Origin of the sequence: Mesorhizobium sp. WSM4313, from assembly GCF_002294725.1 — a bacterium.
GTDB lineage: Bacteria > Pseudomonadota > Alphaproteobacteria > Rhizobiales > Rhizobiaceae > Mesorhizobium.
The window spans coordinates 558,667-952,838 of sequence record NZ_NSFT01000001.1; the positions used below are offsets into that span (position 1 = coordinate 558,667).

Annotated in this window: 387 protein-coding genes and 4 tRNA genes (1 of these 391 running past the window's edge); 189 read left to right on the forward strand and 202 right to left on the reverse strand. The window is 63.3% G+C overall.

Annotated features, from left to right (window positions below; all coding sequences use genetic code 11):
• Nucleotides 1-88 carry the 3' end of a VOC family protein gene (locus tag CK219_RS02810; protein ID WP_095765211.1) on the forward strand. 725 nt of this gene lie to the left of the window's left edge, so 88 of the gene's 813 nt are visible here — the last part of the coding sequence; its start codon lies off the left edge, out of view; its stop codon occupies nt 86-88.
• Nucleotides 89-342: 254 nt separating this feature from the next.
• Here CK219_RS02810 and purB read toward each other — a convergent pair whose 3' ends face one another.
• Nucleotides 343-1,650: an adenylosuccinate lyase gene (gene purB, locus CK219_RS02815; RefSeq protein ID WP_095765212.1), complete on the reverse strand. Its 1,308-nt coding sequence runs from the start codon at nt 1,648-1,650 to the stop codon at nt 343-345.
• Between the two features lie 262 nt (nt 1,651-1,912).
• Here purB and CK219_RS02820 point away from each other — a divergent pair, with 262 nt between their 5' ends.
• A complete protein-coding gene (locus tag CK219_RS02820) occupies nt 1,913-2,170 on the forward strand; it encodes a DUF2171 domain-containing protein (RefSeq protein WP_095765596.1) in 258 nt (85 codons plus the stop codon).
• 7 nt (nt 2,171-2,177) lie between these two features.
• Here CK219_RS02820 and CK219_RS02825 read toward each other — a convergent pair whose 3' ends face one another.
• Nucleotides 2,178-3,194, reverse strand: coding sequence for a P1 family peptidase (locus tag CK219_RS02825; RefSeq protein WP_095765213.1), 1,017 nt, complete (start codon nt 3,192-3,194; stop codon nt 2,178-2,180).
• Nucleotides 3,194-4,264, reverse strand: coding sequence for a branched-chain amino acid ABC transporter substrate-binding protein (locus CK219_RS02830; protein ID WP_095765214.1), 1,071 nt, complete (start codon nt 4,262-4,264; stop codon nt 3,194-3,196). The genes CK219_RS02825 and CK219_RS02830 overlap by 1 nt, the downstream gene beginning before the upstream one ends.
• A 191-nt stretch (nt 4,265-4,455) precedes the next feature.
• Between CK219_RS02830 and CK219_RS02835 the strand changes: the two genes are divergently transcribed.
• The 7 genes from CK219_RS02835 to CK219_RS02865 all read left to right on the forward strand — a co-directional run bounded on the left by CK219_RS02835 (nt 4,456) and on the right by CK219_RS02865 (nt 10,825).
• Nucleotides 4,456-4,950 carry a flavin reductase gene (locus tag CK219_RS02835; protein ID WP_095765215.1) on the forward strand — a complete coding sequence of 165 codons (495 nt, stop codon included), beginning with the start codon at nt 4,456-4,458 and terminating at the stop codon, nt 4,948-4,950.
• A gap of 28 nt (nt 4,951-4,978) precedes the next feature.
• A complete protein-coding gene (locus CK219_RS02840; protein ID WP_095765216.1) occupies nt 4,979-5,902 on the forward strand; it encodes a MoxR family ATPase in 924 nt (307 codons plus the stop codon).
• Between the two features lie 5 nt (nt 5,903-5,907).
• Nucleotides 5,908-7,155, forward strand: coding sequence for a VWA domain-containing protein (locus CK219_RS02845; RefSeq protein WP_176476909.1), 1,248 nt, complete (start codon nt 5,908-5,910; stop codon nt 7,153-7,155).
• Between the two features lie 86 nt (nt 7,156-7,241).
• The gene (locus CK219_RS02850; protein WP_095765217.1) at nt 7,242-7,580 is read left to right on the forward strand and encodes an XdhC family protein; all 339 of its coding nucleotides are present in this window, start codon (nt 7,242-7,244) and stop codon (nt 7,578-7,580) included.
• Between the two features lie 6 nt (nt 7,581-7,586).
• Entirely contained in the window at nt 7,587-8,291 is a 705-nt protein-coding gene (locus CK219_RS02855; protein ID WP_095765218.1) for an XdhC family protein, read from the forward strand.
• Entirely contained in the window at nt 8,288-9,904 is a 1,617-nt protein-coding gene (locus CK219_RS02860; RefSeq protein WP_095765219.1) for a molybdopterin-binding/glycosyltransferase family 2 protein, read from the forward strand. Before CK219_RS02855 ends, CK219_RS02860 begins: the two co-directional genes overlap by 4 nt.
• Nucleotides 9,905-9,925: 21 nt before the next feature.
• A complete protein-coding gene (locus tag CK219_RS02865; protein WP_245340376.1) occupies nt 9,926-10,825 on the forward strand; it encodes an alpha/beta hydrolase in 900 nt (299 codons plus the stop codon).
• Nucleotides 10,826-10,840: 15 nt separating this feature from the next.
• On the opposite strand, the gene CK219_RS02870 is transcribed toward CK219_RS02865, so the two are convergent.
• Nucleotides 10,841-11,890, reverse strand: a complete 1,050-nt coding sequence (locus tag CK219_RS02870) for a DUF1176 domain-containing protein (protein WP_095765220.1) — start codon at nt 11,888-11,890, stop codon at nt 10,841-10,843.
• Nucleotides 11,891-12,031: 141 nt separating this feature from the next.
• On the opposite strand from CK219_RS02870, the gene CK219_RS02875 reads away from it, so the two are divergent.
• Complete coding sequence (locus CK219_RS02875) at nt 12,032-12,538, forward strand: DUF1993 family protein (protein WP_095765221.1); 507 nt, start codon at nt 12,032-12,034, stop codon at nt 12,536-12,538.
• 60 nt (nt 12,539-12,598) lie between these two features.
• On the opposite strand, the gene CK219_RS02880 is transcribed toward CK219_RS02875, so the two are convergent.
• On the reverse strand, nt 12,599-12,763 hold the full coding sequence (locus CK219_RS02880) for a DUF1127 domain-containing protein (RefSeq protein WP_095765222.1): 165 nt from the start codon (nt 12,761-12,763) through the stop codon (nt 12,599-12,601).
• A 395-nt stretch (nt 12,764-13,158) separates the two neighbouring features.
• Here CK219_RS02880 and CK219_RS02885 point away from each other — a divergent pair, with 395 nt between their 5' ends.
• The 3 genes from CK219_RS02885 (at nt 13,159) to CK219_RS02895 (ending at nt 16,358) form a co-directional block, all read left to right on the forward strand.
• The gene (locus tag CK219_RS02885) at nt 13,159-13,617 is read left to right on the forward strand and encodes a hypothetical protein (protein WP_095765599.1); all 459 of its coding nucleotides are present in this window, start codon (nt 13,159-13,161) and stop codon (nt 13,615-13,617) included.
• Nucleotides 13,618-13,994: 377 nt separating this feature from the next.
• Complete coding sequence (locus CK219_RS02890; RefSeq protein ID WP_095765223.1) at nt 13,995-15,062, forward strand: aldo/keto reductase; 1,068 nt, start codon at nt 13,995-13,997, stop codon at nt 15,060-15,062.
• Nucleotides 15,063-15,089: 27 nt separating this feature from the next.
• Nucleotides 15,090-16,358, forward strand: a complete 1,269-nt coding sequence (locus CK219_RS02895; protein ID WP_095765600.1) for a cysteine desulfurase-like protein — start codon at nt 15,090-15,092, stop codon at nt 16,356-16,358.
• A gap of 60 nt (nt 16,359-16,418) precedes the next feature.
• Here CK219_RS02895 and CK219_RS02900 read toward each other — a convergent pair whose 3' ends face one another.
• From CK219_RS02900 to CK219_RS02920, 4 genes are all read right to left on the reverse strand, one after another.
• Nucleotides 16,419-17,447, reverse strand: a complete 1,029-nt coding sequence (locus CK219_RS02900) for a histone deacetylase family protein (RefSeq protein WP_095765601.1) — start codon at nt 17,445-17,447, stop codon at nt 16,419-16,421.
• A 2-nt stretch (nt 17,448-17,449) separates the two neighbouring features.
• Nucleotides 17,450-17,953, reverse strand: a complete 504-nt coding sequence (locus tag CK219_RS02905) for a GNAT family N-acetyltransferase (RefSeq protein ID WP_095765224.1) — start codon at nt 17,951-17,953, stop codon at nt 17,450-17,452.
• A gap of 222 nt (nt 17,954-18,175) precedes the next feature.
• Nucleotides 18,176-19,558: an aspartate aminotransferase family protein gene (locus CK219_RS02915; RefSeq protein ID WP_095765226.1), complete on the reverse strand. Its 1,383-nt coding sequence runs from the start codon at nt 19,556-19,558 to the stop codon at nt 18,176-18,178.
• A 1-nt stretch (nt 19,559) separates the two neighbouring features.
• Nucleotides 19,560-21,200: a N,N-dimethylformamidase beta subunit family domain-containing protein gene (locus CK219_RS02920; protein ID WP_095765227.1), complete on the reverse strand. Its 1,641-nt coding sequence runs from the start codon at nt 21,198-21,200 to the stop codon at nt 19,560-19,562.
• Nucleotides 21,201-21,346: 146 nt separating this feature from the next.
• Between CK219_RS02920 and CK219_RS02925 the strand changes: the two genes are divergently transcribed.
• From CK219_RS02925 to CK219_RS02940, 4 genes are all read left to right on the forward strand, one after another.
• Nucleotides 21,347-21,595 carry a ParB N-terminal domain-containing protein gene (locus CK219_RS02925; protein ID WP_042644583.1) on the forward strand — a complete coding sequence of 83 codons (249 nt, stop codon included), beginning with the start codon at nt 21,347-21,349 and terminating at the stop codon, nt 21,593-21,595.
• A gap of 123 nt (nt 21,596-21,718) precedes the next feature.
• The gene (locus CK219_RS02930) at nt 21,719-22,666 is read left to right on the forward strand and encodes an alpha/beta hydrolase (RefSeq protein WP_095765228.1); all 948 of its coding nucleotides are present in this window, start codon (nt 21,719-21,721) and stop codon (nt 22,664-22,666) included.
• Nucleotides 22,667-22,803: 137 nt separating this feature from the next.
• Nucleotides 22,804-23,199, forward strand: a complete 396-nt coding sequence (locus CK219_RS02935) for a GFA family protein (protein WP_095765229.1) — start codon at nt 22,804-22,806, stop codon at nt 23,197-23,199.
• A 275-nt stretch (nt 23,200-23,474) separates the two neighbouring features.
• Nucleotides 23,475-23,687, forward strand: coding sequence for a hypothetical protein (locus CK219_RS02940; protein ID WP_095765230.1), 213 nt, complete (start codon nt 23,475-23,477; stop codon nt 23,685-23,687).
• A gap of 20 nt (nt 23,688-23,707) precedes the next feature.
• On the opposite strand, the gene CK219_RS02945 is transcribed toward CK219_RS02940, so the two are convergent.
• On the reverse strand, nt 23,708-24,637 hold the full coding sequence (locus CK219_RS02945) for a hypothetical protein (protein ID WP_095765231.1): 930 nt from the start codon (nt 24,635-24,637) through the stop codon (nt 23,708-23,710).
• A 205-nt stretch (nt 24,638-24,842) separates the two neighbouring features.
• Between CK219_RS02945 and CK219_RS02950 the strand changes: the two genes are divergently transcribed.
• The 4 genes from CK219_RS02950 to CK219_RS02965 all read left to right on the forward strand — a co-directional run bounded on the left by CK219_RS02950 (nt 24,843) and on the right by CK219_RS02965 (nt 28,654).
• On the forward strand, nt 24,843-25,715 hold the full coding sequence (locus CK219_RS02950; protein WP_095765232.1) for an undecaprenyl-diphosphate phosphatase: 873 nt from the start codon (nt 24,843-24,845) through the stop codon (nt 25,713-25,715).
• A gap of 48 nt (nt 25,716-25,763) precedes the next feature.
• A complete protein-coding gene (locus tag CK219_RS02955) occupies nt 25,764-26,549 on the forward strand; it encodes a phosphodiester glycosidase family protein (protein ID WP_095765233.1) in 786 nt (261 codons plus the stop codon).
• Between the two features lie 150 nt (nt 26,550-26,699).
• Entirely contained in the window at nt 26,700-27,839 is a 1,140-nt protein-coding gene (locus CK219_RS02960; protein WP_095765234.1) for a GH25 family lysozyme, read from the forward strand.
• A gap of 332 nt (nt 27,840-28,171) precedes the next feature.
• Nucleotides 28,172-28,654, forward strand: a complete 483-nt coding sequence (locus CK219_RS02965) for a DUF2314 domain-containing protein (protein ID WP_095765235.1) — start codon at nt 28,172-28,174, stop codon at nt 28,652-28,654.
• A 401-nt stretch (nt 28,655-29,055) separates the two neighbouring features.
• Here the strand turns inward: CK219_RS02965 and CK219_RS02970 are convergent, their stop codons facing one another.
• From CK219_RS02970 to CK219_RS02990, 4 genes are all read right to left on the reverse strand, one after another.
• A complete protein-coding gene (locus CK219_RS02970) occupies nt 29,056-29,427 on the reverse strand; it encodes a VOC family protein (protein ID WP_095765602.1) in 372 nt (123 codons plus the stop codon).
• 613 nt (nt 29,428-30,040) lie between these two features.
• Entirely contained in the window at nt 30,041-30,247 is a 207-nt protein-coding gene (locus tag CK219_RS02980; protein ID WP_013532022.1) for a type II toxin-antitoxin system HicB family antitoxin, read from the reverse strand.
• A gap of 62 nt (nt 30,248-30,309) precedes the next feature.
• Complete coding sequence (locus tag CK219_RS02985) at nt 30,310-30,426, reverse strand: type II toxin-antitoxin system HicA family toxin (RefSeq protein WP_348628326.1); 117 nt, start codon at nt 30,424-30,426, stop codon at nt 30,310-30,312.
• Between the two features lie 8 nt (nt 30,427-30,434).
• Nucleotides 30,435-34,211, reverse strand: a complete 3,777-nt coding sequence (locus CK219_RS02990; RefSeq protein WP_095765237.1) for a vitamin B12-dependent ribonucleotide reductase — start codon at nt 34,209-34,211, stop codon at nt 30,435-30,437.
• Between the two features lie 702 nt (nt 34,212-34,913).
• On the opposite strand from CK219_RS02990, the gene gltX (CK219_RS02995) reads away from it, so the two are divergent.
• The gene (gene gltX / locus CK219_RS02995) at nt 34,914-36,287 is read left to right on the forward strand and encodes a glutamate--tRNA ligase (protein WP_095765238.1); all 1,374 of its coding nucleotides are present in this window, start codon (nt 34,914-34,916) and stop codon (nt 36,285-36,287) included.
• Here the strand turns inward: gltX (CK219_RS02995) and CK219_RS03000 are convergent.
• The 3 genes from CK219_RS03000 to CK219_RS03010 form a co-directional block, all read right to left on the reverse strand.
• A complete protein-coding gene (locus tag CK219_RS03000; protein ID WP_245340385.1) occupies nt 36,205-37,410 on the reverse strand; it encodes a DUF2865 domain-containing protein in 1,206 nt (401 codons plus the stop codon). The two genes, gltX (CK219_RS02995) and CK219_RS03000, sit on opposite strands and share 83 nt — an antisense overlap.
• Before the next feature lie 118 nt (nt 37,411-37,528).
• Nucleotides 37,529-39,853, reverse strand: a complete 2,325-nt coding sequence (locus CK219_RS03005; protein ID WP_095765240.1) for an NADP-dependent malic enzyme — start codon at nt 39,851-39,853, stop codon at nt 37,529-37,531.
• 161 nt (nt 39,854-40,014) lie between these two features.
• The gene (locus CK219_RS03010; RefSeq protein ID WP_095765241.1) at nt 40,015-40,794 is read right to left on the reverse strand and encodes an SDR family oxidoreductase; all 780 of its coding nucleotides are present in this window, start codon (nt 40,792-40,794) and stop codon (nt 40,015-40,017) included.
• 121 nt (nt 40,795-40,915) lie between these two features.
• Between CK219_RS03010 and CK219_RS03015 the strand changes: the two genes are divergently transcribed.
• Entirely contained in the window at nt 40,916-41,746 is an 831-nt protein-coding gene (locus CK219_RS03015) for a UDP-2,3-diacylglucosamine diphosphatase (RefSeq protein WP_095765242.1), read from the forward strand.
• Between the two features lie 185 nt (nt 41,747-41,931).
• The gene (locus CK219_RS03020) at nt 41,932-43,146 is read left to right on the forward strand and encodes an MFS transporter (protein ID WP_095765243.1); all 1,215 of its coding nucleotides are present in this window, start codon (nt 41,932-41,934) and stop codon (nt 43,144-43,146) included.
• On the opposite strand, the gene dgcA is transcribed toward CK219_RS03020, so the two are convergent.
• Nucleotides 43,117-44,100: an N-acetyl-D-Glu racemase DgcA gene (gene dgcA, locus CK219_RS03025; RefSeq protein WP_095765603.1), complete on the reverse strand. Its 984-nt coding sequence runs from the start codon at nt 44,098-44,100 to the stop codon at nt 43,117-43,119. The genes CK219_RS03020 and dgcA overlap by 30 nt on opposite strands.
• Nucleotides 44,101-44,177: 77 nt before the next feature.
• Between dgcA and CK219_RS03030 the strand changes: the two genes are divergently transcribed.
• From CK219_RS03030 to CK219_RS03045, 4 genes are read left to right on the forward strand one after another with little or no spacing between them, the layout of a single operon-like run.
• A complete protein-coding gene (locus tag CK219_RS03030) occupies nt 44,178-45,362 on the forward strand; it encodes an ABC transporter permease (RefSeq protein WP_095765244.1) in 1,185 nt (394 codons plus the stop codon).
• Nucleotide 45,363: 1 nt separating this feature from the next.
• Complete coding sequence (locus tag CK219_RS03035) at nt 45,364-46,176, forward strand: ABC transporter ATP-binding protein (RefSeq protein WP_095765245.1); 813 nt, start codon at nt 45,364-45,366, stop codon at nt 46,174-46,176.
• A gap of 14 nt (nt 46,177-46,190) precedes the next feature.
• Complete coding sequence (locus CK219_RS03040; RefSeq protein ID WP_095765246.1) at nt 46,191-47,564, forward strand: MlaD family protein; 1,374 nt, start codon at nt 46,191-46,193, stop codon at nt 47,562-47,564.
• A 36-nt stretch (nt 47,565-47,600) separates the two neighbouring features.
• Complete coding sequence (locus tag CK219_RS03045) at nt 47,601-48,254, forward strand: ABC-type transport auxiliary lipoprotein family protein (protein WP_095765247.1); 654 nt, start codon at nt 47,601-47,603, stop codon at nt 48,252-48,254.
• A gap of 99 nt (nt 48,255-48,353) precedes the next feature.
• On the opposite strand, the gene CK219_RS03050 is transcribed toward CK219_RS03045, so the two are convergent.
• Nucleotides 48,354-54,482, reverse strand: a complete 6,129-nt coding sequence (locus CK219_RS03050; protein WP_095765248.1) for a kinesin — start codon at nt 54,480-54,482, stop codon at nt 48,354-48,356.
• A 301-nt stretch (nt 54,483-54,783) separates the two neighbouring features.
• Here CK219_RS03050 and CK219_RS03055 point away from each other — a divergent pair, with 301 nt between their 5' ends.
• The 3 genes from CK219_RS03055 to CK219_RS03065 all read left to right on the forward strand — a co-directional run bounded on the left by CK219_RS03055 (nt 54,784) and on the right by CK219_RS03065 (nt 56,900).
• Nucleotides 54,784-55,152, forward strand: coding sequence for an Hpt domain-containing protein (locus CK219_RS03055; protein ID WP_095765249.1), 369 nt, complete (start codon nt 54,784-54,786; stop codon nt 55,150-55,152).
• Nucleotides 55,153-55,253: 101 nt separating this feature from the next.
• Nucleotides 55,254-55,574 carry a 2Fe-2S iron-sulfur cluster-binding protein gene (locus CK219_RS03060; RefSeq protein ID WP_095765250.1) on the forward strand — a complete coding sequence of 107 codons (321 nt, stop codon included), beginning with the start codon at nt 55,254-55,256 and terminating at the stop codon, nt 55,572-55,574.
• Nucleotides 55,575-55,868: 294 nt separating this feature from the next.
• On the forward strand, nt 55,869-56,900 hold the full coding sequence (locus CK219_RS03065; RefSeq protein ID WP_095765251.1) for an NAD(P)/FAD-dependent oxidoreductase: 1,032 nt from the start codon (nt 55,869-55,871) through the stop codon (nt 56,898-56,900).
• 150 nt (nt 56,901-57,050) lie between these two features.
• Here CK219_RS03065 and CK219_RS03070 read toward each other — a convergent pair whose 3' ends face one another.
• Together CK219_RS03070 and CK219_RS03075 are read right to left on the reverse strand one after the other, a co-directional pair.
• Complete coding sequence (locus CK219_RS03070; protein WP_095765252.1) at nt 57,051-58,535, reverse strand: MDR family MFS transporter; 1,485 nt, start codon at nt 58,533-58,535, stop codon at nt 57,051-57,053.
• Between the two features lie 208 nt (nt 58,536-58,743).
• The gene (locus CK219_RS03075; RefSeq protein ID WP_095765253.1) at nt 58,744-59,364 is read right to left on the reverse strand and encodes a DUF922 domain-containing protein; all 621 of its coding nucleotides are present in this window, start codon (nt 59,362-59,364) and stop codon (nt 58,744-58,746) included.
• 84 nt (nt 59,365-59,448) lie between these two features.
• Here CK219_RS03075 and folP point away from each other — a divergent pair, with 84 nt between their 5' ends.
• From folP to folK, 3 genes are read left to right on the forward strand one after another with little or no spacing between them, the layout of a single operon-like run.
• On the forward strand, nt 59,449-60,303 hold the full coding sequence (gene folP / locus CK219_RS03080) for a dihydropteroate synthase (RefSeq protein WP_095765254.1): 855 nt from the start codon (nt 59,449-59,451) through the stop codon (nt 60,301-60,303).
• 2 nt (nt 60,304-60,305) lie between these two features.
• Nucleotides 60,306-60,665, forward strand: coding sequence for a dihydroneopterin aldolase (gene folB, locus CK219_RS03085; RefSeq protein WP_095765255.1), 360 nt, complete (start codon nt 60,306-60,308; stop codon nt 60,663-60,665).
• Complete coding sequence (gene folK / locus CK219_RS03090; RefSeq protein WP_095765256.1) at nt 60,649-61,161, forward strand: 2-amino-4-hydroxy-6-hydroxymethyldihydropteridine diphosphokinase; 513 nt, start codon at nt 60,649-60,651, stop codon at nt 61,159-61,161. The genes folB and folK overlap by 17 nt, the downstream gene beginning before the upstream one ends.
• A gap of 70 nt (nt 61,162-61,231) precedes the next feature.
• On the opposite strand, the gene CK219_RS03095 is transcribed toward folK, so the two are convergent.
• Both CK219_RS03095 and CK219_RS03100 read right to left on the reverse strand, forming a co-directional pair.
• Nucleotides 61,232-61,780, reverse strand: coding sequence for a DUF924 family protein (locus CK219_RS03095; RefSeq protein WP_095765257.1), 549 nt, complete (start codon nt 61,778-61,780; stop codon nt 61,232-61,234).
• A gap of 9 nt (nt 61,781-61,789) precedes the next feature.
• Nucleotides 61,790-63,625: a monovalent cation:proton antiporter-2 (CPA2) family protein gene (locus CK219_RS03100; RefSeq protein ID WP_095765258.1), complete on the reverse strand. Its 1,836-nt coding sequence runs from the start codon at nt 63,623-63,625 to the stop codon at nt 61,790-61,792.
• A 140-nt stretch (nt 63,626-63,765) separates the two neighbouring features.
• Here CK219_RS03100 and CK219_RS03105 point away from each other — a divergent pair, with 140 nt between their 5' ends.
• The 3 genes from CK219_RS03105 (at nt 63,766) to CK219_RS03115 (ending at nt 66,659) form a co-directional block, all read left to right on the forward strand.
• Nucleotides 63,766-64,749, forward strand: coding sequence for an AraC family transcriptional regulator (locus tag CK219_RS03105; protein WP_095765259.1), 984 nt, complete (start codon nt 63,766-63,768; stop codon nt 64,747-64,749).
• Between the two features lie 60 nt (nt 64,750-64,809).
• On the forward strand, nt 64,810-66,018 hold the full coding sequence (locus CK219_RS03110) for an MFS transporter (protein ID WP_095765260.1): 1,209 nt from the start codon (nt 64,810-64,812) through the stop codon (nt 66,016-66,018).
• Between the two features lie 374 nt (nt 66,019-66,392).
• Nucleotides 66,393-66,659 (forward strand): hypothetical protein, encoded by a 267-nt coding sequence (locus tag CK219_RS03115; RefSeq protein WP_095765604.1) that lies wholly within the window; start codon nt 66,393-66,395, stop codon nt 66,657-66,659.
• A gap of 78 nt (nt 66,660-66,737) precedes the next feature.
• Here the strand turns inward: CK219_RS03115 and CK219_RS03120 are convergent, their stop codons facing one another.
• The gene (locus CK219_RS03120) at nt 66,738-67,634 is read right to left on the reverse strand and encodes a LysR substrate-binding domain-containing protein (RefSeq protein WP_095765261.1); all 897 of its coding nucleotides are present in this window, start codon (nt 67,632-67,634) and stop codon (nt 66,738-66,740) included.
• A 259-nt stretch (nt 67,635-67,893) separates the two neighbouring features.
• Here CK219_RS03120 and CK219_RS03125 point away from each other — a divergent pair, with 259 nt between their 5' ends.
• Genes CK219_RS03125 through CK219_RS03155 form a run of 7 tightly spaced genes read left to right on the forward strand, consistent with a single transcriptional unit; the run spans nt 67,894 to nt 76,011 of the window.
• A complete protein-coding gene (locus CK219_RS03125; RefSeq protein WP_095765262.1) occupies nt 67,894-69,408 on the forward strand; it encodes a leucyl aminopeptidase in 1,515 nt (504 codons plus the stop codon).
• Between the two features lie 38 nt (nt 69,409-69,446).
• A complete protein-coding gene (locus tag CK219_RS03130; RefSeq protein ID WP_095765263.1) occupies nt 69,447-70,364 on the forward strand; it encodes a proline iminopeptidase-family hydrolase in 918 nt (305 codons plus the stop codon).
• A gap of 4 nt (nt 70,365-70,368) precedes the next feature.
• A complete protein-coding gene (locus CK219_RS03135; protein WP_095765264.1) occupies nt 70,369-72,030 on the forward strand; it encodes an ABC transporter substrate-binding protein in 1,662 nt (553 codons plus the stop codon).
• 39 nt (nt 72,031-72,069) lie between these two features.
• A complete protein-coding gene (locus CK219_RS03140) occupies nt 72,070-73,086 on the forward strand; it encodes an ABC transporter permease (RefSeq protein WP_095765265.1) in 1,017 nt (338 codons plus the stop codon).
• Nucleotides 73,086-74,057, forward strand: a complete 972-nt coding sequence (locus CK219_RS03145) for an ABC transporter permease (protein WP_095765266.1) — start codon at nt 73,086-73,088, stop codon at nt 74,055-74,057. Before CK219_RS03140 ends, CK219_RS03145 begins: the two co-directional genes overlap by 1 nt.
• Nucleotides 74,054-75,013: an ABC transporter ATP-binding protein gene (locus tag CK219_RS03150; protein ID WP_095765267.1), complete on the forward strand. Its 960-nt coding sequence runs from the start codon at nt 74,054-74,056 to the stop codon at nt 75,011-75,013. Before CK219_RS03145 ends, CK219_RS03150 begins: the two co-directional genes overlap by 4 nt.
• Before the next feature lie 8 nt (nt 75,014-75,021).
• Complete coding sequence (locus tag CK219_RS03155; RefSeq protein WP_095765605.1) at nt 75,022-76,011, forward strand: dipeptide ABC transporter ATP-binding protein; 990 nt, start codon at nt 75,022-75,024, stop codon at nt 76,009-76,011.
• Nucleotides 76,012-76,059: 48 nt separating this feature from the next.
• Here the strand turns inward: CK219_RS03155 and CK219_RS03160 are convergent, their stop codons facing one another.
• The 4 genes from CK219_RS03160 to CK219_RS03175 all read right to left on the reverse strand — a co-directional run bounded on the left by CK219_RS03160 (nt 76,060) and on the right by CK219_RS03175 (nt 79,832).
• Entirely contained in the window at nt 76,060-76,614 is a 555-nt protein-coding gene (locus CK219_RS03160; protein ID WP_176476910.1) for a hypothetical protein, read from the reverse strand.
• 99 nt (nt 76,615-76,713) lie between these two features.
• Complete coding sequence (locus CK219_RS03165; RefSeq protein ID WP_095765269.1) at nt 76,714-77,796, reverse strand: TIGR01620 family protein; 1,083 nt, start codon at nt 77,794-77,796, stop codon at nt 76,714-76,716.
• On the reverse strand, nt 77,793-79,265 hold the full coding sequence (locus CK219_RS03170; RefSeq protein ID WP_095765606.1) for a YcjX family protein: 1,473 nt from the start codon (nt 79,263-79,265) through the stop codon (nt 77,793-77,795). The genes CK219_RS03165 and CK219_RS03170 overlap by 4 nt, the downstream gene beginning before the upstream one ends.
• A 63-nt stretch (nt 79,266-79,328) precedes the next feature.
• On the reverse strand, nt 79,329-79,832 hold the full coding sequence (locus CK219_RS03175; RefSeq protein WP_095765607.1) for a histidine phosphatase family protein: 504 nt from the start codon (nt 79,830-79,832) through the stop codon (nt 79,329-79,331).
• A gap of 246 nt (nt 79,833-80,078) precedes the next feature.
• Between CK219_RS03175 and dksA the strand changes: the two genes are divergently transcribed.
• Entirely contained in the window at nt 80,079-80,495 is a 417-nt protein-coding gene (gene dksA / locus CK219_RS03180; protein WP_095765270.1) for an RNA polymerase-binding protein DksA, read from the forward strand.
• 117 nt (nt 80,496-80,612) lie between these two features.
• On the opposite strand, the gene CK219_RS03185 is transcribed toward dksA, so the two are convergent.
• A complete protein-coding gene (locus CK219_RS03185) occupies nt 80,613-81,338 on the reverse strand; it encodes a flagellar biosynthetic protein FliO (protein WP_095765271.1) in 726 nt (241 codons plus the stop codon).
• A 211-nt stretch (nt 81,339-81,549) separates the two neighbouring features.
• Between CK219_RS03185 and CK219_RS03190 the strand changes: the two genes are divergently transcribed.
• On the forward strand, nt 81,550-84,135 hold the full coding sequence (locus CK219_RS03190) for a response regulator (RefSeq protein WP_095765272.1): 2,586 nt from the start codon (nt 81,550-81,552) through the stop codon (nt 84,133-84,135).
• A gap of 104 nt (nt 84,136-84,239) precedes the next feature.
• Nucleotides 84,240-84,950: a purine-nucleoside phosphorylase gene (locus tag CK219_RS03195; protein ID WP_095765273.1), complete on the forward strand. Its 711-nt coding sequence runs from the start codon at nt 84,240-84,242 to the stop codon at nt 84,948-84,950.
• Here the strand turns inward: CK219_RS03195 and CK219_RS03200 are convergent.
• On the reverse strand, nt 84,947-85,252 hold the full coding sequence (locus CK219_RS03200) for a ribbon-helix-helix domain-containing protein (RefSeq protein ID WP_095765274.1): 306 nt from the start codon (nt 85,250-85,252) through the stop codon (nt 84,947-84,949). The two genes, CK219_RS03195 and CK219_RS03200, sit on opposite strands and share 4 nt — an antisense overlap.
• 240 nt (nt 85,253-85,492) lie before the next feature.
• Here CK219_RS03200 and CK219_RS03205 point away from each other — a divergent pair, with 240 nt between their 5' ends.
• The 3 genes from CK219_RS03205 (at nt 85,493) to CK219_RS03215 (ending at nt 88,131) form a co-directional block, all read left to right on the forward strand.
• Nucleotides 85,493-85,888, forward strand: a complete 396-nt coding sequence (locus CK219_RS03205) for a VOC family protein (protein ID WP_095765275.1) — start codon at nt 85,493-85,495, stop codon at nt 85,886-85,888.
• Between the two features lie 74 nt (nt 85,889-85,962).
• Nucleotides 85,963-86,511, forward strand: coding sequence for a Twin-arginine translocation pathway signal (locus CK219_RS03210; RefSeq protein ID WP_095765276.1), 549 nt, complete (start codon nt 85,963-85,965; stop codon nt 86,509-86,511).
• Nucleotides 86,512-86,559: 48 nt separating this feature from the next.
• Complete coding sequence (locus CK219_RS03215; protein WP_095765277.1) at nt 86,560-88,131, forward strand: GMC family oxidoreductase; 1,572 nt, start codon at nt 86,560-86,562, stop codon at nt 88,129-88,131.
• Nucleotides 88,132-88,188: 57 nt separating this feature from the next.
• Here CK219_RS03215 and CK219_RS03220 read toward each other — a convergent pair whose 3' ends face one another.
• On the reverse strand, nt 88,189-88,578 hold the full coding sequence (locus tag CK219_RS03220) for a hypothetical protein (protein WP_095765608.1): 390 nt from the start codon (nt 88,576-88,578) through the stop codon (nt 88,189-88,191).
• Nucleotides 88,579-88,886: 308 nt separating this feature from the next.
• Between CK219_RS03220 and urtA the strand changes: the two genes are divergently transcribed.
• The 6 genes from urtA (at nt 88,887) to CK219_RS03250 (ending at nt 95,177) form a co-directional block, all read left to right on the forward strand.
• Nucleotides 88,887-90,197: an urea ABC transporter substrate-binding protein gene (gene urtA, locus CK219_RS03225; RefSeq protein WP_095765278.1), complete on the forward strand. Its 1,311-nt coding sequence runs from the start codon at nt 88,887-88,889 to the stop codon at nt 90,195-90,197.
• A 182-nt stretch (nt 90,198-90,379) separates the two neighbouring features.
• Nucleotides 90,380-91,996 carry an urea ABC transporter permease subunit UrtB gene (gene urtB, locus CK219_RS03230; RefSeq protein WP_095765279.1) on the forward strand — a complete coding sequence of 539 codons (1,617 nt, stop codon included), beginning with the start codon at nt 90,380-90,382 and terminating at the stop codon, nt 91,994-91,996.
• Complete coding sequence (urtC, locus tag CK219_RS03235; protein ID WP_095765280.1) at nt 91,993-93,216, forward strand: urea ABC transporter permease subunit UrtC; 1,224 nt, start codon at nt 91,993-91,995, stop codon at nt 93,214-93,216. Before urtB ends, urtC begins: the two co-directional genes overlap by 4 nt.
• Before the next feature lie 6 nt (nt 93,217-93,222).
• Nucleotides 93,223-93,969, forward strand: coding sequence for an urea ABC transporter ATP-binding protein UrtD (gene urtD, locus CK219_RS03240; RefSeq protein ID WP_095765281.1), 747 nt, complete (start codon nt 93,223-93,225; stop codon nt 93,967-93,969).
• A 70-nt stretch (nt 93,970-94,039) separates the two neighbouring features.
• Complete coding sequence (urtE, locus tag CK219_RS03245; protein WP_095765282.1) at nt 94,040-94,735, forward strand: urea ABC transporter ATP-binding subunit UrtE; 696 nt, start codon at nt 94,040-94,042, stop codon at nt 94,733-94,735.
• Between the two features lie 265 nt (nt 94,736-95,000).
• A complete protein-coding gene (locus CK219_RS03250) occupies nt 95,001-95,177 on the forward strand; it encodes a hypothetical protein (RefSeq protein WP_095765283.1) in 177 nt (58 codons plus the stop codon).
• 22 nt (nt 95,178-95,199) lie between these two features.
• On the opposite strand, the gene CK219_RS03255 is transcribed toward CK219_RS03250, so the two are convergent.
• From CK219_RS03255 to CK219_RS03295, 9 genes are all read right to left on the reverse strand, one after another.
• Entirely contained in the window at nt 95,200-96,345 is a 1,146-nt protein-coding gene (locus CK219_RS03255) for a GGDEF domain-containing protein (RefSeq protein ID WP_095765609.1), read from the reverse strand.
• Nucleotides 96,346-96,458: 113 nt separating this feature from the next.
• Nucleotides 96,459-96,716: a hypothetical protein gene (locus CK219_RS03260; protein WP_095765284.1), complete on the reverse strand. Its 258-nt coding sequence runs from the start codon at nt 96,714-96,716 to the stop codon at nt 96,459-96,461.
• A gap of 141 nt (nt 96,717-96,857) precedes the next feature.
• Nucleotides 96,858-97,664 (reverse strand): DUF72 domain-containing protein, encoded by an 807-nt coding sequence (locus tag CK219_RS03265; protein ID WP_095765610.1) that lies wholly within the window; start codon nt 97,662-97,664, stop codon nt 96,858-96,860.
• A gap of 23 nt (nt 97,665-97,687) precedes the next feature.
• Nucleotides 97,688-98,152 (reverse strand): GNAT family N-acetyltransferase, encoded by a 465-nt coding sequence (locus CK219_RS03270; protein ID WP_095765285.1) that lies wholly within the window; start codon nt 98,150-98,152, stop codon nt 97,688-97,690.
• Nucleotides 98,153-98,180: 28 nt separating this feature from the next.
• Nucleotides 98,181-101,102: an excinuclease ABC subunit UvrA gene (uvrA, locus tag CK219_RS03275; protein WP_095765286.1), complete on the reverse strand. Its 2,922-nt coding sequence runs from the start codon at nt 101,100-101,102 to the stop codon at nt 98,181-98,183.
• Nucleotides 101,103-101,900: 798 nt separating this feature from the next.
• The gene (locus CK219_RS03280) at nt 101,901-102,179 is read right to left on the reverse strand and encodes a hypothetical protein (protein ID WP_095765287.1); all 279 of its coding nucleotides are present in this window, start codon (nt 102,177-102,179) and stop codon (nt 101,901-101,903) included.
• A 75-nt stretch (nt 102,180-102,254) separates the two neighbouring features.
• A complete protein-coding gene (locus CK219_RS03285) occupies nt 102,255-102,857 on the reverse strand; it encodes an ATP-dependent Clp protease proteolytic subunit (protein WP_095765288.1) in 603 nt (200 codons plus the stop codon).
• Between the two features lie 27 nt (nt 102,858-102,884).
• Nucleotides 102,885-103,358, reverse strand: coding sequence for an SRPBCC domain-containing protein (locus tag CK219_RS03290; RefSeq protein WP_095765289.1), 474 nt, complete (start codon nt 103,356-103,358; stop codon nt 102,885-102,887).
• A complete protein-coding gene (locus tag CK219_RS03295; RefSeq protein WP_095765290.1) occupies nt 103,355-103,669 on the reverse strand; it encodes a metalloregulator ArsR/SmtB family transcription factor in 315 nt (104 codons plus the stop codon). The genes CK219_RS03290 and CK219_RS03295 overlap by 4 nt, the downstream gene beginning before the upstream one ends.
• Nucleotides 103,670-103,905: 236 nt before the next feature.
• On the opposite strand from CK219_RS03295, the gene CK219_RS03300 reads away from it, so the two are divergent.
• From CK219_RS03300 to CK219_RS03310, 3 genes are all read left to right on the forward strand, one after another.
• A complete protein-coding gene (locus CK219_RS03300; protein ID WP_095765291.1) occupies nt 103,906-104,427 on the forward strand; it encodes a single-stranded DNA-binding protein in 522 nt (173 codons plus the stop codon).
• A gap of 34 nt (nt 104,428-104,461) precedes the next feature.
• Nucleotides 104,462-104,860, forward strand: coding sequence for a DUF2306 domain-containing protein (locus CK219_RS03305; RefSeq protein ID WP_095765292.1), 399 nt, complete (start codon nt 104,462-104,464; stop codon nt 104,858-104,860).
• Between the two features lie 83 nt (nt 104,861-104,943).
• Nucleotides 104,944-105,369 carry an OsmC family protein gene (locus tag CK219_RS03310; protein ID WP_095765611.1) on the forward strand — a complete coding sequence of 142 codons (426 nt, stop codon included), beginning with the start codon at nt 104,944-104,946 and terminating at the stop codon, nt 105,367-105,369.
• Nucleotides 105,370-105,414: 45 nt separating this feature from the next.
• Here CK219_RS03310 and CK219_RS03315 read toward each other — a convergent pair whose 3' ends face one another.
• Nucleotides 105,415-106,044 carry a MarC family protein gene (locus CK219_RS03315; protein WP_095765293.1) on the reverse strand — a complete coding sequence of 210 codons (630 nt, stop codon included), beginning with the start codon at nt 106,042-106,044 and terminating at the stop codon, nt 105,415-105,417.
• A gap of 147 nt (nt 106,045-106,191) precedes the next feature.
• The gene (locus tag CK219_RS03320) at nt 106,192-106,725 is read right to left on the reverse strand and encodes a hypothetical protein (protein WP_095765294.1); all 534 of its coding nucleotides are present in this window, start codon (nt 106,723-106,725) and stop codon (nt 106,192-106,194) included.
• Nucleotides 106,726-106,810: 85 nt separating this feature from the next.
• On the opposite strand from CK219_RS03320, the gene CK219_RS03325 reads away from it, so the two are divergent.
• Nucleotides 106,811-107,632: an AraC family transcriptional regulator gene (locus CK219_RS03325; RefSeq protein ID WP_095765295.1), complete on the forward strand. Its 822-nt coding sequence runs from the start codon at nt 106,811-106,813 to the stop codon at nt 107,630-107,632.
• A 172-nt stretch (nt 107,633-107,804) separates the two neighbouring features.
• Nucleotides 107,805-110,591, forward strand: a complete 2,787-nt coding sequence (gene gyrA, locus CK219_RS03330; RefSeq protein WP_095765296.1) for a DNA gyrase subunit A — start codon at nt 107,805-107,807, stop codon at nt 110,589-110,591.
• A 41-nt stretch (nt 110,592-110,632) separates the two neighbouring features.
• Here gyrA and CK219_RS03335 read toward each other — a convergent pair whose 3' ends face one another.
• Entirely contained in the window at nt 110,633-110,785 is a 153-nt protein-coding gene (locus CK219_RS03335) for a hypothetical protein (protein WP_095765297.1), read from the reverse strand.
• Nucleotides 110,786-110,976: 191 nt separating this feature from the next.
• Here CK219_RS03335 and coaD point away from each other — a divergent pair, with 191 nt between their 5' ends.
• From coaD to CK219_RS03375, 8 genes are all read left to right on the forward strand, one after another.
• Nucleotides 110,977-111,477 carry a pantetheine-phosphate adenylyltransferase gene (coaD, locus tag CK219_RS03340; RefSeq protein ID WP_095765298.1) on the forward strand — a complete coding sequence of 167 codons (501 nt, stop codon included), beginning with the start codon at nt 110,977-110,979 and terminating at the stop codon, nt 111,475-111,477.
• A 111-nt stretch (nt 111,478-111,588) separates the two neighbouring features.
• On the forward strand, nt 111,589-112,086 hold the full coding sequence (locus tag CK219_RS03345) for a peptidylprolyl isomerase (RefSeq protein WP_245340386.1): 498 nt from the start codon (nt 111,589-111,591) through the stop codon (nt 112,084-112,086).
• Nucleotides 112,087-112,115: 29 nt separating this feature from the next.
• The gene (locus tag CK219_RS03350) at nt 112,116-112,628 is read left to right on the forward strand and encodes a peptidylprolyl isomerase (RefSeq protein ID WP_095765300.1); all 513 of its coding nucleotides are present in this window, start codon (nt 112,116-112,118) and stop codon (nt 112,626-112,628) included.
• A 10-nt stretch (nt 112,629-112,638) separates the two neighbouring features.
• Nucleotides 112,639-113,088 carry a DMT family transporter gene (locus CK219_RS03355; RefSeq protein WP_095765301.1) on the forward strand — a complete coding sequence of 150 codons (450 nt, stop codon included), beginning with the start codon at nt 112,639-112,641 and terminating at the stop codon, nt 113,086-113,088.
• A gap of 90 nt (nt 113,089-113,178) precedes the next feature.
• Entirely contained in the window at nt 113,179-114,267 is a 1,089-nt protein-coding gene (queA, locus tag CK219_RS03360) for a tRNA preQ1(34) S-adenosylmethionine ribosyltransferase-isomerase QueA (protein WP_095765302.1), read from the forward strand.
• Complete coding sequence (locus tag CK219_RS03365; protein ID WP_095765303.1) at nt 114,257-114,526, forward strand: hypothetical protein; 270 nt, start codon at nt 114,257-114,259, stop codon at nt 114,524-114,526. Before queA ends, CK219_RS03365 begins: the two co-directional genes overlap by 11 nt.
• The gene (gene tgt / locus CK219_RS03370; RefSeq protein ID WP_095765304.1) at nt 114,519-115,649 is read left to right on the forward strand and encodes a tRNA guanosine(34) transglycosylase Tgt; all 1,131 of its coding nucleotides are present in this window, start codon (nt 114,519-114,521) and stop codon (nt 115,647-115,649) included. Before CK219_RS03365 ends, tgt begins: the two co-directional genes overlap by 8 nt.
• Before the next feature lie 92 nt (nt 115,650-115,741).
• Nucleotides 115,742-117,199, forward strand: coding sequence for a hypothetical protein (locus tag CK219_RS03375; RefSeq protein WP_141245286.1), 1,458 nt, complete (start codon nt 115,742-115,744; stop codon nt 117,197-117,199).
• A gap of 19 nt (nt 117,200-117,218) precedes the next feature.
• On the opposite strand, the gene CK219_RS03380 is transcribed toward CK219_RS03375, so the two are convergent.
• The gene (locus CK219_RS03380) at nt 117,219-117,458 is read right to left on the reverse strand and encodes a DUF4864 domain-containing protein (RefSeq protein WP_095765306.1); all 240 of its coding nucleotides are present in this window, start codon (nt 117,456-117,458) and stop codon (nt 117,219-117,221) included.
• A gap of 214 nt (nt 117,459-117,672) precedes the next feature.
• On the opposite strand from CK219_RS03380, the gene CK219_RS03385 reads away from it, so the two are divergent.
• The 16 genes from CK219_RS03385 (at nt 117,673) to glpK (ending at nt 134,167) form a co-directional block, all read left to right on the forward strand.
• Entirely contained in the window at nt 117,673-117,909 is a 237-nt protein-coding gene (locus tag CK219_RS03385) for an Lrp/AsnC family transcriptional regulator (protein WP_040995065.1), read from the forward strand.
• 169 nt (nt 117,910-118,078) lie between these two features.
• The gene (locus tag CK219_RS03390; RefSeq protein WP_176476911.1) at nt 118,079-119,491 is read left to right on the forward strand and encodes a circularly permuted type 2 ATP-grasp protein; all 1,413 of its coding nucleotides are present in this window, start codon (nt 118,079-118,081) and stop codon (nt 119,489-119,491) included.
• A gap of 53 nt (nt 119,492-119,544) precedes the next feature.
• Nucleotides 119,545-119,904, forward strand: coding sequence for a four helix bundle protein (locus CK219_RS03395; RefSeq protein WP_095765308.1), 360 nt, complete (start codon nt 119,545-119,547; stop codon nt 119,902-119,904).
• Nucleotides 119,905-119,967: 63 nt separating this feature from the next.
• Nucleotides 119,968-120,909, forward strand: coding sequence for an alpha-E domain-containing protein (locus CK219_RS03400; RefSeq protein WP_095765309.1), 942 nt, complete (start codon nt 119,968-119,970; stop codon nt 120,907-120,909).
• Between the two features lie 20 nt (nt 120,910-120,929).
• Nucleotides 120,930-121,724, forward strand: a complete 795-nt coding sequence (locus CK219_RS03405) for a transglutaminase family protein (protein WP_095765310.1) — start codon at nt 120,930-120,932, stop codon at nt 121,722-121,724.
• A gap of 32 nt (nt 121,725-121,756) precedes the next feature.
• On the forward strand, nt 121,757-122,488 hold the full coding sequence (locus tag CK219_RS03410; RefSeq protein WP_095765311.1) for a peptidase: 732 nt from the start codon (nt 121,757-121,759) through the stop codon (nt 122,486-122,488).
• Nucleotides 122,489-122,547: 59 nt separating this feature from the next.
• Entirely contained in the window at nt 122,548-123,960 is a 1,413-nt protein-coding gene (locus tag CK219_RS03415; RefSeq protein ID WP_095765312.1) for a pyridoxal-dependent decarboxylase, read from the forward strand.
• Nucleotides 123,961-124,085: 125 nt separating this feature from the next.
• Nucleotides 124,086-124,853: a DeoR/GlpR family DNA-binding transcription regulator gene (locus tag CK219_RS03420; protein WP_095765313.1), complete on the forward strand. Its 768-nt coding sequence runs from the start codon at nt 124,086-124,088 to the stop codon at nt 124,851-124,853.
• A 128-nt stretch (nt 124,854-124,981) separates the two neighbouring features.
• On the forward strand, nt 124,982-126,508 hold the full coding sequence (glpD, locus tag CK219_RS03425) for a glycerol-3-phosphate dehydrogenase (protein ID WP_095765612.1): 1,527 nt from the start codon (nt 124,982-124,984) through the stop codon (nt 126,506-126,508).
• A gap of 39 nt (nt 126,509-126,547) precedes the next feature.
• Nucleotides 126,548-127,627 (forward strand): ABC transporter ATP-binding protein, encoded by a 1,080-nt coding sequence (locus tag CK219_RS03430; protein ID WP_095765314.1) that lies wholly within the window; start codon nt 126,548-126,550, stop codon nt 127,625-127,627.
• A 10-nt stretch (nt 127,628-127,637) separates the two neighbouring features.
• Entirely contained in the window at nt 127,638-128,705 is a 1,068-nt protein-coding gene (locus tag CK219_RS03435) for an ABC transporter ATP-binding protein (RefSeq protein ID WP_095765315.1), read from the forward strand.
• Nucleotides 128,706-129,572, forward strand: a complete 867-nt coding sequence (locus CK219_RS03440; RefSeq protein ID WP_095765316.1) for a sugar ABC transporter permease — start codon at nt 128,706-128,708, stop codon at nt 129,570-129,572.
• A gap of 1 nt (nt 129,573) precedes the next feature.
• Nucleotides 129,574-130,482: a carbohydrate ABC transporter permease gene (locus CK219_RS03445; RefSeq protein WP_095765317.1), complete on the forward strand. Its 909-nt coding sequence runs from the start codon at nt 129,574-129,576 to the stop codon at nt 130,480-130,482.
• A 4-nt stretch (nt 130,483-130,486) separates the two neighbouring features.
• Nucleotides 130,487-130,774, forward strand: coding sequence for a DUF2160 domain-containing protein (locus CK219_RS03450; RefSeq protein ID WP_095765318.1), 288 nt, complete (start codon nt 130,487-130,489; stop codon nt 130,772-130,774).
• 76 nt (nt 130,775-130,850) lie between these two features.
• Nucleotides 130,851-132,581, forward strand: coding sequence for an ABC transporter substrate-binding protein (locus tag CK219_RS03455; RefSeq protein WP_095765319.1), 1,731 nt, complete (start codon nt 130,851-130,853; stop codon nt 132,579-132,581).
• A 92-nt stretch (nt 132,582-132,673) separates the two neighbouring features.
• Nucleotides 132,674-134,167: a glycerol kinase GlpK gene (glpK, locus tag CK219_RS03460; protein ID WP_095765320.1), complete on the forward strand. Its 1,494-nt coding sequence runs from the start codon at nt 132,674-132,676 to the stop codon at nt 134,165-134,167.
• A 73-nt stretch (nt 134,168-134,240) separates the two neighbouring features.
• Here the strand turns inward: glpK and CK219_RS03465 are convergent, their stop codons facing one another.
• The gene (locus tag CK219_RS03465) at nt 134,241-134,696 is read right to left on the reverse strand and encodes a BA14K family protein (RefSeq protein ID WP_095765321.1); all 456 of its coding nucleotides are present in this window, start codon (nt 134,694-134,696) and stop codon (nt 134,241-134,243) included.
• A gap of 291 nt (nt 134,697-134,987) precedes the next feature.
• On the opposite strand from CK219_RS03465, the gene CK219_RS03470 reads away from it, so the two are divergent.
• From CK219_RS03470 to CK219_RS03480, 3 genes are all read left to right on the forward strand, one after another.
• A tRNA-Lys gene (locus tag CK219_RS03470) sits at nt 134,988-135,063 on the forward strand.
• Nucleotides 135,064-135,413: 350 nt separating this feature from the next.
• Nucleotides 135,414-135,845 (forward strand): DUF4145 domain-containing protein, encoded by a 432-nt coding sequence (locus tag CK219_RS03475; protein ID WP_176476912.1) that lies wholly within the window; start codon nt 135,414-135,416, stop codon nt 135,843-135,845.
• A 69-nt stretch (nt 135,846-135,914) separates the two neighbouring features.
• On the forward strand, nt 135,915-136,430 hold the full coding sequence (locus CK219_RS03480; RefSeq protein ID WP_095765323.1) for a hypothetical protein: 516 nt from the start codon (nt 135,915-135,917) through the stop codon (nt 136,428-136,430).
• Between the two features lie 276 nt (nt 136,431-136,706).
• Here CK219_RS03480 and CK219_RS31035 read toward each other — a convergent pair whose 3' ends face one another.
• Nucleotides 136,707-137,048 carry a hypothetical protein gene (locus tag CK219_RS31035; RefSeq protein ID WP_141245288.1) on the reverse strand — a complete coding sequence of 114 codons (342 nt, stop codon included), beginning with the start codon at nt 137,046-137,048 and terminating at the stop codon, nt 136,707-136,709.
• A gap of 10 nt (nt 137,049-137,058) precedes the next feature.
• Between CK219_RS31035 and CK219_RS31040 the strand changes: the two genes are divergently transcribed.
• On the forward strand, nt 137,059-137,244 hold the full coding sequence (locus tag CK219_RS31040) for a hypothetical protein (RefSeq protein WP_141245289.1): 186 nt from the start codon (nt 137,059-137,061) through the stop codon (nt 137,242-137,244).
• A gap of 277 nt (nt 137,245-137,521) precedes the next feature.
• Here the strand turns inward: CK219_RS31040 and CK219_RS31595 are convergent, their stop codons facing one another.
• Nucleotides 137,522-137,695, reverse strand: coding sequence for a hypothetical protein (locus tag CK219_RS31595; RefSeq protein ID WP_176476913.1), 174 nt, complete (start codon nt 137,693-137,695; stop codon nt 137,522-137,524).
• An 84-nt stretch (nt 137,696-137,779) separates the two neighbouring features.
• Here CK219_RS31595 and CK219_RS03495 point away from each other — a divergent pair, with 84 nt between their 5' ends.
• Nucleotides 137,780-138,580, forward strand: coding sequence for a hypothetical protein (locus tag CK219_RS03495; protein WP_095765326.1), 801 nt, complete (start codon nt 137,780-137,782; stop codon nt 138,578-138,580).
• A 171-nt stretch (nt 138,581-138,751) separates the two neighbouring features.
• Here CK219_RS03495 and CK219_RS03500 read toward each other — a convergent pair whose 3' ends face one another.
• Nucleotides 138,752-139,045 (reverse strand): hypothetical protein, encoded by a 294-nt coding sequence (locus CK219_RS03500; RefSeq protein WP_095765327.1) that lies wholly within the window; start codon nt 139,043-139,045, stop codon nt 138,752-138,754.
• Between the two features lie 341 nt (nt 139,046-139,386).
• Between CK219_RS03500 and CK219_RS03505 the strand changes: the two genes are divergently transcribed.
• The 3 genes from CK219_RS03505 to CK219_RS03515 all read left to right on the forward strand — a co-directional run bounded on the left by CK219_RS03505 (nt 139,387) and on the right by CK219_RS03515 (nt 141,203).
• Complete coding sequence (locus CK219_RS03505) at nt 139,387-139,563, forward strand: hypothetical protein (RefSeq protein WP_348628327.1); 177 nt, start codon at nt 139,387-139,389, stop codon at nt 139,561-139,563.
• 189 nt (nt 139,564-139,752) lie between these two features.
• A complete protein-coding gene (locus CK219_RS03510) occupies nt 139,753-139,959 on the forward strand; it encodes a hypothetical protein (protein ID WP_095765328.1) in 207 nt (68 codons plus the stop codon).
• Nucleotides 139,960-140,057: 98 nt separating this feature from the next.
• A complete protein-coding gene (locus tag CK219_RS03515; RefSeq protein WP_095765329.1) occupies nt 140,058-141,203 on the forward strand; it encodes a hypothetical protein in 1,146 nt (381 codons plus the stop codon).
• A 31-nt stretch (nt 141,204-141,234) separates the two neighbouring features.
• On the opposite strand, the gene dprA is transcribed toward CK219_RS03515, so the two are convergent.
• The 4 genes from dprA to CK219_RS03535 form a co-directional block, all read right to left on the reverse strand.
• Entirely contained in the window at nt 141,235-142,362 is a 1,128-nt protein-coding gene (gene dprA / locus CK219_RS03520; RefSeq protein WP_095765330.1) for a DNA-processing protein DprA, read from the reverse strand.
• Nucleotides 142,359-142,940, reverse strand: a complete 582-nt coding sequence (gene plsY / locus CK219_RS03525; protein ID WP_095765613.1) for a glycerol-3-phosphate 1-O-acyltransferase PlsY — start codon at nt 142,938-142,940, stop codon at nt 142,359-142,361. Before plsY ends, dprA begins: the two co-directional genes overlap by 4 nt.
• A gap of 186 nt (nt 142,941-143,126) precedes the next feature.
• Nucleotides 143,127-144,413 carry a dihydroorotase gene (locus CK219_RS03530; RefSeq protein WP_095765331.1) on the reverse strand — a complete coding sequence of 429 codons (1,287 nt, stop codon included), beginning with the start codon at nt 144,411-144,413 and terminating at the stop codon, nt 143,127-143,129.
• Nucleotides 144,410-145,375, reverse strand: a complete 966-nt coding sequence (locus CK219_RS03535; protein ID WP_095765332.1) for an aspartate carbamoyltransferase catalytic subunit — start codon at nt 145,373-145,375, stop codon at nt 144,410-144,412. The genes CK219_RS03530 and CK219_RS03535 overlap by 4 nt, the downstream gene beginning before the upstream one ends.
• A 201-nt stretch (nt 145,376-145,576) precedes the next feature.
• On the opposite strand from CK219_RS03535, the gene CK219_RS03540 reads away from it, so the two are divergent.
• From CK219_RS03540 to CK219_RS03550, 3 genes are all read left to right on the forward strand, one after another.
• Nucleotides 145,577-147,205: a DNA alkylation response protein gene (locus CK219_RS03540; protein ID WP_095765614.1), complete on the forward strand. Its 1,629-nt coding sequence runs from the start codon at nt 145,577-145,579 to the stop codon at nt 147,203-147,205.
• 326 nt (nt 147,206-147,531) lie between these two features.
• Nucleotides 147,532-148,089 carry a hypothetical protein gene (locus CK219_RS03545; RefSeq protein WP_095765333.1) on the forward strand — a complete coding sequence of 186 codons (558 nt, stop codon included), beginning with the start codon at nt 147,532-147,534 and terminating at the stop codon, nt 148,087-148,089.
• Entirely contained in the window at nt 148,089-148,430 is a 342-nt protein-coding gene (locus CK219_RS03550) for a DUF6105 family protein (protein WP_095765334.1), read from the forward strand. The genes CK219_RS03545 and CK219_RS03550 overlap by 1 nt, the downstream gene beginning before the upstream one ends.
• Here CK219_RS03550 and ruvX read toward each other — a convergent pair.
• Nucleotides 148,372-148,854 (reverse strand): Holliday junction resolvase RuvX, encoded by a 483-nt coding sequence (ruvX, locus tag CK219_RS03555; protein WP_095765335.1) that lies wholly within the window; start codon nt 148,852-148,854, stop codon nt 148,372-148,374. The genes CK219_RS03550 and ruvX overlap by 59 nt on opposite strands.
• Before the next feature lie 116 nt (nt 148,855-148,970).
• Here ruvX and CK219_RS03560 point away from each other — a divergent pair, with 116 nt between their 5' ends.
• The 5 genes from CK219_RS03560 to CK219_RS03580 all read left to right on the forward strand — a co-directional run bounded on the left by CK219_RS03560 (nt 148,971) and on the right by CK219_RS03580 (nt 153,037).
• A complete protein-coding gene (locus tag CK219_RS03560) occupies nt 148,971-149,678 on the forward strand; it encodes a metal-dependent hydrolase (protein ID WP_095765336.1) in 708 nt (235 codons plus the stop codon).
• A gap of 216 nt (nt 149,679-149,894) precedes the next feature.
• Nucleotides 149,895-150,182 (forward strand): Asp-tRNA(Asn)/Glu-tRNA(Gln) amidotransferase subunit GatC, encoded by a 288-nt coding sequence (gene gatC / locus CK219_RS03565; RefSeq protein ID WP_095765337.1) that lies wholly within the window; start codon nt 149,895-149,897, stop codon nt 150,180-150,182.
• Between the two features lie 3 nt (nt 150,183-150,185).
• Nucleotides 150,186-150,644, forward strand: coding sequence for a GNAT family N-acetyltransferase (locus CK219_RS03570; RefSeq protein WP_095765338.1), 459 nt, complete (start codon nt 150,186-150,188; stop codon nt 150,642-150,644).
• A complete protein-coding gene (locus CK219_RS03575; protein ID WP_095765339.1) occupies nt 150,644-152,209 on the forward strand; it encodes an amidase family protein in 1,566 nt (521 codons plus the stop codon). Before CK219_RS03570 ends, CK219_RS03575 begins: the two co-directional genes overlap by 1 nt.
• A 30-nt stretch (nt 152,210-152,239) precedes the next feature.
• Nucleotides 152,240-153,037 (forward strand): YdcF family protein, encoded by a 798-nt coding sequence (locus CK219_RS03580; protein WP_095765340.1) that lies wholly within the window; start codon nt 152,240-152,242, stop codon nt 153,035-153,037.
• On the opposite strand, the gene CK219_RS03585 is transcribed toward CK219_RS03580, so the two are convergent.
• Nucleotides 153,010-153,729, reverse strand: a complete 720-nt coding sequence (locus CK219_RS03585; protein WP_095765341.1) for a DUF599 domain-containing protein — start codon at nt 153,727-153,729, stop codon at nt 153,010-153,012. The two genes, CK219_RS03580 and CK219_RS03585, sit on opposite strands and share 28 nt — an antisense overlap.
• A 169-nt stretch (nt 153,730-153,898) precedes the next feature.
• On the opposite strand from CK219_RS03585, the gene CK219_RS03590 reads away from it, so the two are divergent.
• The 3 genes from CK219_RS03590 to CK219_RS03600 all read left to right on the forward strand — a co-directional run bounded on the left by CK219_RS03590 (nt 153,899) and on the right by CK219_RS03600 (nt 156,646).
• Nucleotides 153,899-155,302 carry an L-serine ammonia-lyase gene (locus CK219_RS03590; protein WP_095765342.1) on the forward strand — a complete coding sequence of 468 codons (1,404 nt, stop codon included), beginning with the start codon at nt 153,899-153,901 and terminating at the stop codon, nt 155,300-155,302.
• 84 nt (nt 155,303-155,386) lie between these two features.
• Entirely contained in the window at nt 155,387-155,824 is a 438-nt protein-coding gene (locus CK219_RS03595; RefSeq protein ID WP_095765343.1) for a DUF1489 family protein, read from the forward strand.
• A 123-nt stretch (nt 155,825-155,947) separates the two neighbouring features.
• Nucleotides 155,948-156,646, forward strand: coding sequence for a molecular chaperone DnaJ (locus CK219_RS03600; protein ID WP_095765344.1), 699 nt, complete (start codon nt 155,948-155,950; stop codon nt 156,644-156,646).
• 43 nt (nt 156,647-156,689) lie between these two features.
• On the opposite strand, the gene CK219_RS03605 is transcribed toward CK219_RS03600, so the two are convergent.
• Nucleotides 156,690-158,114, reverse strand: coding sequence for a D-alanyl-D-alanine carboxypeptidase (locus CK219_RS03605; RefSeq protein ID WP_095765345.1), 1,425 nt, complete (start codon nt 158,112-158,114; stop codon nt 156,690-156,692).
• Nucleotides 158,115-158,402: 288 nt separating this feature from the next.
• On the opposite strand from CK219_RS03605, the gene CK219_RS03610 reads away from it, so the two are divergent.
• The 3 genes from CK219_RS03610 (at nt 158,403) to clpA (ending at nt 161,808) form a co-directional block, all read left to right on the forward strand.
• Nucleotides 158,403-158,732, forward strand: coding sequence for a phasin family protein (locus CK219_RS03610; RefSeq protein WP_095765346.1), 330 nt, complete (start codon nt 158,403-158,405; stop codon nt 158,730-158,732).
• Nucleotides 158,733-159,009: 277 nt separating this feature from the next.
• Complete coding sequence (gene clpS / locus CK219_RS03615) at nt 159,010-159,336, forward strand: ATP-dependent Clp protease adapter ClpS (protein WP_036258315.1); 327 nt, start codon at nt 159,010-159,012, stop codon at nt 159,334-159,336.
• A 6-nt stretch (nt 159,337-159,342) separates the two neighbouring features.
• On the forward strand, nt 159,343-161,808 hold the full coding sequence (clpA, locus tag CK219_RS03620; RefSeq protein WP_095765347.1) for an ATP-dependent Clp protease ATP-binding subunit ClpA: 2,466 nt from the start codon (nt 159,343-159,345) through the stop codon (nt 161,806-161,808).
• 90 nt (nt 161,809-161,898) lie between these two features.
• On the opposite strand, the gene CK219_RS03625 is transcribed toward clpA, so the two are convergent.
• From CK219_RS03625 to CK219_RS03640, 4 genes are all read right to left on the reverse strand, one after another.
• The gene (locus CK219_RS03625; protein WP_095765348.1) at nt 161,899-162,327 is read right to left on the reverse strand and encodes an HIT domain-containing protein; all 429 of its coding nucleotides are present in this window, start codon (nt 162,325-162,327) and stop codon (nt 161,899-161,901) included.
• 171 nt (nt 162,328-162,498) lie between these two features.
• Nucleotides 162,499-163,713 carry a GNAT family N-acetyltransferase gene (locus tag CK219_RS03630; protein ID WP_095765349.1) on the reverse strand — a complete coding sequence of 405 codons (1,215 nt, stop codon included), beginning with the start codon at nt 163,711-163,713 and terminating at the stop codon, nt 162,499-162,501.
• 55 nt (nt 163,714-163,768) lie between these two features.
• Entirely contained in the window at nt 163,769-164,497 is a 729-nt protein-coding gene (locus CK219_RS03635; RefSeq protein ID WP_095765350.1) for a glycerophosphodiester phosphodiesterase, read from the reverse strand.
• An 8-nt stretch (nt 164,498-164,505) separates the two neighbouring features.
• Entirely contained in the window at nt 164,506-164,970 is a 465-nt protein-coding gene (locus CK219_RS03640) for a RidA family protein (RefSeq protein WP_095765351.1), read from the reverse strand.
• A 139-nt stretch (nt 164,971-165,109) separates the two neighbouring features.
• Here CK219_RS03640 and CK219_RS03645 point away from each other — a divergent pair, with 139 nt between their 5' ends.
• The 5 genes from CK219_RS03645 to tsf all read left to right on the forward strand — a co-directional run bounded on the left by CK219_RS03645 (nt 165,110) and on the right by tsf (nt 168,906).
• Nucleotides 165,110-165,940 (forward strand): cell envelope integrity EipB family protein, encoded by an 831-nt coding sequence (locus CK219_RS03645; RefSeq protein ID WP_095765616.1) that lies wholly within the window; start codon nt 165,110-165,112, stop codon nt 165,938-165,940.
• Nucleotides 165,941-166,022: 82 nt separating this feature from the next.
• Nucleotides 166,023-166,301 (forward strand): DUF4031 domain-containing protein, encoded by a 279-nt coding sequence (locus tag CK219_RS03650; RefSeq protein ID WP_095765352.1) that lies wholly within the window; start codon nt 166,023-166,025, stop codon nt 166,299-166,301.
• A 2-nt stretch (nt 166,302-166,303) separates the two neighbouring features.
• Nucleotides 166,304-166,909, forward strand: coding sequence for a LysE family translocator (locus CK219_RS03655; protein WP_245340378.1), 606 nt, complete (start codon nt 166,304-166,306; stop codon nt 166,907-166,909).
• Nucleotides 166,910-167,084: 175 nt separating this feature from the next.
• Nucleotides 167,085-167,864, forward strand: a complete 780-nt coding sequence (gene rpsB, locus CK219_RS03660) for a 30S ribosomal protein S2 (protein ID WP_095765354.1) — start codon at nt 167,085-167,087, stop codon at nt 167,862-167,864.
• A 121-nt stretch (nt 167,865-167,985) separates the two neighbouring features.
• Nucleotides 167,986-168,906 (forward strand): translation elongation factor Ts, encoded by a 921-nt coding sequence (gene tsf, locus CK219_RS03665; RefSeq protein ID WP_095765355.1) that lies wholly within the window; start codon nt 167,986-167,988, stop codon nt 168,904-168,906.
• Nucleotides 168,907-168,959: 53 nt separating this feature from the next.
• Here tsf and CK219_RS03670 read toward each other — a convergent pair whose 3' ends face one another.
• Nucleotides 168,960-169,886, reverse strand: coding sequence for a LysR family transcriptional regulator (locus CK219_RS03670; protein WP_095765356.1), 927 nt, complete (start codon nt 169,884-169,886; stop codon nt 168,960-168,962).
• Nucleotides 169,887-170,001: 115 nt separating this feature from the next.
• Between CK219_RS03670 and CK219_RS03675 the strand changes: the two genes are divergently transcribed.
• The 13 genes from CK219_RS03675 (at nt 170,002) to lpxB (ending at nt 183,128) form a co-directional block, all read left to right on the forward strand.
• Complete coding sequence (locus CK219_RS03675) at nt 170,002-170,529, forward strand: nuclear transport factor 2 family protein (RefSeq protein ID WP_095765357.1); 528 nt, start codon at nt 170,002-170,004, stop codon at nt 170,527-170,529.
• A 36-nt stretch (nt 170,530-170,565) separates the two neighbouring features.
• Nucleotides 170,566-171,675 (forward strand): aldo/keto reductase, encoded by a 1,110-nt coding sequence (locus tag CK219_RS03680; protein ID WP_095765358.1) that lies wholly within the window; start codon nt 170,566-170,568, stop codon nt 171,673-171,675.
• Between the two features lie 169 nt (nt 171,676-171,844).
• Nucleotides 171,845-172,567, forward strand: coding sequence for a UMP kinase (gene pyrH, locus CK219_RS03685; protein WP_095765617.1), 723 nt, complete (start codon nt 171,845-171,847; stop codon nt 172,565-172,567).
• 84 nt (nt 172,568-172,651) lie between these two features.
• Nucleotides 172,652-173,206, forward strand: coding sequence for a ribosome recycling factor (gene frr / locus CK219_RS03690; RefSeq protein WP_095765618.1), 555 nt, complete (start codon nt 172,652-172,654; stop codon nt 173,204-173,206).
• Nucleotides 173,207-173,237: 31 nt separating this feature from the next.
• Nucleotides 173,238-173,957, forward strand: coding sequence for an isoprenyl transferase (locus CK219_RS03695; protein WP_095765359.1), 720 nt, complete (start codon nt 173,238-173,240; stop codon nt 173,955-173,957).
• Nucleotides 173,958-173,968: 11 nt separating this feature from the next.
• Entirely contained in the window at nt 173,969-174,784 is an 816-nt protein-coding gene (locus CK219_RS03700; protein ID WP_095765360.1) for a phosphatidate cytidylyltransferase, read from the forward strand.
• Between the two features lie 104 nt (nt 174,785-174,888).
• Nucleotides 174,889-176,031, forward strand: a complete 1,143-nt coding sequence (gene rseP / locus CK219_RS03705; protein ID WP_095765361.1) for an RIP metalloprotease RseP — start codon at nt 174,889-174,891, stop codon at nt 176,029-176,031.
• Between the two features lie 218 nt (nt 176,032-176,249).
• On the forward strand, nt 176,250-178,613 hold the full coding sequence (gene bamA, locus CK219_RS03710) for an outer membrane protein assembly factor BamA (RefSeq protein ID WP_095765362.1): 2,364 nt from the start codon (nt 176,250-176,252) through the stop codon (nt 178,611-178,613).
• Nucleotides 178,614-178,691: 78 nt separating this feature from the next.
• Nucleotides 178,692-179,747 (forward strand): UDP-3-O-(3-hydroxymyristoyl)glucosamine N-acyltransferase, encoded by a 1,056-nt coding sequence (gene lpxD / locus CK219_RS03715; protein ID WP_095765363.1) that lies wholly within the window; start codon nt 178,692-178,694, stop codon nt 179,745-179,747.
• A complete protein-coding gene (fabZ, locus tag CK219_RS03720; protein WP_095765364.1) occupies nt 179,740-180,201 on the forward strand; it encodes a 3-hydroxyacyl-ACP dehydratase FabZ in 462 nt (153 codons plus the stop codon). The genes lpxD and fabZ overlap by 8 nt, the downstream gene beginning before the upstream one ends.
• Before the next feature lie 15 nt (nt 180,202-180,216).
• Nucleotides 180,217-181,053, forward strand: coding sequence for an acyl-ACP--UDP-N-acetylglucosamine O-acyltransferase (lpxA, locus tag CK219_RS03725; RefSeq protein ID WP_095765619.1), 837 nt, complete (start codon nt 180,217-180,219; stop codon nt 181,051-181,053).
• Nucleotides 181,040-181,957 carry a UDP-2,3-diacylglucosamine diphosphatase LpxI gene (gene lpxI / locus CK219_RS03730; RefSeq protein ID WP_095765365.1) on the forward strand — a complete coding sequence of 306 codons (918 nt, stop codon included), beginning with the start codon at nt 181,040-181,042 and terminating at the stop codon, nt 181,955-181,957. Before lpxA ends, lpxI begins: the two co-directional genes overlap by 14 nt.
• Nucleotides 181,947-183,128 (forward strand): lipid-A-disaccharide synthase, encoded by a 1,182-nt coding sequence (gene lpxB / locus CK219_RS03735; protein WP_095765366.1) that lies wholly within the window; start codon nt 181,947-181,949, stop codon nt 183,126-183,128. Before lpxI ends, lpxB begins: the two co-directional genes overlap by 11 nt.
• A 74-nt stretch (nt 183,129-183,202) precedes the next feature.
• Here lpxB and gltA read toward each other — a convergent pair whose 3' ends face one another.
• Nucleotides 183,203-184,531 carry a citrate synthase gene (gene gltA / locus CK219_RS03740; RefSeq protein ID WP_095765367.1) on the reverse strand — a complete coding sequence of 443 codons (1,329 nt, stop codon included), beginning with the start codon at nt 184,529-184,531 and terminating at the stop codon, nt 183,203-183,205.
• A gap of 178 nt (nt 184,532-184,709) precedes the next feature.
• Complete coding sequence (gltX, locus tag CK219_RS03745; RefSeq protein ID WP_095765368.1) at nt 184,710-186,134, reverse strand: glutamate--tRNA ligase; 1,425 nt, start codon at nt 186,132-186,134, stop codon at nt 184,710-184,712.
• Between the two features lie 102 nt (nt 186,135-186,236).
• Here gltX (CK219_RS03745) and CK219_RS03750 point away from each other — a divergent pair, with 102 nt between their 5' ends.
• The gene (locus CK219_RS03750; protein ID WP_095765369.1) at nt 186,237-188,702 is read left to right on the forward strand and encodes a ComEC/Rec2 family competence protein; all 2,466 of its coding nucleotides are present in this window, start codon (nt 186,237-186,239) and stop codon (nt 188,700-188,702) included.
• Between the two features lie 36 nt (nt 188,703-188,738).
• Here CK219_RS03750 and lexA read toward each other — a convergent pair whose 3' ends face one another.
• Nucleotides 188,739-189,473: a transcriptional repressor LexA gene (gene lexA, locus CK219_RS03755; RefSeq protein ID WP_095765370.1), complete on the reverse strand. Its 735-nt coding sequence runs from the start codon at nt 189,471-189,473 to the stop codon at nt 188,739-188,741.
• A 432-nt stretch (nt 189,474-189,905) separates the two neighbouring features.
• Between lexA and kynU the strand changes: the two genes are divergently transcribed.
• Together kynU and CK219_RS03765 are read left to right on the forward strand one after the other, a co-directional pair.
• A complete protein-coding gene (gene kynU / locus CK219_RS03760) occupies nt 189,906-191,153 on the forward strand; it encodes a kynureninase (protein WP_095765371.1) in 1,248 nt (415 codons plus the stop codon).
• Nucleotides 191,154-191,200: 47 nt separating this feature from the next.
• Nucleotides 191,201-192,031 carry an alpha/beta hydrolase gene (locus CK219_RS03765; protein ID WP_095765372.1) on the forward strand — a complete coding sequence of 277 codons (831 nt, stop codon included), beginning with the start codon at nt 191,201-191,203 and terminating at the stop codon, nt 192,029-192,031.
• A gap of 48 nt (nt 192,032-192,079) precedes the next feature.
• Here CK219_RS03765 and glp read toward each other — a convergent pair whose 3' ends face one another.
• Genes glp through CK219_RS03790 form a run of 5 tightly spaced genes read right to left on the reverse strand, consistent with a single transcriptional unit; the run spans nt 192,080 to nt 197,487 of the window.
• On the reverse strand, nt 192,080-193,285 hold the full coding sequence (gene glp / locus CK219_RS03770) for a gephyrin-like molybdotransferase Glp (RefSeq protein ID WP_095765373.1): 1,206 nt from the start codon (nt 193,283-193,285) through the stop codon (nt 192,080-192,082).
• Nucleotides 193,285-193,764, reverse strand: coding sequence for a cyclic pyranopterin monophosphate synthase MoaC (gene moaC / locus CK219_RS03775; RefSeq protein WP_095765374.1), 480 nt, complete (start codon nt 193,762-193,764; stop codon nt 193,285-193,287). The genes glp and moaC overlap by 1 nt, the downstream gene beginning before the upstream one ends.
• A 2-nt stretch (nt 193,765-193,766) precedes the next feature.
• The gene (gene trpC / locus CK219_RS03780) at nt 193,767-194,579 is read right to left on the reverse strand and encodes an indole-3-glycerol phosphate synthase TrpC (protein WP_095765375.1); all 813 of its coding nucleotides are present in this window, start codon (nt 194,577-194,579) and stop codon (nt 193,767-193,769) included.
• 5 nt (nt 194,580-194,584) lie between these two features.
• Complete coding sequence (trpD, locus tag CK219_RS03785; protein WP_095765376.1) at nt 194,585-195,595, reverse strand: anthranilate phosphoribosyltransferase; 1,011 nt, start codon at nt 195,593-195,595, stop codon at nt 194,585-194,587.
• On the reverse strand, nt 195,592-197,487 hold the full coding sequence (locus CK219_RS03790; protein WP_095765377.1) for a peptidylprolyl isomerase: 1,896 nt from the start codon (nt 197,485-197,487) through the stop codon (nt 195,592-195,594). Before CK219_RS03790 ends, trpD begins: the two co-directional genes overlap by 4 nt.
• Nucleotides 197,488-197,630: 143 nt before the next feature.
• Between CK219_RS03790 and tpiA the strand changes: the two genes are divergently transcribed.
• The 5 genes from tpiA (at nt 197,631) to CK219_RS03815 (ending at nt 203,057) form a co-directional block, all read left to right on the forward strand.
• Nucleotides 197,631-198,398: a triose-phosphate isomerase gene (gene tpiA / locus CK219_RS03795; protein WP_095765378.1), complete on the forward strand. Its 768-nt coding sequence runs from the start codon at nt 197,631-197,633 to the stop codon at nt 198,396-198,398.
• A 301-nt stretch (nt 198,399-198,699) separates the two neighbouring features.
• On the forward strand, nt 198,700-199,212 hold the full coding sequence (gene secG, locus CK219_RS03800; protein ID WP_095765379.1) for a preprotein translocase subunit SecG: 513 nt from the start codon (nt 198,700-198,702) through the stop codon (nt 199,210-199,212).
• Between the two features lie 210 nt (nt 199,213-199,422).
• Nucleotides 199,423-200,550 (forward strand): L,D-transpeptidase, encoded by a 1,128-nt coding sequence (locus tag CK219_RS03805; RefSeq protein ID WP_095765620.1) that lies wholly within the window; start codon nt 199,423-199,425, stop codon nt 200,548-200,550.
• A gap of 148 nt (nt 200,551-200,698) precedes the next feature.
• A complete protein-coding gene (locus tag CK219_RS03810; RefSeq protein WP_095765380.1) occupies nt 200,699-202,336 on the forward strand; it encodes a CTP synthase in 1,638 nt (545 codons plus the stop codon).
• 175 nt (nt 202,337-202,511) lie between these two features.
• On the forward strand, nt 202,512-203,057 hold the full coding sequence (locus CK219_RS03815) for a DUF1697 domain-containing protein (protein ID WP_095765381.1): 546 nt from the start codon (nt 202,512-202,514) through the stop codon (nt 203,055-203,057).
• A 59-nt stretch (nt 203,058-203,116) separates the two neighbouring features.
• On the opposite strand, the gene CK219_RS03820 is transcribed toward CK219_RS03815, so the two are convergent.
• Nucleotides 203,117-204,574, reverse strand: coding sequence for an NCS1 family nucleobase:cation symporter-1 (locus tag CK219_RS03820; protein WP_095765382.1), 1,458 nt, complete (start codon nt 204,572-204,574; stop codon nt 203,117-203,119).
• 304 nt (nt 204,575-204,878) lie between these two features.
• Between CK219_RS03820 and CK219_RS03825 the strand changes: the two genes are divergently transcribed.
• Nucleotides 204,879-205,181 carry a DUF982 domain-containing protein gene (locus tag CK219_RS03825; protein WP_095765383.1) on the forward strand — a complete coding sequence of 101 codons (303 nt, stop codon included), beginning with the start codon at nt 204,879-204,881 and terminating at the stop codon, nt 205,179-205,181.
• An 83-nt stretch (nt 205,182-205,264) separates the two neighbouring features.
• Here CK219_RS03825 and CK219_RS03830 read toward each other — a convergent pair whose 3' ends face one another.
• From CK219_RS03830 to CK219_RS03840, 3 genes are all read right to left on the reverse strand, one after another.
• Complete coding sequence (locus tag CK219_RS03830) at nt 205,265-206,794, reverse strand: HlyD family type I secretion periplasmic adaptor subunit (RefSeq protein WP_095765384.1); 1,530 nt, start codon at nt 206,792-206,794, stop codon at nt 205,265-205,267.
• Nucleotides 206,795-206,797: 3 nt separating this feature from the next.
• Nucleotides 206,798-208,543, reverse strand: coding sequence for a type I secretion system permease/ATPase (locus CK219_RS03835; protein WP_245340388.1), 1,746 nt, complete (start codon nt 208,541-208,543; stop codon nt 206,798-206,800).
• A 114-nt stretch (nt 208,544-208,657) separates the two neighbouring features.
• Nucleotides 208,658-211,804, reverse strand: coding sequence for a DUF5801 repeats-in-toxin domain-containing protein (locus CK219_RS03840; RefSeq protein ID WP_095765385.1), 3,147 nt, complete (start codon nt 211,802-211,804; stop codon nt 208,658-208,660).
• Between the two features lie 536 nt (nt 211,805-212,340).
• On the opposite strand from CK219_RS03840, the gene dusA reads away from it, so the two are divergent.
• On the forward strand, nt 212,341-213,327 hold the full coding sequence (gene dusA, locus CK219_RS03845; protein ID WP_095765386.1) for a tRNA dihydrouridine(20/20a) synthase DusA: 987 nt from the start codon (nt 212,341-212,343) through the stop codon (nt 213,325-213,327).
• A 46-nt stretch (nt 213,328-213,373) separates the two neighbouring features.
• Here the strand turns inward: dusA and CK219_RS03850 are convergent, their stop codons facing one another.
• Complete coding sequence (locus CK219_RS03850; protein ID WP_095765387.1) at nt 213,374-214,078, reverse strand: TIGR02281 family clan AA aspartic protease; 705 nt, start codon at nt 214,076-214,078, stop codon at nt 213,374-213,376.
• Nucleotides 214,079-214,088: 10 nt separating this feature from the next.
• Nucleotides 214,089-214,319, reverse strand: a complete 231-nt coding sequence (locus CK219_RS03855) for a DUF1289 domain-containing protein (RefSeq protein WP_095765388.1) — start codon at nt 214,317-214,319, stop codon at nt 214,089-214,091.
• Between the two features lie 161 nt (nt 214,320-214,480).
• Between CK219_RS03855 and CK219_RS03860 the strand changes: the two genes are divergently transcribed.
• Nucleotides 214,481-215,479: a nicotinate-nucleotide--dimethylbenzimidazole phosphoribosyltransferase gene (locus CK219_RS03860; RefSeq protein WP_095765622.1), complete on the forward strand. Its 999-nt coding sequence runs from the start codon at nt 214,481-214,483 to the stop codon at nt 215,477-215,479.
• Between the two features lie 11 nt (nt 215,480-215,490).
• On the opposite strand, the gene CK219_RS03865 is transcribed toward CK219_RS03860, so the two are convergent.
• Nucleotides 215,491-217,014, reverse strand: coding sequence for a HAMP domain-containing sensor histidine kinase (locus CK219_RS03865; protein WP_095765389.1), 1,524 nt, complete (start codon nt 217,012-217,014; stop codon nt 215,491-215,493).
• Nucleotides 217,015-217,090: 76 nt separating this feature from the next.
• Between CK219_RS03865 and CK219_RS03870 the strand changes: the two genes are divergently transcribed.
• The 4 genes from CK219_RS03870 to CK219_RS03885 all read left to right on the forward strand — a co-directional run bounded on the left by CK219_RS03870 (nt 217,091) and on the right by CK219_RS03885 (nt 219,618).
• Nucleotides 217,091-217,714, forward strand: coding sequence for a thermonuclease family protein (locus CK219_RS03870; RefSeq protein ID WP_095765390.1), 624 nt, complete (start codon nt 217,091-217,093; stop codon nt 217,712-217,714).
• A 47-nt stretch (nt 217,715-217,761) separates the two neighbouring features.
• Nucleotides 217,762-218,373 carry a glutathione S-transferase gene (locus tag CK219_RS03875; protein WP_095765623.1) on the forward strand — a complete coding sequence of 204 codons (612 nt, stop codon included), beginning with the start codon at nt 217,762-217,764 and terminating at the stop codon, nt 218,371-218,373.
• Between the two features lie 10 nt (nt 218,374-218,383).
• Entirely contained in the window at nt 218,384-219,019 is a 636-nt protein-coding gene (locus CK219_RS03880; RefSeq protein WP_245340379.1) for a uracil-DNA glycosylase family protein, read from the forward strand.
• Between the two features lie 107 nt (nt 219,020-219,126).
• Complete coding sequence (locus tag CK219_RS03885; protein ID WP_006205209.1) at nt 219,127-219,618, forward strand: Lrp/AsnC family transcriptional regulator; 492 nt, start codon at nt 219,127-219,129, stop codon at nt 219,616-219,618.
• A 21-nt stretch (nt 219,619-219,639) separates the two neighbouring features.
• Here CK219_RS03885 and CK219_RS03890 read toward each other — a convergent pair whose 3' ends face one another.
• The 13 genes from CK219_RS03890 to moaA form a co-directional block, all read right to left on the reverse strand.
• A complete protein-coding gene (locus tag CK219_RS03890; protein ID WP_095765392.1) occupies nt 219,640-220,212 on the reverse strand; it encodes a DUF3299 domain-containing protein in 573 nt (190 codons plus the stop codon).
• A 64-nt stretch (nt 220,213-220,276) separates the two neighbouring features.
• Nucleotides 220,277-220,855, reverse strand: coding sequence for a GNAT family N-acetyltransferase (locus CK219_RS03895; protein WP_095765393.1), 579 nt, complete (start codon nt 220,853-220,855; stop codon nt 220,277-220,279).
• On the reverse strand, nt 220,815-221,519 hold the full coding sequence (locus CK219_RS03900; protein ID WP_095765624.1) for a DNA alkylation repair protein: 705 nt from the start codon (nt 221,517-221,519) through the stop codon (nt 220,815-220,817). The genes CK219_RS03895 and CK219_RS03900 overlap by 41 nt, the downstream gene beginning before the upstream one ends.
• Before the next feature lie 6 nt (nt 221,520-221,525).
• Nucleotides 221,526-222,395 carry an NAD(P)-dependent oxidoreductase gene (locus tag CK219_RS03905; RefSeq protein WP_095765394.1) on the reverse strand — a complete coding sequence of 290 codons (870 nt, stop codon included), beginning with the start codon at nt 222,393-222,395 and terminating at the stop codon, nt 221,526-221,528.
• A gap of 113 nt (nt 222,396-222,508) precedes the next feature.
• Nucleotides 222,509-223,333 carry an ABC transporter permease gene (locus tag CK219_RS03910; protein ID WP_095765395.1) on the reverse strand — a complete coding sequence of 275 codons (825 nt, stop codon included), beginning with the start codon at nt 223,331-223,333 and terminating at the stop codon, nt 222,509-222,511.
• On the reverse strand, nt 223,330-224,046 hold the full coding sequence (locus CK219_RS03915) for an ABC transporter permease (protein ID WP_095765396.1): 717 nt from the start codon (nt 224,044-224,046) through the stop codon (nt 223,330-223,332). The genes CK219_RS03910 and CK219_RS03915 overlap by 4 nt, the downstream gene beginning before the upstream one ends.
• 78 nt (nt 224,047-224,124) lie before the next feature.
• A complete protein-coding gene (locus CK219_RS03920) occupies nt 224,125-224,910 on the reverse strand; it encodes an ABC transporter substrate-binding protein (protein WP_095765397.1) in 786 nt (261 codons plus the stop codon).
• A gap of 152 nt (nt 224,911-225,062) precedes the next feature.
• Nucleotides 225,063-225,578 (reverse strand): molybdopterin-guanine dinucleotide biosynthesis protein B, encoded by a 516-nt coding sequence (gene mobB / locus CK219_RS03925; protein ID WP_095765398.1) that lies wholly within the window; start codon nt 225,576-225,578, stop codon nt 225,063-225,065.
• Nucleotides 225,575-226,207: a molybdenum cofactor guanylyltransferase MobA gene (mobA, locus tag CK219_RS03930; RefSeq protein WP_095765399.1), complete on the reverse strand. Its 633-nt coding sequence runs from the start codon at nt 226,205-226,207 to the stop codon at nt 225,575-225,577. Before mobA ends, mobB begins: the two co-directional genes overlap by 4 nt.
• Nucleotides 226,208-226,212: 5 nt before the next feature.
• On the reverse strand, nt 226,213-227,133 hold the full coding sequence (locus CK219_RS03935; protein ID WP_095765400.1) for a DMT family transporter: 921 nt from the start codon (nt 227,131-227,133) through the stop codon (nt 226,213-226,215).
• Nucleotides 227,134-227,255: 122 nt separating this feature from the next.
• Nucleotides 227,256-227,612, reverse strand: coding sequence for a hypothetical protein (locus CK219_RS03940; protein WP_095765401.1), 357 nt, complete (start codon nt 227,610-227,612; stop codon nt 227,256-227,258).
• Nucleotides 227,613-227,725: 113 nt separating this feature from the next.
• The gene (locus tag CK219_RS03945; protein WP_095765402.1) at nt 227,726-228,220 is read right to left on the reverse strand and encodes a hypothetical protein; all 495 of its coding nucleotides are present in this window, start codon (nt 228,218-228,220) and stop codon (nt 227,726-227,728) included.
• Nucleotides 228,221-228,274: 54 nt separating this feature from the next.
• Nucleotides 228,275-229,270, reverse strand: a complete 996-nt coding sequence (gene moaA, locus CK219_RS03950) for a GTP 3',8-cyclase MoaA (protein ID WP_095765403.1) — start codon at nt 229,268-229,270, stop codon at nt 228,275-228,277.
• A 376-nt stretch (nt 229,271-229,646) separates the two neighbouring features.
• On the opposite strand from moaA, the gene CK219_RS03955 reads away from it, so the two are divergent.
• Nucleotides 229,647-230,000: a DUF971 domain-containing protein gene (locus CK219_RS03955; RefSeq protein ID WP_095765404.1), complete on the forward strand. Its 354-nt coding sequence runs from the start codon at nt 229,647-229,649 to the stop codon at nt 229,998-230,000.
• An 86-nt stretch (nt 230,001-230,086) separates the two neighbouring features.
• The gene (locus CK219_RS03960) at nt 230,087-230,698 is read left to right on the forward strand and encodes a pyridoxamine 5'-phosphate oxidase family protein (protein WP_095765405.1); all 612 of its coding nucleotides are present in this window, start codon (nt 230,087-230,089) and stop codon (nt 230,696-230,698) included.
• 168 nt (nt 230,699-230,866) lie between these two features.
• On the opposite strand, the gene CK219_RS03965 is transcribed toward CK219_RS03960, so the two are convergent.
• Entirely contained in the window at nt 230,867-231,319 is a 453-nt protein-coding gene (locus tag CK219_RS03965) for a MarR family transcriptional regulator (protein ID WP_095765406.1), read from the reverse strand.
• 47 nt (nt 231,320-231,366) lie between these two features.
• Between CK219_RS03965 and CK219_RS03970 the strand changes: the two genes are divergently transcribed.
• Nucleotides 231,367-232,275 (forward strand): alpha/beta hydrolase, encoded by a 909-nt coding sequence (locus CK219_RS03970; RefSeq protein ID WP_095765407.1) that lies wholly within the window; start codon nt 231,367-231,369, stop codon nt 232,273-232,275.
• 7 nt (nt 232,276-232,282) lie between these two features.
• Here CK219_RS03970 and CK219_RS03975 read toward each other — a convergent pair whose 3' ends face one another.
• Nucleotides 232,283-232,684, reverse strand: a complete 402-nt coding sequence (locus CK219_RS03975; RefSeq protein ID WP_095765408.1) for a rhodanese-like domain-containing protein — start codon at nt 232,682-232,684, stop codon at nt 232,283-232,285.
• A 401-nt stretch (nt 232,685-233,085) separates the two neighbouring features.
• Here CK219_RS03975 and CK219_RS03980 point away from each other — a divergent pair, with 401 nt between their 5' ends.
• Nucleotides 233,086-234,966, forward strand: a complete 1,881-nt coding sequence (locus tag CK219_RS03980; RefSeq protein WP_095765409.1) for a murein L,D-transpeptidase — start codon at nt 233,086-233,088, stop codon at nt 234,964-234,966.
• Nucleotides 234,967-235,024: 58 nt separating this feature from the next.
• On the opposite strand, the gene CK219_RS03985 is transcribed toward CK219_RS03980, so the two are convergent.
• On the reverse strand, nt 235,025-235,510 hold the full coding sequence (locus CK219_RS03985; RefSeq protein ID WP_095765410.1) for a hypothetical protein: 486 nt from the start codon (nt 235,508-235,510) through the stop codon (nt 235,025-235,027).
• A gap of 281 nt (nt 235,511-235,791) precedes the next feature.
• Nucleotides 235,792-236,049, reverse strand: a complete 258-nt coding sequence (locus CK219_RS03990) for a PepSY domain-containing protein (RefSeq protein ID WP_095765411.1) — start codon at nt 236,047-236,049, stop codon at nt 235,792-235,794.
• A 403-nt stretch (nt 236,050-236,452) separates the two neighbouring features.
• On the opposite strand from CK219_RS03990, the gene CK219_RS03995 reads away from it, so the two are divergent.
• Together CK219_RS03995 and CK219_RS04000 are read left to right on the forward strand one after the other, a co-directional pair.
• The gene (locus tag CK219_RS03995; protein ID WP_095765412.1) at nt 236,453-238,234 is read left to right on the forward strand and encodes an adenylate/guanylate cyclase domain-containing protein; all 1,782 of its coding nucleotides are present in this window, start codon (nt 236,453-236,455) and stop codon (nt 238,232-238,234) included.
• A 116-nt stretch (nt 238,235-238,350) separates the two neighbouring features.
• Nucleotides 238,351-242,577, forward strand: a complete 4,227-nt coding sequence (locus CK219_RS04000; protein WP_095765413.1) for a cytochrome P450 — start codon at nt 238,351-238,353, stop codon at nt 242,575-242,577.
• Nucleotides 242,578-242,700: 123 nt separating this feature from the next.
• Here the strand turns inward: CK219_RS04000 and CK219_RS04005 are convergent, their stop codons facing one another.
• Complete coding sequence (locus CK219_RS04005; RefSeq protein WP_095765414.1) at nt 242,701-243,384, reverse strand: Crp/Fnr family transcriptional regulator; 684 nt, start codon at nt 243,382-243,384, stop codon at nt 242,701-242,703.
• Nucleotides 243,385-243,960: 576 nt separating this feature from the next.
• Here CK219_RS04005 and CK219_RS04010 point away from each other — a divergent pair.
• The 3 genes from CK219_RS04010 to CK219_RS31600 all read left to right on the forward strand — a co-directional run bounded on the left by CK219_RS04010 (nt 243,961) and on the right by CK219_RS31600 (nt 249,457).
• Entirely contained in the window at nt 243,961-247,635 is a 3,675-nt protein-coding gene (locus CK219_RS04010; protein ID WP_095765415.1) for a S8 family serine peptidase, read from the forward strand.
• Entirely contained in the window at nt 247,628-249,151 is a 1,524-nt protein-coding gene (locus CK219_RS04015; RefSeq protein WP_176476916.1) for an MBL fold metallo-hydrolase, read from the forward strand. Before CK219_RS04010 ends, CK219_RS04015 begins: the two co-directional genes overlap by 8 nt.
• A 135-nt stretch (nt 249,152-249,286) precedes the next feature.
• A complete protein-coding gene (locus CK219_RS31600) occupies nt 249,287-249,457 on the forward strand; it encodes a hypothetical protein (RefSeq protein ID WP_176476917.1) in 171 nt (56 codons plus the stop codon).
• Between the two features lie 70 nt (nt 249,458-249,527).
• Here the strand turns inward: CK219_RS31600 and CK219_RS04020 are convergent, their stop codons facing one another.
• The 3 genes from CK219_RS04020 to CK219_RS04030 all read right to left on the reverse strand — a co-directional run bounded on the left by CK219_RS04020 (nt 249,528) and on the right by CK219_RS04030 (nt 251,717).
• Nucleotides 249,528-250,676, reverse strand: a complete 1,149-nt coding sequence (locus CK219_RS04020; protein ID WP_095765417.1) for an acyltransferase — start codon at nt 250,674-250,676, stop codon at nt 249,528-249,530.
• Between the two features lie 159 nt (nt 250,677-250,835).
• Nucleotides 250,836-250,910 (reverse strand) — tRNA-Val (locus tag CK219_RS04025).
• A gap of 126 nt (nt 250,911-251,036) precedes the next feature.
• The gene (locus CK219_RS04030) at nt 251,037-251,717 is read right to left on the reverse strand and encodes a phosphoglycolate phosphatase (protein WP_095765418.1); all 681 of its coding nucleotides are present in this window, start codon (nt 251,715-251,717) and stop codon (nt 251,037-251,039) included.
• Between the two features lie 160 nt (nt 251,718-251,877).
• Here CK219_RS04030 and rpiA point away from each other — a divergent pair, with 160 nt between their 5' ends.
• The 3 genes from rpiA to gor all read left to right on the forward strand — a co-directional run bounded on the left by rpiA (nt 251,878) and on the right by gor (nt 254,702).
• Nucleotides 251,878-252,573, forward strand: a complete 696-nt coding sequence (rpiA, locus tag CK219_RS04035) for a ribose-5-phosphate isomerase RpiA (protein WP_095765419.1) — start codon at nt 251,878-251,880, stop codon at nt 252,571-252,573.
• 21 nt (nt 252,574-252,594) lie between these two features.
• The gene (locus tag CK219_RS04040; RefSeq protein ID WP_095765420.1) at nt 252,595-253,194 is read left to right on the forward strand and encodes a DUF2059 domain-containing protein; all 600 of its coding nucleotides are present in this window, start codon (nt 252,595-252,597) and stop codon (nt 253,192-253,194) included.
• Between the two features lie 119 nt (nt 253,195-253,313).
• Nucleotides 253,314-254,702: a glutathione-disulfide reductase gene (gene gor / locus CK219_RS04045; protein WP_095765421.1), complete on the forward strand. Its 1,389-nt coding sequence runs from the start codon at nt 253,314-253,316 to the stop codon at nt 254,700-254,702.
• Between the two features lie 54 nt (nt 254,703-254,756).
• Here the strand turns inward: gor and mgtE are convergent, their stop codons facing one another.
• Complete coding sequence (gene mgtE, locus CK219_RS04050) at nt 254,757-256,121, reverse strand: magnesium transporter (RefSeq protein WP_095765422.1); 1,365 nt, start codon at nt 256,119-256,121, stop codon at nt 254,757-254,759.
• Between the two features lie 280 nt (nt 256,122-256,401).
• Nucleotides 256,402-258,291: an ABC transporter ATP-binding protein/permease gene (locus tag CK219_RS04055; protein ID WP_176476918.1), complete on the reverse strand. Its 1,890-nt coding sequence runs from the start codon at nt 258,289-258,291 to the stop codon at nt 256,402-256,404.
• A 375-nt stretch (nt 258,292-258,666) separates the two neighbouring features.
• Here CK219_RS04055 and CK219_RS31605 point away from each other — a divergent pair, with 375 nt between their 5' ends.
• Nucleotides 258,667-258,843, forward strand: coding sequence for a hypothetical protein (locus CK219_RS31605; RefSeq protein WP_176476919.1), 177 nt, complete (start codon nt 258,667-258,669; stop codon nt 258,841-258,843).
• A 126-nt stretch (nt 258,844-258,969) separates the two neighbouring features.
• Here the strand turns inward: CK219_RS31605 and CK219_RS04060 are convergent, their stop codons facing one another.
• Both CK219_RS04060 and CK219_RS04065 read right to left on the reverse strand, forming a co-directional pair.
• Nucleotides 258,970-259,650, reverse strand: a complete 681-nt coding sequence (locus CK219_RS04060; RefSeq protein WP_095765423.1) for a DsbA family protein — start codon at nt 259,648-259,650, stop codon at nt 258,970-258,972.
• A 38-nt stretch (nt 259,651-259,688) separates the two neighbouring features.
• On the reverse strand, nt 259,689-261,509 hold the full coding sequence (locus CK219_RS04065; RefSeq protein WP_095765424.1) for an extracellular solute-binding protein: 1,821 nt from the start codon (nt 261,507-261,509) through the stop codon (nt 259,689-259,691).
• Nucleotides 261,510-261,802: 293 nt separating this feature from the next.
• Between CK219_RS04065 and CK219_RS04070 the strand changes: the two genes are divergently transcribed.
• Entirely contained in the window at nt 261,803-262,423 is a 621-nt protein-coding gene (locus tag CK219_RS04070; protein ID WP_095765425.1) for an invasion associated locus B family protein, read from the forward strand.
• A gap of 94 nt (nt 262,424-262,517) precedes the next feature.
• Here CK219_RS04070 and hspQ read toward each other — a convergent pair whose 3' ends face one another.
• Together hspQ and CK219_RS04080 are read right to left on the reverse strand one after the other, a co-directional pair.
• Nucleotides 262,518-262,841 carry a heat shock protein HspQ gene (hspQ, locus tag CK219_RS04075; protein ID WP_040983419.1) on the reverse strand — a complete coding sequence of 108 codons (324 nt, stop codon included), beginning with the start codon at nt 262,839-262,841 and terminating at the stop codon, nt 262,518-262,520.
• A 239-nt stretch (nt 262,842-263,080) separates the two neighbouring features.
• Nucleotides 263,081-264,292, reverse strand: coding sequence for a UbiH/UbiF family hydroxylase (locus CK219_RS04080; protein WP_095765427.1), 1,212 nt, complete (start codon nt 264,290-264,292; stop codon nt 263,081-263,083).
• A gap of 101 nt (nt 264,293-264,393) precedes the next feature.
• Here CK219_RS04080 and CK219_RS04085 point away from each other — a divergent pair, with 101 nt between their 5' ends.
• The 8 genes from CK219_RS04085 (at nt 264,394) to CK219_RS04120 (ending at nt 272,880) form a co-directional block, all read left to right on the forward strand.
• Nucleotides 264,394-265,284, forward strand: a complete 891-nt coding sequence (locus CK219_RS04085) for a DUF2182 domain-containing protein (protein ID WP_176476920.1) — start codon at nt 264,394-264,396, stop codon at nt 265,282-265,284.
• A gap of 11 nt (nt 265,285-265,295) precedes the next feature.
• Nucleotides 265,296-265,910, forward strand: coding sequence for a DUF1326 domain-containing protein (locus CK219_RS04090; protein WP_095765429.1), 615 nt, complete (start codon nt 265,296-265,298; stop codon nt 265,908-265,910).
• Nucleotides 265,907-266,725: a phosphatidylcholine synthase gene (gene pcsA, locus CK219_RS04095; protein WP_176476921.1), complete on the forward strand. Its 819-nt coding sequence runs from the start codon at nt 265,907-265,909 to the stop codon at nt 266,723-266,725. The genes CK219_RS04090 and pcsA overlap by 4 nt, the downstream gene beginning before the upstream one ends.
• Nucleotides 266,726-266,862: 137 nt before the next feature.
• Nucleotides 266,863-267,840 (forward strand): quinone oxidoreductase, encoded by a 978-nt coding sequence (locus CK219_RS04100; RefSeq protein ID WP_095765430.1) that lies wholly within the window; start codon nt 266,863-266,865, stop codon nt 267,838-267,840.
• A 296-nt stretch (nt 267,841-268,136) separates the two neighbouring features.
• Nucleotides 268,137-269,714, forward strand: a complete 1,578-nt coding sequence (locus CK219_RS04105) for an ABC transporter ATP-binding protein (protein ID WP_176476922.1) — start codon at nt 268,137-268,139, stop codon at nt 269,712-269,714.
• Entirely contained in the window at nt 269,711-270,841 is a 1,131-nt protein-coding gene (locus tag CK219_RS04110) for an ABC transporter permease (RefSeq protein ID WP_095765431.1), read from the forward strand. The genes CK219_RS04105 and CK219_RS04110 overlap by 4 nt, the downstream gene beginning before the upstream one ends.
• Nucleotides 270,841-271,761, forward strand: coding sequence for an ABC transporter permease (locus tag CK219_RS04115; RefSeq protein WP_095765432.1), 921 nt, complete (start codon nt 270,841-270,843; stop codon nt 271,759-271,761). The genes CK219_RS04110 and CK219_RS04115 overlap by 1 nt, the downstream gene beginning before the upstream one ends.
• Before the next feature lie 51 nt (nt 271,762-271,812).
• On the forward strand, nt 271,813-272,880 hold the full coding sequence (locus CK219_RS04120) for a BMP family ABC transporter substrate-binding protein (RefSeq protein ID WP_095765433.1): 1,068 nt from the start codon (nt 271,813-271,815) through the stop codon (nt 272,878-272,880).
• Between the two features lie 77 nt (nt 272,881-272,957).
• On the opposite strand, the gene rimO is transcribed toward CK219_RS04120, so the two are convergent.
• From rimO to CK219_RS31610, 5 genes are all read right to left on the reverse strand, one after another.
• A complete protein-coding gene (gene rimO / locus CK219_RS04125) occupies nt 272,958-274,271 on the reverse strand; it encodes a 30S ribosomal protein S12 methylthiotransferase RimO (RefSeq protein WP_095765434.1) in 1,314 nt (437 codons plus the stop codon).
• A 178-nt stretch (nt 274,272-274,449) separates the two neighbouring features.
• Nucleotides 274,450-275,136, reverse strand: a complete 687-nt coding sequence (locus CK219_RS04130) for a TerC family protein (protein ID WP_095765435.1) — start codon at nt 275,134-275,136, stop codon at nt 274,450-274,452.
• A 270-nt stretch (nt 275,137-275,406) separates the two neighbouring features.
• Entirely contained in the window at nt 275,407-275,814 is a 408-nt protein-coding gene (locus CK219_RS04135) for a DUF930 domain-containing protein (protein ID WP_176476923.1), read from the reverse strand.
• A 228-nt stretch (nt 275,815-276,042) separates the two neighbouring features.
• Nucleotides 276,043-276,132, reverse strand: a tRNA-Ser gene (locus CK219_RS04140).
• 231 nt (nt 276,133-276,363) lie between these two features.
• The gene (locus CK219_RS31610; protein WP_176476924.1) at nt 276,364-276,648 is read right to left on the reverse strand and encodes a hypothetical protein; all 285 of its coding nucleotides are present in this window, start codon (nt 276,646-276,648) and stop codon (nt 276,364-276,366) included.
• A gap of 65 nt (nt 276,649-276,713) precedes the next feature.
• On the opposite strand from CK219_RS31610, the gene CK219_RS04145 reads away from it, so the two are divergent.
• The 10 genes from CK219_RS04145 to CK219_RS04190 all read left to right on the forward strand — a co-directional run bounded on the left by CK219_RS04145 (nt 276,714) and on the right by CK219_RS04190 (nt 287,327).
• Complete coding sequence (locus tag CK219_RS04145) at nt 276,714-277,976, forward strand: septal ring lytic transglycosylase RlpA family protein (protein ID WP_095765436.1); 1,263 nt, start codon at nt 276,714-276,716, stop codon at nt 277,974-277,976.
• 122 nt (nt 277,977-278,098) lie between these two features.
• The gene (locus CK219_RS04150) at nt 278,099-279,277 is read left to right on the forward strand and encodes a D-alanyl-D-alanine carboxypeptidase family protein (protein WP_095765437.1); all 1,179 of its coding nucleotides are present in this window, start codon (nt 278,099-278,101) and stop codon (nt 279,275-279,277) included.
• 72 nt (nt 279,278-279,349) lie between these two features.
• Complete coding sequence (gene tmk / locus CK219_RS04155; RefSeq protein WP_095765438.1) at nt 279,350-280,024, forward strand: dTMP kinase; 675 nt, start codon at nt 279,350-279,352, stop codon at nt 280,022-280,024.
• Nucleotides 280,021-281,076: a DNA polymerase III subunit delta' gene (locus CK219_RS04160; protein ID WP_095765439.1), complete on the forward strand. Its 1,056-nt coding sequence runs from the start codon at nt 280,021-280,023 to the stop codon at nt 281,074-281,076. The genes tmk and CK219_RS04160 overlap by 4 nt, the downstream gene beginning before the upstream one ends.
• A 127-nt stretch (nt 281,077-281,203) precedes the next feature.
• A complete protein-coding gene (gene metG, locus CK219_RS04165) occupies nt 281,204-282,754 on the forward strand; it encodes a methionine--tRNA ligase (protein ID WP_095765440.1) in 1,551 nt (516 codons plus the stop codon).
• The gene (locus tag CK219_RS04170) at nt 282,754-283,548 is read left to right on the forward strand and encodes a TatD family hydrolase (protein WP_095765441.1); all 795 of its coding nucleotides are present in this window, start codon (nt 282,754-282,756) and stop codon (nt 283,546-283,548) included. Before metG ends, CK219_RS04170 begins: the two co-directional genes overlap by 1 nt.
• Nucleotides 283,549-283,551: 3 nt before the next feature.
• Nucleotides 283,552-284,373 carry an MBL fold metallo-hydrolase gene (locus CK219_RS04175; protein ID WP_095765442.1) on the forward strand — a complete coding sequence of 274 codons (822 nt, stop codon included), beginning with the start codon at nt 283,552-283,554 and terminating at the stop codon, nt 284,371-284,373.
• A gap of 339 nt (nt 284,374-284,712) precedes the next feature.
• Entirely contained in the window at nt 284,713-285,555 is an 843-nt protein-coding gene (locus CK219_RS04180) for an alpha/beta hydrolase (protein ID WP_095765443.1), read from the forward strand.
• Nucleotides 285,556-285,708: 153 nt separating this feature from the next.
• Entirely contained in the window at nt 285,709-286,152 is a 444-nt protein-coding gene (locus tag CK219_RS04185; RefSeq protein WP_095765444.1) for a class I SAM-dependent methyltransferase, read from the forward strand.
• Between the two features lie 260 nt (nt 286,153-286,412).
• Complete coding sequence (locus tag CK219_RS04190; RefSeq protein ID WP_095765445.1) at nt 286,413-287,327, forward strand: agmatinase; 915 nt, start codon at nt 286,413-286,415, stop codon at nt 287,325-287,327.
• Between the two features lie 16 nt (nt 287,328-287,343).
• Here the strand turns inward: CK219_RS04190 and CK219_RS04195 are convergent, their stop codons facing one another.
• The 5 genes from CK219_RS04195 to CK219_RS04215 form a co-directional block, all read right to left on the reverse strand.
• Nucleotides 287,344-287,754, reverse strand: coding sequence for a hypothetical protein (locus CK219_RS04195; RefSeq protein ID WP_095765446.1), 411 nt, complete (start codon nt 287,752-287,754; stop codon nt 287,344-287,346).
• 3 nt (nt 287,755-287,757) lie between these two features.
• Nucleotides 287,758-288,633 (reverse strand): aldose 1-epimerase family protein, encoded by an 876-nt coding sequence (locus CK219_RS04200; protein WP_095765447.1) that lies wholly within the window; start codon nt 288,631-288,633, stop codon nt 287,758-287,760.
• 179 nt (nt 288,634-288,812) lie between these two features.
• On the reverse strand, nt 288,813-289,529 hold the full coding sequence (locus tag CK219_RS04205; protein ID WP_095765448.1) for a Bax inhibitor-1/YccA family protein: 717 nt from the start codon (nt 289,527-289,529) through the stop codon (nt 288,813-288,815).
• Between the two features lie 36 nt (nt 289,530-289,565).
• Nucleotides 289,566-290,339, reverse strand: a complete 774-nt coding sequence (locus CK219_RS04210) for an anti-sigma factor (protein ID WP_095765449.1) — start codon at nt 290,337-290,339, stop codon at nt 289,566-289,568.
• Nucleotides 290,336-290,857, reverse strand: a complete 522-nt coding sequence (locus tag CK219_RS04215; RefSeq protein ID WP_245340380.1) for a sigma-70 family RNA polymerase sigma factor — start codon at nt 290,855-290,857, stop codon at nt 290,336-290,338. The genes CK219_RS04210 and CK219_RS04215 overlap by 4 nt, the downstream gene beginning before the upstream one ends.
• Before the next feature lie 145 nt (nt 290,858-291,002).
• Between CK219_RS04215 and CK219_RS04220 the strand changes: the two genes are divergently transcribed.
• Nucleotides 291,003-292,187 (forward strand): amino acid aminotransferase, encoded by a 1,185-nt coding sequence (locus CK219_RS04220; RefSeq protein ID WP_095765451.1) that lies wholly within the window; start codon nt 291,003-291,005, stop codon nt 292,185-292,187.
• 70 nt (nt 292,188-292,257) lie between these two features.
• Complete coding sequence (mazG, locus tag CK219_RS04225; RefSeq protein WP_095765452.1) at nt 292,258-293,082, forward strand: nucleoside triphosphate pyrophosphohydrolase; 825 nt, start codon at nt 292,258-292,260, stop codon at nt 293,080-293,082.
• An 8-nt stretch (nt 293,083-293,090) separates the two neighbouring features.
• Here mazG and hflX read toward each other — a convergent pair whose 3' ends face one another.
• The 8 genes from hflX to dusB form a co-directional block, all read right to left on the reverse strand.
• Nucleotides 293,091-294,479 carry a GTPase HflX gene (gene hflX / locus CK219_RS04230; protein ID WP_095765453.1) on the reverse strand — a complete coding sequence of 463 codons (1,389 nt, stop codon included), beginning with the start codon at nt 294,477-294,479 and terminating at the stop codon, nt 293,091-293,093.
• Nucleotides 294,480-294,725: an RNA chaperone Hfq gene (gene hfq / locus CK219_RS04235; RefSeq protein WP_006202172.1), complete on the reverse strand. Its 246-nt coding sequence runs from the start codon at nt 294,723-294,725 to the stop codon at nt 294,480-294,482.
• Nucleotides 294,726-294,868: 143 nt separating this feature from the next.
• Nucleotides 294,869-295,732: a D-amino-acid transaminase gene (locus tag CK219_RS04240; RefSeq protein WP_095765454.1), complete on the reverse strand. Its 864-nt coding sequence runs from the start codon at nt 295,730-295,732 to the stop codon at nt 294,869-294,871.
• An 81-nt stretch (nt 295,733-295,813) separates the two neighbouring features.
• Nucleotides 295,814-297,175 carry a sigma-54 dependent transcriptional regulator gene (locus CK219_RS04245; RefSeq protein ID WP_095765455.1) on the reverse strand — a complete coding sequence of 454 codons (1,362 nt, stop codon included), beginning with the start codon at nt 297,173-297,175 and terminating at the stop codon, nt 295,814-295,816.
• Entirely contained in the window at nt 297,165-299,456 is a 2,292-nt protein-coding gene (locus CK219_RS04250) for a PAS domain-containing sensor histidine kinase (RefSeq protein ID WP_095765456.1), read from the reverse strand. Before CK219_RS04250 ends, CK219_RS04245 begins: the two co-directional genes overlap by 11 nt.
• Before the next feature lie 121 nt (nt 299,457-299,577).
• Nucleotides 299,578-301,038 (reverse strand): nitrogen regulation protein NR(I), encoded by a 1,461-nt coding sequence (ntrC, locus tag CK219_RS04255; RefSeq protein WP_095765457.1) that lies wholly within the window; start codon nt 301,036-301,038, stop codon nt 299,578-299,580.
• Complete coding sequence (locus CK219_RS04260; protein ID WP_095765458.1) at nt 301,035-302,177, reverse strand: nitrogen regulation protein NR(II); 1,143 nt, start codon at nt 302,175-302,177, stop codon at nt 301,035-301,037. The genes ntrC and CK219_RS04260 overlap by 4 nt, the downstream gene beginning before the upstream one ends.
• Nucleotides 302,174-303,202: a tRNA dihydrouridine synthase DusB gene (gene dusB, locus CK219_RS04265; RefSeq protein WP_095765459.1), complete on the reverse strand. Its 1,029-nt coding sequence runs from the start codon at nt 303,200-303,202 to the stop codon at nt 302,174-302,176. Before dusB ends, CK219_RS04260 begins: the two co-directional genes overlap by 4 nt.
• A 140-nt stretch (nt 303,203-303,342) precedes the next feature.
• Here dusB and CK219_RS04270 point away from each other — a divergent pair, with 140 nt between their 5' ends.
• Nucleotides 303,343-304,572 (forward strand): bifunctional 2-C-methyl-D-erythritol 4-phosphate cytidylyltransferase/2-C-methyl-D-erythritol 2,4-cyclodiphosphate synthase, encoded by a 1,230-nt coding sequence (locus CK219_RS04270; RefSeq protein WP_095765460.1) that lies wholly within the window; start codon nt 303,343-303,345, stop codon nt 304,570-304,572.
• A complete protein-coding gene (locus CK219_RS04275) occupies nt 304,569-305,057 on the forward strand; it encodes a CinA family protein (RefSeq protein WP_095765461.1) in 489 nt (162 codons plus the stop codon). Before CK219_RS04270 ends, CK219_RS04275 begins: the two co-directional genes overlap by 4 nt.
• Here CK219_RS04275 and CK219_RS04280 read toward each other — a convergent pair.
• The 16 genes from CK219_RS04280 to CK219_RS04350 all read right to left on the reverse strand — a co-directional run bounded on the left by CK219_RS04280 (nt 305,054) and on the right by CK219_RS04350 (nt 319,728).
• Complete coding sequence (locus tag CK219_RS04280) at nt 305,054-305,509, reverse strand: type II toxin-antitoxin system RatA family toxin (RefSeq protein WP_095765462.1); 456 nt, start codon at nt 305,507-305,509, stop codon at nt 305,054-305,056. The genes CK219_RS04275 and CK219_RS04280 overlap by 4 nt on opposite strands.
• A 6-nt stretch (nt 305,510-305,515) precedes the next feature.
• Nucleotides 305,516-306,481: a lipoyl synthase gene (lipA, locus tag CK219_RS04285; protein ID WP_095765463.1), complete on the reverse strand. Its 966-nt coding sequence runs from the start codon at nt 306,479-306,481 to the stop codon at nt 305,516-305,518.
• A 128-nt stretch (nt 306,482-306,609) separates the two neighbouring features.
• The gene (locus CK219_RS04290) at nt 306,610-306,867 is read right to left on the reverse strand and encodes a GlsB/YeaQ/YmgE family stress response membrane protein (RefSeq protein WP_095765464.1); all 258 of its coding nucleotides are present in this window, start codon (nt 306,865-306,867) and stop codon (nt 306,610-306,612) included.
• 156 nt (nt 306,868-307,023) lie between these two features.
• Entirely contained in the window at nt 307,024-308,490 is a 1,467-nt protein-coding gene (gene lpdA / locus CK219_RS04295) for a dihydrolipoyl dehydrogenase (protein WP_095765465.1), read from the reverse strand.
• Between the two features lie 27 nt (nt 308,491-308,517).
• Entirely contained in the window at nt 308,518-309,156 is a 639-nt protein-coding gene (locus CK219_RS04300; RefSeq protein WP_095765466.1) for an SGNH/GDSL hydrolase family protein, read from the reverse strand.
• A gap of 133 nt (nt 309,157-309,289) precedes the next feature.
• Nucleotides 309,290-310,657 carry a pyruvate dehydrogenase complex dihydrolipoamide acetyltransferase gene (locus CK219_RS04305; protein ID WP_095765467.1) on the reverse strand — a complete coding sequence of 456 codons (1,368 nt, stop codon included), beginning with the start codon at nt 310,655-310,657 and terminating at the stop codon, nt 309,290-309,292.
• Nucleotides 310,658-310,675: 18 nt separating this feature from the next.
• Nucleotides 310,676-312,070, reverse strand: a complete 1,395-nt coding sequence (locus tag CK219_RS04310; RefSeq protein ID WP_095765468.1) for a pyruvate dehydrogenase complex E1 component subunit beta — start codon at nt 312,068-312,070, stop codon at nt 310,676-310,678.
• 15 nt (nt 312,071-312,085) lie between these two features.
• A complete protein-coding gene (pdhA, locus tag CK219_RS04315; protein ID WP_095765469.1) occupies nt 312,086-313,123 on the reverse strand; it encodes a pyruvate dehydrogenase (acetyl-transferring) E1 component subunit alpha in 1,038 nt (345 codons plus the stop codon).
• A gap of 174 nt (nt 313,124-313,297) precedes the next feature.
• On the reverse strand, nt 313,298-313,621 hold the full coding sequence (locus CK219_RS04320) for a septum formation initiator family protein (RefSeq protein ID WP_095765470.1): 324 nt from the start codon (nt 313,619-313,621) through the stop codon (nt 313,298-313,300).
• Nucleotides 313,622-313,777: 156 nt separating this feature from the next.
• Complete coding sequence (gene eno, locus CK219_RS04325; RefSeq protein ID WP_095765471.1) at nt 313,778-315,052, reverse strand: phosphopyruvate hydratase; 1,275 nt, start codon at nt 315,050-315,052, stop codon at nt 313,778-313,780.
• A gap of 388 nt (nt 315,053-315,440) precedes the next feature.
• The gene (locus tag CK219_RS04330; protein ID WP_095765629.1) at nt 315,441-315,806 is read right to left on the reverse strand and encodes a PRC-barrel domain-containing protein; all 366 of its coding nucleotides are present in this window, start codon (nt 315,804-315,806) and stop codon (nt 315,441-315,443) included.
• Between the two features lie 136 nt (nt 315,807-315,942).
• Entirely contained in the window at nt 315,943-316,788 is an 846-nt protein-coding gene (gene kdsA, locus CK219_RS04335; protein WP_095765472.1) for a 3-deoxy-8-phosphooctulonate synthase, read from the reverse strand.
• A complete protein-coding gene (locus tag CK219_RS04340) occupies nt 316,785-317,660 on the reverse strand; it encodes a VOC family protein (RefSeq protein ID WP_095765473.1) in 876 nt (291 codons plus the stop codon). Before CK219_RS04340 ends, kdsA begins: the two co-directional genes overlap by 4 nt.
• A gap of 69 nt (nt 317,661-317,729) precedes the next feature.
• Complete coding sequence (locus CK219_RS04345; protein ID WP_095765474.1) at nt 317,730-318,020, reverse strand: Dabb family protein; 291 nt, start codon at nt 318,018-318,020, stop codon at nt 317,730-317,732.
• Nucleotides 318,021-318,122: 102 nt separating this feature from the next.
• Complete coding sequence (locus CK219_RS32535) at nt 318,123-318,251, reverse strand: hypothetical protein (RefSeq protein WP_263481783.1); 129 nt, start codon at nt 318,249-318,251, stop codon at nt 318,123-318,125.
• A gap of 211 nt (nt 318,252-318,462) precedes the next feature.
• Nucleotides 318,463-319,728 (reverse strand): NAD(P)/FAD-dependent oxidoreductase, encoded by a 1,266-nt coding sequence (locus tag CK219_RS04350; protein ID WP_095765475.1) that lies wholly within the window; start codon nt 319,726-319,728, stop codon nt 318,463-318,465.
• A 173-nt stretch (nt 319,729-319,901) separates the two neighbouring features.
• Here CK219_RS04350 and CK219_RS04355 point away from each other — a divergent pair, with 173 nt between their 5' ends.
• Nucleotides 319,902-320,561 carry a 5-formyltetrahydrofolate cyclo-ligase gene (locus tag CK219_RS04355; RefSeq protein ID WP_095765476.1) on the forward strand — a complete coding sequence of 220 codons (660 nt, stop codon included), beginning with the start codon at nt 319,902-319,904 and terminating at the stop codon, nt 320,559-320,561.
• Here CK219_RS04355 and CK219_RS04360 read toward each other — a convergent pair.
• Complete coding sequence (locus CK219_RS04360; RefSeq protein WP_040982960.1) at nt 320,558-321,031, reverse strand: Lrp/AsnC family transcriptional regulator; 474 nt, start codon at nt 321,029-321,031, stop codon at nt 320,558-320,560. The genes CK219_RS04355 and CK219_RS04360 overlap by 4 nt on opposite strands.
• A gap of 206 nt (nt 321,032-321,237) precedes the next feature.
• Here CK219_RS04360 and ald point away from each other — a divergent pair, with 206 nt between their 5' ends.
• Entirely contained in the window at nt 321,238-322,353 is a 1,116-nt protein-coding gene (gene ald, locus CK219_RS04365; RefSeq protein WP_095765477.1) for an alanine dehydrogenase, read from the forward strand.
• Between the two features lie 431 nt (nt 322,354-322,784).
• Here the strand turns inward: ald and CK219_RS04370 are convergent, their stop codons facing one another.
• From CK219_RS04370 to CK219_RS04390, 5 genes are all read right to left on the reverse strand, one after another.
• Nucleotides 322,785-323,252, reverse strand: a complete 468-nt coding sequence (locus CK219_RS04370) for a DUF1203 domain-containing protein (RefSeq protein WP_095765478.1) — start codon at nt 323,250-323,252, stop codon at nt 322,785-322,787.
• Between the two features lie 103 nt (nt 323,253-323,355).
• Nucleotides 323,356-323,919 (reverse strand): GNAT family N-acetyltransferase, encoded by a 564-nt coding sequence (locus CK219_RS04375; protein ID WP_095765479.1) that lies wholly within the window; start codon nt 323,917-323,919, stop codon nt 323,356-323,358.
• A complete protein-coding gene (gene sseA, locus CK219_RS04380; protein ID WP_095765480.1) occupies nt 323,919-324,770 on the reverse strand; it encodes a 3-mercaptopyruvate sulfurtransferase in 852 nt (283 codons plus the stop codon). Before sseA ends, CK219_RS04375 begins: the two co-directional genes overlap by 1 nt.
• 30 nt (nt 324,771-324,800) lie before the next feature.
• Nucleotides 324,801-325,544, reverse strand: a complete 744-nt coding sequence (locus CK219_RS04385) for an alanyl-tRNA editing protein (protein WP_095765630.1) — start codon at nt 325,542-325,544, stop codon at nt 324,801-324,803.
• Entirely contained in the window at nt 325,544-326,578 is a 1,035-nt protein-coding gene (locus CK219_RS04390) for a cysteine synthase A (RefSeq protein ID WP_095765481.1), read from the reverse strand. The genes CK219_RS04385 and CK219_RS04390 overlap by 1 nt, the downstream gene beginning before the upstream one ends.
• 191 nt (nt 326,579-326,769) lie before the next feature.
• Between CK219_RS04390 and CK219_RS04395 the strand changes: the two genes are divergently transcribed.
• Nucleotides 326,770-327,618 carry an SDR family NAD(P)-dependent oxidoreductase gene (locus CK219_RS04395; RefSeq protein ID WP_095765482.1) on the forward strand — a complete coding sequence of 283 codons (849 nt, stop codon included), beginning with the start codon at nt 326,770-326,772 and terminating at the stop codon, nt 327,616-327,618.
• A gap of 69 nt (nt 327,619-327,687) precedes the next feature.
• Complete coding sequence (locus tag CK219_RS04400) at nt 327,688-328,677, forward strand: alpha/beta fold hydrolase (protein WP_095765483.1); 990 nt, start codon at nt 327,688-327,690, stop codon at nt 328,675-328,677.
• Between the two features lie 186 nt (nt 328,678-328,863).
• Here the strand turns inward: CK219_RS04400 and CK219_RS04405 are convergent, their stop codons facing one another.
• On the reverse strand, nt 328,864-330,303 hold the full coding sequence (locus tag CK219_RS04405) for a DEAD/DEAH box helicase (protein ID WP_176476925.1): 1,440 nt from the start codon (nt 330,301-330,303) through the stop codon (nt 328,864-328,866).
• A 394-nt stretch (nt 330,304-330,697) separates the two neighbouring features.
• Between CK219_RS04405 and CK219_RS04410 the strand changes: the two genes are divergently transcribed.
• The 3 genes from CK219_RS04410 to waaF are packed head-to-tail and all read left to right on the forward strand — an operon-like array spanning nt 330,698 to nt 334,304.
• The gene (locus CK219_RS04410; protein ID WP_095765485.1) at nt 330,698-332,230 is read left to right on the forward strand and encodes an acyl-CoA carboxylase subunit beta; all 1,533 of its coding nucleotides are present in this window, start codon (nt 330,698-330,700) and stop codon (nt 332,228-332,230) included.
• A gap of 52 nt (nt 332,231-332,282) precedes the next feature.
• Complete coding sequence (locus CK219_RS04415; RefSeq protein WP_095765486.1) at nt 332,283-333,224, forward strand: glycosyltransferase; 942 nt, start codon at nt 332,283-332,285, stop codon at nt 333,222-333,224.
• Between the two features lie 60 nt (nt 333,225-333,284).
• On the forward strand, nt 333,285-334,304 hold the full coding sequence (gene waaF, locus CK219_RS04420) for a lipopolysaccharide heptosyltransferase II (RefSeq protein WP_095765487.1): 1,020 nt from the start codon (nt 333,285-333,287) through the stop codon (nt 334,302-334,304).
• A gap of 1 nt (nt 334,305) precedes the next feature.
• Here waaF and CK219_RS04425 read toward each other — a convergent pair whose 3' ends face one another.
• Nucleotides 334,306-336,306: a hypothetical protein gene (locus CK219_RS04425; protein ID WP_095765488.1), complete on the reverse strand. Its 2,001-nt coding sequence runs from the start codon at nt 336,304-336,306 to the stop codon at nt 334,306-334,308.
• The gene (locus CK219_RS04430; protein ID WP_095765631.1) at nt 336,303-337,820 is read right to left on the reverse strand and encodes an NAD(P)H-hydrate dehydratase; all 1,518 of its coding nucleotides are present in this window, start codon (nt 337,818-337,820) and stop codon (nt 336,303-336,305) included. The genes CK219_RS04425 and CK219_RS04430 overlap by 4 nt, the downstream gene beginning before the upstream one ends.
• Nucleotides 337,821-338,166: 346 nt before the next feature.
• On the opposite strand from CK219_RS04430, the gene CK219_RS04435 reads away from it, so the two are divergent.
• From CK219_RS04435 to CK219_RS04445, 3 genes are read left to right on the forward strand one after another with little or no spacing between them, the layout of a single operon-like run.
• Entirely contained in the window at nt 338,167-338,505 is a 339-nt protein-coding gene (locus CK219_RS04435) for a P-II family nitrogen regulator (protein ID WP_018428041.1), read from the forward strand.
• Between the two features lie 51 nt (nt 338,506-338,556).
• Nucleotides 338,557-339,966: a type I glutamate--ammonia ligase gene (glnA, locus tag CK219_RS04440; protein ID WP_095765489.1), complete on the forward strand. Its 1,410-nt coding sequence runs from the start codon at nt 338,557-338,559 to the stop codon at nt 339,964-339,966.
• A gap of 28 nt (nt 339,967-339,994) precedes the next feature.
• On the forward strand, nt 339,995-340,204 hold the full coding sequence (locus CK219_RS04445) for a hypothetical protein (RefSeq protein WP_095765490.1): 210 nt from the start codon (nt 339,995-339,997) through the stop codon (nt 340,202-340,204).
• Nucleotides 340,205-340,336: 132 nt separating this feature from the next.
• Here CK219_RS04445 and CK219_RS04450 read toward each other — a convergent pair whose 3' ends face one another.
• A complete protein-coding gene (locus CK219_RS04450; protein ID WP_095765491.1) occupies nt 340,337-341,374 on the reverse strand; it encodes a glutamine synthetase beta-grasp domain-containing protein in 1,038 nt (345 codons plus the stop codon).
• Nucleotides 341,375-341,684: 310 nt separating this feature from the next.
• Between CK219_RS04450 and CK219_RS04455 the strand changes: the two genes are divergently transcribed.
• On the forward strand, nt 341,685-341,879 hold the full coding sequence (locus CK219_RS04455; RefSeq protein WP_095765492.1) for a DUF2735 domain-containing protein: 195 nt from the start codon (nt 341,685-341,687) through the stop codon (nt 341,877-341,879).
• Nucleotides 341,880-341,960: 81 nt separating this feature from the next.
• Here the strand turns inward: CK219_RS04455 and CK219_RS04460 are convergent, their stop codons facing one another.
• From CK219_RS04460 to rpsL, 42 genes are all read right to left on the reverse strand, one after another.
• Nucleotides 341,961-343,850, reverse strand: coding sequence for an MFS transporter (locus CK219_RS04460; protein ID WP_095765493.1), 1,890 nt, complete (start codon nt 343,848-343,850; stop codon nt 341,961-341,963).
• Nucleotides 343,851-344,131: 281 nt separating this feature from the next.
• Entirely contained in the window at nt 344,132-344,596 is a 465-nt protein-coding gene (locus tag CK219_RS04465) for a cupin domain-containing protein (protein ID WP_095765494.1), read from the reverse strand.
• 113 nt (nt 344,597-344,709) lie between these two features.
• Entirely contained in the window at nt 344,710-345,501 is a 792-nt protein-coding gene (locus CK219_RS04470; protein WP_095765495.1) for an ATP12 family chaperone protein, read from the reverse strand.
• Nucleotides 345,502-345,604: 103 nt separating this feature from the next.
• A complete protein-coding gene (locus CK219_RS04475) occupies nt 345,605-346,480 on the reverse strand; it encodes a DMT family transporter (protein WP_095765496.1) in 876 nt (291 codons plus the stop codon).
• Between the two features lie 43 nt (nt 346,481-346,523).
• The gene (locus CK219_RS04480; RefSeq protein ID WP_095765497.1) at nt 346,524-347,504 is read right to left on the reverse strand and encodes an RluA family pseudouridine synthase; all 981 of its coding nucleotides are present in this window, start codon (nt 347,502-347,504) and stop codon (nt 346,524-346,526) included.
• Nucleotides 347,505-347,606: 102 nt separating this feature from the next.
• Entirely contained in the window at nt 347,607-347,969 is a 363-nt protein-coding gene (locus CK219_RS04485; RefSeq protein ID WP_095765498.1) for a DUF779 domain-containing protein, read from the reverse strand.
• Nucleotides 347,970-348,033: 64 nt separating this feature from the next.
• Nucleotides 348,034-349,551: an aldehyde dehydrogenase gene (gene adh, locus CK219_RS04490; RefSeq protein ID WP_095765499.1), complete on the reverse strand. Its 1,518-nt coding sequence runs from the start codon at nt 349,549-349,551 to the stop codon at nt 348,034-348,036.
• 136 nt (nt 349,552-349,687) lie between these two features.
• Nucleotides 349,688-350,656 (reverse strand): helix-turn-helix domain-containing protein, encoded by a 969-nt coding sequence (locus CK219_RS04495; RefSeq protein WP_245340381.1) that lies wholly within the window; start codon nt 350,654-350,656, stop codon nt 349,688-349,690.
• Between the two features lie 241 nt (nt 350,657-350,897).
• A complete protein-coding gene (locus CK219_RS04500; protein WP_095765500.1) occupies nt 350,898-351,725 on the reverse strand; it encodes an aspartyl/asparaginyl beta-hydroxylase domain-containing protein in 828 nt (275 codons plus the stop codon).
• 169 nt (nt 351,726-351,894) lie between these two features.
• Nucleotides 351,895-353,205 (reverse strand): replication-associated recombination protein A, encoded by a 1,311-nt coding sequence (locus CK219_RS04505; RefSeq protein ID WP_095765501.1) that lies wholly within the window; start codon nt 353,203-353,205, stop codon nt 351,895-351,897.
• 130 nt (nt 353,206-353,335) lie between these two features.
• The gene (locus tag CK219_RS04510) at nt 353,336-354,823 is read right to left on the reverse strand and encodes a DegQ family serine endoprotease (RefSeq protein ID WP_095765502.1); all 1,488 of its coding nucleotides are present in this window, start codon (nt 354,821-354,823) and stop codon (nt 353,336-353,338) included.
• Nucleotides 354,824-355,013: 190 nt separating this feature from the next.
• On the reverse strand, nt 355,014-355,445 hold the full coding sequence (gene rplQ / locus CK219_RS04515) for a 50S ribosomal protein L17 (protein ID WP_095765503.1): 432 nt from the start codon (nt 355,443-355,445) through the stop codon (nt 355,014-355,016).
• Nucleotides 355,446-355,549: 104 nt separating this feature from the next.
• The gene (locus CK219_RS04520; protein WP_027170350.1) at nt 355,550-356,560 is read right to left on the reverse strand and encodes a DNA-directed RNA polymerase subunit alpha; all 1,011 of its coding nucleotides are present in this window, start codon (nt 356,558-356,560) and stop codon (nt 355,550-355,552) included.
• Between the two features lie 97 nt (nt 356,561-356,657).
• Nucleotides 356,658-357,047 (reverse strand): 30S ribosomal protein S11, encoded by a 390-nt coding sequence (rpsK, locus tag CK219_RS04525; protein WP_006205444.1) that lies wholly within the window; start codon nt 357,045-357,047, stop codon nt 356,658-356,660.
• A 127-nt stretch (nt 357,048-357,174) separates the two neighbouring features.
• Nucleotides 357,175-357,543, reverse strand: coding sequence for a 30S ribosomal protein S13 (rpsM, locus tag CK219_RS04530; RefSeq protein ID WP_027170351.1), 369 nt, complete (start codon nt 357,541-357,543; stop codon nt 357,175-357,177).
• Nucleotides 357,544-357,775: 232 nt separating this feature from the next.
• Nucleotides 357,776-358,366 (reverse strand): adenylate kinase, encoded by a 591-nt coding sequence (locus CK219_RS04535; protein WP_095765504.1) that lies wholly within the window; start codon nt 358,364-358,366, stop codon nt 357,776-357,778.
• Nucleotides 358,363-359,703, reverse strand: a complete 1,341-nt coding sequence (gene secY / locus CK219_RS04540) for a preprotein translocase subunit SecY (RefSeq protein WP_095765505.1) — start codon at nt 359,701-359,703, stop codon at nt 358,363-358,365. The genes CK219_RS04535 and secY overlap by 4 nt, the downstream gene beginning before the upstream one ends.
• Before the next feature lie 256 nt (nt 359,704-359,959).
• Nucleotides 359,960-360,433, reverse strand: coding sequence for a 50S ribosomal protein L15 (gene rplO, locus CK219_RS04545; protein ID WP_095765506.1), 474 nt, complete (start codon nt 360,431-360,433; stop codon nt 359,960-359,962).
• Between the two features lie 22 nt (nt 360,434-360,455).
• Complete coding sequence (gene rpmD, locus CK219_RS04550) at nt 360,456-360,653, reverse strand: 50S ribosomal protein L30 (protein WP_027170355.1); 198 nt, start codon at nt 360,651-360,653, stop codon at nt 360,456-360,458.
• Nucleotides 360,654-360,678: 25 nt separating this feature from the next.
• A complete protein-coding gene (rpsE, locus tag CK219_RS04555; RefSeq protein ID WP_032933400.1) occupies nt 360,679-361,242 on the reverse strand; it encodes a 30S ribosomal protein S5 in 564 nt (187 codons plus the stop codon).
• 77 nt (nt 361,243-361,319) lie between these two features.
• Nucleotides 361,320-361,682 (reverse strand): 50S ribosomal protein L18, encoded by a 363-nt coding sequence (gene rplR / locus CK219_RS04560; RefSeq protein WP_095765507.1) that lies wholly within the window; start codon nt 361,680-361,682, stop codon nt 361,320-361,322.
• Between the two features lie 139 nt (nt 361,683-361,821).
• Entirely contained in the window at nt 361,822-362,355 is a 534-nt protein-coding gene (rplF, locus tag CK219_RS04565; RefSeq protein WP_095765508.1) for a 50S ribosomal protein L6, read from the reverse strand.
• A gap of 90 nt (nt 362,356-362,445) precedes the next feature.
• The gene (rpsH, locus tag CK219_RS04570; RefSeq protein WP_066989600.1) at nt 362,446-362,844 is read right to left on the reverse strand and encodes a 30S ribosomal protein S8; all 399 of its coding nucleotides are present in this window, start codon (nt 362,842-362,844) and stop codon (nt 362,446-362,448) included.
• 12 nt (nt 362,845-362,856) lie between these two features.
• Nucleotides 362,857-363,162, reverse strand: coding sequence for a 30S ribosomal protein S14 (rpsN, locus tag CK219_RS04575; RefSeq protein ID WP_042642199.1), 306 nt, complete (start codon nt 363,160-363,162; stop codon nt 362,857-362,859).
• 26 nt (nt 363,163-363,188) lie between these two features.
• Complete coding sequence (rplE, locus tag CK219_RS04580) at nt 363,189-363,767, reverse strand: 50S ribosomal protein L5 (RefSeq protein WP_095765509.1); 579 nt, start codon at nt 363,765-363,767, stop codon at nt 363,189-363,191.
• Nucleotides 363,760-364,074 carry a 50S ribosomal protein L24 gene (gene rplX / locus CK219_RS04585; RefSeq protein WP_095765510.1) on the reverse strand — a complete coding sequence of 105 codons (315 nt, stop codon included), beginning with the start codon at nt 364,072-364,074 and terminating at the stop codon, nt 363,760-363,762. Before rplX ends, rplE begins: the two co-directional genes overlap by 8 nt.
• 12 nt (nt 364,075-364,086) lie before the next feature.
• Complete coding sequence (gene rplN, locus CK219_RS04590) at nt 364,087-364,455, reverse strand: 50S ribosomal protein L14 (RefSeq protein ID WP_006205457.1); 369 nt, start codon at nt 364,453-364,455, stop codon at nt 364,087-364,089.
• An 82-nt stretch (nt 364,456-364,537) separates the two neighbouring features.
• The gene (rpsQ, locus tag CK219_RS04595) at nt 364,538-364,777 is read right to left on the reverse strand and encodes a 30S ribosomal protein S17 (protein WP_023675136.1); all 240 of its coding nucleotides are present in this window, start codon (nt 364,775-364,777) and stop codon (nt 364,538-364,540) included.
• A 4-nt stretch (nt 364,778-364,781) separates the two neighbouring features.
• Nucleotides 364,782-364,982: a 50S ribosomal protein L29 gene (rpmC, locus tag CK219_RS04600; RefSeq protein ID WP_042642190.1), complete on the reverse strand. Its 201-nt coding sequence runs from the start codon at nt 364,980-364,982 to the stop codon at nt 364,782-364,784.
• Nucleotides 364,983-364,994: 12 nt separating this feature from the next.
• On the reverse strand, nt 364,995-365,408 hold the full coding sequence (gene rplP / locus CK219_RS04605; RefSeq protein WP_095765511.1) for a 50S ribosomal protein L16: 414 nt from the start codon (nt 365,406-365,408) through the stop codon (nt 364,995-364,997).
• A 27-nt stretch (nt 365,409-365,435) separates the two neighbouring features.
• Complete coding sequence (gene rpsC / locus CK219_RS04610; RefSeq protein WP_095765512.1) at nt 365,436-366,170, reverse strand: 30S ribosomal protein S3; 735 nt, start codon at nt 366,168-366,170, stop codon at nt 365,436-365,438.
• Entirely contained in the window at nt 366,170-366,559 is a 390-nt protein-coding gene (rplV, locus tag CK219_RS04615) for a 50S ribosomal protein L22 (protein ID WP_006205462.1), read from the reverse strand. The genes rpsC and rplV overlap by 1 nt, the downstream gene beginning before the upstream one ends.
• 2 nt (nt 366,560-366,561) lie before the next feature.
• Nucleotides 366,562-366,840, reverse strand: coding sequence for a 30S ribosomal protein S19 (gene rpsS / locus CK219_RS04620; protein ID WP_006205463.1), 279 nt, complete (start codon nt 366,838-366,840; stop codon nt 366,562-366,564).
• A gap of 16 nt (nt 366,841-366,856) precedes the next feature.
• Nucleotides 366,857-367,690, reverse strand: coding sequence for a 50S ribosomal protein L2 (gene rplB, locus CK219_RS04625; RefSeq protein ID WP_095765513.1), 834 nt, complete (start codon nt 367,688-367,690; stop codon nt 366,857-366,859).
• Nucleotides 367,691-367,712: 22 nt separating this feature from the next.
• Nucleotides 367,713-368,006, reverse strand: coding sequence for a 50S ribosomal protein L23 (locus CK219_RS04630; protein WP_040983033.1), 294 nt, complete (start codon nt 368,004-368,006; stop codon nt 367,713-367,715).
• Complete coding sequence (gene rplD / locus CK219_RS04635) at nt 368,003-368,623, reverse strand: 50S ribosomal protein L4 (protein ID WP_095765514.1); 621 nt, start codon at nt 368,621-368,623, stop codon at nt 368,003-368,005. The genes CK219_RS04630 and rplD overlap by 4 nt, the downstream gene beginning before the upstream one ends.
• Entirely contained in the window at nt 368,623-369,339 is a 717-nt protein-coding gene (gene rplC / locus CK219_RS04640; RefSeq protein WP_095765515.1) for a 50S ribosomal protein L3, read from the reverse strand. The genes rplD and rplC overlap by 1 nt, the downstream gene beginning before the upstream one ends.
• A 61-nt stretch (nt 369,340-369,400) precedes the next feature.
• Entirely contained in the window at nt 369,401-369,709 is a 309-nt protein-coding gene (gene rpsJ / locus CK219_RS04645) for a 30S ribosomal protein S10 (protein ID WP_006205468.1), read from the reverse strand.
• 69 nt (nt 369,710-369,778) lie between these two features.
• Entirely contained in the window at nt 369,779-370,954 is a 1,176-nt protein-coding gene (gene tuf / locus CK219_RS04650) for an elongation factor Tu (protein ID WP_095765516.1), read from the reverse strand.
• A gap of 65 nt (nt 370,955-371,019) precedes the next feature.
• A complete protein-coding gene (fusA, locus tag CK219_RS04655; RefSeq protein ID WP_095765517.1) occupies nt 371,020-373,110 on the reverse strand; it encodes an elongation factor G in 2,091 nt (696 codons plus the stop codon).
• 29 nt (nt 373,111-373,139) lie between these two features.
• The gene (gene rpsG, locus CK219_RS04660) at nt 373,140-373,610 is read right to left on the reverse strand and encodes a 30S ribosomal protein S7 (RefSeq protein WP_027170372.1); all 471 of its coding nucleotides are present in this window, start codon (nt 373,608-373,610) and stop codon (nt 373,140-373,142) included.
• A gap of 9 nt (nt 373,611-373,619) precedes the next feature.
• Nucleotides 373,620-373,991 (reverse strand): 30S ribosomal protein S12, encoded by a 372-nt coding sequence (gene rpsL / locus CK219_RS04665; protein WP_006202128.1) that lies wholly within the window; start codon nt 373,989-373,991, stop codon nt 373,620-373,622.
• A 463-nt stretch (nt 373,992-374,454) separates the two neighbouring features.
• On the opposite strand from rpsL, the gene CK219_RS04670 reads away from it, so the two are divergent.
• Nucleotides 374,455-374,736, forward strand: a complete 282-nt coding sequence (locus tag CK219_RS04670) for a transcriptional regulator (protein WP_095765518.1) — start codon at nt 374,455-374,457, stop codon at nt 374,734-374,736.
• An 84-nt stretch (nt 374,737-374,820) separates the two neighbouring features.
• Complete coding sequence (locus CK219_RS04675) at nt 374,821-375,750, forward strand: Gfo/Idh/MocA family oxidoreductase (protein WP_095765519.1); 930 nt, start codon at nt 374,821-374,823, stop codon at nt 375,748-375,750.
• Between the two features lie 7 nt (nt 375,751-375,757).
• Here CK219_RS04675 and CK219_RS04680 read toward each other — a convergent pair whose 3' ends face one another.
• The 14 genes from CK219_RS04680 to tuf (CK219_RS04745) all read right to left on the reverse strand — a co-directional run.
• Nucleotides 375,758-376,423, reverse strand: coding sequence for an O-methyltransferase (locus tag CK219_RS04680; RefSeq protein ID WP_095765520.1), 666 nt, complete (start codon nt 376,421-376,423; stop codon nt 375,758-375,760).
• A gap of 79 nt (nt 376,424-376,502) precedes the next feature.
• Complete coding sequence (rpoC, locus tag CK219_RS04685) at nt 376,503-380,699, reverse strand: DNA-directed RNA polymerase subunit beta' (RefSeq protein ID WP_095765633.1); 4,197 nt, start codon at nt 380,697-380,699, stop codon at nt 376,503-376,505.
• Between the two features lie 186 nt (nt 380,700-380,885).
• Nucleotides 380,886-385,022, reverse strand: a complete 4,137-nt coding sequence (gene rpoB / locus CK219_RS04690; protein ID WP_095765521.1) for a DNA-directed RNA polymerase subunit beta — start codon at nt 385,020-385,022, stop codon at nt 380,886-380,888.
• Between the two features lie 282 nt (nt 385,023-385,304).
• On the reverse strand, nt 385,305-385,685 hold the full coding sequence (rplL, locus tag CK219_RS04695) for a 50S ribosomal protein L7/L12 (protein ID WP_059189560.1): 381 nt from the start codon (nt 385,683-385,685) through the stop codon (nt 385,305-385,307).
• A 54-nt stretch (nt 385,686-385,739) separates the two neighbouring features.
• Nucleotides 385,740-386,258, reverse strand: coding sequence for a 50S ribosomal protein L10 (gene rplJ / locus CK219_RS04700; RefSeq protein WP_095765522.1), 519 nt, complete (start codon nt 386,256-386,258; stop codon nt 385,740-385,742).
• Between the two features lie 406 nt (nt 386,259-386,664).
• Nucleotides 386,665-387,363 carry a 50S ribosomal protein L1 gene (gene rplA, locus CK219_RS04705; RefSeq protein ID WP_095765523.1) on the reverse strand — a complete coding sequence of 233 codons (699 nt, stop codon included), beginning with the start codon at nt 387,361-387,363 and terminating at the stop codon, nt 386,665-386,667.
• Nucleotides 387,364-387,367: 4 nt separating this feature from the next.
• Complete coding sequence (rplK, locus tag CK219_RS04710; protein WP_095765524.1) at nt 387,368-387,796, reverse strand: 50S ribosomal protein L11; 429 nt, start codon at nt 387,794-387,796, stop codon at nt 387,368-387,370.
• Nucleotides 387,797-387,986: 190 nt separating this feature from the next.
• A complete protein-coding gene (gene nusG, locus CK219_RS04715; protein ID WP_095765525.1) occupies nt 387,987-388,514 on the reverse strand; it encodes a transcription termination/antitermination protein NusG in 528 nt (175 codons plus the stop codon).
• A gap of 27 nt (nt 388,515-388,541) precedes the next feature.
• Nucleotides 388,542-388,745, reverse strand: coding sequence for a preprotein translocase subunit SecE (gene secE, locus CK219_RS04720; RefSeq protein WP_095765634.1), 204 nt, complete (start codon nt 388,743-388,745; stop codon nt 388,542-388,544).
• Between the two features lie 488 nt (nt 388,746-389,233).
• Nucleotides 389,234-389,965 carry a cysteine hydrolase gene (locus tag CK219_RS04725; RefSeq protein ID WP_095765526.1) on the reverse strand — a complete coding sequence of 244 codons (732 nt, stop codon included), beginning with the start codon at nt 389,963-389,965 and terminating at the stop codon, nt 389,234-389,236.
• 306 nt (nt 389,966-390,271) lie between these two features.
• Nucleotides 390,272-390,347: transfer RNA gene (locus tag CK219_RS04730), tRNA-Trp, on the reverse strand.
• A 146-nt stretch (nt 390,348-390,493) separates the two neighbouring features.
• Nucleotides 390,494-390,979 (reverse strand): group II truncated hemoglobin, encoded by a 486-nt coding sequence (locus CK219_RS04735; RefSeq protein ID WP_095765527.1) that lies wholly within the window; start codon nt 390,977-390,979, stop codon nt 390,494-390,496.
• Nucleotides 390,980-391,180: 201 nt separating this feature from the next.
• Complete coding sequence (locus CK219_RS04740; protein ID WP_245340382.1) at nt 391,181-392,779, reverse strand: hypothetical protein; 1,599 nt, start codon at nt 392,777-392,779, stop codon at nt 391,181-391,183.
• Nucleotides 392,780-392,996: 217 nt separating this feature from the next.
• On the reverse strand, nt 392,997-394,172 hold a 1,176-nt coding region (gene tuf / locus CK219_RS04745), incomplete at its 5' end, for an elongation factor Tu (RefSeq protein WP_095765516.1).

Sequence of the window (394,172 nt, forward strand, 5' to 3'; positions counted from 1 at the left end):
CGAGATGCGCTCGGACAATGTGAAGGAGGAGACGAGCCGTGAGGATCCCTGGGGCACGGTGATCAGGACGGTGCCTGGGAAGGCTTGAGCGACGCCTGCGTCAAGCTGGAGCACCCCTCATCCGTCTCGGCGCTAGCGCGCCGATCCACCTTCTCCCACAGGGGGAGAAGGGAAAACCGCGCCGGAGCCGGCGCCAATCGCGGCGTTGGTGATTAGCTGAGGCGCGGGCGCCACATTCCCCCTTCTCCCCTTGTTGTTGTGGGAGAAGGTGGTTTGTCGCGAAGCGACAAGACGGATGAGGGGGTGTTCCAGCCTGGCGCCAGCGCGCGCCTTTGTTCGGCCTCAAACTTCCCCGAACACCCGCTTGAAGATCGTGTCGACATGCTTGGTATGATAGCCGAGATCGAATTTCTCGCGGATCTCGGCTTCGCGCAGCGCCGCCGTCACGTCCTTGTCGGCAAGCAGTTCCTCCAGGAAATCGGCGCCGTGTTCCCACACTTTCATGGCGTTGCGCTGCACCAGGCGGTAGGCGTCCTCGCGTGACAGGCCGGCCTGGGTCAGTGCCAGCAGCACGCGCTGCGAGTGCACCAGACCGCGGAACTTGTTGAGGTTCTTCTCCATGTTCTCGGGGTAGACGAGCAGCTTGTCGACGACGCCGGTCAGGCGCGACAGCGCGAAATCCAGCGTTACCGTCGCATCCGGCCCGATCATGCGCTCGACCGAGGAATGCGAAATGTCGCGCTCGTGCCAGAGCGCCACGTCTTCCATCGCCGGCATGGCGTAGGCGCGCACCATCCGGGCAAGGCCGGTGAGGTTTTCGGTCAGCACCGGGTTGCGCTTGTGCGGCATAGCCGACGAGCCCTTCTGGCCCGGCGAGAAATACTCTTCCGCTTCCAGCACTTCGGTGCGCTGCAGATGGCGGATCTCTATGGCGAGGCGTTCGACCGACGAGGCGATGACGCCAAGCGTGGCGAAGAACATGGCGTGGCGGTCGCGCGGGATCACCTGGGTCGACACCGGCTCCGGCTTCAGGCCAAGCTTTGCCGCCACATGCTCTTCGACATAAGGCTCGATGTTGGCGAAGGTGCCGACCGCGCCGGAAATGGCGCAGGTGGCGATGTCTTCGCGCGCGTGCACCAGCCGTTCGCGGCAGCGCGAGAACTCGGCATAGGCCTGCGCCAGCTTGACGCCAAAGGTGGTCGGCTCGGCATGGATACCGTGGCTGCGGCCGATGGTGACGGTGTCCTTGTGCTCGAAGGCGCGGCGCTTCAGCGCCGCGAGCAAGGCGTCGATATCGGCAAGCAGGATGTCGCTGGCCCGGGTCAGCTGCACCGCAAGGCAGGTGTCGAGCACGTCCGACGAGGTCATGCCCTGGTGGATGAAGCGGGCATCCGGTCCGACGAATTCGGCGAGATGGGTCAGGAAAGCGATGACGTCATGCTTGGTGACGCGTTCGATCTCGTCGATCTTGGCGACGTCGAATTTGGCCGCGCCGCCTTTTTCCCAGATCGTCTTCGCCGCTTCCTTCGGAATGACACCCAGCTCGGCCAGCGCATCGCAGGCATGCGCCTCGATCTCGAACCAGATGCGGAAGCGGGTTTCGGGCGACCAGATGGCGACCATTTCCGGCCGGGAATAGCGAGGGATCATCCGTTTTCTAAGTCCTGCCTGGGAGAAGCGTCGGCCGCGTCCTAACAGAGCCAGGCCCAATGCTCAACGCCGCTGCCGCGCAAACCAGGTACTGACCGCGACGAGCGCTGCAAGACGGTTTGTCATCTGTCTCATCAGCGTCATGCTTATCACGCCACGATGAACGAGGCGCGCCGTGCGATGCATCCAATCCGGCGTTCATTTGTTATTGTCGGCCGTCTCGCATCCGAAAGGGCAAATCGCCATCCAGCGGAGAACCAGCATGAGCACCGACATCAGCAAGATATGCGGACACATGGAAGTGATCGGCGCCGACGGCGTCCATATCGGCACCGTCGACAAAGTCGAGGGTGATCGGATCAAGCTGACCAAGGCCGACAGCGGCATGGGCTCGCACAAGAACCATCACCACTACATTTCGCTTGCCCTGGTCGCGGAGATCGACGGCCAGAAGGTATGGCTCTCCGCGAATTCGGATGTCGCGGTCACCTTCGAGGAAGAAAAATCTGATCCGACTTGATCGGCCGTCAACGCGACGACCAAACCGGAAACAAGTCGCCGTCGGCCGGCGTCGCCGCATGGACGCCGCGGCTGATCGCGCGCGCCATGGTGGCGCCGGCGGCTGCGAACAGGTCGATCGCGGCATCGGCGCCGAGCTCGATGCCGCTCCTGCCGGTCGCCAGGGCAAAGACGAGATCGCCGTCGGCCGGCGTGTGCGTTGGCCAGATGGCGCGTGCGAAGCCGTCATGCGCCGAAATCGCCAGTCGCTTGGCCGCGGCCTTGGTCAGGACGGCGTCCGTGGCGATGACGGCGATGGTGGTGCTGCCGCCTTCGGCCTCGCCGCCCATTTGCCTGTCGCGATATTTCAGCAGGATCTTCCTGGCGTCTTCGGGCAATGGGGCTGGGTAGCCGAGGCCGCCGAACTCGTCGCCGATCTCGAAGGGCGCCGCCCAGAAATGGCGGCTGCGGCCGACCGTCACCGAGCCGGTCGGATTGACGGCGGCGAGCGCGCCGACGGTGACGCCGCTATCGAGCGCGGTCGAGGCGGAGCCCAGCCCGCCTTTGAGGCCGGAGGTCAGGGCGCCGGTGCCGGCGCCCGCCGTGCCGACCGCGAAATCGACTGCTGCCGTCTGCACGGCCTCATAGCCGAGCTCGCGATAGGGCGGGTGACGGCCCCAATCCTTGTCACCGCCATTGCGCAGGTCGAACAGGATCGCGGCCGGCACGATCGGCACACGGAAGCCGCCGACCTCGACACCGATGTTCTTTTCGCGCAGCGCCGCCTGTACGCCCGAGGCGGCGTCAAGGCCGAAGGCGGAGCCGCCGGACAGAACGACGGCGTGGATCATCGCGATCGAATTCTGCGGCTCGAGCAGGTCGGTCTCGCGCGTGCCCGGTGCGCCGCCCAGCACCTGCACGCCGGCCACGGCGGGCTCGTCGCACAGCACCGCCGTGACGCCGGATTTGAGCCTGGCTTCGGCGGCATTGCCGACGCGAAGGCCGGCAACGTCGGTGATCAGATTGCGCGGACCGGTGCGGAACATCACTTGTCCTCCAGCGGCACGAAATGCATGCCGTCGAAGCGGAAGAGGCGGAACGGGTTCTGGCTGAGATCGCCCTTGTCGTCGAAGCGGACGGTGCCGATCGCGGTCGCAAAATCACGGCCGGTCAACGCTTCGCCGAGCGGCTGCCCAGTGTTTTCCGCACCGGCCAGCGCGGCCTTGGCGACCTCGACCGCGGCATAGGCCGGAAGCGTGTAGCCGTCCGGCACGATGTTCTTCGCTGCGAAACCCTGCACCACCTTGGGATCGGCGATCTCCGACCATTCCGGCGGGGCGATCATCAGCGTGCCGACGGCATAGGGCACATCGCCCTGCGGCGTGCGCAGGTTTTCGCCGCCGGCAAAGGTGATGCCGGCATCGAGCTGGGCGGCGTCGCGGCCCATGATGGCTATATCCTCGCCGTCGCCGCCGGCGAACACCTTGGTCGCGCCGGCCTTCTTCAACCGGCCGATCAGCCCGATCTGGTTGTCGAGCTGCGGCCGGAACGTGTCGGTGAAGACCGGCTTCAAGGCAGCCTGCTCGGCTGCGGCGCGAAAGGTCTCGGCCATCTCGCGGCCATAGATGGTGCCGTCATCGACGATGGCGAACAGGTCGTCGCGCCAGAGCTGGATTAGCTTGGCGGCGACCGCATTGCGCTCATCGTCGCCGCGCGGGCCGAGCCGGTAGACCGGCCAGCCGGTCTTGGCGCGCCGGTCGGTCAGGCTTTCGGTGCGCACGCCGACCGTGATGACCGGGATGTTGGCATCCTTCAGGATCGGCAGCGCCGCCTCGATCGCGTCGGTGCAGAGAAAGCCCACCACGACATTGACCTTGGCGTCGACGAATTCCTTCGCTGCTGCGGCGCCGCCATCGGCGGTGCAGGCATCGTCCACGGCCTTGATCGCGATGCCGTTCGCTTCCGCCGCAAGGCCGGCGCCGGCCTCGATCTGCTTGCCGAGGATCGCCGATGAGCCGGAAAGCGGCGCGGCAACGCCGACCAGCGTCTCAGCGTCGGCGCTCGCGGCCAGCGACAACCAGAGCAGCACGGCTGATGTCGTCGTGAGAAGACGCATTCGGGCTAAGAGATCCTCCATGCCGGGAATACAGTCCCGACACTGTTCCAGGAAATGCCTAAAGGCTGGCTAAGCGCTGCGCAACACGCGAATTTGCGGATTGCGGTCAAGCACTTCGCCCATGCTATGCAACTTGTGGCGTGCAATATGCCGCCATATATAACGAACTGGTTTCGACAGGTGGACATCGGGTGCTGAAGATCAATGATATCGGGCCGCAGCATTATCGCGATGCGATGGCGCATTTTGCCGGCCATGTGCATGTGGTGACGACCGACGGGCCCGGCGGCAAAAGGGGCGCGACGGTGATCGCCGCCTGTTCGGTCTCGGACACCCCGCCGACGGTGCTGGTCTGCCTCAACCGCGAGAACGCCAAGAACGAAGCTTTCATCAAGAACGGCAAGTTCGCGCTCAACACCCTCGCATCGGACCAGGAAGCCGTATCGGTCGCCTTTTCCGGCATCACCGGCCTGCCGGTGGAGGAGCGCTTCGCGCTTGCTGAATGGGATGTGATCTCGACTGGCGCCCCGACGCTGAAAGGCGCGCTGGCCGTGTTCGACTGCGAGATCATCGATAGCAAGGACCTTGCCACCCACCGTGTGCTTTTTGGCAAGGTGACAGGCCTGCGCATCGGCGATAATTTGCGGCCGCTGATCTACCACAACCGCGGCTATCATTTTCTTTGAACGTGCAAGCGGGATCCACGGAGACAAGATGACCGCGCCGCGCCCCGCGCCGAAAACGATCGACGAAACGCTCGATCTTTTGACAGGCGCGGATTATGTCGCGGACCGTTCGCTGGCGACGGTGCTGTTTCTTTCACTGCGCATGAAGCGGCCCTTGTTCCTCGAAGGCGAGGCGGGCGTCGGCAAGACCGAGATCGCCAAAGTGCTGGCCGACACGCTCCGCCGCCGGCTCATCCGCCTGCAATGCTATGAAGGGCTCGACGTCTCCTCGGCCGTCTATGAGTGGAATTACGCCGCGCAGATGATCGAGATCCGCATGGAGGAGGCGGCGGGCAAGGTCGTCCGCTCCGACATGGAGCGCAACGTCTTTTCCGAAAAATACCTGATCCGCCGCCCGGTGCTCGACGCGCTGACCGGCAAGGCGGGTGCCGCGCCAGTGTTCCTGATCGACGAGCTCGATCGCACCGACGAAGCTTTCGAGGCGTTCCTGCTCGAGATCCTGTCGGACTTCCAGGTGACCGTCCCGGAACTGGGCACGATCAAGGCGGAAGAGCCGCCGATCGTCATCATCACCACCAACCGCACACGCGAGATCCACGACGCGCTGAAGCGTCGCTGTCTCTATCATTGGGTCGATTATCCGAATGCCGAGCGCGAGCTGGAGATCGTGCGGCGCAAGGTGCCGCAGGCGAACCGCCGGCTGTCGGCGGAGGTCGTGTCCTTCATCCAGAAGCTGCGCCAGGTCGAACTGTTCAAGGCACCCGGGGTCGCCGAAACCATCGATTGGGCCGGCGCGCTGACCGAGCTCGACAAGGTGGCGCTCGATCCGGAGACCGTATCGGACACGATCGGCGTGCTTTTGAAATATCAGGACGATATCGCCCGTATCGGAGAGGGCGAGGGCCGGCGCATCCTCAATGAGGTGAAGGCCGAGCTGTCGGCGGCGGAGTAGGCGCGATGCCTGTGCCGCGTCCGGAACCCAAAGAGGCGCTCGCCGATGGGCGCATCGCCGACAACATCGTCTATTTCGCGCGTGCGTTGCGCAAGGCAGGCATGCGCGTCGGTCCGGCTTCCGTGAAGGACGCCATCGAGGCGGTGCTTGCCGCCGGCATCGGCTCGCGCGAGGATTTCTACTGGACGCTGCATGCAGTGCTCGTCTCGCGGCGCGAGGATCATCCTGTCTTCGACGAGGCCTTCCGCCTGTTCTGGAAATCGCGCGAGCTGATCGAGAAGCTGCTGGCGATGTTCTCGCCGGTCGCGCCGGACGATCGCGAAAAGCAGAAGCCGCGGGCGGCGGAGAACCGCGTCAGCCAGGCGATGTTCGAAGGCCATCGGAAGAATCAACCGGTCCGGGAAGTGCCGGAGATCGAGGTCGATGCGCGCCTCACCTTTTCCGGCAACGAGGTGCTGCGCAGCAAGGATTTTGCCCAGATGGATGCGGCGGAGATGGCCGAAGCCAAAAAGGCGATCGCGGCCTTGCGCCTGCCCTTCGATCTGATCCGCACGCGGCGCTTCAGGGCGGACGCGCAAGGGGGTCGCATCGATCCGCGCGCCATGATGCGCTCGGCCGCGCGCACCGGCGGCGAGCTTATCCTGCCGAAATTCCGGTCTCCGCGCGAAGCGCATCCGCCGCTGGTCGTTCTGGCCGACATTTCCGGCTCGATGAGCCAGTATACGCGCATCTTCCTGCATTTCCTGCATGCGCTGACGGAGAAGCGCCGGCGCGTGCACGCCTTCGTTTTCGGCACGCGGTTGACCAACCTGACCCGCCAGATGCGCCATCGCGATCCCGACGAGGCGTTGGCCGAATGCTCGACGGCGGTGAAGGACTGGTCGGGCGGCACCCGCATCGGCGACACGCTTGCCGAGTTCAACCGGCTGTGGTCGCGGCGCGTGCTGGGGCAGGGTGCCGTGGTGCTTCTCATCACCGACGGACTGGAGCGCGACGACGTCGCCGGCCTTTCGCAGGAGATGGAGCGGTTGCAAAAATCCTGCCGGCGGCTGATCTGGCTCAATCCGCTGTTGCGCTTCGACGGTTTTGAGGCCCGCGCCCGTGGCGTGAAGGCGATGCTGCCCTATGTCGACGAGTTCCGGGCAGTGCACAATCTCGACGCGCTGGCCGATCTTTGCGCCTCGCTCGACCAGCGGCCGGCGACTTCGGTCGACCCGCGCCGCTGGCAAGCTGGCGGGAGGCAGGCCGCGTAGCCATATGTTTCCTTGGCGGGAAACCAACGTTTACCGTAGGGACGACCAAGGTTTTCCTTGAAAAACAGACTTTGCGAGAAGCGACGATGGATGAGAGCATTTATCTCGACGAGGCCCGCGATCCCCTGATCATCGCGGAAGACTGGATGAAGGACGGCAAGGATGTCGCCATCGCGACCGTGGTCGAGACCTGGGGTTCGGCGCCTCGCCCGGTCGGCAGCCATCTGGTCATTGACGCCGAGGGCAATTTCCATGGCTCGGTCTCCGGCGGCTGCGTCGAGGGCGCCGTGGTGACCGAGGCGATGGACGTCATCGGCTCGGGCAAGGCCAGGATGCTGGAATTCGGCGTCGCCGACGAGACTGCATGGCAGGTGGGCCTTTCCTGCGGCGGACGTATCAAGGTCTATGTTGAAAGGCTGGGCTGATCACAGATGGATCCCTACGTCCTGAAGACGCTCAACGAAGAACGCCGCGCTCGCCGCGCCGCGGTGCTTGTCACCGACCTCGGCGACGGCCGCGACCGCATCGTGCGCGAGGGCGACCATGTCGCAGGCGATCTCGGCGCGGCGATCGCCAATGCGTTCCGCACCGGCAATTCGCAGTCGGTGGAGGCGGAAGGGCGGACGTTCTTTCTCAACGCGCATCTGCCGCGTCCGCGTCTGGTGGTGATCGGCGCCGTGCATATCAGCCAGGCGCTGGCGCCGATGGCCAGGATCGCCGGCTATCCGGTCGAGATCATCGATCCGCGCACCGCGTTTGCGACCCCGGAACGGTTCCCCGACGTCGCGCTGCATGCCGAATGGCCACAGGATGTGCTGAAACGCGCGCCACTCGACAGCTATACCGCCCTTGCCGCCGTCACCCACGATCCGAAGATCGACGATTTCGCGCTGAAGGCGGCGCTCGACGCGCAATGCTTCTATGTCGGGGCGTTGGGCAGCCGCAAAACCCACGCCAAGCGTGTCGAACGCCTGCTGGCGCTCGGCGCCGGTGCCGACCAGATCGCCCGCATCCACGCGCCGATCGGCCTCGATATCGGTGCTGCCAGTCCGGCCGAGATCGCCGTCGCCGTCCTTGCGCAGACGATCCACGCCTTCCGCTCGCGCGGTCTCGAAGCAAAAGGCGCCGTGGCGTGAAATTCGGACCGGTTCCGATCGACGAGGCGGAAGGGGCGGTGCTGGCGCATGCGACCACCGCCGGCGAAAAACGCTTCCGCAAGGCGCACCGATTGAGCCGAGACGATATCGCGGCGCTCAAGGCGGCGGGCGTCGGCGAAGTCGTCGCCGCGGTGCTTGCCGAGGATGATCTCGACGAGGATGCCGCTGCCGATAGGATCGCCGCCGCCATGCGTCACCGCAACGTCGAGGTCAAGCCGGCCGCGACCGGGCGGGTGAATTTGCATGCGGAAGCCTCAGGCGTCTTTACCGTCGACGCCGCGATGATCGACGCCATCAATGCCGTCGATCCAGCCATCACCATCGCGACGCTGGCGCAGCATGCGCCGGTCGAGAAGGGGCAGATGGTGGCGACGGTCAAGATCATCCCCTTTGCCGTCGCCGAAAGCCTGGTGGACAGCGTGGTGAGGATCTGCGCCGGCCGCGAGATATTTGCCGTCAATGCCTATCGCCCCATAACTGTCGGCGTCATCCAGACGATGCTTCCCGGCGTCAAGCCGAGCGTGCTCGACAAGACGCTGCGCGTCACCGAGGCGCGCCTGGCGCGTTTCGGCGGCCGACTTACGGCCGAGCGGCGCACGCCGCACGACGTGGCGCCGGTCGCCGCGGCCGCAACCCAGCTGGCGCGCGACAACGACATGGTGGTGATCTTCGGCGCCTCGGCGATGAGCGACTTCGCCGATGTCGTGCCGGCCGCGATCGAGTGTGCCGGCGGTACCGTCGTCCGCGCGGGCATGCCGGTCGACCCCGGCAATCTGCTGGTGCTCGGAACGCTCGACGGCAAGCGCATCGTCGGCGCGCCCGGATGCGCGCGCAGCCCGAAGGAAAATGGCTTCGACTGGGTGCTCGATCGGCTGGTTGCCGGGCTCGAGGTGACAGCGGGCGATATTGCCGGTATGGGCGTCGGCGGGCTTTTGATGGAAATTCCGACCAGGCCGCAGCCACGCGAGCCGGCGCCGCAGCCGGCAAGGTCGGCGATGAAAGTCGATATCGTGCTTCTGGCCGCCGGCCGCTCGAGCCGCATGGGCGGGCCGAACAAGCTTTTGGCGCTGTTCGACGGCGAGCCGCTGGTGCGCCGTACCGCCTCCCGCGCGCTGGCCTCGAAGGCCGCCGCCACCGTCGTCGTCACTGGCCATCAGCGCGAGCGCGTGCGCTCTGCGCTTGGGGGTCTTGGCGTGACATTCGCGGACAATCCGGATTTCGCCGATGGCCTCGCTTCGTCGTTGAAGGCGGGTATCGCGAAGGTCGCGCCCGACGCGGCCGGCGCCATGATCGTGCTTGGCGACATGCCGGGCGTTTCGTCGGGGGACCTCGATAGCCTGATCGACGCGTTCCGCAGCTCCGACGGCCGCTCCGTGGTGCGCGCTTCGCACCAAGGCAAGCGCGGCAATCCGGTGCTTTTGCCGCGCTCGCTTTTCGCGGCCGTCGCGCAGCTCGAGGGCGACACCGGCGCGCGGCATCTGGTCGAGGCCGAGGGTCTCGACGTCATCGATGTCGAGATCGGGCAGGGCGCCTCGATCGATGTCGACACGCGCGAGGCGCTGGAAGGGGCGGGTGGCGTTCTGCAGGATTGACAAAGCGGAGCCGAATTTCGCATGCCTCTCGGCATGACTTTGCGTTATCGACGTTTCTTCGCCCTGATCGCCGCGACGGCGCTGTCCCTCTCGGTCGCCGAGGGGCAAACGCTTTCGCTGAAATCGTTCAAGGACGATCTGTTCGCTTATCCGGCGACACTGTCGACGAGCGACAACGGCGCCTACACCGTCCTCGACTATCGCGAGATGCGCGACATAAATCAGCGCGACGAGGTGCCGGAAAAGCGCGTGCATGCGCAATACACCGATCCCGGGGTGCGCAAGGTGCAGCAGGACCTGATGCTGAAGACCGATGCCGGCGATATCAGACATGTCGCGGTCGGCAGGACGGAAGGCGCGTCCATCATTGTGCTCTATCTGCACGGGCAAGGCGGCAGCCGCAAGCAAGGCGTGGACGACTTCACCTTCGGCGGCAATTTCAATCGCATCAAGAACCTGATGGCCGCCAACAACGGGCTCTATCTTTCGCCCGATTTCCCCGATTTCGGCGACAAGGGCGCGGCGCAGGTCGCGGCGCTCATCGACCACTATGCCGAGACATCGCCGAGCGCGAAGATCTTCGTCGCCTGCGGCTCGATGGGCGGGATCATCTGCTGGAAGCTCGCCGCGCGCAAGGACACGGGCGGCCGCATCAATGGGCTGCTGTTGCTCGGATCGCTGTGGGACGACAGCTTTCTCACCAGCCCCGCCTTCAAGCGCCGCGTACCGGTGTTTTTCGGACAGGGCAGCCATGACGTGGTCTTCCCGGTGGAGAAGCAGGAAGCCTTCTTCCGTTCGATTCTGGCCAGGAAGGCTTATCCGACCCGCTTCGTACGCTTCGAGACCGGCACGCACGGCACGCCGATCCGCATGGTCGACTGGCGCGGCACGCTGAACTGGATGCTGACGAAAGCGCCGTGATTGCGCTGCAGCGCCTCAAGGCGCCGTGTTGTAGTCGATGACCGTCTGCGGATTTTGCTCGCCGTCATAGGATGCATCGACGTCATACTGGACGAGCGAGAAATCGCCGTTGCGGAAAAGGTAGGTTCCCGATGACGAGGCATCCCCCACGCCACGCCATTTGTTCGATGTGGTGATGGTTTTGGTGTTGTCGTCGTAGTCCGAATTGGTCGCCCAGCCGCTGGTCTTGAACCCGATGATATGGATCGATTCGACCTTGCCTTCGCTGTTGTTGTTCTCGTAGCGGATGTCGAGGTCCGGCTCGGTGAACTGCAACTGTGAGACGCCATCGACGTCGTCGGTGATGTAGTAGACCGCCGTCTCGTTGTAGGCGGCCATCGAGCAGAAGAAGCGGAACAGCCGCGTCTCGCGCTCCGGGTCGCTGGGCTGGGCGTCCTTGTCCTTATAGTGGATGGAATGAGCCTCTGGCTCGCCGATCGGCTTGCCGTCAGGATCCTGCTTGTCGCATTGTCCTCCATAGGTGGCGAGGAAGGCTTTTTTGGCCTGCTCCAGCGCCTCATCCTTCTTCGGCGGCGGCGGACCGTCGCCGCAGCTTGCCGGCACGGCGCTGTCGAAATCCTCGGTCGACGGCTTCAACGCGCCCTTGTCGATGAAGATCGGCTGGAAGGGCGGCTCCTGGATCTGCGCGTTGACTTGGCGGACCGTGTAGCAGCCGGCGAAAACCTTGGCCTCGCCCTTCTTGTCGGTCGCCTGGATGGCGACCGGAACGCTGTAGTAGATGCTGCCGGCAGCACCGTCCTCCGAGACAGCGCCGGTCTTGACTTCGACGCTGCCGGTGCCGTCGTAACCCTTGACGAAGGCGTTGAAATCCTTTGCCGGCTTCGTATCGCCGAAATAGCCCCAGGCGCGGGCGAATTCGTGGCGGTTGATGGCGCTATAGAGCGAACGGACAACCGCTTCGGCGCTAGATCGGTCATCGATATAGGGTGCATCCGCCGCGGGTGCGGACTGCGTGAAGCCGGCCAGTGAGAAAAAGACGGTCGCTGCGAAAGTGGCTCTTTTCATCGAATCCTCCGCTCGGTAACGAAAATACTACCACGGCGATTGCGGCGGCGTGGTGACGCCGTGGGCAGGACCGCTTGAAGAATCGTGGCGGGAGGCGCTAGTTCACGGCCCGCGGCGCTGGGGCCGCGTCGGAGGTTACCCGTGACCATTTCCATGTACGACATATCGGTCGGCGTGTTTGCCGCAAGGCTGAAGGCGCTGGCCAGCGTCTTGACGGCGGCGGAGCAGAATGCCGGCGAGCGCAAGATCGATCCGCAGGTGTTCCTCACCGCGCGGTTGGCACCCGACATGTTCGCGCTGGCCAGGCAGATCCAGATCGCCACCGACCACGCAAAGGGCGCGCCGTCGCGGCTTGCCGGCCGCGAGGTGCCGAAATACGAAGACAATGAAGCGAGCTTCGCCGAGCTGCAGGCCCGGATCGCCAAGACGCTCGATCATCTGGCGACTTTCTCCGTGGCTGACCTGGAAGGCTCCGAGGACCGGACCGTCGAAGTGAGACTGGGAGGGCGTGAAACCACTCTGCCCGGCCTGCAATATCTGCTGCACCTGGCGATGCCGAATTTCTACTTCCACGTCACCACGGCCTACGACATTCTGCGCCACAACGGCGTGCCGCTCGGCAAGCAGACTTTTCTGGGAAATCGCTGACTTTGGAGTGGTTTAGAGGTTTCCCAGCACTCCGGGAAACCTCGTTGGTTCAGCGCGGCCTCAGCGTATCGACATTTCGCGCGCGATGCGCGGAAAATCCGCCGGCTTGATGCCGATATCGGCGCGGTCGGCATTGCTCATCGCGTTCAGAAGTGCGAGCGCCGAGCGGTAACGCTGGTGTTCCTGCGGCCTCGGCCGGGCGAACATTTCAGTGAAGAACCCCATGACTCAGTTGCCCCTGTTGGTCCTCCCGACATCACTATATAGGCGATTTGTTAAAAATTGTGCAGTGCAGCATTTGCATGGCTGCCATGCTGCACCAAATTTTTCCGTCACAGTCGATTTTCCGTGAAACTTTTCGGCAGGCTCGACCGTAGGCAATCGGGCCGGCACATGGCTGGCTTTTTCCTCGCCACTCCTGGCGACCTTGCCGGACTGCCCGAATGAGCAGTCCGGCTTTTTATTGTCCGATGCCGTCTTGGCGGGCGGAAAAGCCGCCAATTGTCAATATCGCCAGAATTCATTCTTAACGAGAGCTCCCTATGTTTGGCGGCATCACTGCATGCCGTCACGACAGGGAGGTTGAGATCGGCACCGGGAACAAGCTCGATTTCGCTTCGTTGCTCGACGACCTGATCGTCGCCTCGGAGAAGGGCGAGGACGAGGGCGCCCGACCGTCCATCCCGTTTGATTATCTGTCCGTGGCCGATGAACTGCATTCCGGCCGCATCAAGGTCGCCGGCGAGAGCGTCGCCGCCGAATATCGCGAGCAAGGCGCCGACCTTGCTGCCGAGTTCGCGGCACTTCTCGATCAGGCGAAACTGACGCTTGCCGGCGAAGAGCACTGGCCGGAGGAGAAGCTGCCGCCGATCGATCCCGAAGCGATCGCAGGCGAGCTCGGCCTCGACCGTCCCGCCAAGAACCCCGATTTCGGCCGCATCCGCCGTAACTTCGCCTTCGCCAACCATCCGGACCGGCTCGCGCCGCATCTGCGCCAGCGTGCCATGATCCGTATGCAGGTTGCCAACATGCTGATCGACGAAGCCAAGCGGCGGGCGCTGGCCGGGGCCAGGCGGTAGTTCCCTTCATCAGAGACTTCGACTGTTCGCTTCGGCGACCCATCGCAAGCCATCGAAATTGGCTGGAGCCTCTCCAATATTCGTCATCCTTGGGCGTAGCGACGCGAAGCGGAGCGCGGACCCAAGGATCCATTCCGTGACCTTCAACGTAGAGTGCAACGGTGCAGAATTCTGTAATCGTTGGAACGCTTTAGGGTAACGGAATGGATTCTAGGGTCTGCGCGCGTCGCTTCGCTCCTTGCTCCGCCCTAGAGTAACGAACTGACTGACGCTTCGGCCAATCTCGAAACTGGGCGACTTTGCAAAACGCAAGCGTTTTGCTCTATGTTCAACTTCCTCCCCGCGCTGTCCGCGCAAACCTCCCGCCGGAGAATTCCATGCATAAGCGCCGCCTCGGTCGGACCGATCTTCTTGTTTCGCAAATCTGTCTCGGATCGATGACCTGGGGTCAGCAGAACAGCGAGGCGGAAGGCCATGCGCAGATGGATCTGGCGTTTTCGCGCGGGGTGAATTTCATCGACACGGCCGAGCTTTACCCGATCCCGCCCAAGGCGGAGACGCAAGGGCGAACCGAGAGGATCATCGGCAGCTGGATGAAGGCCAATCGAAACCGCGACAAGGTCATCCTTGCCTCGAAGGTGGTCGGCCGCACGGCCAACGCATGGTTCCGCGGCGATCGTCCGTCGAAGCTGGTGCGCGCCGACATTTTCGACGCGGTCGAGAAATCGCTGGCCAAGCTCGGCACCGACTATATCGACCTCTACCAGATCCACTGGCCGGACCGGGACATTCCGTGGGGTTCGAACCCGACGCGGATCGGAGCGGTGGCGCGCCGGGCCGATGCCGCAGCCGCGCCCGCAGACGAAACACCGATTGCCGAGACGCTCGCCGTCTTCCAGGACCTGGTGAAAGCCGGCAAGATCCGCCATCTCGGCCTATCGAACGAAAGCTCCTGGGGTGTCATGCGCTTCGTCTTCGAAGCCGAGAAGGGCTCCGGCCCGCGCGTCGCCTCGCTGCAGAACGCCTACAACCTCGTCAACCGCACCTTCGAGGTGAACCTTGCCGAGGTCTGCGAGCGCGAGGAGATCGCGTTTCTTCCCTATTCGCCGTTGGCGCAGGGTTATCTCACCGGAAAATACGATCATGGCGCGCGACCGCAGGGCTCGCGCTCGCAGCTGTTCAATCGAGGCCAGCGCTACGAGACGCCGAACGCGGCGGAGGTGCTGCTTCAGTACAATGAGCTGGCACGTTCCTTCGGCATGGAGCCGGCGCTTTTCGCCAACGCCTATGTGGCGAGCCGGCCCTTCGTGACCGCGAACATCGTCGGCGCGACCACGATCGCGCAGCTTGGGACGGCGCTGTCCTCGGTCGATGTCGCTTGGACGGATGAGATGCAGAAAGCGGTCGACGCCATCCACCAACGTGTCGGCAATCCGTGCCCTTAAGCGAGAAAAAACAAAGGGATGGAGACGATGGCAGAATTTCCGATCGAAGCCGTACGCGGCAAGTTTCCGGCGCTTTCGCTGACCGATGACGGGCGTCGCCGCATCTATCTGGACAATCCCGCCGGCACACAGGTGCCACAAGCGGTGGCCGACGCAGTATCCCGCTGCCTGCTGACGACCAATGCCAATCTCGGTGGTTTCTTTGAAACGACGGTCGCGGCCCAAAAAGTGGTCGACGCTGCGCATGCCGCGATGGCCGATTTCCTGAACGCACCGAGCGTCGAGGAGATCGTCATCGGCGCCAACATGACGACGCTGACCTACCACATGTCGCGCACGCTTGGTCGGACGATGAAACCTGGCGACGAGATCATCGTCACGCGCATGGACCATGAGGGCAATGTCTCGCCCTGGCTGCAGCTTGCCGAGGATCTCGGCCTGGTCGTGCGCTTCCTGCCGTTCGACGAGTGGAGCTGGCAGGTGGAGGAGGCGGCGCTCAAGGGACTGCTTTCGGAAAGGACGCGGCTTGTCGCGCTGAACTATGCCTCCAATCTCACCGGCTCGATCAACCAGGTGAAGGCGCTGACGGCGGCAGCTAAACAGGCCGGCGCGCTGGTTTATGTCGATGCCGTGCAATTCGCGCCGCACGGGCTGGTCGACGTGCAGGCGCTCGGCTGCGATTTCCTGATCTGCTCGGCCTATAAATTCTTCGGGCCGCATATGGGCATATTGTGGGGCCGGCGCGACGTGATCGACGCGCTCCAGCCTTACAAATGCCGCTGCTCTTCGAATGTCCTGCCCGAGCGGTTCGAGCTTGGCACGCCGCAGATCGAGCTGATGGCCGGGTTGACGGCGGCAATCGACTATTTCGCCGATCTCGGCGCTGCCACCGGCGAGAGCGGGTCGCGCCGGCAACGGATCGCCAAGGCGTTCGAGGTCTCGATCGCTTACGAGAACAGGCTTGCCCGGCAACTGATCGAAGGCCTGTCCAGCATCGAGGGGCTGGTGATCCACGGCATCATCGATCCGGAACGCCTCGCCGAGCGGGTGCCGACCGTTTCCTTCACCGTCGAAGGCATCGCGCCGGAAACGATCGTGCGGCAGATGAACGCCGAGAACATCTTCGTCTGGTCAGGTCACAATTATGCGTGGGAGGTCGTCCACCAGCTCGGCATACCCGCCGAGCAGGGCGTCGTGCGCATCGGCATCGCGCATTACAATACGGCGGCCGAGATCGAGGAGACGCTGGAGAGCGTGCACCGCGTGATCGCGATGCTGCGGCAGCAGCGCTCCTAGTTTTTTAGCTTTACGCAATTCCGGACGGAAAACCGCTACACACTTTTCCTGGAATTGCTTCTAGCCCTGCTTGCCGCCGAAGCCGGTGAGGAATGCGGTGAGGTTGTCGCCGAGCGCATCGCAGAGATAGCCGCCTTCCTGGACAATGACCGTCGGCAGGCCGAGTCCGGCGATCGCTTCGCCGATGCGCGAGAAGCCTTGCGTCGTCACCGACAGGCCGCCGAACGGGTCGCCCTCGAAAGCGTCGAGGCCGAGCGCCACGACCAGCGCTTCCGGCGCGAAGGCGCGGATGCGCTGGAAGGCCGTCGCCAGCGCTTCGAGAAAGGCCGCGTCGCCGGACTTGCGCGGCAGCGGCAGGTTGAGATTGTAGCCGAGGCCGGGACCTTCGCCGCGCTCGTCTGCATGCCCCCAGAAGAACGGGTAGAAGCGCACCGGATCGGCGTGCAGCGAGACGGTGAGCACGTCGGGGCGGGCATAGAAGATGCCTTGCGTGCCGTTGCCGTGATGCAGGTCGACATCGAGGATGGCGACGCGGGCGGCGTTCTTGCGCAGCACCTGCGCCGCGACCGCCGAATTGTTGATGAAGCAGAAGCCGCCGGCGACATCGGCGAAAGCATGATGGCCGGGCGGACGGCAAAGCGCATAGGCAGAGGGCGCGCCGGCCATCACCGCTTCAGCGGCTTCCACCGCGCTCCAGGCGCTCCACAGCGCGCTGTTCCAGGTCTCGGCCGAGATCGGGCAGGCGGTGTCGGCCATGTGGTAGCCGGCCTGGCCGACAGCCGAGGCCGGGTAGGAGCCGGCGCGGGCGATCGGATGGATGTTTGGGATGACTTCCGCCGAGGCGCCTTCGATGCGCTGCCAGCGCGCAAAAATGTGCTCGAGAAAATCGAGATATTCAGGCGTATGCACCGCGGCGATCGGGCCAAGTCCATGATTGCCTGGACGTTCGACCGTCAAGCCGGCCAATCTTGCGCCGGCTAACAATCGTTCAATCCGCTCCGGCTTTTCCGGGTTGGGCTGCTGCGCGCCGCTGGAGAGGAAAGCTTTCGGGTCATGGCGCTTCTGCTCCTCGGCATAGAAGGCTTTCATCGTCATTCCTCCGGCGTATCGGCAAAGGCGAAAAAGGCATCGCCGACGATTTTCTGCACCTGCTCGTAGCTCGACCGGCCGATGCCCAGTCTTTCGTAGAAGGCCTTGGCCGTCTCATTGTCGGTATCGACGGACAGTCTCAGATAGCCACCGCCCGCCGCGCGGCACTCCTTCGCCACGCGTCTGAGCAGTTTTTCACCGATGCGGCGGCCGCGGAAGCGATCGTCGACATAAAGGTCCTGCACATAGACGCCGGGACGGCCCATCCAGGTCGAGAAGATCGGAAAATACAGGCAAAGCCCGGCAAATTCGCCGTCGATCTCGGCGATCAGGGTCGAGAAGGCGGGTTTGGCGCCGAAGCCGTAGCGGCGCAGGTCCTCGGGCGTCGAAGTGATTTCCTGATGCGCGCCGATATCGGTACCGAGGCGCAGCAGGGCGGCATGGATGGTTTCGACATCATCAATGGTGCCGGGGCGGAGGGTGACGGCTTGCGAAGGGTTGCTCATTGAGAGTGCAGCGCCAAGGCACCCCCCTCTGTCCTGCCGGACATCTCCCCCGCAAGGGGGGAGATTGGCAGCTTTGGCGTTGCCGCCAATTCTGCAACGCTGAAAATTGGCGAAATCGAAAAACACAGCTGATCTCCCCCCTTGCGGGGGAGATGGCCGGAAGGCCAGAGGGGGGTGCGAAGGATCGCAAGCATCTCAGATTGGCTTTGCCTCAAAACGCCACTATCCCTCCACCGGCAGATCGAGTTCCTCCGCCAGAGCCTCCAGCGAATCGCCGATGATGGAAATCATCTCGCCGATCTGGTCTCTGGTGATGATCATCGGCGGCGCCACCATGAAATTGTCGCCGTCGACGCCGCCCTTGACCTTGCGGCCATAGATGATCAGGCCGCGCGCATAGGCGTGGTCGAGCAGGCGCTGCGTCGCCTTGCTGGCCGGATCGATGGGCCTCAAAGTCTCGGGATCGGCGACCATTTCGGCGCCGGTGAGCAGGCCCTTGCCGCGCACGTCGGCGATGAAGGGGAAGCGCTTTTGCAAGCCCTTCAACTCTGCCATCAGCACCTCGCCCATCGCGGCGGCGTTGGCGATGAGGTCGAGCCGGTCCATCTCGCCGAGCACGGCGAGGCCGGCGGCGCAGGCCAGCGGATTGCCGGCATAGGTATGGCCGTGCTGGAAACCGCCGGAGGCCAGCAGCGGCTCGACCAGGCGCATCGGCGCGGCGAGGGCGCCGAGCGGCGCGTAACCCGAGCCCAGCCCCTTCGAGAGGGCGACGATGTCGGGCCTGCAGTTCCAGTGGTCGCCGCCGAGGAACTTGCCTGTCCTGCCGGCGCCGCTCATCACTTCGTCATGAATCAGAAGAATGCCGTAGCGGTCGCAGATTTCGCGGATGCGCGGATAGTAGCTGTCGGGCGCGACAAGGGCTGCGGTCGCGGCACCGCCGACCGGCTCCATGATGAAGGCCAAAACGCTTTCCGGCCCTTCGGCGAGAATCTTCTCCTCCAGCATGTCGGCGTAGCGGATACCGCGCTGTTCCAACGAAAGGTTGTCGCGGTCGCGCCAGGCTGTGGGCGCAGGCACTGTCGGCATCACCCTCATCATCGGCGTGAAGGTTTCGGCGAGCGCATCGTCGCCGGTGATGGAAAGCGAGCCCAGCGTGCCGCCATGATAGGAGGGGAAGCGGGTGATCACCTTCCAGCGCTTGGGCTGGCCGGTGGCGACCGCCCATTGGCGGGCGAGCTTGATGCAGGATTCGGTCGCTTCCGAGCCGCCCGAAACGAAGAAGATGCGGTCCATGCCTTCGGGCAGCTTGCCGGCCAGGGCGCGCGCAAGCTCCTCGGCCGGCTCATTTTCGAAATGCAACCGGTAGGCGAAGGTGGTCTTGTCCATCTGCCGCTTCATGGCGTCGAGCACGTTGCGGTTGGAGTGGCCGATATTGGCGACCATCGGCCCGCTCGAGCCGTCGATGTAGCGGCGGCCGTCCTTCGTCCAGAAATAGATGCCCTCGGCGCGGTCGACGAGCGGCCGGCGCAGGCTGGACAAATAGAACAGGTGCGACGGCGGCCGCGCTTCGGCCTCTGCTACGGGCTGGACTTCCAGTTTCGACATGTCAGGACTTTCCGAGATAGCGGTCGAGAACATTTTTGGTCACGCGTTCGACCATCGCGTCCTGCCTTAGCAGGCCGGCGACCCATTCGCAGCTTCCGGCGTGGAAGACCTCGCCTTTGCCGCGCGGGAAATTGACGATCATGCCGTTGCCGCGCTTGACCTTGTCGAGATTGGCGTCGCTCGCCTCGCCGAACAACGTCTCGGCGGTGAAGCGGCCATCCTCGTCGGTGAGGAACTGGTCCTCGACCGGGATGTCGGCGCTTTCCTCGACCTGGCTCGCCATGCCGACCGCCAGCACCTGCAAGCCGTCCGGCGCGCCGCTGGTCGCGGTCGGGTAGGGCAGGCCGCCACGGATCTCGAAATCGAGGCCGTCGACTTCATAGCCGTAGACATGACTGTCGGCGCCGAGCAGGTCGCCGTAATAGATGCCGGTGCCGGCAAAGGCCCAGTGCTCGGGCCGGTAGACCGGGAAGCCACGCACGCCCCGCGGCGCGCAGCCGCCCCAGCCGGCATAGACGCCTCGGGTCGCATTGAGGCCGAAGGTGGCGCTGCCTGGACGGCCGATCTCAGGCGCTTCCCAGGAATTGGTTGCGCGGGTGACGTCGCCGCCGCGATAGGCGGGGTCTTCCGCGCGTGCCTTGTATTTGTAGCAGACCTGGCGGCGGCCTTGGTTCTCCAGCCTCGTCTGCCACATGAAATTGCCGGCGAAGCGCGCCGCATGCCCGCCGCGCTCGACATAATTGTCGACGGCGTCGCGCATCTCCCAGGTCCAGTATTCGTCGTGGCCGACGAAGACGACGCAGTCGTAGCCGTCGAGGATTTCGGGCGAGAAATGGAGCTCGTGCTGGCTGGCGAGATCGACCTGATAGCCGGCGCGCTCGGCGAAGCGAAAGAAATGGCTGTCATAGCTCGCCCAGCCCGAAGAGGCATATTTCTTCGAATGTCCAGTGGCGAAGGCCCACTCCATATGCGGATAGCGTGGCACGGTCTTCGGCGGCACCGCGACTTCCAGCGGCACGCGCGGCGCGTCCTTAGGCAGTACCACGAAGCCGCGGCACCAGGGTCGCTGCGTCGAGACCGTCGTGGCGTATTGATCGCGGTTCGGTCCGGTTATGCCCTGATAGTGGTTCGAGCCACCCCACGTGTTGTAGGCGAGCCAGGTACCGGTCGCGGCGACCTGCAGCAGGCGGCCGGGCTTGCGGCCGGGCAGGGGTGTGACGATGAAGAGATGATGGCTGTGGATTGGCGTCCCGTCGCGGCCTTCGGCCGACAGCGTCACGCGATAGGCGCCGGACGGCCAGTCGACGCCGACGCGGAATTCGAACGAAGCCTCCCAGTTGCAGCCTTCGACCGAGCATTGGTCGGGCGTATCCTGCCAGCGCGCCGACAGGCCCGCTCCCTCGAAAACTTTTGTTTCGCTCTCGCCGTCACGGATGACGGCAAGGCTGAATTGCGGCGCCGACGCGCTGACGAAGAGCGTTACCGTCTCGCCGGGGCGATAGGAAAACCGGTCGCTGTAGCACCAGATCTCGCCGCTCGGGCCATCCATTCCCGGCCATTCGTAATAGTGGCCGCGCACCGCCTCGCGGCGCTGCTCGGGCGTCAGCCCGAAATCGGGGAATTCACTGGGCAGTTGCGTCAAGGAACACCTGAGATCACGAGGCCGTCATTGAGACCATCGGCTGGCCAAGCGTCAAATGGAAAGCATCGGGCCAGCGCGCTCGCGCTTGGCCGCCGCCGGCAAACCAACTATTCATGCTGAGGCGACATTCTCGCCGAGGAGCCGACATGCTGCGTGTGCAAAAGGTCAAGGTCGACGACATCTACGTGCCGACGGCGCGGCGCAAGACGCTGCATCCCGAGACGGTGCGCCATCTTGCCGAGGATATTCTCGAAAACGGCATGAAGACCCCGATACAGGTGCGACACGACGGCAAGCGCCACATCCTGGTCGAGGGGCTGCATAGGCTCGAAGCCGCGAAGTGGCTCGGCGAGACCATGATCGACGCTTATCTAGTGCAGGCCAAGCGCCACTGATCCTTCTTCTTTGGAGTCGCCTGCCGAGGCGCTTCCACTCTCCCTCGAATTATTTAGCGGGCCATGTCGGCTTGGGTTCTCCCACCGCGTCCTTGAGGCAACGCAAGCGGAGAGGAGACTGAAATGCCCAAGACCCTGTTTTTCGCCATCCTTGCTTCGGCAATGACCCTCATAGCCTCGCCGAGCGCACAATCCGAGGAGACCAAGCCTGTCATGACCAGTGAAACCAAAGCTCTCTTGAAGCCGGAAAAATCCGGCCTGCTGCCGATCGACGGCGTGAACTACTACTACGCCGTCTACGGCAAGGGCGAGCCGCTGCTTCTTTTGCATGGCGGCCTGGGTTCGAGTGACATGTTCGCGCCGATCCTGCCGAAATTTGCCGAACATCGCACGGTGATCGCCGTCGACCTGCAGGGACATGGCCGCACCGCGCTCGGCGAACGGCCTTTCGGCCTTGAGACGATGGGCGACGACATGGCGGCCATCGTCAAGGCGCTCGGCTACGACAAGGTCGACGTCATGGGCTATTCGCTTGGCGGCGGCGTCGCCTTCCGCATGGCCGTTCAGCATCCGGAGGCGGTGCGTCGGCTGGTCATGGTGTCGACCGGCTACGCCGCCAACGGCTTCTATGACGAGATGCGTCCGCAGCAGGCGCAGGTGAGCGCGGCGGCCGCCGAGTTCATGAAGGACACGCCGATGTACAAATCCTATGTCGCCGTGGCGCCGAAGCCCGAGGATTTCCCAAAACTGCTCGATGCGCTCGGCGCCTTCATGCGCAAGGACTATGATTTCTCGGCCGACGTGCCGAAGCTGAAGATGCCCGTCATGCTCGTCTACGGCGACAGCGACATGTACAAGCCCGAGCACGAGATCAAGTTCTTCCAGATGCTCGGCGGCGGATTGAGGGACGCCGGCTGGATGCGCGAGCACCTGTCGCAGAACCGGCTGGCGATCATCCCCAACCGCACGCATTACGACGTGTTCTTCGCGCCGGAACTGGTCGCCAGCACGCTACCGTTCCTCGACGGTGTCACCAAGGTGAAGACCTGGGACGAGATCGTCAGCGAATGAATCCTGGCCGCTGGCCGCCTGAGGCAGCCGGCCAGCGGCATCAGCTCAAGCGATCGTATCCCATCAATGTTTTTTGATTGACCCTGCCATGCCGGCCACTAGGGTGCCCGGCATTTCCTCGAGGCAGGTGTCTGGTGATGACCAAGTATGAGGGCGGATGCCTTTGCGGCGCGGTGCGCTACAGGGCCGAGGCCGAGCCGATCAACGAACGCATCTGCCATTGCCGCATCTGCCAGAGAGCGATCGGCGCCGCCTTCAATGCGCGACTTCTGTTTCGCATCGACGATGTGACCATCGAAGGACCGGTGGCGACGATCAATTCCACGCCTGACCTCAAGCGCGGCTTCTGTCCGGTTTGCGGCACGACTTTGTTTTCACGCCGCGATTCCAGGGGCATTCTCGGCATCACCTCCGGCTCGCTCGATGACCCGTCGCTGTTCAAGCCCGACATGCATTTCTGGACCGCCTCGAAGCAGCCCTGGGTGATGCTCGACGATGGCCTGCCGCAATATGAAGGCGCGCCGCCAGCGTAGCTTCTTCCTTCTCCCCTGGTGGGAGAAGGTGGCCGAGCGAAGCTCGGTCGGATGAGGGGTGTTCCAGAGAATACCAGCGTCTCACTCCGCTGGAATACCCCTCATCCGTCTCGGCGCTTGCGCGCCGATCCACCTTCTCCCACAAGGGGAGAAGGAAGAAGGCCTGCACAAAAATTTCATCTTCGATTCACGACATAGCCGGCAAAGCGTCATTGGCGGGCCATCTTTGGCTGCCTATCTACGCGCTATGCGGGAAGGCATCGAGGAGGCGACGGATGAGCGAGAGCATCAACACCCTGGACGAGCTTTTGAACGACCCGATGGTCCAACTCGTGATGGCGCGCGACCGCGTGCGCCCGGCCGAGCTTCGCCTGCTTCTGGAAAAGGCTCGCGACAGGGCAAGCGATGATTCCCGCATCGATCAGGCTTCGGTGCCGCCGGCGCATGTGGTGGCAAGAAGCTGCCTGAAGCAGTGGTTGTACCGCTGAGGCAACTCCAGGGAAATTGGTCAGCTCGAATTCGCGGGCAAGTAACTGTAATGGCTACGCAAATAGGCGAGCTTGAAGCCGAGCCGGTCGTAGTTGCGATAGGCCGGCCCGTCGCGGTCGGGGCGCGGCGCCTCGATATCGGCGACAAACAATTTCGCACCGGCGGCTATGCCGTCGCGGACCAGCCTTTCGCCAAGCATGGCGTCAAGATCGAAGCTTGGCGCCATGATGCCCGGTACCGGCGCGTCGATGCCGGTCCAGGCGGCCCCGTCTGAGATGAAGAGCGAGCGCACGGCGGCGACCGCGCCCCTGCGTTTCAGCATGTAATGATGCCAGCCCTTGCGATCGACAAGCGCCATCAGCCAGGGCGAGGTGGGGAGCCTGTATTTGGCATCGATGAAAGATGCCCATTCCGAAGCTGTCCTGGGCGTGACCTCCTCGATCACCAGATCGTCAACCGGGATCAGCGGGTCGCTCGGGAAAAGCGGTTCGTCCGCCAGCGGCGTCGCGTCGCGATAGATGCGCTCCCAGCCGCCTTGCTGCTGCATCCCGCGCGCTTCCAGCCAGCATCTCAGCCGCGATGGCTCGGTATGCGGGTTGGTATAGAACCAAGGCCGCATGACGCCGGCCGCGCGGTAGTGCGCGAGCAGCGCGTCGACCTGTTCTTCCGTCGCCGGCCCATCGACGCCGATATTCTTCACGCAGTTGAAATGAATGAACGGGATCGTCGTGCAGGTGGTCCACACAAGGTCGCCGTCGCTTGCGATCGAAAGCCCGTGCCGCGCAGCGAAATCCGCAGGCGCCGCTTCGTAGAGATCGAGCCAGGCAGCGACCTCGGCGCGCTCGATGGCGCGGCTGGTATCACGCGACACCTCCTCGATCGCAATTTCGGCAGCATGCGTTTCCGGCGGCGTGACCGGCTCCAATTCCGACAGGGCGGCGGTCGACATTGTGATGCTCCTCCGATTTGCCTTACAGTGTAAGATTAGCGGAGAATAATATGGCGGTGCCAGTTGTCAAGCAGGATTAGCGGCACCTTACAAATCCGTGAGTTGGAATCACGCTATCGTGAGGCTAAGCCTGTCCTCCAGGCTTTTCGAATGACGATTCACTTTTTGCCCCCAAGAACGATTGGGGCACGGGGAAAGGACCGGGATGACAGACGTCTGCACGCAAGGGTTGGATACCGGCTTTGTCGGCCTGGGTTATGCCAAGGTGGCATTTCTCGGCATCGTGCAAGGCATCACCGAATTGCTGCCGATTTCGTCCACGGCGCATATGCGCATCGTGCCGGCCGTGCTCGGCTGGCAGGACCCCGGCTCGGCCTTCTCGGCCGCTATGCAGCTGGCGGCGTTGGCGGCGGTGGTCAGCTATTTCTGGAGCGATGTCAGGGACGTGCTGTTCGGTTCGGTTGCGGCGATCTCGCGGCGCAATTTCGGCGACCGCTATTTCCGCCTGGCGATCAGCATCGTGCTTGCCACCGTCCCGATCGTCATTGTGGGCCTCGCGCTTTCCGGCGTGCTCAACGCCTGCAACTCGCCGCTGCGGGGGCTCGCCGTCATCGGCTGGGCCTGTATCGCCATGGCGATCCTTTTGGCGCTCGCCGAGATCTTCGCCAGCCACAAGCTGATGCTGCGCCAGGCATCGATCCTCGACGCGCTGCTTGTGGGCGTCGCCCAGGTCGGCGCGCTTATTCCCGGCGTTTCGCGCTCGGGCTCGACGCTGACGGCGGCGATGGGGCTGGGTTTCGCCCGGCCGGAGGCGGCGCGCCTTTCCTTCCTGCTCGGCCTGCCGGCCATCGCACTGGCCGGCCTCAAGGAGCTCTATGAACTGCACAAGGTGCATCTCGATGGGCATGGTTGGTCGATCCTGGCCGTCGGCCTTGTCGTCGCCTCGATCTCGGCTTTCTTCGCGATCTGGGGGCTGATGCGCGTGCTCGAGCGCTTCTCCGCCTGGCCGTTCGTCATCTATCGCGGCCTGCTCGGCGTGGTGCTGCTGATCGGCGTCGCGACCGGCTGGCTTATCTAGAGGTCTCGGCCCACTCCGCTATATCGACGCCGACGCCCGGGTGCGCTGATGGATCTTGGGACTCTGCTGCAATCCGTGCCATTGCTTGCGACGCTGGTGAAATCGGCGGCGCCGGCGGCAATTGGCGCCGGCATAGGCCTCGGCCAATGGCTGGCGGCGCTGCCGCCCTGCCGCAACCAGGTTTTTGAGAGCGCGACCTATCTGGTCTGCGAAGCCGACCCGAAGCGTTTTTTCATCGAGCTGTTCTGGAAGAACAAGGACGGCGATCCCTACCGATCGCTGCACAATCTGCAAAGCGCGCAGCAGGCGACGGGGCGCACCATGCTCTTCGGCATCAATGCCGGCATGTATCATCCGAACCTCGCGCCGGTCGGCCTCTATGTCGAGCGCGGCGAGCAGGTCACGCCGGCGAAGACGGGATCGGGCACCGGCAATTTCTCCATGCAGCCCAACGGCATCTTCTATGTCAGCGCCGGCAAGGCCGGGGTTCGCGCGACCAAGGATTATCTGAAGCGCCCGCCGCGCGTCGACTATGCCACGCAATCCGGGCCGATGCTGGTCATCGACGGCAAGCTGCATCCGAAATTCCGTTACGACGGCACCTCGCGCAAGATCCGCGATGGCGTCGGCGTGCGCGCCGACGGGGTCGCGGTCTTCGCGATCTCGAACGATGTCGTGACCTTCCATGAATTCGCGCGGCTGTTCCGCGACCGGCTCGGCTGCCCGAACGCGCTCTTCCTCGATGGCTCGATCTCGAGCCTCTATGCGCCCGGGATCGGCCGCAACGACGATTTCTGGAATCTGGGGCCGATGATCGGCGTGTTCAGGCGCTAGCCGAGAACCGCTTCGGCGCCACTCCGAATCATTCGGTAGCGCCAAAGGTAAATTTTGATTCAAACTTTGTTGGTAATTTCTCATTAGGAATGGGGTTTCCGGCGGCGCTGTCCCTGCCTTCGGTCTGTTTTGTTTAGCGTACAGGTCAAGATGCGGATTTTCGGCGTCGTCAGTTTCGTGCTCGCATCGCTTTGGCTCGGCGGCTGCTCGTCTACGTCCGGCGTCGATGCCTTGCAGATGCCGTCCAATGAGACGACGAGCTCGGTCGTGCGGCCAAGCGCGCCGGTGTCGAAGGGCGCGAGGACTGCCGTCGCCGAAAGAACCGTCGAGACCGCATCGATGTCGGGCGCCGCGCGCATCAAGCCGCCGGCGCCGTTGCTCGACGAAAACAATGCGATCCCCGACGACGAGAACGCTCGCCCCGGCGACGAGAACTCGCGCCCCTTCGGTCTGGCCGAGGAGGAGACGGTGAACTTCCCGGCGGCCGATCTGCCGGACAGCGTCGAGCCGCCGGTGCAGGAGGCGGCGCTCGTCTCGCCGCCGAAGCGGCTGTCGCGCGCCGCGCCCGCCATGCTCGCCAGCCCGGTCACCCGCTATGCGTTCCGCGACGCCAAGCCGATCAATTTCGGCCGCTCTTCGCCGCGTCATCTGGCCGTGCACGGCGTCGACGTCTCGCGCTGGCAGGGCAACATCAACTGGGAAAAGCTGCGCGCCCAGGGCGCCAATTTCGCCTATATCAAGGCGACCGACGGCGGCGACCATCTCGACCCGATGTTCATGAAGAACTGGCGCAACGCGGATGCCGCCGGGCTGAAGCGCGGTGCCTATCATTTCTTCTACTGGTGCCGCACCGCCGGCGAGCAGGCTGACTGGTTCATCCGCAACGTGCCGAAGGTCGATGGCGCGCTGCCGCCGGTCATCGACGTCGAGTGGAACGGCGACTCTTCGTGCAGACGCAAGCCGTCGCGCGACAAGGTGCTAGAGAAGATGCAGGTGTTCATGGACAAGCTGGAGCGCCACTACGGCCAGCGGCCCATCATCTACACCAGCCCCGATTTCTATCGCGACAATCTACGCGGCGCCTTCCTGGATTACCCGTTCTGGCTGCGCGCGGTGGCGGCGCATCCGTCAAAAGTCTATCCGGGCCGCAGGTGGCTGTTCTGGCAATATTCCGGTTCCGGCCTGTCGCGTGGCGTCAGCGGCCGCATCGACCTCAACGTCTTCCATGGCGACGAGCGCCAATGGCGCGCCTGGCTGGGCGGCGGGCAGATGATAGCCGACGCGGATTAAGGCGGAGTTTTCCCTTCTCCCCTTGCGGGAGAAGGTGGCCGCGCAGCGGCCGGATGAGGGGTGCTCCAGCTTGATGCAGACCTTCGCAAACGACTGATGATCGCCAGCATCTCACTCCGCTGGAATCCCCTCATCCGTCTCGGCGCTGCGCGCCGACCCGCATTCTCCCATAAGGGGAGGAGGGGAAGCACCGGCGCCTCACGCGCGGGCGTCGGCCGGTGAGGTCGATGGCAATTTCGGCATTTCGCTAACCATGCGCTCACCCTGTCTCTTAGAGGTGCGGCAACGGGCTTCCGGTAACGTGTCCGTGATCGCATTTCGGAGAGGTTTCGATGCGCAAACTGATTGTTACTGCCGCTTTGGTAGCCGCCGTCGGCTACGGATTTTTCAATTCGCACATGCGGGGCAGCGAGCCCAAGGACAATGTGGTCGCCTACTCCACCACCGACGCGGCGATGCAGGGCGCCAAGGCCAAGGGCCATTCGACGCTGCCGCGCTTCCATGAACTGATAGCCGCACGCACGCCTGGCACCTACACCGTGAAATTTCCGCTGACCCAGAACGGCGCCACCGAGCATATCTGGATGCAGCTTGTGGCTTTCAGCGACGGCCGCTTCGTCGGCCTGCTGGCCGACAAGCCGGTCAATGGCAACCAGTACAAGATGGGCGATCGCATGACGGTGGCCGAGGCCGACGTCGAGGACTGGATGATCCGCAACGGCGGCGACGTCTATGGCGGCTACACGGTGCGCCAGGCGCTGGCGGATATGCCGAAGGAACAGGCGGCGAAATACGGAATCGCGTTCAAGGATTGAGCGCTCTTCTCCTTCTCCCCCTGCGGGAGAAGGTGGCCGCGAAGCGGCCGGATGATGGGTGTTCCAGCTTGATGGAAGCCTTGCCGGTTCGGGGGCGCCGCAGCAAGATCGCCAGCCTCTCACTCCGCTGGAACACCCCTCATCCGTCTCGGCGCTGCGCGCCGATCCACCTTCTCCCACAAGGGGAGAAGGAGAAGAGCGCTCATGCCTCGGCCCCGCGCGGTCGTCATTCTCGGGCTTGACCCGAGAATCCATGCCGAGACCTCGGCGAAGTGTGCAAACGGAGCAGAATTCTGAACCGTTGCAACGCGTCGATGTAACGGAATGGATTTCAGGGTCTGCGCGCGTCGCTTCGCTCCTTGCTCCGCCCTCGAATGACGAAGCAGAAGGGGCATCGCCACCTACCCCCCGTTGATCATCGCCTCGATGTTGTAGCCGTCGGGATCAAGCACGAAGCAGGCGTAGTAATGCTCCGTATAATCCGGACGCGGTCCGGGCGCCCCATTGTCCGCCGCGCCGGCATCGAGCGCCGCCCGATAGAACGCCTCGACCTCCGCCTTGCTCCTTACTCGGAAGGCGACATGAAGACGGGTGAGCGGCGGCTTCTCGTCCGTGCTCTGGATCTCGAACAGGCAGCCGTCGCCGACATCAAAGGCCCAGAACACGCCTTCCTTGCCGAAGGAGAGGCGATAGCCCAGAGGCGCGAAAGCCTGCTCGTAGAAGAGCTTGCTTTTGTCGAGGTCGCTCACTTCGATGGTGATGTGGTCGATCACGGTATGGCGGAACACTCGGCGGTCATGGTGGCGGTCGGCCTGCGCCGCGGTTCGTCAGGGACGGTGCAGTCTCATCAATCTCCCTTGTAGCTCCATTGTGCGCGTCTCAAAGGCCTCAGGTTTTTCATAAAAAAAGTCGAATAATTCCTCGATCATTTCTAGACACCAATGAGCGTCTTCATATTCGACTTCGAAGGACCGAAGTCCGTTGCTCGTCATGAAAGGGTGTGCTGCAAGATTGCCAATGCACCTGATCATATCGGCATAGGCTGTATAAGTTCCCGCCATTCCCCCTGGGCGATCGGTTTTGGTAGCTGACCTAATCTGTTTGGCTAGACTTCTTTGGGTGTGACCAAGCGACAGCAATAGGTCTTCGAGGCAGCGTCTTGAAATGACAGCCGAGCCAGCTGGGCTGACAGGAAGAATCTTGCATGCGTCCTCATATGTGCGCCAAACGTCATGGGGGACATAGAGAAAATCTCTTGGGGTATATGAGTAATCCAAACTAAGATTGACCTTAAGGGTAAGCGAGCAAGGCCCCGATTTCCGAAAAGCTAATCTTGCCTGGCCTGTGGCATGTTATGCCTCTACCCTAATGCCGTGGCGCCAGACGCTACGCCTCTACATACTCCGCCAGGCTGACGCCTTTCGGCACATCCAGCCCGTCTGCACGCAAACCTTCGATGTGGAAGCGGATCGCATCACGGATTTCGGTTTCCACCTCAGCTACCGTCGCTCCGGTAGCGATGCAGCCTGGCAGGTCGGGCACATATGCAGAAAAGTTATTTCCGGCTTTTTCGATCACCACGGCGTAGCGCATACCATCACTCCTTCAGGCCGGACTGCTTGAGGATGCTGTTCAACGTTCCTGGTGCAACCTCTTCAGACGGCTTTGGTCTTATGCTTATATTGGCGATGGCTGCCTTTGGTTGCAACCAAATACCAGCCGTCGGCCTCCAGCATGCGAATAACTTCGCGGACTGTAAGCCGAGGCGGCATCTAAGCTCTCAGCTGCACCCGCTCGTGCTTCCACACGTGTCGCACTTCTCGCAGGTGCCGTTCCGCACCATGGTGAAGTTGTGGCACTCGGAGCATTCGTTGCCGGTGTAGCCCTGGAGCAGCGACTGCTGGCGCCTGGTCGCGGCGAGCTTTTTCGCTTCGGCCGCCTCATTGGCGGCAGCGTCGGTGAACAGCGCCTCGGCGCCGCCGGCGGCTTCGACCTCTTCTTCCACCATATCCTCGGCCAATTCCCGGGCGCGCTCTTCATAGTCGCGCTTGTAGGCGATGGCCTCGTCGCTTGCCGGCTTCAGCGCCAGCACGTTGGAGCCTGAGAAGGCGGTGGGCGCCGCGCGGGCAGGGGCGGTCGATGGCCCCGAGCCGCCGAAACCCTTCGGGTCTGAACCCGCAGCTGACACCAGCTTCACCGGCGAGGCGCCGCGATAGAGGCCCTTGGAGAAGGGCGTCGCCTTGCCTTCGGTGATGCCGCGGCCAAGCGCGGTCTTGTCGAAGTCCGACTGGTCGACATGGGCGAGGTCGTGGCGGCCGAGATAAGAGACCGCGAGCTCACGGAACACGTAGTCGAGGATCGACGTCGCGTTCTTGATGGCGTCGTTGCCCTGCACCATGCCGGCCGGCTCGAACTTGGTGAAGGTGAAGGCCTCGACATATTCATCGAGCGGCACGCCGTACTGCAGGCCGAGCGAGATCGCGATGGCGAAGTTGTTCATCATCGCGCGGAAGGCGGCGCCCTCCTTATGCATGTCGATGAAGATCTCGCCCAGGCGGCCGTCGTCGAACTCGCCGGTGCGGAGATACACCTTGTGGCCGCCGACGACTGCCTTCTGGGTGTAGCCCTTGCGGCGGTTCGGCAGTTTCTCGCGGTCGCGGTAAAGCCGCTCGATAACGCGCTCGACGATCTTTTCCGTCACCTGCACGGCACGCTGCGCGGCGGGTGCCGCGATCAGCTGTTCGACCGCCTCGTCCTCGTCCTCGTCGTCATCGACGAGCAGCGAGGCGTTGAGCGGCTGCGACAGTTTCGAGCCGTCGCGATAAAGCGCGTTGGCTTTCAGCGCCAGCTTCCATGACAGCATATAGGCGTTCTTGGCGTCCTCGACCGTCGCCTCGTTCGGCATGTTGATGGTCTTGGAGATGGCGCCCGAGATGAAAGGCTGCGCCGCCGCCATCATCAGGATGTGGCTGTTGATCGAGAGCGAGCGCTTGCCGATCTTGCCGCAGGGGCTGGCGCAATCGAACACGGGCAGATGCTCGGCCTTGAGGAAGGGCGCGCCTTCCAAGGTCATCGCACCGCAGACATGGATGTTGGCGGCGTCGATGTCCTTCTTCGAGAAGCCGAGAGCCGGCAGCATCTCGAAGGAGATGTCGCCGAGCTGCTCGTCGGTGAAGCCGAGCGTCTCCTTCACCCAGTCGGCGCCGAGCGTCCACTGGTTGAATACGAACTTGATGTCGAAGGCCGACTTCAGCGCTGCATTCAGCGCCGCGATCTTCTCATCGCTAAAACCCTTGGCCTTCAGCGAGGAGGGGTTGATGCCGGGCGCCTGGTTGAGGTTGCCGTGGCCGACCGCATAGGCCTCGATCTCGGCGATCTGGCTCTCGGAATAGCCCAGCGTGCGCAGCGCTTCCGGCACGGCGCGGTTGATGATCTTGAAATAGCCGCCGCCGGCGAGCTTCTTGAACTTCACCAGCGCGAAATCGGGCTCGATGCCGGTTGTGTCGCAATCCATGACGAGGCCGATCGTGCCGGTCGGCGCGATGACGGTTGCCTGCGCATTGCGGTAGCCATGCTCCGCGCCGAGCTCGATGGCGCGGTCCCATGCGGCGCGGGCATGCTCGGCCAGCGCCTGCTGCTTCAGGTCGGAGGCGACCAGCGGCACCGGGTTGACGGCGAGCTTCTCGTAGCCGTCCTTGTCGCCGTAAGCGGCGCGGCGATGATTGCGCATGACGCGCAGCATGTTCTGGGCGTTGCGGTCATAGTCCGGGAAGGCGCCGAGCTCGGCGGCCATTTCGGCCGAGGTCGAGTAGGCGACGCCGGTCATGATGGCGGTGAGCGCGGCGCAGATGGCGCGGCCCTCGTCGGAGTCGTAGGGAATGCCCGAGGTCATCAGCAGGCCGCCGATATTGGCGTAGCCGAGGCCGAGCGTGCGGTATTCGTAAGAGAGCTTGGCGATCTCCTTGGACGGGAACTGCGCCATCATCACCGAGATTTCGAGCACGATGGTCCACAGCCGAACGGTGTGCTCGTAAGCGGCGATGTCGATCGTGCCGTCTTCGCGGCGGTAGGGCAAAAGGTTGATCGAGGCGAGATTGCAAGCCGTGTCGTCGAGGAACATGTATTCCGAGCACGGGTTGGAAGCCCGGATCGCACCGGCGGAGGCGCAGGTGTGCCAGTCGTTCATCGTCGTGTTGAAGTGCAGGCCCGGATCGGCGGAAGCCCAGGCGGCGTAGCCGATCTTTTCCCACAGGTCGCGCGCCTTCAGCGTCTTCAGCACCTTGCCGTCCTTGCGGGCGGTGAGCTGCCAGTCGCCATCGGCCTCGACGGCGCGCAGGAAATTGTCCTTCAGCGACACCGAATTGTTGGAGTTCTGGCCGGAGACGGTGAGATAGGCGTCCGAATCCCAGTCGGTGTCGTAGGTCTTGAACGACATCGAGGTGTAGCCCTGGCGGGCGAACTGGATGACGCGGTAGATATAGTTCTCCGGCACGGCGTCCTTCTTGGCCGCCTTGATCTCGCGCTTCAGCGCGGTGTTCAGCGCCGGGTCGAAGCAATCGTCGCCATGGCCTTCGCAATTGACGCAGGCCTTCATGATGGCTTCGAGATGCTTCTTGACGATCTTGGAACCGGTCACCAGCGAGGCGACCTTCTGCTCCTCATTGACCTTCCAGTCGATGAAGTCCTCGATATCCGGGTGGTCGGCGTCGACTATGACCATTTTCGCCGCGCGGCGGGTCGTGCCGCCCGACTTGATGGCGCCCGCCGCGCGGTCGCCGATCTTGAGGAAGCTCATCAGGCCGGACGAGCGGCCGCCGCCGGAAAGTTTTTCGCCCTCACCGCGCAGCATCGAGAAGTTCGAGCCGGTGCCGGAGCCGTATTTGAACAGGCGCGCCTCGCGCACCCACAGGTCCATGATGCCGCCCTCGTTGACGAGGTCGTCCTGCACGCCCTGGATGAAGCAGGCATGCGGCTGCGGGTGCTCGTAGGAGGACTTCGACTTGGTCAGCTTGCCGGTAAAGGGATCGACATAGAAGTGGCCCTGGCTCGGGCCGTCAATGCCATAGGCCCAGTGCAGGCCGGTGTTGAACCATTGCGGCGAGTTCGGCGCGACGCGCTGGGTGGCGAGCATATAGGCGAGCTCATCGCGGAAGGCGCGCGCGTCATCCTCGGATTTGAAGTAGCCGCCTTTGTATCCCCAGTAGGTCCATGTGCCGGCGAGGCGATCGAAAACCTGGCGGGCGTCGGTTTCCGAACCATAGCGCTCGGCCTCGGGCAGCTTGGCGAGCTCGGCCTCGTCGGCAACCGAACGCCACAGAAAGGAGGGGACGTCGTTCTCCTCGACCTTCTTCAGGCGCGCCGGCACGCCGGCCTTGCGGAAATATTTTTGGGCCAGGATGTCGGCCGCGACCTGGCTGAACTGCGCCGGCACATCGATATTGTCCAGGCGGAACACCACCGAGCCGTCGGGATTCTTGATCTCCGACAAAGCCTTGCGAAATTCGATCTCTGCATAGGCGGACTGATCTGGCTTGGTGAAGCGACGCTCGATGCGCATTGGTCCCGTTCCTTTGTGTCTATATATAGCGCCTTTCCCAAGGGATTGCTGCCCCACATGGCGAAAAGCGCTTTGTCGGCATCGCGGGCGACGCCGACACTCTCCTCGTCGCGGGCGCTGCCATGCAGACAAGCAAACGCCCTTCCAGGCGCTTACCCAGGTTGCCGGCCGACCCGCGGGTCCCTCGAACTGAAACTTTTGTCGATTCCCTCCGCAGAGGGAGGTTCACACTATCTAGCGTCGAGCCTGCCTGCAAACACTAAATATAGTGTTAACAGAACATTTTTTCCAGGCCGACAATTCTCCCTTTCGCCCACCCAAGCCCTAACGATCCCAACGCTTCCGCCGGCCTCGTGAACAGGCGGAAATCCGGGCAAAACGCACAAAATCCGGGAAAAAAGACCGGCCTCAGAACTCTCCGGTCGCGCCCGCTACAGGAGCGCATGGCCTATAAAAAGCGACTCGTTCCAACCCGTCAAGGATTCGTTTGCGTAGCTTTTATGACCCCAACATCTTGTGTGTCACATATGTGGATAACGGGGACATAAGAAGCCCGGCTTTGCAGGCGCTTGACGCGGCGACCGGCCAGGCCGGAAGCCGTGTCGGGCCGATGGCTTTTCATTTTAGCTGGCTTGCACTATCTGTTGCGTTCGCGCGGGGGCGCGCCTTGTCAACACCAAAAGCATCCGCTACGCCCCGCTCATGACAGTTACCGTACGTTTTGCCCCATCGCCGACCGGCCGCATCCATATCGGCAATGCGCGCACCGCGCTGTTCAACTGGCTTTTCGCCATGAACAACAAGGGTCGTTTCATACAGCGTTTCGACGACACCGACATTGCCCGCTCGACGCAGGAATACGCCGATTCCATTCTTTACGACCTGCATTGGCTGGGCATCTTCCCGGATGTCACCGAATACCAATCGCGCCGCTTCGAGATTTATGACGCGGCGGTCGAGCGGCTGAAGGCGGCGCGGGTGCTTTATGCCTGCTACGAGACGCCGGAAGAGCTCGACCTGCGCCGCAAGGTGCGCCGCACGCGCGGCCTGCCGCCGGTCTATGGCCGCGAAGCGCTGACGCTGACGCCGGAGCAGGTGGCGGAGTACCAGTCGGATGGCCGCCGGCCGCATTGGCGCTTCCTGCTGCCCAACTACACCAACGACCCGCTGCAGCCCGAGCGCACCGAGGTGCGCTGGAACGACCTGGTGCGCGGCGAGGAGACGGTCGACCTCGCCTCGCTTTCGGATCCTGTCCTGGTGCGCGAGGACGGCACCTATCTCTACACGCTGCCCTCGGTGGTCGACGATATCGAGATGGGTGTGAGCCATGTCATCCGCGGCGACGACCATGTCACCAACACCGGCGTGCAGATCGCCATCTTCAAGGCGCTGGGCGCCGAGCCGCCGATCTTCGGCCACCACAATTTGCTCACCACAGTGTCGGGCGAGGGGTTGTCGAAGCGCACCGGCGCGCTGTCGATCGAAAGCCTGCGCGAGGACGGCATCGAGCCGATGGCCGTCGCTTCGCTGGCTGTGCTTGTCGGCACGTCGGAAAATGTCACCGCCGCGCATGATCTTAACGAGCTCGCCGGCCATTTTGACCCGGCTGCGACGTCCAAGTCCGCCTCCAAATTCGACCCGGACGAGCTCTTCGTGCTCAACCGCACGCTGATGCATCGCATGTCGTTCGAGGAAGCGCGCGACCGGCTGATGGTGCTGGGCATTTCCGGCGACAAGGCCGAGCCGTTCTGGCTTGCCGTGCGCGGCAATCTCGACCGTCTGTCGGACGCGGTCGCGTGGTGGCGTATCCTGAGCGAGGGTCCCCAGGAGCCGGCGGAATTTTCCGGCGAAGACCGCGATTTCCTCAATCAGGCGTTCGACGTTCTCCCCGAGGAGCCGTGGAACGGCACGGTGTGGAAGGACTGGACCGGCAAGATCAAGGAAGCCACCGGGCGTAAGGGCAAGCCGTTGTTCATGCCGCTGAGGCTGGCCCTTACCGGGCGGACTTCAGGGCCCGAGCTTTCAGATCTATTGCCGCTGATGGGTCGGGAAGGAACGCTGGCCCGACGACCCTGACCTTGCGCTGATCGGGCGGCAGCGCCGAGACCGGCGACACCGGCACTTTGGTGGTCAGCCGCCTGATCTCATCTACGTCGAGCCCGCCTTCGGCATTGGCGAGCGTTTCCGGATCGGCGCCCGGATCGGGCTTGGACGCCGGCATCGGTATGAAGCGCGCTGCTTCGCCCTTCGGCTGCGACTGTTCGGGATTGGGCGGGTTGCCGCCGATGATCGTGAAATTGCCGGCCTGCGCCTTGCAGCCGCAGGTGGGCGGGCGCGAGTAATTGGCCTGTTTGTAGAGATAGGCGGTCGGCAGCTCGCTATAGGGTTGACCTGTCGCCGACGAGGTCATCGAGCCAGAATCGTCGTCCATTCCGCGCGAATAGAAGACCTGCATCTCGGTACCTGGGCAGCTCGACTCGCAATTCTTCTGGTCGCGCTCGAAATCACCGATGGAAGCGGCATTCGACATCGGGAAGAAATAGCCGTCGCAGGTGCGCACGCACATCGTGTGGAACTCGCCGCCCAGCCGGGGCAGGTCCATGCCGTCCGGCTGGTTGATGACGCGGCGAATGTTGCGCACGCTCGGATCATCGGACGGCACGTCCGCCGAGTCCGGCATACCGGTGGCATCGGGCGTTTCGAGCTGCTGGTCCTGGCGGCCGAAAAGCTGCTCGAATAGATTGCCGCCGCCATTGTCGCGGGCCGCCTCCCGCAGCGGGGCGCGACGCGGTGCGATCTCGTCGTCACGGCAGCCATTGGCATCGAGCGCCGCGAGGATGCGACTGCGGTCGCGCCGCGTGCCGCCGGCGGCCAGCCGCTCGCGCTTGGCCTGCAATGTGTCGAGATTGGCATTCATCCGCTCTATCGAGGCGTTGATCGCGGCGCATTGGCTGACATTGCGCGAAAACAGCGTGAAGCCGCAACCGGCGTCGCTTGCCCGGCCGCGGGCCTTGGCAAGCTGCTCGCTCTGGCGCTGGATGGCATCGTCATATCTGCGCACGATGCCGGGGCCTCCGCCACCGCCGCGCGTCGCGGCGAGTTCGGCTTCGAGTTGCCTGCATATGCGAGAGGCGGCCTGGGTTTCAGCGGCGGCGACAGCTGAGCCTGCAAGCGCTGCAAGCAGCGTCGCAAGATGCATCAGCTTCAGCCCCTTCATTCTCGTGGAATCCCGATTGCCCGTGCCGGAAGGCTACCGCGTTCGTGGTTACTGTTCCCTTAGTCTGCAACCCGGCAAAATTGCGCTCGTCGCGCCAACCTCAGTTCAAGTCGACGAGGGCCTGCGCCTTGTGCGCCGCCTCGACCACCGCAAGCGCGGTCATGTTGACGACGCCGCGCGAGGTTACGGACGGCGTCAATATATGCGCGGGCTTGTCGGTGCCGAGCAGGATCGGCCCGACATGCAGCGCGTCCATCATGGCGCGCAGCGCCGTCAGCGTGATGTTGGCCGAATCGAGATTCGGGAAGACCAGCAGATTGGCTTCGCCTTTCAGCCGCGAATGCGGGTAGACGCGCTGGCGCAGATGTTCTGAAAGAGCGGAGTCGGCATGCATCTCGCCATCGCACTGGAGTTCCGGGGCGATGCGAGCCAGGATCGCCGCGGCCTGGCGCATCTTCAGCGCGCCGGGTGAATCGCGTGAGCCAAAATCCGAATGCGACAGAAGCGCTGCCTTCGGCTCGATGCCGAAGCGCTGGATTTCCTCGGCCGCGAGCACAGTCATTTCGGCGATTTCTTCCGCTGTGGGATCGACCGAGACATGCGTGTCGGTGAGGAAGATGATGCCGCGCTGCGAGATCAGCATCGACAATGTCGACAGGTCGCGGTCCTTGATGCCGGCGCGAGGCCCGATGATCAGCGTGACGTTGCGCAGATGCCGCTCGAAGCGGCCTTCGAGCCCGCAAATCATGGCATCCGCGTCGCCGCGCTTCAGCGCAAGAGCGGCGATCACCGTATTGTTGGTGCGCACCATGGTGCGGGCGGCTTCCGTCGTGATGCCGCGGCGGCCGGCAAGCTCGATCAGGAGGTCGACATAGTGGCGGTAACGCGGATCGTCTTCCGGGTTTATCAGGCCGAAATCGACGCCCGGACGGATGCGCAGGCCGTAACGCTTCAGGCGGACCTCCACGACATGCGGACGGCCGATCAGGATCGGCTCGGCGATGCCTTCCTCCAGCACCACCTGCGCGGCGCGCAGCACACGCTCGTCCTCGCCGTCGGCATAGATGACACGCTTGGCGCTCGAGGTTTTGGCGGAGGAGAACACCGGCTTCATCACCAGGCCGGAGCGGAAGACGAAGCGGTTGAGCTTGTCGATATAGGCGGTGAAGTCGGCGATCGGCCGCGTCGCGACGCCGGTGTCGCAGGCAGCCTTCGCCACCGCCGGCGCGATACGCAGGATAAGGCGCGGATCGAAGGGCGAGGGGATCAGGAAATCGGGGCCGAAAATCGGCGTCTCGCTGGAATAGGCGCGCGCCGCGACATCCGAAGGCTCCTCGCGGGCAAGGGCGGCGATCGCCCGCACCGCCGCCATCTTCATCTCCTCGTTGATGGCGCTGGCGCCGCAATCGAGCGCGCCGCGGAAGATGTAAGGAAAGCACAGCACGTTGTTGACTTGATTGGGAAAATCCGAGCGCCCGGTGCAGATCATGGCGTCCGGCCGTGCGGCACGCGCCACTTCCGGCATGATCTCGGGATTGGGGTTGGCCAAGGCCAGGATCAGCGGTTTCGGCGCCATATGCTGCAAAAGCTCCGGCTTCAGCACGCCAGCGGCGGAAAGGCCGAGAAAGACGTCGGCGCCGGAGATGACGTCGGCCAGCGTGCGCGCCTCGGTATCCTTCACATAGGGATCTTTCCAGCGATCCATCTCTTCGACGCGACCCTTGTGGGCGACGCCGAACCGGTCGGTGACCCAGATGTTTTCCACCTTCGCGCCGAGCGAGACCAAAAGGTTGAGGCAGGCAAGTGCTGCAGCACCCGCGCCGGAGGTGACGATCTTGATGTCGGAAATCGCCTTGCCGGCCAGTTCCAGCCCGTTGAGCACCGCCGCGGCGACGATGATCGCGGTGCCGTGCTGGTCGTCGTGGAAGACCGGAATGCCCATGCGGGCCTTCAGCCTCTCCTCGACCTCGAAACATTCCGGCGCTTTGATGTCCTCCAGGTTGATGCCGCCGAAGGTCGGCTCGAGCGCTGCCACCGTCTCGACCATGCGCTCGATCTCCGGCGCGTCGATCTCGATGTCGAAGACGTCGATGCCGGCGAACTTCTTGAACAGCACCGCCTTGCCTTCCATCACCGGCTTGGAGGCGAGCGGGCCGATATTGCCGAGCCCCAGCACGGCGGAGCCGTTGGAGACCACGCCGACGAGATTGGCGCGGGCGGTGTAGTCGGCGGCGGTGGCGGGATCGTCACGGATCTCGAGGCAGGGCGCGGCCACGCCCGGCGAATAGGCAAGCGCCAGGTCGCGCTGGTTGCCGAGCGGCTTCGTCGCCTGGATCTCGAGCTTTCCCGGCGTCGGGTGCTTGTGGAAGAAGAGGGCGGCCTCGTCGAGGTCCGACCGGGCCGTTTTCTTGTTCTCGCCGTCCATCCGGCCCTCCCTCTGTTCCTGATTTGGAGCCTTTTAGCATGTGCCGGAGAGTTTTCGCGACGGCAAATAGCGGGCTCCGCCCTTCACAATGCCGGAGCAAAAATAATCAATCGATTCCAGATACTTGGGGTGTGAGCCTCAAGCCTTCGGATCGGCGGCGGTCAGAACGCGCTGACGTAGAGGCCGCCGTCGACCGGGATGTTCTGGCCGGTGAGGTAGCCGGCATGGACCGAGCAGAGGAAGGCGCAGATCTGGCCGAATTCCTCCGGCGTGCCGAGACGTTTTGCCGGCACGTCGGCGCTGATGCGAGCCTTGCGCGCGGCCGCCGCGGCCGGGTCTTCCGGAGTGCCGGCCTCGTGCGGGCCGCGCAGCCGGTCGGTGTCGAGCTTGCCGGGCAGCAGGCTGTTGATAGTGACGTTGCGGTCTATGACCGTGCGCGCCACGCCGGCGAGGAACGAGGTCAGGCCGGCGCGCGCGCCGGACGACAGGTCGAGACCGGGGATCGGAACATAGACCGACAGGGAGGTGATGTTGACGATGCGGCCGAAGCCGCGCTTGGCCATGCCGTCGATAACCGCCTGGATGAGCTCGATCGGCGTGACCATGTTCTGCGTCACACCCTCGAGGATCTTGGTGCGGTCGAGCTCGCGAAAATCGCGCAGCGGCGGGCCGCCATTGTTGTTGACCAGAATGTCGGGATCAGGGCAGGCGGCGAGCATCGCTTTCTGCACCTCGGGCTTCGACACGTCGCCGGCAACTTCGATGACATCGACGCCGAACCGGTCGCGGATCTCCTTGGCGGTCTTGGCCACGAGTTGGGCGTTGCGGCCGTTGACGACGAGGTCGACGCCGGCTTCGGCAAGCGCCATGGCGCAGCCTCGCCCCAGTCCCTTGCTCGAGGCGCAGACGATGGCCTTCTTGCCGCGAATGCCGAGATCCATGACGATTTTCTCCTGATTGTGTTGCGCGCAAGCTAGCGCCTGGGCTGGACCAACCGCAACCGTCATACGGTTGTTGCATGAATCGGCGCATAGGCACGCGAAAGCAAAGGGTAAAATCGTGATGTCAGACCCAGAGCCCCGCACTTTTCGCGCCCTGTTCATTTCCGACGTGCATCTCGGCTCGAAAGCGGCCAAGGCCGATTTCCTGATCGACTTCCTGCGTCATCACGACGCCGAGATCATCTATCTGGTCGGCGACATCGTCGACGGCTGGCGGCTGCGGCGCAACTGGCACTGGCCGCAGAGCCACAACGACGTGGTGCAGAAGCTGCTGCGCAAGGCGCGCAAGGGAGCCTCGATCACCTATATCGCCGGCAATCACGACGAATTCGCCCGCCAGTTCCAGGGCGTGCATTTCGGCGGCATCGTCGTCGCCGACCGCGCCATCCACGAGACCGCCGACGGCCGGCGCCTGCTGGTCATCCATGGCGACCAGTTCGACACGGTGGTGCACAACCAGCGCTGGCTGGCCTATCTCGGCGACTATGCCTATGACGCGGCAATGCTGGTCAACCGTGTCGTGACCAAGCTGCGCCACCTGCTCGGCCTGCCTTACTGGTCGTTCTCGTCATGGGCCAAGGTCAAGGTGAAGAAGGCGGTGAACTTCATCGGCTCGTTCCAGACCGTGCTTTCGGAAGAGGCGCGGCGCTCGCATGTCGACGGCGTGATCTGCGGCCACATCCATCACGCCGCAATCGAGAACTACGGCGATGTGCAGTACATCAACACCGGCGACTGGGTGGAAAGCTGCACGGCGGTGGTCGAGCATTTCGACGGCCGCATGGAAATCCTGACCTGGGCGCATGTGTTGCCCGAGGTCTCGACCGGCAATGAAGCGCTGGTGCCGGTCGATATCATCGACCTCAAGGGCAGGGCGGCTCAGGCGGCTTGAGCCCGGCCGCCTTTCCCCGGCTCAGCCTGCTGCCTTCGCGCTGGCGCAGCGCTCGCTCGAAGGCCCCGTCCTTCAACAGCCTAGCTCTCGATCGATTGGTCCAGCCGGTTCCGTCGCGCTTTGCCGCATGTTAGGGATCGAGACACGTTGCATGGGAGTCGAATGCAGCGAAATTGGATCGATTCATGTCGCTGCCGCTGCTATCGCCCGAACAGCTTGTCAAGCCGAGCCATTTCGAACTGCGCATGAGCCTGATCTTCGCGACCTTGTTCGTCTCGCAAGGCACGCATCTGCCTTACTTTCCGCTCTGGCTGCAGGCGAAAGGTTTTCATGCCGAGCAGATTGCGGTCATCCTGGCCGCGCCGATGTTCCTGCGCGTGTTGACGACGCCGATGCTGACAGCGCTTGCCGACCGGGCCCGCGATCGCGCCGATGTCTATATCGCGGTGGTTGCGGCCTCCATGGTCATCTCTGCCGGCTATTTCCTGCCGGCCACCTATGCCGTCGTGCTCGCCGTGTCGCTGCTTTTGACGATCGTCTGGACGCCACATTCGCCGATGGCCGATTCGCTGGCGCTTTCGGGCGTGCGCCGTTTCGGCTCGAACTACACGGCAATGCGCAAATGGGGCTCGATCTCGTATCTGTGCGCCAATGTCGTCGGCGGGTTCATCCTGGCGGCCACGGGTCCGCAGGCGGTCCCGGTCATCATCTTCATTGCGCTCGGCGCGGCCCTGGTCGCGGCGCTGCTGTCGCCGCGCATGGGGCGGCCGCGCAAGGCCTCGCCGCTGTCGGCGACCGAGATCCAGCACAAGGCGCCGAGCCTGTTCAACGCCTATTTCCTCTATTTCACGCTTGGCGTCGGCATCATCACCGCCAGCCATGCCTTCCTCTACGGCTTCGTCTCGATCTACTGGAAATCGATCGGAATCGGCAATTCCGTCGTTGGCCTGCTATGGGCCTGGGGCGTGGTGTCGGAAGTCTGCATGTTTCTGTTTTTCAATCGTATTTTTGCTTCCATCTCGGTCGCCAGGGTGATGGTGATCGCCGGCATCGGTTCGATCGTGCGCTGGATCGCCTTTCCGCTGGTCTGGCCGCTCGGTCTGGGCGTCGCCGGCTTCTTCGGCGTCCAGACGCTGCATTCGGTATCGGTGGCGATGGTGTTGATCGGCCTGCAGAAGATGATCGGCGAAACGGTTTCCGAGGAGCGCACGGGCGCCGCGCAAGGCATCGCCTATTTCTTCAACGGCTTCTTCATGGCGGCGGTGACGCTTGCTTCAGGCCCGCTCTATGACCGTTTGGGCGTCGACGGTTTCTGGGCGATGATCCCGATCGCGGTCGTCGGCATGGTGCTGATAAGCCTAGCTTCCCGTTCAGCCCCAAAGCACCCTGTCGGGGGGTGAAACCAGCGATCCCCGGTAGACGAGACCGGGCTCGCGATCTCGTGCCAGCAGCAGCGGACCGTCGAGGTCGACGAAGTCGGCGTCCTGCGCGAGCAGCACCGCCGGGGCCATGGCGAGCGAGGTGCCGACCATGCAGCCCACCATGATGCCGAAGCCGAGTTCGCGCGCGCGGTCGCGCAACTTCAACGCTTCGGTCAGGCCGCCGGATTTGTCGAGCTTGATGTTGACGGCGTCATAGAGCCCGGCCAGCGCATCGAGGTCCTTTGCCGCATGCACGCTTTCGTCGGCGCAGACCGGCACCGGATGCGCGATCCGGCGCAGGATGTCGTCTTTGCCCGCCGGCAGCGGCTGTTCGACAAGCGCGACGCCGTGCTGCGCGGCGAAGCTGAGGTTCGCCTCGACATTTTCGTCGGTCCAGCCCTCGTTGGCATCCAGGATGATACGGCTTTCGGGAGCGGCTTCCGTCACCGCGCGGATCCTTGCCATGTCGTCGTCGCCGCCGATCTTGACCTTGAGCAGGGGACGCGCGGCATTGGCGCGTGCTTGCGCCGCCATGGCGTCCGGTTCGGCGAGCGACAGTGTGTAGGCGGTTTCCAGTGGCCTCGTCGGAAGCGCCCCGATGGCCGCCGCCACCGGCGTTCCGGTCAGCTTGGCTTCCAGGTCCCAAAGGGCGCAGTCGATGGCGTTTCGTGCGGCGCCCGCGGGCATGGCTGAGAGTAAGGCGGTCCGGTCGATGCCGGAGACGACCGGATCGCGCATGGCCTCGATGGCCGCGCGCACCCCCTCCATGGTCTCGCCGTAGCGCCTGTACGGCACGCACTCGCCGCGCCCGGAACGTCCCCCGTCAGCGATCGTTACGGTGATGACTTCGGCCTCGGTTTTGGATCCGCGTGAGATGGTGAAGGTGCCGGCGATCGGGAATCGCTCCATTTCGACCGAAATGACACGCGCCATAATTTTCTTCTCCGGCTGTGCGACACCGGTCTGCCGGCAAATCGACACGCCAGTCCGGTCACGCTAAACAGGACGCCATGTTGACCATCCGCAAACGCGACGCAAGCGGCGAGGCCAAGGACGCCGAGCACCGGCCTCGCATTGCCGTGGGCGAGGAAGGGGGCGTGCTGGGCTGCGCCTTTTCCGGCGTGTGGACGACGCGCACCGTGGCGCTGGTCGATGCCGACATGCGCAAGATCGAGCAGAGAAGCGGCGCAAAACAGCTGATGCTCGACCTTTCCCACATCGAAAAGATGGACACCGCCGGCGCATGGCTTATCGACCGGTTGGCCAGCGCCTTCGAGAAGAAAGGCGTCGAGGTCCATTTGCAGGGGCAGAGCGAGATCGCTTCGATCCTGCTCGGCGCGGTCGGCGATGCGGTTCGCCGGGAGCCCGAATCGGATCCGTCCGGGCCGCCCAACATCATCCTGCGCGCGCTGGAGCTGGTTGGCCGGCGTGTCTATGAGATGCGCGACGATTTCTTCGCCTCCATGAACATCCTCGGCGCCACGATCCGCGGCGCGCAGATGAAGCTCGGCCGCGGCCACGCGGTCAACCCGGCCGCGATCTTCAACCAGATCGATCGCATGGGCGTCGGCGCGATACCGGTGGTGGTGCTGATGTCGGCCATTGTCGGCGCCATCGTCGCTCAGCAGGGCGCCTACCAGCTCAGCTATTTCGGCGCCAACATCTTCGTCGTCGACCTCGTCGGCGTGCTGATCCTGCGTGAACTCGGCGTGCTGATGACGGCGATCATGCTCGCCGGCCGTTCGGGCAGCGCCATCACCGCCGAGATCGGCTCGATGAAAATGCGCGAGGAGGTCGACGCGCTGAAGGTGATCGGCCTCAATCCGATCGGCGTGCTGGTCTTTCCGCGGCTCGTCGCGCTGGTGATCGGGCTGCCATGCCTCACGATCATTGCCAATTTTGCAGCGCTTGGCGGCGGCATCGTTGCCGCCTGGCTCTATTCCGATATCCCGCCGGCCGCGTTCATCGACAGGCTGCGCGTCGCCATCGACCTCAGCACCATCTTTGCCGGCCTGATCAAGGCGCCGTTCATGGCCCTCATCATCGGCATCATCGCGTCGGTCGAGGGCATGAAGGTCGGCGGCAGCGCCGAATCGCTCGGCCTGCACGTGACCGCGTCGGTGGTGAAGTCGATCTTCGTCGTCATCATCCTCGACGGGCTTTTCGCCATGTTCTACGCAGCGATCGGGTTCTGAGATGGCGAACGGCAACGGCGCCACGGCCGCGCAGGACACGAATGACGACGAAATCGTGCTTTCGGTTCGCGACGTTACCGTCGCGATCGACGACAAGGTGATCCTCGACAAGCTCTCCCTCGATATCAAGCGTGGGGAAATCCTCGGCTTCGTCGGCGCTTCGGGCGCCGGCAAGTCGGTGCTGTTGCGCACCATATTGGGGCTGATGCCGAAGCAATCGGGGACGATCAGCCTGTTCGGCGTCGACGTCGACAAGGCCAGCGACGCCGATCGCCTGCGCATCGACATGCGGCTTGGCGTTCTTTTCCAGCATGGCGCGCTGTTTTCAGCGCTGACGGTGATGGAAAACGTGCAGGTGCCGATGCGCGAATATCTCGACCTGCCCAAGGCGCTGATGGACGAACTGGCCTTGCTCAAGATCGAGCTGGTCGGATTGCCGCCCGACGCCGCGCTGAAATTCCCGTCCGAGCTGTCCGGCGGCATGATCAAGCGCGCGGCGCTGGCGCGCGCCCTGGCGCTCGATCCCGACATCGTCTTTCTCGACGAGCCGACCTCGGGGCTCGACCCGATCAGCGCCGCTGAGTTCGACGAGCTTGTCGTCAAGCTGCGCGACACGATGGATCTGACGGTCTACATGGTTACGCATGATCTCGACACGCTGTTCACCGCTTGCGATCACGTGGCGGTGCTCGGCAAGAAGAAGGTTCTGGTCGAAGGCACGATCGACGACATGCTGAAGAGCGACGAGCCGTGGGTGAAATCCTATTTCCGCGGAAAACGCGCCCGGCAACTTGATCTTGCGGCGCGCGCATAGCCATAAGTGGGGCGATGGAAACAAGAGCCAACTACATAATTGTCGGCATCTTCACGCTTGGCGCGATCCTGGCGGCCTTTGCCTTCGTCTATTGGACGGCCGCCATCGGCGACAGGGGCGAAACGGCGATGCTGCGCGTGCGCATCCCGGGCTCGGCCTCCGGCCTCAGCCGCGGCAGCCTTGTGCTGTTCAACGGCGTCAGGGTGGGTGACGTGAAGAACGTTTATATCGACGGCGACGATCCGACCGTCGCCATCGCCGACACCGAAGTCGCCCGTTGGACGCCGATCACCAAATCGACGCAGGCCGATATCGGACTGACCGGCCTCAGCGGCCAGGCCAATATCGAGCTCAAGGGCGCCGATCCGAAGGAGACCAGGCTGCTCGACGAAGCGGAGAAGGAAGGCAAGGTCGCCGAAATCGTCGCCAATCCGTCCGCGGTCACCAACCTTTTGCAGACGGCGCAGAACATCTTTACCCGCGCCGACAAGGTGCTTGGCGAGCTCGAAGGCTTCACCAAGGACGTTCGCGGCCCGCTGACGCAGACGGTCAAGAACGTCGAGACCTTCTCGGACGCGCTGGCCAAGAATTCCGACGGCATCGACAAGTTCCTGTCGGCGGTGAGCTCGCTTTCGGATCAGCTGAAGAATGTCTCGGGCCGGCTCGACAGCACGCTGAAGGCCGCCGAAGGCCTGCTCAATTCCGTCGACAAGGACCAGATCAAGAGCATCGTGGCCAATGTCGACACGGTGACGACGAACCTGAAAGAGACCTCGAAGCAGTTCGATACCGTCATCGACAACGTCAACACGGCGGTCGGCTCGATCAACGATTTCGCCAAGCAGACGCAAGGGACATTGGCCAAGGTCAACAGCGTGCTCGACGGCATCGATCCCGCCGACGTCAAGGCCGCTTTGGCCAACATCCAGAAGGCCAGCGCCAACGCCGACAAGGCGGCGTCCGACATCGCCAAGGTCACCGACAAGATCGCCAACCGTTCCGACGACATCAACGAGACCATCAAGGACGCCCGCCAGCTCGCGCAGCGGCTCAACGACGCTTCGGTGCGCGTCGACGGCATCCTGGTCAAGGTCGACAAGCTCCTCGGCTCCGGCGAGGCCAACGGCGTCATGGCCGATGCCAGGGCGACGTTGAAATCATTCAAGCAGGTGGCCGACACGCTGAACTCCCGCCTCGGCACAATCGTCGACAACCTGTCGCGCTTCTCCGGCCAGGGCCTGCAGAACGTCGAGGGGCTGGTGCAGGACAGCCGGCGCTCGATCAACCGCATCGAGGAAGCGGTGACCGATCTCAGCCGTAACCCGCAGCGCATTCTGTCCGGCGGCGCCGGCGAGGTCCGGCAATTCGATGGAAGGGCACGGCGTTGACTTCGGCCGCCGTGACCGTCAAGAAATGAACCGCAAATGCGGGTTGATCGTAAGATCCGGGGACAGCGGGGATCACGCGTGAAGTCGATCGGGGTGGTTGCGGGTAGTTTGAGATCGTCCGCCGCAGCGTTGCTGGTGCTTGCGGTTGCCGGCTGCGCGGCACTGGGCGGCAAGCCGACGCCGCTCGACACGTTTGAATTGTCCGCGCCGTCGCTCGATGTGCGTGCCCACAGCCGTCGCCAGATCCTGATCGCCCAGCCGTCGGCGCTCAAGGCGCTGGACAGCCAGAACATCGTCATCAGGCCTTCCGACCGGTCGATCCAGTTCCTCAAGGGCGCGCAATGGGCGGACCGGCTGCCGCTGATCGTGCAGGCGAGGCTGGCCGAAACCTTCCAGCGCTCCGGCAGCTTTGCCGGTGTCGGAAAGCCGGGCGAGGGACTGGCCATCGACTACCAGATCATCGTCGAGGTGCGCTCCTTCGAGGTGCGCGTCAATGGCGGCGAGCATGCCGATGTCGATCTGTTCGTGCGCATCCTGAACGACCGCAACGGCGAGGTGCGCGCCTCGAAGAACTTCACCGCGAGCGCCCCGGTCTCAGGCGGCGGAAATGCGGCTTATGTCGGCGCGCTGGACAGCGCCTTCGGCCAGGCGGCGGCAGACATCGTCCGCTGGACGGATTCGACGATCTGACAGCGGGCGCCAAGGCGCCGGGAAACCAATTCCATCGATCAACGGACAAAAGAAAAAGGCGGGCCGAGGCCCGCCTTTTTTGTCAGACTTGTCGGCCGCTCACTGCAGCCGGCCGCTGGCATGGGCCAGCATCGTGTAGACCTTGCCCGTGTCGGACGTCAGATAGGTCTGCGCCATGATGTTGTCGCGGTCGTTGCGCGAGACATCCTTGAGCAGCTTCTCGAAATCCTCGCAGTAACGGTCGACCGCGGCGCGGAATTCCGCCTCGGCCTGATACTTGCGGCGGATCTCGTCGAAGGTCTGCTGGCCCTTCAGCGTGTAGAGGCGACGGGTGAAGACGTCGCGCTCGCCCCGCCGGTAGCGGTTCCAGAGCTCGATTGAGGCGTCATGGTCGATGGCCCGCGCGATGTCGACGGAGAGCGAGTTGAGCGACTCCATGACATGCAGCGGCGAGCGCTGGGCAGGCGTCGCGCGCGGCGCTTCCGCCGGCGTTGCCGGCCGCAGCTCTTCCTCACGCGACGCATTGGTCAGGAGGTCGCGCACCCATCCGCCCTGCGCGGGCTTGCCGTTCGGATCGCGGCGCGGCGCCTCGGCGGGGCGTTCAAGATCGAGCGTGCCGCGCAGCGTGGTCTCCGCGAGCGGCGCCTGCGGAGCGCGGGCCGTTGGTTGCGATTGCTGCTGTGGCTGCGGGGCCGGGGGACGGCGCAGCGGCGGTTCGGCGGCTCGGGCCGGCGCCTGCGGAGCAGGGCGCAGGCCGCGTGGCTCGCCTTGTTCGCTGCTGCCGCTGCGACCGGATTTCGCAACGATATCCGACAGTTCCTTGAGCGCATTGATTTGCTCTGCGACAGCGCGACGAATGGCCGAGGTCGATTCCTTAGCCTCCTCCGGCATCTCGATCACGCCCTTCTTCAGCTCGGCGCGGGTAAGGTCGAGCTCGCTCTTGATCGAGCCTGCGGTGCGACGCATCTCTTCGGTCGCGTCAGCAAAGCGGCGTGTCGCCGAATCGACGACGTCGGCCATGGCGGCGCGGATCTTTTCCGCCGATTCCATCGTGCGGCCCTCCGCAGTCTGCATCGTCTGGCCGACGAGGTTTTCGAAGGAGCGCATCACCTTCTCGAGGTCTTCCGACTTCTTGACCAGGCCGACGGCGAGGTCTTCCAGCGAGGACTGACGCTCCAGCGTGTGCTCAAGATTGCTTTGCGCGGAGCTGAGCAAATTCGAGGCGCTGGAGAGCAACCGGCTGTGTTCGTCGAACTTGGTCGCGATCGAGGCCACCTCGCGCAGCGTCGCCGAGGACAGGTCGGTGAGCCGTGTCGTGTTGGAATCGACCAGACGCGCCGAACTGGCGAAAGTCTGGGCGGCCTTCTCCGTGGTCGTGGCGAAGCTCTGCGTGCTGCCGGAGAGCCGCTCCTCGACCTGGCCGAGATTGACGGCAGCCTGGTCGATCAATTGCCCGAGTTGCGCGCTGGAGGTCGTCATGCGGCCGATAAGATCGGCCACGCTGTCGGCAAGCGACGAGCGGGCGCCTTCGACGGCCGACAGCGTCTCGGCCGTGCGGCTGGCGAGAGCGTTGACGAGGTTCGTGTTCTCGCTGCGCAGCTTCTCGGCCGCCCGCTCGGTGACCTCTTCCATGCTGCGCTGCAGCTCGGAGCCGCCCTGGGCGAAGCGCTCGACCAGCGGTTTGGCCGTCTCGTCGAGGATTTTCGCCATCTCTGCCGAACGCGCCGCGAGCATGGTGTTGAGCTCGCGGGTGTTGGCGCCGATCGTGCGCGCGGCCTCGTTGGTGCTCTGGCCGATATGCTGGCCGACCGCCGTGAAGGTCTCGGCGATGACATTGGCGCGCGAGATGAGCTGGGCCTCGGCGCTGGAGACCTGCTCGTTGAGCTTCTGGCCCATGGTCTCGGCGCTGTAGGCGAGGCGGTTTTCCACGCTCGCCACCTGGTCCTCAACACGTGCGGCCGCGGCCGAGGCGCTTGCGGCCAGCCGTTCGTCGGCTCCGGCCAGCGCCTGCTCGATCTCGCGGGCATGCACGGCAAGCTCCTGCCCGGTCTGGCGGGCACGGTCGGCGACGCGCTGTTCGGTCGCCGCGAAGGCGCCGACGATCGTGTCGGCATGCTCGCCGATGGTCGAGGTGCTCGAGGCGATACGCGACACCAGACGGCTGTCGGCGTCGTCGAAGATACGTGCAATTTCGGACGCCCGCGACGACAGTGCCTCCGAGCCCTCGGCAATACGCGAGATCAGATGCTGGTCGGCGCTGTCGAAGATGCGGCCGAGGTCCGAGGCGCGGGCGGCCAGCGCTTCGGCCGATTCGCTGATGCGCATCGAAAGCCGCTCGTCGGCGCCCTCGAAGTTGCGCAGGATGTCGCCAGCACGGGCGGCCAGCGACTGCGCCGTCTCGACGGCGCGGGCAACCAGCTTCTGGTCGGCTGCATCGAAGGTGTTGGCGATGTCGCCGGCGCGTGCGGCCAGCTTGTCGGCGGTTTCCTCGGCGCGGGCCATGAGCGAGTTGGAGGCGTCGTCGGCGCGCGCCATCAGCATGTTGGACGTATCCTGAGCGCGCTCGTGCAGGCGGCGGTCCGCCGCCTCGAAAGCCTGCGCGATGTCCTCGGCTCTGGCAAGCAGCGCGGCGGACGTCTGCTCGGCGCGTTCGGCGATCTTGCGGTCGGCGTCGCTGAAAGCCGCACCGGCCTGCTCGTGCAGGGTGCTGGTGATCTCCATGACCTTGTCGCGCAGCGCGCCCGCCACGAACACAGCGGTCTTTTCCAGCACGCCGCGGACATTGTCGACGCCGGTCGACAGCGCACGCTCCATGGTGCCGGCGCGCTCCTCGATGACACCGGTCTGCCGGCTGAAGGCCTGCTCGATCTTCTCGACATCGGCGGCAATCGCCGCCGAGATATCGCTGCTTCGGGCAGCGATCTGGTCAATATGGCCGGAAACCGAACGGTCGACGTCCTTGCGCGCATCGGCAAGCTTGACGAGATCGTCCTCGAGGGCCTTGGCCAGCATGTTGCGGCCCTCGGACAGCTTGCCGACATGGCCGGCGATGACGTCGTCGATCTTCGAGCGGCTTTCCGTCAGCTTCTGAAGGTCCGCTTCGAGGGCGCGCCTAAGGATATCGCGGCCTTCGGCGAGCTTCTCGACCTGGCCGGCGACCAGGCCGTCGATCGAGGAACGGCTTTCGGCGAGCTTGGCGAGGTCGGCTTCCAGCGCACGCTTGAGGATGTCGCGGCCTTCCGCGAGCTTCTCGACCTGGCCGGAGACCAGGCCGTCGATGCCGGCGCGGCTCTCGGCGAGCTTGGCAAGATCGTCCTCGAGCGCCTTGGACAGCGTCGCCCGGTTCTGCGACAGTTGGTCGGCATGGGTCTGCATGAGGCCGCTGGCATTAGCCATATCGGTCTCCAGCGCACGCGAAAGCTCGGCGCGGTGATCGGTGATCTTCTGCGAATGATCGACGATCGCGCCCTGGATTGTGTTGAGGTCGGCCTCCAGCGCGCGCTTGAGGATGTCGCGGCCTTCGGCGAGCTTCTCGACCTGGCCGGCGACCAGCCCGTCGATGCTGGAGCGGCTCTCCGCCAGCTTGGCGAGATCGTCCTCCAGCGACTTCGACAGCACGGAACGGTCCTGAACGAGCCTGTTTTGATGGTCGGCGATGACGCCGCTGACGGCCTGCAGGTCGGTTTCAAGCGCTTTCGAAAGCTGTGAGCGATCTTCCAGCACCTTGTCCGAATGTCCCGCGATGGCACCCTTGATGGCGTTGAGGTCGGCTTCCAGGGCACGCTTGAGGATGTCGCGGCCTTCGGCGAGCTTCTCGACCTGGCCGGCGACAAGGCCGTCGATCGAGGCGCGGCTTTCGGCGAGCTTGGCGAGGTCGGCTTCCAGCGTGTGCGACAGCAGGCTGCGGTCCTCGGCGAGCTTGCCGGCGTGGCTGTCGATCAGGCCGCGGATGCCGCTCAGATCGCTTTCAAGGGCGCGGCTGAGCTCGCCGCGGTCCTCGGCGAGCTTGGTCGAGTGGGTCTCGATCAGGCCACGGATGCCGATGATGTCGGTCTCGAGCGCTTTGGCGAGCACCGCGCGGCCCTCGGCGATCTTCTCGACCTGACCGGCGACAAGGCCGTCGATGGAGGCGCGGCTGTCCTGCAGCTTGTTGAGATCGGCCTCCAGGGCGCGCGCCAGGATGTTGCGGCCTTCGGCCAGCTTCCCGACATGGCCGGCGACCATTTCGTCAATCATAGTACGGGCTTGGACGAGCCTGCCGGAGTCTTCGTTCAAGACCTGGGACAGGCGGTTGCGGCCTTCTTCGAGCTGCTCCAGATGGCTGCCCAGCGACGCATCGATGGCAGCGCGCGACTCGTTGACCTTGCGCAGGTCTTCTTCCAGCGCGCGCGAGATCAGGCTGCGGCCTTCTGCCAGCTTCTGCACCTGGTTGGTGACGGCGGCATCGATTGCCACGCGGCCTTCGGCGAATTTCGCCAGGTCCTCCTGCATGGCGGCCGCCATGCGCTCGCGGCTCTCCGAAAGCGCGCGGCTGTGGTTCTCGACGGCTTCCTCGATGCCGACACGGGCATCGGCCAGCCGCTGGATGTCGGAATCGAATGAGCGCGACACGACATGCCGGGCCGCTTCCATGCGTCCGGCGAAGTCGGTGGCGCGGGCTTCGAGCATGGAAGAGGTCGACGAGATGATGTCCGCCATGTCGGCGCCGATCTGCGTCTTGCCCTGGTCGATCATCGACGACAGTTGGTCCTTGCTCTCGGCGAAGGTGTGCGCGATCTCGCGGGCGCGCTCGACCAGCGTCTCGTTGATCTGGCGGGCGCGGGCTTCGAGGGCGGCGTTGAGTTTCTGCGTACCGGTGTCGAGCGCCTCGGCGCGGGTCTGGAATTCGCTGATCAGCGCCTGACCGCGTTCGGCCAGGGTCCGCTCGATGCCGCTGAGGCTCGTCTCGAACTCCGAATTCAAGGTACGCGCCGCGCCGCCGAGTAGCGAGACCATGCCGTTGGTGCGGTCGTCGAGCAGGTCGGTTAGCGAGCGTGTCAGGCCGTCCGTGGTGTCGGTGAGCTTGGCGATACGGGTGTCGAGGAGGCTCGCGAAAGCCTCGCCGGAGGTCGAAAGACGGTCCGTGATGTTGTCCAGGCGCGATTCCACGGAATCGAAGATCGACGTCGAGCTTTCATTGATGCGGTCGATCAGCGTGTCGCCGGAATTGTTGATCGTCATCGACAGCTTGGTCGACGCGTTGAGGATCGAGTCGCGGATGATGTCGCTTGCCGAGCCGATCTCGTCGCGCAGCGTCTCGTGAGCGCTGGCGATGGAGGCGCGCACGCGCTCGGCATGGGTGACGACCGCCTCGCGCTCGCTGCCGAGACCGTCGACCAGCGAACGGATGCGGGCCTCGTTCTCGGAATAGGAGCGTTCGAGCTGGCTGACTTCGCCGTGGACAAGCGTTTCGAGCTCGACCGCGCGGGCCAGGGTGCGCTCGATGCCTTCGCCCATGGCCGCCACCTCGCGGCGAACGGCCTGGCCGATCATCATGACACGGTCCTGGGCGAGGTTTTCGGGCTCCGCCAGGCGGAAGGCGACCTCGGTCATGGATTGCGCGGCGAGGCGCATTTCCTGCGCGCGCCGGATCATGGCGGCGAAAGCCCAGAACAGGATGACCGGAACGATCGCGGCAACCGCCAGGCCGATCAGCTCGGGACGGGCGAAGAACTGGTCGAAGGTGCGGATCTTCCAGATGCCGGGGCCGAACAACAGGTTGGCTAGGCCGCCGGCGCCGGCGATCCAGGCCAGCGAGATAAAGGCGATCACCCAGTAGACGGTGCTCGACGCACGGCGGTTGAGGCTGTGCAGCAGCGTCTTGTAGTCCTTCTGGCGGTCGTCGTTGGCGGGCGTGAAGCCGGCGGGAGGCGTGAAGCCGGACGGCTGCCCATTGCGCGGCTCGACCGGGCGCAACTCGGCCGGCTTGGCCGCGGACGCCCTGGGAGGCTGGGGGTTGGTAGGCTGGGGGTTGGCAGGCTGGGGATTGTTTGCCGGCTCCGTCCTGTGGCTGCGCCCTTCGCGCGCCAGCTCGTCGGCCGCCGCCGAAATCTGCGCCTCGAGATCCTCCATCGACGCCGCCATGTCGAGGCCGCCTTCGTCGCCGTTAAGGTCAAGGTCAAGCGCCTTTTCCAGTTCCGCGGCCACGTCATTCTCGAGAGACTTCGTCGTCGTTGGTTTCTTAGCCATGCCTTCGCTACCCTGTACTAGCTGCCGCGGGACTTATGATTTTGGCCTGATTCTGGCCCGATTCTGGCTTGTCTATCCCGCGCAGGAGGCTGAAAAATGGACCTTCGTATCGTAATGACACACCGGGGTAAAGAAAACATGCATTCCGGGCGATACGTAAAACTTTAAATATAAGGTTAACGGAGACGTGATCCGGCTGCCTCCGTGACAACATTTTTCCTCTGCAGTCGTTAACCCGTTGGCGACCGGGAGCGCCTATTTTCGTGGGCCCGTCTGCCCGCTTGATGGAGTTGCAGTGCGTATGCGTGGCGAAAGTGGTATTGCGTTTTCCATGCCGGGGGGCGACGCCTCCGGAACGGCTGGAGCCCGACCGGTGGATCTCGGCCATCTGGCACGCCAGACAATGGGCGACCGCGACCTCGAACGCGAGGTGCTGGCGCTGTTCGTGCACCAGTCGCTGTCGGTCCGTGACCAGATCGCGGATGCCGACGCGAGGCAAAGGGTGCTTCTGGCGCATGGCCTGAAGGGCTCGGCGCGCGGCATCGGCGCCTTTGCGGTGGCCGACTGCGCGGCGATCATCGAAACCCAGCCGGAAGACGTCCGGGCGCTCAGGCGGCTCAGCACGCTGATCGAGGAAGTGCGCGACTTCATCGCCGGCATCAGCCGCTAGTATCCCGCCTTTCTGAAAAACGTCATTTCGTGGCGCTTTCGCGCCGCAGTTGACTTGTCCGGCAGAGTGATTATCTCGGCTGCGACTCCTCAGGTGACTTAATGACCAAGCTGACTTACATCGCCCATGACGGGACCCGATTTGACGTGGAAGCCGAAAACGGCTCGACGGTGATGGAAAATGCAATCCGCAACGCGGTGCCCGGCATCGAAGCCGAATGCGGCGGCGCCTGTGCCTGCGCGACCTGCCATGTCTATGTCGACGAAGCATGGACAGCGGAGGTCGGCGAGCCGGAGGCGATGGAGGAGGACATGCTGGACTTCGCCTACGAGGTCCAGCCGAACTCGCGCCTCTCATGCCAGATCAAGGTGCGCGACGCGCTGGACGGGCTGGTGGTTCGGGTCCCCGCGCGCCAGGGTTAAGGCGCGTCGATATTCAGGTGAGGCCGGCCTGCAAATGGCGACTTCCTGCGCTTCCGGCCTTTGCCGGCCGAAGCACCCACGAATGGCGTGGCGGTTAAAATAAGCTACGGCCGGCGTTGGCCGGTTCTCGGAAGTCACCCAGTTTGGTCGCTTCGCGCCCGTCTTCGACTCCGACTCGGCCCAACCTGAATCTCGACACACCTTGGCAGCTTCCCAATATTCTTTCGCGCCGGCAGCTTGGCAGCGGCCCATAGCTCATGCAGTCTCGCCGCATTCCCAATCAGGGCGCAGCGCATGACCGATACCATCAAAACGGACGTTCTCATTGTCGGGGCAGGGCCGATCGGCCTGTTCGCCGTGTTCGAGCTCGGTCTGCTCGACATGAAATGCCATCTGATCGACATTCTCGATCGTCCCGGCGGCCAATGCGCCGAGCTCTATCCTGAAAAGCCGATCTACGACATTCCCGGCTGGCCGACGATCTCCGCGCAAGGCCTGGTCGACAAGCTCATGGAGCAGATCCATCCGTTCAAGCCGGACTTCACCTTCAACCGCATGGTGTCGAGCCTTGAAAAGCTGGAGGACGGCAGTTTCCGCGTCGCCACCGATGAAGGTGAATTGTTCGAGGCCAAGGTGGTGGTGATCGCCGCCGGCGGCGGCTCGTTCCAGCCCAAGCGTCCGCCCATTCCGGGCATTGAGGAGTACGAAGGCAAGAGCGTCTTCTATTCGGTCCGGCGCATGGAGGAATTTCGCGGCCACGATCTCGTCATCGTCGGCGGCGGCGATTCGGCGCTCGATTGGACACTCAACCTGCAGCCGATCGCCAAAAGCGTGACGCTGGTGCATCGCCGCCCGGAATTCCGGGCCGCGCCCGACAGCGTCAACAAAATGTATGCCATGCAGGAGATGAAGCAGCTCGAATTCCTGGTCGGCCAGGTCAGCGGCCTTGCCGGCGCCGACGGCCAGCTGTTATCGGCGACCATCAAGGGCGGTCCGGATGGCGACGTCGAGGTGCCGTGCACCCGCATGCTGCCGTTCTTCGGCCTCACCATGAAGCTCGGGCCGATAGCCGAATGGGGCCTTAACCTCAACGAGAACCTGATCCCGGTGGACACCGAGAAGTTCCAGACGTCGATCCCGGGCATCTTTGCCGTCGGCGACATCAACTGGTATCCAGGCAAGCTCAAGCTGATCCTGTCAGGCTTCCATGAGGTGGCGCTGATGGCGCAGGCCGCCAAGCGGATCGTCAGCCCGGGCGAGCGCATCGTCTTTCAGTACACGACCTCGTCGACCAGCCTGCAGAAGAAGCTCGGCGTGCATGATTGAGGCGTATTGATATTCAGGTGATGCCGGACTGCGAAGGGCAGCTTGCTGCGCTTCCGGTGCTCACGTACTTCAAGTACGCTCCGCTCCGGTTCTCGGAAACTGCCCTTCTCGACTCGGCCTGACCTGAATCTCAACACACCTTCAAGCGATCTACTCCGCAAGAGCGGGCGCGGTTTGCTCGTCGTGGCCGCGCAGTTCCTTTTCGGGCATCAGGGCCAGCGTGATCAGGGCCAGAACGAGCGTTGCTCCGGCGGCGACGAATATCATCACGAACGGCAACGCCGATGCCGGTTGGATATGCGTGTGCGAGCCTTCTGAGGACAGTGGCAGGCCGTAGCCGAGCGCGACGGCGCCGAGCATGGCCACGCCGAGCGCGCCGCCCAGCGTGCGCAGGAAGGTCAGAACGCCCGTCGCGACACCGAGATGCGCGCGATCGACGGCATTCTGGACCGAGACGGTGGCAACCGGGAATGTCGTTCCGCTGCCAAGGCCGATCAGAGTCGTCAGGATTTCCACCTCGAGCAGCGAGGCGTGTTCCGCAATGGCACTGAGCACGCCAATGCAGACGATGGCCAGCCCGACGCCGATCATCGCGATGCGCTTGTAGTGGACAAAGCGCGGGATCGTGCGGCCGCTGAAGGTCGCGCCGGCGACCGTGCCGAGCAGGAGGCCAAGCATCGCGGTGCCGGATTCGCTGACCGAAAGCCCGACGACCGATTGCAGATAGACCGGCAGGTATACCGACGCGCCGATATTTGCGGCCTGCAGGAGGAACATCGACAGTGTGCCGGCGAGCACGATCGGGTTGCTCAAGACCTCGAGCGAGATCAAAGGCTCGGCCGCCTTGAGCAGCCTGAGCGCGAAGAAGGCCCAGAACACCGCCGAGCAGGCAACCAGCCCAAGGATTTCGCGGGAAAACCAGGGATAGGCACTGCCGCCCCAGCTGAGCGCCAGGAGCAGAAGCGTTGTGGCGATAACCAGCAGCACGGCGCCCAAGCCGTCGATGCGATGGTTCTTGGCCGCGACCGGCAGCTTCTTCAACGGGTTGTTGATGATGGCCATGGCCAGGAAGCCGATAGGCAGGTTGATCCAGAAGATCAGCGACCAGTGCAGATGCTCGGCAAACACGCCGCCGAGCAGCGGGCCGGCGACGCTGGCGACCGCCCATGTGCCTGCGATCCAGGCCGCATAGCGGGCGCGCTCGCGCGGCGGCACGAGGTCGCCGATGACCGTCTGGGCCAGCGCGAAGAGACCGCCGCCGCCGGCGCCCTGGATGGCGCGGCCGATGACCAGCACCAGCATGTTGGGAGCGAGCGCGCTGACCAGCGACCCGAGCAGGAAGACGAGGATGGCGGCGTAGATGACAGGGCGGCGCCCGTAGACATCGGAAATCTTGCCGTAGAGCGGCGCCATCGCGGTCGCGGTCAGAAGATAGCCGGTGACGATCCACGGCAGATATTCGGCATGGCCGAGCGCGCCGGCGATCGTCGGCAGGGCAGGGGCTACGATGGTCTGATCAAGGGCCGCCAGCAGCATCGACAACAGCACGCCGCCGATGATGGCATTCTTCTCGCTCTCGCTCATCATCGGCGCGGCTTTCGGCGCCATCGCCTGGTTCTCGACGGTCTGGTCCATGCGTCATTCTTTCAAAGGCTGGTGCTTGGCGCGCAAGGCGGCTCTGGCCGCTCACGCCTGTCATTTCTCATCGTGGATAGCGGCTCGAGCGTTTGGAACCCGCTATATGTCGTTCGATATAGACCGATTTCGACCGTCCTTCGAAAGTTTTCCCGGTCTGGCACCATGCTTGGGCGAAATTGGCCCCGGACAGGGCTCGGCTCTCAAGTCAAGGCGGCGGCAGCTGGCCGGCTTCGACACGCTCCATCCGGTAGCGCATCAGCCGAAGGATACGGCTTTCGAAATTGACGCTTTCGACGCGATCGAAGCGGACCTGGTCCTGATCGTGCCTGGCGAGCTCGGCTGCCTGGACCGCGGCGGCGTTGAGCTTCGCCTGCTCGCAGGTCTTTTGCGGCGGGAGTGCCTTCAGCGCATCCTCGAGCAGGCGCGCATGGTTCTTGGCGATCTCGACATGGCGCTCCTCATGCCGCTTGATGTCGGCCGAGAGCGTATCCCAGACCAGCCTGACGCCGGGATCGGATTTGCGCGGGCGCCGCCATTCGGGGAGGATCACCTTGACCTTCAAGGTGACGGCCGCGTCGGCAATGCGGCAGGACCCGGCGCTCTGCGCGTAGCTGATGCGGGTGGTGAAGGCCATTTGGGTGGCGCCGGGATGCCGCGAGCCGGTGCTCTTCACCTCGGGGCCGTTTCTCGACAGCTGGTTCTGGATATCGTCGAGCGTGCGGCCGCCGACGCTGAAATAGCTGTAGGTCTTGACCAGACTGGCCGCGCCCGCCGGCAGGGCAGTGAGCGAGAGCATCAGGGCGCAGAGCAGGGAGCGGTTCATCATATTGCCTCTTCACGCACCTTGCTTTAGGGCCGTCGCCAGCGCAACGGAATTGATTTCGCGCGGATCACGCATGGTTGATGGACAATGACGACAAGGCGATGGCAGCTGGCGCATGGACGCTATCTCGACCTCGGTCCGAAGGCGGTCGTCGCCGGCATCCTCAACGTGACGCCCGACAGCTTTTCGGACGGCGGCCTGTTCATCGCGCCCGAGAAGGCGCTGGAGCAGGCGCACCGCATGGTGAAGCAGGGCGCGGCGATCATCGACGTCGGCGGGGAATCGACGCGGCCCGGTTTCGCCCCGATCTCCGCCGAGGAAGAACAGGCGCGCGTGCTGCCGGTCATCGCGGCGCTCGCCGCTTCCGGCGAGGCGCTGATCTCGGTCGACACCTATCGCGAGGACACCGCGCGGCTTGGCGTCGCCGCCGGCGCCCATATCGTCAACGACGTCTGGGGGCTGCAACGTGAGCCGGGCATCGCGCGCGTCGCGGCCGAGACAGGCGCCGGGCTCGTCATCATGCATACCGGGCGCGAACGGCAGAAGCTGCCCGACGTGATCGAGGACGAGTTCCTGTTCCTGCGCAAATCGCTGGAGATCGCGCGCGCCGGCAATGTCGCCGACAGCCAGATCGTGCTCGATGCCGGCTTCGGCTTCGCCAAGGAAACGGCGGAGGAAAACCTCGACCTGATGGCGCGTTTTTCCGAGCTTCAGGCGCTCGGCTACCCGTTGATGGCCGGAACCTCGCGCAAGCGCTTCATCGGCACCGCCACCGGGCGCGATCCCGCGGAACGGGCTGCCGGCACGGCGGCCACCAGTGTCATCCTGCGCTTGAAGGGAGCCGACCTGTTTCGCGTCCACGATGTCGCAATCAACGTGGATGCGCTGGCGGTCACCGATGCTATGCTTCAACGCGAAACCGAGCTTCCTTCCGGACACTGATCATGTACCTCATCCGCATGAAGAACTGCGCCTTCTTCGCCCGCCACGGCGTGCTGGACGAGGAGGAGACGCTTGGCCAGCGTTTCTACGTCGATGCCGAGCTGACGGTCGAGCCCAGCCGGCCGCTGACTGAGGATTCCATCGAAGACACCGTCAATTATGGCGTCGCCTTCTCGGTTATCGAAAAGATCGTGACCGGACATCGCCGCTTCCTGATCGAGGCGCTGGCGCTGGAGGTGGCGAAGGCGCTGACAGCGCGATTCTCGCAGATCAGGAAAGCCGCGATCACCGTGCGCAAGCCGAACGCCCCGGTGCCGGGCGTGCTCGATCATGTCGAGGTGACCGTTGTCTGGCCAGAATAGCGCCGTCTACCTCAGTCTCGGCGGCAATCTCGGCGAGCCGGCGAAGTCCATGGGCGCGGCATTGCGCATGCTGGACGGCGACGACGCGACGCGCGTCACCGCCGTCTCGTCGCTCTACCGCACGCCTCCTTGGGGCAAGCTCGACCAGCCCGATTTCCTCAATGCCGCCGCCGCGATCGAGACGGCGCTTTCGCCACGCGCGCTGCTTGAGCTTTGCCTCGATGTCGAGAAGCGGCTGAAGCGCGTGCGCGAGGAGCGCTGGGGGCCGCGCCTCATCGATATCGACATCCTGGTGTTCGGCGAGCGGGTGATCCACGAGACCGGGCTCGAAGTGCCGCATCCGCGCATGCTGGAGCGCGCCTTCGTGCTGGCGCCGCTGGCCGAGATCGCGCCAGGGCTTTCGGTCGGCGGCAGGAGCGTGTCGGAACGGCTCGAAGCCCTCGATACGTCCGGCATCGAGCGGCTGCCTTCGGGCCGCGAATGGTGGCTCGGCTGATTTTGCATTGTCGCAATTCCGGACGGAAAACCGCCCACACTTTTCCTGGAATTGCTCCGAAGCCGGCCGGTCAGCCGGAAAACCCGCCGCCGTCCAAAAATGCCTGCTCCTCGGCCGTCGTCGCACGGCCGAGCATGCGGTTGCGGTGCGGAAAGCGACCGAAGCGCTGGACGATCTCCAGATGTTCATTGGCGTATTTAAGATAGTCCGGCGCTCGCTCGGCGGTGAGTTCCACCGACCGTTCCTGATCCGCCAGCACTTCGGAATGCTCGAACGGCAGATAGAGGAAGACGCGAAACAGTTCTTCCAGCTCGAGGTCCTGACCGGCGGCGATCGCCCTGTCGGCGAAGTATCTGGCGAGCGGATCGGTCGCGTACATGTGGCCGGTGCCGCGGAAGCAGTTGCGCGGGAACTGATCGAGCAGGATCATCAACGCCAGCGATCCTTCGGCATGCCCATTCCAGTCGTCGCATTCGCGCCGCGCAGCGGCGTAATGCAGCTCGAGAAAGCGGCCGCGGAAATCGGCGTCGAAGGCGTCGCTCTTTTCGAACCAGGCGTCCTCGCCGGCGTCGCGCCAGAATGCGATGACCGAAAGCGCTCGCGGATCAAGCTCTGCCATATTTGCCTCTCAGTTCTTGGTCTCTGCCTGGTTCAGCACGACGGCGGTTTCCTGGTTCAGCGCGCGGCCGGCGCGGCGTGGCTGCGTGAGCGGCGTCGGGATCGGCGTGCCGATATTGCCCTTGAGGAAACGCTGGCCGGCGCGCACGCCCTCGGCCAATTGCGTCTCGAAGCGCGCTTCGTCGCGGCGTCGCACATCCTCAATGACTTCGGCGACCTCCTCGGGATCGACGCCAAGCGCCTCCAGCGCGGAGCCGCCGAAGACCAGCGCCGATTCGAAGGTCTCGCGCAGCTGATAGTCGACGCCGGCGCGCACGAGCTGCAGCGCGGTGCCGCGGTCGAAGGCGCGCGCCAGGATGGTGACCAGTGGAAATTCGGCCTTGATAAGCTGCGCGATGCGCACGGCGGCGTCGGGCTTGTCGACGCAGATCAGCACCGCGCGGGCGCGCCCGGCGCCAGCCGCATGCAGGATGTCCAGCCTCGTGCCGTCGCCGTAATAGACCTTGAAGCCGAAATCGGCCGCCGCCTGGATCATCTCCACCTCGTTGTCGATGATCGAGACGTCCATCCCGCGCAGCAAAAGCGGCTGGCTGGCGATCTGGCCGAAGCGGCCGAAGCCGATGATGAGCACGCTGCCGGTGAGGCCGTCGGCGATGTCGACGCCGTCGAGGGACTGCTCGTCGCGCGGGGTGAGGTAACGCAGCGCCAAGATCGCGAGCGGTGTCAGCACCATCGAGATGATGACGATGGCGGTCAGCGTGGCGTTGGCCTGGCCGTCGATGATGCCGACCGCGGCAGCGGACGAATAGAGCACGAAGGCGAACTCGCCGCCCTGCGCCATGAAGACGGCGCGTTCGAGCGCCTCGCGATGGCCGCTTTTCAGAATGCGCGCGACGACGTAGATGCCGAATGCCTTCATGACCATGTAGGCGACGACATAGATGGCGATGAGCCGCCAGTTCTGGGCTACGACGCCAAGGTCGAGCGACATGCCGACGGCGAGGAAGAACAGGCCGAGCAGGATGCCGCGGAACGGCTCGATATCGGCTTCGAGCTGGTGGCGGAAGGTCGATTCCGACAACAGCACGCCAGCGAGGAAGGCGCCCATCGCCATCGACAGGCCGGAGAGCTGCATGGCCAAGGCCGATCCCAGCACCACCAGCAGCGCCGCGGCGGTCATGACCTCGCGGGCGCGGGCATCGGCCAGGATGCGGAAGAGCGGATTGAGCAGGTAACGGCCGGCCACGACCAGTCCCACGATCGCGGCGATGCCGATCCCAACTTCGGTCAGCCGCTCCGAAAGGCTGGTTTCGGCGCCGCCCGGCGCGAGGAATGCGATAAGCGCGAGCAGCGGCACGATCATCAGGTCTTCGAGCAGCAGGATGGAGACGATGCGCTGGCCTTTCGGCGTGGCGATCTCACCGCGCTCTTCGAGCAACTGCATGACGATCGCCGTCGAGGTCAGGATGAAGCCGGCGCCGGCGACGAAGGACTGCGCGATGGGAAAGCCTCCGGCCAGTCCGACGAGAGTGAGCAGGACTGCGCAGACGCCGACCTGCAAGGCACCCAGGCCAAAAATCTCGCGACGCAGACCCCAGAGCCGCGACGGCTGCATCTCCAGCCCGATGATGAACAGGAACATGACGACGCCGAGCTCGGCGACGTGGAGGATCGCTTCCGATTCAGAAAAGATGCGCAGGCCGAACGGACCGATGACCACGCCGGCGGCGAGGTAGCCGAGGATCGAGCCCAGCCCCATGCGCTTGAAGATCGGCACGGCGACGACGCCCGCGGCGAGCAGCGCCACCACCTGCACCAGATCGCTGCTCGACGCTTCAACTGCCATGCCTGTCGTCCCGTTGCTCGAAGCACTCCTTGCATGCCCCGGGAGCGAGAGGCAAGGGCGGGCGGACTGACTTGAAGGGTAGGGTGCCGTTGAAGCGGCCTCCGCTTGCCTGCCGGACGTTCGGCATATACAGTAGCCGAATGCCTGACTATTCGTCCCGCCCGCCTCTGCATATTCCGATGGATGCGCTCAGCGAAGTCCTACAGGACTTTCGCTTGAGTGGGGTCAACTATGGCCGCTGCGAGCTCCGGCATCCATGGAGCATCGCCTTTCCGCAACAGAAGCTGCTTCGCTTTCACTTTGTCGGCCAGGGTCCATGCTGGATTTATACCGAAGCGGAAGGCTGGCAGGAGTTGCGCGATGGCGATCTGGTGCTGTTGCCGCAAGGCATCGCCCATCGGCTGGCTAGTGCGCCGGACGTTGTCGACGACTCGCTCGAGAGTTGCCAGGTTACCAAGTTGGGGAGCAATGTCTGTGAGGTGGTGCGGGAAGGGACGGGCGCGACAAGCACCCTTTTCTGCGGCTCCATGGCCCTGGGCGTCTGTGCGCTCAATCCACTGATCACGTTGATGCCATCTATTATCAAGGGGTGCGATGTGGCCGGCAACGATCCGGTCGTCCGTCCTTTGCTGGCGGCTATGACGGCGGAGGCCGCGCAACCGCAGATGGGCAGCGCCACGATTCTGTCCCGTATGGCGGACTTGCTGACCGCCCGGCTTATCCGCTGCTGGGTCAATTGCACTGGAGCTTCGACCACGGGCTGGCTTGCAGCCATCCGCGACCCCCATATCGGCCGCGCTCTGGCAGCCATGCATCGAGACCCCGGCCATAACTGGACCCTGGAAAGCCTTGCCGCCCTGGCAGGCCAATCGCGCTCGATTTTCGCCGAGCGCTTCAGCGCTGTGTTAGGGGAGGGCGCTGCCCACTATCTCGCCCGTCTGCGGATGCAGCTTGCCCGCGAGTTGCTCGGGCAAAACGGCCTGTCGGTTGCCGAGGTCGCTACCCGTTTGGGCTATGATAGCGAAGCATCCTTCGCGCGCGCGTTCAAACGCATCACCAATGTCTCGCCAGGCGTTGTGCGCCGCACAATTCCCGGACGAACGGACATGAATTTCGGATTATAAGGTACATATCATCCGAGAAGACTCGTCTATTGAAGACCTCCAGACTTTGGAGATCTTTCAGTGACAGACACAACATTACAGCTTGAAGACGCGGCGATAGACCTCGATGACGCCGCGCCAGCCCCGTGGAACGCAGCCACCTGGTTTGCGGTCATTTCATTGGCGGCCACCAGCTTTGCCCTGGTATCAGCCGAATTCCTGCCGGCAGGCCTGCTGACGCCGATGGCGCGGGACCTCGGCATCAGCGAAGGAACCGCCGGACAGGTCGTCACCGCCACGGCTTCGGTCGGCGCCGTGACGGCCATGTTGAGCAATGTTCTCATCGGACGATTGAACCGCAAGACGGTGTTGGTTGGCCTCAGCGCCTTGGCGGTCGGTTCCAACCTCCTTGCCGCGCTAGCGCCCAATTTCTGGCTGTTGCTCCTGGGCAGGGCCGGGCTCGGAATCGCTCTCAGCGCATTCTGGGCACTCTCGGTTGCCGTCGTGGCCAGGCTGGTCGGCGCCAATGCGACAGGTCGGGGCATGGGCATCGTCACCCTCGGCGTCTCGCTCGCCACCATCGCCGCCCCGTCAATGGGGGCGTTGATCAGCGACTGGCTGGGATGGCGCAGCGCCATGGCCTTGACGGCGGGGTTGGCAGTGATTGCCATGCTGCTGCAATTGCTGAGCCTACCGACCTTGCCTGCGACGGCCAGCAATAGTCTGGCTGACGTATTTCGGCTGACACAGCGGCGCGGCATCCAACTCGGTATGCTTGCCATTCTTTTGCTGATGACGGGGCATTTTGCCGGCTCTGTTTATGTGCGCCCCTTCCTCGAACACGTGACGCTCCTCGCCACCGGGCCAATTGCCCTGGCCCTGCTCGGATTTGGCATCGCGGCTGTGATCGGCAACGTCGCCGGCGGCCGTATGGCCGACGCCAATATCCGCATGGCGCTCGCGGGCAACGCCGCATTGATGGCGTTTGCGGCGCTGGCATTGGTGCTTTGGGGCGTGCACATTGGCGTCGCGTTCACATTCGTCACGCTTTGGGGCTTGGCCTTCGGCATGGCGCCGGTCGTGCTGCCGACCAATCTGTCCCGCGCGGCACCTGATGCGCTGGAAGCTGCGGGTAGCCTGATGGTCGTCTCCTTCCAGGTTGCCATCACCATCGGCGCGGTTGTCGGCGGCTATGTCGTGGATACCCATGGCGCCACGGGACCTTTGACCCTTACCGCCGTCCTTGCCGCATTGACCGTCGTGCTGGCGCTGCTACAGCCTCGCGGGTGAACTTTGCTCCGCCTGACATGGAGCGTCTCATCGTTTCACGAAAACGGTGAGACGCACTATCTCTTTGTTTTCGGGGCTGAAAACCGTTTCGCACATTTCCTGGGATTGCTCTAAAGCCGTCGCGTCTGAATGGCCTCGTACGACGCGCTTTAGCTTGTTGCTTTATGCCTGTCGTCGACTCAAAACCGCTGCGCGCTTTGGGCGACATGCATCGGGCGGCCCCAACACGGACGCCGCGACGTTGCAACCTGATTACACAAGTTTATGCGGCCCGGTCGTTGCTTCACGCCACAATCGGAGGTTATGGCACGTTCGGCTTCGGCCAGTGGAGGCAGCGGCGATGGGCGGCTGCCTTTTTTGAGGAGATGATTGACATGAAGAAGTTTTTGCTCGTTGCCGTGGGTGTTGCGGCGTTGGCCGGTTCGGCTTGCTCCAAGGGGCCGGAATGCACGCAGGAAATCGCCGCCAAGAAGGCGCAGGACATGGCTGCCGCGCTCCAGGAAGCCGTCACCAAGGATCCGAGCAAGGCGGCCGATCTGACCGCCAAGGTGCAGGCTGTGACGACGAAATATCAGGGCGCCACGACGCTCGACGAAGCCTGCAAGGCCTATGACGAGCTGACCGCCACCATCAAGGGTTGAGCCCAGCCGTCGACAATGCGAAGGCGGTGGCCGGTCGGTCGCCGCCTTTTTCTTGCGCGGCGCTTCGGAGGAGACGCGCTATGCGATACCCATCGTGCGCTTATGGTCGGCGATCTCGGCGAGCAGCCAATCCTGGAACAGGCCGGTGCCTGGCTTGTTTCCGATGCTGCGGCGCTGGTGCAGGTAGATTCCGGCGGGATAGGTGTGGCGGGCGCTGAACGGGGCGACAAGCTTGCCTTGCTGCAAAAGGTCTTGGGCCATCATGGTGTCGGCCAAAGCGATCCCCGCGCCGTTTATCACCTCGCGCATGATCAAGGTGCAGTCATCGAGCGTCGTGCTGGATTTCGGCGTGGCGTCCAGAACGCCTTCCTGTTCCAGCCAGCGCCGCCAGCGCATGCTCTCGCATTCGTGGATGAGGTGATGATTGACCAGATCGGCGGGCGTTCTGAGCGGCACCGGTCCCTCAAGCAGCGACGGCGCGCAGACCGGCGTCAGAACGAGCGGGATCAGCAGCGTCAGGGCCGGGCCGGCCTTGTAGACGAACTCGTCGACAATGGCCAAATCGAAGTTGGCGCGCTTGCCCGACGTCGAGATCTCCAGGTTCACGGACGGATGCAGCTTGCGGAAATTCGGCAGCCGGTCCGCCAGCCAAAGGTTCAAAACCGCCGGCACGCAGAGAACCCTGACCCGCTGGGTCCTGCCGTGACCATGGACGAAGCTGACATCATCGGTGGCGCGCCAGATAGCCTCGAATGCTTCGGAGAGGCCGCGCGCATAATATGAGCCCCTGATGGTCGGTGTGATCTGGCGAAAGCCGCGTTCGAACAGCTCCTGGCCAAGGTTCTTCTCGAGCGCGCGGATGTGGCGGCTGACGGCCGAGGGCGTCAAATGCAACTCTTCCGCTGCATCCTTGATGCTGCCGAGACGCGCGGCGGCCTCGAAAGCGCGCATGCCATTGAGTGAGGGCAGGGCCATTGGCCGATCATGAAATGTCAGTTGAGTTTTTGTCAATCGACTTGGGCAAAATTGGCGTTTGATCGCTTGGCCGGTTCGGGGATACCCAAAAGACAAGAGCGACCAAGTCGCCATCCGAAAACGATTGTTTGGGCACTCCGATGCCATTCCACCAGCGGCGGAAACCGGTATGACCGGCTTCCGCCGGGGACCGGCGAAGCTTTGCGTATGACGCCAGCTGAGCCTCGGCGGGGCGCCAAGAATGGGAGAATGAGCTTCTATGCCTCAGTCGCCGGCGCCGGTCTTTGAAGCGGCGGAGGAGATTTCCGCGGAAACCTCGGTCGTCGTGATCCTGCAAACCGCTCAAAACGGTTTTGGGCTCCGGGCAGCGGCGCTCGATGCTGAAATGGACGGGATCTTGTCCCGAGCGTGTTCCGAGCCGGCCGCGCTTGAGAAGTCCGGCGCCTGTGTCGATGTTATCGCCCCCAAGGCGATGTCGGCCCGGCGCGTGGTGGTGCTGGCTTTGGGCAAGGCCGAGGCCGTAACCCCGCTTTCGCTGGCGCGCGCCGGCGGTCTGCTTGCAGCGCATCTGGAAGGCAAGAGCGAATGCGCAGCCACCCTCATGCTGGACCCGCTCGCCGGCGTCGACCTGCCCGCAGCGGAAGTCCTGGCGCGGGTCGCGCTCGGCATGCGGCTGCGGCGCTATCGTTTCGACCTGCGCAACCGGCGTCCGGGAGCAGGCGCCGACCGCACTTTGCGGGTGCAATTGATCGGCGCGGCCGGCCCGGAGCTGAAGGCGGCGCTGGCACGGGTCAATGCCATCGCGGACGGCGTCGAATATGCGCGCACGCTGGTCAACCTGCCGCCGAACCATCTCCATCCCGACAATTTCCACGATCACCTGGAGCCGCTGCGCGAGGCCGGCATCGATATCGAGATCCTCGATGTGGCACGGCTGAAGGAACTCGGCATGAATGCGATCCTGGCCGTCGGCTCCGGCTCGGCGCGACCGCCGCGCGTCGCGGTTCTGCGCTATCGCGGCAAGGGCGCTCCCGCGCAGCCGCTGGCTTTCGTCGGCAAGGGCGTCTGCTTCGATTCCGGCGGCCTGTGCATAAAACGCGGCGAGCAGATGTTCGACATGAAGGCCGACATGGGCGGCGCGGCCGCCGTTGTCGGGCTGCTGATCGCGCTCGCCCGGCAAGGCAGCCCGGTGCATGCCGTCGGCGTGCTCGGCATTGCCGAGAACATGCCGTCCGGCACCGCGCTCAAGCCGCGCGACATCATCACGACGGCGTCGGGCCAGACCGTGGAAGTGTTCGACACGGATGCGGAAGGCCGGCTGATCCTGGCCGACTGCCTCTATTATGCCGCTTCGCGCTTCAATCCCTCGGTGATCGTCGATCTGGCGACGCTGACCTATTCGGTGATGCGGGGCCTCGGCTCGGTCTTCGCCGGACTTTTCAGCACCGACGACACCATCGCCTCGCGCATGATCGCGGCGGGGGAAAAGGTCGGCGAGCGGTTCTGGCAACTGCCGCTCGACCGGGCCTATGACGAGGGGCTGCAATCGCCCTTCGCCGACATCCGTCACCACGCCAAGGACATGGAAGACGGCGACGCGCCCTATGCCGCGGCCTTCCTGCGCAATTTCACCGAGGACCGCCCCTGGGTGCATCTCGACATAGCCGGCAAGGAAATGGCCGACAAGGACCGGCCGCTGGGCCGGCAGGGCGCCACGGCCTTCGGCGTGCAGATGCTGGAAGAATGGGTGCAGTCCGGCCGGACGGCGAACTAGGCGGCAACGAGATGTCTTCAACCACGCGGGGAGCCGGGATGCCGTCCGAGATCGTCAGCAAAGAAGGGCGGGCCGGGTTCGGCGCCTATGAAACCTGGTACCGGGTCAGCGGCGCGCTCGATGCCGGCAAGGCCCCAGTCGTGATCCTGCATGGCGGGCCGGGTGCTGCCCATAATTACGTCGATGCCTATAAGCTTCTTGCCCGAGGCGGCCGCGCCGTCATCCACTACGACCAGTTGGGCTGCGGCAATTCCACCTTGCTGCCGGAAAAAGGTGCCGATTTCTGGACGCCCCAACTCTTCATCGACGAACTGGAAAATCTCGTAGACCATCTCGGCATCCGCGGCGGCTTCCATGTGCTGGGGCAAAGTTGGGGCGGCATGCTGGGCGCCGAATACGGCGTGACCAGGCCGAAGGGCCTCAAGTCGCTGACCATCGCCAACTCGCCGGCGTCCATGAAGCTTTGGGTCGAGGAGGCCAACCGGCTGCGCGCCGACCTGCCCAGGGACGTGCAGGAGACGCTGACGAAGCACGAGCAGGCCGGCACGACGGACGATCCGGCCTACCAGGAAGCGACGATGCGGTTCTACGAACGGCATGTCTGCCGGGTCGTGCCGTTCCCGCCCGAGGTGACGGAAACCTTCGCCCAGATCGTGCGCAATCCGACCGTCTACAATGTGATGAACGGCCCGAACGAATTCCACGTTATCGGCACGCTGAAGAGCTGGAGCGTCATCGACCGCCTGCCGGCCATCGAGGTTCCGACACTCCTCATCTCCGGCCGGCACGACGAAGCCACACCCGCGACCGTGCAGCCCTTCAAAGACGGCATCAAGGGATCGCGCTGGCAGATATTCGAGCATTCCAGCCACATGCCGCATGTCGAGGAGCAGGAACTCTGCATGCGTGTGGTGGGAGACTTCCTGGACGACAACGACAACAGAAAAGGGGAATGACGACATGAAGAAACTGCTTTTGGCGGCGTCGGCCGCCGCATTGCTGGCCGGCTCGTGGCTCGCTCCGGCACAGGCCGAATATCTCAAGGAGCACCGGGGCGGCACCATTCGCCTGCTAGCCCGATCGGCGGCAGGAACGCTCGATCCGCACATCAACTACACGGACCAGGGCTGGCAGATGTACCAGCCGATCTATGACGGCCTTGTCGCCTTCCGCAAAGCCGAGGGCGTCGAGGGTTTCTCCATCGTTCCCGATCTGGCCGAGGCACTGCCCACGGTCAGCGATGACGGCAAGACCTTCACCTTCAAGCTGCGCAAGGGCATCAAGTTCTCCAACGGCCAGGACCTCGGCGTGAAGGACGTCGTCGCCTCCTTCCAGCGCATCTTCAAGATTTCCGGGCCGACGTCAGGCACCTTCTATGCCGGCATTGTCGGCGCCGACAAATGCCTGGCCGACACCAAGAGCTGCACGCTGGAAGGCGGCGTTGTCGCCGACGAGGCGGCCGGCACGATCACCCTCAATCTCACCAAGCCGGACGCCGAGATCCTCTACAAGCTCGCCTTGCCGCATGCTGTGATCCTGCCCGCGGACACGCCGGCGGAGGATATGGGCTCCAAGCCGATCCCCAGCACCGGCCCCTACATGATCTCGGCTTTCGATCCCAACAAAGGCATGACGGTTTCCCGCAACCCCAATTTCAAGCAGTGGAGCGAGGAAGCTCAGCCGGACGGCTATCCGGATGTCGTGCAGTATGATTTCGGCCTTTCGGAAGAGGCCGCCGTCACGGCGATCCAGAACGGCGAAGCGGACTGGATGTTCGACGCCCTGCCCAGCGACCGCCTCGGCGAACTCGGCAGCAAGTCCATGGACCAGCTGCATATCTCGCCGCTTTCGGCCTGGTGGTACGCGCCGCTGAACACCCGCATGGCCCCATTCGACAATGAAAAGGCGCGCCAGGCCGTCGCCTATGCGGTCGACCGCAACACGCTGGTCAAGCTGTTCGGCGGCAAGGTGCTGGCTTCGCCGGTCTGCCAGGTCCTGCCGCCGGACTTCCCCGGGCATGAGGACTATTGCCCCTTCACCAAGAACCCGGGCGCCAAATGGTCGGCTCCGGATGTCGACAAGGCCAAGCAGCTCGTCGAGGAATCGGGCACCAAGGGCCAGAAGGTGACCATCATCGTCGAGGACACCGCCATTTCGCGTTCCATCGGCGTCTATCTGCAGAGCGTGCTGACCAACATTGGCTACGTCGCCGACGTCAAGCCGATCTCGTCCAATCTGCAGTTCACCTATATCCAGAACACCAACAACAAAGTGCAGATGTCCGTCACCCAATGGTACAAGGACTATCCGGCGGCGTCGGACTTCCTGAACATCCTGTTCAGCTGCGCTTCCTATCGCGAAGGTTCGGACGCCTCGATCAACATTTCCGGCTTCTGCGACAAGGATATCGACGCCCAGATGCAGAAGGCGCTGGACCTCGGCGTGACCGATCAGAAGGCGGCCGACAAATTGTGGGCGGCAATCGACAAGCAGGTCACCGACAAGGCACCGGCGGTCGGGCTGTTCACGCCGAAGCGGCTTGATTTCGTCAGCAAGCGCATCGGCAATTTCAAGTTCAACCCGCAGTTCAACTGGATTATCACCCAGTCCTGGGTGCAGTAAGGGGCCTGGGTGCAGTAACGAACCGCGGAATCACATACCGTGTCCAGCCAAGTCGCCGCCATGCCGCGCAAGACGCGAGGGCCCTGGGCCGTCGCGTTTGCGAAGCTGGCAACGGACAGGGCCGCCATGGCGTCCCTGGCTGTGTTCCTCATCATCGTTCTCGCCTGTTTCAGCGCGCCGCTTTATGCAAAATGGGCGGGCACGGACCCGTTCGCCTCGACGCTCGACGCCGTCATCCAGATCGACGGCGCCGACGTTCCGGTGATGGAACAGTCGACCGAGGGACTGGGGCTTGGCTACACGCCGATCGGTCCGACCTGGCGGCTCGGCAATTATTTCCTAGGCGCCGACAGCCAGGGGCGCGACGTCATGGCAAGGTTGCTCTATGGCGGCCTGAACTCGCTGCTGATCTCCGGTGCAGCCACCATCTTCACGCTGATCGTCGGCACGATGGCAGGACTGATCGCGGGCTATTTCGGCGGCATCACCGACACGGTGCTGTCGCGCTTGCTCGACGTGCTCTGGGCGTTTCCGATCTATCTGCTGGCGATCTCGCTTTCCATCGTCACCATCGCGCAAGGCATCGCGATCGGACCGATCGAGATCCAATCTGGCAGTCTATGGCTGCCCATCATCATCATAGGCATCGTCTATATACCCTATGTGGCGCGGCCGATACGCGGCCAGGTCCTGGCGCTGCGCCACAGCGAGTTCGTGTTCGCCGCGATCAATCTGGGCGTGCCGGGCTGGCGCATCCTGTGGCGCGACATCCTGCCCAACATCACCACCACCCTCATCGTGTTCGTGCCGCTGATGATGGCGCTGAACATGCTGACGGAATCGGCGCTGTCGTTCCTGTCGATCGGCGTGCAGCCGCCGGCCGCGAGCTGGGGCACCATCATCCAGGACGGGCAGGCGCTGCTCTACACAAGGCCACTGGTGGCGCTGGTGCCCGGTCTGGCGATCGCCGTTTCCGTCATGGCGCTCAACGTCTTCGGCGACGGCCTGCGCGATGCGCTCGACCCGCGCTCCAAGGTCCGGCTGGGGCGCGACTGATGTTTTATGCGATCCTGCGCCGTTTCGGTCAGATGCTGTTCGTGATGTTCGGCATCTCGGTCATCGTCTTCCTGATCTTCTTCGCCACGCCCGGCGCCGATCCCGCCGCGCGCATCGCCGGCCGCAACGCTTCGCCGGAAGTGCTGGCCGCGGTTCGCCACAGCTTCGGCTTCGACCAGCCGCTCTACGTGCAATACACGCGCATGATGGAGAAGATCTTCGTCACCGGCGACCTGACCTCCTTCGTCAACCGCGGCTGGAAGGTCGTGCCTGCCGTCATGGATTCCATCCCCGTCACGCTTTCGCTGGTGTTCGGCGCCGCGGTCCTGTGGGTGGTCGTCTCCATCATCATCGGCATCGTCGCCGCGGCCACCCGAGACAGCTGGCTGGACAAGCTCCTGATGGCTTTGGGCCTGCTCGGCATTTCCATGCCGGTCTACTGGCTGGGCGAGGTGATGAACCTGATGACCCAGAGCCGTTATCACGACAGCTGGGCGTTCTCCTGGGTGCCGCCGCTCGGCTACAAGAACTTTTCCGACGATCCCAAGGGCTGGTTCCTGACGCTGGTCATCCCATGGATCACGCTGGCCATCCTCTATATCGGCATTTACGGGCGCGTGCTGCGCGCGGCCATCATCGAATCCATGCAGGAAGATTATATCCGCACCGCCCGGGCCAAGGGCCTGTCGGAGACCCGCATCCTGTTTCGCCATGCGCTGCGCACCTCGCTCATCGCCTTCGTCACCCTGTTCGGCCTCGACTTCGGCGCGCTGGTGGGCGGCTCGGCCTTGCTGACCGAGGTCGTGTTCGGCCTGCATGGCATCGGTAAGCTCACCTATGACGCGCTGCAGAATCTCGATCTGCCGATGATCATGGCGACGGTCATGTATGCGTCCATGTTCGTGGTGATCGCCAACGCGGTCGTCGATTTCGTCTACATCCTTCTCGATCCGCGCCTGAGGGCATCATGATATTGTCGGTGCGCGATCTCAAAGTGTCCTTCCGCACCCATGACGGGCCGGTACGGGCCATCGACGGCGTTTCCTTCGATCTCGAGGAAAGCGAGATCCTCGGCGTCGTCGGCGAATCCGGCTCCGGCAAGACGGTGTCGCTGCTTGCCGTGATGGGGCTTATCACCGACCCGAACGCCACCATCGAAGGCTCGATCCGTTACAAAGGCCGCGAATTGGTGGGCCTGCCGCCGCGCGAGCTTCGTCGTTTGCGCGGCAACGAGATCGCCATGATCTTCCAGGACCCGATGACGGCGCTGACGCCGGTCTACACGATCGGCTGGCAGATCGCCGAGCAGATCCGGGCGCATCGTGGCGTCAGCAAGCCGAAGGCGATGGAGCGCGTCGAGCAGCTGTTGGCTGAGGTGAATTTCCCCAATCCGCACGAGGCGATGTCGCGCTATCCGCACCAGCTTTCCGGCGGCATGCGGCAGCGCGCGGTGATCGCGATGGCCTTGTCCTGCGATCCGGCACTGCTGGTCGCGGACGAGCCGACCACCGCGCTCGACGTCACCGTGCAGGCCGGCATTCTCGACCTCGTGCGCAAATTGCGGGCGAAGCACAAGTCGGCGGTTGTCTTCATAACGCACGACATGGGCGTGGTCTCCGAGCTCGCCGACCGGGTGATGGTCATGTATGCCGGCCGCGTGGTGGAGCGCGGCACCCGCACTGAGCTGTTTTCCGATCCGCGACACCCTTATACGCGCGCGCTGCTTGGCTCGATCCCGCCGCTGACCGGCGAGAAACCGCGCCGCCTGCCGGCGATCCCCGGCTCGCCGCCTTCCTTGCTGCGGCTGCCGGAAGGCTGCGCCTTCGGACCGCGCTGTCCGGTCCGCTACGAGCCCTGCGAGGCCCGCAAGCCGGGTCTCGGCGCGAGCGCGCATGCAGCCGCCTGCTTTCGGGTGGCACAGGCATGAGCGAGTTGATGACAGACACAGACCGACCGATCCTCGAGACGCGTTCGCTGGCAAAACGCTTTTCGATCGGCAGCCGCTTTTCCGCCGAGGGCAGGCGGACCGTCCACGCGGTGGACAACGTCTCGCTGAGCGTGCGGCGCGGCGAGACTGTCGGCCTTGTCGGCGAATCCGGATGCGGCAAGTCCACGCTGGCGCGCTGCCTGGTTCGGCTCTACGACATCACCGACGGCAAACTTCTGTTCGAAGGCGACGACATCACCTCGAAATCGCTATCCGAGCTCAGGCCGCTGCGGCGGCGTTTGCAAATGGTCTTCCAGGATCCCTCGGCCTCGCTCAATCCGCGCCGGCGCGTCGGCGACCTCGTCGCCGAGCCGCTGCGCATCCACGGCAAGGTTTCGGCGCGTGAGATCACCGCGCGCGTGGCGGAGCTGTTCGAGCTGGTCGGGCTGTTGCCGGACCATATGATGCGCTATCCGCACGAATTCTCCGGCGGCCAGCGCCAGCGCGTCGGCATCGCGCGGGCGATCGCGCTGAACCCCGACCTTGTCGTGCTGGACGAGCCGGTCTCCGCGCTCGACGTGTCGGTGCAGGCCCAGATCGTCAACCTGCTCGCCGATCTGCAGGAGAAGCTGAAGCTCACCTATATCTTCATCGCCCACGATCTCTCTGTGGTGCGCCAGGTCTCGACGCGCATCGCGGTCATGTATCTCGGCTCTATCGTCGAGGAGTGCCCGGCGGAAGAGGTCTTTGCGACACCCGCCCATCCCTACAGCCAGGCACTGATCTCGGCGGTTCCCATCGTCGAGACGACGCCTGCGGGCGCGCGCAAGCGCATCATCCTCACCGGCGACGTGCCGAGCCCGCTGAAGCCTCCGTCCGGATGCCGCTTCCATCCGCGATGCCCGATCGCGGCGGACCGGTGCCGTTCTGAGCGGCCGGAACTGAAAGAATATCGTCCGGGTCGCAAAGTGGCCTGCCACTTCCCCACTTTGACCTGAACCGTCTTGTAGCGGGTGGCGGACGCGGACTGCCGGAACCGCGCCGGATCAGTTCTTGGCGATGGCGCCGACTTCGACCGAATCGACCCGCTTCAGACTCATGCCGATCACCGGCACCAGTTGATTGTCGACGCGCACGGCCACCGTCACGGTCATCGAATTGCCGTCGGGGACACGCGCCTGCATGACGCCGTTCAACTGCTTGCGGTTGATGGTGAAAACGACCTTCTGGGCGTCGACGACATTGCCGCCGACAATGTCCATGCCGCTTTCGGTCGAGCCGCCCATGAAGGTGCCCCGATAGCCATCGCGGCCCTTGCGCTCGACGCTGGCGGACATCTTTTGCGTGAACACGCCGACCCTGCAGCCGCCGTCAAGCGTCATGCCGAGCTTGCTGGCGGGCGTCGAGCCATTGAAATCGCAAGTGAATTTGGTGCCTTTGTACTTGCCGGCGATGATCTCGCCGGGGCCGACCCATCTGCCTTCGACGGAGCGGAAAAACTGCTTGTCCGGCTCTGCGCCAAGGGCCTTTTCGACGAGGCCGAGCGGCGCGACGATCGCAATGGCGGCAGGCAGGACGCAGGACAGGATCACGCTTCTCATCGACGACACCCGGCACGAAAGAGTCTATTCTTGGGACCGGACCGACCATGCAGAAGATTGGTTAATGCTTCGTCACCCGCGATGGGTCGCGCGTTTACCTTATCGGTCGTCCTGGCCGTTCTTTCGTGCCGCGAACGACGTCAGCGCCGAGAGGAAATCGCCGAGGCCCGGGCGCTTCACGGCGATGAACGGCAAGGGGCGTGCCGTTTCCATCGCCGCGATGCCGATGCGCGCCGTCATCATGCCGTTGACGACGCCTTCGCCGAGTTTTGCCGAGAGTTTTGCGGCAAGCCCATGGCCGACGATCTGCTGCACGAAACTGTCGCCAACCGCGATCGAGCCGGTCACCGCCAGATGCGCGAGCACGCCGCGCGCCAGCCGGAAGAAGCCGAGCGTGCCTGGGCGGCCGCCATAGAGCTCGGACAGGCGCCGGATCAGCCGCCCGGCCTCGAACACGACATAGGCGATGTCGACCAGCGCGCGAGGGCTGACCGCCGTTATCAGCGACACGCGCTTCGCGGCCTCCAAAATCAGGATCTTGGCGCTCGCATCGAGAGGCGACAGGATTTCGGTCTCGGCCAGCCGCACCAGATTGGCGCCGTCGATGATCTCGCCGCGCAATTCGGCCAGCGAACGGCGGCCGGCGGCGGTCTCGGGTTTTGCGGCGACGAAAGCCGAGAGCTCGTCGACCAAGGCGCGCGCCGCCTTCGGGTCGTCGCGCGCCACGGCATCCAGGGCCCGTTTCTGCATCTTTTCGACTTCGGCAAGGCGGGCGATGGCGAGGAATTCGCGGATCAGAATGACGAGCAGCGAGAGCAGCGCGATCGCCGCCATGCCGGCCGCCAGCCAGCCGAGCCATTCGGCGCGCGCGAACAGGTCACGAATCAGCTGGTCGGCCCACAGGCCGACCGCCAGCGAGACGAGCACGCCGAGAGCGCCGAAGAACAGCCGGGAAAGCAGCGAACGCTTTCTCGGCGCCGTCGCCGGCGGCGGAACCGCAGCCTCGATATCCGGCTCATCGAAGACGTCGACTTCCGAGGGGATCACGACTGCTATATCGGCTCTCGCGGCACGTGGCCTGCGCGCCGGCGGCTCCTCGGCGGCGCTATTTCGCTGTGGTTGCGGCGGCGCCTCGGTCTCAGGCTCGATACGGAAGGCCGCCGGTTTGCGGGGCGCGGTCATGCCAGATGATCTCCGATCAGGAACTGCAGCGCTCGGTCGAGCCGGATATGCGGCAAGGACAGCGTGACGCCTTCGGCGGTGCGTTCAAGCTGCGGCGGGCGGAAACGCACGAAGCGGATCGCCGGTTCGGCGTTGTCCGCCGGCGATCCGGAAACGTCGAACACCGCGTCGACCTTTTCCGGCAAATCGCCCGGGAATATGGCGGTTTCGGCCTTTCCGTCGAATGTCTCGCCGTTGATCCTCTCGCTTTTCAGCGGCGTGCCGATGATGACGGGGAGCGTCTCTCGCCCCTGCTTCACCGTGCCTTCGCGGGTCGAGCGAACGGCGGCCATGGCGACGACATCGACGGCGGCGCCGCTGAAATTCGCCCGCGCGACGGCCCGGTCGGTCAGCCGGCGCACGATCGCCTGCAGCCGGTCATGGCTTTCGTGGTGCAAATGGTCCGCCTTGGTCGCGGCCACCAGGATGCGGTCGATGCGGCGCGAGAAGAAGTCGGTCAGGAAATTGCCCCGTCCGGGCCGGAAGCAGGACAGGATCTCGGTTACCGCGCGCTCCAGATCGGCCATCGCGGCCGGGCCGGCATTGAGCGCCTGCATGGCGTCGATCAGCACGATCTGCCGGTCGAGGCGGGCGATGTGCTCGCGAAAGAACGGTTTGACGACATGCGTCTTATAGGCCTCGTAGCGGCGCTCCATCATCGCCCGCAGGGATCCGGAGCGCGGCCGGCCTTGCGACAGTGTCATCAGCGGCGCGAAGGTGAGCGCCGGCGAGCCTTCGAGATCGCCCGGCATCAGGAAACGGCCTGGCGGCAGCGTCGACAGCGCGCGGTCGTCGAGCTTGCACGCCTTGAGATAGGCGGCAAAGCTTTCGGCCAATCGCCGGGCGGTCATCTCGTCGGCGTCGGCATCGGGATCGATGGTGGAGGCCAACTCACGCCAGGCCTGCGACAGGTCGCAGCGGACGGGCAGGACGGCCAACTCGAGCGCCTCGCGCGAAAAATCGGCGAAGGATTTGCCGAGCAGCGGCAGGTCGAGCAGCCATTCGCCGGGATAGTCGACGATGTCGACAGATAGTTTTCCGGCTGAAAACAACCGGTTCCAGCCGGAAGCCGACTCATATTCGATGGTGAGCCGGAGCTCGGAGATCGCGCGGGTCGAGTCGGGCCAGACCCGCTCGTTCACCAAAGCCGCGACATGGTCTTCATATTGGAACCGCGGAACGGCATCGTCCGGCTGCTCTTCAAGGAAGGCGCGGGCGATGCGGCCGGATTTCTGCGCCTCGAACAGCGGCAGGCGACCGCCATGGATGAGATTGTGGACGAGGGCGGAGATGAACACCGTCTTGCCGGCGCGCGACAGGCCGGTGACGCCAAGGCGCATTGACGGAGAGAAGAGCCCGGCGGCGCGGCCCGACAACGTGTCGAGCGCAATCCTCGCCTCGTCGGTAAAACTGGTCAGCGATGATGCCAAATCAGGCCTCTGGTTGCGCGTCAGCGCCCGATATAGGCCCTGCACCGCGCGTTTGAAATGGCCTCAGAGGTCGGCCGGCGTGAGAAAAGCTTCGAGATAGCCGTTGCCCTGGGCCGCTTCGGCAAGGTTGCCGGGAAAGCGCACCACGGCAAGGCCGGAGGTCGGAAAACCGTGATTCATCATGCCGCGCGCCGTCTGCTCGCCATTTCCGGACACCGCCATGGCCAGATCTTCGGTCATGGGGTTGTGGCCGATCACCAGAAGCTGGCCAGCGTCCCGATTTTTGCGGATGATCTCCAGATAGCCGGCCGCATCCTCGCTATAGAGCGTGTCGAAGAACAGCACCCGGCCGGTGTCGGTGCGCCCCGCCAGGCCTTCCAGCGTCTGCCTGGCCCGCTTGGCGCTGGAGCAAAGAGTGACGTCCGGCACATAGTTGCGGGCCCGCATGGCCTCTCCGATCGCTTCGGCATCGGCCATGCCCGATTCGTCGAGCGGGCGGTCGAAATCACGCATGCCGGGCAGCGCCCAGCCGGCTTTGGCATGCCGCAACAGATAAAGTCTGCTCAACCGGACCACCATGGTGCTGCCTTCGTGACAAAGCGCGATTAGTCACCAGAACGATGTCATGCACAATGGTCGGCCCGCAACTGCAACGAATCAGGTGCGAATTCGTTTTCTGCCGTTGAACAACATTGTCGCCGGAGTTGCCGATGCAAGACTAACAATTGCGTGAAACTGTTGCCGATAGCGCTTGTGCAGGCTCTTTTCCCCGAATATATAGGCGCCAAATTTTGGGGTTGTTGGGTGAGTCGAATGAACGATATCGTTACCGCCAATTACGTACCCTCCGAAGACGAGCCGTTCATGAACGAACGGCAAAAATCGTACTTCCGTCAAAAGCTTATCACCTGGAAGAACGACATTCTGCGCGAAGCGCGCGAAACCCTAGAAATCCTGCAGCAGGAAAACGCCAATCATCCCGACCTAGCCGATCGCGCCTCCTCCGAAACCGATCGTGCCATCGAATTGCGCGCCCGCGATCGCCAACGCAAGCTCATCTCGAAAATCGACTCCGCGCTCCAGCGCATCGACGAAGGCACCTACGGCTATTGCGAGGAGACCGGCGAGCCGATCGCGCTGAAGCGGCTCGATGCGCGTCCGATCGCGACGTTATCGATCGAGGCGCAGGAGCGCCATGAACGCCGCGAGAAGGTCTATCGCGACGACTGACGCGATCCAACAGGCAGGAACATCAAAAATGGTCGGAATTCCGGCCATTTTTGTTTTCAGCGCTCCCATTGTCTTTGCCGACAAAGGCGCGAAAGGCTCGCTTGCGCCGGTGGCCGGTCAGCGCTTGTGGCTGCCCAACTCGCCAAGCAGCTTGGTCATCTCGTCATCGAGCGAAGGCTTGGCCGCCGGCTTGCTGGGTGCCGGCTGGGAATGCGTCTCGTCGAGAGAGGTCTCGAGCTCGTGCATCAGCGTGTCGTCGATGGAATCGTTTGGGGGCGGCGGCGCATATCGGGTGCTGCCGTTCGCCGTTCCGTAGCCCGGCAGCGGCATAACCTTCGCCGTCGGCTGGCTCGGCGCCGCCGGCTTGGGCGCGGGTGCGGGTGCGGGCGCCGGTGCGCGCGGACGTGCGACGGCAGTCGGCTGGGCGGCAGGCGGCGGCGCCGGCCTGGCGGGTGCGGGCGCGGGCGCGGGTTGCGGCGCGCGCGGGCGTTGCGCAACTCCTGTCTGCTGCTGACCGGTGTCGCCCGTCAATGCCGGGCGGCGCAGCGCCGCCAGCCTGATGTCGCGCTCGACCACGACATCGGTCGGCCCGCCGATCAGGATCAGATGCTCGATGTCGTCGCGACGCACCAAGACAAGCCGGCGATGGCTGTCGACCGCGGTGGCATCCATCACGGCAAGCCGCGTCTTGCGGTTCCTGCCGCCGGCGACGAAGGTGCCGAACGTCAGGTTGCGGACCACCTTGATGGCGAGCAGGACGACAACCAGCATGATAAGAGCCGCTACCGTCCACAGGATTGCAGCGACATAACCCGGGCCCGCTACATTATCCAGCCACTGCATCGGTGCACCCCAATCGCCATCTTTGAAGTCAGGGAACACTAGACCGTTGGGACCAGCGACCGCAAGTTCACATCACCCATCGTGAACAGTTTGAAACATGAATCGTTGATTTTATCGGACATTTGCCGCCGAGGCCTTTTCCGCTACAGGAGAATGTGATTCAACCGGCCGTCCGTGCCCGTCGGACACCGGAATCACGAGCAGGGGGAACATGGCCAAGGAAGCGCGCGGCGATTTCTATCCGGTACCGATCGTCGACCAGAACACGCGTCCGGGCGCCGTCACCAGGCTCATCGTCTTCATCGTCGTCTTGACCGGCGCCGCGATCGTCTTCGGACTTTTCCGCGAGCGCCTCGGCGATCCTTTCCTGCTCGGCATGCTCGGCGTGCTCGCCATGATCGGCGTCGGTTTCCTGTTCGCGACCGCGATCGGCTTCGTCCAGATCGCGCCGCGGTCGACCGGCGACGAATTGTCAAAAGCCTTCGTCGACTCCATGTCGCAGGGCCTGCTGGTCACCGACACCAAGGGCCGCGTCGTCTACGCCAACCGCGCCTATGCAGACATGACGGGCGCTGCCTCGGCCGCCGATCTCAAGACCGTCGAAGGGCTGTTGTCGGATGTCCCCGAGGCCTCGATGACGATCTACCGGCTGGCGTCGGGCCTGCGCGACGGCCAGGCTGGCGACGGCGAGTTCCGGCTGGCGCAGTCGATCAAACCAGGCGCTGAGCCGGGCGCGCGCTGGTACCGCGCTCGCGCCCGCGCCTTCAGCATGCCCGGGCAAAGATTGCCGATGCTGGCCTGGCAGCTGGCCGACATCTCGCAGGAACGGGCGGAGCAGGAACGTTTCTTCCTGGACCTGCAAAAGGCCATCGACCATCTCGACCATGCCCCGGCCGGGTTCTTCTCGGCCGATCAGGAGGGCCGCGTCACCTATATCAACGCCACGCTCGCCGAGTGGCTGGGCATCGACCTTGCCTCCTTCACGCCGGGCGCTATCACGCTGCCGGAAATCATCGCCGGCGACGGCATGGCGCTGGTCCGCTCGGTCAAGGCCGACCCCGGTACCACCCGCAACGCGGTCATCGACCTCGACCTCACCACGATGAGCGGCCAGGCGCTGCCGGTGCGCTTCATGCACCGGGTTTCGGCAAGCCGCGAAGGCGTGAACGGCCCGACCCGCACGATCGTGCTCAACCGCACCCAGGGCGAGGACGCTTCCGCGGAGCTGCGGGCCTCCGAGGTTCGCTTCACCCGCTTCTTCAACTCGACGCCGATGGCCATTGCCGGCGTCGATGCGAGCGGACGCATCCTGCGCACCAACGCGCCGTTCCTACAGCTGTTTTCGTCCGTGGTCGACCGCGACGCCGTCGACCGGCGGGTGCGCTTCGAAACGATCGTTCACGAACGCGACCGGCCGGCATTCGCCGCCGCCTTCGAGAAGGCGCGGCAGCGGCAGGCCAATATCGAGCCGATCGATTCCGTCCTGCCCGGCAATGAGGAGCGCCACATCCGCTTCTACGTCAATGCCGTCGCCGACAGCGCGGGCAGCGAAGGCGCCGAGGAGGCGGCGATCGTCTACGCGGTCGAGACCACCGAGCAGAAGGCGCTCGAGGGCCAGATGGCGCAGAGCCAGAAGATGCAGGCGGTCGGCCAGCTCGCCGGCGGTATCGCGCACGACTTCAACAACGTGCTGACCGCCATCATCATGGCGTCCGACCTTCTCTTGACCAACCACCGGCCGTCGGACCCGTCCTTCCCCGACATCATGAACATCAAGCAGAACGCCAACCGGGCGGCCTCGCTCGTGCGGCAATTGCTCGCCTTCTCGCGCAAGCAGACGCTGCGGCCGGAAGTGCTCAACCTGACCGATGTTCTGGCCGATCTCAGAATGCTGCTAGCGCGCCTCGTCGGCAACGACATCAAGCTTAAGATCGACCACGGACGCGACCTGTGGCCGGTCAAGGTCGATATCGGCCAGTTCGAGCAGGTGGTGGTCAATCTCGCCGTCAATGCGCGCGACGCCATGCCGAGCGGCGGCGATCTCACCGTGCGCACCCGCAACGTCACCGCCGACGAGTGCAAATCCTTCGCCTACCGCGAATTGACGCCGGCCGACTATGTGCTCGTCGACGTCGAGGACACCGGCAGCGGCATTGAGCCAGACGTGCTGAAGAAGATTTTCGAGCCCTTCTTCACGACCAAAGAAGTGGGCAAGGGCACCGGCCTCGGCCTGTCGATGGTCTACGGCATCATCAAGCAGACCGGCGGCTTCATCTTCTGCGATTCCGAAGTCGGCAAGGGCACGGTGTTCCGTATCTTCCTGCCGCGCCACATCGCCGAGGTGAAGAAGCAGGCCGAGCCTGGCGAGGCGCCGTCGACAGCGGCGACTGCTCCGGCCAAGACCGCCGATACCGCAAAAGATCTTTCCGGCTCCGCCACGGTGCTTCTGGTCGAGGACGAAGATGCCGTGCGCATGGGCGGCGTCAGGGCGCTGACCTCGCGCGGCTATACCGTGCACGAGGCGTCGTCCGGCGTCGAGGCGCTTGAAGTGTTCGAGGCGCTCGGCGGCAAGGTCGATATCGTGGTGTCCGACGTGGTGATGCCGGAGATGGACGGGCCGACATTGCTCGGCGAGCTGCGCAAACGCCAGCCGGACATCAAGTTCGTGTTCGTTTCGGGCTATGCCGAGGACGCGTTTGCGAAGAACCTGCCGGCCGAGGCGCATTTCGGTTTCCTGCCGAAACCGTTCTCGCTCAAGCAACTGGCGACGATCGTCAAGGACGTGCTGGAATCCTAGGGCGTTCAAGGCTTCCTTGGATTGCTCTAAATAAGCCAGAGCTTGCGCATTGCGGCAGTCCTGCCATGATGGTCGCCGGATGGGTCTATCAGGGGTGGTAGCGCGTGACGCCGCATATCGAGGCGGGCCGGAGGGACTATGCCGAAACGGTGCTGTTGCCGGGCGATCCCGAGCGCGCGCAATGGATGGCGGAGATGTTTCTCGAGGCGCCGCGCTGCGTGAACCGCCGAAGGGGCGCGCTGGGCTTCACCGGCCGGTTCCGCGGCAAGCCGGTCAGCATCCAGGCGACCGGGATAGGGGCGCCGTCTTTCCTGATTTATGCCTTTGAGCTGATGGAGTATTACGGCGTCAAAACGCTGATCCGCACCGGCACATGCGGCGGCTTGTCGGAAGACGTGCCTTTGCGCGGCGTCGTCATCTCCAGCGAGGTGCGGGCCGAGAGTGCAATCAGCGGGCAAGTGTTCGGGCTTTACCAGCCGGCGGGGCCGGACCCGGCGCTGCATGCGCGGGCGCTGCAATGCGCCGCCGATCTCGGTATCGCCTGCAGCGCCGGACTGACGATCTGCAGCGACGTCTTCCACCATCCCGATGGCCGCGCTCGGTTTGACGAGCCGATGGCGCTGGGGGCGTTGGCCGTCGATATGGAAACCAGCGCGCTCTATCGGATTGCGGCGCAGTTCGGCGCTCGAGCGCTGTCGCTGCTGACCGTCGTCGACCATGTCGCCACTGGCGAGCTGATCGACGATTCGGAGCGCCAGGCGCTTTTCACCGACATGACCCGGCTGGCGCTCGAAGTCGCAGTCGAGAGCAGTTAGGCGGCTTCCTGCTTCAATGCGGCCTGGTCTTCGGCGCTGGGCCGATGGCCGCGCAAATAGAGCGCGCAGGTCGTGCGCAGCATGGAAGCGAAGTTCGGGATCTGGCCGTTGATCTCGATCGCCTCGTCATAGAGCTTCGAGATGAATTTCGGCGTCGTCAGTCCCTGGCTGTCGGCGATCTCGTCAAGAAGACCCCAGAATGTCGCTTCGAGCTGGATGCTGGTCGAATGGCCGTCGATGCGGATCGACCTGTTGATCTGCCGGTAGCCTTCCGGGTCCTGCCCGGCGAAGACTCTGCACATCGGTACCTCCCGTTGTTGTTTGTCTTGGGCGCCGATTGGGTTGGCTGGCGCCTTTTTTGAACACTGCCTGCGTTGGTCATTTTCGATCCGATAGCCGCCGACGGCAATCGGACTTTCGTCCTTAGAATTGGAGCGACACTAGCCGTTTTCCTGCTCCACGCGTGGTAATCGGCTGCCACCACCATTTTTCGCCGGCGCGCATAATCGGCTTCGAAAGCATGAGAGCTCACGGAGTCCGATTTGGCGAAGACGATCCATTCCATGATCAGGGTTCTCGACGAAGCGCGCTCCGTCGACTTCTACAACAAGGCCTTCGGCCTCGAGGTCGCCCAGCGGCTCGATTTCGAGACCTTCACGCTCGTCTATCTCAGCAATGAGAGTTCGCCTTTCGAGGTGGAGCTGACCGTGAACAAGGGACGTACCGAGCCCTACGCGCTTGGCAACGGCTACGGCCATCTCGCCGTCTCGGTCGCCGATCTCGACAGCGAGCACGACCGGATCGGCGCGCTCGGTCTCAACCCGAAAAAGATCGTCGAGTTCAATCACGACGGGGCGCTGATCGCCCGCTTCTTCTTCATCGAGGATCCCGACGGCTACAAGATCGAGGTCCTGCAGCGGGGAGGGCGCTTCCAATAGGGGATACGCCGCGGAGAGGCGCGGCGCCAGCAACAGCACTCTCAGGGGTGCGAACAGCAAGCAGGGAGGAAATCATGGTTACAGTCTACGAGAAGAAACCGGGTTATGAGAGAAAGGCCGGACTATCTAGGCGCGAGCTTCTGAAACGTGGCGGCGCGGGCGCGCTGCTCATCATCTCCGGCAGCGCCGTCATCAGCCCCGAACACGCCTGGGGTCTCGAAACCTCGGCGCTGAAGCCCGAAACGATGGCGACGCTGATCCAGGTGGCGCGCGACATCTACCCGCACGACCAGGTGCCGGACAAATATTACGCCATTGCCGTCAAGGGCCATGACGAGACGGCCGCCAAGGACCCTGCCCACAAGGAGCTGATCGAGAAAGGCATCGCCGAGCTCGACAAGAAGGCTGGCAAGGGCGGATATCGCGGGCTTGGCTGGGAAGAGCAGAGGGTGGCGCTGCTCACCGGTATCGAGAAGACGCCGTTCTTCCAGGCGGTGCGCGGCGGTCTTGTCGTCAGCCTCTACAACCAGAAGGAGGTGTGGCCGATCTTCGGCTACGAGGGCGAGTCCTACTCCAAGGGCGGCTACATCGCGCGCGGCTTCAACGACATCGAGTGGCTCTGAGTCGCTCTGCCACGAACCGCTTTTCGACAGATTTCATGGGAGGAAACCATGGCAGCACAATTTGATCTCAACAATGACGGCGTGGTCGTCATCATCGGCTCGGGCGCGGGCGGCGGCACGCTCGGAAACGAGCTCGCCCAGAAAGGCATCGACGTCGTCATCCTCGAGGCGGGCGCACGCCACGAATATGAGGACTTCATCAACGACGAGTGGGAGTCGTTCGCCCAGCTCGCCTGGAAGGACAAGCGCACCACTTCCGGCGACTGGCGCGTGGCCAAGGATTTTCCGAACCTGCCGGCCTGGATCGTCAAGTCGGTCGGCGGCTCGACCACGCACTGGGCCGGTGCCTCGCTGCGCTTCCAGGAGCACGAGTTCAAGGCGGCCACGACCTACGGCAAGGTCAAGGGCGCCAACCTCCTCGACTGGCCGGTGACGCTGGCCGAGATGGCACCCTATTACGCCAAGGCCGAAGCCAAGATGGGTGTCACCGGCACCAACAATTGGCCGCGGCTGCCGGGCAACAACAATTTCAAGGTGCTCAAGGCCGGCGCCGACAAGCTCGGCTACAAGGAATGCCACACCGGCAACATGGCCATCAATTCGGTGGAGCGCGACGACCGCAATTCCTGCCAGCAGACCGGTTTCTGCTTCCAGGGCTGCAAATGGGGCGCCAAATGGTCGACGCTCTACACCGAGATCCCGAAGGGCGAGGCGACCGGGCATCTGGAGGTGCGGCCGAACTCGATGGCAATCAAGATCAATCATGACGCCTCCGGCAAGGTGACTGGCGTCGTCTATGCCGACAAGGACGGCAAGCTGCAGGAGCAGAAAGCCCGCATCGTCGCCGTCGCCGGCAATTCGATCGAGAGTCCGCGCCTGCTGCTCAACTCGGAATCATCGAAATTCCCGCACGGGCTCGCCAACTCGTCGGGACAGGTAGGCAAGAACTACATGCGCCACACCACCGGCTCGGTCTATGCCATCTTCGACAAGCCGGTGCATATGTATCGCGGCACCACCATGGCCGGCATCATCCGCGACGAGGCGCGCCACGATCCGTCGCGTGGCTTCGTCGGCGGCTATGAGATGGAGACGCTGTCGCTCGGCCTGCCGTTCATGGCGGCCTTTCTCAACCCCGGCGGCTGGGGCCGCTCCTTCACCACGGCGCTCGACCATTACGACCATATGGCGGGCCTGTGGATCGTCGGCGAGGACATGCCGCGCGAAGAGAACCGCATCACGCTGCACAAGGACGAGAAGGACGAGCACGGCATGCCGATCGCCGACGTCCATTTCGACGATCATCCGAACGACGAGGCCATGCGCAACCATGCCTACAGCCAGGGTCAGGCGCTCTATGCCGCGGTCGGCGCGACCAGGACCTTCCCGACGCCGCCTTATCCGTCGACCCACAATCTCGGCACCAACCGGATGAGCGAAAAGCCGGAGGACGGCGTCGTCAACAAGCACGGCCAGTCGCACGATATCAAGAACCTGTTCATCTCAGACGGCAGCCAGTTCACCACGGGTGCGGCGGAGAACCCGACGCTGACCATCGTGACGCTGGCGATCCGCCAGGCTGACTACATCGCCGCCCAGATGTCGGCGAAAACGATCTGACCTCCAACTGCCTGCTGGCGCGGGACCCAAACGGGTTCCGCGCCTTTTTTATGCGGGCTATCTTTTGGTGCAGGTCGAGGCTGTGAAGGCGCCGTCCTGCTGTTTCATGATGATGTCGAACGAGGGACCGCTCGGGTCATCCAAGGTCGCCTGGGTCATCGAGACCGAATTGCCGCCGCTGGTGTAGCCGCCGAGCGGACCGAGCCAGGTGATCTCGCCATTGGGATTCATCTGGTAATTGTAAGGCGGCGGCGCGGCGCCGAAGGTCACCGGGCCGCTATAGAGGCTGCCCTTGATGGTGATGTCGCCCAGGTTGAGGAACAGGCCGAGCAGGTAGACCTCGCAGTGATAGACGCCGTCCGGCAGCTTGCCGTCGGCAAAATCGGCGCGGGCGCCGCCGGCGGCGGACACAAGAAGCAGGAAAGCCAGGATTGTTCGCAGGGCCATGACGTCGCTCGTTTGCACGGCGACCTTGCCCCATTTCGCCATGAGCCCGCAACAGGGCCGACAAAGCTATCCTTGCCTTTGTGGTGAAATCATAGGCATTTTCACAATTTGGGCAAAATCTAGGCAGAGGTGCGTAAACTTTTCTCAATCCTGCCGCGTTGCAGTAGAGGCGACAGTTGCGCGACTATCATATAACCGACTGTAATCACTGCATTATCGCGAAAATCAGTTCAGCGCATTCCTATCTGGCACGTCGCTTGCACCCGCTAATATTGCGATGCAAAACAACCAGCTTGGGAGTGTGTCATATGAGGGGTAACTTCGCGAAAATAACAAAAATCCTGTCCGCCGGCGTCGTCGCGGCTGGTCTGCTGGCTTCAGCTTCCGCCAAGGCGGCTGAAGACACGATCAAGGTCGGTATTCTCCATTCGCTGTCGGGGACCATGGCAATTTCGGAGACGACGCTGAAAGACGTCATGCTGATGCTGATCGACGAGCAAAACGCCAAGGGCGGCCTGCTCGGCAAGAAACTGGAAGCCGTGGTGGTCGATCCGGCGTCCAACTGGCCGCTCTTCGCCGAAAAGGCGCGCGAGCTGATCTCGAAGGACAAGGTCGCGGCCGTGTTCGGCTGCTGGACCTCGGTGTCGCGCAAATCGGTTCTGCCGGTGTTCTCGGAACTCGACAACATCCTGTTCTATCCCGTCCAGTATGAGGGCGAGGAGAGCGAGCGCAACGTCTTCTACACCGGTGCGGCGCCGAACCAGCAGGCTATTCCGGCCGTGGACTATCTGATGAGCGCCGATGGCGGCTCGGTGAAGCGCTGGGTGCTCGAAGGCACCGACTACGTCTATCCGCGCACCACCAACAAGATCCTCGAAGCCTATCTCAAGTCGAAGGGCGTGCCGGCCGAGGACATCATGGTCAACTACACGCCGTTCGGCTTCTCGGACTGGCAGACCGAGGTTTCGGCGATCAAGAAATTCGGCTCGGCCGGCAAGAAGACGGCCGTGGTGTCAACCGTCAACGGCGACGCCAACGTGCCGTTCTATAAGGAGCTCGGCAACCAGGGCGTCAAGGCCGAGGACATTCCGGTCATGGCCTTCTCGGTCGGCGAGGAAGAATTGGCCGGTCTCGACACCGGGCCGCTGGTCGGCCATCTCGCCGCCTGGAACTACTTCGAAAGCATCGACACGCCGGCGAACAAGAAGTTCATCGACGACTGGCACAAGTTCATCAAGAACGACAAGCGCACCACCAACGACCCGATGGAAGCCCACTATATCGGCTTCAACATGTGGGTGAAGGCGGTCGAGAAGGCCGGCACCACCGATCCGGACAAGGTCATCGACGCCATGGTCGGCGTTTCGGTGCCGAACCTGACCGGCGGCTATTCGACGATGATGCCCAACCACCACATCACCAAGCCGGTGCTGATCGGCGAGATCCAGGCCGACGGCCAGTTCGAGACCGTTTCGCAAACGCCCGGCCTCGTCATGGGCGACGAATGGTCCGACTACCTGCCGGATTCCAAGGACCTGATCTCCGATTGGCGCGCGCCTCTGTCCTGCGGCAACTTCAACGTCGCCACCGGAAAGTGCGGCGGCAAGGGCACCAATTAATCCCGGTCCGTGATCCCAGGTCTGTCGGATCGCGGAGTGGCCCCGCGATCCGAGACCGCCGCCCGGGCAGGTTCCTGACCCGCCCGGGCAAGATCCCTGAAACCTAGTTTTGCGCAATTCCGGACGGAAAACCGCTTCACACTTTTCCTGGAATTGTTTGAGAAAGCTGCTTGAAAACGACGATGCTGCTGCTGCGCGCAATCGGTCTGATGTTGCTGCTGACGATGGCTGGACTGACGCCGTCGAAGGCGGCTGAGGCCGACCTTCGCGCATCGATCGGCAAATTCGCAGCTGCAACCGGCTTCTCGGCTACCGAGGCCGTCGTGCGCGAGCTTGCCGCGAGCGGCGATCCCGCCGTCGAGCGGCCGCTTTCGGCGCTGGCCGACGGCAATCTCTACATCCGCAAGGCCGATTCCCAGGTTTTTGTCGGCAAGGAGAGCGGCGACAGCATCGAGCTGCTCGATCCGCTGAGCGGCGAGAACGCCGCCGAAGCGGCCAAGGCCGACCTCACCAAGATCAAGGTCAATAACGGGCTGCGTCGTGTCATCCGCGACGCGCTGGGCACGCTGACCTTGCGCGCCAAGGACGCAAGCGTGCGTCTTGCCGCGGCAATGACGATGTTCAAGACGCCCGATGCGGCGAACATCGGGCCGCTGGATGCCGCAATCGCCGCCGAAATCGATCCCGGCGTCAAGGCCCTGTTCGAGCAGGCGCGCGCGGCATCGGTTCTGGTTTCCGACAAGCCCGAAGCCGATAAGCTCGCGGCGATCTCGGTCGTCGCCGCGCGTGGTGATCGCGACGCGCTCTCGCTGCTCACCTCAGTTGAGGCGAACGCCGAGGGCGCGGTCAAGGAGGCGGCAGCCGCCGCGATCGGCAAGATCAACTCCAAGCTGGCTTTGTGGGATGCGGGCCAGAACATCTGGTACGGCATTTCGCTGGGATCGGTGCTGCTGCTTGCGGCGATCGGGCTTGCCATCACCTTCGGCGTCATGGGCGTCATCAACATGGCGCATGGCGAGATGGTGATGCTTGGCGCCTACACCACCTTCGTCGTCCAGCAAGTTATCCGCACCTCGTTTCCGGGCCTGTTCGACTGGTCGCTGGTGATCGCGCTGCCGCTCGCCTTCCTTGTCGCGGGGCTGGTCGGCCTTGCAATCGAACGCGGCATCATCCGCTTCCTCTATGGCCGCCCGCTCGAAACGCTTCTGGCCACCTGGGGCGTCTCGCTGGTCCTGCAGCAGGCGGTGCGCACCATCTTCGGGCCGACCAACCAGGAGGTCGGCAATCCGTCCTGGATGTCGGGTTCGTTCGATGTCGGCCAGCTGGCCATCACCTGGAACCGGCTGTGGATCCTGGCGTTCGCGCTCGCCGTGTTCGGTGTGTTGCTCTACGTCATGAAGCGCACGCCCTGGGGGCTGCAGATGCGCGCCGTCACCGCCAACCGCCGCATGGCTGCCTCGATGGGCATCAGGACGCCATGGGTCGACGCGCTGACCTTTGCGTTGGGCTCGGGCATCGCCGGGATCGCGGGCGTGGCGCTCAGCCAGATCGACAATGTCTCGCCCAATCTCGGCCGCGGCTACATCATCGACAGTTTCATGGTCGTGGTCTTCGGCGGCGTCGGCAATCTGTGGGGGACGCTGGTCGGCGCCTTCTCGCTCGGCATCGTCAACAAGTTCCTCGAGCCCTATGCCGGCGCGGTGCTCGGCAAGATCGTCGTTCTGGTGCTGATCATCCTGTTCATCCAGAAGCGCCCGCGCGGCTTGTTCGCGCTGAAGGGCAGGGCAGTGGAAGCATGATCGCGCAGCGCTTCCTTTCCGCCGATCGCCGCATCGGCATTGCCATCTTCGTCCTGCTGGCCGCCGCCATCATCGTGCCCCTGCTCGACCTGGCGGTCTCGCCGCAAAGCGCCTTCTACATCCCGCCTTACATCGTGGCGCTGATTGGCAAATATCTCTGCTACGCGCTGCTGGCGCTGGCGCTCGACCTGGTCTGGGGCTATTGCGGCATTCTTTCGCTCGGCCACGGCGCCTTCTTCGCGCTTGGCGGCTATGCGATGGGCATGTATCTGATGCGCCAGATCGGCTCGCGCGGCGTCTACGGCAATCCGATCCTGCCGGACTTCATGGTGTTCCTGAACTACAAGCAGCTGCCCTGGTTCTGGTACGGCTTCGATCATTTCTGGTTCGCGGCGCTCATGGTGCTGGCCGTGCCCGGCCTGCTCGCCTTCGTCTTCGGCTGGTTCGCCTTCCGCAGCCGTGTCACCGGCGTCTATCTTTCGATCATCACCCAGGCGATGACATATGCGCTGCTGCTCGCCTTCTTCCGCAACGACATGGGTTTTGGCGGCAACAACGGCCTGACCGATTTCAAGGATATACTCGGCTTCAGCGTCCAGGCCGACGCCACGCGCTCGGCGCTGTTTGCGGCTAGCGCCGTGACGCTGGCGCTCGCCGTCTTCGTTACCGCTGCGATCGTGCGCTCCAAATACGGCAAGCTCCTGATGGCGGTGCGCGACGCCGAAAGCCGCACCCGTTTCCTCGGCTGGCGGGCGGAGAACGTCAAGCTGTTCGCCTTCACGGTCTCGGCTATCATGGCCGGCATCGCCGGCGCGCTTTACGTGCCGCAGGTCGGCATCATCAATCCCGGCGAATTCGAGCCGTCCAACTCGATCGAGGTGGTGATCTGGACCGCTGTCGGCGGGCGCGGCACCATTGTTGGCCCGATCCTCGGCGCGCTGCTGGTCAACGCCGGCAAATCCTGGTTCACCGGCGTGCTGCCGGAATTCTGGCTGTTCGCCCTGGGCGGCCTGTTCGTCGCCGTCACGCTGCTTTTGCCCAAGGGCATCGTCGGCATGTGGGATGCCTGGCGCAGCCAGGCCAAGGCGCTGCGGTCAGCTTCGCTTGCGGCGGAGGCCGGCGCCGATCCGCAGGCGCCGGAGCCGAAGATCGTGCGCTCGGCGGCGACGACGCCCGGCGCCTGGTCTGCCACCGGCGCCGAGCCGCAGCCGGCGGAGTGAACGATCATGAGCAAGTCGAACACCATCCTTTATCTCGACGGCGTCTCGGTTTCCTTCGATGGCTTTCGCGCTATCAACAACCTGTCGCTGGTGCTCGACAAGGGCGAAATGCGCGCGATCATCGGGCCCAACGGCGCCGGCAAGACAACGATGATGGACATCGTCACCGGCAAGACGCGGCCGGACGAGGGCGAGGTGTTCTTCGACGGCGAGGTGGATCTCACGCGGCATGACGAGGCCGAGATCGCCATGATGGGCATTGGCCGCAAGTTCCAAAAGCCGACCGTCTTCGAGAGCCACAGCGTCGAGGACAATCTCATGCTGGCGCTAAAAGGGCCGCGCTCGATCTTTCCCGCGCTGTTCCATCGCCGTTCGGCGGCCGAGACGCGGCGCATCGACGATATCCTCGGCATCATCCGTCTCGGCGACAAGCGCGGCGAGCTCGCCGCCAATCTCAGCCATGGCCAGAAGCAGTGGCTGGAGATCGGCATGCTCCTGGCGCAGGACCCAAAGCTTTTGCTCGTCGACGAGCCTGTCGCCGGCATGACCGATGCGGAAACCGAGGAGACCGCGCGTCTGCTCAAGGACATCGCCCGCGACCATTCGGTGATCGTCGTCGAGCACGACATGCATTTCGTGCGCGAGCTCGGCATCAAGGTCACCTGCCTGCACGAGGGCTCGGTGCTGTCGGAAGGCACGCTCGATTTCGTTTCGGCCGACGAGCGCGTCGTCGAAGTCTATCTGGGGCGGTGAGCATGGTCTGGCGGGTTCCCTTCCACCGTTTCGATTTCGCTTTCCTGAAGCGCTGGAGAAGGGGCTGACCATGCTCGAGGTCTCCAATGCCACGCTGCATTACGGCGCTGCCCAAGCGCTCCGTGGCGTTTCGCTGAAAGCCGACGCCGGCAAGATCACCTGCGTGCTCGGCCGCAATGGCGTCGGCAAGACAAGTTTGATGAGATCGATCGTCGGCCATCACCGGCTGACGAGCGGAAGCGTTGCCTTCGAGGGGAAGGCGCTCGACCGGAGCGCGGCGTATGATCGCGCCCGGTCGGGCATCGCATTCGTGCCGCAGGGCAGGGAAGTCTTTCCGCTGCTCACGGTGCGCGAAAACCTGGAGTCCGGCTTCGCGCCGTTGAGGCGCGCCGACCGCAACATTCCGGCCTATGTCTTCGAGCTGTTTCCGGTCTTGAAGCAGATGCTCGGCCGCCGCGGCGGCGATCTCTCCGGCGGCCAGCAGCAGCAACTTGCCATCGGCCGCGCGCTGGTGATGCGGCCCAAGCTCCTGGTGCTCGATGAGCCGACCGAAGGTATCCAGCCGTCCATCATCAAGGATATCGGCCGCGCCATCCGGTATCTCCGCGACCAGGCGGGGATTGCCGTGCTTCTGGTCGAGCAATATCTCGACTTCTGCCGGGAACTTGCCGACGAGGTCAACATCATGGATCGGGGCCAGATCGTGCATACCGGTCCTGCAGAAGACCTCGACCGGGCGGATGTGCGGAAGTTTCTGACAGTCTAGAATCGTTTGCTCGACTTCGGTCGACATCGCGAGGCGGCAGCAACCCCACCATTTCTCTCCGCTGGCCAGGCCGAGCTCTGGCGCGTTGAATACCGCATGCTAGTCTTTTCTTGGTCCTGGTGAGTCGGCCGCTTTCCGTATCAGTTGCGAATGAGGGGGAAGGCGCGGACTCCGTCCGCAAGTTCCACGCAAGCCAATCCACCTAGCTTTCCCCGCAGTGATTGTCGGTCAATGCGTCCAAAAAGAATCTTGCCAGGGGACGGCGATGGAACGTTTTGTCGAGGACTACCAAAAGCGGCGCCTCACCGAGCGCGTCGACATCATGACCGCGATCAACATCCTGATGTCGCAAGGCTATGACGAAGATCATCTCCTGGATGAGATCACCAAGGTTTTCTACGTCGACCTCGACGCCTTCAACGAAGTGATCTCACACCATTGAGAGTTTGCACGCGGCGCTAAACTCAACCGGCGCGGCGAAAATCCAGGACGCAGTTGCGGCCGCCGCGCTTGGCGGCATAGAGCGCCTTGTCGGCGGCGCTGAGCACTTTGTCGAAGCTCATGCCATCCCTGCTGCCAAATGCGAAGCCCGCGCTGACCGTGCAGCGCAGCGGTCCGGTCTCGGTCTCGACCGTGCGCGCGGCGAACGCGGCCCGGACGCGTTCGGCCGTCGCCTCGGCTGTCTCGGGCAAAGTGCGCTTCAACACCATGGCAAATTCCTCGCCACCCATGCGGGCGACGGAGTCGTCCGGGCGAAGGTCGGCGGAAAGCACTTGGGCAAAGACCTTCAGCACCTCGTCGCCGGCGGCGTGGCCGAATTGGTCGTTGATCGCCTTGAAGCCGTCGAGGTCGAACACCACCACCGCCGTGAAAGCGCTGACCGGCGTCTTGCCGTGCAGGTCGAACAACGCGCGACGGTTGAGCAGCCCGGTCAGCACGTCGGTTTCGGCCTCATACTTGTGGTGGCGCGCGAGCCGCCCCTGGTTGAGCGCCAGCGACAGCGCGCCGATGCCGGTCATCGAGGCGATGACGATGACCAAGCTCAGATCCTCCGCCCAGTTGCTCGGCGCGTGGCCGAGGATGAGCTTGCCGTCCCAAGCCAGCACGGCCGCGCAAAGCACGAAGGAAACAGCGGTCAAAGAATAGAGCAGCGCCACGCCCACGAGTTGCGCCGGTGCCTCCTCGCGACCCTTCCAATATTCATGCGCGGTGCCGAATAGGAGCAGCGCGGCAAGGAAATTCTCAAGCATGAAGCCCAGACCGTCATAGCCGAGCGCCATTGGCGGTAACGCCAGCGCAAAGGAGATGGCAGTGCCAAGCGTGATGCGCGGCAGCGGCGAGCGGCCGGTCCGGAACTGGTGGGCGGCGCCCAGCATCACCGAGAAGCCGAACAGCAGCAGCGCCAGCGCCAGGATGCCGAGGGCTGTTCCGGGCGCATCGATATAGGCGTCATAGACAAAAACCTCCGCCACCACCACCAGCACGCTGGTCGCCCAGGTCAGCAGGAACCTGTCGGAACGGGCGGTCAGCCAGGTTCCGAACAGGGTGAGGCTGAGGCAGGCGGCGGAGAAGCCGACGGCCAGAAGCAATGAGTTGTAGTCGAGCAGCATGCACCCGTCCTTGCCGCCGCCGGGCTTCCGCAACCTGACGTAGGTCCATTAGTGCAGTAAGGAAGTATCGATTACGTTACGATAGGCAGTGAAGATGCCATAATTCCGCGGCGTCAGAGGACCGCCACCAACAACAGCAGGATGATGCCGACTCCCATCATCAGCAGACCCGGCCAGTTCTGCGACAGGCCGAGGAAACCGAGGCCGCGCCGGCGTGGCTCAAGCGTCGGGCCAGGCGTTGTAAGGTTTGGCACCGGGCGATCCGAGGCTGCAGCTGCCGGATCGCTAAGTTTCCCGCGCCTGAGGACCGCGCCGGCCATGTACACGATGCCGGCGACAATGAGCAATGCCCCGATGAGGATGACGGCCATATCACCTCGCTTTCTTTGGGCTCCCCGATACCGGTGCCTGGGCCGTGGTTCCGCGAAAGCTCAACCGCTGTGAAAACCGGCTCCCGGCGAGAAAGGCAAAACGGTCAAGATGCCCCGCAAGTTCCGACGGAGCTCGCCCCTTCAATCGGTCACCCGCTTCATCAGCGCCATGGCGCCGAAAGGGGCGCGCACCTTGCCCTCGGTGATGAAGTAGACAAACACGTCGCGCGGCTTGACCGGCGCATCGGTCTTGGGATCGGCGCGCGGCAGGTCGGCGGGCTGCTTGCCTTGCGCCCATGTCTTCACGCGTCCCGCCCATTCGTCGAGGCCTTTCGGCGTGTAGCAGTCGGGGTTGTCGTCGCTGCCGGTCTGCAGCCGCGCATAGACGAAGTCGCCGGTTACATCGGCGATCGCCGGATATTTTGCGTGATCGGCATAGACGATCGCGGCGTTGTATTTTCGGGCGAGCGCTGGAAACTCCGGCACGACGAAGCTGTCGTGGCGCACCTCCAGCGCGTGACGCAGAGGCACACCGTCCTGCTTCTCGGGCAGCAGCTTCAGGAAGGCTTCGAAATCGTCCGCGTCGAATTTCTTGGTCGGCGCGAACTGCCACAGAATCGGGCCGAGCTTTTCGCCGAGCGCGGCAACGCCGGAGCCCAGGAAGCGCATCATCGATTCGCCGGCCTCGCCGAGCACCCTCCGGTTGGTGACGAAGCGGTTGCCTTTGAGCGAGAAGACGAAACCCTCCGGCGCTTCGTTGGCCCACTTGGCGAAAGTCGGTTCCTTGAAGCTGGAATAATAAGTGCCGTTGACCTCGATGGTCGGGACCTGCCGGCTGGCGTAGTGGAGTTGCTTGGCCTTGGCGAGCTTGTCCGGGTAGAAGGAGGTGTCCCAAGGCTCGAAAGTCCAGCCGCCCATGCCGGAGCGGATTTTTCCTTGGCTCATTATCGTCCTCCTCTGTTCAAATGTGATCAGGCGGCTCGGTCGACCGACTTCATCATGTCGACCAGGGTCCATCCTGGCCGGTGTGGGTTGGCGCGGCGACCCGTTTCCCGATAGCCGTAGGCGGAATAGAGCGCGATGTTCCGCTCCATCCGCGAATTGGTGTAAAGCCGCACCTCCGGTACGGCCCACAACCGCGCCTGCTCGTCGGCGAAGTTGAGCAGTTTGATGCCGAGTTTTTTACCTTGGAAGGCCGGCGCGACGGCGACGCTGAAGATCATGGCGTGGTCGGGATGCCGTTCGAGGACGATCAGCCCGGCCAGTCCTCCGTCCTCTTCGAGCAGCCAGACCTCGCCGCGCTCGATGCGCGGCGCGTAGTCTTCCGTCACCGGAATCGGCGGGGCGCCGAACAGAGCGGTGTAGGGCGCATAGGCGGCCGTCGTCACCGCGGCAACGGCCGGAAGATCACCGGAAAGCGCTCTTCTAATTGTCATTCAAGCGCCCTTCCGACGAAATGCGCGCTCACTCCGCCGCTTCGCGTTTGCCTCCGGGGCGCCGCTCCAGCAGCTCCTTGAGGAACTGGCCTGTGTAGCTGCGCTTCTCGCGCACGATCGCTTCCGGCGTGCCGGACGCCACCAGCTCGCCGCCGCCGTCGCCGCCTTCGGGGCCGAGGTCCAGCACCCAGTCGGCGGTCTTGATCACTTCGAGATTGTGCTCGATCACCACCACCGTGTTGCCCTGGTCGACCAGCTCGTGCAGCACTTCGAGCAGCTTGGCGACGTCGTGGAAATGCAGGCCGGTGGTCGGCTCGTCGAGGATGTAGAGCGTCTTGCCGGTCGCCTTGCGCGACAATTCCTTGGCAAGCTTGATGCGCTGCGCCTCGCCGCCCGAGAGCGTCGTCGCCTGCTGGCCAATATGGATATAGCCGAGGCCGACCTGCTTCAGCGTCTCCAGCTTGTCGCGTACACCGGGCACCGCCGAGAAGAAGTCGACGCCCTCCTCGACCGTCATGTCGAGCACGTCGGCGATCGACTTGCCCTTGAACAGCACGTCGAGCGTCTCGCGGTTGTAGCGCTTGCCGTGGCAGACGTCGCAGGTAACATAGACATCGGGCAGGAAGTGCATCTCGATCTTGATGACGCCGTCGCCCTGGCAGGCCTCGCAGCGGCCGCCCTTGACGTTGAAGGAGAAGCGGCCCGGCTGATAGCCGCGCGCCTTGGCTTCGGGGAGGCCGGCGAACCAGTCGCGGATCGGCGTGAAGGCGCCGGTATAAGTCGCGGGGTTGGAGCGCGGCGTGCGGCCGATCGGCGACTGGTCGATGTCGATGACCTTGTCGAGGAATTCCAGGCCCTCGATGCGGTCGTGCTCGGCCGGATGCTCGCGCGAGCCCATGATGCGGCGCGAGGCCGCCTTGAACAGCGTCTCGATCAGGAAGGTCGATTTGCCGCCGCCGGACACGCCGGTGACCGCGGTGAAGGTGCCAAGCGGGATTTCCGCCGTCACATTCTTCAGATTGTTGCCGCGCGCGCCGACCACCTTGATGCGCCGGTTCTTCTTCGCCTCGCGCCGCACTGCGGGCGTTGCCACTTCGAGCTCGCCCGACAAATATTTGCCGGTGATCGAGGCAGGTGTGGCCATGATCTGCTGCGGCGTGCCTTGCGCGATGATCTGGCCGCCATGGATGCCGGCCGCCGGGCCGATGTCGACGACATAGTCGGCATGCAGGATGGCGTCCTCGTCATGCTCGACGACGATCACCGTGTTGCCGATGTCGCGGAGGTGCTTCAGCGTATCGAGCAGGCGCGCATTGTCGCGCTGATGCAGGCCGATCGACGGCTCGTCCAGCACATAGAGCACGCCGGTGAGGCCGGAGCCGATCTGCGAAGCGAGCCGGATGCGCTGGCTCTCGCCGCCCGACAGCGTGCCGGAATTGCGCGACAAGGTCAGATAGTCGAGGCCGACATCGTTGAGGAAGCGCAGCCGCTCGCGGATTTCCTTCAGCACGCGGACCGCGATCTCGTTCTGCTTGTCATTCAACTGCGCCGGCAGGTCGGTGAACCACTGGTCGGCCTTGCGGATCGACATCTCGGTGACTTCGCCGATATGCTTGCCGCCGATCTTCACCGCCAGCGCTTCCGGCTTCAGACGGTAGCCGTTGCAGGCGGGGCAGGGGGTGGCCGACATGAAGCGCTCGATCTCCTCGCGCATCCAGGCGGATTCAGTTTCCTTCCAGCGTCGGTCGAGATTGGGGATGACGCCCTCGAAGGTCTTGGTCGTCTTGTAGGAGCGCAGGCCGTCATCATACTGGAAGGTGATCTCGCGCTCGCCCGTGCCGCGCAACACGGCTTCTTTGGCCTCGGCGCTCAGATCCTTGAACTTGTCGCCGAGCTTGAAACCATAGACCTTGCCCAGCGCTTCCAGCGTCTGCGCGTAATAGGGCGAGGTCGATTTCGCCCACGGGCTGATGGCGCCGTCGCGCAGCGACACGTTCTCGTCCGGCACGACGAGGTTGGGATCGATGGCGCGCTGGCTGCCGAGGCCGTCGCAGGTCGGGCAGGCGCCGAACGGGTTGTTGAAGGAGAACAGCCTGGGCTCGATCTCCGGAATGGTGAAGCCAGACACCGGGCAGGCGAATTTCTCCGAGAACAGGATGCGCTCATGCGTCTCGTTCTTCGACTTGTTGACCGAATCCTCGCCGGTCTGGCTGGCGTCGAGCGGCTTGTCGGCGAATTCGGCCACGGCAAGACCTTCGGCAAGCTTCAGCGCTGTCTCGATCGAGTCCGCGAGACGCGTGGCCAGATCGCCGCGCACGACGATGCGGTCGACGACGACGTCGATGTCGTGCTTGTATTTCTTGTCGAGCGCCGGCACGTCGGCGATCTCGTAGAAGACGCCGTCGACCTTGACGCGCTGGAAGCCCTTCTTCTGCAGTTCCAGCAGTTCCTTGCGGTACTCGCCCTTGCGGCCGCGCACAATCGGGGCCAGCAGGAACAGGCGCGTGCCCTCGTCCAGCGCCAGCACGCGGTCGACCATCTGCGAAACCGTCTGGCTTTCGATCGGCAGGCCGGTGGCCGGCGAATAGGGGATGCCGACACGCGCGAACAGCAGGCGCATGTAGTCGTAGATTTCGGTGACGGTGCCGACGGTCGAGCGCGGGTTGCGCGATGTGGTCTTCTGCTCGATCGAGATGGCGGGCGACAGGCCGTCGATCTGGTCGACGTCCGGCTTCTGCATCATCTCGAGGAACTGGCGGGCATAGGCCGACAGGCTTTCGACGTAGCGGCGCTGGCCCTCGGCATAGATGGTGTCGAAGGCAAGCGACGACTTGCCGGATCCCGACAATCCGGTCATGACGATCAGGCTGTCGCGCGGCAGGTCGAGATCCACGTTCTTGAGATTGTGTTCGCGCGCCCCGCGAATGGAAAGGTATTTATGGTCGGCCATCGCCGGTCGCCGCCTCAGATCTGGAATTTGCTGGATTGGCGGGATTGTCCCGGCCATCCCCTATGTAGGTATTTTCACCGCCACGTCGAGAGACGCCACAATCTCGACGGGACAAGCCGATCATGGGTTTAACCGTCTTTCGCGCGACCGGGCAAGCGGAAAGAACAAAGGTCGAACACGCTCCTGACAAAGCGTTGTGGAAACAATCGCTCAAACGTTGTGAGAACAATTGTCCAAGCGTTGTGGAAACAATCGCGGCCGAGCTACGCGCCGTTGGGTGTGCCGAAGCACTCGACTTACCTGCACGTAACCTCCAGACGATCACATTTTTCGGTAACCGACTATTCAACGGTTGACGTCCCGGGCCCAGGGGAGCAGTCTCAAACGCGTCAACGAAGCCGGCCGTCTTTCGATGGCCTCGCCGCCCAATAGGCGGTCTGCGAGACGCCGCAGGCGATAGCGATTTGCGCTTCGAACGACATTGTCGCAACGGACCCAGGAGCGGAGCATGACGCCACCGGACAGTCCCTTGAGGCTCCACACTGAGATGGAGCCGCGGCGGGCATAAGTGCCAGGGCAGACTTGAAACGCCGGCCCGACAAACCGTGACTTGCCGATTCTTAACAATCAGAGACGATAGTCGGATCGTCGGCTGAACGCCGCGTTGCATCCGAAACAGAACGCCGGCAGTCCACTCCCGGCTAAAATTGGATTATCAGATCCATGAAAGCCCCGTCCACCTGCGGAAGCAGTGGCGGGGCTTACATTTTGTGGTGTTCGCGTTTGACCCGCTCGCAATCAATGGTTCGGGATCCGAGCGCCGCCCGTGGCCATATCGATCGTTATGCTGCCACCGATCCTGACATCGGTGTCGCCGATCTTGAAGGAACCGTCGCTGCCGGCCGGTAGCGCGTCTGGTTCCGGCTGCGGCGCCGGCTTGGCGATGCGGTAGTCGCCGCTGACGCCAGGCAGTTTCTGCGCCGAACTGTCGTCGGCAAGGGCGGCGCCGGCCACCAGCGCGCCGGCAAGCGCGGCGAGGGCAACGCACAAGTGCCTGGATTGGAACGGATCGACCATGCGCGGACTATAGGGACGCGGCTAGGGCAATGCCAGACGCGCGGCGATCAATTTGCCGCGCGCCTGCCCGCAACGTCAGGCCGCTTTCTTGCGCGTGTCGTAGACGTGGTCGACAAGGCCCCAAGTCTTGGCTTCCGCGGCGCTCATGAAGTAATCGCGATCGAGCGTGCGCTCGACCTCCTCGTAGGTCCGGCCGCAATGCTTGGCGTAGAGCTCGGTCATATGCTGCTTGGTACGCACGATGTCCTCGGCATGGCGCTGGATGTCTGAGGCCTGGCCCTGAAAGCCGCCCAGCGGCTGATGCAGCACGATCCTTGTGTTGGGCAGCGCGATCCGCCGCCCCGGCGCGCCGGCCATCAGCAGGAAGGAGCCCATCGAGGCGGCAAAGCCCATGCAGACCGTGGACACCGGGCAGGAGATGTACTGCATCGTGTCGTAGATGGCGAAGCCACTGGTCACCATGCCGCCCGGCGAGTTGATGTAGAGCGAGATCTCCTTGTCGGGGTGGTCGGACTCCAGCGACAGAAGCTGCGCGCAGACCAGCGCCGAGACGTTGTCGTTGATCTCGCCGTTGATGAAGACGATGCGCTCGCGCAGCAGCCGCGAAAAAATGTCGAAGGAACGCTCGCCGCGGCTCGATTGCTCGATGACCATCGGCACCAGATTGGCAATGCTCATGACGGGTTTCCTCGGTCCTCTTTTTGATCAGGCCGCGCGCAGCATCATGCAGGGCGCATTGGCGGCGGTCGGGTTCTTGCGCGCGTCGAGCGAAAGCCCGCAGCCGGCCCCGGAAACAGCGATAAGAGGCTGTGCGACCGGCACGAAGCCGTCATGCACGATGCTGAGATGTGTGCCGCCCGAGGCCGTGCCGGCAAGCGTGAAGGTGACGACACTGTCGAAGGGTGGAAGCCCGCCGTCGTCAGCACCAGGTCTTTCGCGCCAGGAATAGCGCAGCAGCCTGCCGGGCTCGGCCTCGAGCACCTCGCATTCGATCGGCGCATCCGGTCCGGCAAAGGCGAAGCGGCTGCCGGCTTCCGGCTTGATGTCGTTCGGCATCATCCAGGCGGCGAGCAGTTCCGGCTCGGTCAGCGCCCGCCAGACCTTTTCCGGCGGCTCAGGGAGGTCGCATTCGAAGCTGAGCGGCGCTTCGTTGACAATCGGGTTTTCGGTTGCCGTCATTGGTCCATTCCCTTCAGAACCGTCTTCAACTTCTCGATGCGTTCCGGCCAGAAGGCGCGGTAGCGTTCGATCCAGCCGAGCAGCGGGTCGAGCCCTTGCGGATCGGCGCGATAATATGCGTTGCGGCCGGCGCGCCGCTCGACCACCAGGCCGGCGCCGCGCAATACGGCAAGGTGCTGCGAGACCGCCGGCTGGGACACCCTCATGCCGGCGCGCAGCTCGCTCACGCTCATCTCGCCAGCGGTCAGCCGCTCGTAAACCGCGCGTCGCGTCGGGTCGGCCAGAGCGCGGAAAATCTCTGCTTCGATCATGACAGAAGCATAAGTCGATACTTATCGATTTGGCAAGCTTCTATTTGATCGCCATATCAAAATGCACGTCCACTCCTGCCTTTGCTGACATTCCTTGACAGAAAGTGCAGCTATGACTAGAACGAAAAGAGAACAAAAACCTTGTGGGAAAAGCCAGCCTTTTGCGGGCGGCGACGACCCGCAGGCTATAAGGTGAGCGACTTGAAATTTGTTTCGGATGAGCGCGGAGAAGTAAGATGGCGGGTAGCGTCAACAAGGTCATTCTGGTCGGCAATCTCGGAGCGGATCCCGAAATCCGCCGCCTGAATTCCGGTGATCCGGTCGTCAACATTCGCATCGCCACGTCGGAAAGCTGGCGCGACAAGAACTCGGGCGAGCGTAAGGAAAAAACCGAGTGGCATAACGTCGTCATTTTCAACGACCAGCTCGCCAAGGTGGCCGAGCAGTATTTGAAGAAGGGCATGAAGGTCTATGTCGAGGGTCAGCTGCAGACCCGCAAATGGCAGGACCAGACCGGTGCCGACAAATACACCACCGAAGTCGTGCTGCAGAAATTCCGAGGCGAGTTGCAGATGCTCGACGCGCGCGGCGAGGGCGGCGGCGGCCAGGTCGGCAATTATTCCGGCGGCGGCAACAGCCGAGGATCGGATTTCGGCCAGTCCAGCCCGAATGAAAGCTTCAACCGCGGCAGTGGCGGCTCCAGGGGCGGCGGTGGCGGCGGCTCGTCACGCGAGCTGGACGACGAGATCCCGTTCTAAGCGTCTCGAAACGGCCGTCTAAGGGGAAGGCGTGATGTCGCTCGGACCGCTTCTGTCGGCGCCGCCTCCCATTCCATGGCATGCATTCGCGGCCTTCGCCGCTTTGGCCATCGGCGGCGCCCAGCTAGCGCTGCCGAAAGGTACTGTGCGTCATCGTGTGCTGGGCTACAGCTGGGTGGCGTTGATGCTGGTCATCGCCATATCGAGCTTCTGGATCCAGCAGATCCGGCTCGTCGGTCCGTTCAGCCCGATCCATCTGTTGTCGATCCTGGTGCTGGTCACCGTGCCGCTGGCGGCTTGGTATGCCCACACGCATAAGGTAACAGCGCATCGCGGCGCCATGATCAAGCTCTATCTGTTCGCGCTGGTCGGCGCCGGCATCTTCACGCTGCTGCCCGGCCGGATCATGCACGCCGTTGTGTTCGGCCAGTAAGGCGTGTTGATATTCAGGTGAGGCCGGCCTGACCTGAATATCAACACGCCTTGGCGGACGGCAATTTCTCAAGGAAGGTCAACGTGAAAGCACGCATCAAATGGGTCGAGGAACGCACCTTCGTCGGCGAGTCCGGCAGCGGCCACAAGGTCGTGCTGGGCACGGCGCACAGGCCGGAAGGCAAGACGCCGGGACCGAGCCCGATGGAACTGGTGCTGATCGGCACCGGCGGCTGCTCGGCCTATGATGTCGTGCACATCCTCGAGAAGGGCCGGGAGGCGGTCGAGGATTGCGTGGTCGAGCTCGACGCCGACCGAGCCGAAGCCGATCCAAAGGTGTTCACCCACATCCACATGCATTTCATCGTCAAGGGCAGAGCCCTGTCGCACGACAAAGTGAAACGCGCGATCGATCTGTCGATCGAAAAATACTGCTCGGCTTCAGCCATGATGGCCAAGACGGCGACCATCACGCATGATTTCGAGGTGGTCGAGACGGCGGCGAAGTGAGGCAGTAGGCAGTAGGCAGTAGGCAGTAGGCAGTACGATACTTGTTCAAGCGGCCATCAGCGCCTTGATGCCGTCCGCCACGAACTGAACGGCTAGCGCCGCGAGGATGACGCCGAGCAGACGGGTCAGGATCGAGCGGCCGGTCTGGCCGAGGATGCGGTCGATACGCTCGGACAGCACGAAAACCAGAAAGGTGATCACCAGACAGATCGCTATGATGCCGACCAGCGCGGCCTGTGCGCCAAAACCCTGGAAGGAGCCCGACAGCAGCACGGTTGCCGAGATGGCGCCCGGACCGGCGATCAGCGGGATTGCCAGCGGGAAGGCGGCTATGTTGTGAATCATGTCCTTGGTGACGGCGACGTCGCCGATCTTCTCCTTACGGTCCTGGCGGCGCTCGAACACCATTTCGAAGGCGATGAAGAACAAGAGGAAGCCGCCGGCGACGCGAAAGGCCGGCAGCGTTATGCCGAACACCGACAGGATCGAGGCGCCGGCAATCGCAAACAGCGCCATGACCAGGAAGCCGATCACCGAGGCGCGGACCGAAACCTGCTGGCGCTCGTCACGATTCATGCCGCGCGTCACGGCAAGGAACAGCGGCGCCAGTCCCGGCGGGTCGATGGTCACCAGGATGGTGACGAAGGCGTTGAACAGGCTGTCGAAACTCGGCATCGCTGGTCCCCTCCCGCCGGGCGAAGCCCAGGTTTGCAATTGGTAGAGCAAAGCCGTGGCGCTGGAAAGCGGGAAGGAAATGGTGTGCGAAGCTGCGAAAGCAGGCGCGAAGGATCGCTACTTTCAATTCCTTGCGGCTTTCGATCGCTATTGAGGTTCATTTAGGCGACGAGCCAGAAACTCGACCTCCATGCGCCAGGTCGCGCCGCCATCATGCGAGCGCTCGCCGAGCCAGCGAAACGAGTTTTCGGTAATGCGTGAAAAGCTCCAGCGCACAGACGCGCCGGTGCCGTCGGTACCGACCTGGACGATCGTGCCGTCCTCGGCGTGGCCGACTTGGCGGCTGTAATACTGGTTGCGCGGATCGCTCCAGAAGATGTGCCAGGCGTCGGCGCCCGGATCGTAGACACGCAATGTGGTGCCGTAGAAGGTCCATGCTCCGAGCGAAGTCTGGGCCTCGGTGTTCCGCGCGGGCAAGATCCAGACGTCCTGCACGGCGCGGCCTTCGAGAACCCAGCCGAAATGCACTTCGCCGCGACCCGTGAGCGTTGTGCCATCCTCGAGAATGCGTGTGGCATCGAACGTCCATGCGCCGATGAAGCGGCCATAGAGTTTCAGCTTTTCGGCAAGGTCCGGTTTTGGGCCGTCGCTGTGCAGGGCCTCGGCAAAGGGATCGGTCATTGTTGCTGCCTCGTTTGTCAGGAGAGGGCCAGCAATAGCGGTATGGCAGGGTTCTGCGCTTGGGAAAAATTGCTATCTTTCAGCCATGACGACCGCGCAGAAGACTCTGGCTTCCGGACATGGCTGGCAGGTGTCCGACGTGGTGTGCACGGCCATCGCCGGCGACAAGCCGTTCGAGGAAGAGCATTGCAGCTTTTGCGTCGCCGCCGTGACCAGGGGCGCGTTCCGCTACCGCACGCGCCAGGGGACGGCGATGCTGGCGCCGGGCGCCATCCTGCTCGGCAATCCCGGCGCGTGCTATGAATGCGGGCATGAGCACGGCGCCGGCGACCGCTGCCTCTCCTTCCATTTTTCGCCGGCCTATCTGGAGCGCGTCCTGGCCGACCTGCCGGATGTGAAACGGCTCGGCTTTACCCATCCACGCCTGCCGCCCTTGCCGGCGCTGGCGCCTCTGCTGGCCGAGGCGGAAGCGGCACGGGAAGCGGGCGACGGCGACGCATTCGAGGAACTCGGCCTGCGCATGGCCGGGGCGGTCGCGACGGCTGCGGCCGACACTTCCACAGCTGGCCGGGCGCCCAGCCGCCGCGACCAGAAGCGCGTTGCCGAGGCGGTGCGGCTGATCGAGCTCAACGCCGATCGACCATTGTCGCTTACCAAGCTCGCCGCCGGCGTGGCGACAAGCCCGTTTCACTTCCTGCGCACGTTCCGGCAGGTTGCCGGCATGACGCCCTATCAGTTCCTGCTGAGGACGAGGCTGCACCGCGCCGCGGTGCGTCTGCGCAGCTCGGGCGCGGCGATCTCGGCGATCGCCTTCGATGCCGGCTTTAACGATCTGTCGACCTTCAACCGCCGGTTCCGGCGCGAGATGGGACAAGCTCCCGGCGCCTATCGCGCCAGACGGACCTGAGGGCGCTGACGCCGGCTGAAGCGAAATCGACCTTGGCCATATCGTCGCAATCAGCGATATCCATTTGAAATTGCCATCAAAATTGTCTCTGGAAAAGTCCGGCCAACATTGGAGTTTCGGCGAGGCTTCCTATATAAGCGGTGAGTGATTCCCGACTGGATTGTGACCTGATTTGACCGACCAGAAGACACCGCGCGGGCCGGACGGCGGCCCCACCGGCATCGAGCCGATTTCGATCATCGAGGAGATGCAGCGCTCCTATCTCGATTACGCCATGAGCGTGATCGTCAGCCGTGCGCTGCCCGACGTGCGCGACGGCCTGAAGCCGGTGCATCGCCGCATCCTCTATGCCTCGCATGAGAGCGGCTACCACTGGAACCGCAAATATGTGAAATCGGCCCGCCCGGTCGCCGACGTGATGGGTAAATACCATCCGCATGGCGATGCCTCGATCTATGACGCGCTGGTGCGCATGGCGCAGGACTGGTCGCTGCGCGTGCCGCTGATCGACGGTCAGGGCAATTTCGGCTCGATCGACGGCGATCCGCCGGCGGCGATGCGCTACACCGAGTCCAGGCTCACCAAGGTCGCGCATGAGCTCTTGGAGGACATCGACAAGGAAACCGTCGATTTTCAGGATACTTATGATGCGTCCGGCAGCGAGCCCAAGGTACTGCCGGCCCGTTTCCCGAACCTTCTGGTCAACGGCTCCGGCGGTATCGCCGTCGGCATGGCCACCAACATTCCACCGCACAATCTCGTCGAAGTCTGTAACGGCGTCATCGCTCTTATCGACAATCCGGCGATCGACCTGACGGCGCTGATGGAGATCGTGCCCGGTCCGGATTTCCCAACCGGCGGCATCGTGCTTGGCCGTTCGGGCATCTACAATGCCTATTCGACGGGCCGCGGTTCGATCGTCATGCGCGGCCGCGTCGAGATCGAGCAGCGCGGCAATGACCGCGAATCCATCGTCGTCACCGAGATTCCTTATCAGGTGAACAAGGCCTCGATGATCGAGAAGATGGCCGAGCTGGTGCGCGACAAGCGCATCGAGGGCATTTCCGACATCCGCGACGAGAGCGACCGCCAGGGCTACCGCGTCGTCGTGGAGTTGAAGCGCGACGCCGTAGCCGACGTTGTCCTCAATCAGCTCTACCGTTTCACGCCGCTGCAAACCTCGTTCGGCGCCAATATGGTGGCGCTCAACGGCGGCAAGCCGGAAGTGCTGACGCTGATCGACATGCTGAAGGCCTTTGTCGGCTTCCGCGAGGAAGTCGTCAGCCGTCGCACGAAATATCTGCTGCGCAAGGCGCGCGAGCGGGCGCATGTGTTGGTCGGGCTGGCGATTGCGGTCGCTAATATCGACGAGGTGATCAAGCTGATCCGCACCGCGCCGGATCCGCAGACGGCGCGCGAGCAGTTGATGGAGCGGCGCTGGCCGTCACACGACGTCGCTCCGCTGATCCAGCTGATCGACGATCCGCGCCATCGCATCAACGAGGACGGCACCTATAATCTGTCCGAGGAACAGGCGCGCGCCATTCTTGACCTGCGCCTGCAGCGCCTGACCGCGCTCGGCCGCGACGAGATCGCCGACGAATTGAACCAGATCGGCGCTGAAATCGTCGATTTCCTTGATATTTTGTCATCGCGCGCGCGCATCCAGCAGATCGTCAAGCACGAGCTGGTCGCGGTCCGCGACGAGTTCGGCACACCGCGCCGCACCGAGCTGACCGACGGCGGTTCGGATATGGAAGACGAGGACCTGATCCAGCGCGAGGACATGGTCGTCACCGTCAGCCATTCCGGCTACATCAAGCGCGTGCCGCTGTCACTCTACCGGGCGCAGCGCCGTGGCGGCAAAGGCCGCTCCGGCATGTCGACCAAGGAAGAGGATTTCGTCACCCGCCTGTTCGTCGCCAACACGCACACGCCGGTGCTGTTCTTCTCATCGCGCGGCATCGTCTACAAGGAAAAGGTCTGGCGGCTGCCGATCGGTAACCCGCAATCGCGCGGCAAGGCGCTGATCAACATGCTGCCGCTCGAGCAGGGCGAGCGCATCACGACGATCATGCCGCTGCCGGAGGACGAAACCAGCTGGGGCGAGCTCGATGTGATGTTCGCGACCACGCGTGGCACCGTGCGCCGCAACAAGCTGTCCGACTTCGTCCAGGTCAACCGCAATGGCAAGATCGCCATGAAGCTGGAGGAAGAGGGCGACGAGATCCTCGGCGTCGAGACCTGCACCGACAATGACGATGTGCTTCTGACAGCGAATTCCGGCCAGTGCATCCGTTTCCGGGTCTCCGATGTGCGTGTGTTCCAGAGCCGCAATTCCGTCGGCGTGCGCGGCATAACCATGGCCGAGACCGACCGCATCATCTCGATGTCCATCATCGAGAACGTCGATGCGTCGCCCGCAGAGCGCGCGGCCTATCTGAAGCGCGCCGCGGCGGAGCGCAGGCTTGCCGCCGGCGGAGCCGGCGAGGAGGAGGAGATCGCGCTCACCAATGAGGAAATCGGCGAGGAAGCCGAGCTTTCCGAGGAGCGCTACGAGTTCCTCAAGGCGCATGAGAAGCTTGTGCTCACGGTGACCGAATATGGCTACGGCAAGCGCTCGTCGTCCTACGATTTCCGGCTGACGGGCCGCGGCGGCAAAGGTATCCGCGCCACCGATGTGTCGAAGGTAGCCGAGATCGGCCGGCTGGTCGCGACGTTCCCGGTCGGCAATGACGATCAGATCATGCTGGTTTCGGACGGCGGCACGGTCATCCGCGTGCCGGTCAACGGCATACGCTTCGCCAGCCGGGCCACTAAGGGCGTGACGATCTTCAACACGGCCGAAGGCGAGAAGGTTGTATCGGTGGAGCGGATTTCGGAACCGCAGTCGGACGAAGAGGCCGAAGACGTGGCTTCAAGCGAGACCGGCACCGAGGGCATGGGCGAAGGCGAATAGGTTCAAGCTTCACCGGCCTCTCTGGGCCGGTGCGATCATGATCAGTGGCGACGGTAGACGTTGCGATGGGCGAAACCATCGAGCCGCTTGGTATTGGCCTTGACGCGCACCCGCGCTGCTTCCTGATGCAACCCGAATGCAGTCGCGATCAGCATCACAATGGTCATTGCAGTGGCAAGCATGTAGATCAGCATTTGCGTGTTCTCCTGGGCGTACAACGATGAGGTGGGGATTTGGTTTCACCTCTTGAAGCGGCAACCTAGTGAACGCTGCGTGAAATGTTCGTGATTGCCGCATTCATCTGTCGTTCATCGGCGCGAAAAGGTTCACGGCAATGCAATTAATGAGATTTGCCTTTGTCCGAGAGGGTCGCTAGAAGCCTGCCATGACGGAACGCACCGCCCTTTACGCCGGCTCTTTCGACCCGCTGACCAATGGCCATCTCGATGTGCTGAAAGCGTCGCTGGCGGTGGCCGACACCGTCTACGCGGCGATCGGCATTCATCCGGGCAAGAAGCCGTTGTTTTCCTTCGAGGAACGCGTGGAGTTGATCGAGGCCGCAACCAAGGTCGAATTCGGTCGCGACAGCGATCGTATCAAGGTCGTGTCCTTCGACGGGCTGGTCATCGACGCGGCCCGCAAGCACGGCGCCTCGATCATGATCCGGGGGCTGCGCGACGGCACCGACCTCGATTACGAAATGCAGATGGCCGGCATGAACGAGACGATGGCGCCCGAATTGCAGACGGTTTTTCTGCCCGCCAGCCCTTCGGTGCGCACCATTACCGCCACACTTGTGCGCCAGATTGCGTCGATGGGCGGCGATATCCGCCCGTTCGTGCCTGCGGCCGTTGCCGGCGCGCTCGCCGCCAAGTTCACCAAATAGGTTTTCCCGGAGATACCCATGCAGCTGAAGAAGCTCGCTTCGTTCCTTGTCGTGGTTGCCGGCCTTTTCGCGGCGTCCTTGCCGGCCGTCGCCGCCGACAAGGAAAACACAATGATCATCACGCTCAAGGACGGCGACGTGACCATCGCGTTGCGTCCCGATCTGGCGCCCAAGCATGTCGCGCAGATCAAGAAGCTGGTGCGCGACGGCGCCTACGACAACGTCGCCTTCCACCGCGTCATCGACGGCTTCATGGCGCAGACGGGCGACGTCAAATTCGGCAACATGAAGAAGGGGTTCAACCCCGAAGCCGTCGGCACCGGCGGCTCCGATCTTCCCGACCTGCCGGCCGAGTTTTCGCAGAGCGAGCAGTTCGCGCGCGGCGTGGTCGGCATGGCCCGTTCGCAGGACCCGAACTCGGCCAACTCGCAATTCTTCATCATGTTCGCGCCGGCGCCGAACCTCGACGGCCAGTACACCATCGTCGGCAAGGTGGTCGGCGGCATGGATATCGTCGACAAGATCAAGAAGGGCGACGAGGCCGACAACGGCACGGTCACCGACCCCGACCGCATGATCAAGGTTCGCATCGCCGCCGACAGCAAGTAACCCCCTCAATTTTCAAAGGAATTTCCGACATGGCTGAGATCAAGGACCGCGAGAACGCGCTCATCATGGAAACGACCAAGGGCCCGGTCGTCATCGAAATGTACCCTGAATTGGCGCCCGGGCACGTCGCCCGCATCAAGGAACTGGCGCGTGAAGGGGCCTATGACGGCGTGGTGTTCCATCGCGTCATCGACGGCTTCATGGCGCAGACCGGCGACGTCAAGTTCGGCAATTCGAGCAAGCCCACCTATGCGCCGTCGCGCGCGGGCATGGGCGGCTCCGACAAGCCAGACCTCAAGGCCGAGTTCTCCAACGCCAATCACGGCCGCGGCGCCTGCTCGATGGCTAGGGCCCAGAACCCGAACTCGGCGAACTCGCAGTTCTTCATCTGCTTCGACGACGCGGCCTTCCTCAACCGCCAGTACACGGTTTGGGGCCAGGTCATCGAAGGCATGGAGAATGTCGACAAGATCAAGCGCGGCGAGCCGGTGCAGGATCCCGACAAGATCGTGTCGCTGAAAGTCGCGGCAGACGTCAAGTAAAGGCGGAACGATGATGGGCGCTGTCTGGTCCCTGCTCGGCATCCTGTCCGGCGCCTTCATCGCCATCCAGGCGCCGATCAATTCGCAATTGGCTAAGGGCCTCGGCCTTCCGGTCGCGGCCGCCGCCTTTTCCTTCCTGTCCGGTGCCATCGTGCTCGGCATCATCTCGATCTCGGTGGTGAAGCTGCAGGGCATCTCGCTCGACTGGAAGGCGCCGGCGCCCTGGCTGTTCGTCGCCGGCGGCATGCTCGGTGGCTTCTATGTGACGCTGTCGACGATCCTCACGCCACGCATCGGCGCTGCGGCGCTGATGGCCTTCCTCGTCGCCGGCCAGCTGATCGCCGGCATGCTGATCGACCGCGCCGGCTTCCTTGGCGTGGCGGTGCGCGAAATCTCGCTTGGCCGCGTCGCCGGCGCTGTGCTGCTCTTGGCCGGAGCGCTGCTGGTGCGGCTGACCTGAGCGTCGGCTGTTTCGTTCGACGGCAATTGCTCGCAAAGCGCGGCAACAAGACGGTGGCGAGAGCGCGGCGATCGGGTTATTGCCGCAGGCATGAAAGTGGACCTCTTCGATTTCGATCTTCCCGAAGACCGCATCGCGCTCAGGCCGGCCGAGCCGCGCGACAGCGCTCGGCTGCTGGTGGTGAGGCCGGACACCGGTTTCGAGGACCGGACGGTCCGGGACCTGCCGGCGCTGCTCAAGGCCGGCGACGTGCTGGTGTTCAACGACACCAAGGTCATCCCGGCGCAATTGAAGGGCATCAGGCTGCGCGGCGAAGCGGCGGCGCAGGTCGAGGCGACGCTGCACATGCGCACCGGCCCCGACCGCTGGCTGGCCTTCATGCGACCGGGAAAGCGCATCGCCGCCGGCGACCGCATCCAGTTCGGCCATGACGGCAGTTCCTGCTTTCTGGGCCGGCTCGACGCCACGGTGCTTGAAAAAGGCGAGGGCGGCGAAGCGCTGCTCGGCTTCGATCTGTCGGGCGCCTTTCTCGACGAGGCGCTGCATGCCGTCGGGCATATCCCGCTGCCGCCCTACATTGCGTCGAAGCGCGAGGACGACGAGCGCGACCGCGCCGATTATCAGACGATCTATGCGCGCGAGGAAGGCGCGGTGGCCGCGCCTACCGCCGGCCTGCATTTCACCCCGGAGCTGTTCGCGGCGCTCGACGCCAACGGCATCGAGCGCCGCTTCGTCACGCTGCATGTCGGCGCCGGCACTTTTCTACCGGTGAAGGCCGACGACACGACCGACCACAAGATGCATGCCGAGACCGGCTCGGTAAGCCCGGAGACGGCGGCGGCGCTCAACGCGGCCAAGGCGCGGCGAGGGCGGATCATCTGCGTCGGCACGACATCGCTGCGGCTCTTGGAGAGCGCGGCGCGCGACGACGGCAGGGTCGAGCCCTGGTCCGGACCCACCGACATCTTCATCACGCCCGGCTATCGCTTCCGTACGGCCGACATGCTGATGACCAATTTCCATCTGCCGCGCTCGACGCTGTTCATGCTGGTCTCGGCCTTCAGCGGGCTGGAGATGATGCGCTCGGCCTATGCGCATGCAATCGAGAACCGCTACAGGTTCTACTCCTATGGAGACGCAAGCCTGCTTTTTCGTGCGGAGACGAGCAATGGACGATGACCTCGACAGCATGGACCGCGATACGCTGATCGCGCAGGTGAAGAAACTGCGCGCCGGTATCCGCGCACATCGCGACGCGACGGGGCATGATCTGTGCTGGCATCATCCTGACCTCTGGGAGCTTTTGCCGGAAAGGACCGAGCCGGCGATTGCCGTGCCGCCATGGCCGAAATTCATGCGCGGCTGCATCCGCTACCGGCAGTCGCTCGACGAGCAGGCGCCCGGCGCGCCGGAGCACGACAAGGAGTTCAATGGCTGAGACTTTTTCATTCGAGGTGCTTGCCACCGATGGCAAGGCGCGGCGCGGCCTGGTCTCGATGCCGCGCGGCGAGATCCGCACGCCGGCCTTCATGCCGGTCGGCACCGGCGGCACCGTCAAGACCATGTATATGGACCAGGTGCGCGGGGTCGGCGCCGACATCATCCTCGGCAACACCTACCATCTGATGCTGCGACCAGGCGCCGAGCGCGTGGCCAGACTCGGCGGCCTGCATGAGTTCGCGCGCTGGCCGCATCCGATCCTGACCGACAGCGGCGGCTTTCAGGTCATGTCGCTGTCGAAGCTCAGGAAGCTGACCGAACAGGGCGTCACCTTCCGCTCGCATATCGACGGCGCGCCCTACGAGATGTCGCCGGAGCGATCGATCGAAATCCAGGGACTGCTCGATTCCGACATCCAGATGCAGCTCGATGAATGCACGGCGCTGCCGGCCAAGCCCGAGGAGATCGAGCGCGCCATGGAATTGTCGCTGCGCTGGGCAGAGCGCTGCAAGGCGGCGTTCGGCGACCAGCCAGGCAAGGCGATGTTCGGCATCGTCCAGGGCGGCGACAGCGCGGCCTTGCGCGTGCGCTCCGCCCAGGCGCTGAAAGCGATGGATCTGAAAGGCTATGCGGTCGGTGGGCTCGCGGTCGGCGAGCCGCAGCCGGTGATGCTGGAGATGCTCGACATCACCTGCCCGGAGCTGCCGGCCGACAGACCGCGCTACCTGATGGGCGTCGGCACGCCGGACGATATCCTGAAATCGGTGGCGCGCGGCATCGACATGTTCGACTGCGTGATGCCGACCCGCGCCGGCCGCCATGGCCTTGCCTACACGCGCCGCGGCAAGGTCAATCTCAGGAACGCCCGCCATGCCGACGATCCGCGCCCGCTCGACGAGGAAAGCGACTGCCCGGCCGCGCGCGATTATTCGCGCGCCTACCTGCATCACCTGGTGCGCTCGCAGGAAGCGCTCGGCGCCATGCTGCTCACCTGGAACAACCTGTCTTATTATCAGAGGCTGATGCAGGACGTCCGAGCAGCCATCGGGGCGCAGGCTTTCGAAGCGCGCGCCGCCGAGATTACCGAAGGCTGGGCGCGGGGCGATATCCCGGTCCTTTGATCGGGGAAGCGTCGGAAAACCTTTCATAAATCAGATCAAGAGTAAGTATGCCTTGCCATATCGAGGCAAGGGGCGGCACGACTTTGGTAAAGATGGACGCGTCGATCGTCGACCATAAAGTAACAAGCGCTGATGTTTACCGGTCGGGTTCGGCGGCGACCCAGCAATGTAGTTACAGTCTATTACTTGTAATTTCAGGGGTCGTGCTTGTCGGCCTTATCTTGCGCCTGCTCGGCGCGCGCGGGGATCTCTGGCACGACGAGATCTGGAGCATTACGCTGCTGAAGCCGCTGACGTCGATCGACCAGATATTCTGGCGTGTGAACCACGACAACAATCACTTTCTCAACTCGATATACCAGTATGTCGTCGGGCCCGATGCCGCGCCGCTGGTCCAGCGCGGCTTCTCGATAACGCTCAGCGGATGCACCGTCATTGCAGCCGCGGCGATATCGCGCGGACGTTGGGCAATGATTGGGTCGGCGTTGCTGTTTGCGTTGAGCTATCCGATGGTTCACTACGGCTCGGAGGCGCGTGGCTATGCCGGCCTGGCGCTGTTCACACTCGTTGCGGTGGCTCTTCTGGAGCGCTGGTTCGACAAGCGGGGTGCGTACGGCGTCGCTCTTGCTGTCGCAATTCTGCTTGGCTTCCTTTCCCACCTGACAATGGTCGAAACGGTGGTGGTGCTAACGGCCTGGACGGCGTGGCTGAGCTGGCGAGGCAGCCGCAGTCTGATTGTCGTCAACAAGGAGGTCGTCCAGGCCTTTCTGCCTGCTTTCCTTGCCGTGCTTCCGCTTGCCGCGGCAATGCTTGTAGGCGCGCGATTGTTCAGCTTCAATATCGGCGGTTTTTCCTCTTTCTCGCTCGAGAAATTCGCCGCCGGTTATGGCGGAATGATCCGATATCTTTTCGGCCTGCCGGACTGGATCGGCGACTGGACGTGCGTCGCGGTGACCTGCATCCTGGTCTTGGCACATGCAGGCGTCTCGCGCGATCGCCGGGCCAGCCTTTATGCCATCGGCATCGTCGGGCTGCCCGCCCTGATGGCGGCGGCGCATCTGCCGAATGTTGAATTCCCACGCTATTTCATTGTCAGCGGAACCTTGTTGCTGCTTTGGGCCGGAGACTTGATCGGACGCGGCTTCGACGCCGGCGGTAAGAGAAGGCTTTTTGCCGCCGGGATGCTCGTTCTTGTGGCGGGCGGCAACGCGGCGTTGCTGGCCCATTTCTATGAGCATGGGCGCGGTTCCTATTCCGGGATGGTGGACGAGATGACAAAGAGCGGCGCCGCCACATATGCCACCAACGCCGATTTCCGCACCGGCATGGTGGTCGATTATTTCGCTGCGCGCATCGGCCGTCAGGCATCGCTCGTCACCCAGGACAAGATTTGCGCCGGGCGCGCGGACTGGCTGATTCTCGAAGGCGATACCCAAAAACAGCCGGAGCGCGTGGATTTCGATTGCGCGCTTGCCTACGAACGAGCCGGAGCCTCGACCTTCTGGGGCCTCTCCGGTCTGGGCTGGACACTGTATAGCCGCCGAGATTGAGCGGTCATGCGGGGCGGGCTCAGGTACTGACCGAAGTCGAGGCGCGCAGGCTGCAGCCAGTGATCTTGAAGCTGCCGTCCGCTCGTTGCTGCAGCGTATAGACCGCCTCATAATCCTTGCCGTCGGGCCCGACGATCAGCACCTGCTGGATGATCGAGCCGGGTCCGGTCTGCGCGGCCTTGATCTCGGCCTCGCCGGCAAAAGCAAACGAGGCTATCAACATCGGAACAAGAGCAAGTGCGAACAAAGCGCGGCGCATGGCCTGCCTCCCCGGAATTCGCTTTGGCGAATGCAATCTAACATACGCATCGCGCCATGGCGTGGTTTCACCGGGATGCGAAGATTTCACCATTTCAGCGTCGGGAAGCGGGATCAGGTACTCTTCGAGGTGCGCGGCGCGGGAAGCTTGAAAGCCGGGCAGCAGTCTGCCACAAGGGCCGCTTATTCATGAAGCAGGCTGGCAGGACCGGGCAATGAAGGCATTTTTCGTGCAGATCAAGTGCGACCTGGGCAAGTCCTATGAGGTCGCCAGCGCGCTCGCCGATGCCGAGATCGCCTCCGAGATCTACTCGACCGCGGGCAATTACGACCTGCTTGCCAAATTCTATATCGACGACGAGGAAGACGTTGGCCATTTCGTCAACGAGCGGGTGCAGATTCTGCCTGGAATCAAGGACACCTTCACCATTGTGACCTTCCGGGCGTTCTGACCGGGCCTGTCTGTGCCCCGCCGGGAAGCAGGAGCTGACCCAGCCTTGCTGTCCGTGCCTTGATTTTAGGCAATTTGCATAGAGTGGCCGCCGCGGCTTCCTAAATCTCCGATTGCGCTTGATTTTCTCCGGCGAGGCCAGTGAAATGGTCTCAGAGGGGAGTACGCGATTGGCAGCGTTCGACGAAATGCTTCCGGAAGTTTCCGGATTGAGAAGACCTTATGAGGCTTACGATCGCTGGCTGAAGGAGCAGGACCCAGCCAGGCTTACCCAGAAAATGCAGGATGCCGAGCGCGTCTTCCGCAAGACCGGCATTACCTTTGCCGTCTATGGCGAGCAGGAAGCTTCCGAGCGGCTGATCCCTTTCGACATCGTCCCGCGCATCCTCTCCGGCCAGGAATGGCGCCGGCTGACGCAAGGCATCGAGCAGCGCGTGCAGGCGCTGAACGCCTTTCTCGACGACATCTATCATCGCCAGGAGATCCTGCGCGCCGGGCGGGTACCCAAGGACCTGATCGCCAGGAATGAGGCCTTCCTGCCCGAGATGATCGGGATCAGGCCGCCGGCCGGCGTCTACACCCACATTATCGGCGTCGATATCGTCCGCATCTCGGAGAACGAGTTCTACGTGCTGGAGGACAATGCCCGCACGCCGTCGGGCGTCTCCTACATGCTGGAGAACCGCGAGACGATGATGCAGCTCTTTCCGGAGCTGTTCCAGAAGATCAAGGTTCGGCCGGTCGAGAACTACCCGCAACTCCTGCGCCAGTCGCTGGCCGCGGTGCGGCCGCAAAGCAGCAAGGGTGCGCCGACCATTGCGGTGCTGACGCCGGGCTCGTACAACTCGGCCTATTTCGAGCATGCGTTCCTTGCCGACCAGATGGGCGTGCAACTCGTCGAAGGGCAGGACCTGCGTGTCGTCGACGGCCATGTGGCGATGCGCACGACCGAAGGCTACAAGCAGATCGACGTGCTCTACCGGCGCGTCGACGACAACTTCCTCGATCCGCTGACCTTCCGGCCGGATTCTGCGCTCGGCGTGCCCGGCATCATGGATGTCTATCGCGCCGGCAACATCACCATCGCCAACGCGCCGGGAACCGGCATCGCCGACGACAAGGCGATCTATTCCTACATGCCGGAGATCGTCGAATTCTACACCGGCCGCAAGGCGATCCTCGGCAACATCCCGACCTGGCGCTGCTCGGAACCGGACAGCCTCAAATATGTGCTCGAGCACATCCACGAGCTCGTGATCAAGGAAGTGCACGGCTCTGGCGGCTACGGCATGCTGGTCGGCCCGGCGGCGACCAAGAAGGAATGCCAGGACTTTGCACAAAAGCTGCAGGCGAAGCCCTCGAACTACATCGCCCAGCCGACGCTGGCGCTGTCGACCTGCCCGATCCTGACCGAAAAGGGCCTGTCGCCGCGCCATGTCGATCTTCGGCCGTACGTGCTGGTTTCGGATCGTATCCAGATCGTGCCCGGCGGCTTGACGCGCGTCGCGCTCAAGGAGGGGTCCTTGGTGGTCAATTCCTCACAGGGGGGCGGGACGAAGGATACGTGGGTGCTGGATGATTAAGAGCGAATAGAGAGTAGCGAATAGCGAGTAGGGAAAAGGGGGATACGACGGCAATCAATTCCTACAGAGATCTGATTGTTTGGAAGGCGGCTTTGAGGTTGGCCGTGGATTGCTATTCGGCCACGAAAGCTTTTCCAAACAGCGAAGCGTACGGAATGACCTCTCAGATAAGACGCTCGGCGGCTTCCATCGCAGCGAATGTTGCGGAAGGTCACGGAAGAGAAAATACGGGAGCTTTCATTCAATTTCTTCGGGTAGCGCAGGGCTCTCTGAAAGAGTTGGAGACACATCTCATCCTGTGCGGAGAGGTTGGGCTGATGGTCGAAGCGAAGGTCGCCAGCTTGCTTGGCCAAACTGACGAAATAGGAAAGATGCTACGTTCGATGATCCGGAGCCTGCAGCAAAAGTCATGAAGTCTTTTTCTCCCTATTCGCTACTCGCTATTCGCTATTCGCTCGATACCGGAGCAAGCTGATATGCTTTTGGGCCGCACCGCAAACGGTCTCTACTGGATGAACCGCTATATCGAGCGGGCCGAAAACATGGCGCGCCTGGTCGATGCCGGCCTACGCATGGCGTTGACGCGCACCCAGAGCGCTTCGGAGGAATGGAACTCGGTCCTGCTCAGCGCCGGCTCGGACATCGCCTTCAGCCAAAAGTACCAGGACTATACCGCCGCCAACGTCTCGGACTTCTTGCTGCGCGACACCTCGAACCCGTCGAGCACGATGTCGTCGATCGAGACGGCGCGCAACAATGCCCGCATGGTGCGCACGGCGCTGACCCGCGAGACCTGGGAAAGCATCAACGAAGCCTGGATGTCGCTGAAACGCATGCTGGCAAGGCCGATCGACGAACGCGACCTGCCGACGGTGCTCGATGCAATCAAGCGCGAGACGGCGCTGATCCGCGGTTCATTCTACGGTACCATGCTACGCAACGAAATTTTCGATTTCTCGCAGCTCGGCACCTATGTCGAACGCGCCGACAACACGGCGCGCATCCTCGACGTGAAATATTATGTGCTGCTGCCGTCGCTGTCCTGGGTCGGCTCGACGCTCGACAACTATCAGTGGGAATCGATCCTGCGCTCGGTGTCGGCGCACCGTTCCTATCGCTGGGTTTATGAAGCCGACTACAAGCCGACGAATATCGCCGACTATCTGATCCTCAACGTGCGCATGCCGCGCTCGCTGACTTTCTGCTACCGCTTCCTCGGCGAGCATTTGAAATTCCTCGCCGACGATTACGGTGAACGCCATGCCTGCCATGGCACGGCCGAGAAGATCCAGGCGCTGCTCAAGAGGGGGTCGATCAAGGACATATTCGATCATGGCCTGCACGAGTTCCTGGCCGAGTTCATTCGCGACAACACCAGGCTGGGCGACGAGATCGCCCAGGACTACCGGTTCTATTGAGCACAGCCGAGGCGAGCGTTATGCGGCTCAAGATCACCCATCGTACCGAGTACCGCTACGATCAGCCGGTGCAGTATCTGCTGCAGCGGCTGCGCCTTTGGCCTTCCAGCGGGCGCACGCAGACCATCGGCTCCTGGGCGATCAAGGTCGAAGGCGCGCGTGAGGAGGTGCGTTTCATCGACCATTTCGGCAACGAGACGCGGCTGGTGAGCGCCGAGAGCGGCCAGAATTCGATCACCGTCGAGGCAGCCGGAGACGTGACCACGCATGATACGGCGGGCGTGACGGGTCCGCATCAAGGCTTTGCTCCGCTCTGGCTATTCGGACAGCAGACGCCACTCACCGCCGCCGGCGAGGGCATACGTGAACTGGCCGGCACGCTGGGCCAGGGCACCGAGATCGAGCGACTGCATCGGCTGATGGGCGCTATCGGCGAACGCGTCGCCTACAGGCCGGGCACGACCAGCGTCGTGACGCCGGCGGAGGAGGCGCTCGCGTTGAAGTCCGGTGTCTGCCAGGACCACAGCCACATCTTCATCGCCGCCGCAGTCGCCCTGGGCTTTCCCGCACGCTATGTCAGCGGCTACCTGATGATGGATGCGGCCGTCGAGCAGGCGGCAAGCCATGCCTGGGCCGAGGCCTATGTCGTGGGGCTCGGATGGGTTGCCTTCGACCCGGCGAACGGTATCTCTCCCGACGAACGTTATGTGCGGGTGGCGACGGGGCGTGACTATCGCGATGCCTCGCCGGTGTCGGGGATACTGCTGGGGCAGGCACAAGAGAAGCTTGCCGTCACCGTTACGGTAGAGCAGTAATCTGCGCCGGAATCGCTAGCAGAAGAGCAATCATGACCTATTGCGTCGGCCTCAAGATCGATAGCGGGCTCGTGTTCATGTCGGACACGCGCACCAATGCCGGCATGGATTCGATCTCGACCTTCAAGAAGATGCATGTGTGGGAACAGCCCGGCGAGCGCGTCATCGTGCTGATGTCGGCGGGCAACCTTGCCACGACGCAGGCCGTTGTCAGCCTGCTCGACGAGCGTAACAAGGCGGTCAGCGACCGTCATCCGAAGCTGCTCGAAACTCCCTCCATGTACCAGACGGTGCGGCTGGTCGGCGATACAGTGAAGGAAGTAATAGAGCATGCCTCGCCGAATGGCGACAAGGCGGATTCCTACTTCAATGCCTCCTTCATCCTCGGTGGCCAGATCAAGGGCAGCCCGCCCAGACTCTTCATGATCTATCCGGAAGGCAATTTCATCGAGTCGACCGACGACACGCCTTTCTTCCAGATCGGCGAGACGAAATACGGCAAGCCGATCATCATCCGTGCCTATGATCGGGCAATGAGCCTGGCCGAAACGGTGAAGCTGCTTCTGGTGTCGTTCGATTCGACGCTGAAATCCAACCTCTCGGTCGGGCTGCCGCTCGATCTGCTGTTCCTGGAACAGGATGCGCTCAGTGTGGGGCTGAACCGACGGATCGGCCATGATGATCCTTACTACCGCACCATATCGGACGGCTGGTCCAACGCGCTGAAAATCGCTTTTTCAAATCTGCCGGACTTTCCGGGATAGGGCTTTGCGAGAGCGGTTCGACCGGCCGGTATCTTCGACGGCCGCTGGGGAGGGAAAATATGGACAGCGACGAATTCCGCGATTGGTCGAGGCGCGCCGCCGACTGGGGCGCCGAATATCGCGCCAACCTGCGCGACCGTCCGGTGCGGCCGGCGATCGCGCCGGGCGAGATTTTCAGAAGCATCGAGGCGTCGCCGCCGGAAATGCCGGAGCCGATGGACAGGATCTTCGCCGACTTCGAAGAAAAGATCGTGCCGGGCATGACGCATTGGCAGCATCCGCGCTTCTTCGCCTATTTTCCCGCCAATGCAGCGCCGGTTTCGGTGGTGGCCGAATATCTGGTCTCGGCGATGGCCGCGCAATGCATGCTGTGGCAGACCTCGCCGGCGGCGACCGAACTCGAAACGCGCATCGTCGACTGGATGCGCCAGGCGCTCGGCCTGCCCGAGGGCTTTTCCGGCGTCATCCAGGATTCGGCTTCCTCGGCGACGCTTGCGGCGGTGCTCACCATGCGCGAGCGGGCGCTTGACTGGCAGGGCAACAAAAAGGGGCTGGCCGGGCAGGCGAAGCTACGCGTCTATTCCTCCGACCAGGTCCATACCTCGATCGACCGAGCCATCTGGGTCTCCGGCATCGGCGAGGACAACCTTGTCCGCATCCCGGTCGCCGGACGTTTTCGCGCCATGGACACGGCCGCGCTCGAGGCCACGATCGTTGCCGATCGCAAGGCCGGCCTGCTGCCAGCCGGCATCATCGCCTGCGTCGGCGGCACCAGCACCGGCGGCACGGATGGCATCGCGGCGGTGGCCGCGGTCGCTCGGCGGCACGGGCTTTACCTCCATGTCGACGCCGCCTGGGCAGGGTCGGCGATGATCTGCCCGGAATACCGGCATTTCTGGGCCGGCGTCGAAGGCGCCGATTCCATTGTCTTCAATCCGCACAAGTGGCTCGGTGCGCAGTTCGATTGCTCGATCCAGTTCGTGCGCCAGCCGGAAGATCTGGTGCGCACGCTGGCCATCAAGCCGGAGTTTCTGAAGACGCTGGGTCATGACGGCATCATCAACTATTCGGAATGGTCGGTGCCACTCGGCCGCCGCTTCCGCGCCCTGAAACTTTGGTTCCTGCTGCGCGCCCATGGCCTCGAGGGCCTGCGCACCATGATCCGCAACCATGTCGCCTGGAGCGCAGGGCTTGCCGCGCGCCTTGCCGGGGAAGAGGATTTCGAGCTCGTCAGCGAGCCAATGCTTTCGCTGTTCTCGTTCCGGCACCGCACGGTGGCAGGCGCCGACCCTGACGAGCACAACCTCCGCCTCGTCGACGCCATCAACACCGACGGCCGCATTTACCTGACTCAAACGCGGGTAGATGGGCGCGTGGCGATCCGCTTTCAGGCGGGGCAGTTCGAGTCGACGGCGGCAGATGTCGATGCGGCGTTCGACGTCATAACCGAGATTGCGCGGCGCGTATCCTGAGGCAGCAGACCTGTTCCACACTGGTTTGCCTTTTTTAATCAGGTGATTTTCGTTAGCCGGCTTATACCTTTTCTTCGCTTTCGTTTTCCGATATAGACGGGAAAAACGAAAATGGAGGACGCGCAATGTTTCTTTCGCCACGCCATGCCGAGATCATCCAGAGGGCGAAAGACCATGGCCGGGTGCTGGTCGATGACCTGGCGACGCATTTCAACGTGACGCCGCAGACCATCCGCAAGGACCTCAACGATCTGTGCGATCAGCGCCTGCTGACCCGTATCCATGGCGGTGCGCTGTTCCCGTCCGGCATCGAGAACATGGAGTACGAGGCACGCCGCAAGATTGCCGCCGACGAGAAGGAGGCGATCGGCAGCGCGGCGGCGCGGCTGATCCCTGACAATGCCTCGCTGTTCATCAATATCGGCACCACCACCGAAGCCGTCAGCAAGGCGCTGCTCGACCATAACGGGCTTATGGTCATCACCAATAATATCAATGTTGCCAATAGGATGCGCATCTATCCCACGATCGAGGTGGTGATCGCCGGCGGCGTTGTGCGCGGTTCCGACGGCGGCATTGTCGGCGAGGCAGCCGTCGATTTCATCCGCCAGTTCAAGGTCGACTACGCCGTCATCGGCGCCTCGGCGATCGATCATGACGGCGCGCTGCTCGACTTCGATTTCCGCGAGGTGAAGGTTGCGCAGGCCATCATCGCAAATGCCCGCCACGTCATCCTGGTTTCCGACCGGACGAAATTCGAACGCACCGCGCCGGTCCGGATTGGCCATCTTTCGCAGGTGAATACCTTCATCACCGATCGTTGCGAGATCCCGTCGATTCGCAAGATTTGCGAGGAAACCGAAGTCCGGCTGATCGAGACAGCGTTCGAATAAGGCACGCCTCGACGGCTTGCTCAGCCGACTGCGATATTTCGTTTGACATTCGCTTTGAGTTCGAAATAATTCCGTCACGGTTTCGTAAAACACAAAAATGGTGCAATGCGAAATCGTTGGAGGAATCTTTGGACGCATATCCGATCCATGACATTTTCGTCATCGGCGGCGGCATCAATGGCTGCGGCATCGCCCGCGACGCTGTTGGCCGCGGATTTTCAGTTTACCTCGCCGAGATGAACGATCTCGCAAGCGGGACCTCCTCCGGTTCGACCAAGCTCATCCATGGCGGCCTGCGTTATCTCGAATTCTATGAATTCCGGCTGGTGCGCGAAGCGCTGATGGAGCGCGAGGTTCTGTGGAAGAACGCGCCGCACATCATCTGGCCGATGCGCTTCGTGCTGCCCTATGCCAAGGGCCTCAGGCCCGCCTGGCTGATCCGGTTGGGATTGTTCCTTTACGATCATATCGGCGGGCGCAAGCTGCTGCCGGCGACGAAGACGCTGGACATGGCCCGCGATCCGGCAGGCAAGCCGCTCAAGCCGTTGTTCCGCAAGGCTTTCGAGTATTCGGACGGTTGGGTCAACGACGCGCGCCTGGTGGCGCTGAACGCGCGTGACGCCGCCGATCGGGGTGCCATTATCCGCACCCGCACAAAAGTCGTCAGCGCGCGGCGCGACGGTGCGCTTTGGGCCGTGAAAGTGCAGAATGTGCTCACCGGTGATACCGAAGAAGTTCGCGCGCGGCTTCTCGTCAACGCTGCCGGCCCCTGGGTCGATCACGTGCTCTCGACCGCCGTCGGCCAGAACGACGTCCACAATGTCCGCCTCGTCCAGGGCAGCCATATCGTAGTCGGAAAGAAGTTCGACGATCCGCGCGCCTATTTCTTCCAGAACAAGGATGGCCGCATCATCTTCGCCATTCCTTACGAGGAAGAATTCACGCTGATCGGCACCACCGATCGCGACTATCCGGGCGATCCGCATGAGGTGAAGATCTCTGACGCCGAGATCGACTATCTGTGCGCGGCGGCAAGCGAATATTTCGCGCAGCCGGTGAAGCGGTCCGATATCGTCTGGACCTATTCGGCGGTGCGCCCGCTCTATGACGACGGCGCTTCGAAGGCGCAGGAAGCAACGCGCGATTATGTGCTGAAGGCCGATGGCGGGGAGGGTTCTGCCCCCTTGCTCAACGCCTTCGGCGGCAAGATCACCACCTTCCGCCGGCTGGCCGAATCGATGTTGGAGAAGATCGAAGGTTTTCTCGGCAAGCGCGGCAGGCCGTGGACGCATGATGCGCCGCTGCCCGGCGGCGATTTCGCGGCGACCGGCTTCGATGCCCAGGTTGCCAGGCTGAAGAGCGCCTATCCGTTCCTCGACCAGCGGCTGGCGCGCCGCTTCACCCGGCTCTACGGCACGCGGGCGGAAAGGCTGCTCGGGCTCGCCAAGTCGAATGCCGATCTCGGCCGCAATTTCGGCGCCGACCTTTTCGAGGCGGAAGTTCGCTATCTGGCCGAAAATGAATGGGCGGTCACCGCCGAGGACGTGTTGTGGCGCCGCACCAAGCGCGGCCTGCATTTCAGCCGCGAGCAGACGGCGGCATTGGAAGAATTCATGCGCGGACTGAGCAGCCGCCATGTCGCGGCGGCGGAATAAGGATCGGCCGCTGATGCGCAAGGCCTGGGAGGAGGCGTGATGCTGGAATTGAGGAACGTGACGAAGACCGTCGGCGCGCAGGAGCACATCCGCGACGTGTCGCTGACGCTTCAGCACGGCTCGCTGAACGTCCTGCTTGGGCCGACGCTCTCCGGCAAGACCAGCCTGATGCGGCTGATGGCGGGCCTCGACGTGCCGACTTCGGGCTCGGTCTGGTTCGACGGCAAGGACGTCACCGGACAGAAGGTGCAGAAGCGCAACGTCGCCATGGTCTACCAGCAGTTCATCAATTACCCGGCGATGACCGTCTACGAGAACATCGCCTCGCCGCTGCGGGTCGCCGGCGTCGAGCAGGCCATGATCGACAAGGAGGTGCGCAACGCCGCGGCGCTCTTGAAGCTGACGCCCTATCTCGAGCGCACGCCGCTCAGCCTGTCCGGCGGACAGCAGCAACGCACTGCGCTTGCCCGCGCCATCGTCAAGAATGCCAGTCTGGTGTTGCTCGACGAGCCTTTGGCCAATCTCGACTACAAGCTGCGCGAGGAATTGCGGGCCGAATTGCCGAAGATCTTCGCCGCGGCCGGCACGATCTTCGTTTATGCCACGACCGAGCCGCACGAGGCGCTTTTGCTCGGCGGCAACACGGCAACGCTTTCGGAAGGCCGCGTCACGCAATTTGGCCCGACGGTCGAAGTGTTCCGCAAGCCCATCGACCTGGTGACGGCGCGGACCTTCGCCGATCCGCCGCTCAACACCATCGTGCTCTCCAAGAAGGGGCCGGATTTCCTGCTCGAAGGCGGCGTAAAGCTGCCGGTGCCGACGGAACTCGCCGGCATTGCGGACGCCAGCTACACGATCGGCTTCCAGCCGCATCATTTGTCGCTGGAGCGGCCGAACGCCGGCGCCGTGCCGGTGCGGGCCAAGGTCACCATCACGGAGATCACCGGCTCGGAAAGCTTCGTCCATCTCGATTTCGCCGATGCGCGCTGGGTGATGCTTGCGCATGGTATTCTCGATTTCGAGACGGACGACGAGGTCGAGGTGTTCATCGATCCGCGCCACATCATGGTATTCGACCATAACGGCCGCGCCGTGACGGCGTCGAAGCTGGCGGCCTGAGGAGAAAACGATGGCGCGCATCGAGGTCAACCACATCCGCCACTCCTACCTGCCCAACCCACAGAACGATTCCGACTTCGCTCTGAAGGAAGTGCACCACACTTTCGAGGATGGCGGCGCCTACGCGCTGCTCGGGCCTTCGGGCTGCGGTAAAACTACCTTGCTCAACATCATTTCGGGACTGCTGCACCCCTCGCACGGGAAGTTGCTGTTCAATGGCCGGGACGTGACCAGGCTGTCGACGCAGGAGCGCAATATCGCGCAGGTGTTCCAGTTCCCGGTCATTTACGACACCATGACCGTCTACGACAATCTGGCCTTCCCGCTGCGCAACCGGCGCGTGCCGGAAGCCGATGTCGACCGCAAGGTGCGCGAGACGCTCGACATGATCGATCTCGCATCGATGGCGAACAGGAAGGCGCGCCGGCTCACCGCAGACCAGAAGCAGAAGATCTCGCTTGGACGGGGCCTGGTGCGTTCCGACGTCAACGCCATTCTGTTCGACGAACCGCTGACGGTGATCGACCCGCATATGAAGTGGGTGCTGCGCTCGCAGTTGAAGCAACTGCACCGCCGCTTCGGCTACACCATGGTTTATGTCACACATGACCAGACCGAAGCGCTGACTTTCGCCGACCGCGTCGTGGTCATGTATGACGGCGAGATCGTGCAGATCGGCACGCCTGCCGAACTTTTCGAGCGTCCGCGCCACACCTTCGTCGGTTATTTCATCGGCTCGCCGGGCATGAACGTGCTGCCGGTTGCGCTGGAAGGCAGGACGGCGAAGCTCGGTGCCCAGCGCATCGAATTGCCGGGCGTGCCCAAGGCCGAAGCCGGGGCCGTCGAACTCGGCATTCGTCCCGAATATGTGCGGCTCGGCCGCGAGGGCATGGCGGTGCAGGTCAGCAAGATCGAGGACGTCGGTCGCCACAAGGTCGTGCGCGCCAATCTCGAGGGCAGGGAGATCGCCGCGGTGATCGGCGAGGACGACGAGGTGCCGGCCGAACCGAAAGTCCGCTTCGATCCGGCCGGCATCAACATCTATGCCGATTCCTGGCGCGTCGAAATGGGGGCATAGATGGATAAGACCTGGAACAACAAGGCCTGGTTCCTTGTCCTGCCGGTGCTGGTGCTGGTGGCGTTCTCGGCCGTCATCCCGCTGATGACGGTCGTCAACTATTCGGTGCAGGACACGTTCGGCAACAACGTCTTCTTCTGGGCCGGCACGGAATGGTTCGAGGACCTGCTGCACTCCGACCGCTTCTGGGAAGCGATGGTGCGCAACCTGATCTTCTCCTTCATCATCCTGGCGATCGAGGTGCCGCTCGGCATCTTCATCGCGCTCAACATGCCGAAGAAGGGCTGGGGCGTGCCGGTCTGTCTGGTGCTGATGGCGCTGCCGCTGCTCATTCCGTGGAACGTTGTCGGCACGATCTGGCAGGTGTTCGGCCGCAACGACATCGGCCTGCTCGGCTATTACATCAATGCGCTCGGTATCGACTACAACTACGTCCAGGATCCGATCGATGCCTGGGTAACCGTCATCATTATGGATGTCTGGCACTGGACCAGCCTGGTCGTGCTGCTTTGCTATGCCGGCCTGGTCTCGATTCCCGACGCCTTCTACCAGGCGGCCAAGATCGACGGCGCGTCGCGCTGGGCGGTGTTCCGCTACATCCAGCTGCCCAAGATGCAGCGCGTGTTGCTGATCGCCGTGCTGTTGCGTTTCATGGACAGTTTCATGATCTATACCGAGCCCTTCGTCGTCACCGGCGGCGGTCCCGGCAATTCGACCACCTTCCTGTCGATTGACTTGGTCAAGACGGCGCTCGGCCAGTTCGACCTCGGCCCGGCGGCGGCGATGTCGCTGGTCTACTTCCTGATCATCCTGTTGTTATCGTGGGTGTTCTACACCGTGATGACCAACTACGACGCGGAGCGCTGAGATGGCGGGTGCCAACGAAACGACGCGCGTGAGCGAGACGGCGGTCACCGAAGTGGGCAGCACGCTGTCGCAGGACGAGGTGGCGAAGCTGATGCGCCGCCGCGGCGAGGAATCGCGCTGGTGGTGGATCGTGCCGACGGTCTACATCGTCGTTATCCTGCTGCCGATCTACTGGCTGATCAACATGAGCTTCAAGACCAATGCGGAGATCGTGTCGTCGCTGACGCTGTTCCCGCATAATCCGACATTGGCGAACTATCGCACCATCTTCACCGACCCTTCGTGGTATTCGGGCTATATCAATTCGATCACCTATGTGGTGATGAACATGGTGATATCGGTGGCGGTGGCGCTGCCGGCGGCCTATGCCTTCTCGCGTTACCGCTTCCTCGGCGACAAGCATTTGTTCTTCTGGCTTTTGACCAACCGCATGGCGCCGCCCGCGGTGTTCGCGCTGCCGTTCTTCCAGCTCTATTCAGCGTTCGGCCTGATCGACACTCATATTGCCGTGGCGCTGGCGCACTGCCTGTTCAACGTGCCGCTCGCGGTGTGGATTCTCGAAGGCTTCATGTCCGGCGTGCCAAAGGAGATCGACGAGACCGCCTATATCGACGGCTATTCCTTCCCGCGCTTCTTTCTGAAGATTTTCATGCCGCTGATCGCGAGCGGCATCGGCGTCGCCTGCTTCTTCTGCTTCATGTTCTCGTGGGTGGAGCTCTTGATCGCGCGCACGCTGACCACGACGGACGCCAAGCCGATCGCCGCCACCATGACCCGCACGGTCTCTGCCGCCGGCATGGATTGGGGTCTGCTCGCCGCCGCCGGCGTGCTGACGCTGATCCCCGGCGCCTTGGTTATCTGGTTCGTGCGAAATTATATCGCCAAGGGCTTTGCCCTGGGGAGGGTCTAAAGCCATGAATCTCGACTTCTCCTGGATGGCGTGGACGTGGCCGACGGCCGCCTTCTTCATCGTCATTGTGCTGATGCTCTTTGGCATGGGCGTCTGGGAATATGCCTCGCCCGGCGGTCATCCGCGCATCGGGGTGCTGCGCTTCGAGACGACGCGCGGCGATCGTTTGTTCCTGTCGCTGCTTGGCAGCGCATTTATCCATCTCGCTTGGCTGGGTCTGGTTGGACCCAACCTGTGGTGGGCTCTCGCTCTCTCCGTGGTCTACGCCGTTGGCGTGTTCCGATACGTATAGAGGGGGAATAGCCGGATCGGCCGCGTGCTGGCGGCCGCCCCGGATCGCACTTGCAACTTAAGACTGGAGGAGACACATGCGACGGCAATTTCTAACATCGACGACAGCCCTTGTCCTTTTGCTGGGAGCGGGCCATGCCTATGCCGGTATGGACGAGGCAAAAGCCTTTCTCGACAAGGAGATAGGCGACCTGTCGACGCTTTCACGCGCCGACCAGGAAAAGGAAATGCAGTGGTTCATCGACGCAGCCAAGCCGTTCGCCGGCATGGACATCAAGGTCGTTTCGGAAACCATCGCCACGCACCAATACGAGTCACAGGTGCTGGCACCGGCCTTCTCCGCCATCACCGGCATCAAGGTCACACATGACGTCATCCAGGAAGGCGACGTCGTCGAGAAGATCCAGACCCAGATGCAGACCGGCCAGAACCTCTATGACGGCTGGGTCAACGACTCCGACCTGATCGGCACGCATTGGCGCTACCAGCAGGTGCGCAACCTGACCGACTGGATGGCGAACGAGGGCAAGGACGTCACCAATCCGAACCTCGACCTGAAGGACTTCATCGGCACCTCGTTCACGACGGCGCCCGACAAGAAGCTCTATCAGCTCCCCGACCAGCAGTTCGCGAACCTCTACTGGTTCCGCTACGACTGGTTCAACGACGAGAAGAACAAAGCCGACTTCAAGGCCAAATACGGCTACGACCTAGGCGTTCCCGTCAACTGGTCGGCTTATGAGGACATCGCCCAGTTCTTCACCGGCCGCGAGATCGACGGCAAGAAGGTCTACGGCCATATGGACTACGGCAAGAAGGACCCGTCGCTCGGCTGGCGGTTCACGGACGCCTGGCTGTCCATGGCCGGCAATGGCGACAAGGGCATTCCGAACGGCCTGCCCGTCGACGAATGGGGCATCAAGGTCGACGAGAAATCGCGTCCTGTCGGCTCCTGCACGGCGCGTGGCGGCGATACCAACGGCCCGGCCGCGGTCTACTCGATCCAGAAATATCTCGACTGGCTGAAGGCCTACGCTCCGGCGGAAGCCCAGGGCATGACCTTCTCCGAATCCGGCCCGGTGCCGGCGCAGGGCGGGGTCGCGCAGCAGATCTTCTGGTACACCGCCTTCACCGCTTCGATGGTCGACGCCGGCGCCAAGGCGGTGCTGAACGACGACGGCACGCCGAAGTGGCGCATGGCGCCGTCGCCGCACGGCGTCTACTGGAAGGACGGCATGAAGCTCGGTTACCAGGACGTGGGTTCCTGGACACTGATGAAGTCGACGCCTGACGATCGCGCCAAGGCCGCCTGGCTCTACGCGCAGTTCGTCACCTCGAAGACGGTCGACGTGAAGAAGAGCCATGTCGGCTTGACCTTCATCCGCGAGAGCACGATCCACGACAAGAGCTTCACCGAGCGCGCTCCGAAGCTCGGCGGCCTGATCGAGTTCTATCGCTCGCCGGCCCGCGTCCAGTGGTCGCCGACCGGCACCAACGTGCCTGATTATCCGAAGCTGGCGCAGCTCTGGTGGCAAGCGATCGGCGATGCCTCTTCCGGCGCGAAGTCGGCCCAGGAAGCGATGGACTCGCTCTGCGCCGAGCAGGAAAAAGTCATGAGCCGCATCGAGAAGTCGGGCGTCCAGGGCGACATCGGCCCGAAGATGGCCGAAGAGCACGATCTTGCCTACTGGAACGCCGACGCGGTCAAGAAAGGCAATCTCGCTCCTCAGTTGAAGATCGAGAACGAAAAGGAAAAGCCGGTCACCATCAACTACGACGAACTGGTGAAGAGCTGGCAGCAGCAGTAACTGCATGACGCGGGCGTGCTTGCCCATGTCGGAAGTGCAGGGGAGGCGGCTTTGCCGTCTCCCCTGTTGCATGAAAAGCGGAGGGATGCGGAATGAGCGGTTTTGTGCTGGCCATCGATCAGGGAACGACCTCGACCAGGGCGATACTGTTCGACGACAAGATGAAAGTCGCCGGCACCGGCCAGCAGGAATTCGCGCAGCATTATCCGGCTTCCGGCTGGGTCGAACATGACCCGGAAGACATCTGGGCAAGCGTTCTCGCCACGGTGAAAGCGGCCTTGAAGGCCGCCGCCCGCACGGCTTCGGATATAGCCGCGATCGGCATCACCAACCAGCGCGAGACCGTCGTCATCTGGGACAGGGCGACCGGCAAGCCGATCCATAACGCGATCGTCTGGCAGGACAGGCGCACCGCGCCGCTCTGCCAGAAGCTGAAGAAGCAGGGACTGGAGAAGACATTCACGAAGAAGACCGGCCTGCTGCTCGATCCGTATTTCTCCGGCACCAAGATCTCCTGGATGCTCGACAAGGTGAAGGGTGCCAGAAAGCGCGCCGAGAAGAGCGAGTTGCTCGCCGGCACCATCGACAGCTTTCTCATCTGGCGGCTGACCGGCGGCCAAATGCACGCAACCGACGCGACAAATGCCTCGCGCACGCTGGTCTACAACATCGAGAAGAATGTCTGGGACGACGAGCTGCTCTCGATCCTGAAGATCCCGGCCGCGATCCTGCCTGAGGTGAAGGACTGCGCCGACGATTTCGGTGTCACCGAGAAGAGCCTTTTCGGGGCCGAGATGCGGATCCTCGGGGTGGCCGGCGACCAGCATGCGGCGACCATCGGCCAGGCCTGTTTCGAGCCCGGCATGATGAAATCGACCTATGGCACCGGCTGCTTCGCGCTGCTCAACACCGGCGCCGATCTGGTGCGTTCGAAGAACCGGCTTTTGACCACCATCGCCTATCGGCTCAACGGCAAGACAACCTACGCGCTGGAAGGCTCGATCTTCATCGCGGGCGCAGCCGTGCAGTGGTTGCGCGACGGCATCAAGGTGATCGGCAAGGCCGAGCAGAGCGGAGTATTGGCTGCGGCCGCTGACCCTGCGCAACAGGTCTATCTGGTGCCGGCCTTCGTCGGCCTCGGCGCGCCGCATTGGGACGCGGATGCGCGCGGCGCGATCTTCGGGTTGACGCGCAATTCGGGCCCGGCCGAGTTCGCCCGCGCGGCACTCGAATCGGTCGCCTTCCAGACGCGCGACCTGCTCGACGCCATGCGCAAGGACTGGAAAGGCGCCTCGGCCAAGACGGTGCTTCGGGTCGACGGCGGCATGGTGGCATCCGACTGGACCATGCAGCGGCTCGCCGACATTCTCGACGCACCGGTCGACCGTCCAACGATACTGGAGACGACGGCGCTGGGCGCGGCCTGGCTTGCCGGGTCGAAGGCCGGTGTCTGGCCGAAAGCGAAAGAATTCGCCAAGAGCTGGGCGCTGGAGCGGTGCTTCGAGCCGCAGATGGACGCCGCAACGCGCGGTGCGAAACTGGCCGGATGGCGCGATGCGGTGCGCAGGACGCTGAGCTCTCGCTAACATCGGAACGAGAGAGCCCGTGCCTCTCGAGGCACGGGCTCAGTCAACGGCCCTGGGTACTGACTGGAGGCCGTCAGTAGGGCGAAACGCACTGCTGACGCGGGCCGTTGTTAGGCTGGAAGGTGTTGTCCGAGGCGCGATAGGAGCGGTAGCGGTCGTAGCACCACTGCACGTGCGCGTTGCCGCGATAGACGCGGTTGTTCTCGCTGTTGACGATGGCGCCGGTGATCAGCGCGCCGGTGGCGAAAGCTGCCAGCGGAAACCAATAGTCGCCATGCCGGCGATAGCCGCGGCGATACTCGCGATAGCCGCGATGGCCGTTCCAGTAGACGGCGTCACCACGACGCGAGAAATCGCGGTTGAAGCTGCGGTGCCTTCTCCAGTCCCGATACTGCACGGTCTGAAGATCTGACGACAGGCCCTGGGGTTGCGGTACATAAGCTGGCTGAGCGTTGACCGGCACCATCTCCGCCGCGAGGAACGACGCCGAGAGAGCGGTTGCCAACAGGCCGGATGCGATCTTGTTCATTGATCTTCTCCTCGATGGTTGATGGGGACGTCCTGTTTTGCGAAACGGGCCCGAATTGCAATGGTTCCCGTTCCAGCATCAGCCCATTGTGTCAGCCCATTGTTATTGTAGGGCTTTCTGAAGCAGCCCCAGGCCGGGCCATTGGCGCAGGCATCGAAAGCCGTTCACCGCGGCGTCCCTTCGAATCCGTTCAAGAAATCCGCCTTGGAAGCCCGTCTTTTTCCGGTTGACCGGCCGCGGCACTCTCCCTATGTTCCGCGCAATTTCGAGGGCGGCGTTCCGAGCCCACGGGAGCGCGTAGCTCAGCCGGTAGAGCAACTGACTTTTAATCAGTAGGTCATGGGTTCGAATCCCATCGCGCTCACCAAATTATACCATATATTTCATGAGGTTAGCTGGTCAAGTGCCAGGGTATCGAGATGAGTTGGTGCGCGGGCTATCCATTGGCTAACAGGTTCGGCGGCGCGCGGGGCAGGGGAGATTGTCTAAACGGTGGCATATTCAACGGCCGCGCACGCGTCCAGCGGCGGATTGATTCCAAATGAAAAATTGCAGGACCTAAGTCGCTGCCCGCACTGCGCTGTTGCGAAGCCGAATGTAAATCGCGTGTGGTCGGACAAATGGCGAAACGCGGGTGAAGAGCACTGGGCATCGTTCCGTTGCAATTCCTGCTCTGGCGTCATTACGTTGCAAATGAGGTTGGACAACACCGGCAGAATGGAAGCGATCGCCATCTTTCCCGCTGCGAAGGCCGCACACGAAGACATCCCAGCACCGGCGAGGACCTTCCTTCAACAAGGCTTCGAGACCCTTCATGCGCCGGATGCGGCGGCAGTAATGGCAGGCAGCGCTGTCGACGCGATGCTTAAGGCACATGGCCTGAATGACGGCGGCCTCTATGCGCGCATCGACGAGGCGCTGAATCAGAACCTGCTGACCGACGGGATGGCGAAGTGGGCGCATTCAGTCAGGCTTGGCTCCAACCGCCCAAGGCATGCCGACGAGAAGAAACCGCACGTTTCGGCTGACGAAGCAAGGCAGTCTGTTGAGTTTGCTGAGGCGCTCGGGAACTTCATGTTTGTTCTTACAGCTAGAATCGATCGCGGTATCAAAGCTGCCAAGCACGCAGAGAAAAGCCCGGCCACCTAAGCAGCCGGCAACGTTTCGGCAATTGGCGAATGCCATCTGCAGCAACAGCGACGATCATGGAGAAGGCTCATGTCGCCAGAATGGTTTTTTGCTGCTTCTAAGGCAGATCCATCAGGGAAGCTCGACCATGGAATCGAGCTGATCGAGAAATACCGAGAGGCGCTTTCTCGGCAGCATGACCTCATCTTCGCCGCCTGGCGGGCGAAGGACTTTCCCCAAGCCCTTGCTCAACTGCACTTCTTTTTCATCTCGCTTGACCGAATGAACGATGGCCTAGCGATCGTCGCGGAGATGCTAGGCGGCGACGTCGCTGCGTTTGCCGCTACCAGAAATTTCGAAGATTACAAGGACGCTCGCAACCATTTCGAGCATCTGGATGACCGTCTCTTTGGCGCCGGGAGGTATGCGCCCGAACCAGTCACGGAGGGCAGCTCTACAAGGCTGGTGCACTATGGCCTGTCGGGGAAGGATAAGCAGTTTGCTTGGGGCAAAAAGCGCGTGGACATCTCGGATGAGTTTTTGGCCGAGTATCTCGCTTATGTCGCCCAGTCCATTGAACTGACCAAGGCCGCTCTCAAACTGTAAGTCCGCCACGTCTCGGCAGCGGGCTATCGTTTCGCATGCGGAATGATCAATGCTTGGTGGCTGACATAGCCTCCAGCATGTCCCAGGCGCGGCGGCGCTGGCGTGACGCTGCGGAAGACGGCTAGGATGGGGCGGCTAATTAAGTGCTTCCATTCTACCTGTAGCTGATCAAATCCGGAGCGAGGTCCTGCTATAATCTTTTATGGCAGTCCGAATAGCGGTTGTCTTGGCGCTTCTCTTCGCCTTCGCCTACGGATTCGCAAAACTCGTGGAGCGTTATGGCGGCGTGGGCGATAGGCTTCCTCGGTGCGAATCGTCAAACCCTGCTTGTTCAGACGCGAACGCGCCGCCTGCAAATGGGATTGGTGGCAAGGTGCCGATCGAGGAGATCACGCCGAAGCCGAAGAAGCGCTGAGGCAAAAGGGCGATCAGCGGCGCCCCTTCAATTAAAAAGTGACATACCGCAAACCCGGTAAGCGGGATGTGATCAAACTTCCAAGCACACAGTCCAGCCAGCGCGCATTCTTGCTGGCCGCTGTCGTACAGCGCCGACGCGCTTGCCGCGTGCCGGCGGTTGTGGTTTCTCGGCAGGCTGGTGCTATGCTTGGTCGCAAGCATGGGAGCAACAATGGCCTACACTGTCATCTGGTATGATAGACAAGGCGTCATCGACAAGGTGACCTTTGACGCTGAGAAGATGGCGAAGGACCACGCAATCTCAATGTTCCCGGCCCGCAAGGGTGACGATGGAGTATTGTCGGTCGAAGTTCGCAGGGACAACGGCGCTGTCGTCTTCAGCCACGCGGAGAATTAGTAACGACCCGCAGGGCCCAAGGTTGCGCCCAATGCCGCATGCCTGTGCTCCTGATAGGTCCGCGCAAGCGCCATGCATTGCAGCGACATCGACCGGGATAGCCCGGCTGCTTCTCGACCCACGGCCGAAATGCCCATGCGGCGGCGTCGCCTTCATGTGCATCTGCCAGCACCCAACCTTGATCTTGAGATCGGTCGACCAGCGGCCGCGGGGAAGCGCCATAGCGTCGTTGTCGGCCGGCTCTGGCTCCGGTTGCGACATCAGGGTCAGATAGGCCCTATGGACCGCCTGCTGCCTGTCTGGTGGCAGCTTGGCGAACTGGCGCACCGTCATGCGGCAGCCCAAAGCCAACCGCAGTATGCCGTTTCTCGCCCCGTAGACGGCCAAGGCGCGTATTGCCATTCGTTGGCAGACGATAGGTGCCGATGCCATCGACCTCGATCTCGGTCATGCCGCGGCCTTCCGGGACGAAGCTTGCGTTTCGCCGCCGTCAAGATGATCTTCATCGTTGGGAAATTTGGCGGAGTGAGGGGAGATGATTGCCGAGGGGAAGGATTCATCGATCGAACTATTGGACGATCGTGTGCTTGTCTGCAAAGCCGGGAAGGTGACGGTCAATATTCCTATCACGGATGTACTGGAAACTCTGCATCAGCAAGCCGGCCCGTTGAGTGAAGGGCACCTGCAGATCAAGGCGCGCCAGACGCCCATCTCGGGCAAGGACGGGGTTGTGTTCTATGGCAACAGCGCCGAACCCGCATTCTCGAAGATGAACCGCGAAATCAATAGGCGAATCCAGTTGTCCCTGACGAGGCTTCGCGAGAATGCCCCGAAGCTCCACACGATGAGCATCACTCTTGGGTCGGGGAAGTTAATACGTGCCACTGGCGTCAAACTCTATCCTGAGGCCAAGGTCACGGAAATCCAAACCTTGCGGGCGCAGGCACGCAACGCGTTAGGACCGAGATCCAGCACATCTTTGGGTGTACTCGGTGCACCGGGCCCAGCCTTCGTGACGGAAGCGGCAGCGCTGTCCTTCATATCCGGACTTATGGCGAATGCCGCCGCGAAAGCAGCAGCAAAGCAGGCCCTCGAGGCAATCCACAAGGCCCAGAGGCTTTATGAAGTTATGATGGCGGACTTCGGCGCCGTTGTCGGCGTTGGCCACATATCCCAAATTGAAATACCGCAGCCGAGCCTTTGGCGAACATGGAGTCCCGGCGGAGACGTTTACCTTCACAACGGCGACGATTTTGTAAGCGTTGACTCGCCCGAAGGAGAGTTTTTGATCAATTGGCGGGACGTGTCCGCAATCCAATTGCTGAGGGGTGACTAGTGACAAGTTGGCGGCATATGACAAGACGCTGCCGTTGCCTACAAGGCCAGGAAACGTATTCGCCCTTTCCGCTGTCCTACGCCGGCTGATCGCTCCGCGCGTCCTGGCGCCTCTCTGTGGCCTCCTGCACGAGCCTCCTGCTGCTCGCGCTTCGCGGTCAGCCGATAGACTTCAGGCACGGCTGCAGTCGGACGGCTTGTTCTTCATCGTCCACTTGTCGCCGCGGCGTCCCCAATGCTCGATCCCGACAAGCTCGGAGCTATCAAACCAGCACGACACATTAAGCTTGGGGAAATGCAGGCACCTGGCAGCGCACCAGACCTTGTCGACATCGGCCTCGCCGGTGCCTTTTTTCCAAGGCGTGAACCCCTTGCCGGGCCGCTCGGTCAGATCACAGTTGCGCATGCCGCCGATGTTGCATAAGTCGCGGCTAAGGGTCATGGGCTCGGCGTCCAGCCCTTCCACTGCTCCCGCGTCATCGCATGATTCGTGAACTGCCCTCCCAAGCTTCCGCGATCACACCATGTCGATCGCAGATGTTTTAGCTATATTGCATATTGCGGCGGACCACGGTTTGCCAGGCCGGCGCCCGCTTAGGCAATCTCCAAAAAAGAGAGGCGCCGGCCATCCTTAGCCCGTCGCTAGGTGTGGGGGCACACCAGCGGCGGGCTATCGAACATTAGCAATCTCTTGACGAAGGCCTTGGCCGCGCCAGACTCATCGTGGCATGGCAAAGGGCAGCTTCAACATCGGCGATGAGGTCGCCATCGGCGCGACCGTGCGCAAGCGAGTTCACTGAAGGTCGGGTGAGCGTGTCTATCCCATCTTACGGCCAGCCGCATTCCATCGTAGACCGGATATCGAAGGTGAAGCACGGCCAGCCGATCGAGCTGATAGGCGATGTCACCCGCGTCGATGAGGGCAAGGTGACGGTCAATCTCGGCCTGCCGGTGAGTGATTTTTCCCTGACTTTTAATCAGTAGGTCATGGGTTCGAAGCCCATCGCGCTCACCAAATTTTCCACACCAAATAGATGCCAGAGCAAGCCTACCGAGCTTCCATATCCGGGCGATCGAAGCGGGACATGTCGTCTGCGTCTCCGGCAATCGGAACAAAAGCTTGCGCGCGGCTGTTTCCCTGTTGAAGGGACCGCAATCTGGGATGCGGATACAGTGGACGTACTGAACTTGGAGCTGGCCAGGGCCAGGCTGCGCGTCAAGCGCGCAGAAACTTCGCTCAATCATGCAAAAGAAATGCTGGATGAAGAATGTGGCGTCGGGATCAATCTCGCGCTGTGCGACCGCATAAGGTCGGAGAAGAAGCGAGTGGCGGAGGCCAGAAAGCGGCTGATGAACTTCGCTTCGACCGCCTCAGCGTAATGGGGTGACTTGCCCGAAGGCAAGAGAGATCCTGCCGCGTTGCCTTGTCCCTGGATGGGGCCGTGGTTAAACTCGGCGCCTCCGAGGGAGGCTCCAGGATGGCACTTGACCTTTCGGTAGATGCACAGGCGCCCAAGGCGGCGACGCCGCCGGGCAGATATCTTTTCGGCCCGGTCGCCGATTTCCTCATGCTCGGCGGCAGCGCGTTTCTGATCCTGCCACTGCTGTTCCTGGTGCCGCGCGAGTATGAAGGCTCATTGGCCGCGACGATGGTCGTCGTGGCCTATCTGGTGAACTATCCGCATTTCGCCCACTCCTACCAGATTTTCTACCGCAATTTCGGCCGCAAGGCGCGTGGCGAGGGCTACGACAGAAGCCTGCAGCTCCGCTACATTTTCGCCGGCGTCATCGTGCCAGTGGTCATGACCCTGTTCTTTGCCTATGGCGCGGCGACGTCGAACACGCGGCTGCTCGGCTTTGCGGCCAACGCGATGTTCTTCTTCGTCGGCTGGCACTACGTCAAGCAAGGCTACGGCATGCTGATGGTCGACGCCGTCCTGAAGCGCAAATTCTTCGACGACCGGGACAAGAAGGTGCTGCTCGTCAACAGCTATGCGGTTTGGATCCTGGCCTGGCTGCAGACGAATACGGCCGTGACGCAGGGGCAGTATTACGGCCTTCAATATTACACCTTCGCGGCGCCGTCCTGGATCACCGACATTGCCGTGCTGGCGGCCGTCGGATCGACGGCGGCCACGCTTTTCATGCTGGTCAACCGCTGGCGAAGGAATGGCCGCGGACTGCCTTACAACGGCATCGTGGCCTATGTCGCCTCGCTCTATCTCTGGATCCTGATCGCCAGGATTAACCCGCTCTGGCTGCTCGTGGTGCCGGCGCTGCACTCGCTGCAATATCTGGCCGTGGTGTGGCGCTATCAGACCAATGTCGAGCGTGACGTCTTGGATGCCGCGCGGGATCCGGAGCCGAAGATACTATCCGTGCTCGGGCCCCGCTATCGGTTGCGTGTGCTGGGATTCATCATCGGTGGCGGCGCGCTTGGCTATCTCGGCTTCTGGCTGATCCCGTTCTTGCTGACCGCCCTGGTTCCCTACGACAAACAGGTGCTCGGTTCGTCGCTGTTCTTCTTCATCGTGCTGATCTTCATCAATGTGCACCACTATTTCCTCGACAATGTGATGTGGCGCCGCGGTAATCCGGAAGTGTCGAAATATCTGTTCCGGTAAGGAAATCAGCGTTGCGGGCAAACGCGCCCGGTCACGCGATCAGCGACACGTTTCCGCCGGCGTGGCGCTCGAGCCGTCCGGCAAGGTCGAGCTCCAGGAGCACCATGGCAATCTGCGCGGCGCTCAGTCCCGTGTGGCGGATGATCTCGTCTATGCCTGTCGGCGTAGGCCCGAGCGCTTCCAACACATCGGCGCGGTCGTTTTCGCCTGGCGGCGGCATGGCTGATATGTCGGGCGCCTCGGCAAGTGGGGCGGTTCTTGGAAGCCGGATGCCGGCAAGCGGCGCCAGCGCGCTAAGGATATCGGCGGCTTCAGTGACCAGCGTGACGCCGTCCTTGAGCAGCGCGTTGCAGCCGGCAGCGCGCGGATCGAGCGGCGAGCCCGGCACGGCGAAGACCAGCCGGCCCATTTCATTGGCCAGGCGCGCGCTGATCAGCGAGCCGGAGCGCTGCGCCGCCTCAACCACCACCAGTCCGAGCGCCATCCCTGCGACCAGGCGGTTGCGGCGTGGGAAATCCTGCGCGCGCGGCTGCCACCCGAAGGGCATCTCGGAAACGATGGCGCCGCCGCGATCGGCGATCTCATCGCAAAGGCCGGCATTTTCAAGCGGGTAGGGGACATCGAGCCCGCCGGCCAGCACGCCGACTGTGCCGGTCGAAACGCTGCCTTTGTGGGCGGCCGTGTCGATGCCGCGCGCCAGGCCGGAAACGATGGCGTAGCCGTCGCGGCCGAGATCGGCCGCCAGCATGCGCGCCATCTTGATGCCGGCCAGCGAGGCATTGCGAGCGCCGACAACCGCCACCGCCGGCAAGCGGAAGACCGCGCCTTCGCCTTTTACCGCCAGCAACGGCGGCGGGTTGTCGAGAGTCTTCAATAGGGGCGGATAATCGGCCTCGCCGATGCCGACGAAGCGGGCGCCGGCGCGCCGCGCGGCCTCCAGCTCGGCTTCGGCTTCGGCGATGGAGGGGATGCGGACGATGCGATTGGCGCCGCCGGAGATCATCAGCTCCGGCAGCATTTCAAGTGCGGCTTCGGCCGAGCCGAAGCGGTTGATCAGCTCGCGAAACGAGGCCGGGCCGACATTGGGCGTGCGGATCAGGCGAAGCCAGGCAAGCCGCTGCCGATCGCTGAGACGCGGGGCGGCAGCCAGGGCGCTCATCCCTTCGCCCCGATCTTGCCCTCGGTGCCGGCGAGCAGCCGCGAGATGTTTGCTCGATGCTTGACGATGACGATCAGGCTCATCAGCGCGAACAGGCCCGCGATCTGCGGCGTGCTTGTGACATAGAGCGCGATCGGCACGACCACCGCGGCCGCCAATGCCGCCAAAGAGGAATAGCGGAACAGGAAGGCCATTGCGAGCCAGACGACGGCGAAGACAAGCATGCCTTGCCAGGCAAGGCCAAGCAGCACGCCGAGATAGGTGGCGACACCCTTGCCGCCCTTGAAGCCGAGCCAGACCGGGAAGAGGTGGCCGAGAAAGGCACCGAAACCGGCCAACAGTCCGTAGTCCGGCGAAAAATGCCTGGCGATCAGCACCGCGGCAGTGCCTTTCAGTGCATCGAGCAGCAGAGTGGCGGCAGCAAGGCCCTTGTTACCCGTCCTCAGCACATTGGTCGCGCCGATGTTGCCGGAGCCGATCTGGCGGACATCGCCGAGCCCGGCCGCACGGGTGATCAGAAGCCCGAACGGGATCGAGCCGAGCAGATAGCCGAAGACGAGCGCGATCACGTAACCCATTGTTTCCCCCATATTTCCTGCTGCCCGGTTGCTCGCCCAATGATTGATACACTGTGCGCTATGCAACCATAGTTTGCAAGTGCTGGCCCTGCTTGGGCGTGAATTTATCATAATGGTAGAGTCGGGAGGGTTCGCCAAGCAAGTCTATGCCGGGCAGGCTGAGCAGGGCTCAAGCGATGCGGTGGCTTATGCGGAAAACACCGTGCGGCCCGCCACCACCGTTTGCAGGACCGTGCCCTGCAGACGCGCGCCCTCGAAACAGGTGTTCTTGGAGCGTGAGCGCAGACCGCTCTCGCTGACGATCCACGGCGCGTCCAGATCGACGACCGCGAGATCGGCCGGCGCCCCCGGCTTCAGCGTGCCGCCCGGCAGGCCGAACAGTCTGGCCGGCGCCGTGGACAGCGTCTCGATCAGCCTCAACAGCGGCACGTCGCCATTGTGGTAAAGCCGAAGCGCCGCGCCCAGCAACGTCTCCAGCCCGATGGCGCCGGCAGCGGCGTCGGCGAAGGGCAGGCGCTTGGTGTCGACGTCCTGCGGATCGTGCGAGGAGACGATGATGTCGATCGTGCCGTCCTTGATCGCCTCGATCATCGCCAGCCGGTCGTCCTCGGCGCGCAAGGGCGGGGTCAGCCGGAAGAAGGTGCGGTATTCGCCGACATCGTTCTCGTTGAGCGACAGATTATGGATGGCGACGCCGGCTGTGACATTGGCGCCCTCGGTCTTGGCACGGTTTACCGCGCCGGCCGCCATCGCCGACGAGATTTTTGCCGCGTGATAGGCGCCGCCGGTCAGCCGGGCCAGCGCCAGGTCGCGTTCAAGCGGGATCAGCTCCGCTTCGCGCGGAATGCCCGACAGGCCGAGCCAGCTCGCATAGAGCCCTTCGTTCATCACGCCGGACGAGGCGAGATCGGCGTCCTGCGTTTCGTGCGCGATGACGCCGCCGAAATCGCGGGCGTAGGTCAGCGCGCGGCGCATCACCAGCGCATTGGCGATCGTGTGGCGGCCATCGGTGTAGGCGACGGCGCCAGCCTCGCGCAGCAGGCCGAACTCGGTCATCTCGCGGCCTTCGAGACCCTTGGTGATCGCTGCCGACGGGAAGATGTTGACGCTAGCGGTGTCGCGTGCCGTGCGCAGCACGAACTCGACCAGCGCCACATTGTCGATCACCGGATCGGTGTCCGGCATCATGACGATTGAGGTGACGCCGCCCGCCGCCGCGGCGACGCTTGCCGAAGCGATGGTTTCGCGATGCTCGCCGCCTGGTTCGCCGATGAAGACACGCGCGTCGACAAGGCCCGGAATGATCGTCTTGCCGGCGCAGTCGACGACGGCGGCGCCTTCCGGCACGCCCTGGTTCAACGCGGCTTTCCCGGCAGCGACGATTTTGCGGCCGTCGACTATGACGCTGCCGATCTCGTCCACGCCGCGCGAGGGGTCGACAATGTGCGCCTTGCTGAAGACGGTCATGCTCATGCGCCGCGCCCCTCATGGTTGCGGCGCGGATCAAGCAGAGCTTCCATCACCGCCATGCGCACGGCGACCCCCATCTCCACCTGTTCCTGGATGACGCTTTGCGGTCCGTCGGCGATCTCGGAGGCGATCTCGACGCCGCGGTTCATGGGGCCGGGATGCATGACCAGCGCATCGTCCTTGGCAGCTTTCAGCTTCTCGGCATCAAGGCCGAAATAGCGGAAATATTCGCGGATCGACGGCACGAAAGCGCCTTCCATGCGCTCGCGCTGCAGGCGCAGCATCATGACCACGTCGGCATCCTTCAGGCCTTCGGCCATCGAGCGCGACACGATCACCCCCATCCTGTCGATGCCGGAGGGCAGCAATGTCGAGGGCGCGACGACGCGCACCTGCGCGCCGAGCGCGTTCAGAAGCATGATGTTGGAGCGGGCGACGCGCGAATGCAGGATGTCGCCGCAGATCGCCACGATCAGCTTCGACAGCGGCCCCTTGGCACGGCGGATGGTCAGCGCATCGAGCAGCGCCTGCGTCGGGTGCTCGTGCGCGCCGTCGCCGGCATTGACCACCGAGCAGCCGACTTTCTGGGCGAGCAGGGCAGCCGCGCCAGCCGATTGGTGGCGGATGATCAGGATGTCGGGGCGCATGGCGTTGAGGGTTATGGCTGTATCGATCAGCGTCTCGCCCTTCTTCACCGAGGAGCTTGCCACCGACATGTTCATGACGTCGGCTCCGAGACGCTTGCCGGCGAGCTCGAAGGAGGATTGCGTGCGGGTCGATGCCTCGTAGAACAGGTTGATTTGGGTGCGGCCGCGCAGCGTCGAGGTCTTCTTTTCCGATTGCCGCGAGATCGCCACGGCCTGGTCGGCCCGATCGAGCAACAGCTCGATATCGGCGGGGGAAAGATCGCGGATGCCCAGAAGATGGCGGTGGGGGAAGAGCGGCAGGGACGAAGCGTCGGTCATCTCAAGGCGCTGCTATAGGGTGCGGTCCGGCCTGCCGCAAGCGCCAGCTTTGGATCGCGGGCGTTCTCCCCGGTATTTTCGTCGCGCGCCTTCCGTGGCTTGGGCTATAAGGCCCCAGTGGCTTCGGATTCGCGACCGCGGGCTTGGAAATGGTAAGAACCTCTCGGCCAACTGAAGGATTGGGCAACTGAAGGATTGGGCGTGACCGACGAGGTGATCAACCAGCCGCCGCCATTGGCAGGCGGCAATGCATGGCGGGGCGATCCGTTGCTCATCCAGCTGGCCGAGCGTTTTTCCGACCCCGTGCGCAAGGATCTCGACGGGCTTGGCCGGTTCGTGATGACGCAGGAAGCGCAGGAACTCGCCCGCCTCGCCAACACCGACACGCCGAAATTGCGCACCCATGACCGCCAGGGCCGCCGCCTCGATCTTGTCGAATATCATCCGGCCTATCATGCCTTGATGCGCCGCGCGATCGCCGGCGGCCTTCATTCTTCGGTATGGGAAAACGGCGACGCCGAGATCGGCCGCCGCCATCAGGTGAGGGCGGCACGCTTCTACCTGACCGCGGAGCTCGAGACGGGGCATCTTTGCCCCATCACCATGACCAGCGCTTCGCTGGCGGCCTTGATGGCAAGCCCGAAGCTTTTCCGCGAATGGGCGCCGCGCGTGACGACGCGCAAATACGACCAGGCGCAGAAGCCTCCGGTGCAGAAGACCGGGCTGACGCTCGGCATGGGCATGACCGAGAAGCAGGGCGGCACCGATGTGCGCGCCAACACCACCAGGGCGGAGCGCACCGGTAGTGGTTTTTACCGGTTGACCGGCCATAAATGGTTCATGTCGGCGCCGATGTCGGATGCCTTCCTGGTGCTCGGGCAGGTTCCGGAGGGGCTGTCCTGCTTCCTCGTGCCGCGCATCCTGGGCGACGGTTCCGGCAACGGGTTCCGCTTCCAGCGGCTGAAGGACAAGCTCGGCAACCGCTCGAACGCCTCGTCGGAGGTGGAGTTTGTCAATGCGATCGGCGAGATGGTCGGCGACCCGGGCGCAGGCGTGAAGACGATCATGGATATGGTGACGCTGACCAGGCTCGACTGCGCGGTCGCTTCGTCGGCGCTGATGCGGGCAGGCCTTGCCGAGGCCGTCCATCACACGCGTTATCGCCAGGTGTTCGGCTCCAACCTGATCGACCAGCCGCTGATGCAGCGGGTTCTGGCCGACATGGCGCTCGACGTCGCCGCGGCCACGGCGCTGTCATTCCGTCTGGCGCGCTCTTTCGACGAGGCGGCAAGCGACCGCGGCGAGGCGGCCTTTGCCCGGGCCATGACGCCAGTCGTCAAATACTGGGTCTGCAAGATCGCGCCGCAGCTGCTTTACGAGGCGATGGAATGCCTTGGCGGCAACGGCTATGTCGAGGAAGCGCCGCTTGCCCGCTATTACCGGGAGGCGCCGGTCAACGCGATCTGGGAGGGCTCTGGCAATGTCATGGCGCTCGACGTGCTGCGCGTGCTCGGCCGCGCGCCCGGCCTGTTTGAGGAGGTGCTGACCGGCATCGACCGCGATCTCGGCACCGGCGGGCGGGGCACCATCGGCGTGCTGAAGGCCGCCATGCAGGTCGCCGCGACCGACCAGGGCTCGGCGCGCCTGCTCACCGAACAGCTGGCGCTTTCGGCCGCGGCGGCGGAGCTGCGCCGACTGGGAGCAGGGCGGATCGCCGACGCGTTCGTCGAAACGCGGCTCGGCGGCCAGTGGCGCACCACCTACGGCATGCTCGATTCGCGCCACGACGCGCGCATGATCATCGACACGCTCTATCCACCGGTGACCTGATCCGCCTCTAAATCTCTAAATCAAGAGATTGAGCATCACGTCCTCCGACAACCGCTTCACGCTTTTTCGGCATCATACCGTAGAGCGCATCGCGTCGAAACGGATTTGGGCGACGCGCTTCAAGTCGTTGTTGTGATGCATGTCGCCCAGAACCGCTGCGCACTTTTGGGCGACATGCATTAAAGGCAGATTGCCGATCTGTGGACAGCTGTTAACCTTAACAAATGGTTTCCGTTGCAGCGAGCCGATGCAAAGCCCACTCTCCGCTTTGCTGGAGTAGGGAAGGGTTAACCATGACCTCCCCGAACTCCGCCAGCGGGAAACGTATGCGGCACGTGTTGAGCTCAGTTCTGGCCTTGCATTGGGCGGTGGTTTTCGCCCTGCTTGCCTATGTCTGCATGGACGGCAGCCGCGGCATAGCGACGGCTCTTGGCGTGCTCGGCCTTTCCGTCCGGGGCAACCGGTTTCCGCATTTTGAAAATGCGGCCGTGGTCGCACCGCTTTCGATCGCGTTGTTGATCGTCGCGGTGTTGTTCTGCTGGGCCTTCGTCGAAACGCTGCTGAACGCGGCGGCAAGGCCGGACGCGGGCGAGAGCGTGGCCCGGATCGCCTTCATCTCGGCATCTTTCCTGCTTTCGCTGATCCTCATCGGCGGCGTGGCGCAAGGCATAGACGGCCTGTTCATGATCGTCGCCATCCAGATGACGGCGCTGCTTGCCTCCTACATCGCCATGCTGGCTGAACGCCGCTCCACCTTTGCAGCAATGCACTTGCCCGAGGGTGATATACGCGTCGCCTCGCGCATGGCGATGGGAGCCGCGCACAGCTCGCTTCTTTCCCGCATATCCGGCCGCCCGGAAAACAAGCCTGGAGGCAGGCGCTGATGCGCACGATATTCACGCTCTGGGCTGCTCCGATGGCCATCTTTTGGGGATGGTTCTTCCTGTCGGCCAACGACATGAATTTCGGCTATGCGATGCTGAGCCGACAGGTGCACGATTTCGCTTTCCAGCTCTACGGCCAGATGCTCGGCGTCGATCCGGCGATCATTCCGGGCATGGTGGCGCGGACCTGCGTTTTCGACTTTTTCCTGCTCATGGGGCTTTGGGCCTTCCGGCGCCGACACAACATCGCCGAATGGATCAGACAGCGCCGGCACGGCGATATCAGTCCCGATCGGCTCGGCTCAGCGACTGAAGCCGGTCCAACGCTCCCTGCAGAATAAAGGCGGCGGCCGCCGAATCGATCTTGCCGGCGCGCTTTTTGCGCGAGAAATCCATCTCGATCAGTGTCCGTTCCGCCGCGACCGTCGACAGCCGCTCGTCCCACAGCACGAAGGGCAGGTCGGAAAGCGGCGCCATGTTGCGGACGAAGGCGCGGGATTTTTGCGCTCGGGGCCCTTCCGAGCCGTCCATGTTGACCGGGAGGCCGAGCACGACGGCGCCGACATTGTCCTTGTCGAGCTGAGCGAGCAGTTGGGCGGCATCCAGCGAAAATTTCTTACGTAGGATGACTGGGCGCGGATGGGCGAAGGACAGCCCGCGGTCGGAAACCGCCACACCGATCGTCTTGTCGCCGAGATCGAGCCCGGCGAGCGTCTTGCCGCCGGCAAGCCGCGCCGGCAGTTCCTCGATTGAAATAATGCCCAACGGCTTCCTCTGACATCCAGGCGTCACATCCTTTTGACGTGTAGGAGGAGGGCGCCACTTTCAATTTGCGACTAGCGTTCTATCTTCCGGCAACGGAGAAATCGAGGAAAACGTTCATGAAACTGACCTGGTACGGGCATTCGGCATTCCGCGTCGAGACCAAGGACGCCACCATTCTCATCGACCCCTATCTGGTCGGCAATCCATCTTGGACGGGCGGCTGGGAAGGGCCGGCGGAAGGCGTGACCCACGTGCTCCTGAGCCATGGCCATAACGACCATGTCAGCGGCGCGGTCGAAGTGCTGAAGAAAAGCGGCGCCATGCTGGTCGCCAATTTCGAGATCTGCATGTATCTCGTCGGCCAGGGCGTCAGCGGCGACAAGATCAATCCAGGCAATATCGGCGGCACCGTCGATTGCGGCCCTTTCACCACGACCTTCGTCCAGGCGCTGCACTCGTCCTCCTTCGGCGGCGAAGGCGGCACGAACACCTATCTCGGCAATCCGGGCGGGCTTGTCCTGCACTTCCCCGAGGACAAGACGCTCTACCATATGGGCGACACCGACATCTTCTCCGACATGGGGCTTATCAACGAATTGCACGAACCGAAGATCGGCATCGTGCCGATCGGCGACCGCTTCACCATGGGCGGCGCTGTGGCGGCCCTTGCCTGCCGCCGCTTCTTCGGCTTCGATACGGTCGTTCCCTGCCATTTCGGCACCTTCTCGATGATCGACCAGACCGCCGACAAGTTCGTCGCCGGCATGGAAGGCTCGGGCGTAAAGGTGGCGCTGCCGGACATCGGCAAGGCGATCACGATGTAGGTTTCTTTGTGTCGGAAGGGCTCTGCTCCCAAGCCAGGAAAAGATACGCTGCAGACAGGCCGGCAAACCGTGGCAGCCATTATCACTGCGAGGGCGTGGCATTGCCGCGTAAGCGCCCAGGGAGCGACCGCGTGGCGATCGAACCGGCATGATCCGTGTTGCACGCTGAGCGCGGCGCCGCTATAGCCCGAACTGGTTTTCCCGAGGCGATAGAACATGTCCGTTGATCTTCAGACCGTGAAGCGCGTCGCGCACCTTGCCCGCATAGCGGTGAGCGAGGAGGACGCCGAGCGCATGACCGGCGAATTGAACGCCATTCTCGGCTTCGTCGAGCAGTTGAACGAGGTCGATGTTTCCGGCGTCGAGCCGATGACCTCGGTCACGCCGATGGAGATGAAGAAGCGCCAGGATGCCGTCACCGACGGCAACAAGGCCGCCGACATCGTCGCCAACGCGCCGGCGACGGACGAGAACTTCTTCCTCGTTCCGAAGGTGGTGGAGTAGAGCGTGGCTGTCGAGATCGCCGTCGAGACGCCTTTGCAGGACGACGTGCGCGCGCTGGTCGCCGAACTCAACGCCGCGCTGCTCGAACTGACGCCGCCCGAGCACTGCTATCATCTCACCGTCGAGCAGATGGCCGACGAGAGTACGACGGTGTTCATCGCCCGCGACAACGGCCTTGCCGTCGGCTGCGGCGCGCTCAAACGCCATGACGATACGGTCGGCGAGGTCAAGCGTATGTACACGCGGCCTTCGCATCGCGGCCGCAAGATCGGCGCCGAGATCGTCGCACGTGTCGAGGCGCTGGCCCGGCAGGAAGGGCTGAAGCGCCTGGTCCTTGAAACCGGCGATCGGCACCCCGCCGCCTGGACCGTCTATGAGCGCGCCGGATTCTCGCGTTGCGGACCGGTGCTGGATTATCCCGATTCCGAGTGGTCGGTGTTTTACGAAAAGAGCTTTGCCTGATGACCGATCTCACACATCTCACCATTTCCGAGGCCCGCGCCAAGCTGCGCGGCAAGGAGATCACCGCGGCCGAGATCACCGAGGCCTATCTCGCGGCGATCGAGCGCGCCAATCCGGTGCTCAATGCCTATGTGACTGTGACCGCCGACAAGGCGCGCGACATGGCCAAGGCTTCCGATGCCAAGTTGGCCACGGGCGAGGGCGGCGCGCTGGAAGGCATTCCGCTCGGCATCAAGGACCTGTTCGCCACCGAAGGCATCCACACCCAGGCCTGCAGCCACGTGCTGGACGGCTTCAAGCCGCGCTACGAGTCGACCGTGACGACCAATCTGTGGGCCGACGGCGCCATCATGCTCGGCAAGCTCAACATGGACGAGTTCGCCATGGGCTCGTCCAACGAGACCTCCTATTACGGCCCGGTGATCAATCCGTGGCGTCGCTCGCGTGTCGAAACGGTGGTCATGCCAACGACGCATCAGGGCGATGGCGGCTTTGTGTCCGCCGGCGGCACGAAGACGGCGCGGACCTTGGACAACGCCCAGCTGGTACCGGGCGGCTCGTCGGGCGGGTCGGCTTCGTCGGTGGCCGCCTTCCTTTGCGCCGGCGCCACCGCCACCGATACCGGCGGCTCGATCCGCCAGCCAGCCGCCTTGACTGGCACGGTCGGCATCAAACCGACTTACGGGCGCTGCTCGCGCTGGGGCATCGTCGCCTTCGCTTCCTCGCTCGACCAGGCCGGGCCGATTGCGCGCGATGTGCGCGACGCCGCGATCCTGCTGAAGTCGATGGCCTCCGTCGACCCGAAAGACACGACCTCGGTCGACCGTCCGGTGCCGGACTATGAGGCGGCGATCGGCAAGCCGATCAAGGGCATGAAGGTCGGCATTCCGAAGGAGTATCGTGTCGAAGGCATGCCGGAAGACATCGAGGCGCTCTGGCAGAAAGGCATCGCATGGCTGAAGGACGCCGGCGCGGAAATCGTCGACATCTCGCTACCGCACACCAAATACGCCTTGCCGGCCTACTATATCGTGGCTCCTGCCGAAGCTTCGTCGAACCTCGCCCGCTATGACGGCGTGCGCTACGGCCTGCGCGTGCCCGGCAAGGATATCGTCGACATGTATGAGAAGACCCGCGCCGCCGGTTTCGGCCGCGAGGTCAAGCGCCGCATCATGATCGGCACCTATGTGCTGTCGGCGGGCTATTACGACGCCTACTATCTGCAGGCGCAGAAGGTGCGCACGCTGATCAAGCGCGACTTCGAGAACGTCTTTGCCGCCGGCGTCGATGTGATCCTGACGCCAGCGACGCCGTCGGCCGCCTTCGGCATCGCCGACGAGGACATGGCCTCCGATCCGGTCAAGATGTATCTCAATGACATCTTCACCGTGACGGTGAACATGGCCGGCCTTCCCGGCATTTCGGTGCCGGCCGGCCTCGACGGCAAGGGCCTGCCGCTCGGCCTGCAGCTGATCGGCCGCCCGTTCGACGAGGAAACGCTGTTCCAGACGGCCAACGTCATCGAGCAGGCCGCGGGCAGGTTCCAGCCGGAGAAGTGGTGGTAGCGTCGTCCCTCATCTGACAAGGGGCGATGCATGTTCTACTATCTTTCCAAGATTCTCTGGTTCTTCATCCAACCGATCAACCTGGCGATCTTCCTGTTGCTTGCCGGCCTGCTGGCAGCGATGCTCGGGCGCCGGCGGCTGGCGGCCGCGGGCAGTGTGCTCGGCATCGCGATCCTGGTCCTTTCGGCCTGGACGTCGGTCGGCGCGATGATGCTCAATCCGCTCGAAGAACGCTTCCCCAAGCCGCCATTGCCCGAGAAGGTCGAGGGCATCGTCGTGCTTGGCGGCGGCTTCGAGGGCGCCATCAATCTGGCGCGCGGCGGTTACGAGCTGAACAGCAGCGGCGACCGCATGGTGGAGACAGCGATCCTTGCGAGGCGCTTTCCGCAAGCGAAGGTCGTCGTATCGGGCGGCAACGGCTCGCTTTTTCTCGACGGCGAGGGCGACGCCGACACGGCGCCGCGGCTGCTCGGCGCCTTAGGCGTTTCCGCCGATCGCCTGATCCTAGAGGATAAATCCCGCAACACTTACGAGAATGCGGTGTTCTCGCGAAAATTGGTCGAGCCGAAGCCGGGCGAGACCTGGCTGCTGGTGACCTCGGCTTTCCACATGCCGCGCGCCAAGGCGCTGTTCGACAAGGCGGGTTTTGTGACCGTTCCGTGGCCGGTCGACTATCGCACCTCGGGCAGGGAAGGCGTCGGCCTCTACCGCGACAATCCGGTGGATTCGGTGCAGGCGACCACCATCGCATTGCGCGAATGGATCGGGCTTTTCGCCTACAGGCTGTCCGGCAAGATCGATCAGTTCTTTCCCGGGCCGGGCGGCTGACCGAGCACGGCTTGCCGCGCCGCCGAGAAGAACTGGCGCCGCACCAGCACGGCCAGAAGCACCAGCGTCGATATCACGAAGACGACCGGGTCGACGAACCAGCCGAGATAGCCGATCGAGAAGAAGACGGCGCGCAATCCGGAGTTGAAGTGCTTGCCGGCAAGCACGTTCATGCGCGTCGCTCGCCACACCGCCGTTTCGCTGACCGGGTTGCGCGAAGCCGGGCCATGCGGGGTCGGCACCGCGCCGATCAGGATCGAGCAATAGTTGAACAGGCGGTAGGCCCAGCCGAATTTGAAGAAGGCGAAGGCCAGGACAAGCACCAGGCCGAACACCTTGGTCTGGAAGGCTTCGCGTGACGAGGCCGCGCCGAAGGGCAGGTCGGCCAGAACCTCAAGCACGCGGTCAGAGGCGCCGAGCAGGGCAAAGCAGCCGCCGAGCGCGATCAGAGAAGACGAAGCGAAGAAGGCGGTGCCTTGCTGCAGGCCGCCCATGATGGCGGTGTCGACGATGCGGATCTCGCGCTCGGCCATATTGCGCATCCAGGCCTCGCGCTGGGCGTTCATTGCCGTGGTCAGCGACATGCGACGGACCAGCTTGCCGTCCGAGGCGAGCGTGTGCGCAACCCAGACGACCAGGAAGAAAGCCAGCGCCGCCAGATCGGCCGTCGAAAGATGAAGTGAGTCGCCCATCCACTGCTTTTAACACAAGCGGCGCCAGCACTTCGACAGGCGGCAAGCGATGTCGCTGGCGGAGCAAACAAGGTCGGCAGCCGCAGCGCCGCGCCATGCAAAACAGCGGAAACATCGCGGGGAATTCCTATATGTAAGCCTTGAGCGGTCCTCAGGAGACGACGCCCCAGTGTTCCTTTCGGTTTTCGACCTGTTCAAGATCGGCATCGGCCCATCGAGCTCGCACACCATGGGGCCGATGACGGCCGCGCGCCGCTTCCTCGACGAGATCCTGGCCGGCGACTGGCCCCGGCCCGCCGGCGTCAAGGTTGACCGCATCGGCGCCAGCCTGCACGGCTCGCTTGCCTATACCGGCATCGGCCACGGCTCCGACCGCGCCGTCATCCTCGGCTTGGCCGGCCAGACACCGCAGACGGTCGATCCGGACGAAGCCGACGGCATCGTCGCCCGCATCGGCGCGGAGAAGCGGGTTTCGCCGCCCGGGCATCCGACATACCGCTTCGATCCCGCCAAGGACCTCGTGCTCGACCGCAAGACGCCGCTGGCCGGCCATGCCAACGGCATGGCCTTCTATGCCTATGATGCGTCCGACCGGCTGCTGCTCAAGCGCATCTATTATTCGATCGGCGGCGGCTTCGTCGTTTCCGAGGAAGAGCTGCAGCGCATGAAGGCAAAGGGCTCGGTGACGACCGAGGGCAAGAAGGTACCGTACCCCTTCAAGAACGCCGCCGAAATGCTGGCCATGGCGGCCAAGAGCGGGCTTTCGATCGCCGAGATGAAGCGCGCCAACGAGGAAATGCATATGTCGCGCGAGGAGCTCGACGAAGGCCTCGACGCGATCTGGGGCGCGATGAAGGGCTGCATCGATCGCGGCTTGTCGCAGGACGGCATCATGCCGGGCGGGTTGAAGGTGCGCCGCCGCGCGCGGCAGCTGCACGACAAATTGCAGGAACAGTGGCAGCAGAACAGGCCAAATCCGTTGCTCGCCAATGATTGGCTTTCGATCTACGCCATGGCTGTCAACGAGGAGAACGCCGCCGGCGGTCGCGTGGTTACGGCGCCGACCAATGGCGCTGCCGGCACGCTGCCGGCAGTGCTGCGCTACTGGCTGCATTTCCATCCCGAAGCCGACCAGCCGAGCATCCGCGACTTCCTGCTGACGGCCGCCGCCGTCGGCGGCATCATCAAGTCCAACGCCTCAATCTCGGGCGCCGAGGTCGGTTGCCAGGGCGAGGTGGGTTCCGCTTCGGCGATGGCCGCCGCCGGGCTGTGCGCCGTCATGGGCGGCACGCCCGAGCAGGTGGAGAACGCCGCCGAGATCGCGCTCGAGCATCATCTCGGCATGACATGCGATCCTGTCGGAGGCCTTGTGCAGGTGCCCTGCATCGAGCGCAACGCGCTGGGGGCGGTGAAGGCAGTGACGGCGGCCTCCTTGGCCATCAAGGGCGACGGCACGCATTTCGTACCGCTCGACGCCGCGATCGAGACCATGCGCCAAACCGGCCTCGACATGAACGAGAAATACAAGGAAACCAGCCTCGGCGGCCTCGCGGTCAATGTGGTGGAGTGCTGAGGTCTTATCGAGACCCCAGGCTGGCCCTGTGGAGAAGTCGCTCAAGGCGTTGACGCGTCAACCCTTGCGGCTAAATCTTGGGGCATGTCACTCAATCTTATCAAACTGTGCGTCGGTTGCGACAGCGTCGAGGACCTCGAAGAGTGGATCGCCTTCCGCCTCGACGAGCGGCGCCGTGCGGGCGAGCCGGCCGAGCACTGGCACACCACCCGCATGGTGCCGACGCGCGGCGATGAGATCACCGACGGCGGCTCGCTCTATTGGGTGATCAAGGGCAGCGTGCAGTGCCGGCAACTGATCACCGAGATCCGGCCCTTCGTCGACGGCGAGGGCATCGGCCGTTGTCATCTGGTGCTCGATCCTGAGGTGGTGCGCACCGACTGGCAGCCGCGCCGCGCCTTCCAGGGCTGGCGTTATCTCAAGCCCGCCGATGCGCCGGCCGATCTCGGCAAGGGCAGGGCGGCACTCGCCGAAATGCCGCCGAAGCTCAGGCTCGAACTCGCCGAACTTGGCCTGCTGTAGCGCCGCGCCGGCCGGCAAGCCCGCCGCTGGCCCTTCGGCTCGTTCGATGTGGGACTTGCAAGCGCCGGACCTTGGTCCCATCCTATTTGTTATGCTCGGTCATCCGTATGGCGGTGCTAATCGATGGGTGTGATCCTCGCTTTGGCAGCGGTGCTTGTGGTGCTTTTCGGCGCCGCCATGCTCTTTGTGCGCGCTGATCCCGCAAGGATGGCCGATAGTCTGAGATCGCTTGGACCGGCTTTTCTGGGCTTGGTCGGGGCGCCCATGCTGATCTTTGGCCGCAGCCTTATCGGCGGACTGCTTTTGCTCGCGGCACTGGCCTGGGTCGGCTGGATACGCACGAGGCGGCCTCCGGCGCGCGCCGCCGCTTCCAAACATTCGACGGTGCGCACTGCCGCGCTCGAAATGGACCTCGACCACGACAGCGGCAAGCTCGAGGGGCTCGTCCTGGCCGGGCGTTATGAAGGCAAGATGCTGGGCGCAATGGGGCTGACGGACCTGCGCCAGCTTCACGGGGAGCTCAGCCCGGACATGGAGAGCCGCCAGCTCCTAGAGACGTATCTTGACGGCCGTTTTCCCGTCTGGCGCAAGGACGCGCAGCCGCACGGTGGCGAAGGGCTGGGTGTTGCGCCAGGTGCGGGCTCCATGACTAAGGAGGAGGCCTACAAGGTCCTTGGTCTTGAAGCGGGGGCTGCCGCGGCGGATATCCGCAAGGCGCACCGCCGCCTGATGCAGCGCCTGAACGCCGATGTCGGCGGCACGTCTGTCCTGGCGGCGCGGATCAATGAAGCCAAGGACGTCCTGCTCTCCAATCACGATTAGTCTCCTTCGACGCGGGTACTTTCCCGGAGATTTCAACAGCCGCCTATTGCTCGACGGCGTAGCACGAGATTTTCTTGCGCTTCAGGGCGTCGCAGGCCTTCCAGGCGGCGTCCTTCGAGCCGAAGCCGCCGAAACGGGCGCGGTAGTAGGTGGTGCCGTCCTTGTCGAAAGCGACCGTGAAGCCCGATGCGTCCGCCAGGACCCTCGGCGCCTGCTTGCTCGTCTTTTCGAGCAGCGCCTGGGCTCCGGTTTTCGTCGGCGACGATGCAACCTGAACGACCCAGCCGGAGGGCACTGACGACGTCTTGACCGGATCGATCGCCGGTGCTGCGGGCGATGGGTCGGCATAAGCGGTGACGACCTGGGCCGAGGCTTCCTCGGTTTTGGCGGGCGGCGCCATCGCGGCCACGGCAACCGTCTTCACCTTCTTGATCTGGATCACCGGTTTCGTCTCTTCGGCGACCTGTTGGCTGTCGTCCTGGACGTCATCGTCGGCTGAGGCGACGACAGCGTCATCCGTAGCCGGCTTGGCGTCCGGAGTCGGCGCGTCATGCTTGGGCAAAAAGACCTTGGCCAAGGTCTTGATCGGATTGTCGTTGCCCTTGGCGATGAGATCGCCGCCGCCGCGCGTCGAGGCGCGCGGCAGATAAGTGTTGATCAGCGCGGCCATCTGGTTGTCGCGGCTGCGGCCGGAAGCGCCGCCCATCACCACGGCGACGAGGCGACGGTCGCCATCGGCAACGGAGGAGACGAGGTTGTAGCCTGACGCGCGGGTGTAGCCGGTCTTGATGCCGTCGACGCCCTTGATGCGGCCGAGCAGACGGTTATGGCCGTTGATGCGCTGACGGCCATATAGAAACGAGCGCTGCGAGAAATAACCGTAATATTGCGGATAATGCTCGCGGAGCGCGATGCCCAGCATCGCCATGTCGCGAGCCGTGGTGAACTGGCCGGGGTCGGGTAGGCCGTTGGCGTTGCGGAAGACGGTGCCGTTCATGCCTAGCTGGCGCGCCTTGGCCGTCATCATGCGGGCGAAATTGTCTTCGCTGCCGCCAAGCATCTCGCCAAGCGCGGTCGCCGAGTCGTTGGCTGATTTCGTCACGATCGACAGGATCGCGGTCTCGACCGGAACCGAGCCGCCGGCGCGCACTCCGAGCTTGGTCGGCGCCTCGGCGGCGGCATGAGCGGAAAACGGAACCGGGGTGTTCTTGCTGATCCTGCCCTTCGCCAGCGCTTCGAAGGTGAGGTAGAGCGTCATCATCTTGGTAAGCGAGGCGGGATAGCGCCGGCCATTGGCGTCAGCGGAGTAGAGCACCTTGCCGGTCTTGGCGTCCACGACGATGGCCGAGGCTCTTGCTGCCATTGCTGACGCTACGTCGGCGACGACAACCGTCATCGCGAGCGCGGCGATCATAATTGCCCTGAGGGAGAAAGATTTGGAGACTAGCCCCGACAACGCCTGACGCACCGTTACTTACCCTGAATTTTCGTTGCCCCGGAGGCGGCAAAGGGAGTGCCGGCCTCACTTCCAGCCAAGCTATCGCGCCCAGCGTTACCAATCCGTTTATGGTAACCGCCGCGTTCACCATTTTTCGGCAAATCGAGCTTCTCTTTAATCGAATTTTACCGGCTGCCGGCGCTGGACGCCCTGCATATCAAGGGATTCTTGACTTTTGTGCATCGCACAATATATTGAGGTGCATTGCACAAGGGCGCCCGGGGCAAAAAGGGCGTTTCAACCAAAGGGAAGTATGAAATGACCCAGACCTATGAGGACTTCACGAAATACGGCAAGGAATTTGCCGACACCGGGCTGAAGAGCTTCGCCTCGCTCACCAAGGGCGCGCAGGCGATCGCCACCGAAGCCGGCGAATACACCAAGAAGAGCTTCGAAGCCGGCACCGCCGCCTTCGAGAAGCTGTTCGCAGCCAAGTCGATCGAGAAGGCCGTCGAGATCCAGACCGATTACGCTAAGCAGAGCTATGAGAGCTTCGTGGCTGAGGCCAGCAAGATCGGCAATCTCTATGCCGAACTCGCCAAGGAAGCGTACAAGCCCTTCGAATCGGTGGTCGCCAAGGCGAAGTAATTTCGCCCGATCACACCGGACACGGCCAGCGGGCCAATCAAAAGGACCCGGTCGCGAAAACGCGGCCGGGTTTTTTCATGCGTGATCGCAACCTGACGCACCTTGCCGCATTCACGATTGAGAAATTCGCTGCAGTTTGCCCACCTAGCCATATTGTCAGCTAAACAGAAGGGCTTAAAATCGTCCATCGAGAACCTACATGTTGAACTCGCATGAGGATTCGAAAAGGCTGGACTACGTGACGATCGGTTTGACTGCCACGGCAGGCGTGGTGCGAATGCAAAGTGACGGAGACCGCAACGATCCCGGTCGCGGCACCGCTGTCATCACGCGCACCAAAACCAAGACCAAGAAGCCCAGTCTCTACCGGGTCCTCATTCTGAACGACGACTACACCCCGATGGAGTTCGTCGTTCACGTCCTGGAGCGTTTTTTCCAAAAGGACCGCGAAGCCGCCACACGCATCATGCTTCATGTTCACAATCATGGAGTGGGCGAGTGCGGCATCTACACATTCGAGGTGGCCGAGACCAAAGTGTCCCAGGTCATGGATTTCGCCCGACAGAATCAGCATCCGCTGCAATGCGTGATGGAGAAGAAGTGAGGTAACATGCCGGCTTTCTCCCAAGGCCTGGAAAAGGCGCTACATCAGGCGCTGACATTCGCTAACGAGCGGCATCATGAGTATGCAACGCTCGAACATTTGCTGCTCGCCCTGATCGACGACACCGAAGCGGCCGCCGTCATGCGCGCCTGCAACGTCGATCTCGACGAGCTCAAGCATACGGTTCTCACCTATATCGACACCGAGCTCGACAACCTCGTCACCGGTTATGACGAGGATTCGAAGCCGACGGCAGGTTTCCAGCGCGTCATTCAGCGCGCCGTGATCCATGTGCAGTCATCCGGCCGCGAGGAAGTGTCCGGCGCCAACGTGCTCGTCGCCATCTTCGCCGAGCGCGAGAGCCACGCTGCCTATTTCCTGCAGGAACAGCAGATGACCCGCTACGACGCGGTCAATTACATCTCGCATGGCATTGCCAAGCGCCCAGGCGCTTCGGAATCGCGCACGCCGCGCGGCGCCGAGGACGAGCAGGGCGGCCAGAACGGCGCCGAACCGCAGGAAGAGGGCGGCAAGAAGAAGCAGCAGGACGCGCTGACGGCCTACTGCGTCAACCTCAACAACAAGGCGCGCGCCGGCAAGATCGATCCGCTGATCGGCCGCGACAGCGAGATCAACCGCACCATCCAGGTGCTGTGCCGCCGTTCCAAGAACAACCCGCTCTATGTCGGCGATCCGGGCGTCGGCAAGACGGCGATCGCCGAGGGCCTCGCCAAGCGCATCGTCGAGGGCGATGTGCCGGAAGTGCTGCAGGACGCCACCATCTTCGCGCTCGACATGGGCACGCTGTTGGCCGGCACCCGCTATCGCGGCGACTTCGAGGAGCGGCTGAAGCAGGTCGTCAAGGAGCTCGAGGACTATCCGGGCGCGGTGCTGTTCATCGACGAGATCCACACGGTGATCGGGGCCGGCGCCACCTCGGGCGGCGCCATGGATGCATCGAACCTTCTGAAGCCGGCGCTGTCGTCCGGCGCTATCCGCTGCATCGGCTCGACCACCTACAAGGAGTTCCGCCAGTTCTTCGAGAAGGACCGCGCGCTGGTGCGGCGCTTCCAGAAGATCGATGTCAACGAGCCGACCATCGAGGACGCCATCGAGATCATGAAGGGCCTGAAGCCCTATTTCGAGGAGTTCCACAAGGTCCGCTACACGAGCGAAGCGATCAAGGCCTCGGTCGAGCTGTCAGCGCGCTACATCAACGACCGCAAGCTGCCGGACAAGGCGATCGACGTGATCGACGAAACCGGCGCCTCGCAGATGCTGGTGCCGGAAGCCAAGCGCAAGAAGACGATCGGCATCAAGGAGATCGAGGCGACAATCGCCACCATGGCGCGCATCCCGCCGAAGACGGTATCGGCGGATGATGAAAAGGTGCTGCAGGGGCTCGATATCGAGCTGAAGCGCGTCGTATACGGCCAGGATACGGCCATCACGGCGCTGACCTCGGCGATCAAGCTGGCGCGCGCCGGCCTGCGCGAACCGGAGAAGCCGATCGGCTCCTACCTGTTCTCAGGCCCGACCGGCGTCGGCAAGACGGAAGTCGCCAAGCAACTTGCCGCCTCGCTCGGCGTCGAGCTGATCCGGTTCGACATGTCGGAATACATGGAACGCCACACCGTCTCGCGGCTGATCGGCGCGCCTCCCGGCTATGTCGGCTTCGACCAGGGCGGCCTGCTCACCGACGGCGTCGACCAGCATCCGCATTGCGTGCTGTTGCTCGATGAGGTCGAAAAGGCGCATCCGGACCTGTTCAACATCCTGTTGCAGGTGATGGACCACGGCAAACTGACGGATCACAACGGCAAGCAGATCGACTTCCGCAACGTGATCTTGATCATGACCACCAATGCGGGCGCCTCGGACGCGCAGCGTGCGGCGATCGGCTTCGGCTCGACCAAGCGCGAGGGCGACGACGTCGAGGCGATCAACCGGCTCTTCACGCCGGAGTTCCGCAACCGCCTGGACGCGATCATCCCGTTCGGTTCGCTGCCGGTGCCGGTTATCCATCAGGTGGTGCAGAAGTTCGTCATGCAGCTTGAGGCCCAGCTCTCCGAGCGGGGCGTCACCTTCGACCTGTCGCCGGACGCGATCGCCTGGCTGGCCGATAAGGGCTATGACGAGCGCATGGGCGCGCGTCCGCTCGGCCGCGTCATCCAGGAGCACATCAAGAAGCCCCTGGCCGACGAGGTGCTGTTTGGCAAGCTCAAGAAGGGCGGCACGGTGCGCGTCACCGTCGAGAAGAAGGAAACCGGCGAGTCCGGCCTGAAGCTCGAATCGCTCGCCGACGAGTCGCCCGTGCAGCCGAAGAAGGAAGAGCCGGAAGACTCGCCGAAGCCGAAGAAGGCGGTGGCCAAGAAGCCGGCGCCCAAGAAGGCCGTGGCGCAGAAGCCGGAGCCGAAGGGCAAGGACGGCAACAAACGCAGCCTTGTGCCGCAACTGCCGCGCAAGGGCTGATCGGCCTTCATTTGAAATGCAAAGAGCCCCGGCAATGGGGCTCTTTTCTTTTGAGCGGTCAGCGCGCAGTCACTGGGGTCGAAGGCTGGGTCAGCTTCCCAGCGCCGCGCGGATCTTGCCGGCGTGCTCGGCCAGCACTTCGGGCTTCTCCATCTGGCCGGAATGCGGCTTCAACGGCACGCCTTCGAAGCGTGGCACGACGTGGACATGGAGATGATAGACGGTCTGCCCGGAGGCCGGTTCGTTGAACTGCATGAGGGTGACGCCGTCGGCGTCGAAGGCCTTTTTCACTGCCACGGCCACCTTCTGGACGACCGCGAACAGCGGACCGAGCGTTGCCGGATCGGCGTCGAGCATGTTGCGGGACGGCGCCTTGGGCATCACCAGTGTGTGGCCCATGCCTTGCGGCATCACATCCATGAAGGCGACGACCGCATCGTCCTCGTAGACGCGGTGCGATGGAATCTCGCCGCGCAGGATTTTCGCAAAGATATTGCCGGGATCATAGGCTTCGGCCATGGGGTGACACTCCCAATTGCATTCACCGTCCGGTGTAGCGAAGCCGCCGACGGGCGGCAAGGCGCTCAGGCGAGATCGCTAAAGCGCGTCGTAAGGAATGGATTCGGGCGACGCGCTTTAAGTCTCTGTTTTCATGTTTCATCGCAGCGGCATGGCGCGCGGTGAGGCCGGCTATTCCCCAAGATCCTTGCGGAAGGGCGTGTGCTCTTCGAGATATTCGGCCATGCGCTCGACCTCGCGGCGCTCGCGCCTGAGATAGTCGGCGACGGCGTTGCGCAAGCCGGGATGCGAGAAGTAGTGCGCCGAATGCATGGTCACCGGCCGGTAGCCGCGCGCCAGCTTGTGCTCGCCCTGCGCGCCTGCCTCCACCACCTTGAGCTTGCGCTCGATGGCGAAATCGATCGCCTGATGGTAGCAGACCTCGAAATGCAGGAAGGGGTGATCCTCGATGCAGCCCCAGTTGCGTCCGTAGAGCGCGTCGGAGCCGATGAAGTTGATGGCGCCGGCAATGTAGCGGCCGTTCCGCTTTGCCATCACCAGGAGGATGTCGTCGGCCATGCGCTCGCCGATCAGCGAGAAGAACTGTCGGTTGAGATAGGGCCGGCCCCATTTCCTGCCGCCGGTATCCATGTAGAAGGCGAAGAAATCGTCCCAGGCGCTTTCGGTGATGTCCTTGCCGGTCAGCCAGTCGATCGAGATGCCGTCGGCAACCGCTTCCCGGCGCTCCTTCTTCATTGCCTTGCGCTTGCGCGAGGCAAGCGTGGCGAGGAAGTCGTCATAGGTCGAAAAGCCTTCGTTGAAGAAATGGAACTGCTGGTCGGTGCGATGCAGGAAGCCCGCCGCCTCCAGCGTCGCCACATCCGGCTCGGTTGCGAAGGTGACATGCGCCGAAGAGACGCCGAGCTTTTCGGTCACCAGCTTCAGGCCTTCCGCCAGTCCTGCCTTCACCGCACTTTCATTCTCGGCTTTGCCGACCAGCAGGCGAGGGCCGGTGACTGGTGAAAACGGCACCGAGCATTGCAACTTGGGATAATAGCGGCCGCCGGCGCGCTCGAAGGCGTCCGACCAGCCGTGGTCGAAGACATATTCGCCCTGGCTGTGCGATTTGAGGTAACAAGGGACGGCGCCGAGAAGCCTGCCTTGCGGGGTTTCCAGCCGCAAGTGATGACCCTGCCAGCCAGTGCGCCGGACGGCGCAGCCTGAATCTTCCAGAGCGCTTAGAAAAGCGAATGAAACCAGCGGGTTGTAGATGTTTTCTTGATCGCCGCGCGTGGTTCCGGCAAAGCCGTTCCATTCCTCGCAGGTGAAGGCGCCGATACCCGCCGCGATGCGGATCGCATAATCCGCATTCGCTGCCCGTCCATCGTCTTCGTCGCCCTGATCCATGGGGCTTATTTAAGCTTCGCAGGGGCAGCTACAAGTCACGTTTGAGGCACTCGGCTCAGCCAACTCTCACCAGGCCGGGATCGAAACCCTCGAAGGTCATCTGGTCGGCATATTTGAAGGTGAGGTCGACCGCCGGCTGGTCATGCACGGTCCAGGTAATGACCGGCATCTTCAGCCTTTCGCGCACGAAGCTGACGAAGGGGTTGGGCAGGTCGCCGGCAGCGTAGGAGGTGAAGGCGAGATCGTGCGCGAGCATGGCGAAATGCGCCTCGATCAGCTGGTTGTCCCTGCCATAGGCGGTCAGCCCGCCGGGGATGCCGGGGGCGTCCTTGGCGAAGTCGCGGATCAGCCAGTGGTCGAACGACATGATCGCCACCTTGCCGTTGTAGCGCTTGAGCAGCCGGCCGACCCTGGCCACCAGCCCCGCATCGTGGCCGGGAACGCCTTTCAGCTCGACCACCAGCGGCACACGGCCGTCGATCAGGTCGAGCGCCTCCTCGAGCGTCGGCACGTGGTCCTTGGTGCCGCCGACCTTGAGCGTCGCCAGTTCGGCCGCGGTGCGTTGCCAGACGAAGCCATCCTGGCCGGTCAGCCGTTTCAGATCGCCGTCATGGATGATGACCGGGACGCCGTCGGACGAGAGATGCACGTCGCATTCGATGGCATAGCCGCGCTCGGCCGCCGCGGCGAAAGCCGACAGCGTGTTTTCCCAGCGCGTCTTGTTCATGTCGTGGAAGCCGCGATGCGCGACGGGCTGCGCAATCAGCCAGGACAGATCGGTCATGTTGAGCCTCACTCGACTTCGAAGATCGCTTCGATCTCGACCGCGGCGTTGAGCGGCAGCGAGGCGGTGCCGACGGCGGAGCGGGCATGCTTGCCGCGCTCGCCGAGTGCGGCGACCAGGAAGTCGGAGGCGCCGTTGGCGACAAGATGCTGCTCGACGAAATCCGGCGCGGAGGCGACGAAGACGGTGATCTTGACTAGGCGCCGGATCTTTTCGAGATCGCCCACTGCGGCCTTGGCCTGCGCCAGGAGGTTGATGGCGCAGAATTTCGCGCCTTCCTTGCCTGCAGCGGTGTCGATGTCGCGGCCGAGCAACCCGCTTGCCTGCAGCTTGCCGTCCTTCAGCGGCAACTGGCCGGCGGTGAACAGCGTGTTGCCGGTGCGGCAATAGGGCACGTAGTTGGCGGCGGGCGCGGCGGCGGCCGGGAGGGTGACGCCAAGATCGCTTAGCCGCTTTTCGATTGTTTCGCTCATTGGTTTTCCCTATTGCTGGAAGACGCCGCGTTGGCCGGGCCGAAATTGCTATTTTTGCCTCGCTTCCGCCATGACTTTTTTTAAGCTGGACTATCTTTCCCTGCGGTCTGCCTCGCGGCCGCGACGATCGGAGCAACGCATGCGCGCAACGCGCCTTTTTCTCGCCGCCGCCTGTTTCTCGGCGATGCTCCCGATGGCGCCGGCCCTTGCGGTGCCCGCGCTGCAGGCGCATCGCGCCGTCTACGATCTCACGCTCAACAAGGCCTCCGATCGCTCAGGCATTACCGGCATCACCGGCCGCATGGTCTATGAGTTCAATGGTTCCGCCTGCGAAGGCTATACAGTGAAATTCCGCTTCGTCACTCAGATTGCCACCGCCGACGGCACGAAGCTGACGGACCAGCAGACGACCACGTTCGAGGATGCCGAAGGCAAAACGTTTTCGTTCGTGACGAAATCCTTCACCGACCAGAACCTCGACAAGGAAGTGAAAGGCACCGCGACCCGGGAGCAGAAGGGCCTCAAAGTCGAGATCGACAAGCCTGAGAAGAACAGCCTCGAGCTTGCAGCGACGCAGTTCCCGACCCAGCATCTGGTCGAGCTGATCGGCAAGGCCGAAAAGGGCGAGAATTTCTACCAGACCAATCTGTTCGACGGCTCCGAGGACGCCAACAAGGTGATGACCACCACCGTCATCGTCGGTAAGAAGACCGATGTCCAGAAATCCGACCCGGAGGCGCCGGCGCTGGCCAAGCTCGCGACCGACAAATACTGGCCGGTCGACATCGCCTATTTCGACGATACCGACAACAAAGGCGAAGAGGTGCCCGAATACCGGATCAGCTTCAAGCTGCACGAGAACGGCATCACCCGCGACCTCGTCATGGACTATGGCGAATTCTCGATGACCGGCAAGCTGGTGAACCTGTCGCTGTTCGATCAGACCAAGCCTTGCCCGGCGTCGAAATAGCAATTGCTGACGGCAGCCGGCCCGGCTTGCAGGCTTGGCCTCCGAATACCATGCGTGAGGCTCACCGAATGCGGTGGGCTTGATGGCAGTCTATGTCGATGCGGCGATCTGGAAATGGGCCGGCCACCGCTGGTGCCATCTGCTCGCCGATAACACCGACGAACTCCATCGCTTTGCAGCCGAGCTGGGCCTTAAGCGTTCGTCCTATCAGGGGCCACCCAAGACATCGGCGCCGCATTACGATATCACTGGCTTCGAGCGTGATCGCGCGGTCAGGCTTGGGGCGATCGAATGCACCCGCGAGGACATCGTGGCGATCTTCCGCCGCGTGCGGGTTCCGAATGGGAAGGTAAGACGATGACGATGACGGCGTTCCTGGCTTATTGCGTCGCGATCTCATTGGCCGCCGCCACGCCTGGACCGGCGATGTTCGCGGTGATTACCAATGGTCTGTCGCGTGGGTTCTCGCGGGCTTTCATAGCCGGCATGGGGGTCGCCGCGGGCGACGCCGTCCTGGTCACCCTGGCGTTGCTCGGGTTGGTGGCGTTGGCCCAGACCTTCGAGTGGATTTTTCTTTTGCTGAAATACGCCGGCGCCGCTTACCTGGTCTTTCTCGGCATCAGGATGTGGCGGGCGGCCGCCCAGAAACCAGACGACTCTCGTCAGACACAGGCGCGGCTGTCGCGGTCCTTCTTTCTCGGCGCGTCCATTGCGCTCGGCAATCCGAAGGCGATTCTGTTCCACGCCTCCATCATGCCGCTGATCCTCAACCTTGACACCATGACCTTCGCCGATGGCCTGCTCGTGGTCCTTGTCGTGGTCAGCGTCAATATCGTCACCATGGGTCTCTATGCCGCGATGGCGGGGCGGGCAGCCGGATGGTTCAAGACCCCGAAGCGCATGCGCCTCATGAACAGGCTCGCTGGCGGCGCGATGATCGGTACCGGTGCGCTGATTGCCGCACGTTGATGCGCGAAGTGATACCCAGCTTGCGTTTGTGACGCTTCCCCTCTATATGCGCGCTCATTCCACACACGGACTTTGGTGTCTGCCCGGGAGAAATCCGGCTGAGACCTCCGGTGGCATCAGGACATAAGTCCGAAATGCCTGTGTCCGTGGAGGCCAACCGGAAAGGAACTAAAGAATGGCTCTGCCAGATTTCAGCATGCGCCAGCTTTTGGAAGCTGGTGTTCACTTCGGCCACCAGACCCACCGCTGGAACCCGAAGATGGCGCCTTATATCTATGGCGCCCGCAACAACATCCACATCATCGACCTGTCGCAGACGGTGCCGCTGCTGCACCAGGCCCTGAAGCAGGTGTCCGACACCGTCGCCAAGGGCGGCCGCGTGCTGTTCGTCGGCACCAAGCGCCAGGCGTCCGACATCGTCGCCGACGCGGCGCAGCGTTCGGCCCAGTACTATGTCAATTCGCGTTGGCTGGGCGGCATGCTCACCAACTGGAAGACGATCTCGAACTCGATCCAGCGCCTGCGCAAGCTCGACGAGACGCTCTCCGGCGAGGCCCAGGGCCTCACCAAGAAGGAGCGCCTGAACCTCGACCGCGAGCGCGAGAAGCTCAACAAGGCTCTCGGCGGCATCAAGGACATGGGCTCGACGCCGGACCTGATGTTCGTCATCGACACCAACAAGGAAGCGATCGCCATCCTCGAGGCCAAGCGCCTCGGCATTCCGGTCGTGGCCATCATCGATTCGAACTGCGACCCGGACAAGATCGACTTCCCGATCCCCGGCAATGACGACGCGGCCCGCGCGATCCAGCTCTATTGCGACCTGATCGCCAAGGCCGCCATCGACGGCATCGCCCGTCAGCAGGGCGCGCTCGGCGTCGACATCGGCGCTTCGGCGGAGGCTCCGGTCGAGCCGGCGCTCGACGCTCCGGCCGCAGAAGCTCCGGAAGCTTGATAAGGAAGGCCGGATCCCGGCCTTCATCTTTCCAATAAGTTGGCGCGCTAAAGCGCTTTTGCCGAGCGCATCACCCGAGTCCCGGTTGGTGCGTCGGCGCATTTGAGACAAAGAGGCGACAATGAGCATTTCGGCTGCACAGGTCAAAGAACTCCGCGACTTGACCGGCGCGGGCATGATGGACTGCAAGGCGGCGTTGAACGAGACCAACGGCGACATGGAAGCGGCCGTCGACTGGCTGCGCAAGAAGGGTATCTCCAAGGCCGACAAGAAGGCCGGGCGCACTGCCGCCGAGGGCCTGATCGGCGTCGACGCCGGCGTGCGTGAAGCGGCCATCGCCGAGGTCAATTCCGAGACCGACTTCGTCGCCCGCAACGAGCAGTTCCAGCAACTGGTCCGCAATGTCGCGAAGGTCGCGCTCGCCTATGGCGTAACCGAAGCGGTTGCCGCCGCCAAGTATCCAGGCTCCGACAAGACGGTCACCGAGACCGTCAAGGACGCGGTCGGCACCATCGGCGAGAACATCAATTTCCGCCGTTCGGCCAAGCTTACCGTGCCGCATGGCGTGGTGGCGACCTATGTCCACAATGCGGTTGCCGATGGGCTGGGCAAGCTCGGCGTGCTGGTCGCGATCGAGACCACCGGCAACGAGCATGCCGCGAACGCCTTTGCCCGCCAGGTTGCCATGCACGTCGCCGCCACCAACCCGGTGGCGCTGACGGCCGAAGAGGTCGACCCGGCGCTTATCGAGCGCGAGAAGGCGATCTTCTCCGACCAGGCGCGCCAGTCGGGCAAGCCGGAAGCCATCATCGAGAAGATGGTCGAGGGCCGTCTGCGCAAGTTCTACGAAGAGGTGGTGCTTTTGAAGCAGGCCTTCGTGCTCAATCCCGACATCACCGTCGAGAAGGCGCTGAAGGATGCCGAGAAGGAGATCGGCGCTCCGGCGAAGATCACTTCCTATCTGCGCTTCGCGCTGGGCGAAGGCATCGAGAAGGAAACGACCGATTTCGCGGCGGAAGTCGCGGCCGCGGTCAAGAAATAGCTCCGATCCGAGGGGAGCGTGCGGCGTTTCCTTAAGGTGACGAGCTCACGAGCTCAGGCGACTCGGCCGGGTGTCCGCATGGACGCCCGGCCGATTTCTTGTGCGGTATCGATAAAGGCCCTGAGCTTCGGCGCCATCGACGCGCGGCGCGGGAAATAAAGGAAGAGCCCGGGCTCTTCGATCGCTGTCTTCGGCAGGATCTGGACGAGGCGGCCGGCTGCCAGGTCGGCGCGCACCAGCGGCTCGAAGGCGTAGGCGAGCCCGACGCCGGCCAGCGCCAGATCGATAGCGCCAAGCGAATCCGTGACGACGGTCGTGCCGCGCGTCTCGACAACGACATCCTTGCCGTTGTCGTTCAGGTCCCAGCGGTAAAGCGCGCCTGACCGAACCAGCCGGTACCCGATGCAGTTGTGATTGGCGAGATCGGCCACGTCGCGCGGACGGCCGTGCTTTGCGACATAGGCGGGAGAAGCAACGATCACGGCTTTGAACGGTGGCGTCATCCTGACGGTGACCATGTCCTGCGCGATCATTTCACCCAGCCGGATGCCGGCGTCAAACCCTTCCCCGACGATATCGATAAGTCCCTGATCGGCAACGATCTCGACCGTCACGTCGGGATAGCGTTCCGCCATCGCCGCGACCACCGGCGTCACCGCCAGGGGGATCGCTATGTTGGAGGCGTTGATCCTGAGCAGGCCGGCGGGCCTTCCCTTCACGCCTCGAATGCGGTCCATCCGCTCGGCGATGTCCTGCAGGGCAGGGCCCGCAGTCTCCACCAGCGCTTTGCCTGCCTCGGTCAGCGAGACGCTGCGCGTCGTGCGCGCAAAGAGCGGCTGGCCGATGCGCTCCTCCACCAGCCGCACCGCATGGCTGACGGCAGACGGGCTCATGCCCAGCTCAGCCGCGGCAAGCGCGAAGCCGCCGCGCCGGGCCACGGCGACAATGACCGGAAGGTGTGTGAGCAGATCGCGATCCATTCATGAATGGTATCGCACAGTCTTTGCGAACAATGCAATCTTATCGATGCGCCTGAGCCGGCTCATATTGGCTTCAACACATCGGCGGCGGGGCTGATGGCCAAGGAGAGACCAAATGAACGCGTTGAGACATGTAACTTTTGCCGCAGGAATGGTGCTGGCGCCGGTCGGTGCCGGCGGTGCCGAACCGGCCGGCTGGCAGGCCCTTGCCGACGAGCGCGCCGTCATCCGCATCGCCGACGCCATCGACCGCGCGGTGGATGCACAGGACTGGAAGCTGGCGCGCAGCTATTTCGCCGAGCGTGTCACCGCCGATTTCAGCAGCCTGTCCGGCCAGCCCGCGGCCAACATCGCGTCCGACGACCTGATCGGCGCCTGGGCGGGCAACCTCAAGGGCAGCAAGACCAGCCTGCATCTGCGCACCAACCATCAGGTCGTGCTCGAAGCCGATGCCGCGACTGTCCGCTCCAATGGCTATGCCTGGAACCGGATGGAAGGCAATGGCGATCCGCTCTGGGAAGTCTGGGGCACCTACGAGCACCACCTGACGCGCTCGGCCTCCGGCTGGAAGGTCGACGGCTTCACCTTCCGCATGACGCATGAGCGCGGCAATCCCTGGGTCAGGGCCACCCCCGGCCAGTGACCGGCAGGAATTCAGTTCAGAATCGGGAGACCACCCATGACCATGACCTACTACACGCTTGGCAACAGCGGCCTGCGCGTCAGCCGGCTGGCGCTCGGCACCATGACCTTCGGCACCGAATGGGGCTGGGGCGCGGACAGGGACACAGCCCGCGCGATCTTCGACGCCTATGTCGAAGCGGGCGGCAACTTCTTCGACACGGCCGACCTCTATACCGGCGGTACCGCCGAGACCTGGCTCGGCGAGTTCGTCGCCGAGCGCGGCCTGCGCGATAAGGCGGTGATCGCCACAAAATTCACCATGAATTCCGAGGCCGGCAATCCGAATGCCGGCGGCAACGGCCGCAAGAACATCATGCGGGCCCTGGACGCCTCGCTGAAACGGCTCGGCACTGACTATATCGACCTTTATCTTCTGCATGTCTGGGACAGGATTACTCCGGCCGAGGAGGTGCTGCGCACGCTGGACGACCTCGTTCGCGCCGGCAAGGTGCGCCATATCGGCCTCTCCGACGTGCCGGCCTGGTATGCCGGCCGCGCCCAGGCGATCGCCGAACTGCGCGGCTACGAGCCGGTCTCGGCGCTGCAGCTCGAATATTCGCTCGCCGAGCGCGCCATCGAACATGAATATGTGCCTTTCGGCACCCGTCATGGCGCCGGCATCATGGTGTGGAGCCCGCTGGCCAGCGGGCTCCTCAGCGGCAAATACAAGCCGACGCAAGCCGGAAGGGCTGGGCGGCTCGACGGTTTCCGCAACACCACGCATCCCGGCTTCCAGAAGTTCAGCGACCGCAACTGGGGGATCGTGGCGGAACTCGAGAAGGTGGCGGCCGAGCTCGGCCGCAGCATGGCCCAGGTTGCGCTCAACTGGGCGGCGACGCAGCCAGGCATCGCTTCCGTCATCCTTGGAGCGACGAAGCTCACTCAGCTGCAGGACAATCTCGGCGCGCTCGATTTTTCGATTCCCGCCGAGCTTCGCGCGCGGCTGGAAAAGGTCAGCGCCATGCCTGCGCCGTTCCCGCATTCCTATTTCGGCTCCGAGGTCCAGGTCCGGGTGACCGGCGGCGCCGTGACCGGCGACAAGCCGGCCGGTTATTCGCCCGCGGTCATGATCGAAGGCGAGGCGGTCAGCGTCTCCAGCCGTTGATCAAAGAGGCGGCAACTGACCGAAAAAGCCTGGAATTTTGCACGAGGGCGCGGCGTGACATCGCCGCGCCCTTCGTGTATCGGGTCAACCCGTCATGACAGCATCGCCGGACGAAGCGGGGGCGGTTTTTGCCTCCAAAATTGTCGCGCCGAGATATTCGAGGAATGAGATGACGGTGAAGCCCCTCTATCGACGTGTCGTGCTGAAGGCTTCCGGCGAAGCGTTGATGGGCGAGCAGCATTTCGGCATCGATGTCTCCGTTGTCGACCGCATCGCCGCCGACATTGCCGAGGCGCGCGCGCTGGGCGTCGAAGTGGGTGTCGTCATCGGCGGCGGCAACATTTTTCGGGGCGTGGCTGTAGCTTCCAAAGGCGGCGACCGGGTCACCGGCGATCACATGGGCATGCTCGCGACCGTCATCAACTCGCTGGCGCTGCGCACCTCGCTCAACAAGATCGGCGTCGATGCCGTCGTGCTTTCGGCGATCGCCATGCCGGAACTTTGCGAGAGCTTTTCCCAACGCCAGGCGACAGCCTATATGAACCAGGGCAAGGTGGTCATATTCGCCGGCGGCACCGGCAATCCGTTCTTCACCACCGATTCGGCCGCGGCCCTGCGCGCCGCCGAGATCGGCGCCGATGCGCTGTTCAAGGGCACGCAGGTCGACGGGGTCTATTCGGCCGACCCCAAGAAGGACCCGAACGCGGTCCGTTTCGACCGCATCAGCCACGCCGAAGTCATCAAACGCGGGCTTGCGATCATGGACACAGCCGCGATTGCACTTGCGCGTGAAAACAACATTCCGATAATCGTCTATTCGATCCACGAAAAAGGTGGTTTCGGCGATATTCTAAGGGGCGGCGGCCATTGCACGGTCGTCGCGGACAAATAAGCGAGGCCGGCATCCGTTGAACGGTACCGCGGACGGCACGACGGCATAAGCAGTGAACCCGGCGAACGGGTCGAGGAGATGATCATGAGTGGCGAGTTCGAAGACCTGAAGCGACGCATGGACGGGGCGATCGCCGCCTTCAAGCACGACCTGGCGTCGCTGCGCACCGGCCGAGCCTCCAGCAACCTGCTCGACGCCGTCCAGGTCCAGGCCTACGGCACGACGATGCCGATCAACCAGGTGGCCAACGTGACGGTGCCGGAGCCGCGCATGATTTCGGTCTCGGTTTGGGACAAGTCGATGGTCAGCGCGGTCGACCGCGCTATCCGCGAAGCCAATCTGGGCTTCAATCCGATCGTCGACGGCACCAATCTCAGGATCCCGCTGCCCGAACTCAATGAGCAGCGCCGCAAAGAACTGGTCAAGATCTCGCATGGCTATGCCGAGAACGCACGCGTCGCGGTGCGCCATGTCCGCCGCGACGGCATGGATTTCCTCAAGAAGGCTGAGAAGGACGGCACCATCAGCGAGGACGATCAGCGTAAGCGGTCCGACCAGGTCCAGAAGCTGACCGACGAGATGATCAGCACCATCGATCACCTGCTTTCCGATAAGGAAGCTGAAATCATGCAGGTTTAGGGTCGGGGTTTTCCGGCTCGAAAGCGAGACCATGGCAACCCCCGCGCATGTCGCGATCATCATGGATGGAAACGGACGCTGGGCCAAGGCGCGCGGCCTGCCGCGCCTTGCCGGACACCGCGCCGGCGTCGAGGCCCTGCGCAAGACGGTGCGCGCCGCACCCGAGCTCGGCATCTCCTACCTGACCGTCTACGCCTTTTCCTCCGAGAACTGGTCGCGGCCGAAATCCGAGGTCAGCGACCTCATGGGACTTTTGAAGCTGTTCATCCGCCGCGATCTTGCCGAACTGCATCAGAACGGCGTGCGGGTGAGGGTGATCGGCGACAAAGAGGGGCTGCAGCCCGATATCCGGGGGCTGCTGCAGGAGGCCGAATCGCTGACCGCCGGCAATGAGGCGCTGACATTGGTCATCGCCTTCAATTACGGCGGCCGCGACGAGATCGTGCGCACAGCGCGCAAGCTGGCGGAGGCCGTCGCGCGCGGCGACATGACGAGCGAGGCGATCACGGCGGAAAGCTTTGCCACATCGCTCGACACAAAGGGCATTCCCGATCCCGAGCTGGTGATCAGGACCAGCGGCGAGCTCAGGCTGTCGAACTTCCTTCTCTGGCAGGCTGCCTATAGCGAGCTCGTTTTCCTGCCTTGCTATTGGCCGGACTTCAGCCGCGAGCACCTGGCCGACGCCTTGCGCGACTTTGCCGGCCGTGAACGACGCTTTGGCGGGCTCGCCGCCCGCGATGTCGCGCTTTAGGCGCCGCACCCATGAGCAACCTCCAGCAGCGCGTCATCTCGGCAATCGTGATGGCGGCTCTGACGCTTGCGCTCACCTGGCTCGGCGGATTGCCGTTCCGGCTGTTCTGCGCCGCAATAGCGGCGCTGATCTTCTATGAATGGACGCGCATGGCGCGCGCCGGGAACGGCGCGGCGCTCGGCTTCCTGCCCGAAGCACTGATTCTGATCTTCGTCGGGGCCCTGATCGCCGGCCTGCCGGCCTTGTGGCTGCTGCTCCTCGTCGCGATCCTGGTGGCGGTCGCGGCCATTGTCGCTCGGACCAAGGGGGCCGCGCCGTGGGAAGCCTCGGGGGTGGCCTACGCAGCACTATCCGGCTTTTCGCTCGCCTATCTCCGTGACGACAATCATTCCGGGCTGATTGCGATTCTCTTCCTGTTCGCCGTGGTCTGGGCAACCGACATAGCTGCCTATTTCGTCGGCCGCGCGGTCGGCGGCCCGAAGCTCGCGCCGTCAATCTCGCCCGGCAAGACGCAGAGCGGCGCGCTAGGCGGCGCCATCGGCGGCGTTATCGCCGGAGTTTTGCTCGCAATCGCGGCCGGCGCCGGCAATCTCGTTCAGCTTGGCCTCGCGGCGCTTGCTCTGTCGATCGTTTCGCAAGCCGGCGACCTGTTCGAATCATGGGTCAAGCGCCGGCACGGCGCCAAGGATTCGAGCAATCTCATTCCCGGCCATGGCGGCGTCATGGACAGGGTGGACGGGCTTGTCGCGGCCGCGTTCGCACTGTACGTCATGGGCTGGGTCGCGGCGGGCGCCGAGCATCCGGCATTGGGGCTTTTTCCAAACTGAACGACACAGCAGTAAGGCGAAAAATGGCGCGCGCCACCGATTCGCCCGGATTGATGCCACAGTCGCGGTGGAATGTCGCTCGCGGGCGAATTTGAGGGCATGACTTGAACGACATCTTTCACGCGGTTTTCAGTACACAAGGCTTCGTTCTTGGCACGCTCGTGCCGTTTTTGTTCGTGCTGACCGTCGTCGTGTTCGTCCACGAGATGGGCCACTATCTGATCGGCCGCTGGTGCGGCATCGGCGTGAAGGCTTTTTCCATCGGCTTCGGCCCCGAGCTCTTCGGTTTTTACGACCGCCGCGGAACGCGCTGGAAGCTTTGCGCCATTCCGCTTGGCGGCTACGTCAAATTCGTCGGCGACATGAATGCGACTTCGAGCCAGCCGAGCACGGAGGAGATCGAATCGCTGACAGAGGCTGAGCGCGAGGTCGCCTTCCACACCCAACCAATCTGGAAGCGCGCTGCTACCGTCGTTGCCGGGCCGCTATTCAATTTCCTGCTGACGATCGCCGTGTTTGCGGTGCTGTTTTCCCTCTATGGCCGTCCGGTCCTGGAGCCGATGGTGGCCGAGGTGACCGCCGGCAGCCCGGCGGAAAAAGCCGGAATCCAGCCAGGCGACCGATTCGTCAAAGTCGATGGCAGCAAGGTAGAGACCTTCGCCGACGTGCAGCGGCTGGTTTCAGGCCGGGCTGGCGACGCCATCACCTTCACCATGCTGCGCGACGGCAAGGAAATCGACGTTACGGCCGCGCCGGAGCCCATGGAGCAGCAGGATGCACTGGGCAACAAGGTCAAGGTCGCGGTCATCGGCGTCGTCAACAACGCCGAACTCGGCCAGCCGCGCCTGATCTCCTACACGCCGGCCGGCGCCGTGGTGGCGGCGGTCGAGGAAACCGGGCACGTGATCGAGCGCACCGGCCAATTCCTGCAGCGCTTTGCGCTTGGACGCGAGGACAAATGCCAGTTGGGCGGTCCGATCAAGATCGCGAAGATGTCGGGCCAGGCAGCCAAGCTCGGCTTCGAGTGGCTGGTGCAGCTTGTTGCATTTCTGTCAGTCGGAATAGGATTTCTCAATCTGCTGCCGATTCCCCCCCTCGACGGCGGCCACCTGTTGTTCTACGGCGTGGAGGCCGTCATCAGGCGGCCCGTTTCGGAGCGAACGATGGAGATGGCCTACCGGACCGGGTTGTTCCTGGTGCTCGGATTCATGGGCTTCGTATTTTGGAACGATCTGTTTGGATGCTGAAATCATGAAGAAATTTGGCTTCAGCTTCGGTCATATTGAGATGCCGTTTACCATGCGTTGGGATATGCGTGACGCGAAAGCCACGCGGTACGGTTAAGTAAATACAAATTAACCGGGAGCCTTGCGTGTAGGGAAAATCCGGTTAATACGGTAAGGGAAAATACCGCACGTCCGGTTTTCTCGCCGTGGGGACTACGAGAAAAAGGTACAAAAGCCCGATGAAGGCAGCATCCAAGTTTCTGAGCGCCGCTTCCGCGGCGGCTTTGTCCGCCGCTCTGGTCGTGCCAGGCGCGCTCGCAGTGCAGTTCGCCGCCACGTCGGTGGCCGAGGCCGCGGTCATCTCGCGTGTCGAGGTCAGCGGCAACCAGCGCGTCGATGCGGAAACCATCCGCAATTACATTTCGATCAAGCCGGGCAAGCCTTTCTCCAGCTCCGATATCGACGACGCCGTCAAGGCGCTATTCGGCACAGGTCTGTTCTCGGACGTTCAGATCAACCAGGTCGGTTCGAGCCTGGTCGTCAAGGTTTCCGAATACAAGGTCGTCAACCAGGTCCTGTTCCAGGGCAACAAGAAGATCAAGGACAACGCGCTTCAGATGGGTATCCAGCTGAAGCCGCGTGCAACCTTCTCGCAGCAGGCGCTGGACGCCGATGTCGAGGCGATCAAGACGGCTTACAAGCGCATTGGCCGCGACGACGCCGCGGTGACCACGCAGGTCATGGATCTCGGCGACAATCGCGTGAACGTTGTCTTCAACATCAACGAAGGCGGCCGCACCCAGATCGCGGCGATCAACTTCGTCGGCAACCACGCTTATTCCAGCCGCCGCCTGTCGGACGTCATCAACACCAAGCGCTCGTCCTGGCTGTCCTTCGTGCTGCGCGACGACGTCTATGACGAGGACAAGCTGCGCGCCGACCAGGAGCTGCTGCGCCGCTTCTACTACAATCACGGCTATGCCGACTTCCAGGTCGTCTCGGCCGTCGGCGAGCTTGACGACGCCACCAACAAATACACGGTCACCATCACCGTGCAGGAAGGCGATCGCTATACGTTCGGCGACGTCAGCGTGGAAAGCACTATCCCGGAAGTCGATTCGAAGTCGCTGGAATCGGCGGTCGAAACCCACAAGGGCGACGTCTACAATGCCAAGGACGTCGAGGATTCGATCGTCGCGTTGACCGAGAAGGTCGCGGGTTCGGGCTACGCCTTCGCCCAGGTGACGCCGCGCGGCGACCGCAATTTCGAGAACCACACCATTTCGGTTGTCTACACCATCGACCAGGGCACCAAGGCCTATGTCGAGCGCATCGAAATCCGCGGCAACGACCGCACGCGCGACTATGTCATCCGTCGCGAATTCGACGTCAGTGAAGGCGATGCCTTCAACCAGGTTCTCATCCAGCGCGCGAAGAAGCGGCTGGAAGCCCTTGATTATTTCCAGTCTGTCGACATTTCGACCGTCCCCGGCTCGGCGCCGGACCAGGTCGTGCTGGTGGTCACCGTGGTCGAGAAGTCGACCGGCGAATTCTCGATCGGCGCTGGTTATTCGACTGGCGGCGACACGCCCGGCCCGTCGATCGAAGGCTCGATCACCGAGCGTAACTTCCTCGGGCGCGGCCAGTACATCAAGCTGTCGGCCGGCGGCGGCAGGCATTCGCGCGACTATGCCATTTCGTTCACCGAGCCTTACTTCCTCGGCCGGCGTATTGCGGCGGGCTTCGATATTTACAAGTCCACCCGCGAATACGATCACTACGACACAGACACAACCGGCGCGACGATCCGCTTCGGCCTGCCGATCACCGACAACGTTTCGACGCAGCTGGCGTACAATATCTCGCAAGAGAAGTATTCGATTGCTGATAACTGTCTGACAGGCGGCGTGTATGTTCCTGGCAGCCCATGCACGATCTCTCCGGCCATTATTGAGGGTGTCGGCGAGAGCCCTTGGCTAAAGTCATCGGTCAGTTTGGGCTTGGTCTACAACACCATCGATGACATGAAGAACCCGCATGAGGGTCTCTACGTCACTGGTGTAACCGAAGTTGCTGGTCTCGGCGGCGATGCTAAGTGGGTCAAAGTGACCGGGCGTGCAAGCGTGTATCAGACGTTGTCGGAGCAGCTCGACCTTGTCGGCCTCGTTTCTGGCGGCGCAGGCTACATTGCGGGCTATGGCGACAACGGTCTGCGTATCTTCGACCAGTTCCAAAGCAACGATCGCATGATCCGCGGCTTTGAGTATGGCGGCATCGGCCCTGTGGATCCGCTCACGGGCGATCATCTCGGCGGCACGACCTATTTCAATGCGTCGGCCGAAGCGCAGTTCCCGCTGCCTGTCATTCCAGAAAGCTTCGGCTTGCGTGGTGCCGTGTTTGCCGATGCGGCAACGCTTTACGGAACCAAGATTACTTCGGTTGCGCAGGAATCGACGGACATGAAGCTACGCGCCTCAGTCGGTATCGGCCTGATGTGGGCTTCGCCGTTCGGCCCGATCCGCATCGACTATGCGATCCCGGTCAAGAAAGAGTCGACCGACGACGTGCAGGAATTCAACTTCGGTATCGCGACCCGCTTCTAACTTTGTGGTTGCGATGATTCCGGGCCGGATGACGGCCCGGAGTGGACCGATCCAACCCAGCTGGATATTACTTCTGGAATGACCGATCCGGTGTTCTTCGCGCCTTCACGCCGGTACACGGCTGGCGAGGTCGCGAATCTGACCGGCGCCAGCCTGTTCGATTCCGATCAGGCCGAAATTGCCATCGAGGCGCTGGCTCCCGCCAACGAGGGTGGCAACGGCGCGCTCGTCTTTGTCGACGGCAAGCGCAATTTCGCGTTGATGCCGTCGCTCAGGGCGGCCGCGGTGCTATGCCCCGCCGATTTCGCCAGCAAGGCGCCGCCGGGCATCGCGGTGCTGATGCATCCGCGCCCGCAGCAAGCTTTCGCGATGGTCGGGCGCCTATTGTTTCCGCAGGCTGCCACTCCGGGGCCATTGACCGGAGAAACCGGCATATCGCCCCACGCGTTTATCGATCCATCCGCGCACATCGAGGACGGGGCGATCGTAGAGGCGGGCGCCGTGATCGGTCCCGGCGTATCCGTCGGCAGCGGCACGGTCGTTGCGCCCCACGTCGTTGTCGGCCGTTCCTGCCAGATCGGCCGCGACGGCTTCATCGGCCCCGGCGTCAGCATTCAATATGCGCTTATCGGCAACCGCGTCATCATCCATGGCGGCGCCAGGATCGGCCAGGATGGTTTCGGCTTCGTTGGCGGCGCCAAAGGGCCTGAACGCGTGCCGCAGATCGGCCGCGTCATCATTCAGGACGATGTCGAGATCGGCTCCAATTCGACTGTCGACCGCGGCGCGATGTCCGACACCGTCATCGGCCAGGGCACCAAGATCGACAATCTGGTGCAGATCGCCCACAATGTTCGCATCGGCCGCAATTGCATTATAGCTGGGCTTTCGGGTATTTCCGGTTCCGTCGTCGTCGGCGACAATGTCACCATGGGCGGCGGTGTCGGCCTCGCCGATCATCTGACCATCGGGCCAGGAGCCAAGCTTGCTGCGAGAAGTGGATTCATGAACAACGTGCCGGCAGGCGAGGTCTGGGGAGGTTACCCGGCGCAACCCATGGCGGAAGCCATGCGCGAGATAGCGATGCTGCGCAGGATGGCCAGGACGCGCAAGCAAGGCGACGGAAATGGCTGATACGGTGGCAACTTCACTCGACGCGGTCGACATCATGGGGCTTATGAAGCTCCTGCCGCACCGCTATCCGTTCCTGCTGATCGATCGCATCGTCGACATAGACGGCGACGAGTCCGCTGTCGGCATCAAGAACGTGACCATCAACGAGCCGCATTTCCAGGGCCATTTTCCCCAGCAGCCGGTCATGCCCGGCGTGCTCATCATCGAGGCCATGGCCCAGACCGCGGGCGCGATCTGCATTCGCAGCCTCAACACCGAGAAGCCGTCGCTGGTTTATTTCATGACCATCGACAACGCGAAATTCCGCAAGCCGGTCGTTCCAGGCGATCAGCTCAGGATCCACGTCAAGAAGATCAAGAAACGCGGCAACCTGCTGAAATTCGCCTGCGAGGCGATGGTTGACGGCGCGAAAGCCGCCGAAGCCGAGGTTTCGGCCATGATGGTTACCGGCTGACGGTTCGAAATGCTCATGAAAGTCGCGGCATCCATTCATCCTTCCTCGGTCGTCGAAGAAGGAGCCAAGCTCGGCGAAGGCGTCCGCATCGGACCCTTCTGCCATGTCAGCGCCGATTCGATCCTCGGCGACCGCGTCGAACTGGTCAGCCATGTGTCGGTGATGGGCGCCACGTCCATCGGGGCCGGGACAAAGGTCTATCCAATGGCGACGCTAGGCGCGCCGCCGCAAAACACCAAGCACAAGGGCGGTCGCACCACTCTGGTCATCGGAGCGAACTGCACCATTCGTGAAGGCGTCACAATGCATGTCGGCACCGACACCAGCCGTGGCGAGACGACTGTCGGCGACAACGGCAACTTCCTAGCCTACGCCCACATCGCCCACGATTGCGTCGTCGGCAAGAATGCCACCTTCGCCAATGGCGCGACGCTGGGCGGACATTGCGAGATCGGCGACAACGTCTATATCGGCGGCCTGACCGCCGTTCATCAATTCGTGCGCCTCGGCGACAATGTTTTCATCGGCGGCTGCGCGGCGGTCGTTGGCGACGTCATTCCTTATGCCATCGCCGCCGGCAACCGCGCCAAGCTGCGTGGCCTGAACATCATAGGTCTCAAGCGCTCCGGCCTGCCGCGTTCCGAAATCTACCTGCTGCGCAAGGCTTATAGGACGATCTTCGATCGTTCCCGCACCGTCGGTGAGAATGTGGAACTCGCCAAGGCCGAGTTCGCCGGGTCGCCAACGGCCATGAAGATCATCGATTTCATCACAAGTCGCGGCAAACGGCACTTTGCCGTCCCATCGCTCAAGGGCGACGGCGACGACGACAGCGGCGATGACGAGGGCTGAGCCGGCCAAGGCAGGGCTCGTACTCGCGCCGGGCTCCAGGGTCGGCATCATCGCCGGTGGGGGCAGCCTGCCCGTCGAGGTTGCCGATGGTCTGCTCAAGCAAGGTTTTGTGCCCTTCGTGATCATCGCTGAGGGTGAGGTCGACCGCGAGGCGGACTTTTCCGCCTACGAGCGGCAGACGCTGGCACTGGAAGATATCGGCTTGCTGCTTCCCTTGTTGAAGCGCAATGGGATCACGCATCTCGTTCTTGCCGGCGAAATCAAGCGCAGGCCGCGTTTGAGCAAGATTCGACCGACACTTGGTTTGCTGGCCATAATACCTTCCGTGATCAGAGCGCTGAGACGCGGCGACGACGGCTTGCTGAAGGTGTTGACCCGAAGCCTTGAAGATCGGGGCATTGCGGTGGTCGGCGCGCATGAGGTCGTTCCTGAACTGACGGCCGGCGAAGGCACGTTGACGGCGGCTCATCCAAATCAATCGGACTGGCGCGACATCAAAGCCGGGCGCGCCGCCGCCAAAGCCATTGGCGCGCTCGATATCGGCCAGGCGGCGATTGCGATCGGAGGTCGAGCCATCGCGCTGGAAGGCATTGAGGGCACTGCCGGCCTGCTCGACAGAACGCGGGAATTGCGCGGCCACGGCAGGCTGGCCGGCAAGGCGCGCGGCGTGCTGGTCAAATGCGCCAAGCCTGGGCAGGAGCTGCGCGCCGACTTGCCCTCCATCGGCCCGCATACGATCGACGCCGCACATGCCGCGGGGCTGGCCGGCATTGCGCTGGAAGCCGGCCACTCCCTAATTCTCGAAGGTCCGGAAACGCTGGCGCGCGCCAATGCTCTCGGCCTGTTCATCGTCGGCCTACCCGCCATGGAGGCGGCCAATAAGGAGCCGGCTAATGGTCGCTGACAAGCCGCTCAAGCTCGCGATCGTCGCCGGCGAGGAATCCGGCGATCTGCTTGGCGCCGACATCGTGCGGGCGCTCGAACGCACGACCGGCCGCAAGGTGCAACTCGTCGGCATTGGCGGCCGCCACCTGCAGCAACTGGGGCTGATCCCGCTCTTCGACGGCGGCGAGATCGCGCTGATGGGCTTCAGCGCGGTGCTGCGCGACCTGCCGCGGCTGATGCGCCGCATCAGCCAGACGGCGGCGATGATCGCAGCCGAGCGGCCCGACTGCCTGATCACCATCGACAGTCCGGACTTTTCGCTTCGTGTCGCAAAGAAGGTCCGCGCAACGGCACCGGCCATTCCGATCGTCCATTATGTCTGCCCGAGCGTATGGGCCTGGCGGCCGGGCAGGGCGGTGGCGATGAAGCCCTATGTCGATCACATCCTCTGTATCCTTCCGTTCGAGGTGAAGGCGCTCGCTCGTCTTGGCGGACCGCCGGGCACTTATGTCGGCCACCGGTTGACGCAGGATCCGGGCGTGCTTGGCGCCGCCAAGGCGCAGAGCCAGCCGCGCGATCTCGCCGACGACCGCGTCAAGACGGTGCTGGTGCTGCCCGGCTCGCGCCGCGGCGAGGTGCGGCGGCTGATCGAACCCTTCGGCAAGGCGATGTCGGCGCTGCGCCAGCGCGGCCACCGCCTGCGCTTGCTGTTGCCGACGGTGCCGCATGTCGCCGAGCTGGTGAAGGCCTCGATCGCGAGTTGGGACGACAAGCCGGAAATCATCACCGAGCCGGAGCGCAAATGGCAGGCCTTCGGCAAGGCCGATGCAGCGTTGATCGCCTCTGGGACGGTTTCGCTGGAACTGGCGCTCGCGGGCGTTCCGATGGTTTCCTGCTACAAGCTCGACCCGATCGCGCGCCAGCTTCTGCAGCATTTGGTGACGACGTGGTCGGCGCTGCTGCCCAATTTGATATCCGACCGCGCGCTGGTGCCGGAATTCTACGATCAGTATGTCCGGCCGGAGAACCTGGCGCGGCAGCTGGAAGCCCTGTTTGCCGACACCGGCATGCGCGCCTGGCAAAAGGCGGGCTTTGCCGAGATTGCCCGGCGCATGGCGACCGAGCGACCCTCGGGCGAGATCGCCGCCGAGGTGGTGATGGGGTGCATAAGGAGAGCGAATAGGGAGTAGCGAATAGCGAATAGGGCTGTGTCGGCTTCGCCCGTTTCCCCTATTCGCTACTCGCTATTTCGCTATTCGCTCAATTACCTTTTGGCAATCGGCACGTAATCGCGTTCCGTAGCGCCGGTGTAGAGCTGGCGCGGCCGGCCGATCTTCTGGTGCGGATCCTCGATCATTTCCTTCCACTGCGCGATCCAGCCGACGGTGCGGGCGACCGCGAACAGCACGGTGAACATGGTGGTGGGGAAGCCCAGCGCCTTCAGCGTGATGCCGGAATAGAAGTCGACGTTCGGGTAGAGCTTCTTTTCGATGAAATACTCGTCGGTCAGCGCGATCTTTTCCAGCTCCATCGCGATGTCGAGCAGAGGATCGTCCTTGATGCCGAGCTCGCCCAGCACCTCATGCGCGGTCTTCTGCATGATCTTGGCGCGCGGATCATAGTTCTTGTAGACGCGGTGCCCGAAGCCCATCAGCCGGAACGGGTCGTTCTTGTCCTTGGCGCGGGCGATGAACTCGGGGATGTGATCGACATGGCCGATCTCGCCCAGCATGTTGAGGGCCGCTTCGTTGGCGCCGCCATGCGCCGGACCCCACAGGCAGGCGATGCCGGCGGCGATGCAGGCGAAGGGATTGGCGCCCGACGAGCCGGCCAGGCGCACGGTCGAGGTCGAAGCGTTCTGCTCGTGGTCGGCGTGCAGGATGAAGATGCGGTCCATGGCGCGCGCCAGCACCGGATTGATCTTGTATTCCTCGCACGGCACGGCAAAGCACATGTGCAGGAAGTTGGCCGCGAAGCCGAGATCGTTCTTCGGGTAAATGAAGGGTTGGCCGATATGGTACTTATAGGCCATCGCCGCGATCGTCGGCATCTTGGCGATGAGGCGCATCGAGGCGACCATGCGCTGATACGGGTCCGAGATGTCGGTCGAGTCGTGATAGAAGGCCGACAGCGCGCCGACCACGCCGCACATCACCGCCATCGGATGCGCGTCGCGGCGGAAGCCGGTGAAGAAGCGTGACATCTGCTCATGCACCATCGTGTGGCGCGTCACGCGATAATCGAAGTCGTCCTTTTGCGCCTTGGTCGGCAACTCGCCGTAGAGCAGCAAATAGCAGACCTCGAGGAAGTCGCCATGCTCGGCCAGCTGATCGATCGGGAAACCGCGATGCAGCAGGATGCCGGCATCGCCGTCGATGAAGGTGATCCCCGATTCGCAGCTTGCGGTTGAGGTGAAACCGGGATCGTAAGTAAAGGCGCCGGTGGTGCTGTAGAGCGAACCGATGTCGATGACGTCCGGCCCGACCGTCCCGCTTCGCACCTTTAATTCGTGCGTCTTGCCGGCGAGCTCGAGCCTGGCGGCCGACTCGCGCTTTTTGCTGCCCGGTTCCGGTTTTGTCGCAGCTTCGCTCATTCTCAACTCCTTTTGTTCCTCATGCCGGCAAGGCAATTCCTGCAAACGACACGTCGAAGTCACCGGAATGCGCGAACTCGCCACCGCATTTTAGGAGGTGCGTGCCAGATTGGGCCAAGCCCAATGTTGCACTGCGAAACACACCTTTCAATGCCAATCTTCTTGGGCCAGTTCGCTCCTAATCGATTTGATCTCCAATGCGCGCAAGGCTTTCCTCGCGGCCCAGCACGGCAAGCACGTCGAACACGCCTGGCGAGGTGCTGCGGCCGGTCAGCGCGGCTCTCAGGGGCTGCGCCACGGCGCCCAGCTTGTGCCCGCCGGCCTGCGCGAAGTCGCGGATCGAAGCCTCGGCCGAGGCGGCGTTCCAGTCGCCCTGAACAGAAGACAATGCACCATGCGCGCCGCGCAGAATCGCGCGCGCATCCGCGTTGAGCAAGCCCGCCGCCTTCTCGTCCAACGGCAACGGTCGCTCGACGAACAGGAACGCCGCGCCGTCGACCAGTTCCACAAGAGTTTTCGCCCGCTCCTTGAGGCCGGGCATGGCGGCAAGCAGTTGCGCCTTTCGCCTGTCATCGAGCTTTGCCGCGAGCGCCGGGCCGCCTTCGAGATAAGGCAAGGTGGCGACGAGGATGTCGAACAGCGCCCGGTCGTCCATCTTGCGCATATGGACGCCGTTCAGCGCCTCGAGTTTGGCGAAGTCGAAGCGGGCCGCGCCCTTGTTGACGTCGCTGATGTCGAACCAGGCGATCATGTCCTTAATCGACATCACCTCGTCGTCGCCATGGCTCCAGCCGAGCCTGGCCAGATAGTTGAGCAGAGCCTCGGGCAGGTAGCCCATGGCGCGATATGCCTCGACGCCGAGCGCGCCGTGCCGCTTCGACAGCTTGGCGCCGTCGGCGCCGTGGATCAGCGGGATGTGCGACATCGACGGCACATCCCAGCCCATGGCGTTGTAGATCACCGTCTGGCGCGCGGCATTGGTCAGGTGATCGTCGCCGCGGATGATGTGGGTGACGCCCATGTCGTGATCGTCGACGACGACGGCATGCATGTAGGTCGGGACGCCATCGGAGCGCAGGATGATGAAGTCGTCGAGATCCTTGTTGGGGAAGCGCACCTCGCCCTGCACGCGGTCGTTGACGATCGTCAGGCCCTCGGTCGGCGCCTTGATGCGGATTGCGCCCTTGACGCCTGCCGGCGCCTCGGAGGGGCCGCGGTCGCGCCAATGGCCGTTGTAACGCGGCGGCAGGCCTTTGGCACGTGCGGCCTCGCGCATCGCCTCCAGCTCCGCCGGCGTCTCGTAGCTGTAATAGGCCTTGCCCATGCGCACGAGCTGCTCCGCCACCTCGCGATGACGCGGCACGCGCTCGAACTGCGAGACGGCTTCGCCATCCCAGGAGAGGCCAAGCCAGGTCAGCCCGTCGAGAATGGCAGCCGTGGCGGCTTCGGTGGAGCGCTCGCGATCGGTATCCTCGATGCGCAGCAGCATCGTGCCGCCGGTGTGCTTAGCATAGAGCCAGTTGAACAGCGCCGTGCGCGCTCCGCCGATATGCAGGTAGCCTGTAGGCGAGGGGGCAAAACGGGTGACGGCCTTGTCGGACATGGAACTCTCGAGGAAGCGCTGAAAAATGCATGTTTCGCGCAGACTTCCACGCGACCGGCGTTCATGTAGCATAGGCGGTCTGGGGCGCAAGGGGCAGACCCGATGGCTGGACGTGGCCGGGACGCGGAGGAGGGTGGGGGAACGACAGCAGGCGTCAGCGAACGCCTGATGTTTCCTCATGCCGTGCCCGAAGAGGGAACGCCGCTTTCGCTTCCGGCGCCGCGTCCGCCAGCCGGGCTTCTGCCGACTGGCGGCGGCACGTTACCACCAGCATCGCCGACAGCCAACGACGGCCGGATCCGCAGACAGCTTGGCCGCGCTTCGCTTCCTGCTCTGCGGCGAAGCATTGGCACGGCGGCCACCACCGAGCTCGACCGCGGCGTCGGCTTTCTGCTGGTGCCGGTGTTCCTGGCAGCCGGCGTGATCTGTTACTTCTCGCTTAGCGCCGAGCCGGACCTCTACAGGCCGCTTGCGGCGGTCGCCCTGATGGCGGTCTGCGCGGCGGTCTCGCGTTCCCGGCACAGAACGCACCTTGTCTTCATGGCGGCGTTTTTCTGCGCCTTGGGCTTTCTTGCGGCCAAGGTGGAGACCTGGCGGATGGCGACCCCGATGCTGGGTTCCGAAATCCAGACACGGCTGACGGGCCGCCTCGTCACCGCCGAGGCGATGGCCAACGGCCGTGTCCGGCTCACCATAGATCTGATATCCACGGAGCGTCCGAAGCTGCGCTACGCGCCGGACCGCATCAGGCTGTCGGCGCGCAGGATTCCGTCCGACATGTCGGCCGGGTCGATGCTGACCGGCTATGCCAAGCTGCTGCCGCCGACAGGTCCTGTTCGGCCGGACAGCTACGACTTTTCCTTCGACAGCTATTTTGCCGGCATAGGCGCCAGCGGCTTTTTCCTGGGCGATCCGAAACTTGTCGCGCCGACCCCGAGTGCGCCAACGGAGGTGCCGTTTGGCGCGCGCGTGGCATCGGCCATAGAAAAGGCTCGCGAGGGGATTGCCGACCACATCAGGAGCAGCATCGGCGGTTCCGAGGGCGAGATCGCGGCGGCGCTGATCGTCGGCGTTCGTGCTGGCATTCCGGAAGCCATCAACGAGTCGATGCGACGGACCGGCATCTACCACATCATTTCGATCTCCGGCGTGCATATGGCGCTGGTCGCCGGCACGATCATGGTGCTTTTGCGCGGCGCCTTCGCGCTGTTTCCGGACTTCTCGTCGCGCCGGCCGGTGAAGAAATATGCCGCTGGCATCGCGCTGGCGTCGATCGCCGCCTATCTCGTGATCTCCGGCATCGTGGTGGCGGCCGAGCGAAGCTTCATCATGCTTGGCGTGATGCTGGTCGCCGTGCTTTTCGACCGCGCGGCGCTGACCATGCGCAACCTGGCGATCTCTGGCATCGCCGTCATCCTGGTCTCGCCGCATGAAGTGGTCGGCCCGAGCTTCCAGATGTCCTTCGCCGCCACCGCCGCCCTGGTCGGCGCCTATGCCGGCTTTGCCGACTATCGCGCCGGCAAAACGACCGCGCCGCCGGCAAAGCCTTCGTTTCTCGGGTTCCTATCGCGAAAACTGGCGATTGGAGCGGGTGGCGCCGCCGTGACGTCGCTCATCGCGGGCAGCGCAACATTGTTGTTTGCCATCTGGCACTTCCAGCGGGTGTCGCCGCTCAGCCTGCTGGCCAATCTGGCGGTCATGCCGATCGTCTCATTGGTCGTCATGCCGTTCGCCGTGCTGAGCGCGCTGGCCATGCCCTTCGGCTTAGACGGTCCCTTCCTCTTTGTCATGGGCAAAGGCCTGACGGCGATGATCGCCATTTCGGCATGGATTTCCGAGCGCTCACCGGTCGACGCCGTGGGGCTGATCTCGATCCAGTCGGTGCTGCTGGCGACGGTCGCGCTGGTCATCGCGACCATGGCTACCACTTGGCTGAGGCTTGCCGCCGTACCTTTCGCTCTCGCTGCGCTGCTGGCCATTCCGCACGTCCGCACACCGGACGTGCTTATCTCGGAGGATGCGCATCTGGTGGCGATGCCGATCGGCGGCGGCGAGCTTGCCGTCAATCGCGAACGCTCCAACGAGTTCACCACCGACAACTGGAAACGGGCGCTGAAAGCCGAGGAGATCGTGCCGCCGGAAAGGTTCGCCAAAGATACGCTGGACATTGCCGATCCCGTCGACCTGCCGCCCGGCTCGCCCTTCTATTGCAGCGGCGATCTCTGCATCGGCCGGCATCCTTCCGGCGCGATCGTCGCGCTCGCCGAGACCCGCGACACCGCCCGGCCGGCCTGCGGCTTCGCCGACCTCATCGTCATCAACGACGCCACGGCCTATAACCCGTGCCGCGATCCGCGTGTGCTCGTCGTCACCAAGCGGCAGCTGGCGCGCGACGGCAGCGCCGCCGTTTTCTTCGATCCGCAATCGGCAACCGCGCGGCCAACCGTCCGCTACGCGGTCGTAGAACCATACCGACCCTGGCACGAGCAGCGGAAATACACGCGCGAGGCGAGGGGACTGGCGCCCTATAAGCAGCCGGAAAAACCAGCCGCCGCACCGGCCCAATAGATTGTCGTCCGGGCGAAGAAGGCCGGGCAGTTCTGCTCAGTAGCGGCGGATAAGTCCGACGAGCTTGCCCTGAACCTTGACCCGATCCGGTCCGAAGATCCGGGTCTCATAGGCCGGGTTGGCGGCCTCGAGCGCGATCGAGGCACCCTTGCGGCGGAAACGCTTAAGCGTCGCCTCCTCATCGTCGACCAGCGCCACCACGATCTCGCCCGGGCTTGCGGTGTTGGCATTGCGGATGATGACGGTGTCGCCGTCGAAGATGCCGGCCTCGATCATCGAGTCGCCCTTGACCTCCAACGCGTAATGCTCGCCGCCCATGATCATGTCCGGCGGCACCGAGATCGAATGCGTCTGGTGCTGGATAGCGTCAATCGGCACGCCGGCGGCGATGCGGCCCATCACCGGAATGGATACGGCCGCCGCGGCCTCGTCGTCATTGCTTGGCGTCGGGGTGCGCGATGGCGTCGTCGGCTTGACCTGGCGACTGAGATTGCCTTGGCCGCCCTGGATGATGCTCGGCGAAAACTTCTTCGCGGCATTCAGGCCAGGCGCGATCGAGTCGGGTAGGCGCAGCACTTCCAGCGCGCGCGCCCGGTTCGGCAGCCGGCGAATGAAGCCGCGTTCCTCCAGCGCAGTGATCAGCCGGTGGATGCCGGACTTGGAGGCAAGGTCGAGCGCCTCCTTCATCTCATCGAATGATGGAGGAATCCCGCTCTCCTTCAGGCGTTCATGGATGAACATCAGGAGTTCATGTTGTTTGCGCGTCAGCATCGGCGGCCCCCACGGGTTCTGAAACCAGAATCAGAAAAACAAACCCAGAACAAACACTATCTGTTCCAGTTGTGTTCCGCAACCGTTTAAAGTTTAGTGAATTTGTTAAGGCTGCCGAAACAATGTCGCATCCGGTGACGGCCGGCTGCCCCTCCTGGGGCAGCGGCATTGATTTCGCTCGATTTTGGAGTTCCCCTTACGCTGAAATACAACCCGCCACGATCACGAAGCCGTGGTTGGGATCACGTCGGCTCTACCGTAAGCGCGTGGCACCGTGAACGAAACGAACCCAAAATGCCAACCTTGGCGAAGTTCCGATCCGCAGTCTTCGCCGTCTATGGACCAGCTAACATAGGACCAAAGGTTCTTGCCCTGTCGCCGACGGTGGTGAGACAACCCCCTTGGCCAGATCGAAATGGAGGCGGCAGCACAATGAGGGGAATTCCTGATCTCGCCGAAGTCGAGGCGATGGATGCCGCGGATCCGCTGCGCGCCATGCGCGATCGCTTCGTCTTGCCGGAAGACGTCATATACCTCGACGGCAATTCGCTGGGCGCTGCTTCGGTAGACGCCTTCAGCGAGATCGAGACTGCCGCGAGGCAGGAATGGGCGCGGGATCTCATCCGCGCCTGGAACACCGCCGGCTGGTTCGATATGCCCATCGAGCTGGGTGACCAGCTAGGACGGCTGATCGGCGCGAAACCCGGCCAGACGGTCGTTTGCGACACGACTTCGATCAACATCTACAAGGTCCTGCATGCGGCACTTGCAATGCGGCCCGAGCGTTCGGTGATCGTTGCCGAGGGCGACAGCTTTCCGACCGACCTCTACATGGCGGAAAGCGTCGCATCGAGGCGGCTCGGCACGGTGCTGCGGCTCGAAGGCACCGATGCCCCGACGATTGAGGAACTGGTTGACCATCGCGTCGCGGTCATCTTGGTCAACCACGTCAACTACAAATCCGGCCGGCTGCGCGACATGGCGGCGCTCACCCGCAAGGCTCATGAAGCCGGCGCGCTGATCGCGTGGGACCTCTGCCACACGGCGGGTGCGCTGCCGGTGGATCTCGACGGCTCTAATGCCGATTTCGCCATTGGCTGCACCTACAAGTATCTCAATGGCGGGCCGGGCTCGCCAGCCTTCATCTACGCCGCGAGCCGCCATCACCGCGACATTCGCCAGCCGCTCAGCGGCTGGTGGGGCCATGCCCGGCCTTTCGCGTTCGAGCAGGGCTACGCCGCGGGCACGGGCATCCGGCGGTTCCTGTGCGGAACGCAACCGGTGCTGTCGATGCGCGCGCTGAAAGGGGCGCTGGATATGTGGAACGATGTCGACATCAGGGCCGTGCGGAGAAAAAGCGCCGCATTGACGGACCTGTTCATCCGGCTTGTCGAAGCCAGATGCGGCGGCTTCGGTCTTGAGCTGGAGAGCCCGCGCTCAGGCGCCGAGCGCGGCAGCCAGGTGTCGTTCGCACATCCGCATGGCTACCAGGTGATGCGTGCCTTGATCGAGCGCGGCGTGATCGGCGATTTCCGCGCGCCATCCACCATTCGTTTCGGCTTCACGCCGCTCTATGTCGGCTACCGCGATGTCTGGGATGCGGTCGAGGTGCTGGAGGACATCCTGCGCACTGGCATCTGGCAAGACGCACGCTTTGCCGTCAAAACAACCGTTACCTGACTTTGAATCGGCGATGCCGAACAAATGACCTGATCGCGGAGACACCGTTGCTGGGACATCGTATTGTCGACTGGGATGACGCCTATGCAAATGGCGCCAATATCGCGGGCGGCGACCGCTGGCCGGCTGCGTGGGATCGGCCGGCGCGGGCGTTTCGCGAAAGGCTGCTGTCAGAGGGCAGGGCGCGGCTCGATGTTGTCTACGGCGAAGCGCCGCGCAAGCGCTTCGACCTGTTTCTCCCGTCTGCGGCGCCAAGGGGGCTCGTCGTGTTCATCCACGGCGGCTATTGGATGGAGTCGGACAAGAGCTCCTGGTCGCATCTGGCTGGAGGCGCGCTCGGCCGCGGCTTTGCCGTCGCCATGCCCTCCTACACGCTGTGCCCGCAGACCAGGATCAGCGGCATAGTCGGCGAGGCCGCGGCAGCGATCGAGAAGGCGGCGGCCATGGTCGATGGTCCGCTGATGCTGACCGGGCACTCGGCCGGCGGGCATCTCGCCAGCCGAATGGTGACCACGGTCTCACCGCTATCATCCGATGTGGCGCGGCGCATACGCCAGGTCGTTTCGATTTCAGGCCTGCACGACCTTCGGCCGCTGATGTTCACAGCGCTGAACGAGACCCTGAACATCGACGAGCCGGAAGCGCGGAGCGAAAGCCCGGCATTGTTGCGGCCTCGACAGGGAGCCTGCATCACCTGCTGGGCCGGCGGCGGCGAGCGTGCGGAATTCCTGCGCCAGAGCGCGTTGCTCGCCAACATCTGGACCGGGCTCGGCGCCTCCACCCGTTCAGTGGTCGAGCCGGACCGACATCATTTCAACATTGTCGATGGCCTCGCCGACCCGGATCATCCCCTGACCCGTACGCTGGTGGACGAATAAGGGCTACGATCGACTTCGTCGACGTATCAGGATCGACTTCGTCGACGCCTAGCGCAGCATGAGCACGCTGCATTCAGCGCCGGCTTCCGCCGCCGGCGCAAAGGGCTCGCGCACGATCAGGCCGTTGGCGTCGGCGAGCATCCGCAGCATCGAGGAGTCCTGGATTCCGAAAGGCGTCGCGACCAAGGTGCCGGCGTCCTCGCGCACGACGGCGCGCACATAGTCCTGCCTAAGGTCGTTGGCCCGCATCGCGGTGCCAAGCCGGGCCGTTCGCATATCCTGATGGTGATCGCGGCCACCGAGCCGGGCAAGCAGCGGTTTCAGGAAGAGTTGCGAGCAGACAATGCTTGCCACCGGATTGCCGGGCAGGCCGATGCAGCGGATATGGCCAAGCCGGCCAAACATCAGTGGTTTGCCGGGGCGCATGGCAATCTTCCAGAAATCGAGCTGCATGCCTTCGCCGGTCAGCACGCTATGGACGAGGTCGTGGTCGCCGACCGAGGCGCCGCCGAGCGTGACGATGACATCGGCGTCCGCCTCGACCGCTTTCCGGACCAGCGCGGCAATCGCCTCCTGGCGGTCGGCGGCGATGCCGAGATCGAGCGCGAGCGCGCCGACCGACTGGGCGGCGGCTCCAACGCCGTAGGCATTGGACGAAATGATCTGGTCGGGGCCGAGCGCGCTGCCCGGGGGCAGCAATTCATCGCCGGTGGCGATGATCGCGACCAGCGGCCGGCGCACGACGTTCAGGGCTGGGTGGTTGGCCGAGGCCGCCAGCGAAAGGGCCGCCGCATCGAGAACGCGGCCCTTTTCGAGCAGCACGTCGCCCTGGCCGAAGTCGAGCCCGCGGCGACGCACATTGCGTCCTTCCGCGGTCGGCTCCGTCACTTCGATCCTGCCATTGCCGAGATCGCGGACGTTTTCCTGGATGACGACCGTGTCGGCGCCCTCCGGCAACGGCGCCCCGGTGAAGATGCGCACGGCCTGGCCTTCCCCGACGGTTCCGGAGAAACCGCGCCCGGCAGGCGCCACGCCGATGACCTCGAGTAGCGCCGGGGCCGAGGCGACATCGGAGAAGCGCGCGGCATAGCCGTCCATCGCGGAGGCATCGAAAGGTGGCTGCGTGCGCAGCGCGACCACCGGCTCGGCCAGCACGCGACCCGCCGCGTCAGCCAGCGGAACGCGCTCGCCCGGCAGATCCGTCACGCCGTCCAGCAGGCGTTCGAGCGCCTCGGTGACCGGAAGCAAGGCCATTATGAACCCGCCTTGTAGTCGCCTGATTTGCCGCCGGTCTTCTCGACCAGCCGGACGCCGGAAATCACCATCCCGCGGTCCGCTGCCTTGGCCATGTCGTAGATGGTGAGGCAGGCGACTGAAGCGGCGGTCAGCGCCTCCATCTCCACGCCCGTCTTGCCGGTGACGCGGGCGAGCGCGGTGACCTTGAGACCTGGCAAGGAATGGTCCGGCTCGATCTCGACGCCAACTTTGGTCAGAAGCAGCGGATGGCAGAGCGGGATCAGTTCGTGCGTCTTCTTTGCGGCCATGATGCCGGCGATACGGGCAGTCCCCAATACGTCGCCTTTCTTGGCGTCGCCGGCCAGGATCATCTCCAGCGTTTCCGGCTGCATGGAGACAAACCCTTCAGCGACTGCCGTGCGCGTCGTCTCGGCCTTGTCGCCGACGTCGACCATATTGGCTTCGCCTTTAGCGCCAAGATGAGTAAGGGAGGCCATCCTCAAACGGCCTCGGCACGCGCCTTGCCGGTGAGCAGCAGTTGCGTGGCGGCGGCCACGTCGGCCTGCCGCATCAGGCTCTCGCCGACCAGGAAGGTGCCGATCTTGCTCTTCTCCAGCCGGCGGCAATCCTGATGCGTGAAGATGCCGCTTTCACTGACCAGCAGCCGATCCGCCGGCACCATGGCCGCCAGCCGCTCCGAGACGTCGAGGCTGGTTTCAAAGGTTCTGAGATCGCGGTTGTTGATGCCGATCAGCCGCGACGAAAGGCGAAGCGCGCGTTGCATTTCGTTTTCGTCGTGCACCTCGACCAGAGCGTCCATGCCGAGCTCGAAGGCGGTCGCTTCAAGGTCCCTGGCAAGCGCGTCGTCGACGCTCGCCATGATGATCAGGATCGCGTCGGCGCCCCAGGCGCGTGCTTCGTAGACCTGGTAGGGATCGAACAGGAAATCCTTGCGCAGAGCCGGCAGGCGCACCGCTGCCCGAGCGGCTGTCAGGAATTCGGGAGCGCCCTGGAAAGACGGGGCGTCCGTAAGCACCGAAAGGCAGGCGGCGCCACCTTGCTGGTAGGCCTGTGCCAATGACGGCGGATCGAAATCGGCGCGGATCAGGCCCCTGGAAGGGCTGGCCTTCTTGATTTCGGCGATCAAAGCGAAGCCGCCGTCTCGGCGCTTGGCTTCCAGCGCGGCAAGGAAGCCGCGCGGCGGCTCGGCGTCCCTGGCCTTCGTCTTGATGTCGGCGAACGACACGGCGAGCTTCGCCGCGGCGATCTCTTCACGCTTGTAGGCTTCGATCTTGCGCAGGATATCGGACAAGGGATCTATCCGTTCGAAATCTCGATGAGCTTGTCGAGCACCGCAAGCGCGCGGCCGCTGTCGATCGCTTGCGCCGCCGCCGCGATGCCGTCGGCCAGCGTCGTCACCTTGCCGGCCACAACCAGCCCGGCGCCGGCATTCATCAGCACCGTATCGCGATAGGCGCCGGCGGCTCCGCCAAGCATATCGCGCAATTCCTTGGCGTTGTAGGCCGCGTCGCCGCCGCGCAGCTCTTCCTTTGTGTGCCGCTTCAAGCCAACGGCTTCCGGCGTCAAGGTAAAGCTGCGAATCTCGCCGCCGGCGAGCTCCGCCACCTGGGTTTCGCCGGTGGTGGTGATCTCGTCATAGCCGTCGCCATGGACGACCCAGGCGTGATCGGCGCCCAGCGCCTTGAGCGTCTCGGCCACGGGCATGATCCACTCCGGCAGGAAGACGCCGACCATCTGGCGGCTGACGCCGGCAGGGTTCGACAGCGGTCCGAGCAGGTTGAAGATGGTGCGCGTGCCGAGCTCGACGCGGGTCGGCCCGACATGCTTCATCGCCGGATGATGCGCCGGCGCGAACATGAAGCCGACGCCGGCCTCATGGATGCAGCGTCCGATCGTCTCCGGCGGGATGTCTATTCTAACGCCCAGCGCCGTCAGCACATCGGCGGAGCCGGTCAGCGAGGACAGGCCGCGATTGCCATGCTTGGCGACCGGCACGCCGGCCGCGGCAATGACGAAGGCCGAAGCGGTCGAGATGTTGACCGAATGCGAATTGTCGCCGCCGGTGCCGACGATGTCGATGGCGCCTTGCGGCGCCTCGACGCGCAGCATCTTGGCGCGCATCGTGGCGACCGCGCCGGAAATCTCGCCCACCGTCTCGCCGCGCACGCGCAGCGCCATCAGGAAGCCGCCGATCTGGCCGGGCGTCGCGTCGCCCGACATGATGATGTCGAACGCCTCGCGCGCCTCCTCGAAGGAAAGCGCGGTGCCCGATGCGACCTTGGCTATGTGTGTCTTGAGAGCGCTCATCGTGTCTGTGCTTGCGAAACCGCGTTCGGATCGATGCGAACGTCATATTGCGACTGCAACTGCGCCACCAGCTGGTCGAGCAGATCGTCGGACATGCCGGCGCCGAAGGATTTCTGCGCGTCGTCCGGCACCGCGCTGCCATCGGCGCCTGCCGGCTCGAAGACCTCGGCGACCTTGAACAGGATCTGGCCGTCGCCGGTGGGCGAGGGGATCAAACCGGTACCGCCTTCGCCGACGCCGAACATGGCCGCGGCGCCTTCCTTGCCGAAATCGGCATCGTCGGCTTCGCGCTTCAGGCCGCGCTTGGTCTGCTTGTCAAGCTTGAGCTCGCCGGCGATGACGTCGAGCGCGGTGCCTGCCTTGAGGCGCTTCTCCAGCTCCTGAGCCTTGGCGTCGAGCCGCTTGTTGGTCTCGGCCTCCGTCCAGTCGGCGACGACCTTCTTGCGGACCTCATCCAGCGTGCGGTCGCGCGCCGGCGTGACCGACTGCACTTCGTAGAAGACGAAACCGTTGCCGGCAGTCGTCAGGCCTTCGTTCTCGGTATTGGGCTCCGCCGCGAACACCGACTTGATCAGCTCGACCGATTCCGGCAGGTCGTTGACGATCGTGCCGTCCGGCCGCTGGCCGGTACGGTCGATGGCGTCGATGGTGACGACCTTGAGCTTCAACTTCTCGGCGGCCTGGGCCAGCGAGGCGCCCGAGGCGCGGGTGTCCTCGTAGCTGTCATGCACATCGAGCAGGATGCGGCTTGCCTCGCCAAGCGCCAGGTCCTTGCGGATCTGGCCGGACACTTCCGAAAGCGGCTTGACCACCTGCGGCTTGATCTCGGTGACGCGCAAGAGCACGGGACCGAAGGCGCCCTGGACGACCTGGCTCACCTCGTTGGCATTGAGCGAGAAGGCGGCATCGGCCACCGCCTTGTCGGCGATCTTGTCCTTGGCCAGCGTGCCGAGCAGCGTGTCGGCCTGCGTCTTGCCTTCGGCGGTGACGAGCTTGTCGAAGGTAGCGCCAGCCTTCAGCGAATCCAACGCGGCCTTGGCCGCATCCGGCGTCTTGAACACCAGCTGCTCGATGGTGCGCATCTCGGGCGTCGTGTAGCGCGCGATGTTCTTGTTGTAGTCCTCGCTGATCTGCTGGTCTGTCACCGCGGACGGATCCATGATGTCCTGCGGCTCCAGCCGGACATAGGAGAACTTGCGGTATTCCGGCGCGGCATAGTTCTTCTTGTTGGCGTCGAAATAGGTTTTGAGGGCGCTGTCGGACGGCGCCTCGATCGGCTGCACCAGCGTCTTGGGCAGCACGACATAGTCGATCGTGCGATCCTCGCCGCGATAGAGAGAGACCGCCTTCAGGAAGGTCTGCGGCACCTTGAGGCCGTCGGAGATCGCCTCGACGATCTGCTGGCGCACGGCCACCTGCGAGCGATTCCTGAGATAGTCCTCGGGCCGCATGCCGAGCTGGCGCAGCAGATACTCGAAGGTGCGGCGATCGAATTGGCCGCCGGGGCCCTTGAAGGCCGGATCCTCGCGCGTCAGTTCGGCCAACCGATCCTTGGAGAGGCCGAGCCCCAGCTTGCGCGCCTGTTCGTCGAGCACGGCGCCCGAAACGAGCTGCGCCAGCACCTGATTGTCGACACCGAGCAGCTTGGCCTGTTCGTGGGTGACGCGCTGGCCATATTGCTGCGACAGAAGGCTGAGCTGGCGGTCGTAAGCGAGGCGGTACTCGTTGATCGAGACCTCCGTGCCGCCGGCCGTGATCACCGCGTGATGGCCGCCCAGCACGCCACCCACCATGCGCGTGGTCGCGCCCCAGGCGAGGAAACTCACCACCAGCAAGGACAGCAACGCCTTCGCGACCCAGGTGCCTGCCGCGCTTCTCAATATACCAAGCATGCATACTTCCGATTTTTGCGCATTTTCGCGTGCGCCGAGTCTGAAACAAGCGCAATAGCGCCCTTCCGGTCCACTGTCGATTGCTTTGTGACCTGATTTTGGTAGTGAGGGCGCTGCTTAATGTCGCTCGGAGAACGCGCCCCATGACCCCTGGAATCCGCCCGCTTGTCGCCGGCAACTGGAAAATGAACGGCACCAGCGCCTCGCTCAACGAGCTGCGGTCGATAGGCAACGGGTTCATGAGCGGGCTCGACGCGGAGACCGAAGCGGTCGTGTGCGTGCCGGCGACCTTGCTGCAGCGCGCCGCCGAGATCCTGTCGCGCACGCCGGTGCGTGCCGGTGGAGAGGATTGCCATCCCAAGGAGAGCGGCGCCTTCACGGGCGAGATTTCGGCCGAGATGCTCAAGGATGCCGGCGCAAGCCACGTCATCGTCGGTCATTCCGAGCGCCGCGAGCTGTTCGGCGACGACGATGCAATAGTCCATGCCAAGGCGTCGGCGGCCTGGCGGGCAGGGCTGGTGGCCATCATCTGCATCGGCGAGACGCGCGCCGAGCGGGAGGCGGGCGCCACGCTTGATGTCCTGTCGCGCCAGCTTGACGGTTCCGTGCCGGCGAGCGCCACCGCCGCCAACACCATCATCGCCTACGAGCCGGTCTGGGCGATCGGCACCGGCCTGACGCCGACCGCCGCCGATGTCGCCGAGGCGCATGCGCATATCCGGGGCAAGCTGACCGCGCTGCTCGGCGATGCCGCGGCCAGGACGCGCATTCTTTACGGCGGCTCGGTCAAGCCTTCCAACGCGGTGGAACTGCTCGGCGTCGACAATGTCGACGGCGCGCTGGTCGGCGGCGCCAGCCTGAAGGCAGCCGACTTCCTGGCCATAGCGGAAGCTTATATGAACATGGCTTAGCCTGCGTTGATATTCAGGTGATGCCGGCCTGCGAACGATGGTTTCCTGCGCTTCCGGTGCTCACGTACTTTAGTACGCTCCGCTCCGGTTCTCGGAAACCACCGTTCTCGGCTCGGCCTGACCTGAATCTCAACACACCCTAGCCGTCTCCCGGGCTCGCGTGGGCTAAATCGTTGTAATGGCCGCATTGGTTCCCATATTCCCGGCCACGGGCTTGGAAATGCCGCCAAAGCATTGTAAGGAGCCGCCTCCAAATCATCGGTCGTATGCGCGCTCGCGCAAGGCCTCGCCAGGATAAATTATGGAAACCGTACTGATCGTCGTCCACCTCATGGTCGTGCTCGCCCTCGTCGGCGTGGTGCTGCTGCAGCGCTCCGAAGGCGGCGGCCTGGGCATCGGCGGCGGTTCCGGTTTCATGACCGCTCGTGGCGCCGCCAACGCGTTGACGCGCGCCACCGCGATCTTGGCGGCAGCCTTCTTCGTGACGTCGCTGGCGCTGTCGATCCTTGCCCGCTACGGCGAAAAGCCGATCGACATCCTCGACCGCCCGGCAACGTCCAGCCAGGGCAACGGCGTGCTCAACCAGCTGCCGGGATCGAACGGACCGGTGGGCAGCTCGCAGCCCGCAGCCCCGGCCGGCGGCTCTGCTCCCGCGGCTCCGGCTGGCGGTGCGACGAGCACCACGCCGCTTGCCAACGGCGCCACAGCGCCGGCTCCGGCCACAACGCCTGCTCCGGCGCCCGCGAATCCGAGCACCGCGCCGGCGACCAACGGCGTCACCTTGCCGGTCACCCCTCAGGTTCCGAACCAGTAGCCGGACAAGCACTGCCGCGATCTGTTGTTCTTTGAACACAGTCGCGGCAAATGCGCGCCCGATCACGAAGATTCAACCGGGCGTGGCGCCTGCCTCAGCTTGAGGCGATGACAGCTAATCGATTATAGATTGCGCGCGGCACTTTTGGCGTCCTTGGGGGACGCCGGGCGACGCCGTGGGCAACACGCATTGAACGATCGGATCTTCGCCATGCAGCTTCGCAGCTTCATCATTTTGGGAGTCTGTGCCGTCCTCGGCATGGGTTCCGCGGCCCTTGCCGGACCGGCAACTAAGGTCTCCTCCCCGTCGGTAGAGAAAACCGACGCCATTCCCGTTGCCGCCGCCAAGAGCGACGCATCGCAGCTGAGGCTTCTCAAGAAGAAGAAAAATCCGACCTCGGACGATCTCGCGCAGATCGGCAAGCTTGAGGCCAAGATCGCTGCCGACAAACAGGCGGCAAACGATAAGGCGCTCGAGGCTCGCAAGATGGCGATGCGCGAGGCCGCCAAGGCCAAGGCTGACGCGGCGCGCCAGGAATGGCTCGCCAAGAAGGGCACTGCCGCGCCGGCTGAGGTCGCCGACGCCAAGCCGGCCAAGAAGACCACCAAGATCATCGCGCCGCTGGACCCGGTCGCGCAGATCATGCCGGTCAAGGCCGAGGAGCCTATCCCGGCTGAGGTCATGAACATCACCGCTACCGGCAACAATGGCGAGTTGCGCAGTGAGCAGCCCGGCCAGAAGCAGACGAGCAGCGGCGGGCTGTTTGCCGGCCTCTTCGGCGGCGCCCAGGCGACTTCGATCAGCTACCTGCCCGAGACCCGTGCGCTTGATTCGGCGCTGGCCAAGAAGGCTGCCAAGCGGCCGTTCAAGGTGAAGCCGGAATTCGTGCCGCAGGACGTCACGTTCACCGGTTATGAGCCGGGCACCATCGTCATCGACACCAGCGCGCGCCGCCTCTACCTCGTCGAGTCGTTTTCCACGGCACGCCGCTATGCCATCGCGGTCGGCCGCGAAGGCCTGCAGTTCAAGGGCACGGTAGCCGTCGGCGACAAGCAGGAATGGCCGCGCTGGATACCGACGCTCGACATGCAGAAGCGCGAGCCGAAGCATTACGGCCAGTACAAGGACGGCATGCCCGGCGGCGGCGAGAACCCGCTCGGCGCGCGTGCCATCTATCTCTATGACGGCAAGAAGGACACGCATCTGCGAATCCACGGCACAATCGCGCCGCAGTCGATCGGAACCAGCGCCTCCAATGGCTGCTTCCGCATGATCAACGAGCACGTCATGGACCTCTACAGCCGCGTCAAGATCGGCACGAAGGTTGTTATTATCTAAGGCTTTCCGTCAAACTGCCGAAAGGGCCGGCATCGCCGGCCCTTTTGTTTTGACTGAATCCAAGCCCGTGCGGGCCTAGGTGCCATTTTGGGAAAAAGCCTTCGCGGCGGTTTTTTCTCTGGCGGAATCAATCAGGCCGCGTTAAGCGATGACTCCCATGGCGCGATATGTATTCATCACAGGCGGCGTGGTTTCCTCACTCGGAAAAGGCATCGCCGCAGCAGCTCTTGGGGCTCTTCTGCAAGCGCGAGGCTATCGCGCGCGGATCAAAAAGCTCGATCCTTATCTCAATGTCGATCCCGGGACGATGTCGCCGTATCAGCACGGCGAAGTGTTCGTGACCGATGACGGCGCCGAGACCGACCTCGATCTCGGCCATTACGAGCGATTCACCGGGCGCTCGGCGAACCAGCAGGACAACATCACTACCGGCCGCATCTACAAGAACATCATCGAGCGCGAGCGGCGCGGCGACTATCTCGGCGCGACCGTGCAGGTGATCCCGCACGTCACCGACGAGATCAAGCATTTTGTACTGGACGGCAATGACGACTACGATTTTGTGCTGTGCGAAATCGGCGGCACGGTCGGCGACATCGAGGCGATGCCGTTCCTGGAAGCGATCCGACAGCTCGGCAACGACCTGCCGCGCAACAACGCCGTCTATGTGCATCTGACCCTGATGCCCTACATCCCGACGGCCGGCGAACTGAAGACCAAGCCGACGCAGCATTCGGTCAAGGAACTGCGCGGCATCGGCATCGCGCCCGACATCCTTTTGGTGCGCGCCGACCGGCCGATCCCGAAGGAGGAGCGCCGGAAACTTTCGCTGTTCTGCAACGTGCGCGAAAGCGCCGTCATCCAGGCGCTGGACGTGCCGCATATCTATGACGTGCCTTTGGCCTATCACCAGGAGGGCCTCGATTCGGAAGTGCTGGCGGCCTTCGGTATCGACCCGGCGCCGAAGCCCCGCATGGAGCCGTGGCAGAAGCTTTCCAACCACATCCACAATCCGGAAGGCGAGGTGACGATCGCCATCGTCGGCAAATACACCGGCCTCAAGGATGCCTATAAATCGCTGATTGAGGCGCTGTCGCATGGCGGCCTCGCCAATCGCGTCAAGGTCAAGCTCGACTGGATCGAAAGCGAGATCTTCGAGAAGGAAGACCCGGCGCCGTGGCTGGAGAAGGTGCATGGCATCCTCGTTCCCGGCGGCTTCGGCGAGCGCGGTTCGGAAGGCAAGATCCTGGCGGCAAAGTTCGCCCGCGAGCGCAAGGTGCCTTACTTCGGCATCTGCTTCGGCATGCAGATGGCCTGCATCGAGGCGGCCCGCTCGCTGGCGGGTGTCGACCATGCGTCGTCGACCGAGTTCGGCCCCACCGACGAGCCCGTCGTCGGCCTTATGACCGAGTGGCTGAAGGGCAATATGCTTGAGAAGCGCAAGGCCGCAGGCGATCTCGGCGGCACGATGCGGCTTGGCGCCTATCAGGCCGAGCTCGCCAAGGGCTCGAAGATAGCGGATATCTACGGCGACACGCAGATTTCCGAGCGCCACCGGCATCGCTACGAAGTCAACGTCGACTACAAGCAGCGGCTCGAGGATTGCGGCCTGGTGTTTGCCGGCATGTCGCCCGACGGCGTGCTGCCGGAGACGGTCGAATATCCTGACCACCCATGGTTCATCGGCGTGCAGTATCACCCCGAACTGAAGAGCCGGCCGCTCGACCCGCATCCGCTGTTCGCCAGCTTTATCTCGGCTGCAGTGGATCAGTCGCGGCTCGTCTAGGTGTGCTGATATTCAGGTGAGGCCGGCCTGCAAATGGCGGCTTCCTGCGCTTCCGGTGCTCACGTACGAAAAGTACGCTCCGCTCCGGTTCTCGGAAACCACCATTTTCGACTCGGCCTGACCTGAATCTCAGCACGCCTTGGCTCCGGCCTGCGTGCCAGCTATGCGGACCGTAATGCAAACTTATGTCGCGCTGCTCTACAGCATCATCCTGGGTGAGGGGCGGCGGGTGGTCATGTCCGACCTGAAGGCCATGGCGGAAAGCCTCGGGCTGAAAAACGTCCGCACGCTGGTGGCGACAGGCAATCTGGTGTTCGAGGCGCGCACAGGCGAGCTTTCAAAGTTCGAGCGCCGGCTGGAAAGGGCGTTCGAGAAAAGCTTCGGCCGGCATGTCGACATCATCGTGCGCGGTGCCGAGGACTGGCTGAAGCTTGCCGCCGCCAATCCGTTTCCGGGCGAATCAGCGGACGCGGCCGATCAGGTTGCGGTGCGCGTGATGCGCGAGCCGCTGCCGGCGGACACCGTCGAGGCACTCCAGGCCTATGCCGCAGCCGACGAAAAAGTATTCCTGGTCGACGGCGATATCTGGCTTGTCTTCTCGCGCGAGCGGCCGAGCTCGCGGCTGCTTGCCGCCGCCAATCACAAGCGCCTCGGCATCGGCACGTCGCGCAACTGGAACACGGTGCGCCGTCTGGCGGAGTTGGTAGGCAGTAGGCAGTAGGCAGTAGGCAGTAGGGTGGCATTCTCTATTGCCTAAGCCCTACTGCCTACTGCCTTGTTTCAGGCCTTGGCGGTCCTTGCCCCGGCGCCAAGCGCCATGGTGCGCAGCACGTAGTAGACGGCGCCGGCGATCGCCACGCCGAAGAACCAGCCATAGACGCCCCACCAGGACGGCAGCCAGTTGGTGAAGTTGGGCAGGATCGAGGAGAAGATGGCGCCGATGCCGGCAGCGATGAAGGCGTTGACATGCCACCCGCTCTGGAAACGGAACTCGCCGTCTTCGCGATAGAGTGCTTCGACGTCGACTTCGCTTTTGCGGATCAGGTAGTAGTCGACCATCATCACGCCGAAGATCGGTCCCATCGTCGCGCCGATGACGTTGACGAAGGAAGCCGCACTGCCTTCCCATGGCGCGAAGGGATAGAGCACCAGCGCGATCAGCGCCGCGATGTAGCCGCCCTTCTTGAAGTCGATCTGGCGCGGGAAGACGTTGGAGAAATCGAACGCCGGCGAGACGAAGTTCGCCACGACGTTGATGCCCAGCGTCGCCACCGCGAAGGTCAGCGCGGCAAGCGCCGCCAGGAACCAGCTGTCGAACTTGGCCGAGATCTGGTCGGGATGGAGCAGCACCTCATGGTAGACGTCATAGGCGGCGATCGTGGTGACGCCGGCGACCAGCGAGAACAGGATGAGGTTGACCGGCAAGCCCCAGATGTTGCCCTTGCGCAGCGCTGCATTGTCCGGCGCGTAACGGGCGAAATCGCAGAAGTTGAGGTAGAGAGCCGAGAAATAGGTCACCCAGATCGCCGCCACCGCGAACAGCGCGGTCCAGGATCCCGGCTCGCCCGGAACGCCGGCGTCCTTGGTCTTGTCCAGCAGCACATCCATCGGGATGTCGCTGGTGAAGGCGAAAGTGCCGGACTTCACGCAAAGATAGATGGCCAGGATCAGCATCATGATCCACACGGCCGGGCCGGCCCAATCCTGGAAGCGACGGACGGTCTCCATGCCCTTCTGGATGATCAGCAACTGCAGCGCCCAGATGATGACGAAGCAGATCACCTCCAGCGTCGAGTGTCCCAGAAGGTGCGAGCTCTTGTTGAACTCGTCGAACCATTGCAGGCGCGTCAGCAGCGCCACGATCGCGCCCGACGCCGCGGCCGTCTGGGCGCCGTACCAGAAGCAGGCGACGATCGCCCGCACCAGCGCCGGGACGTTGGCGCCCCAGATGCCGAAGGAGGCGCGGGCAAGCACGGGGTAGGGCACGCCGGTCTTCACGCCGGCATAGCCGACCATATTCATCAGCGCATAGATGATCAGCGAGCCGATGCCGATGGCGATGATGAAGTTGACGAAGCCGCCGCAGAACAGAAACAGGCTTGCCGCCAGGTAGTAGCCCCAGAGGCTATGGACGTCAGAGGTCCAGACGTTGAAGATCGAAAACGGTCCCCAGTTCCTGACCGTTGCGGGAGCCAGATCCTCATTGTAGAGGTCAGGCGATGCGCCTTGGATGGTCATTGCAAGTGTTCCCCTTTTTGCAAAACGCGCCCTCACGCGGTGACCGCGGAGGTTAAGCCTGACGCAGAGTAACCGGCAAGCAACCCATTTGCCGGCTTTCGCCTTAAAGATATTCAATGAGAATCGCCGTTATCCGGCGGCTCCAGGCCTGCATTGGCTGAGTCGCCAATTGATTTTCGCGCATGTCAGGCGCGGGCCCGCGTTTCGAACTTTTTCCATCGGCAACCAAATTTGTTTGGAACCGATTCGCGGGACGTGCGTTTATTGCGGTTCGACTGCGCTGCGGTCGACCGGGAGGATAATTATGGATCGCTTGCATTTCTTTACCCCAGTGCGAATTGCGCGTGGGCAGGGATACCCTGTGGAGGAAGTCGATAGCGTCTCCGAGGCGATGGTGTTCCTGCGGAAGTGGCCAACGGGACGGCGCGGCCCGGTTTATCAATGCGCCCTGAATTGCTGTGCGGCGGCACTGTCGGGCAAGATGTCGGCCGAGGAAGCGCGCAAAGCCTTTGTCGGCTTTGCCCGCATCACCCGGCTGCTCGACGACGACATGGCGCTGCCGCTGGGCGGCGCATCGATGGACAATGTCCACGCCCTGAGGCGCTAGCGCCGTCACGCCCCCGCGGCTGCGGTGACAGATGCGACGATGAGGCGTCGGCTTATGGTCGACGTCGCTGTGCTGTCGTCGGCTCAGTTTTCCTTGAAAGAGCGTGTGAGCGAAGCCTGCACCGGGGCCAGCATATAGTCGAGCAAAGTGTGCTCTCCCGTCAGGATCATGACCTCCGCCGGCATGCCGGGCGACAAGTGCACGTCATGCAGCTCTGCGAGATCGGCGGTGTCGACTTTGACCTTGGCGAGGAAATAAGGCTCGCCGGTCTTTTCGTCCGTCAGCCGGTCGGCCGACACCGATGTGAGCAGGCCATGGATTTGCGGCAGATGCCGGCTCGGATAGGCCGACAACACCACGCGAGCCGGCATGTCAGGATGTACCACGTCGATATCCGCCGGTTTGATGCGTGAATCGATGACCAGATTGGGCTCGTTGGGAACGATATCAAGCAGCGCCTGGCCGCTTGCGATCACGCCCGATTCGGTCGTTATGCGCAGGTTCATCACCGTTCCGGCGATTGGTGCGACAATGTCGGTCCTGGCCAGCACATCCTGGCGCGAAGGTAATTGGCTGCGCAGTTCAGCCAGGTCCCCTCGCACTTTTGCGAGATCCTCATTGGCGCTCTCGCTGTCTTGTTGGCGCAGGTTGAGGAGCTGGAACTCGGTCTCGCCGATCTGCTGGTCGTTATGTGCCACTTGCGCGCGGTTCGACGCCTGATTGGCGCGGATCTCGGCCTGGGACCGCTGCAGCGCCAGTATCCGCGGCAGCCGCTCCAGTCCCTGTTTGTACATTTCCTGCGCTGAGGCGATCTCCTGGTCGATCAGCCTGAGCTGCTCGGCCTCGGCGGCAATCACCTCCCTCGATCCTGTACTTTGCTCCTGGATTTGCGCGATGCGCTTGTTGAGGATTTGCGTGCGCCCCGCACGGGTCGCCAGGCGGCTGTCGAGCAGCGCCTGTTCCTCGGCGACCACCTTTCGCGCCGTCTCGCTGTCGATCGATGTCAGCTCCTTGGGGAAGGTGATACGGTCCTGCCCGGCAAGCTCCGCGACCAGGCGCGCTTCGGTCGCCAGCAGTCGGATATAGTGGCCTTGCAACTCGTCATAGCGACCTTGGGCGTCGGTCGTCTTCAGGCTGATCAGCACCTGGCCGGCGCTCACCTTGTCGCCTTCCTTTACGTGGATCGCGCCGATGATGCCGCCCTCCAGATGCTGGACGGTCTTGCGATAGCCCTCGGGGCTGACAACGCCGTTGGCGACGACGGCGCTTGCCAGAAGGGCGACGCTTGACCACGCGGCGGTGCCGCCCACGAAGACGATCACCGACACATAGCCCAGCATGCGCGCTGGCCGCGTCCGTTGGTTCAGGTCGCGGCCGCTGGCGCGGAGGGCAGGTGACCGCCGCCGGACCAAGCCTGAAACCAGCAGCAGGACGAGCACGCCGGCGGCCGCAATCATCGTGACGCGCGTCGGCTGGTTCAGGCCGCTGAACGAAATCGATGCCGCGGCGACCAGATCGCCTGCGGAAATGGACAGTCTGTCCGCCAACGCGCCCAAGCTATCCATCAGCCTGTCCAGCATCGTCGAGAAGTCGCCAAATCGATCACCGCCCATGGCTCACTCCCCTGCCTTCCGGTTTGCTGGCGCATTGGCGGCGATCTTGTCCCGTATGGCCGCCGGCACCGGGATGTGCCTGGACTGGCCTGCCAGCGCGCCGAGCACCTCGTCGCGCGTGCCGAACATCGAAAGGGATCCGTCGCGGATGAGGGCGATATGATCGGCAGTGCGCAGAAGATTGGTCTGATGGCTGATGATGACTACCGTGCGGCCCCGCTCCTTGAGCTGCTGGAGCACGTTGAACAGCGCCACTTCGCCTTCGCCGTCGAGGCCGGTGTTCGGCTCATCGAGGACGATCAGCGGCGGGTCACCGAATAGCGCCCGGGCCAGCGCGATGCGCTGGCGCTGGCCGCGCGATATCCGGGCCCCATGCGGTCCGACTTCGGTGCGATAGCCGCTCGGCAGCCGCAGGATCATCTCGTGGATGCCGGCGAGTTGAGCCGCGGCTATGACCGCTTCGCTGTCGACGTCACGCAGGCGGGCGATGTTCTCGGCGATCGTTCCAGGGAACAGCTCGACCTGCTGCGGCAGATAGCCGATATGCTGACCGAGTTCCTCCGCAGGCCAGTTCCAGACCTCCGCGCCATCCAGCCGGACGTGGCCGAGCGAGGGCCGCAGCGTGCCGACAATGAGACGGCAGAGCGTGGTCTTGCCCGAGCCGGATGGGCCAATCACGCCGCAGGTCTGGCCGGGTTCGACGCCGAAGCCTATCGCGTTCAGCAGCGCCTGCGACGTCCCTGGCGCACAATAATGCAGGTTTTCGAGCTTCAGCCGGCCTTGCGGGCGGGGCAGGCTGACGCCGACTGTTTGCATCGACCTGGTCTCGGCGAAAAGCTTCATCAGGTTGCGGCGCGCGGTCCGCGCGCTGACCAGACTGCGCCAGGCGCCTATCGAGCGCTCTATCGGCGCCAGCGCGCGGCTGAGCAGGATGGAAGCCGCGATCATCGAGCCGGGTGTCAGCTCGCGACGCAGGACGAGATAGGCGCCGAGCCCCAGCACGGCCACCTGAAGGGCGAGACGCAGCGAACGCGACAGGCTGCCGATGATGGTGGTGCGCTGTAAAATCCGGGTCTGGATGTCGATCAGCGATTGCTGGTTTTGCTCCCACCGCCGCAGTGCCGGCTCGGACATGCCGAGCGAGCGCAATGTCTCGGCGCCATCGATGAATTGACCGACGGCGGCCTGGCTGCGACGCAGTCCCGCTGCCGCATCCTGGCCTTTGCGGCGGGTGAGGAAATCGTTGGCGAGCGCGGCGCAGAACAGGAGCACGGCGCCGGCAAGGCCGACTACACCCAATGCCGGATGCAGAAACCACATGAACGCCAGGAAGACCGGCGTCCAGGGCGCGTCGAGGAAAGTCAGTATGCCATCGCCGGCAATGAAGCCGCGCAGATCGCCCACGTCCTTCAGGCCGGTTTCGAGGTTGCTGCCGGCCAGGCGCGCCTCCATGGCGCGTTCGATCACCGGAACGCTGAGCTGGTCGTCCAGCCACTGGCTGATATGCCCGAGCATCATCCGGCGGGCGTGTTCCAGCAGGCCATAGACGGCGATGGCGCCGATGACGGCAAGGGTAAGCCATAGCAACGTGTCGATCGACCCGCTCGACAGCACCCTGTCGTAGATCTGCAGCATGTAGACGGTGCTGGCGAGCAGGAGGAGATTGGTAAGCAGGCTGAAGAGAAGGAGGGCGGGCACCTGATGGCGGGCCAGATGCATCACTTCCTGGAATTGCGGCCTTGGCTGCATCACGGATACCCCCCGCTTCGATGCCGTTTGTCAGTGCCCGGCCCCGGCGTTGAATTGGCGCCTGGGCCGGTGTCGTTACGGGGGCAGCATCGGCTGCCCCCGTAAGGTCAGGCGTCAGGCGATGTCGACCAGAATGTGCTGCACCGCTGTCGTATCGCCGTCCGCGTCCGCTATCTGGACGCCGAAGTCGAGGTGCGCGTCCGGTGTCGTGGTCTGCGTCGAGGTGAAGCCGAGGTCCACGATCTTCAGCACGTCGTTGTCGGTCGCGTCCCAGTTCACCAGTGCGGTCTGAGAGCTACCGCCTGCTGAGCCCGTCGCCCGGTTCAGGTCGATCGCCGTCGGCGTCTCCTGAAAGCCGGCCAGGTTCGGGTTATCGGGACCGATGATCCCGTTACCGGACTGCATGATCTGTGCACCCTGGATCACCCAGTTCTCGCCGACACCATTGTAGTCGTTCCTCTCGATGATGATGAGGCCGTCGTTGTTATCGAGTGGGAAGTCGGCTGCGTATGCGGTAGGCACCTGCCCCATTTTGTAGATGTCGGCGTTCTCGATGTAGATCGCCTTGGTGGTATGCACGCTGCTGTCCGTGCTGCTGACGAGTTGAAGGATGACCATCAGGTCCTCACTGGTGCCGATCCCGTCGAACTTGATAGCCATGTCGGCGGCCGTCTGGCTCGGGGTGATGCTCTCGGTGCCGATGCCAAGGCTGGTGTCGAAGAACCGCAGCGTCAGCAATTCGCCTTTCTGGATGGTGTCGCCAGCGACCCCGTTCGTGCTCTGGGTGGCAGACACCCAGTCCTCGTGGTTGTTGGTGACCAGATCGCCAGGGTTCCACGCGGTGTCGGTGGGTGTCGCGTTGTCGCTGTCGCCGGTGGAGTTAAGACCGAACTTGATGGTGTTGGTGACCGAGTTCGCCGTGAACTGCACGAAGAAGTCCCGGTCGGTCGTTTCGGGAGTGCTGTCCGCCTCGAAGAGCTTCTCCACCACAATGTTCGGGTGGCCGACATTGCTCGTGGGCTCCTTGGATAGAAGCTCACTGGTGTGCAGGATGTCTTTGGTGAAGCCCTCCACCGCGTCGTTCAAGGTGATGGTGTAGGTGTCAGCAGTCTTGTTGAAGACTAGGGTACCGCCCGCCGTGGCCGTTTGGTCGCCAGCCGTATTCGGGTCGCTGTCGTACGAGATTTGCCAGTTGAACGTTGCCTGGGTGGCGTCTTCCGACTGGAGCGTCGCGGACGAGCTAATGAACGGCGTCTGCGTGTTGGGGACAAGGCCTGTGAGGTTGCCACCAAGGCTGAGCTGGATGCCGGGAAGCACACTATCCTGGTCGGCGAAGTCGCTAACACCCGCAGTATACTCCGCGGCCGTGTGCTTGTCCGTCATGTCGTATCCAAAGGTCCCACTGGCCGACGCTCCCACGGTGTTGCCAAGTTGCTCCGGGGTTTGGATGCCAGCAGTAACGGGATCAGCGTCGAACGGTGCCGTGATTGTCGGATCGGTGTCGTCGAAGGTCAGCGACAGGCCCGAGCTCGAGCTTTGCTGCGAAACCACGTCCTGGTCGCCGTCGGTCACTGTCACGGTCGCCGTCACGTTGATCAGGCCGTTGAGGTCGAGGGTGTTGTCCTCGCCCACGCCTTGCGGCGCGTTCGAGTGCTCAAGGGCAACCAGCGAGGTCAGCGTCACCGTCGTGCCGGACAGCGTCACCCTGAACGCCGTCGCATCGAGCGTGGTGTCGCCGTCGCTGTCGTACATGCCCGAGATCTGGGTGGCCGAGTCGGCCACCAGCGTGATCGCATGGTTGCCGACCGTGGTCAGCAGCCCGGTCGCCGTTCCGCCCGCCAGAGCCAGCGCGTAGGTCACATTCGTGGTGTAGCCATCGACCGCGCTCGCGTTGAAGGTCGGCGGCGTGATCGTCGCCTGGCTCTGACCGGCAACCCCGCTCGCCTCGACCACCTCGGCGGCGCCAACCACCGGCGCTGCCGTGATCGAAAGCGCCGGCCCATCGTCGTCGAAGTTGATGAACGAGCCAACCTGTTCGGTGTAGGCGTTGGTTGTCGTCGTGTTGAAATGGAACTCGGTGATGTCGCACCCCTCGTTTGCATCGACCCCCGAAACCGTCAGACGATCCATCGGGCTGCTGGTGGTGATGTTGACGGTGGTGATGTTATCGAGCCCGGTGATGGTAACGACCCCAGTGCCCATCCCGCTAACGGTAATGTTGCCGCTACCCGTGGGGTAAGTGCCATTGGCCGTGATGGCGGAGGCGTACCCTGATTGTCCGGTCAATGAGAGGCTGGTGATGGGCGCGGCGTGGGTCGGGCTGCCGTCATAGAAGTTCAAGCCCTGCTCATTGTTATCAACGTTGAAAGCGCTGATCTTGATGTCCACCCGCAAATTCGGATTGGATGGCGTGATCTGGTTGATGGTGAATCCCGCCTGCGTGATATTTTCGAGATGGCTGCCGTACTGGATTTGGGAAGCGGTGCCCGCGGCGAGGTTGCCGCCGGTCACGAAATCGACCTGCAGCGTTTCGGTCGGGTTGATGCTCTGGTTGTTGACGCCGAAGCCCTGTGTACTCACGTTGGCGGTGGCGTTGGAGGTCCCCAAGAACCCTGTCACCAAAATCTGCTTGGAAGCGTCATCCGGCGAATTAATCACGTAGAAATCGTGGTTGCCGGGAGCGGCATTCTGGCCTGAGAAACCGACCACGCTGGTCCCAGCGACCGACGCGAACACCTTATTGGTCAGATCGATGCGGTCGTCCGGATCGGTCGCGATCGGATTGAACAACGGCACATATTGGACCGTGTACAGGTCGAAATGACCGGTGGTGGCGGTGTTCATCAACGCAAACGAGAAGGCAAGCGGCCCGCTCGCAGCGGGCGCAGCGTTCGCGTCGGAGGTACCGATGACGCCGATCACGACGTTCGGATGAGTAGCGTCTTGGAACAGCCAGACATAATTGCCATCAACCGTCTTAATGCCGCTATTGACGCCGGCGGTGGTGGAGAATGGGGTTCCGGAGGCATTCTGCGTGAGAATGACCGAAGTGATGGTTTCGCCGGCGCTCGCCGTGGCGATCACGAAGTCGCTCTGGAAGGCGACCTCGGGTGAGGCCAGCCCTCCCGGACCATCGAGGCCCAAGAGATAGGTAAGCGTGTCGTTGGTGCTGTGCGGCGGAAGGGCCGGGTTGATGTCGTCATCCTGCGGGCCGGTGGTCTCGTCGATGATGATGTCTTGAGCTGTGATATCGAGTGCCATTGGAAATTCTCCCTGGTTTCAATGCGGCAGCGCGATTTCAGCCCCAACGCTGGCAACCGGCCGCACGGACGCGCATCCGCTGGCCAGGCCAGCGCTACGCGCCATCGTTAAAGAAAACTGGAGTGGTGAATTGACTCTCAGGAGGGGTAGAGGGGGTTGGGAGGAGCCGCCGCTGATCCTCCGCTCCTTGCCCCGTCAGACATTGCTGGGGGGATGCGTCCTGTGCGCATCGGCAATCCGCCCACGGCGGGCGCCGAAGATAAATGATGAGGGCATACTAACCGCCCCTCCCCAACAGGCATGACTGCCTGCACGCCTCCACTGCTCATATTATGAGCAGCTAATGTTTACTCTTATTTGTGGAAAATTAAAACTGGACTATTGATTTTTTAATAACTATGTGACTGGGGAAAATGGTCCCTCTCGAAATGGGACTTATGTCCCTGTTCATCGAAGTATCTGAAAATAAAAGAGAATGCGGTATATTGCGCTGACAGATTTGATTATGACAGGGGCAAACAGCATTGAATAGGCTTATGCAGACGACGCTCGCCATAGCACCAATGATGGACTGGACGGACCGGCATTGCCGGTTCTTCCACCGTCAGCTGACGCGCCGCGCGCTGCTTTACACCGAGATGGTGGTGGCGGATGCGGTCATCCATGGCGCGCGCGAGCGACTGCTCGGCTTCGACGCTGTCGAGCATCCGGTTGCGCTGCAACTTGGCGGATCGGATATCGCAAAGCTCGCCGAGGCAGCGCGGATCGGCGAAGCCTTCGGCTATGACGAGATCAACCTCAATGTCGGCTGTCCGTCCGATCGCGTCCAGTCGGGGACGTTCGGTGCCTGTCTGATGAAGACGCCGGTTTTGGTCGCCGAGTGCGTCGCGGCGATGAAGGCCGCGGTGAAAATACCCGTCACGGTCAAATGCCGCATCGGCGTCGACGATCAAGATCCAGAGCCTGCGCTCGATACGCTCGCCGACGGCGTGCTCGCCGCCGGCGCCGACGCGCTCTGGGTGCACGCCCGCAAGGCTTGGCTGGAAGGGCTGAGCCCCAAAGAAAACCGCGAGATCCCGCCGCTCGATTACCCGCGCGTCTATTGGCTGAAGGCCAGAAAGCCGGACGAATTCATCGGCATCAACGGCGGCATCCAGTCGCTCGCCGAGGCGTCGGCGCATCTTTCCCATGTCGACGGCGTGATGCTCGGCCGCGCGGCCTATCATACGCCGGGGATCCTGACCGGTGTCGATGCCGCCTTCTATGGCGAGACGCCTGCCGCCTTCGATTATTCGGCGCTGATCGATGCCATGGCCGGCTATGCCGCGCGCCATATCGAGCGGGGCGGGCGGCTCGGCCACATTACCCGCCATATGGTCGGACTGTTCCACGGCTTGCCCGGCGCGCGCCGCTTCCGGCAGATCCTCTCCACCGACGCGAACAAACCTGGCGCCGGGCCGGAGGTGCTGAAGACCGCGTTTTTGGCAATCGATTTCGCGGCGGCAGAAGCCGAGGCAGCCTGACTGTCGGCTAATGCGTGTCGCGCCGCATACTGCCGCGCGACACGCATCAGTCTCGCAGGATCATGCGGTCGCCGCGTACGTCAAAACCCGATAATGAGCCGATGAAGTTCATGCCGAGCAGGCTTTGGTCAAGCATGCCGGGAGCGGCGACCATCACCGACATGTCCTTGCGCACGATGCCGCCGATCGCTACCTCGTCGGTCCTGACCGTGGCAGCGCGCGCCCTGCCATTGGCCGTGGCGACATCCACGCTGTAGCTGAGCGCCGCTGGGTTGAAGCCCGCGGCTTGAGCATCTTCGGACGTCAGCACCGTGCTGGTTGCGCCGGTGTCGACCACCGCGCGCACCGGCGTGCCGTTGACCAGGATGCGGGCTTCGAAATGGCCGTTGTCGGCTTTGTCGAGCGTGACGGTCGGGCGGCCATTCTCCACGCCTAAAGCCAACGGACTGCCCGGGACAAAGCCGGCGGTGACGCGGCTCGCCACATCCTGCAACTCGTAGCGATACTGGTAGCCGGCGATCAGCACGAGCACGAATGCCGCCCAGACGCCCAGATTGCGCGCCATGTCGCCCAGCGGTCGGCCGGAGCGGAGCAGGCTCGCACCGATCACCATCACTAGGACGCCGACCCAGATAAGCCGGCCGAAATCATTGTTGTTCATGCCGAAAGTGCGGCCGGCCGAATTGTTGAGCATGAGCAGCACGACCCCGACGCCGATCACCGCCATGACGATCCAGAACAACCGGTTCATCGGTTTCTTCTCACAGAACGCCGCGCTCGCGCGCCATGCGGGTACGCCGGGTTTCGCGGCGCGGCCGCCGCTCGACCGTTTCGAGCCGCGCGGGCAGTTCGGCCATCACCGCCCGGCGCGTTTCAGGGGTCATCGCGAGCCAGGCGGAAATCTCGTCGCGTGTGCGGCCGCAACCAAAGCAGAAGCCGGTTTTCATATCGATCGAACAGACCAGGATGCAGGGAGATTCGATGGCGGTCATGCTGTTCTCTTGCCTTTATTCCACATGGTGCAACCGCCGGAGCAATGCAAGCCCTCCGCATTGCGCCGCAAGGCGACGCGTTCGCGGCATCGCCAGGCAGTTGTGCCGGATGGAGAAGGCGGCTATGCCGCCTGCGACTTCCGCAACGAACTGCGACTGACATAATGCCTGCTAAGCCTTTCGACGATTTCCGAAACCTTCTGGCGGCCCTGCCGCCGGCCGACGATGCGGCGAGCGCCCGCGTCCGGGCGCTTTTCGCCAAAGCCGAAAAGCCGAAGGAATCGCTCGGCCGCGTCGAGGACATCGCGGCCTGGATTGCTGCCTGGAGCGGGCGCGCGCCGCCGGCGATCAATCGGCCCCTGGTGGCGATCTTCGCCGGCAATCACGGCGCCGTCAGGCACGGCATCTCGCCGCGGCCGGTGGCGGCAACCGCAAATGAAGTCGAACTCTGCGCCGCTGGCGGGGCCGCGATCAACCAGGTCTGCATCGCCAACGATCTCGGCCTGAAAGTCTTCGACCTCGCCTTGGATATCCCCACGGGCGACATCACCGAGGCGGCCGCGCTCGATGAACGCGGCTGCGCCGCAACCATGGCCTTCGGCATGGAAGCGGTCGCCGGTGGCGCCGACCTCCTTTGCCTGGGCGATCTCGGGGTCGGCAATTCGACGATCGCCGCCACGCTTTGCGCCGCCCTGTTCGGCGGCGAAGGAGCCGACTGGGTCGGGTCGGGTTCAGGCGCCGATGCGGCGATGATCGCACGCAAGGCCGAGGTCGTCGATCGGGCGCTGGCATTCCATGGCCCGGGTCTGGGAGATCCGCTCGAGGTTTTGCGCAGGGTCGGGGGGCGCGAATTCGCGGCCATCTGCGGCGCCATTCTCGCGGCGCGCATGGAGAAGATTCCCGTCCTGCTCGACGGATTCGCGGCAACAGCGGCGGCCGCCGTCCTTTATGCCGCCAATCCAGGCTCGCTCGATCATTGCCTGCTTGCCGGCCTGACGCCGGAGCCAGGCCACGCCAAGGCCACCGAAAGGCTCGGATTGCGGCCGCTGCTTGATTTCGGGATCAGCCATGGCGAAGGGGTAGGGGCTGCTCTCGCCGCCGGTATCGTCAAGGCCGCGGCACTGACCAGCTCGGGCATGGCGCTGGCTGTGCGGCTTTAGCGCCCGGCGAATCAGCGGCGTCCGCGCGCGGCGACCGTCTTGGTCGGCAAGGCCGGCAATTCCTCCATCACCCGGCTCAACGGGAAGATGGCGATCGCCTCGGTGCCTTCGCGCAGCTTGGAATGAAGCTCGAACTCGCCGCCATGCATGGCAAGCAGCCCCTGCACGATCGGCAGGCCGAGGCCGGTTCCCTGCTCGGCGCTCTTGATGGCGATCGAGCCCTGGCCGAAGGCGGAAAGCACCACCGGGATTTCTTCTTCCGGTATGCCCGGGCCGTTGTCCTTGACCGAGATGTACTGGCCGCCGCCGGCCGTCCAGCCGACACGCACGCGCACTTCGCCGCCGGATGGGGTGAACTTGATCGAATTGGACAGAAGATTGAGCGTGATCTGCCTGACGGCGCGCTCGTCGGCGAAGAGACGCGGCAAGGTCTCCTCGAACTCCTGGATGATGCGGATGTCCTTGTTGCGGGCGCGCAGCTCCATCATATGGCAGCAGTCCTCGACGATGGTCACCAGCACGACCGGCTCCTCGTTGAGCTGGTAGCGGCCGGCCTCGATGCGCGACAGGTCGAGGATCTCGTTGATCAGGTCGAGCAGGTGCTGGCCGGACTCGTGCACGTCATGGGCATAGTCGCGGTAGGTCGGATTGTTCATCGGCCCCAGCACTTCATTGGCCATCACTTCGGAGAAGCCAAGGATGGCGTTGAGCGGCGTCCTGAGCTCGTGGCTCATCGAGGCGAGGAAACGCGATTTCGCCAGATTGGCGTCCTCGGCCCGCCGCCTCGCCTCGTCCGACATCGATTTCGCCGTCTCCAGCTCGGCGATCAGCGCGTCCTTCTCCGAGCGGAAGGACAGCACCATCAACGAAGCCTGGTTGAGATGACGCGCGACGTAACCGAAGAAGGGAAGCGCTGCGATGAGCAAGGCCGCCATCGTGGCTTCGATCGGCGTCCACAGGCGCATAACGGTGTAGACATAAACGGCAACGGGAATGGCAAAGGTCGCGAACAGCGCGCCGCCAAGCGAGGAGGCCATCACGGCGGTCGTCGCCATTGCGATCAGCAGCACCATGGCCTTGGCCACATGGAACTGGTCGATCTGGCATGTGGCGCAGCCGAACCAGGCGAACCACGCCCACCCAAGGCCGCAGAGGAAATGGCCGATCAGGAAGTCGCGACGTGTCTGCACCGGGTCGAGTTCGGCCGCCTCGGTCCGCTCCACGCGACGCGCCATGAAAGCGACGATCGTGTAGCAAAGCAGCGTCGACAGGGCCCAGATGGCGATCTGGCTGTCCAGGCCCGCCAGCCGGCCGATGGCTGCCACGGCGAGCACGAGCAAGGGGATCGCGACCGCGCTGACCACCATGGCGCGCGCATGCAGCTTCAGCAGTTCACGGTCGAAATCGAGGCTGCCCGCCTGCTGCGAAAGGCGGTCGCGCGTCTTGCGCACCGCGCGCGCCACATCGCTGTTGCGGTGCGGTTTACGGCGGTCCACAATAAACTTATCCGCTGTGTTCGAGCGTTGCAAAGGCATACAGACTTCAATTTCTGCGCGCAGCGACTTCCGGTTCGTTAAGCTACGTTCGAATGATTAAGAGACTGTTTGCCATATGAGCCGTTTCGGGCCGCGAGGACCGCGCCGACGCTATGTGGCGAGCCGGCCGCGCAGCCACTGGCGCAAGCTGCTGGACTACGGACTTGCCGTCCTTCTGCTTGGTTTGCTCATCCTGGTGGCGGCACGCCTCGACCGCTTCGAGAGGCGCCAGGAGCAAGGCACGGCGATCGTCAATGACGGCGATTCGATCACGCTCGGGGCCGAGCGCATCCGCATGCGCGGCATCGACGCTCCGGAGTATCAGCAGACCTGCCAAAAGGCCGGCGCCGACTATCCCTGCGGCAAGCTGGCGCGGCAGTCGCTGGTGCGCCTGATCGCCGGCAGGCCTGTTCTCTGCAGCGGCTGGCGGCGCGATCGCTACGGCCGCCTGCTCGGCGATTGCAAGGCAGGTGATACCGACCTAAACCAGGCCCAGGTGCAGGCCGGATGGGCGGTTGCGTTCGGCGACTTCGAGACCGAGGAAGCAGTGGCGAGAGCGGCCAAGGCCGGCATCTGGGCAGGCACCTTCGCGGAGCCGCAGGACTGGCGCGACAGCCATCACGGTGCGCCGGTAGAGCGAAAGCACGGCGTGCTGGCCTCGTTCGGCGATGCGTTGCGCGAATTTGTTCGCTTCTGGTGATGCGCTGACCAGCGCCTTATGATCAGGTGGAGAAGCTGGAGGATGGAATGAAGCTGTTCGATGGCGGCCGCGCCCCCAATCCCCGGCGCGTGCGCGTCTTCCTCGCCGAGAAGGGGCTGACGGTGCCGCTGGTGCCTGTCGACATGGGCGCGCTGGAGCATCGCGGCGAGCAGGTGGCTAAGCGCAATCCGCTGCGGCGCCTGCCGGTGCTCGAGCTCGACGACGGCACCATCATCACCGAATCGATCGCCATTTGCCGCTATTTCGAGGAATTGCATCCCGAGCCCGCTTTGTTCGGCACGGGTGCGCTCGGCAAGGCAAAGGTCGAGATGTGGCAAAGACGCTTGGAATTGAACCTGATGAGCAGCGTCGCCGCCGCTTTCCGGCACATCCATCCGGCGATGAAGGAATGGGAAGTGCCGCAAGTTCCGGAATGGGGCGAGGCCAACAAACCGAAGGTGATCGAATTCCTGCACCTGCTCGACGACGAACTGGCGGATCGCGAATTCGCCGCCGGCGATGCCTATTCGGTCGCCGACATCACCGGCATGATCGCCATCGACTTCATGAAACCAGCGCGTATCAAAGTGCCGGAAGAATGCACGAACGTGCTGCGCTGGTATGCGGCACTTGCAAGCCGGCCAAGCGCGGCAGCCTGAGCGACAGAAATTGGATAATCTGCCCGATACGAGACAAGCGCTGCAGCGCCTCACCGAAAGGGTGCGGGCCTGCCGCATCTGCGTCGACCAGCCGCTTGGCCGGCCTTTGCCGCATGCGCCGCGGCCGGTGCTGCAGCCGTCCTCCACAGCGCGGGTCCTGCTTGCCGGCCAGGCGCCGGGGACAAAAGTGCATGCGTCGGGCATGCCCTTCACCGATGCCTCGGGAGACCGGCTGCGAAACTGGCTCGGCGTCAGCAGCGATGAGTTCTACGACGCTGAAAAATTCGCTATCGTGCCGATGGGCTTTTGTTTTCCTGGACAGGACGCCAAGGGCAGCGACCTGCCGCCGCGTCGCGAATGCGCGCCGGCCTGGCGCTCGGACCTGATGGCGCTGATGCCGCAGATCGACCTGGTGCTGACCATCGGCGGCTATGCGCAGGCATGGCATATGGGCACGGCACGGCTGCTGTCGCTGACCGAGACGGTCAGGAACTGGCGCGCCATATGGGATGGACCGGCCATGCCGAAAGTGCTGCCGCTGCCGCATCCGTCCTGGCGAAACACCGGCTGGCTGAAGAAGAATCCCTGGTTTGAAATGGATTTGCTGCCCTTTCTCAGGTCGGAAATCCGCTATCGTATTGATTAGCCATTCTGCAAGAAATCACTCGCATTTACCGCCATCGGCAGAATTTCTTTCTTGTGAAAGGCTCCGGTAAAAGGGATTATAGCCAAACTATTCCCCTGGAGCCTCCCATGGATCGCCTCGATAGAAAAATTCTCCGCCTCTTGCAGGAGGACGCGACGCTCGCGGTCGCCGATGTCGCCAAGAAAGTCGGCCTGTCGACGACGCCATGCTGGCGGCGCATCCAGAAGCTCGAGGAGGAAGGCGTCATCAAGCGTCGCGTCGCCATCCTCGATCATGAGAAGGTCAATGTGCGCGTTACCGTCTTCGTGTCGATCCGCACCAATTCGCACAGCCATGAATGGCTGCGGCGCTTCTCCGAGGTCATCCAGGAATTCCCGGAAGTGGTCGAGTTCTACCGCATGAGCGGAGACGTCGATTACTTGCTGCGCGTGGTGGTGCCCGACATCGCCGCTTACGATGCCTTCTACAAGCGGCTGATTGCCAAGATCGAGATCCGTGACGTCTCGTCCTCCTTCGCCATGGAGCAGATCAAGTACACGACGGAAATTCCGCTCGATTACATGGTGCTGGACAAGGAATCGGGCGCGAACGCGGCGTGACGCTGGTTGCGCCGATCGGCCCTAATTCTTCTTTTTGTTCAGAAAATTCCACGGCGAGTTGACCGGCAGGGTGACCGTGTCCGGCACGCTGTCGACGCTCGCCACCTCGGCCTTTCGCACCGTGTAGCCCGACTGGACCATCGAGACGCCATCGAGGATGAAAAGCTGGCTTTTCTCCATGCCGGGCTTCAGCACGCCGGTGACTGCGACCGGCTCGTAGGCCTCTTTCATCTTGTAGGGATGCGCCGGCGTCACCAGCACGATCTGATTGGGCGGCGGCGTCGGCATGTGGCTGCACGCGCCCGTCCAGGGCACCAGCAGGAACTGGTAGACGAGGTCGCCGTCACGATCGACCGGCAATGCATATCCGGCTAATTGTATCGTCTTGTCCTGCAGATTGAGCGACAAGGTCTCGCCGTGGTCAGGCAGTTTTGCCGCGATCATCGGCAGGTTCGCGTCTTCGGCTATCGCTTGCATCGCGGGGCGCAGATCCTTCCAGACAATATGCGCGACATCGCCCGCAGCACCGGCTCCAGTGGCTGCGAGGAGGAGCGCAGCCGCCAGCGCCGCGCATGACTTGAAACGCTTGCTCATGATCGCTCCATTCTCCGCCAGTCCATTTGCTGAATCGAGTAAAAGCGTCGTGACCGATCCGGGCTCACCGATCCAGCCGCATCACATGCCGTCGCGTACCGGCGGTGCCGGTCTCATGGAAGCCCCTTGTAGTAAACATGTCGCGAAATCCCATGAAGCGGTAGCTCGGGGCGGCCTCGTCGACGGGATAGGCCTCGATTGTATGTGCGCCTTTGCTGAAGGCATGGTCGATCGCAGCGTCAAGCAAAGCGGAGGCCAGCCCGCCGCCGCGCAGGGCCCTGGGCACATAGAAGCAGACGATCGACCAGATGCCGGTTTCGGTGTCGTCCTGCTGCTTTGAAAGTTTCCGGTAGGTCTCGCGTGGCGCGACCGAGCACCAGCCGACCGGCCTGCCGTCCATCTCAGCGATGATGCCGACCGGGGTGCCTTTGTCGATGAGCGCCATCATCATGCGCTTCTTCTCATCGTTCTGAATGTGTTCGCGGGTGGAATGGCGCCAGGCCATGCACCAGCAATATTTCGGTGCGCCGGGCTGCTCGAACAGGTTTTCGAAGTCGGCACGTGTCTCTGGCGTCACCCCGACGAACCGAATCCCAGCAAGGTCAAGCTTTTGCGGCTGCGAGCCTTTCGAGCTGTCTGGCATCCGTCAGTTCCTTCACCGCATCCTTGCCGATCCAGCGCGCCGTCTTGTCCGGCGACGCCGCTAATCTTTCCGCCAGCGCAAGGGCAGGGGCGTGCAGGCTCATCGACCGTTTGCCGATTTGCCGCAGCGCCCAATTGACCGCCTTGCGGACGAAATTGCGCGGATCGCCGGCATGCTTCTCGATCAGCGGCAGATAGGCCAGGAAGGTCGTGTCCGGCTCTTTCTTGAGATGCACCGCGCTCCAGGCCAACATGGCAAAGGCGGTGCGGCGAACGAATTCGCGTTCGTCTCCAGCGAACTCGTCGATCAATTCGCGCCAGAATGGCGTCTCGGCAAACAGGTCCGCTACGGTGTCGACGATCTCCCAGCTGTCGAAATCCGCGGCCCAGCGCCGGCATTGATCGATATCGACCTTCTTCGGCTCGCCGGTGAAGGCGGCCATCAGCCGCGCTTCGCGGATGCCGCTGTTCCAGAGCTGCAGCGACCGCTCGTGGTTCTTCTTCAGCTTGCGCGCCAGCGGCCGCAATTGTGAATTGCCGACGCCGAGCGCGCTGGCGGTGTTGATGCCGAAGCGCGCCATGCCCGCCCGATTGTCCTCGGTGCCGACCGAACGCAAATGAGCGACGATGTCGTCGGCGCTCCAGCTCGGATCGGGCTGGGGCATCGTCACCTATCTTTCCAGGCGCGCCAGCAGCGATGACGTGTCCCAGCGCTCGCCACCCATGTCCTGCACATCCTTGTAGAACTGGTCCACCAGGGCGGTCACCGGCAGCTTGGCGCCGTTGCGATTGGCCTCCGCCAGGCAGATGCCGAGATCCTTGCGCATCCAATCGACGGCGAAGCCGAAATCGTATTTGCCGGCATTCATTGTCTTGTGGCGGTTTTCCATCTGCCAGGAGCCGGCAGCACCCTTGGAGATCACCTCGATGACCTTCTCGATGTCGAGGCCGGCCTTCTTGCCGAAATGGATGCCTTCGGCCAGGCCCTGGACGAGGCCGGCGATGGCGATCTGGTTGATCATCTTAGTCAACTGGCCTGCGCCAGCCGATCCCATCAGGCCGACCATGCGGGCGTAGGCGTCGATGACGGGCCTGGCCTTGTCGAAGGCGGCCTCATCGCCGCCGACCATGACGGTCAGCACGCCGTTCTCGGCGCCGGCCTGGCCGCCTGACACCGGCGCGTCGAGGAAGGAGAAGCCCGCCTTGCGCGCGGCGTCGTCAAGCTCGCGCGCTACCTCGGCCGAGGCGGTGGTGTTGTCGATGAAGATGGCGCCCTTCTTCATCGCGGCGAAGGCGCCGTTCGCACCGGTCGTGACGGAGCGCAAATCATCGTCGTTGCCGACGCAGGAGAAGACGAATTCCTTGCCTTCGGCTGCCTCGGCCGGCGTCAACCCCAGTTTGCCGCCATGCTCGGCCACCCACCGCTCGGCCTTTGCCTTGGTGCGGTTGTAGACGGTGACGTCATGGCCGCCTTTGTTCCTGAGGTGCCCGGCCATCGGATAGCCCATGACGCCAAGACCGAGAAATGCAACCGATGCCATAGACCTGCCTTCCAACAAAACACAGTTTCCAGTGGCGGAAGGTCTAGGCCATGCGAAAAATTCGTCAAGGCACGCAGCGCTGCATCGACTGGTGCAGGCGGCCGGGCCGCAATCTATCGATGCAGATGGACGGTGATGCGGCGCTCGATCCATTCGACGCCGTGGCGCAGGATCTCGACCATCACCAGATAGACGATCGCCACCCAGATATAGGCCTGGATGTCGAAGGATTTCGCATAAGCGAGCTTGGCATTGCCCATCAGGTCGTAGACGGTGATGATGGCGACGATCGCGGAGGCCTTGATCATCAGGATGAGCTCGTTGCCATAGGGCCTGAGCGCGACAATGATCGCCTGGGGCATGATCACCTTGCGCAGCGTCTGCAATCTGTGCAGTCCGAGCGAGGCCGCACCTTCCCATTGGCCGCGCGCCACGCTTTCGATGGCGCCGCGCAGGATCTCGGCCTGATAGGCGGCGGTGTTGAGCGAGAAGGCAAAGACGCCGCAATAGAAGGCCTCGCGAAAGAACCACCACAGCCCGACCGTCTCAAGCTCAGGCCGGAACGAGCCGATGCCGTAATAGACCAGGTAGGTCTGCACGAGCAGCGGCGTGCCGCGGAAGAAATAGACGTAGCAATAGGCAAGCGCGGACAGGGTCGGGTTCTTCGACATGCGGCCATAGGCGACCGGCAGCGACAGGAGCGCGCCAACGACCATCGAAATGCTCACCAGCGATAGGGTGGTCCCCAGGCCCTGCAGATAGGCGGGAGCATATCTGGCGAAGAATTCGGCGTTCCAGGCATACACCAGATAGGCGACGATGCCGGCGCCGAACAGCATCCAGATGCCGACCAGCGCGTAGCCGAGGATGCGGACCCGCGGCCAGCCGCGCGCTTGCGGCGGCGGCTTGTCGATGACGATGGCCTGGCTGACGCTCATTGCGCTTCCCTCCGTCCGAGGTAGCGCAGGATGTAGCTCGTGGCGATCGACGACAGGACGGCCAGCGCCAGGAAGATCAGCGCCGCGACGCTGTAGAAGAGGAAGGAATGCTTGGTGACGCGCGCCGCCACGCCGGACTGGCGCAGGGTCTCCGCGAGATTGACGACCGAAACCAGCGAGGTGTCCTTGAGCAGGCTCAGCCAGCAATTTTCGAGGCCCGGAAAAGCGATACGTATCAGCTGCGGCAGGATCACCAGCCGCATCGTCTGCCATGTCGACAGGCCAATGGCGTAGCCACCCTCATATTGGCCTTTCGCAATGGCGCGGAACGCGGAGAGGAAGACCTCGCTGGCATAAGAGGAAAAGATCAGCGCCAGCACGATCATGCCGGCGACGAAGCTGTTGACGTCGATAGTTGCGTCCGGATTGAACAGCCGGACGAGATATTGCAGCAGAAGCGGCATGCCGAAGAAGAACAGGAACAGCGTCACCAGTTCCGGCAGGCCGCGAAAGACCGTGGTGTAGATGTTGCCGGCAAGACGGAGCGACGGCTCTTCATGCTGCTTGGCAAAGGCGATGAAAAAGCCGATCACTAGGCCGATCGGCAGTGTGGCGAGCGCCAGCGCGATGGTGACCAGAACGCCAGAGGCAATGTCGTCACTCCAGCCCTCCGGTCCCCAGCTGAGAAGTGTCCAAATGCTTTGGGCCGGCATTGACGGGTCGTGTCTCCGTGGCGATCCCGGAAGGATTTAAGGGCGGCGAGGGATGCCTCACCGCCCTTGGCTTATCGATCAGGACTCGGCGCCATAGACGTCGAACTTGAAGTATTTGTCGTTGATTTCCTTGTACTTTCCGTTCTTTCGGATGGTGTCGATCGCTTCATTCAGCTTGTTGACCAGATCGGTCTCGCCCTTGCGCACGGCGATGCCGGCGCCCGGTCCGAAGATTTCGACCGGCTGCGGCGAGGGCTGGCCGAGGATCTTGCAGCAGGCGCCGTCCGGCGAATCCAGCCACTGCTGCAGCACGACGATGTCGTCCTCGATGGCGTCGAGACGGCCATTGGCGAGGTCTGCCTGCTCCTCCGGGCTGCTCGGATAGCCCTTGATGGTGCTGTCCGTGTAGGTCTTCGAAGCATAGTTGTAGTGCGTGGTGGTGGTGGCGACGCCGATGGTCTTGCCGGCGAGGTCTTCCTTGGTCACGCCTTTGAGTGGTGAATCCTTCGGCACGGCGATGGCCGAGGGGGTGTTGTAGTATTTGTGGGTGAAGTCGACCTTTTCCTGGCGCTCGGGCGTGATCGACATCGAGGCGACGATGGCGTCGAACTTGCCGGCCTGAAGCGCGGGGATGATGCCGTCCCAATCCTGCGCGACGAAGGTGCACTTCACCTTCATCTCGTCGCAGAGCGCCTTGGCGATATCGATGTCGAAGCCGACCAGCTGGCCGTCCGAGGTCAGGTTGTTGAAGGGCGGGTATGCGCCTTCGGTGCCGATCCTGAGGGTCTTTTCCTGAGCCTGGGCGACGCCGAGTGTCAGCAGCGCGGCCGAAGCGGCAAGCGCGATACGCAGTGCAATACGCATGATAATCCTCTCATATTGTCATGGCCGCTGTCCCGTGCGGCTCTTGTGGTCGGTCGTTTCCCGACCGCCCGCTGGGGCGGATACTCCCACTCTTTGCGAGAAAAAAGCAACTGCAAATCAACGGCAAACGACAATCAGGACGTGCCGCTGCGTTACTTGGTCTGAGCCACGAGACCTGTGCTGCGCTCGATGAAGTCGGCTATCGATTTCGTGTCGTCGAGGTCGAAAACCGGCAGGTCTTCGCCTTCGACCGTGAAGTCGGCGGCGACCGCGACAATGTTGGGATCGTTGGCCGAAAGCGGCGTCCGATCCTTGGCTTCAAGCCGCCTTGCCTCGATCTTCTTATGCGCTTCGCGCTTGTAACCTTCGACCAGCACGATGTCCGAGGGCGACAGCCGCGCCAGAATGTCGTCCAGCGTCGGCTCGTTCTCCTCGCGCAATTCGTGCATCAGCGCCCAGCGCCGGCCGGAGACGATGGCGACTTCCGTCGCGCCCGCCTGGCGGTGGCGGAAGGAGTCGGCGCCCGGCTTGTCGATGTCGAAGTCATGGTGCGCGTGCTTCACCGTCGACACCGTCCAGCCGCGCGCCACCAGCTCTGTGACCAGCTTTTCCGTCAGGGTCGTCTTGCCGGAGTTCTTCCAGCCGGTGATGCCGAATACGCGTCTCATGGCCCGAGGCTTTGCAACAGACGCTCCGCCGCCGCAAGGTCGTCCGGTGTGTTGATGTTGAAGAACGGATCGATCTTTTTGCCGCGAGCCTCGATCATGGGGAACTCGACCTCGACATGGCCGTGCCGCTCCATGAAGGCGGAAACCCGTCGGTCGTCCTCGTCGACCAGGAAATGACGCAAGGCGTCGCGCAGGCCGAGCGGCCAGAGCGCGAAGGTCGGGTGCCATCTGCCGTCCGAGCTGGCGACGGCGATCGTGCCGGGCCGATCGAGCGCTGCCACCACCAGGCGCTCGACGAGGTTGTCGGGAAAGAACGGCGTGTCACCGGCGGCGCTCACCAGCCACCGGCAGCTTGTTTGCGTCGTCGCCCATTCGAGGCCGGTGAGAATGCCTGCGAGCGGGCCGGCATGGCCCGGCATCGTATCTTGGATCACCGGCAGGCCCATGCCGGCAAATCGCGCCGGATCGCCGTTCGCGTTGAGCCCCAGTGTGGCGACCTGCGGCCTCAGTCGCGTGGCGACATGGTCGATCAGCCTGGCTTTGCCCAATGAAAGGAGCGGCTTGTCGCCGCCGCCCATCCGGCGCGACTGGCCTCCGGCCAGAATGATCCCCGCAACACTTCGGTCCATTGCGCCTATATGCCGTCCGGTGCCATGTCGGGTCCAGCGCTTTCGGCGGCAGGTTGCTGCCGGCCGACGACGCGCTCGCGGTAGAGCGCATAGAGGCCCGAGCCGATGATGATGGCGGCGCCGACAGTCATCGGCGCATCGGGGATATCGCCGAAAATGACGAGGCCGAGCAGGATCGACCACAATAGCGCGGTGTAGCGGAACGGGGCGATGAAGGAGATGTCGCCCGAGCGCATCGCCATGATGATGAACTGATAGCCGATGAGCACCAGTACTGCCGCCAGCGCCAGAAGCGTGGTCGCCCGGCCGCTCATCGGCGTCCAGCCGCCCATCGGCGACAAAAGCAGCGCGCCCAGCACCGTCATGGCAAGCGCGGTCGCCGCCGACACCAGCATGGTCGGGATCGCGTCGGGGATCCGCTTGGTGGCGAGATCGCGCACCGCGCAGCAGGCGACGCTTGTCAATGCCAGCAGCGAGTAGACGCTGAAGCCCTCGAAGCCCGGCCGCACGATGATCAGCACGCCGGTGAAGCCGATGGCAATGGCAAGCCAGCGCCGCCAGCCGACGCCTTCGCCGAAGAACAGCGCCGCGCCCATGGTCACCGCCAGCGGCAGCGCCTGCAGCACGGCCGAGACGTTGGCGATCGGCAAATGCGCAAGCGCGATCAGAAACGATACCGTGGCGCCGGCTTCGCCCGCGACGCGCGTCGCCACCATCGGCTGCAGCATGGCCGCCGGATTGGCAAGCGCGCCGCGCCGCCAGGCGAGCAGGCCGACGAACAAGGACGCGAAGGCGCCCCGCACCAGCATGACCTGCGCCATGTTCATCGATTCCGACGAGAATTTGGTGATCGCGTCGTTCAAGGTGAAGCCGACCATGGCCACGATCATGAACAGCGCGCCGCGCAGATTTGGCGAGAGAGGCAAGGGCGTTTCCGGACTATTTTAATTCAGCCGTCTAGCAGGCAGCCGGAAAACAGCAACGGCAAAGAAATGGGCCACGAATTTCTGCGTCGCCCGTGAGATCGATTTGCCGAGCTTTGGAACGCTTACTTCGGCGTCAGCACCTCGGTGCCGTTGCCGTTCTGGCCGGCGATGGTCCACAGCCCGTGCAGGGAGCCGTCCTTCTCGATCTTGTAGACGACGAGACCGATCTCCTTACCCATCGCGTAGCCGGCGGAAAATGCATTGTCGTTACGCATGCAGATGCCGTCCGAGGTCGAGCCGCCGGTTTCCCAGTGGATCGTGCAGGTCGTGTCGCTGGTCAGCGTGATGGTTGCCTCGCCGTCATATTTCGAGCCATCGAAGTTGGTGCCGGCGACGGTGTAGGTGCCGCCGATCGACTGAGCCGCGGCCGATACGGAAGCAATCCCAAGCATTGCAAGTGAAAGCATGAATGTGCGCATGTGCACTCCCCCTAGAGCGATAATCGCGCGCGAAGGCTAGGCTGGAAAAGGTCGGCGGTAAATCGGCCGGAAGGCGACGCCAGCGCTTTATTTTCAGTGCGGCCAGTCTGACCTCAAGGGCCGCGCAGGGTCTTGGCGATGGAGCCGACCAAAGGGTCGTATTTTGACTTGAGCGCGGCAGGGTATTCGATCCAGACGGTGCGAATGACGTCGTCCTTTCCGAACAGGCGCCGTTCGTAAAAAATGTTGCCGTCCTTGGTGCCGGAGAGCACCGCCCAATTCTTGCCGGTCTTGCTGTAGGTGATCTTGTAACCCGGTTCGGTGCTGGCTTTCTCCTGGACGACGAAAGCTTGCGGCGTGTCGTTGTCGATGTTGTAGATGCCGGAACAGGTCAGGCTGGCGCCGTCGGCGCTAAGCCATTGCTGTCCGTCGCCATTTTCCGGCTCGGGCATCGGCTTGTTGAAGATGTCGTCGGGAAAAGTGCAGGACTGGCCGAACCGCGCATTCACATAGGTGAAGGGCTTGGCCATCGCGGTCGCCGCCATGACTGTCGACAGGGACAAGATGGCCGCTACCGACGACCAACCGATGCGCTGCGGACGTTTCATGATCCCCCTTTGGTCGATGACCGAAGGTGATCCTGCACCAAATCGCAGAAAAAATCAGCCGCCGGTGACGCTCATATGCCGAGATACCGATGGGCGGCTGGTGCGGCGGTCGATGACGAAATCATGGCCCTTGGGCTTGCGGCCGATGGCTTCGTCGATCGCCTCGCCGAGCAGCTCGTTGCCTTCGGTGGCGCGCAACGGCGCCCTGAGGTCGGCGGCGTCCTCCTGGCCAAGGCACATATAGAGCGTGCCGGTGCAGGTCAGCCGCACGCGGTTGCAGCTTTCGCAGAAATTATGCGTCATCGGCGTGATGAAGCCGAGCCGGCCGCCGGTCTCCGTGACATGGACATAGCGGGCCGGGCCGCCGGTCTTGTAAGGAATATCGGAGAGCGTGAACTGGCGCTCCAGCGAGGCGCGCAGCAGCGACAGCGGCAGATACTGGTCGGTGCGGTCGGCCTCGATCTCGCCCATCGGCATCGTCTCGATGAGGGTGAGATCCATGCCGCGGCCATGCGCCCAGCGCATCAGCTCGGGGATTTCGGCGTCGTTGAAGTCGCGCAGCGCAACCGCATTGAGCTTGATCTTCAACCCGGCCTTCTGCGCGGCATCGATGCCCTCCATCACCTTGCCGAGATTGCCCCAGCGGGTGATCTGGTGGAATTTCTCGGCATCGAGCGTGTCGAGCGAGACGTTGATGCGCTTGACGCCGCAATCGGCGAGCTCGGCGGCGAAGCGCGACAGCTGCGAGCCGTTGGTGGTCAGCGTCAGCTCTTCCAGGGCGCCGCTCTCCAGATGCCGCGACAGCTGGCGCACCAGATGCATGATGTTCTTGCGAACCAGCGGCTCGCCGCCGGTCAGCCGCAGCTTCCTAACGCCCTTTTCGATGAAAACGGTGCAGAGCCGGTCAAGCTCCTCGAGCGACAACAGATCCTTCTTGGGCAAGAAGGTCATGTCCTCGGCCATGCAATAGGTACAGCGAAAATCGCAGCGGTCGGTGACCGACACGCGCAGATAGCTGATGGTGCGACCGAAGGGGTCGATCATGTCCATTTGCAAACGTTTCCCATGGCCTGAGCGGCACCGTTATATACAGCTATGTGATACGATCCAATGCCGCATTCAAGATAGACGGTCTTGATCTTTGGTAACATTCCCCGGCCGACATCGCGTGTCGGCTGGCTAAAAGTCTTTGTCGGATGCATGTCGTTTGTCTCAGAACCGCTGCCCACTTCTGGGCGACATGCATTGGCACCGGTCTTTCCGGATCTGGTGAAGCGGCTTAGGAAAGGGGGCAACCCAGAGCATGATGCTGAAAAGTGTGAAGCGGTTTTTCGGACGACATCATGTTCTATCTCTTTGACTTAGTGACGGATTCAGATTTCAGGTCGAACAGACCTGAAATAATCCGGCTCTAGACAGGACAGTCATGACCGCGCCAAAGGAACTCAGGGTCTCGAAGGACCGCAAGCTGCTGACGGTGACCTTTCCGGGCCATCAACCGTTCGAATTGCCTGCGGAGTTTTTGCGCGTGGCTTCGCCGTCGGCGGAAGTGCAGGGCCATTCGCCTGAGCAGCGCGTGACGGTGCCCGGCAAGCGCAATGTCGCGATCCTCAAGATCGAGCCGGTTGGCAATTATGCGGTGCGCATCACCTTCGACGATTTCCACGACACCGGCATCTTCACCTGGAACTATCTGCATACGCTTGGCCACGAAAAGGACGAACGCTGGAACGCCTATCTTACCGAGTTGGCCGAGAAGGGACTGAGCCGGGATCGCTAGCCCGGCGCGTGGCAATCCAATGTCGGCTGTCGTCAAGATGTCATGGACATGGAGTAGCGCCGGCAAAAGGTCAGGAGGCGAAAAAAGTGTCGCGCATCACATCCGTCGAACAGCTCGAGGTCCTCTACGGCCTGCCGGGCGAGGCTTCGGTCGTCAAGGAACTCGACCATGTGATTCCCGAATATGCCGCCTTCATCGAGGCCTCGCCCTTCGTGGCGCTGGCGACGAGCGGGCCCGAGGGCCTCGACTGCTCCCCGCGCGGCGATCTCGCCGGCTTCGTGCGCATTGTTGATGACAAGACTCTGATGATGCCCGACAGGCGCGGCAACAATCGCGCCGATTCGCTGAAGAACATCATTCGCGATCCGCGCGTCGGGCTGCTCTTTCTGGTGCCGGGCTCGGGCACCACGCTGCGCATCAACGGCCGCGCTCACATCACGACCGATGCCGGGCTTTGCGCATCTTTCACGGTCGACGGCAAGCCGGCCCGCTCGGTCACTGTCATCGATGTCGACACGGTCTATTTCCAATGCGCCCGCGCCATCGTGCGTTCCGAGCTCTGGAACCCGGCCAGGCATGTTGATCCGAAATCGCTGCCGACACCCGGCAGGATTCTCGAGATCACCAGCCGCAAGAACATCGACGGCCAGAAGTACGACGAGGAATGGCCGGAAAGAGCGAAGAAGACGATGTGGTGACAGGTGCGCCGATATTTCGGTGAGGCCGGCCTGCAAATGGCGGGTCCCTGCGCTTCCGGTGCTCACGTACTTTAGGTACGCTCCGCTCCGGTTCTCGGAATCCCGCCATTTTCGATTCGGCCTGACCGAAATCTCAGCACACCTGAGGTAGTCGCATCAAACCCGCGCTCAGGCTTCCTTCAGCACGTCGGCGATCTTGCGCATTTGCTCGCCGATCATGTCGCACTGCTCCGGCGTCGACTGGCTCATCGCCTTCTCGATCAGGGCCATGTGAACCTTCAGGGCCTTCATCAGCAGGGCCTCGCCCGCCTCGGTGAGGTTCAGCCGCAGCACCCGCTTGTCCTTCTCGTCGCCTTCGCGACGCAGCAACCCGCGGGCCTCGAGCTGCGGCAACAGCATGGTGATGTTGGAGCGGCCGACGAGCAGCTTGCGGGCAAGGTCGTGCTGCGACATGCCGGGGTGGCGGTAGAGGTTCATCAGCACGTCGAGCTGCGCCGGCTTAAGGTCGAGCGGGCCGAGCTTAACCGCCAGCGTGCGCTCCAGCACATGGCAGGCGCGCGCCACCGCAACCCAGTTGCGAAAGCGAGGGTTGTCCCAGGGTAGCTCTTGCTTAATGTTCATCTTTGAACTATTATGTTCATGCTTGAACGAATGGATGGACTGCCAATATGGCATCATTTGGAATGAAGGTCATCCGGGGCGTTTTCGGCGCGGCCGAGCATGTTGCGCCGCGTCTTAGCGGCCGTGCCGCCTTCGAATTGTTTTGCCGCACACCAAACGTCAAGACCTTGAGCGACGGCGAACGCCGAGCCGTCGAGCGTGCCTCAGCCTTCATGGCCGAGGCGCGCCATCACAGGCTGAAAACCAGGACCGATTGCGTCGCAGTGCATGAATTCCGGCCGGAGCCGGGCAGCGAGTCGCGCGGCACGGTGCTCGTCATTCATGGCTGGCGCTCGCGTACCGAATATATGCGCGCCCTGATCGAAGGGTTTCGCGGCGCCGGCTACAAGGTTGTTTCGCTCGACCTGCCTGGGCATGGCCATTCGCTCGGCCGCCATCTCAACATGGTGACTGCCGTGGACGCGGCGCGGGTCGCCGGCGAATGGTTCGGCCCCTTTGCCGCCGTCGTCGGCCATTCCTTCGGCGGCGCGATTGCCGCCAATGCCGTTGCCGCATCGGTCAAGGGCATGCCGTCGCTTGCGGCGCAAAAGCTGGTGCTGATTGCGGCGCCGAGCTCGCTGCCTGCAATCTTCGACGACTTCAGCGATATGATGAATGTCGGGCCGCGCTCGCGCGTCGCCATGGCGGACAGGGTGAGATACCTCTCCGGGCGTCCGCTCAGCGAATTCACCGGCGACCGCCAGCTTGCGGAGGCGTCGGTGCCGACGCTGATCATCCACGCGCCGGACGATCGCGAAGTCCATGCCGATCATGCGAAGCGTTATGCGGGCGCCGGCGAACATGTCCACCTGCATTGGGCCGAGGGGCTTGGCCACCGGCGTATCCTCACCGACAGGGACGTCGTCGCGCGCGCGGTCGGCTTTGTGACTGGGCAGCGGGAAACGGCCCTGCACTAATCGCCTATCAGTCCGCCTTCTTTTTCTGCCCCGGCTCTACGGGCAGGCCCGCTGCTTTCCAGGCGGTATAGCCGCCGAGGATATGCTTGACCGGCGTCAGGCCCATGTCCTGCGCCGTCTTGGTGGCTAAAGCCGAGCGCCAGCCTCCGGCGCAGAAGAAGACGAAGGTCTTGCCGCTGGCGAAGAACGGCTTGTGATACGGGCTTTCGGGATCGATCCAGAATTCCAGCATGCCGCGCGTTACATGCTTGGCGCCGGGGATCTTGCCGTCACGTTCGACCTCGCGCGGGTCGCGCAGATCGACGAAGATCGTGTCCTCATCCTCCAGCAGCCCCGCTGCCTCCTCAGGCGACACGACCTCGATCTCGGCATTCGCCTCGTCGAGAAGCTGGCGATATCCCTTCTTCACTGCACATCCTCCAGGCCGTGGTTCGAGGCCGCCGAAATTTCGATCACAAAGACCGTGGTTTGTCACGTCTTGGCCGTGCCGCACAGAGCGGCCGTCGAATCCGCCGGTGATTCCTGCTTGACGACAGTCCACTCGAAACGCTGCCCGCGTACCTATGTGACTTTTTCGCCTATCGGCAACGCCACGCCTGATTGTCCCGGGTGTCGGAACACTTGGAACGGCCAGCTCGTTTTAGGTCTCACAAGGATGTGAAACCGTTCTGCAACACGGCTCCGAAAATTTATGGAAGCTTAACGAAATCAGTATGAATCGGTATAGTCACGTCATACATCCGCCTTGCGGAGGGCGGGACCGTCCAGCGGCGTGGAACGGGAACCGGTTTCAACCGGTGCGGGTGAAGCATGAAAATCCTCGGAAACAAAAAAGCCGTCCTGCCGATCGCGGTCGCGGCGACTCTTGCCCTCGGGCAGCAGTCGGCAAGCGCGCAAGGGCTGTTCGACATGCTGTTCGGCGGCGGCATCCGGCACAGCCCGCAAGGCGAGTTTCCGCCGCCGCCAAAGCCGCGCAAGGTGCGGCCGGCCGGAGAGGATGGTGGCGGCGTCAGGATCAGTAGCCCGACCTATAACACCTACAGGGCCGACAAGCTTGTGCGGGTCGATTTCAAATCGCTGCTGCCGGCACCGCAGGCCGCGACCGCTCAGGACGCCGCCTTTGTCCCGTCGGTGACGAGCAACAGCTTCCGCGATGCCGCTGCTGGTTTGAGCGACTATGAGCTGTTTGCCGAGCCGGATATCGCCAAGGCGCTGATCGCCTATTATTCGGCCAATCCGGATTTCATCTGGGTGAGCGACAATACCCCCAACAGCCGGGCGCAGGATGCAGTGCGCGTCCTGGGGGAGGCGGCGAGTTATGGCCTGACGCCGGCCGACTACTCCGTCAATGTCCCGGCAGCCGCCAATTCCGCCGCCACACCGGAAGAGCGGACCAAGGAACTGGTCCGCTTCGAGATGGCGCTGTCGGCGCGCGTGCTGCGCTATGCCCATGATGCCCAGAGCGGCCGCGTCGATCCCAACCGGATGACCGGCTATTACGATTTCCCGGCCAAGCCGATCGATCTTGAAGGCGTGCTGAAGACGCTGGCGCATACCCAGGAGGTCCGCACCTATCTCGAATCGCGCCACCCGCAGAATGCCGAATACCAGGCGCTGCGCGTCGAGCTGGAAGCGCTCGAGGCGAGCGAGGAAAACGAGATCGTCGTCGATCCCAAGCTCCTGCTCAAGCCCGGCGAAAGCAGTCCGGAATTGCCGAAATTGTTGACGCTTATTTCCCGTAATCTCGATGACGAGATGGGTGGCAGCTATGGCGAAGTGCTCGCGAGGCTCGGCAATAGCGAGCTCTATGATCCCGAGCTGGTGCCGGTGATCAAGGCGGTACAGCAGCGCGCCGGCATGAAGGGCGACGGCGTCATCGGCCCGCGCACGGTGGCTTCACTGGCCGGCGCCTCAAAGGCGGACAAGGTCGAGAAGGTCAAGGTCGCGCTCGAGGAACTGCGCTGGATGCCGTCTGATCTCGGCAGTCCGCGCGTCTTCATCAACCAGCCCGCCTTCACCGCCAGCTATATCGACAATGGCGAGGAGAAGCTGAAGACCCGCGCGGTCATCGGCCGGGTCACCAACCAGACCGCCTTCTTCTACAATCAGATCAAGCAGGTCGACTTCCATCCTTATTGGGGCGTGCCGCAGTCGATCATTGTCAACGAGATGCTGCCGAGACTGCGCGGCGATCCGGGCTATCTCGACCGCGCCGGCTATGAGGTGACGGATAGTCGCGGCAAGCGCATCCCATCGGCGGCGGTCGATTGGGGTGCCTATGGCGCCAACATTCCGTTCAGCGTGCGTCAGCAGCCGAGCGAGGCCAATGCGCTGGGCGAGTTGAAGATCCTCTTCCCCAACAAGCATGCCATCTACATGCACGACACGCCGCAGAAGTCGTTCTTCGAGCGCGACATGCGCGCGCTCAGCCATGGCTGCGTGCGGCTACAGGATCCGCGCGGCATGGCCGCCGCCGTGCTGGGCACCACGGTCGACGATATCGCCGAGAAGCTGAAGCACGGCCATTCGACCGAGAATGTCACGCGCGTCATTCCGGTCTATGTCGCCTATTTCACCGCATGGCCGGACATGTCCGGCAAGGTCGAGTATTTCGACGACGTCTATGGCCGCGATTCCAAGCTGATGCAGGCGCTCGACGCGACCGAAGCGGTGCGCACGCCGTCAAGCTGAGCGCTTTTTACTCTCAAGCAATTTCGGACGGAAGGATACGGCGAAGCCGCTGACCGCTTCACACTTTTCCTGGAATTGCTTTGATCAACGGCCGGCGCAAGCCGGCGTTGCGCCCGGCGATCAGCCAATAGATCAGGCCGGCCACCAGGCCGCTGCCGGCGATGATGCCCATGTCCGCCCAGCGTTCCGGATCATTGGCGGCGTCCGGCCAGATCAGCATGAAACCGGCTGCCGCGGCAGCGGCGCCGAACAGCATATGCAGCCAGAAGCTCCGCAGCGAAAAGAACTCGGCGATCATTGCAAAGACCAGCGTCTGCATACCCGTCAGGACGATCGTCAGAAAGTAGATGAACATGCCGAGCGGCGGCACCACCAGCGCGGCGACCGGCGTGAACGCCATAAGCTCGAAGTAACCCGGAGCATTGGGCAGCGAACTCAATATCGCGTAGATCACCACCACGGCGATCAACCCGACCAGCACCGCGACCAGATAGCCGACAAGCACCATCAGGATGCGCTTCAGGACGTAGCCAACCATTGCCATGCACCCCCGTGCCCGCAATCATGGCGGGCAGTCAGCCACCAAAGCTGTGACGATGCAAGGGCGGTCCGTCGCGTGGGAACGCGGCACATGAGCATTCAGGCGCAAGATCAGGATGATGTTTCGTTGAATCGCCATCCGATCTAACTCTTGTTGGAGACGATCTTCTCTGAAAAACGGTTCCCACTTGTCGGGATAATGCTCTAACGCACAGATGCCGGGGATCGGGCAGGGGTCCATTTGCCCCTAGTAGGCCGGGCGGAATGGCCGCAGGCGGACGCGGCCTATTTGGGTTCGCCGGTCAGGGGATCGTAGGTGATTTGGACCTTGGCCTTGTCCGTCGTGTAGTAGGTGATGGTATAGCCGTCGCTATCCCATTCGACCTCCTTCACATAGCGGAAGTCGGTGCGGTGCTCGACCTTGGCGACGATCTCCGAGAGCTTCTTGGCATTTTGCGACGGCAGTGGCTGGTCGTCCGCCGCAAAGGCTTGTCCACTGATAAGCAGGAAAGCGATACCGGTTGCTGAAACAACAGTGCGCATGAGAGCCCTCAAATCTCGTCGGCGTCAGTGCCGTCAGAAACTCGCGCGCAGGCAGGTTGGTTCCGCAGCGCCGCAGTAACCGACTTTTGCGGCGCATGCCTCGATGCGGCCGCAGGAGCCGGCCGATATTGCCTGGCGGAGAAAATGTAATAATTACAATTGGTAAAGTCGCGCTTTGGATGTGTCTCCTGATGTAATGAACCACTGACCATGCGCCGGAGGGTGAATTCGCCATATTAGCTGTTCGTGGTAGAGCTTTCGGCAAGACCCTGATAGAATTCTGGTCATAAGAGGGTGGCAACAGTGCGCCGGGCCTGCCGAGGATTTCCGTCGGCAGCTGGCGACGCGTTTCTTTGAGCGCAGGTCGCCCGTTCTGGACTGCAGCGGGACTGGGGGCTCAATCATGGCTGAACGGAACTATACCCGTCAGCTTGCGACAATCATTTCAATCGACGCCGTAGGATTCTCGAGGCTTATGGGCATCGATGACGAGTTGGCTGTTGCCGCCTTCGAGGAAAGGCGCGACATCATCGCCGACAGTTGCGGCGCATTTGGCGGGCGCACGTTCGGCGATGCTGGCGACAGCATCATGGCCGAATTCGGCAATCCAATCGAAGCCTTGCGGGCAGCCTTCGATTTCCAGGCCCGGATCGTGGCGCTGAATGCCGCGGTCGCCGAGGACATGCGCATGCCTTTTCGCGCCGGGATCAACACCGGCGACGTCATCGTCCGGGAGGGCCGTCTCTACGGCGACGACGTGAATATCGCGGCCAGGCTTCAGGAATTCGCGCCGCATGACGGCGTCGCCATCTCGGCGACGACGTGGCATCACGTGAAGGACAAGACGGCGGCCGTCTTCACCGATCTCGGCGAGTTCAGCCTGAAGAACATCGCCCTGCCGGTGCGGGTCCTGATCGCCGGTCGCGGCGGCAACGGCCCTGCCGCCACCGCTTCCTTCGCTTCCATTCCCGCCACGCCCGGTCATTCCAGGGCGATCGCCAAGGGCCCCCCGGCAATCGCCGTGCTGCCGTTCCAGGGCAATGGCAGCGAACCCGATGTCGGCTATATGGCCGACGGTATCGCCGAGGACATCATCTACGGTCTTTCCAACACGCGCTGGCTATCGGTCATCGCCAAGGGATCGAGCTTCCAGTTTCGCGATGACAGCCTCGGCACAAGGCTCATCGGCAACGCGCTGGGCGCCCGCTACATCGTCAGCGGCACGTTGGCGCGCTCCAACAGGCAGATCCGCCTTAACACGTCGCTCGCCGATACCTCGAACGGGCGCCTGGTCTGGTCGCAACGTTTCGACCGCGATCTCGTCGACATCTTCAGCCTGCGCGACCAGATCGGCAGCGAGATCGTTTCCATACTCGACAAGGAGGTCGACCGCGCCGAGCAGGCGCGCACGTTCCAGGTGCCATGGGAAAGCCTCGAGACCTGGCAACTGGTCAGGCGCGGCCGCTGGCACATGAACAGGCGGACACGTCGCGATACCGAAATCGCGCTCGACTTCTTCGACAAGGCCTACCAGGAAGATCCGAATTCGAGCGCCGTGCTCAACGAGCTCGCATGGTGGTATTTCTGGAGGGCATGGCTGCGCTTCGGCGACAGCGACGATCTGGAGAAAGTCGAGACGCTTGCGCGCAAGGCGCTGCTGATGGACAGCCTCGATGCGCGTCCGCATGCCTATCTCGGCGCAGCCGACATCATGCGCGGCCAGCCGGCATTGGCGGCCGAGCATCTTGCCGAAGCGATCCACATCAATCCGAGCTTCGCCTTCGCCCGCTCGGCCATGGGCAGCGCACACCTTTTGCTTGGCGATGCGACCAGCGCGATCCCCTTCTTCCTCGACACTGACCGATTGAGCCCGTTCGACCTCTATCGCTTCCATAATCTGGGGGAACTGGCCGCGGCCTATTGCTTCGTCGAGGACTGGCAGGCCGCGATCGCCACCGCCGAGCGCTCGCTCAACCTGTCGCCAGGTTACTTCTACGCAAGATTCCTGAAGATAGGCGCCCTGATGAGAAGCGGTCGGCGCGACGAGGCGGCGCATGAACTCGCGATTTTCATGACCAGGCACCCCGATTTTTCCGAGCAGAGGATACGCTGGATACCATTCGTGGACCCAGCCAAGAACAATTTCCTGATCGGCAATTTCGATCAGGCCAAGTCTGCCGCATGATCGCCGGGGCCGACAACAAATGACTGTGAACGAATTCACATACGCCGGACCGATGCAAACCTAGGCCAGACAATGCCGGCATCGTATTGACGTGGATAGCCGGGGGCTTGAATGCGATGATCACTTTGAAATACTTCGCCGCCGTCCGCGCCGCTCAGAAGAGCCAGCGTCCGCTCGCCGAAATGCCACCGTTCGACATCAACCGGCTGCGTTCCAAGAGCGGCTTTGCTTCCCGCATCGCCGGCTTTCTTCTCAGCGATCCGCGCTGGCTGCTGGCGCTGCTGCGCCGTTTCTGGCCGAATCTCGGCTTCGGCAATTTCCTGCTCGTCACCAAGGGCGCGGACGTTCGCGACATATTGGAGCGGGGCGACGAGTTCGAAACGCCTTACGGGCCGGAAATGGCCGAACTCGCCCGGGGCTCGAATTTCATTCTCGGCATGCAGGACGGCGCCGCATACCGGCAGATGAAATCGGCGGTGCTGAGCGCGTTCCCGCCGGCGGAGGTCGAAGCCGCCGTCAGGCCGATCGCCGAGCGCCATTCGCACGATATCATGACCCGCGCCAGCCCCGGCTTCGATGCCATCGCCGGATTGATGAAGATCGTGCCGGTTCGCATCTGCCGCGATTATTTCGGCCTCGAGATCGACGACGAAACCGAGTTCGCCGACTGGTCGATCGCGCTCAGCGCGCTGTTCTTTTCCGATCCGACGGCAAGTCCCACCACGCGCCAGCTTGCCGTGGTCGGAGGCGATCGGCTGATCAAGGTCATAAACCGATCGATCGCCGCGGTCAGGGAGAAAGCGGGCAAAGACGACCGGCCGCTTGCCCGCCTCGTCGCGCTGATGGACCAAGGGCGCCTGTCCTTGCCCGACATTCATTCCATCATGCTCGGCATGGTCGCGGGCTTTGTGCCGACGAATGTGCTTGCCGGCAGCAATTGCCTGGATGTGATCCTGTCGCGATCCGATGCGCGGCAGGCTGTGGATGAGGCCATCGCGGCCGGCGACACCGACAAGCTCGACCGGGCGATCATGGAAGCCATGCGCTTCAAGCCGATCTGGATCGGGCCCTGGCGCTATACCAGGCGTGACGCGGTCATCGGCAAGGGCACGCGCCGCGAGCGCCTGGTCAAGGCCGGAACGGTGGTCATGCCGGCGACGCTTTCAGCAATGTTCGATCCGGAGATCGTGCAGCGGCCGAACGAGTTCGATACGTCGCGCCCGTATCGCGACTACATGGTTTTCGGTTACGGCATCCATCTGTGCATCGGCGCCGAGATCGCCCGCATCCAGATCGGCGAATGCATCCGCGCGCTGTTCGGCAAACCGAAGCTCGCCCGCGCGCAGGGCAGGGCCGGCAAGATGGTCAATGTCGGCGCCTATCCGGCAAGCCTCAAGGTCGATTTCGAGCGCCCGCCGCTTTGCCGCACCGCCGACCAGTCGATGGTGACGGTTGTCTGCCCGATCACCCGCGCCGTGCCGCTCGATGCGGTGCGCGACAAGGTCGCCGACCTCGGCAATCCCGCGATTGGCGAGATCAGCGCCGCACTCGACAAGGTCGCCACCATACATTTCACCAGCTTGGCCGTCGCTCCCACAGGCAGGGACAAGAAGACGGGGGTCGAGACCGGCGCGCTGGTGTTCGAAATCTCCGGCGACGGCAGCACCGACGACGTCATTGCTGCCCTTGCGCAATCGATCGGGTATCGGCTGCGGCCGATCTTCAGGGATGTCTGCGGCCTACCGGATGGCGGCTCGCTGGAGGACTTCCTGAAGAAGAACCAAATCAAGATATCGCCCTCCTTCGGCAGCGCGGCCGGGCTGGTTTTTTCCGGCACGCCTGGCCATTCCGTACGCCGCATCCTTGCCGAGGCGCGGCTGGCCGACAGCGTGCGCGAGATCGCCGAAAAGCCGCGCGTGGGCGCCGGCAACGCGATGGACGTGCTGGCCGAGGCGCGCCGGCATGTCCGCTGCCTCGGGCAATTCGGTTGGGCGTTCGAGCCAGCCGAAAGCCTGCTGGAAAGGCCGCCCGGCCACTGGTCGCGCGCGCTGACAACGACGCTTTTGACGCCGGCGATGTTCGCCACCGTCGCGATCGTCGTTCTCGCCTTTTGGCGTATGACTTATGTGCTCGTGTTCGGGAACCCGCATGGCGTCACCTTCGCCAATATCGCTATCGCCGGCGCCGCGCTTCTGCTGACGGTGCTCGGTCTGCTGGCTATCCTCGTCCTTTTGGTCGGCCTTTGCTTCCTGGCGCTGCGGCGGCTCGAGGACAAGGACCGGCCGGCGAACACGCCTGTCGATGTGAGCGCCCTCGAAAAGATCCTCGCCAAGGAGGACCACGCCGCGCAGAACAATTTGACGGCGATTTCGACGATGAAGCCCGGGATCTTGCGGCGGCTGGCGCTGCGGCTCTCTTTCTATCTCATCTCGATATCGGCGCAGAAAGTGTTCAGGCCTGGTTTCCTCGCCACCATTAACACCATTCATTTCGCCCGCTGGGTGCTGCTGCCCGGCACCGACAGACTGGTATTCTTCTCCAATTACGGCGGCAGCTGGGAAAGTTATCTGGAGGATTTCATCGCCAAGGCTTCGGCCGGCCTGACCGGCGTGTGGAGCAACACCGAAGGCTATCCGCGCACGCGCTGGCTGTTCCTCGACGGCGCGCGCGACGGCGATCGTTTCAAACGCTGGGCGCGGCGCCAGCAGGTGCCGACGCTGTTTTGGTACAGCGCCTATCCGCATCTCAACACACCGCGCATCCGCATCAACTCCAGGATCAGGCGCGGCATCGCATCGGCCACCGGCAACGAGGCGCGCGACTGGCTGAGCCTGTTCGGTTCGCTGCCGCGCCCGCAAGCACGGCCGGCGGACGCGACCAGCCTGGCTGAACCGCCGTCCGCGCCGCTCGAAGAACTGGAATCCGGAGAAATCCAGTCGATCTTCTTCGGTCCGTTCGGCGCGCTCGGCTATGCACACATGCTTGCGATCGGGGTGCCGGAAGGATTGCCGGCAAGGAAGCGCAAGGCGTGGCTCGATTCCGTCATCGACAAAACCAGTTTCGGCGACGGCGTGCCTGCCGGCCGCGCCATGACCGTGGCGTTCGGCCCCAACGGACTGCGCCGGCTGGGGCTCGAGGGCGGCGTCGATGACGAGCCGCTGGACACGTTTCCTGTCGCTTTTCGCCAAGGCATGGGAACGCCCGAGCGCAGCCGCATCCTCAACGACACCGGTCCCGACGCCCCCGACAAATGGCAGTGGGGCTCGCCCAAAAATCCTGTCGACGTCGTCATCGTCTGCTATGCCGGGACGCCGGCCGCGTTGAAGGCGGAGATCGCGGCCATGAAGCGACAGACGACAGGCGCGGGGATGTCCGTGGCCGCCGAACTGCCGCTGATGGTTCGGCGCGACGGCAAGCGGGCGGTCGAGCATTTCGGCTTTGTGGACGGCATCTCGCAACCGATCGTTCGGGGCACGTCGCGCGCCGCCAAGGGAGCCGCGCCGATGCATTTGCTGGCACCGGGCGAGTTCCTGTTCGGCTACCGCGACGAGCACGGCTTCTACCCGGCTTCGCCGTCGGTGGACGCGGCGCTGGACCGAACCGGCATCCTGTCGCAGGTGCGGCGCAACCGTCAGATACCGGGGCAGCCGCCTCCGCCGCGCGATTTCGGCCGCAACGGCACCTTCCTCGTCCTGCGCCAGTTCGAGCAGCATGTCGAACTGTTCGACGATTATTGCAGGAAGGCCGCGACGCAGGCAGCATACGAGACTGGCGACGCCGCCATCACACCGCATTGGGTGGCGGCAAAGATGCTCGGTCGCTGGCAGGACGGCAGTTCGCTGGTGCGCAATCCGAACGGACGCCCGGGCCGTGGCATCGACAATGATTTCGCGCTGGGCGCAGAGGATCCGCAGGGGCATGCCTGTCCGCTCGGCTCCCACATACGCCGGTCCAACCCGCGCGATTCGCTTGGCGAGGACCGCGAGACGCAGATCAGGATCGGCAAGCGCCACCGCATCCTGCGCGTCGGCCGCACCTATGAGAAGAAGGGCAAGGGCGGGAAGACCGAGAAGGGCCTCCTGTTCATGTGCCTCAATGCCGATATCGAGCGTCAGTACGAATTCATCCAGCAAACCTGGGTCTCGTCGAACTCGTTCCAGGGTCTTGTCGGCGAGACCGATCCGACGATCGGCGCGCGGGGCGGCGGCGGCCGGTTCTCGATCCCATCCTGGGAAAAGGTCACGGTGCTCAAGGATGTGCCGCAGTTCGTCACCACGAAAGGCGGCGGCTATTTCTTCATGCCGAGCCGGTCGGCGCTGCGCTATCTTATCTCGCGACTCTGACCGGGTGCGCTGAAAGCAGTTCGTTGTTTCTCGAAAGCGACGAACCGGCAGAGCAATGGCGAAGCTTCCGAGCGGACTATGGCGAGGGCGCCGAGCAAGCTACGGCGAAGGCGTCGAGCTCGCTCAGTCGTCGTCCTGCGATTCGGCGATCTGGTTCAGCGCGGCGGCGTTGGTGATGCGCAGGCCGCCGCGCTTGATGGCGATCATGTGCCGGCTGCGCCAGTCGTTCAGCGTCTTGTTGACGGATTCGCGCGTAGCGCCGAGGAATTCGCCGAGCTCCGACTGCGAAATCGGAATCCAGCCGGCAGCGTCTGCCATCACGCCGCTCAGGAACACCAGCCGCTTTGCCAGCCTGGCCTCGATACCGAAAAAGGCCTGGTCGCCCAGCTCGCCGCTGACCCAGCGCAGCCGCGTGCACAGCAATTCGATCATCGCGCGGGCCAGAGACGGGTTTTTCTCAATGCGATCAAAGAGTTGTGTCCGGCTCAGCGAAACCAGCTCGCATGCCGTTAGGCAGATGGCGGTCGCCGTGCGCGGGCGCCCATCCAGGGCTCCGATCTCGCCTACGAGGCTGCGCGACAGCTCGATATTGGCAACCAGCTTTTGCCCACCGGGCGAATAGATCGAAATCTCGACGGTGCCGCTCATCACGCCGTAGATGCGGTCGGAAGCGTCCTCCTGGACGAATAAATGCTGGCCGGCGGCATAGCGCTCAAGCTTGCAGCCGCCGAACAACAGATCGAAGTGGCTCGGGTCGATGCGCGCCAGGCGCGGCAGGTTCCTGTCGTCCGCGCCATTTGTAGCCATGATACGATTCCGCCTCTCGTTAGACGGAAATTGTAGGATAAGTGCGTGCTCGATCAAAGCGTCGTCTCCTTCTGTGGTGGCTGACCGAAATCGGCAGGTGGCGGACAGACGTTCCGTGTCACGCGTCACACGCCGAAATTGGATAAGCCGGCAAACTGTAAGGAGACCGGGCGCACTGGCGGTTGCGGGCCGATCTTGGAAACGCCATCCGCGCGCTTGGGTGGGAGGTGCCCATGCGCGCAGACAGCAAACCTGAAAATGGCTAGGTGATCGAAATTTCTCCTCGAGAACCGCATCCATATCGCAGTCCGGCAGCAGCTTCGGACGCCGTAGTCAGCTCGGGCCGTCGATGCCGCCGTTACAACATCTGAGCGCAAGCCCTGTTCAGCGTATGTGAAGGCGCTCACAGATATACGCATCTGGCGGACCGATGGTTATTTTAGAAGTGTATGGTCTTTGCTTTGCAACCGGCATGATTGCCTAGTCGGCAAATAGATCAACCGAAGTATGGCTGGAACCTTGTCTTGACTACAGGTGACGGTCGGCCGCATGGTTCATTTTGGGGAGGGGCAGGCCATGGCAGCCGCGAAGGGACTCCTTGTAAAGGTTCGCGGCGACGGCGCGGGGCTCTCGGTCCGCGGCGGGCCGCGCCGGATTGGCGGCATCGAAGCCGAGCCGATCCTCTCTCTGCCTGCCGACGCAAGCGCCGGCACGGCCGCGGCCGGGGATCGCGGCGCCACCTGGTTGCGGTTGGCCACGGACGCCGCCGATACAGACAACCCCTGGGACCATGCCCACGATCTTGTCGCCCGGAACCCGGCGCTGGCGGCCGCGGGAGCCGAGGTGCTCGCAATCGAGCCCGATATCGTGCAGCAGTGGGATTATAAGGACAGCGGCGGCGATCGCGGCATGGCGGCAAGCGCAGCTCCGGTCTGTGCATTCGACGATCAGGACCCGCAGGGCGGACAGGCGGTGGTCGCGGGGCGCATCGCCTGGAATGCCGCGCCGGACTTCAGCCAGTTCGCGGCGGCGCGCGAGAAGGTGGGCGCCAAGCAGGCCAACATCACCATCGCCCATCTCGATACCGGTTTCGATCCAGGCCATCAGACCATTCCCGCCGCGCTTCTTACAGCGCAGCAGCGCAATTTCGTCGACGACGGGACGGGTCCGAACAACGCGACCGACCACGCTCCGGCCGGCACGCTGACCAGCAATCGCGGCCATGGAACCGGCACGCTCAGCCTGCTTGCCGGCAACAAGCTCGACGGCTCCTCGCCGCACTGGCCGGGCTTCAAAGATTTCGTCGGCGGCGCGCCACTGGCGAAAATCCTGCCGGTGCGTATCGCCGACTGGGTGGTGCGGCTGACCACCGGCACCATGGTGCAAGGCATCGACTATGCGCGCAAGCAGGGCGCGCAGGTATTGTCGATGAGCATGGGCGGCCTCGCCTCGCAGGCGCTGGTCGACGCGGTCAACCTTGCCTACGACCACGGTGTGGTCATGGTCACGGCGGCCGGCAACAATTTCACCATCACGCCACGCAGCATCGTCTATCCTGCGCGCTACAACCGGGTGCTTGCGGCCTGCGGCGTGATGGGCGACGGGCGCGCCTATGCCGGGCTCTCCTTCGGCACCATGCAGGGCAGTTACGGGCCGCCGTCGAAGATGGATACGGCGCTCGGCGCCTACACGCCGAATGTGCCCTGGGCCGAGATCGATTGTCGCAAGGTGGTCGACATGGACGGCAGCGGCACCTCCGCCGCGACCCCGCAGGTCGCGGCCGCGGCCGCTCTCTGGCTCGCCGAGCACTGGGACGTGGTGAAGAATTACCCTCAGCCCTGGATGCGTGTCGAAGCCGTACGCAAGGCCTTGTTCGCGAAAGCCTTGAAGTCGACGGCCAAGATGAATGCGGCGGAGACGAAGGAGAAGATCGGGCAGGGCGTCTTGCGGGCCTTCGATGCGCTGGGCTTCCCTCCGCCGGCGGCAAACAGCCTGACCAAGCTCGCTCGAGCCACCTATACGTGGAGCTGGCTGGACCTTTTGACCGGAGGGAATTCGTTGGCGGCGCCACCACCGGCGACGCTTCGGCAGCGAACGATGTTCGCGCTGGAACTGATGCAGATGGCGCAAACCACGGCGGCAGTCGACCAGGCGATCGCCGACCCGGATGGCGATCCGGACAAGGTTTCGGCCGCGGCGCGCAACCGCTACCTGGAGGCGGCGCTCGACCAGGGCAATCCGTCGAAGCCGTTGAAGGCCTTTCTGGAAGGATGGCTGGGCCGGCCAGGCGCCAGCGTCGCGGTTCCGGCGCCAGTCATGGGCCCGGCACCGGCCATCAGGCGCAAGCCGCGGCCGCTGCCGCCGCCGCAACGGCGCCTGCGCATCTACGCGCTCGACCCGTCGGTCGCCAAGCGACTGGATTCGGTTTCGGTCTACCAGGCGACGCTTTCGGTGCCGTGGGACGACGAGCCTGAGACCGACAAGCCGCTGCTGCCCGGTCCGATAGGCGAATATCTCGAGGTGGTCGATGTCGACCCCGCGTCCGACCGCGTCTACGATCCGGTCGACCTCAACGACAAGGTGCTGCTGGCGCAGGACGGCCTGCCGCCTTCGGAGGGCAATCCGAAATTCCACCAGCAGATGGTCTACGCGGTGGCCATGACCACGATCGGCCATTTCGAGCGCGCTCTTGGCCGGCGGGCGTTGTGGGCGCCGCATTACGCCGAGGCTCCCGGCCGCGCCGGCGACATGACTGTGAAGGCGCATTACGTGCCGCGCCTGCGCATCTATCCGCATGCGTTGCGTGCCGAGAATGCTTATTACAGCCCGGAAAAGAAGGCGCTGCTGTTCGGCTATTTCCCGGCGACCAGCAATCAGGGCGACGTCACCACACCCGGAACGACGGTGTTCTCGTGCTTGTCCAGCGACATCGTCGCGCATGAGATGTCGCATGCGCTGCTCGACGGGCTGCATCGTCGCTTCCAGGAAGCGTCCAACCCGGATGTGCCGGCCTTCCACGAGGCCTTTGCCGATATCGTCGCGCTGTTCCAGCATTTCACGCTGAAGGAACTGGTCGGCTTCGAGATCGGCAAGGCGAGGGGGGAATTGTCGGCCGCCTCGCTGCTTTCCGGTATCGCCAAGCAGTTCGGCGAAGGCAGCGGCCGGGCTGGGCCGTTGCGCGAATATGGCGGCGCCGGCATGGCCGACCTCGACTACGACAAGACCTTTGAGGCGCATGATCGTGGCTCGATCCTGGTTTTCGCTGTCTACCAGGCCTTTCTTGCCATCGCCGACCGACGGACCGACGACCTGATCCAGCTTGCCACCGGCGGCTCCGGCATCCTGCCGGCGGGCACCTTGCATCCGAGCCTGGTCGAGCGCCTCACCGACGAGGTCGCCAGGACCGCCACGCAGATGCTGACCGTGTGCATCCGCGCGCTCGACTATTGCCCTTCCGTCGACATCACCTTCGGCGAGTATCTGCGCGCCCTTATCACTGCCGACCGCGACGCCTATCCCGACGATCCGCTCCACTATCGCCTCGCCTTCCTGGAATCCTTCCGCAAATGGAAGCTGTTGCCGCGCGACGTTCGCACCATCTCGGAGGAGACGCTCGCCTGGAGCGCGCCGGAGGATCCGTCGCCGGTCTGGCTGAAAGGCCTGCTCGGCAAGATCGACCTCGGCTGGAACCAGAAATTGAAGCGGGCCGAGATCTTCGCGCTCAACGACAAGAACCGCTATGCGCTGTGGAAGGCGATGCATAAGGCCTTCGCCTCCGATCCGGACCTCTACAAGCAGTTCGGCCTGCTGCCCGACCTGCCGCGCTACAATGAGGACGGCACGGTCAAGCATGCGCCCAAGAAAGGCGAGACGACGTTCGACATCTACAGCGTGCGCCCGACGCGCCGCGTCGAGCCGGACGGCTCGTTCCGCGTCGAGGTGGTGGCCGTGATCCAGCAGCGCATTCCGGTTGCGCTGGACGGCACGGCGATGCCGCAAGGCATGGCCAAGGGCGACAGCTTCTTCTGGTTCCGCGGCGGCGCCACGATCATCATTGATCCGCGCGATGGCTTCGAGGAAATCCGCTACTCGATCATCAAGAACACCGGCAGCGCGGACCGGCAGAAGCGTCAGGCCGGGACGATGGCGGCCAACTATCTCTCGCCGCTGCGAGCGCTCTATTTCGGCGGCGAAGTATCGGAGCCTTTTGCGTTGTTGCATGCCAGCGACGGAGACGACGACCATGTCTAGAAAACCGGCGGCAAGAACAAGGCCGGCAAAATCGGCTCCCGCGGCGACGCCGGCATCGGGCATTACTGTCAGGCACTACTGCCAAGGCATCGGCGACTGCCACTTGCTGACGTTCAAGAAGCCGGACGGCAAGCCGTTCCGCATTCTCATCGATTGCGGCATTCATGTCTCGATCAAGAGTGGCTCGGCGCTGGTCTCCGACATCGTCGCCGACCTCAAGAAGGAGACCGGCGGCAAGATCGACATCCTCGTCGTCACCCACGAACACTGGGATCATGTCTCCGGCTTCCTGACCGCGAAGGACCTCTTCAAGGATTTCATCGTCGGCGATGTCTGGATGGCGTGGACCGAAAATCCCGCCGACGCCGAGGCGGTGGAGATCGACAAGTTCAAGGGCCAGGCGCTGGCGGCCTTGCAGGGCGTGGGCCAGAAGCTCGACGGAATGCAGGGGCTCAGTTCTTACATGGCCGGGGTGCGCGATGGCCTGCAGTCAGTGCTCGGCTTCCAGTTCGGTGCCGCCGGCGAGCGGGTGCGCTCGGCCCGCGACTCAGCGGCAAAGCTGTCGCAAAAACCGTCGCCGACCTATTTCGAGCCTGGCGGGCCGCCAGTGACGATCGACGCATTGCCCAACCTGCGCGTCTATGTGCTCGGTCCGCCGCGCGACAAGGCGGCGCTTCGCCTCGAGGAAAAGGCGAGCGAGATGTTTCCGCTGGCCAGCGGCGGTCCGTACGCGCGGGCGCTGGCGAGCGGCCTCAAGATCAACGAGGCGGCCGATGCCGGTTACGTCGACGAGCTCAGTCCGTTCGAGCGCAATGTCGGCACGCCGCTCTCCGCGGCGCTCGCCGGCGACAAGGGGAGCGACCCGGCCATCGATATCGCCGCCTATGTGCGCAAGCATTATTCCGGGCCGGTTTCGGCCGCGGCATCCATGGAAGACCGCGACCAGTCCTGGCGGCGCATCGACGCCGACTGGATGGGGATCGCCGCTGATCTGGCCTTGCAGCTCGACCGCGGCGTCAACAACACCAGCCTGGTGCTTGCCTTCGAGTTCATCGATAGCGGCCGGGTGTTGCTGTTCCCCGGCGACGCCCAGATCGGCAACTGGCTAAGCTGGAAGGACCTGAAATGGCCGGTGGGGCAGGGCACCGTCACATCGGCCGATCTTCTGGCGCGCACCGTCTATCTCAAGGTCGCGCATCACGGCAGCCAGAACGCCACGCCGCAGAAACAGGGTTTCGATCTGCTGACGAGCTCGGACCTGTCGGCCTTCATCCCGACCAACAAGGTCGATGCGCTGAAAGTGCACTGGGGCGAGATGCCCTATGACGGCATCCTGACCGCGCTCGAGACGAAGGCCAAGGGCCGCGTCATCCGCGCCGATGATCCGTGGCTGGCGGACAAGAACGGCAAGCCGGCCTTTGCCGCGCCGTCCGGTTCGATCCAGGCGGTGCGCAGCGCCCCCCGCGATGCGGCACGCGGGCCGGGCGGACTGTGGGTGGAAGTGGATCTGGTTTAGGACCACCGGAACGCCGCCGCGCGGCAGGCGCCGATCAGTCCGGCCTCAAAGCCGATTGCGAAAAATCGAAAACCGATTTATGGAGCGAGCGGCTGAATGAGGGCGGCCACTCAACACATTGCACAAGGTCGCCCCATGCCCGATGCATTCTCCCGCGTCATCGCCTTCCTTGCCGTGGTCACGGCCCTGCTGTTTGCCGGGCTGCATTTCCATCAAGGACACATCATCGCCACGCTCTATTTCATGACCGGCGCCGTTCTGGTGACAGCGGTGACGCATATGAATGTGCGCAGAGGGCTGATCTAGAATCCGGTTGTCGGGCCATCCAAGCAGGTCGAATAGACGGTGCGTGGATTGAATCTGAGACCTTCTGTGTTCACCCACGCTGGACGGCGGCGGGCTGAAGCTTCGAGCGGAGGCGCCATGCCATTGCGTGGCCCAATCGAACGCCTGGACGTTCGACTGCCGTATGCTGCATGTGAGCCAGCGGAGTGATGACGAGGACCGAAAAGGCAAACGAGGCGAGTGCCAGTGTGATAGGAGAAACTCCTGCATTGACGGCCTTTGCGAGTAGCTCAGGCATGTTCCAAAGAGCGATCAGCACCAATGGGTGCAACAAGTAGAAGCTGAAAGAGATGCGGCCGAAATACCTGGCCACAGCCATCAGACGACCTTTCCGCAACGGAACGCCATAGGCGATCAACGCCGAGATAAAACCCGCGAAAGCCGTCTCGAAAATCACGGACCAGTTGGACCACCATCCAAGCAAGGGGCGCGAGAGTGCGAACCCGGCGACCGCGAGGGCGAGCGACAGGGCCGGACGAGGAAGGCGAGCGACTATCTTCCTTCCATAGGCACAAGCGATCATTCCGGACACGAAGGAGTAGAGGTTCCCTAACGAAACGCCCTTTCCGGGCGTTCCAGACCACTGCCCGCTGAATGACAGGCCGAGCAAGATGAGGGCGGGCAGAACCAGAGCGACAGCGCCCCATCGCCGCCAGGACCAATAGAGCAAAAAAATCAGTGGGGCCGCGATCATTTCGGTTTGGAGCGACCACATCACGCCGTTGATGTCGGTACGTAGCAACAGCGCATTGGCCATCACATTCCTGGTCGTGTAGACCTCAGCCGGCCCAAGCGACATGCCGGTCAGCAGAAACAGTCCGACGAAGATCGCGATGGTTGAAAAGATGGCAGGGTAGATGCGCAGAACGCGTCCTATGAAAAATGGGCCGGCGCTGGCCTTGAGGTCATCCGTCTGCCGACTGAGCATCATCATGAGAACGAAGCCGCTCAGGACAAAGAAAAATACGACGGCGCCGTGGCCGTTCCCGGCGATGCGGAAAGCCGCATCAAGGTAGCTTTGGCTTCGATACGAGCCCTGCACCAAAGAGACCGCTTGCCGCGTCGCATCATAATATGTCGCCTGACCGCAATGAAAGAGCGCGACCATCAGCGCGGCGACGCCGCGAGCTGCTTCGAGGCCAGGTACGAATTCACGGCGCGAGATAGCGATATCCCCCATGTCGCTGACGTTTCCCCCGCAATCTCCTCTTGATGCGCTCGGACGGCACCGGGCGGCATCCCCCGAAACCGACTGTGCCCAATTCGAGCCGCATAAGCTCCATTCCCTACGCGCATTTGCGCGGAGGTCGTCATAAGAACTGTGGAAAACCAAGGGAAATGGTGGGCGATGCAGGGATTGAACCTGCGACCCCACCCGTGTGAAGGGTGTGCTCTCCCGCTGAGCTAATCGCCCGCCTTAGGCCCGAAGACCGAAGCGAGCCGCGATATAAGGGAGGCGGGTGCGCGAAGTCAAGGCGATGTGCCAAGCTTCTCGCTCGGACCAGTTTCCGGTTTGTCAACCGTCCGATCCGAGTCCCGCTCAGCGTGCCGCCGCGATCAACCGCTCGGCCAGTTGCGGCGTCAGCGTGTCGAAATGCGAGATCACCAGAGTTGGCTCGAATTCGCGCACATGGCGGTCGGTGTAGCCAAAATCGACCGCGACCACCGGAATGCCAGCTGCCTTGGCGGTGTCGATGTCGGTCTGCGAATCGCCGATCATCAAGGCGTTCTCCGCATCGCCGCCGGCCAGCCTGATTGTCTCGGTGAGATGGCGCGGATCGGGTTTGCGGAAGGCGAACGTGTCCTGGCCGCAGATCGCGGCAAAATAGTTTGACATACCAAGCGCGCCGATCAGCGTCGCGGAATTCGCTTCGTATTTATTGGTGCAGACCGCCATCAGATAGCCGGCGGCCTGGAAACGGTCGAGCGCGGCGACGACGCCGGGATAGGGGCGCGACTTGCCGGGAATGTTCAACGTGTAATGGTCGAGGAACAGCTTCAGCAGCCGGTCGTGCTCCTCCGCCATCAGCGCCTTGTTCTGCGCAGCATGCGCGCGTTCGATCATGACGCGGCCGCCATGGCCGACGAAGCGTCTGAAGCCGGCTTCGTCGACAGCGGCGAGGTCGCTCGCCGCCAGGCTGTGGTTGAGGCTGTCGAGCAGGTCGGGCGCGGTGTCGATCAGCGTTCCATCCAGGTCGAAGACGATGATCGGGCGAGTCATGGGTGGATCCTGCGGCAATTGCGTTGCCGCAGCCGATACAGGCTGGCCCAAGTTCAAGCAAGAAGCCTCGATCGGTCCACAGAGCCTTTGAGGGCGAGCCTTTGACGGGACAGGCAAAAATGCTAGGAGGCGCGCGAAACCGGCGAAATCGGGGCTTCCCATGGATGCAAGGCAGTTGAAGGTCGAGGCCGCGCGGGCAGCGCTCGCCCATGTCGGCAGCGGCATGCGGCTTGGCATCGGCACCGGCACCACGGCGGAAGAATTCGTGCGGCTGCTGGCCGAGAAGGTTGCGACCGGCCTCAAGGTCATTGGCGTGCCGACTTCCGAGCGCACCGCAGCACTCTGCCGCGAGCTCGGCGTGCCGCTGTCTACACTGGAAGAAACACCCGAGCTCGACCTCACCATCGACGGCGCCGACGAGGTCGACCCTGAGCTGACCCTGATCAAGGGCGGCGGCGGCGCGCTGCTGCGCGAGAAGATCGTCGCGGCGGCGTCCGAGCGCATGATCGTGATTGCCGACAAATCCAAGATGGTCGGAACCCTCGGCCGGTTCCCGCTGCCGATCGAGGTCAACAAATTCGGCCTGCGCGCCACCGAGATCGCGGTACGCGCCGCCGCGGCAGGGCTAGGCCTTTCCGGCCCGGTTACATTGAGGATGACGGGAAGCCAGCCATTTGTTACAGACGGCGGCCACTTTATCCTCGATGCATCTTTTGGCCGCATTCCGGATACAAGAGCGCTGTCGAATGCTCTCTTCGCCGTTCCAGGCGTTGTCGAGCACGGTCTATTCATCGGGCTGGCGTCAACGGCCATCATCGCCGGCGGCGACGGTATCGAAACCGTCCATGCAGCCTGAAACCAGGGAGTTCTACCGACTATGATTTTGCCTAAACGAGTTCGCCGCTTTTCGACGCTTCTGGCGGCCTCGGCCGTCCTTGCGCTGTCGTCACCGGTGTTTGCTCAGGACATCAGCGAATCGCATCTGAAGGCCGCGCGCGCGGCTGTCGCGGCGATCCATGCCACGGACTCGTTCGACAACATCCTGCCGCAGGCGGCCGGCGCGCTGGAATCGCAGCTCATCCAGAAAAACCCCGACATGCAGGAACTGATCGGCAAGACCGTGACCGAGAAGGCGCTTGGCATGGCCTCGCGGCGCGCCGACCTGGAAAAGGAGGCGGCCATGGCCTATGCTAAGGTGTTCTCCGAGAAGGACCTCAACGATATCGCCGCCTTCTACAGCTCCGAGGCCGGCAAGAAGCTGCTGGATAGCGGCCCCGCGGTGACGCGCGACCTCGTCAAGGCTGCCGACATCTGGCAAAATGGCGTTGCCCGCGATCTCGCCCAGCAGGTCGGCGAGACGCTTGCGGCCGCCGCCAAGGCCAAGGCGCCGGCAGCGCCGGCTCCGGCCGCCACCGCGCCCGCCGATGGTTCCGCTCCGGCGGACAATTCGGCTCCGGCTGACGATTCGCAGAACTGATCGCTGTCAATCCGCCGACAGCGGCTGGACCACAAAGCCCGGGTTTGCCCGGGCTTTTCTTTTGCCGCTCGGCAGCCTACCTCTGAGCCCCGTCTTTCTCATTCGCAGGAGCCCAAGCGATGGCCGCTTATGACTATGATCTGTTCGTCATCGGCGGCGGCTCCGGCGGGGTAAGGGCGGCCCGGGTGGCGGCGGCTCTCGGCAAGCGCGTGGCCATCGCTGAGGAATACCGCTTCGGCGGCACCTGCGTCCTTCGCGGCTGCGTGCCGAAGAAGCTCTATGTCTATGCTTCGCAATTTCCCGAGCATTTCGCCGATGCCGCCGGCTATGGCTGGACGGTGCCCGAGGCGAGCTTCGACTGGCCGACGCTGGTCGCCAACAAGGACAAGGAGATCGCGCGGCTCGAAGCGATCTACAAGAAGAATGTCGAAGGCTCCGGCGGCGAGACCTTTCATTCACGCGCAGTGCTCGTCGACACGCACAGCCTCTATCTGGTTGCCGAGGACCGCACGGTCAGCGCCGACCAGATCCTGATCGCCACCGGCGGGCGTCCGGCGCCGCATCCGGCGCTGCCAGGCCATGAATATTGCATCTTCTCCAACGAGGCCTTCGATCTCAAGGAGCTGCCGAAGGCGATCATGATCGAGGGCGGCGGCTACATCGCCGTCGAATTCGCCAACATCTTCCACGGCCTGGGCGTCGACACCACGCTGGTCTATCGCGGCCAGGAGATTCTGAGCCGCTTCGACATGGATCTGCGCCGCTCGCTGCACGAGACAATGGAGAGGAAAGGCATCAGGATTCTTTGCCACGCGGTTTCGGAATCGGTGCGCAAGACACCGGAGGGCAAGCTGGACGTGCTGCTGTCTTCCGGCCAAACGCTGACGGTCGACCAGGTGATGCTGGCGATCGGACGTCTCCCCAATACCGAGAATATGGGCCTGGAAGGCGTCGGCGTCGAACTCGGCAAGACGGGCGCGATCGTCGTGGACAAATATTCGCGCACCAATGTCGATAACATCTGGGCGATCGGCGATGTCACGCATCGCGTGCAACTCACGCCGGTGGCGATCCACGAGGCGATGTGCTTCGTCGAGACGGCCTTCAAGGACAACCCGACAGCGCCGGACCACGACACCATTCCGACGGCTGTATTCTCGCAGCCGGAAATCGGCACTGTCGGCCTGTCGGAAGACGACGCGATCAAGCGCTTCCCCGACGTCGAGATCTACCGCGCATCCTTCCGTCCGATGCGCCACACGCTGTCCGGCCGCGACGAGAAGACGCTGATCAAGCTGGTGGTCGACGGCGCATCCAGGAAGGTGATCGGCGCCCATATTCTGGGCCCCGATGCCGGCGAGATGGCGCAGCTTCTCGGCATTCCGCTGAAGGCTGGCCTGACCAAGGAGGACTTCGACCGCACCATGGCCGTGCATCCGACCGCGGCCGAGGAGCTGGTGACGATGTACAAGCCGACCTATCGCGTGAAGAACGGCGAACGGGTCTGACCGGATCGTGGGATGCGACGGCCGCCGGCGATGCCGGTGGCCGTCAAGATGCTTCTACAGAAGCGTGCCGCGCAGGATCATCAGCGCCACCGAGAAGTAGATGACCAGCCCGGTGACATCGACCAGCGTGGCGACGAACGGCGCCGAAGCGCTCGCCGGGTCGAAGCCGATGCGCTTCAGCGCGAAGGGCAGCATCGATCCCGACAGCGAGCCGAAGGTGACGATGCCGACGAGCGCCGCTCCTACCGTCGCCGCGATCAGCATCCAGTGCGGGCCGTAGTCGTAGAAGCCGAAATACTGGCAGAGCGCGATGCGGCAGATGCCGACGATGCCGAGGATCGAGCCGAGCACAAGGCCGGTCGGCAGCTCGCGCAAGGCCACCCGCCACCAGTCGCGCAGCCCGATCTCGCGCAGCGCCAGCGCGCGGATGACGAGCGAGGTCGCCTGCGAGCCGGAGTTGCCGCCGGAGCTCATGATCAGCGGGATGAACAGCGTCAGCACGATCGCCTTCTCCAGCTCGCCTTCGTAGCTCTGCATGGCGTTGGCCGTCAGCATCTCGCTGAGGAACAGCGCGCAAAGCCAGCCGGCGCGCTTCTGGATCATGGCGAGGAAGCTCATCTTCATATAGGGCTCGTCCAGCGCCTCCATGCCGCCGAAGCGGTGCACATCCTCGGTCGTCTCCTCGATCATCGTGTCGATGATATCGTCGATGGTGACGATGCCGAGGAGCTTGCCGTGGTCGACGACAGGCAAGGCGAGCAGGTCGTATTTGGAGATTGTCTGCGCCAGGGTCTCGCGATCGGTGAGCGGCGTCACCGTCACCGGCATGCGATCGGGCGCCACCGACAGGATCGAATCCTCCGGATTGCCGGTGATCAGCCGGCGCAATCCGGTCGCCCGCAGCAGGAGATGCGTCTCCGAGTCGACGATGTAGATGGCGTAGATGGTTTCGCGGCTGCGCTCGACCTTGCGGATGTAGTCGAGCGTGCGCCCAACGGTCCAGTCGGAAGGCACGCTGACGAATTCCGTCGTCATGATCGAGGCGGCGCTGCCTTCCGGATATCCCAGAATGGACAGCAGCGTCGCGCGCAGCGGGGGCGCCAAGGCGCCGAGTAGCTCCGAGCGGGCCGGCTCGTCCAGCTCGCGCAGGATGTCGGCGGCCCGGTCGACCGACATGGCAGTCAGGAGCTTGCTCGCCTTCGAGCGCGGCAGGGCCTCGGCAAGCTCGGGTGCTGCTTCGAGCTCCGGCTGGTCGAAAATGTCGACCAGCCGCTCGAACGGCACGGCGCAGAGCAGCTCGATCGCCATCTCGCGGGATTCATGGTTGAGGGCTTCAACGACGTCGGCGACGTGATCGTTGGCAAAAACACGGGCGACGGCGATTGCTTCGTCGTCCAGTACGGGTGCGAATTCGTTCATGGCTCACTCCTTGCCGTCCGGCAGGACGTGAGCCGTCAGGTCACGTCAGGGCGGACGGCGGTTGCGTTCGACTGTGACTGTCGCCAGGCATGGCGGGCTGACCTTTCTGCTCGCGGGGTTCGAGTTTGAATTTGGCGAGCGGGCGCAACATAGGAGCGGTTTTTGCCGAGTCAATCGCGAAGAGCGCTGAAAATCGATGCGGGGACGCCGGATCGCGAGACTGTGATCGAAGGCAGCCCGAGCCGGGCCACCGTCGCCGGTCAAATGCTTGGTATGACTGCTATTTCTGCTTCAGCCGGCGGAAGCGCAGCCACTTTTCCTCGACCGGCCGGGGCTGGGCGAGAATGGTCGTGAGCTCGCGCGGCAAGCTGGGCGCAAGCGGCTTCTTGGTGGCGACGCCGTCGGCGATCGATACCACGCTGTGGTAGAACTCCTCGCCGGACAGCGAGCGCGGCGCCACCGCCTCGTGCATGACGCTGATGACGGTGACGTTCGGGCAATTGTCCTTGATCGCCTGGTGGAAGGCGATCTTACCTTCGGGATCGAGCGCGCCGGTCGCTTCGTCGAGGAACAGAAGTCCCGGCTGCTGCAGGATGATGCGCGCGACCACCAGCTTCTGCTTCTGGCCGCCCGAAAGCACCTGGTCCCAGATCTTGCCCTCGCGGCTCTCGTCGGCCAGCTGCCCGATGAAGTCGCCGAGGCCGGCCTTGTGCAGGGCCGCGGCAACCTGCGTGTCGCTGTGATCGCTCTCTGAACCCGGCAGGCAGACGAGCTGCTTCAGCGAGACCTGCTGCAGCTTGACCTCCTGAGCGGCGTAGAAGCTCGTCACGCCCTCCGGGAAGACGATGGTGCCGCGGCCATATGGCCACAGGCCGTTGATCGCCTTGATCAGCGAAGTCTTGCCGCAGCCGGATTCGCCCTTGAGGAAGGTCCATTCGCCGCGGCGGAAGCGCAGATTGGCGGCGCTGAGGAAAGGCGTCGCGTCCTCGCCCTGATGCGCCAGCTCGAGCTTCTGGATGGTCAGGCCGAACACCGGGTTCTGGGTGGCGTAGCCGAAGTCGGAGCGGCCGGTCTGCTGATAGAATTCGCGCGGGTGCTGGACGTTCTCGATGGCGTCGGCGAGCTCGGTGACGCGCTGGCTGTTGGCCCTGAGCGTCGCGATCGCCGGCATCACATGGATGAACCACGAGCACTGGCTGATCAACTGGGCGACCATTTCGGAGCCGGTGATGTAGCCTTTGTAGTCGAGACGGTTGTGGATGAACGACACGAGGCCCGGGGCGTAGGCAACGATTCGGGCGCCGACGAAATTGTAGATCAGCTCGAACGACGTGTAGCTGGTGTTGACGATATTGAGTCGCCCCCACGTCTTGTCGATGTCGACATAGAGCCTGTCATGCATCGACTTTTGCACGCCCTCGCCATGCGAGGCGGCGACGTGAAAGCTGCGGCGCAGGAATGTCGTCAGTTCGCTGCGGTAGCTGCCCTCGGCCTGCTGCATGCGCACGTTGAGCCGCTCGAGCAGCCGCCCGAGCTTGACGGCGATCCAGGTGTTCAGCGGCACGTAGATGGCGACGGCGAGGAAAGCCAGCACCGCGGTGCCGTAGCCGCCGAGGAATTCCAGGCCCTTGACCTCGACGGAGGACCCGATCAGGTTCTCGCCGATGAAATAGAGCGAAGTCGCGACACCCAGCACGCCCATGGCAAGCCCGATGGCGCCGCCGGTCATGTCCTTGATCGATTCCTGGATGCGCTGGTCGATGTTGTCCGGAGCGACGATGCCGCCGGCCGCCGAACCGTGCTGCGCATGAAAATGGGTATGGTTGCCGTCGAGCAGCGCCTGGTTGAACTGGCTGTTCAGCCAGCCCCGCCATTTGCGGTGCAAGGTCGTTGAAACGAGATTGCGCACGCCGGTGAAGCCGGCATCCTTCAGCACGACCAGCAGCACCAATATGCCGGCATTGGTCAGAATGGTCTGCAACGGGTGGGTGTTGGCGGCGTCGTGGAGGAAGGCGATCGAATTGCCCAACTCGCCCAGTGCCAAGGCGAACCAGACGCCAGCCTTGCTGGACAACGCCGTCAGCAGCGCGATGACGAATGTGAGGGTCCAGGCTTCCTTCCACCGGTCGGAGAACCAGTAGGCTCGCATCAGCCCCCAGAATGTGCGCATCGACGATACCGGCGTCAGCGACGAGGTCTTCGCCTCGTTGGATGTTTGCTCCGGTACTGTTCGTTGCGGTCTACCGACCCCAGTCACGATCCCGCCCAAACCTTTCTTAGTTTTGTTACACAGGGTAACACCAATTGATCATTTTCCATTAATTTTCTGCCAACGAATGTGAACAGGGTTACTCGCCGTGGCATCAGGGCAACAGAAAGGCTGCGCCGGGCGATCGCTACTCGCAGCGATTTCGTCTTGTATTTCAGTTTGCTAGAGCTGTTTTTGCCAGCCGGCGGCAACCTTCCCTAAGGGAAGTGGAAAACACGGGTTTGTGAATGAAAAAGAGGTGTCCGCAGGCCGCGATGACTACTGGCGGTGACCGGAATGACCGAAAATTTGCCGCCCGTGGGCTACTCAGGGTTTACCCGATTCGTCCTTTCCGGAGGCGCTGAAATGGCCGGAAATGGTCTTGTCGGCAGCGTCGTATCTGTCGAAGACGATCTCGCCGCTGCCGAAACGGACATGGCCCTCCCGGCGATCACGGCTGTTGCGGCGAGCTGACCAAGCTTGGCTACGGCAACAGCTTCTTCCTGAGCAAAGCCAAAGCGACCGCGAAAACAGGAGCACAATTTTCAGGAAAGCGCGTGGCGGTCAGGTCGGCGGCTACGGATCGCGCTGACGGAACATTCAGTTCGCGGTTTCGAGCTCGCCGCGCGCCTTGGCCTGGGCCACCTGGCGGATGGCGTCGGCAAGCGTGTCGGCATCCTGCGCGCCCATCACGGCATATTTGCCTTCGAGCAGGAAGCAGGGCACGCCGGTGATGCCCATGCGCGAAGCGGTGGCGATCTCGTTGCGGACGGCCTCAACGTCGGCGTCGGTCGGCAGCAGCGTCTCGACCACCGACGCATCCATGCCGGCCTCGCCGGCGGCCGTAACCAACACCGCATGGTCGCCGATATTCACGCCTTCCTCGAAATTCAGCTGGAAGAGGCGGCGCACCAGCCGGTTCTGCACGTCCTCGCCGGCTGCGCCCGCCCAGCGGATGACGCGGTGCGCGTCGAGGGTGTTCGGCGCGACCTTGATGGCGCCAAAGGCAAAGCTGATGCCCTCGGCTTCGCCGAGCGGCTCGATGCGCGCGTGGATCTGATGGATACGCTCCTCGCTGCCGAACTTGCCGAGCATGTATTGGCGGCGATCCATGCCGGCTGGCGGGATGGTCGGATCGAGCTGGAATGGCCGCCAGCGCACGCGCACGTCGATGTCGCTTGCAGAAGCGATGGCCTTGTCCAGCCGCCTCTGGCCGATGAAGCACCAGGGGCAGACGACATCGGACACCACGTCGACGGTGATGGTGTTCTTGGCGCTCATGCTCGTCTCCTGTTTGGTCTCAGCCGGTCGGGCCTGCCTCAGTTGGGCTTTCGCCACCAGGTCGGCAGCTGGTAGCCGAATATGGGGGTCTTTTGCGGATGTTCCAGATAGCTCCAGTAAGCGACCCATTGCTGCGTGTTGTACTGCATCGGCACCATGTAGCTGCCTGAGATCAGCAGCCGGTCGAGCACGCGCACCGCGGCGACATAGTCTTCTTTGGTGCGGGCGTTCAGCATCGCGTCGATCGCGTCGTCGATCGCCGGATCGGCGACGCCGGCGAGGTTGAACGATCCTTCCGTTTTCGCGGCGACCGATCCCCAGCGGCCGACCTGCTCGCTGCCGGGCGACAGCGAATTGCTGAAGCCGCTCGTCCCGATCAGAACCTCGAAGTCGAAGCGCTGCTTGCGCGACTGGATCTGGTCGCCGTCGAGGGTGCGGATGCCGACGTCGATACCGATCTTTTCCAGTGTGCGCTGATAGACGGCCGCCAGCCGCTCTTCGTCCTGCGACGAGGTCAGGATCTCGAAGCCGAACGGGTTTCCTTGCGCGTCGAGCATCTTGCCGTCCTGCACATGGAAGCCGGCGCTCTTCAGCAATTCGAAGGCGGTTTTGAGCACCTTGCGGTCCTGGCCTGAACCATCCGTCACGGGTGGGCGCCAGGTGCCGTCCATCACGTCCGGCGGCACGCGGCCGGGGTAGGGCGCGAGCAGCGCCTTTTCGCGATCGTCCGCAGGGTGGCCGAGCGCCGAAAGCTCGGAATTCTGCCAATAGCTCATGGTGCGGTTGAACTTGCCGCCGAACAGATTCTTGTTCGTCCATTCGAAATCGTAGAGCATGCCGAGCGCGCGGCGGACGACGGAATCGGCGAATTTGGGCAGCCGGGTGTTGAACAGAAAGCCGGTCACAACCGGGGGAATGCCGGTGGTGAAATATTCTTCCTTCACATCACCCTTTCGGAAGGCTGGAAAGTCGATGTCGCGCTCACGCTTGACCGGATCGGTCTCGTCATCGAGAGCGCAAATTCCTTTCTTGAATGCTTCCGTCTTGGCGTTGGCGTTGAGAAAATACTCGATCGTGACCTGATCGAAATTGTCGAAGCCGCGCTTCGACGGAATGTCTTTGCCCCAGTAATGCGGATTCCGCTTGAAGACGATACGCTGCCCCGGCAGCACCTTGTCCACGGTGTAGGGGCCGCTGCCGATCAGCGGCTTCAGCGTGGTCTTGTCGAACGTGTCCTTGTCGAAGGCGTGCTTGGGGACGATCGGCGTCAACGCGACGATCAGCGGGAATTCGCGATTGGCCTTGTCGTTGAAGGTGAACTTCACGCTGTGCTCGCCGGTCTTCTCCAGCTTGGCGATCATGCTCATGCGGTCGCTGTAGGGCGGGCGGCCCTTCGCGGCGAAGACGTCGTAGGTGAACAGCACGTCCTCCGGCGTCACCGGCTGGCCGTCCGACCATTTTGCATTGGGGTTCAGATGGAACTCGATGCTCTTTCGCTCCGGGTCCATATCGGCGCTATCGGCAAGCAGCCCGTAGAGGCTGAAGGGCTCGTCATAGTTTCGCTGCATCAGCGGCTCGAAGACGAGATTGCCGTAAACCGTATCGATCATCCCGCGCGCTGTGGTGCGCAGGCTTTTCAGGATAAAGGGATTGAGGTTGTCGAAGGAGCCGACGACGCAATAAGTGACGCTGCCGCCTTTCGGCGCGTCCGGATTGACGTAGTCGAAATGCTGGTAGTCGGGCGGCAGCGCCGGCTCGCCTTGCATGGCTAAGCCGTGCTTCGGCTCCGACTGTGCAGGAAGGAGCGAAAGAGCCAGAAACGAGGTCGCGGCGATCAGCCGGACGAGAACGCGGTCCATGACCGTCTCCTTGCCGGACGGCTTTGTGATTCGCCATGCACCCTAGAGCATTTCGCTATCCGATTGAATCGGCGCGCCAATGGGAATCGGGTTCCGCCGCTCCAGCGCCGATCGACGCTTGCCCTGGACATCGAACCGCGAAGAAATCGCGGAAACCGGGCTGGATTCGATGTCGCTGGCAGTGTAACACGCGCTCCGAAGTCATCCTGTTGCCTCATTTGGGCAACAGGTAGCTGGACCACACGGCACGAAGAAGCCGGTCCCCGGGATCATTTGAGAGGAAAGTGCACCATATGACGATCAACGCGTACCGCCTTTCGGTGCTGGCCGCAGGCGTGGTCGGCGTTCTGGGCGCCGGGCTTTTCACCGCCTCGGCCCAACAGCAGCCGCAGATCCCGCAGGGCTGGTTCAAGGCCTGCACCAAGCAGGAAGACGTTGACATTTGCAATGTGCAGAACATCGTCACGGCCGGCAACGGCCAGCTCGTCACCGGCGTCAGCCTGATCGAGCTCAAGGGCAAGGTGAACCGCAAGGTCTTCCAGGTCACGGTGCCGACCGGCCGCCTCGTGCCTCCCGGAATTGCGCTGCAGATCGATGCCGGCAAGGCGCAGAAGCTGGACTATGTGATCTGTTTCCCGGATCGTTGCGTGGCGGAAGTGCCGCTGAGCGACCAGCTCGTCGCTTCCTTCAAGAAGGGGCAGGGCATCACGCTCACCTCGATCAACTTCCAGAACCAGCCGAATCCGATCAAGATCGCGCTCACCGGCTTCAGCGGCGCCTATGACGGCCCGCCGCTGCAGCAGTCGGACATCGAGGACCGGCAGAAAAAGCTGCAGGACTTCGTCGCCAAGAACAATCAGGACTTCGCCAAGAAGCTCAAGGACGAGCAGGACAAGGCCAAGACCGCAAACTGATCGCGCAAGCGCGTTTCTCGGAAACAAAAGCGGGGCAAATGCCCCGCTTTTTTTTGTCCCGCGCCGCGCGCCCTGGGCGACGTTCGTTAGCGCTTCAGTGCTTAGACTGGCGCTTCGGCTCGTAGCGGCCGTCCGGCAGCTTGTCGAACATCTCGCCGATCTGCGGATGCCGCACCGGCTCGCCCGACCGGTCCTCGAGCAGGTTCTGCTCGGACACATAGGCGATGTACTCAGTCTCCGAATTTTCCGCCAGAAGATGGTAGAAAGGCTGGTCCTTGCGCGGACGCACGTCAGCCGGAATAGCCTCGTACCATTCCTCTGTGTTGGCGAATTCGGGATCGACGTCAAAGATCACGCCGCGGAATGGAAACAGCCTGTGGCGAACCACTTGCCCGATCGAGAATTTGGCCGTTTTCATCACATTCACCACTTAGGGTCCGAGGCGCCTGTCGTGGCTGCGCGCAAGGCGCCTAAGGCCTTGAATTTACACATCACCGGACCAAAAATCGACCCCGACTTTCGGCTGGTGCCTATTTGGCGCAGACGCGGCCGCAGTTCAATAGCCAACTGCTTGATCTTGGCTGAAGCAACGGGTTAGCCCGCGCGGGAGTTTTCCCGCCTGAGCGAAAAAATTCCGGCATCATCGGCCTTGGAATACTACCGGCCGACCTCTTTTCTTAGGCCGCCGGCAATGGCGCGAAAGCCGCTGCCCGGCCGCAGCCCCTCGCGCATGAAGAAGGCGCGCAGCGGCGCGAAGCCGCCAAGCGCACTAAGGCCGGCGCTGCGCGCCAGCTGCGCCGGCAGCATGTCGGACAAGAGCGACATGTTGAGCAGGTTCACGGCGCCGCTGCGCGCCCAAATGTCAGGCCGGCGCCTCGTGTCATAGGCGGCAAGGCTTCGGCGCGATCCTGGATCATTGCTGTTTTCACTCGCGATTCCAATCAGATCGTCGATGTCCCTGATGCCGAGGTTGAGGCCTTGCGCGCCGATCGGCGGAAACACATGCGCTGCCTCGCCGACCAGGGCTACGCGGTTTTGCGCGAAGCGACCGGGCGAGGCGGCCGACAAAGGATAGATCTGGCGGCCCGGCTCGACAGAGACCCGGCCAAGCATCGATTGCATCTGCTCCTCGATACGCCCCGACAAGGTTGCATCGTCGAGCGCGGCAAGCTCCCGCGCGGTCTCCGGCCTCACCACCCACACAAGGCTCGAGCGCCTGCCGGGCAGCGGCACCTGCGTGAACGGCCCTGTCTCGGTATGGAACTCGGTTGAAACGAAGCCGTGCTCGCTGCGGTGGCCGAAATTGAGCACAAGCGCCGACTGCGGATAGGGACGCGCAAAGGCGCGAATGCCGGCGGCTTCCCGCGCCAGCGACAGGCGTCCGTCGGCGGCGACAGCAAGCGATGCTGAGAGTTCGCTGCCGTCGGCCAGCCGGGCATGCGCCCGATCGGCGTCCAGGCGCCATGACTCGACGGTGGATTTCAGCCAGTGAATGCGATGATGAGCTGAAACCGCCTTGGCAAGAATGGTGATCAGGGCCTTGTTCGGCAGGTTGAGCCCGAATTGTTCCTCGCCGATCTCGCTGGCGCGAAAGGTCACGGTTGGGCTTCGGATCAGCCGCCTTGTGGCATCGACGATGCGCATCACCTTGAGCGCCGCGGCCTGCGGCCTCAGTTCGCCAAGGATGCCCAGTCGTTCAAGGACTTTCAGGGCGGGGTTCATGAGGGCGGTGGTGCGGCCGTCGGCGGTGTTGGCCTCAGGGCCGACCAGCGTCACTTCGAAGCCGGCCTCGGCGAAGCCGAGCGCGGCGATCAAGCCGGCCGGACCGCTGCCGGCAACCAGGATGCGGGCTTTGTCGTTGTGCTCCACGCCAGGCTTCCACAATGCGAGGCGACCCGTCGGGCCTTTGTCCGGATATAGGGCAGATTGGCCGGCTTGATCAACGCGGCGATTCAGCCCATTCGATTGCCATGAGCGGCGAGCAGCATGATTTCAGCCATCTCGACCGCGCCGGCCGCGCCACGGCTGGCGTGGCGCGCAGCCCGCGCCTCGCAGTCATGCTCACGATCGGTATCGGCATCGCCCTTGCGTGGTTGCTTCTCGGCGCAATGGCGATACGCGGCGCTGAAGGCAACCCCGTCGGCGCCCCCGGCGATATGCTGCTGAAAAATCTGCCGGGCCTGCCGTTGCCGGATTTTCTCGACCGGTTCTTCGCTCTTTGCCTCGCGCCGGCGCCGCTTGCCGGCCTGGCCGGCCTGCAAGCGGCGGCGCTTGTGCTGATGTGGTTCCTGATGGCCGTGGCGACGATGTTGCCTTCGGCGGCGCCGCTGATCCGCACCTATTGCGAAATCGCCGACACGGCGAGGATCAAAGGCGAACCAGTCGTTCATCCGTTGGTGCTTGTCGCCGGATACCTCGCCACATGGCTCGGCGCATCCGTGGGTTTCAGCGTGCTGACGCTCGCGGTGTACGCATTTGCCGGTTCCGGCCGGATGCTCGACCCCGCCGTCGGGCTTGCCGGCGCTATCGCGCTGCTTGTCGCCGGCCTCTATCAATTCAGCGGCCTGAAACAGGCATGCCTGGAAAAGTGCCGCAATCCGTTCTCGATCCTGTTCGCCAGGTGGAGCGCGAAACCAGGCCGCATCTTCCGGCTCGGCCTGGAACAGGGCGTCTGGTGCCTCGGTTGCTGCTGGGCGCTGATGCTGGTGATGTTTGCGGTCGGGGCGATGAACGTCTTCTGGATGGCACTGATCGGCCTGTTCACGCTGATCGAAAGACAGACCGCCGGCAGGGTGGCCAGCCGTGTTGCCGGTGCGATACTGCTTGTGTGGGCGGCTGCCCTGCTATTAGTTTCGGCGTGAGGGAGAATTCGATGACCGACCAAAGCTGGGCAATGAAAGGGGAGCTGGTACTCTCTTGCAATTGCACGGTTTTCTGTCCCTGCGTGCTGTCGCTTGGCAGCCATCCGCCGACCGAGGGCTATTGCCAGACATGGGCAGGCTTCCGCATCGATGCGGGCCATTTCGGCGAGGTCGAATTGTCGGGCCTCAATCTCGGCCTGATCATGGAAATTCCCGGCTATATGAGCCGCGGCAACTGGACGGCCGGCCTGTTCATCGACAAGCGCGCCTCGATCTATGCGGCGAAGGCGCTAACCAAGATCTTCACCGGCAAGGCCGGCGGCACCACCTCGCTGTTGTCGATCCTCGTCGGGAAATTCCTCGGCGTCGAGCAGGTGCCGATCACCTACGAGACGCGCGACAAGACGCGCGTTTTCCAGATTCCCAAGATTATCGACGGCGCAGTGACGCCCATTCCCGGCAAGGACCGTGAGAAAGATACGGTGATCGCCAATTCGGAATATTGGATCGCGCCGGAAATCATCGTGGCGAAGTCCGACAAGAGCAAGATGCGCGCCTTCGGCCGCAACTGGAATTTCGCCGGCCGCTCGGCCGAAATCTGCAAGCTGGACTGGCGGGGACCGTGAGCAAGAACACAAGGGCCGGCAAGGCAGCAAAGAAGATCGCGCAACGGATCCCATTGCCGAAGAAGAAGGTGACGTGGCCGCAGGCGCGCGCGTTCTCCGTGCATCTGCTCACTGCGTCGGGATCGTTCCTTGCCTTCCTGTCGCTGGTCGCGGCGAGCGAGCAACGCTGGACGGCGATGTTCTGGTGGCTGGGGCTGGCGCTGTTCGTCGATGGTATCGACGGTCCGATCGCCAGGAAGCTCGAGGTCAAGGAAATCCTGCCGACATGGTCGGGCGAACTCCTCGACAACATTATCGACTACGTCACTTACGTGCTCATCCCGGCCTTCGCGCTCTATCAGCGCGGCTTCATGGGCGAGAATCTGTCCTTCCTGTCGGCGGCCATCATCGTCGTCTCCAGCGCGATCTACTATGCCGACACCGGCATGAAGACGAAGGAGAACTTCTTCAAAGGGTTTCCCGTCGTCTGGAATATGGTGGTGTTCACGCTCTTCGTCATTGAGCCTGGGCAATGGGTGTCTTTCGCCGTGGTGGTGGTTGCCGGCATTTTGACCTTCGTGCCGATCAACTTCATTCATCCGGTGCGTGTGGTGCGGCTGAGGCCGGTCAACCTCTTTATGACGCTTTTGTGGTGCGCCTTTGGCGCGCTGGCGCTGGCGCAGGCAGCACTTGCCGCCTTCTATGACAAGATCGGCGTGCTGGGAGAGCAGGTCAGCAACTTCACCAAGATCGGCATCACGATCACCGGCCTCTATCTCGCCTGCATCGGAGGCATCATGCAGATGTTTCCCAATCTGGGCGCCAAGAAGTCCTGATCCTGGATCAGGATATTTTTGGCTGAATGGTCATCCTGGCCCTAGCTGTATATCGGCGCATGATTTTCCGAAAATCGGTTCTCCCTTTCGCAATCATGTTTCCAGATTTGTGCACTTACCCTTCAGAGAGTTGAGCGATGTCTAAGGCAATCCGCATCCACGCCCATGGCGGCCCCGAAGTCCTGGCCTATGAAGACGCCGACCCCGGCCAGCCGGGAGAAGGTCAGATCCTGGTCGGGCACACGGCAATCGGCCTCAACTTCATCGACGTCTACTATCGCTCCGGGCTTTATCCGCCACTTGGCGGTTTTCCGCTGATCCCAGGCGGCGAGGCAGCGGGCGTCGTGCTGGCGCTCGGCCCCGGCGTCGACTGGCTGAAGCCCGGCGACCGCATCGCCTATGCCGTCAATGTCGGGGCTTACGCTGAGCAACGGGTGATCGCGGCCGACCGTGTGGTTAAAGTGCCGGACGGTATCGGCGACGAGCAAGCGGCGGCGATGATGCTGAAGGGCATGACGGCCGAATACCTCTTGCGCCGCACCTTTCCCGTCAAGGCGGGCGACACGATCCTCTACCATGCAGCCGCAGGCGGCGTCGGCCTGATCCTCGGGCAATGGGCAAAGCATCTCGGCGCGACCGTGATCGGCACCGCGAGTTCCGCCGACAAGATCGAACTTGCGCGGGCGCATGGGTTCGATCACGTCATCAACTACAAAGAGCAGGATTTCGTCGCCGGCGTCGAGGCGCTGACGGGCGGGAAGAAATGCGACGTCGTCTACGATTCCGTCGGCGCCGACACTTTTCCGGCATCGCTCGATTGCCTGCGGCCGCTCGGCATGTTCGTCAGCTTCGGCCAGTCGTCGGGGCCGATCCCGCCTTTCTCGATATCGCTGCTGGCGCAGAAAGGCTCGCTCTATGCGACCCGGCCGACGCTCTTCGTCTACAATGCCAGGCGCGAGGATCTGGTGAAGTCGGCCGAAGCGCTTTTCGACGTGGTCAAGAGCGGCGCCGTCGAGATCAAGATCAACCAGCGCTATGCGCTGAAGGATGCTGCAAAGGCGCAAGCGGATCTCGAGGCCCGCAAGACGACGGGAACGACCGTCCTCATTCCCTAAAGCGCTTCACGGAAGCGGCGTACCGCTCTATCGCAAATTCCGGACGGAAAACCGCTTTACACCCTTCGGCACGGTGCTCTTTCGGGCTGCCTTGTTTTTCAGCGGCTTGCCGAGCCCGAAGGCACGGCTTGCCTGAAAAGGGATGCGGATTTTGCCGTTGTTCTCAAGAGATCTATCTTAGCCCTTGAGTTTCCGCTGAAATTCTTGAAGCTCTTTCAAGTCGGGTGCTGCTTTCCGACTGGAGCCGGCCGCGCATACCATGCTTTCGGGAACACAGAACATATCTGGGAAGCCGGATGGGAGGCACTGTGAGTGCAAATCATGACAGGGCGAACCTGCTCGAGGTTCGCGGCCTAACCAAGATATTCGGCACGCTGACGGCGTGCGATCACATCGATCTCAACATCGCAAAAGGCGAGATCCACGCGCTGCTCGGCGAGAACGGCGCCGGCAAGTCGACGCTGGTCAAGATGCTGTTCGGATCGCTCGAGCCGAACTCAGGCGAGATCTTCTGGGACGGCAAGCCGGTCAAGATTACCAGCCCGGGCGCGGCCAAGAAGCTCGGCATCGGCATGGTGTTCCAGCATTTCTCGCTGTTTGAAGCGCTGACGGCGGCCGAGAACATCGCGCTTTCGCTCAATGACGGCTCGCCGATCAGCAGCATCGCGGCGAAGGCGAGGGCATTGTCCTACAGCTACGGCCTGCCGCTCGATCCGGACTCGCTGGTCGGAGATCTTTCCGTCGGCGAACGCCAGCGCATCGAGATCATCCGCTGCCTCCTGCAGACGCCGCAGCTCATCATCCTCGACGAGCCCACCTCGGTGCTGACGCCGCAGGAGGCCGACAAGCTGTTCGAGACGCTGGAGCGCCTGCGCTCGGAAGGCAAATCGATCCTCTACATCTCGCACCGGCTGGAAGAGGTCAAACGCATCTGCGACCGCGCCACGGTGCTTCGCCACGGCAAGGTCGTCGGCCACTGCAATCCACGTGAGGAGACGGCCGCATCGCTTGCCCGCATGATGGTCGGAAGCGAGGTGAAGGCGGTGGTGCGTGCGCCGGCGGAAGGCATCGAAACGGCGCCGGCGCTGCTGGAAATCCGCAGCCTCAGCCGCAAGCCGGCGACGCCGTTCGCCATCCCACTGAGGAACATCAATCTCACCGTACGTGCCGGCGAAGTGATCGGCATCGCGGGTGTGGCCGGCAACGGCCAGGGCGAGTTCTTCGAATCCGTCTCCGGCGAAGTGCTGCAGCAGGATACCGGTTCCGTGCGCATTCGCGGCAAGGACGCCGGCGGCCTTTCGATCACCGGCCGGCGGCTGATGGGAGCCGCCTTCGTGCCGGAAGAGCGTCTCGGCCATGGCGCAGCACCCCGCATGAAGCTTTCGGAGAACCTGCTTCTGTCTCGTCACGCCACCGACGGCAAGGCTTTCGTCGGTTCGGGCGGCACGGTGAAGAACGGCGCGGTTTACAGCGCTGCCCAGCGCATCATTAAAGCCATGGACGTGCGCAAGAGCGCGCCCGATCCGGAGGCCGCCGCATTGTCGGGCGGCAATCTGCAGAAATTCATTGTCGGCCGCGAGCTCGACCGCAAGCCGAGCGTCATGATCGTCAACCAGCCGACCTGGGGCGTCGACGCCGGTGCTGCCGCTCATATCCGCCAGGCCCTGATCGAGCTTGCCCGCAGCGGCTCCGCTGTCTTGGTCATCAGCCAGGACCTCGACGAATTGTTCGAGCTGTCGGACGCAATCGCCGTCATGCACAACGGCGAATTGTCGACGCCGCTGCCGATTGCCGAGGCAACTTTCGAGAAGGTCGGCCTGTTGATGGGCGGCGCCGAGCCCGGCCATGCCGAACACAGCTTGGAGGTCGCATGATGCGCATCGAACTTGTCAAACGCCCGCAGCGCTCGGCGCTGTTCTCGATGCTGTCGCCTTTCATCGCCTTCGCGCTGACGATCATTGCCGGCGCCATCATGTTTGCGCTGCTCGGCGTCAATCCGCTCAACGCCTTCGAGATCTATTTCGTCGAGCCGATCAGCCAGGTCTGGCAGTTGCATGAGCTCGCGATCAAGGCAGCGCCGCTGATCCTGATCGCGGTCGGCCTGTCGGTCTGCTACAAGGCCAACATCTGGAACATCGGCGCCGAAGGCCAGTTCATTTTCGGCGCGATCTTCGGCTCGATCATCCCGGTGCTGTTCCCGCAATTCGAAGGCCCGCTGGTGATCCCGCTGATGCTTTTGCTGGGCATGTTCGGCGGCGCCTTCTACGCATCGATCCCGGCGCTTCTGAAGACGCGCTTCAGCACCAATGAGATCCTCACCAGCCTGATGCTGGTCTATGTCGCGCAGCTTTTCCTCGACTGGCTGGTGCGCGGCCCCTGGCGCGATCCGCAAGGCCACGGCTTCCCGCAAACCATCCAGTTCGGCGATTCCGCCGTGCTGCCTGAGTTGATGCCGGATGCCGGCCGCGCCAATTGGGGTTTCGTCTTCGCGCTGGTCGCCGCGGTAGCAATCTGGCTGATGATGAGCCGCATGCTGAAAGGGTTCGAGGTCCGCGTGCTGGGTTCAAGCCCAAGGGCAGGGCGCTTTGCCGGCTTCGGCTTCAACAAGATGGTGTTCTTCGCCTTCCTTCTGTCCGGGGCGCTGGCCGGTCTGGCAGGCATCTCGGAAGTCTCCGGCGCCATCGGCCAGTTGCAGCCGGTGATCTCGCCCGGCTACGGCTTCACCGCCATCATCGTCGCCTTCCTTGGGCGCCTCAATCCGCTGGGCATCGTCGCGGCGGGCCTGGTGCTGGCGCTGACCTATCTCGGCGGCGAGGCGGTGCAGAGCGCGCTCGGCATCTCCGACAAGGTGGCGCGCGTCTTCCAGGGCATGCTTCTGTTCTTCGTGCTCGGCTGCGACACGCTCATCCACTACCGCATCCGCCTGATCGGCATGGCGCTGACGAAGTCGAAGGGCGCGGCGCAGCTCGAAGCAGCGCCCAAGCTCGGGGAGGCCCGCTGATGGACATCACCATCAACATCCTTTTGACCATCGCGACCGCGGCGACGCCGCTTCTGATCGCGGCGATCGGCGAGCTGGTTGTCGAGCGCTCGGGCGTGCTCAATCTCGGCGTCGAGGGTATGATGATCATGGGCGCCGTCGGCGGCTTCGGCGCCGGCTATCTCACCGGGTCGCCGTGGATCGGCCTGCTCGCGGCTATCATCGTCGGCGCGCTGTTCTCGCTGCTGTTCGCCGTCATGACGCTGTCGCTCGCGACCAACCAGGTGGCGACCGGCCTGTCGCTGACGCTGCTCGGCCTCGGTCTCTCCGGCATGATTGGCACCAGCTTCGTCGGCCAGCCGGGTGTGAGATTGCCTAATTTGGACATCCCGGGGATCAGCTCGATCCCGGTGGTCGGCAAGCTGGTCTTCGGCCAGGACCCGGTCTTCTACATCTCGATCGCGCTGACCGCGGCGGTGATGTGGTTCCTGTTCAAGACGCGCACGGGCCTGACGCTGCGCTCGATCGGCGACAGCCATACCTCGGCGCATGCGCTCGGCATCAAGGTCATCCGCTACCGCTATCTCGCAGTGATCTTCGGCGGCGCCTGCGCCGGCCTTGCCGGCGGGCACCTGTCGCTGGTCTACACGCCGCAATGGGTGGAGAACATGAGCGCGGGCCGCGGCTGGATCGCGCTGGCGCTGGTGGTGTTCGCTTCCTGGCGTCCGTGGCGGGTGCTGGCCGGGGCCTATATCTTCGGCGCGGTATGGATCGGCCAGCTTCATGCACAGGCTTTTGGCATTCCGGTGCCTTCGCAGTTTCTTTCTTCGCTGCCCTATCTGGCAACCATCGTGGTTCTCGTTCTAATCTCGCGCAACAAGCGGCTGACGATGATGAACACGCCGGCTTCGTTGGGGCAGCCATTTGTTCCGGATCGTTGACAACAACAAAAAGACGGGAAGCTCCAAGGCTTAACTCAGAGAGGTAACACAATGAAAAAACTGCTTATTGCGTTGATGACCACGGCCGCGGCCATGTCCCTGGCGGCAACCGCCCAGGCCGCCGACAAGCTCAAGGCCTGCTGGGTCTACACGGGTCCGATCGGCGACTTCGGCTACTCCTATCAGCACGACCAAGGCCGGCTCGAAGTCGAGAAGGCGCTCGGCGACAAGGTCGAGACCGCCTATCTCGAAAACGTCTCGGAGGGTCCCGACGCCGACCGCGCTTTCGAACGCCTGGCGCGCGAGAAGTGCAAGATCATCTTCGGCACCTCCTTCGGCTTCATGGATGCAGAAGTGAAGGTCGCCAAGAAGTTTCCCAAGGTGATGTTCGAGCATGCTACCGGCTTCAAGACCGGCGACAATCTCGGCATCTACAACGCCCGCTTCTATGAAGGCCGCTATGTGCTCGGCCAGATCGCGGCCAAGGAATCGAAGAAGGGCCTCGCCGGCTACATCGTTTCCTTCCCGATCCCGGAAGTGGTGATGGGCATCAATTCCTTCATGCTCGGCGCGCAGTCGGTCAATCCCGACTTCAAGGTGAAGATTGTGTGGGTGAATTCCTGGTTCGATCCCGGCAAGGAAGCCGACGCCGCCAAGGCGCTGTTCGACCAGGGCGCCGATATCATCGTCCAGCACACCGACTCGACCGCCGCTCTGCAGGTCGCGGAGGAGCGCAAGCTGCACGGCTTCGGCCAGTCATCCGACATGATCAAGTTTGCACCGCACGCGCAGCTGACCTCGCTGACCGACGAATGGGGCCCGTATTACATCAGCCGCGTCCAGGCGGCGCTCGACGGCACCTGGAAGCCTGACAATGTCTGGCTCGGCATCAAGGACGGCGCCGTCAAGCTCGCCCCCTACACCAACATGCCTGACGACGTGAAGGCGATGGCCGAGGCGACCGAGAAGAAGATCGCCGGCGGCTGGAACCCCTTCACCGGACCTGTCTCCAAGCAGGATGGTTCGCCCTGGCTGAAGGACGGCGAGGTCGCCGACGACGGCACGCTGCTCGGCATGAATTTCTACGTCAAGGGCATCGACGACAAGCTGCCGCAGTAAGCGGCAAATCGCTGAACCGAAACGAAAAAGGGCGCCCCAGGCGCCCTTTTTTAAGCTGCGTGGGTACGCGTGGGCTGTCAGACCGCCGAGCCGTAAAGGTCGTAAGCATCGGCGCGGTCGATCTTGACGGTGACGATCTCGCCGGCGCGCAGCGGCCGCCGCGACTGGATGTGCACGGAGCCGTCGATCTCCGGCGCGTCGTATTTGGTGCGGCCTTTGCCGGATGTGCCATGCGCCTCGTCGATCAGCACCGGCAGGCGCTTTCCGACTTTCTTGGCGAGCTGCGTTGCCGAGATCTTCTGTTGGCGCTGCATGAAGCGGTGCCAGCGCGCTTCCTTGACCTCCTGCGGCACCTGCTCCAGTCCGAGATCGTTGGAGCGCGCGCCCTTGACCGGCTCATATTTGAAACAGCCGGCGCGGTCGATTCTGGCTTCGTCCAGCCAGTCGAGCAGCATCTCGAAATCGTCCTCGGTCTCGCCGGGGAAGCCGACGATGAAAGTCGAGCGGATGGCGAGATCCGGGCAGACCTCGCGCCAGCCGCGGATGCGGTCCAGCGTCTTTTCGCCATGTGCGGGCCGGCGCATGTTCTTCAGCACCTGCGGCGAGGCGTGCTGGAAGGGAATGTCGAGATAGGGGAGGATCTTTCCCTCCGCCATCAGCGGAATGACATCGGCGACGTGCGGGTAGGGGTACACATAATGCATGCGTATCCAGATGCCGAGCTTGCCGAGCTCCTCGGCGAGGTCGAGGAATTTCGCCCGCACCTCGCGATCGCCAAACATCGACGTCTGGTACTTGATATCAATGCCGTATGCGCTGGTGTCCTGCGAGATGACCAGGATCTCCTTGACGCCGGCCTTGGCGAGCTTTTCGGCTTCGCGCAGCACGTCCGCGGCCGGGCGCGAGACGAGATCGCCGCGCAACGCCGGGATGATGCAGAAGGTGCAGCGGTTGTTGCAGCCCTCGGAAATCTTCAGATAGGCGTAGTGGCGCGGCGTCAGCTTCACGCCCTGCGGCGGCAACAGGTCGACATAGGGATCGTGGCTGGGCGGCGCCGCCTCGTGCACCGCCGCCATCACGCTTTCATAGGCCTGCGGGCCGGTGATCGCCAACACGTTGGGATGCTTTTCGCGGATGACCTCCGGCTCGGCGCCGAGGCAGCCGGTGACGATGACGCGGCCGTTTTCGGAAAGCGCGGAGCCGATGGCGCTGAGCGATTCGTCGCGGGCGGAATCGAGAAAGCCGCAAGTGTTGACGACGACGAGGTCGGCGCCGTCATGCTTGCGTGCGATCTCGTAGCCCTCGGCGCGCAGCCGCGTGATGATGCGCTCGGAATCGACGAGCGCCTTCGGGCATCCAAGACTGACGAAACTGACGCGTGGGGCGGACATAAATTTGTTTTCCAAGAGATGAGGGCGAGATCGAGGAGCTTCAGGCTCCGAAGATCGATCTACGGCGCGCGGCTTTGAGCCATTTCGCGCGGCGCAATAGCACGCTTCGGCACAGAAGCAAACCTGCCAGCCGGCCATGACAAGGGGCGAGGCGGCAGATGCTCGCCTTGAAAGAGCGTCAGTGGCCGTCCGATCCGAACCAGGGCGCCAGGAAAGCAAAATGGTCGGGAAATTGCTGCACGGCGCCTCCCAGAAGCATGTTCACCGCGACATAGAGGATGATCAGCAGGCCGACATAGGCGATCCAGCGGTATTTGTGCAGCAGGCGCGCGACGAAGGATGCGGCAAAGCCCATCAGCGCGATCGAAAGGACCAGTCCGATAATCAGCACCGTGGGATGCTTCATGGCTGCGCCGGCGACGGCGAGCACGTTGTCGAGCGACATCGAGACGTCGGCGATGACGATCTGCCAGGCAGCCTGCGAGAAGGTCTTGCGCGGGCCTTTGCCGGCGATTTTGCCGTCCTTGTTATAATCGCCGTTCGACAGCGCTTCTGTCGCGTCGCGCTCATCCTCGTGGCTGACGCGCAGCTCGCGCCACATCTTCCAGCATACCCACAGAAGCAGGAGCCCGCCGGCGATGAGCAGCATCGGGCCGATGCTCAGCAGCCATTGCGTGATCAAGGCAAAGACGATGCGCAGGACGGTGGCCGCCGCGATGCCGACCAGGATGGCGCGCTTGCGCTGATCGACGGGAAGGCCGGCTGCCGCGAGGCCGATCACAATTGCGTTGTCGCCGGCAAGCGCGAGATCGATTGCAACGACTTGGAGAAGAGCCGAAAGGCCTGCGGCAGTGAATATTTCCATCGACTAGAAATCCTTGCCTGAAATGAGCGTAGCCCTTTACCGGGACGGGCCTAAAGGCACGGTCCATCGGCGTCAAGACGCAGGGTTGGACATCGCCGGAAAACAAGGCCGGCAGCGCAAGTCCCCAAGGATCTAGGGTGATCGCCGGCAAGCTGGCGAGGCCGAAAACCAGAGCGTTTCACCGTTTCACGGAAACGGCGAACCGCTCTATCTCTTTGTTTTGACGCAATTCCGGACGGGAAACCGCTACGCACTTTTCCTGGAATTGCTCTAGTCGTAGAGATTATATTTGGCCCAGTCGGATTCCGGGATTTCGTCGCCGATCTTGTAGCGGAACTGCAGCACTTGCATATGGTCCGGCGCGGTCTGGCATTTGAACTTCAGCCGGTACCATTGGCCATTGCTGCGGAAGGCGGCGCCCGAGCTCTTGATGGCATCGGCGCTCATCTGCGGCGTGGCGAAGGCGTAGGCCACGACGCGGTCGGCCTTGTAGTTGCGATCGTCGTGGCTGATCCGGTCGAGCACCTCGGCGTCGCAGCGCTGCTCGAGGCGAGTCTGCGGATCGAGTTTCATCAGGCCGGCGCGCAACGCATTGTCCATCGCCTTGGCCGGGAAGACCGGCGTCAGCGACGCCAGAACCGTCAGGCAGAGCTTTTTCATGGGCGCGACAAGCAGCATATTTTGTCCGATAAATCAAATAAACGGTACTTTACCAACGGTTGACCGTCATGCCTCGGCGTTCAGGAACCGCTTCGGTCCAAATGGGGTTCGAACACCTCCATGTTCGCAGCCTTCGACGGCAAGTTCGGCGACAGCTTGCAGAGCTATGGCGCTGATGTTGGTTCAAGCTGAACCGGTGAGAAGCGCGGAGAGGCCGAGATTCGCTCGAAAGCCGGCAACAGCATCTGGCGGAGGGAGTGGGATTCGAACCCACGGTGAACTTGCGCCCACGCCGGTTTTCAAGACCGGTGCCTTAAACCGCTCGGCCATCCCTCCATCATGGTCCCGTTGGCAGCGATTGCCATGCCGGTACGACTGCGAGCCATGCTCTAGTGCGTCGCGCAAAGACCGTCAATCGCAAGGAACCAATCAGGCGCGAGGAACCGCTCGGTGGGAGCCTCGAGAACCGCGAGCATTCCATGGACCGGAGCTGCATTGACAATTCGGCGAAAGGTCGGTCAATCTCGGATTGCTAATATTCAAGCAGGGGGAAATCGTGAAGAAGAGCTATGAGAAGCCGATCCTGACGAAGCGCGAGATCCTGTCGCGCGCGACGGCGCAGCAGGTTTCGTCCGAACCACCACCGCCACCGCCGTCATAACGGATTTGTCGGCTGATCGCGAACTTAGCGTGCCGATAATCCCTTCCGTCGGCGTTGATGCCGCCGGCAAAGCCTGTGATAGCAGCTTGCAGGGCGTATGGACGGGCATATGCCACAATCTCGCCCTGTTGTGGCCATAATCGATTAACATCGTGATAAGCAATTCCTGTGCAAAAGGGATTGGGGATCAAGGTGTTGGCCTGGCGGGCGACTTCTGGCCCCGTCTGGTGACAGCACGGTAGGGGACAATCGAGACATGCAGACCCTGACGCGCCCGCGTCTTCGTCGCGCTTCCGCTTTCGCCCTGTGCGCCCTTTCGGGCCTGCTGCTGGCTGCCTGCGCCTCGCAACCCGAACCGAAGGGAATGGTCTACAAGAAGGCCCGCTCCAAGGAATATTTCGCCGAATCCGAATATGGCGTGAAGGCGAGCCCGCGTGTCCAGTTCATGCGGCGCGGCGGCGGCCGCGACCAGCTCGGCAAGCCCTATCAGGTGCGCGGCAAGTGGTACTATCCCAAGGAAGACAAGGGCTACGCCAAGGTCGGCCTGGCTTCCTGGTACGGCGATGCGTTTCATGGCCGCCTGACCGCCAATGGCGAAGTCTATGACATGACGCATCTTACGGCAGCGCATCCGACGATGCCGCTGCCGAGCTATGCCCGCGTCACCAATCTGGAGACCGGCAGCTCGGTGATCGTTCGCGTTAACGACCGCGGCCCCTATCACGAAGGCCGCATCATCGACGTTTCCGAACGCGCGGCGCAGATGCTCGATTATGCCAAGGTCGGCACGGCCAGGGTGAAAGTGGAGTATGTCGGCCGCGCGCCGCTCGACGGCAATGACGACCAGTATCTGGTGGCCTCCTATCATCCCGGCAACAACCGGCCGGATCCTTCGGACGGCCTGCCGACCGGCGTGATGGTGGCCATGAACGGCCCGTCGCCGAGCGTGCCGGTCGCGGCGTCTCCGGCCGCCGCGCCGTTTCCGGGCGAGTTGACCAATTCGGGGCGGGCCTTTGCAGCGCAGCCGGGGCTTTCGGATCAGCCGGCCGTGCAGCCGGCCGCATTCGCCGTCCAGGGCGCCAGCGATGTCGCGCTGCCGGATTTCGGTCCAATCGTGCCGGAACGGCCGGATTTCACGCTTCCGCCGAACTCGCCCTTCGCCATGGCCTCCCTGTCTTACGCGGATGAGCGGGTAGAGCGCGCCGATGTCTTTGCCGCGCTCGATTCCGGCGGCATGTCGCCGGCCGATATCCTGCGTTCATGGAAGAAATCGAACCGAGAGCTACAGACGCCTGCGTCCGACTATGTCGCCGCCGGTTCCTTCGACGAGGCCGCGAAGGCAAAGCGTGTGGCCGCAGCGCTCGAGCCGTTCGGCCGGACCGAGATCCAGCGCACCGAGCTCGACGGCAATGACTGGTATGCGGTCAATGTCTATCCAGACGGCCATGGCAGCGTCGACGACCTGCTCCAGGCAGCCTGGTCGCATGGCGCGCCGGACGCGCTTGTTGTGCGTAACTGATCAAATTCGCGCTGCCCGTTGATCCGGCCGGAAAAACCCTGATAGCTTGGCCGTGGGGTAGTCTTTGCGCATTCTGGAGTGGCTCTGCGCTTTCCGGGTTGCTCAGATCGGGTCGACATTTCATGCAGTTCCGCATTTTTCTGCCTTTCGCCAGCCTTCTGGGATTGGCGCTGGTGTTGCTTTGCGCCGCCCCGGCGAGCGCGCAGCTCTTCGAGACCAAGGCGGCGCAGGCGTTCATGATCGATGCCGACACCGGCACGGTGCTCTTCGCCAAGGACCCCGACAAGCCAATCCCGCCGGCCTCAATGGCCAAGCTGATGACGATGGAAATGGTCTTCAACGCCATCAAGTCGAAGCGGATCACGCTCGACGACACTTTCGTCGTCAGCGAAAACGCCTGGCGCACCGGCGGCGCGCCGTCCGGTACCTCGACCATGTTCGCCAAGCTCAAATCCGAGGTCCGCGTCGAGGATCTGATCCAGGGCGTCACCGTGCAGGCCGCCAATGACGGCTGCATCGTGCTCGCCGAGGGAATGGCGGGCTCGGAAGCGAATTTCGCCGCGCAGATGACGGATCGCGCCCGCCAGCTCGGCCTCTCGAAATCGACCTTCGTCAATTCGACAGGCCTGCCGGCCGACGGGCAGCAGACGACGGTACGGGAGCTGACGATGCTGGCACTGCATCTGTGGCGCGACTATCCGGAGTTCTTCCACTATTACGGCCAGCCGGACTTCACCTGGAATAAGATCTCGCAGAGGAACCGCAATCCGCTGATCGCCATGGGCATCGAGGCCGATGGCTTCGTGGCAGGTGCCAGCGAGCAGGCGGGCTTCGGCTTGGTCGGCACCGTCAGTCACAACGGCACGCGTGTGATCGCCGCGCTCAGCGGATTGGCCAATGACCGCGAGCGCTCCGAAGAGGCGCGCAAGCTGCTCGAATGGGGCTCGCGGTCATTCCAGAAGACCGAGATCTTCGCCAAGGACGAGGTGGTCGGAGAAGCACAGGTTTTCGGCGGCGCCAAGTCCGGCCTGGCCTTGAAAGCCAAAGGCCCCGTGGACATCTTTCTGCCGATAGCCAACCGCGACAAGCTGACCGTCAGGATCGTCTACCAGGGTCCGGTGTCGGCGCCGGTCGAGGAGGGGCAACCGGTCGGGGAATTGCGCGTTTGGATAGGCGAGACGCTGAGCCAGCAGACGCCGCTCTATGCCGCAGAATCGGTGAAGGTGGGCACGGTGCCGCAGCGCGCGTTGGACGCGGCCAAGGAACTCGCTGTCGGCTGGCTGCGTCAGAAACATTTGTGATCGGGCAAGTTCGTGGACCTTTTGTCGGACGGGAGCTATGACAGCGGCCAGCGCGAGCAGAGGCAATCTCGATTGGCGAGCGGATTTTTCATCACCTTCGAGGGCGGCGAAGGAGCAGGCAAGTCGACGCAGATCGAGCGGCTGGCGCGGCGCATGCGCGCCAAGAAATACGAGGTCCTGGTCAGCCGCGAACCGGGTGGATCGCCCGGCGCCGAAGCCGTAAGGCATGTGCTTCTGTCCGGGGCGGCCGAGCCGTTCGGCCCGAAGATGGAGGCGATCCTGTTCGCCGCCGCGCGCTCCGACCATGTCGAGCAGGTCATCCGGCCGGCGGTCGAGCGCGGCTCGATCGTGCTGTGCGACCGTTTCATCGATTCCTCTCGCGTCTACCAGGGCGTCACCGGCGGGCTCGATGCCGATTTCATGAAGGCGCTGGAGGCGGTGGCCATCAACGGCATGATGCCCGACATGACCCTGATCTTCGACATCGATCCCGCTGAGGGCCTGAAACGGGCCGCCGCGCGGCGCGGCGCCGGTGATACCGCCGACCGCTTCGAGAAGGAGACCCTGGCCATCCACCGGCGGCGGCGCGAGGCTTTCCTGGCCATCGCCGCGGCGGAGCCGGAGCGCTGCATCGTCATCGACGCTTCCGCCGATCCCGATACGGTGGAGAACGTCGTCACCGCCGCCGTCTTCGCAGCGCTGGAAGAGCGGATGCCGGCGCAAAGGATTGAGACGGCGCCGGCATGATCTTCGAACGCATCGCCCCCGAACAGCACGACACGCTGGACGGCGTGCCCGAGCCCGCCGAAACGCCGCGGCTGATCGGCCACGCGACGGCGGCAGGGATGCTTGCCAGCGCCTACCGCACCGGCAAGCTGCCGCATGCGCTGATTTTCGCCGGGCCCCAAGGTATCGGCAAGGCGACGCTGGCGTTCCACATGGCGCATCATCTTCTGAGATATCCGGATTTCAAGACGGCGCCCGACACGCTTGCCGTTCCCGATCCGGCCTCCTCGCTGTTTCGCCAGATCGCCACCGGCGCGCATCCTTCGGTGCTGCACCTCACCCGTCCGGCCAATGACAAGACCAAGAGCTTCAAGACGGTGCTGACCGTCGACGAGATCCGCAAGGTCAGCCGCTTCCTGTCGATGACCTCGCATGACGGCAGCTACCGCGTCGTCATCGTCGATCCGGCCGACGACATGAACACCAACGCCGCAAATGCCTTGCTCAAGAATCTCGAAGAGCCGCCGGCGCGCACCCTGTTCATTCTGGTGGTGCATGCGCCGGGCAGCCTGTTGCCGACGATCCGCTCGCGCTGCCAGATGGTGCGGCTGGCGCCTTTGGCCGCCGACGAACTGATGGCGGTGCTGGAGAATGTCGAGCCGCCGCCGCCGGACGATCCGGGCGCGCGCGCGGCGCTCGCCGAGCGGGCAGGGGGCAGCGCCCGCAACGCGATCCTGCTCACCCAATATGGCGGGCTGGAGATCGCCGGCGCGCTCGACACGCTGGTGGCGGCCAGGAGGCCCGATATTGCCGGCGCCCACCGTCTGGCCGAGGCCGTGGCGGGACGCGACCAGGCGATCCAGTTCGACATCTTCAACCGCCGCGCGCTCGACCTGCTTTCGGCCGCCGCCAGCGAAGCGGCGCTGGCCGGCGATCTCGCCCGGGCCAAAACCCTGTCCGAGGCTTGGCACGAGGCGCTGAACACGATATCTGAGGCTGAGACCTACAACCTCGACAAGAAGCAGCACGCCCTGACGATGATCGACCGCCTGAATTCTGCGATGCGAATGTGACGGCTCGTTCGATGCATGCCGTTGGCCCAGTTTTGGGCGGCATGCATTGGCCTCGGGATGGCAATCGACGTCCCGATGCGATATCCACCGCCACAACTCACATTCAGACATTCATGACGGTTCATTCATGTCACGCGACACATTCTACATCACGACCGCGATCTCCTACCCGAACGGCAAGCCGCATATCGGCCATGCCTATGAGCTGATTGCCACCGACGCGCTTGCCCGCTTCCAGCGCCTCGACGGCAGGCAAGTCTTCTTCCTGACCGGCACCGACGAACACGGCATCAAGATGCTGCAGACGGCCCGCAAGGAAGACATCACGGCGCGCGAGCTCGCCGACCGCAACTCGGCCGAGTTCAGGCGCATGGCCACCGCGCTCAACGCTTCCAACGACGATTTCATCCGCACCACCGAGGAGCGGCATTATGCATCCTCCCAGGCGATCTGGAAGGCGATGGCGGCCAATGGCGACATCTACAAGGGCGGCTATGCCGGCTGGTATTCGGTGCGCGACGAAGCCTATTACGGCGAGGAGGAGACCGAGGTTCGCCCCGACAATGTCCGCTACGGGCCGCAGGGAACGCCGGTGGAATGGGTCGAGGAAGAGAGCTATTTCTTCCGGCTTTCGGCCTACCAGGACAGGCTGATCGCGCTTTACGAGAGCCGGCCCGATTTCATCGGTCCGGCCGAGCGCCGCAACGAGGTGATGAGCTTCGTCAAATCGGGGCTGAAGGATCTGTCGGTCTCGCGCACCACTTTCGACTGGGGCGTGCCGGTGCCGGGCGACGAAAAGCACGTGATGTATGTATGGGTCGACGCCTTGACCAATTACATCACCGGCGTCGGCTATCCCAATGAAAACGATGAGAAATGGCGGTTTTGGCCTGCCGATGCGCACATCATCGGCAAGGACATCGTGCGCTTCCACGCCGTCTATTGGCCGGCCTTCCTGATGTCGGCGGGAATCCCGTTGCCGAAGCGCGTCTTCGGCCATGGCTTCCTGTTCAACCGGGGCGAGAAGATGTCGAAGTCGGTCGGCAACGTCATCGACCCGTTCACCATGGTCGAGCACTACGGTGTCGACCAGGTGCGCTATTTCTTCCTGCGCGAGGTGCCGTTCGGCCAGGACGGCAATTACAGCCATGAGGCGATCGTCAACCGCACCAATGCCGATCTTGCCAACGGCCTCGGCAATCTGGCGCAGCGCTCGCTGTCGATGATTGCCAAGAACTGCGGCGGCAAGGTGCCGGCGCGCGGCGACCTTACCGAGGCCGACACGGCGATCCTCGACGAGGCGGTCGAAGCGCTGGCCGTTTCTCGTCGGGCGATGGCGGAGCAGGGCATCCATCTGGCGCTGGCGGCGATCTTCGGCGTTGTTGCCGAAGCCGACCGCTATTTCGCCTCTCAGGAGCCGTGGGCGCTGCGCAAGACCAATCCGGAGCGCATGGAAACCGTGCTGTGGACGACGGCCGAGCTGGTGCGCCGGGTGACGCTGCTTTGCCAGCCTTTCATTCCCGGATCGGCGGCCAAGCTGCTCGACCTGTTGGCCGTGCCCGCTGACAGCCGCGCTTTCGAGCACGTCCATGCCAACCACGCGCTGGAGCCAGGCACTGCCTTGCCGGCGCCGGAGGGCGTATTTCCGCGCTATGTCGAGCAGGATGGCAATAGCTGATGCTGGTCGACAGCCATTGCCATCTCGACTTCCCGGACTTCGCCGAGGAGCGGACGGCTGTCGTCGCCCGCGCTCTCGCCGCCGGAATCGGCCGCATGGTGACGATCTCGACGCGGGTTAAGCGATTTCAGCAGGTCCTTGAAATTGCTGAATCTTTCAATGAGGTCTATTGCTCGGTCGGCACCCATCCGCACAATGCGGCGGAAGAGCTCGACGTCACCACTGACGAGCTGGTGCGGCTTTCCGGCCATCCCAAGGTGGTGGCGATCGGCGAGGCCGGGCTCGATTATTACTATGACAAGGCGCCGCGCGATGCGCAGGCGCAAGGCTTTCGCACCCATATCGCGGCCGCGCGCCGCACCGGCCTGCCGCTGGTCATCCATGCACGCGATGCCGACGACGACATGGCGTCGATCCTCGAGGACGAAACAGGGAAGGGCGCCTTCCCCTTTATCCTGCACTGTTTTTCGTCGGGACGCAGGCTGGCTGAAGTCGGCGTGGCGCTGGGCGGCTATGTCTCCTTCTCCGGCATCCTTACCTTCAAGAACTCCTCCGAACTGCGCGCCATCGCCGCCGACGTCCCCCGCGACCGGCTGCTGGTCGAAACCGACGCGCCCTACCTTGCGCCGGTCCCACATCGCGGCAAACGCAACGAACCGGCCTATGTCGCGAACACGGCCAAGGTGCTCGCCGAGACCATCGGCGTCAGCGAGGCCGAGATCGCCGATATCACCACCGGGAACTTCTTCAGGCTGTTCACCAAGATGCCGCGTCCCGAAACGGCTGCGGGCTGAGGCATGAGCGACCGGCTGCGCTTTACCGTTCTTGGCTGCGGCTCATCGCCCGGCACGCCGCGCATCACTGGAGATTGGGGCAATTGCGACCCCAAGAACCCGAAGAACCGGCGCATGCGCACGGCCGCGCTGGTCGAGCGGATTGCCGCCAATGGCGCGCGCACCACGGTCGTCATCGACACCGGGCCGGATTTCCGCGAGCAGATGCTGCTGGCCTCCGTCAAGCGCATCGATGCGGTCGTCTACACGCATCCGCATGCCGACCACATCCACGGCATCGACGATCTGCGCGGCTATGTGCTCGAGCAACGCCATCGTATCGACATCCATGCCGACGAGCCGACCATGCTGCGGCTGCGCCAGGCGTTCGGCTATTGCTTCGAGACGCCGCCAGGCAGTTCCTATCCGCCGATCGTCAAGGCTCACATCATCGATCACGCCAGGCCGGTCGTGATCGAAGGCGAGGGGGGTCCCCTCACCCTCGAGCCGCTGCCGCAGTTCCATGGCGACATCGTCTCGCTCGGCTTCCGCATCGGCGGGCTTGCCTATTGCCCTGATATCAGCGGCTTCCCAGACGCCACCGTTGAGCGTTTGCGCGGCCTCGACACGCTGGTCATCGATGCGCTGCAGTACAACACCCATCCCAGTCATCTGTCGCTTGGCCAGGCGCTGGAATGGATCGAAAAGCTGACGCCGAGGAACGCCGTGCTGACCCATATGCATGTGCCGCTCGACTACGCCGTCGTGATGGCCGAGACGCCGGAGCATGTCGTGCCGGCCTATGACGGCATGGCGATCGAAATTCCTTACGAGTCAGAGCGATAGAGACAGCTGTTCAGTCGGGGCTGCAGTTCGTCCGTCGAAAGCTTCGCTGCGGTCTCGAAGCCGAAGCGCTGCCGCGGAGCTTGTCGCCGGCAGGGAAAGCCGCAGCAATTCCTGGACGTGCCCGCCACGCCTCAGTTCCATAATCTATCTTATGCGACTTTCCGATATGGCAACGGAGATGCCGACAGCGTGATGTCACACAGCCCTGCTCGCCAGCCGCACGGAGCTGTTGCGCCTTGACGGGTACGCACAGGAGTCGTCCTTCGTTGTGGCAGCAAGTGCTCGGAACTCAACCCCGGACCTCGCGTTGGCCTGGTTGAGCGGTTTGAGGACTTTTGCATGCGTTCACGGCTTGAGTTGGCAAGCGGCACGGAATTGTCTTTCCTCACGGCTGGAGAGCGCTCCAAACCGGCTCTGCTGCTTCTTCACGGTTTTCCGAGTTCCTCCAGGACCTTTCGCCACGTCATTCCCGCATTGTCGAAGGTGGCTTATGTGGTTGCTCCCGACATGCCGGGGTTCGGCATGTCGGATGCTCTGCCAGAGCCGTCCTTCGATGGTTTTGCCGATGCGGTCTCGGAGTTGCTCGGCCACCTCTCGGTCGGCCCCCGCTACATCTACCTTCATGACTTTGGCGCGCCGGTCGGGCTGCGGACAGCCATGCAGGCTCCCGATGCGGTGTTGGGCTTGATCATCCAGAACGCCAACGCGCATCGGAGCGGAATGGGGCCATCCTGGAAGGCGACGCAGGACTTTTGGGCCAATCCGAACCCAGACAACGAAGCGAAAGCCACCGCGCATCTGACCTTCGAGGGCACGCGAGACCAGTATGTGGCAGGTGTTCCCGACGATGTGGCCGCACAAATTCCGGACGAGAACTGGGAGGAAGACTGGCGCGTGATGCAGCGACCCGGAGGCATGGAGACGCAGCGCGCGCTCATTGCGGACTATGGCAATTACGTCGCTCGCTTCGACGCGATTGCCGACTATCTGCGGCGCAGGCAGCCACGCGCCCTGATGCTGTGGGGCCGGCATGACGCGTTCTTCGACCTGACAGAGACGCTGTCATGGATGCAGGCCCTGCCGAGGATGGAAGCACATATTCTCGACGGGCCTCATTTCCTGCTGGAAACGCATGCCAACCAAGCTGCGTCGTTGATGGTCGACTTCCTGAAACGGCAATAGAACAGTCCTTGAGGTCTGGCCGACCAGAACGCGGCGGACCCTGAGGACTACATTGTCCGGCATCAAAGTTCTGGCTGCTGCCCTGTCAGTCCATTTCCGCTCGGCGTCGTCTCTCGCTTGCCTGGCGCAGGCCAGGTTGGATAATTTATTTTCATGGCTGCCGGAATCTCAGATCGGATATCCGCCTTCGTCGAAGCGCTTCCATTGAAGCCGGGACTTCGCGTCCTGGAGATCGGATGCGGTCCCGGCGTTGCCGCTCGCGATGTCGCTCGCCGCATCGACGGCGGCTTCATTCTGGCCATCGACCGCTCGGAGAAGGCAATCCGATTGGCGCGGGCGCGATCGGCTGATGAGATGGCTCGGGGCTGCCTCGATTTCAGGCATGCGGCAATCGAAGACTTCGCATTGAATGCTGACGAGGCTCTTTTTGACATCGCCTTCGCCATGCGGGTCGGCGCGCTCGACGGGCGTCACCCCGAGGCCAACCGTGCGGCCCTGACGCGGATCAAGGCGGCGCTGCAGCCGCATGGCAGGCTTTTCATCGACGGCGGCGATCCGCTGAAAGAGATAGATTTGGTTCGTGGCTTGCCGTCCTAAAAAACACCGAGAAACGTCGCCAGGATATTTCAGGCATTCGGCAAGCGCATCTTGTCCGAAGCGCATAGTTTTTCCCCGGCCACCGCAGGCGAGATGGCGGCAGGGAGCAAAGCACAAACCCCCGGCATCAGAACGCTTTTCGTTGCTATAACCCACTGTGTTGCGCGAGATGCGAATTGTCGCAAAACTCCGGGCCGAAGCAATTACCTGCCCCCCGAGCTGCCATAGCGCCGCGGCGCAACAATGAAAGCCTCCAGAAAATGACCGCTTCGCCTTCCTTTCTCGGCTTTCCCGGTCGCCTCGCCGACGGGCGCATGCCGCGAGCCGTGATCTTCGGGGCGGGTCATGGAAGCACCTATCGCGGCCAGGACAGCAGCGGCCATGCCTCGGCCGCCGGCGCCATCCGAGCCGCAAGCCAAGATGACATTCCGCTGGTGGAGCACTGGGATTTCGACCTCGGCGGCCCGCTGTTCCATGGCGGGCCGGTCTGCTGCATCGATAGCGGCGACATCGCGACCACCATGCATGACAACGCCGACAACCGGGCCCGCATCGAGGCGAAGACACGCGAAGCTCTGTCCTTGCCCGCCGTACCGATCCTGCTTGGCGGCGATGATTCCGTCGTCATTCCCTTCCTCGCCGGCTTTGCTGATCACGGGCCAATCTGGATCCTGCAGATCGACGCCCATATCGACTGGCGCGACGAGGTGCATGGCGAACGCTACGGCTACTCGAGCCCGATGCGCCGGGCGAGCGAGATGGCGCATGTCGCCGGCATGGTGCAGGTCGGCCTGCGCAGCGTCGGCAGCGCACGCATCGGCGAAATTGAAGCGGCGCGGCGCTACGGCAGCCGCTTCGTCACGGCCCGCGAGGTTCACGCCCAGGGAGTCGAAGCCGCTTTGCGGCATATTCCGGAAGACGCGCATGTCGTCGTCACTTTCGACTGCGACTGCCTCGATCCCTCGATCATGCCCGGCGTCGCGGCGCGCACGCCCGGCGGCCTCACCTACACGCAGGCGATTGACCTGATCGCGGGCCTCGGCAAGCGGGCGAGGATTGCGGGATTCGACCTTGTCGAGCTTTATCCTCCCGCCGACATTGACGGTCTGTCGGCCATCACCGCGTCGCGGCTTCTTGTCAACGTGATCGGCGCCATTGTCCGGCAGACCGGCTAAGATGCGATCGGGTGGTCTAGAAAAAGCTGTTCAGAAACGCCGATGCCTCGTCTGAAATACCAACGATCTTGTTGGTCGCCTGACGGTAGAATTTGAAGTTGAGCTCGGTCTCGGGCCGGCCGTCCTTCCAATCCTTGAAGCGCTTGAGCTCATCGCGACCCAAACGTTTCGTCGCCAAGGCGGTCCGGCGGACGGCAACGCTGACGCGCGGCGTCTGCCGTTCGATATCCGGACGCTTGGGGGTGGCCTCGGAGGACGTCACGATGCCGCGCGCGACAAGCCCCTGCCCGCCTTCGTTCTCGCTGGCGAACAGGAAGATGACGTCGCCCTCGGCGATGCGCTTGCCGCCATACATGGTTTTCTGGGCGGCGAACACGAATCTCTCCGCCGCTGGGTCCTGGATTTGGGTCTTGATGGCGTATGCCATGCCCTACGGTTCCCGGCTGAGGCCGATCCGGTAACTCAGCACGCGCCGGCCGGCCGGCTCGATCAGCATGACGCCCGGCTTGTCGGCGAATTCGCCGTCGAAATTGATGGCGCTGGCGATGCCGTGCCAGTGCTCGATGCACAGGAAGGGCGCGCCGCCAGGCTTGGACCAGATGCCCAGCTCATTGAATCCCTGCCACGACATCTCGATCGCCGGCCCGCGGCCGGCGGCGTAGCGCACGCTCTTGCTCACCGGCTTGTCGAGGATGACGGCATCGTCGTCGAACAGTCTTTCGGATAGCGGCAGCGTCCTGCCCTCGATGGGCGTCGGCTGCGGCGCCGGCAACAACAGGCCGTCCTTCAGGCGGCGGATCGGCGCCGGCTCATTTTCGGCGAAGGTCACCCGATAGGCTTCCTTCGGCAGCTCCGGGAGCAGCGGCCAGTTGAACGCCGGATGCGCGCCGATCGAGGCGGGCAGAGGCTCGTCGCCGGTATTGGCGATCTCGAAGGTCACGCCGAGTTGCCGTGGTTTCAACTCGTAGCTGATGGCGAGACGAAAGGCGAAGGGATAGTGCGTTCGCGTCTCGGCGTCGTCCGTCAGGACCAATGTGCAGGAGGCCGGCCCCTGCTCCGCCCAGGCAAAGCGCCGGTCGCGGGCAAAGCCGTGCTGCGTCATCGGATAGATTTGGCCGCGATGCCGCAGCTGATCGCCTTTGAGCCGGCCGACGATTGGGAACAGCACGGGCGAATGACGACGCCAGGCGGGGCCTGCCTGCCACAGAAGCTCGGTGCCTTCGCCATCGCGCAGCGAGACCAGTTCGGCCCCCTGCCCGACGATGGTCGCCGAAATGCCGTCAGCGTGAAGCGTCAGCTGGTCCATTGCGTCCTCGCGGCTGGCAGGTTTGGCCGGCAGGCTAGCAAAAGGCCGCGCGTGAACTCAAGCGCGGCAGGCAGATCGCCCCTTGGTCGTCAACGCTTGGTGCGCAGTCGACAAAAAAGTGGCCGGAGGTTTCCCTCCGGCCGTGGCGAGGTCAGCAGTGTTGCCTGCTGCGGTCCGGCCTATTCGCGCTCGCCGGTGAAATTCAGCAGCAGCTGGAAGATGTTGATGAAGTTCAGATAGAGCGAGAAGGCGCCGAAGACGGCAAGCTTCTGCTGCGATTCCGCATCGAAGTTCTCGGCATATTGCTCCTTGATCGTCTGCGTGTCCCAGGCGGTCAGGCCGATGAAGACGGCGATGCCGATCACCGAGATGGCGAACTGCAGCGCGGTCGAGCCGAGGAACAGGTTGACCAGGCTGGCGATGACCACGCCGATCAGGCCCATGATCAGGAAGGACGAGAACTGCGTCAGGTCGCGCCTGGTCGTGTAGCCGTAGAGGCTGGTGGCGCCGAACATCGTGGCGGCGATGAAGAAGGTGCGCGCGATGCTGGTCGAGGTGAAGACCAGGAATACCGAGGCGAGCGACAGGCCCATGACGGCGCAGAAGGCCCAGAACATCGCCTGCGCGCTCGCGGCCGACATGGTCTGCATCCTGAACGAGAACAGCATGACGAAGGCGAGCGGCGCCAGCATCACCACCCATTTCAGCGGGCTGGAGAAGATCGGTACATAAAGCGCCGGCGTCGAGGCCACGAAGAAGGCGACGAGGCCGGTAACAACGAGACCGAGGCCCATATAATTGTAGACGCGCAGCATGTGCTTGCGCAGGCCCTCGTCATAGACGGCTCCGGCCTGGACGCCGGTGCCCATTCGGTATCCCAGATTGGGGCTGTTCATTCGGTTGCTCCTTGGTTATCGGTAGAGGGTTTGTTTTCAATAGAGAGTTCTGGCGAGTTTCTCGGCGGCACGGTCGAGGCTGCCGGCGTCGCCGCGTCCGACCACCGCATAGGCGACCTCGCCGATCTGGAAATACGCGGTTGAGATGTCGTCGGAGGGCGCGATCGTCGGCTTCACCACATCGAACCTGCCCGGCCTGATGGCGAACAACGAGACAAGACCGAGGTCCTTGGTGTCGACCGCTACCTCGACGCTCGGCCCGAATTGCGAGGGATAGACCTGGACGTCGCGAATCTTCCAGTCGTCAGGCAGCGACGGCATGACGATCGCGGTGGCGGCGCGAATCTCGTCGGGATCGTAGCCCGGAGCCTCTTGCTGCGACGGCATCGTCTCGCGCACCAAGGTCGTCCTGTGCGCCCGGACCGCATCCTCGACATAGGCCGGCGGCTGCGTCGAGGCGACCACCTTGGTCACGGCGATCGGCCCGAAGGCGCCGTTGGCAAGCCAGCCTGCCGCGACCAGGACGGCCGCGGCCGCCGCACGCTGCAGCACGGCAAGCATGCGTCCCCTGGCAAGGCCTCTTTCCAGCCGGCGCGCCGCTTCTGTCGTGGCCGGACGCGCCCTGCCGACAGGGCCGGCAAGCGCGACGCGCAGTTCGTCGCGCGTCCTCAGATCGGACATCACGCGCGCGGCCACTTCCGGGCGCGCGGCGAGGTGCGCCTCGACCTCGATGCGGCGGGCGACATCCAGCTGATCGTCGACATAGGCGTCGAGATCGGCATCGGTCACGGGGTCGACAATAGCGGTCATTGATCGTCTCCCACGATCCTGAGATGAGGCCTGGCCTTCGGCGCCGCGCCCTCTTCCATCTCGCGCAGCGCGGCACGCGCGCGGCCGATGCGCGACATCAGCGTTCCGAGCGGCACGCCGACGGCTTCGGCGGCCTGCTGATAGGAAAGCCCTTCGATGGCGACGAGGTGCAGCGCGGAGCGCTGTTCCTCCGGCAGCGAAAGAAACGCTTCCCGGACCTGCGACAGGCGAACCGAATGGTCCTGCGACGCCGGCACGCTCTGGTCGGCGACAAGGCCGGCCTGTTCGATGCGCGCCGCCTCGGAGCGGCGCGAGCGCATGCGGTCGATGAAGACGTTGTGCACGATCGCCAGCAGCCAGGCGCGCAGATTGCCGCTTGACCGAAAGGTCGCGCGCCGCTCATAGGCGCGCACCAGCGCGTCATGGACGAGATCCTCGGCCTCAGTGCTGTCGCGCGTCAGCGAGCGCGCATAGCGCCGCAGCGAACCCAACTGCCCGACGATATCGAAGCGTGCCATCGACCGTTTCATGCCCTGTTTACGGAGCATGTAGGGGTTTTAATCCCCTGCCCGACATTTCTTTTCGTGTCGCCGCCACAGCGGAAACCGCTGGCGCGACAGGATCGATTTGCGTATCACTCCGCCGCCATTGGAGTCCTTTTCGATGTTCGAGACCCTGCAGCCCGCGCCCGCCGACAAGATCCTTGCCTTGATCGGCCTTTATCGCAACGACCCACGGCCCGGCAAAGTCGACCTCGGCGTCGGCGTCTACAAGGATATCGACGGCAAGACGCCGGTGATGCGCGCGGTGCGCGAGGCCGAGAAGCGGCTGCTGGCGAGCCAGGACACCAAAACCTATCTCGGCCTTGCCGGCGACACCGGCTTCAACGCCGCCATGATCAAGCTCGCCTTTGGCGAGAAGGCCGACCATTCGCGCATCCGCGCGGCACAGGCGCCGGGCGGATCGGGCGCGCTCAGGCTGGTGGCCGAGCTCGTGCAGCGCACGCGCCCCGGCGCGACGGTTTGGCTGTCCGATCCGACCTGGCCGAACCATCTGCCGGTGATGCGCGCCGCTGGTCTGCAGGTTCGCGACTATCCCTATTTCGATGCCAGATCGGGCGCTGTCCGCTTCGACGAGATGCTAGCGGCGCTGAAAGTTGCCAACAGCGGCGATGTCGTGCTCCTGCATGGCTGCTGTCACAACCCGACCGGCGCCAACCTCGATATCGCGCAGTGGGCCAAGGTCGCCGATGTGCTTTTGGAGCGCGGCTTGCTGCCTTTCGTCGACATCGCCTATCAGGGCTTTGGCGAAGGCCTCGATGCCGACGCCGCCGGTCTGCGGCTGCTGGCCGGCAAGGTGCCGGAAATGGTCGTCGCCTCGAGCTGCTCGAAGAATTTCGCCGTCTATCGCGACCGCGTGGGCGCGGCGATGATCATGGCCAAGGACGGCGCGCAGGCAGATGTGGCGATGAGCCAGATGCTGGCGGCGGCGCGCGCGCTGTATTCGATGCCGCCGGATCACGGCGCGGCGGCGGTGCGGATGGTGCTCGAAGACGCCGGCCTGAAAAAGGACTGGGAGACGGAGCTCGAGGAGATGCGGCTGCGCATGCTTCGGCTGCGTGTCGCGTTCGCCGAAGCGTTGCGCCGGCAATCCAATTCCGACCGCTTCGATTTCGTCGCCAGCCATCGCGGCATGTTTTCGAGGCTTGGGTTGACTGAGGCGCAGGTCGAACGCCTGCGTGCCGAGCACGCCGTCTATATGGTTGGCGACAGCCGCATCAATGTGGCCGGCCTGCCGGAGGACGGCATGGACGATCTCGCCAAGGCGATCGTCTCAGTGCTTGACTGAGGCTGTGGACAACTCGTTTCGGTGTCCGGCCAGGATTGGTCGGACGCAGGCCGCGGGATAGGCTCAATTCATGAAGCCCTCCAAGGACATTTCACGCCTGATCGAGATCATGGCGGCGCTGCGGGCGCCGAAGACCGGCTGCCCTTGGGATATCGAGCAGAATTTCGCTACCATCGCGCCCTACACGATCGAAGAAGCCTATGAAGTGGCCGACGCGATCGCGCGCGGCGATCTCGACGATCTGCGCGAGGAACTGGGCGATCTGCTGCTTCAGGTCGTCTATCACGCGCAGATGGCTGAGGAGATCGGCGAGTTCGCTTTCGGCGATGTCGTCGAGGCCATCACCACCAAGATGATCCGCCGCCATCCGCACGTCTTCGGCGACGAGAAGGCGCGCAGCGCCGGCATGGCCAAGGGCATGTGGGAGAAGATCAAGACGGTTGAAAAAACCGAGAAGCGCGATGCCCGCATCGCCCGTGGTCTCGACCCGGAGGATCACGGCAAGGGCTATCTCGACAGCGTGCCGGTAGCGCTCCCTGCCCTGACGCGTGCCCTGAAACTGCAGGAAAAGGCGGCACGCGTCGGCTTCGACTGGAGCGAGGCAGCTCCCATCCTCGACAAGATAGAGGAAGAGATCGCCGAATTGCGCGAGGCGCTCGCCACCGGTGACGCCGCACCTATCAAGGACGAGTTCGGCGACATGCTGTTTGCTATCGTCAATCTCGGCCGCCACCTCAAGCTCGATTCCGAAGCCGCGCTCAGCGGCACCAACGAAAAGTTCCGTTCGCGATTCCACTATGTCGAGCGGGCTCTGGAGGCCTCGGGCAAGTCGCTGGAGAAGGCAACGCTCGACGAGATGGAGGCGCTCTGGCAGCAGGCCAAAAGCACCAAATAAACAGCCGGTTAGCTGCCGCTCTTGCGATGCAGGCGGTTCTCTATCTCTTGCCTGGCGCTGTGCGTGGCTGTCAGCGAGAGCGTGACGCTGCCGTCTTCATTGTCGGTGCGCGAAACGACGTCGCCGTTGCGGTAGAGCCAGTCGACCTGGCCAAGCTGGGCGGGGCTCAACGTCACCGTCATCTTTTCCAGCTCGCCCGACACGCGCGTCTCGATGAGCGCTTTCAGCGCGTCGATTCCTTCGCCGGTGACGGCCGATATCGCGATCGGCGGCGCCTTGCCGCTGGCGCTCTCGGCAAGCAGTCGCTCGCGATTGCCTTCGTCGAGCAGGTCGACCTTGTTCCAGACCTCGATCACGCGGTTCGCATCGGCAGCGTCGACGCCGAGATCGCCGAGGATGCGTTCGACGTCCTCGGCCTGGGCGGCGGTGTCCGGATCGGAGATGTCGCGCAGATGCAGCACCAGATCCGCCTCGACGACTTCCTCCAGCGTTGCCCGGAAGGCCGCCACCAGATGCGTCGGCAGGTCGGAAATAAAGCCCACCGTGTCCGACAGGATAACCGGCGTGCCGTGCGGTAGCCGCACGCGCCGCAGCGTCGGATCGAGCGTTGCGAAGAGCATGTCCTCGGCCAGCACCCCTGCCCCGGTAAGCCGGTTGAACAGCGTCGACTTGCCGGCATTGGTGTAGCCGACGATCGCTACGACCGGGAACGGCACCTTCTTGCGCTTGGCGCGGTGCAGGTCGCGCGTGCGCCGAACCGTCTCCAGCTCGTGCTTCAGCTTGGTGATCTTGTCCTGCAGGATGCGCCTATCGGATTCGATCTGGGTTTCGCCCGGACCGCCGAGGAAGCCGGCGCCGCCGCGCTGCCGCTCGAGGTGGGTCCAGCTCCGCACCAGACGACCCTTCTGATAGTTGAGATGCGCAAGCTCGACCTGCAGCGTGCCTTCCTTGGTGCGCGCCCGCTCGCCGAATATCTCGAGAATGAGCCCGGTGCGGTCGAGCACCTTGGCGTTCAGTTCCTTTTCGAGATTGCGCTGCTGCACCGGCGTCAGCGGATGGTCGACGATGACCAGCTCCGCCTTGCGCTCCTTCACGATATCTGCGAACTCGGCCACCTTGCCGCTGCCGAGCAGGGTGGCCGGCCGCGGATCGGCAACCGTCACCACCGCGGTGTGAACCGGGTTGAGATCGATGGCGCTGGCAAGCCCGACCGCTTCGTCGTGGCGTGCATCCGGCGAACGGCTCAGGCGCGGACGGCTCGACTCGTCGTCGCCGCGGGGCTGCCGGGTAAGCACCGGCACAATGACAACTGCGCGGGTCGGATCCTTGGATTCCGGCCCGAGTTGATGTCCTTGTTTTCCGCGAACGCTGCGGTCCGCGTCCTTATCACGTGCCAATCAGGCGCCCTGGCTTTCCTCGCCATCGAACATCTGAACCGGCTGGCTCGGCATGATCGTGGAAATAGCGTGCTTGTAGACGAGCTGGGAGTGCCCGTCGCGCCGCAACAACACACAAAAATTGTCGAACGACGTGACGACCCCGGTCAGCTTCACGCCGTTGATGAGGAAGATGGTAAGTGGATTTTTGCTCTTGCGAACTGAATTCAGGAACAGGTCCTGAAGGTTTTGCGATCGTTCCGCCATTTTTCTTGTCTTTCGCCGATCCCCTTCGGTTTACGGGCCAATGCGCCAAATTACGAGGCACCTGTCAAGCGCGCAAACCCCCTCTTGCCGACACAATGGCAAGCAGAATGAGATAGTTGAGGTTACTTCCAGTTGTGCGGTTATCAGGCTGGACTTTTTTCCGCAACGTGAAAAAAGGCCTGCCGCAACGAAAGTGTCATCGAACCGGGATGGCCATTTGCGACCGGCGCCCCGTCGATTTCGACCACCGGCATGGCGATTGTGGTCGCCGAACTGATGAATGCTTCCCTTGCCGCCTTGGCTTCGGCGACCGAAAACCCGCGTTCCTCGATCTTGAGGCCAAGCTTGGCGGCGACATCGAAAAGCGTCGTACGAGTGATGCCGCGCAGGATGCCATGCTCGGCCGGCCGGGTCACAAGGACGCCGTCCCGGGTGACGATCCAGGCGTTGGACGAGCCGCCTTCCTTGACGTTGCCGTCGGTGTCGACGAACCACGCTTCCTGGGCGCCGGCTTCCTTGGCCTTCTGCTTGGCGAGCACATTGGGCAAGAGGCCGGTGCTCTTGATGTCGACGCGGTCCCAGCGATTCTCCGGGACGGTGATGACCTTGATGCCGGTCTCCACCCGCTTCGCGCTCGCGGCCGGATCGGCTTTCCTGGCGGTTATGACCAGGGAAGGCCTTGTGCCCGCGGGCGGAAACACGAACTCGCGGCTGGCGACGCCGCGGGTCACCTGCACATAGACAAGGCCGTCGACCACGCCGTTGCGATTGACCACTTCGCGCAACAGCATCGGCAGGACGCTTTCCGAGACCGGCCAGGCGATGGACAGTTCCTTCAGCGAGCGCTTGAGCCTGGCAAGATGGCGCGGCATGTCGACGATATGGCCGCGCGCCACCTCGCAGACCTCATAGACCCCGTCCGCGAACTGGTAGCCGCGATCCTCGATGTGGACGCTGGCTTGAGCATGGACGACATAGCGCCCGTTGACATAGGCAATGCGCGGCATGGGCATCCTCAGGAAAATGTCCGGCTTTCTTAGGCGATTCCGCCCCTGCCGTAATGAACAATCGCGTGGGCCAAGGGCTCGCTACACACCCAGCGACTTCAGCTTGCGGTGAAGTGCCGATCGTTCCATGCCGATGAACTCGGCGGTCTTCGAGATATTGCCGCCGAAGCGGTTGATCTGGGCGATCAGGTAGTCCTTCTCGAATTGCTCGCGGGCCTCGCGCAGCGGCAGCGCCATGATGTGCTGGTCCGACTGGTTGGGCGTACGCGGCATGACGTCGCCGATCTCGGACGGCAGAAGGTCGGCGGTGATCGGCGCATCGGCGTCTTCGCCACGCGCCAGGATCATCAGCCGCTCGACATTGTTACGCAATTGGCGAACGTTGCCCGGCCAGTTGTGCGCCTGCAGCACGGCCAGCGCATCGTCGCCGATGCGGCGCGGCCTTATGCCGGCCTGGCGCGCGATCTGCTTCATGAAGTTGTCGACGAGGTAGGGAATGTCCTCGCGCCGCTCAGCGAGCCCCGGCACTATGACCGGAACCACCGCCAGGCGATGGTAAAGATCCTCGCGGAAGCGGCCGTCGGCGATCATTGCTTCGAGGTTCTGCGAGGTCGAGGAAATGATGCGGACATCGACCTTGACGCGCTTGGTGCCGCCTACCCGCTCGAATTGCTGCTCGACCAGCACGCGCAGGATCTTGTTTTGCGTTTCGCGCGGCATATCGGCGACTTCGTCGATGTAGAGGATGCCGCGATGCGCCTCCTCCAGCGCGCCGACCTTGCGCTCGGTGCCGTTCGATTCGGTACCGAACAGCTCGATCTCCATGCGCTCGGGCGTGATGGTGGCCGCGCTCAGCGTGACGAAGGGACCGGACTTGCGCGACGACAGCGTGTGGATGGCCCGCGCCGTCAGTTCCTTGCCTGAGCCGGAGGGGCCGATGATCATGACGCGGCTGTTGGTCGGCGCGACGCGCTCGATGGTCTGCCGCAGCTGGCTCATCGCCGACGACATGCCGATCAGGTCGAAAGTCTCGCCGCTGCGCTGCTTGAGGTCGGAGACCTCGCGCCGCAGCTTGGACGTTTCCAGGGCGCGCTCGGCGATCAGGATGAGGCGATCGGCCTTGAACGGCTTCTCGATGAAATCATACGCGCCGCGCCGGATGGCCGACACCGCCGTTTCGATGTTGCCGTGGCCGGAGATCATGACCACCGGCATGTTCGGATGCATGGTCTTGATCTCGTCGAGCAGCGCCAGGCCATCGAGGCGCGAGCCCTGCAGCCAGATATCGAGGAAAATCAGCCGCGGCGCGCGATCGGCAATCGCCGCAAGCGCGCTGTCGGCATCATGGGCCGTGCGGGTTTCGTGACCCTCGTCGCTCAATATACCGGCGACAAGTTCGCGGATGTCTTCCTCGTCATCGACGATGAGAATGTCAGACGCCATTACCGACCTTTTCAGTTTCTCGTTCGTGTTCGCTTCGACCTTCACCGCGTGGCGGCGCGGCTACGATCGTGGCCGGGGGCAGGATGATCGAGATCATCGCGCCCCGGCCGCCATGAAAATCCGCTGGCGCGTCGTGCAATTCGAGACGGCCGCCATGGTCCTCCACGATCTTTTTGACGATAGCGAGGCCAAGCCCGGTGCCCTTCTCGCGCGTCGTCATATAGGGCTCGAGAAGCCTTTGACGATTCTCGCGCGGCAGCCCCTTGCCGTTATCGATAACGTCGATTCGTATGGCGCCATCTTGCCGTCCAGCCTGAATCCGGATTGTGCCGCCCGAACGGTCCTGCGCATCAAGTCCGTCGATCGCCTCGGCCGCGTTCTTGATGACGTTGCCGAAGGCCTGAGCCATCAGGCGGCTGTCGAAAGTGCCTTTCAACGGCTCACTGCCGAAATCGCGCTGGAAGGCAATGTCCGAGCGGCTGACCTCGACCAGGAAAGACGCCTCGCGCAACGACTCACGAAGGTCGATCGCCTTCATCTCCGGCTTCGGCATGCGGGCGAAGGCCGAGAATTCGTCGACCATGCGGCCGATGTCCTCGACCTGGCGGATGATGGTGTCGGTGCACTGGTCGAACACCTCGCGATCCTCGGTGATGACCTTGCCGTAGCGGCGCCTGATGCGCTCGGCCGAAAGCTGGATCGGCGTCAGCGGGTTCTTGATCTCATGCGCGATGCGCCGCGCCACATCGGCCCAGGCCGACGAACGCTGCGCCTGGACGAGATCGGTGATGTCGTCGACCGTCACCACATAGGATTTCTCTTCTTCGCCGTCGTCGCCGGATTCGACCGTTACCTGGACATTGAAGGTGCGCTCCAGACCGGTGCGGAAGAAGGTCACCTGCTCGCGATAGACCGGCTTGCCGGACTGCCGCCCGATCTCGAACACGCGACCGACAAGCGGCAGGACTGTCGAAAGGTTCTGGCCGAGCGCCGCATTCGCCGAAATCGTCAGCATGGTCTCGGCCGAGCGATTGACGATGGTGATGATGCCGTAGGGGTCGACGCCGATGACGCCGGCAGTGACGCCGGCAAGCACCGCCTCGGAGAAACGCCGGCGCTCGTCGATCAGATCCTTGGCCGAGAGCAGCTCGTTGCGTTGCGATTTGAGCTCCAGGATCATGTTGTTGAAGGTCTCGCCGAGCGAGGCGACGTCGCCATCGGACTGGCGCACTGGAACGGCAACGTCGAGATTGCCGGTCGCCACCTCGTCGGCGGCGCCGATCAGCTGGCGGATCGGCCGCACGATCCGGTCTGCGACCGCGATGCCAGTCCAGATCGCCGAAAGTGTGATGATCAGCGTGAGCGACAGATAAGGCAACGCGAAGGCGACCTGCGAGGTCCGGCGGTTGTCTTCCAGGTTGCGGTATTCGTCGGTGTTGCCCCTGACGATCTGGCGCGCCTTGATCACGTCGGGATCAACCAGCCGGATCGTGTAGAGGTAAAGCCCTTCGATCTCGCGCAGCTTGATAATGGCGCCCATGATGTTGCGGGTGCGCGGTTCTATCAGCACCGGCTTGCCCTCGGCCGCGGTGTCGACAGCGCCCGAGGGCGGCTCGGGCATGGGGAAGTCGGCGTCGGTCTTGGCGTTCATGACGAACGAGCCGTCCGGCTTGATAAGGGCCGCATGCGCCAGGCCGCGCCCGACGGCCTCCTTGTTCAACAGATCGAGGAAACCGCCCTTGTCGAGACCGTAAAGCGTGCGCGAGGCATCGAGATCGTATGCCATCGACAATGTCGTGCCCTGCAGGTTACGCGCGTTCTCCTGCACATAGGCGTCGGCGATCGACAGCGACGAGTTGACGATCGTCTTGGTGCGGATTTCGAACCAGCGGTCGAGGCCGATGTCGAGCGTGATCGAGGCGATGATCGCCACCATGATGGCCGGAATGGCGGCAACCAGTGCGAACATGGCGACGATGCGCACATGCAGCCGCGAGGCAGCCCTGCCGTGGCGCCGTGCCAGAACGATGCGACGCACCTCGCGGGCGATCAAGGCGATGAGGAACAGCACAAAGACGGCATTGGCCGCGATCAGGGCCCAGGTCGCGTCAGCGGTCGGCGCGATCGGCGTTGCGCCGACCAGGATCGCAAACGATATGGCCGCCGTGATCACCGCGCCGGCAATGGCGACCACGCCGGGCAACGCCAGCAACCGTCGCCCGTCACGCGTGCCGGTCTGGTTGAAAAGCGGTTGGGTCAGGGTCGGAGCCTCAGCTGCCATGTCGCGGTACAGAGTCGGTCATCGCGTCGGATGTATGCAACGCATTGTGGCGATTATGCAACAAGTGTGGCCGGGAAGATAATCTTTCCCAGACAAAATTCACCGGCGGGACGAGGTGACGTTACGGCTGCCTGGCTGATTTGTAGACGTTGACGCCGAGCTCGCGGATCTTCTTGCGCAGCGTGTTGCGGTTGAGCCCCAAAAGCTCCGCCGCCTTGATCTGGTTGCCGCGCGTCGCCGTCATCGAAGCCAGCACCAGCGGATACTCGACCTCGGCAAGAATGCGCTGGTAGAGCCCGGCCGGCGGCAATTCGCCGGCGAAGGAGGCGAAGTAGCGCTGCAGGAAATGCTCGACAGCCTGGCCGATCGACAGATCGTCGGGGATGAGCGCGCCGCCGTCCGGCACGACCGGCCTTTCGCCGGTTTTCAGCTCCGATTCTATGATTTCCGATGAAATCTCGTCCTGCGAGTAGAGGGCGGCCAGCCGGCGCACCAGGTTTTCAAGCTCGCGCACATTGCCCGGCCAGGGATAGCGTTTCATAAGCTCGATGCCGCCGGAGGATATGCGCTTGGTCTGCAGGCCCTCGCTGGCGCCCTGCTTGAAGAAATGCCGCACCAGGTCGGGAATGTCCTCGGAACGCTCGCGCAGCGCCGGCAGCCTGAGCGGCACGACGTTGAGACGATAGAACAGGTCCTCGCGGAACAGGCCCTGGTTGATGAGCGTGCGCAGGTCCTTGTTTGTGGCCGCGACGATACGGACGTCGGTCTTGATCGGCGTGCGGCCGCCGACAGTGGTGTATTCGCCCTGCTGCAGCACGCGCAGCAGCCGGGTCTGCGCTTCCATCGGCATGTCGCCGATCTCGTCGAGGAACAGCGTGCCGCCCTCGGCCTGTTCGAACCGGCCGCTGGAGCGGTTCTGTGCCCCGGTGAAGGCGCCCTTCTCGTGGCCGAACAATTCCGATTCGATCAGGTCGCGCGGGATCGCCGCCATGTTGATGGCCACGAACGGGCCGCCGCGACGGCGGCCATATTCGTGCAGCGCGCGCGCCACCAGCTCCTTGCCGGTGCCGGACTCGCCGCTGATCATGACCGTGAGGTCGGTCTGCATCATGCGCGCCAGCATGCGGTAGATGTCCTGCATGGCGGCGGATCGGCCGACCAGCGGCATCGTCTCCGGCTGGTCTTCCGCGCGGCCATCGAGCTTCGGCCGCTTCGGCTCGGCCAGCGCCCGGCTGACGATGTTGAGCAGCTCCGTCAGGTCGAACGGCTTCGGCAGATATTCGTAGGCGCCGGTCTCGGAGGCGCGGATGGCGGTCATGAACGTGTTCTGGGCGCTCATGACGATGACCGGCAGCTCGGGCCGCGCCTTCTTGATGCGCGGCAGCATGTCGAAGGCGTTTTCGTCGGGCATCACCACGTCGGTGATGACGAGATCGCCCTCGCCCGCCGCAACCCAACGCCACAGCGTCGAGGCATTGGAGGTCACGCGCACCTCGTGGCCGACGCGTGACAGTGCCTGGTTGAGCACGGTGCGGATGGCCGCATCGTCATCGGCGACGAGAATATTGCCGCGAGCGGTCATGTGCGGTCTCCTTCAGCTTCATCGCCGGCGCTTGGTGCGGCCTCCTTCCAGGCTGGAAGCAGGATGCGAAACGTCGTCCCGCGCGGCGTCGAATCGCATTCGATGATGCCGCCATGCTCGCCGACGATCTTGGCGACCAGCGCAAGGCCAAGTCCGGAGCCGTTCGGCTTGGTGGTGATGAACGGATCGAACAGGATCGGCAGGATGTCCTCGGAAACGCCTGGACCGTTGTCATGCACGCAGAATTCCAGCGGCAACGACACCCGGTCCTGCGTTCCGGGTACCGAGACGCGGATGCCTGGGCGGAAGGCCGTCGACAGCGCGATCTCGCCTTGCGGGTCGGCGCCGATCGCCTCGGCGGCGTTCTTGACCAGGTTGAGGAAGACCTGGACCAGTTGATCGCGGTTGGCGAAGACCGGAGGCAATGATGGATCATATTCCTCCAAGATCTTGATCCGTCTTGCAAAACCGTTCTTGGCAATCGCCTTCACATGGTCGAGCACGACATGGATGTTGACCGGATAGCGTTCGATCGGCCGCTCATCGGAGAACACTTCCATGCGGTCGACCAGTGAGACGATGCGGTCGGTCTCGTCGGTGATCAGGCGGGTCAGCGCGCGATCTTCATCGGAGGCGGAAAGCTCGAGCAACTGGGCGGCGCCGCGGATGCCGGAGAGCGGGTTCTTGATTTCATGCGCCAGCATCGCGGCAAGACCGGTGACGGAGCGCGCTGCGCCGCGATGCGTCATCTGGCGGTCGATCTTGTCGGCCATCGACCGTTCCTGGAACATGACGACGACCGAGCCCGGAAATTCCGGCACCGGCGCGACATAGAGATCGACCATCTTTTCGATGCCGAGGCGCGGCGACGAGACGTCGACGCGGTATTCGTTGACCGGCGCGCGGCGTTCGCGCACCTGGTCGACCAGCGTCAGCAACGGACTCCCGAAGGGCACCAGCTTGGACAGCGTGTTGCGGGCGAGCATATTCGCGCTGGAGCGGAAGAAGTCCTCGGCATCGGCGTTGGCGAATGTGATGAAGCCGTCCGGATCGACCATGATCACCGGGCGGCGGATGGTGTTGAGCACGATGTTGGCGGCATCCGCCATATCGGCCTGGTGTGGCACGTCCGCCTTCATGCCGCGCTCCTCAGGCTGGCCGGGTGCGCGCCATCGGCGAAGACGCGGCCCAGTTCGGCAACGACTTCACCCGGCTTGAAGGACGTGAGAATGGCTTTGCGCTGCTCGGCTGAGACATCGGAAGCGTGACGGTCGAGATACCAGCCGAGATGCTTGCGCGCCTGACGCAGGCCGCTTTCGGCGCCGTAGAGCGAGAGCATGTCCTCGTAATGCGACACGACATAGTCGGCGAGCGCCTGCGGCATGTGCGGAATGCCGGGCGCAGATACACCACCGGCAATTGAGGCGATGCTTCCTGCAATCCACGGCGCGCCGTAATGCGCGCGACCGATCATCACCGCGTCGGCGCCGGACTGTTCGAGGATTGTCGCCGCCTCTTCCGGCGAGCCGACATCGCCATTGGCCACGACCGGGATCGAGACGGCTTGCTTGACGCGGGCGATGGCGCGCCAGTCGGCCTTGCCCTGATAGAACTGGCAGCGCGTGCGGCCATGCACGGTCACCATGCTGACGCCGGCCTGTTCGGCGCGGCGCGCCAGCATCGGCGCGTTGAGCGCGCTTTCGTCCCAGCCGAGCCGCATTTTGACGGTCACCGGCACCGAAACGGCGCCGACCACCGCCTCGATTAGCGACAGCGCATGGTCGAGGTCGCGCATCAGCGCCGAGCCGGCATAGCCGCCGGTCACCTTCTTCGCCGGGCAGCCCATATTGATGTCGATGATATCGGCGCCCTCGCCCGTCGCGATTCGCGCGCCCTCAGCCATGTGCGCGGCCTCGCGGCCGGCAAGCTGCACCATATGCACCGGCAGACCGGAATGACGGATGCGAAGGTCGCAGCCTGCCCTGCCCTTGGCCAGTTCGCCGCTCGCCACCATTTCCGAAACGACCAATCCCGCGCCATGCGCGTGCGCGCGCTGCCGGAACGGCTCGTCGGTGATGCCCGACATCGGCGCCAGGAAAACCCGATTACGGATTTTCACGCCGCCGACATCAAGAGGCGATGCCAATTTGGTCAGTTCAGCCATGCACAAAAACCAAGCATGTTCGATCGTTGCACATTCTCTAGCCAGAAGTGTGGCATTGTGCAACGCGCAATGACGTCACATTAAGGCGCATTTTGGAAAAAGCTGGCCTTCGGCCATCACCCCGACTAGGACCGATCGGAATGAGCGAGGCAAGTGAAAAGCAAGCGACAGGCCTGAACGGCGGGATCGGAGTGGTGATCGTTGCCGCCGGCCGTGGCGCGCGCGCCGGACAGGCGGACGGTCCGAAGCAATATCAGCGCATCGGCGGCCGTGCCGTTATCGCGCATACGCTGGATATCTTCCTCTCCCATCCGATGATCGGTCCCGTGGTCGTGGCCATCCATGCCGACGATGCCGAACTCTTCGAACGCGCGGCCGAAGCGCATGGCGACCGTCTTGTCGCCGTGATCGGCGGCCCTTCGCGCCAGGCGTCCGTCCGGCTCGGCCTCCTGGCGCTGAGGGACCAGGCACCGGCAAAAGTGCTGGTGCATGACGCCGTGCGACCCTTCGTCGACGCCGGGCTGATCGACCGCACCATCGAAGCCATCGGCGAGCGCCAGGGCGCGTTGCCGGCGCTGCCTGTCGCCGACACGCTGAAGCGGGAATCGGCCGCCGGCATGATCGACGAGACGGTGTCGAGAGCCGGCCTTCATGCCGCGCAGACGCCGCAGGGCTTTCCGTTCTGGCCGCTGCTCGCCGCGCATGAGAAGGCGCATCATCTGGGCAAGACGGAGTTCACCGACGACGCGGCGATCGCCGAATGGGCACAGATACCGGTCAAGATCGTTCCCGGATCGCCGGACAATGTCAAACTCACCTGGGCAAGGGACATCGCATTGGCCGACCAGCGGCTTTCGAGCGCGCAGCAGCGCTTCCCGGATATTCGCACCGGCAACGGCTATGACGTGCACGCGTTCGAGCCCGGCGACCATGTAACGCTCTGCGGCGTCTCCATTCCCTATGATCGCAAACTCTCCGGGCATTCGGACGCCGATGTCGGGCTGCATGCGCTGACCGATGCGTTGCTCGCCACCTGCGGCGCCGGCGATATCGGCACGCATTTCCCACCGTCCGATCCGCAATGGAAGGGTGCTGCCTCGAAGATATTCGTCGAGCACGCGGCGAAGCTGGTGCGCGAGCGCGGCGGCCGTATCGCCAATGCCGACATCACACTGATCTGCGAGGCGCCGCGCGTCGGGCCGCATCGCGCGGCGATGACGCAAGCGCTCGCAGCCATGCTCGGCATCGCGCCCGAGCGCATTTCGATCAAGGCGACAACCAACGAGAAGCTCGGCTTCGTCGGGCGCGGCGAAGGTATCGCCGCGATCGCCACCGCCAGTGTCGTCTATCCGGGCGAGGTGCCGGCATGAGCAACGCCGAACTCGCAAATGCGCTGCTCCAGGCCTGCCAGCAGCGCGGTGTTATGCTGGCGACGGCCGAAAGCTGCACCGGCGGCCTGATCATCGCGGCGCTCACCGATATCGCCGGGTCTTCCGCCGTGGTCGATCGCGGCTTCGTCACTTATTCCAACGAAGCAAAGATGGAGATGCTCGGCATCTCCGCCGCCACGCTCGACGCGTATGGTGCGGTCTCGCGCGAGACGGTGCTGGAAATGGCGGCGGGGGCGCTGACGCATTCGCAGGCAAGCCTGGCGCTCGCCGTCACCGGCATTGCCGGCCCCAGCGGCGGCTCGGCCGACAAGCCGGTCGGCCTTGTCTGGTTCGGGATAGCGCTTGCCGGACAACCGGTAATCGCTGAGCGGCAGCTGTTCGGTCACAAGGGCCGCGAATTCATCCGGCACGAGACGGTGAGGCACGCGCTGCAACTCGGCTTGCGCGCGCTGGGCGAACGTTAGGCGGGCTTTACACCGTAAATCACGTTTGCCCGTTTCTCGAAGGCTTCCGAGAACATGCGGAAGGCGCGGTCGAACATCGTGCCCATCACGGCGCCGAGGATGCGGCTCTTGAACTCGTAGTCGATGAAGAAATGCACCTCGCAGCCGCTGGTCGCGGGATCGAAGCGCCAGATATTGCTGAGATATTTAAACGGGCCGTCTATGTATTTGACGTCGATCGCTTTCTCGTCGGGCTTCAGCAGCACCTGGGTCGTGAAGGTCTCGCGGATCGCCTTGTAGCCGATGCTCATGTCGGCAACCAGGATAGTGCGGCCGTCACGCTCCTTGCGCGAGCGCACGGTGAGCGATTCACAGAGCGGCAGGAATTGCGGGTAAGCCTCGATATCCGCCACCAGCGCGAACATCTCGTCGGGTGAATGCGCGACGCGGCGTGTCGCCTCGAATTTCGGCATTGAAGGTCAGCTGGCCTTCGCGAGCTGCGCCTCGCGCGCAGCGCGCAGCCTGGCGAAATCCTCGCCGGCATGGTGCGAGGAGCGCGTCAGCGGGCTCGACGCCATCAACAGGAAACCCTTGGTCTTGCCGATGGTCTCGTAGGACTTGAACTCGTCCGGCGGGATGAAGCGGATCACCGGATGGTGCTTCTTCGAAGGTTGCAGATACTGGCCGATGGTCATGAAGTCGACATTGGCAGAGCGCAGATCGTCCATCAACTGCAGCACTTCGTTCCGCTCCTCGCCGAGGCCGACCATGATGCCGGATTTGGTGAAGATCGAGGGGTCGAGTTCCTTGACCCGCTGCAAAAGCCGGATCGAATGGAAATAACGCGCGCCGGGGCGAACCGTCAGATAATTCGACGGCACGGTTTCGAGATTGTGGTTGAAGACGTCGGGCTTGGCGGCAACGACGATCTCCAGCGCGCCGTCCTTGCGCAGGAAGTCGGGTGTCAGGATCTCGATCGTCGTCGAAGGCGTTGCCTTGCGGATAGCGCGGATGACGTCGGCGAAGTGCTGCGCGCCGCCGTCGGCAAGATCGTCGCGGTCGACGGAGGTGATGACGACATGGCTCAATCCCATCTGCTTGACGGCATGCGCCACGCGCGCCGGCTCATCCGGATCGAGCGCGGTCGGGATGCCGGTCGCGACATTGCAGAAGGCGCAGGCACGCGTGCAGATCTCGCCCATGATCATGAAGGTGGCGTGCTTCTTGTCCCAGCATTCGCCGATATTCGGGCAGCCGGCTTCCTCGCACACCGTTACCAGCTTGTGCGACTTCACGATCTCGCGCGTTTCGGCATAGCCCTTCGAAACCGGCGCTTTGACGCGGATCCAGTCGGGCTTGCGCAGCACCTCCTGGTCGGGCCTGTGCGCCTTCTCGGGATGCCGCGGGCGCGGCCGGTTGGCGATCGTGTCTACGACTGTGACCATCTCAAACCCTTCGCGGCCGCGATTTCGCCAGCCGCCTGCCTTGCGTCATCTAGGACTTTTCGGGACAAAGAAAAAGGCCGCGGCAGCGCGTGCCGCCACGGCCATTTTCGCATAACGGTGGCTTTGGGTCAGCGACGCACGAGCCGTCCGACGAAGATCAGCAGGCAGGCACCGATGAAGCCGGTGATCAGATAGGCGACCCAGCCGACGCCGAATGACTGGATGTTGAGGGCCTGCAGGATCGCGTTCAGCACTATGGCACCGACAATCCCCATGATGATGTTCATGAAGATACCAGTGTTGCTCTTCATGACCATCTCGGCCAGCCAACCCGCCAGGCCGCCGACAATGATGGCTGCGATCCAGCCGACGCCATTCATATGCATGTGCTAATTCCTCCTCGATCAGGTGAAAATGCATCCGGATACGAACCGCCTTGCCGTCAGCTTTCTCCGGCTGCCGCGTGTGAGTCTCGCCCGACAACGTTAGCACGGATTGGCCGTCGATCACCGGTTGGTGACTTATCACCGATTGGTTGCTCATCAGGCGTTCAAAGCGCGGCCATAGGCGTCGAGCACGCTCTCCTTCATCATCTCCGACAGTGTCGGATGCGGGAAGATCGTGTGCATCAGCTCTTCCTCGGTGGTCTCCAGGTTCATCGCCACGACAAAACCCTGGATGAGCTCAGTCACCTCGGCGCCGACCATGTGCGCGCCGAGCAGCTGGCCGGTCTTCTTGTCGAAGATGGTCTTGACGAAGCCCTGGTCCTCGCCGAGCGCGATGGCCTTGCCGTTGGCGCTGAAAGGGAAGCGGCCGACGCGGATATCCTTGCCTTCCGCCTTGGCCTTCGCTTCGGTCAGGCCGACGGACGCGACCTGCGGGCTGCAATAGGTGCAGCCGGGGATCTTCAGCTTGTCGATGGGGTGCACGCCCGGGAAATTGGCTATCTTCTCGACGCAGACAACGCCCTCATGCTCGGCCTTGTGGGCGAGCATAGGCGGGCCGGCGACGTCGCCGATGGCGTAGATGCCGGGCACATTGGTCTTGCCGTAGCCGTCGACGACCACGCAGCCGCGATCCGTCTTCACGCCAAGCGCTTCAAGGCCGAGATTCTCGATGTTGCCCTGCACGCCGACGGCCGAGATCATGCGGTCGGCGGTGATCTTCTCGACCTTGCCGTCCTTCATCTCGACATGCGCGGTGACCGAATTGGCGCCCTTTTCAACCTTGGTCACCTTGGCCTCGAGGAGGATCTTCATGCCCTGCTTCTCGAACTGTTTTTGCGCGAATTTCGAGACCTCGGCGTCCTCGACCGGCATTACCGCCGGCAGCAGCTCGACCACCGTCACATCGGCGCCCATGGTGCGGTAGAACGAGGCGAATTCGATGCCGATGGCACCCGAACCCATCACCAACAGCGATTTCGGCATTTCCTTCGGCACCATGGCCTCGAAATAGGTCCAGATCAGCTTGCCGTCCGGCTCGATGCCGGGCAGCGCGCGCGGCCTGGCGCCCGTCGCCAGGATGATGTGCTTGGCCGTGTAGGTGCCCTCGCCCTTGACGCCTTTCGGCACCGGCGGCTGCGGCTCCATCGCCTTCTTCGCGGTCTTTGAGACGACGACCTCGCCCGGTTTGTCACCGGCTGGGGCTTTGGAAAGCTTGGCCTCGCCCCAGATGACATCGACCTTGTTCTTCTTCATCAGGAAGCCGACACCGGTGTTCAGCCTGAGCGAGACTTTTCGCGAGCGGTCGACCACGGCAGCGGTGTCGGGCATAATTTTACCGCCTTCAAGCTTAAGCCCGTAATCCTTCAGATGATCCGAATAATGCATGATCTCGGCCGAGCGCAGCAGCGCCTTGGTCGGAATGCAGCCCCAATTCAGGCAGATGCCGCCAAGATGCTCGCGCTCGACGATTGCCGTCTTGAAGCCGAGCTGGGCGGAACGCACCGCCGTGACATAGCCGCCGGGGCCTGAGCCGATGATGATGACGTCGTAGGATTCAGCCACGGGTTTTCTCCCTGATCTTTCTGAGGGTTAGAGCGAGAGCATGACGCGCACGAGCGGCGCCAGAGCCTTGCCGATGTTTCGCATGTTCTCGGCATCGAGATGGACGCCGTCGAGCGGCGTGGTGGTTGCGACCGTGCCGGCGTCGAAGAAGCCGCAGCCGGCCTCGTCGGCCAGCAAGGAATACTGCGGCGCAAGACGCTTGGAAGCGTCGTCGCCGCCGGCGAACATTTCCTTGAACTCGGCATTGTCGGTGCGTGTCACGACAGGCGGCGCGACAATGAGGATCTGCGGCGCTGGCCAATCGAACGGATAGTCATGGCCGCGCACGATATCGATCAGCCGCTGCACGCCTTGCTTGGCTGCGACCGGATTGCCGTGAATCCAAGGCTTCATGTCGTTGGCGCCGAGCATGATGATAACGAGATCGAGCGGCGCATGGCTGGTCAGGATCGTCGGCAGAATGCGGGCGCCGTTGCGATCGGCGCCGGCCAGATGGTCGTCGAAGGCCGTGGTGCGGCCGTTGAGGCCTTCGGCGATGACTTCGACATCGTTGCCGAGTTCAGCCCCAAGCACGCTCGGCCAGCGGTCCTCGAGCGCATGGCGGCCGAGATTGGCGGCGTCATAGCCCCAGGTCAGCGAGTCGCCATAACAGAGAATTGTCTTCATGCGATTGCCCCACCCTTGCCGAAAGCTGGCTGCGAGCGCCTGCCGCGCCGGCATGCGAAGAGCTCGCCGTCGGGATTAAAAATAATCAGGGTGAAAAGGCTGGTGAAGAATTTCCGCACCGCCTTTTCCCTTCTTACACCAGCATGCCCATCGGGTTTTCGATCAAGCGCTTGAAGGCGCCGAGCAGCTCGGCGCCGAGCGCGCCGTCGACGGCGCGGTGATCGGTCGACAAGGTCACCGACATCACGGTGGCTATTCTGATCTCGCCCTTCTTGACCACCGCCCGTTCCTCCCCGGCGCCGACCGCCAGAATCGTCGCATGCGGCGGGTTGATGACGGCGGCAAAGTCCTTGACGCCGAACATGCCGAGATTGGACACCGCCGTCGTGCCGCCCTGATATTCTTCCGGCTTCAGCTTGCGGCTCCTGGCGCGGCTGGCCAGGTCCTTCATCTCGTTGGAGATGACCGACAGCGTCTTTTCGTCTGCATGCCGGATGATCGGCGTGATCAGGCCGCCGGGGATCGAGACGGCAACGCCGACATCGGCGTGCTTGTGCTTGACCATGGCGTTGTCGGTCCAGGAGGCATTGGCGTCCGGCACCGCCATCAGCGCCATCGCCATGGCCTTGATCACCATGTCGTTGACCGAGAGCTTATAGGCTGGCGCCTCGCCCTTCTCGGTCTTCCGCATCGGGGCTGCGGCATTGAGCTGCGTGCGCAGCGCAAGCAGCGCATCGAGCTCGCAATCGAGCGTCAAATAGAAATGCGGGATGGTGGACTTCGCCTCGACCAGGCGGCGCGCGATGGTCTTGCGCATGTTGTCGTGCGGCACGAGCTCGTAGGAGCCTTCGGCGAACAGCTTCAGCACCTGGTCGTCCGACATCGGTTTCGGCGCGGGCGCCGGAGCGGATGGGGCGCCGGCGGGCGCCTTCGCAGCCGGAGCGCCACCGGAAGCGATCGCCGCCTCGACATCGACCTTCACCACGCGGCCATGCGGACCGGAGCCAGTCAGCGCCGTTACGTCGACGCCGGCATCCTTGGCGATGCGGCGGGCCAGCGGCGATGCGAAGACGCGATCGCCGGGGGCGTGGCCGTTGGCGACGGGAGCAGGCTCGGCCTTCGCCGGCGCGGGCGTCGCGGCGGCTGCTGCCGGCTTGGGCGCTTCCTTGGGCGGCTCGGCCTTCGGGGCATCCGCTTTCGGCGCTTCGGCCTTGGGCGCGGCGCCGCCGCCGCTCTTGACAGCGGCCGCGGCATCCTCGCCTTCACCGGCCAGGATGGCGATCAGCGCGTTGACCTTGACGCCTTCGGTGCCGGCCGGAACCACCAGCTTGGCGATTGTGCCTTCATCGACGGCTTCGACCTCCATCGTCGCCTTGTCGGTCTCGATCTCGGCGATCACATCGCCCGGCGAAACCTTATCGCCTTCCTTGACCAGCCATTTTGACAGATTGCCCTCTTCCATGGTCGGAGAGAGCGCCGGCATGGTGATGTTGATTGGCATGATGTCCTCCCGACCGGCTCAGCGATAAGTGACGGCTTTGACGGCCTCGACGACTTCGCCGACGTTGGGCAGCGCCAGCTTCTCGAGGTTCGCCGCGTAAGGCATGGGAACGTCCTTGCCGGCAATGGTGATCACCGGCGCATCGAGGAAATCGAAGGCGCGCTGCGAGACCTGGTTGGCGATGTGATCGCCGACCGAGTTCTGCGGAAAACCTTCTTCCACCACCACGAGACGGTTGGTCTTCTTCACCGAGGCGATGATCGTGTCGAAGTCGAGCGGGCGGATGGTTCTCAAATCGATGATCTCGGCGTCGATGCCCATGCCGCGCAACTCGGCTTCCGCCTTGAGCGCATAGGTCATGCCGATGCCGAAGGAGACGAGGGTGACGTCCTTGCCCTGCTTGTGGATACGCGCCTTGCCGATCGGCAGCACGAAGTCGTCGAGCTTCGGCACGTCGAAGGAATGGCCGTAGAGGATCTCGTTCTCCAGGAAGATGACCGGGTTCGGGTCGCGGATCGCGGCCTTGAGCAGGCCCTTGGCGTCGGCAGCCGTATAGGGCATCACCACCTTCAGGCCGGGGATATGGCTGTACCAGGCGGCATAGCATTGCGAGTGCTGGGCGGCGACGCGGGCCGCCGCACCGTTGGGACCACGGAACACGATCGGCGCGCCCATCTGGCCGCCGGACATATAGAGCGTCTTGGCGGCCGAGTTGATGATCTGGTCGATCGCCTGCATGGCGAAGTTGAAGGTCATGAACTCGACGATCGGCTTCAGCCCCGCCATCGCGGCGCCGACGCCGACACCGGCAAAGCCATGCTCGGTGATCGGCGTGTCGACGACGCGCCTCGGCCCGAATTCCTGCAGCAGGCCCTGCGTGATCTTGTAGGCGCCTTGGTACTCGGCGACTTCCTCGCCCATGACGAAGACATCGCCGTCGCGGCGCATCTCCTCGGCCATGGCGTCACGAAGCGCTTCGCGCACCGTGGTGGAAACCATCTCGGTGCCGGCTGGAATATCCGGATCGGCGGCGATCTCCGCCTTCGGCGCGGCGGCGACAGCGGCAGACGCCTCGCTTTTGGCCGAAGCTTGCGCCGGGGCCGGCGCGGCTTTTTCAGCCTTGGCGGGCTCTTCTTCGCCGATGCCCTCGCCGGCCTTGTCGACGTCCTCGCCGTCGACGGCAAGCACGGCGATGACCGCGTTGACCTTGACGCCTTCGCTGCCGGCGGGAACCACGATCTTGGCCAGCGTGCCTTCGTCGACAGCTTCGACCTCCATCGTCGCCTTGTCGGTCTCGATCTCGGCGATCACGTCACCGGCGACGACCTTGTCGCCTTCGTTCTTCAGCCATTTGGAAAGATTGCCCTCTTCCATCGTCGGCGACAGCGCGGGCATGAGAATTTCGATCGGCATGTCCTTGCCCTCTCCTTAGAGTACGATGTCGGTCCAGAGCTCGGACGGATCCGGCTCGGCGTCGTTCTGGGCGAATTCGGCGGCGTCGGCGACGATGTCGCGGACTTCCTTGTCGATGGCCTTGAGCTCGTCCTCGCTTGCCCACTTCTTGTCGAGCAGCCGCACCCGGACCTGCTCGATCGGGTCATGCTCGGAGCGCATCTTCTGCACCTCCTCCTTGGAGCGGTATTTTGCCGGGTCGGACATCGAATGGCCTCGATAGCGGTAGGTCTGCATCTCGAGGATGAGCGGACCGTTTCCGGCACGGCACCATTCGGTCGCGAGATCGGCCGCCGACTTCACCGCGCGGACGTCCATGCCGTCGACCTGGATGCCGGGAATCTTGAAGGAAGCGCCGCGATGCGAGAAGTCGGTCTCGGCCGACGAACGCGACACGGACGTGCCCATGGCGTAGCGGTTGTTCTCGATAATGTAGATCACCGGCAGCTTCCACAGCGAGGCCATGTTGAAGCTTTCATAGACCTGGCCCTGGTTGGCGGCGCCATCGCCGAAATAGGTCAGCGAGACATTCTTGTTGTCGCGGTAGCGGTTGGCGAAGGCGAGACCGGTGCCGAGCGACACCTGCGCGCCGACAATGCCGTGGCCGCCATAGAAATGCTTCTCCTTGGAGAACATGTGCATCGAGCCGCCCTTGCCCTTCGACAGGCCACCACGGCGGCCGGTGAGCTCGGCCATGACGCCGCGCGGCGACAGCTCCATCGCCAGCATGTGGCCATGGTCGCGATAGGCGGTGATCATCTGGTCGCCTTCGACCAGCGCCATCTTCATGCCGGTGACGACGGCCTCCTGGCCGATATAGAGATGGCAGAAGCCGCCAATGAAGCCCATGCCGTAGAGCTGGCCCGCCTTCTCCTCGAAGCGGCGGATCAAAAGCATGTGACGGTAGGCGGAAAGCTCTTCTTCCTTGGTGAAATCCGCCGGTTTGGGCGCTGACAGATTGGGCTGTTTGTCGGATCTGGATTTTGCGGGCGCTTTTTTGGCGGCGGTGGCCATGCGTCACTCCCTGTTGGCGTCTCTTCGCGGACATTCAGGGAGATCGATCGTCTCCCCACCGATTGCGGAAAGCTAACATGCAAGGATGCATTGCGCCATGCTGAAAAACGCATGGCTGGCATGCATCTAAGCGATTAGAATCATTGAAAATAAAGGCGATTAACCGAAATTCGGTTATTTCGTCGAGGTAGGCAGCATAATGGTGATTTCGTCCGGATGGGACAGATTGAGCGCCTTTCGGGCCTGCTCGTCAAGCATATCCTTCTCCAGCGTACCCTCATGCATCAGCTGGACACGGCGCTCGAAGTCGATCCGGCGCGCCTTCACGGCGTCAAGCTGGGCCTGCAATTCAACCGCACGGGCCTGCAGCCGATATTTGGAATAGATGCCGAATTCGCCGTGATAGGCATGGAAGCCGAAATAGGCCAGGAAGAGCACGCAAAGCGAGGGAATGATCAGCCTGCCGGTGTTTCTCTGCTTGTGCTGACGTGTCCACATGACCCGAACCCTCGCGGCCGCGTACGCAAGCGACCATGAGTCGTATTTCGCCCGATTGTGCTTAATGGACGGTTACGGACGACCTGTTGCGGGATCGCCGGAAACGAAAAAGGGCGGGAATAACCCGCCCTTTCCAGACTGTTCGAACAGGCCGGATCAGCCCTTGACCACCGACTTGCCGGCGTAACGCGCCTGCTTGCCGAGCTCTTCCTCGATGCGGATGAGCTGGTTGTATTTGGCCATGCGGTCCGAACGCGACAGGGAGCCGGTCTTGATCTGCCCGCAATTGGTGGCGACGGCGAGGTCGGCGATGGTCGAATCCTCGGTCTCGCCCGAGCGATGCGACATGACGGCGGTGTAGCCGGCCTTGTGCGCGGTCTCGACGGCGTCGAGCGTCTCGGTCAGCGAGCCGATCTGGTTGACCTTGACCAGGATCGAATTGGCGACGCCCATGCGGATACCGTCGCGCAGCCGCGCCGTGTTGGTGACGAAGAGATCGTCGCCGACGAGCTGGGTCTTCCTGCCGATCAGGTCGGTCAGGATCTTCCAGCCTTCCCAATCGTCCTCGGCAAGGCCGTCCTCGATGGTGATGATCGGATAATCGGCAGCGAGCTTGGCAAGGTACTTGGCTTGCGCCTTCGGATCGCGGGTCTTCTTCTCGCCCTCATAGACGTAATTGCCGTCCTTGAAGAACTCGGTCGCCGCGCAATCGAGACCGAGGGCGACGTCCTCGCCGGGCTTGAAGCCTGCCTTCTCGATCGATTCCATGATGAAATCGAGCGCCGAAGGCGCGCTCTTCAGGTTGGGAGCGAAGCCGCCCTCGTCGCCGACATTGGTGTTGTGGCCGGCGTCCTTCAGCTTCTTCCTGAGCGTGTGGAAAATCTCCGAGCCCCAGCGCACGCCGTCGCGCAGCGTCGGCGCGCCGATCGGCAGGATCATGAACTCCTGGAAGTCGATCGGGTTGTCGGCATGTGCGCCGCCGTTGATGATGTTCATCATCGGCACCGGCAGGATGTGCACCTTAGTGCCGCCGACATAGCGGTAGAGCGGCAGGCCCGCGGCTTCCGCCGCGGCCTTGGCGACCGCCAGCGATACGCCCAGGATGGCGTTGGCGCCAAGGCGGCTCTTGTTCGGCGTGCCGTCGAGCTCGATCATCGTCTGGTCGATATGGATCTGGTTCTCGGCTTCCATGCCGCCGATCGCCTCGAACAGCTCGCCGTTCACCGCTTCGACGGCGCGCTGCACGCCCTTGCCGAGATAGCGCGGCCCGCCGTCCCGGACTTCGACCGCCTCATGCGCGCCGGTCGATGCGCCCGACGGCACAGCGGCGCGGCCCATGGAGCCGTCCTCCAGCACCACGTCGACCTCGACGGTCGGATTGCCACGGCTGTCCAGGATTTCACGCCCGACAATGTCGATGATGGCGGTCATTTGCGATGTCCCCGATTGATCGATTGAAGCGTCGCGCCCCTCTTAGCCAAAGCAGAGCAAAAGGCAATCGGCGGGCCCGCATTTATTGCCGCGGGCGTGATTCACGAAGCGCAATTTTCTGTCATCATAAGTCATGCGCGCTGTGTGACCATCTCATCTATGGTCGCGTTCGCGCGGGGCGAAACAGGAGGAGTTTCGCCATGTCCCAGTTGAGCGGTATCGTGAGTTTGTTCCTGATCGCGGCAGCGTTCCTGACGTCATGCGACGATCAGAAACCCCAGCAGAGCTCGGTAGAGCTATCGACTCTCAACGCGGCGGAGTAGCTAAACGTCAAAGGCCCCCGGCTTTGTGTCGGGGGCCTTTCGATTCCCAGCTTGCCGATCTGCGATCAATGCCAATAGGGCTTCACATGGTAATACTGGAATGAAGCATCGCGGGCGGCTTCGCCGTCAGCGCCGGTCAGCTCGTCGATCGAATAGGCGGGCGCGGCCTGAAGCTGTTCCTTGGTGAACGGCACGACGTAGCCGCCTCTGTCCTCGTCATAGTCGAGCGTCGCCCACGGAACGGCGTGGTATTTCTCGCCCATGCCGAGAAAGCCGCCGAAGCCGATCACGGCGAACATAATGCCATTCGACATCTTGTCGAGCATCACGTCCTCGATGCTGCCGATGCTCTTGCCTTCGGTGTTATAGACCGACGTGCCGATGACGCGCGAGGCGGCAATGGCTTCGGTATGCCCGGACGGAGTGGTCATGATGGTGCTCCTCTCGTTGAATGCCTGCACCGACAATGAGAGGAGCGCGCTAAGGTTCCCGACGATTTGCTCGGCGGTCGGTGAGGCAGCCCCCGCTCACCACAAACCGGCGCCGGATCGAGGTCCGCCGCTGCAATCAGTGGCCCTTGGCAATCCGATCAAAGGCCATGAGCTTTTCCAACAACGCCGGCATGTCCTTGAGAGGCAGCATGTTGGGGCCATCCGAAGACGTCGAATTGTCCGGGTCCTGATGGGTTTCGATGAAGACGCCGGCAACACCGACGGCAACGGCCGCGCGCGCGAGCGTCGCGACAAAGCGCCGTTCGCCGCCGGAGGAGCCGCCCTGTCCGCCCGGCTGCTGCACGGAATGGGTGGCATCGAAAATCACCGGGGCGCCGATCTCGGCCATGACCGGCAGAGCGCGCATGTCCGAGACCAGCGTGTTGTAGCCGAACGAGACGCCGCGCTCGGTGGTGAGCACATTCGGGTTGCCGGAGCCGGTGATCTTGGCGACGACGTTCTTCATGTCCCACGGCGCGAGGAACTGCCCCTTCTTCACGTTGATGACCTTGCCGGTCCTGGCGGCGGCGACCAGCATGTCAGTCTGGCGCGACAGGAAGGCGGGGATCTGCAGGACATCGACATGGGGGGCTACTATCGCGCATTGCTCCTCGTTGTGGACATCAGTCAGCACAGGAAGGCCAAACTCCTTGCGCAGATCGTCGAAGATCGGCATCGCCGCATCGAGTCCCGCGCCGCGGGTCGCCGACAGCGAGGTGCGGTTGGCCTTGTCGTAGCTGGTCTTGTAGACGAGGCCGATTCCCAGCCGTTCCGTCAGTTCCTTCAGCGCGCCGGCCATGTCGAAAGCGTGCTGGCGCGATTCAAGCTGGCACGGGCCGGCGATTAGCGACAGCGGCGCATTGTTGGCGAAGACGACCTTGCCGACGGTTACCGATGAATTGGGCGCCAAGGGCTTGCTCATGGGATCTCCCGGAAGATGAAGGCGGCGCCCTGGCCGGGCGCCGGCGGCACGACGATATCGTTGCCGCTCATGTTGTATCGGACTGCGTTGTCCGCAAGCAGGCGCCTCACAGCGGCCTTGTCGCGGATCGAGAAGGCAATGGCCGTGAAGAGCAGATCCGGCGACGGCGCGACCGTCAGGCCAAAGCGCGAGGCATAGTCTTCGGACGACAGAACGCTGAGGACTGCATTCGGCAGCCGCACCGCGTCGCCGGCGCCAGCATCGGCTTCGGCAGCGGTCGCGATCAATCCGATCTGGGCGTCAGGCCTGTCGCTGACGGCGATGATTTCGAGAATACCCGTCACGCCATTGGCGTGCGCCTGCAGGGCAGTGCGATCGATTTTCGGCGCATTGATGCGCTGGCAGGCAAAGAGGAAGGCTTCATCGGCCTCCCTTTCCGATATGAATGCCAGCCTGAAGGAAGCGGTATCGCTTTTGCCGTTCGCGTCGGTAAAGGCGCGCGAGAAGCTCAGCATCTCGCCGGCGGAAAGGCCGGCCTCGACATAGCGTGCATGATCGGCATCGGCATTGGCGGTTGCGAACACGACAGCGGAAAAGCCTTCATCGCCGAGGGTCTGACGGTAAAGGCGGTCGCGCGCGACGAAGACATTGCCCTCGCCTATGGCGCGGTCCGCCATCTGTTCGTTGCCGACGGCAAGCGGCTCCAGATAAGTGCCGTCGGCGAAAAAGACGCAGGCATTCTCCGTGCCGAACGGGTGGATGCCCGTGGGGGCGACGACAAAGCCGAGCGAGGCCAGACGCGACCGCGCGGCATCGAGGCTCCGTGTCGGCAGCACGAGATGGTCGAGCGGATGGGCGGAGCTTTCGATCATGCCGGCGCGGTGTGCCCCATTCCGGCCGGCTGTTCAAGTGCACCGAACGGTCGGCCGCGGCTTTGCCGCTCAGGCAGCGGCCACTACATCCGCAGAATAGCGCAGTTCGCGCAGCGGCTTCACTTTGCTGGTCGTATCCGCATAGATCGGATGCGCCTTGTAAGCGGCAAGCGCCGCCTCGTCCTCGAACTCGGCATAGACGACGACATCGATCGCATTGGAGAACTGATCGACCTTGGTATTGAGCGTCACCTCGAAATGCTTCGAGTGCGGAATCTTGCCGAGCGCCAGCAGGCCCGAGCGCACAGTCTCGACATCTTCCTTGCGCCGCACGCTGAAGAAAACGATGTGCCGGATCAAGCCAGCCTCCCTGGTCTTCGCTTCAGCGGCGTTTTTGTGGGAGCAATTCCCAGGCGTCAACCGGCAACGATGTCGCGCCCGCGATGCGAAACCGGCGAGACCTTACCCGGTAACATAGCGCACGATGCGCGAGACTTCCCGCACGGTCACATCGAGGTAGTGGCCGCGATTGTAGAGTCCGTCCCAGAACAGGAAGAAGGTGATGGAGGCGATGACGATCACATAACGCATGGCTAAAACTATCCCATGCGGACGGCCTGAACCAGAGGGGGGAGCGACGGCAGTCGTTCCAGTTAACCGCTTTTTGCCTGGCGCTTTCGGCCAACGGCGCCTGCGCAAGAGGGCCTAGCCGCAGAGTGCGAAGCCACCCTCTTGAGGCGACGGAATGAAACCGCGATCGGCCATCAAGCATCTCCGCTGCCCGCAGGCGGCGGCCTGGGAATCAGCTTTTGTCGTCGTCGCCTTGCGTGATCAGGCGCGCGCTGCGCTGGCCCGTAAAGTATATCCATAGCCAGCTAAGCGAGACCGCCAGGCGGTTGCGGAAATCGATCAGGAAATAGATGTGCGCTATGCCCCAGAGCCACCAGGCGAGCCAGCCGGTGAGCTTGATCCAGCCGAAATCGATTGCCGCGGCGCGCTTGCCGATCGTCGCCAGATCGCCGTCATGACGGTATTGGAAAGGACGCATCGCCGTGTCGCCTGCGAGCCGCGCCTTGATCGTCGCGGCAACATGCTTGCCCTCCTGCTTGGCGGAGGGCGCCACACCCGGCACCGGCTTCCCATCCGGCCGCAGCACATGCGCGGTGTCGCCGATGACGAAAATGTCGGGACTGCCCGGCACCGTGAGGTCGGGTTCGACGACTACCCTGCCCGCCCGGTCGGCCGGCGCTCCCAGCCATTCGGCCGCCGGCGAAGCGGCAACGCCAGCCGCCCAGATGATCGTCCTTGCCGGCAAGCGCGTGTCGCCGAAGACGACACCTTCGGCATCGAGGTGCGTGACCGGACGCCCGAGCTCGACGGTGACGCCCAGCCGTTCCAGCGCCTTGCGGGCATAGTCGGAAAGCTGCGGCGCGAAATTGGCCAGGATCCGGTCGCCGGCTTCGATCAGCACGACGCGCGCCTGGCTTGGGTCGATGTTGCGGAACTCGCCGCGCAACGTGTCATGCGCGAGCTCGACAATGGTACCGGCGAGCTCGACACCGGTCGGCCCGCCGCCGACGATGGCCAGAGTCAGCAGCGCCTGGCGCTTGGCCGGATCGGTTTCGCGCTCGGCCTGCTCGAAAGCGAGCAGGATACGGCGCCGGATCGTCGTGGCATCCTCAAGCGTCTTCAGACCCGGCGCGAACGGCTCCCATTCGTCATGGCCGAAATAGGCGTGGCGGGCGCCGGTGGCGAGCACCAGCGTGTCATAGGGGATCGAGCCGCCGTCCTCGAGCAGCACGCGCTTGCCGGCGCGGTCGACGCCGGTGACATTGCCGAGAAGCGTTGTCACGTCCTTGCGCCTGCGCAGAAGATGGCGGATCGGCCAGGCGACTTCCGAGGTCGCCAGCGACGTCGTCGCCACCTGGTAAAGCAGCGGTTGGAAGAGATGGTGGTTGCGCTTGTCGATCATGGTGATGCGCACCGGAGCTCCCGCCAGCGCGCGCGTGAGTTCGAGACCGCCGAAGCCGGCGCCGACGACAACGACTTTATGCTCGGTTTCGCTCATTTCATTCCACCTCGCCAAAGTGCAATCCTGCCGATGATGTAAGTATTTTTGTGCACTGCAACAATATTGCGCATGGCAACGGTCATGCCCGGGAGTCGTCGTGCGGCGTCGTGAATGCACATGCGGTCGCACAGGTGCGAGTATAGCGTGAAACAAAACGACAGGAGCCAAGCATGGCTGACAAACACGACGACGAAGGCCCGGCCCAATACGCCTCACCGCCCTGTTTCATGCACGAACTCGACCCGGAATACCGGGAACCGCTCTCCGACTGGACGGATGTTCGGAGATGGCGCAAGGCCGAGCGTGAGCGGCTCATCACCGGGCGCCTCGCCGTTTCAGCCGATGCGCGCGCCGCGATGTCGGCACGCATCGCGGAAGGCCTCGACGCGTTGATCGGCGACATAGCCGGCCGGATGGTCAGCCTCTACTGGCCGTTTCGCGGTGAGCCGGATCTGCGTGGCTGGATGGCCTCGATCAACGAGCGCGGTGGGCGCACCGCGCTGCCCGTCGTCATCGAGAAGGGGCAGCCGCTGGTGTTTCGCGCCTACAAACAGGGCGACCGGCTGGAAAAGGGCGTGTGGAACATTCCGATCCCGGCCGAGGGCGACCCGGTGCTTCCCGACATCGTGATCTCGCCTATCGTCGGCATCGATCCAGGCAACTATCGGCTGGGTTATGGCGGCGGCTTTTACGATCGCACGCTTGCCGCAATGCCGTTCAGGCCGCTGGTGATCGGCGTCGGCTACGAATTGCAGCGCATTCCGACCATCTACCCGCAGCCGCACGATATCCCAATGACTACTGTGGTGACCGAAGCCGCAGCGGTTTAAGCCATCTCAGGCCGCAGCCCGACCGCCGTGCGATCGACGATCTCGCGCAGCGCGAAGGACGAGTTGATCTTGGTGACGTGCGGCATGGCTGACAGCCATTCCTTGTGGATGCGCTCATAGTCGACGAGATCCTTCGCCGCGATGCGCAGGATGTAGTCGTATTCGCCCGACATCAGATGGCAGGAGAGCACGTTCGGGCAGCGCTTGATCGCCGCCTCGAAATCCGACAGCGTCTTTTCGAATTGCCCCGACAGCGATATGTGCACGATCGCCGTCATCTGGTGGCCGAGCGCGGAATTGGACAGCCGCGCGTGGTAGCCGCGGATGGTTCCGGACTTCTCCAGATTGTCGAGCCTGCGTGAACAGGCCGATTGGGAAAGGCCGACCTTCTCGGCAAGCGCCGCATTTGGGATCCGGCCATCCTTCTGCAAAGTCTCCAGAATGGCGATATCAATCCTGTCGAGCCGCATTTTTCGTGGTTCCTGCGAATTTCCAGTCGTTTTGCGCAACGATTATCGAAGAGCGACCGTTGCCGCAAGTGCATTCGCAAACACATACGGAGCGATTCGTGGTTGACTGCGGTTACTGCGTGTCCACCCTCCGCATTTTCGACCCGGTGACATGCACGAGCGACAGTGAGAGCGCCCCCTGAAGGGCGCGGACAGGGAGAAGAAAAATGCGTGTCGGCTGCCCCAAGGAAATCAAGAACCATGAATATCGCGTCGGCCTGACGCCGGGCTCGGTCCGCGAATATGTCGCGCATGGCCATGAAGTGCTGGTCGAGACCGGTGCTGGCGCCGGCATCGGCGCCGACGACAACGCCTATCGCGCCGCCGGCGCCACTATCGCCAAGACGGCCGCCGACGTGTTCGCCAAGTCCGACATGATCGTCAAGGTCAAGGAACCGCAGCCAAACGAATGGGTCCAGCTGCGCGACGGCCAAATCCTCTACACCTATCTCCATCTGGCTCCGGATCCGGAGCAGACCAAGGGTCTTCTTGGCTCGGGCGTCACCGCGATCGCCTATGAGACCGTGACCGACGACCGCGGCGGCCTGCCGCTGCTCGCGCCGATGTCGGAAGTCGCCGGCCGCCTGTCGATCCAGGCCGGCGCGACTGCGCTGCAGAAGGCCAATGGCGGCCGCGGCGTGCTGCTCGGCGGTGTGCCCGGCGTGCTGCCCGGCAAGGTCACCGTGCTCGGCGGCGGCGTCGTCGGCCTGCATGCGGCCAAGATGGCTGTCGGCCTCGGCGCCGACGTCACCATTATCGACCGCTCGATCCCGCGTCTGCGCCAGCTCGACGACATCTTCGGCGGCCGCGTCCATACGCGCTACTCGACCGTCGAAGCGCTGGAGGAAGAATGCTTCTCGGCCGACATCGTCATCGGCGCCGTGCTGATCCCGGGCGCCGCCGCGCCCAAGCTCGTCACCCGCGAAATGCTTTCCGGCATGAAGAAGGGCTCGGTGCTGGTCGACGTCGCGATCGACCAAGGCGGTTGCTTCGAGACCTCGCATGCCACGACACACGCCGATCCGACCTATGAGGTCGACGGCGTGATCCACTATTGCGTCGCAAACATGCCTGGCGCCGTGCCGGTCACTTCGGCGCACGCGCTCAACAACGCGACGCTGCACTATGGCCTGCAGCTCGCCGACAAGGGCCTCAAGGCGCTGGTCGACGACCACCATTTGCGTAACGGCCTCAATGTTCATAAGGGCAAGATCACCAACCGCGCCGTCGCTGAGGCGCTCGGCTACGAAATGGTCGAACCGAAGGCGGTCCTTGCCGCCTGATCATTCGCAACGATTTCCTTCAGTCGCCCGCCGGGTCATTCCGGCGGGCTTTTTCTTGCGCGGAAACTGCGCTTCCGTCGAAAAATCCGGTCAACAAAAAAGCGGAGCAAAAAGCCCCGCTTCCTCGACTGTCGCGATCTGCCGCCGGTCCATCCGCGGTCGACACATCGCAACCGCTGCGTTTTAGCGCAGTAGTACGACGATAATACGACGGTCTTGAAAATGCGCTTCTTTTCGTTCTTCCGCCATTATGCGGCCTTGTGTGAAATGCTTCACATTCGCTCGACGAGAAAGCTGCCTAGAGACGGACCGTTACTGGCGGTCTGAGCTGCTTGCCGGGTCGGGCAAGTCCGGCCCGGACGGCACTGGCCCGACAGCTTCTGTCAGACCCTCCAACGGCCCGCCCGACCATCGGCGGGCTTCTTTTTTGGTCATGCCCGCTCGATGCGGCATTGATAGCAATTGTTGCGGGCCGAGCGGACATGGATGTAGGCGATGTCGTCGCGCCCAAACAGCGTCCGCGCGCGGGCGGCAATCTGGCCGGTCGGCGTGACGGCGCCGCTGCCATAAACGATGCGATCGTCCCTGCCGTAGCCCCTGACGATATAGTCGCTGCTTTCGAGCATCTCCGGCAGCGCATCCCCTTCGGCTGCGCGCTCGCATTCCTGGGCATGCAGGAAGATTGGGCCGGTTTCTGCATAGGGCTGCAGTTCCGGAAACGGGCGGTAGGCAACGATCAGATAGCCGTCACCCTCGGCGACGTTCCTGAGGCAATGCCTGCAAGGCACGCCGTCGCCGTCGGAGATGCGGTGCTCCGGGGTGCGGCCGTAGGCATCGGGCCCTCCCCGCTGCAACGCGCGCACGGCTTCGGTCGGCAAGGCTTTGAACTGGATGCTCATGGCAGATCTCCGGTGTCGATCTCCGGAAGCTATGCCTTGGCGATAGTGCCTCCCACCCGATTCCTGACTGGCGGAACCGTTTCTCACTAGTCCTGGAATTGCTCTAGTCTCGCATGACGCTGGCCGAGCGCTCGGCGAAGGTCAGCGGATGCACGACCTCTTTCTTCTGCGCCACCGGCGTGAAGCCGAGCTTCTGGTAGAGCGGCAGAGCCGCCGGATGGTCGAGGGTACAGGTCTGCACGGTGACGCGCCTTGGCCCATGCGCCCAGGCGGCCGAGATCGCGGCGCCGAGGAACCAGCGACCGATGCCCTGACCATGCGCATGCTCCATCATGCCGAAATAGGCGAGCTCCACCTCGTCAGGCAGATGCGGCTTCAGGTCGAAGAAGCCGGCGGGAGCGCCGTCGAGATAGAGCACGCGGATGTCGCGGTCCTCGCGGTGCAAGCCGGCGGCAAGCTCCTCGTCGCTTAGCCTCAGCACGTTGACCCAATGCCATTTGCGCCCGACGCGATCCATCAGATAGCGGTAGAAATGGAGCGGGATATCTTTCGTCTTCAGCAGCGCGATCTGGCGATTGTAAGGGATCGGCGGCGAAACCGCCGGAGCCGCGTGCATCTCCAGGAATGTGACCGTGACTTCGATATCCTGCAGCGCGCCGTTTTCCATCATTCTTTCCCCGTCACCACTGGTGTGTCGCTGAGACCGCCCCACTCAGTCCAGGATCCATCGTAAAGCCGGTTGTCGGTGTGGCCGAGCGTCTCCAGCGCCAGCGTGATCGCCGCTGCCGTGATGCCCGAGCCGCAGGACGTGACAACGGGCTTCGAGAGGTCGATGCCGGCATCTTCGATCACCTTGCGCAGACGGTCCTTGGGCAGCAGCTCGCCATTCTCGGCTAGCGCCGTGACCGGAACATTACGCGCACCCGGCATATGGCCCGAACGGACGCCCGGACGCGGCTCCGGATCGGTTCCGGCAAAGCGGCCGGCCGAGCGCGCGTCGGCGATCTGGCTCTCATGGCTGCCGACGATCCTGCGCATCTCGTCGAGGCCGACAACACGTCCGGCATCGAAATCGGCATAAAAGACACTCGGCGCGATTTTTGTCGGCTCGGCCGTCACAGGTCGCCCCTCGGCCTTCCAGCGATCGATGCCGCCGTTCAGGATGTAGACCTGGAACACGCCCATGACGCGGAACATCCACCAGGCGCGCGGTGCCGAGAACAGGCCGGGCCCGTCATAGACGACGATGGTGTCGTCAGCCGAAACGCCCATGGCGCCGACATATTGGGCGAAGTGCTGCTGCGATGCCAATGTGTGCGGCAGTTTCGAATCCGGATCGGAAACTGCGTCCTGGTCGAGGAAGCGCGCTCCGGGAATGTGGGCGGCATCGTATTCGGCGCGGGCGTCGCGCTTTTGCGCCGGCAGGTACCAGGAGGCGTCGATGATGGTGAGACCCGGCTCGCCAAGTCGCTTTTCCAGCCAATCGGCGTCGACGATGAAGGGACTGTCCTGCGCCATTTTATTCTCCTGCCCCGCCTAGCTTTAACGTCAGTTCGCCGGCATCGGTCCGAATCGGATGCGGAAGCGCCGGTTCTCGCGGCCTTTCTTCTCGATTTTGCCGATATGAATCTCGCCAATCTCGCCGGTCGACCTCACATGCGTTCCGCCGCATGGCTGGCTGTCGATCGAGCCGTCCTCGCCGATGCAGACCAGGCGGATCTTGCCGGTGCCGACCGGTGGGCGGACGTTCTTCGATTTGACCAGGCCAGGATTGGCGGCGAGTTCCTCGTCGGTGATCAGCCGGGTGAAGATCGGATGATCGGCGCGCACCAGCTCCATCAGCCTCGCCGTCACATCCTCCTTGGTGAAGCCGGCGTCGGGAATGTCGAAGTCGACGCGGCTGTCGTCCTCTGCGACCGCTGCCCCGGTGATTGGGAAAGGGCAAACGACAGTCAGCAGGTGACAGGCGGAGTGCATGCGCATCAGGAGGTGCCGCCGCTCCCAGTCGATCAGGAGTTTCAGCTTTTCGCCGACCGCTGGCAGCGCCTGCTCCGGCGCCGGCACATGGACGATCTCGTCCTTGGTCTCGCCGGTGATGGTGGCGGCGATCGCGATGCGGCCGCCATCGGCGCGCTCAAACGTCCCGGTGTCGCCCGGCTGCCCGCCGGATGTTGCATAAAAGACTGTCCGATCGAGAAGGATGCCGCCACGATCGTTGATCGCGACGACCTCGGCCTCCGCCGTCTTCTGATAGGCGTCGTCGCGAAACTGCGCCTCGGTTTTGTACGCCATCATGCCACCTTTTCGAACGGCACTGAAATATCGGCTTTTTCTTCCATCCAGCCCGGCACTGGAAGGTTCTTGCCGCGCAGGAACTCCGGATTGAAGAGCTTGGCCTGGTAGCGCGTGCCGTAGTCGGCAAGGATCGTCACGATGGTGTGGCCTGGTCCGAGCTCGCGCGCCAGCCGGACGGCTCCGGCGATGTTGATGCCGGTCGAGCCGCCGACGCAGAGCCCCTCTTCCTGGATCAGGTCGAAGATAATCGGCAAAGCTTCCTCGTCCGGGATCTGGTAGGAGAAATCCGGCGTGAAGTCTTCCAGATTGGCGGTGATGCGGCCCTGGCCAATACCTTCGGTGATCGAGCTGCCATCGGATTTCAGCTCGCCGCTGGTGTAGAAACTGTAGAGGGCGGCACCCAGCGGGTCGGCGAGCGCGATCTTGACGTCCTTGCTCTTGCCCTTGAGCCCGAGCGCGACACCCGCAAGCGTGCCGCCGGAGCCGACGGCCGAGACGAAGCCATCGATCTTGCCGCCGGTCTGGGCCCATATCTCCTGGGCAGTCGTGCGGACATGGCCGTCGCGGTTGGCGACATTGTCGAACTGGTTGGCCCAGATCGCGCCGTTCGGCTCCGAGCGCGCCAGTTGCTCGGCAAGGCGGCCGGACAGTTTTATGTAATTGTTGGCGTTTTTGTAGGGCACCGCCGGCACTTCGATCAGCTCCGCGCCCAGGATCTTGATCGTGTCCTTCTTTTCCTGGCTCTGCGTGTCGGGGATGACGATGACGGTGCGGTAGCCAAGCGCCTTGGCCACCAGCGTCAAGCCGATACCGGTGTTGCCGGCAGTGCCTTCCACGATGAGGCCGCCAGGCTTGAGCAGTCCGCGCTGCTCGGCATCGCGGATGATGAACAGGCCGGCCCGATCCTTCACCGATTGCCCCGGATTCATGAACTCGGCCTTGCCGAGGATCTCACAGCCAGTCGCTTCCGAAGCCTTGTTGAGCCGGATCAGGGGCGTGTTGCCGATCGCTTCGATCACAGAACGGGGCATGCGGGATTCCTTTATGTGTGCGGCGAGACCCTAAAAACCGGACGCCCCGGTTTCAAGGTAAGATTTTGTCTGGTCCAGTCGCATTCTGGACGCTGCAATGCTTGCGATCATTTCAGCGCCAAGCGCAAAAGCGCTCTTTTCATTCGATTTCTTCGCCGCTACAGCAAGCCCGAACATTCGCAGGACATCGCATGACACTCTACCGGGCCAATCCGAAGGACGGTGTCGCCTGGATCACGGGCGGCAGCAGCGGGCTTGGCCGCGCGTTGGCCAAGGATCTTGCCAATCAAGGCTATGCCGTCGCTGTGACCTCTCTGCCCGAAGATCCGGCCGACACGCTGGTCGTCGAAACGGCGCAGATGTCCGGACATGTGAAATCCTTTCCCTGCGACGTCACCGACGAGCAGGGCATGGCGCGTACGGCCGCCGCAATCGAGGAGCAGATGGGCCCCATCGTGCTTGCTGTCTTCAACGCCGGCAACTACATCGCCACCCCCGGCGAGAATCTGGTTGTGCGCGATTTCCACCGCTCCTTCGCCGTGAACTATTTCGGCATCGTCAACGGCGTGGTGCCTGTCGTCGAGCATATGCGCGTGCGCGGACGCGGCCATATCGTTCTGGTGGGATCGGTCACCGCTTATTCCGGCTGGCCGACCACGGCGGCCTATGGCGGCACCAAGGCCGCGATCAACATCCTGGCGGAGTCGCTGAAATACGATTTCGACAAGATGAATATCCGCATCCAGGTCATCAACCCAGGCTTCGTCGATACGCCGCTGACGGAAAAGAACAAGCTGCCGATGCCGGGCCTCATGCCTGTGCATCGCGCGTCGCGCCGCATGGCTCGCGGCATCCGGAAGGGCGGCTTCGAAGTCACCTTCCCCTACCACATAAGCTTGCCGTTGAAGGTGCTCGGCCTGTTGCCGCGGCCGATCGGCCGCTTCGTCATCGGGCTCACCACCCACTGGTGGGGACGGCCATTGCATTTCGATCGCAGGCTGCCTGGCGACAAGAACCCATCCCGCGACAAGGCGGCATAAACCGGCGAAACGGCGATTGCCTGCCGGCGGGTACGGCCATAGGTTGAGAATCATTGCTTGGAGACTGTAATGGGGCGGCGGATCGTGCTGACGGTGCTTGGCCTTGCAGTCGTCCTGATAGCCGTTTTCTTCCTCGGTCCACGCGTGCCGGTCGACACCACAATCCGGTTCAATCCGTCGGCGATCGGCGACGATCCGCAGGCCTATCTGGCGCGCGAAGAGGCTGCCGTGCCCAACATCCGCGACGGCCTCGACAAGGAGATCATCTGGGCGAACCCGATGGTCCATGCCAAGACCCCCTTGGCCATCGTCTATATCCATGGCTTTTCCGCCTCGAAGGGCGAGGTCCGCCCCTTGCCGGACGACATTGCGAATGAATTGGAGGCCAACCTCTTCTACACGCGCCTGACCGGCCACGGCCAGGACGGCGGGGCCATGGCGCAAGGCAGCGTCAATGCCTGGATCAACGACTATGAGGAAGCTTTGGCCATCGGCCGTGCCATCGGTGACAAGGTGATCGTCATCGGGACCTCGACCGGCGGCTCGCTCGCAGCATGGGCTGCAACCCGGCCGGATGCATCGGACGGTGTCGCTGCTATCGCATTCATATCGCCGAATTTCGGCGTCAAGGCCTCCGGCGCCGAGGTTCTCACACTGCCCTGGGGCCGGCAGATCGCCGAGCTTGTCGGTGGCAAGGAGCGCAGTTTCCCTGCCCGCAACGCGCTGCACGAGAAATTCTGGACCACCAAATATCCCATGAGGTCGGTGCTGCCGATGGCGGCGCTCACCAATCTCGCCTATGAGGCGCCGGTCGAGAAGGCGAAAATCCCTGCCCTGTTCATCTTCTCGGATTCCGACAAGGTGGTGCGGCCCGACCGGACGCGCGAGATAGCTGGGCGCTGGGGTGCGCCGCATGAGCTGGTGCCGGTCGACGACACCGGCGATCCGGACAATCACGTCATCGCCGGCGATGTGCTGTCGCCGCAGACCACAGCCTTCCTCACCCAGCGTATCGTGGTGTGGGTGAAGGCGTTGATGCAGCAGCAATCAGGCCAGTGAAATCAGGCCAGTGAAATGGAAAACGGCCGAAGCATCGCTCCGGCCGTTCCTGTTCGCGTGGTTCTGCTAGAGCATGATGCCGAAAAGTGTGGAGCGGTTTTCGGACGACATCATGCTCTATGTCTTTGATTTAGAGCCGGATTCAGATTTCAGCTCGACTCGACCTGAAATCATCCGGCTCTAGGCTCAGGCGGCCCGGTTCGCCGGACGCTTGCCGCCAAAGCGGCGCTTGTTGTTGCCCTTGAAGCGCTTGAAGCCGTCGGGCTTGCTCGAGCCATTCGGCTTGGCCGCGGCCAGGCGTTCGCCCTGCGGCTTCGGAGCGCGCTCGCCATGAGGCTTGCCGCCGAAACGCTTGTTGTCGCCACCGTTGCCCGGGCGGCGGCCATCGCGACGGGCGCCGTGATGCTCGCGGTCATTGGCCGGTTCGAAATGACGCTCGGTCTTTTCCCTGGGGTCGCGCTGCGGATCCGGGCTGCCGAGATGGTCGGCCACGACCGGCAGCTTCATGCGGATGATGCGCTCGACCTGCCGCAGCTTGGCGTTTTCCGAAGGATCGCACAGCGTGATCGCAATACCGTCCCTGCCGTTGCGGCCGGTGCGGCCGATACGATGGACATAGCTCTCCGCTTCGTCGGGCAAGTCGAAATTCACGACATGGCTGATGCCGGGCACGTCGATGCCGCGCGCCGCGATATCGGTCGCGACCAGGATGCGAACCGAGCCGTCGCGGAAATCGTTGAGCGCCTTCTGGCGCGCGTTCTGCGACTTGTTGCCGTGGATCACGGCCGCCTCGAAACCGTCACGGGCAAGGTCCTTGGTGACGCGGTCGGCACCATGCTTGGTGCGCGAGAACACGATCACCGAACGCATCGCCTCGTCGGCCAGCATCTTTGACAGCACCTGGCGCTTCTGCTTGGTGCGGGCGAGCACCAAGCTCTGCACGATCTCGACCGCGGCGGTGCTTTGCGGCGAGACTTCGATACGGACGGGGTTCTTCAGCAGGCCCTTGGCAAGCTCCGCGATCTCATCGGGCATGGTGGCCGAGAACAGTGCCGTCTGGCGGTCCGGCGCAGTCGCCTTGGCGATACGCTTGACGTCGTTGATGAAGCCCATGTCGAGCATGCGGTCGCCCTCGTCGAGCACCAGCCATTTGGTGTCGGCAAGGATGAGGTCGTCCTCACGCACCAGGTCGGTCAGGCGGCCGGGCGTGGCGATCAGAATGTCGACGCCGGGCGCAACCTTCTTCACCTGGCTGAAGCGCGAGACGCCGCCAAGCACCAGCGCGGTCGAGACATGCGCACCCTTGGCGAGGATCTTGATGGTGTCCTCGATCTGCACGGCTAGCTCGCGCGTCGGCGCCAGGATGAGCGCCCGCGTCGTCTTCGGCCGGCGCTTGGTGCCGAGGCCGATGATCTTCGAGAGAATCGGCAGCGCGAAGGCCGCCGTCTTGCCCGAACCGGTCTGGGCGATACCGAAAATATCGCGCCCCTCGAGCTGCGGCGGGATCGCCTGCATCTGGATCGGCTTCGGATCGGTGAAGCCGGCGGCATGGGTCGCCTTGAGCAGCGCGCCGGAAATCCCAAGTGCCGCGAAACCGTTCAGTTCCGCTGTGTTTTCGTTGGTCAAAATAATCTTCTTTCACGCGGCCTTGTGGCCGCAAACATCAATGGCGGCAAGGCGCAACCTGCCGTCGGATAAATTGTCATGGAACGACAAGGCGGCGGACGGTTCCGTCCGCGCGGCTGCGCTGTCGTGCCCGCAAGCATCATGCCTCGGGGCTTTTTCGCCAGCTTGCCGATCGACCAGGGCCGATTTGCCGGAAAGAGGGAAAACAGACGCAACCAGTCTCATTCGTCGAGAAGGCCGGATGATTCCCGGCCCAAGCGCCTATGCAGCTGCATATGGCTGAGTTTGTCCCGAAATGCAAGGGCGTCATGTTGCGGTGCAGCAAAACAGGGGTTCTTGCGCTCCCCTGCCGGCGCGATTACCACAAATTATCTATTGGTTTTGAGGACTAGCAATGAAAGACGTGCTGAAGGAACTCGAGCGTCGCCGCGAGATTGCCCGCAAGGGCGGCGGCAAGGACCGCATCGAGGCGCAGCACAAGAAGGGCAAGCTCACTGCGCGCGAGCGTATCGAGATATTCCTCGACGAGGGCTCGTTCGAAGAGTTCGACATGTATGTCGAGCATCGTTCGACCGATTTCGGCATGGAGAAGACCAAGATCGCCGGCGATGGCGTCGTCACCGGCTGGGGCACCGTCAATGGGCGCCCGGTCTATATCTTTGCCAAGGATTTCACCGTGTTCGGCGGCTCGCTGTCGGAAGCGCATGCCGAAAAGGTCATCAAGGTCCAGGAGATGGCGCTGCGCAATCGCGCGCCGATCATCGGCCTCTACGACGCCGGCGGCGCGCGTATCCAGGAGGGCGTGGCGGCGCTTGGCGGCTATGCCGAGATATTCCAGCGCAATGTGCTGGCATCCGGCGTCATCCCGCAAATCTCGCTGATCATGGGTCCCTGCGCCGGCGGCGACGTCTACTCGCCCGCCATGACCGATTTCATCTTCATGGTGCGCGACACCTCCTACATGTTCGTCACCGGACCGGACGTGGTGAAGACCGTGACCAACGAGACGGTGACCGCGGAAAGCCTCGGCGGCGCAAGCGTGCACACCACCAAATCCTCCATCGCCGATGGCGCCTATGACAATGACGTCGAGGCGCTGCTGCAAATGCGCCGGCTGGTCGATCTTTTGCCAGCGTCGAACACAGCCGAGATTCCCGAGATAGAGTGCTACCAGTCGGTGACGGATCACGACCTGTCGCTCGACCGGCTGATCCCCGACAATGCCAACAAGCCCTACGACATCAAGGAACTGATCCTGAAGGTCGCGGACGAAGGCGACTTCTTCGAGATCCAGCAGAGTTTCGCCAAGAACATCGTCACCGGCTTCGGCCGCGTCGAGGGCCGCACGGTCGGTTTCGTCGCCAACCAGCCGATGGTGCTGGCCGGCGTGCTCGATTCCGACGCCAGCCGCAAGGCCGCGCGCTTCGTGCGCTTCTGCGATTGTTTTTCAATTCCCATCGTCACCTTCGTCGACGTGCCAGGCTTCCTGCCGGGCACCGCGCAGGAATATGGCGGGCTAATTAAGCATGGCGCCAAACTGCTCTTCGCCTATGCCGAGGCGACCGTGCCGAAGATCACCGTCATCACCCGCAAGGCTTATGGCGGGGCCTATGACGTGATGGCCTCGAAGCATCTGCGCGGCGACATGAATTATGCCTGGCCGACGGCGCAGATCGCGGTGATGGGCGCCAGGGGCGCGGTCGAGATCATCTATCGCAAGGACATCGGCGATCCGGAGAAAATCGCCGCTCATACAAAGACTTACGAGGACCGCTTCCTGTCGCCTTTCGTCGCCGCCGAACGCGGCTATGTCGACGAGGTGATCATGCCACACTCGACCCGGCGTCGCATCGCGCGGGCGCTGCGCATGCTGCGCAACAAGGATATGCAGAACCCCTGGAAGAAGCACGACAACATTCCTTTGTGAAAGACCTCCCGCCAGCCGAAAGGACAACCGCTAACATGAGCGCGGATACGAAATGCGAATAACACTTGCGGCCCAGGGCCTTATTCCGTGCAAAGGCTATGGCGGCATCCAGCGGCAGGTCGAATGGCTGACTACGGAAATGGTCAAGATGGGGCATCAGGTGACATTGATTGCCGGCCCGGGATCGTCGCATCCGATGTGCGAGGTCCGCCACGCGGTGACCAATGACGAATGCCGCGCGGCTGTTCCCAAGGACACTGATATTGTCCATCTCCATGCCTGGAAGGTCGAAGTTCCTTTTCCGACGCTCAATACCGAGCGCGGCCATCTGCCGGATTACCCCAGGCCGCAGCCGAACTGGAGCTTCATCAGCGCCCGCCATGCCGAGCTGCACGGCCGCAAGACCTTCGTCTACAATGGCTTTCCGGTGGACGCCTATCGGCCGGCGCGGTTGAAGAACGATCATTTGTTCTTCATGGCGGCCATCGCGCGGGCCGGAAAGGGCCTCAATCGGGCGGTGGACCTCGCGAAAAAGTATGATTTCAAGCTCGATATCGCCGGCGGCTCGCGCTGGAAGCTGCTTGGCCGCAGCAAGACGCGACGCGAGGGCGTGTTCTTCAAGAGCCTGTCGCCGCGCTTCCGCTATCACGGCATGGTCGACGGCGAACCGAAGGTGCGATTGCTGGGCGAGACCAAGGCCTTTCTGAATCCGATTTCCTGGGAGGAGCCTTTCGGCAACGCGCCGGTCGAATCCATGCTGTGCGGCACGCCGGTCTTGACTACGGCACGCGGCGCGCTGCCCGAAACCGTCGATGCCGATACCGGCCGTTTCTTCGACACGGATGAGGAGTTCGCGCGCGGTTTCGGTGAAATCGACGGTTTGTCGGCGCAAAGATGCCGCGAATCCGCGGCAGACCGGTTCCCGATCCAAAAGGCCGCAAAAGCCTATATCGAGCTCTACCACCGTATTCTTGATGGCGAAGCGCTTCCGTGAGACATCACGCAGGGGTTTCTTAGCAGCGCTGACCGTTCCGGACCGAAAGAGTATCGCGCATTGCGCCCCATCCTGATCTTCTGCCTGCCGGCGATCGGTGATTTCATCCGCTGCCACTCGGCCATCCGGATCATCGCCGAGAGATTCCCGGGGCAGCCGATCGACATCATCACTTCAAGGGTCGCCGCGCCGCTGGCGCGGCTGATGCCGCATGTTCGCAAGGCCTGGATAGCCGAGAAGCACTGGAAGCCAGGGCTGAAAGAGCGGGCTGGTCTGGCACGCGAAATCCGCCGGGAGAATTACCAGGCGGCCTATATGCTCACCAGCAGCACCAAGGCTTGCCTGGTGCCATGGCTGGCCGGAATACCGGAGCGCATCGGCTATCCGCGCGAGTTCCAGTTCGGCATCATCAATCGACTGCCCGCCGGTTGGCTGAAATCGATGCTTGCATTCGGCCCGCGCAAGACGCGGGTGGCAGACCAGGTTTGTGCAATCGCGCGTCTCGGCAAAAGGCCTGCCGAGGACGGACCATTGCCGGCTCCGCAGCTGGTTGTTTCCGCCGAAGAGCTTGCCGGTTGGCGTCGGCGCAACGGGATCGACCCTGCGAAGCCGGCGATTGCCCTCTACACGTCGGACTTTGCCAACAAACGCTCATGGCCGATGGAGCGCTTCGTCTCGATCGCGCGCGACCATGTTGCCCGCGGCTGGTCGGTTTGGCTGATCGGCGGGCCGCGCGAGCGGCAGGCTGCGGCGGAAATCAGGGCTTGTTTGCCCGAGGCGCTCGATTTTACCTCGACGCCCGATATAGCAGAAGCCATGTGCCAGATCGCGGCCTCGACCATTTTTCTCGGAGTCGATGGCGGCATCTCCCACGCTGCTGGGGCGCTGGGCGGCCCTTGTGTGCTCATATACGGTTTGAACCGAGCCTATATGCACGGTCCGGTGAACGAACAGGTGATTTTTCTCGAGCCGCCGATTTCGACGCCAGGCTGGGTGGAGAACACGCGCGCGGTGTCCGAGGACAGGGTTCGCGAGGCGCTTGCGGCGGCGATCCGAAAAAACGCGCCGCAATTCACCTGACCTATTCCTCGGCTGCCACCCCGAAACCCGCGCCCATGCTCGCGCGCGCCGTGGTCGCCCAAGGCGTGGCGTGATTATCGATGCGCATCTGGAAGATGAAATAGGTCGGCGAGCAGAAGCCGATGCCCCTGACCCTGGCGGCGCCCGGTGTGTCCGGCGGCAGCGACTGGCACATATAATCCTCGCGGCAGAAATGGTCAGCCGAGCAGGCTGGGCGGTTGCCGCGGTTGACCGAGCCGCCGAGACACTGGCCGAAATTGTTGGTGGCCACGCAGGTGTCGAACTTCTTGCCGCCGACCAGGCCGCAGATCTCGCTCGGCATCGGCTTGCCGGGCTTGAAAGCGGAGAAGGCGCGATCCTTGTCATCGCAAGCGCGATACGCGAAGCCTCCCGGAACGCCGATCTTCGGCGGCCGGCAGGTATAGGCAATGCGCGAGATCGCCGGCGCGAAAGCAGCGAATTGGCCGGTGATCTTGTAGCGATCGTTGAACGGCTGCGTCACGTTGCTGGCGATCGAGCCGGTGAGGCAAGGATGGCCCGAAAACATCGCGGGACTGTCTTTCGGCCGCAGGCATTGCGCCAGTTTGGTTCTCACCCCCGAAGCGGTGGCGATCGGTGTGCAGACCGTGCCGGCGCCGCATTGCCAGGTGCTGCCGAAGCGGCTTGCGTCATCCGGCATCAGGCATGGCATTGCCGTTTCGGCCGGCGTATAGGCGGGCTCGCCCGCATCCTTCCAGGCGGCGGGCGGCGCAAAGGAGAGCGGACGAAAACGATTGGGCTCCCTGGCTTCGGCCGTCGCCTTGAGCCACGCTTCGCGGCGCGGGATATCGGCGTGGAGATGCGGCGAGATGCCGACTTCGATACGGTTGAGCGGCGAGGTTGTGGCGTCGTCGAGACCGATGAAATGGAAGCCGGCGGTCGAGCCCGCCTGATGGCAACCCTGGCAGGCACCGTTGTCGAGCCGCTCGACCAAAGCGTCCGGCGTGCGCGCCAAGGTAAACTTCGAATAGTCGAGCCCGGCGAACTCCTTTGGGTCGAACAGCGGCGTGAACGGATGATTGGCTTGCCTTGCGCTGCCGAAAGTCGACCAGGAGACGACTTTTCGGGCGAGGAATTCGTCCGGGATTTCGTATACGCCGAGATCGACCGCAGCGGCATTGACGCGGACATAGTCGGCAAGCCGCGCTTTCAGATCGGCGTCCTCGGCAAGCCGGGCCGTGTCCGGCGTATTTTCCAGCGGCTTCTCACCGACCCTCGAACCATCGATGCTGAAGATGCGCATCAGGTAAGCGGCCTGCCCGCCGAACTCGGTTTCCTGGCCGGAAGGAAAGCGCACCACCTGCGCGTTGAGCTCGATCTGCTTGAAGGACAGCGAGGTCTTTTCGAGCGGCCCGCCGGTTAACCAGCCGGCATCGACCGTTTCGTCGAGCTGCGGCGTCCAGCGGCCGGCAGCGCCCACACAGCCACCGTCGACATCTTGAGCGACGCGGTATATGGCGCTGAAGTTGAACGGCAGGCGCGAGGCCAGTTGCTTGCCGTTCTTCTTGAAGCTGTAGGCCAGGCGATAAACGAACCGCACCTCGCCGCAGCTCGTCTCGTTGCCAAGCGTTGCGAAATCGCGTCGGTCGAGCCGGTTGACGACGCCGACAAGGCGGAAGCGCGCCGCATTCGTCTTCAGCCAGCGCATGTCGATGATGCGGCCGACATTGCCGTCGGTCACTTCGTAGAGAGAGCGGCCGCCGGCCTTCATCTCGGTGCGCAACGCGGCGACATCGCCGGCCACTGTGTCGACGATGGCGTGATAGGCTGGTGCCTCATCATAGAGGGATTTCAGATCGTCGCTGCCGTCGACGCCGAAGAGGTCGGCGAAGCCATATCCCCCGGCATCTAGTGCGGCGAGCACGCGTGGGTCGTCGATGATGGCAACCGGATGATCGGTGGCGCGCGCCGGCTGGGCAATGAAAGCGGCCAGGACGGCAACGAGCAGCCCCAGCCGCTTCATAGGACAGCGCTCTGCGCCAGTTCGCGAAGAACCGGCACCATGGCCAGAGGCAGGTCTTCCGCAATCAAACCCGGCCCAAAGCGGCTGCCGGCTTCGGCATGGATCCAGACCGCGGCGCAAGCCGCTTCGAAGGCCGGCATGCCTTGCGCCAGGAGCCCGGCAATGATGCCCGCCAGCACGTCGCCCGACCCGGCGGTGGCGAGCCATGGCGCGCCATTGCTATTGATCGCGGCGCGGCCCTCCGGCGAGGCGACCACGCTGTCGGCGCCCTTGTAGACGATCACGGCGTTGGCGCGCTGCGCGGCTTCGCGTGCCTTGGCCAGCTTCGACAAGGCCTTGTTGCCGGCAATGTCGGCAAACAACCTGCCGAACTCACCCTCATGCGGCGTCATGATCAACGCCGGCGCGTCCGGTCTGGCGGCCGCCTCGAACAGCGTCGAGGCCGCATTGCGGAAAGAGGTGATGCCGTCGGCGTCGAGCACGAGACCCTCAACGCCGCCGTCCTGCCGGTTTTTGGCGAGCACGGCGAGCGCGAAATCGCGCGCCTTGTCACCGATGCCGAAGGCGGGGCCGAGAACGAAGGCGGACGGCCGGCGATCGCCGATAAGATCATGCACATCCTCGATCGCGTCGACCTTGCGCAGCATGATCGAGGTCAGATGCGCTGCGTTGACCTGCATGGCGTTAGCCGGCGACAGCACGGTGACGGCCCCTGCCCCGCTTCTTGCGGCCGCAAGCGCTGCGAGGCGCGCCGCACCCGTCGCGGATGGTCCGCCTGAAAAGACGCTTGCATGGCCGCGCTTGTACTTATGCGTATCGACGGCCGGCGCGGGGAAGTTCGCGATCCAGAGCCCTGGCCGGTTCTCGAAGGCTCGCGGCGCGACCGAATCGATGATCTCGTCACAAATGCCGATGTTGGCCAACACGATCTCGCCGCATCGCCCACGGCCAGGCAGAAGCAGGTGCCCAGGCTTTTTCCGCGCAAAGGTCACCGTGAGCGCCGCGCGAAATGCCGAGCCGAGGATTTCGCCGCTCTCGCCGGAAACGCCCGAAGGCAGGTCGATCGCGACAACCGGCAGGTTCAGCCTGGTAACGGCGTCGACCGCGTCTTTGGCGTCGCCGGCGAGAGGCTTCGACAGGCCCGCACCATAGATGGCGTCGACAACCAGCGATCCAGCTTCCGCGGTGAAGGCTGAAAGCGGGTGCCGCTCCAGAGCGCAATCAGCCGCCGCGAGCGCGGCGTCGCTGCCTGCCTTCGGTTCGCCCGACGCCCACAGGGCCACATCGACGCCGGCCTCGGCCAGCAGCCGCGCCACGACGTAGCCGTCGCCGCCATTGTTGCCCGGGCCGCACAGCACGTGCACCTTCTTCGCGCCAGGATAGCGCGCCAGCACGACGGCCGCGACCGCCTCGCCCGCGCGTAGCATCAAGCGATAGCCGTCGAGCGGTCCGGCCGCGATTGTCAGCCTGTCGGCCTCGGCCATTTCGGCCGGCGATAGAAGTTCATTGCGCATGGGATTGCCGATCTCCATGCGATCAAGCATTGTCCAGTTTTCGGTTCGAAGCAAACCAGTGACCGCGCATTGTCTTGCAAATGCGGTCGCATCCGGGAGGAGTTCAGCCTGCAAATTGCGCTGTCTGCCCATTTTTTGCGCAGACGCGAGGAGGAGCGATGTATACGGTTTGGGCGTCCATGACGCATCCGATGCAGCCGATGACGCGAATTTGCATCCGGACGCGGCATGGGCGCGAAAACGCCCCTCACCGTCTGCGCTCCTCAGGATTGGCACGCTTCGTGCTTGATGAAGGCGCAAGCGGGGCACACAACCCGTCTTCTTGGCAGTGGAGGCCACTTTTTACATGAAAAAGATCGAAGCGATCATCAAGCCATTCAAGCTGGACGAAGTGAAGGAAGCGCTTCAGGAGGCCGGACTGCAAGGCATCACCGTCACCGAAGCCAAGGGTTTCGGCCGTCAGAAGGGCCATACCGAGCTCTATCGCGGCGCCGAATATGTCGTCGATTTCCTGCCCAAGGTGAAGATCGAGGTGGTGCTTGGCGACGAGGCTGTCGAAGGAGCCATCGAGGCCATCCGCAAGGCGGCGCAGACCGGCCGCATCGGCGATGGAAAAATCTTCGTCTCCAACATAGAGGAAGTCGTGCGCATCCGCACAGGCGAGACCGGCATCGACGCCATCTGACCAAAACCTACAATCCATTTTCCGGACGTCATCACACAGGGAAGAAATGACATGACGACAGCCAAAGACATCATGAAGCAGATCAAGGACAACGACGTGAAATTCGTCGACCTGCGCTTCACCGATCCGCGGGGCAAGCTGCAACATGTGACGATGGATGTCGTCGAGGTGGAGGAAGACATGTTCGCCGACGGCGTCATGTTCGACGGCTCCTCGATCGCCGGCTGGAAGGCGATCAACGAGTCCGACATGGTGCTGATGCCGGACACGGATACCGTCCATATGGATCCGTTCTTCGCCCAGTCGACCATGGTCATCCTGTGCGACATCCTCGATCCGATTTCAGGCGAGGCTTATAACCGCGATCCGCGCGGCACCGCCAAGAAGGCCGAGGCCTACATGAAGGCGGAAGGCATCGGCGACACCATCTATGTCGGTCCCGAGGCCGAGTTCTTCGTGTTCGACGACGTCAAGTACAAGGCCGATCCCTACAACACCGGCTTCCGTCTCGACTCGACCGAACTGCCCTCCAACGACGACACCGACTACGAGACCGGCAATCTCGGCCACCGTCCGCGCATCAAGGGCGGCTATTTCCCGGTGCCGCCGATCGATTCCTGCCAGGACATGCGTTCCGAGATGCTGACCGTGCTCGCCGAAATGGGCGTGCGCGTCGAAAAGCACCACCACGAGGTCGCCGCCGCGCAGCACGAGCTCGGCATCAAGTTCGACACGCTGGTGCGCAACGCCGACAAGATGCTGATCTACAAGTATGTCGTGCACCAGGTCGCCAACGCCTACGGCAAGACAGCCACCTTCATGCCGAAGCCGGTGTTCGGCGACAACGGCTCGGGCATGCACGTCCACCAGTCGATCTGGAAGGGCGGCAAGCCGACCTTCGCCGGCAACGAATATGCCGGCCTGTCGGAGAGCTGCCTCTATTACATCGGCGGCATCATCAAGCACGCCAAGGCGATCAACGCCTTCACCAACCCGCTGACCAACTCCTACAAGCGTCTGGTGCCGGGCTATGAGGCGCCGGTGCTGCTCGCCTATTCGGCGCGCAACCGCTCGGCTTCCTGCCGCATTCCGTTCGGCAACTCGCCAAAGTCGAAGCGCGTCGAGGTCCGCTTCCCCGATCCGGGCGCGAACCCCTATCTCGGTTTCGCCGCTATGTTGATGGCCGGCCTCGATGGCATCAAGAACAAGATCCACCCCGGACAGCCGATGGACAAGGATCTCTACGACCTGCCGCCGAAGGAGCTGAAGAAGATCCCGACCGTCTGCGGCTCGCTGCGCGAAGCCCTGCAGAACCTCGACAAGGACCGCGGCTTCCTGAAAGCCGGCGGCGTCTTCGACGACGATCAGATCGACAGCTATATCGAGCTCAAGATGGCCGAGGTCATGCGCTTCGAAATGACCCCGCACCCGGTCGAGTACGACATGTACTATTCGGTCTAAACTTCTGATCGGATAGAAAATTCTGCCCTTGGAAGGCACTCCCTTCCAAGGGCTTTTCATTTCTGAAGACGGGCTTTCGAGCCGGCGCGGCGCGTGCCGGCCGGGCTCGCGCACCGGCACCGCCGGCTGCTCGCATTTCTCCGGCGACATCTTCCTCGCCTTGGTCAACAACGACGGGAACCGCACGCCCGCCCTGCCGCACGCCAAGATGGTGGCAGCGCTCAAATCGCGTGCGTGATTGCCGCCTGACGGTGGCGGCAGACTGGCCTGTATTGCCGGCTCTCCCATGCAAAAAGCCCCAGCGGGTTTCCGCTGGGGCTTTTCTAGCGTGCCCATCGCGCCAGGGGCCTGCGCCCTGGCAAGCGAGGAATCAGGCGGCGGCCGAAACCGCGGCGGTCGAAACCTGCGAGATCGTCTTCAGCACCTGCGAGGCGATCTGGTAGGGGTCGCCCTGCGAGTTCGGGCGACGGTCTTCCAGGTAGCCCTTGTAGTCGTTCTTGACGAAGGAGTGCGGCACGCGGATCGAAGCGCCGCGGTCGGCGACACCGTAGGAGAACTTGTTCCACGGCGCGGTTTCGTGCTTGCCGGTCAGGCGCTTGTCGTTGTCCGGGCCGTAGACCGCGATATGATCCATCAGGTTCTTGTCGAACTGCGCCATCAGCGCCTCGAAATAGGCCTTGCCGCCGACTTCACGCATGTACTTGGTCGAGAAGTTGCAGTGCATGCCCGAGCCGTTCCAGTCGGTGTCGCCGAGCGGCTTGCAGTGGAACTCGATGTCGATGCCGTATTTTTCGGTCAGACGCAGCAGCAGGTAGCGCGCCATCCAGATCTGGTCGGCGGCCTTCTTGGAGCCCTTGCCGAAAATCTGGAATTCCCACTGGCCCTTGGCCACTTCGGCGTTGATGCCTTCATGGTTGATGCCGGCGGCGAGGCAAAGGTCGAGATGTTCCTCGACGATCTGGCGGGCGACATCGCCGACGTTCTTGTAGCCAACGCCGGTGTAATACGGACCTTGCGGGGCCGGGTAGCCGCTCTCGGGGAAGCCAAGCGGACGGCCGTCCTTGTAGAAGAAATATTCCTGCTCGAAGCCGAACCAGGCATCCTCGTCGTCGAGGATGGTCGCGCGGCTGTTGGATTCATGCGGAGTGACGCCATCGGGCATCATGACTTCGCACATGACCAGAATGCCGTTGGTGCGGGCCGGGTCCGGATAAAGCGCGACCGGCTTCAGCACGCAATCGGAGCTGCGGCCCTCGGCCTGGTTCGTGGAGGAACCATCGAAGCCCCATAGCGGCAACTGCTCGAGCGTCGGGAACTCGGCGAATTCCTTGATCTGGGTCTTGCCGCGCAGATTGGGGACCGGTGTGTAGCCGTCGAGCCAGATATACTCGAGCTTGTATTTGGTCATTCTAGAGCCTCTCGTTGCTTGATCACCGCCAAATGGTGGCGACGCTCGGCCGGCTCGAGCCGGCCTGCCGACGGTCAAAAAGCAATTCGTATGCCACTCGGCCTTCGCGGGGTGCGGCAAAATGGCCATGGCAACGCTTTGATTTTGTTGAGCCGTCTCAGCAATGCGACTGGATCGTTCAGGTGCCGGTTTTGCTTATAAAATAGGCATTTACTGATCTTTTTGTAAGCATATTGCCTAAAGGAATCGCAGGACATATTTTGATGGGAAGGTGAATCGGTACGCTCCTGAAAAGGCGAGGAGATCGGCAATGCAAGTTACGCCATCGCGGCCGTCGGCAAAAGTCCTGCTGTTCCCGCTCGCAGCACGCAAGTCTGCCTCAAATTTAGGCGCCAAGGCCAAATTCGCGGCAGAACTTGCAGCGCTTCGCGGCGCGCACGCCGACTTCGACGGCTGGTACCACGAAGCGGCGATCGAGGAAGAGAACCAGCAGCGCAAGAGCTGACCGCTTTCTTCCAATTGGGCATGAAAAAACCCGGCGTGATCGCTCACGCCGGGCTTTCTGTTTGAGCGGGATGACCCGGGGTCATTCCTTGGCGTGCAGGTCTGTGCCGAGCGTATCCCTGACGAAGATCATGCCGATGATAAGCGACATTGCCGCGATGATAACCGGGTACCAGAGACCGTAGTAGATATCGCCCTTGTAGGCGCTGAGCGCGAACACCGTTGCCGGCAGCAGACCGCCGAACCAGCCATTGCCGATGTGGTAAGGCAGCGACATGCCGGTGTAGCGGATGCGGGTCGGGAACATCTCGACCAGGATCGCGGCGATCGGTCCATAGACCATGGTGACGAACAGCACCAGGATGAACAGGATGCCGATCGTCAGCGGCCAGTTGATGGCTGCCGGATCGGCAGTCATGGCGAACGGACCGCCGCCCGGGATGTTGTAGACGGTGACTTCCGGCGCACCAGCCGCCTCGTCCTTGGTCAGCAGCTTGTCGGCGATCGCCTTGTCGACCGGAACCGTCGCCTTTTCGCCGCCGCGGATGGCCGCGGCATCGAGCTTGAGTTCGGGATTCGCCGCGATGAAGGCGTCGAGCTTCTGGTCCGGAACCTTGGCCGCGGCGCGCTTCAGCGGATAGCCGCCGTCCCGCAGCGCCATGTTCACCGCTTTCTGGAAGGCCGCCTCCTTGGCCTTGGCCTGATCGCCAGCGGCAACGGCATCATAGGACGCCACCGTCTCGTTGCCGATCTTGACCGTGGCAGCCGTGCCGGGCGCTGCCGTCGCAACGACGTCGTAAGGCACCGAGTTCTTGGTCAGGAACGACGTCGCGATATCACAGGACGTCGTGAACTTCGCCGTGCCGACAGGATTGAACTGGAACTTGCAGTCGCCGGGCGCCGCCGTCACCGTCGCGCGGGTGTTCTGCTGCGCGGTGGCCAGAGCCGGATTGGCGGCCCAGGTCAGAGCCTTGAACAGCGGGAAGGTGCAGACGATGCCCAACGCAAGGCCTGCCATGATGATGGGCTTACGGCCGATCTTGTCCGACAGCCAGCCGAACACGACGAAGAAGATCGAGCCGACGGCCAGCGCGATAGCGATCATGACGTTGACCGACCATGCGTCGACCTTCAGCACGTTCTGCAGGAAGAACAGGGCGTAGAACTGCCCGTTGTACCAGATCACGGCCTGGCCGGCGGTAAGGCCGAGCAGCGCCAGAAGGGCGATCTTGGCGTTCTTCCACTGACCGAAAGCTTCCGTTAACGGCGCCTTGGAGCCCTTACCTTCCTCCTTCATGCGCTGGAAGGTCGGCGACTCCGAAAGCGACAGCCGGATCCAGATCGAGATGGCGAGCAGCAGGAACGAGACGATGAAGGGGATGCGCCAACCCCAACTGGCGTAGGTCTCCTTGCTGAGCGAGCCCTGGACGATCAGGATGACGATCAGCGACAGGAACAGGCCGAGCGTCGCCGTGGTCTGGATCCAGGATGTGTAGTAGCCGCGTCGGTCGTCCGGCGCGTGTTCGGCGACGTAGGTCGCGGCACCGCCATACTCGCCGCCAAGCGCAAGGCCCTGCAGCATGCGCAGCCCGATCAGGATCACGGGCGCCGCGATGCCCCAGCTGGCATAGCCGGGCAGCAGGCCCACCAGGAAGGTGGACAGGCCCATGATCGTCATAGTGACGAGGAAGGTGTATTTGCGGCCGACGAGATCGCCGATGCGGCCAAACACGAGCGCGCCGAACGGACGCACAAGGAAGCCGGCGGCAAAGGCCAGCAGCGCGAAGATGTTGCGCGTCGCTTCGGGAATCGCCGGGCTGAAGAAGGTCGAGCCGATGAAGGCGGCCAGCGAGCCGTAGAGATAGAAATCATACCACTCGAAAACGGTACCGAGCGAGGAGGCGAAGATGACCTTCTTCTCCTCCCGCGTCATGCCGCGGCTGGTTCCGCCGGCGGTCGAAGCCATTGCCATTGATATATCCTCCCGTGAGATCCCGTCTGTCCTCGATGGCTGCGCGCCACCGTCCGCGCTCCTGCGAACGCGGACTCAAAAACGCAGCCAACGAAGGAAAAATGACAGAAAGGGCGGGCGAAAGGCACCGCGACGATGGGATTATGACTTTGGTATTAGGTGCGCTGCGAAAGCTGAGTGCAGCACTTGGAGCGGATCATTTCCGGCACCGGGCCGCAAATATCGCCGATCGAATGTGTCTTCTTGGAAAGGAAGCGTTTCTCAAGATGCATGGCCAAGCGTCAGCGATTGATCGCCACCGTCTCGTCGTTGATTATCCCAAGGCGTGCTTCAATCAATGCGATCTCGTCGGGCGCGTCGGCGCCAGAGGCCTCTATCTCCATGAAGAGTTGCTCGAAGCCACCCGGCGTCACTATTGCGAACATCTGCCCGGGCTCGTCGCCAATGTTTCGCCAACTGTGACGCACGTGAGGAGGCAAAACAACGACGGCGCCTGGAGGGGCATCGAATTCCTCGTCACCACATTGGAAACGATAGATCCCGCGTATCACCCGAAAAACCTCGGTCTCTCGGGTGTGAGTGTGAGAGGCCGGGCCTTTCCCGGGTGGGGTGAAAGTTTCCCACATCCCGAATGCGCCGTTCGTCTCGGCGGCAGTGGCATGGATTACAACTTTTGCGCCATGGGGCGCTTTAGCCAGGCGCTCCCTGCCCGGCATTGAGGTTACCGCATTCCGAAAGTCTGACATTGCCGCCCCCCGATTGCGCGGCGAATAATAGCATAGGATCGGTTGCCGGATAGCTGTCAGTGGCCAAGCGGTATTCTGAACGGAACCCGTTGTGCGGCGTTCCTGAAGTTACTTTAGCCCTGCAGCGCCTCGAGCAGGCTGACCGCCGCCATCATGTCGCGCTTGCGCGCCGAGCGGCGCGCCAGGGCCTCAGCATCCTGGCCCCAATGCTCGATCTGCCAGTCCTCGTCGACATGGCCGGCCGCCCAGGCTTCCTCGGCGTCGAGCTCGCCGAAATCGACAGCCAGCGCGAGCAGCGCCGAACCGGTCAGCGCGGTCATGACATGGATGGCGGCCAGCCGCAGCGGTTCCGAGCGCTGGCCAAGATGCGCGCCGAGAACGGCGATGGTCTCGCGGGGCTGCTCGACATGGACGACGCCTTCGGCAAGGTTGAAGCGTGCGCCGAGATGGCCGCGCGCCCAGTCCAGCACCGGGTCCCAATGCTTGTTCTGGCGATCGACCAGGCCTTGCGGGCCGTCGGCGCGGTAGCAAAGAAGATCGGACGAGGCGAAGCGCAGGATATCTTCGAGCACCGCCTGCGGATCGGAGGCGACGCCGTCGATGGCGGTGTTCACCAGCCGCATGATAGGCATTGTCACGGGATCAATGACTTCGCCTTGCGCGCTGAATTCAGCGGCCACAAGTGCTGCAGCCTTTTCGGTCGGCAGCACCATCACAACCTTGCCCGGCGTGCGCACGGGGCGGCCGTCCAGATGAACGGCAAAGCCATTCTCGACAGGAGCCACCGAAACAGCCTTGTAGAAACGCTTCGGCAGCGGCGTCTTCATCTGGATCTGGGCGCGGCGCACAGGATCGGGATCCGAAAGCAGCTTACCGGCTTCGAGGTCTTCGAGGATGTCGCGCATGCCGAACTCCTTAAAGCAATTTGAGGAAAAGTGTGAAGCGGTTTTGCGTCCGCAATCGCGTCAACATAAATCGATAGGGCAGCTTGCCGTTCCGCGAGCTGATCTATGGTGTGGGTTGTCTGCGCGCCGGGCGATTGACGATGATCAGCCCGGCGGCAATCAGGCCGAGCGCCAGGAAAATCCTGGTCGTCGGCAGCTCGCCCAACAGCACCGCGCCGCAAAGGACGCCGAACACCGGCGACAGAAAGGCGAAACTCGACAAGCCGGCCGCCGGATAGCGCGTGAGCAGCCAGAACCACAACACATAGGTGAAGGCGACGATATAGAAAGACTGGAACAGCAGCGCCAGTGTCGGCAGGACGGCAAGCGCGCGGATGGGCGGACCGGCGAAAGGCATCACCAGCAGGCCGACGACGGCGGCGCCGGCCAGCTGATAGAGCAGCAGTTTCTCCGCGCGCGTCTCGACCAGCCTCGATCGTTTGATGACGATGCTTGTCGCTGCCCAGAGAATGCCCGAGCCGAGACTGAGCAGATCGCCGGTCAGTGTCGCGCCGCTGCCGGCAGTGATGCCGTCGGAGAAGACCGCCGCCAGGCCGCAGAAGGCGAGAACAAGGCCACCGAGCTTGCGCGCATTGATACGCTCGCCAAGCAGGAAATGTCCGCCGATCAGCACCCAGAACGGCATGGTGTTGACCAGGAGCGTGTTGCGGGCAACGGTCGTGTATTCGAGGCCGATATAGAGACACAGGAACTCGACGCCGAAGAGCACGCCGACGACGATACCGGCGGCCAGCGTCCGATCCGCTTCGAAGAGCTTGATGCCGCGCAGCCGGCACCAGGCGAACACGCAGGCTCCCCCGATGAGCGAACGTGCGATCGAGACGAAGACAGGGTCGTAGCCGGAGTATGACACCTTGGCGGCGACATAGTTCAGCCCCCAGGAAAAGGTCAGCCCGACCATAATGGCGGCTGCGGCCATATCGACTGCATCGCGTCTGTCCAATGCGGGGGCGACAGCCAAGTCAGTCTTCCGCGCTCTGGTCGTCGAAGCCGATCAGGTTCCAGCTCTGGCGCATATGCGGCGGCATCGGCGCCGTGACGTCGATGACGCCGTGGTCCGGATGCGGGATGATGATGCGGCGCGCATGCAGGTGCAGGCGGTTTTGAATGCCGCCCGGGAAATCCCAGTTGGTATCGGCCTCGAAATATTTTGGGTCGCCGATGATCGGGCAACCTATGTAGGCGGCGTGAACGCGAAGCTGGTGCGTGCGGCCGGTATAGGGCTCCATCTCCAGCCAGGTCATCGTCTGCGCCGCCTGCTCGATGACACGGTAGTAGGAGACGGCGTGGTCGGCGCCCTTCTCGCCATGCGCAGCCACGCGCACGCGGTCGCCATCTTCCGTCGGCTCCTTGATCAGCCAGGTCGAGATCTTGTCCTCGCGCTTGGGCGGCACGCCCTTGACCAGCGCCCAGTAGGTTTTCTTGGTCTCGCGCGCGCGGAACGCCTCCGACAGCTTCATCGCCGCAAGACGGGTGCGGGCGACCACCAGCACGCCGGACGTGTCACGGTCGAGGCGGTGGACGAGGCGTGGCTTCTCGCCCTTCTTGTTGCGCCAGGCCTCCAGCATGTCGTCGACATTGCGGGTGACGCCGGAGCCGCCCTGCACGGCGAGCCCCGCCGGCTTGTTGAAGACGAAGACTTTCGAGTCCTCATGCAGAAGCATCTTGGCGAGCACGTCGGCATCGCCCTGGTTGCGGATCGAGTGGCCGGTGAGCGGCGCATCGCCCTTCTTATCGACGTCGAGCGGCGGAACGCGGACAGACTGGCCGGGCTCCACACGCGTGTCGGCCTTCACCCGGCCGCCATCGACCCGGATCTGCCCCGACCGAAGCAACTTCTGCAGATGGCCGAAGCCGAGGCCCGGATAATGGACCTTGAACCAGCGGTCGAGCCGCATGCCCGCCTCACCGGCCTCAACCGTGATCTGTTCAACACCTGCCATGACTTTGCTTTTCCATTCGAAAGCGGCGCCATAGCACTAAGGCGGACAGGTTGCGAGCCAAAGGCCCAACAAAGCGCGATAATTACCCCAAACGTCGTCTGATCAATTGCCCGAAGGCGTAAGCACCGCGCAGACGGTCGAGCGCGTCAGAAAGCGCTTCTCGCGGCCATTGTCGAGCGAGAACATCCCGCCCCTGCCCTTCACCACATCGATGATGAGATCGGTGTGCTTCCACGCCTCATATTGAGAGGCGCTGATATAGACCGGCGTATCGCCGATTTCGCCCAATTTCACGTCATTGTCGCCGATCATGAACTCGCCACGCGGGTAGCACATCGGCGAAGAGCCGTCGCAGCAGCCGCCGGACTGATGGAACAGAACCGGGCCGTGATCGGCGATGATCTCGGCAAGCAGCGCCTCGGCCTCCGGCGTGGCCGACACCTTGCTCAATGAAGGCTTGTCCATCAAATCCTCCTCGACTGATGGGAGGACGCGGGTGGGCCGCGCCCTCCTCTTCGCCCTGGGAGGATCAGAAGAAGCCGAGCTTCTTCGGGCTGTAGCTGACCAGCATGTTCTTCGTCTGCTGATAGTGGTCGAGCATCATCTTGTGCGTCTCGCGGCCGATGCCGGATTGCTTGTAGCCGCCGAAGGCGGCATGCGCCGGATAGGCGTGATAGCAGTTGGTCCAGACACGCCCGGCCTGGATGGCGCGGCCGAAGCGGTAGCAGCGGTTCGCCTCGCGGCTCCAGATGCCGGCGCCGAGGCCGTAGAGGGTGTCGTTGGCGATCGACAGCGCCTCGTCATCGTCCTTGAAGGTCGTCACGGACACGACGGGTCCAAAGATCTCCTCCTGGAAGATGCGCATCTTGTTGTTACCCTTGAACACGGTCGGCTTGACGTAGTAGCCGCCGGCGAGATCGCCCGGCAGATGGTTCTGCTCTCCACCGGTCAGAACTTCGGCGCCTTCCTGGCGGCCGATGTCGAAGTAGGACAGGATCTTTTCCAGCTGCTCGCTCGAGGCCTGCGCGCCGATCATGGTGGCGGGATCGAGCGGATCGCCCTGGACGATCGCCTCGACACGCTTCAGCGCGCGCTCGATGAACTTGTCGTAGATCTTCTCATGCACCAGCGCGCGGCTGGGGCACGTGCAGACCTCGCCCTGGTTGAGCGCGAACATGACGAAGCCCTCGATCGCCTTGTCGAAGAAATCGTCGTCTTCGGCCGTCACATCCTGGAAGAAGATGTTGGGCGACTTGCCGCCAAGCTCGAGCGTCACCGGAATGAGGTTGTGGCTGGCATATTGCGAGATCAGGCGGCCCGTGGTCGTCTCGCCGGTGAAGGCGATCTTGGCGATGCGGTTCGACGAGGCGAGCGGCTTGCCGGCCTCAAGGCCGAAGCCGTTGACGATGTTGAGCACGCCTTCTGGCAAGAGGTCACCGATGAGGTCGGCCCACAGCATGATCGTGGCGGGTGTCTGCTCGGCGGGCTTCAGCACCACGCAATTGCCGGCGGCGAGCGCCGGCGCCAGCTTCCACACCGCCATCAGCAGCGGGAAGTTCCACGGAATGATCTGGCCGACAACACCGAGCGGCTCATGGAAATGGTAGGCGACGGTGTCGTGGTCGATTTCGGAGATCGAGCCTTCCTGGCTGCGCAGCACGCCGGCGAAATAGCGGAAATGGTCGATGGCCAGAGGCAGGTCGGCGGCGGTCGTCTCGCGGATCGGCTTGCCATTGTCCCAGGTCTCGGCGAGCGCCAGCAGGTCGAGATTGTCTTCCATGCGATCGGCGATGCGGTTGAGGATCAGCGCGCGAGCCGCGGGGCTGGTCTTGCCCCAGGCGTCCTTGGCCTTGTGGGCGGCATCAAGCGCGGCCTCGATGTCATTTGCGTCCGACCGGGCAATTTCGCAGAGCGGCCGGCCGGTGACCGGCGAGATGTTGTCGAAATATCTGCCGGAGAGCGGCGCCGCCCATTTGCCGCCGATAAAGTTGTCGTAGCGCTTGGCGAAAGGAACCTTGGCCGTACGCGAGAATTCCACCTTGTTCATCACTGCCTCCCAATGAGCACGCCGCGGGATGCGGCGCTATGGGAGGAAGGGTTGCGGATCGGCACTGGCTTGTCAGCCCGGGGCTGGATGATCGTGGCGCCCGACTGTCGCAGAACTGCGACAGTCCGGTCTGCAATCAATGCGGGCGGCGAATGTCGAAGCGGGCGAGCTTGCGATGCAGGGTGGCGCGGGAGATGCCGAGGTTCTGCGCGGCGGCCGAGACGTTGCCGCCGGCGCGCGCCAGCGCCCGCTGAACCACACCGCGCTCGGCATCGTCCAAATCCTCAGCGGTCTTTGCGCAGTCGCCGAGAATATCGGTGGCAAGCAGTCCTCTGGCCAGCGCCTCCCGCGTTATGCCGAGACCAAGACGGGCAGAGCGCGTCGCGCCGATCACAAGATCATCCGAATCGACCGCTATCAGCGCACCGGCGCTGCGCTCGGTGACGGGTGCGAGCAAGATGCGGGCATCCGAAAACACCATGCGGAAATTTTCCGCTTCGATCCGGCGCGCGGCGTCGCCCACGGCAACCGCGATGAGCTGCACAAAGCCCTCGGTCAGGTCCGACCGGCAGGACGAGACATCGAGCGCCGCCGCCAGATTGCCTTCATGATCATAGACCGGCGCCGTGGTGCAGCTCAGCAGCGTGTTGCGGGAGAAGAAATGCTGATCGCGGTGGATGGTCAGAGCGCGCTGGTCGGCGATGCAGGTGCCGATGCCGTTGGTGCCTTCGCTGTCCTCGCTCCAGACGGTGCCGGTCCACAGGCCCCATTCATCGAATGTCTCGTCGTCCGCGACGGCGCCCCGTCGCTCGACCGGGATGCCGTCGCGATCCGCCAGCATGACGCAGCAGCCGACGCCGCCCACGGCGAGGTAGAGCCGATTGAGGCTGGGTTCGGCCGCGCGGATCAGCCGCTCCATGCGCTGCCTCGTGAGCCCGAGCTCGCCTTCGGTCAGTCGCCGCGGCGCCGTGCGTGCTGCGGGATCCAGGCCGTGCAATTGGAGGGATCGCCGCCACGAGGCGACGACCGCCGAATGGGCTGCATCGCTCTTGGCGACCGAGGCCTGGACCTGGTCCGCGTGCACGGCTGGTTGCCGTCCGATCAACTTAATCCTCCCGGTGAGCGGAACCTCCTGCCGCTCCGCCATCATGCTCGGTAGACTATTCCGCTACCAGTTGCGGGTCAGCTTTCGATAGAACGCCGGCCGGAACGCGTATTGATCTTGCGCAATTCCCGACGAAAAACGCTACGCGTGTCCTGGAGCCGCGCTGGAATCCTAAAGGTCGCGGTTCGTCCGCGCCATTGGACGTTGGTTTAAGGCGGATCGAGGCGAGGTTCCGCCGTGGTCAGTTGGCGGCCGCCTTCGGCTTCGACGAGCCGATCATCTTCCAGTTCTTGTAGAAGACCGAATTGATACGCTCCACGCTGACGGAGACGATGGCGAGAAGGCCCGCGATCAGCCTCGGAAACGGAGACGGGCGGATGATGTCGACGAAGACGCAGTAGCGGCGGCCGTCATATTCGTTGACCGAGCGGTGGAACAGCGTGTCGTCGAAGATAAACAGGGGATTGTCATACCAGTAGTTCTTCTTGCTGCCGCACTGGACGAAGATCTCGGCCTTCACCGGTATCAGATTGTAGAGGATGCGCAGGCTGAGCCTGAGCGGACCGAAATGCCAGGACGTCGATTCGCGCTTGCTGAAAACGGATACCGCGATCGTCTTGATGTATTTGTAGTCCTTGTTGAATTCGGGGACGTTGTCGATCTTGTGCTTGCCGTACCACTGGTAGACATACATGCCGCGGCGGCCGGCGCCGAAATTGGCATCGATATCGGCGATGATCTCGTCCTTGCGCGCCTTGAAGACGCCCAGCACCTCGTTGATCTCGCGCTGATAATCCTCGGGGAACTGCTCGGGCTTCCAGACGCCGGGGTTGCGGTAGCTGAGAAGGTCGACGATCAGATTGAACGGCGACAACAGCCAGGTGAACAGGCCGTTGCCGAGGAAGTAGCGCTCGAACAGGTTCTGGTTCTTCTGGTCGTTGCGCATGACATCGATCAGGCCGCAAACGACCCAGATGGTGGTCAGGATTGGGATGAAGTAGAAGGCGAGCGCGAGAACTACGACGGCGATGGCGGCCTTGCGGAGCGTCTTGACGGTTTGCTTTGTCATTGTCATTCGCGCGGGAGCGCGATCCTGTTCCATGGGACAACATCACGGCGACCCCCGCCAGCCGTGCGTCTTGATAGGATTTTTTGTTTCCCGGCACAATGCCGCAGCAGGTGTGGTCCACCACAACGCGGCTTCGCGTCGAAGCGGGCCGACCGCCGGGCCGCGCAACTCAGCTGTTCCGTTCGCTGCGCAGCTTCGCCCAGTATTCCAGCCGCTTGCGGATATCGCGCTCGAAACCGCGTTCCGGCGGATCGTAGAAAGTGCGCCGGCCCATCTTCTCCGGAAAATAGTCCTGGCCTGAAAACGCCTCCGGCTCGTCATGGTCGTAGCGATAGCCGGCGCCGTAATCCTCCTGCTTCATCAGCTTGGTCGGCGCGTTGAGGATATGCTTGGGCGGCAGCAGCGAGCCGAACTCCTTGGCTGCCGCGGTCGCGGCCTTGAAGGCAGTGTAGACCGCGTTCGATTTCGGCGCCGTGGCGAGATAAACGGCGGCCTGGGCGAAGGCGAGCTCGCCCTCGGGCGAGCCAAGATAGTCATAGGCGTCCTTGGCCGCATTGGCGACGACAAGCGCCTGAGGATCGGCGAGCCCGATATCCTCTATCGCCATGCGCACCAGCCGGCGGCCAAGATAGAGCGGATCCTCGCCGGCATCGAACATGCGGGCAAGATAGTAGAGCGCCGCATCCGGATCGGAGCCGCGCACCGATTTATGCAACGCCGAGATCAGATTGTAATGGCCGTCCTGGCCCTTGTCGTAGATCGGCGCTCGGCGCTGGATGACGCGTTGCAGGCCTTCCGGGCCGAACACCTCGCCTTTCTTGGCGGCGCGCCAGACTTCCTCGGCCAGCGTCAGCGAGGCGCGGCCGTCGCCATCCGCCATGCGGATCAGCATCGCGCGCGCCTCTTCGTCGAGTGGCAGCGCCCTGCCCTCGGTCTCTTCCGCCCGGGCCAGAAGCTTGGCGATGCTGTCCTCGCCCAGCGAGCGGAACACCAGCACACGCGCGCGCGACAGAAGCGCTGCATTGAGCTCAAAGGACGGGTTCTCCGTCGTGGCGCCGACCAGCACCACCGTGCCGTCTTCCATCACCGGCAAAAAACCGTCCTGCTGGGCGCGGTTGAAGCGATGGATCTCGTCGACGAAGAGCAGCGTCTGGCGGCCGTTGGCGCGCCTGAGCTTCGCCGCCTCGAACACTTTCTTGAGGTCCGCGACACCGGAAAACACGGCCGAGATCTGCTCGAAGGCAAGGTTGGTCTCACCGGCGAGCAGCCGCGCCACTGTCGTCTTGCCGGTGCCGGGGGGACCCCAGAAGATCATCGAGCCGAGTGAGCCCGAATCGATCAGCCTGGTCAGCGCGCCGTCAGGTCCGGTCAGATGCTCTTGCCCGATGACCTCGCCGAGGTTTTTTGGGCGCAACCGATCGGCCAGCGGCCGCCCGGGCGGCGCCTTTTCCGGCTCATCGGAACTGAACAGATCTGCCATGCAAGTCTTTTGGTTGAAACGCGATTCCGCTCTTTTGCGAGCACCATCTTATCCGAACGCCGGTTCTCACTTTTTGCTACGCCGGCCTTCGGTTCGGGATCATGATCATGCTCTAAATGGGCAGATCGCCTCAATAACGCAACACCTGGCGCAGTATCTGCCCGCCGCGCTCGACGGTAAAGCGCCACCAGCGCGTGTCCTGCTGGGCAACCTGCGCCAGTGTCGCCGCGGTCTCGATGGTGGTGCCGTTCACCTCGCGCACGATATCGCCCGGCTGGAAACCGAAATCGGCGGCCGGCGAATCGCGGCTGATATCGATGACGGTGACGCCCTTGAGATCGGTGCGCAGGCCAAGCCGCTGGGCAAGCCTGGGCGACAGTTCCGCCACCTTGGCGCCGGAAAAGGGACTGCGGCCACGCAAGGTGACCTCGCTGGGCTTGGCGCCTTCCGGCGCGCGCTCCAGCGGAATCTCCAACGTCGCCTGCTGCCCCTTGCTCAGCACGGCGAAGGTCGCCTTGGTGCCGATCGACAGCGTCGCCATGCGGTAGTCGAGCGCCTCGATGCTTTCGACCGGCGTGTTGTTGAGCGACAGGATGACGTCGCCAGGCTTCAGGCCGGCCTTGCCGGCAGGCCCGGTGGCGTCCACGGACGACACCAATGCGCCGGTGGGTTTCTCCATGCCGAGCGACTCTGCGATCTGCGGCGTCACCAGTTCGAATTCCGCTCCGATATAGGGACGCTCGAAGAAATCGAGCCCGGCCTTGGCGGCGTCGGCGAAGGCGCGCACCATGTTCGAAGGAATGGCGAAGCCGATGCCGATCGAACCGCCGCTGCGGCTGTAGATGGCCGTGTTGATGCCGACCAGCTGGCCGCCCATGTTGATCAGCGCGCCGCCGGAGTTTCCGGGATTGATGGCGGCATCGGTCTGGATGAAATAGCCCGAATCCGAAACGCCGATATGGCTGCGGGCGAGCGCCGAGACAATGCCGCTGGTGGTGGTCTGGCCGACACCGAACGGATTGCCGATGGCGAGCACAAGGTCGCCGACCTCAAGCGCGTCGGAATCGCCGATGGCGATCACCGGAAACGGCTTGTCGGCCGAGATCTTGAGCACCGCGAGATCGAGCGTCTCGTCCTTGAGCATGACCTTTGAGGTGAACTCGCGTCCGTCGGCGGTTGCGACCTTCACCTCGTCGGCGTCCTTGATGACGTGGAAGTTGGTGACGATCACGCCGCTCGGATCGACCAGCACGCCGGAGCCCAGCGAGGACTGGGCGCGCGGCTGGGCACGGCCGAAGAACTCCTCGAAGAAGGGATCGCCTTCGAAGGGCGACGTCACCTTTGCGGTCTGCGAGGCATAGACATTGACGACGGCCGGCGCCGTCTGCTTGACCAGCGGCGCGAAGGAGAGCTGCACCTCCTCGCGGCCGAACGGCACGCGCTTGTCGGGGCCGGACGTGCCGTTCTCGCCTTCGACGCCATGCAACAGATCGGTCAGCACGTCGGAGAGGCCCGGGTCGGCCGGCTTGGCGGCGTCCTCGGCAAAAGCCTGTCTTGCGGCCGGTGCCGCGGCAAAGACCGCCAGCGCGGCAACAAGAAACAGTCGTTTGAGGTGCATTCTCGAATCCCTCCAGATAGGGCGCCATTGTCTCGACGAATGTGCAGAATGAAAGGCTAATGCACACAAATGCGACACTTGTCGCGCAAAAGCTTGAGCCTGGGCGTGAAATTCCGCTCACCCGCTCAAACCTGCTCCAAATGCAAAAGGGGCCCGTGGGCCCCTCGAAGTCATTGACGAAACAGCGGCCTCAGGCGGCCGCGGCTTCCTCGTTGGCGCTCTCAGCCTCGATGCGGGCGCGGTCGGCGGCGCCCTTGGCCGAGGTATCGCGATCGACGAATTCGATCACCGCCATCGCGGCGTTGTCGCCCTTGCGGAAGCCCGCCTTCATGATGCGCAGATAGCCGCCATTGCGGGTGGCGTAGCGCGGGGCGATGGTCTCGAACAGACGCTTGACGACGCCTTCATTGCCGATCTGCGCGATCACCTGGCGGCGGGCGTGCAGGTCGCCGCGCTTGCCGAGCGTCACGAGCTTCTCGACGATCGGACGCAGGTCCTTCGCCTTCGGCAAGGTGGTGACGATCTGCTCGTGCTCGATCAGCGACACGGCGAGATTGGCGAACATCGACTTGCGGTGGCTGATGCTGCGGGCGAAACGACGGCCTTTGAAACCGTGGCGCATGGCTCTTTTCCTTCTTCAGTTGTTCAAGAGGCCACGGCCTCTGATGGTTTTCCGCATGACCGTCGGATCGAGCGACTCTCGCCGCCGATCCTTGGAATTCATGCTCAATATTGGTCTTCGTAACGCTTGGCGAGGTCTTCGATGTTTTCCGGCGGCCAGTCCGGCACTTCCATGCCGAGATGGAGGCCCATGGCCGCCAGCACTTCCTTGATCTCGTTCAGCGACTTGCGGCCGAAGTTCGGGGTGCGCAGCATCTCGGCTTCGGTCTTCTGGATCAGGTCGCCGATGTAGACGATGTTGTCGTTCTTCAGGCAGTTGGCCGAACGCACCGAAAGCTCGAGCTCGTCGACCTTCTTGAGCAGCGCCGGGTTGAAGGCGAGCTCGGTGACGGCCTCGGTGGCGACTTCCTTCTGCGGCTCGTCGAAGTTGACGAACAGGCCAAGCTGGTCCTGCAGGATGCGGGCAGCGAAAGCGACCGCGTCCTCGCCCGAGATCGAGCCGTTGGTCTCGATCGTCATGGTCAGCTTGTCATAGTCGAGAACCTGGCCCTCGCGGGTATTCTCGACCTTGTAGGAGACCTTCTTGACCGGCGAATAGAGGCTGTCGACCGGGATCAGCCCGATCGGCGCGTCCTCGGCGCGGTTGCGCTCGGCCGGCACATAGCCCTTGCCGGTGTCGACGGTGAACTCCATGCGGATCTCGGCACCCTCGTCCAGCGTGCAGATCACGTGGTCGGGGTTGAGGATCTCGACGTCGCCGACCGTCTGGATGTCGCCGGCGAGCACGGCGCCCGGGCCCTGCTTGCGCACGACCATGCGCTTGGGGCCATCGCCTTCCATGCGGATGGCGATTTCCTTGATGTTGAGCACGATGTCGGTCACGTCCTCGCGCACGCCGGCGATGGACGAGAATTCATGCAGTACGCCGTCGATCTGCACGGCGGTCACAGCCGCGCCGCGCAGCGAAGACAGAAGCACGCGCCGCAGCGCGTTGCCCAGCGTCAGGCCAAAGCCGCGTTCGAGCGGCTCGGCCACCAGCGTGGTCAGCGTCTTCTTCTTCGACGAGAACTCGATCTTGTTCGGCTTGATCAGTTCCTGCCAGTTTTTCTGGATCATAAAAGTCTTCCTTCCTTTGCCCCGCCACCATCCAATCGTGGCGGGCGACACGGAAAACCGCGGAGGAACGCCTTGGCGTTCGCGCGGCGTTTAAAAATCAGACGCGGCGCTTCTTGCGCGGGCGGCAGCCATTGTGCGGGATCGGCGTCACGTCACGGATCGAGGTGATGGTGAAGCCCGCCGCCTGCAGCGCGCGGAGCGCCGATTCACGACCGGAGCCGGGTCCGCAGACCTCGACCTCGAGCATGCGCATGCCGTGTTCCTGCGCCTTCTTGGCGACGTCCTCGGCAGCCATCTGGGCTGCGAACGGGGTCGACTTGCGCGAACCCTTGAAACCCTGGGCACCGGCCGACGACCAGGCGATCGAATTGCCCTGCGCGTCGGTGATGGTGATCATGGTGTTGTTGAAGGTCGAATTGACGTGGGCAACGCCCGACGAAATGTTCTTGCGTTCGCGACGGCGAACACGAGCGGCTTCCTTGGCCATGGTATTCCTTTCAGTTGATCTCTACACCGCCGTAATGCCAGCGGCTCCACCTTGGAAAAGCGAGTAGTGAGTAGGGAATAGCGAATAGGGTCCCCTAGTCGCTAACCGCTACTCGCTATTCGCTCAATTACTTCTTCTTGCCGGCGATCGCCTTGGCCGGGCCCTTGCGGGTGCGGGCGTTGGTATGCGTGCGCTGGCCGCGGACCGGCAGCGAGCGACGGTGACGCAGGCCGCGGTAGCAGCCAAGATCCATGAGCCGCTTGATGTTCATCGAGACTTCGCGGCGCAGGTCGCCTTCGACCTGGTAGTCGCGGTCGATCGTCTCGCGGATCTGCAGCACTTCCGCGTCGGTCAGCTGGTTGACGCGGCGGTCCGCCGGGATGCCGACCTTGTCGACGATCTCCTGGGCAAACTTCTTGCCGATGCCGTGAATGTACTGAAGCGCGATGACGACGCGCTTGTTGGTCGGAATGTTGACGCCGGCTATACGAGCCATTTTCTTCTCTTTCTCCATTTGGGCCGGACGAGCCGGCGCTGTCGAAGTTGCCCCGCGTCCGGTGGAGGCCGGCCCTTGCGGGAGTTTCCTGGTTCAAAGCGGATGCCTTGCCCGCAAGGGCAAGCAAAGTCCATGCCTGATAGGAAGACGGGCCGCCATACCCCAACGGCCCACTCCAGTCAAGCGCAATCGTTAATTGTCGCCAAGCGCTATCTTTAGTTGTCGGCCCGGTCTACTTCACCGCGGCCGCGAGCACCTTGCCGATCTCGGCGGTCACGGCATCGATACTGGCCATGCCGTCGACAGTCTTGAGCTTGCCCTTGGCGTAGTAGTAGCCGGTCAGCGGCGCCGTCTTCTTGTAGTATTCGCGCAGGCGTTCCTCGAACACCTCCGGGTTGTCGTCCTTGCGCACAGGCTGGCCGGCGGCCTTGGCGTCCTCGGCGCGTTTGACGATTCGGCCAACCAGCGCCTTGTCGTCGACGACGAGCTCTATGACGGTGTCGAGCGCTATGCCGCGTTCGGCAAGCATGGCCTCGACCGCGTCGGCCTGGACCAGCGTGCGCGGATAGCCGTCGAGGATGAATCCCTTGGCGCAATCCGGCTGATCGATACGCTCGGCGACGATGGCGTTGACGATCGCATCCGAGACCAGCTCACCGGCATCCATCACCGCCTTGGCACGCTTGCCGACCTCGGTTCCGGCCTGGACGGCGGCACGCAGCATGTCACCCGTCGAGAGCTGGGGGATGCCGTGTTTTTCAACCAGTCTTTGTGCTTGCGTCCCCTTGCCCGCTCCTGGCGGCCCAAGCAAAATCAGCCTCATCTGCTCCTCTTCCCCCCGCGCAACTTCGACTTCTTGATCAGGCCCTCATACTGGTGCGCGATCAGGTGACCCTGAATCTGCGCCACCGTATCGAGCGTGACACTGACCACGATCAGAAGCGATGTGCCACCGAGGTAGAAAGGTACGCCAGTCGCCGAAATCAGGAACTCCGGCAGCAGACAGACCAGCACCAGGTAAATGGCGCCGATGACGGTAATGCGCGTCAGAACATAGTCGATATAGTCGGCGGTGCGCTCGCCCGGCCGATAACCCGGGATGAAGCCGGAGTGCTTCTTGAGCTGGTCGGCCGTGTCCTTCGGGTTGAAGACGATCGCCGTGTAGAAGAAGGCGAAGAAGATGATCATGCCCGCATAGAAGATCATGTAGAGCGGCTGGCCGTGGCCGAGCGAGGCGAGGATCGTGCTTGCCCAGGCCGGCAGGTTGGTCGCCTGCGAGAAGCCCGCCACGGTCGCCGGCAGAAGCAGCAGCGAGGACGCGAAGATCGGCGGGATGACGCCGGAGGTGTTGAGCTTCAGCGGCAAATGCGAGGTATCGCCCTGGAACATGCGATTGCCGACCTGGCGCTTCGGATACTGGATGAGCAGGCGCCGCTGCGCGCGTTCGAAGAAGACGATGAGCGCAATGACGATGATGGCCAGCACGATGATCGCGAGGATGAGGCCCGTCGACAGCGCGCCGGTACGGCCGAGTTCCAGCGTGCCGGAGATCGCGCGCGGCAGGCCCGCGACGATGCCGGAGAAGATGATCAGCGAAATGCCGTTGCCGATGCCGCGCGCGGTGATCTGCTCGCCGAGCCACATCAGGAACATGGTGCCGCCGACGAGCGTGACGACCGTCGAGATGCGGAAGAACATGCCGGGATCGTTGACGATGCCGTTGCCGCCCTCGAGGCCGATCGAAATGCCGTAGGCCTGGATCAGCGCCAGGAGCACGGTGCCGTAGCGCGTGTACTGGTTGATGATCTTGCGGCCCTGCTCGCCTTCCTTCTTCAGCGTTTCCAGCGACGGGATGACCGAGGTCATCAGCTGCATGATGATGGAGGCGGAGATGTAGGGCATGATGCCCAGCGCGAAGATCGCCATGCGCTGCACGGCGCCGCCGGCGAACATGTTGAACATGCCGAGCACGCCCTTGCTCTGCGAGGAGAAGGCCTGGGCGAAAGCATCGGGGTTGATGCCGGGAAGCGGGATATAAGTGCCGAGGCGGTAGACGAGCAGCGCGCCGATGGTGAACCAGATGCGCTTCTTGAGATCCTCGGCCTTGGCGAAGGCCGCGAAATTCAGATTGGAGGCTAGTTGTTCAGCAGCCGAGGCCATGCCTGATTCTCCGCTAGAGCACGATGCCGAAAAATGTGGAGCGGTTTTCGGACGACATCATGCTCTACTTCTTTGATTTCTACGTCGCGCTCGATGCCGCAGCTCAGGCGGCCCGTGTCACCGAAGCTCACGAGATAAGCTCGGGACCGTAAACATGCAAGCGGCCGCGTTGACGCGGCCGCCCAATTCATCCGGTCAAAGCGCGGTTCGACGGAATATGCGAAGTCATCCCGGTCGGCCGCGCTTCAAATCGCCGTTACTCGGCGGCGGCCGCTTCCGGCAGCTTCACCGAACCGCCGGCCTTCTCGATCTTCTCGATCGCAGCCTTGGAGGCGCCAGCGACGTCGAAGGACAGCTTGGCCTTGAGTTCGCCGTCGGAGAGCACGCGCACGCCGTCCTTGGCGCGGCGGATGACGCCGGCGGCAACCAGGGCCTCGGCCGTCACGGTCGCCTTGGCGTCGAGCTTCTTGGCGTCGACAGCAGCCTGGATGCGGGCCAGCGACACGACCGTGAAGCTCTTGGCGAAGATGTTGTTGAAGCCACGCTTCGGCAGGCGCCGGTAGAGCGGCATCTGGCCACCCTCGAAGCCGTTGATGGCAACGCCAGAGCGGGCCTTCTGGCCCTTGACGCCGCGACCGGCGGTCTTGCCCGAACCGGAACCGATGCCGCGGCCGAGACGCTTCTTGGAGTGCGTCGCGCCGTCCTTGTCACGCAGATCGTTGAGTTTCATGTTTCTTCTCCTGCCCTTCCGTTCAGGCCTCGTCCACGACGCGGACGAGGTGCTGGACGGCGGCGATCATGCCGCGCACCGAAGGGGTATCTTCCAGCGTGCGCCGCTTGTGCATCTTGTTCAGGCCGAGGCCGACCAGCGTCGCGCGCTGCTCCTTCGGCCGGCGGATCGGAGAGCCGATCTGCTCGACGGTGATGGTCTTGGTAGCTTTCTTGGCCATGGTCGAAATCCCTGGTCAGCGTCGACTATTCTTCAGCCGCAACGGCGGTGCCGCGGCGGGCCTGAAGGGTCGAGTACTTGATGCCGCGCGCGGCAGCCACATCCTTCGGATGCATCTGGCTCTTCAGCGCGTCGAAGGTGGCGCGAACCATGTTGTAGGGGTTCGACGAACCCATCGACTTGGCGACCACGTCATGCATGCCGAGCGTCTCGAAGACGGCGCGCATCGGACCGCCGGCGATGATGCCGGTACCTTGCTTGGCGGCGCGCAGCAGAACGCGTCCGGCGCCCCAGCGGCCCTCGACGTCGTGATGCAGCGTGCGGCCCGAACGCAGCGGCACGAAGATCATGTCGCGCTTGGCCGACTCGGTCGCCTTGCGGATCGCTTCCGGCACTTCGCGCGCCTTGCCGTGGCCGAAGCCGACGCGGCCCTTCTGGTCGCCGACGACGACGAGAGCGGCAAAACCGAAACGACGGCCGCCCTTCACCACCTTGGCGACGCGGTTGATGTGGACGAGCTTGTCCACCATGCCGTCGTCACGCTCTTCGCGCTCGCGGCCGCGGCCGCCTTCTCTACGTTCCTGTGCCATATCCTGTTCCTTGTTCTTTTCCGGAAGCACGGGTTGCTAATTACTGACGCCGCCTTTGGGTCGTCAGCGGCGAAAAATCAGAAGCTGAGACCGCCTTCGCGGGCAGCCTCGGCCAGCGCCTTGACGCGGCCGTGATAGATGTACGGGCCGCGGTCGAAGACGACTTCCTTGACGCCGGCCTTGGCGGCACGCTCGGCGATCAGCTTGCCGACCGCGGCCGCGGCTGCGGTGTCGGCGCCGGTCTTGAGCGAACCCTTGAGGTCCTTCTCCAGCGTCGAGGCGGCGGCCAGCGTGTGGCCGTTGGCGTCGTCGATCACCTGGACGTAGATGTTCTTCGAGGTGCGGTGCACCGAAAGCCGCGGACGCTCGCCGGCGACCTTCTTCAGCTGGCGGCGCACGCGCTGTGCGCGGCGCTGGATGGTTTCTTTGGGGCTTGCCATAATGTCAGTTCCTTGCCTTCAGAAAACGGGGGCAACCCTGTGCGGTAGGCCAAGCCTCCCGCGGCCGCTCCCCGCGGCGTTACACTTCTGCGGCTTGGCCCTTTTTCGAAAAGTCTGCAACTTCTCGGGGCCAGGCCTATTACTTCTTCTTGCCTTCCTTGCGCACGATGCGCTCGTCGGCATAGCGCACGCCCTTGCCCTTATAGGGCTCGGGACCGCGATATTCGCGGATCTCGGCGGCGACCTGGCCGACCTGCTGCTTGTCGATGCCCGAGACCGTGATTTCGGTCGGCTTCGGCACCGTGATGGTGATGCCCTGCGGCGTCTGATAGACCACGTCGTGGCTGAAGCCGAGCGCCAGCTGCAGGTTCTTGCCCTGCAACGCCGCGCGATAGCCGACGCCGGTGATCTCGAGCTTCTTCTCGAAGCCGTCCTTCACGCCCTGCAGGATGTTGACGATCTGCGTGCGCGACATGCCCCACTTCGAGCGGGCGGTCTTGGTCTGGTCGCGCGGCTCGACGGAGATCTCGTTGTTCTCCATCTTCACCAGCACTTCGTCGTTCACCACGAACTTCAGCTCGCCCTTGGGGCCCTTCGCCGTCACGGTCTGGCCGTTGACGGACGCGGTCACGCCTTGCGGCAGCGAAACGGGTTTCTTTCCGATACGAGACATTTTGTTGTCCTCGTCACTTCTTTCGTTTCAGGTTCCAGTTCCCGGGCGCGATCCCGAGAACCGAAGCCCATTCATCAATCTCTTGGCCGATCAGAAGATCTGGCAGAGGATTTCGCCGCCGACATTCTGCTCGCGCGCTTCATGGTCGGCCATGACGCCCTTCGGCGTCGAAAGGATGGCGATGCCGAGGCCGTTGGCGACGTGCGGGATCGACTTGGCCGAGACATAGACGCGACGGCCAGGCTTCGAGACGCGCTCGATCTCGCGCACAACCGGGGCGCCGTCGAAATATTTCAGCTCGATCTCGATTTCCGACTTGCCGTTTTCGAAGTCGGTCTGACTGTAGTCGCGGATATAGCCTTCCGACTTCAGCACTTCGAGGACGCGGGCACGCAGACGCGAGGCCGGGGTCGAAACGCTCGACTTCTTGCGGCCATAGGCGTTGCGGATGCGGGTCAGCATATCGCCGAGAGGATCGCTCAATGACATCTCAGTGTCTCCTTACCAGCTCGACTTGACCAGGCCCGGGATCTGGCCGGTATTGCCCAGATCGCGAAGCGCGATACGCGAAAGCTTCAGCTTGCGATAGTAGGCGCGCGGACGGCCCGTCACCTCGCAGCGATTGCGGATGCGGATCTTGGCCGAGTTGCGCGGCAGCGCCGAAAGCTTCAACTGGGCGCGGAAACGCTCTTCCATCGGCTTGGACTGATCCATGATGATGGCCTTGAGCGCCGTGCGCTTGGCGGCGTACTGGTCGGCGAGCTTGCGGCGCCGGTTGTTCTTCTCGACTGAGCTGGTCTTTGCCATTTCAGATGTTTCCTTTTTCGCTGCCGTTACTGGCGGAAGGGGAAGTTGAAGGCCTTGAGCAGCGCTCTTGCCTCGTCGTCCGTCTTCGCCGTCGTACAAACGATGACGTCCATGCCCCAGACCTGATCAACCTTGTCGTAGTTGATCTCCGGGAACACGATGTGTTCCTTGATGCCCATGGCGTAGTTGCCACGGCCGTCAAAGCTCTTCGGGTTCAGCCCGCGGAAGTCGCGAACGCGCGGCAGCGCGATGTTCACGAGGCGGTCGAGGAACTCGTACATGCGTTCCTTGCGCAGCGTGACCTTGGCGCCGATCGGCATGTTCTCGCGCACCTTGAAGCCGGCAATCGAGTTGCGGGCGCGGGTGACGACGGCCTTCTGGCCGGCGATCAGCGCGAGATCCTCGGCCGCGACCGAGGGCTTCTTGGAGTCTGCGGTTGCTTCGCCGACACCCATGTTCAGCACGATCTTGTCGATGCGCGGAACCTGCATGTCATTGTCGTAGCCGAACTGCTCCTGCATCGCCTTGCGGATGGTCTCGTTGTAGACCTTCTTGAGGCGCGGCTCGTTCTTGGCAGTTGCCTGCTTGGTTTCAGCCTTAGCCATTGATGACTTCTCCCGAACGCTTGGCGACGCGCACCTTCTTGCCATCCTTCTGGATGGTGAAGCCGACGCGGGTCGGCTTGCCGTCCTTGGGGTCGGCCAGCGCGATATTCGACAGGTGGATCGGCGCTTCCTTGGTGATGATCCCGGCCTCTTGCGACTGGGTCTGCTTCTGGTGACGGCGAATGAGGTTCACGCCGCGGACGACCGCGGTGTCTTCCTTCGGCTGCACCGACAGGACTTCGCCCGAACGGCCCTTGTCCTTGCCGGCAAGCACGACGACCTTGTCGCCTTTTTTGATCTTTTGCATTGGTCCGGCTCCTTACAGCACTTCAGGCGCGAGCGAGATGATCTTCATGTGGTTCTTGGCGCGCAATTCGCGCGGAACCGGTCCGAAGATACGGGTGCCGATCGGCTCTTTCTTATTGTCGACGAGAACGGCCGCGTTCTTGTCGAAACGGATCACGCTGCCGTCCGGGCGGCGGATGTCCTTGGCCGTGCGAACCACGACCGCCTTCATCACATCGCCCTTCTTAACGCGGCCGCGCGGAATGGCTTCCTTGATCGACACCACGATGATGTCGCCGACGGAGGCGTATTTCCGCTTCGAGCCGCCCAGCACCTTGATGCACATGACACGACGGGCGCCGGAATTATCCGCGACGTCGAGGTTTGTTTGCATCTGAATCATGACTGGCCGCCTTCTTCTTTTCTAACGGGACGGGTTCTTCACCCTTCCCCGGTCTGTCCAAAATTCGGTTCGTTCGCCCGGATCAAGCCTGATCCGAAGAGACGACAACCCAGCGTTTGTCCTTGGAAATCGGCTTCGATTCCTGGATGAACACCTGGTCGCCGACCTTGTGGGCGTTGTTCTCGTCGTGCGCCTTGTACTTCTTGGTCATGCGCACGGTCTTCTTCATCACGGGATGCGTGAAGCGACGCTCGACCTTGACCACGACCGTCTTCTCGTTCTTGTCGCTGACGACGGTGCCCTGCAGGATGCGCTTTGGCATGGTCTTAACCCTTCTTGGCCGCGGCTTTTTCCGCGGCGATGGTCTTGATGCGCGCGATGTCCTTGCGGACCTGCTTCACGCGCGCGGTCTTTTCGAGCTGGCCGGTGGCCTTCTGGAAGCGCAGGTTGAACTGCTCCTTCTTGAGAGCGGCCAGGTCGTCGGTCAGTTGATCCTGGGTCTTGGTCCGGATGTCTTCGGCTTTCATGATCGCCTGTCCTTATTCTGCGATGCGCTGCACGAAGCGCGTCTTGACCGAGAGCTTGGCGGCGCCGAGACGCAGCGCTTCACGAGCGGTCTCCTCGCTGACGCCGTCGATCTCGAACATGATACGGCCGGGCTTGACGCGCGCCGCCCAGTAGTCGACGGCGCCCTTGCCCTTACCCATGCGGACTTCGGTCGGCTTCGAGGTGACCGGCAGGTCCGGGAACACCCGGATCCAGACGCGGCCGGCGCGCTTCATCTCGCGCGTGATCGCGCGGCGGGCCGCCTCGATCTCGCGCGCGGTGACGCGGTTCGGCTCAAGCGCCTTCAGCCCGAAACCGCCGAAATCCAGATTGGTGCCGCCCTTGGCGGCACCGTGGATACGGCCCTTGAACTGCTTGCGGAACTTTGTGCGCTTTGGCTGCAGCATCGTTCTAACTCCAAATTCTCAAATGTCTCAGGCGTTCTCGCGACGGCGGCCGCGTTCGCGCTCACCGCCAGCACCGCCGCCGCCATGCGCGGCATCGCCTTCGGTTGCACGGCGCTCGGAAGCCATAGGGTCATGCTCGAGGATCTCGCCCTTGAACACCCACACCTTGACGCCGCAGATGCCGTAGGCCGTGTTCGCCTCGGCCGTGCCGTAGTCGACGTCGGCGCGCAGCGTATGCAGCGGCACGCGGCCTTCGCGGTACCACTCCATGCGCGCGATCTCGGCGCCGCCGAGACGGCCAGAGCAGTTGATGCGGATGCCTTCGGCGCCGAGACGCATGGCCGACTGAACGGCACGCTTCATGGCGCGGCGGAACGCGATGCGGCGCTCGAGCTGCTGGGCGATCGACTGGGCGACCAGCGTGGCGTCGATTTCCGGCTTGCGCACTTCAACGATGTTGAGGTGCGTTTCGGACTTCGTCATCTCGGTCAGCTTCTTGCGAAGCTTCTCGATGTCGGCGCCCTTCTTGCCGATGATGAGGCCCGGACGCGCGGCGTGGATGGTGACGCGGCACTTCTTGTGCGGACGCTCGATCACGACCTTCGAGATCGCGGCCTGCTTGAGTTCCTTCTCAAGATACTTGCGGATCTTGAGGTCCTCGTGCAGCAGTTGGCCGTATTCGCCGGTGTTCGCGAACCAGCGCGAATCCCAGGTACGGTTGATGCCGAGACGCAGCCCGATCGGATTGACTTTCTGGCCCATTATGCGGCCTCCCCTTTTTCCTCGACTTCACGAACGACGATCGTGAGGTGCGAGAACGGCTTTTCGATACGGCTGGCGCGGCCGCGGCCACGAGCGTGGAAGCGCTTCATGACGATCGACTTGCCGACATAGGCTTCCGCCACGATCAGAGCGTCGACGTCGAGGTCGTGATTGTTTTCCGCATTGGCGATCGCCGACTCCAGCGTCTTCTTGACCGTGCCGGAAATCCGCTTGGCCGAGAATTCGAGGTCGGAAAGCGCTGTCGCGACCTTCTTGCCGCGGATCAGCGCGGCAACCAGGTTGAGCTTCTGCGGGCTGATGCGGATCGTGCGCAGAACGGCACGCGCCTCGTTATCAGCAAGCCTGCGCGGAGCTTTGGCCTTGCCCATGATTATTTCCTCTTCGCCTTCTTATCCGCGCCGTGACCGTAATAGGTCCGGGTCGGAGCGAATTCACCGAACTTGTGGCCGACCATGTCCTCGTTCACCGAGACGGGAACGTGCTTCTGGCCGTTGTAGACACCGAAGGTGAAGCCGACGAACTGCGGCAGGATGGTGGAGCGACGGCTCCACATCTTGATCACCTCATTGCGACCACCTTCACGAACCTTGTCCACCTTCTTGAGAAGGTAGCCGTCGATAAAGGGGCCTTTCCAAATCGAACGAGTCACTTGGCGTTACCTCTTCTTAGCTCTTGCGCTGATGACGCGAGCGCAGGATGAACTTGTCGGTCGCCTTGTTGGACCGCGTCTTCTTGCCCTTGGTCGGCTTGCCCCAGGGCGAAACCGGATGACGGCCACCCGAGGTGCGGCCTTCGCCGCCGCCATGCGGATGGTCGACCGGGTTCATGGCCACGCCGCGATTGTGCGGACGCTTGCCGCGCCACACGGTGCGACCGGCCTTGCCGTCGTTGATGTTGCCGTGGTCGGGGTTCGACACGGCGCCGACGGTGGCCATGCAGGAGCCGTGCACGACACGCTGCTCGCCCGAGTTGAGGCGCAGGATCGCCATGCCCTGGTCGCGGCCGACGAGCTGAGCGTAACCGCCAGCCGAACGGGCGACCTGGCCGCCCTTGCCCGGCTTCAGCTCGATGTTGTGGACGATCGTGCCGACCGGCATCGAGGCCAGCGGCATCGCGTTGCCCGGCTTCACGTCGACCGCTTCGCCAGCCACGATCTTGTCGCCGGCAGCAAGACGCTGCGGGGCCAGGATGTAGGACAGCTCGCCGTCGTCATACTTGATCAGCGCGATGAAGGCGGTGCGGTTCGGATCGTATTCGATGCGCTCGACCGTGCCGACGACGTCGTACTTCTTACGCTTGAAGTCGATGATGCGGTACGAACGCTTGTGACCGCCGCCGATGAAGCGGGCCGTGATGCGGCCGTAGTTGTTGCGGCCGCCCGACTTGGTCAGGCCTTCGGTCAGGCCCTTGATGGGCTTGCCCTTGTAGAGGCCCGAGCGGTCGACGATGACCAGCTGGCGGGTGCTCGGCGTTACCGGGTTGAATTTCTTAAGTGCCATTGTCCTGTCCTCGCGGCCTTGCTCAGAGACCCGTCGCGACGTCGATCGACTGGCCGTCGGCCAGCGTCACAACCGCCTTCTTGACGTCGCCCTGGCGGCCAACGGTGCCGCGGAAGCGCTTGATCTTGCCCTTGCGGACGAGCGTGTTCACAGCCGTCACCTTGACGCCGAAGAGAGCCTCCACGGCAGCCTTGATTTCCGGCTTCGACGCCTTCTTGGCGACGTTGAAGACGACCTGGTTCTGCTCGGAAGCCATGGTCGACTTTTCGGTGATCGCCGGCGAGACGATCACGTCGTAGTGACGAAGGTCGGTCATTTAAAGCGCTCCTCGAGAGCCTCGACCGCGGCCTTCGAAAGGACCAGCGTGCCGCGGCGCAGAATGTCGTAGACGTTGATGCCTTGGATGGGCAGCACGTCGATGTTCGGAATGTTGGTCGCGGCCAGCTTGAAGTTCTGGTCAAGCTCGGCGCCGCCGATGACCAGGGCGTTGGTCAGCCCCAGCGTCTCGAAATTCGCCACCAGCGCCTTGGTCTTGGCTTCGGTGAGCTTCAGCTCGTCGACGATGATCAGCGAAGCGCTCTTGGCCTTGGCCGAGAGAGCGTGCTTGAGGCCAAGCGCACGGACCTTCTTCGGCAGCTCGTGCTCATGGCTGCGAACGACCGGGCCGTGTGCCTTGCCGCCGCCGCGGAACTGCGGAGCGCGGGCCGAGTGGTGACGGGCGCGGCCCGTACCCTTCTGCTTGTACATCTTGGCGCCGGTGCGCGCGATTTCGGCGCGGCCCTTGGCCTTGTGCGTGCCCTGCTGCTTCTTGGCGAGCTGCCAGCGCACGACGCGCTGCAGGATGTCCTCGCGCGGGTCAAGGCCGAAAATCTCCTCGGAGAGTTCCACCTTGCCGGCGTCCTTGCCGCCCAGCGTTGTGATCTTGAGATCCATTATTCGGCTCCCTCAGTGGCCGGGGCTTCGTTCTTGGCGGCAGCGGCGCGGATCGCGGCCGGCTTCGGCGCATTGGCCGGCAGCGCAACCTTGGCGGCGTCGCGAACCAGGATCCAGGCGCCCTTGACGCCGGGCACCGCGCCGCGGATCAGGATCAGGCCGCGATCGGCATCGGTCGAGACGACCTCGACATTCTGCGTGGTGACGCGGGTGTCGCCCATGTGGCCGGCCATCTTCTTGCCCTTGAACACCTTGCCGGGGTCCTGGCGCTGGCCGGTCGAGCCGTGCGTGCGGTGCGAGACCGAGTTACCATGCGTGGCGCGGCCACCGCCCATGTGGTGCCGCTTGATCACGCCCTGAAAACCCTTCCCGGTCGAGGTGCCGGTGACGTCCACCTTCTGGCCGGCGACGAAATGCTCGACGGTCAGCTCGGCGCCGACGTCGATCATGTTGTCGGCGGAGACGCGAAACTCGGCGACCTTGGCCTTCGGCTCGACGGAAGCGGCGGCGAAATGGCCGCGCATCGCCTTCGACGTGTTCTTCACCTTGGCAAGGCCAACGCCGAGCTGGACGGCGGTGTAGCCGTTCTTCTCCTGCGTGCGCTGGGCCACGACCTGGCAGTTCTCCATCTGGAGAACGGTGACGGGAACGTGTTCGCCGGCATCGTTATAGATGCGGGTCATTCCCACCTTCTTTGCAATCACACCTGAACGCATCGGTTCAATTCCTTTAGAGTTCCGGGCCAGGGGCACCGCCCCTTACCGCTCTCTCATTCCCTTAGAGCTTGATCTCGACGTCGACACCGGCGGCCAGATCGAGCTTCATCAAAGCATCGACTGTCTGCGGGGTCGGATCGACGATGTCGAGCAGCCGCTTGTGCGTGCGCATCTCGAACTGTTCGCGGCTCTTCTTGTCGACGTGGGGCGACCGGTTGACCGTGAATTTTTCGATCCGCGTCGGCAGCGGGATTGGGCCGCGGACGTTGGCGCCGGTGCGCTTGGCGGTCGACACGATTTCGCGCGTCGAGGCGTCGAGCACCCGGTGGTCAAACGCCTTAAGGCGGATGCGGATATTCTGTCCGTTCATGCGTCAATTCCTTGTTCTGGCGCGGCGCGGGCAGCTCCCGCGCCCGCGACAGATCGGTTTCAGTCCAAATTACTCTTTGATGGTGACGACGATGCCGGCACCGACGGTGCGGCCGCCTTCACGGATGGCGAAGCGCAGCTTCTCTTCCATCGCGATCGGCACGATCAGCTCGACGTCGACGGTGATGTTGTCGCCGGGCATCACCATCTCGGTGCCGGCCGGCAGCGTCACGATGCCCGTCACGTCCGTCGTGCGGAAGTAGAACTGCGGACGGTAGTTGGTGAAGAACGGCGTGTGACGGCCGCCCTCGTCCTTGGTCAGGATGTAGGCTTCGGCCACGAACTTCTTGTGCGGCTTGACCGTGCCGGGCTTGGCCAGAACCTGGCCGCGCTCCACGCCTTCACGGTCGACGCCGCGCAGCAGCGCGCCGATGTTGTCGCCGGCCTGGCCCTGGTCGAGCAGCTTGCGGAACATCTCAACGCCCGTGCAGGTCGTCTTGGTGGTCGGACGGATGCCGACGATCTCCAGCTCCTCGCCGACCTTGACCACGCCGCGCTCGACGCGGCCGGTCACAACCGTGCCGCGGCCCGAGATCGAGAACACGTCCTCGATCGGCATCAGGAACGGCTTGTCCAGCGGACGAACCGGCGTCGGGATATAGGCGTCGACCTGCGCCATCAGCTCGCGGATGGCGTCCTCGCCGATGGTCTTGTTGGAATCTTCCAGCGCAGCCAGCGCCGAGCCCTTGACGATCGGAATGTCGTCGCCGGGGAACTCGTTCTTCGACAGGAGCTCGCGAACCTCAAGCTCGACCAGCTCGAGCAACTCGGCGTCGTCGACCTGGTCGACCTTGTTCAGGAACACCACGATCGAGGGAACGCCGACCTGGCGGGCAAGCAGGATGTGCTCGCGGGTCTGCGGCATCGGGCCGTCGGCGGCCGAAACCACCAGGATCGCGCCGTCCATCTGCGCCGCACCCGTGATCATGTTCTTCACATAGTCGGCGTGGCCGGGGCAGTCGACATGGGCATAGTGACGGTTGGCCGTCTCATACTCGACATGCGCCGTCGAGATCGTGATGCCGCGCGCCTTCTCTTCAGGTGCCGCGTCAATCTGGTCATAGCGCTTGTATTCGCCAAAATACTTCGTGATCGCCGCCGTCAGCGACGTCTTGCCATGATCGACGTGACCGATCGTGCCAATGTTCACATGCGGCTTGGTGCGCTCGAATTTACCTTTTGCCATGTGATCTCTCCAATCCTGCTTGCCCGTGCGGGCCTTGAATTAAGGTCTCGTGCAACCCGCTCGAGTTACGCGTATTTCTTCTGAACTTCCTGGGCGACCGCGGTCGGAACCGGCTCGTAGTGGTCGAACTGCATCGTGTACTGGGCGCGGCCCTGCGACATCGAACGCAGATTGTCGACGTATTTGAACATGTTGGCCAAAGGCACCATCGCATTGATGACGACGGCAACGCCGCGTGCTTCCTGACCCTGGATCTGGCCACGACGGCCGTTGAGATCGCCGATGACGCCGCCGACGTAATCTTCCGGCGTCACGACCTCGACCTTCATGATCGGCTCCAGAAGCTGCACGCCGAGGCGCGGAGCGGCTTCCTTGAAGCAGGCGCGGGAGGCGATTTCGAACGCCAGCACCGAGGAGTCGACGTCGTGGAAGGCGCCATCGACCAGCGTGGCCTTGACACCGATCATCGGGAAGCCGGCGAACGGGCCGGAACCCATGACGCTGTTGATGCCCTTCTCGACGCCCGGGATGTATTCCTTCGGAACCGCACCGCCGACGATCTTGGACTCGAACACGAACTCTTCGCTCTCGGTGTTCGGCTCGAAGATGATCTTGACGCGGGCGAACTGGCCGGTACCGCCGGTCTGCTTCTTGTGCGTGTAATCCTGCTCGTGCGTGCGGGTGATCGTCTCGCGATAGGCCACCTGCGGGGCGCCGACATTGGCTTCGACCTTGAACTCGCGGCGCATGCGGTCGACGATGATGTCGAGATGCAGCTCGCCCATGCCGGCGATGATGGTCTGGCCGCTTTCCTCGTCGGTCTTGACGCGGAAGGACGGATCCTCAGCCGCCAGGCGATGCAGCGCGAGGCCCATCTTTTCCTGGTCGTTCTTGGTCTTCGGCTCGATGGCGATCTGGATGACCGGATCGGGGAATTCCATGCGCTCCAGGATGACCGGATGCAGCGGATCGCAGAGCGTGTCGCCGGTGGTCGTGTCCTTGAGGCCAGCCAGGGCGACGATGTCGCCGGCATAGGCTTCCTCGATGTCGGCGCGCGAGTTCGCATGCATCTGCAGCATGCGGCCGATGCGCTCCTTCTTGCCCTTCACCGTGTTGTCGAGCGAGGTGCCCTTGGTGAGCTTGCCCGAATAGATGCGGGCAAAGGTCAGCGAGCCGACGAACGGGTCGTTCATGATCTTGAACGCCAGCATCGACAGCGGCTCGTTGTCATCGGCATGACGCTCGATCTCGGCGTCGGTCTTGGCATCGACGCCCTTGATGGCCGGCACGTCGATCGGCGACGGCAGGTATTCGACAACGGCGTCGAGCAGCGGCTGCACGCCCTTGTTCTTGAAGGCCGAACCGCAGAACATCGGGAAGAACTTGACCGCGATGGTGCCCTTGCGGATCAGCGCGCGGATCTCGTCATTCGACGGCATCTTGCCTTCGAGGTAATTCTCCAGCGCGGTCTCGTCCATCTCGACGGCGGCTTCGATCATCTTCTCGCGGTACTGCTCGGCCTTGTCCTTGAGGTCGGCCGGGATCTCGACGACATCCCAGGCAGCGCCCAGGGTCTCGTCACGCCAGACGAGCGCGTTCATCTCGACGAGGTCGACGACGCCCTTGAACTCGGTCTCGGCGCCGATCGGCAGCTGCATGACGACGGCCTGCGCGCCGAGGCGCGAACCGATCATTTCCTCGGAGCGGTAGAAGTCGGCGCCGATCTTGTCCATCTTGTTGCAGAAGATCATGCGCGGCACGTGGTACTTGTCGGCCTGGCGCCACACGGTCTCGGTCTGGGGCTCCACGCCGGCGTTGGCATCGAGCAGCGCGATGGCGCCGTCGAGCACGCGCAGCGAACGCTCGACTTCGATGGTGAAGTCGACGTGTCCGGGGGTGTCGATGATGTTGAAGCGGCGCATCTTGCCGTCGCGACCCTTCCAGAAGGTCGTGGTCGCGGCCGAAGTGATGGTGATGCCGCGTTCCTGCTCCTGCTCCATCCAATCCATGGTGGCAGCGCCGTCATGGACTTCGCCGATCTTGTGCGACTTGCCCGTATAATAGAGGACGCGCTCGGTCGTCGTCGTCTTGCCGGCGTCGATATGCGCCATGATACCGAAATTGCGGTAGTCTTCGATCTTGTATTCGCGGGCCATGGGAGGTGCCTCTCAGTCTCGTTCGCGCTTTACCAGCGGTAGTGCGCGAAGGCGCGGTTGGCTTCCGCCATCTTGTGGGTGTCTTCACGCTTCTTGACGGCCGTGCCGCGGTTGTTGGCCGCGTCCATCAGCTCGCCCGAGAGGCGGTCGACCATGGTGGTCTCGTTGCGGTTGCGCGCGGCGGCGATCAACCAGCGGATGGCCAGCGCCTGACGACGCTCGGGGCGCACATCGACCGGAACCTGATAGGTGGCGCCGCCGACACGACGCGAGCGCACTTCCACATGCGGCGCGACATTGTCGAGCGCCTGATGGAAGACGGTGACCGGCTCCTGCTTGGTCTTGGCCTGGACCTGGTCCAGCGCGCCGTAGACGATGGTCTCGGCAACCGACTTCTTGCCGTCATACATGACGGCGTTCATGAACTTGGTGACGATCAGATCGCCGAACTTGGGGTCCGGATTGATCTCACGCTTTTCTGCACTGTGACGACGGGACATGGGAAACCCTTACTTCGGACGCTTGGCGCCGTATTTCGAACGACGCTGCTTGCGGTTCTTCACACCCTGCGTGTCGAGCACGCCGCGGATGATGTGGTAGCGGACGCCCGGCAGATCCTTGACGCGACCGCCGCGGATCATGACCACCGAGTGTTCCTGCAGGTTGTGACCTTCGCCGGGGATGTAGCCGATCACTTCAAAACCGTTGGTCAGGCGAATCTTGGCCACCTTGCGCAGCGCCGAGTTCGGCTTCTTCGGCGTCGTGGTGTAGACGCGCGTGCAGACGCCCCGCTTCTGCGGGTTCTGCTGCATGGCCGGGACCTTGTTGCGCTTCACCGGCGCCAGGCGCGGCTTGCGGATCAGCTGGTTGACGGTAGGCATTAAACCCTCTTGTCTCTCAATTCCGTGTCTGCCCTGTCAGGGGGCCGCTCAAAGCGTCATTTCCATACGCAAATTCGGGCAACACACCGCGTCTCGCGGTCCTGCCCGAACAAATTGCAGAGGAAGCGGAAGCCGCTTCATGCGCGCCGGAAATGTCTTTTCGCTCGTAAAACGAACCCTGTTTGAGGCAAACTCCAAAGCGTGTCGCTTCGGACAGGAGAGCCTCACATCGGTTCTGACAGGGCGGCTTCTACTCGCAAGCCTTCTAACCGTCAACCCCGGAACGCCAAATATTGCGCCCAATCCGAGGCTGGGCAGCCATGCGGAAAACGCATGTAATTTTCTTGCGTCTTTTTTCAAGAGCGAGGAAGAAAGTGACCGGCTTTGCGCTGTCCTGTGGCCCGGCTTCGTGCCAAAAGGCGGCTTGCATCGGACAATCTCGGGGAAAACGAGGAATCAGCCCGTGAACGACAATGAAGAACGGCCGGTCACGATCATCACCGGACGGGTCTGGAAGAAGAAAGGCGGCAAGCCGGAAGGCGTTCATGTGATGCTTGTGGCGCCCGACGATGATTCTGCCGTGCGCCGCGCGCTCGAATCGCTTGCCGCCGAAGGTTACGCCGAGGCCGAGCTCGACCAGATCGGCGACATGGAGGGCGAGCCCGACGACGAGCCGCATCTGTCGGCCTATCAAGGCGCATTGGAGGGCGAGGTTTCGATCGTCACCTTTGAAGAGCCGATCTGAAAAGCGCGGCCAGCGTCATATTTGCCGGACTCGCCGGACAAACCTGCCCTGCCTAGACACACCCTTTCATTCCTTGGAGTTCCCATGACCAGCAATCCCATCAAGCTCGGCATCGTCGGCGTGGGAAAGATCGTCCGCGATCAGCACCTGCCGGCGGTCGCCAAGGACGGCAACTATCAACTGACAGCGGCGGCCAGCCGCCACGGCAAGGTGGACGGCATTGCGAACTATCCCAGCATCGAAGCGATGCTGGCGTCCGAGCCCAGCCTCGAGGCGGTCTCGCTCTGCATGCCGCCGCAGTTCCGTTACGACGCCGCGCGCACCGCGCTGGAAGCGAGGAAGCACGTGTTCCTCGAAAAGCCGCCGGGCGCCACGGTGAGCGAAGTCGAGCACCTCAAGGCGCTTGCCGATAGGAACGGCGTCTCGCTCTTTGCCAGCTGGCATTCGCGCTACGCGCCGGCGGTGGAGGCCGCGCGCGCTTTCCTTGCGTCGGCCAGACTGACTTCGGCCGCCATCAACTGGAAGGAAGACGTGCGGCGCTGGCATCCGAACCAGGAATGGATCTGGGAGCCGGGCGGCTTCGGTGTGTTCGATCCCGGCATCAACGCGCTGTCGATCGCCACACACATCTTGCCTGCGATGTTCATCACCTCGGCCGTGCTCGATTTCCCCGAGAATCGCGCAGCACCGGTCGCGGCGCATGTCGCCTTCCGCACGTCGACCGGCTTGCCAGTGACGATGGAGCTCGACTGGCTGCAGACCGGCCCGCAAAGCTGGGACATCGTCGCCGAGACCGACAAGGGCAGAATGGTGCTGTCCGGCGGCGGCGCCAAGCTCGCCGTCGACGGGCGCATGATCCATGACGAGCCGGAGGCCGAATATCCGATGCTTTACAAGCGCTTCGCCGAGATTGTTCGAGCAGGAACGTCCGATGTCGACCTCGCGCCGCTGCAGCACGTCGCCGATGCGTTCATGCTGGGCAAGCGCAATGTGGTCGAGGCGTTCTTCGATTAGGGCATCCTCATTCTACGATCGCGATGGTAAATCCGTCATAGCCCTTGGCGCCGACGGTCTGGATGGCGGTGCCGTCCAGCCGCTTCTCGCCGCCGATGAACGAAAAAGCGGCGCGAGCGCCTTCGACATTGGCGTCGCCGCTGTTCCTTTTCACGACCGCGCCGTCGCGGATGACGTTGTCGCAGACGATGACCGTGCCTGAGCGCGAGAGTTTCATCGCCCAGTCGAGATAATTCGGGTTGTTCGGCTTGTCGGCGTCGATGAAGATCAGGTCGAACGGACCGGCATTTTCGCCTGCCAGCGCGGCAAGCGATTGCAGCGCTGGACCGACCCGCAGGTCGATCTTGTCTGAAACCCCTGCCCGCTCGAAGTTCGAACGCGCGACCTTGGCGTGGTGCGGATCGAGCTCCAGCGTCACCACCTTGCCGTCCGCCGGCAATCCCCTTGCCATCCAGATGGTCGAGTAGCCGCCAAGCGTGCCGACCTCCAGCACCTTCTTGGCGCCGCGAATACGCACCAGCAGCGACAGCAGTTTGCCCTGCGCGGCCGAGACGTCGATCGCCGGCAGGCCATGGTCGCGGTTGGCCGCCAGTGTGGCATCCAGCACGGGGTCCGCTTCGAAAAGGGAGGAAACGATGTAGTCGTCGACAGCCGTCCAGGTCTTGCTGCTCATAGCTCTTCCTCGTTGCATCAAGCCAAAATGCGAAAAGGGGCCGCGCGGGCCCCTTTTCTTGTTTTCTCATTTCATCGCCTTACTGCGCGGCGTTGACCATGTCGGTCAGCATCGGCTCGGCGACCTCTACACCGGAGGCCTTGCGGCGCTCGTCGATGATGAGCTCGTCGCGCGAGGTGGCGATGCGCCTTATCTGGCTCATCGTGCCGCCCGTGCCGGCCGGGATCAGACGGCCGACGATGACGTTTTCCTTCAGGCCCTGCAGCATGTCGGTCTTGCCGGCAACCGCAGCCTCGGTGAGCACCCTGGTCGTCTCCTGGAAGGAGGCGGCCGAGATGAAGGACGGCGTCTGCAGCGAGGCCTTGGTGATGCCAAGCAGCACCGGCTGACCTTCGGCCGGCTTCTTGCCGTCCTCGATCAGGCGCTCGTTGACCTCCTCCAGTTCGATCACATCGACGTGGTCTCCCGGGATGTAGGTCGAATCGCCCTGCGTGGTGATCTCGACCTTCTGCAGCATCTGGCGAACGATCACCTCGATGTGCTTGTCGTTGATCGACACGCCCTGCAGACGGTAAACCTCCTGGATCTCGTTGACGAGATAGGAGGCAAGCGCCTCCACGCCCTTGATCGCCAGGATGTCGTGCGGCGCCGGATTGCCGTCGAGGATGTAGTCGCCCTTCTCGATGACGTCGCCGTCCTGGAGGTGGAACGGCTTGCCCTTCGGGATCAGGTACTCCACCGGCTCGAGCGTCGAGTCATGCGGCTCGATGATGATGCGACGCTTGTTCTTGTAGTCGCGGCCGAATCGGATCGTGCCATCGATCTCGGCGATGATGGCGTGATCCTTCGGACGGCGAGCCTCGAACAGTTCCGCAACGCGCGGCAGACCACCGGTGATGTCCTTGGTCTTGGCGCTTTCCATCGGGATACGCGCCAGCACGTCGCCAGGCTTCACATGTGCGCCCGGCTCGACCGAGAGGATGGCCTCGACCGAGAGCAGGAAGCGTGCATCGCCGCCCTTCGACAGCTTGCCGACCTTGCCCTTGGCGTCCTGGATGGCGATCGCGGGCTTCAGGTCGTTGCCGCGCGGCGTCGAACGCCAGTCGATGACCTCGCGCTTGGTGATGCCGGTCGACTCGTCGGCCGTTTCCTGCACGGAGATGCCGTCGACCAGATCCTCGAACGCCACCCTGCCCTCGATTTCGGTGAGGATCGGGCGGGTATAGGGATCCCACTCGGCGATACGCTGGCCGCGCTTCACCTTGTCGCCATCGTCCACGAAAATACGCGAACCATAGGCGACGCGGTGCGTGGCGCGCTCCTTGCCGGTCTCATCGAGGATGAGCACCGCCATGTTGCGGCCCATGACCATCTGCTGGCCTTCCGAGTTGCGGACCACGTTGCGGTTGCGGATCTGCACCTTGCCCTCATAGGAGGCTTCAAGGAACGAGGAATCCACCACCTGCGCCGTGCCGCCCATGTGGAAGGTACGCATGGTGAGCTGGGTGCCCGGCTCGCCGATCGACTGCGCCGCGATGACGCCGACGGCCTCGCCCTGGTTGACGGGGGTACCGCGGGCCAGGTCGCGACCGTAGCAGACCGCGCACACACCGGTCCTGACCTCGCAGGTCAGCGCCGAACGGATGCGGACCGACTGCACGCCGGCCTTCTCGATCTGCTCCACATCGCGCTCGTCCATCAACGTTCCGGCCTTGACCAGCAGATCGCCGGTGACCGGATGATTGATGTCGTCGAGCGAAGTGCGGCCCAGCACGCGCTGGCCGACCGAGGCAACGATCTGACCGGCATCGACGATCGGCTGCATGGTGAGGCCCTTGTCGGTGCCGCAATCCACGGAGTTGACGATGCAGTCCTGCGCCACGTCGACGAGGCGGCGGGTGAGGTAACCCGAGTTCGCCGTCTTCAAGGCGGTGTCGGCCAGACCCTTGCGGGCGCCGTGGGTCGAGTTGAAATACTCGAGCACGGTGAGGCCTTCCTTGAAGTTCGAGATGATCGGCGTCTCGATGATCTCACCCGAGGGCTTGGCCATCAGGCCACGCATGCCGGCGAGCTGACGCATCTGGGTGGGCGAACCGCGCGCACCCGAATGCGACATCATGTAGATCGAGTTCATCGGCTTCTGACGCCCGTTGTCCTCGAACTCCACCGCCTTGATGCGCGCCATCATCTCGTCGGCGACCTTCTCCGAGCACTTGGCCCAGGCGTCGACGACCTTGTTGTACTTCTCGCCCTGCGTGATCAGGCCGTCATTGTACTGCTGCTCGTATTCCTTGGCCAACGCCTCGGTGTCGGAAACGAGCTTCAGCTTGGTGTCCGGGATGAGCATGTCGTCCTTGCCGAACGAAATGCCGGCACGGCAGGCGTGCGCAAAGCCGAGCGCCATGATGCGGTCGCAGAAGATGACCGTCTCCTTCTGACCGCAGTGGCGGTAGACGGTGTCGATCATCTTGGAGATGTTCTTCTTGGTCATCTCCTGGTTGGCGGTCTCATACGGCACGTTGACGTTCTTCGGCAGAAGCTCGCCGATGATCATGCGGCCAGGCGTGGTGTCGTAGATCTTCGACACGACGTTGCCTTCCGCGTCGACGCTGCGGAAGCGGCCCTTGATCTTGGCGTGCAGCGTCACGGCCTTGGTCTCCAGCGCATGCTGGAGCTCGCCCATGTCGGCAAACATCATGCCTTCGCCCGGCTCGTTCTGGTTGACGATCGAGAGATAGTAGAGACCGAGAACCATGTCCTGCGACGGCACGATGATCGGCGCGCCGGAGGCCGGGTGCAGGATGTTGTTGGTCGACATCATCAGCACGCGGGCTTCAAGCTGCGCTTCCAGGGACAGCGGCACATGGACCGCCATCTGGTCGCCGTCGAAGTCGGCGTTGAAGGCGGTGCAGACCAGCGGGTGCAGCTGGATCGCCTTGCCTTCGATCAAGATCGGCTCGAACGCCTGGATGCCGAGGCGGTGCAGCGTCGGCGCCCGGTTCAAGAGCACCGGATGCTCGCGGATGACCTCGTCGAGGATATCCCAAACCTCCGGACGCTCCTTCTCAACCAGCTTCTTCGCCTGCTTGACGGTCGAGGAGAAACCCTTGGCGTCGAGGCGGGCGTAGATGAAGGGCTTGAAGAGCTCCAGCGCCATCTTCTTCGGCAGGCCGCACTGATGCAGCTTGAGCTCCGGACCGGTCACGATGACCGAGCGGCCGGAATAGTCGACGCGCTTGCCGAGCAGGTTCTGGCGGAACCGGCCCTGCTTGCCCTTCAGCATGTCGGACAGCGACTTCAGCGGACGCTTGTTGGCGCCGGTGATGACGCGGCCGCGACGGCCGTTGTCGAACAGCGCATCGACGGCTTCCTGCAGCATGCGCTTTTCGTTGCGCACGATGATGCCGGGCGCGCGCAGCTCGATCAGCCGCTTCAGGCGGTTGTTGCGGTTGATGACGCGGCGGTAGAGGTCGTTGAGGTCCGACGTGGCGAAGCGGCCGCCGTCCAGCGGGACAAGCGGGCGCAGGTCCGGCGGGATCACCGGAACCACCTTCATGATCATCCATTCCGGACGGTTGCCGGATTCCATGAAGTTCTCGACGACCTTGAGCCGCTTCAGGTATTTCTTCTGCTTGAGCTCGGACGTGGTCGAGGCCAGCTCCGAACGCAGGTCGCCGGCAATCTTCTCCAGGTCCATGCCGGCCAGAAGGTCATGAATGGCCTCGGCGCCGATCATGGCGGTGAAAGAGTCCTCGCCGTACTCGTCGACGGCAATCATGTACTCTTCCTCGCTGAGGAGCTGGTTCTCCTTCAGCGCGGTGAGGCCCGGCTCGGTAACGATGTAGTTCTCGAAGTAGAGCACGCGCTCGATATCCTTGAGCGTCATGTCGAGCAGCGTGCCGATGCGCGAAGGCAGCGACTTCAGGAACCAGATATGGGCGACGGGCGCGGCGAGCTCGATATGGCCCATGCGCTCGCGGCGAACGCGCGACAGCGTGACTTCGACGCCGCACTTTTCGCAGATGACGCCCTTGTACTTCATGCGCTTGTACTTGCCGCACAGGCACTCATAGTCCTTGATCGGACCAAAAATGCGCGCGCAGAACAGGCCGTCACGCTCCGGCTTGAAGGTGCGGTAGTTGATGGTCTCCGGCTTCTTGATCTCGCCGAACGACCAGGACAGAATCTTCTCTGGGCTGGCAAGCGAGATCCGGATGGAATCGAACACCTGCGCAGGCGCCTGCGGGTTGAAGAGATTCATGACCTCTTGGTTCATGCCGTTCTCCTTTTCGGGGTCCTCGATAACCCCTTGCATCGATCGCGGACGAAATGTCCGCAGACTGGCCGGTCGAACCGGCCGAAGACTTCTTGGTTGAGCATGGTCTCGGCCGAAAACCGGTGACCGCTTCTCGGGATCATGCTCAGGGCGCGCCGCGCTTATGACGCGGCGCGCGCCGGTGCCTTACTCGGCCGCGTCGGGCAGACGCGTCGGGGTCTCTTCGACCTGGGTGTTCTCCAGCTCCACATTGAGGCCGAGCGAGCGCATTTCCTTGACGAGAACGTTGAAGCTCTCGGGGATGCCCGCCTCGAACGTGTCGTCGCCGCGCACGATCGCCTCGTAGACCTTGGTGCGGCCGGCGACGTCGTCCGACTTCACCGTCAGCATTTCCTGCAGCGTGTAGGCCGCGCCGTAGGCTTCGAGCGCCCAGACTTCCATTTCGCCGAAGCGCTGGCCGCCGAACTGCGCCTTGCCGCCCAGCGGCTGCTGGGTGACGAGCGAGTACGGACCGATCGAACGCGCGTGGATCTTGTCGTCCACCAGGTGATGCAGCTTGAGCATATAGATATAGCCCATCGTCACCTTGCGATCGAACGGCTCGCCGGTGCGGCCGTCATAGAGCTGCGACTGACCGCTGGTGTGCAGGCCAGCCTGCTCCAGCATGGTGTTGATGTCGGCCTCATGCGCGCCGTCGAACACCGGTGTCGCGATCGAGACGCCGCGGCGCATCTGCTCGCTCAGGCGAACGATGCTCTCGTCGTCATACTCGCGGATCGGCTCGTTGCGGTCATTGGCCGGCATGAAGCTTTCCAGCGTCTTGCGCAGCGGCTTGATGTCGCCGCCACCCTTGTACGCGTCGATCAGCTCGCCGATCTTCCTGCCCATGCCGGCGCAAGCCCAGCCCAGATGCGTTTCCAGGATCTGGCCGACATTCATGCGGCTCGGCACACCCAGCGGGTTGAGCACGATATCGGCATGCGTTCCGTCCTCGAGGAAAGGCATGTCCTCGACCGGAACGATGCGCGACACGACACCCTTGTTGCCGTGACGGCCGGCCATCTTGTCGCCCGGCTGCATCTTGCGCTTCACCGCCACGAAGACCTTGACCATCTTCATGACGCCCGGAGGCATTTCGTCGCCGCGCTGCACCTTCTCGACCTTGTCCATGAAGCGCTGCTCGAGCGCCTTCTTGGACTCGTCATACTGGCCGCGCAGAGCCTCGAGCTCGCCCTGGAGCTTCTCGTTCTCCACGGCGAACTGCCACCACTGCGAACGCGGATACTCGTCGAGCGTGTCCTTCGACAGCTTCGAGCCCTTCTTGAAGCCCTTCGGTCCGGCGATCGCCTCCTTGCCGACCAGCACGTCGGAAAGACGCGCATAGACGTTGCGGTCAAGGATCGCCTGCTCGTCGTCGCGGTCCTTGGCCAGACGCTCGATCTCCTCGCGCTCGATCGCCATCGCGCGCTCGTCCTTCTCCACGCCGTGGCGGTTGAAGACGCGCACTTCGACGACCGTGCCGAAGGTGCCCGGAGGCATGCGCATGGAGGTGTCGCGAACGTCCGAGGCCTTTTCGCCGAAGATGGCGCGCAGGAGCTTTTCTTCCGGCGTCATCGGGCTTTCGCCCTTCGGCGTGATCTTGCCGACCAGGATGTCGCCCGGCTGCACTTCAGCACCGATATAGACGATGCCGGCCTCGTCGAGGTTCTTCAGCGCCTCTTCCGAAACGTTCGGAATGTCGCGCGTGATTTCCTCCGGCCCGAGCTTGGTGTCGCGCGCCATGACCTCGAACTCCTCGATGTGGATCGAGGTGAAGACGTCGTCGGCCACGATGCGCTCGGAGAGCAGGATCGAGTCCTCGTAATTGTAGCCGTTCCACGGCATGAACGCGACCAGCACGTTGCGGCCGAGCGCCAGATCGCCGAGCTCGGTCGACGGACCGTCGGCAATGATGTCGCCCTTGTTGACGCGGTCGCCCATGCGCACCAGCGGACGCTGGTTGATGCAGGTGTTCTGGTTCGAACGCTGGAACTTCATCAGCCGGTAGATATCGACGCCGGACTTGCCGGGATCGAGATCTTCCGTGGCGCGGATGACGATACGGGTGGCGTCCACCTGGTCGACCACGCCGCCGCGGCGGGCGCCGATGGCAGCGCCCGAGTCGCGGGCGACGACCGGCTCCATGCCGGTGCCGACGAACGGCGCTTCAGCGCGCACCAGCGGCACGGCCTGACGCTGCATGTTCGAGCCCATCAGCGCGCGGTTGGCATCGTCGTTCTCGAGGAACGGGATGAGCGCCGCAGCGACCGACACCATCTGCTTCGGCGAAACGTCCATCAGATCGACGTTCTCGCGAGGCGCCATCATCACTTCGCCGGCATTACGGCAAATGACGAACTCGTCGACGAAACTGCCGTTCTTGTCGAGCTCGGCGTTGGCCTGCGCGACATAGTGCTTGGCCTCTTCCATCGCCGACAGGTAGACAACCTCGTTGGTCAGCTTGCCGCCCACGATCTTGCGGTACGGGCTTTCGATGAAGCCGTACTTGTTGACGCGCGCAAAAGTGGCCAAAGAGTTGATCAGACCGATATTCGGGCCTTCCGGCGTCTCGATCGGGCAGATGCGGCCGTAATGCGTCGGATGCACGTCACGCACCTCGAAGCCGGCCCGCTCGCGGGTCAGACCGCCCGGTCCAAGCGCCGACAGGCGACGCTTGTGGGTGATCTCCGACAGCGGATTGGTCTGGTCCATGAACTGCGACAGCTGCGAGGAACCGAAGAACTCGCGCACGGCGGCGGCCGCCGGCTTGGCGTTGATCAGGTCCTGCGGCATGACCGTGTCGATCTCGATCGAGGACATGCGTTCCTTGATCGCGCGCTCCATGCGCAGCAGGCCGACGCGGTACTGGTTCTCCATCAACTCGCCGACCGAACGCACGCGGCGGTTGCCGAGATTGTCGATGTCGTCGATCTCGCCCTTGCCGTCACGCAGCTCGACCAGCGTCTTGACCACGGCCAGGATATCTTCCTTGCGCAGGACGCGCACGGTGTCCTCGGCCTTGAGCTCGAGGCGCATGTTCATCTTGACGCGGCCTACGGCCGACAGGTCGTAGCGCTCGCTGTCGAAGAACAGCGAGTTGAACATGGCTTCGGCCGTCTCGAGCGTCGGCGGCTCGCCCGGGCGCATGACACGGTAGATGTCGAACAGCGCGTCCTGGCGGCTCTCGTTCTTGTCGACGTTGAGCGTGTTGCGGATGTAGGCGCCGACATTGACGTGGTCGATGTCCAGGATCTGGATTTCGTCCTCGCCGGTGCTGAGCAGCACCTTCAGGGTCTTGTCGTCGATCTCGTCGCCGGCTTCGAGGAAGATCTCGCCGGTGCCGTAGTTGACGATGTCCTCGGCAAGGTAGTTGCCAAGCAGGTCCTCGTCGGTCGCCTTGATGGCCTTGAGACCCTTCTCGCCGAGCTGACGTGCCTGGCGGGCGGTGATCTTCTTGCCTTGCTCGACCACGATCTCGCCGGTGTCGGCGTCGACCAGGTCGCCGACGGCCTTGAGGCCGCGGAAACGCTCGACGTTGAACGGAATCCGCCAGTGGTCGCCGGCGCGCTTATAGGTGATTTTGTTGTAGAAGGTCGACAGGATCTCCTCGCCGTCCATGCCGAGCGCCATCAGCAGCGACGTCACCGGGATCTTGCGGCGGCGGTCAATGCGGGCGTGCACGACGTCCTTGGAGTCGAACTCGATGTCGAGCCACGAACCGCGATAGGGAATGACGCGCGCGGCAAACAGAAGCTTGCCCGACGAGTGCGACTTGCCCTTGTCATGGTCGAAGAAGACGCCCGGCGAACGGTGCATCTGCGAGACGATGACGCGCTCGGTGCCGTTGACGATGAAGGTGCCGTTCGACGTCATGAGCGGCATGTCGCCCATGTAGACGTCCTGCTCCTTGATGTCCTTGATCGACTTGGCGCCGGTATCCTCGTCGATATCGAATACGATGAGGCGCAGCGTCACCTTCAGCGGCGCCGCATAGGTCAGGTCGCGCTGACGGCACTCGTCAACGTCGAATTTCGGTGCCTCGAACTCGTACTTCACGAACTCCAGCATCGAGGAGCCGGAAAAGTCGGAGATCGGGAAGACCGACTTGAAAACGGCCTGCAGTCCTTCGTCCGGACGGCCGCCCTTGGGCTCGTCCACCATCAGGAATTGGTCATAGGATGCCTTCTGGACCTCGATGAGGTTCGGCATCTCCGCAACTTCCGGGATCTTTCCGAAGAACTTGCGTACGCGTCTGCGGCCATTGAAAGTCTGGGTCTGGGCCATCGTCGCTCCTTAGCTATAAACTCGGGACGAACCTCGCCGCGGCTCGCCTTGCACCAACGGGCTGCCTCGGCGGCTGCCCCTATCTGTTTTCCGGCCGCCCCTGCCAATTTCTTGGGCCAATCGCTTGGCGGCTACCGGCTAAAACGGGAGAAAACCCGTTTCCGGAAGGCCGCTTTTCGGCCCTCAGGAAAGAGGTTTTCAAACGCCTCGCGTGACAGAACCCTCCCTCAGTCCAAGGGAGGGGGCGGACGGCGCGAGACCGTCCGCCCTCGCCTAACAGGCTTACTTCAGCTCGACCTTGGCGCCAGCTGCTTCCAGCTGAGCCTTGAACTTGTCGGCGTCGGCCTTGGAAACGCCTTCCTTGACCGGCTTCGGAGCCGCTTCGACCAGGTCCTTGGCTTCCTTGAGGCCAAGGCCGGTGATGGCGCGGACTTCCTTGATGACGTTGATCTTCTGGGCGCCGGCATCGGCGAGAACGACGTCGAATTCCGTCTTCTCTTCAGCCGGAGCAGCGGCAGCGGCACCAGCGCCGCCGGCAGCGGCAACCGCCACCGGAGCAGCGGCCGAAACGCCCCACTTCTCTTCCAGGAGCTTCGACAGCTCGGCCGCCTCGAGGACGGTCAGCTTCGAAAGGTCGTCTACGATCTTTGCAAGATCAGCCATTTTTGTATTCCTTCACTAGGTTCGAACGTGTGTTGTTGACAGCGAGGAACGGCCTCATGCCGCCTCGTCCTTCCGGGCGTAAGCGCCGATGACACGCGCGACCGAAGCCGCGGGCGCATTGACGATCTGGGCGATCCGGGTAGCCGGCGTGGCGATCATGCCAACCAGCTTGGCGCGCAGCTCGTCGAGCGACGGTAGTGTGGCGAGTGCCTTCACACCGTCGGCGTCGAGCGAGGTCGCACCCATCGCGCCACCGAGAATGATCAACTTGTCATTCCCCTTGGCGAAATCGGACGCGACCTTCGGCGCCGCAATCGGATCCTCCGAATAAGCGACCAGCGTCTGTCCCTTGAACAGATCGATGATCGATGCGGAGTCCGTGCCCTGAAGAGCGATCTTGGCGAGACGGTTCTTCGCGACTTTGACGGTGCCACCGGCGGCGCGCATCTTCGACCGAAGGTCGTTCATTTGCGCGACGGTGATACCGGCGTAGTGGGCCACGACGACTGAACCAGCGCTTGAAAACGCATCATTCAGGCCCGTGACGAGTTCGCGTTTTTCCGCTCTGTCCACTGCCTATCTCCAGTTGACCCCTGCCCCATTGACGAGGTCAGGCGTCGGTTGCCTTTTGCCGGCCGGGCCATCCAGTAACGGATCTCCCGAACGACGCTCGAGGATCCTGCCCCCTTTCGCCACACCAGCCGGCACGCCGGATAGTGCGCAGACAAAAGGCAAACACGGTTCGAACCTTTCATTGGAGCTTGGCTCCTTTGTCGGGTCTTCACCCGTCTCATGCAGGCCCAATCGAATTAAGGCTTTTGGGCCGCCTGCAATCTCGGACAGGATATCCGGAAACCTTTCGGCTTCCGGGATACCGGGCCGCCGACGGATCGGCGGTCCGGAATTCTTTCTTGCTGGAGCATGTTCCCGCTTTTCAGGATCATGCCCTTGCGATCGGCCTTACCCGATCGGCCGACACTTACGACGCGGCAAGCGTCGCGATGTCGAGCTTGAGGCCAGGGCCCATCGTCGAGGTGACCGACACCTTCTTGACGTAGTTGCCCTTGGCGCCCGCGGGCTTGGCCTTGGTCACCGCGTCGGCGAAGGCGCGGACATTCTCTTCCAGCGCCTTGACGTCGAACGAGACCTTGCCGACGCCGGCCTGGACGATGCCGGCCTTCTCGACGCGGAACTCGACGGCGCCGCCTTTCGAAGCCTTGACGGCCGCGGCCACATCGGTGGTCACAGTGCCGACCTTCGGGTTCGGCATCATGCCGCGCGGGCCGAGAACCTTACCCAGACGACCGACCAGCGGCATCATGTCCGGCGTGGCGATGCAGCGATCGAAATCGATCGTGCCCTTCTGGACGATGTCGACAAGGTCCTCGGCGCCGACGATATCGGCGCCGGCGGCCTTGGCTTCCTCAGCCTTGTCGCCACGCGCAAACACGGCGACGCGCACCGAGCGGCCGGTGCCGTTCGGCAGGTTGACCACGCCGCGGACCATCTGGTCGGCATGGCGCGGATCGACGCCGAGGTTCATCGAGATCTCGACGGTCTCGTCGAACTTCACCTTGGACCGGTCCTTGAGCAGCTGCAGCGCCTCGTTGAGGGCGTAAGCCTTGTTCGGATCGATGCCTTCGCGGCTCTTGGCAACACGCTTTGCAATCTTTGCCATGATCTTAGCCCACCACTTCCAGGCCCATCGAGCGGGCGGAACCTTCGACCATGCGCATGGCCGCCTCGACGTCGTTTGCGTTCAGGTCCTTCATCTTCTGCTCGGCGATCGCGCGCACCTTGTCGCGGCTGATCGTGCCGGCCTTGACCTTGCCCGGCTCCTTGGAGCCCGACTTCAGGTTGGCGGCCTTCTTCAGGAAGTAGCTCACCGGCGGCGTCTTCATGACGAAGGTAAACGACTTGTCCTGGTAGTAGGTGATGACGACGGGGATCGGCGATCCCTTCTCGAGCTCCTGGGTCTGCGCGTTGAACGCCTTGCAGAATTCCATGATGTTGATGCCGCGCTGACCAAGCGCCGGGCCGATCGGGGGCGACGGCGTGGCCGAGCCCGCGGCAACCTGGAGCTTGAGCTGGCCTGCAACTTTCTTAGCCATCTCTATTCCTGCCTTTTCTCATGCCGGCCCCGTTACTCGGGAAACGCGGCGGTTGCAGTCTGGTGGTGCGGTTCCGACGGCCGGCTATGCCGCCTTCGCCTCCCACCCGTTCATGCGACGTCTGTTCACGCCGCCTCCCGACGCCTTGCGGCGCGGTATCCCGACGCCCTTTCGGGCGCTGGTATGCGGATCAGCCCTTTTCGACCTGCCCGAACTCCAGATCGACGGGCACAGCGCGCCCGAAGATCGAAACTTCCACCTTGAGGCGGGCCCGCTCCTCGTCCACCTCCTGGACGACGCCGTTGAACGACGCGAACGGACCGTCCGAAACGCGGATCGCCTCGCCGATCTCGAAGGTGACCGAAGGTTTCGGCCGCTCGACGCCTTCCTGGACCTGGTTCAGGATGCGCTGCGCCTCGGTCTCGGTGATCGGCACGGGCTTGGAGTCGCCCAGGAAGCCGGTGACCTTCGGCGTGTTCTTGACCAGCGAGAACACGGCGTCGGTCAGATTTGCCTTCAAGAGCACGTAGCCCGGGAAGAACTTGCGCTCGGCATCGACCTTGCGGCCGCGACGGATCTCGACGACCTTCTCGGTCGGGACCACGATCTGCTCAATGTCCCCGGCCAAGCCCTTCTGCTTGGCCTTGTTCTCGATGTCCTCGGCGACCTTCTTCTCGAAGTTCGAATAGGCGTGGACGATATACCACCGCGCAGTCATTTCACGACCTCTCCGTAATCCGCCGAATTAATGCCCGAGACCCAGGATCCACTCGATCGCATAGCCCATCAGAATATCGGCAGCGAAGAAGAACAGCATCGCGATCACCGCGAATATCAGGACCATCACGGTCGAGATCATGGTTTCGCGCCGCGAAGGCCATGTCACCTTGGCCGTCTCCGCGCGAACCTGCTGCAGAAAGGTGAAGGGATTAGTGGTTTTCGAAGCCATGCGCCGCCTGTTTTCGAGACCCGTTGGCCGGGCCTCCTGGATGATCCCGCTGACCGGGACGCCTGGGCTCCATGCGGCGCGAATCAGCGCCGCTATTTCACCCACGCAAATCAGACGCGTAAAGCCGGCTTCCCAGCTCCACGCGTCGCGTGTCTGTCTTGTCTACATAAAACCGATTCTTAATCCACGCAAGTGGCAAGGGTCCGCTTTATGTCTCAACGCCGCCTCGGAACCATCCAGTCGTCCCGTCCCGGCTATACGGGGCTTATGCCCCAATTCCTGCCATATGGCAAGTCGTCCGCCGATTTTCAACGCCGGAGCGGCCGCTGCGGAGCCTTGAAGGTCTCGCATATGACGATTTCAGAGATTAAGCCTAAATCCAGGAGCGAGGAACCGGTCCGTCGGCTGGAGATCTTGACAGGTTCGGGTCGACGACGTGGCTACCGGAAGAGAAGGCGCGGATCGTGGCGATGCGCCGCCTCGTCAGCTCATTTGGCTAGTTCAAGACGTCCCTGAACTCGCTCCTCGATCGCCTTAAGGAAATCGTCGGACGTCGATGTCCATCCAAAGAGTATCTGCACGAGCGTGATCGAGGCTTCATGATTGCTCCTTGATGCGTCCCAGGCGATGGGCTCGCTGGTGCAATCCGTCAGCAGTATGCAGTGGTAGTCCCTGAAGAAGGCATCCCGAATTGTCGATTCCACGCACACGCTGGTCGTGCATCCTGTCACGATGAGGTGTTTGATACCTGCGGTTTTCAGAACAGAATCGAGTTCGGTCTCGTAGAAACCGCTGAACCGCGTTTTGTAGACGACCACATCCCCTGCCTCTGGCTTGAGGTCGTTAACAATATCCGTTCCCCAGGTGTCGCGGATCAGAATCCGGCTCTCGCTGCCATCCGGGGCCATCATGCTCTCACCGACCCCAAAGATCTGGAGATGTCGGAGACGATTGGGGGCGTCCGATGTTCCGAGGTCCGAGAGGTCGGAATAATACCCCATCTTCAGATAGATAACCGGCACTCTCAAATCGCGAGCGGCAGCTATTACTCTGGCCGTAGGGCCGACAGCCCGCTGAATCCCGGAGATATCGATTCCCGCTCTGTCGAACATTCCACCTTGCGAGCCGAAGTCATTCTGCATGTCCACGACGAGAACTGCGGCGTTAGCAAGATCAATCGAAATAGGTTGAGGCTTCGCGTCGATGACCAGGGGATGCATTTTTGTCCTCCCACCAGAAAGAGGTGTCGCTCTTTGCGCCCTTGGCTATCAAGACCCACCACCTACGTTGCGTCAAGAAAGGGGAGAGTTACATCCCTGCTCGACGGCCTAAGAACGGCGGTTGCAGTCAAGCGCTAGGGACGAAACCTTACATCGTTGGTCTTAAGGCGCAACGATTTTGCCATTCACAGGCCCGCGACACGGGCCGGCAGGTAGATGACCTCAAGGGCCGGCAGACGCGCGGAAGAAAAGGCAGATTTCGGCTATCGAGAGGGCGGTTGCCGGATGCCTGCCCTCTTGAAGGAATGGCACGGGCAGCAGGGCTCGAACCTACGACCTGCGGTTTTGGAGACCGCCGCTCTACCAACTGAGCTATGCCCGTGCATGCGCTTGTTCGGCGCAGGCGCTTCCTAAAAGCTTCCGTGCGCTCTGTAAAGAGCACTCTGCAGTGGTTTTGAAACCCTTTGCCGGAAATCTGGATTCCATTACCGCCGGCGACCGATCGCGTTCGCCAAACAACCCCCGCGCCTACGACTTGCCGGCCGGCGGCTTGTATGGCCCGCCCGGCACGCCCCAGCCCCAGGCGGGCATCGGCTCGGTCTCGGGATCGCAGGTTTCGCCCAGATTCGAGTTCATCTTCGCCAGCCGCGATCCCCACTCGACATAACCCATGAAGGCCGAGCGGAACTCGGGGTCATCGGGCAGGCCGACCTCATCCGCCGCGTCGGCAAGGAGATTGATCCAGCGGCGGCGCTGCTCCTCGGTCAGATGCTTGCCGAGATGATGCATCACCATCTCGCGATGGCCGCCATGCTTCTCGCTGTAGGTCTTCGGGCCGCCGAAGACCTCGCCGATGAAGGCGGCGACATGCATCGGGTGATCCGGCGACATCATCCTGAACACCGGCCCGACGACCGGATCTGCCGCCACCTTGTCATAAAAGGTCCGGGTCAGCCGGTTCAGCGCCTCGCTGCCGCCGGCCCATTCGTACAAAGTCGGGATGTCCTCGCTCATCGCCGCTCCTCCCTGTGCATACAGCAAGATAGCGGCAGCGCCCTGCCCCGCTCAACCTGCCTCGATGGCCAGTGCGCAGCTAGAGCATGATCCCGAACCGAAGGTCAGCGAATGCAAAAAGTGGAAACCGGTTTTCGGAGAAGATCATGCTCCAACAAAGAGTTAGATCAGGATGGCGATTCACCGAAACGTCATCCTGATCTACAGCTTCGCCGGCGCCTTCGCCTCGGCATCGGCGGACGGAAGAGCCCGGCAATTGTCCGGCCTGGGTGCGGATCCGCAAATGGTGGCGCCCGTCAGCGCGTCCACCGATTGCGGTCCGGTCGTCAGCCCGAATGTCTTCAGTTCGTCCCGGCTGAGTTCCCTGTGCTTTGCATATTCGGCCGACTGCATGGCGGCGAAAAAGCCCGAGCCGACCGCCATCTCGTCGAGATAGGCCCTGACCTTGTCTTCCATGCCCATGGAATGCACGAGGAAGCGCGCACCGGCGCCAACGAGGCGCCGGACGCCGCCGGCGACCATCACCGCGCAGGCGGCGTCGCATTCGGCGCCGGCATCTATGGTGAGCCCGGCATGGAGACCGTCGGCCGCGACGCACCCCACGGCGCCCGGATCGCAGTCGAGAAAATCCGTTCGGGCGACCGCGATATCCAAGCCGTGCTCGCGGATCAGCCTGCCCGCGGCGAGCGCAGCCTGCACATCTCCACCCGGCGAGTTGATTACGACCGGCAACCGGCGCTCACGGATCGTGTCGAGCAGTTGGCGCAGCTTGTCGGCCGTATCTGCGGCGATCGTGCCTTCCGCCGAAATCCATTCCGGACAATCGGGATTGCAGAGCGGGTTGCTGCCGCGAACAAGAACGAAACGCATCTGCTGTTCGTGGGCTTGCGGTGTCGGCGGCGGCGCCGGCGCTGTATAAGAAGGTCCGGCCTCTACTGCCGCGACCGCGACGGGCGCGCCGTTCGCGGGAATCTCGCGACAATTCGCCGGTGCCGGATGGCGCTGGCAAATGGTTCTCTCGGTCAGCAGATCGAGCGAATCGAGGCTGGTCACGAGCTTCATCTCCAGCATGTCATCGGGCTCGATCTGCCTGATGTCACTGGCAGGTGTGGCCTTCATCACGGCCAGCACGCCCTGCTCGACGCCCATCTCCTTCAAATAGGCCGACAGCCGCTTCTCGATCGCCTTGCTCATCTCATAGGTCTTGTAGCTGCCGGCATTCTTGCGGCTGACGATCTTGGTGCCGATGATCTTCTTCTTGCCGTTCACAACCCGGTAGGTGGTGCGGTAGAGCAGTTTTTCGCGCTGGTAGGTGGTGGTGATCTGATGGACGCCGAGATAGGCCCATTCGCCGACGACGCGGTGGATGCCGCCGGCAAACATCAGCGGACAGGCCGAATTGCACATCGCACCGCTGTCGTAAGCGACGCCGGAATAGGGCTGACCCTTGCCGTCATTGTCCCGGCAATTTTTCGTCCCCGGCGAGCAGCCGGAAAATTCCGTGATGCCGACCGCGATATCGAGCTTGTTCTTGCGGACCATGCGGCCAAGCTGCAGCGCGGCATCGACATTGCCGCCGGGAGAATTGACGACGATGGGCAATTGCCGCCCGCCGAGCGTCTTCAGCAGGCGTTTCAGTAGCGCCGGCGTGCCGGCCTCGATCGTGCCTTCGGCAGAAATCCATTCCGGGCAGTTCGGCTCGCAGCCCGGCGCGCTGCTGCGCACCACGACGAAGCGCATGGTCGGACCGTAGTCCGGCGGCTCTTCCTTTGCGCCGGCGCCGAAGGCGGCCAGCCCCATCGCGGCGGCCAATCCCAGCCGAAGCAGCCCGCGCCAACACCGCATGGTCTTTGAATGGAATGTGGAAACCACGTCTGGCAAGCCCCTCGGTGCAACCATACTAGTTGCGGCGCCGGTGGTTGCAACAGAATTGAAAAGGGCCTGGCAGCACTGCTTCAAACAAAAGGGCGGCCCGAAGACCGCCCTTTCCTTGTCGAACCGGCGAAAGCCGGACCGATTACTCTTTGATGGTGACGACGATGCCGGCACCGACGGTGCGGCCGCCTTCACGGATGGCGAAGCGCAGCTTCTCTTCCATCGCGATCGGCACGATCAGCTCGACGTCGACGGTGATGTTGTCGCCGGGCATCACCATCTCGGTGCCGGCCGGCAGCGTCACGATGCCCGTCACGTCCGTCGTGCGGAAGTAGAACTGCGGACGGTAGTTGGTGAAGAACGGCGTGTGACGGCCGCCCTCGTCCTTGGTCAGGATGTAGGCTTCGGCCACGAACTTCTTGTGCGGCTTGACCGTGCCGGGCTTGGCCAGAACCTGGCCGCGCTCGACGCCTTCACGGTCGACGCCGCGCAGCAGCGCGCCGATGTTGTCGCCGGCCTGGCCCTGGTCGAGCAGCTTGCGGAACATCTCAACGCCCGTGCAGGTCGTCTTGGTGGTCGGACGGATGCCGACGATCTCCAGCTCCTCGCCGACCTTGACCACGCCGCGCTCGACGCGGCCGGTCACAACCGTGCCGCGGCCCGAGATCGAGAACACGTCCTCGATCGGCATCAGGAACGGCTTGTCCAGCGGACGAACCGGCGTCGGGATATAGGCGTCGACCTGCGCCATCAGCTCGCGGATGGCGTCCTCGCCGATGGTCTTGTTGGAATCTTCCAACGCAGCCAGCGCCGAACCCTTGACGATCGGAATGTCGTCGCCGGGGAACTCGTTCTTCGACAGGAGCTCGCGAACCTCAAGCTCGACCAGCTCGAGCAACTCGGCGTCGTCGACCTGGTCGACCTTGTTCAGGAACACCACGATCGAGGGAACGCCGACCTGGCGGGCAAGCAGGATGTGCTCGCGGGTCTGCGGCATCGGGCCGTCGGCGGCCGAAACCACCAGGATCGCGCCGTCCATCTGCGCCGCACCCGTGATCATGTTCTTCACATAGTCGGCGTGGCCGGGGCAGTCGACATGGGCATAGTGACGGTTGGCCGTCTCATACTCGACATGCGCCGTCGAGATCGTGATGCCGCGCGCCTTCTCTTCAGGTGCCGCGTCAATCTGGTCATAGCGCTTGTATTCGCCAAAATACTTCGTGATCGCCGCCGTCAGCGACGTCTTGCCATGATCGACGTGACCGATCGTGCCAATGTTCACATGCGGCTTGGTGCGCTCGAATTTACCTTTTGCCAT

What these genes read in the sequence shown, in the direction of transcription:
- CK219_RS02935 (WP_095765229.1), top strand. Translation starts at nt 22,804, where the DNA reads ATGACCAAGTATGAGGGCGGATGCCTTTGCGGCGCGGTGCGCTACAGG.
- CK219_RS04300 (WP_095765466.1), bottom strand. Translation starts at nt 309,156, where the DNA reads ATGAAGACAATTCTCTGTTATGGCGACTCGCTGACCTGGGGCTATGAC.
- secY (WP_095765505.1), bottom strand. Translation starts at nt 359,703, where the DNA reads ATGGCCTCGGCTGCTGAACAACTAGCCTCCAATCTGAATTTCGCGGCC.
- CK219_RS02900 (WP_095765601.1), bottom strand. Translation starts at nt 17,447, where the DNA reads ATGAAAGCCTTCTATGCCGAGGAGCAGAAGCGCCATGACCCGAAAGCT.
- tsf (WP_095765355.1), top strand. Translation starts at nt 167,986, where the DNA reads ATGAGCATTTCGGCTGCACAGGTCAAAGAACTCCGCGACTTGACCGGC.
- CK219_RS03030 (WP_095765244.1), top strand. Translation starts at nt 44,178, where the DNA reads ATGTTGACCATCCGCAAACGCGACGCAAGCGGCGAGGCCAAGGACGCC.
- CK219_RS03910 (WP_095765395.1), bottom strand. Translation starts at nt 223,333, where the DNA reads ATGAGCGTCAGCCAGGCCATCGTCATCGACAAGCCGCCGCCGCAAGCG.
- CK219_RS04455 (WP_095765492.1), top strand. Translation starts at nt 341,685, where the DNA reads ATGCAAGTTACGCCATCGCGGCCGTCGGCAAAAGTCCTGCTGTTCCCG.
- moaC (WP_095765374.1), bottom strand. Translation starts at nt 193,764, where the DNA reads ATGGCCTCCCTTACTCATCTTGGCGCTAAAGGCGAAGCCAATATGGTC.
- CK219_RS04015 (WP_176476916.1), top strand. Translation starts at nt 247,628, where the DNA reads ATGTCTAGAAAACCGGCGGCAAGAACAAGGCCGGCAAAATCGGCTCCC.
- CK219_RS03515 (WP_095765329.1), top strand. Translation starts at nt 140,058, where the DNA reads ATGGCACTTGACCTTTCGGTAGATGCACAGGCGCCCAAGGCGGCGACG.
- folB (WP_095765255.1), top strand. Translation starts at nt 60,306, where the DNA reads ATGTACCTCATCCGCATGAAGAACTGCGCCTTCTTCGCCCGCCACGGC.
- rpsC (WP_095765512.1), bottom strand. Translation starts at nt 366,170, where the DNA reads ATGGGCCAGAAAGTCAATCCGATCGGGCTGCGTCTCGGCATCAACCGT.
- CK219_RS03410 (WP_095765311.1), top strand. Translation starts at nt 121,757, where the DNA reads ATGACCTATTGCGTCGGCCTCAAGATCGATAGCGGGCTCGTGTTCATG.
- CK219_RS03445 (WP_095765317.1), top strand. Translation starts at nt 129,574, where the DNA reads ATGGCGGGTGCCAACGAAACGACGCGCGTGAGCGAGACGGCGGTCACC.
- CK219_RS04310 (WP_095765468.1), bottom strand. Translation starts at nt 312,070, where the DNA reads ATGCCGATCGAAATTCTCATGCCCGCGCTGTCGCCGACGATGGAAGAG.
- CK219_RS31600 (WP_176476917.1), top strand. Translation starts at nt 249,287, where the DNA reads ATGCCCGATGCATTCTCCCGCGTCATCGCCTTCCTTGCCGTGGTCACG.
- CK219_RS03945 (WP_095765402.1), bottom strand. Translation starts at nt 228,220, where the DNA reads ATGAAACGTCCGCAGCGCATCGGTTGGTCGTCGGTAGCGGCCATCTTG.
- eno (WP_095765471.1), bottom strand. Translation starts at nt 315,052, where the DNA reads ATGACCGCCATCATCGACATTGTCGGGCGTGAAATCCTGGACAGCCGT.
- CK219_RS02925 (WP_042644583.1), top strand. Translation starts at nt 21,347, where the DNA reads ATGCTGCGTGTGCAAAAGGTCAAGGTCGACGACATCTACGTGCCGACG.
- CK219_RS04170 (WP_095765441.1), top strand. Translation starts at nt 282,754, where the DNA reads ATGCTGGTCGACAGCCATTGCCATCTCGACTTCCCGGACTTCGCCGAG.
- CK219_RS04005 (WP_095765414.1), bottom strand. Translation starts at nt 243,384, where the DNA reads ATGGCTACAAATGGCGCGGACGACAGGAACCTGCCGCGCCTGGCGCGC.
- trpD (WP_095765376.1), bottom strand. Translation starts at nt 195,595, where the DNA reads ATGAGCGCTCTCAAGACACACATAGCCAAGGTCGCATCGGGCACCGCG.
- CK219_RS02865 (WP_245340376.1), top strand. Translation starts at nt 9,926, where the DNA reads ATGCCTCTCGGCATGACTTTGCGTTATCGACGTTTCTTCGCCCTGATC.
- CK219_RS04000 (WP_095765413.1), top strand. Translation starts at nt 238,351, where the DNA reads ATGATCACTTTGAAATACTTCGCCGCCGTCCGCGCCGCTCAGAAGAGC.
- CK219_RS03610 (WP_095765346.1), top strand. Translation starts at nt 158,403, where the DNA reads ATGACCCAGACCTATGAGGACTTCACGAAATACGGCAAGGAATTTGCC.
- CK219_RS04435 (WP_018428041.1), top strand. Translation starts at nt 338,167, where the DNA reads ATGAAAAAGATCGAAGCGATCATCAAGCCATTCAAGCTGGACGAAGTG.
- CK219_RS03475 (WP_176476912.1), top strand. Translation starts at nt 135,414, where the DNA reads ATGGAAGCGATCGCCATCTTTCCCGCTGCGAAGGCCGCACACGAAGAC.
- CK219_RS04240 (WP_095765454.1), bottom strand. Translation starts at nt 295,732, where the DNA reads ATGCCGCGCATTGCCTATGTCAACGGGCGCTATGTCGTCCATGCTCAA.
- CK219_RS03750 (WP_095765369.1), top strand. Translation starts at nt 186,237, where the DNA reads ATGGCTGGACGTGGCCGGGACGCGGAGGAGGGTGGGGGAACGACAGCA.
- rplE (WP_095765509.1), bottom strand. Translation starts at nt 363,767, where the DNA reads ATGGCTAAGGCTGAAACCAAGCAGGCAACTGCCAAGAACGAGCCGCGC.
- CK219_RS03870 (WP_095765390.1), top strand. Translation starts at nt 217,091, where the DNA reads ATGAGCCGTTTCGGGCCGCGAGGACCGCGCCGACGCTATGTGGCGAGC.
- CK219_RS03630 (WP_095765349.1), bottom strand. Translation starts at nt 163,713, where the DNA reads ATGGATCAGGGCGACGAAGACGATGGACGGGCAGCGAATGCGGATTAT.
- CK219_RS04290 (WP_095765464.1), bottom strand. Translation starts at nt 306,867, where the DNA reads ATGCATATGAATGGCGTCGGCTGGATCGCAGCCATCATTGTCGGCGGC.
- CK219_RS03255 (WP_095765609.1), bottom strand. Translation starts at nt 96,345, where the DNA reads ATGCTGCTCGACTACAACTCATTGCTTCTGGCCGTCGGCTTCTCCGCC.
- rpsH (WP_066989600.1), bottom strand. Translation starts at nt 362,844, where the DNA reads ATGTCATTGAGCGATCCTCTCGGCGATATGCTGACCCGCATCCGCAAC.
- CK219_RS03355 (WP_095765301.1), top strand. Translation starts at nt 112,639, where the DNA reads ATGATGGGCGCTGTCTGGTCCCTGCTCGGCATCCTGTCCGGCGCCTTC.
- CK219_RS03115 (WP_095765604.1), top strand. Translation starts at nt 66,393, where the DNA reads ATGAAGAAGTTTTTGCTCGTTGCCGTGGGTGTTGCGGCGTTGGCCGGT.
- CK219_RS04425 (WP_095765488.1), bottom strand. Translation starts at nt 336,306, where the DNA reads ATGAAGCGGCTGGGGCTGCTCGTTGCCGTCCTGGCCGCTTTCATTGCC.
- CK219_RS04085 (WP_176476920.1), top strand. Translation starts at nt 264,394, where the DNA reads ATGAGCGGCGAGCAGCATGATTTCAGCCATCTCGACCGCGCCGGCCGC.
- CK219_RS04135 (WP_176476923.1), bottom strand. Translation starts at nt 275,814, where the DNA reads ATGCTGCTTGTCGCGCCCATGAAAAAGCTCTGCCTGACGGTTCTGGCG.
- mobB (WP_095765398.1), bottom strand. Translation starts at nt 225,578, where the DNA reads ATGAGACGCGTATTCGGCATCACCGGCTGGAAGAACTCCGGCAAGACG.
- CK219_RS02915 (WP_095765226.1), bottom strand. Translation starts at nt 19,558, where the DNA reads ATGTCGAAACTGGAAGTCCAGCCCGTAGCAGAGGCCGAAGCGCGGCCG.
- CK219_RS04675 (WP_095765519.1), top strand. Translation starts at nt 374,821, where the DNA reads ATGACCAGCAATCCCATCAAGCTCGGCATCGTCGGCGTGGGAAAGATC.
- CK219_RS03350 (WP_095765300.1), top strand. Translation starts at nt 112,116, where the DNA reads ATGGCTGAGATCAAGGACCGCGAGAACGCGCTCATCATGGAAACGACC.
- CK219_RS03020 (WP_095765243.1), top strand. Translation starts at nt 41,932, where the DNA reads ATGTCGCTGCCGCTGCTATCGCCCGAACAGCTTGTCAAGCCGAGCCAT.
- CK219_RS02940 (WP_095765230.1), top strand. Translation starts at nt 23,475, where the DNA reads ATGAGCGAGAGCATCAACACCCTGGACGAGCTTTTGAACGACCCGATG.
- metG (WP_095765440.1), top strand. Translation starts at nt 281,204, where the DNA reads ATGTCACGCGACACATTCTACATCACGACCGCGATCTCCTACCCGAAC.
- CK219_RS03075 (WP_095765253.1), bottom strand. Translation starts at nt 59,364, where the DNA reads ATGATGAACCGCTCCCTGCTCTGCGCCCTGATGCTCTCGCTCACTGCC.
- CK219_RS04535 (WP_095765504.1), bottom strand. Translation starts at nt 358,366, where the DNA reads ATGAGGCTGATTTTGCTTGGGCCGCCAGGAGCGGGCAAGGGGACGCAA.
- CK219_RS31035 (WP_141245288.1), bottom strand. Translation starts at nt 137,048, where the DNA reads ATGCTTGCGACCAAGCATAGCACCAGCCTGCCGAGAAACCACAACCGC.
- CK219_RS04090 (WP_095765429.1), top strand. Translation starts at nt 265,296, where the DNA reads ATGACCGACCAAAGCTGGGCAATGAAAGGGGAGCTGGTACTCTCTTGC.
- CK219_RS03465 (WP_095765321.1), bottom strand. Translation starts at nt 134,696, where the DNA reads ATGAACAAGATCGCATCCGGCCTGTTGGCAACCGCTCTCTCGGCGTCG.
- CK219_RS03035 (WP_095765245.1), top strand. Translation starts at nt 45,364, where the DNA reads ATGGCGAACGGCAACGGCGCCACGGCCGCGCAGGACACGAATGACGAC.
- CK219_RS02825 (WP_095765213.1), bottom strand. Translation starts at nt 3,194, where the DNA reads ATGTTCCGCACCGGTCCGCGCAATCTGATCACCGACGTTGCCGGCCTT.
- CK219_RS03450 (WP_095765318.1), top strand. Translation starts at nt 130,487, where the DNA reads ATGAATCTCGACTTCTCCTGGATGGCGTGGACGTGGCCGACGGCCGCC.
- CK219_RS03810 (WP_095765380.1), top strand. Translation starts at nt 200,699, where the DNA reads ATGACTCCCATGGCGCGATATGTATTCATCACAGGCGGCGTGGTTTCC.
- CK219_RS03440 (WP_095765316.1), top strand. Translation starts at nt 128,706, where the DNA reads ATGGATAAGACCTGGAACAACAAGGCCTGGTTCCTTGTCCTGCCGGTG.
- CK219_RS03790 (WP_095765377.1), bottom strand. Translation starts at nt 197,487, where the DNA reads ATGCTTGGTATATTGAGAAGCGCGGCAGGCACCTGGGTCGCGAAGGCG.
- CK219_RS31605 (WP_176476919.1), top strand. Translation starts at nt 258,667, where the DNA reads ATGACCGAAAATTTGCCGCCCGTGGGCTACTCAGGGTTTACCCGATTC.
- CK219_RS03815 (WP_095765381.1), top strand. Translation starts at nt 202,512, where the DNA reads ATGCAAACTTATGTCGCGCTGCTCTACAGCATCATCCTGGGTGAGGGG.
- CK219_RS02990 (WP_095765237.1), bottom strand. Translation starts at nt 34,211, where the DNA reads ATGCGCATCGAGCGTCGCTTCACCAAGCCAGATCAGTCCGCCTATGCA.
- CK219_RS03200 (WP_095765274.1), bottom strand. Translation starts at nt 85,252, where the DNA reads ATGTGCAGAGTCTTCGCCGGGCAGGACCCGGAAGGCTACCGGCAGATC.
- CK219_RS03165 (WP_095765269.1), bottom strand. Translation starts at nt 77,796, where the DNA reads ATGACCGCGCCCCGCAAACCGGCGGCCTTCCGTATCGAGCCTGAGACC.
- CK219_RS03315 (WP_095765293.1), bottom strand. Translation starts at nt 106,044, where the DNA reads ATGCCGAGTTTCGACAGCCTGTTCAACGCCTTCGTCACCATCCTGGTG.
- CK219_RS03125 (WP_095765262.1), top strand. Translation starts at nt 67,894, where the DNA reads ATGCCTCAGTCGCCGGCGCCGGTCTTTGAAGCGGCGGAGGAGATTTCC.
- plsY (WP_095765613.1), bottom strand. Translation starts at nt 142,940, where the DNA reads ATGGGTTACGTGATCGCGCTCGTCTTCGGCTATCTGCTCGGCTCGATC.
- CK219_RS03895 (WP_095765393.1), bottom strand. Translation starts at nt 220,855, where the DNA reads ATGCCAGACAGCTCGAAAGGCTCGCAGCCGCAAAAGCTTGACCTTGCT.
- CK219_RS03335 (WP_095765297.1), bottom strand. Translation starts at nt 110,785, where the DNA reads ATGCTGATCTACATGCTTGCCACTGCAATGACCATTGTGATGCTGATC.
- CK219_RS03875 (WP_095765623.1), top strand. Translation starts at nt 217,762, where the DNA reads ATGAAGCTGTTCGATGGCGGCCGCGCCCCCAATCCCCGGCGCGTGCGC.
- CK219_RS04145 (WP_095765436.1), top strand. Translation starts at nt 276,714, where the DNA reads ATGCAGACCCTGACGCGCCCGCGTCTTCGTCGCGCTTCCGCTTTCGCC.
- CK219_RS03210 (WP_095765276.1), top strand. Translation starts at nt 85,963, where the DNA reads ATGGTTACAGTCTACGAGAAGAAACCGGGTTATGAGAGAAAGGCCGGA.
- CK219_RS03530 (WP_095765331.1), bottom strand. Translation starts at nt 144,413, where the DNA reads ATGAGCATGACCGTCTTCAGCAAGGCGCACATTGTCGACCCCTCGCGC.
- dgcA (WP_095765603.1), bottom strand. Translation starts at nt 44,100, where the DNA reads ATGGCGCGTGTCATTTCGGTCGAAATGGAGCGATTCCCGATCGCCGGC.
- CK219_RS04055 (WP_176476918.1), bottom strand. Translation starts at nt 258,291, where the DNA reads ATGCGCACATTCTGGGGGCTGATGCGAGCCTACTGGTTCTCCGACCGG.
- CK219_RS04275 (WP_095765461.1), top strand. Translation starts at nt 304,569, where the DNA reads ATGAGCAACGCCGAACTCGCAAATGCGCTGCTCCAGGCCTGCCAGCAG.
- CK219_RS03010 (WP_095765241.1), bottom strand. Translation starts at nt 40,794, where the DNA reads ATGGATCTCGGCATTCGCGGCAAGAAGGCCATCGTCTGCGCCTCGAGC.
- CK219_RS02930 (WP_095765228.1), top strand. Translation starts at nt 21,719, where the DNA reads ATGCCCAAGACCCTGTTTTTCGCCATCCTTGCTTCGGCAATGACCCTC.
- CK219_RS03585 (WP_095765341.1), bottom strand. Translation starts at nt 153,729, where the DNA reads ATGGGCGACTCACTTCATCTTTCGACGGCCGATCTGGCGGCGCTGGCT.
- CK219_RS03380 (WP_095765306.1), bottom strand. Translation starts at nt 117,458, where the DNA reads ATGCGCCGCGCTTTGTTCGCACTTGCTCTTGTTCCGATGTTGATAGCC.
- hfq (WP_006202172.1), bottom strand. Translation starts at nt 294,725, where the DNA reads ATGGCGGAACGATCGCAAAACCTTCAGGACCTGTTCCTGAATTCAGTT.
- CK219_RS03415 (WP_095765312.1), top strand. Translation starts at nt 122,548, where the DNA reads ATGGACAGCGACGAATTCCGCGATTGGTCGAGGCGCGCCGCCGACTGG.
- CK219_RS03015 (WP_095765242.1), top strand. Translation starts at nt 40,916, where the DNA reads ATGTCAGACCCAGAGCCCCGCACTTTTCGCGCCCTGTTCATTTCCGAC.
- CK219_RS03070 (WP_095765252.1), bottom strand. Translation starts at nt 58,535, where the DNA reads ATGGACCAGACCGTCGAGAACCAGGCGATGGCGCCGAAAGCCGCGCCG.
- CK219_RS03385 (WP_040995065.1), top strand. Translation starts at nt 117,673, where the DNA reads ATGAAGGCATTTTTCGTGCAGATCAAGTGCGACCTGGGCAAGTCCTAT.
- CK219_RS03150 (WP_095765267.1), top strand. Translation starts at nt 74,054, where the DNA reads ATGATATTGTCGGTGCGCGATCTCAAAGTGTCCTTCCGCACCCATGAC.
- CK219_RS03430 (WP_095765314.1), top strand. Translation starts at nt 126,548, where the DNA reads ATGCTGGAATTGAGGAACGTGACGAAGACCGTCGGCGCGCAGGAGCAC.
- rplK (WP_095765524.1), bottom strand. Translation starts at nt 387,796, where the DNA reads ATGGCTAAGAAAGTTGCAGGCCAGCTCAAGCTCCAGGTTGCCGCGGGC.
- rpsE (WP_032933400.1), bottom strand. Translation starts at nt 361,242, where the DNA reads ATGGCACAGGAACGTAGAGAAGGCGGCCGCGGCCGCGAGCGCGAAGAG.
- CK219_RS03905 (WP_095765394.1), bottom strand. Translation starts at nt 222,395, where the DNA reads ATGGCATCGGTTGCATTTCTCGGTCTTGGCGTCATGGGCTATCCGATG.
- rpoC (WP_095765633.1), bottom strand. Translation starts at nt 380,699, where the DNA reads ATGAACCAAGAGGTCATGAATCTCTTCAACCCGCAGGCGCCTGCGCAG.
- CK219_RS03985 (WP_095765410.1), bottom strand. Translation starts at nt 235,510, where the DNA reads ATGGCAATGGTTGGCTACGTCCTGAAGCGCATCCTGATGGTGCTTGTC.
- CK219_RS03435 (WP_095765315.1), top strand. Translation starts at nt 127,638, where the DNA reads ATGGCGCGCATCGAGGTCAACCACATCCGCCACTCCTACCTGCCCAAC.
- CK219_RS03915 (WP_095765396.1), bottom strand. Translation starts at nt 224,046, where the DNA reads ATGCCGGCCCAAAGCATTTGGACACTTCTCAGCTGGGGACCGGAGGGC.
- CK219_RS04485 (WP_095765498.1), bottom strand. Translation starts at nt 347,969, where the DNA reads ATGGACAAGCCTTCATTGAGCAAGGTGTCGGCCACGCCGGAGGCCGAG.
- rimO (WP_095765434.1), bottom strand. Translation starts at nt 274,271, where the DNA reads ATGTCCGCCCCACGCGTCAGTTTCGTCAGTCTTGGATGCCCGAAGGCG.
- CK219_RS03250 (WP_095765283.1), top strand. Translation starts at nt 95,001, where the DNA reads ATGGAACGTTTTGTCGAGGACTACCAAAAGCGGCGCCTCACCGAGCGC.
- CK219_RS04510 (WP_095765502.1), bottom strand. Translation starts at nt 354,823, where the DNA reads ATGCACCTCAAACGACTGTTTCTTGTTGCCGCGCTGGCGGTCTTTGCC.
- CK219_RS03575 (WP_095765339.1), top strand. Translation starts at nt 150,644, where the DNA reads ATGACCGATCTCACACATCTCACCATTTCCGAGGCCCGCGCCAAGCTG.
- CK219_RS03325 (WP_095765295.1), top strand. Translation starts at nt 106,811, where the DNA reads ATGACGACCGCGCAGAAGACTCTGGCTTCCGGACATGGCTGGCAGGTG.
- dksA (WP_095765270.1), top strand. Translation starts at nt 80,079, where the DNA reads ATGAACGATATCGTTACCGCCAATTACGTACCCTCCGAAGACGAGCCG.
- rpiA (WP_095765419.1), top strand. Translation starts at nt 251,878, where the DNA reads ATGGATGCAAGGCAGTTGAAGGTCGAGGCCGCGCGGGCAGCGCTCGCC.
- uvrA (WP_095765286.1), bottom strand. Translation starts at nt 101,102, where the DNA reads ATGGCCGACCATAAATACCTTTCCATTCGCGGGGCGCGCGAACACAAT.
- ntrC (WP_095765457.1), bottom strand. Translation starts at nt 301,038, where the DNA reads ATGACCGCTCGCGGCAATATTCTCGTCGCCGATGACGATGCGGCCATC.
- kynU (WP_095765371.1), top strand. Translation starts at nt 189,906, where the DNA reads ATGAGGGGAATTCCTGATCTCGCCGAAGTCGAGGCGATGGATGCCGCG.
- lexA (WP_095765370.1), bottom strand. Translation starts at nt 189,473, where the DNA reads ATGCTGACGCGCAAACAACATGAACTCCTGATGTTCATCCATGAACGC.
- CK219_RS03535 (WP_095765332.1), bottom strand. Translation starts at nt 145,375, where the DNA reads ATGACCGACGCTTCGTCCCTGCCGCTCTTCCCCCACCGCCATCTTCTG.
- CK219_RS03160 (WP_176476910.1), bottom strand. Translation starts at nt 76,614, where the DNA reads ATGAGAAGCGTGATCCTGTCCTGCGTCCTGCCTGCCGCCATTGCGATC.
- CK219_RS03055 (WP_095765249.1), top strand. Translation starts at nt 54,784, where the DNA reads ATGCGTGGCGAAAGTGGTATTGCGTTTTCCATGCCGGGGGGCGACGCC.
- CK219_RS03105 (WP_095765259.1), top strand. Translation starts at nt 63,766, where the DNA reads ATGCCTGACTATTCGTCCCGCCCGCCTCTGCATATTCCGATGGATGCG.
- pyrH (WP_095765617.1), top strand. Translation starts at nt 171,845, where the DNA reads ATGACGGTGAAGCCCCTCTATCGACGTGTCGTGCTGAAGGCTTCCGGC.
- CK219_RS04220 (WP_095765451.1), top strand. Translation starts at nt 291,003, where the DNA reads ATGTTCGAGACCCTGCAGCCCGCGCCCGCCGACAAGATCCTTGCCTTG.
- CK219_RS03260 (WP_095765284.1), bottom strand. Translation starts at nt 96,716, where the DNA reads ATGGCCGTCATCCTCATCGGGGCATTGCTCATTGTCGCCGGCATCGTG.
- CK219_RS04180 (WP_095765443.1), top strand. Translation starts at nt 284,713, where the DNA reads ATGCGTTCACGGCTTGAGTTGGCAAGCGGCACGGAATTGTCTTTCCTC.
- CK219_RS03365 (WP_095765303.1), top strand. Translation starts at nt 114,257, where the DNA reads ATGGACGATGACCTCGACAGCATGGACCGCGATACGCTGATCGCGCAG.
- CK219_RS04350 (WP_095765475.1), bottom strand. Translation starts at nt 319,728, where the DNA reads ATGAGCGAAACCGAGCATAAAGTCGTTGTCGTCGGCGCCGGCTTCGGC.
- CK219_RS04480 (WP_095765497.1), bottom strand. Translation starts at nt 347,504, where the DNA reads ATGGCAGGTGTTGAACAGATCACGGTTGAGGCCGGTGAGGCGGGCATG.
- CK219_RS04110 (WP_095765431.1), top strand. Translation starts at nt 269,711, where the DNA reads ATGATGCGCATCGAACTTGTCAAACGCCCGCAGCGCTCGGCGCTGTTC.
- CK219_RS02985 (WP_348628326.1), bottom strand. Translation starts at nt 30,426, where the DNA reads ATGCCGCCTCGGCTTACAGTCCGCGAAGTTATTCGCATGCTGGAGGCC.
- CK219_RS02855 (WP_095765218.1), top strand. Translation starts at nt 7,587, where the DNA reads ATGGATCCCTACGTCCTGAAGACGCTCAACGAAGAACGCCGCGCTCGC.
- rpsG (WP_027170372.1), bottom strand. Translation starts at nt 373,610, where the DNA reads ATGTCCCGTCGTCACAGTGCAGAAAAGCGTGAGATCAATCCGGACCCC.
- CK219_RS02820 (WP_095765596.1), top strand. Translation starts at nt 1,913, where the DNA reads ATGAGCACCGACATCAGCAAGATATGCGGACACATGGAAGTGATCGGC.
- CK219_RS02980 (WP_013532022.1), bottom strand. Translation starts at nt 30,247, where the DNA reads ATGCGCTACGCCGTGGTGATCGAAAAAGCCGGAAATAACTTTTCTGCA.
- CK219_RS04210 (WP_095765449.1), bottom strand. Translation starts at nt 290,339, where the DNA reads ATGACCGCTATTGTCGACCCCGTGACCGATGCCGATCTCGACGCCTAT.
- CK219_RS03850 (WP_095765387.1), bottom strand. Translation starts at nt 214,078, where the DNA reads ATGAACCGGTTGTTCTGGATCGTCATGGCGGTGATCGGCGTCGGGGTC.
- rplV (WP_006205462.1), bottom strand. Translation starts at nt 366,559, where the DNA reads ATGGGCAAGGCCAAAGCTCCGCGCAGGCTTGCTGATAACGAGGCGCGT.
- CK219_RS03990 (WP_095765411.1), bottom strand. Translation starts at nt 236,049, where the DNA reads ATGCGCACTGTTGTTTCAGCAACCGGTATCGCTTTCCTGCTTATCAGT.
- urtC (WP_095765280.1), top strand. Translation starts at nt 91,993, where the DNA reads ATGATCGCGCAGCGCTTCCTTTCCGCCGATCGCCGCATCGGCATTGCC.
- rpsQ (WP_023675136.1), bottom strand. Translation starts at nt 364,777, where the DNA reads ATGCCAAAGCGCATCCTGCAGGGCACCGTCGTCAGCGACAAGAACGAG.
- CK219_RS03655 (WP_245340378.1), top strand. Translation starts at nt 166,304, where the DNA reads ATGACGGCGTTCCTGGCTTATTGCGTCGCGATCTCATTGGCCGCCGCC.
- CK219_RS03040 (WP_095765246.1), top strand. Translation starts at nt 46,191, where the DNA reads ATGGAAACAAGAGCCAACTACATAATTGTCGGCATCTTCACGCTTGGC.
- CK219_RS31595 (WP_176476913.1), bottom strand. Translation starts at nt 137,695, where the DNA reads ATGACCGAGATCGAGGTCGATGGCATCGGCACCTATCGTCTGCCAACG.
- CK219_RS03580 (WP_095765340.1), top strand. Translation starts at nt 152,240, where the DNA reads ATGTTCTACTATCTTTCCAAGATTCTCTGGTTCTTCATCCAACCGATC.
- tgt (WP_095765304.1), top strand. Translation starts at nt 114,519, where the DNA reads ATGGCTGAGACTTTTTCATTCGAGGTGCTTGCCACCGATGGCAAGGCG.
- CK219_RS04200 (WP_095765447.1), bottom strand. Translation starts at nt 288,633, where the DNA reads ATGGACCAGCTGACGCTTCACGCTGACGGCATTTCGGCGACCATCGTC.
- pdhA (WP_095765469.1), bottom strand. Translation starts at nt 313,123, where the DNA reads ATGGCCACCGCCGCCAAAAAAGCGCCCGCAAAATCCAGATCCGACAAA.
- CK219_RS03290 (WP_095765289.1), bottom strand. Translation starts at nt 103,358, where the DNA reads ATGACGGCAACCGAAAACCCGATTGTCAACGAAGCGCCGCTCAGCTTC.
- rpsK (WP_006205444.1), bottom strand. Translation starts at nt 357,047, where the DNA reads ATGGCCAAGGAAGCCGCTCGTGTTCGCCGTCGCGAACGCAAGAACATT.
- CK219_RS04245 (WP_095765455.1), bottom strand. Translation starts at nt 297,175, where the DNA reads ATGGCGTCTGACATTCTCATCGTCGATGACGAGGAAGACATCCGCGAA.
- CK219_RS04305 (WP_095765467.1), bottom strand. Translation starts at nt 310,657, where the DNA reads ATGCCAATCAACATCACCATGCCGGCGCTCTCTCCGACCATGGAAGAG.
- rpsJ (WP_006205468.1), bottom strand. Translation starts at nt 369,709, where the DNA reads ATGAACGGACAGAATATCCGCATCCGCCTTAAGGCGTTTGACCACCGG.
- dprA (WP_095765330.1), bottom strand. Translation starts at nt 142,362, where the DNA reads ATGAGCGCCCTGGCTGCCGCCCCGCGTCTCAGCGATCGGCAGCGGCTT.
- folP (WP_095765254.1), top strand. Translation starts at nt 59,449, where the DNA reads ATGACGACAAGGCGATGGCAGCTGGCGCATGGACGCTATCTCGACCTC.
- dusB (WP_095765459.1), bottom strand. Translation starts at nt 303,202, where the DNA reads ATGGCTGAACTGACCAAATTGGCATCGCCTCTTGATGTCGGCGGCGTG.
- CK219_RS03480 (WP_095765323.1), top strand. Translation starts at nt 135,915, where the DNA reads ATGTCGCCAGAATGGTTTTTTGCTGCTTCTAAGGCAGATCCATCAGGG.
- CK219_RS04175 (WP_095765442.1), top strand. Translation starts at nt 283,552, where the DNA reads ATGAGCGACCGGCTGCGCTTTACCGTTCTTGGCTGCGGCTCATCGCCC.
- CK219_RS04040 (WP_095765420.1), top strand. Translation starts at nt 252,595, where the DNA reads ATGATTTTGCCTAAACGAGTTCGCCGCTTTTCGACGCTTCTGGCGGCC.
- CK219_RS03375 (WP_141245286.1), top strand. Translation starts at nt 115,742, where the DNA reads ATGGACGCGTCGATCGTCGACCATAAAGTAACAAGCGCTGATGTTTAC.
- CK219_RS04215 (WP_245340380.1), bottom strand. Translation starts at nt 290,857, where the DNA reads ATGGCACGCTTCGATATCGTCGGGCAGTTGGGTTCGCTGCGGCGCTAT.
- rplD (WP_095765514.1), bottom strand. Translation starts at nt 368,623, where the DNA reads ATGGATCTCAAGATCACAACGCTGGGCGGCAAGGACGCCGGCAAGGTG.
- gor (WP_095765421.1), top strand. Translation starts at nt 253,314, where the DNA reads ATGGCCGCTTATGACTATGATCTGTTCGTCATCGGCGGCGGCTCCGGC.
- lipA (WP_095765463.1), bottom strand. Translation starts at nt 306,481, where the DNA reads ATGGTCACAGTCGTAGACACGATCGCCAACCGGCCGCGCCCGCGGCAT.
- rplO (WP_095765506.1), bottom strand. Translation starts at nt 360,433, where the DNA reads ATGAAACTCAACGATCTGCGTGACAAGGACGGCGCGACGCACTCCAAG.
- CK219_RS03185 (WP_095765271.1), bottom strand. Translation starts at nt 81,338, where the DNA reads ATGCAGTGGCTGGATAATGTAGCGGGCCCGGGTTATGTCGCTGCAATC.
- CK219_RS04320 (WP_095765470.1), bottom strand. Translation starts at nt 313,621, where the DNA reads ATGTGGACACGTCAGCACAAGCAGAGAAACACCGGCAGGCTGATCATT.
- bamA (WP_095765362.1), top strand. Translation starts at nt 176,250, where the DNA reads ATGAAGGCAGCATCCAAGTTTCTGAGCGCCGCTTCCGCGGCGGCTTTG.
- rplR (WP_095765507.1), bottom strand. Translation starts at nt 361,682, where the DNA reads ATGGCAAGCCCCAAAGAAACCATCCAGCGCCGCGCACAGCGCGTGCGC.
- CK219_RS04520 (WP_027170350.1), bottom strand. Translation starts at nt 356,560, where the DNA reads ATGATCCAGAAAAACTGGCAGGAACTGATCAAGCCGAACAAGATCGAG.
- rplQ (WP_095765503.1), bottom strand. Translation starts at nt 355,445, where the DNA reads ATGCGCCACGGTTTCAAAGGCCGTCGTTTCGCCCGCAGCATCAGCCAC.
- CK219_RS03625 (WP_095765348.1), bottom strand. Translation starts at nt 162,327, where the DNA reads ATGGCCGAAGCCTATGATCCCGGCAATATCTTTGCGAAAATCCTGCGC.
- CK219_RS04360 (WP_040982960.1), bottom strand. Translation starts at nt 321,031, where the DNA reads ATGCGGCTCGACAGGATTGATATCGCCATTCTGGAGACTTTGCAGAAG.
- CK219_RS04105 (WP_176476922.1), top strand. Translation starts at nt 268,137, where the DNA reads ATGGGAGGCACTGTGAGTGCAAATCATGACAGGGCGAACCTGCTCGAG.
- CK219_RS03890 (WP_095765392.1), bottom strand. Translation starts at nt 220,212, where the DNA reads ATGAGCAAGCGTTTCAAGTCATGCGCGGCGCTGGCGGCTGCGCTCCTC.
- CK219_RS03545 (WP_095765333.1), top strand. Translation starts at nt 147,532, where the DNA reads ATGCGGCACGTGTTGAGCTCAGTTCTGGCCTTGCATTGGGCGGTGGTT.
- CK219_RS03560 (WP_095765336.1), top strand. Translation starts at nt 148,971, where the DNA reads ATGAAACTGACCTGGTACGGGCATTCGGCATTCCGCGTCGAGACCAAG.
- CK219_RS03970 (WP_095765407.1), top strand. Translation starts at nt 231,367, where the DNA reads ATGGCATCATTTGGAATGAAGGTCATCCGGGGCGTTTTCGGCGCGGCC.
- CK219_RS02890 (WP_095765223.1), top strand. Translation starts at nt 13,995, where the DNA reads ATGCATAAGCGCCGCCTCGGTCGGACCGATCTTCTTGTTTCGCAAATC.
- coaD (WP_095765298.1), top strand. Translation starts at nt 110,977, where the DNA reads ATGACGGAACGCACCGCCCTTTACGCCGGCTCTTTCGACCCGCTGACC.
- purB (WP_095765212.1), bottom strand. Translation starts at nt 1,650, where the DNA reads ATGATCCCTCGCTATTCCCGGCCGGAAATGGTCGCCATCTGGTCGCCC.
- CK219_RS03965 (WP_095765406.1), bottom strand. Translation starts at nt 231,319, where the DNA reads ATGAACATTAAGCAAGAGCTACCCTGGGACAACCCTCGCTTTCGCAAC.
- CK219_RS02960 (WP_095765234.1), top strand. Translation starts at nt 26,700, where the DNA reads ATGCGGATTTTCGGCGTCGTCAGTTTCGTGCTCGCATCGCTTTGGCTC.
- CK219_RS04340 (WP_095765473.1), bottom strand. Translation starts at nt 317,660, where the DNA reads ATGATCGAAAGCTCCGCCCATCCGCTCGACCATCTCGTGCTGCCGACA.
- rplB (WP_095765513.1), bottom strand. Translation starts at nt 367,690, where the DNA reads ATGGCACTTAAGAAATTCAACCCGGTAACGCCGAGCACCCGCCAGCTG.
- rplX (WP_095765510.1), bottom strand. Translation starts at nt 364,074, where the DNA reads ATGCAAAAGATCAAAAAAGGCGACAAGGTCGTCGTGCTTGCCGGCAAG.
- hspQ (WP_040983419.1), bottom strand. Translation starts at nt 262,841, where the DNA reads ATGAAAACGGCCAAATTCTCGATCGGGCAAGTGGTTCGCCACAGGCTG.
- CK219_RS03280 (WP_095765287.1), bottom strand. Translation starts at nt 102,179, where the DNA reads ATGGTCGATCCGTTCCAATCCAGGCACTTGTGCGTTGCCCTCGCCGCG.
- CK219_RS03065 (WP_095765251.1), top strand. Translation starts at nt 55,869, where the DNA reads ATGACCGATACCATCAAAACGGACGTTCTCATTGTCGGGGCAGGGCCG.
- fabZ (WP_095765364.1), top strand. Translation starts at nt 179,740, where the DNA reads ATGGCTGATACGGTGGCAACTTCACTCGACGCGGTCGACATCATGGGG.
- CK219_RS04190 (WP_095765445.1), top strand. Translation starts at nt 286,413, where the DNA reads ATGACCGCTTCGCCTTCCTTTCTCGGCTTTCCCGGTCGCCTCGCCGAC.
- CK219_RS02840 (WP_095765216.1), top strand. Translation starts at nt 4,979, where the DNA reads ATGACCGCGCCGCGCCCCGCGCCGAAAACGATCGACGAAACGCTCGAT.
- CK219_RS03100 (WP_095765258.1), bottom strand. Translation starts at nt 63,625, where the DNA reads ATGGCAGTTGAAGCGTCGAGCAGCGATCTGGTGCAGGTGGTGGCGCTG.
- CK219_RS04630 (WP_040983033.1), bottom strand. Translation starts at nt 368,006, where the DNA reads ATGACCGACCTTCGTCACTACGACGTGATCGTCTCGCCGGCGATCACC.
- CK219_RS04010 (WP_095765415.1), top strand. Translation starts at nt 243,961, where the DNA reads ATGGCAGCCGCGAAGGGACTCCTTGTAAAGGTTCGCGGCGACGGCGCG.
- CK219_RS02850 (WP_095765217.1), top strand. Translation starts at nt 7,242, where the DNA reads ATGGATGAGAGCATTTATCTCGACGAGGCCCGCGATCCCCTGATCATC.
- CK219_RS03650 (WP_095765352.1), top strand. Translation starts at nt 166,023, where the DNA reads ATGGCAGTCTATGTCGATGCGGCGATCTGGAAATGGGCCGGCCACCGC.
- CK219_RS04430 (WP_095765631.1), bottom strand. Translation starts at nt 337,820, where the DNA reads ATGCGCAATGAACTTCTATCGCCGGCCGAAATGGCCGAGGCCGACAGG.
- CK219_RS04130 (WP_095765435.1), bottom strand. Translation starts at nt 275,136, where the DNA reads ATGGAAATATTCACTGCCGCAGGCCTTTCGGCTCTTCTCCAAGTCGTT.
- CK219_RS02870 (WP_095765220.1), bottom strand. Translation starts at nt 11,890, where the DNA reads ATGAAAAGAGCCACTTTCGCAGCGACCGTCTTTTTCTCACTGGCCGGC.
- CK219_RS03455 (WP_095765319.1), top strand. Translation starts at nt 130,851, where the DNA reads ATGCGACGGCAATTTCTAACATCGACGACAGCCCTTGTCCTTTTGCTG.
- CK219_RS03840 (WP_095765385.1), bottom strand. Translation starts at nt 211,804, where the DNA reads ATGGCACTCGATATCACAGCTCAAGACATCATCATCGACGAGACCACC.
- secE (WP_095765634.1), bottom strand. Translation starts at nt 388,745, where the DNA reads ATGGCTTCGAAAACCACTAATCCCTTCACCTTTCTGCAGCAGGTTCGC.
- rplA (WP_095765523.1), bottom strand. Translation starts at nt 387,363, where the DNA reads ATGGCAAAGATTGCAAAGCGTGTTGCCAAGAGCCGCGAAGGCATCGAT.
- rplF (WP_095765508.1), bottom strand. Translation starts at nt 362,355, where the DNA reads ATGTCTCGTATCGGAAAGAAACCCGTTTCGCTGCCGCAAGGCGTGACC.
- CK219_RS03700 (WP_095765360.1), top strand. Translation starts at nt 173,969, where the DNA reads ATGAGCAACCTCCAGCAGCGCGTCATCTCGGCAATCGTGATGGCGGCT.
- CK219_RS04465 (WP_095765494.1), bottom strand. Translation starts at nt 344,596, where the DNA reads ATGTCAGACTTTCGGAATGCGGTAACCTCAATGCCGGGCAGGGAGCGC.
- CK219_RS03600 (WP_095765344.1), top strand. Translation starts at nt 155,948, where the DNA reads ATGGGTGTGATCCTCGCTTTGGCAGCGGTGCTTGTGGTGCTTTTCGGC.
- CK219_RS03955 (WP_095765404.1), top strand. Translation starts at nt 229,647, where the DNA reads ATGACCGCGCCAAAGGAACTCAGGGTCTCGAAGGACCGCAAGCTGCTG.
- CK219_RS04500 (WP_095765500.1), bottom strand. Translation starts at nt 351,725, where the DNA reads ATGACAAAGCAAACCGTCAAGACGCTCCGCAAGGCCGCCATCGCCGTC.
- CK219_RS03420 (WP_095765313.1), top strand. Translation starts at nt 124,086, where the DNA reads ATGTTTCTTTCGCCACGCCATGCCGAGATCATCCAGAGGGCGAAAGAC.
- CK219_RS32535 (WP_263481783.1), bottom strand. Translation starts at nt 318,251, where the DNA reads ATGCGTTATGTGATCGTCATCGCCTCCATCACCTTCTTCCTGTTCTGG.
- CK219_RS04250 (WP_095765456.1), bottom strand. Translation starts at nt 299,456, where the DNA reads ATGGCAGCTGAGGCTCCGACCCTGACCCAACCGCTTTTCAACCAGACC.
- rpoB (WP_095765521.1), bottom strand. Translation starts at nt 385,022, where the DNA reads ATGGCCCAGACCCAGACTTTCAATGGCCGCAGACGCGTACGCAAGTTC.
- sseA (WP_095765480.1), bottom strand. Translation starts at nt 324,770, where the DNA reads ATGGCGCAGGACAGTCCCTTCATCGTCGACGCCGATTGGCTGGAAAAG.
- rplC (WP_095765515.1), bottom strand. Translation starts at nt 369,339, where the DNA reads ATGCGTTCAGGTGTGATTGCAAAGAAGGTGGGAATGACCCGCATCTAT.
- glpK (WP_095765320.1), top strand. Translation starts at nt 132,674, where the DNA reads ATGAGCGGTTTTGTGCTGGCCATCGATCAGGGAACGACCTCGACCAGG.
- CK219_RS02965 (WP_095765235.1), top strand. Translation starts at nt 28,172, where the DNA reads ATGCGCAAACTGATTGTTACTGCCGCTTTGGTAGCCGCCGTCGGCTAC.
- CK219_RS03595 (WP_095765343.1), top strand. Translation starts at nt 155,387, where the DNA reads ATGTCACTCAATCTTATCAAACTGTGCGTCGGTTGCGACAGCGTCGAG.
- secG (WP_095765379.1), top strand. Translation starts at nt 198,700, where the DNA reads ATGGAAACCGTACTGATCGTCGTCCACCTCATGGTCGTGCTCGCCCTC.
- CK219_RS03295 (WP_095765290.1), bottom strand. Translation starts at nt 103,669, where the DNA reads ATGATCGAAGCAGAGATTTTCCGCGCTCTGGCCGACCCGACGCGACGC.
- CK219_RS04065 (WP_095765424.1), bottom strand. Translation starts at nt 261,509, where the DNA reads ATGGACCGCGTTCTCGTCCGGCTGATCGCCGCGACCTCGTTTCTGGCT.
- CK219_RS04060 (WP_095765423.1), bottom strand. Translation starts at nt 259,650, where the DNA reads ATGAGCGCCAAGAACACCATCACCGTCGACGTGGTGTCCGATGTCGTC.
- CK219_RS04385 (WP_095765630.1), bottom strand. Translation starts at nt 325,544, where the DNA reads ATGGCGTACAAAACCGAGGCGCAGTTTCGCGACGACGCCTATCAGAAG.
- urtB (WP_095765279.1), top strand. Translation starts at nt 90,380, where the DNA reads ATGCTGCTGCTGCGCGCAATCGGTCTGATGTTGCTGCTGACGATGGCT.
- CK219_RS04185 (WP_095765444.1), top strand. Translation starts at nt 285,709, where the DNA reads ATGGCTGCCGGAATCTCAGATCGGATATCCGCCTTCGTCGAAGCGCTT.
- CK219_RS04260 (WP_095765458.1), bottom strand. Translation starts at nt 302,177, where the DNA reads ATGAAGGCGGACGTGCCACACCAGGCCGATATGGCGGATGCCGCCAAC.
- urtE (WP_095765282.1), top strand. Translation starts at nt 94,040, where the DNA reads ATGCTCGAGGTCTCCAATGCCACGCTGCATTACGGCGCTGCCCAAGCG.
- lpxB (WP_095765366.1), top strand. Translation starts at nt 181,947, where the DNA reads ATGGTCGCTGACAAGCCGCTCAAGCTCGCGATCGTCGCCGGCGAGGAA.
- CK219_RS04400 (WP_095765483.1), top strand. Translation starts at nt 327,688, where the DNA reads ATGGGGCGGCGGATCGTGCTGACGGTGCTTGGCCTTGCAGTCGTCCTG.
- CK219_RS03190 (WP_095765272.1), top strand. Translation starts at nt 81,550, where the DNA reads ATGGCCAAGGAAGCGCGCGGCGATTTCTATCCGGTACCGATCGTCGAC.
- CK219_RS03825 (WP_095765383.1), top strand. Translation starts at nt 204,879, where the DNA reads ATGGATCGCTTGCATTTCTTTACCCCAGTGCGAATTGCGCGTGGGCAG.
- CK219_RS02880 (WP_095765222.1), bottom strand. Translation starts at nt 12,763, where the DNA reads ATGGGGTTCTTCACTGAAATGTTCGCCCGGCCGAGGCCGCAGGAACAC.
- CK219_RS04390 (WP_095765481.1), bottom strand. Translation starts at nt 326,578, where the DNA reads ATGCCCCGTTCTGTGATCGAAGCGATCGGCAACACGCCCCTGATCCGG.
- CK219_RS03495 (WP_095765326.1), top strand. Translation starts at nt 137,780, where the DNA reads ATGATTGCCGAGGGGAAGGATTCATCGATCGAACTATTGGACGATCGT.
- CK219_RS03270 (WP_095765285.1), bottom strand. Translation starts at nt 98,152, where the DNA reads ATGACAATTAGAAGAGCGCTTTCCGGTGATCTTCCGGCCGTTGCCGCG.
- CK219_RS03865 (WP_095765389.1), bottom strand. Translation starts at nt 217,014, where the DNA reads ATGCCTTTGCAACGCTCGAACACAGCGGATAAGTTTATTGTGGACCGC.
- CK219_RS03995 (WP_095765412.1), top strand. Translation starts at nt 236,453, where the DNA reads ATGGCTGAACGGAACTATACCCGTCAGCTTGCGACAATCATTTCAATC.
- CK219_RS04270 (WP_095765460.1), top strand. Translation starts at nt 303,343, where the DNA reads ATGAGCGAGGCAAGTGAAAAGCAAGCGACAGGCCTGAACGGCGGGATC.
- CK219_RS04120 (WP_095765433.1), top strand. Translation starts at nt 271,813, where the DNA reads ATGAAAAAACTGCTTATTGCGTTGATGACCACGGCCGCGGCCATGTCC.
- CK219_RS03300 (WP_095765291.1), top strand. Translation starts at nt 103,906, where the DNA reads ATGGCGGGTAGCGTCAACAAGGTCATTCTGGTCGGCAATCTCGGAGCG.
- CK219_RS03885 (WP_006205209.1), top strand. Translation starts at nt 219,127, where the DNA reads ATGGATCGCCTCGATAGAAAAATTCTCCGCCTCTTGCAGGAGGACGCG.
- CK219_RS04470 (WP_095765495.1), bottom strand. Translation starts at nt 345,501, where the DNA reads ATGCGCGACATCCTCGAAGACCTCGAAGCCGGTAAGCTGCTTTCGGAT.
- dusA (WP_095765386.1), top strand. Translation starts at nt 212,341, where the DNA reads ATGCAGACGACGCTCGCCATAGCACCAATGATGGACTGGACGGACCGG.
- CK219_RS03640 (WP_095765351.1), bottom strand. Translation starts at nt 164,970, where the DNA reads ATGAGCGAAACAATCGAAAAGCGGCTAAGCGATCTTGGCGTCACCCTC.
- rplN (WP_006205457.1), bottom strand. Translation starts at nt 364,455, where the DNA reads ATGATTCAGATGCAAACAAACCTCGACGTCGCGGATAATTCCGGCGCC.
- mgtE (WP_095765422.1), bottom strand. Translation starts at nt 256,121, where the DNA reads ATGAACGAATTCGCACCCGTACTGGACGACGAAGCAATCGCCGTCGCC.
- CK219_RS03405 (WP_095765310.1), top strand. Translation starts at nt 120,930, where the DNA reads ATGCGGCTCAAGATCACCCATCGTACCGAGTACCGCTACGATCAGCCG.
- CK219_RS03835 (WP_245340388.1), bottom strand. Translation starts at nt 208,543, where the DNA reads ATGCAGCCAAGGCCGCAATTCCAGGAAGTGATGCATCTGGCCCGCCAT.
- gltX (WP_095765368.1), bottom strand. Translation starts at nt 186,134, where the DNA reads ATGTCCGACAAGGCCGTCACCCGTTTTGCCCCCTCGCCTACAGGCTAC.
- adh (WP_095765499.1), bottom strand. Translation starts at nt 349,551, where the DNA reads ATGAACAAGGTGGAATTCTCGCGTACGGCCAAGGTTCCTTTCGCCAAG.
- CK219_RS03005 (WP_095765240.1), bottom strand. Translation starts at nt 39,853, where the DNA reads ATGGACGGCGAGAACAAGAAAACGGCCCGGTCGGACCTCGACGAGGCC.
- CK219_RS03645 (WP_095765616.1), top strand. Translation starts at nt 165,110, where the DNA reads ATGCGCGCAACGCGCCTTTTTCTCGCCGCCGCCTGTTTCTCGGCGATG.
- mazG (WP_095765452.1), top strand. Translation starts at nt 292,258, where the DNA reads ATGAAGCCCTCCAAGGACATTTCACGCCTGATCGAGATCATGGCGGCG.
- CK219_RS03045 (WP_095765247.1), top strand. Translation starts at nt 47,601, where the DNA reads ATGCGGGTTGATCGTAAGATCCGGGGACAGCGGGGATCACGCGTGAAG.
- CK219_RS04460 (WP_095765493.1), bottom strand. Translation starts at nt 343,850, where the DNA reads ATGGCAATGGCTTCGACCGCCGGCGGAACCAGCCGCGGCATGACGCGG.
- CK219_RS03400 (WP_095765309.1), top strand. Translation starts at nt 119,968, where the DNA reads ATGCTTTTGGGCCGCACCGCAAACGGTCTCTACTGGATGAACCGCTAT.
- CK219_RS03830 (WP_095765384.1), bottom strand. Translation starts at nt 206,794, where the DNA reads ATGGGCGGTGATCGATTTGGCGACTTCTCGACGATGCTGGACAGGCTG.
- CK219_RS03695 (WP_095765359.1), top strand. Translation starts at nt 173,238, where the DNA reads ATGGCAACCCCCGCGCATGTCGCGATCATCATGGATGGAAACGGACGC.
- CK219_RS04115 (WP_095765432.1), top strand. Translation starts at nt 270,841, where the DNA reads ATGGACATCACCATCAACATCCTTTTGACCATCGCGACCGCGGCGACG.
- CK219_RS04475 (WP_095765496.1), bottom strand. Translation starts at nt 346,480, where the DNA reads ATGGCCGCAGCCGCCATTATGGTCGGGCTGACCTTTTCCTGGGGGCTG.
- mobA (WP_095765399.1), bottom strand. Translation starts at nt 226,207, where the DNA reads ATGGACCGAAGTGTTGCGGGGATCATTCTGGCCGGAGGCCAGTCGCGC.
- CK219_RS03320 (WP_095765294.1), bottom strand. Translation starts at nt 106,725, where the DNA reads ATGACCGATCCCTTTGCCGAGGCCCTGCACAGCGACGGCCCAAAACCG.
- CK219_RS03135 (WP_095765264.1), top strand. Translation starts at nt 70,369, where the DNA reads ATGAAGAAACTGCTTTTGGCGGCGTCGGCCGCCGCATTGCTGGCCGGC.
- gatC (WP_095765337.1), top strand. Translation starts at nt 149,895, where the DNA reads ATGTCCGTTGATCTTCAGACCGTGAAGCGCGTCGCGCACCTTGCCCGC.
- frr (WP_095765618.1), top strand. Translation starts at nt 172,652, where the DNA reads ATGAGTGGCGAGTTCGAAGACCTGAAGCGACGCATGGACGGGGCGATC.
- CK219_RS03805 (WP_095765620.1), top strand. Translation starts at nt 199,423, where the DNA reads ATGCAGCTTCGCAGCTTCATCATTTTGGGAGTCTGTGCCGTCCTCGGC.
- moaA (WP_095765403.1), bottom strand. Translation starts at nt 229,270, where the DNA reads ATGGACATGATCGACCCCTTCGGTCGCACCATCAGCTATCTGCGCGTG.
- nusG (WP_095765525.1), bottom strand. Translation starts at nt 388,514, where the DNA reads ATGACTGCGCGGTGGTATATCGTCCACGCCTATTCGAACTTCGAGAAG.
- CK219_RS03215 (WP_095765277.1), top strand. Translation starts at nt 86,560, where the DNA reads ATGGCAGCACAATTTGATCTCAACAATGACGGCGTGGTCGTCATCATC.
- CK219_RS04205 (WP_095765448.1), bottom strand. Translation starts at nt 289,529, where the DNA reads ATGAACAGCCCCAATCTGGGATACCGAATGGGCACCGGCGTCCAGGCC.
- queA (WP_095765302.1), top strand. Translation starts at nt 113,179, where the DNA reads ATGAAAGTGGACCTCTTCGATTTCGATCTTCCCGAAGACCGCATCGCG.
- CK219_RS04395 (WP_095765482.1), top strand. Translation starts at nt 326,770, where the DNA reads ATGACACTCTACCGGGCCAATCCGAAGGACGGTGTCGCCTGGATCACG.
- CK219_RS03940 (WP_095765401.1), bottom strand. Translation starts at nt 227,612, where the DNA reads ATGCGCACATTCATGCTTTCACTTGCAATGCTTGGGATTGCTTCCGTA.
- lpxA (WP_095765619.1), top strand. Translation starts at nt 180,217, where the DNA reads ATGAAAGTCGCGGCATCCATTCATCCTTCCTCGGTCGTCGAAGAAGGA.
- lpxD (WP_095765363.1), top strand. Translation starts at nt 178,692, where the DNA reads ATGACCGATCCGGTGTTCTTCGCGCCTTCACGCCGGTACACGGCTGGC.
- CK219_RS04150 (WP_095765437.1), top strand. Translation starts at nt 278,099, where the DNA reads ATGCAGTTCCGCATTTTTCTGCCTTTCGCCAGCCTTCTGGGATTGGCG.
- CK219_RS03980 (WP_095765409.1), top strand. Translation starts at nt 233,086, where the DNA reads ATGAAAATCCTCGGAAACAAAAAAGCCGTCCTGCCGATCGCGGTCGCG.
- CK219_RS31040 (WP_141245289.1), top strand. Translation starts at nt 137,059, where the DNA reads ATGGCCTACACTGTCATCTGGTATGATAGACAAGGCGTCATCGACAAG.
- CK219_RS03855 (WP_095765388.1), bottom strand. Translation starts at nt 214,319, where the DNA reads ATGACCGCCATCGAATCTCCCTGCATCCTGGTCTGTTCGATCGATATG.
- CK219_RS04355 (WP_095765476.1), top strand. Translation starts at nt 319,902, where the DNA reads ATGGCTGACAAACACGACGACGAAGGCCCGGCCCAATACGCCTCACCG.
- CK219_RS03680 (WP_095765358.1), top strand. Translation starts at nt 170,566, where the DNA reads ATGACCATGACCTACTACACGCTTGGCAACAGCGGCCTGCGCGTCAGC.
- CK219_RS03305 (WP_095765292.1), top strand. Translation starts at nt 104,462, where the DNA reads ATGTCGCTCGGACCGCTTCTGTCGGCGCCGCCTCCCATTCCATGGCAT.
- CK219_RS04505 (WP_095765501.1), bottom strand. Translation starts at nt 353,205, where the DNA reads ATGGCAGATCTGTTCAGTTCCGATGAGCCGGAAAAGGCGCCGCCCGGG.
- CK219_RS03900 (WP_095765624.1), bottom strand. Translation starts at nt 221,519, where the DNA reads ATGCCCCAGCCCGATCCGAGCTGGAGCGCCGACGACATCGTCGCTCAT.
- CK219_RS03050 (WP_095765248.1), bottom strand. Translation starts at nt 54,482, where the DNA reads ATGGCTAAGAAACCAACGACGACGAAGTCTCTCGAGAATGACGTGGCC.
- CK219_RS04280 (WP_095765462.1), bottom strand. Translation starts at nt 305,509, where the DNA reads ATGCCGAAATTCGAGGCGACACGCCGCGTCGCGCATTCACCCGACGAG.
- CK219_RS04020 (WP_095765417.1), bottom strand. Translation starts at nt 250,676, where the DNA reads ATGGGGGATATCGCTATCTCGCGCCGTGAATTCGTACCTGGCCTCGAA.
- CK219_RS03920 (WP_095765397.1), bottom strand. Translation starts at nt 224,910, where the DNA reads ATGCGTATTGCACTGCGTATCGCGCTTGCCGCTTCGGCCGCGCTGCTG.
- CK219_RS03550 (WP_095765334.1), top strand. Translation starts at nt 148,089, where the DNA reads ATGCGCACGATATTCACGCTCTGGGCTGCTCCGATGGCCATCTTTTGG.
- CK219_RS03675 (WP_095765357.1), top strand. Translation starts at nt 170,002, where the DNA reads ATGAACGCGTTGAGACATGTAACTTTTGCCGCAGGAATGGTGCTGGCG.
- CK219_RS02950 (WP_095765232.1), top strand. Translation starts at nt 24,843, where the DNA reads ATGACAGACGTCTGCACGCAAGGGTTGGATACCGGCTTTGTCGGCCTG.
- CK219_RS04100 (WP_095765430.1), top strand. Translation starts at nt 266,863, where the DNA reads ATGTCTAAGGCAATCCGCATCCACGCCCATGGCGGCCCCGAAGTCCTG.
- CK219_RS04410 (WP_095765485.1), top strand. Translation starts at nt 330,698, where the DNA reads ATGAAAGACGTGCTGAAGGAACTCGAGCGTCGCCGCGAGATTGCCCGC.
- CK219_RS04160 (WP_095765439.1), top strand. Translation starts at nt 280,021, where the DNA reads ATGATCTTCGAACGCATCGCCCCCGAACAGCACGACACGCTGGACGGC.
- urtA (WP_095765278.1), top strand. Translation starts at nt 88,887, where the DNA reads ATGAGGGGTAACTTCGCGAAAATAACAAAAATCCTGTCCGCCGGCGTC.
- rpsM (WP_027170351.1), bottom strand. Translation starts at nt 357,543, where the DNA reads ATGGCTCGTATAGCCGGCGTCAACATTCCGACCAACAAGCGCGTCGTC.
- glp (WP_095765373.1), bottom strand. Translation starts at nt 193,285, where the DNA reads ATGGCCTTGCTTCCGGTCACCGAGGCGCTCGAACGCCTGCTGGACGGC.
- kdsA (WP_095765472.1), bottom strand. Translation starts at nt 316,788, where the DNA reads ATGAGCAAGCCCTTGGCGCCCAATTCATCGGTAACCGTCGGCAAGGTC.
- CK219_RS03095 (WP_095765257.1), bottom strand. Translation starts at nt 61,780, where the DNA reads ATGGCAGAGCTTGATCCGCGAGCGCTTTCGGTCATCGCATTCTGGCGC.
- CK219_RS03060 (WP_095765250.1), top strand. Translation starts at nt 55,254, where the DNA reads ATGACCAAGCTGACTTACATCGCCCATGACGGGACCCGATTTGACGTG.
- CK219_RS03635 (WP_095765350.1), bottom strand. Translation starts at nt 164,497, where the DNA reads ATGACCGATCTGTCCTGGCTGATTGCGCAGCCCGTCGCGCATCGCGGC.
- CK219_RS03155 (WP_095765605.1), top strand. Translation starts at nt 75,022, where the DNA reads ATGACAGACACAGACCGACCGATCCTCGAGACGCGTTCGCTGGCAAAA.
- tuf (WP_095765516.1), bottom strand. Translation starts at nt 370,954, where the DNA reads ATGGCAAAAGGTAAATTCGAGCGCACCAAGCCGCATGTGAACATTGGC.
- clpS (WP_036258315.1), top strand. Translation starts at nt 159,010, where the DNA reads ATGCAAAGTGACGGAGACCGCAACGATCCCGGTCGCGGCACCGCTGTC.
- CK219_RS02955 (WP_095765233.1), top strand. Translation starts at nt 25,764, where the DNA reads ATGGATCTTGGGACTCTGCTGCAATCCGTGCCATTGCTTGCGACGCTG.
- lpxI (WP_095765365.1), top strand. Translation starts at nt 181,040, where the DNA reads ATGACGAGGGCTGAGCCGGCCAAGGCAGGGCTCGTACTCGCGCCGGGC.
- rpsN (WP_042642199.1), bottom strand. Translation starts at nt 363,162, where the DNA reads ATGGCAAAGACCAGCTCAGTCGAGAAGAACAACCGGCGCCGCAAGCTC.
- CK219_RS04680 (WP_095765520.1), bottom strand. Translation starts at nt 376,423, where the DNA reads ATGAGCAGCAAGACCTGGACGGCTGTCGACGACTACATCGTTTCCTCC.
- CK219_RS04725 (WP_095765526.1), bottom strand. Translation starts at nt 389,965, where the DNA reads ATGCATCCCCTGGTCATCGACGCGAAGCCTCAACCTATTTCGATTGAT.
- CK219_RS04370 (WP_095765478.1), bottom strand. Translation starts at nt 323,252, where the DNA reads ATGAGCATCCAGTTCAAAGCCTTGCCGACCGAAGCCGTGCGCGCGTTG.
- urtD (WP_095765281.1), top strand. Translation starts at nt 93,223, where the DNA reads ATGAGCAAGTCGAACACCATCCTTTATCTCGACGGCGTCTCGGTTTCC.
- CK219_RS03120 (WP_095765261.1), bottom strand. Translation starts at nt 67,634, where the DNA reads ATGGCCCTGCCCTCACTCAATGGCATGCGCGCTTTCGAGGCCGCCGCG.
- CK219_RS03820 (WP_095765382.1), bottom strand. Translation starts at nt 204,574, where the DNA reads ATGACCATCCAAGGCGCATCGCCTGACCTCTACAATGAGGATCTGGCT.
- glnA (WP_095765489.1), top strand. Translation starts at nt 338,557, where the DNA reads ATGACGACAGCCAAAGACATCATGAAGCAGATCAAGGACAACGACGTG.
- tpiA (WP_095765378.1), top strand. Translation starts at nt 197,631, where the DNA reads ATGACCCCTGGAATCCGCCCGCTTGTCGCCGGCAACTGGAAAATGAAC.
- CK219_RS04070 (WP_095765425.1), top strand. Translation starts at nt 261,803, where the DNA reads ATGACGATCAACGCGTACCGCCTTTCGGTGCTGGCCGCAGGCGTGGTC.
- rpmD (WP_027170355.1), bottom strand. Translation starts at nt 360,653, where the DNA reads ATGGCCAAGAAAGCTACCAAGACCATCACCGTCGAGCAGATCGGCTCT.
- CK219_RS03670 (WP_095765356.1), bottom strand. Translation starts at nt 169,886, where the DNA reads ATGGATCGCGATCTGCTCACACACCTTCCGGTCATTGTCGCCGTGGCC.
- CK219_RS04330 (WP_095765629.1), bottom strand. Translation starts at nt 315,806, where the DNA reads ATGACCACTCCGTCCGGGCATACCGAAGCCATTGCCGCCTCGCGCGTC.
- CK219_RS03285 (WP_095765288.1), bottom strand. Translation starts at nt 102,857, where the DNA reads ATGAGCATTGCCAATCTGGTGCCGATGGTCATCGAGCAATCGAGCCGC.
- rpsL (WP_006202128.1), bottom strand. Translation starts at nt 373,991, where the DNA reads ATGCCTACCGTCAACCAGCTGATCCGCAAGCCGCGCCTGGCGCCGGTG.
- rpmC (WP_042642190.1), bottom strand. Translation starts at nt 364,982, where the DNA reads ATGAAAGCCGAAGACATCCGGACCAAGACCCAGGATCAACTGACCGAC.
- CK219_RS04415 (WP_095765486.1), top strand. Translation starts at nt 332,283, where the DNA reads ATGCGAATAACACTTGCGGCCCAGGGCCTTATTCCGTGCAAAGGCTAT.
- fusA (WP_095765517.1), bottom strand. Translation starts at nt 373,110, where the DNA reads ATGGCCCGCGAATACAAGATCGAAGACTACCGCAATTTCGGTATCATG.
- rplL (WP_059189560.1), bottom strand. Translation starts at nt 385,685, where the DNA reads ATGGCTGATCTTGCAAAGATCGTAGACGACCTTTCGAAGCTGACCGTC.
- gltA (WP_095765367.1), bottom strand. Translation starts at nt 184,531, where the DNA reads ATGAGCGAAGCTGCGACAAAACCGGAACCGGGCAGCAAAAAGCGCGAG.
- CK219_RS04735 (WP_095765527.1), bottom strand. Translation starts at nt 390,979, where the DNA reads ATGAGCGAGGACATCCCGACTTTGTACGAATGGGCCGGCGGCAGCGAG.
- CK219_RS02945 (WP_095765231.1), bottom strand. Translation starts at nt 24,637, where the DNA reads ATGTCGACCGCCGCCCTGTCGGAATTGGAGCCGGTCACGCCGCCGGAA.
- CK219_RS03000 (WP_245340385.1), bottom strand. Translation starts at nt 37,410, where the DNA reads ATGCATCTTGCGACGCTGCTTGCAGCGCTTGCAGGCTCAGCTGTCGCC.
- CK219_RS04375 (WP_095765479.1), bottom strand. Translation starts at nt 323,919, where the DNA reads ATGGAAAACGGCGCGCTGCAGGATATCGAAGTCACGGTCACATTCCTG.
- CK219_RS03145 (WP_095765266.1), top strand. Translation starts at nt 73,086, where the DNA reads ATGTTTTATGCGATCCTGCGCCGTTTCGGTCAGATGCTGTTCGTGATG.
- CK219_RS03345 (WP_245340386.1), top strand. Translation starts at nt 111,589, where the DNA reads ATGATCATCACGCTCAAGGACGGCGACGTGACCATCGCGTTGCGTCCC.
- CK219_RS02895 (WP_095765600.1), top strand. Translation starts at nt 15,090, where the DNA reads ATGGCAGAATTTCCGATCGAAGCCGTACGCGGCAAGTTTCCGGCGCTT.
- CK219_RS04450 (WP_095765491.1), bottom strand. Translation starts at nt 341,374, where the DNA reads ATGACCAAATACAAGCTCGAGTATATCTGGCTCGACGGCTACACACCG.
- CK219_RS02845 (WP_176476909.1), top strand. Translation starts at nt 5,908, where the DNA reads ATGCCTGTGCCGCGTCCGGAACCCAAAGAGGCGCTCGCCGATGGGCGC.
- CK219_RS02905 (WP_095765224.1), bottom strand. Translation starts at nt 17,953, where the DNA reads ATGAGCAACCCTTCGCAAGCCGTCACCCTCCGCCCCGGCACCATTGAT.
- CK219_RS04740 (WP_245340382.1), bottom strand. Translation starts at nt 392,779, where the DNA reads ATGGGGCTGGCCGCCTTCGGCGCCGGCGCAAAGGAAGAGCCGCCGGAC.
- clpA (WP_095765347.1), top strand. Translation starts at nt 159,343, where the DNA reads ATGCCGGCTTTCTCCCAAGGCCTGGAAAAGGCGCTACATCAGGCGCTG.
- CK219_RS03130 (WP_095765263.1), top strand. Translation starts at nt 69,447, where the DNA reads ATGCCGTCCGAGATCGTCAGCAAAGAAGGGCGGGCCGGGTTCGGCGCC.
- CK219_RS03220 (WP_095765608.1), bottom strand. Translation starts at nt 88,578, where the DNA reads ATGGCCCTGCGAACAATCCTGGCTTTCCTGCTTCTTGTGTCCGCCGCC.
- CK219_RS04030 (WP_095765418.1), bottom strand. Translation starts at nt 251,717, where the DNA reads ATGACTCGCCCGATCATCGTCTTCGACCTGGATGGAACGCTGATCGAC.
- CK219_RS02830 (WP_095765214.1), bottom strand. Translation starts at nt 4,264, where the DNA reads ATGCGTCTTCTCACGACGACATCAGCCGTGCTGCTCTGGTTGTCGCTG.
- ald (WP_095765477.1), top strand. Translation starts at nt 321,238, where the DNA reads ATGCGTGTCGGCTGCCCCAAGGAAATCAAGAACCATGAATATCGCGTC.
- rpsB (WP_095765354.1), top strand. Translation starts at nt 167,085, where the DNA reads ATGGCTCTGCCAGATTTCAGCATGCGCCAGCTTTTGGAAGCTGGTGTT.
- gltX (WP_095765238.1), top strand. Translation starts at nt 34,914, where the DNA reads ATGACAGTTACCGTACGTTTTGCCCCATCGCCGACCGGCCGCATCCAT.
- CK219_RS04195 (WP_095765446.1), bottom strand. Translation starts at nt 287,754, where the DNA reads ATGGCATACGCCATCAAGACCCAAATCCAGGACCCAGCGGCGGAGAGA.
- rplP (WP_095765511.1), bottom strand. Translation starts at nt 365,408, where the DNA reads ATGCTGCAGCCAAAGCGCACAAAGTTCCGCAAGCAGTTCAAGGGCCGT.